Below are 459,439 nucleotides of genomic sequence, written 5' to 3'. Positions count from 1 at the left end.
CCGTGGTGGCAAGCCAAAGGGTGGAGCTTTGATCAAGTCACGGCTCTTGAGAAGAAGTATCCTCGGAAGGACATCAGTCAAAACGATAGGCTCAAATCCCTTTTGGCCAGGAACGCTTCCTCCAGGGACGTCTATGAGAGGGCGAGTCTCAATAAGGATGAAAAATCGGAACGGATGGCTTCTCTCAACAACGAGAGGGCGTGGACTCTGGCGACTTACGGACAGATCGCCGATGGAGAAGCCGAAGCTGCGGCCCTTGCCGCGATGAAATATTATGAGGAAGCCAAAGACAAGGCTGATCTGGCGTGGGCGGCGGCCGGCACAGCGGATACGCTGGCGTACATCCTCATGCAGAAGCCTGCAAAGGACGACGAGGAAGAGAAGGGCAACTTCACGAAAGCGGCCGTCTTCCTGGAGCGGGCGCTCGCAACTCTCGACGATGCGGAGCTGAATTTCCGCTATGCTGTTGCTTTACACGTCCTCGGGCAGGACGATAAAGCAAAGGAACAATTGCGAATGGCCATTCCGGAGAAGCTGTACGAGCCCACCCATGAGTTGCTTCTTCTCCACAAACATTTCACGGGGGCTTTCAAAGTAGAGGTCATGAATTTGACGGGAAAAACGGACCGCACGACCGAGGGCCTGGACAAATTCTGTAAGACGCTCAACTCCCGCACCTGAACGAGATGCCGGTGTCGATCAGCTGACGGCGAAGGATATGCTCCCCGCACCATGAAGATCGTGGTCGACCAGCGATGCTGCGACGATCTGACCAGCCGACCTAAAAACCCAGCAAACAGCGTCCCTTATAGGCAGGTCCGTGATTTGAGAACCGAACAGAGGACGGACTAGGTTTGCAGGCACGGCGTACTTGTTGTACTGTGCTACTTTAAGACGTAGTAGGAGCTTAAAATGACGAGGATTTTAGTCCTGCGTATTATATTGGTCGTAGTGCTTGGATTAGGCGTTGGAGCAGCCTTTGTGGCCATGCCAGCCGCTGCCAACTGCGGTTCTTGCCGTTGATGATTCTCTTCCTCGCCAGTCATGCTGGCGATTGTCTGGGCACTTGGCGTGGCCAGTCGTTGTGGGCTTGCCGGACGCGAGCGCACCGTAAATTTGCCTATTAGGTCGTTGCCGAGCGCCGCGCCGGGCTTCGCTACCCCTCGTATTGATCAAGTCCCATCGCGCACGACGTCTGATCGTGGCCGTACGCATAATTGCGGTTGTCCACCGCCGGGGTGCGGTTGACCATCGGGCGCATGAACATCGGATGGGTCGCCGAGCGCACCTCGTGCTCGACGGTGAAGAGGGGCTTGCCGCTGTCGAGATCGACGATGTCGCAGAAGCGGTACTGGTCTTGATTGTCCGCGTGCGAGATCAGGTCGCGCGCCAAGTGTCTTTCACAAGCGCGACACTGATCGAGCAGGCGGTCATCAACGTCAATCGCGTGCCATCAGGCAATCTCGGCCAGACTGCCGCGCCCGCCGACATCTACCGCACGAGGGACGACTGGGTGCTGTGGGCCAGGTGACGGGCCATCCGCTGTTCAAGCAACTGAGACACGCGCGGTCCTGCGCGCGGAGATTTCCGTTGAGGACTCCGACACTGGTCAATACCATGACAAGGTATTGATCGACATTCGACCGACGTGGCGGGGATGGTGGCAGGTTCAAAGAGAGCGCGCGGGGGAAGCGGCCGCGTCAAGCTCGAGGAGGTCGCCCGCAAGGCCAATGTCTCGACCGCGACGGTCTCGCGCGCCTTCAACGAGCCCGACAAGGTGTCCGAAGAGGTCAGGCAGCGGGTCAAGGACGCCGCGCGCGCGCTGAACTGGATTCCGAACGCGGCCGGACGGGCGCTGGCCTCGCGCCGGACGCATATCGCCGGCGCCATCATCCCGACGCTCGACAACGAAATCTTCGCCCACCAGATCAGCGGCATGCAGAGCGTGTTCTCGGAACGCGGCTTCACGCTGTTCCTGGGGTGCTCGAACTACGATCCGGACGAAGGCCTGAGACAGGCCGACGCCATGCTGGCGCGCGGCGTCGAGGCGCTTGCCGTGGTCGGTGAAAGCCATCCGCCCGAGCTGTTCGAGGCGCTCAATTCGCGCGGCATTCCCTATGTCGTGACCTACTCCTACAACAAGGCCTCGCCGCATCCGTGCATCGGCTTCGACAACCGCGCCGCCTTCCACCGCATGACGGATCATTTGCTGTCGCTCGGCCATCGCCGCTTTGCCGCGATCTTTCAGCCCGACACCAACAACGACCGCGTCAAGGAGAGGCTTCGCGGCATCCGTGACGCGCTCGCGTCGGCCGGTCTGGACATCGCCGCGCAGGATCTGATGATGGGTCCTTCGACGCTGGAGTTCGGCGCGGAAAGCTTTGCGGCCTTGATGACGCGCACGGTGGGAAGCCGCGCGACCGCGATCGTCTGCGGCAATGACAATCTGGCGCTCGGCGCGCTGATGGCCGCGCGTGAGAGCGGCTTGGAAGCGCCCCGGGATTTTTCGATCACCGGCTTCGACGATCTTGCGATCTCGTCGCGCTTCTCGCCCGGGCTCACGACGATGAAGGTCGACAATCAGGAGATCGGCGTGCTGGCAGCCAACGAGCTGCTCGCCGTGATCGCGGGCGAGCAGGCGCGGGCCCAGTCCCGGGAGATCGTCCCTGTCATGAAAGTCCGCGAGAGTGCGGGCAGGGCGCAACCCCGCTGAGGCACGCCGGCGGGGCGACAATCATCTCCTCGACAGTTCGCGCAAATGCCCCGGAAGGGGGTACTTGACTCCCGCTATGTAAGCGCTTACATGGCCGCGTTTTGAAATGCCATGAGAGCAACCGGCGGGCCCCTCGCCGGGACGGGACGGAGAGGAAACGACAATGCGCGACAGCCTTTTGCGATGGGCGAGATACTGCTCGATGGCGGTTTCACTGCTCTTGCCGGTGATGGGAACGGCGAGCCCCGCAGCCGCCGAGGAGAAGCTCGTCCTCTGGTGGAACAAGGGCTACTACAAGGCCGAGGAAGACGCGCTGCTCGACGTCATCAAGAAGTTCGAGGCCAAGACCGGGGTCAAGGTCGAGCTGTCGCAATATGCGACGCAGGACATGATGCCGAAGCTGGTGGCGGCCCTCGATGCGGGCAGCCCGCCCGACGTCACCTATGCGGACACCTACCATTTCCAGGGCGCCGGCAAGTGGGCCTCCGAAGGCAAGCTGGTCGACCTGACCTCGGTGCTCGCGCCGATCAAGGGCGAGTTCTCCCCGCAGTCGCTCGACACGGTCATGCTCTACAACGACAAGACCAAGGCGAAGGCCTATTACGCCTTCCCGCTGAAGCAGGCGACGCTGCATCTGCATTACTGGAAGGACATGCTCGAGGAGGGCGGCCTTAAGGACGCCGACATCCCGAAGGATTGGAAGGGCTTCTGGTCGTTCTGGTGCGACAAGGCGCAGCCCGCCGTGCGCAAGGCCTCGGGCAAGCGCATCTACGGCATCGGCCATCCCATGGGCGTCGACGCCACCGACAGCTTCATCTCCTTCCTCGTGTTCATGGATGCCTACAACGTCGTGCTCGTTGACGACAACGGCAAGCTGCTGGTCGACGATCCCAAGGTGCGCGCGGGCCTCATCGCCGCCATGACGGATTATGTCGAGATCGCCGCCAAAGGCTGCACGCCGCAATCGGCGACGAGCTGGAAGGATCCCGACAACAACGTCGCCTTCCACAACAAGACGACGATCATGACGCACAATTCGACGGTGTCGCTGCCCGGCAAATGGCTGGACGATTCCAGCAACGAGACGCTCACCGCCGAGCAGCGCGACGAGGCGAAGAAGAACTATTACGATCGCATCCGCACCATGGTCTGGCCCAACAAGCCGGATGGCTCGCCGGTCCACACCCGCGCCTCCGTGGTGGTCGGCCTGATCTTCGAGCAGGCCAAGAACAAGGAGCGCGCCAAGGAGTTCGTGTCGTTCCTGCTGCGCGACGAAAACCTCCAGCCCTATATCGAAGGCGCCCTCGGCCGCTGGTTCCCGGTCAAGACCGCGGCGCAGAAGTCCGCGTTCTGGGACGGCGACGTGCATCGCCGCGCCGTGCGCGACCAGTTCTTCGCCGGCGTCGGCGGCTACGAGATGAGCAAGAACTACAAGTTCACCACGCTCAACAACGAGAACGTCTGGATGAAGGCGGTGAACGCCATCGTCACCAACAAGGTGCCGGTCGACAAGGCCGTCGACGACATGATCGCGCGCATCAAGGACGTCGCGGGCAACTGACCGCCGGCCGCAATCGTTACGCTCACGCGTCGCAAGGCGCGTGAGCGGTCCGAGATCACCTTGCAGGCGAAGCTTCCGGGAGATCGTCGTTCCATGTCTGAGATCACCATCTTCGGCTCGATAAACGTCGACCTCGTCGCCGGCGTCGACACGATCGCCAGGCCCGGCGAGACGGTGCTGGCGAGCGGCTACGCGACGCTCTGCGGCGGCAAGGGCGCGAACCAGGCGGTCGCCGCCGCGCGCGTGTCGCCGCAAGGGCGGGTCGCCATGGTGGGCCGGGTCGGGCGCGATGCGTTCGGCCAGCGCTGTATCGACAACCTCGCGGCCAACGGCGTCAACGTCGATCGCGTCACCGTTGGAGCGGAGCCGACGGGATGCGCCTTCATCAGCGTCAGCGCCGACGGCGAGAATGCCATCACGGTTGCGAGCGGGGCCAATGGCTGCCTTGCAGCCGATGCAACTGCCGAGCTGTCCGCGACGACGACCCTTGTGCTTCAGATGGAGGTCCCCTTCGCGACCTCGCTGCTGGCGGCCCGGCGCGTCCGCGCAGCGGGCGGACGCGTGGTCTGGAATCTCGCGCCCGTTCCCGAGCGCCTGAGCGAAGCCGAGCTGCGCGCGCTGCTGGAGGCCACCAGCGTTCTCGTCGTGAACGAGCACGAGGCTCTCACCGCGGCGCAGCGCTTCGGCTGGACCGGCACCGACTTCGAGGCGGCCACGGCCGCTCTCGCGGCGGACGGCGGCGTGACCTGCATCGTGACCGCGGGACCGCTGGGCGCGCGCGCGTTCCATCCCGACGGGGCGCACCAGGCCGTTGCGGCCGAACGGATTCTGCCGATCGATACGACCGGGGCGGGCGACACGTTTGTCGGCATTCTCGCGGCGGGGCTGGACGAGGGGCGCGGCTGGCAGGAGGTGCTCGCCCGCGCCTGCCGCGGCGCCTCGCTGGCCTGCCTCGCCCACGGCGCGCAGCGCGGCATGCCTACCGCCGAGCAGTTGTCGTGAGCGCAGCCGGCGGACTTGTGCATGTGCCGCTGACCGGAGAGACTAATCACCGAATTCAACGTCGCCGAATTCAACGTCCTTGGAGCTGACTTGTGACTGCAACCATCAAAGGCATCATTCCCGTGATGCTGACGCCGTTCACCGAAGCGAATGCGATCGACTATCCGGGCCTGGAGAAGCTGATCGAATGGTACATCGCCAACGGCGCCGATGCGCTGTTTGCCGTCGCCCAGTCGAGCGAGATGCAGTTCCTGGGCCTCGATGAGCGCGTCGCGCTGGCGCGCTTCGTCGCAAAGCAGGCGGCCGGCCGGGTGCCCGTGATCGCCTCCGGCCATGTCAGCGAAACGCGCGAGGATCAGATCACCGAGCTGACCTCGATCGCCCGGACCGGCGTCGACGGACTGGTGCTGGTGACGAACCGGTTCGACCCGAAGGGGCAGGGCGGCAGCGTCTTCATGGACAATCTGCGCGGCCTGCTCTCTGCGCTCCCCGCAGGCCTTCCGCTCGGTCTCTACGAATGTCCCGCGCCGTTCCGCCGGCTGATGTCCGACGACGAGCTGGCGTTCTGCGCCGACAGCGGCCGCTTTGCGATTCTCAAGGACGTGTCGTGCGACCTTGCGACCGTGCAGCGCCGCGTGGCCCTGACAAAAAGCACCTCGCTCGCCATCGTCAACGCCAATGCCGCGATCGCCTTCGACGCCATCAAGTCCGGATCGGCCGGCTTCACCGGCGTGTTCACGAACTTCCATCCCGATCTCTACAAATGGCTGCTGACGAGCTATTCGCGGCATCCGGCCCTGGCCGATGAGCTCTCGGTCTACCTCGCGCTCGCCGCGATGGCCGAGCCGATGGGCTATCCAAAGCTCGCGAAACTGTACCACCAGAGGCTCGGCACGTTCTCGTCCATCCGCAGCCGCGCCGTGGACTTCGACATCCGTGAGCGGTTCTGGGCGCTCGATGCGCTGCTGGACAAGATCATGCAGGGGCAGGCGAGCTTCCGCGCCAGGATCGCGGCCGCGGGCTGATCGAGGCGATCGCCGCTCTGTTCGTTCAGAGCGAGCTGCCGCCGCAGATGACGAGCTGCTGTCCGGTGATGGCGGCCGCTTCCGTCGAAAGCAGGAAGGCGACGGCGCCCGCGACTTCCTCCGGTTGCACGAAGCGGCCGATCGGCGGCAGTTTCGGCGTGACACCGGCGCGCGCGGGATCCCTCAGCATCGGCGTCTCGGTTGCGGCGGGCGCGACGACGTTGACCGTGATGCCGCGCGGCGCGAGCTCGATTGCCCAGGATCGCGCCAGCGCGACCAGCGCCGCCTTGGTCGCGGCATATTGGCCGCGGCCGGCCGCGCCGGATGCGGTGCGACTGCCGATGAAAACGATGCGCCCGCCCTTGGGCAGGCGCGGTGCCAGCGCATCGGCGAGGCGCTCGGCGACGTCGACATGCAGCCGCCACATCGTGGCGCTGTCGTCATGGTCGAGCGATCCGAGCGTGCCGACTTTGAGCAGCCCCGCGGCATGAACGAGCGCGGTCGGCGCGAGGCCGGCAACGGCGTCGGCGATGCCGCCGATATCGTTGAGGTCGAGCGACAAATGATCGAAGGCCGGATGGTCGAACGTCGCCGGACGGCGGCTGATCCCGGTGACCCGCCAGTCCTCGCGCAGCAGGCGCTCGACGATCGCCGCACCGATCCCCGAGCTCGCGCCCGTCACCAGCGCGTGTGGCCTATTGTCCATGACCTCAGCTCCGCGTGGCGCGCGTCACCCACGGTTCGGTCACGCGGACATATTTGATGGCGCGGCGGTGGAAGGTGAAGGCAGTGTGGAGCGCGCCGTCGGGGGTCTGTTTGACGGAAGGGTAGGACAGCTCGCGATTGGTCTGGTCGCGCGAGTTGTTGGTCATGCAATAGCCGTCGCCGGTTTCGACGTTGCGCTTGGTCCAGCTCCGTCCGCCGTCGGTGGAGACGGCCAGCGTCATCGGTGCCCGCGGCGCGCCCCAGAACGCGGTGCGTCCGTCGGCCGTGCTGCCATCGCCGGCGAGCACGGGCGGCAGATCGTCCTCGATCTCGTCATAGAGCGACAGGCGGCGTCCGGTGGCGTCCCTGGCGCTGGAATCGTTGAAGACGAGCGCGAGATGTCCATTGCCGAGCCGCGTCAGCTGGATCGAAGAATTGTTGTTGGGGAGCGCGGTCGCAACCGGTGCCGACCAGCTGCGGCCGTGATCGGTGGAGCGGCTCTGATAGATGTTGTCGGCCCAGCGGCTGCGATACATCGCAACCAGCGAGCCGTCGTCGAGGCGCGCGATGCTCATATGCACGCAGCCGCGGCTGCCGGGGACGTCGACGTCGCGCCAGGTTGCGCCGGCGTCGGACGAGATCTTCACCGCGCTGGTGTCCTCGTCGCCGTTCCATTTCCGGCCCGGCGTGCTGTGGCAGTAGAATACGGGCAGCAGCCAGTCGCCGTTGTCGAGCACGACGATCGGCTGCCGGATGAAGGTGCCGCGGCCGCGGTGCTCGGGGAACAGCGTCTCGATCGGGCCCCAGCTCTTGCCGTTGTCGCGCGAGAGGCGGCGGCGGATCAGGGCGGTGTCCTGGTTGCCGGCGAGCTGCGCCGTCCACATCAGCCACAGCGTGCCGTCGGGGGCGGGGAACAGCACGGGATTCTGCTCCGAACGTCCCTTGTCGTCGGACAGTTTCTCGGCCGGCGACCACTGCGTCGCGCCGCGCGGCAGGCGCGAGAAATACACCGAGATGTCCGACATGCCCTCCTGCGTGCCGCCGAACCAGACGCAGGCGAGGTCACCGTTGGCGAGCGGCATCAGGTTGGCGGCGTGGTTCTGCACGCAAGGCGAGGGGATGAAGGCGTCGAACCTATCAGGATCGCCGGCCGCCTGGCGAACGACGCCGTCCGCGGCGATCTCGATATCGGGGCTCACGATCTCGGTATCGGCGATCATGTCGAAGTCCTTTCCACGAATGCGTTGGGTTGGGCCGGCTGCGGCGTCGCGGGACCAGCCGGAGCGCGCCCCAGCGCGATGCGCTCGATCGCCATCACCACCAGCGGCGTTGCGGCCGCGACATACATGTTGTCGATGCCGAAGGGGTTGCCGAGCATGTACCAGGCGGTGGTCGAGACCGCCGCACCGATCAGGCCGGCGGTGGCGCCCCGATTGCTGGCAAACAGCGGCAGATAGAAGCCCATCATCGCCACGATCGTGATCGACAGCCGCAGCGCCCGCGTGAAGAAGGACAGCTTGAGGATCTCCGGAATGAAGAACACGAAGACCAGCGGCACGATGGCGATTACGATCGAGAACACGCGGGTCATCTTCAGCTCGCGCTCCGGCGTCGGTTGCCAGTAGGGCACGTAGAAGTCGCGCACCACCAGCGAGGCGATGGCGAGCGCGACGGTGCAGACGCTGACGAAGATCGAGGCGACCAGCGAGGTCGTCACGAAGGCAGAGGCGAGCGGCGGCATCTTCTCCAGGAACACCGGCAGCGCGTAGAGGCTGTTCATGTCGGGGTAGAGATATTTGGCGGCAACCCCGATCAGCGCGAGCAGGAAGCCCAGCGGCAGGCAGAACGCCGCCGCATAGAAGGTTGCCTTGCGGGCGTCGTCCGCGCTCGGGGTCGAGGAGATCGCCTGTACGATGAACTGCGTCGAGAAGATCGCGCCGACCGTGCCGAAGGTCCAGGCGAAGATGGTCGTGAAGCCGATCTTGCCGTCCCAGGTGAAGTAATAGTCCGGAAGCTTGGCCTTGATCGGCGCAATGCCGCCGGTCAGCGACATCGCGACCGCGAAGATGATGACGATGCCGACCACCTTGAACGCGCTGTGCAGGATCGTCACCCAGGCGACACCCTTCAATCCGCCGAACACGTAGTAGAAGGTCGAGACCACTGCGATGATGCACATCGCGACCGGCATGCTGACATGCAGCGCGGTGGCGATCGCGGCGGCGCCGCTCACGTAATTGCCGACGTTCACCAGCAGCAGCGCGTAGATCATGATCACGGACACGGTGAGCATGGTCGACTTGCCGTATTTCTGCGCGATCGCGGCGGAGATGGTGTATTCGCCGGAATTGTAGAGCTTCTTCACCATCAGCAGGCCGAACAGCAGAAAGCCGATCGAGGCGCCGAGCACGGCCCATCCCGCGGCCATGCCCGACTGGAACGCTTCCTGCGCCGTGCCGACGGTCGACTTGGCGCCGACGAACTCGGACATCATCAGCACGCCGACAACCACCGCCGGCATGGCGCGGGCGGCGGTCATGAACTGCTCGCTGGTCCGGCTGCGCAGCTTGAGCGTGAGCCACGAGGTGAAGGCGATGTAGGCGACGATCATCGCGACGATGAGCGTGCTGTCGCCATTGAGGATGGCTTGCATCGGTGATGTTTCCTCCGGTGGCGCGGATGCGGAATTGTCCGTTCATCTCGCGCTATTCTATAATGTTCGGAATGCGAACAATTGTTCTTTAATCTCATTAGACCCGCACGGACGCGCTGCGTCAAGCGGAGCCGTTCCGGTCGCGCGACGGGGCGCGCCGGGCGGCCGGCATTGCCGCAGCGCGTTCAAAGGGTTCCCTGGAGGATGAGTGGCACGGCTGCGGCGCCCTATTCGGCGCTGCGTTTCCAGGCGCCGGTGCCGAGCTTGCCGGTGATCACCGCCGTCGCATCGTGGATCTCGTATGCGCCGCCATCGCTGTAGCCTGACAGGCCCTTGACGGCGCGCAACGTCCAGCGGCCGTTCGCGGCGGTGATCGTGCCTTCGTGCGCACGGGCCGAGCGCAGCGGCTCGGCGTGGAATCTGTAGGTGCCGTCGCCTATGATCTCCCAGATCCAGCGCGACTGGCCGCGGCTATTCGGCACCATGATTTCCCAGGTGCCGACCAGCGCGGGATCGATCGTCGGCGTGACAGGCCTGCGCGGCGGCGCAGGCGCGACGACCGCGGGAAGCGGAGCGAGCGGTGCCGCACCATCGGCACCGGCCGCCGGCGGGCCGGCAAGGTAGATCGCCTTGCGCGACAGCGAACCGTAGACGAACGGCTGCTGTTCGTTGCGGGTCGCCTCCATCACGTCGTCGCGGACATTGCGGAACATGAACGTCACCTCGACGCCCGGCGCCTCGATGTTGCGCAGGAGCGCCGCCGCAAACGGGCTGTTGCGCGCATCGCCGTCGAGCGCCGTGGTGCCGTCCCGCGCGGCATAGGCAACCAGAACGTTACCGACGGGCTCGATGCGGCCCAGCCCGCCCGTCGTGGCCGCTCGCGTGGCGATCGAGCGTTTCATCCTGGCGGCAAACGGATTGTCGCGGCAGGCGTCCAGGATGACGAGGCCGAGGCTCGTGGTGTTGGACACCTGCGACATCACGCTGTGCAGGTTGATGGCCTCGTTCGCCGCGTCCGTGTCGCGCTTCAGCTCGGCGTCGACGGGGATCAGCCAGTTCTCTCCGTTGATCTCCATGCCATGGCCGGCGAAGTACACGGCCGCCATGTCGGCGCCGGCGGCCTCGCGCCCCAATGCGATCAGGCCGCGGCGCATCTCGTCGAAGCTGGCGTTCGTGGCGAGCGAGACGGTGAAGCCGAGCCGCTTCAGGGCCGCGGCGATGTCGCTCGCGTCGTTCGGCGGATTGAGCAGGACGGGAACGTTCCTGTAGGCGCCGTTGCCGATGACCAGCGCGACCCGCCGGCCTTCCGCCGCTGCGGCCGTCCGCGCCACGCCGGCGAACGCGGCCGCCGCCGTCAATCCCGAAACGAATTCGCGCCGATTCATGGGATCCCGCCGGCTCGAGCCAGCGTCCATCCTAGCGCAACCGGTCCGGCGGAGCCACGGGGCGGTGCTAGTTCGCGTTTAGTGCCGTCCTGGCGACCTCGGCCATCCAGCTCGAGGCGACGGGAAGGATCGCATCGTTGAAATCGTAGCGCGGGCCGTGCAGCTCGGCTCCGTCGCGCAATTCGCCGTTGCCGATCCAGACGAAGGCGCCGGGCCGCTGCTGCAGATAGTGGGCAAAATCTTCGCCGGCCATGCTCGGCGCGAGGTCGCGGCGCACCTCGGCGCGCACCTTCTCCGCGGCGATGCTTGCAAGTGCGGCTTCCGCCGGGGTGTTGATCACCACGCCGACGCCCATGACGATCTCGGGCGAGACCTTGACGCCGAAGCTCGTCGCGATCCCCGCGCAGGTTCGCTCGATCCCGCCGAGGATGATGTCCTTGGTGCCCTCGCGATGAAACCGCAGCGTGCCGCGGATCGTGACGCGGCCGGCGATCTGGTTCGGCGCGGTGCCGCCCTCGATCGTGCACAGCGACAGCACGGCAGTGTCGAGCGGATCGACGCTGCGCGAGACGACCGATTGCAGCGCCACGATCAGATGGCCGGCCGCCATCACCGGATCGCGCGTGAGGTGCGGCATGCCGGCGTGGCCCGCATGGCCCTCGATGGTGATGGTGATGCGTCCGCCGGAGGCCATGACCACGCCGTCATGGACCGCGATGGTGCCGGCCTGGAGGCCCGGCCAGTTGTGGAAGCCGAACACCTGGTCCATCGGAAAGCGCTCGAACAGCCCGGCCGCGACCATCGCGCGCGAGCCGCCATAACCTTCCTCGGCCGGCTGGAAGATGAAATCAACCGTGCCGCTCCAGCTCGGATCATTGGCGAGCAGCGCGGCGGCACCGAGCAGCGAGGCGGTATGCCCGTCATGGCCGCAGGCATGCATCACGCCGGGATTGTTGGAGGCATAGGGCAGGCCGGTATCCTCGGTGATCGGCAGCGCATCCATGTCGGCGCGCAGGCCGACGCGGCCCTGTGCCGACCCGCGCGTCAACGTCGCGACGATGCCGTGGCCGCCGACGCCGGCCTCGAAGGGGATGCCGAGCTCGGTGAGCTTCTCCTGCACGAAGGCGGCTGTGGCCTTCTCCTGGAGGGACAGTTCGGGATGGGCATGCAGATGCCGGCGCCACGCGGTCAGTTTCTGGTGCAGCTCGGGGGTCAAGGTGGGACTTTCGTTGGGAGGGCCGGCTGATGCCAGCATAGCGGAATATTGCGAGACTACATCAGGCACCGGCGAATGCCTCGCGTGCAGCTCCGCCGTCATGGCCGGGCTTGACCCGGCCATCCACGTTCTGCTTGTCGCACGAAGAACGCGGATGCCCGGGCGTGACGGCGCGCCCTACGCCGCCAGCTTCGCCAGCCCCTTCCAGTCGAAGCCGATGCCGTGGCCCGGACGGTCCGGCGCCAGCGCCTTGCCGTCCTGAAGCACCAGGGGATGCTCGATATATTTGTCGAGGCCAAAACCGTGCGCCTCGAGATACGAACGGTTCGGGCAGGCCGCGAGCAGATGCACGGTGATGTCATGCGCGCCGTGGCTGGTGACGGGCAGGTTGAACGCTTCCGCAAGCCGCGCGATCTTCATGAAGGCGGACACGCCGCCGCAATTGGTGACGTCGGGTTCGGGATAGGACACCGCGCCCGCCACGATGTAGTTCTTGAACTCCCACAGCGAGCGCAGATTCTCGCCCGCCGCGATCGGCACGCCGCCGGCCTGCATGATTCGAGTGTGGCCAGCGACGTCGTCGGGAATGATCGGTTCCTCCAGCCACGTCAGGTCGTAGGGAACGAAGGCGCGGGCAGCGCGGATCGCTTCCTCCACCGTCCATTTCATGTTGGCATCCGCCATCAGCGGAAAACCGTCGCCGAGATGCTTGCGCATCGCCGCCACGCGCGCGACGTCGGATTTTAGGTCGGGCCGGCCGACCTTCATCTTGATGGCGCGAAAGCCCTTTGCGAGATTGCCGTCGGTCTGCGCGAGCAAGGCTTCGACGGAGAGATCGAGGTCGATGCCGCCGGCATAGCAGGGCACGCGCGCATCGAAACCGCCCAGCAACTGGTACAGCGGCAGCTTCGCGCGCCGCGCTTTCAGATCCCACAGCGCGATGTCGAGCGCGGAGAGCGCCAGCACGGCCGGTCCGCCGCGCCCGCCGTAATGCAGGCCCCACCAGACGTGGTGCCAGATCGCCTCGGTGTCGTCGGCCTCGCGGCCCTCGACCAGCGGCGGGATCTCGCGTTTGAGAATGTCGGCGGTCGCCCCGCCATTGCGCCCGACCGTATAGGTGTAGCCCACGCCTTCGGCGCCATCGGCATCGCGGATGCGGCAAGTGATCAGCTCGAACGCCGCGATCTCGCCATGCGTGGAGTCGGACAGCGTGACGGGCAGGGGGATCCGGTAGAGGGCGGATTCGATCTTCGCGATGCGCGGCATGTGGCCTCCCGATTTTTCTTTTTGGTTCGCGGTTTCGTAGGATGGGTAGAGCGCAGCGAAACCCATCATCATCAACTTGGCAAGTCGCGATGGGTTTCGCTAACGCTCTACCCATCCTACGCTCTAGCGATCCCGCTCATCGCTTGAAAGCATAATAGGTGATGCTGATCGAGGCCCGGTGCGGCGGGGTTCGCCACACCGACATATCGAGCGTATCGCCGCTGCCGGCGCCGACACGCCAGCTCGCCAGGCGATGATTGTCGTCGTTGGACGGCTTGTCGGTCCGCTCACGGGCCTTCAACGACGTTTCGATCAGCCCGGGCAGCACTTCAGTCGAGACGCCGACGGCCGAGACCGAGCAGCTCACGCTTGGAGCATCGTCGGGTCCTGCGAAATAGGCCGTCATGCTGCCGATCCTCTCGCCCCGCCTGATCAGCTTGGCCGAGTAGAGCAGGTCGATCTTGGGCCCACGCTCCATCTCGGCCGTGATCGGGCCGCCGTCGCTGACGAAGCCCAGACCCGTTGCGATGCGCTCGACCTGGCTTGGCCTCGCCGGCTTGGGAGCGCAGACCTTCGCGAAGAGATCGACCAGCAAGGCGCTGTTGTCCTCTTCCGCGCCGGCCGCGCCCACAAGCGCCAGCAGCGCAAATCCCGCGAGCGCGAACCGGACCACGCAAGTCACCGCATCGTCGCGAGCTGCACCGCCAGCGCGCACGCGCGGTCGTATTCGTCGAGATTGATCCACTCGTCGATCGTGTGCGCCTCGTTCTGGCCGGCGCCGAACGTCACCGTGGGAACGCCGTGACGGACCATCCAGTTGGCATCGAGGCCGCCATTGGCGGTGCGGACATTCGGGGTGCCGCCGACCGCCGACACCGCCTCGACTGCGCGCTTGATGACGGGCTGGCTGTCCTTCATGCGGAACGGATAATAATCGGTCTCGGCCTTGAACTTGACCTTGCCGGACTTGCCTTGCGCGTTCGTCACCTTCTTCGCGGCCTTCTCGAACGCGGCCTTGTAGGCTTTGGTGATCTCCTTGAAGAACTTTCCGTCATGGCTGCGGCTCTCGCCGCGCACATGCACGTAGTCGGTGACGACGTTGGTGGCATCGCCCGCGGGGCGGCCCTCGCCGCCGGTGACGGGGCCGACATTGCTGGTGCCCATCTTTGCGCTCGCGCCCTTGCCCTTCACCACCTTGCCGAACCAGCCGCCGGCCTTCACGTCCGCAAGCGCGAGCGCCATGATCATGGTCGAGGAGATGCCGCGCTCCGGCGCCACGCCGGCATGCGAGGCGCGGCCCATGATCTCGACGGTCCAGCGGTCGGCGCCGACCGCGCCGATGATGACATTGGAGGCCGAGCCGCCGTCATAGTTGAACGCCATCACGGGCGCGCCGAGCTCGTCGAGCTTGACGTGGCGCGCGCCATAGAGGCCGCTCTCCTCGCGCACGCAGAACAACAGCGTGATCGGCGGATGATCGAGCTTCTGCTTCTCGAGCTCGGCCGCCAGCGTCACCAGCACGCCGCAGCCGCAGCGGTTGTCGCCGCCGAGCGCGGTCTTGGCTTCGTTGACGATCTTGCGGCCGGACTTTTTCGGCTTGGCGCCGGCGCAGAGCGGCACGGTGTCCATGTGAGTCATGAACATGATGCGCGGCTGGTTGTGCAGCGCGCCGCGGCCGGGCAGGTCGACAATGAGATTGCCGGTCTCGGTCGGCACCGGAATGCGCGTGTTGGCATCGTCGAGCCGGATCGCCTTGGCCGGCACGCCGGCCTCCTTCAGCGCGGCGGTGAGCTCGCGCCCGATCGCCGCCTCCTGTCCGGTGACGCCCTCGATCGCGAGGAAGCGCATGAGACGATCGGTGGCGGCTTTGGTGTCGACGGGCATGATTCAGTCCCTTGGTGCATCAACTCGTAGGATGGGTAGAGCGAAGCGAAACCCATCGAGCCATGCACGAAAATGATGGGTTTCGCTTCGCTCTACCCATCCTACGAATTCGCCGTCGTATAAGTCAAAAAGATCACGACGCCGAGCGCCAGCGCGGCGGCCATGAACAGCAGCACGGCCGGCAAGCCTGCGAACGCCGCCACCGCGCCGGTCACGGACTGCATCAGCGCAGTGCCGAGGAAGAAGGCGAGATTGACCGCGGCGAGCGCCTTGCCCGCGACCTGCGCGTCGACGAGTTGCCGGGACATGCCGAACAGCAATGGCTGCGCCGAGGTGAAGAGCCCGATGAGCACGAACAGTGCCAGATCATAGCTCGGCGGCATGACGGTCACGCCGAACAGCCATGCGACGGCGAGGTGCGGCGCGCCCAGTGCCATCAGCGCGAGCAGCACCGCGGCGAATCCGTGCGTGCCTGCGACCAGCGCGCGGCGACGACCGAGCCTGCGGTCGATCATGCCGACCAGCAGCGGTCCTGCGATCATCGCCAGCGTGAACGCGCCGAGCTGGTTGCCGGCCTCGATCCGCGTCAGTCCCTTGATCTCCATCAGCCACGGCCCGCCCCACAGGCCGCGCAGCACCAGCGAGCTCGCCAGCGACACCAGCGCCAGCGCGATCAGGCCGCGCAGCGGCCGCGACAGGCCGAGCCTCACCACCTCGATCATCTGCGACAGCGCCGAGGAATCGTCCTTGTGATCGGCCGGCTGGCTCGGCACCAGCACGAACACCGCGAGCGCGACCAAAATGCCGCCGATCGCGGAGATCCAGAATCCGGCGCGCCAGCCGTAGGTGTCGATCACGAAGGCGAGCGGGCTCGACGACAGCAGCATGCCGATATTGCCGATCGAGAGGATGGCGCCCGACCACAAGCCGAACCGCGCGGCCGACAATTGCTTGGCCGCGAGCGTCATCGGGCACATCAGCATGCCCGACGTGGCGACGCCCAGCATCAGCTGTCCGACCGCAAAACTCTGCGGTCCCGTCGCAAACCCCGACGCCACCGCGCCGAGCACGGTTCCCGCCAGCAGGCTCAGCGACACCGGGCGCACGCCGAACCGGTCCATCGCCGCGCCGACCGGGATCTGCGCAGCGGCGAAGGCGAAATGATAGACGGCGGTGAGGCTCGCCAGCGCTTGCGGCTCGATATGAAAATCCGCCGCCATCAGATCCAGGCTCACGGCCGGTATCGTGCGCAGCAATGTCGAGAGCATGTGGCCGCAGGCGAGCGCAACCAGCGCGAAAATCAGCGCGCGGGTGGCCTCGCCCGCGTCGTCGGCAGTAGTCCCCATCGGCGTAGCGTCCCGGCAATTTTCGTGTCGGCGTTACACGATCGGGGCGACCGTGCCAAGGTGATGCCAAGGGGATACCAAGTGAATACGAAGGCAAAAGGCGTCGCGACATGGCACCGATGCGCGGGCGCAGTCAGGCCATGTCGCGCGCTGGCGTAACGCCCTGGTCAGCCGACCCGGGGATTGACTACGGAATAGCCCCGCAATGATCGCGCATGGATGCGGGTGGCCCGGCCGCCCGAATTGCCGTCATAGGCCATCCAGACATCGCCGCTGACATGCTGCTCGAGCACGAAGACATGCCCGTGCCGTGCGGCGACCATGCCCGGTGCGGGCTGCGTCCTTGGAAAGCGCAGCCAGTTGGACGCCAGGTTCAATCCCGGCACGATGCGGCCGAACACGCGGATCGATGCCGCGCAGCCGCAGAACGAGTGCGGGCAGCCGGCAGGGCGGCCGCCGACGATACGGCCCCTGTCTTCCATACTCGCCATCTGGATCGTGGTGGCGCGTCCCGTCACCTCTTGCGGGGCGTGAACGCGCAATACGGTCGCGCGCACATTCGAGCCGGAGAAGTCGCAGGGCATCGTGACGTTGCATTCGCGCGGCACCGCGAGGTTGGGTCGGAAGGGACGTGCCCCGGCGGCGGTGGATGAAATCGCGATAATGAAAGCAACACCAAACGCAACATGGCAACGCATCGCAGGTCTCCACGTTCAGGAAGCCCGCCCCGCCGCAGAGACAAAATAATCTTGGACCAAAATACGACGCTGCGCCCGACTCCGGGCACTTTCGTCGAGTTCCACTAACCTGCGTTAAGATTCGGTGGGCCTCGCACCACGCGCGTTGCGATGCGGCGAAGGGCGGCGCCTCCGATGTTGCAAAGCAATATCGATCGTCGCAGCTCGATCATCCATCGCGATGAACACACGCAGGGGTGCTCTGCTTGGTTTCCGGTTGCATTCGCGCCGGCAAATTCAGAGAGTGCGGCCTGGAAACGCCGTGGGCGCGCCAGCGTCTGGAAGACGGCTTCCGCCTTGGGGAGAAAACATCATGATGGGTCTATCGTCTGCCTCGCGCAGCCTGTTGCTGGCTGGCGTGGTCTTCACTGCGTTCACGGTTGCCGCTTCGGCGCAGCAGCCCGCGAGCCCGCCCGCCGCGGGCGCCGCACCTGCCGCGCAGCCGCTTCCGCCGGGGTCGCCGCTGATCGGCCGTCCGGACGGCGAGGCCGCTGCAAAGCTCGCTCCCGTCGCGCCGCCGCCGATCCCGGCGCAGGCCGACAAGCTGCCGCTCGCCAAGCTCAAGGTGCCCGCGGGCTTCAACATCGAGGTCTACGCATCGGGCATGACGAATGCGCGCTCGCTCGCGCAGAGCGACAAGGGCACGGTGTTCGTCGGCAGCCGTCTCGTCGACAAGGTCTATGCCATCGCCGACAAGGACGGCAAGAAGGCGGTCAAGGTGATCGCCTCGGGTCTCTATCGTCCGAACGGCGTCGCCTTCAAGGACGGCACGCTCTACATCGCCGAGCTGTCGAAGGTCTCCAAGATCGAGAAGATCGACGAGAACCTCGACAACCCGCCGAAGCCGACGATGATCTACGACAAACTGCCGAAGGACGAGGCGCATGGCTGGAAGTTCATCGCCATTGGCCCCGACAACAAGCTCTACGTCCCGGTCGGCCAGCCCGGCAACAACGTGCTGCACGATGCCGATCACGGCCAGATCCGCCGCATGAATCTCGACGGCTCCGGCGCGGAAGTCTACGCGGTCGGCGTTCGCAACACCGTCGGCTTCGACTGGAATCCCGAGACCAAGCAGCTCTACTTCACCGACAACGGCCGCGACTGGCTGTCGGAGACGGTGCCGGAGGACGAGCTGAACCGCGTCACCAAGGCGGGCGAGGATTTCGGCGCGCCGTTCTGCTACCAGGGCAACATCATCGACCAGGAGCTCGGCTGGGGCAAGGACTGCAAGAACTACACTGCGCCTGTCGGCCTGATGGGCCCGCACACCGCCGCGCTCGGCATGCGCTTCTACACCGGCAGCATGTTCCCGAAGCAGTACAAGAACACGATCTTCGTCGCGCGCCACGGCTCCTGGAACAAGTCGCAGAAGCAGGGCGGTGACGTCGTCGTCGTCAAGCTGAACAAGGACGGCACCGTGAAGTCGATGGAGCCGTTCCTGACCGGCTTCCTCGAGGACAACAAATATGTCGGCCGCCCCGTCGACGTGATGCAGTTGAAGGACGGCTCGCTGCTCGTCTCCGACGACTGGAACGGTGCGGTCTACCGCATCACCTACGGCAAGCAGAAGGTCGCGGCGAAGTAAGAATTGCCGACGCCGATCGGGGGCAGCGCCCGCTGCCCCCGATTTTATTTTGACATGCAAGGATCATCGATGCGCAAGCTCGCGATCACGGTGGCGCTGGCCTCCCTCAGTTTCTCCGCCGGCGCCGAAACCATCCAGGAGCGCGCCGCACCGTGCCTTGCCTGTCACGGCGAGCGCGGCACCTCCGAGACCGAGAACACGCCCTCGCTCGGCGGGCAGCAGGCGCCCTACGCGTTGATCCAGCTCTTCATGTTCCGCGAGAAGCTGCGCGTGTTCGAGCCCATGAACGAGATGGCGAAATCGCTCACCGACGACGATCTGCGCACCTTCTCCGATTTCATCGCGGCGCTGCCGAAGCCCGCGCCGACGGCGGATGCCGCAGATGCCGCACGGACGGCGCGCGGGCAGGCGCTGGCGAACCAGAACCGCTGCAACACCTGCCACAATCCCGACTATTCCGGAAAGGAGAACGTCCCGCGCATCGCGGCTCAGCGCGAGGACTATCTCGCCAAGACGCTCGCCGAATACAAGGACAACACCCGCCACGGCTACGACGCCACCATGGCCGACGTGATGCAGACCGTCGGCAAGGACCAGATCGGCGATCTCGCCTATTATCTCGCGCGGTTCCGCTGAGGGGCTGGGTGTTGTGTATGACGGCCCCGCTGGTCCAGCTTGGCCTTCATGGTTCGCCGGCGATGCAGAGCATCGTCCGGAGACGGCCGCTTCGCGGCCTCCTCACCATGAGGTTTGAAATTTCGACGCGGCCACGGACTGACTCTATCTAGCGGCAACCACTGACCTCATCCTGAGGGCCCGCCGAAGGCGGGCGTCTCGAAGGATGCGCCGCGGGCGAGCTGCCAGCCAAGTTCTTCTTGATGTGACGGCGGCAGGCGACCTACGCCGGCTTCGCCTCGGAATGCTTGCGGCCGATCAGCACGTGCGCGCCGTCGGCCTCGATCCACTCGTCGTGCAGTTCGCCATCGGCAACTGAAAAGACCTGCCCCGCACGATAGGCCACCGGCTCGCCGGTCTGCCGCACGACAAACGTGCCTGAGATCACGAGCCCGCGAATTTCGAAATGATGCCGGTGCCGTCCCTTGCCCGGGCGGGGATCGAGCTTCTGGTACTCGATCTCCTGGAAGCCGTCGGCTCTGAGCTGCTGTTCGAAATCGCGTTCGTTCATGCACCCCTCCCGTCAGGCGGCCGCGGCGGCCGTGCGATGCCGAGGATAGGGCGTTTCTGCGACCGCAGCAAACCGCGGGCAGGTCCATCGCCCGCATGCGCGATCGCGCGCGCCAACGCGTGTTATCGCGCCGCTTCCGCGAGCAGCGCGGTGGGATAGACCGGCTTGGTGAAGAATTTGGCGCCATCGGGCAGGGGGCGCGGAAGCGGGCGGCCCGATATCACGATGATCCGCACGCCGGAGTGCTGCTGACTGGCAAGGTGAGCCAGGTCGACCCCATCCATCTTGCCGACCAGGTTGATGTCGGTGACGATCAGGGCAGGGTGCTTCACTTTCAGCGCCAGCGCCGCGGTTTCTGCGTCCTCACACTGCAGCACGTCGAAATTGCTTTCTTCGAGCAGCAGCGCGAGCATTTCGCGCTGGATGTCGTCATCTTCGACGACGATCGCGGTCGGGCGGATCGGCTTTGACTGGCCCATGATTGCACCTCACTGTTCTTATCATTTGTTAAGTGCGTAGATGCCGAATCCGTTCCGTGGGGTGAATATGGTTCCCCCGGATTTGCCCTTTCTCTCACGTGGGAGTGAATGCGTGACCGACGCTGCGTAGCCGGCGTCGGCCGGCTACAGCTTGTTACGGGGCGCGCAATCCCGCCGGTTCATGCTTGCACGCCGGGGGCCGGAACGCTGTCGGTACGTCCGGGCAGTTGGCCTTTCAGCTTCTCGACGATCGAGAGAAATGTCGGCGGCGCTCCAGTCTTTGCGTCGGTCGAAAGGCCTCCGCCGGATTCGAAGGCGCGTTGTGCGATCTCATAGCCGAGCGCCCGGTAGCTCTCGAATTGCGATTCCGAGAAGAACTGGTTCAGCGTGGTCTCGTGCGGGAAGGTCGCGTGGGCGATCGCATAGCTCAAGACGCCCATGGGCTCCGTGCCGTGCAGGCCCGACTTGAAGTACAGCAGCAGCCCGTCCTTCGCGTCGCCGCCATCAGCCTCGCTATAACGAATGTCGCCAATCGCCCAGTATGGCGCCTGCTCCGCAGGGGTCGGACGTTCTTTGAAGCGCTTCTTCAAAAGGTCGAGCCCATGCAGGTCGATGCGTACGCCGAGATCGATCCAGACCTTGCGCAGCGCGTTGCCGAGGTCTTCGAAGGAATAATCGGGGTCGCAGCCGGCGTCGCTGACCACGATCACGCGGCAGCGCCGGCGCACCATCTCGTAAAGGCCGAGGTTTTCGAAATGTCCGCCGTCGGTCAGGTAGACCCAGCGCTCGGTCTCGCTGGTCAGGCCGAACATCTCCATGAAGAACGGCCGGAGTGCGTTTGTCGGCTTCACCGCCGAGTAATAGGGATTGTCTCCGCGCGGATTGGCGAGCCACCAGCCGAGACGCACATTGAACAGCGCCATCAGGAAGGCGACGCCCGGCGAGGAGTTGTAGCCCATGCTCGGGCTCACCGCCGCGCCTGAGATCGCCATGGCGGTTCCGAGCGTGAGGTTTCCGCCGTAAGGCTGCGGTTGGTTGTCCGTGGCGTAGGTCGTCCGGTATGCACCGTCCGAAAACACCGCGCTGCCGCTGCCGCAATGGAGCGGCGAGAACGTGAAGGGCGCGGCCATCCGCTCCTGCCAGGCCAGGTTCTTGGACGACACGAGGTTGAGCGCTCCGCTGATGACATGGAGCGGCTTCCAATGGGCGCCGGTCGGTTTGACATTATGATCCCAAAGCTCCTGCAGGAGTGGGCTGTCGCGGCCGTCGAAATCCGTAAAGGCGTTCTTCGTCTTGTCACGCTCCTTTTCGCTGCGCGACGCACCGAGGAAGGCACGAACCAGCCGGTTCCGGTAGAGGCCGTGAAGTGAGTAGCGATTGATGCTGAGGACATGCGAGGCCGCGTAGATCAACCCTCCAAGCAGGACGCCCACCACCAGCATGATGGTCCAGGGCATATGGCCATCCGCGCCGGAGGCAAACGATCTGAAAGCCGCGTCCCAGCCGATGGACAGCAGAGCGACCAGGACAATGGCGAAGATCGCCGCCGCGATGGCTGCGAGCGTGTTGAGGCTGAGATACTGGCGCAAGCCTGAAATCTGTTCGGCTGCGGCCTTGGTCTTCGAACTCGCTCCGAGGAGGATGGAGAGCAGGCCGGAAAGACCTCCTCCCGCTGCGAGCGTGGGAACGGTTGCATCACCAAGGTGACTCGCGATCCATCTTGCCGCCGGTGGCGCGCCGACCACGATCCCGAACCACAGGAGCCAGCCGAGATAGGCCAGCGTGAAGAGACCGCTCGACCGCGCCTGAAATTCCAGTCCGACATCCACCTCCGACAGGAACTCGGCAAATGCAATATAGGTCACCTCGGCGACTATGCGCGCCAGCACGATCCAGGGCAGCCCGAGTACGCAGGCAAAGCCCGCTGCCGTGGCGGCAGAGTCGGACGGGTTGATCTTCCAAAGCGCAATCAGTCCCATCGCGCTCAGCAGGCCGAAAGCCGCGCCGGCGACGACCCAGGCAACGGGCTCGAGCACGGGATGCTTGGGGCGCGCCTCAAGCGGCGGCCGGGACGATTTCCCGAAGATGAGGGTCCACAGCGGCGCCAGTACCCAGGACACGGCGAAAAAGATCATGCCGAGGATCGTTCCGCGGATCAGCACCGCCGCGATCGGATGCTCTTTGTTGAATTTCTCGATGAATTCGAAGCCGCTGGCGCGAAGCAGATCCGTGAGCGTCTGCAGACCATACGGACTTTGCAACACGAGGACCAGTAGCGCGGCGCCGACAAGGAAGGGAGCGAGATCGCACAGGAGAAAGCCGGATTGAGAGACGTTGATCCAGCCGCGCGCGGGTCGGTTTGCGACGGAGAAGGACAAGGAAACCAGCAAGCACAGCGTTGGTATGGTCATCACGACCAGGAACCATATCGAACTGTCTTTGATGCCGTGGGCATCGATGAGCGCGAAGTAGAGTGCCTTGGTGACGAGCACCGCAAGGATCATCGGCGGGACGAGCAGGATCCAGTTCAGGAACAGATTGCGCAGGACGCTGGCGACATCGCTCCACAGGTCTGGCGAAAGCGACGAGAAGCTTGGAGAGAGGAAGTGCGAGTTGCGCCGAAGGTTGGAAATCGGCTCTGCCTCTTCGTGATCTCCGAGTGGACCGCGACTGTCTCGCTCGTTGAGTGCTGACACGACCGAGTCCGGCGTGGAGCCATGACCGGTCCCGGTCGTTTTCGCGGCTGCTCCGCGGGGGAGCAGCTTGCGTTGCTGATACAGCCACGCCGACAGCCAACTGCCGATGTACCCGCCTCCCGACACGGTCGAAAGATACTCGAACTGCCGCAGAGCCGAACCCCGCTCCTCGTCCTTGCGTTTCGACGTGACATCCAGCGCGGCAATCCTCTGCAGAATTCCAAGCGCAAACGCCGCGCTGCGGATTCCGCCGCCGGACAGGCATAGCGCCCACCGGTCGTCCGCGTTGAGGGTTTGGTAGACGGTGAGGAGGTCGGGGGCGGCAGCCGTCGGCGGCGACAATGATCCTGGCGAGCCGTCGGCGGACGGTAGCGGAGCTGCACCCGTTAGAAGGTAGGCTGGTGTCGGCGAGGGCTTAGGCGCTGGCGTCGCCGGGACTGGCGCTGCCTTGGCTGCCGGATCGTCCTCTTTCTTCGGTGGGAATGCCAGGGGAGTTCCGGCGAGAGCCCGCCGCTCTTCCCACAGGACCTGCGCAAGGTTCAATGCCCCCATGATACCCTCCCGCTATTTCACCGAGATCGCTCAAGCTTGCGACAACGAGGGCGGCGCGCGTGTGAAGCAATTCACAAACACGCGCAAATTGTCTGGGGATGGGGAGCTGAGCGGCATCGTCGCCCGGCGCGCCGTCACTTCAGCTCCTGCAGCAGCCTTTCCGCCTCGTCGAGCAGCAGTCGATCCTGTCCCGCCTCGGCCTTGGCCGCGCGCGTGAACAGGCCGTGCGTCTGTGCATTCCGGTTTCCTCTCGGCGCCCCTGATCGCCGCGCCCCGCCATGCATGCGGCATCGCGCCGTCCCCTGGATGGCCGGTGCGCTGCATGTCCCGCCATCGCGGGTCCTCGCGCCACAGCGGGGGCTCGCCTGCATCGGAGCCGTGTTGCGGGGGTGGGTGCCGGTCATGGGTTTGCCCCTTGCCGTGCGCCGCCCGGGCCTGTCTCCGCGACGAGCATGTTCGCATGCTGGGTGACGTTGCCGACGATCGCGCGTCCGCCGTCCTGTACGGACAGGTTCTGGACCGTGATCGCGCGTTCGTCGCTGTTGCGGTGGCGGCCCAGCGCCTCGACCTGGGCGGCGAAGGTGCGGGAGAGCCGGGTCAAGGCGCGGGTGACCGTTTCCTGCTGCGGAAGGTCGTCGGTGCAGGCGAGCCGGCAGGCGCAGCGCATCGCCGCCATGTGAACCGAAACCATCTGGGACACCAGCATGGCCTCGATGGAATCCTTCGGCGCGATGTTCCTGATGGTCGAGATCATGAAGGCGAGATTGGTCTCATCGGGCTTCTGGCCGGTCGCGCTCGCCTTGACCAATTGCCGGAGCAGGCCGTGCAGTGCGTCGCGATCGACGGCGCCGAGCGCCTCGGCCAGCAAGCGTTCACCGGCTTGCGGGTCCGGATGGCTGATCGCGATGCGGCGCTTGTAGAGCCTGACCCGCGGCGTCGCGGCATCGCCACTGCGATGGTTTGCCGCAAGCGGCGAGGTGATGTGGGGTTCGAGAGCTGTCGTCATGGGCCAGAGTCCTTTGCTGACGCAGGCGCGCACGCGCGAGCGTTCGCCCGTCGCGCGCGGATGCGGATTTCGGAATATCGATGAAGGGGTTACGCGCAACCAGGTCGTGACATCCATGGCCAGGCCGGCGGGGATGCTGACGCGTGTTGCGACGGTGACATTATGCCCCTGTTTTGCCCGACAACGCAAACGTCGTTGCGGTGTTCGCAAGCCCTTGTTCTCTCACGGGCCGGCTACTGTGCATGGGGTTGTTTTCGAACTTTTTGTTTGGAGAGCACCCTTCGCCTGCCGCGCGGCGGAATGCGGAGCGCTGCAGACGCGCAAACGCGATTGCGTAATCCGGTGCGCCCGCTCATCATGCCCGCACGCGCGGCACCAACAAACATGCACAAGCGGCGCGCGAGGTTGGGAGAGAACGAATGCAACGAACGGCTCGCCTGCTGGCGCTCATCGCCGGGTTATGCGCCTGCGCGCCGACCACTGAAGCCGTCGCGCAGAAATATCCGACGCGTCCGGTCAAGATCATGGTCGGCTTCAGCGCGGGCGGTCCGGTCGACGTCGTCGCGCGCATCGTCGGCGATCGTCTCGGCAACAAGCTCGGGCAGCCCTTCGTCGTCGAGAACCGCGCCGGCGCCAACGGCATGATCGCCGCCGAAGGCGTCGCGCGTGCCGACGCGGACGGCTACACCATGCTCGCCTGCAACTCCTCGACCATCACGCTCAACAAGACGCTGTTCAAGGACATCCGCTACGATCCGCAAGCCGATTTCGCGCCGCTCACCACGGTGGTGTCGGCGCCGCTGGTGCTGGTGGTCAATCCGGAGAACCCCAGGACCGCCGACATCAAGACTGTCGCCGATCTCGTCGCCGCGGCGAAGGCCAAGCCGGGCGAGCTCGCCTACGGCTCAGGCGGCAACGGCAACCTCGCCCATCTCGCCATGGAGCTGCTCGCCCAGAAGGCCGGGATCAAGCTGATCCACGTGCCCTATCGCGGCGGCGCGGCGTCCGAGGTCGGCATTCTCGCGCAGGAGGTGCTGGCAGTGTTCGATCCGCTGTCGGCCGTGCCGCTGGTCAAGGCCGGCAAGCTGCGCGCGCTCGCGGTGTCCTCGGCCGAGCGGCTGCCGGCGCTGCCCGACGTGCCGACCGTCGCCGAAGCCGGCTACCCCGGCTTCGACATCTCGTTCTGGGTCGGCTTCTTCATGCCGAAGTCGACACCCGCGCCGATCCTTCAGACGCTGCACCAGGAGATCGTCACCGCGGCCAAGGATCCCGCCGTCGCGGACAAGCTCGGCTCGCAGGGCGTCGTCAGCGTGCTGACCCCGGCCGATTACGCCGCCAAGATCGCGAAGGAGACGAAGGACCTTGCCGAGGTCGTCGCGGCGGCGAACATCAAGGCGGAGTAGGGGGCGCTGCTTCTGTTTGTCGTCCGCCGAAGCCTCCACGACGTCGTGGCCGGGCTTGTCCCGGCCATCCACGTCCCGACGCGCGGCGCGAAGAACGTGGATGCCCGGGACACGCCCGGGCATGACGGCCCCTTGTAAGGCTCACGCAGCCCCTCACAGCCACAGGATCTGCTTGCGATAGGAGAGATCGTTCAGCAACGGTGCCGCCGGCCCCTGGTGGAAGACCGCGCCGCGCTCCAGCGCGAAGACGCGGTCGGCGAGCGCGAGCACGAGGTCGAGATTGTGCTCGACGATCACGATCGACATGTGCTTGCGGAGCTGGTCGAACACGGCGAACAGCTCCAGCGTCACCGCGGGCGCGAGGCCCTCGAAGGGCTCGTCGAGCAGCAGCAGGCGCACATTGCCGGACATGGCGCGGGCGACCGCCACCATCTGCTGCTCGCCGCCGGACAGATAGTCGGCCGCGACATTCATGCGCTCCTTCAGCCGCGGGAAGGTGTGCAGGATCTGCTCCTCGTCCCAGACGACGCCGTCGCTGCCATCGGTCTTGCGGGCGAGGCGGCCGAGCGCGAGGTTTTCGCGCACCGTCATGCCGGCGAACAGCCCGCGCCCCTGCGGCACATAGCCGACGCCGCGGCGCGCGATGTCGGGGGCAGGCATGCGCACGATGTCGGAGCCGCGATAGTCGATGCTGCCCGAGGCGGCCGGCACCAGGCCGGCGATGGTCTTGAGCAGCGTCGACTTGCCGGCGCCGTTACGGCCCAGCAGCGCAACGATCTCGCCCTCGCGCACGTCGAGCGCGGCGTCGCTGAGGATGTGGCTTTTGCCGTAGAACGTATTGACGCCCTCGAGGCGCAGCACGGTCCCGTGCGCGCCGGATTCCTCCACGCTGCGGCGATGCTCGACGGGAGGAATGCCCTTGCCGGTATAGATCTCCTGCACCCGCAGATCGGCCCGCACCGCCCTGGGGCAGTCGGACATCAGCACCTCGCCCTGGTTCATCACGGTCACCACTTGCGAGAAGCCGAGCACGCGATCGATGTCGTGCTCGACGATCAGCACGGGAATGTTGGCCGCGATGTTCTTGACGAGGTTGGAGACCCGCTCGCGCTCGGCCGCGGCGAGGCCCGCCAGCGGCTCGTCGAGCAGCAGCACCTGCGGCTTCGAGCCGAGCGCGATACCGAGATCGACCAGGCGCTGCCCGCCATAGGAGAGCTCGCCGCCCTCGATCTCCTCGATGCCCTCGAGGCCGAGGAATTTGACGAGCGCGGCGGTCTCGGCGTGGATGTCCTGGTACGCGTCGATGTCGTTCCAGATGTTGAAGCGCATCGGTCGCCGGGCTTGCAGCGACAGGCGAAGGTTCTCGTAGATCGAGAGTCCGCGGAACAGATTGGTGATCTGGAACGAGCGCGCCAGTCCCTGATGGCAGATCGCATTCGCCGGCACGCCAGCAATATCACGGCCCTGCAGGCGGATCGTCCCCTGGTCCGGCGCGTAGAGGCCGGAGACGAGGTTGAACAGCGTGGTCTTGCCGGCGCCGTTCGGCCCGATCAGCGCATGGATCTCGCCGGCGGCAACGGAGAGGCTGGCGTTCTCGACGGCGCGGATGCCGCCGAACTTGCGCGAGACGCCGCTGACCTCGAGCACGGTGCCTTGCAGCGCGTCCGGCCGCAGGAAGTCCGGCAGCGGCAGGCCGTCATAGATCTTGCGCCGGCTCATCGCGGCCTGCTCTTCGGCCGGAGGACGCAGGCGCCGCATGACGAGCGCGCCGATGCCGACGAGACCGCCGGGCGAGTACATCACGAAGGCCACAAAGGTGAGGCCGAACCAGAACAGCCAGTCCGACGTCCAGATCGAGAACAGCTCGCGGAACAGGATGAAGAACAGCGCCCCGAGCGCAGGCCCCAAAAGGCTGCGCATGCCGCCGATGACGACCATGGCGAGCAGTTCGCCGGCAAACGGCACCGAAACGGCTTCGGCGGAGACGAGATAGTTCAGAAAACCGATCAGCGCGCCGGCAAGGCCGGTGACGACGGCAGAGATCACGAACACCGCGAGCTTGTAGCGCTCGACCGGATAGCCCTGGAAGCTCGCACGCAACTGGTTCTCGCGGATCGCCACCAGCACGTGCCCGAACGGCGAGCGCACCAGCCGCATCAGCACGTAGAGCACGGCGAGGCCGATCAATGCGACGACGATGTAGTAGTTCAGCGCGCTGTCGAAGCTGAAGGGACCGATGCCGCCGCGCTTCAATCCGCCGAGCCCGTCCTCGCCGCCGGTGAGGCTCGTCCAGCGAAAGGCAGTGGTGTAGACCAGCGCCGCCAGCGCCAGTGTCAGAAGTGAGAAGTAGACGCCGCGCCGGCGCAGGATCAGCATGCCTATCGCGGTGGAAGCGATGGCGACGACGATCATCGATCCCAGCAGCGGCAGCCAGATCTCGCCGGGGAAGAAACGAAGCTGGATCAGGCCGGCGGCATAGGCGCCGATGCCGAACCAGGCGCTGTGGCCGAACGAGACGAGGCCGGTATAGCCGATGCAGAGGTTCAGCCCCATGGTCGCGATCGCAAGGCCGACGATCCAGGTGCCGGTGTTCAGCGACAAGCCGAACGCCTTCAGCAGGAACGGCAGCGCGACGATCGCGATCGTTGCGATCAGCAGCGGTTGCAGCCTTGCGGGTGTCGCGGCGCGGCTCATTCGAACTTCTCGATGCGCTCGCCGAGCAGGCCGCGCGGACGCACCAGCAGCACCAGGAACATCAGGATATAGACCGAGGCTTCGCCGGCCGCGGGCTCGAAGTGAATGGCGATACCGCGGACCACGCCGACGAGCAGCGCCGAAATGACCACGCCCCAGAAGCTGCCGAGACCTCCGATCACGACCACGACGAAGGCGATGGTCATGATCTCGGCGCCCATGGCCGGATGCACCGTCGTGATCGGCGCGAAGAAGGCGCCGCCGAGCGCGGCCATGCCGACGCCGAGCATGACGATTGCCGTCATGTAAGGCTGCAGCCGGATGCCGAGCGCGGCGACCATGTCCGGCTTCTGAATGCCGGCGCGCACCACGCGTCCGAACGAGGTCTTTTGCAGCAGCAGCCAGATCCCGAGCAGGATCGCCGCGACCACGGCGAGGATCAGCAGGCGATAGCGCGAGAACAGGAAGTCGCCGACGATGACCGAGCCGCGAAAGCTTTGCGGGATCTCGGTCGAGACTGGCGCCGCGCCCCAGATCATGCGGATGGCCTGTTCGGCGACCATCGCAAGGCCGAAGGTCACGAGCAGGCTCAGGATCGGATCGGCCGTATAGAAGCGGCGCAGGATGAAGCGCTCAAAGAGGATGCCGAGCAGGGCGACCGCGAAGGGCGAGATCACCACGGAGGCGCCGAAGCCGAGGCGTTTGGTCAGCTCGACGCAGACATAGGCACCGAGCGCATAGAAGGCACCATGGGCAAGGTTGACGATGCCGCCGACCGAGAAGATCAGCGAGAGCCCGAGCGCGATGAGCAGGTAATAGCCGCCGAGCACGAGGCCATTCACCACCTGTTCCAGCAAGAACTCGAACTGCATGTTGCGTCCATTGCCTTTGATGAAGAACGGCGCCGGCTGGGCCGGCGCCGTGGACGTCTATCGGCTGGGCCCGTTCGTCAGGCCTTCATCTCGCAGGGATTCTGCTCCCTGGTCGGATAGATCGTCTCGAGCGGATCGTTCGCCACCGGCACCGCATCGCCCAGCACCAGCATGTCCCACTGGTCCTTCATCTGGTCCTTCGGCTTGACCGTGAACGGATAGGCCTCCTGCACCAGCTGGTGATCCCAGCCGCGGAAATAGGCCTTGCGCGCTTTCATGATGTCGAACTGGGACTGCTTCTCGAAATAGGCGATCAGCTCGTTGCTATCGGTCGACTTGGTCGTGTTGATCGCTTCGGCCAGCAGCTTCAGTGTGATGTAGTCGATCCAGGCGTGGTTCTCCGGCGGCTTGCCGTACTTCTTGCTGAACGCGGCGACGAAGGCCTGCGACGCCGGGTTGGCCAGCGTGTGATACCAGACCGTCGGCCAGGTGCCGCTGAGATTGCCCGCGCCCGCGGCCCAGGCATCGCCGGTGTTGAGATTGAAGCCGACGAGGGGATAGGGCAGGCCGAACTCGGCATATTGCTTGACGAGATTGGTCACCTGGTTGCCGGCGAGGTTGCAGCAGACCACGTCGGGCTTGGCCTGGCGAACTTTGAGCAGATACGGGCTGAAGTCGGTCGCGTCGGTCGCGATCAACTCGTCGCCGATCAGGTTCGCATCATGCGTGCTGAAGAACGCCTTCGCGGCCTTCAGCAGGTCATGGCCGAAGATGTAGTCGGCCGTGAGCGTGAAGAACTTCTTGCCCTTCACCATGCCCCTCTGCGACAGGGCGGTGCCGACCGCGTTGACCATCACCGTGTTCGGGATGTCGCAGTGGAAGGAGTATTTGTTGCAGTTCTTGCCGCGCAGCGCGTCCGATCGCGCGCCGGTCGAGAAGAACACCTTCTTGTTGCGCTCGGCGACCTGCATGATGGTGAGCGAGGATGCCGAGGAGATCTCGCCGAGCAGCACCACCGCGCCGTCCTGCTCCAGCATGCGCTGCGCCTTGGTCGCGGCGGTCGCGGGGTTGATCGAGTCTTCCGAGAGCAGGTCGACCTGCTTGCCCAGAATGCCGCCCGAGGCGTTGATCTCTTCGGCCGCGAGCTTCACGCCGAGCTGCGCGTAGCTGCCGATCACGCCGAGAAAGCCGGTGAGCGGCGTCAGGTGCCCGATCCGGATCCGTTCGGCCTGCGCCCTCACGATTGCGGGAAACCCAAATGCGGACGCGCCGACAAGGGCGGCGCCTGCCCGTAACACCGTCCGTCGCGGGTAGCGGATCATGTCTGTCTCCTCCCGGGTGCATCGTGCCTCTCTTCAAAACCGGCTATCCGATAATGTGAGAGATGTTCTTTTAATGCTGGAGGATAATCCCGAACGCCGTTGCCGGTGTCAACCGGCAAAATCGCCCTCTGTGCGGAGGTTCAGACTTTCTGCGCGAACGCCTTGTGCGCCCGGTCCTTGGCGCCGAACTCGGCCGACAGGCGGTCGGCGGCGGCCTGCACGACCTGCGCTCCGGCGTGCAGCGCCTGGTTGGAGAGCCGCCAGATCGGACCGGAAATGCCGAGCGCGCCGATCACCTGTCCGGTGAAATCGGTGACGGGCACGGCAACGCAGCGAACTTCCGGATTGAACTCTCCGTCGTCGAACGCGACGCCGGTCCGCTGCACTTCCGCGATCTCGCGCATCAGCACGCCGGCATCGGTGATCGACTTCGGGGTCGACGGCTTCAGCTCCGCGCGATCGATGAAGCGCTTGAGCTGTTCCGGGCGGAGCGAAGCCAGAATGATCTTGCCGAGCGCGGTGCAATGGGCCGGGCGTACCACGCCGACGCGGTCGGTGAGCTGAAACGCGCCGGGGCCGCTGGTGCGCGCGATGACGACCACGGCATCGCCCATTCGCACGGCAAAATGGCTGCTTTCGCTGGTCTGGCGCGACAGCTCCTCCAGCACCGGCGTTGCGACATTGACCATCTCGATCTCGTCGAGCGCGCTTGCGGCGAGCGCGAACAGCGGACGGCCGATGCGGTAGCGCTTGCTGTCCCTCTCCTGGCGGAGGTAGCCGAGCGAGACCAGCGTCTTTGCCAGATGAAACGTCGTGGAGTTGTGCAGGCCGACCAGCTTGCTGAGCTCGGCGAGGCCGATCCCGTCGCGATGGCGCGCCACCTCTTCGAGGATCGAGAAGGCACGGCCGAGCGACTGCACGCCGCCGCCGCGCTGCTTGTCGTCGGCCTCGACGTCGCCCTCGGCGCGCGCAGCGGGGACCAGTTTGGCAACCGCGGCCTTGCGCGGGCTCGCGGGCTTTTCGCCGGTCGTCGGCTTGGTGCGCGATTTCAAGGACAAGGCCCCCTTCTCGTGAATCGTCGTGACTCCGTTGCTGCGAGACTAGCACGCAACGGGCGCCGCCGTGGGCGCGGAGCCAGGCGTTTCCTCAAGCCGGCAGCCTATCACAATATAAATTGACGTACAGCATTATGAGAAATAGGGTGCCCGCGGCCCAGCGATGACCGGCCGCGTTCCTCCGCATCGGTCCACAAGAAGTCGTGGCCGCGAGGGAGACGGGTTGATGTCGAAGAACATGCTCAACGGCGCGCAGGTCATTGTCGATTATCTGATCCAGGAAAAGGTGCCGCAGGTGTTCGGGCTCTGCGGCCACGGCAACATCCAGTTCATCGACGCGCTGTACGAGCGCTCCGAGGAGATCAAGACGATCTCCGTGCATCACGAGAGCGTCGCCGGCTTCATGGCCGACGTCTATTATCGCGTCTCCGGCCGGCCGACCGCGACCTTCACTTCCTGCGGGCCGGGCTCGGCGAATTTGCCGATCTCGCTGGCGAACGCCTTCCTCGATTCCGTGCCGTTCATGGCGATCACCGGCAACGTGCCGACCAGCCAGTTCAACCGCGGCGCCTTCCAGGAAATGTACCGGCATCACCAGGCCGACTTTCCCTCCACTGTGAAGACGATCTGCAAGAAGGTGTTTCAGCCGACGCGCGGAGAGATGGTGCCGCTCGCGGTGCGGCAGGCGTGGAAGACGATGGTGACGGGACGGCCGGGGCCGGTCGTGGTCGACGTGCCCTTCGACGTGTTCATGGAATCCGCGGCCGAGGAGGCGCCGAAGGCGATCGAGTGGAACGCGAACATCTCCAGCCGATGCGGCGCCGACCCTGATGGCGTCGAGAAGGCGGTGGACATGCTGCTGTCCGCCGAGCGGCCCGTGATGCTGGTCGGGCAGGGGGTGCGCTACGGCGGCGCGGCCGACGAGTTGCGCAAGCTCGCCGAGCGGCTGCAGATCCCGGTGGCCGCATCGGCGAGCGGCCTCGGCGCGCTCGACGTCAATCATCCGCTCGCGCTCGGCCTCGTCGCGCGCGCCGGACACTACCAGGCCAATCATGCAACGCGTCAGGCCGACGTGCTGCTCGCGCTCGGCGTCCGTTTCGACGACCGCACATCGAGTTCCTGGATTCCCGGCTATTCCTTCACGATTCCGCCGACTAGGCTGATCCATGTCGACATCGACCCCGAGGAGATCGGCCGCAACTATCCTGTTGCGCTGGGCTTGATGGCCGATGTCCGCACCTTCCTGCGGCAGGTCCATGCCGAGCTCGACCGCCGCGACAACCTGTTCAAGAAATCCGATGCGCGCAAGAAGTGGCTGGCGCAGATCGACGGCTATCGCAAGGAGTGGGACAAGTTCGTCGCGCCCGGCTTCTCGGATGACACCACGCCGATCAATCCGCAGCGCGCGGCCGCCGAGATCGACAAGGCGCTGCCCGAGGATGCGATCCTGGTTTCCGACATCGGCGTGCACCACAACTGGCTGCTCGGCTTCTGCAAGCCGAAGCGCCCGGACTCGCTGATCGGTTCGATGGGCTTTGGCCCGATGGGCTTTGGCGTCGCCGGCGTGATGGGCGCAAAGTTCGCTGCGCCCGATCGTCCCTGCGTCTCGGTGTGCGGCGACGGCGCCTTCTTCATGCACGCCAACGTGCTGGGCACGGCGGTCGAATACAATCTGCCCGTGGTCTGGGTGGTCTGGAACAATTACGCCTATGCTTCGATCCGCGGGCTACAGCGCGGCTATCTCGGAGGGCGCGAGCTTGCCACCGACTTCAAGCACCCCGAAACAGGTGAGCGCTACAACCCCGACTTCGCGGCGATGGCGCGCTCCTGCGGCGTCGAAGGAGTTCGGGTCGATCGCGCCGGCGACCTCGGCGAGGCCATCCGCAAGGGCATCGCCGCCAACAGGCCGTACCTGATCGACGTCGATATCGCCGCCGACGTCAATCCCGCCGGTGCCGGCGTCTGGGAGCTGCCCGGCCTCGGCCAGAGCAAAGCGGGCATCGGCACGCGCTTTCAGCCGGGCTGATCCCGGACTCATCAATCAAGAAACATATCGGGGAGATGGAAATGACGCTCGCAGGCAAGAAGGTCGTCGTGATCGGCGGCTCCTCAGGCATCGGCCTTGCCACGGCGGAGCTTGCGAAGAAGGAAGGCGCTGACGTGATCATTGCTTCGCGCAGCGCCGCCAAGCTCGATCCCGTTGCCGAGCGGCTCAAGGTGACGGCGATCCCGACCGACGTCACCAGCGACCAGAGCGTCGCGGACCTGTTCCGCCGCACCGGCCCGGTCGATCACGTCGTGCTGACCGCGGCGCAGCTTCGCACCGGACCGTTCAAGACGGTTGCGATGGACGACGTGCGCGCCACCATGGAAGGAAAATTCTGGGGCGCCTGGCGCGTGGCGCGCGAAGCGGAGATCCGGCCGGGCGGCTCGCTAACGCTGGTCACCGGCTTCCTCAGCGTCCGGCCGCGGCCGAACTCGGCGATCATCAGCGCGGCCAATGGCGCTCTGGAGTCGCTGGCTCGCGCACTCGCGCTCGAGCTTGCGCCGGTGCGCGTCAACGCAGTGTCGCCCGGCGTGATCGATACGCCGATCCGGGCCGCGATGCCGGAGGCGGCGCGCAAGGAGATGCTGGCGAAGACGGCGGCGGCGCTGCCGGTCGGCCGCGTCGGCATGGCCGAGGACATCGCCCGGCAGATCGGAAGCTTCATGAGCAACGGATTTGCCACGGGTTCGATCGTCTATGTCGACGGCGGCGCGCTGGTGAACTAGGGAGCACGATCATGGCCGAGGAGAGCAATGGCGCCTTCATCCGCAACATCGCCGAGGTGCCCTGGCGCGAATTCCCCAACCATTTTGGCGGTGCGCTGTCGAAGCCGCTGGTGATGCCGGAGACGGCAGGCTCGCGCCGCATCGACTACCGCATCTCGATGTACCAGCCGATGGCCTATGTCGCGCGCCATCATCACAAGGTGCAGGAGCAGGTCTATCACGTGCTCGACGGCGAGGGGCTGATGGAGATCGCGGGCAAGAACCATGTCGTACGCAAGCACGATGTGATCTTCCTGCCGCCCGGCGTCGAGCATGCGATCTCGAACTCAGGCCTGACCGACCTCGTGTTCCTGGTCGTGACCTCACCGGTGACGGACGGCGACAAGCCGGTGTGAGCTAGCTCGAGGACCGCTCGCGCGAAGCCACGCGGATGGCGCGCAGCTTCGCGCCCTTTGTCGCGCGCGCCGCAATCATGCTGCGCGCCTTGCCATGTGCCGAACCACTCTTGCGCAGCAGGGAGGCGAACCGCTTGCGTGCGCGGTTCGCCGACAGCCGTGCCGCAAGCTGCTCGGCCTTGCGCATGATGGTGACGACCGAGGGCGTCAGGTTCACCGGAACCCAGGCGACGTCCTTCGACTTCGACAGGCTTCCGATGCCTTCGCACGGTGCTTCGCGCGGCAGGTCGATCCTGATCGCGAGAGCTTCCGAACGTTCGGTCCAGTCCTCGGCCTTGGTGCCGGTGATGATGCGGACATAGTCGCGCGTCTCGCGTGGCAGTTCGCTTTCCCTGGCCAGCCATTTCTGGATGCGGCCGGGCCCTGCGTTGTAGGCGGCCGCGGCGAGACCGAGATTGCCGAAATCGTCACGGAGCTTGCGCAGGAATTTTGCGGATGCCGGCAACGCCTTCAGGGGATCGAAGGGATCATCGAGGCCGACTTCGGCGGCCGTCTCCGGCATGAATTGCGCGACGCCTTGTGCGCCGGCAGGGCTGACCTCGTTGGAGCGGAAGCGACTCTCCTGCCAGAGCAGGCGCGCGAAGAACGGCACGGGAATGCCGCTGGCCTCGGCGGCTTCACGCAGCGCGTAGCAGAATCTTTCGGTCGGAGTAGCCGGAGCCTGCACGATGGTCTCGACCGAGCGCGGCGGCTCAATCGTCTCCTCGTAGGCCGCGCGTGCGTTCGCAAGTTCAATGGCCTGCACGTTCGCGAGGAAGAGCTCGACGAGGGGAACCAAGGAAGGCCCGCGATCGGCCTTCGGAAGGGAGTTGTCGACGTCTTCTGCGTGCCGGGACGTCGTCGAGCCGACGTCGCACATCAGAATCAGGAACGCAGCGCAAGCCGCGACGAGAAATCGCATCTCGGGAAGAGTCCTCGAACTGTGGGGGAACGACCGGCGCGACCGGTGACGAGGACTTCATTCACCGTAATTGCGGCGAAGCTGCGATTCCGCTGGAGGGCCGGTGTTAGTACGGTGTTCCCGCAGCAAGAACGAGCTGCGTCGGCCCGCGGATCTACGGGGCAGCGGCGCTATGAGCGATATTGCAGGTCAAACCGGCGGCGCCTACGCCTTCGGAAAATCCTTGCGCATCGCGATCTCGGCAGCATCGCCCGGCGACAGCACGGTCTGGTCGAAGGCGGCCTGCGGTTTTGTCATGATGTCGTAGAGCGAGATGCCCTTGATCGGCTTGCCCATGAGCTCGCGAACGCAGTCGGCGAGCGTGCCGTTGTAGACCATATAGGGCGGACCGCGGTCCTTCTGCCTCTCGCCCTTCAGCGATGGCCATTTCTTCAGCTCGGCCGGCGCGTCATATGCGATCGGCGATCCCTCTTTGAACATGCGTTTGGCCCCGGTGGCTTGGATCGCCGAGAATCCTAGAGCCGCCGGGTAAACACACGTTAAAGAATTAGTTAAAATCAGCCGGCAACGAAGGCGAGCAGGGTGCCGTTGGCCTTGGCCGGCGGCACGCAGATCGCAGGTCCGCTCCGCACCGCGGTCGAGCCCAGCGCCTTCTCGGTCGCGGCGAGATCGCCGCTGACCAGCACCAGCGCGGCGCCGCCACGTTCGGAGAGGCCAGCGAGCGGCACGCCGGGATAGCGCTTTCCGAGCTGGTCCAGCGTCAGATAGACGAAGTCGGCGCGCTCGCCGCCGGAGGGGACGGTCACGGCGCCGTCGGCCTCCGCCTTCGGCTCGCGGTCGATCAGCCGGCCGAGATGCGCGGCTTCCTGCGCGGGCTCAGGCGTTGCGATCAGCGTCTGCTTGATGCGCCTCGCCGCGTTGGCGTGTTTCATCAGCTCGGGGATCCAGACAGTCTCACGGGTCTTGTGCTGGCAGGCGAAGATGCGCACGCCGCCGGGCGCCTCGGCGGTCGGCCACATGAAGGTACGGAATTTGGCCGCCGAGATCGTGCCGTCAGGCAGGGTGACGGGACGTTCGAAATCAGTGGGGCCGATCGGCGTCAGGCCGCGCGCACGGATCTCCTCGGCGCCGGCGGCGCTATCGACCGCGGTGAAGGCGATGCGTTCGATGCCTTCGCCGTGCCTGTCGACGAAGGCGCGCGCGGGTGCGTTGTGCTCGGTCGCCACGAGCACGCCGAGCAGCTCCATGTAATCGGGGTCGAACATGATGGTGTAGTTGCCGGTGCCCATATGAGCGCTATGGGTGCCGCGCGGCGAGATCGTGAAGCCGAGCTGCCGATAGTTCTCGGCGGCCTTGTCGAGGTCCTTCACCATGACCACGGCGTGGTCGATACCGATGACGTTCTTGAGGGCCACTGTGATTTCCCCGCGGCAGATGGATTGAGCGGCACGAGCGGCCGATGTCCCTATCTACGCTGGATAATCGATCGAGTCATTTTCAAATCGGCGGGAGATGCGGAAATTTCATTCCGCGAAAAGCCCTGCCGACACGCGATGGCATCAGCGTGCCTGCTCGATATAGGCGGCAAGGATGGCGCGCTCCTCGCTGGTCATTTCGGTGATGTTGCCGGGCGGCATCGCATTGGACCAGGCGGCGACGCGGCCGATCAGGCGGATGTTGCGATGGATGTGCTCGGGCGCGTCGAGCAGAATGCCCTTTGGCGCGGTGACGATGCCGGCCCAGACCGGTTCGGCGGCATGGCACATGCTGCAGCGGGACATCACGATCTCCTCGACATTGGCGATCGTGACCGGCGCCGGCAGCGCACTTGTCTTCGCCTCGCGCGGGCCGGCGGCGGAGAGGAAGAGGATTGCGATCACGCCGATCGCAGCGACGCCCCACACCCACCATGGCGACTTGCGTCCGGCATGACCCTCGTTGAAGAAATGACGGATCACCGGCCCCAGCGCCAGGATGATCGCGACGATGACCCAGTTGAAGCGCGTCGCGTAGAGCAGGGGATAGTGGTTGCTGATCATCAGCACGACCACGGGCAGCGTCAGGTAGTTGTTGTGGACCGAGCGCTCCTTGCTGGCCTTGCCGAGCTTGGGGTGTGGCGCTTTCCCGGCGACCAGCGCCGCCACGATCTTCTTCTGGTTCGGGATGATCAGCGTGAAGACGTTCGCGACCATGATGGTGCCGATGATCGCGCCGATCTGGTTGAAGGCGCCGCGGCCGCTCAGCACGTGGGTGAAAGCATAGGTCAGCGCGACCAGGAACAGATAGCCGCCGATGGCGAAGGGCAACTCGCGCTGTGCGAGCCCGCTGCGGCAGGCGGCCTCGTAGAGCAACCACGCCAGCGCGAGGCTGAAGAAGCTGAACAGCCCGGCCTGGAACGGCGTGAGATCAAGGATCGACTTGTCGACCAGGAACAGGTCGGCCTCGAGATAATACACCACCACCATCAGCGCGAAGCCGGAGAGCCAGGTGGTGTAGGCCTCCCATTTGAACCAGGTGAGCTCGTCCGGCATCTGGCTGGGGGCGACCAGGTATTTCATGATCCGGTAGAAGCCGCCGCCATGGACCTGCCAGGCCTCGCCCTGCACGCCGTCCGGCAGGTCACCCCTCGGCTTGAGGCTGAGGTCGAGGGCGATGAAATAGAAGGAACTTCCGATCCAGGCGATCGCCGCCACGACATGCAGCCAGCGGAGCAGCAGGCTGGCCCATTCCGATATGATGGATCCCCACATGATCACCCCATCAGGTGCGACATGGACGCCGCAACATTCATGACCGCAATCGCGGCCGCTCCCTTGCAATGTGTCGCACCTATCGGCGCTGTTTTCCAGTACGATAGGCTGCGGCTCATGCACATCATGCGGGCATGAGCTGATGTGGGACGCGGCAGGTGTCTTGCCTGTCGCAGATCAATTGCGGGCGATTCGCGTTGATGCCGTGGACGCGGCAGGCCGAAAGGAAGACGACGTGAAAAACAGGATGTCGACTGCAGTGTTGTCTGTCGCCGTACTGGTCGCGGGTGCGGTTATTGCGCAGGCCGAGCCGGTGCTGCAGGGCAAGGACGCCTACGGCGACTGGCAGACCGACAAGCCGGGCACTGTCAGGTTGATCCGGCCGCAGGATCTGGTGCGGCCGGGCGCCACGCGGTCGGTTGCGAGCTTCGCGCGCGTGGTGCCGCGGCCGCCGGATGCCTCGCCGCAGGTGCCGGCGGGTTTCAGGATCGAGCTGTTCGCCGAGGGCCTGCGCGCGCCGCGCATCATACGTGTGGCGCCGAACGGCGATGTCTTCGTCGCGGAGACGCGGGCGGGCAGCATCCGCGTGCTGCGCACCGGGGAGGGCGGCAAGGTCGCGACCAACGAGGTCTATGCCAGCGGCTTGCGGCAGCCGTTCGGAATCGCCTTCTTCCCGAGCGGCGACAATCCGCAATGGGTCTATGTCGCCAACACCGACAGCGTCGTCCGCTTTCCCTATCAGGCCGGCGATCTCAAGGCGCGCGGCAAGGCGGAGACGGTCGTTGCCAGCCTGCCGCATGATGGCGGCCATTCCACCCGCGACATCGTCTTCACGCCGGATGGCAAGCGCATGCTGGTCTCGGTCGGCTCGCTCAGCAACGTCGCCGAGGGCATGGGCACGCCGCCCGGCGGATTGGAGGCATGGTCGAAGGCGCAGCCGCTCGGCGCGACGTGGGCCAGCGAGCTCGAGCGCGCCGCGGTCCTTGCGTTCACCCCCGAAGGCAAGGAGCGGAAGGTTTACGCCACCGGCATTCGCAATTGCGTCGGCCTTGCAATTCAGCCGCAGACCGCGCTGCCCTGGTGCTCGACCAATGAACGTGACGGTCTTGGCGACGACCTCGTGCCCGACTACGTCACCAGCGTGAAGGAGGGCGCGTTCTACGGCTGGCCGTGGTTCTATATCGGCGGCAACGAAGACCCGCGCCATGCCGGCGCGCGGCCGGATCTCAAGGACAAGGTGACCGCGCCCGACGTGCTGATCCAGCCGCACTCGGCCTCGCTCGGCATGACCTTCTACCAAGGCTCGCAGTTTCCGCCCGAGTATCAGGGCGAGGCCTTCGCCGCCGAGCACGGCTCCTGGAACCGGTCGAAGCGCACCGGCTACAAGGTGATCCGCATCAAGATGAAGGACGGTAAGGCGACGGGCGAGTACGAGGATTTCGTCACGGGCTTCGTGGTGAGCGACACCGAGGTTTGGGGCAGGCCGGTGGGCGTGGCGGTGGCGAAGGATGGATCGCTGCTGGTGTCGGAGGATGGCAACGGCACCATCTGGCGGGTGACAAGCACGCCGCGGTGACGCTGCACCCTCTCCCCTTGCGGGAGCGGGTGGCTTCGCGATACCGAAGCCGGGTGAGGGTTTCTCTCCGCGAATCCATCTCGCTATGAGTTCGTCGATAGAACCCCTCATCCGGCGCCATAGCCGAAGCTTCGCTTCGGCGTCTTTAGGAGACGGCGGCCCCAAGGCCGCCTATGCCACCTTCTCCCACAAGGGGAGAAGGAAGATGAAAGGCCTAACCCCTTCTCACGCTCGCGCCACCGTCCACCGGCAGCGTCACGCCTGTGATGAAATTCGCTTCATCCGACGCCAGGAACAGCGCGGCGTTCGCGACGTCCCAGCCGGTGCCCATCTTCTTGCGCAGCGGCACCTTGCTGTCGCGCTCGGCCTCGACCTCGGCGCGGGTCTTGTGCCATTCGCGGGCGCGGGTGTCGACCGCCATCGGCGTGTTCATCAGGCCGGGCAGGATGACGTTGGCGCGGATTCCGTATTCGGCGTTCTGGTAGGCGAGCTGCTCGGTGAAGGCGATCATGGCGGACTTCGTCGCCTTGTAGGCGACGTAAGGGTAGGTCGTGATCGCGGCCATGGACGAGATGTTGATGATGGCGCCGCTTCCTTGCGCCCGCATGATCGGGATCACCTCCTTTGCCGCGAGAACGCAGCTTTTCAGGTTGATGGCGACGATTCGGTCGAACGCCTCCTCGGTGATCTCTAGCAGCTCGGCGTCGCCGCCGGAGAGACTGACGCCGACATTGTTGTGCAGCACGTCGATCCGGCCCCAGCGCGATTGCGCATCCGCCACCATCGCCTTGATGTCGGCAGACTTCGTCACGTCGGCCTTGAAGGCTGCGGCGGTGCCGCTCTTCGCGGCGATCATCGCCACCGTTTCCTGCGCCGACTCCAGATGATGATCGACGCACAGCACCTTGGCGCCCTCGCGCGCGAAGGTGAGTGCCGTGGCGCGGCCATTGCCCATGCCTTCGCCGGGGCTCTGGCCGGCGCCGACGACGATCGCAACCTTGTCCTTCAGGCGCATCTCATTTCACTCCCGGGATCGGGTACTGCTGAAGTACCTCTTTGTAATAGGGCTCGTTGTCGATCTTCATGGTGGCGAGCACGCGGACCACGCCGCAATAGAAGGCGATGGTGAGGACGAGGTCCACCATGTGCTCGTCGGAGAGGTCTTTCCTGATCTCGGCGAAGGTCGCATCCGACATCGCGAGCTCGCGCACCATCTCGCGGGCGCCTTTCAGGATCGCCCTGGCCAGCGGCTCCAGCTTCGAGGGCTTGCCTTCGGTCTCCGCCATCAGGCCGGCGATGTCGTCGTCGGTGACGCCGAATTCCTTGCCGATCTTCACATGATGGGTGAACTCATATTCCGACTTCTCCAGCCAGCCGACCTGGAGGATCGCAAGCTCGCGCAGGCGCGGGTCGAGCTTGCTCTTGAAACGGATATAGCCGCCTATGCCGTTGAAGGCGCGCGCCATCTCCGGCGAGTTGACCAGCAGCTTGTGCAGGTTGGTGTTGCGCTTGAGCATGTCGCGATATTCGGGCGCGACCTGGTCGGCCTCGAGATAGGGCAGGCGTGCCATTTCTGTATGTCCCTCGTCAGTGTTGCTGTGACTCGCGTTCCGGCGCCTGCAGCGTCACGCCGCCGTCGACCACCAGCACCTGGCCAGTGATGTAGCGGGCGAAATCGCTGAGCAGGAATTTGACGGCGTGACCGACGTCCCAGCCGGTGCCTTCGGTCTTGAGCAGGGAGGCCTTGGCGCGATTGGCGCGGGCCTGCTCGCTCATGCCGCGGGCATAGACCATCGGCGTGTACATCGGTCCCGGGCAGATGCAGTTGACGCGGATGTTGTCGCGGCCGTGGTCGACCGCCATCGCGCGCGTCAATCCGATGATCGCGGCCTTCGAGGTCGTGTAGGTGGTCAGCCCGCGCGGCCGCAGCGCCGAGATCGAGGAAATGTTGACGATCGCGCCGCCCCCAGCCGTCTTGATCATCGCGGGGATCGCGTGCTTCGAGAGCAGGAACATGGTCTCGACGTTGACCTGCATGACGCGGCGGTACTGCTCGGCTGTCTCGTCCACCACGCTGCCACGGCTGCCGATGCCGACATTGTTGTCGAGCAGGTCGAGCCGGCCCCAGCGGTTGAGCGCGGCCTCGACGAGCGCCTTGCAATCGGCTTCGCTGGTGACGTCGCCGCCATGCGCTGCGGCGGTCCCGCTCTCGGCGGTGATCATGTCCACGGTGCGTTCGGCGAGCTTGAGGTCGCGATCGGCCACCAGCACTTTCGCGCCGGCGCGGGCGAGCAGGATTGCTGCAGCGCGGCCGTTGCCGATGCCGTCGCCTGCAGCACCACCGCCGCTGATCAGCGCCACCTTGCCGGCGAGGCCGGCATCATCCTCGGGCCCCCGCATCTCGTTCCATCCCGCTGTTTTTTCCGACGATAGCAATGCCATAGAGGCGAGAGAAGCCCGATGGCCCAGCGCGGATGTCATTGATATCGCGCGGAATTGCATGCCGCCGCGCGGGATCGGGCGGTTCTGAAAGACGGTTTGCGGAACCGTCCTGATACAACTGCGTTTGTTGCGGGGCGTTTCTTGCTTTACGCTTGCGCCCGGGGGCTTCCCAACCGCCAGTGGTCTGCCGATGAATCTGCTTGATCCACAAGGCCCTGTGGCTGCGGCCAACAGCACCATTCTGGTCGATTCCGTCTTCATCATGCTCGTGATCGTGGTCCCGACCATTTTCGCGATCCTGGCCTTTGCGTTCTGGTTTCGCGCCTCGAACACACGCGCGCGCTACCAGCCCGACTTCGTCTATTCCGGCCGGGTCGAGATGGTGGTGTGGTCGATCCCCGCGCTGACCGTGATCCTGCTCGGCGGCGTCGCCTGGATCGGCTCGCACCAGCTCGATCCTGCAGCGCCCGTGCCCGGCACCGGCAGCCCGGTCCGCATCCAGGCCGTCTCGCTCGACTGGAAATGGCTCTTCATCTATCCCGACCAGCGCATCGCCACCGTCAACACGCTCACGGTGCCGGCGGGCGCCGAGCTGAACTTCCAGCTGACTTCGTCGAGCGTGATGAACACGTTCTTCATCCCGCAGCTCGGCAGCATGATCTACACCATGAACGGCATGGTGACGCGGTTGAACCTGCGCGCCGATAACGTGGGCAAGCTGCAGGGACTATCGGCGCATTTCTCGGGTGACGGCTTTCCCGACATGATGTTCGACGTCAACGTGATCTCGCCGCTCGCCTTTCCGGACTGGGTGGCGACGACGGCGAAGTCCGATGCCGTGCTGAACGAGGAGAGCTACAAGAAGCTGATGCAGCAGGGCATCGAGCGCGGCCGGCTGAGCTTTCGTCTCGCAGACCCGCGCCTGTTCGACCTGATCGCGACCCAGCACATTCCCCCGGGGCCCGGGCCGGAGCTGCTATCGGATGCCGGCCGGCCGCACAGTGGAGGCCACGATGCTCGGTAAGCTCGACTGGTCGGCCATTCCGTTCGATCAGCCGATTCCGCTCGCGGCGGGCGGGGTGGTGCTGGTCGCGATCCTCGCGGTGCTGATCTGGGTCGTGGTGAAGGGGCATCTGCCCTATCTCTGGGACGAATGGATCACCAGCGTCGATCACAAGCGCATCGGCGTCATGTACATCCTGCTGGCCTCGGTGATGCTGCTGCGCGGCGGCAGCGATGCCATCATGATGCGGATCCAGCAGGCGGTCGCCTTTCAGTCGCAGGGCTATCTGCCGCCCGAGCACTACAACCAGATCTTCTCGGCGCACGGCACCATCATGATCTTCTTCGTGGCGATGCCGTTCGTGATCGGGCTGATGAACCTCATCGTGCCGCTGCAGCTCGGCGTCCGCGACGTCGCGTTTCCGACGCTCAATTCGGTCGGCTTCTGGCTGACCGCGACCGGCGCGCTGCTGGTCAATGTCTCGCTGGTGGTCGGCGAGTTCGCGCGCACCGGCTGGCTCGCCTTTCCGCCACTGTCGGGACTGTCCTATTCGCCCGGCGTCGGCGTCGACTATTACGCCTGGTCGCTGCAGATATCCGGCGTCGGCACGCTGGTGGCCGGTATCAATCTCGTCACCACGGTGCTGAAGCTGCGCACCAGAGGCATGAACTATCTGCGCATGCCGATGTTCTGCTGGACCACGCTGGCCTCGAACCTCCTGATCGTCGCCGCGTTCCCGATCCTCACGGCGACGCTCGCGATGCTGCTGCTCGACCGCTATCTCGGCTTCCACTTCTTCACGAACGAAGCCGGCGGCAACGTCATGATGTTCATGAATTTGATCTGGGCCTGGGGGCACCCTGAGGTCTACATCCTCGTGCTGCCGGCGTTCGGCATCTTCTCCGAGGTGGTGTCGACCTTCTCCGGCAAGGCGCTGTTCGGCTACCGCTCGATGGTGCTCGCGACCATGGCGATCTGCGTCGTCTCCTTCATGGTCTGGCTGCACCATTTCTTCACGATGGGCGCAGGGCCGAACGTCAACGCCATCTTCGGCATTGCCAGCATGATCATCGCCATCCCGACCGGCGTGAAGATCTACAACTGGCTGTTCACGATGTATGGCGGCCGCATCCGTTTCGCGACGCCGATGCTGTGGTCGGTCGGCTTCATGGTCACCTTCATCATCGGCGGATTGACCGGCGTTCTGGTCGCGGTGCCGCCGGCCGACTTCATGCTTCACAACAGCATGTTCCTGGTGGCGCATTTCCACAACGTCATCATCGGCGGCGTGCTGTTCGGGGCCTTTGCCGGCTTCGAATACTGGTTCCCGAAGGCATTCGGCTTCCGCCTCGACGAGCGCTGGGGCAAGGCCGCGTTCTGGTTCACCTTCACGGGCTTCTGGGTCACCTTCATGCCGCTCTACATCGCCGGCATGCTCGGCATGACCAGGCGCCTGCAGCACTACGACGTCGCGGCCTGGCGGCCCTGGATGATCGTCGCGGTAATCGGGATGGCCGTGCTGTCGATCGGCGTGATCTGCCAGATCATGCAGCTCGTGGTCAGCATCCGCAACCGCGAGGCATTGCGCGACCGCACCGGCGATCCCTGGGACGGCCGCTCGCTGGAATGGGCGACCTCGTCGCCGCCGCCGGTGTTCAACTTCGCCTTCCATCCCGATGTCCGCGGCGAGGACGCCTATTGGGACATGAAGGTCCGCGCGCAGCAGCAATCGCTGGAGCATGAGGACCCCGAATATCACGACATCGAGATGCCCAGGAACTCGCCGACCGGCTTCGTCTGCGCGTTCTTCGCCACCATCATGGGCTTCGCGCTGATCTGGCATATCTGGTGGATGGTGATCCTCGGCGGCCTCGGCGCGTTCGCGACCTTCGTCGTGTTTGCCTGGCGCGACCATGACGAATACGTCATTCCGGCCGAGGAGGTCGCTCGGATCGATCGCGTCAACCTCGAGGAACGGCGCAGCCTCGTCAGCATGGCGGGGGCAATCTGATGTCGATGACCGCAACCGCCGGCCGCGCGCATGCCGATCCCCATCACATCGGCGTCGTCGTCGAACATCCCGGACCTGCATCGAAGCGGATCGTGACGGCCTACGGCTTCTGGGTCTTCCTGCTTTCCGACATCGTGATGTTCTCCTGCTTTTTCGCGGCCTATGCGGTGCTGCACGGCCAGACCGCAGGCGGCCCCAGCGGCGCGGAGATTTTCGAGCAGCGCAACGTCGCGATCGAGACGGTCTGCCTGCTGCTGTCGAGCTTCACCTGCGGCATGGCCAGCATCGCGGCCGACGTGCGCAACCGGTTCTGGTTCTATCTCGGCATGACCGTGACCTGCGTGCTCGGGCTGATCTTTCTCGCCATCGAGTTCAGGGAATTCGCCGACCTCATCGCGCGCGGCTATGGTCCGACCCGCAGCGCCTTCCTGTCGTCGTTCTTCTCGCTGGTCGGCTGCCACGGCCTGCATGTCTCCGCCGGCGTGCTCTGGCTGCTCACCATGATGGCGCAGGTGTTCGCCAAGGGCTTTCGCGCCGACGTCCTGCGCCGGATGATGTGCTTTGCGCTGTTCTGGCACGCGCTCGACATCATCTGGGTCGGAGTCTTTTCCGTCGTCTACCTGCTCGGGAGTGCCGCATGACCGATCAGACGCATATTCACGGCGAACGCGACCTTGCACCGGGCCAGGACGAGCAACACAGTGTCGGCGAGCGGATCCTGGGTTATGTCGTCGGTCTCGCCCTGGCGCTGCTGCTCACCGCGACATCGTTCTTCATCGCCGGCACCGATCTGGTCTGGCAGCCTTCGATCCCCGTCGCGTTGATCGTGCTCGCGATCGCGCAGATGGGCGTGCACCTCGTGTTCTTCCTGCACATCACCACGGGCCCCGACAATACCAACAACGTGCTGGCGCTGGCCTTCGGGCTGCTGGTGGTGTTCCTGGTGGTTGGCGGCACCGTCTGGATCATGTCGAACCTGAACGCCAACATGCCGCCGATGGATCAGATCATGATGCGCCAGTAGGGGCGCGCTGTGATGCGCTGCGTCGTCATGGCCGGGCTTGTCCCGGCCATCCACGTCTTGCTCCTCGGCGCCAAGAACGTAGATGCCCGGGACAAGCCCGGGCATGACGGCCGCGGCAGAATCGGCCTTCACGTCCGCACAAAAAAGAAGAGCCGCTTGTGGATGACAAGCGGCCCAAGTCTAGGGAGGAAACGCCCGAGCAAAAACAATCCAAACCGGATTGCTGCCAAGGAACGCTCGCGCAAGGCGCTAGCGTACCTATAGAGATGGGGCATCTCCCGCCGAAGTTCAATTCCGGATCAATACGGTCTAGGACTACCACTCACGGCTGCGTGAACCGATTGTTCACTTTGGCCGGCGGCAGTTGTAGGCCTTGCGGAAGCCGGCAGCCTGGGCGTCGTCCTCCGAGCAGAACCAGCGGTCCGGCTTGGTGGTCGCAGGATAGCTGGGGCAGCCCCGCAAGTGATAGATGCCGATGTTGCCGGTGACGCGGGCGCGGACCGCGAGCTTGGCCTTGATGCTGCAGCTCGGCGGCATCGTCAGCTCCTCGGGAAACAGCACGGCGCGAATCTCCTTGTCGCGATCGGAGCGGCAGGCGGCGCCCAGCAGCGCGCCGTCCTTCTTGCCGCTGCGGAAATCTTGCGGTGCAACAAAGCAGCCCTTCCAGATCCCGGCCGACGCCGACTTGGCGTCGGTCGCGGCCGGCTTGACGTTCGCCTTGATCGGCTCGCGGGCGATGGCATAGCCGAGCTTGACCAGTTGCTCGTTCAAGCTCGTCTTGTCGCCCTCGGCCGTGCAGATGGCGCGGTGGCGCTTGCCGAAGCTCTTTTCCGGACCGACGTCGTCGCAGCGCACCGAGCGCTTGTTGATCAGCTTCGCCAGCTGGTCGCGGGCCTCGATGCCGCAGGTCCAGGTATCGGCGTGATCATCGATGCAGACCTGGTCCAGCTCGGGTGCGTCGACGCCGTCGAGCCGGTAGGTGACGTCGCCAAGCTGGATCGAGTTGCCGTCGCGGACCGTCGCGGCGGCGGTCAGTGCGGAGGCGGGGGTCGAAATGACCGCAAAGCCGGACAGGGCGAAAAATGAAACGAGCGCAAAAGCGCGGGCGGCGGCAAAGAAATTCCGGAGGGACATAAGGTCTCGCTATCGATGGCTCGTGCGCCCTGTTCCTAGCATCCGGATGTGGCGATACCAATGGTCTGCGCCCTGCGAAGTGCGACATTCCGGCCCCACGGCTTTACTCGGCCGCGGCTCTGATCCTATCGTTTGTGCAGCCTTTCGGACCTCGAAAGGCCGAATCGCCCGGGAAGCGGCGAGGGGAGGAAAAGGTTGCGATGAAAGACCCCGTGGACGTCCTGATCATCGGCGCCGGCGCATCTGGCGCGGCGGTGGCGTGGTCGCTGGCCGAGACCAAGATGCACATTCTCTGCCTGGAGCAGGGTGGCTGGATGAACCCGGCGGAATATCCCAGCACGGGCCGGGACTGGGAGGCCAAGTTCTACGGCGAGTGGTCGTCGAGCCCCAATGTCCGCGGCCGTCCCGAGGACTATCCGATCAACGACGATAACTCGCCGATCAAGGTCGTGAACTACAATGCGGTGGGCGGCTCGACCGTGATGTACACGGCGCATTGGCCGCGGCTGCATCCTTCCGATTTCAAGGTGAAGACGCTCGACGGCGTCGCCGACGACTGGCCGATCGACTACGACGCGCTGACGCCGTTCTTCGAAGAGAACGACCGCATGATGGGGACATCAGGCCTGTCGGGCGATCCGCTGTCGCCGCTGACGCATCCCCCGATGCCGCAGCAGCCGATGGGATTGTCCGGTGCCATCATCGGCAAGGCCATGAACGAACGCGGCTGGCACTGGTGGCCGTCGGACACCACGGTCGCGACCATGGACTATGAGGGCCGGGCGCGCTGCATCAATCTCGGCCACTGCACGCCGGCCTGCGCGCAGGGCGCGAAATCCTCCACCGACATCACCTATTGGCCGCACGCGGTCCGCGCCGGCGTCGAGTTGCGCACCCATTGCCGGGTGCGCGAGATCACCACCGACGAGAACGGCATGGCCTCGGGCGTGGTCTATTACGACAAGGACGGCGTCGAGCAGTTCCAGCCGGCGCATGTCGTCATCATCGCCTGCAACGGCGTCGGCACGCCGCGCCTGCTGCTGAACTCTGCGTCGGGGCGTTTCCCCAATGGCCTCGCCAATTCGTCGGGCCTCGTCGGCAAGAACCTGATGTTCCACCCCTATGCGCAGATCTACGGCTTTGTGAAGGAGCCGACCGACTCGAACCGCGCGCCGCCGACCTGCCTGTGGAGCAAGGAGTGGTACGACACCGACCTGTCGCGCGGCTTCGTGCGCGGCTATGGCGTTCAGTTCGTGCGCGGGGCGGGGCCGGTGTTCGAAGCCGTGGTCAGCGAGCAGAAGGGCATCCTGCCCTGGGGCGAGGATCACCACCGCGTCTTCCGCAAGCTCAACGGCCATCGGCTCGGCTTCTCCGCGATCTGCGAGGATCTGCCTGAGGAGCACAACCAGGTCACGCTCGATCCCGTCCTGAAGGACAGCCACGGCATTCCCGCGCCGAAGATCGATTACACCATTAGCGAGAACAGCCGGAAGATGATGGAGCATGCGCTGGCGCGCGGCCGGGAGTTTCTCGAGACGGCTGGGGCAACCGACATCTGCGTCAACTCGCCGATCCCGTGGGGCGGCTGGCATCTGCTCGGCACCGCGCGGATGGGCACCGACCCCTCGCGCTCCGTGGTCAACGAATGGGGCCGCTCGCACGATGTGAAGAACCTCTTCATCGTCGACGGCAGCATCTTCGTCACCTCGGGCGGTGTGAACCCGACCTCCACCATCCAGGCCCTCGCGCTGTACATCGCCGACCAGATGAAGCAGCGCCTCGCCAATTTGTTCGACTAGAGGACCGACATGTCCGAGCAGATCACCCTCACGCCGCGGCAGCGACAGGACTTGCGCACCATCGCCGCGATGATCGTTCCGCCGAGCGAGGAATACCGCGTCCCCGGCGCCGATGACGACATCATCCAGGCCGACATCATCGCAACCCTCGGCCGGGACGCCAGGTTGGTCGCGGCGGCGCTGGATCATCTGGCCCGGCTCGCCGGCATGCCGCTCTCCGACCTCGAACCAGCCGCGCGCGAAAATGTCGCGCAGCAGTTTCGCATCGCCGGCGGCGCGCCTGCCGCAACGCTCGTCCGCGTCGTGCTGCAATGCTACTACCGCGACGACCGCGTGCTGCGCTCGCTCGGGCTCGAGCTGCGCGCGCCGTTCCCCAAGGGCTATGTGCTGCCGGACGGCGACTGGTCGCTGCTCGATCCGGTCAAGGCGAGGGCGGGCACGCTGCGGCGGGCGACCTAGCCACCTGGGTAGTCAAGCACTGGCAGGGCAGCCTTGCGCTCCCGGCGGACACTTGCGCGGCAGGGAACAGGCCACCATTTGTGTGAGCCTCAAGGACTCTTGCCATGCTGGATTTTACCTCAGACATCGCTGATGACGTCGCGTCATCGCGAACGACAGCGGCTGCGCCGGCGGATGACCGGGCGCTGCTGGACGCCTATTCCAATGCCGTGATCGACGTTACCGACCGCGTCGGCCCGGCGGTCGTGCGCGTCGAGACCGGTCCCAAGGTGCCGAACGGCCGCGAGCGCGGCGGGCTCGGCTCGGGCATCGTGATCTCGCCGGACGGGCTTGTCCTCACCAATAGCCACGTGGTCGGCTCTTCGAAGGAGATCCGGCTGCGCGACGTGGAGGGTCATGTCGGCGATGCGCAGGTGCTCGGTGTCGACCCCGACACCGATCTTGCGCTGCTGCGCGCCAATGGCGTGCGCGACTTGCCCTATGCCGCGCTCGGCAACTCCAAGACCTTGCGGCGTGGCCAGCTCGTGATCGCGATCGGCAATCCGCTCGGCTTCGAATCGACCGTGACGGCCGGCGTGGTCTCGGCGCTCGGGCGCTCGATCCGCTCGGTCAGCGGCCGCACCATCGAGGACGTGATCCAGACCGATGCTGCGCTCAACCCCGGCAATTCCGGCGGGCCGCTGGTGTCGTCGAATGCCGAGGTGATCGGCATCAACACGGCCATCATCAACGGCGCGCAGGGCATCTGCTTTGCGGTCGCCAGCAACACCGCGCAGTTCGTGCTGTCGGAGATCATCCGCCACGGCTATGTCCGCCGCGCCTATATCGGCGTTGCCGGACAGACCGCCCCGGTCCCGCGGCGGCATGCGGTGCTGGCCGGCGTCGAGAACAAGATGGGCGCGCTGCTGATGCAGATCGAGCCGGACGGCCCCGCGGCCAAGGCGGGCCTGTTGCCCGGCGACGTCGTGATCAGGCTCGACGGCGTCGAGATCAATGGCGTCGACGATCTGATCCGGGTGCTCGACCGTGACCGGATCGGCCGGCGGCTGGCCATGGACGTGCTGCGGCTCGGCCGCCTGCGGGGGATCGACATCGATCCCATCGAGCGCAAGCCGGCGCGCTAGCGTTACGCGCCCGGGAAGGGGTATGACGGTGTCATGCCCCGTTTCCGGAAACCCGCCGCATGATGCCGGCGCACGAGACCTACGACGTCGTCGTGATCGGCGCCGGCGCCGGCGGGATGACGGCGGCGGCCGTTGCCGCGGCCGAGGGCCTGCGGGTGCTGGTGATCGAGAAGACCGCCTTTGTCGGCGGCACCACGGCCTGGTCCGGCGGCATGGTCTGGATTCCCGCCAATACCAAGATGAAAGAGGCGGGACTGTCCGACAGCATCACCGATGCCGTCCAATATCTGTCGGGCACGGTCCCCGAGCCCGCCAATGCCGGCTTGCGCGCTGCCTTCCTGGCGCGCGGGCCGGAGGCGGTCGCGTGGCTCGAGGCCAACACCGAGGTGCGGCTCCAGTCCGTAAAAGTCTATCCGGATTATTATCCGGAGCGGCTGGGCGCAACGTCGGGCGGCCGCGTGCTGGAGCCGGTGGCTTTCGACGGCACACGGCTCGGCCAGGCTTTCGCGCGGCTGCGGCCGCCGTTGCCGGAATTTACGCTGTTCGGCGGGATGATGGTCAACCGGCTCGACATTCCGCATCTGCGGCGTGTCGGCAAATCGCTGCGCTCGACCTTGCGGGTAGCGCGGCTGGTTTTCGCCTACGCGTTGCAGCGGCTGCGCAGCCCGCGCGGCACGACGCTGCATCTTGGCAATGCGCTCGCCGCGCAGCTTTACGCCTCGCTGCTGGCGCGGCAGGTCGAGATCCTCTTCAGCGCGGATGTCGAGGATCTCTCGATGCAGGGCGATCGCGTCGCCGGCGTGGTGATCCGTCATGGCGCGCGCGATCGCCTGATCGCGGCGCGCCGCGGCGTGGTGCTGGCGACCGGCGGCTTCTCGCACGACGCGAGTTTGCGGAAACGCTTCTTCCCGCCTGCCGCCGGATTTGTCTCGGCCACGAGCACGTCGGGCACGGGCGACGGGCTGCGGCTTGCGGCGACGGCCGGTGCCGCGCTCAATACTGACGCGACCAGCCCTGCCTATTGGGTCCCTGCCTCGCTGTTCCGGCGCGCCGACGGCAGCCGCGGCGTGTTCCCGCACACGGTGACCGACCGCGCCAAGCCGGGCGTGATTGCCGTCAACGCGGCCGGCCGGCGCTTCGTCAACGAGGCGCTGTCCTACCACGAGTTCGTGCTTGCCATGCTGCGCGACGGCAATGGCGAGCCGGATCGGCCGTTCTATCTCGTCTGCGACCGCGCGTTCCTGTGGGCTTACGGTCTCGGCCGTATCAAGCCGTTCACGCGTAGTGTCCGACGCTATGTCGCAAGCGGCGAGTTGATCGAGGCACCCGACATCGCGCAGTTGGCGGCGAAGATCGCCATCAAGCCTTCCGTGCTCGCGGCGACGATTGCCGGCTACAACGAAGCTGCGAAGGAAGGTCGCGATACCGAATTCGGCCGCGGCAGCACCTTCTACCAGCGCCATCTCGGCGATGCCGCCCATAAGCCGAACCCTTGCGTCGCGCCGATCCTCCGTGCGCCGTTCTTTGCGATGCGGATCTATCCCGCCGACCTCGGCACCGCGATCGGCATGAAGGTGGATGCGCAAGGACGCGTGCTGCGAGATGACGCCACGCCGATTGCGGGGCTCTATGCCTGCGGCAACGACATGGGCTCGATCATGAACGGCAATTATCCGGGACCGGGCATTACGCTCGGGCCGGCGCTGACGTTCGGGTATATCGCGGGGCGGCATCTGGCGGAGGGCGGGGTGATGTCGATGTTGACGCCAGTCGCCGCCACCACGTCGGTCTAGCCATCTCCGCCACTGTCATGCCCCGCGAAAGCGGGGCATCTAGGACGCCGCGGCCTATCGGTATGATCACAACCGTCTCGGAGTACTGGATCGCCTGCCTTCGCGGGCGATGACACCGAATGTGTGGCGAGCGCGTCCTACAATCTCGTCATTGCGAGCGCAGCGAAGCAATCCAGGCTCCCTCCGCGGAGGGACCCTGGATTGCTTCGTCGCTAGCGCTCCTCGCAATGACGGGGAGAGAGGCTCGCGCCTATCCGCTACTCCGCAGCCGCGGCAAAGCGGCTGTTGTCCAGCTCGGCCTCGAGCCGCGCCTTCTCGGCCGCTGCCAGCTTGATATTGGCTTCCTTGACGTGGCCGAAGCCGCGGATGGTTTCGGGCACCTTCGCGAGCCGTGCCAGTAGTGGGATCTGCTCCGCCTTCAGCCCGGCGATCCGCTGGTCGATCATGGCAAGATAATCCTCGACCAGCTTCCGCTCGGTCCGGCGCTCCTCGGTGCGGCCGAACGGATCGAACGCGCCGCCGCGCAGGAATTTCAGCTTGGCCAGCACGCCGAAGGCGTGGAGCATCCAGCCGCCGAACTCCTGTTTCTGAAGACGGCCGGTCGCCTTGTCGCGCTTGGCGAAGATCGGCGGTGCCAGATGGTACTTCAGCGTGAAGTCGCCATCGAACTTCGCCGACACCTTCTTTGCAAAGCTGCCGTCGGTGTAGAGCCGCGCGACCTCGTACTCGTCCTTGTAGGACATCAGCTTGAACAGGTTTTTCGCAACCGCCTCGGTCAGCTCCGTGGACGCGGGCGAAGCAACGCTCTCCGCCTTCCGCACCTTGGCGACCGCGGCGAGATAGCGGTCGGCATAGGCCTTGTCCTGGTAGCCGGTCAGGAACTCGGCACGGGTGGCAATGATGTCGTCGAGCGATTTCGCCGGCGCGGACGCCCGGGCCTTGAACTGGAGCACGCTGCGCACCCGCGACATGTCGTGGGCGGCAAGGCGTCCCCAGGTGAAGGCGAGCTTGTTCATCTCGATCGCGGCGCCGTTGATCTCGATGGCCCGGAGCAGGGCTTCCAGCGACAGCGGGATCGCGCCCTTCTGGAAGGCGAAGCCGAGCATGAACGGATTGGTCGCGATGCTGTCGCCCATCAGCGCCGCGGCGATGCCGGTGGCGTCGATGATGTCGAGGTTCTTGTCGCCGACGGCATCGCGCAGCACGGTTTGCATCGTGCCCATCTCGAAATCGATGTCGGGGTTCTGTACGAAGCTCGCGGTCGGCTGCAGATCGGCGTTGATATACGCTTTCGTCACGCCGCGCTCGGCGCGGCTGAGCGCGGTCGGGCCGGCCGAGACGATCATGTCGCAGCCGAGGATGACGTCGGCGCCGCCGGTGGTGATGCGGACGGCCGAGATGTCCTCAGGCTTCGGCGCGATGCGCACATGGCTCATCACCGCGCCGTTCTTCTGCGACAGGCCGGTGAAGTCCAGCGCCGAGCAGCCGCGGCCGTCGACATGGGCAGCCATGCCGAGCAGCGCGCCGATGGTGATGACGCCGGTGCCGCCGATGCCGGTGACGAGGATGTTGTAGGGACCGTCGAGCTCACGCGCGGGCGGCAGCGGCAGGTCGGCAAAGAGCTGGCCGGAATCGACCGCCGAGGTCTTCATGCGCTTGAGCGAGCCGCCATGCACGGTCACAAAACTCGGGCAGAAGCCTTCGACGCAAGAAAAATCCTTGTTGCAGTTCGACTGGTCGATCTGGCGCTTGCGGCCGAACTCGGTCTCCAGCGGCTGCACCGAGACGCAGTTGGAGGCCTGCGAGCAGTCGCCGCAGCCTTCGCAGACCAGCTCGTTGATGAAGGCGCGCTTGGCCGGATCCGGATAGAGCCCACGCTTGCGGCGGCGGCGCTTTTCGGCGGCGCAGGTCTGGTCGTAGATCACGACCGTCAGGCCCTTGATGTCGCGCAGCTCGCGCTGCACCGCATCGAGCTCGCGCCGGTGATGGATCGTCGCGCCTTGCGGGAAGTAATTGCCTTCAGGGTATTTGCCGGGATCGTCCGAGACGATCGCGAGCCGCTTGACGCCCTCGGCCCAGACCTGGTGCGCGATCTGCGCGACGTTGAAGGCTCCTTCGGCCGGCTGGCCGCCGGTCATGGCGACGGCATCGTTGTAGAGGATCTTGTAGGTGATGTTGATTCCGGCGGCCGATGCCGCGCGAAGGGCGAGCAGACCCGAATGCGTGTAGGTGCCGTCGCCGAGATTCTGGAAGATGTGCTTCTCGGTGGTGAAGGGCGACTGGCCGATCCAGTTCACGCCCTCGGCGCCCATATGCGAGATCAGGTCGGTGCGGCGGGTCGGCATGCTCAGGGCCATGCCGTGGCAGCCGATGCCGGCCATCGCGCGGCTGCCTTCGGGCACGCGGGTTGACGAATTGTGCGGGCAGCCCGAGCAGAAGAACGGTGTGCGCGCGAGCTTGATCTGCGAGGTGGTGGTGACGGGACTATCGAACGCCTCGAGCCGGGCGAGGCGCTGCTCCAGCACCGGGCTGTGATGGCCGAGCTTGCGCAGGCGCTTCACCAGCGCGCCGGCGACGATGGTCGGCGTCAGCTCGCCCTCGCTCGGCAGCAGCGGCGCGCCGGTCTCGTCGCGCTTGCCCGTGACGGTCGGACGCTTCGAGGCATCGATATTGTAGAGGATGCGCATCAACTGGTCTTCGATGAAGCCGCGCTTCTCCTCGACCACGAGCACGTCCTGCAAACCTTCGGCAAAGCGCTTCGCGCCGCTTTCCTCCAGCGGCCAGGTCAGAGCGACCTTGTAGATGCGAAGGCCCAGGTCCTGCGCGTCCTTGTCGGTGATCCCGAGGTCGGCGAGGGCCTGGCGCAAATCGAGATAGGCCTTGCCGGTCGCGACGATGCCGAGCCGGGCCGGCTTCGAATCCAGCACGATGCGGTCGAGCTGGTTGGCGCGGGCGAAGGCCTGCACCGCGGCCATCTTCGGTCCGAACAGGCGCTTCTCGGCCTCCAGCGGCGGATCGGGCCAGCGGATGTTGAGGCCGCCGGGCGGCATCTCGAAATCATCGGGCAGGATGATCTTGATGCGCTCGGGGTCGCTGTCGATCGAGGCCGAGCTCTCCACGGTCTCGCTGATCGCCTTGAAGCCGACCCAGCAGCCCGAGAAGCGCGACAGCGCAAAGCCGAGGAGGCCGAGGTCGAGATAGTCCTGCAGCGTCGCCGGATTGATGACGGGGATCAGCGCCGCCGCGAACACCTGCTCGCTCTGATGCGCCAGCGTCGAGGATTGGCAGCCATGGTCGTCGCCGGCGAGAGCGAGCACGCCGCCGTTGAGCGAGGTGCCCGCCGCATTGGCATGCTTGAGCGCGTCGACCGAGCGATCGACGCCGGGGCCCTTGCCGTACCAGATGCCGAACACGCCATCGACCTTGGCGCCGGGGAACAGGCCGACCTGCTGGCTGCCCCAGACCGCGGTCGCCGCCAGATCCTCGTTCAGGCCGGGGACGAAGGCGATGTCGTGCTGCTGGAGGAAAGACTTCGCGCGCCACAGCGCGTGGTCGTACATGCCCAGCGGGGAACCACGATAGCCCGAGATGAAGCCGCCGGTGTTGAGCCCCTGAAGCCGGTCGCGTTCGCGCTGCAACATGGGCAGGCGGACCAGCGCCTGCGTGCCGGACAGGAAGATCCGCTTCGATTCGAGCCGGTATTTGTCGTCCAGCTCGACCTGCATCAGCGTCATTTCAGGAGTCCTTGTCGTCTTGCTCGGCGGGATTTTGCGCTGCGGGAAGGGGGTGCGCCTGCGCGACGCGAATTGTGACAGTCAAAGCCATGGACCGGCGAAGTCAATATCGCTGGCCGCATCCGTGGCGGTCCTGTTAGTCATGGCTGCCTGTGGAGAAGACCGATGACCGCAAACGCATTCGAGACCGAGATCACCGAGACAGCAGAGGCCTTGATCGGCCCGTGGCGCAAGCCGCGCCAGATGCTGCAGGCACAAACCTACGACGCGCATGCCTCGATCCACGACGACGCCACCGCGCAGAAGCTCGGCTTCAAGGGCGGCACCATCGAGGGCCCGACGCATTTCAGCCAGTTCGCCCCGCTCGGCGCGCGGCTCTGGGGGCAGGCCTGGTTCGAGAGCGGCTGCCTGTCCGCGCACTACCGCAGCGTCTGCTACGAGGGCGAGGAGGTGCAGGCGATCCTGTCGAAGCCGCTGCCCGGCACGCGCCAGTGCCAGATCCAGATGGTGAAGCGCGACGGCACCGAGGTGCTGCGCGGCACGGCCTGCATCGGCGAGCCGCACGCGGCGACCGCGCTCGAGACCCGCCTCACCGAGCTGAAGCCGCTCGCCGATCCCGTGATCCTGCGCGACGTCAATGTGGCGCAGACCGGCAGGCGCCAGACGGTGCGGATGGCGTTCGACCAGAACATGGGCGACCTCTATCCGTTCTCGCTGCGGCAGAAGCTCGCGGTCATCACCGAGAGCTCGCCTTACTATGCGAGCGGCGACAATCCGTGGCGCAAGCCCATCATCCCGATGGAGATGCTGAGCGTGCTGTTCCAGTACCGCTCCAAGGAGGATCCGCTGCCGGCCAAGGGGCCGGCCGTCGGCCTGTTCGCCGACCAGGAGATCCGCCTGGTCAAGGGGCCGCTCTTCGTCGACGAAGACTACGAGGTCGAGCGCGAGGTGGTCGCGCTCTCCGGCAGCCGCCGCACCGAAAGCGCCTGGGCAAAGACGCGCGTGTTCGACAAGGCGGGCACGCTGGTGGCGACGATGCTGCTCAACATGGCGACGCTGAAGGAGTCCTATGCGCCATATGAGGAGGAGTACCGGCGGCTGTATGGAAATACTGTCCGCTAGAAAACGAGCTTCGCGACCGCTCATCCTCTAGGCAGATGCACGCCGCAAGGCCGTCGCACAGGGAATAAGCAGGCGTCCGCTTCTCGCCTAAGTTTCTGAGCACGCAACGAATTCTCTCGCGGCCCGCGCTTCGCCGTCATTGTACACAATGGCACGCCGCTTGCAGAACTCTCCGTAACGAGAGTTCTCGCGAGGGGCGTGATGTTGAACTCAAGCAAGCCGACACTGGGCGTCATCAACGCCGAGCCCGAGCCGATCAAGCTCGACTGGGCCGCTACCGCGCTCCTCATCATCGACATGCAGCGCGACTTCATGGAGCCCGGCGGCTTCGGCGAGACGCTCGGCAACGACGTCAGCCAGCTCGCGCGCGCGGTGAAGCCGATCGGAGCGGTGCTGAAGGCGGCGCGCGACACCGGCATGCTGGTGATCCACACGCGCGAGGGCCATCTGCCCGATCTCTCCGACGCGCCGCCGGCAAAGGTCGAGCGTGGCGCGCCGTCCTTGCGCATCGGCGATCCCGGCCCGATGGGGCGCATCCTCATTCGCGGCGAAGCGGGCCACGACATCATTCCCGAGCTCTATCCGCTCGACAGCGAGGTCGTGATCGACAAGCCCGGCAAGGGTGCGTTCTACGCCACCGAGCTCACCGACGTCCTGGAAAAATACGGCATCGAGAATTTGCTGGTGTGCGGCGTCACCACCGAAGTGTGCGTCAACACCACGGTGCGCGAGGCCAATGACCGCGGCTATCGCTGCGTCGTCATGTCCGACGGCTGCGCATCCTACTTCCCCGAGTTTCACGAGATGGGCCTGAAGATGATCAAGGCCCAGGGCGGCATCTTCGGCTGGGTCGCGGATTCAGCCGCAGTTCTGGAGGCAATGAAGGTTTCGACCACATAGGGGTATTGTCATGAGCACATTGACGGGGACGGCCGGCAGTTCTGATCTGAACAAGGCTGGATTCAAGCCGGCACTATGGACATCGGGCGACTGGAACGCGTTCTTCGGCTTCGGCACCAACATCCTCGTCAACATGCTGGTGCTTACGGGCCTGCTGCGCTTCGTTCTGAAGATGCCTGATAGCTTGGTGTTCGGCCGCATCCTGCCCGCGCTCGGGCTGATGATGTGCCTCTCCACCTTCTACTATGCCTATCTCGCCTATCGCCTCGCGCAGAAGACCGGCCGCGACGACGTCTGCGCGCTGCCGTCGGGCGTCAGCGTGCCGCACATGTTCATCGTCACCTTCGTCATCATGCTGCCGATCACGCTGAAGACCGGCGACCCGCTCAAGGGCTGGTCGGCCGGCCTCGTCTGGGTGTTCTTCCAGAGCTTCATCCTGATGATCGGCGGCTTCATCGCGCCGTTCATCCGCAGGATCACGCCGCGTGCGGCACTGCTCGGCACGCTTGCCGGCGTCTCCGTCACCTTCATCTCGATGCGCCCCGCGCTCGAGATGTACATGACGCCGCAGATTGGTCTCGTCTGCTTCGCCATCATCTTGGTGAGCTGGTTCGGCGGCGTGAAGTACTGGCGCGGCATTCCCGCCGGCCTCGTCGCGATCGCGGCCGGCATGATCATCGCCTGGGGCTCCAACCTGTTCGGGCTCGGTCTTGGCGGGTTGAGCATCGCGGGCGTCGGAGCTGCCTTCGCCAATTTCGGCTTCTCGGTGCCGATCCCGGCGGTGGGCTACGTCTTCTCCGGCTTCGAATTCCTCGGCATCATCCTGGTCACCGCCATTCCCTTCGGCATCTACGACCTCGTCGAGGCCATGGACAATGTCGAGAGCGCGGAAGCGGCCGGCGACGAATATCCCACCACGCGCGTCCTGACCGCCGACGGTGTCGTCAGCCTGATCGGCTGCTTGATGGGCAATCCCTTCATCAACGCCGTCTATATCGGCCATCCCGGCTGGAAGGCGATGGGCGGCCGCATCGGTTACTCCGCTGCGACCGGCATCATGGTGGTGGTGCTGGCCTGGTTCGGCATCATCTCGGTGCTGCTGGCGCTGGTGCCTGTCGTCGCGATCTCGCCGATCCTGCTCTATATCGGCATGCTCATCGGCGCGCAGGCGTTCCAGACCACGCCGGTCAAGCACGCGCCCGCGATCGTGCTGGCGCTGACGCCGCATCTGGCCGCCTGGGCCAAGTTACAGATCGATACCATGCTGGCCTCGACCATGACGGCGGCGGCAACCGTCGGCGGCATGGCGGCCGACAAGGCGGATGCGGTCAAGGTCGCCGCGGTCGCCGCGCTGCCGCAGCAGGGCGTGTTCTATCATGGCCTGGAGATCATGGGCGGCGGCTCGATTCTCGGCGGCCTCATCCTCGGTGCGATCGGTGTCTTCATCATCGAGCGCGATTTCGAGAAGGCGTCTGCCTTCGCGCTGGTCGGCGCTGTGCTGACCTATTTCGGCTTCATGCACGGCGAAGCGGTCGGCATCGGTGGCGGCTTCGGCGTCACGCCTCCCGTCGCCTTCGCCTATGCCGTGATGGCAGCCGGGATGTACGCACTCAGCCGGCGCACCAGCGAGCACTACGCGCCGCATCCGGAGATGTCGGCTGCGCCGGCGGAGTAGACGTGGGTAACTGCCGGGCGGCAACGTGCCGTCCGGCGCATTCTCCCTCTGGCGACGCTTACGCTCTGGACTCCATGCTCACCAGGACTTCCCCATCGACGATCTCGGGGTCTCCAAGATTGAGGTCGAGCAGGCTCGCCTGAACGAAACCCAGCACCTTGTCGTTGGCCGCATTGGCGCTCTCGCGGTCCTCGAATATCATCACGGCGACGCCGACGCCGTCGCCTCCGTCCAGCACATAATAAGATTTGAAGCCGGGCGATTCCCTCAGGATCTGACCGATGCCGCTCTTGGCACGGCGAGCTGCATCCGCGACCGAACGAACCTTGGTGTACTTTCGAACGAACATGTACATCAGGGCACCTATGCGTCTCAGGCCCTGCCACATGCATCAAAGCACATCAGGACGCTCCCGGACTAGGATTTCTTTCTGAGATGGGCGCCGGCCGGCCCTTCGGCTGGACGACGTCCGGCGCGGAATTCAGCCGCCCTTGACCGCTCCCGCAGTGAGCCCCGCCACGATCTGCCGCTGGGCGAGCACCGTCAGCAGCAGCACCGGGAAGGTCACGATCAGCGCGGCGGCGGCGAGCGGTCCCCAGCTCAACTGGTCGAACGAGATCATGTTGTAGACCGCGACGGGCAGGGTGCGCGTCTCGCGTCCCGCCAGCACGATGCCGAACACAAAATTGTTCCAGGAGAAGATCACGGCGAGGATGAAGGCGACCGCGATGCCGGGCTTGGCGATCGGCAACGCGACATGGCGAAACACCTGCCAGCGGCCGGCACCGTCGATCAGGGCGGCTTCCTCCAGCTCCATCGGCGTCGTCTCGAAATAGCCGATCATGATCCAGATCACGATCGGCACCGTGACCACGAGATGGATGATGATCTGCGGCACCAGCGTGCCGAGCAGGCCGAGCCACTGGAACAGCAGGAACAGCGGGATCAGATAGGACAGGCCCGGCGTGATGCGGGCGATCAGGATCACGATCGCGGATTTATGCGCGGCCATCCGCGCGATGCCGTAACCGGCGGGGACGCCGACGGCGAGCGCCAGCAACGTCGCGCTGCCCGTCACGATCAGGCTGTTGATGAAATAGGTCATGAAGCGGTTGGAGGCGAGCACGTCGGCATAGTTCTTCCAGGCGATGCGATCCGGAAAGAGCACCGGCGGGTAGGCGGCATTGTCGACCTCGAACTTGAGCGACAGCGACAGCATCCACAGGAAGAACAGGATCGCCGGCGACACGATGACGAAGACGGAGAGCCACAGGCCGATCTTGCCGATGATGTAACGGGGTGTCATGCGCCGCTCTTGATTTCGGTCCACACCATGCGCTGGCGGGCGTAGAGCATCACCGCCGCAAGCAGGACGATCAGCAGGAAGAACACGACCGCGATCGCCGAGCCGTAGCCGAGGTCGTAATAGGTGAAGGCGACGCTGTAGAGGTAGATGTTGATCGTCTCCGACGCCGAGCCGGGCCCTCCTTGCGTGATCGCGAAGATGATGTCGAAGCTCTTCACAGCGTCGATCATGCGGATCATGCCGGCGATGAACAGGAACGGCATGATCAGCGGCAGCGTGATGAAGCGGAACACCTGCCAGAAGCTGGCGCCATCGATCTGCGCGCTCTCGTAGGGCTCGGTCGGGATCGCAGCGAGGCCGCCGAGCACGATCAGCATCACCAGCGGCGTCCATTGCCAGGTTTCGACCAGCACCAGCGAGGGAATGACGGTTGCGGGGTGGAAGACCCAGAGCTGCGCCGGGATCCCGACCAGCGACAGCAGATAATTCAGCACGCCGAGCTGCGGATGGAACATCATGGTCCACACCAGCGCAATCGCCACGGGCGTTGCCATCATCGGCATGATGAAGACGCCGCGCAGGAATCCGCGGCCGGCGAACTTCTGGTGAAACACCACGGCCGAGAGCGTGCCGAGGATCAGCGGCAGCACCACCGACAGCACGGTGTAGACCAGCGTGTGGCCGACGGCCTCGAGAAAGCGCGGATCATTCGTGAGCCGCAGATAGTTGGAGAGCCCGACGAAGGTGGTCGGCGAACCGACCTTCCATTCGTTCATGCTCATCCAGATGGTGAAGACCCACGGGAAGATGATGATGGCAAGCACGACGACCAGCGCCGGCACCACGAACGGCCAATACGAGGGCGGCCGCAATTCCTTCTCCGGCGCGGCCTCGGTCGAAGCCGCGGCCGGAGTCGATTGTGTCAACGCACTCACGCCTTTTCGCTACGCTCCAGGATCGGCCGGAACTGATCGTGAGCCTTCTTCAACTCCGTAGCGGGGTCTGTGCCTGCGAGGGTCGACGTGACCGCCGCGCCGACAAGATCGCGGAATTCGGCGACCGGGATGATCACGGGCAGGCCGAGCTTGCTGATCTTGGCGGAATCGATCACCGATTGCAGCCACTCCTTGGGCATCTTCACGCCGCTCTGGACTTCGGCGTCGTTCAGGATCGAGTTGCGGAACGGCACGCCGCCGCCGGCCTGCAGCAGCCGCGCGCCCTGCTTCTTCGAGACCACCCACTGGCACAGCAGATAGGCGGCTTCCTTGTTCTTGCTCGCCGCGGCGATGCCGATGCCGTCGCCGTAAGTGGCCGAATACTGGCCCTTCGGTCCGGCCGGCACGACGGTGTAGCCGACCTTGCCGACGACGCGCGAGGCGGCGGGATCCTCCAGCGGCGGTGCCCAGCCGACGCCGTCGATCCACATCGCCGAGCGTCCTTGCGTGAACGAAGCCATCGACTCCATCCAGTTGAAGCCGGCGACGCCGGGCGGGGCGACCTTGGTCAGCAGCGTCTGATAGAGCTTTGTCGCCGCGACCGCCTCCGGGCCGTCGGTGAGGATGTTGCCCTTGGCGTCCAGGAATTCCCCGCCGTAGTTGAGGAAGAAGTTGGTCCACAACGTCATGTTGGCGTTGCGCAGGCCGCGCCCGACGAAGCCGTAGGTGCCATCCTTGGCGTCGGTGAGCTTCTCGGCGGCCGCGACCATCTCGTCGAGCGTCTTGGGGACCGCGACGCCCTTCTTCTGGAACAGCTCCTTGTTGTAATAGAGGATGAAATAGTCGACCGACCAGGGCAGCGACAGCATCTGGCCCTTGTCGTTCTTGGCGTATTGCAGGCCGGCGGCCGAGAAGTCGCTCTCGACGAGATCGGGCGCGGTCAGCGTCGGATCCTTCATGAACGGCGTCATGTCGGCGAGCCAGCCGGCTTTCTCGAACTGCCGCTTCTGCACGTGATAGCTGAGATGCACCACGTCGAAGCTCGGCCGCCCCGAGGTGAGCTCGATCACGACCTTCTGGCGTTGCTGCTGCTCGGGGATCTGCTCCGATTCGACCTGGATGCCGGTGAGCTCAGTGAATTCCTTGATGTTCTTTTGCAGGTTGTCGCCGCGCGGACCCTTGGCGAGGATCACCTCCAGCTTGGTCCCGGCATATTTCTTCCAGTTGACCTCGGCACGCGCCGGCAGCCCGGTCAGGCTGAGCGCGCCTGCTGCCGCGGTGCCGGTCAACAGCGTGCGGCGCGAAATGTTGTGGTTGGCCAATTGAGTCCCTCCCTCTCACTCATTTTCTTTGGGAGGGATACTAGCGGCCGTGCCACGCCTGCCTAGCCCTAATCTGCCGTCAGGGACGCACGGCCGGTGTTTCCATCGGCAGGCCGCGCGCCCGCGACATCAGGTACAGTTCGAGCGCGACCAGCTCGGGCGAGCCGTAATCATAGGCCTGGGCGCGGACGCCGCTCATGCAGCTGCGCAACCGGCGCTCGATCGACCCCAGCGTCTGCCACTCCAGGCGGTAGAGCGGATAGCCGGTCGGCTGCGCTTGCGTGATCGGCGCGCCCGCGAGGCGCTTGTCGAAATTGTCGTCATGGCAATTGGTGCAGGCGAGGTTGAGCTGCCCCTCGCGCTGCATGAAGAGATCGTGGCCCTGCTGGACGAACGGCTTGAGTTCGGGATCATCGCCGGCCGTGATCGGTACGCCGCGGGACTGGTGGGCGACGAAGGCGGACAGCGCGAGCAGGTCGCGGCTCTCGTAGGGCAGCGGCGTCGTCTGCTGTTGATTGGCCCGGCAGAGATTGATGCGCTGGTCGAGCGTGACGGGGCGGCCGAGCTGCCTGTCGAAGGCGGGATAGCGCGCCGCAACGCCTTTCATGCTGCCGCGCGCATCGCCATGGCAGTCGGCGCAGGCCTTGCCGGCGTCGCCGGTCTTCTTGCCCCAGAGTGCCTCGCCGTCGAGCACGAACAGCATGCCGGGATTGGACGTGTCGTCATCCTGCATGGCGCGCGTGTCGGGCCCCATGAACGAATAGCCGGAGCGGCGCGCATCCGGCGGGATTTCGCCGGCGAGGAGGGCAGGCCCCGTAATGACCAGGAGCGCCGCCGCTATCGCGCGCCAAACAATCATTCGACCGTGATCGATGCCGAGGCGGTGGATGAATATCCGTTGTCGCCGATCCACTCGAACTCGAACTTGCCGCTCTCCTTCGCGACCGTGAAGAACGAAAGATACGGGTTCGCCGCGATCGCGGGAAAGAGGTCGGCGCGGAAGATCTCGGCGCCGTTGTAGCGGCATGTGAAGCTCGCGATGATGTCGCGCGGCACGAGCTTTCCGTCCGCGGTGTGGCGGAAGCCGGTCTCCATGATGTGCGAGGTCAGCGTGCGGATCTCGATGATATCGCCGCGCTTGGCCTTTGCCGGGACGTTGATGAGCGCGGCCATCAGTTCATCTCCTCGGTGCAGGCGGCCAGCGTCACGACCACGTCGGCCGCGACCTGCCAGAAGGTGTCGTCGGAGAGGCGGGCAATCGCCACGACCTTCTGGGTGTCGGCGAGCCGGATCCTCGTCGAGACCTGGGCGCGGCCGGCGGAGGGAGTGAGATAGAAATTGCCGATATTCGGCTGCGGGTTCTTCTCGTTGAAGACGTGGATGCTCTTGACGTAGTCGGCCGCCGTCATCGGGCTCGCGACGCTCACCGTCATCGGCACGGTGTTGCCGTTCTCGACCAGCGGCGGAATGTCGAGCTTCACCCTGCCGGTGCGGATCTGCGCCTCGCCGACGACGTTGCGGATCGCCGTGGTGAGCATTGCGGGCGTCGCCTGCAGCGGCCGCAGCGTGATGACGGGGATCGTCCCGGCGACCGTGACGCCACCGGCAAGGCTCAAGAATCGTCGTCGCGTGGTTGGCATGAACCTAGTCCCGAAGCGCTGCAAGAAAAGCCACGATGTCCTCGATCTCCGCAGCCGACAAGATCGGCTTGCCGGCAAAATTGCGCCCGACGCGGACGAGGCCATCATTACGATAATAGGACGGCATGATGGTGTCGGGGTTGAAGCGCGCCGCGTCGACCAGACGAAGCCGCAACTGGCTCGCCGTCCAACGGTTCCCGGCACCGCTGAGATCGGGGGCGAGGTCGCCCTGGAAACGCGTTTCCGGGAACGGGCCGGAATGGCAGAGGATGCAGGTGGTCGTGCGCGCCAGCACCAGCGCGCGCCCGCGCGCGGCATCGCCCGGTGAGCCGGTGAGCGAATCCGGAATGCCGTCGCCGGTGATCTCATAGGGGGCAAGCTCGTCCGCGTTCGCCGCCCACGACAGGGCGAGGCCTGCGGCGATCAGCGCTGCGATATGGACGGTTGTTCTAGCCAAAGGTGTCCGCCGTGATGCTTTGAAACCAGCGCTCCGCCTCCGCCGCCTCGCGCGCGCGCAGTTCGCGCGGCGCATCGACCGGGCTGGTCGCACCGCCCTCGACCTCGGCGAAGATATCGCCCCTGGGCTGGTAGTTGCCGGCGAGCGAGAAGCCGTAATCGGGTGCGACGGTGTTGTAGCAGACGCCGGTCAGTCGCGGTGCCTCTGGCGTACGACCGGCGAGCAAAGCGACGATCGCAGTCGCGCAAGCCTTGCCCTGTGCGCTCGCGGCCGAGGCCGATTTGGGGATGCCGCCGCCGAGACAGGCGTCGCCGATGACGTGGATGTTCTTGACGAGCTTCGACTCGAAAGTGACGGGATCGATCGGGCACCAGCCGGTGTGATCCGCCGCGCCCGCGATCTCGGCAATGCGCGCCGCGCGCTGGGGCGGAATGACGCTGGCGACGTCAGGAGTGTAGTTGCCGAATTCGGTGACGATGGTTCTGGTCGCTGCATCGACGGAGGTCACGCGGCCGCCCTGCGACAGGCCAATGCGCTCGATCATGTCGCCGTAGAGCTCCTTCCAGGCCTTCTCGAACAGCCGTTGCTGGGAGAAATTGTCCTTGGCGTCCAGGACCAGCACTTTGGAGCGCGGCTTCTTCGTCTTCAGGTAATGGGCGATCAGGCTGGCGCGCTCGTAAGGCGCGGGCGGGCAGCGCGAGGGGTTGGCAGGGATCGCTATGACCACGGTGCCGCCGTCTTCCATCGCCTCCAGCTGCCGGCGCAGCAACAGCGTCTGTGCGCCGGCCTTCCAGGCATGCGGCATCCTTTCCGATGCGGCCTCGTCATAGCCGGGCATAGCCTCGAGATGGAAGTCGATGCCCGGGGATAGCACGAGACGATCGTAAGGCAGCGCCACACCGTCGGCCGTCAGGAGGCTGCGCTGCTGAGGCTCGATCGCGGCCACGGCCTGGCCGATCACGGTGATGCCATCGGCAGCGATCTTGTCGTAGCCGAACTGCTGCGCGTCGATGTCGCGCAGGCCCGCAATCACCTCGTTGCTGAAGGGACAGGAAGTGAAGACCGCGTTGGGTTCGATCAGGATGATCTGCAGGTCGGCCTGCGCGCGCTTCAGCGCGCGGGCGCAAGCCGCGCCGCCGAAGCCGCCGCCGACCACGACGACACGTGCCGTGGACTGCGCGCGCGAAATCGATGGCCGCGCGAGCGCTGCGGCCGCCATGGTGATGCCGAACACGGCATTCCGCCGTGTCACCGGGCGCATGGTCATCAGGGACATTCGAAAACGGCTGCGGCGGCGATCTCTCGCCGCCGCAGCATGTTGCTCTAGGCGAAGGTGATGTTCTGGTCGCGCAGCGGCACCGAGCGGATGCGCTTGCCGGTCGCAGCGAAGTAGGCGTTGAGCACCGCCGGCGCCGCAACGCCGATGGTCGGCTCGCCGACGCCGCCCCAGAACCCGCCGCTCGGCACCATCACCGATTCCACCTTCGGCATCTCGTTGATGCGCATCGAGTTGTAGGTGTCGAAGTTGCTCTGCTCGATCTTGCCGTCCTTGACGGTGCAGCCGCCATAGAACAGCGCGGACAGGCCGTAGACGAAGGAGCCGGCGATCTGCCGCTCCACCTGCGCCGGGTTGACGACGTAGCCCGGATCGGTGGAGGCGACGATGCGAAGCACCTTGATCTTGTTGCCGTCGGTCACCGAGATCTCGGCGGCGCCGGCGACATAGCTGCCATAGCCCATCACCTGCGCGATGCCGCGATAGACGCCCTGCGGCGCCGGCGTGGTCCAGCCGATCTTCTCCGCGACCGCATTGAGCACCGCCAGATGCTTGGGATGGTTGCCCATCAGCTTGCGGCGGAACTCGAGCGGGTCCTGGCCTGCGGCCTGGGCCAGCTCGTCCATGAAGCATTCCATGTAGATCGCGTTGTGATTGACGTTGACGCCGCGCCAGAAGCCCGGCGGAACGTGCGGGTTGCGCATCGCGTGCTCGACCAGCAGGTTCGGCACCGAGTAGCCGAACGCCGCTTCGCCGGTTTGGGCGACACCCTGGAACGCCGCGGGGTCCATGCCGTTCTGCAGCGCTTCGGGGCGCAGCGAGAACAGGATCGACTGCCCGGACAGGCGGTAGTGCAACGCGACCAGATTGTTGTTGGCATCGAACGCGCCGGTCATCTTGCACTGGGTGATCGGGTGATAGCGGCCGTGCGCCATGTCCTCTTCGCGCGACCACAGCAGCTTGATCGGCGTGCCGGGCATCTGCTTGGCGATCATCACGGCCTGACGGACATAGTCGGTCTGGCCGCGCCGGCCGAAGCCGCCGCCGAGCATCACCTTGTGCACGTCGCACTTCTCCGCCGGCAGGCCGGAGGCCTCCAGGACGGCCGCGAAGGCGGCCTCGCCGTTCTGGGTGCCGCACCAGACCTCGCACTTGTCCGCCGTGTAGACCGCCGTGGCGTTCATCGGCTCCATGGTGGCGTGGTTCTGGTAGGGATAGTTGTAGACGGCCTCGACCTTCTTGGCGGCGCTCGCAATCGCGGCCTTGGCGTCGCCGTTCTTGTTGCCGACATAGGCGGGCTGATCGTCGTTGAGGCCTTCGGCCAGCCACTTCGCGATCGACTCGCTGGAGACCTTGGCGTTCTCGCCCTCGTCCCAGACGATCGGCAGCGCTTCCAGCGCGGTCTTGGCGTGCCACCAGGTGTCGGCAACCACGGCGACCGCGGTGTCGCCGACCTTGACGACCTTCTTGACGCCTTTCATGCCGGTGACCTTGGCCTCGTCGTAGCTCTTCAGCTTGCCGCCGAACACCGGGCAATCCTTGATCGCGGCGTTCAGCATGCCCGGCAGCTTGACGTCGATGCCGTAGACCATCGCGCCGTTGGTCTTGTCGGCGGTGTCGAGGCGCAGCAGGCCCTTGCCGACCACCTTCCAGTCCTTCGGGTCCTTCAGCTTGACGTCGGCCGGCGGCGTCAACTTCGCGGCGGCCTCGGCGACCTTGCCGTAGGTCGTGGTTCGGCCCGTCGGCGTATGGGTGATGACGCTGCTCGCCGCCGTGCATTCGGAGGCAGGCACCTTCCATGCGTCGGCTGCGGCCTGGATCAGCATCACGCGCGCGGTGGCGCCGCCCTTGCGGACATAGTCCTGCGAGGAGCGGATGCCGCGGCTGCCGCCGGTGGAGAAATCGCCCCAGACGCGCTTGCGGGCAACGCTCTGGCCGGGGGTGGGATATTCGGTGGTCACCTTCGACCAGTCGCATTCGAGCTCCTCGGCGACGAGCTGGGCAAGGCCGGTGAGCGAGCCCTGGCCCATCTCGGAGCGGGCGATGCGGATCACGACGGTGTCGTCGGGCCGGACCACGACCCAGGCGCCGATCTCGGGCGAGCCGTCGGCGGCGCGCACCACGGCGGGGCCGCCGAAGGGGAGATCAAGGCCGATCGCAAGGCCGGTGCCGACAGCGGCGGTCCCGATCACGAAGGCACGACGGTTCATCTTGGGAGAGACGTGCTTGTTCATGGTGCGGCTCCTTACGCGCTTGCGATCGTGTGGATCGCCTCGCGCACCTGCTGGAAGGTGCCGCAGCGGCAGATGTTGGTGATGGCCTCGTCGATGTCGGCGTCGGTCGGCTTCGGCTTCTCGTTCAGCAGCGCCGCCACCGCCATGATCATGCCGCTCTGGCAATAGCCGCATTGCGGAACGTCCTTGGCGATCCAGGCCTCCTGCACCTTGTGCAGCGTGGCGCCGGAGGCGAGGCCTTCGATCGTCGTGATCTTCTTGCCCTCGGCCTCGCTGACCGAGACGCCGCAGGAACGCATGGCAACGCCGTCGATGTGGACCGTGCAGGCGCCGCATTGTGCGATGCCGCAACCGTATTTGGTGCCGGTCAGGCCGGCATTTTCGCGGATAGCCCAGAGCAGCGGGGTATCCGGCTCGACGTCGAGCGTGAAGGTTTTTCCGTTGATTGTTAGGTTTGCCATCGCAGTCCCCTGATTGGCCCAATCCACCGATTGGACTCAGGGGCGCAATGTGTCCGGCAAATTGGAACTGTTCAAATCAAGAGTTTGCGGGGCACCTGCCGAAGAAGCTGGCATGCGCCGGGAAGAATGCCGGCAGCGCGGTGTTGCGCCGCGCCAGGCCTTTCGGCGGGGCAACGCCTCTCCCGAGGCGCCAGCGCCGGGCCTGGGACGACGTCCCTGCGGTTCCTGCGCGTTGGACGGGCGGCAGTTTGTCCCTTTTGCCGGGGGTGCAAGACGACGGCGCTTTGCTACACTGCGCCCGACGCAAAAGGAGTTCCATCGACGTGGCAAGCCCTTGCAATGTGCTGATGTTCTATCCGCAGTTCACGGCGGAATCGTTCTGGAGCTTCGGCGAGTCCTGCAAATTGATGGGAGTCCGGCGCCCGGCCGCGCCGTTGGGGCTGATCACGGTCGCGGCGATGCTGCCCGAGAGCTGGACGGTCCGGCTGATCGATTGCAATACGCAACCCTTCGGCGAAGACGACCTCGCCTGGGCCGACGTCGTCTTCACCGGCGGCATGTTGCCGCAACAGGCCGACACGCTGCGCCTGATCGAGCTCTGCCGCGCTGCCGGCAAGCCGGTGGTGGTCGGCGGGCCCGATCCGACCTCCAGCCCCCACGTCTATGAGCGGGCCGACTTCCGGGTGCTCGGCGAGGCCGAGGGCGTCATCGACGAGTTCATCGCGGCCTGGGACAGCGGAGCTCGCTCCGGCGTCTTCACCGCGCCGAAATTCCAGGCCGACGTGACCAAGACGCCGGTGCCGCGCTTCGACCTTCTGAAATTCGAGGACTACCTCTATCTCGGTGTGCAATATTCGCGCGGCTGTCCGTTCACCTGCGAGTTCTGCGACATCATCGAGCTCTACGGCCGCGTGCCCAGGACCAAGACGGTCGAGCAGATGTTCGTCGAGCTCCAGACGCTCTACAACATGGGCTATCGCGGTCATCTCGACTTCGTCGACGACAATTTCATCGGCAACAAGAAGTCGCTCAGGCAGTTCCTGCCGCAGCTCGCCGAATGGCAGCGCGCCCACAACTATCCGTTCGAGCTGTCCACCGAGGCCTCGATCAATCTCGCCGACGATCCTGAATTGCTGGAGCTGATGGGCGCCGCCAACTTCTTCGGCATCTTCGTCGGCATCGAGAGCCCGGACCCGGCGACGCTGGTCGCGATGCGCAAGAAGCAGAACACGCGGCGCAACATCGCCGAGAGCATCCACAAGATCTATGCCGCCGGCATGCTGGTCACCGCCGGCTTCATCGTCGGCTTCGACAACGAGAAGGTCTCGATGGCCGAGGCGATGATCGACTTCATCGAGGAGGCGGCGATTCCCGTCGCCATGGTCGGCCTGCTCTATGCCTTGCCGAACACGCAGCTCACGCGCCGGCTCGAGCGCGAAGGCCGGTTGCATCCGGGCCACGATGTGGCGCCGACCATCGGTGCCGATCAGTGCACGGCCGGCATCAACTTCGATCCGGTCCGCCCGTTGCGCGACATCCTGACGGATTACAAGCGGGTGCTGGAGCACATCTACAGCCCCGCGGCGTATGCCAGGCGTGTCGACCGCCTGATGACGCTGCTCGACCGTTCCAGACAGCGCCATGAGCTCGCCGAAGGCGATATCCGCGCCAGGCTCGGAGCGATGGAGACCGTGCACCGCGTCGTCACCGCCCTTCCCGAGGCGCGTGCGCCGCTCTGGCAGACTTTCATGAACTGCGCCAAGCGCGACACGTCATCGGCGCGCATCGCCGTGCAGATGATCGCGGCCTATGCGCATCTCGGGCCGTTCTCGCGCAAGGTCATCGAAGCCATCGATACGCGCCTCGCCGCGCTCGACGACGAGACGGTCATCCCGGCGGCGACGATCGACGTGACTGCGGCGCGGCACCTGGCCTGAGCGTTTACTTCACCGCGAGCCGCAAAAAGCTCATGACGCTGCCGAGCGCGGCAAAGCCCGCGCCGAGCGCGAGTGCGACGGTCGCGCCGCTGTGCCCCGCAAGAGCGAAGCAGGCGGCAGCGAGCGCCGCGCCCGTGGTCTGGCCCGTCAGGCGCGCAGTGGCGACAATGCCGGAGGCGCTGCCGCTGCGGTGCGGCGGCGCGCTCGACATCACCGCCTTCATGTTCGGCGCCTGGAAGAAGCCGAACCCCATGCCGCAGATCACCATCCGCCAGATGATGTCGGGGATGGCTGGGTTGGACGGCAGCAGCGCGAGCAGCGCCATGCCGAGGCCGAGCAGCACGAGGCCGATGCCGCCGAGCAGGCCGACGGCGTAGCGGTCGGACAGGCGCCCCGCGATCGGCGCCATGATGCCGACCACCAGCGGCCATGGCGTCATGAAGAAGCCGGTCTCGACCTGCGATCGCCCGAGCACGTCCTCGAAATAGAACGGCAGCGACACGAAGGCGAGGCCCTGCACGGCGAAGGAGCACACCGCGGTTGCCGCCGAGAGCGCGAACATCGGTCGGGCGAACAGGTCGATCGGCAGCATCGGCGCCGGATGGTCGGCATGGCGGCGCGTCAGGATGAAGCCGAACGCGATGGCCGCGACGAGCTCGACGCCCACGACGACCGGCGACAGATTATGCGCGGCGCTGCCGATGCCCGTGATGAACAGGCCGAGGCAGGCCGATGCCAGGAGCGCGCCGAAGAAATCGAAGCCGTGATCGGCGCGCGGCGTCTTCGGCAGCATCGCAAAGCCGATGCCGATCGCGACCAGGCCGAAGGGGATGTTGACGGCGAACAGCCAGGGCCACGGGCCGAAGGCGAGGATGGCGGAGGCGATCGACGGGCCGAAGGTGAAGGCGGTCGCGACCACCAGCGCGTTATGACCAAAGCCGCGGCCGAGCATCCGGCCGGGATAGACGAAGCGCACCAGCGCGGTGTTGACGCTCATGATGCCGCTCGCGCCGAGGCCCTGCAGCGTGCGTGCGACCAGCAGGCTGTCCAGCGACCACGCCACCGCGCAGAACAGCGAGGCGATGGTGAACAGGATCAGGCCGCCGAGATAGATGCGCTGGTGCCCGACGATCTCGCCGAGCGCACCGAGCGGCAGCAGCGTCGCCACCAGCGCGATCTGGTAGACGTTGACCACCCACACCGATTGCTCCGGGCTGACATGCAGGTCGGCCGCGATGGCGGGCAGGGCGATGTTGGCGATCGCGGTGTCGAGCGAAGCCATCGCCAGCGCGGTGAAGATCGCGGCAATCGCCCAGCGCCGCTGCGCGGCCGGGAGGCCGTCGGCAACGGGATGGTCGGGCTCGCGCGCGGCGGCAGGTAACGTGATTGTCATTGCCTGGCGCGTTGCTCCGGCGGCTGAGGGGACTTTGGCCATGTACTACGCCGAAGGCCGCTTCCACAGGCATATGCTTGCATGCTGTGTATGCGCGAAGGTGAGGCGATACAGCCTCGCGACGGCGTATGATCGCGCCGGCTGCTGCAGTGAGGGGAAACGCCATGCAACTCGTCGTTCTGCCCGGTGACGGCATCGGACCGGAGATCACGACCGCGACATCGGGTGTGCTGCGCGCGGCATCCGAACGCTTCCAGCTCGATCTGCGGCTCGAGGAGCACGCGGTCGGGCATGCCAGCCTGAAGCAGTTCGGCACCACGGTGCGGCCCGAACTGCTCGACATCGTCCGCGCCGCGGATGGGCTGATCCTGGGACCGACCGCGACCTTCGACTTCAAGGACGAGGCGCATGGCGAGATCAATCCGTCCAGGCACTTCCGCAAGAGCCTCGACCTCTATGCCAATATCCGGCCCGCGCGCACCTATGCGGGGCGGCCCGGCCGGCTCGGGGATTTCGACCTCGTGGTGGTGCGCGAGAACACCGAGGGGTTCTACGCCGACCGCAACCTCGAGCAGGGCAACGGCGAGATGCTGGTCACATCGGACGTCGTGATCTCGCTGCGCCGGATCACGCGCCTGTGCTGCGAGCGCATCGCGCACGCCGCCTGTCGTCTCGCCATGAAGCGGCGCAGGCATCTGACCATCGTGCACAAGGCCAATGTGCTGAAGATCGGCGACGGCATGTTCCTCGACATCTGCCGCGCGGCGGCGAAGGGCTATCCGGGCCTTGCAGTCGACGACATCCTGGTCGACGCCATGATGGCGCATGTGGTGCGGAGCCCCGATCGCTTCGACGTGATCGTCTCGACCAACATGTTCGGCGACATCCTGTCCGATCTCACGGCGGAGCTCTCCGGCAGTCTCGGCCTCGGCGGCTCGCTCAATGTCGGGGACCGCTACGCCATGGCGCAGGCCGCGCATGGCTCTGCGCCCGACATCGCCGGGCAGGACGTCGCCAATCCGGTCTCGCTGATCCTGTCGACCGCGCTGCTGCTGGCCTGGCACGGCGAGAGAAGCGGCGCCGTGCGTTACGAGGAGGCCGCGCGTGCGATCGAGGCGGCGGTGGCAAAGGCAATCGGCGAGGGCAGGGCGACGCGCGATGTCGGGGGCAAGCTCGGGACGATCGCGGCGGGCGCCGCCATCGCGGAGATCCTGCAGGCTGAGTGAGGGGCGTCTTCGCGTTTTCAATCGGGTCTCAAAACAAAAATCGGAAAACAACCCCATGCACAGTAGAACGCCCCTTGATCGACAAGAGATTTTCGCTCCGCGCCGTGACGGCACCCGCGACTGCGGTCAAGTTGACCCGTCGGGCAAAACACTGGCAGGATACGATCGTGGCGGATCGCGGCGTGAAGCATCTGCAGCGGCGACCGTACGCACTTCCAGTGGGTTGACCTATGACGTCTGAGAGCGATGGCATCAACCTCGCAGCCAAGCCGAGTGGAACGGGTTGCGTGGAATGCTCGGCCGCAGGCGGGTGGTGGTTTCATCTGCGCCGATGCGTCGAATGCGGTCACATCGGTTGCTGCGATGCTTCTCCCAACCAGCATGCATCGAAACACAACGCGGCGACGGGGCACCCGATCATCACGAGCTTCGAGCCGGGCGAACGATGGTTCTACGACTATCGGACAGGCGAGGCTTTCGCCGGCCCGAAGCTTCAGGGCCCTCAATCGCATCCGTTGGATCAACCGGTGCCCGGACCGGCCGGGGCGGTGCCTTCAGACTGGCAAACGCGGCTCCATGACTAGGCGCTAGGCGGCACTACGGCGCCGCACCGTTGAGCCAGATCAACACTCCCCCCGCACGCCCGCCGGACCTTTCCATCAACGCATCCATGGAAAGGCGGCCGACATGCAGACTCTGCTCCGGGAAATCCGGGATACCCCGTTGCTGTGGATGCTTGTGTTCGTGCCGGTCGTGCTGGTGGCCGAGGCGGCGGCGCCGCATTCCCACACGCTGCTGTTCGTGCTGGCCGTGCTTGCGATCGTGCCGCTGGCGGCGCTGCTCAGCCACGCCACCGAGGCGGTCGCGGCCAAAACCGGCGATGCCGTGGGTGGGCTGCTCAATGCCACGCTCGGCAATCTGACCGAGCTGATCATCGCCATCACGGCGCTGCGGGCGGGCCAGTACATGCTGGTGAAGGCCTCGATCGCAGGGGCGATCGTCACCAACGCGGTGTTCATGCTGGGAGCCTGCCTGCTGCTCGGCGGGCTGCGCTACCACGTGCAGGAGTATAACCGCGCCGGCGCGCGGCTCTCGTCCGGACTGCTGCTGATGGCGACCGTCGCCCTGCTGGCGCCTTCGGCGGTCGCCGACCTCGAGCACCTGCCCCCGGACGGGAGCATCCTGAACAAGCTCAGCGTCGGCATCTCGGTCCTGCTGATCATCGCCTACGCCCTTGGCCTCCTGTTCTCGCTCGGGACCCACAAGGAATTGTTCGCAAGCGCCGATCATGGCGATGACGAGGCGCACTTGCCGATCGGCGTGGCCGTCGGGACGTTGCTGGTCGTCACCGTGCTGGTCGCGCTGGTGAGCGAAATCTTCGTGGAATCGGTGCAGAAGGCGGCGGAAACGTTCGGGATGAGCCCGGCCTTTGTCGGCTTCATCATCGTTTCGCTGGTCGGGGCCGCCGCCGAATTTGCCGTGGCCTTTGCCGCTGCACGCAAGAACCGGCTCGACATGGTGGTCAGCATTGCACTCGGCAGCGCCTCCCAGATCGCGCTGTTCGTCGCGCCCGCGCTGGTGCTGCTCAGCTACGTCGTCGGACCTACTCCGATGAATCTGCAGTTCTGGCCCGGCGCCGTCACCATGGTGATGATCGCAACGGTGACCGCGACCTTCATCACCACGAGCGGACGCTCGGCCTGGTTCGTCGGCGCCCTCATGATCTTCATCTACGCGGTGTTCGCGCTGACGCTCTATGTGGTCCCGCCGGCGGGCGAGGGATGACGTGCTGCCGTCCGCCGGCACACGGGCCTTGACTCACGAAGGATGGCGGCGCGTAGCCAGCCATCCTTAAGATGTGAACACGTTCGCGCTAATAGGCCCAGTAGCTGCCGGTGGGCGGGCAATACTCGCCGCCGTAACCGTAACCGTAGCCGCCGCCATAACCGTAATAGGACGCGGCCGGGGTGCCATAGCCGTAGCCGTAGGCGGGATAGCCGCCGCCATAGTAGCCGCCATAGCTTCCATAGTAGGCGCTCCTGGCGATCGCGCCGCCGACCACGGCGCCGGCGATACCGTAACCGAGGCCGCGATACCCGTAGCCGCGATAGCCCCAGCCTCCGCGATAGCCATAGCCGCGGTAGCCCCATCCGACGCCGCGATAGCCGTAGCCGCCACGCCAGCCGCCGACCCAGCGCACTTCGGTCGTGGCCGGATCGACCATCGCCTTCATCGTCGAAAGATGCGTCGGGATCGGCCCGGCCTGGGCGCTCGCACCGAGCAGCAGGGCGCTCGCAGCGGCGAGGACGAGGGTACGCAGGGGATACGAGGAGGTCATGATCGATCATCTCCTTGGCTACGGCGGCGCGTTCTGCGCGGCCATCAGGCCCATTCCGGTGTGGCGCTGCCGTGGCGGCCTTGATCTGGATCAAGCATCCGGGGCATGGCAGCGGGCTGCAGGCTACCTAATCGGCGAAGGTTCGCTCCAGAAGGAAGGAGACGTTCTTCGGCTCGGCAGCCGTTTCGGCTTTTGACCCGGAACGGACCTCAGCGCCCACTTTTGCGCAATCAGCCCTGCTGCTAGAGTTCCAACCGCGATACCTTTCAGGCAATCCATTTTTGCCGGGGACCTCCTGCCCTGGACCGCAGATACTTTCGGGGATGGCAATATGAAGAGAACACTGTTCGCGGTGGCTTCCGTGCTCGTGGTGGGTCTAGCGACTTGCTTCGGCGCCGCAGCGCCAAGTGCTGCGCAGCAGAGCGCTCCGCAGGCCAATATCATCTACATCCTGGCCGACGATCTGGGGTGGGCCGATGTCGGATTTCATGGCTCCGACATCCTGACACCAAATATCGATGAGCTCGCAAAGACCGGGGCACGGCTCGAACAATTTTACGTACAGCCCATGTGTACGCCCACGCGAGCGGCTTTGATGACTGGTCGCTATCCCTTACGCTACGGACTGCAAACCTTGGTCATTCCCGCATCTTTGTCCTATGGTCTGCCGACTGATGAATGGCTCCTCCCTCAAGCGCTGAAGGAGGCCGGTTACACAACTGCGATTGTGGGCAAATGGCATCTCGGTCATGCCAAACGCGAGTTTTGGCCAAAGCAACGCGGTTTCGACTATCAGTATGGCGCGCAACTTGGCGAGATCGACTACTTCACACACTCCGTCCACGGCAAGCTTGATTGGTATCGGGACAACAAGCCAGTCAACGAGAAGGGCTATGTGACGAGCCTGTTGGGCGATGACGCGGTTCGCTTCATCGACGCACAGAGCGCCAAGAAGCCTTTTTTCATGTATCTCGCCTTCACCGCACCCCATACGCCCTATCAGGCGCCGCAGGAGTATATCGAGAGGTACAGGAAAATCAGTGACCCTAACCGCCGCATCTATGCCGCGATGATCACCGCCATGGATGACCAGATTGGCCGGGTCGTGACGGCGCTGGAAAAGAAAGGATTGCGGCAAAATACGATAATCATTTTCCACGGCGACAATGGCGGCAACCAATCGGCCCATCTGGCGGGCGAGACCGAGGTGAAGGGACCGCTCCCTGCGAGCAACGGGCCTTATCGTGGCGGAAAGGGAGACTTGTACGAGGGAGGCACGCGGGTGTCGTCTCTCATCAACTGGCCGGGTAGGATCAAACCGGGGACCATCGTCGACCAGATGATGCACGTGGTGGATTACTACCCGACGCTGGCCAAACTTGCTGGCGCGAGCCTCGGCAAGAGCAAGCCGCTTGATGGCTTCGACATGTGGCCGACCATCAGCGACGGCAAAACATCGCCGCGCGACGAGGTGGTGTACAACGTTGAAATGTTTCGCGGTGCAGTTCGCAAGGGGGATTGGAAACTGGTCTGGCGGACGACATTGCCATCGAAGATTGAGCTTTTTAACTTGGCGCAAGACCCCTACGAGAAGACCAACCTAGCAGGTCAAAATCCTGAAAAGGTCGCCGAATTGCAGAAGCGAATTGATGGCTTGGCAGCAGAGATGTCGAAATCGCAACTGCTCACCGAAGTCTTTAAGGGCGTTTCCAAGGAACTGACCGGTAGGCCCCCGGCATTGCCCGACGAGGATGCGTTCTACGAGCAGATGGATTGATCTCCAAAGGCGGAGATCGGCGTCGGTGACGGACGCGAGATGCCAAACATACCGCTGATTGAGTGAACCATCGAGCGGGTCGATATGCAGGTCGCGCGAATTTGCGTCAACGGGGCCGAGGGGATGGGCATGATCCGTGCAAGCTCGTAGGATGGGTAGAGCACTTGCGAAACCCATCACGCTTCACGTCGGATGCTGTCGATGGGTTTCGCTGCGCTCTACCCACCCTACGGGCTGCAGGCCACCTAATCGGCGAAGGTCCGCTTCAGAAAGGAGACGTCCTTCGGCTCGGCAGCCGTTTTGGTTTTTGACCCGGAGCGGACTTCACTTCGAAGGACTTGCCCGTTACGGTTCGGGCGCGCCACACGTCAAGCCGATGCTTCCGGGCGGAGTACGATGACCATTTCGCTTGAGCGTACCGCAGCTAGCTTACCCGTAGACTTTCCCGAATTGCAGGCGGATGCGATAGGGGATGGTCATCAGCATCTGACCCGCTTGGCCGCGGAGTTCACGCTTAACCGAACCATGTTTCACGCAATGTACACGTGTCGCGTGAATGACGAATTGGCTGGCATCGGAGCAATTACGGACGAACCTGCGATGACCGTGCGCCCCGCGTGGCGGATGCGGCGGTTTTACGTACACCGTCAGTTCAGGCGACGCGAAATTGCGCGCACAATAGCGGGCGCCCTGCTGCTCGAAGCGAAAACGAAAGTCTTCATCGTGACTGTGCACGCGGGAGACGATGGAGCTGCCAAGTTTTGGGAAGCGATCGGATTTAGACCAGTGAAAGATCAAGCTTGGTCGCACGATGCAAGGTGCTAGCTAAGTCCTAAAGTCCGCTGCTGGCCCCAAGCCGAACAGCGCCCGAGCCATCGAGATGTCGGTTATGGAAGGTAGACCAGACGCGGGGGCGCACTGGCGTCCAGTCTGCTTATGACCCAAAGCTGACATGTGAGGGGCTCGAGCGCTATGCGGCGAGCTTGGGTGCGGAGACATAGAAGCTCGCGGTAGCGCACGCTAAGGCCAATGCAAGACTTGCAACCAGCGCGGCGAAATAGCTGCCGGTCAGCTCCACGCTGAACGCGAATGGAAGCGGTCCGAAGGCCGCGCCGCTGATCCCGAAAACAAAGGACGCGCCTCTAATCGCCCCCAAATGGTCCCTTCCAAAATAGCGGGCGAAGCCTGCGGCACTGATCGCCTGCTGTGACCCATAGGCTGCTCCGAGACACATCGCATAAACCCAGCCGACGAGAGTGCCCTGTCCGGCGATCGGAAGAGATGATGTCAGGGCAAGCAGGATCATGGCAAACGGAACGAGCCTTCGGGGCTCGTACCGGTCAAGCATGGCCCCCGTGCCCAGGGTGAGCGCTGCCTGGACGGTCGCATACGCGATCAGAACAGATACCGCTTGGCTGCGATCGACATTCATCGCTCCCATGATCGAGAAATGATTGAGCAGAAGCGCCGTTCCGACCGCGTTAGTCAGAAAGCCGATCGCGCACAATAGCCAGAATGCGCCAGTCCGAAGTGCTTCGGCCCGCGTGAAGGATGGTTCTTCCGCAGTCGCCTTGATGATTGCCGGGAGGCCGGCGTCGACGGTCATCCCGTATTTTTCGGGACGGTCCCTGAACAATGACATCGCGACGGGAAGCATCGTTACGGTAATCAGCGCCGCCACACTGACATAGGCTGCGCGCCAGCCGTAGTTGCCTATCAGCCAGTTGAAGATGGGCGGGAATGCCATCGAACCCGTCGCCAGTCCGATGCTTCCAGCCGCGGCTGCGATTCCGCGGCGATGTACAAACCACAGATTGACGATGTGCTGGCTCACTAGGCTCAGCCCACCGATCGCCGCGCCGCGCAACAAAGCAAAGCCCAGAAAGAGCATCGAGGCCGATTGAACCACCGCCATGTAGAGGCAGGCTGCAGCCAGCCCCGCAACGATGATCGTCGCGGCAATGCGCGGTCCACGGCGATCGATCCATCTTCCGATGATAGGTGCCGGCAACACTCCGGCCAGCGTTCCGGTTGTATACGCGACCGAGACGGTGGTGCGAGAGATATCAAGCTCGGCGATGATCGGATCAATGAAGACAGACACGCCGGCTGTTTGCCCGGGCAAGGTCATGAACGATCCGAAGGTCCCGGCCAGCAGGATCATCCATCCGAAATGGAACGGCGAACCTTGCACTAGTGGCCCCATCGTTGCGCCAAAGGATGTCGGAACATCGCGCGGAGAATTAGCGGCAGCCCGACCGCCAATGGCAGAAGCCAGTACATGAAATGCGGAAGTTCCCGCCACAGCGGCAATTGCTTGCCATTATCGACATAGAAGGCGACGAGCATCACGACGTAGGACGATCCCATCCCGGCGATGTGGAGCCTTATCCAATACCGCCATCGGCGGCGGGGCGCGGCCCGGCCGAACCAGGCAGCGGCAAAGGCGAGGCATCCGAGAGCGAAGAGGTGATAGTTCTCTTCCCAGCGCATGATCGCCAGGACAGTGGCCGAACTGAATAGGGCGAGCTGACCCCAGAAATAGATCGTCCCCGCGTCTGAATGCCGTCCTCGTCCTTTCGGCACCAGCATCGCCGCAGCCCCTGAAACAACGCACAACATACCAAGCGGAATATGGATTGCGAAAACGACCGTGAGAAATAGCGGGTCAACGGAAGGCACTTCGATCCCAGCAATGATTGTGCTGCCGCTCATTCCGGGCATCCGTCGTGGGGTTTGACATCTCTATAAACCTAGAGATATAGAGATATTATGGCAAGCCGAAAATATGCGGAAGAACTGAAGGCAGCGGATGCACTTGCAGCGCTTGGCAGCCGCACGCGGCTACGGGTGTTCAAGGCGCTCGTTCGCGCTGGCCCCCAAGGCGCCAATGTCGGAACTTTGCAAAGACACCTCGATGTTCCAGCCACAACTCTGGCCCACCACCTCGCCATGCTAAGCCAGGCGGGCCTGCTGTCGCAGCAGCGCCTCGGCCGGGAGGTAATTTGTACGGCCGACTACAAGGCGCTCAACTGGGTTCTGGAGTATGTGAGAGCCGAATGCTGCGAGGGCATTGAAGACGTCGCAAGCGAAAGAGCTAAAGCGGAAGCCTAGTTGCGGGCGAGCGTCAGACGAAATTGCGATGTCTGCTTGTGGCCCATAGCGGGCAAGCTAGGTTCGATGGGGCTGCGACCGCTCCTGGTCCCAAAGCAGACATCATGAGCGCGGACGCCGTTGCATCGTGCCGGTACGCCGCGTCAGGCGGCGCGCTGGCTGTGTCGCGAGGAGAGATCCGGGCAAAGCACGAGCTTGCCCTCGAGACCGCCGGCCTCGAGGCGGCGGTGAGCATCGGCGACCTCCTCGAAGGAGATGCGCCCGGCGATGCGCGGCCGGATGGCGCCGGTTGCCAGAAGCCCGAACAGTTGCTCCAGGTCCTCCTTGAACCAGGTGGGATGACGCGCCCGCATGGCATTGACCGAGTAGAAGCGGGCTCGCTTGCCGCCGGGCAACAATCTCCACAAGTACAGGCGCGCGATCTCGATCGCGATAGGAAGCATTCGACGCTGTGCCTGTACGCTCGCCGAGAAGCCGATGGCACAGAGCAGGCCACCTGGCTTGAGCGCCGCATATGAGCGGCGATAGCCATCTTCGCCGACGCCGTCGATGATGACGTCGAACCCGCCCGGCAAAATCCGCGTGAAGTCCTCATGCTGATAGTCGATCGGCGCTGCCCCCAGTTGTTGGATGAGCGCCATGTGCTCACCGCGGGCAGTGCCCCACAGCTCGAGGCCGGCCAGTCTGCCGAGCACGAGCAACGCCTGGCCGACCGCGCCGGCGGCCCCGTGCACGAGCACACGCTGGCCTCGCTGGACCTTGGCCGCGCGGTGCAGAAGCTGGTGCGCGGTCGTCCAGCTCAAGATCAGGGCGGCCGCTTCAGCGACGTCCACGCCAGCCGGAACGCGGGTCAGGTCGTTCGCCCGAAGCGTGCGATACTCGGCGTTCGATCCAACCACCGTCATGTCGGCCACGCGGTCGCCGATCTGAAAGTCGTGCACGCCTTCGCCGAGCTGATCGATTGCCCCCACGACGTCGTAGCCCATCACGAACGGGGGCCGGAGGCGCATCGTTTGCGGGTATAGATGCCGCCTGATCAACACCTCGGTGTAGTTGAGGCTCGACGCGAGGACGCGAACGCGTACCTCGCCCCGGCCGGCGGTCGGCAGGCGAGCGTCGACAATTTCCAGTGTCTCGGGATCACCGAAGCGGCTGACCTGAACAACTCGATTGCGCTGCTCCATCATGGGGGATCTCCATGCAATGCCGTCATTCAGCGCAAGGGCGGCAGGCTGCGATCAGGCCGAGACAATAGAATTGATCCAGATCAAGCTCGAGTCCGCACAGATTGAAATTCTCCTCGGGCCAAATGACCAGCCGGGTTGTTTGGCGACATCATTTCATTGTTCATTGGAGGGGAAAATGCCTGCAGTCGTTATGCAGTTCGTTTCGCATCCAAGGCCCGGTAGCGATCTTGCGACCGTCTTACAGCTCGCAAAAGACGGTGCGGCGCTCTGGAGAAAGCACGGGGCCGATGTCAGCTATTGGTCGGTGATTGGCGGCGAGGTCGGAAACTACGCTTTCGTCGCTCGCTTCGACAGCGTGGAAGCTTATGGGCGTACCTTGGCGTCGCTGGGCGCCGATCCGGCTTTCGTGGAATTTCAGGCCAAGCGGCTGAAGGCCGGGCAATCGGATTGGGTGCGCTCCAACGTTTCGATCCAGGTTGATCTTTGACGGAGCCTTCTCTCCGCGTGCGAGACCGCCGCCGGGCGGTCTCGTGCTGCGCGAGACGATGCCGTCTGTCAGCTCGTAGGATGGGTAGAGCACTTGCGAAACCCATCACGCTTCATCTCGGATGCTGTCGATGGGTTTCGCTGCGCTCTACCCATCCTACGGGCTGCGCGAGGCGATGTCCGGTCATCCGGCCGATCTTATGCCTCGCGGGTCAGTCTCTCGGTTCGCGACCACGTAGTCGATCTCGCCATACGTAATCCCGATATCCTTCAGTTCCTGATCGCTGAGGCTGCAAAGATCGTGGCGCAGCCGCTCCCATTTCCGCCACTCCTGAAAAGCGGCCCAGAAATTCCTGAAAGCGCCGCCATGGCGGCGCTGCCATACGGTCGTTTGGGAAATCGTGCTCATCGCAGCATCCTCGAGTGGCCCATTTCCACTCGGAGAATCTGCCGAGATTCACCCCGGCACGCTTGACCTCCAACTTACATTTTCCTCACCGGCAGCTTATTCTTGCGGTCTTCCACCGGGCTGAAGCGGTAGCCGGTGACCGGGACTTCTGAATCCAGGGAGTTTCGCAGCTTGCGCTATCTGTTCGAGGACTACGCACTGGATCTCGACCGCCGCGAGCTCTATCGCGGCGCGGACGTTGTACCCTTGGCGCCACAAGTCTTCGACCTCCTGGACTACCTCATCCGCAACCGGGAGCGCGTCGTCAGCAAGGACGACCTCATCAACGCCATCTGGAATGGGCGCAGCGTGTCGGATGCAGCGTTGACGACCCGCCTGAACGTTGTCCGGAGCGCGGTGAGCGACACCGGGAGCGAACAGCGGCTGATCAAGACGTTGCCGCGGAAGGGCTTCCGTTTCATCGGACCGGTGCGGGAGGAAGGGCGCGATAGCCCGGCGGTTGTGGACACCAGGGCAGAACCGGGAAGTCCCGCTCTCCCGCCGCCCGGCAGGCCCTCGATCGCCGTGCTCCCGTTCGCCAATTTGAGCTCCGATCCGGAGCAGGAGTATTTCGCAGATGGCGTCGTGGAAGATATCACGATGGCGCTGTCCCTGTTTCGCTGGCTGTTCGTGATCGCTCGCAATTCGAGCTTCACGTACAAGGGCCGGGCCGTGGACGTGAAGCAGGTCGGCCGCGAGCTTGGCGTGCGCTACGTGCTCGAAGGCAGCGTGCGCAAGGCCGGAAACCGCCTTCGTATCGCGGGGCAGCTCATCGATACCGAAACCGGAGCGCATCTCTGGGCGGACCGCTTCGAGGGGCCGATCGAGGATATGTTCGACCTGCAGGACGATGTGACATCCAGCGTCGTGGGAGCCATCGCGCCGAAGCTGCAGCATGAGGAGATCAAGCGGGCCAGACGCAAGCCGACCGAAAATCTGGACGCGTACGATTATTACCTGCGTGGGCTGGCGAGAGCTCGCTGGTCCAAGGACGCGAACAGCGAGGCGCTGCAGCTCTTCTACAAGGCGATCGAACTGGACCCTCATCTTGCCTGTGCCTATGGCATGGCGGCCTGGTGTTATGTTCGACGCAAGGCGCTTGGTCGCATGAACGATCAAGCGCTGGAAACAGCGGAAGCCACCCGGCTGGGTCGGAAAGCCGTGGATCTCGGGGCAGACGATCCATTTGCGCTATGCATGGGCGGATACGCACTCGCGTTTCTGGCCCATGAGTTCGATGACGCTGCCGCTTTCATGGACCGGGCGCTGACCGTCAATCCAAACTTCGCCCGAGCCTGGATGCTCAGTGCCTGGTTGAGGATCTGGAGAGGCGAGCCTGATTTGTCGCTCGCGCACGCTACGCATGCGATGCGCTTGAGCCCGCGCGATCCGTCCATGTACTACACCACGCACAGCGCCATGGCCTATGCTCATTTCCTGGCGGGCCGCTACGACGTTGCGTTGGCGTGCGCCGAAGAGGCAATGCGCGACAATCCGGGTTTTCTGCTTTCAATCTGCATTTTCGCGGCCAGCAATGCGATCGCCGGACGGCTCGAGCAAGCGCAGAGAGCCATGTTGCGTGCGTTCGAGCTCAATCCGCATTTGCGCGCCGCCAACCTGGCGGAGCTGGCACCGTTTCGCCGGAGCGAGGATCTCGCGAATTTCGCCGGGGCGCTCCGGGCGGCGGGCCTTCCGGAGTGACGGGCTCTGTGGGCACGCGGCGGCGCGGCAGCCGCAAGCCCGGGTGGCTTGTGTGACTGATGTCACATACGTCGCACTTGCCTTTGGCGAGGCTCTGCATAGGCTTGCGCGCATATATTCGGGGCGACGATGGGCGCTTTTCGCTGGTTTTCATTGGTCATTTTCATCTGGCTCGGTTGCGGCCCTGTTCATGCCGAGCGCCGGGTTGCGCTGGTGATCGGCAATTCCGCCTACAAGAGCGCGGCGAAGCTCGCCAATCCCGCGAACGACGCCGTTCTGGTCGGCGGCATGTTGAAGAAGGCCGGGTTCGACTGGATCGACACCAGGACCGACCTCAATGCATCGGAGATGCGCAAGGCGCTGCGGGAGTTCGGCGGGCGGGCGCGCGACGCCGAGGTTGCCGTAATCTACTACGCCGGTCACGGCATCGAGCTGGACGGGACCAATTACCTGATCCCGGTCGACGCGGCGCTCGAGACCGACAGCGACGTGCTCGACGAGACCGTGGGGCTCGACCGTGCGCTGTTCGCCGTCGAGCCGGCGAAGCAGCTCCGTCTCATCATTCTGGACGCGTGCCGTGACAATCCCTTCGCCAAGAGCATGAAGCGGACCGTGGCCGCGCGCGCGATCGGACGCGGTCTTGCCAAGGTCGAGCCGACCAGCCCGAACACGATGATCGCTTTCGCTGCGAAGGCGGGCTCGACGGCCTCCGATGGCGACTCCCGAAACAGCCCGTTTGCCACGGCGCTGGTCGAGCGGCTGCCGACGCCGGGCCTCGATCTTCGCAAGGCCTTCGGGTTCGTCCGCGACGACGTGCTCAAGAGCACCGGCTACAAGCAGGAGCCCTATGTCTACGGCTCCCTCGGCGGCGATGACGTGCCGCTGGTTGCGGCAAGGCCGGTCGTGACCGCCCCGCAGGCAAGCCCGCAGGATGCCGTCCGCCGCGACTACGAGCTGGCGCTCCAGATCGGCACCAGGGAGGTGTGGACCGCGTTCCTGGCCGAATATCCCGAAGGTTTCTACGCGAGCCTCGCCAAGGGCCAGCTCAACCGCATCGCTGCCGAGGAGACGCGCGCCGCGGCCGTCGAGAAGGCGCGGCTGGCCGAGGAGGAGAAGGCCCGGCTCGCCGCCGATCGGGCTCAGAAGGCGGAGCAGGACAAGGCCGCCGCCGCGGCGAAGGCCGCCGAGGATGCAAGGCTCGCCGCCGAGAAGGCGAAGCAGGTCGAGGAGGCCAAGGCTGCCGCGGCGGAGCAACGGCGCAAGGAAGCCGAGGCCGCAGTGGCAAAGGCGCTGGCCGACAAGGCGGCCGCGGAGAAAGCGCTGGCCGACAAGATCGCCAACGAGAAGACCGCGACTGAGGCGGCCGCCAGGAATGCGAGCGCAAAGACGGCACAGGACGGCGGCGACGTGAAGGTCGCGGCCGTTGCGCCGTCGTCGTCGCAGCCGAGCCTGTCGCCGCAGGAGACGGCGAAGGCGGTGCAGTCGGAATTGCGGCGGGTCGGATGCATGTCCGCGGCGGCCGACGGGGACTGGAAGGCGTCCTCGCAACGCTCGCTCGCGCTGTTCAACAAATATGCGGGCACCAAGCTCGACGCGGCCAATGCCAGCGCCGACGCGCTGGACGCGATCAAGGCCAAGCCGGGTCGGGTCTGCCCGCTGGTCTGCGACCATGGTTTCAGGGCCGACGGCGATGCTTGCGTCAAGATCGCCTGCCGTGCCGGCTACCGCGTCAATGACGACAATGAATGCGAGAAGGTCGAGGACAAGAAGCCGGCCGCGAGCCGCGAGCAGTCCAGGGCGCGCGATGCCGCGCGCAAGAGCGAGGAGGCCGCACCCGCCAAGCAGCAATCATCCGGCCAGATGATCTGCAACCAGGCCGGCTGCCGCCCCGTCGCGCGCGGCTGCAGGCTCGTCGCCGACACCTCCGCCGGGATCGGCAACGCAGCCGGCATCAATGGGCGCACCCGCGAAGTGTGCAATTGAGGCAAGGCAGGGCGTTGCACGCCTCGTCCTTCGAGACGACCGCTTTCAGCCGTCTCCTCAGGATGAGGCTAAGCAGCACCGTGTCCGCTGCAACTGCAGCCACGCATTCCGTCCTCATCCCGAGGAGCCCGCCCAAGGGCGGGCGTCTCGAAGGATGGCTACAGCAGCCGCTCTCGATTGCGATCCCCTACCGACAGCAGGGGTGAACCGGATTGGGAGCGTGTAGCGGCTTCAGAACTGATATCGCCGCAAGCCGCCATCCACGGGGATCACCGTGCCCGTGATGTACCTTGCCACCGGTGACGCCAAGAACACCGCGAGCGCAGCGAGGTCTTCCGGCTCGCCCCAATAGCCGACCGGGATCTCTTCCTCGGCAAAGCGCTCGCGATAATCCGGCGGGTAGTTGCGGCGGATCTGCTCGCTCATGATGCGGCCGGGCGGGATGCAGTTGATGGTGATGCCGTGCTCGCCGATCTCGCGCGACAGGCCCTTGGCCCAGGCGTGCACGGCGGCCTTGGCAGCGAAGGCGGCGTTGAGGCCTTCCGGCTCGGACTTGCCGGTGATGTTGACGATGCGGCCCCATTTGCGTTCGATCATCTGCGGCAGCAGCGCGTGCGCGATGCGGCGGTAGCTGGTGAAGTTCAGCGCGATCGCCTCGTCCCATTTGCTGTCGGGCGCATCGACGGGCAGGGGGCGGCTGCCGCCGGCATTGTTGATGAGGATGTCGACATGGCCGAGCTCCTTCACTGCGAAGGCCGCGATCTTCTCGGCCGCGTCCTTGGCCATCACGTCCTGCTCGAGCGGCGTGATCAGGCCGGAGCCGACTTCCTTGACCAGCTCGGCGAGCAGGTCGGTGCGCCTGGCCACCCCGACGACGCGGACGCCTTCGGCGGCGAGGCCCTTGGCGATGGCGCGGCCGATGCCGATGCTCGCGCCTGTGACGACAGCGGTTTTCGATTTGAGCCCGAGATCCATGGTCACGCTCTCTTGTTTGCTTTTGCTTGTTGTTGTCGTTCGTTTCCTGCCCGTCCCGCGGGCTTGCGAATTGCCTCGGCGGGACGAGCAGTGGTAACCAAGAGCGCTCGCGAAGGAAACACGAAAAAGAAAAGGCTGGAACGATGGTCTGGGATCCGCAGCAATATCTGAAATTCTCCGGCCACCGGCTGCGGCCCGCCGTCGACCTCTTGATGCGGATTCCGGATTTCGCGCCGCGCGAGATCGCCGATCTCGGGGCCGGCGCCGGCAACGTCACCAAGCTCATTAAGGAGCGCTGGCCGGATGCGGCCGTGACCGGCGTCGAGGGCTCGGCCGAGATGGTCGCCGCCGGCCGCAAGGCCGCGCCGGATGTGGAATGGTCGCATGAGGACCTCGGCCATTGGCGTCCGGCGAAGCCATATGATTTGATCTATTCCAATGCCGCACTGCACTGGCTGCCCAATCATGCGGCACTCTTCCCGTCGGTGATGGAGAAGGTGAAGCCGGGCGGCATGCTCGCGGTGCAGATGCCGCGCAATTTTCTCGCACCCTCGCATGTGCTGATCGGCGAGACCGCGCTCGACGGCCCCTGGCGCGCCAAGGTCGAGCATCTCGTCACTCCGCCGCCGGTGGAGGGGCCGGCCTTCTATCACGATCTTCTCGCGCCGATGTCTGCCAATATCGACATCTGGGAGACCGAATATCTGCAGGTGCTCGAAGGCGACAACCCCGTGAAGGAGTGGACCAAGGGCACCTGGCTGACGCGCTATCTCGATATCCTGCAGGGTGAGGAGAAGGCCGCGTTCGAAGCCGCCTATGGTGCGCGGGTCGCCAAGGCCTATCCGAAGAATGAAGCGGGGCAGACGCTGTTCCCGTTCCGGCGCCTCTTCATCGTCGCCCAGCGCAAGAGCTGATCCCGTTGCCGCAATGCGGCATAAGCTTCGCTCCGTTGCAGCGAAGCTTGTGCCGGGTTGCGCATGCAGTTCGCGTCACGATAGCTTGGCTGCAGAAAATTGGGCTTAGGTCTAGTTGTTCGGCTGCCGGTTTGCTGCCACTACTGACCGCGTAAAATAAAAAGACCCGGTTATAGAGGTTGTTGGGAGGTATCTTCATGCGCAAGCTGCTCCTTGCGGTCGCCGCTGCGGCCATTCTCATGGCCCCCGCGATTGCAGAGGCCCAGAGCCCCATCGTCATCAAGTTCAGCCACGTCGTCGCCAACGATACGCCGAAGGGCAAGGGCGCCCTGAAGTTCAAGGAGCTTGCCGAGAAGTACACCGACGGCAAGGTCAAGATCGAGGTCTATCCGAACTCCTCGCTCTACAAGGACAAGGAGGAGATCGAGGCGCTCCAGCTCGGCTCGGTACAGATGCTGGCGCCTTCGACCGCGAAATTCGCGCCGCTCGGCATCAAGGAGTTCGAGGCGCTCGACCTGCCCTGGCTGTTCAAGGACGACGCGACCTATTCCGCCGCGATGAAGGGCACGATCGGCAAGTGGCTGTTCCAGAAGCTGGAGGCCAAGGGCATCACCGGGCTCGCCTACTGGGACAACGGCTTCCACATGGTGTCGTCGAACCGTGCGCTGATGAAGCCTGAGGATTTCAAGGGCCTCAAGTTCCGCATCTCCGGATCCAAGATCGCCGATCAGTATTTCCGCCTGATGGGCTCGATCCCGCAGATCATGGCGTTCTCCGAAGTGTACCAGGCGCTGCAGACCGGCGTCGTCGACGGCTGCGAGAACACGGCGTCCAACTATTTGACGCAGAAGTTCTACGAGGTGCAGAAGGACATCACTGTGTCCTATCACGCGCATCTGCAATATGCCGTCATCGTCAACTCGAAGTTCTGGTCCGGCCTGCCGCCCGACGTCCGCGCCCAGCTCGAAAAGGCGATGGCCGAGGCGACCGACTACACCAACCAGATCGCGCATCAGGAGAACGAGGACGCGCTGGCCGAGATCAAGAAGACCGGCAGGACCACGCTGCATTACCTGACCGACGCCGACCGCAAGGCGTGGCAGGAGGCGATGCAGCCGACCTACAAATGGGCGAAGGGCCGCGTCGGGCAGGAAGTGCTCGATCTCGTTGCCAAGGAACTCGACGTCAAGATGAACTGACGCGTTTTCCGTGAGAGGACAGTATCAACGGTCGGGAGTGCAAGCACTTCCGGCCGTTTCGTATCGCTAGAGCGCGATGAGATTTGGATGAATCGTCATAGTGCTTCAGGTTATTGTTTGCGCATGATCTCTTCGGAACGATCATGCTTTGGGGGGACTTTGATTTGCTTCGCGTGCTCAACCAGGCGCTCAACCATCTCGAAGAGTGGTTGATCGCGACGCTCATTGCGGCTGCGACCGGCCTTATCTTCATCGCTGTCGTGCACCGCTACGGCGCGGGCGAATCGATCGCCCTCTCCAGGTGGGCGGCCGCACACGGGATGACCTGGCTGGCCTCGCTGTCGATGGCGGTCTTCACTTTCCTCTCGGAGCTCGACCTGTCCTGGGCGCAGGAGCTCTGCATCTACATGTTCATCTGGATGGCGAAGTTCGGCGCGGCCTATGGCGTGCGCACCGGCATCCATGTCGGCGTCGACCTCCTGGTCAACCGCCTGCCTGAACATTCGCGCAAGCACGTGATCCTGTTCGCGCTGCTGTGCGGGGCGCTGTTCACCGGCATGATCGCCGCCTTCGGCACCTCCTTCGTGCGCGAGATGTTCCACACCGGCCAGCAGTCCAACGATCTGGAAGCACCGATGTGGTTCGTCTATCTCGCGATCCCGCTCGGCTCGGGCCTGATGTGCTTCCGCTTCCTGCAGGTCTCCTGGTTCTACTACTGGACCGGCGAGCTGCCGCATCATGACGAGACCCACGTCGAGGGCGTCGAGGCCGACGTCTCGCCCGCGCTGCATCCGCAGCCCGCCGGCGCCGCAACCCGCGCTGCTGCGCGAAAAGTCTCGCCGCTGGGCGTCATCTTGATCATGGCGCCCGTGCTGATCTTCATGATGTGCCTTGCCGAAAAGTTCGGCGTGGTGGTGCTGCCGCACTGGATGCGCGCCGCGACCGTCTTTGCGCTGCTGATCGCGCTGATGCTGACCGGCATCCCGGTCTCGATCGCGCTCGGCCTCACCGTGATGACGTTCCTGTTCACGCTGACCACCGTGCCGATCGAGGCGGTCTCGATGAAGCTCTTCACGGGCATCGAGGGCTTCGAGATCATGGCGATCCCGTTCTTCATCCTCGCCGGCAATTTCCTCACCCATGGCGGCGTCGCGCGCCGCATGATCAATTTCGCGACCTCGCTGATCGGCCATTGGTATGGCGGCCTCGGCCTTGCCGGCATCGTCGCCTGCGCGATGTTCGCGCTGGTCTGCGGCTCGAGCGTTGCGACCGTCGCGGCGATCGGCGCCATCGTGCTGCCCGAGATGGTCCGCCACGGCTACCCGATGCGGTTCGGCGCCGGCATCATCACGGTCGCCGGCTCGCTCGGCATCCTGATGCTGCCCTCGATCCCCAAGATCGTCTACGCGGTCTCGACCAACACCTCGATCGGCGCGCTGTTCGTCGCCGGCCTGCTGCCGGGCATCATGCTGACGACGATGCTGTGCATCGTCACCTGGTGGCTGGCGCGCAAGCGCGACTATCCGCGGCTGCCGAAGGCGAGCTGGGGCGAAACCGTCCGCACCTTCCGCGAGAGCATCTGGGGCCTGATGCTGGTCGTCATCATCATCGGCGGCATCTATAGCGGCCTGTTCACCGCGACCGAGGCGGCGGCGATGGCCGCCGTCTACTCTTTCATCATCGCGGTGTTCGTCTACAAGGCGATCAAGATCAGGGACGTGCCGCGGGTGCTGCTCCGCGCCGCCAACACCAGCGCGATGCTGCTCTACATCGTCACCAACGCGGTGCTGTTCTCCTTCGTGCTCTCCAACGAGAACCTGCCGGCGACGCTCGCCGACTGGATCGCGGCGCAGAATCTCGGCTGGGTCGGCTTCCTGCTGGTGGTCAACATCCTCTTGCTGCTCGCCGGCAACTTCATGGAGCCGAACTCGATCATCCTGATCATGGCCCCGATCCTGGCGCCGGCGGCCAAGAAGCTCGGCATCGACCTCGTCCATTTCGGCATCGTGATGGACGTCAACATGGAGGTCGGCCTCTGCCATCCGCCTGTCGGCCTCAACCTCTACGTGGCGTCCATGATAGCGCGAATGCGGATCACCGATCTTGCGGTGGCGGTGATGCCGTGGCTGATCACCATGCTCGGCTTCCTCGTCATCGTGACCTACTGGCCCGACCTGACGCTGTGGCTGCCGCGGGTGCTGGGGATGCTCTAGGTCGGCGCGCAGCCGGCACGTCGCCCGGATGGCGCTTCGCGCCATCCGGGCTGCGGCGTCAGCCGGCTTTTCGGGCCGGACATGGCTAACGCCCGGTGAACCCGCAGGCTCAAATGCCGTCGTATTGAAGCGCACGCATTTTTACGGATATGCGGTACGACCATGCCAGCGGATGGGGACTGGCATGCTGTTCAACAGAATGGAATCCGGACGGGCGTCGATCTCCGACACCGTCTACTTGGAAGTCATCACGGGCCTTCACGGCACGACGATGCCCAACATTCTTGCGGCCGCTTGCCTGGCGATGGTCGGCGCGATCACGACATACGAGACCGGCGACATGGTGACGGCCGGCCTGACGGTCGCCGGCGTCGCGATCGCCATCGTCCGCCTCTGCGAAATCTTTGCATTCCGCCGCCGGATCGCGCGTTCGCCGCAACTCGGCCGGGCGGAGGCCGTCCGCTGGGAGCGCTGGTACATTGCCGGCACGGTCGCGACGGCGCTCGTGCTCGGCGTATTTGCTGCGCGCAGCATCATGCTGGGCGATGCGCTCTGCTCCGTCATGGCGATCGGCATCGGATTCGGCTTTGGCGCCGGGGTGGTGGCGCGGCTGGCGTTGCGTCCCGTCGCGGCGCTGCTCGATCTCGTCGCGATCGCCGCGCCCGCCGCGATCGTGACCTTCATGCAGCCCGACCTGCGCCATGTCGGCCTCGGGCTGCTCATCCTGATGTACGTGGTCGCGAGCTTCGAGATGGTGCGCCTGAGCTTCAATGCCTCGATCAGCCAGATCACGCTCAAGCGGCAGTTCGAGCAGCTCGCGCGTTTGGACCCGATGACCGGCCTCGCCAATCGATCCGTGCTGGCGACGGACCTGCCGCCGATGCTGGCGGCCGGGATGGTTGCCGTCCATGCGCTCGATCTCGACCGTTTCAAGGAAGCCAACGACCGGTTCGGCCATCCCGTCGGCGATACGCTGCTCAAGCAGGTCGCCGGGCGGCTCAAGGCGATCGCCGCGGCCGATGACCTCGTGGTGCGGATGGGCGGCGATGAGTTCGTCCTGGTGCAGCGCGCGGCCGGCGATGCGGAAGCGATGGCGCAGCGCATCGTACAATCGATCGGTGCGCCCTATGATATCGACGGACAGATCGTCGAGCTCGGCGTCAGCGTCGGCGTTGCCGTCGCGCCGGACGATGGCCGCACCGCAGAAGCGCTGCTGTCGCGTTCCGACAGGGCGCTCTACCGGGCCAAGGAGAGTCGCGGCGGCTACGTGCTGGCGCGGGACTTGCGGGTGCGGGACTCGGGCCAGCCGGTCAAAGGATTGGCCGCTTAGCCGCTCCATCCGGCTGCACATCCTTCCGCCAGCGATGGCAATCGACCGCGAGATGCGGTTAGATGCCGCGCAATGAGCCGGGAGGAGACAAATGACCGAGATTTCCAGCAGCGAGCCGAAGGACGCAACGCCGTCCGTGACTGCGCAGCAGACGGCGATGCGCAATGCGCTGCCGTTTTCCGACACACGGGATTTCGACGATGCCGCGCGCGGCTTCCTCGGCACGATCGAGAACGCGGAGATCGCCAATCCGCAAGGGCGCACGGTGTGGAGCCTGAAGCCCTACGGCTTCCTCTCGGCTGAAGAGGCGCCGCCGACGGTCAATCCCAGCCTGTGGCGGCAGTCGCGGCTCAACATGCAGCACGGGCTGTTCGAGGTGGTGCCCGGCGTCTACCAGGTGCGCGGGCTCGACATCGCCAACATGACGCTGATCGAGGGCGACAGCGGCGTCATCGTCGTGGATACGCTGACCTCGATCGAAGGCGCGCGAGCTGCGCTCGATCTCTACTTCAGGCACCGTGGCCAGAAGCCGGTCGCCGCCGTCATCTTCACGCACACCCACACCGATCACTGGGGCGGCGCGCGCGGCGTGCTGGAGGAGGATGCGCTGGCGACGGGACGGGTGCCGATCATCGCGCCGAACCTGTTCATGGAGCACGCTGTCTCCGAGAACATCATCGCGGGGCCCGCGATGCTGCGGCGGGCGCAGTACCAGTTCGGCCCGCTGCTCGCCAAGGGGCCGCGCGGGCAGGTCGATTGCGGGCTCGGCAAGTCGATGGCGGCAGGATCGGTCGCGCTGCTGCGCCCGACCGACCTGATCATGGCGACCGGCGACAGGCGCGTGATCGACGGCGTCGAATTCGAATTCCAGATGGCGCCCAACAGCGAAGCGCCGGCGGAGATGCATTTCTTCATCTCGCGCTACAAACTGTTGAACCTCGCCGAGAACTGCACGCACAATTTCCACAATCTGCTGCCGTTCCGCGGCGCCGACGTGCGCGATGCGCTGGCCTGGTCCAAATATTTGAACGAGGCGTTGCAACTGTGGGACGGCAAGGCCGAGGCGATGTGCGGCCAGCATCACTGGCCGGTGTGGGGGCGCGAGCGCATAGGCACTATGATCCGGCAGCAGCGCGACCTCTACAAGTTCGCGCATGACCAGACCATCCGCCTGATGAACCACGGCCTGACCGCCGCGGAGATCGCCGAGACGATCCGGCTGCCGGCAAGTCTCGAGGGCGCCTGGCACGGCCGCGGCTATTACGGCCATATCCGTCACAATGTGAAGGCGATCTACCAGAAATATCTCGGATGGTACGACGCCAACCCGGTCAATCTTGATCCGCTGCCGCCGGTCGAGTCCGGCAAAAAATACGTCGAGTATATGGGCGGCGCCGAGGCGATCCTCGCGCGTGCGCGCCATGATTTTGCCAAGGGCGAGTTTCGTTTCGTCGCGCAGGCGCTCGGCCATCTGGTATTTGCCGAGCCCGACAATGCGGCGGCACGTGGCCTGCTCGCGGACACGCTGGAGCAGCTCGGCTACGCCGCCGAGAGCGCGACCTGGCGCAACGCCTATCTGTTCGGCGCCCAGGAATTGCGCCAGGGCATGCCGAAAGTGCCGGCCCGCCCGCCAATGCCGCGCGAGACGCTGGCGGCGCTGCGCACCGAGCAGCTCTGGGACGTGCTCGGCATTCGCCTGAACGGGCCGAAGGCGGAAGGCAAGCACATCGTGCTGAACTGGACCTTTTCGGATACCGGCGAGACGTTCGTGCTCAACCTGGAGAACTGCGCGCTGACCTACACCGAAGGCGTGCAGGCGGACAATGCGGACGCCGGCTTCACCCTGGCGCGGGCAACGCTCGATGAAGTCATCGCGAAGCTGACGAGCTTTCCGGAAGCGGTTGCCGCCGGCAAGGTCAAGCTGTCGGGTAGCCCGATGAAGCTCGCCGAGCTGATGGGACTGATGGACGAGTTTCCGCGGATGTTCGAGATCGTGGAGCCGAAGCGGGCGGCGGTGGGGTAGGGCGGGGGCCGCCCGTTGCGGTCTCTCGTGCCCGGACACAGTGCAGCGCTGCTTCAGCGGTGCGCTGCAGAGCCGGGGCCCATGTCTCCGAATGCACCGCCGCGTGGGTCCCGGCTCTGCGCCGCAACGCAAGGGCGTTGCAGCGCGTCCGGGACACGAGAGTAGTGGATGCCGCTACCTACTCCGCGCTGCTCACCAGCTTGATCCGCGGCGCTTGCTCCTCGGTCAGGCTGCGATAGGCGGCGAGATAGTCCAGCGCCATCCGCCGCGCGGTGAAGCGCGTCTCGAACTGCTTGCGGATCGCGGCGCGGCTCAGTTGCGGAAGGCGGTTGACGACACCGGCGGCGCTGATGATGTCCTCGACGACGAAGCCGGTGAGGCCCTCGTCGATGATCTCGGGCACCGAGCCGCGGTTGAAGGCGACGACCGGCGTTCCGCAGGCCATGGCTTCGATCATCACGAGGCCGAACGGCTCCGGCCAGTCGATCGGCAGCAGCAGGCCGAGCGCGCCGCTGAGGAACTCCGACTTCTCGTGATCGCCGATCTCGCCGATGAAATCGACCAGCGGGTTGTTCACGATCATCGGCTTGATCAGCTCGTCATAATAATCCTGGTCGGCACGATCGACCTTGGCCGCGATCTTCAGCGGGATGCCGCAATGGGTCGCGATCTTGATGGCACGGTCGACGCCCTTCTCGGGCGCGATGCGGCCGAGCACGGCGAGGTATTCCTGCTTCGCCGGCTTCGGCGTCAGCAGGTTCTCCGGCAGGCCGTGGTGAATCGTCTTCACCCAGTTCGCCTGCGGCACCGGCCGCCGCTGCGCATTGGAGATCGAGATCACCGGGATCTTGGAGAAAGTGTTGAAGACAGGCTGATGCTCCGGCAGGTCGAGCCGGCCGTGCAGCGTGGTCAGGAACGGCGTCGGCTGCCGGTAGAACAGCGACCATGGATAGTAATCGAGATGGAAGTGGAGGAAGTCGAACTCCTCGTCGTCACATTTTTGCCGCACGCGCTCGAGGAGCACCATGTGCAGGGCGTTGGGGTCGCGCACGGAGCCGTCGAGGCGAAGCGCCCGCGGCCATAATGCATCCAGCTTCGCCGACGTCTGCGAGTCGCCGCTCGCGAACAGTGTGACGTCGTGTCCCAGGGCAACCAACTCTTCCGTCAACCAGTGCACCACCCGCTCGGTGCCGCCATACAGCTTGGGTGGAACAGCCTCCGTCAACGGAGCTACCTGCGCGATGCGCATCTCACCATCTCCTCTGCGATCATGGAGTTTAAGCCCCCGCCGTGTTTGGGCACCGGCATGCCAATCAGGGAACGTTCTCGCATTTGCGAAGTTCCTTCCCCCGAACGTTACTTCTTCGACACGGTGCGGCGTGGTCGTGATGCTGCCATCACCTCTTCTCACTCCGTCCGCATCCGCATGTCGTGATCGCCTGGCCCGGGAACCGAGGCGAAGCAGTCGATGTTCAGTCGGCTAAGACAAAAACTGGAATCATAACGACGGGGCGATAGCCATATGGATCATCTTTCTGGATACGCGCGCAGGCCATTTGCCTTTGTCTTGCGCTATCTGCGGCGTCGCCTTGCATCGCATCTGGTGATCCTGACCGCCGTCGTCGCGGCGGTTGCCTGCTCCGTAGGCACGCAGTACGGCGTCAAATCCCTGGTCGACAGTCTGTCGGCGGGAACATCGCATGGTGGCAGCGTATGGCTGGCATTCCTTCTGCTCATGTCGCTGATCGCGGCGGACAACTTCCTCTGGCGCATCGCGAGCTGGACGGCGAGCTTCACCTTCGTTCGTGTCACGGGCGATTTACGCCGTGACATATTTCGTCATCTGACCGGCCACGCGCCGAGCTACTTCTCCGATCGCATGCCGGGGATGCTGACGAGCCGCATCACGGCGACGTCGAACGCGGTGTTCACGGTCGAGAACATGTTTGTCTGGAACGTGCTGCCGCCGTGCATTGCCACAATTGCGGCAATCATGCTGATCGGAACCGTCAGTCCCTACATGGCGCTTGGCCTGATCGTGATCGCCGGCGGCATGGTGATCGCGATGTTCCGCCTCGCCGCGGCCGGCAAGCCCCTGCATGACGATTTCGCCGACAAGGCTGCGGTCGTCGACGGCGAGATGATCGACGTCATCAGCAACATGCCGCTGGTCCGCGCCTTCTGCGGCATCGGCCACGAGCACGAGCGGTTCGACGCCACCGTCAACCGCGAACTCACCGCGCGCGGCCGCAGCCTGCGTTATCTGGAGAAGCTGCGGCTCACCCATGCCGGCGTGACAGTCCTGCTGACCGTTGCACTCATGGCCTGGGCGATCACGCTGTGGCAGCAGGGCGAGGCGACCACCGGCGACGTCGTGCTGGTCTGCACCCTCGGCCTGTCCATCCTCAACGCCACGCGCGATCTCGCGGTGGCGCTGGTCGACGTCACCCAGCATGTCGCACGCCTGACCGAGGCGATCGCGACGCTGCTGGTGCCGCATGAATTGCGCGACCATCCCGAGGCCGAGCCCCTCGTCAAGAGCGGCGCCGCGATCGCGTTCAACAACGTTACCTTCGGCTACCCCGGGGCTGAAAAGATCTTCGAGCGCTTCAGCCTGCGGCTGCAGCCCGGCCAGCGCGTCGGCCTGGTCGGCCAGTCCGGCGGCGGCAAGTCGACACTGTTCACGCTGCTTCAGCGCTTCTATGATGTCGACGAGGGCAGTGTCACCGTCGACGGTCAGGACATTGCAAAGGTGACCCAGCAGAGCTTGCGCGAGGCGATCTCGGTGGTGCCGCAGGACATCTCCCTGTTCCATCGCTCCATCAGAGAGAACATCCGATACGGCCGGCCCAACGCGACCGACGACGAGGTGCTGCGCGCGGCGATCGCGGCGCGGTGCGATTTCATCGACAGCCTGCCCGAGGGCCTCGACACCATGGTCGGCGACCGCGGCGTCAAGATGTCCGGCGGCCAGCGCCAGCGCATCGCGATTGCGCGCGCCTTCGTGAAGGACGCCCCGATCGTGCTGCTCGACGAGGCGACGGCCGCGCTCGACAGCGAATCCGAGGAGGCGATCCGCGAGGCGCTGTCGCGCCTGATGCGCGGCCGCACCGTGATCGCGATCGCGCATCGCCTCGCGACGCTGCGCAATTTCGACCGCGTCGTGGTGCTGAAGAACGGCCGGATCATCGAGGACGGCGCACCCGACCGCCTGATGCAGGGCCACGGTCCGTACCGTGAGCTGGTGACGCAGGAGATGAGCCGGCTCGCGAAGTTCGCGGCGTAAGGCCGACAGTCGCGTTCGCGTTGGTTGCGTCTCGAAACAAGCGCAGGGGAGCAGCTTATGGCCGCCGAAGTCGTCACCAAACTCGTCTCCGTGACGCGAACCGTGGAGCAGGTCGCGGAGCAGCCGTTCTATATCCCGATGACGGGACCGTCGGCGCGGCCGCGGCGCTCGCTCAAGCACGACGACACCTTCATCGTGCTCGACAGCCATGGCGACATCGGCGCCTCGGCCGGCGGGCCCGACGGCCTGTTTCACCATGACACCCGCTATCTCGCCCGGCTGGAGCTCGTGCTCAACGATCTCCAGCCGCTGCTGCTCGGCTCCAATCTGCGCGACGACAATTCGGCGCTGACGGTCGATCTGACCAATCCCGACATCTACCGCGAGGGCAGCCTCGTGCTGCAGAAGGACCTGCTGCACATCGTGCGCACGATCTTCCTGTGGCGCGGTTCGGCCTATCAGCGCATCGGTGTGCAGAACCATGGCGACCGGCCGACCAGCTTCGAGCTGACGCTGCTGTTCGGCAACGACTTCGCCGATCTGTTCGAGGTTCGCGGCGAGCGCCGCCCGCGCCGCGGCACCGGCACGAGCAGCCTGCTTGGCCCGACCGACGTGCTGTTCGAATATCACGGGCTCGACGAGTCCGAGCGCACCACGGCCCTGCATTTCGACCCGCGTCCGACCCGGCTCTCCGTCAATGCCGCCACCTGGCAGCTCGAGCTCGGCCCGCACCAGGCGAAATCGCTGTTCGTGGCGGTGTCCTGCAACAGGCCGGCGTCGGAAAAGCCGGCGCGCTTCTTCCAGGGGCTGCTGGCGCACCGCCGCGAGATGCGGCAGTCGACGATGGGCGCGGCCAGCATTGAGACCTCCAACAACATCTTCAACGAGGTGCTGTGCCAGGCCATGGCCGACCTCAACATGCTGATGACCGAAACGCCGCAGGGCCGCTATCCCTATGCCGGCATTCCCTGGTACTCGACGACGTTCGGCCGCGACGGCCTGATCACCGCGCTCCAGATGCTCTGGGTCGATCCGCGCGTCGCCAAGGGCGTGCTCAGGCGGCTCGCGCATTTCCAGGCGAAGGCCGTCGATCCGCTCGCCGATGCCGCGCCCGGCAAGATCCTGCACGAGATGCGCGGCGGCGAAATGGCGGCGCTGCGCGAGGTGCCGTTCGCGCAATATTACGGCAGCGTCGATTCGACCGCGCTCTTCGTGCTGCTCGCCGGAAGCTATTTCGAGCGCACCGGCGACGAGAAGACGCTGATCGAGCTGTGGCCCGCGATCGAGGCGGGCCTCGCCTGGATCGACGGACCCGGCGATCCTGATCAGGACGGCTTCGTCGAATATCAGCGCGCGACCGAGAAGGGGCTGGCCAACCAGGGCTGGAAGGATTCCTACGACGCGATCTTCCATGCCGATGGCCAGCTCGCGGAAGGCAATATCGCGCTCGCGGAGGTCCAGGGCTACGTCTACATGGCCAAGCTGCTGGCCGCGCGCTGCGCCCTGCGGCTCGGCAAGCCCGACCTCGTGCGCAAGTTCGAGGCCGAGGCCAAGGCGCTGGCGGAGCGCTTCGAGCAGGCGTTCTGGTGCGAGGAGCTCGGCACCTATGCCCTTGCCCTCGACGGCAAGAAGCGCCCCTGCAAGGTGCGGACCTCCAATGCCGGGCAGGTGCTGTTCAGCGGCATGATCCGCGAGGACCGCGCCCGCTTGGTCGCCGCCGACCTGATGCGGCCGCACTTCTTCTCGGGCTGGGGCATCCGTACCGTCGCCGTCGGCGAGGTGCGCTACAATCCGATGTCTTATCACGACGGCTCGATCTGGCCGCATGACAACGCGCTGATCGCGCTGGGGCTTGCGCGCTACGGCCTCAAGCATTCGGTGGCGCATGTGTTCAAGGGGCTGTTCGACGCCGCGACCTACATGGACCTGCGGCGCCTGCCCGAATTGTTCTGCGGCTTCCGGCGCGAGAAGCGGCGCGGCCCGACGCTCTATCCGGTCGCCTGCGCGCCGCAGGCCTGGGCCAGCGCGACGCCGTTCACGCTGCTGGAGGCGGCGCTGGGTCTCGAGTTCGACGTGGCGCGCTGCGAGATCCGCCTGCGCAATCCGCATCTGCCGGCATTCCTGAACGAAGTCATCCTGCGCGATCTCCGCCTCGGCGAGTCCAGCGTGGATCTGCGCGTCAGCCGCCACGGCGACGACGTGGCGCTCGAGGTGTTGCGCACGCGCGGCCAGATCCAGGTCTCGATCGTGCTGGCGCGCTAGCGGCGCGCAAGGAGGGACCATGCGTGTCATCGGTGTGTTGATCCTGAGCGTGGTCATTGCCGGAGGCCTGGCGGTCGCCACGCGCGCCGCGGAAGACCAGCCCGCGGCGCAGAACGAGGCGAAAGCGCCGCCGGCTTCGACGGTGCCCGTGACACCGAAGGACGCCGCGCCGCCGCCCTCCGTCACCATCATCGGGGCGAGCGATGCCCACGGCGTGCTCGGCCGCGACGTGCGCAGCGCGGCGGCCGAGGATATGGGCCGCATCGTCGACGTGATCGTCGATCGAGAGGGGCATGTGCGCGCGGCCGCGATCGATTTCGGCGGCTTCCTCGGCGTCGGCAGCCGCAAGATCGTGGTGGACTGGAACGCGCTGCGCTTCGGCAAGATCGCCAACAAGAAGGACAGCATCACGCTGGAATTGACCAAGGCGCAGGTCGCGGCCGCGCCGGAATACAAGGAGGACACGCCGATCGTCGTGCTCGGCGCGTCCGGCAGCCTGCAACCGCTGCAAGCGATACAGTGAGGCGCGGGGAGGGATGGCCGCTGGTGCTGTTGTCAAGCAAGCCGAACCCCGCCGCCGAGGATCGCGCGCGCCGCGTTGAACAGGACAACGTCGCGGCGCTGTCGGCCGGCGGCATCCCGGCGCCGTCGCGCCGCAGCCTGCGCGGCCTCGACTGGTTCATCTTCTTCCTTGCCGACGTGCAGACCGGCTTCGGCCCCTTCATCGCGGTCTACCTGACCACGGAGAAATGGACGCAGGGGCAGATCGGCCTCGTGCTGTCGATCGGCGGCATCGTCGGCCTGATCGGGCAGATGCCGGGTGGGGCGATCATCGACGCGGCCAAATCCGAGCGGCTGGTTGCAGCGCTCGCGATTGCGACCATCGGCGTCTGCGCACTCGCCTATGCGGCCATGCCGGTCTTCCCGGTCGTGGTGGCCGCCGCGACCCTGCATGCGGCGGCGAGCTGCGTCTTGGGACCGGCGATCGCGGCGATCAGCCTTGGCCTCGTCGGCCCGCTCGCGATCGGCGAACGGCTCGGCCGCAATGCGCGGTTTGCCTCGCTCGGCAACGGCGTTGCCGCCGCCGTGATGGGCACGGCCGGATATCTGTTGTCGAGCCGCTCGGTCTTCCTCGTCACCTTCCTGCTCACGATCCCGGCCCTGATCGCACTCTCGCGCATCCGCGAGCAGGAGGTCGACATCGCGCGTTGCCATGGCGAGATGCCGCGCGAATCGGCCGATCGCGGCGACACCAATCTCTGGCATCTGGTCCGGCAGCGGCCGCTCATCGTCTTCGCGCTCAGCGTGATGCTGCTGCAGCTCGCCAACGCCGCGATGATGCCGCTGATGGCGAGCGCGGTGACGGCGCGGTCGAGCCAGTGGGCGACCGTGCTCGTCGCCTTCTGCATCGTCGTGCCCCAGGCGATCGTGGCGCTGCTGTCGCCGACGGTCGGGCGCAAGGCGCAGCTCTGGGGCCGCCGGCCGCTGCTGCTGATCGGCTTCGCCGCGCTGACGATCCGCGGCCTGTTGTTCGCGACCGTGCGCGATCCCTATCTGCTGGTCGCGGTGCAGGTGTTCGACGGCATCACGGCGGCGGTGTTCGCGGTGATGATTCCGCTGATCGTCGCCGACGTCGCCTTCGGCAGCGGCCATTTCAACCTGGCGCAGGGCATCGTCGGCACCGCGACCGGCATCGGCGCGTCGCTGAGCACGGCGCTCGGCGGCTATGTCAGCGACAAGTTCGGCAACGCCACGGCCTTCATCGGGCTGTCCGGCGTCGCGGCGATGGGCCTGCTGCTGATCCTGCTGGTGATGCCGGAGACCCGGCGCACGAGCATGACCGCGCCAAAAGAAATGGCCGGCTGAACGAATTCAGCCGGCCAAGTCAGTGGGGAGGAAATTCAGGCGTCGAGATTGTGCAGGCGCTGACGGTTGCGCAGCACGATCTGGCGGGCACCGGAGAAGCCGAGAATGCCCTGGGTGTGGAGCTGGGACAGCGCGCGCGAGACGGTTTCGAGCGTGAGGCCGAGATAGTCGCCGATGTCGCGGCGGCACATCGGCAGCGCCATCATGCCGGCAACCGCGAGGCGGCGGTCCATTTCGAGCAGGAAGGTCGCGACACGCTCCATCGCGGTCTTGCGGCCGAGCAGCAGCATGTGGTCCTCGGCGTGACGCAGCTCGGAGGCGGTCATGGCCCAGAGCTTGCGGGCGACCTGCACGTCGGTGCCGGCGGCCTTCTCGAGGCTGGCGCGCTTCACGAGGCGCACATTGGTGTCGATGATGGCTTCGGCGGCGAGGCGGTGGGTCGGGCCGGATTCGAGGCCGAACACGTCGCCGGGAAGATGGAAGGCGCCGATCTGGCGGCGGCCGTCGGACAGAAGCTTGTAGCTGCGCACCGCGCCCGATACGACCTGGTAGACATATTCGGCCGGCTCGTCCTCGCCATAAATCTCCTCCTCCTTGCGGTAGGAGAACTCGGTGGCGACGAGGCCGACATGGCCGGTGATCGCGCCGAACTGGTCGGTGACCGGATGGGCAGGGGCAATCTTGCTACCGATCTGGGTGTTGATCGCCTGGGTCTTGAGCGTCTGGGTCAGCATCTGCGCCATCTCCGTTGTGATGGAGCATTGCTACGCGGGTTTGCGCAATCCGGAAATTTCGCGCGTTATCTTAAGGACGTTTACCTACGTAGATTCCCGTAGGTCAGTTTCCGCGGCGGTCCTGGATGGCGTGACGGATGCGCTTGACCAGGTTTTCGTCCAGAAGCGGCTTCAAAATCACGTCCTTGACGCCCGCGGCGGCGGCCCGGGCCGAGATGTTCACGTCGGGATAGCCGGTGATCAGGATCACCGGGGCCGCGCCGTCCGACTGCCGCAGCCGGCCGGCCAGCTCGATCCCATTGATGTCGGGCATCTTGTAGTCGATCACGTAGCAATCCGCGGCCAGCGCGCCGGCGGCATTGAGCAGCGCCGTCGCATTCCTGAAGGTCCGCACGGCAAAGCCGTCGGTTTCAAGCAGGAATTGCAGGGAGCCCAGCACGGCGGCATCGTCGTCGACCACGTAGACAGTGGGCTTTGCCGGTGCCGCCATTGGGAGCCGCTGAGGGTGCGAGCCAATCTCGATCATTCTGACTGGCTAGCACGTGCGTGGGCAACCGCCTTGACTTGCCTCAAGCTGATATGCCTCAAGTCGACTTGCCTCAAGCCGGCCCGACTCAATCGTTGAGCATGCCGGCGCGCATGGCGAGGCGAACCAGCTCCGAGAGGCTGTTGGCCTGCATCTTGGTCATGACGTTGGCCCGATAGACCTCGATGGTGCGCGGGCTGATGTCGTATTCCCGGGCGATCAGCTTGTTGGAAAGGCCAGCGATCAGCCCCTCCATGACCTGACGCTCCCGGGGACTCAAGGACGCGACGCGGGCGGCGATGTCCTGCGCGACCGCTTCGTTCTTCGCCGCGGGCTCGGCCTGGCGGATCGCAGTCTCGATCATGGTGGTGAGGCGATCGTCCTCGAACGGCTTCTCCAGAAAGTCGACGGCGCCGAGCTTCATCGCCTCGACCGCGAGCGGCACGTCGCCGTGCCCGGTCATGATCAGGATGGGAAACGGGCTCTGCTGCGCCTTCATGCGCTTGAGCAGCTCGATGCCATCGAGGCCCGGCATGCGCACGTCGGAGACGACGCAGCCGAAGGCAAGGCCCGGCAGGGCGTCGATGAAGCTCTGCGCGTTGTCGAACAGCGTGACGCCGAAACCGGAGGAATCCAGCAGGAAGTTCAGCGAATCCCGCATCGCCTCGTCGTCGTCGATGACGTAGACATGTGCCTTGGTGGTCATGGATCAATTCTCGTCGGCTGCCGGGAGGGTGAAGCGGAATGTCGCTCCGCCCGATGCGTTGCTCTCGGCCCACATGCGCCCGCCGTGAGCCTCGATGATCGAGCGGCTGATGGACAGTCCCACGCCCATGCCGGTGTCCTTGGTGGTGAAGAAAGTCTGAAACAGATTGGGAATGACGTCGTCCTGGAAGCCGCTGCCGGTGTCGGAGACCTCGACCTCGATCATGTCGTCGCCGGCGCGGGTGTTCGTGACGACGAGCTCGCGCTGCTGCGACTGCGCCATCGCTTCCAGCGCGTTGCGGAACAAATTGACCAGGACCTGCTGGATCTGCACCCGGTCGGCGAGAACGAGATCGGTCTCCGGATCGAGGCTGAAGCGGAGCTGCACATTCTGCTCGCGCGCGCCGGCGAGGCCCAGCGCGCCGGCCTCTTCGATCAGCTTGGACAGGCTCTCGACCCGCTTCTCGGATTCGCCGCGGGAGACGAAGTCGCGCAGGCGCCGGATGATCTGGCCGGCCCGCAGCGCCTGCTCGGCGGCGCGGTCCAGCGCGCTCTCGATCTTTGGCGTGTTCGGATCGGCGCTGCCGGCCAGCAGCCGCCGCGAGCCCTTCATGTAGTTGCTGATCGCCGCCAGCGGCTGGTTGAGCTCGTGCGCGAGCGCGGACGCCATCTCGCCCATGGCGCTCAGCCTGGAGACGTGGACCAGCTCGGATTGCAGCTCCTGCAGCCGCGCCTGGGTCTGCTGGTGCTCGGTGAGGTCGCGGACGAAGCCGGTGAAATAGGGCTCGCCGCCGGACTGCATCTCGCCGATCGACAGGTGCATCGGAAAGGTGGTGCCGTCGCGGCGCCTGCCGGTGACGATGCGGCCGATGCCGATGATGTGCGGGTCGCTGGTGGTGCGGTAGCGCGCGATGTAGCTGTCGTGCCGGGAGCGGTCGGGCTCCGGCATCAGGATGTTGACGTTCTGGCCGATCGCCTCGTGCTCGGACCAGCCGAACAGGCGCTCGGCGGCGGTCGAGAACAGCTGGATGATGCCGTGGCCGTCGATGACGATCATGGCGTCGGGAATGGTGTGGAGGATGGAGCGAAGGTGGCTCTCGCGCGTGCGCAAGGCCTCCTCGACCTGCTTCTCCTCGTCGATGTCCAGGAAGATGCCGCTGAGATGACGCGCTGCGCCGGCGTCGTCGCGAATGACCCCCGCCCGCGCGCGAATCCACTGACCCCCGTTGGAGGCGCCTGCGACCTTGAAGGACACGTCGAGCCCGCCGCCCCGCTCGCAGACGCGCGCGATCGCGCTGTCCACGCGCGCGCGATCCCTCGGCTCGAGCCGCGACAGGAAGAGGTCGTAGCTCGGCGGCTGATCCGGCGCGATGCCGAGCAGGCTCCTGGCCGTGTCCGACCAGTCAAGTTCCCGCGTCGCGAGGTCGAGATCCCAGGTGCCGACGCCGAATCCCTCGATCCGGACCCGGAAATGCTCGCCGCGACCATCGTCTGGCGGATGCGTTACGCGGGTCGGCGACAAGCGATGACTCCCAGTTTCGGCCCGCAGGCCTGGCCCCGCGAACATGGCGGCAATTTCGCCCAAGGGCGGCCCCGAGGCAAGTTCGGATGTCTGATTCCATTGGTGGATTTCCCGCAGCCCGGCACCCGGCAATTTGATCTAGCTCATCCCGCATCGCAGCGGCGAGGCTAGATTTCGCGCCGGTTCACTTCCGTGCGGAGAATTTCGATGACATACGCAACCGTGATGGTCAGCCTGGCGCTCGATCAGTCCAACGAGGCGCGTCTTCAGGTCGCGGGCGAACTCGCCGAGCGATTCGAAGCTGCCATCATCGGGGTTGCCGCGGCGCAGTTCGCGCCGCCGCTCTATTTCACCGATGGCGCCGAGGCCCAGGGGCTGATCGAGGAGGGCGAAGCCTCCGTCAGGCGGCGGCTGGCCGAGCTGGAGGCGCAATTCCGGACCGCGATGAAGAATCGCGGCGGACGCGCGGAGTGGCGCAGCGCCATGGATTTTCCGGCGCGGTTCATCCTGGCGCAGGCGCGCTGCGCCGACATCGTCGTCAGCGGCGGGCAAAGCCCGGCCTTCTCCGATGCATTCGCGCTCGCAAGCCCCAAGGACCTGGTGATGCAGGCCGGACGTCCGCTTCTCGTCGTTCCCGACCGCGTCGACTGGCTCGATCTGCGCAGCGTGCTGGTGGCCTGGAAGGATACGCCGGAGGCGCGGCGGGCGGTGACCGACGCGCTGCCGATGCTGCGCAAGGCGGGGGACGTCACCGTCGTCGAAATCCCCGAACAGGGCGACGACCGGTCGGCCGTGATGGCCGGCGTCACCGACGTTGCCGCCTGGCTCGCCCGTCACGGCATCACCGCGAGCGCGCGCGTCCTGGACAGCGCGCGGAACGATACCGCGGCGGCGCAATTGGAGAAAGTCGCCGGCGATGTCGGCGCCGGCCTGATCGTCGCTGGTGCCTACGGGCATTCGCGGTTTCGCGAGCTGATCCTGGGCGGCGTCACCCAGCATCTGGTCACGCAATCCAGCCGCTGCGTGCTGCTGTCGCACTGACGGCCGTTTGGCCTGGAGCTAGTCGAGGAGGACGCGCCGTGTACAGATTTCTTGAGCAGACCGCTAGCGGCTACATGACGCGCACCGTCAGGACGGTGCGGCGCGACCAGGATCTGCTCGCGCTCAGCGAGATGTTCGAAAACGACGATTTCAACTCCTACCCGGTCGAGGACGACGGGCAGGTGGTCGGCATCGTCACCAAGTTCGACATCCTGAAGTGCTTTGCCTTCACCCCGAACCAGATGCTGCCGCGTTACCACGATTTGATGAGCCGCAAGGTCGGCGACGTCATGACGCCGGAGTTCATCTATGTCAGCCCCGACACGCGCCTGACGCGGGTGCTGCAGATCATGGTCGAGCACCGCATCAGGAGCATCATCGTGCTCGACGGAGCGCAGAAGCTGGCCGGGATCATCGCCCGCGAGGACGTCATCGCCGCGCTCAAGGCGACGGCGAAGGATTGACTTCTTCTTCCCTTCTCCCCCTGTGGGAGAAGGTGGCGCGCGTAGCGCGCCGGATGAGGGGGTGTCTCCACAATTTGAGATCAGAGTTCGCGGACAGATACCCCTCACCCGGATGAGTCTGCCGCTCGGTCCTCGCTGCCCTCTCCCGCAAAGGGAGAGGGCACTTCAACTGGCAGGCCGCAAAACTACGGGCCGATCCCGAAAAATCGCGGCCTCATAAGCGGACCTCAAACGCATGTCTTGATTTCAATCAATTCCCCGCGAGGGTGAATGTGGTTTCTGGCCCCGTGTTCTTTCGAAAGAGAATCCGCGATGAGCCAGCCCTCCATCTCCAAATCCATGACGCCAGGTGAAAGCGGCCTCGCTGTCGTGTTCGCAGCCACCGCCTTCCTCTGCGTGGTCGCCTCGGCCAAGGCGCTTGATGCGCCCTTTGCCTTCCATGCCGCGCTGAGCGCGGCGGCGAGCCTCGCCGCGGTGTTCGTCATCGTCAACCGCTACTTCGAGCGCCCGGCGGCGCTGCCGCCGGCCGAGATCAACGGGCGTCCCAACTACAACATGGGTCCGATCAAGTTCACCGCCGTGATGGCGATGTTCTGGGGCATCGCCGGCTTCCTCGTCGGTCTCATCATCGCCTCGCAGCTGGCCTGGCCCGCGCTGAATTTCGATCTGCCCTGGACCAGCTTCGGCCGCCTGCGGCCGCTGCACACCTCGGCCGTGATCTTCGCCTTCGGCGGCAACGTGCTGATCGGCACGTCGTTCTACGTCGTGCAGAAGTCCTGCCGCGCGCGTCTTGCCGGCGACCTCGCGCCCTGGTTCGTCGTGGTCGGCTACAACTATTTCATCCTGGTCGCCGGCACCGGCTATCTGCTCGGCGTCACCCAGTCGAAGGAATATGCCGAGCCGGAATGGTACGCCGATCTGTGGCTGACCATCGTCTGGGTCGTCTACCTCCTTGTCTTCCTTGCCACGATCATCAAGCGCAAGGAGCCGCATATCTTCGTCGCGAACTGGTTCTACCTCGCCTTCATCGTGACGATCGCCGTGCTGCATCTCGGCAACAACCCGGCGCTTCCGGTCTCGGCTTTCGGCTCCAAGTCCTATGTCGCCTGGGGCGGCATCCAGGATGCGATGTTCCAGTGGTGGTACGGCCACAACGCGGTCGGCTTCTTCCTGACCGCCGGCTTCCTCGCCATCATGTACTACTTCATTCCCAAGCGCGCCGAGCGGCCGATCTATTCCTACCGGCTGTCGATCATCCACTTCTGGGCGCTGATCTTCCTCTACATCTGGGCCGGTCCCCACCATCTGCACTACACGGCGCTGCCCGACTGGACGCAGACGCTCGGCATGACCTTCTCGATCATGCTGTGGATGCCCTCCTGGGGCGGCATGATCAACGGCCTGATGACGCTGTCGGGCGCCTGGGACAAGCTGCGTACCGATCCCGTGCTGCGCATGCTGGTGGTCTCCGTCGCCTTCTACGGCATGTCGACCTTCGAAGGCCCGATGATGTCGATCAAGGTGGTCAACTCGCTCAGCCACTACACCGACTGGACCATCGGCCACGTGCACTCCGGCGCGCTCGGCTGGGTCGGCTTCGTCTCCTTCGGCGCGCTGTACTGCCTGGTGCCGTGGGCCTGGAATCGCAAGGGTCTCTACAGCCTCAAGCTCGTCAACTGGCACTTCTGGATCGCGACCCTCGGCATCGTCCTCTACATCTCGGCGATGTGGGTGTCCGGCATCCTGCAGGGCCTGATGTGGCGCGCCTACACCTCGCTCGGCTTCCTCGAATATTCCTTCATCGAGACCGTCGAGGCGATGCACCCCTTCTACATCATCCGCGCCGCAGGCGGCGGCCTGTTCCTGATCGGCGCGCTGATCATGGCCTACAATCTCTGGATGACCGTTCGCGTCGGCGAGCAGGAAGTCCAGATGCCCGTCGCGCTCCAGCCGGCGGAATGAGGAGCTTCCCATGTCGTTCTGGACACGCCACCAAATCTTCGAAAAGAACTCGATCATCCTGATCGTCGGCATCCTGCTGGTGATCGCGATCGGCGGTCTCGTCGAGATCACCCCGCTGTTCTACCTCAAGAGCACGATCGAGAAGGTCGACGGCGTCAGGCCGTACACGCCGCTGGAGCTTGCGGGCCGCAACGTCTATGTCCGCGAAGGCTGCTATCTCTGCCATTCGCAGATGATCCGCCCGCTGCGCGACGAGGTCGAGCGCTACGGCCACTTCTCGCTCGCCGCCGAGAGCATGTTCGACCATCCGTTCCAGTGGGGCTCCAAGCGCACCGGTCCGGACCTTGCTCGCGTCGGCGCAAAATATTCCGACGACTGGCACGTCACCCATTTGACCAACCCGCGCGCAATCGTGCCGCAATCGGTGATGCCGGGCTACCCGTTCCTCAGCCAGAACGAGGTGGATCCGGACACCATCGCGGACCACATGCGCACGCTGAGGGCGGTCGGCGTTCCCTACACTGACGACCAGATCGCAAGCGCAGGCGCCGACCTGAAGGCCCAGGCCGATCCTGACAATGCCGGCTCCGACGCCTTCACCAAGCGCTACGCCAAGGCCGTGGTGCGCAACTTCGACGGCAAGACCGGCACGCCGACCGAGATGGACGCGCTAATCGCGTACCTGCAGATGCTCGGCACGCTGGTCGACTTCAAGATCTACAACGAGAAAGCCAATCTTCGCTGAGAAGGCACGAACGATGAAAGCTATCCTGACAGTCCACAATCTTGCGTCCGAGCTCGTGACGACGATCTGGACGCCGGTGTTCGTCGCGATCTTTCTCGCGATCATCGCCTACGCATTTTGGCCCCGTAACAAGGCTGCGTTCGACGAAGCAGCGCACCTGCCGTTGCGGGAGGAGTGAGAGACCATGACCGATCATAGCGAAGTCGATACCGTCACCGGCAAGTCCACGACCGGACATGAATGGGACGGCATCAAGGAGCTCAACACCCCGCTGCCGCGCTGGTGGGTGATCAGCTTCTATCTCACCATCATCTGGTCGATCGGCTACTGGATCGTCTATCCGGCCTGGCCGCTGATCTCGAGCCATACGACCGGGCTGCTCGGCTACTCGACGCGCGCCAGCCTCGCGGTGGAGCTCGCCAATCTCGAGGCGCTGCGCGGCGAGAAGATGGCGGCGTTGGCGGCGGCCTCGCTCGCCGACATCGAGAAGGACCCGGCCCTGCTGGCGCTCGCCCGCGCCAAGGGCAGGACCGTGTTCGGCGACAATTGTGCGCCGTGCCACGGCTCCGGCGGCGCCGGCGCCAAGGGCTTTCCGAACCTGAACGACGACGACTGGCTGTGGGGCGGCACGCTCGACCAGATCATGCAGACCATCCAGTTCGGCGCACGTTCGGGTCATGCCAAGACGCATGAGGGCCAGATGCTCGCCTTCGGCAAGGACGGGGTGCTGAAGCCCGACGAGATCGTCACGGTCGCCAATTACGTGCGCTCGCTGTCGGGCCTTCCGACCCGCAAGGGCTTCGATGCCGCCAAGGGCGAGAAGATCTTCGCGGAGAACTGCGTCGCCTGCCACGGCGACGGCGGCAAGGGCAACCAGGAGTTCGGCGCGCCGAATCTGACCGACAAGATCTGGCTCTACGGCTCGGACGAGGCCTCCCTGATCGAGACCATCAGCCAGGGCCGCGCCGGGGTCATGCCGGCCTGGGAAGGACGGCTCGATCCGGCCACCATCAAGGCGATGGCGGTCTACGTCCACTCGCTGGGCGGCGGCAAATAGCCGAACGAAAACAGGGCGGGGGTGGACAAATTGCCCCCGCTTGAGCTGGATCAAACGACGCGTGCGCGTCGGGTCTAGGTTTAATCGCACCTTTTCGAGTTGCCTCAAGCGATGAACAAGACCGTGAACCCGAACGAACTCACATCGGACGACGACTACGGGCCGCTCTACGCAGCCCGCAAGAAGGTCTATCCCCAAAGCACCCACGGAACCTTCCGCCGGATCAAATGGGGCCTGATGGCGTTCTGCCTCGGCGTCTACTACTTCCTGCCATTCGTGCGCTGGAATCGCGGCCTCGGTGCGCCCAGCCAGGCGGTGCTGATCGACCTTCCCAACAGCCGCTTCTACTTCTTCTTCATCGAGCTTTGGCCGCAGGAGGTCTATTACTTCACGGGCCTCTTGATCGTCGCCGCCGTCGCGCTGTTCCTGATGAACTCCGTCGGCGGCCGCATCTGGTGCGGCTATCTCTGCCCGCAGACGGTGTGGACCGACCTGTTCTACGCCGTCGAGCGCCTCGTCGAGGGCGACCGGCGCGAGCGGATGAAGAAAGACAAATCGTCCGACCCGATGAACCTCGAGCGCATCTCCGAGATCGTGCTCAAGCACTCGATCTGGCTGATGATCGCCTGGTGGACCGGCGGCGCCTGGGTGCTCTATTTCAACGATGCGCCGACGCTGGTGAAGGAGCTCGTCACCTTCCAGGCGCCGATGATCGCCTATATCTGGATCGGCATCCTCACCGCGACGACCTATCTGCTCGCCGGCTTCATGCGCGAGCAGGTCTGCACCTACATGTGCCCGTGGCCGCGGATCCAGGCGGCGCTCACCGACGAATGGGCGCTCAACGTCACCTACCGCTACGACCGCGGCGAGAAGCGCACCTCGGTGAAGAAGGCGGCCGAGCTGCGCGCGCTTGGCGAGCATGTCGGCGACTGCATCGATTGCTACCAGTGCGTCGCGGTCTGCCCGACCGGCATCGACATCCGCAACGGACCGCAGATGGAATGCATCCAGTGCGGGCTCTGCATCGATGCCTGCGATAACGTGATGGAGAAGATCGGCCGGCCGAAGCGGCTGATCGGCTACGATAACGACATCAACATCCAGCGCCGCCAGGAAGGCAAGGCGCCGGTCTACCGCATGGTCCGGCCCCGTACCATCGCCTATAGCGCGATCATCGCTGTCGTCGGCGGCTTCATGATCTATACGCTGGCAACCCGCAGCCTGCTCGACGTCAACGTGCTGCACGACCGCAATCCGGTCGCGGTCAGGCTCAGCGACGGCTCGATCCGCAACGCCTACACGGTGCGGCTGCTGAACAAGAGCGGCTATGACCGCGTCATCGCCATCGACGCCCACGGCCCGGCGAATTTGTCGGTCCACGTCATCGGCGTCGATTCGGTGACGCCCGACCGGCCGATGATCGTGATTCCGCGCGACACCACCAGCGAGCTCAGGCTGCTCGTCACCGCGCCGGCGGAGAGCAATCCCGAGAAGTCGATGCCCGTACGCTTCCAGGTCACCGATATCGGCCTCGGGGAAGTTGCCACCGCCACCGACAATTTCGTCGCGCCGTAAGACCAGGAGAGAGCCATGGCATCCAAGCCGCTGACGGGAACCAAGGTGTTCCTGATGCTGGTCGCCTTCTTCGGTCTCGTGATCGGCGTCAACGTGACCATGATGAAGCTCGCGATCGCGACGCTGCCCGGCACTGATGTCGACAGCCCCTATGCGGCGGGCCTGACCTATGACCGCGAGATCTCCGCAGCACAGGACCAGGCTGCACGCAAATGGCAGGTCAACGCCCATATCGAGCGCCGCACCGATGGCGGCGCTGCGATCCAGGTCGAGGCGCGCGATGCGAGCGGGCAGCCGCTCGCCGGATTGAGGTTCGGCGGACGCCTGGAGCGGCCGACCGACAAGCGCGCCGATCTCCAGGTCGAGCTCGCGGAAGCCGGCATCGGCGTCTATCGCGGCAATGCCGCGTCCGTCGCCCCGGGCCAGTGGGATCTGGTGATCGAGGGCGAGGCGCGGGGGATGCGCGTGTTTCTCTCGCGCAACCGTGTGATCCTGAACTGAGGGATGTGGTCATGCAGGTCACGCGCGATTTCTCCCACTATATCCGCAGCGCGGGCGAAGGCCTTCAGCACATCGATCTCGCGGTCGAGGGTGTTCACTGCGCCGGCTGCATGGCGAAGATCGAGCGCGGCCTGTCGGCCATTCCCGATGTCACGCTGGCGCGCGTGAATCTCACCGACCGCCGGGTCGCGCTGGAGTGGAAGGGGGGCACGCTCGATCCCGGCCGCTTCATCGACCGGCTGGAGGAACTCGGCTACAAGGCCTATCCGTTCGAGACGGAGAGCGCGGAGGTGGCCGAGGTCGCCGAATCCCGCTTCCTGCTGCGCTGCCTCGGCGTCGCCGCGTTCGCCACCATGAACGTGATGATGCTGTCGATCCCGGTCTGGTCGGGCAACGTCTCGGACATGCTGCCGGAGCAGCGCGATTTCTTCCACTGGCTCTCGGCGCTGATCGCGCTGCCGGCGGCGGCCTATGCCGGCCAGCCGTTCTTCCGGTCGGCCTGGCGTGCGCTGTCGGCGAAGACGACCAACATGGACGTGCCGATCTCGATCGGCGTGATCCTGGCGCTCGGCATGTCCGTGGTCGAGACCTTCCACCATGCCGAGCACGCCTATTTCGACGCGGCGATCATGCTGCTGACCTTCCTGCTGGTCGGCCGCTTCCTCGACCAGAGCATGCGGCGCCGGACGCGCGCGGTGGCCGGAAATCTCGCCGCGCTGAAGGCAGAGACCGCGGCCAAGTTCATCGGGCCCGACGAGATTTCACAGGTGCCGGTCGCCGCGATCCATCCCGGCGACATCGTGCTGCTGCGCCCCGGCGAGCGCTGCGCGGTGGACGGTACCGTGATCGAAGGTCGCTCCGAAATCGACCAGAGCCTGATCACCGGCGAGACGCTCTATGTCACGGCGGGGCACGGCACGGCGGTCTATGCGGGATCGATGAACATCTCCGGCACGCTTCGCGTGCGGGTCTCGGCGGCGTCGGAGGCGACGCTGCTCGCGGAGATCACGCGGCTGCTCGACCATGCGCTTGCCGCCCGCTCGCGCTACATGCGGCTCGCCGACCGCGCCTCGCGGCTCTATGCACCGGTGGTGCATGCAACGGCGCTTCTGACCATTCTCGGCTGGGTCATCGCGGGGGCAGGCTGGCACGATGCCATCGTGACCGGCGTCGCCGTGCTGATCATCACCTGTCCCTGCGCGCTCGGGCTCGCGATCCCGACGGTGCAGACAGTCGCGGCGGGCGCGATGTTCAGGGCAGGCGTGCTGCTCAACGCGGGCGATGCCATCGAGCGGCTGGCGGAGGCCGATCATGTCATCTTCGACAAGACCGGCACGCTGACGCTGCCCGATCTCGAAGTGATGAACGCGGCCGAGATCCCCGCCGACGTCTTCGAGCTCGCCGGGCGCCTCGCGCTGTCGAGCCATCATCCGGTGGCCGCTGCGGTCGCACAGGCTGCCGGTGCCAGATCGCCCATCGTCGGTGCGGTCGAGGAGGCAGGGCAGGGCGTGCGTGCGACCGTGGATGGTGCCGAGATCCGTCTTGGCCGTCCGTCGTTCTGTGGTGCCGAGGGGCTGGTCGGGCTGACCGACGATCTCGATCCCGAAGCGTCGATCGTGGCGTTCAGCAAGGGCAGCGAAAAGTTCATCCTCTCGGTGCGCCAGGGCCTGCGCCCGGACGCGCAGGCCGTGATCGCAGCGCTGAAGGCGCGCAACATCGGCCTCGAAATTCTCTCCGGCGACCGCGAGCCGGCGGTGATCGCGGCGGCCCATGCCCTCGGTATCCCCGAATGGCGCGCCGGCGTCACCCCGGCCGACAAGATCGCGCGGATCGAGGAGTTGAAGCGGCGCGGCATGAAGGTGCTGATGGTCGGCGACGGCATGAACGATGCGCCCTCGCTTGCGGCCGCTCATGTCTCGATGTCGCCGATCTCGGCCGCGCATCTCAGCCAGGCCACCGCCGACCTCGTGTTCCTCGGCCGCCCGCTGGCGCCCGTGGTTACCGCCATCGATGCTTCGCGCAAGGCGCTGCACCTGATGCGGCAGAACCTCTGGCTCGCGATCGGCTACAACGTCCTCGCCGTACCGGTTGCGATCAGCGGCGTCGTGACGCCCCTGATCGCCGCGGCCGCCATGAGCGGATCGTCGATCCTGGTCATGCTGAATTCGCTTCGGGCACGGACCTCGCGGGAGATCGTGTGATGGAGATCCTGGTCATTCTGGTGCCGCTGGCCTTGATGCTGGGAGGCGCCGGTCTCGTCGCCTTCCTGTGGTCGCTCCGCAGCGGCCAGTACGACGATCTCGACGGCGCCGCCTGGCGCGCCATCGCCGACGACGACCCGCCGCAGGAAGCCCCGGTGAAGCGCTAACGCTTCAAGGCGAAGGTCAGCAAGGCTGCTCCTGCGAGGGCCGCGCCGACGCCCGCGACGCAGGCGGGCCAGCCGAAACTGTCGAACAGCCGCCCGAGCACGGCGGTGCCGACCAGCCCGCCGCAGAAGTAGCACGCTAGATAGGTCCCGCTCGCGATGCCGCGGTTGTCGGTCGCCGCCTGTCCGACGAAGCCCGTCGCGGCGGCCTGCGCGAAGAAGGTGCCGACGCCGACCAGGACCATGCCGGCGAGCACTTCGCCGAGATGCGGTGCCAGCATCAGCGGCAGGCCAAGGCCTGCGACAACGAGCGAGCTCCATATCGTGGGCCGCGTTCCGAGCCGCGCGGCCACCTTGCCGGCCAGGAGCGTCGTCACGACCGAGGGCAGGAAGACGACATAGACGAGGCCGAGATCCATCATGCCCAGTGATAGCGGCGGCCGGACCAGCACGAAATTCACGAATGTGAAGGTGCCGATGAAGGCGAACAGGATACAGAAGCCGATGCCGTAGGCGGCGCGTAGGCGCGGATTGCGCCAATGCGCGATGGTGGCGGCGAGCGGCGATGTCGCCGGCATCATCGCATGCATCGGCTGCACGCGCTTGATGGTGAAATGGACCAGCACCGCGCCCGCCAGGTTGAGCGCCGCGAACAAATAGAAATTCCAGGCAAGGCCGAAGCCGTCCGCGACCGCCGCCGAGATCAGCCGGCCGACGAGGTTGCTGGCGACATTGCCGGTGATGTAGGCGGCAAACGCGCCACCGGCGTCCGTGGCGCTGCATTGCTCGCCGAGATGGGCAAGGGTGAGCGCGAAGGCGGAGGCCATGCACAAGCCCTGCGCGACGCGCAGGGCGGTGAAGACGGTAAGGTCTGGTGCGGATGCCAAGAGGCTGGTGGGGATCGCCAGCAGCGTCAGGCTGAGCAGGATGCCGGTCCGCCGGTTGATGTGCGGGCTGAAGAAGCCGACGACGAGGCTGGCTGCCGCCATGCCGAAAGTGCTGGCGTTGACTGCAAAGCCCATCGCTGCCGGTGTGACGCCGTAGTGCCGCGCCAGCGAAGGCAGGATCGCCTGCGTCGCGAACAGGTCGACGACGGTCAGGAATGCGGTGAGGCCGATCACGAGCGAGCGGAGCGCGAGACCCGGCGAATGCGCCTCCATCGTCATCGCGCCTTGTCTGATGGGAGCGGAAAGATCGGTCATGGCGTGATTGTCCTGCGAGGAATGTGGCGCCCGGCATGCGGGCAGCATGGGGGATCCCGGGCGCCACACCCGGCAACGAATGCGTTGGGGCTGGAGGCGCGCTCGTTACATGTGATGGTCGTTGGGATCCTTGCGGACGTCGCCGACATAGAGAATGACGGTCTCCTTGCCGAGGTTCTTCCACCAGTGCGAGGTGCCGTAGACTTCGGGACGGATGTCGCCGGCCTTGTGCACGATCGGGTCGGCGCAATTGGAGGCGTATTCGACGATCTCGCCCTGCTGCACGAAGATCAGGGCAGGGCGGTCGTCATGGCTGTGCCAGGGCACGATGCCGCCGGGCTCGATGGTCAGCTTGCGGAAGCGCAGTTCGCGGCCCTCGATGTGGGCCGGCTGCTTGCCGAGATCGATCGCGCCGAGCGTGACGTCGGTGACGCCGACCGGCTTGGTATCGACCATCTGCTGCGCGTTCGGCTTCAGCTTGCCGGCGGGACATTCGCCGGCGAGAACCGGCGTCGCAAACGTGAGCGCGCCGAGGCCGGCAACGCCTGCCAAAACCACGCGCGACCCTGCGAGATGCCTGGACATGAACAGTCTCCTGTGTTGGCCGCAGCCGTGATGGCCGCCGGCTATGGCAGGAGCTTCGTCGAGACCGTGGCCATTCTGAAATGCCGGTTTGCTTTCGATGCGATAGCGTTGCGCTATGTCGATGCGCGACGGCTATCGAACCGATTGGGCATGGGCATTTCCGTTTTGGGGACATCCGTCGTCCGATGACAGGGCGCCCGATTGGCGGGCGTTCACGTCAATCCGGAGGAGCATCCCATGACGAAAGTGTCCAAGACCCTGATCTTTACCGCCGCCTTCGCGGTGATCGCCACCTCGGCCTTCTCGCAAGCCGCTTGGGACATGAAGGCCGGCATGGCCTATGTCTATGGCGGGCCGGGCAAGATGTCGGCGATGGCCATGGCCCCGGCCGAGAAGAACCACGAGGCCATGATGAAGAACGCCAAGAAGGTGCCCGAGAACACCGTCTTCTTCATGGACAACGGCACGCTGTACTCCACGTCGGGCCGGCTCGATCCCACCGGCAATTTCTACGTGAACTGAACCAGCCCTCGCGCAACGGCCGCCCTTGCGGGCGGCCGGATCCGGAATCTAGAATTGAGCCCCAATCGCGGGAGCGGAAGATGACGTCTCTCACACCAGCCGACGCCGATCGACTGAGGCTCGCCTTCCAGCGCTGCCGCGACATGGAGGGGACGCTGAACGAGCAGCTGCGCGCCTATGCCGATGCCAGCCGGAAGGTGTTTCCGGCCTATGGCGAGGCGGTCGATCGGCTGGTGACCCGCTTGAGCGGCAACGGCGGCGGCGAGACCGCGCCGCATCCGGGCGAGGCGATGCCGCCCTTCATGCTGCCGGATCAAGGTGGAAGTCTCGTCGCGCTGCCTGCGCTGTTGGCGCGCGGCCCGGTCGCGGTGATGTTCTTCCGCGGCCACTGGTGTCCCTACTGCCGGCTCAATGTCCGTGCCGTGGTCCAGGCTCAGGACCGCATCAAGGAGGTCGGCGCGCAGGTCGTCGCGATCATGCCGGAGACGCAGGAATACACCAGGCAGCTCAGGGCCGAATCCGGCGCGCCGTTTCCGATCCTGACTGATCTCGACAACGGCTATGCGCTGTCGCTCAATCTCGCGATCTGGCTCGGCGCCGAGATCCAGGGCCTGCTGTCCTATCAGGACATGGCGAAATTCCACGGCAATGACGGCTGGATGCTGCCGATCCCGGCCGTGTTCGTCGTCGGCCGCGACGGGATCGTCAAGGCCCGCTTCGTCGATCCGGATTTCCGCAAGCGCATGGAGATCGATGATCTGCTCGCTGCCCTGGACAGCGCGAGCCGGGAGAACTGAGCGTCGTGTAAGGCGCGCCCTTCTTTCCTTCTCCCCTTGCGGGAGAAGGTGGCATAGGCGGCCTTCGGCCGCCGTTCTCAAGAACGCCGAAGCGAAGCTTCGGCTAGGGCGCCGGATGAGGGGTGTGTCTCCACAAACTCAGGTCAACATTTGCGGATGCATACCCCTCACCCGTCTCGCCGCTGCGCGGCGATCCACCGTCTCCCGCAAGGGGAGAGGGGAAGGAGCCCGCGCTACCCCGCAATCTCCCGCCAGTCCGTTCCGCGCAGCATGCGCATCACTGCATTGGCGACGGCCGTTCGCTGCCGGCCGGCGACGCCGTAAAGGCTGACGGTGCGGCGTGCATCGAGACCGGTGACCGCGGTGCGCTTGAGGGTCTCCGGCACCGGCGAGGTGTGGGGCACCATGGCGATGCCGATGTCGGCCTCGACCAGCTCGATCAGGTCGCGCTCGCTCGAGATCTCGTGACCGTGATCGACATCGATGCCGTGCTCGCGCAGGCTGGCCGAGATATGGCGGGAATGCTCGCAATAGGTCCGGCCGAGCAATTGCTCGGCGCGCAGATCGTCCGGCTCGATCGTGTCGTGCCCGGCGAGCCGGTGCGCTTTGCTGACGACGAGATCGAAGCCTTCCGTGAACAGCGGCCACACGTCGAGCCGGTCCCAGGCCTCGTCGATCTCGGCCGCGATGCCGAGCTCGGCTTCGCCCTTCTTCAGGAAATCGCCGACCTCGCGGCTGGTCCCGCGCAGGAAGCGCAGCTCGAGCCGGTTGAACTGCCGCCTGATCTCGTTGAGATGCGGGATGAGCAGCGCCAGGTCGATCGAATGTGTCAGCGCGATGCGCAGCGCGCCGATCTCGCCGCTCCTGAACGAGGACGCGAGCGAGCGCGCACCGGAGGCGGCGTCATAGCATTGCTTCAGCAGCGGATGCATGCGCTGGCCGAGCTCGGTCAGTTGCGCCGCCGGCCGCTCCCGGCGGAACAGGTCGCCGCCGAGCTCGGCCTCGAGCTGCTTGATCGCGCGCGTCAGCGAGGGCTGCGTCACGTTGCATTCCTCGGCGGCGCGGGTAAAATTCAACAGCTGCGCCACCGCGAGGAAATAGCGGACCTGGTGCATTTCCATGGATCGGCTCCCAGCAGGATCGACCGGAATCTAGCCGATCCGGACAGGGAATGACATCCCGGGCGCGATAGCGCATGCGTATGGTTATGGAAGCCAGCCGGCATTTCCAAAAGGCCCGACAATCGCCGAGAACGGCAGAATGTAACAATGGCCTTGCGCCCGACGAATGGTAACCACAGGGCTCGACAGGAGCGAGACATGAGCGGCATGCAGGACAATTTGCAGCGTAAGGGTACGGACCTGCCGGGGCAGGTCGTTCTCGTGCTCCAGGGCGGCGGCGCGCTCGGCTCGTACCAGGCCGGCGTCTACCAGGCGCTGCACGAGGCCGGCATCGAGCCGGACTGGATCATCGGCACGTCGATCGGCGCCATCAATGCGAGCCTCATCGCGGGCAATGCGCCGGAGCACCGGCTGGCGCGCTTGAGGGAGTTCTGGAAGCGGATGGAACAGCAGCCGGTCTGGGACTGGCGCGCCGCATTTCCCGGCTTCAACGAGAAGCTGGCCTATTGGTCGACCGTCACCCACGGCATCTCGGGCTTTTTCCGGCCCAATCCGCTGGCGCATGTTGGCGATTCCTATCCACTCGGCGCCGATCACGCCGGCTATTACTCGACCGCGCCGCTGGAGAAGACGCTGAGCGAGCTGGTCGATTTCGATCTGGCCAATCGCTGCGCGCCGCGCCTGACGGTCGGTGCGGCGCATGTCGGCACCAGCGAGATGCGCTATTTCGACAGCCGCGACGGCGAGCTGACGGTGAAGCATGTGATGGCGTCGGGCGCGCTGCCGCCGGCCTTTCCGGCCGTGCGTATCGACGGCGAGCTCTATTGGGACGGAGGCATCCTGTCGAACACGCCGACCGAAGCCGTATTTGACGACAATCCACGCCGGGATTCGCTGATCTTCTCCGTGCATCTGTGGAATCCCGTCGGGCCCGAGCCGACCACGATGGCGGAGGTGATGAACCGGCACAAGGACGTGCAATATTCCAGCCGCATCGCCAGCCAGATCGTGCGGCAGCAGCAGGCCCATCGCCTGCGCCATGTCATCAACCAGCTCGCCGCACGGCTCCCCGAGAGCGAGCGCAGCGATCCCGCGGTCATGGAGCTGATGAGCTACGGCTGCCCGACCCGCATGCATGTGGTGCGGCTCCTGGCGCCGCAGCTCGAGCACGAGACCCATACCAAGGACATCGATTTCAGTCCGACAGGCATCACGCGGCGCTGGCATGCGGGCTACGCGCACACGCGATCGGTGCTGGCGCGCAAGCCGTGGATCGGCGAATTCGATCCGCTCGCCGGCGTGGTGCTGCACGAGCATATCGACGAGATGCCGATGGCGGCGGAATAGGGCCAGCCTTCATCGAATTGCCACAGGCCTTGCGGATCGTCGGTCGTCCGCAACAGTCGAAGGCGATGCCAATGGTGTCCGGTACCGACCTTGAAGCCGCCCTCGACCAGGTCCGCGCGCAGGCGGCGGGACCGGTCGCCGGCGTATTCGGTCCTGATGCGGTGACCTGGCGGATCGACCGCGAAGCCGTCATCTTCCTCGGCGCCGGGCGGGCGCTAATGCTGCAACTGGCCCATCCCTGGGTGGCCGCCGCCATCGCCGAACACTCCAAAACCTTTGCCGATCCGATCGGCCGCTTTCATCGCACCTTCGACATCGTCTTCGCGATGGTGTTCGGCTCGCTCGACCGTGCCTTTCTGTCCTCGCGGCAGCTGCACCGGCGCCACGGCATGATCGTCGGCACGATGCCCGAGACGGTCGGCCCGTTCGCGGCCGGCTCGCGCTACTGCGCCAACGACATCCCGTCGCTGCGCTGGGTTCACGCCACGCTGGTCGAGACCGCGCTGATGGCGCACGACCTGGTCCTGCCGCCGCTCGGCGCCGAGGAGCGCGAGCGCTATTGGATGGAGAGCCGGACGTTTGGCGCGCTGTTCGGATTGACGGCGGACGACCTGCCGGCGGACTGGGCCGGCTTTGCAGATTACACTAGCGCGATGGGCCAGTCGGAGACGCTGACCGTCAGCCCCGCTGCGCGCGAGATCGCTGCGCAGATTTTTGGTGGCGCGCGTCCGTGGCTCCGGCCGCCGCGATGGTATCGCGCGCTCACCGCGAGCCTGCTACCGGACCGCTTGCGCGCCGGTTTCGGGTTCGAGCTCGATGCGCGTGACAGGAAGGCTGCCGACAACGCGCTGAGATGGATCAGGCGCGTCTATCCGAAGCTGCCCGATCGGTTGCGGTATGTCGGACCCTATCAGGAGGCGCAGGCACGGCTGCGCGGCGAGGTGCAGCCGGACTGGATGACCCGCTGCCTCAACCGAGCCTGGATCGGCCGGCCGCAGATGGACGTGCGCGGGAAGGGGTGAGGCAAAATCTCTCATCCGTGTCCCGGACGCGCTGCAGCGTGTAACGCTGCTGCGCAGAGCCGGGACCCAGGGCGACGAACTCCGTCAAGATATGGGCCCCGGCTCAGCAGCGCACCACGCCGCAAGGGCGACGCGCTGCGCTGCGTCCGGGGCACGAGAGCGGGGGGAAGGCGCGCCTGCTTCCACATCCGTCATCGCGAGCGTAGCGAAGCAATCCAGACTGCCTAGTCTGGATTGCTTCGTCGCAAGCGCTCCTCGCAATGACGGTGCCGAGAGCTGCGCTCGCAAAGACGGAGAACGAGGAAGCGCAACGCCCCCGGCCTTACGCCGACGCCAGCTTGCGGTACAGCGCGCTGTAGCTCCCCGCCGAGATGCTCCAGGAGAACGAGCGGCCCATGGCGCTGCGGCGCATGGTGTCGAGCTGGTCCTGGGCCATGAAGGCCTCGAAGGCGCGGCGGACGCCGCCGAGGAAGGATTCGTGCGAAGGCTTTGAGAACAGGAAGCCGGTCTCGCCGTCGGTGATGGTCTCGGCAAGGCCGCCGGTCTGGTGCCCGATCGGCAGCGAGCCGAAGCGCTGGGCGTACATCTGGCTGAGGCCGCAGGGCTCGAACCGCGACGGCATCAGCGTGAAATCGCTGCCGGCGAAGATGCGCCGCGCCTGCGCGTCGTTGAAGCCGATGGTGACGCCGATGGCGTCGGGACGGCGGCGATGCGCGTCGATCAGCGCCTGCTCGAGCGCCGGTTCGCCGGAGCCGGTGACCACGATCTGCCCGCCGGCATCGACGATCTCGTCGGCCGCCGACAGCACGAGGTCGATGCCCTTCTGATGCACGAGGCGTGCGACGATCGCGAATATCGGGCCGCGCGAGACCGCGAGGCCGAATTGCCTGCGCACGTAATCCGCATTGGCCTTCTTGCCGACCCAGTCGCCGGCGCCGAATTGCTGGGCGAGCTGGGCGCAGTAGCGCGGGTCCCAGCTCTCGTCGATGCCGTTGAGGATGCCGGTGAGCTCGGCCGCGTCCGAGCGGAGTCGAAGCAGCCCTTCCAGGCCGCAGCCGAACTCGGCCGTGGTGATCTCCCGCGCATAGGTGCCGCTGACGGTGGTGAGGTGCGAGGCGTAGACGAGGCCGGCCTTGAGGAAGGAGAGCTGGTCGTAGAACTCGACGCCGTCGATGTGGAAGGAGCTTTCCGGTGCGCCGATCCGCCGCAGCGCCTCCTTCGGGAAGAGGCCCTGATAGGCGAGGTTGTGAATGGTCAGGATCGACGGCAGCCTGGCGCCGCGCCAGGCGAGATAGGCCGGCACGAGCGAGGCCTGCCAGTCGTTGGCATGGACCAGGTCCGCTGCCCAATTCTTGTCCAGCTTGCCCATGGCCAGCTCAGCGGCGGCCGAGGCGAAGCGCGCGAAACGGATGTCGTTGTCGGGCCAGTCGCGCCCGGCCTCGTCGCCATAGGGGTTGCCGGGCCGGTCGTAGAGCTGTGAGCACAACAGCACATAGACCGGCAGGCCGTCCTTCGTGGCAGCCCTGCCAAGAGAGGCGGCGGGCATCTCCGCGAAGGCGGGGCAGCGGCCAACGACCTGAATATGCGTGAGTTGCTCGATGATGTCGCGATAGCCGGGCAGCATGATCCGGATATCGGCGAAGCTGCGGAGCGCACGGGGGAGGGCGGCGGAAACGGCGCCGAGTCCGCCGACGCGGACAAAGTCGTCCATCTCTGTCGTGACGAACAAGACCCTCAAGAACGCTTGCCCTCTTCCGATCCCGATTGCTGCTATGCAAGATCGGGTCCAGTTGCCCCTGGAAATCTCAGCCTGCCCGCGAGACGCGTTCGTTCGGTAAAGACTTTCCTACTCAGCCGCTGCCCTCTAGGGTCGGCGCACCAACAACAGAGAACGTTGATCGTTCCTAGGGGACCGCCGGGGATGCCGCTATCAGATAAGCACGAACGCACGACGACAAAGGCCTTCGCGGGCCTGCGCGTGCTGGATTTTTCGACCACCATCGCCGGCCCCCATTGCGCGCGGATGCTGGCCGACATGGGTGCCGAGGTCATCAAGATCGAGACCGACGGCGGCGAGACGATGCGGACCCGCCCGCCGCTGCGCAAGGGCTGCAGCACCGCGTTCGGCCAACTCAATGTCGGCAAGAAGAGCCTGGTGCTCGACCTCAAGTCCGAGGAGGGCCGGGAGACGGTCCGCCGGCTGGCCGCGACGTCGGACATCCTGGTCGAGAACTTCCGCCCCGGCGTGATGCACCGGCTGCGGCTCGACTGTGACCGGCTGCGCGCGGTCAATCCGAAGCTGATCTATTGCTCGATCTCCGGCTACGGCCAGACTGGCCCCTCGGCCGAGCTTCCGGCCTATGCGCCGGTGATCCATGCCGCCTCCGGCTACGACATGGCGCATCTCGCCTACCAGCCCGGACGCAGCCGGCCGGACTATTGCGGCATCTACCATGCCGATGTCCTCACCGGCACCTACGGTTTCGGCGCGATCGCCTCGGCGCTCTATCAGCGCAGCGTGACCGGGCTCGGCCAGCACATCGACGTCTCCATGCTGGAATCGATGCTGACCTTGACGCTGACCGAATTGCAGAGCGCTCAATTCGCGGTGACGCCGCCGCCGCGCCCGATGTTCGGCCCGACCGAGACGGCGAGCGGCTATGTCATGATCACGGTCGCCAGCGAGAAGACGTTCCAGGCGCTGATGGGGGTGATCGGCCGCCCCGAATGGATTTCCGATCCGCGCTTCGCCGCCTACGCCCCGCGCCGCGAGAACTGGGCCGAGTTGATGGACGGCGTCGAGGTCTGGTCGCGGCAGCTGTCGACCGATGCATGCCTCCTTGCGCTTAGCGCGGCCGGCGTCCCGGCCTCTGCCTATCGCAGCGTCTCCGAGGCGCTGGCCGATCCGCAGCTCGCGCATCGGCAGGCGCTGTCCGAGGTGCGGGACGGGGGCGGCTCGTTCAGGGTGCTCAACGTACCGTTCCGGATGTCCGGGGCCGACACGACGCCCGCCCAGACGGTGGCCGCCCTCGGCGAGCATACGGATGCGCTGCGCGACGAGATCGGCCGCGCGGAGGAGACGTCAATTCCGACAGGCAAAACAGCCGCGACACATTGAGCAACACGCGCCGCACATGCGGCGTTTGATCTCGTATGCGTTCCTCTTGCCGTGGCGTGCATTTGTCGCCAAGCTCGCTCCCGAGTCATTCAACGATCCGAAACATCGGACGAGGGATCCCGGGAGGAACCATGACGAAGATTGCTGCCGCGGCGCGCTGCATTGCGCCGATTTTCCTTGTTGCGGCATTTGCACATGCCACGCCGGCGCAGGCGCAAAAATCGGGCGGCAGCATCACCGTCGGTCAGGAACTCGATATTACGGGTTTCGATCCGCTCAAGGTCGGCGTCTACGACACCTCAACCTTCACCGCGGCGGCCGCGATCTTCGACACGCTCACCACGCTCAATGACAAGGGCGAGGCGGCGCCAAAGCTCGCGGTGTCCTGGACCCATTCGGACGATTACAAGAGCTGGACCTTCAAGCTGCGCGAGGGCGTGAAATTCCATGACGGCACGCCGTTCAATGCGCAGGCCTTCAAGGAGAATTTCGACCGGCAGAAAGATCCCGCCAACAAGTGCCGTTGCGCCTTCTACATCACCAACGTCAAGGAGGTGCTGGCGCCCGACGAATACACCGTCGTTTACAATCTCACTGACCCCTCGGTGAACCTGCCGGCGACGAACACCATCCAGAGCCAGAACAATGTCGTGCATTCGCCGACGGCCTGGAAGACCAAGGGCGACGATTACAATCGCAATCCCGTCGGCACCGGTCCCTACATCCTGAAATCATGGACCGCCGGCGACCGCATGGTGCTCGAGAAGAACCCCAATTACTGGGACAAGGGCCGCCCCTATCTCGACCGCATCATCCTGAAGCCTCTGCCCGATGCGCAGTCGCGCTTCGCCTCGCTGCAATCGGGCGAGGCCGACATCATCTGGGACGACGAGAACGACGCCGACAACATCATGAAGGCGCAGAAGGACCCCAAGCTCTCCGTGCACACCTACAAGGGTTCGGGCGCGCAGGTCTACGCCTTCAACACCAAGGTCGCGCCGTTCGACGACGTCCGCGTGCGGCAGGCGCTGGTGATGTCGATCGACCGGCCAAAAATGTCGCAGGCGATCAGCAACGGCCTGAGCCGGCCCGCGAGCAATCCCTACGGCGACGGCTCCTGGGTCAAGTGCAAGGACGACGGCGCGCTGCCGTTCGATCTCGAAAAGGCCAAGGCGCTGCTGAAGGATTATGGCAAGCCGGTCGAGTTCAAGACGCTGGTCACCGCGACGCCGCGCGGCCGCATGATCGGGCAGGTGCTCCAGCAATTCTGGAAGCGCGCCGGCGCCAATATGGAGATCGAGCAGGTCGATCAGGCCACGATCCCGCCGCGCGCCTTCACGCGTCAGTTCCAGTTGATACCCTGGCGCATCGTCGATCTCGCTGATCCCGATCCGCAGATGTATGCGAACTTCCGCAGCGGCAGTCCGCTGGCGCTCGCCAATTTCGTCGATCCGGAGCTCGACCGGCTGCTCGACCATTCCCGCGTCACTGCCGACACCGCGGCGCGGATCGAGGATTATTGCGCGATCAGCCGCCTGATCAACAAGGAGGCGATCTGGTTCTGGACCTTCCAGAACACCTACTACGCGCTGTCGAGCACGAAGCTGAAAGGCTTCCCGAAAATCTATAACGGTGTGATCGACGTCTCCTCCACCTGGCTGGAATGAACGCGCGATGCTGAACTTCGTCGTTCGGCGGCTGCTGGCCATCCTGCCGGTCCTGCTCGCCGTCTCGCTGCTGACCTTCCTGATCGCCTCGCTGCTCCCTGGCGATCTCGCCTATGTCATCCTCGGCGACCAGGCGACGCCTGAGAATGTCGCGGCGCTTCGCCGCGACATGGGGCTCGACCAGCCGTTGTGGTGGCGTTACCTGAGCTGGCTCGGCCACGTGCTGCAAGGCGATCTCGGCCGTTCGTTCCGCACCGGGCAGACAGTGCTGCAGGCGGTCGGCGAGCGCATTCCGGTCTCGCTCCAGCTGATGCTGATGGCCGAGTTCATTGGCCTCCTGATCGGCGTTCCCGTCGCGATCGCCTGCGCCGCGCGGGCCGGCGGGGCGTTCGACCGCTTCATGACCGGCAGCGCGTTCGCGATGCTGTCGATGCCGTCCTTCCTGATGGCGATCCTCCTGATCTATCTGTTCGCGGTTGAGCTGCACTGGCTGCCGGCGACCGGCTATGTGCCGTTCACCGAGGAGCCGCTGGCGAATTTGCGCTTCTTCGTGCTGCCGGCGCTGACGCTGGCGCTGGCGGAATGGCCGGGCATCATGCGGGTGCTGCGCTCCGACATGATCGCGACCCTGCAGGAGGACTATATCGCGCTGGCAAAGGCAAAGGGCCTCAAGCCGTCGCGCATCCTGTTCGTGCATGCGCTGAAACCCTCGTCGCTGACGCTGGTGACGGTGACCGGCATCAATATCGGCCGCCTGCTCGGCGGTACGTTGATCGTGGAGACGATCTTCGCTCTGCCGGGCATCGGCCGGCTGCTGGTCGGCGCCATCTACACCCGCGACCTCGTCATCCTGCAAGGCGTGGTGCTGCTGGTCGCCTGCGGCTTCGTCATCGTGAACTTCATTGTCGACATGCTCTATGCCGTGCTCGATCCGAGGATCCGCCATGGCCACGCTTGAGCTGTCGATCCAGGACGAAGCGACGGCCGAACCTGTCAGGCGCAGGCGCAAGCTCGGCGTTTTGTTCTGGCTGGCGAGCGCCTGGCTCGCGATCATCCTCGCGCTCGCGATCCTCGCGCCGCTGCTGCCGCTGCAGAACCCCGTCGACATGGACATGCTGGAGCGCCGTGCCGCGTTCTCCAGCGAACATTGGCTCGGCACCGACGGGCTCGGCCGCGACGAGCTCGCCCGTTTGATCTTCGGCGCGCGGGTTTCGCTGACGGTCGGGCTGATCGCGCCGATGGTCGGTCTCGTGTTCGGCGGCGCGCTGGGCCTGCTCGCCGGCTATTTCCGCGGCCGGTTCGAGACGCTGGTGGTCGGCAGCATGGACGTGCTGCTGGCCTTTCCGCCGCTGATCTTCGCGCTGGCGGTGACCGCCTATCTCGGCCAGTCCATTCCCAATCTCACCGTGATCCTCGGTGTGCTCGGCATTCCCGCCTTCATGCGGGTGGCGCGCGCGGCGACGCTGACGCTGGCGCGGCGTGAATTCGTGATCGCGGCCGAGGCGTTGGGCGCCAGCCATGCGCGTATCCTGTTCCGCGAGCTACTGCCGAACGTCATCCTGCCGCTGCTCGCCTTCTTCCTGCTCGGCGTCGCCGTCACCATCGTGGTCGAGGGCGCACTGTCGTTCCTCGGGCTCGGCGTGCCGCCGCCGATGGCGAGCTGGGGCAGCATGATCGGCGAGGGGCGCGACAGCCTCGATGTCGCGCCGCGGCTGGCCTTCCTGCCGGCGGCGGGGCTGTTCCTGACCGTGCTGGCGTTCAACCTCGTCGGCGACACCATGCGGGCGCTGACCGACCCGCGTCAGGGGGCACTGTGACCATGCCGCTCCTGACCATCGAGGACGTCGCGGTCGAGCTGCCCACGCCGCGCGGAAACCTGCGCGCGGTCGATCGTGTCGATCTCTCGCTGGAGGCGGGGCGAACGCTCGGCATCGTCGGCGAGTCCGGTTGCGGCAAGACCATGCTGTCGCGCGCGGTGCTGCAGCTGTTGCCCAAAAAGGCCAAGTTGACGGGCCGCGTGATGTTCGACGGCGTGGACCTGGTGCGGCTCGATTCCGAGCGCCTGCGGCAGCTGCGCGGGCGCGATCTTGCGGTCGTGTTCCAGGATCCCATGACTTCGCTCAACCCGGTGCTGACTATCGGCACCCAGTTGATGGAGACGATCCAGGAGCATCTGGAGCTCGATGTTGCAGCGGCGAGGGCGCGCAGCATCGAGCTGCTGGCGGCCGTCGGCATTCCCGCGCCGGAGCAACGGCTCGCGCAATATCCGCATCAGTGCTCCGGCGGTATGCGCCAGCGTATCGCGATCGCGATCGCGCTGTCCTGCGAACCAAAGCTATTGATCGCGGACGAGCCCACCACCGCGCTCGACGTCACCATCCAGGCGCAGATCCTCGACCTGCTCGCGCGCGAACAGCGCCGCCGCCACATGGCGATGATCATCATCACCCACGATCTCGGCGTCGTCGCCGGCCGCGCCGACGAGGTCGCGGTGATGTATGCGGGCAGGGTGGTGGAGCGTGCACCGACGCCGGCCTTGTTCAAGCGCATGCACATGCCCTACACCGAGGCGCTGCTGGCGGCGATCCCGAAGCTGGAGACCGCGCCGCATACGCCGCTGCCCGCCATCTCCGGCCGCCCGCCAGATCCGACGCGGCCGCTGAAGGGGTGCTCGTTCGCGCCGCGCTGCCGCTATGCCGGAGCACGCTGTCACGAAGCCAAGCCAGAATTGAAGGCCGCAGAGATGCCTGACCATCTCTATGCGTGCTTCCATCCGATCCCGGTCACCGAAGAGGTCGGCGCATGATGCAGATGGCCGTGCGCGACGTGCCGCTCCTGAACGTCGACGATCTCGTTGTCGAGTACGGTCTCGGCAACAAGACCGTGCATGCGGTGTCCGGCGTCAGCCTCCAGGTCGCGCGCGGCGAGACGCTGGGGCTGGTCGGTGAATCCGGCTGCGGCAAGTCGACGCTGGGACGTGCGGTGCTCCAATTGCGCCGCGCCAAATCCGGCCGCGTGCTGTTCGACGGCGAGGATCTCACCGCGATGGAGGGCGAGGCGCTGCGCAAAATGCGGCGCCGGGTGCAGCTGATCTTCCAGGACCCGATCGCCTCGCTCAATCCGCGCCGGCGCATCGGCGACATCGTGGCCGAGCCGCTGATCATCGCCGGTGTGAAGGACGCAGCCGAGCGCAAGCACCGTGTGCACGATGTGCTCGCCGCGGTCGGGCTCGATCCCGATCTCGTGTCGGGGCGGCTGCCGCACGAATTCTCCGGCGGCCAGTGCCAGCGCATCTGCATCGCGCGATCGCTGGTGCTCAACCCCGAGTTCATCGTCTGCGACGAGCCGGTCTCGGCGCTCGATGTCTCCATCCGCGCGCAGATCCTCAACCTGCTGGAGGAGATGAAGGCGCGCTTCGGCCTGACGCTGCTGTTCATCGCCCATGACCTTGCGGTGGTCAAAGCCGTGAGCGATCGCGTCGCGGTGATGTATCTCGGCCGGCTCTGCGAGGTGGGTCCATCGGAGCAGCTGTTCGCAAAGCCCGCGCATCCCTACACCGGGCTGTTGTTGCAGGCGATCCCGGTGCCCGATCCGGACGTACGTCCCGCCGAGAGTGTAGCGACCGGCGAGCCGCCATCGCCGATTGCACCGCCCTCCGGCTGCCGCTTCCGCACCCGTTGCCCGCGGGCGGATCAGCGATGCAGCGCGGAGATACCGGAGTTGCGCGAAGTCGCACCCGGCCAGTTCGCCGCTTGCCACCATCCGCTGGCCTGAACTAAGACCGGTTTGTCTCGCCCCGCCGGCCATGGCATGGTGGCGCCGAGAACGACAAGCATGCCGGGAGGACGCCGATGAAGAGTTTCAAGGTCGCTGATTTCAAGGCGCCGCTGCAGGAGTTCGACGAGGCCACGCCGCAGCCGTCGGGCACGCAGGTGCTGATCAAGGTGAAGGCCGCCGGCGTCTGCCACAGCGACCTCCACATCTGGGACGGCGGTTACGATCTCGGCCACGGCCGCAAGCCGCTGTCGCTGAAGGACCGCGGGATCAACCTGCCGCTGACGATGGGACACGAGACCGTCGGCGAGGTCCTCGCCTTCGGGCCGGATGTGAAGCCGACCGACCAGGGCGATCTCAAGCTCGGCGATGTCGGCCTGGTCTATCCCTGGATCGGTTGCGGCAAATGCGCGACGTGCCTGGCGGGCGACGAGAACATGTGTCTGACGCCGCGCTCGCTCGGCGTCTATTGCGACGGCGGCTATTCCGATCACATGCTGGTGCCGCATCCGCGCTATCTGCTCAATCTGAAGGGGCTCGATCCCGCGTCGGCCGCGCCCTATGCCTGCTCGGGCGTCACCACCTACAGCGCGCTGAAGAAGGTCGAGCAGCATTTCGACACGCCGATCGTGATGTTCGGCGCCGGTGGCCTCGGCCTGATGGCGCTGTCGCTGCTGAAGGCGATGGGCGGCAAGGGCGCGATCATGGTCGACATCGACGCCAGGAAGCGCGAGGCGGCCGAGAAGGCCGGCGCGCTCGCAACCGTCGATCCCAAGGCGCCGGACGCGCTGGAGCAGTTGGCCAAGAAGGCGGGCGGTCCGATCCGCGCCGTGATCGACCTCGTCGGCAACTCCGCCACGACGCAGCTCGGCTTCGACTGCCTGACCAAGGGCGGCAAGCTCGTCATCGTCGGCCTGTTCGGGGGCGGCGCGACCTGGGCGCTGCCGCTGATTCCGATCAAGGCGGTGACGATCCAGGGCAGCTACGTCGGAAACCTGCGCGAAACGCAGGAACTGCTCGACCTCGTGCGCACCAAGAAGGTGCCGCCGATCCCGGTGACGACGGCTCCGCTCGCCAAGGCCAACGACGCGCTCGTGCAATTGCAGCAGGGCGCGGTGGTCGGCCGCACGGTGCTGACGCCGTAGTTGCAACTCTCTCCACCGTCATTGCGAGCGAAGCGAAGCAATCCAGAAATCCCTCCGCGGACACAGTCTGGATTGCTTCGTCTCTTCGCTCCTCGCAATGACGACGCCACACCTTCTTTCTTTCAGGATTTCTTTCAATGTCCGCAAACAACGCCTTCCACATCGCCGTGCTCGCCGGTGACGGTATCGGTCCCGAAGTCATGGCGCCGGCGCTCGAGGTGCTGCGCAAGGTCGGCGAGAAAGCCGGCCTCGGCTTTCGCTTCACCGAGGCGCCCGCCGGTGCCAACAACTACCTCGCCACCGGCAAGTCGATGCCTGACTCGACGATCAAGCTGTGCGAGGAGGCGGATGCGATCCTGCTCGGCGCCTGTGGCCTGCCGTCGGTGCGCTACCCTGATAACACCGAGATCGCGCCGCAGATCGAGCTGCGCTTCATCTTCGATCTCTATGCCGGCGTGCGTCCGGCGCGCCTCATTCCCGGCGTGCCGAGCCCGATCGTCGGCGCGGACAAGCGCGGCATCGATCTCGTCGTGATCCGCGAATCCACCGAGGGCCTGTTCGCCTCGATGGGCAAGGGTGTCGTCACCCACGAGGATGCGCGCGAAACCATGGTGATCACGCGCCGGACCTCCGAGCGTCTGTTCGACTTCTCGTTCCGCCTCGCCGAGCGGCGCAAGGCGCGCGGCAAGCCCGGGATGCTGACCTGCGTCGACAAGGCGAACGTGTTCAAGGCCTTTGCCTTCTTCCGCGGCATCTTCGACGAGATCGAGAAGAAGCATCCGGGTGTGAAGACCGACCGTCTCTATGTCGATGCCTGCTCGGCGATGCTGGTCAAGCGTCCCTGGGATTTCGACGTGATGGTGATGGAGAACATGTTCGGCGACATCGTCTCCGACATCACCGCGAGCCTGATCGGCGGCCTCGGCATGGCGCCGTCGGCCGACATCGGCGACAAATACGCCGTGTTCCAGCCCTGCCACGGCACCGCGCCCGATATCATGGGGCAGGGCAAGGCCAATCCCACCGGCATGATCCTGTCGGCCGCGATGATGCTGGACTGGCTCGCCGAGAAGCACGGCGTCGAGAACGCGGCGGAAGCCGGCGAGAGCATCGAGCGCGCCGTGGATCAGGTCTATGCCGGCGGCATCAAGCCGATGGAGTTCGGCGGCAGCAACGGCACCGCGGATATCACCAAGGCCGTGCTGGGAGCGCTGTAGCCTGCTGTTTCACCTCTCCCCGCTTGCGGGGAGAGGTCGGATTGCATCGTAGATGCAATCCGGGTGAGGGGGACTCTCCGCGAGTCCAACTGTCACCGTCATTGGGGAAGCAGCCCCTCACCCCGACCCTCTCCCCGTAAGAACGGGGCGAGGGAGTAGACATTCGCTGCGGCTCGCGTTGAAAGAAAAGGGGCCCTCGGGCCCCTTTGTCGTTCACCAGCGGCGCCAGTGGCGATGGCCGTAGCCCCACGGGCGACCATAGAAGCGGCGCGGGCCGCCGTAATAGCCATAAGCTCCGCCGTAATAGTTCGGGCGCCACCAGCAGCGGCCCCATTGATTACAGACCATCCGGACCTGATCGATGTTCGCAGCCGGGCCGCTCGCCACGCGATCGGCCTGCGGGATGCCATTCGGCATCGCCGCGAGCGCCGTGCCCGAAGCCAGCGCCGCACCGCCCAAGGCGGCAAGACCAAGAACAGCAAATCTGAGTTTCATCGCAATCTCCCTCGTTGGTGGCGGAAGAACTTGCGGCAGATCAGTTGGTTGCTATCGCAGTGCGGGCGGAAGAGGAATTTAATCTTCCTGAATGCCCGTTCACGCTGGCTGAGTTCCGGATTACGGCGTTCGACGTAGCGATTGATCCCGCCACGTCGTCATTGCGAGCGCGGCGAAGCAATCCAGAGTCTTTCCACGAAGGGAGTCTGGATTGCTTCGTCGCTGCGCTCCTCGCAATGACGACGGTGAGAGTCGTGCGCTCGCAACGACGCGCAACAATGAGCGACTTACTTCCCCTGGAACTTCGGCTTGCGCTTCTCCATGAAGGCCTGCCGGCCTTCGCGGAAATCCGCGCTGTCCATGCAGGCGGTGCCGATCGCCTTGATCGCATCCATGTCGCGTGCGCTCTCGTCCTTGAGCACCTGCGCGATGGTGATCTTGGCGGCCTTGATCGCGAGCGGCGCGTTCTGCGAGATCGTCTCGGCGATCGTCATGGTCTCGCCCCAGAGCTCGTCGACCGGGAACACGCGCTCGACGAGGCCAATGCGCAGTGCCTCGCCGGAATCGATGCGCATGCCGGTGTACATCAGCAGCCGCGCCCAGGAGGGCCCGACCAGCGACACCAGGTGCTTCAGGCCGTCATAGCCGTAGGCGATGCCGAGCTTGGCCGCGGGAATGCCGAACTGGCTGCCATGGGACGCGAAGCGGATGTCGGCGAGCATCGCGACCTGCATGCCGCCGCCGAGGCAGAAGCCGTCGATGCAGGCGATGGTCGGCTTGGGATAGTCGGCCAGCAGCGCGCGCTGGGCGGCGCTGCGCCTGGCGTATTCCTCGGACGCGGCGGCGTTGTGGCGCGTCTTCTCGAACTGGCTGATGTCGGCGCCCGAGACGAATGCCTTGCCGCCGGCGCCGCGCAGGATCACGACGCGCACGGCATCGTCGTCGCGCAGGGCCGTGAGCGCCTCGCCAAATCCCTCCCACATCTCCAGCGACATCGCGTTGCGCTTGTCGGGATTGTTGAAAGTGATCACGCCGACGCCGCCTGTGGTGTGCTGGAGGATCCTGCCGTCGGCATAGGATTTTTCGCTGGGGAGATCGGACATCGCGCGCTCGCTTGTTGTTGGCGAGACGCAATGTGCGGCCGGGCCGAGGCCGCGGTCAACCGCGGCAGGGGATGCGGCTTTGCATCCGCCCGTGCCGCGATTGCATGGCGCGAAGCGCCTATTGCGTCACATGCATGTGCGCGGTCAGCGGATGGCCGGCAGCCTTGCCGAAGAACGCCGCCTCTTCGGCGGTGGCCTCCAGGAGCTGCTCGTCCTGGTTATAGACGTCGTTGCGGAACTGGATGGTCTGGTCCTTGGTCATCCACGCCGTGAGATAGATCCAGGCCACCGGCACCTTCTTCGCCATTGCGACCTCGAGGTGCTGGCCGCTGGCGATCTCTGCGTCGATCGCGGCGCGGGTCCATTTCGGCTGGTCCTTGAGCAGCCAGGCGGCGAGATCGCGCACGTTGTCGACGCGCGAGCAGCCGTGGGAATCGAAGCGGTAGTCGTCGCTGAACAAATTGCGCTGGTTGGTGTCGTGCATGTAGACCGAATAGGAATTCGGCATGTCGATCTTCACCGCGCCGAGCGCGTTGAAGGTGCCGTTGTGCTGGCGCACCGTGAAGTTCGGCGTGTGCGTGCCCGACCAGTCTACCGAATGCGGATCGATCGGATTGTCGTGGGCGTCGAGCACCTCCATGTGCATGCGCGACAGATAGGTCGGGTCCTTGCGCATATGTGCGGAGATCTCGGTCTTGGCGATCGAGGACGGCACCGTCCAGGTCGGATTGAGCACGACGCTGCTGATCTGCGCCGTCAGCGTCGGCGAGGGCTTTTCGGTCTTGCCGACGATGACGCGATAGCGCCGCACCACGACGTCGTTCTCGACCGCCTCGGCGAAGGCGGCGGGAATGTTGACCACGACATAGCGCTGGCCGAAGCCGAAATTCATGTTCTCGAGCCGCTCGAGCGAGGCTTCGAGCTGGCGGATGCGCTTCTGCACGGAGACGTTCATCGCCGCGAGCGTGCGCGGCGTCACCGTGCCCGTCGGCGCGAGGCCGTGGCGTGCCTGGAAGCGCTTCACCGCATCGGCGAGGTCCTGGTCGAAGGCGCCGCTGGCCTTGTCGGCGGCAAGATCGCCGGAGAGGACCAGCCGCTTGCGCAGGAGATCGTCGCTCGCGCCCTGGACGCCGGGCGTGAACTTGGCATCCGCGGGGATCGTCGGCCAACCGCCGCGCACGGCGAGCGCGGAATAGCTGAACGCGGCCTCCTTGATGCGCTGGGCGGAGCCTTCGTCATAGGTCGGCTCGTGCGTCATCGCGAGCGCCGCGGCTGAGCGGCTCTCCGGCGTTGAGGCGGGCGCCGTCGCGGTTTTGGGTGGGGCCGCGTGGGCCGGATTGGCCGCCGCAGGCACCGTGCCGGCCGTCGCGGGCTTGGGTGTCGCCTGTCCGACGGTCTCGGTTTGCGCCAGCGCAGAGGCGCTGGCGAGCATGCCGACGGCAATGATCATTGCATGGCGTTTCGACATGTGTCCCATCTTCCCCCAAGAGAACAAAGCCCGGGCGGGCTCTCGCTTCAGCAATTTCCGGCGGCTGCGCTGCATGCGCCGATTCGTGCAATCGGCGGGAAACTAGGGCACCGGTGTTGAGGTCCCATTAAGCACGGCCGTCGAAAGCTCCGCGCGTACCGAGGCGCAAGGCTCTCGATTGGGTCGCGGCAAGGGCGCGAAGGGTTCGCGAAAAGCGTGGGGCGGGAAGGGGAAAACGACGAGAAAAAGGGGCGGTCAGCCCGCCCCGAGAACCAAGGCCACGCGCGAAAAGGCGCGCGGGCCAAATCTGATTCAGCAGATCCGATCCAGTCGGCCTCGTCCAATCCGGCCGCGTCCCCGCGACGCGGCGGATTGAACATCGGCCGTCAAGGCCGGACCGTCGATGGCTCAGCCTTCGTTCGCTGCGATCGATTCCATCAGCGAGACGAGCTGGCGCTGCACCGTCTGATCCTTGATCTTGCTGTAGGCGCGCAGCAGGCGGAGGCTGAAAGCCGAATCGAGGAAGAGCAGGCTCTCGACTTCGCGTGCCTTGTTGTCGCCGTCATAGAAGAAGGTGACGGGCACATCGAGCGCGGAGGCGATCTGCTGCAGGCGAGCTGCGCCGACGCGATTGACGCCCTTCTCGTACTTCTGGACCTGCTGGAAGCTCACGCCGAGCTTCTCACCGAGCTCGGCCTGCGAGATCTTCATCTCGACGCGCCGCAGACGGATCCGCTTGCCAAGCTCAATGTCCGGCTTGCCGGCACTGCGCTGCTTCATTCTTTTCGCCGCTGTTTTCATAGTCGTTTCTCACCGTTCTTCGGTTGAAAATCCCCCGAAGAGCTGGGTCAGGGGTTCGCCCATATACGAGTCCTCGAATTCATGCGGGTGCACGAACTCTTCCTTAAACCACGGGAAGCGAGCCGGATTGAAAGCCTCGATCAGCCAGTCAATCATGTGCCGTACCCGCGGGATGCGGCCGCTACCGGGATGGTAGGACAACCATATATCCAACGGTCGGTTCAATTCGACCTCCAGTGGAATCAACTTCCCGCCAAGCGCAATGGCGTAGCTCGGGAAGACGCCGATTCCGGCGCCATTCGCGACCGCCCAGTAGTTGGCGCTTGAGACGTTGGTCTTCATGACCAGAAGGTCACGTTCCTGAACGCCCGGGAAGAAGCTCTCAAAGGTTTCCTTGGCGGCGAGCTGGTCGGCGAATTGCAGCACCAGCCGGTGCTTGATCAATTCGTAGGCCGTACGCGGCGTGCCGTGTTTCTCAAGATATTTCTCGGAGGCCCAGAACATCAGATGCATGCGGCCGAGCCGCACCAGCTTGACGTCGAGCGCCGAAGGCCGGGACAGGTGGATGGCGACGTCGGCCTCGTGGCGCGAGACGTCGGCCGAGCGCATCGCGCAATGCAGGTCGACCAGGATCTTCGGGTAGGCCTGCTGGAATTCGACCAGGCGCGGGGCGAGCCAGAACGTGCCGAGGCCCTCGGTGACGGCGACGCGGACCTCGCCCGACAGGGCATTGCCGGTCGAATCGCTGCTGCGCAGCACGTCGAACGCGGCCGCTTCCATCCGCTCGACGGCGGAAACGACGAGCGCGCCTTCGTCGGTCAGATGGGTGCCGTGCACGTCACGGGTGAACAGGGTGGTGCCGGTCTGTCGCTCGAAATCGTCAATGCGGCGGCGGACAGCGTTGATCGATAGCGACAGGCGTTCGGCCGCCGAGCGAAAACTTCCGCAACGGACGACTTCGAGGAAAATACGCGCCGCATCCCAATCGGAGAGGCTGCTGAGATTTGTTTTCGGGCGTTCCTCTGGAGGAACGCCCCTTTCCGCCAAGGAGTGCATACAAGTCCCTTCGGTCCGCTAAACTGGCAGAATCTGGCGCAAACCACAACCACGACGGGTTGGGGAACGTAGAGTTTTGAACGTCATCCTTACTACCGTGCGGGTGGTATGATGTTGCTGTCAGATATGGGGAATTGGGCAGACGATCGCCCGGATGAGGGGTGTCGCGTGAGTTCCGTTGCGAGCCTTGAGATGGCTGCGGGATTGTCGGCGCTGTCCGGAATGGACATCCTTGCGCAGCGAGCGCTGCGGCTTTCCGCAATGGATCAATCACGACACGACGGGTGTTCTTCGCCCGGTCGTCTCGACGATGTTCAGCGGCGCATTGCAGCGGCGCGCACCAAAACCGCGGTTTCAACGCAGAAACACACTGAAATCATGTTCAGAGCCGTAGGGGCCTCGTGTTATCCTCGGCCTCCCATGGGGGCCAAAGGGGTCGTCGCCAATACGTCTCACAGGCCGAATTAACGGAAAGAACGCCGGTGTCGCATTCAGACGAACAGTTGCAGTCGGTGCTGGAAACGCTCGAGCAGTGCCGCAGGACGCTCAACGAGATGAACAGCCGTGAGTCGGCCGAGCTGCTGTCGATCGTCATTCTCGACGTGCGGATGAAGCTCAAAGGAATTGACAGTGCCGATCTCAAGGCACTGTGCGACGAAATGCTGCGGAGCGCCGGAAGCGAGCCGCAGCCCCCTTCCAAGCAGACGCAGGACCAGCCCCGGCGTCCGCTGCTCCGCGTGGTGAAGTAGCCGCGCCGCCTAGTCTCGCTTTTTGGCGAGATTTGTGCGCGTCCCGATGCCGCATCTGTGATCACGGACGGCATCGGGAGGAGCCCTGGTTTTGTGCGCCTCTGTTGCGCATTTCCCGGCATCGGCTACACCAGAGCCGGTGCTCCCGGCCGCGCGCATTTCCCGCGTGCCGCACTGGAGCCTGAGATGGCTCCGACTGCATCATGCAAAATGTTTCGATCCCGGCGGCGCTGATTGCCGGCCTCGTCAGCTTCCTCTCCCCTTGCGTCCTGCCGCTGGTTCCGCCCTACCTGATCTATCTCACGGGCGCGACCATCGAGCATGTCGAGAGCGAGGAGCCGGCATCGGCCTCCAAGCGCGCGATCATGATGTCGGCGCTGCTGTTCGTGCTGGGCTTCTCCACGGTGTTCGTCGCGCTCGGCGCCAGCGCCTCGCTGGTCGGCGGACTGATCCGCGCCTGGTCGGCCGAGCTGTCGATCCTCGCCGGCATCGTCATCATCATCATGGGCCTGCACTTCCTCGGCCTGACGCGCATCGGCCTGTTGATGCGCGAGGGCCGGCTGCCGATCCCCAAACCGGTCGGCCTCTGGGGCGCCTACATCATGGGGCTCGCCTTCGCCTTCGGCTGGACGCCCTGCATCGGCCCGATCCTGGCTGCGATCCTCTCGATCGCGGCGGCCGAGGCGACGGTGGCGAAGGGCGCAGGGCTGCTCGCGGTCTATTCGGCGGGCCTCGGCATTCCCTTCCTGATCGCGGCCCTGATGATCGAACAGTTCTCAAGACTGTTCGCGCGCATGAAGGGCCATCTCGTCAATGTCGAGCGCGCCATGGGCGTGTTGATGGTGATCACCGGCGTCGGCTTCCTCACCGGCGCGGTCTCGAATGTCAGCATCTGGCTGCTCGAGACGTTTCCGGCGTTGCAGACGATCGGGTAGGGCGCCGGTCGTCGTCTGCGAGGGCTGCGCCGCTCAGTGCTGCGCGAGATGTCCGATTGAGTTCCGTTCCGGGAACGGCGACTGATACAGCCAGGCGACATTCTCGCAGAAGCGTTCCAGGCTGGTCTCGCGCATCATCTGATTGCGCAGCAATGCGTGGACGCCCGCGGGGTGATAGACGTGATCGCCGAGCTCGCGCGCCTGGAGCTGGACCCGCGCGGTGCGCAGCAGCCGGGCATTCCTGTATTGCGCGAGTGCGTGGGCGACGTCTCCTTCCGTCTGGTCGAGCTCCTTGGCGAGGCAGACCGCATCCTCCAGCGCCATGCAGGCGCCTTGCGCGAAATATTGCAGCATCGGATGCGCGGCATCGCCCAACAGCACGACGCGGCCGTCGGTCCAGCGATCGGTCGGATCGCGGTCGCAGGTCACCCACGCCTTCCAGTCCCTTCCGTGATGGATGATCGCCTTGGCGCGCGGATGCACGTCACGAAAACCTTCGAGCACCTCGTCATGGGTGACGGGCCTTGCCGCGAACGCTTCAGTGGGATCGTTGTGGCAGGTGATCGCGAGATTGAACACCTTCCAGCCCGAGAGCGGGTAATGCACGAGATGGCACTTGGCGCCGGCCCATAGCGTCGCGGCGTTCCAGCGCAGATCCTCGGGCATCTGCTCGGTCGGGATGACGGATCGATAGGTGGTGTGGCCGGCGACCCGGGGCGCGCCGTCCGCGACCATCTGCTGGCGAATGCGGGACCGCAGCCCGTCCGCACCGATCAGGAGGCATCCGGCAATGCGCTCGCCGGACTTGAGCAGGGCCGTGGCCCCCGCGCCGTTCTGCTCGTAGCCGACGACGTCGCAGTCTGTCCGCAGCGTGACAAGCGGGTTCGCCTCGCAGGCGCGCACGAAGATGCCGTGGAGATCGCCGCGATGAACCACCGCGTAGGGATTGCCGAAGCGCTGGCGGAAATAACTGGTCAGGTCGATGCTGGTGATCTCTTCCGCCGAGATCGCGTCCATCAGCCTAAGCTGATCGATGAACACGGAGATCGCGCGCGCGGCATCGCCGAGCGCGAGCCGGTCGAAGGCGTGGAATGCGTTGGGACCGAGCTGAATGCCGGCGCCGATCTCCTGATAGCGCGCCGCGCGTTCCAGGACCGTGACCCGAAAACCCTTCTGCGCCAGGGCGATCGCGGCTGCCAGTCCGCCGATGCCGCCGCCGGCTATGATGATGGGATCCTGTCGCATGTCCTCTCCTCGGTGGTGTCCCTATTTTCTCGATGTCTTGAGGCGCGGCTTGCTCGTCCTGGCTCGCGCCTCCGGCTGCTCGTCGCGGACGTCCTTCGGGCGCGATGACGGCGGCACCTTGATCTGCCCGGCTTCGACTTCCTGCTCGAGCCGATCGATGTTGTGGTAGAGCTCGACCAGCACGCGCTTGAGCTCCGCCGCTTCCTTGGCGGACATGCTGCCGGTGACGACCTCTTCGTAATAGGCGGCGAGCGGCATCAGCCGTCCCGCCAGCTCGGTGCCTTTGGGCGTGAGGACGACCTGGAGGCTGCGCTGATCGTTCTCGGGACGGTCGCGCGTCAGCAGGCCTGCACGGCTCATCTCGGCGACGATGCGCGACAGGGTCGAGACGTCGGCCGACGTCAGCTCGGCGATCTCGCCGAGCCGCAGCGGGCGGCCCACCTCGGACAGCGCGGCGAGCACGCGGTACATCGGCAGCGTCAACTTCTCGTGACGGATCACGCGCGTGAACAGATCGCCCATGCGCACGCCGAGCCTGGCGAGCAGATAGGGAAGCGAATTCGAAAATCGGTACATGAGGTTAGGTCCGGGCTTTTGTCCTGGCGGGAGAGCTCCGCCCGGAATAAGCGCCAACCTTCGCAGGTGCAATATTTGCGTTTCAATCATTTGCATTTGCAACTTTATCATTGACAAGTATTTGCGCCCGATGCTTTGCTTTGTCAACGCCGAAAGCAAAGGCGAAGGAACGACGCCATGCAGGGCAAGATTGCGCTCGAAGAGCATTTCGCGATGGACGACACCGTCCAGGACAGCGCCGGCTTCGCGCCGGCCGAGGACTGGATCGAGCTCGAGAAGCGGTTGCTCGACATTCACGACCGGCGGCTCGCCGAGATGGACGCGCACGGCATCGAGATGATGCTGCTGTCCCTGAACGCGCCGGCTGTCCAGGCTATTCCGGACCGCGCGCGCGCCATCGATCTGTCGCGCCGCGCCAACGATTTTCTCGCCGAGCAGGTGGCGAGGCGGCCCGACCGCTTCCAGGGACTCGCCGCGCTGCCGTTGCAGGATCCTGACGCGGCCGCGCGCGAGCTCGACCGGTGTGTCAGCGCGCTCGGGTTTCGCGGCGCGCTCGTCAACGGCTTCAGCGAGCTCGCGGGCACCGGCAACGCCATCTATTACGATCGCAAGGAGTTCTGGCCGTTCTGGTCGGAGGTCGCGCGCCTCGGCGTTCCCTTCTATCTGCACCCGCGCAATCCGCTGGCGAAGGACGCGGCTATCTACGAGGGACACCGCTGGCTGCTCGGGCCGACCTGGGCATTCGGGCAGGAGACCGCGGTGCATGCCCTGCGCCTGATGGGCTCCGGCCTGTTCGACGCCTATCCCCGGCTGCAGGTGATCCTCGGTCACATGGGCGAGGGGCTGCCTTACTCGATGTGGCGGGTCGACAATCACAACAAATGGATGCGCAGCCAGAACGCCTATCCGGCGCGCCGCAAGATCGCCGACTACTTCCGGGAAAACTTCTACATCACCACGTCGGGCAATTTCCGTACCCAGACGCTGATCGACGCGATGCTCGAGATCGGCGCCGACCGCATCCTGTTCTCCGCCGACTGGCCGTTCGAGAACATCGACCACGCCGCCGAATGGTTCGACACGGCCGCCATCTCCGAAGCCGACCGCTTGAAGATCGGCCGAGGCAACGCTCGTGCCCTGTTCGGGCTCGACGACGCATCGATTCAATCTGCCGCAGAGCAGAGCACGTCATCAATTCACATGGAGGAACCCCGTGAGCATCTCGTCCGAAATCGACGTGCATGAGGAATTGTCCGACGCCCCGATCGGGCCGTTCCACAAGCTGCTCGGCATTCTCATCACGCTCATCACGCTGTTCGACGGCTATGACACGTTTAATCCGGCGTATGTCATTCATTATGTGGTTCAGCCCTGGGGGCTGGCACCGAGCCAGGCGGGCTTCCTGATGAGTTCGGGTCTCGTCGGCTTCCTGTTCGGCGCGATCGGCCATGGCAGTGTCGCGGACCGCTTCGGCCGGCGCGGGACGCTGCTTGCGGGTCTGTGGATCGTCAACGTCTTCACCGTGCTGACTGCGCTGCTGGCGAACGATTTCTGGAGCTACTGCGCCTTGCGCTTCGCCACGGGGCTTGGCCTCGGCGTATTGTTGCCGCTGGGGACGACCTTCATCAACGAGCTCGCGCCAAAGCGCGTCAGCAACACGTTCTCCCTGTGGGGCGTGACGCTGGGCTGGTCGCTCGGCGGCGTCTGCGCCGGTCTCGTCGGCGTGTTCCTGACGCCGCAGCATGGCTGGCAGATTCTCTATTACGTCGGCGCGCTGTCGATCCCGCTGACTTTCGTGGCGCATGCCATCCTGCCGGAAAGCCCGCGCTTCCTGGCCACCCGCTCGCGTGTTGCGGAGCTGCGCGCCTTGCTCGCCCGGCTGCGGCCGGAGCGGGCGGACATCTATCGTCACGCGACGTTCGGAACCGCCGAGAGCAAGGCGGAGCAGGGCACCATCGCCGCCTTGCTCGGCCCGCGCTATCGCCGTGTGTCGTTGACCATCTGGATCACGGCGTTCCTCAGCCTGTTCGCGATATTCGGTCTCACCGGCTGGATTCCGACCGTCATGCTGAAGCGCGGCGAAACCTTCGCGGCCTCGTTCGGCTTCGGCGCCCTGATGCAGGCGATGTCATTCATCGGCGGCCTGACGCTGGCGATGCTGGCCGATCGCAACTTCGAACTGACGCCCCGCTATCTCGCCACATGGTGGCTTAGCGGCGGGGTCGCTGTGCTGGCGCTGATCTTCGTCAGCGGCCACGGCGTCAACCTCGCCATCGTTGCGATTGCCGGGTTCTGCATCATCGGCGCGCAGCATGTCCTCAACAATTTCACGGCCGGTTCGTACGAGACCTGCTTCCGGGCCAGCGGCGTCGGGATGGAGCTCGGCATCGGCCGGGTCGGAGCGATCCTCGGCCCTTACGTCATCGGCCTGTTGCAGCAGGTCACCGGCGGCCCCGACGCCGTGTTCTGGGCGATCGGCGGCGCCGCCATCGTTGGCGCGCTCGCGATCGGATCGCTCGGGCTTGCCGCTGAAAGGCGCCTGCCGAGCGCCGATGTCGCGGCCGCGGAGTGACGGAGCAGGTTGATCCATCCACGGGACGGCCGATGTCGGTCGGCCGTCCGCTTTCACCGACGAAACTTCGCCAGAGGAGATCCGAAATGCCAACGTCCGCCCGTTCCGCCGAGACCGCAGCCCAGCGCGATGCCTGGGTGCTCCTGTTCGCGCGTGCCGCGATCGCGCCGCTGTTTCTCTACAGCGGTGTCGGCAAGGTGCTCGCATTCGCCGTGACCGCCGGCAGGCTTCCGGGAGGAGCGGACGGGCTCGGCGCCGTTCTCGCCGCAGGTGCGATTGCGGTTGAGCTCGGCGGCGGCATGGCGCTGCTGTTCGGGTTGTTCGCGCGCCAGGCAGCCATGGTCCTGCTGGCGTTCACGATTGCCGCGACGCTGATGTTCCATAATTTCTGGGCTGCGCCGGAAGCACAGGTCGTGATGCAGACCATCAACTTCCTGAAGAATCTCGGCTTGCTCGGCGCGCTTTCCCTCATCGCGACGTACGGCCCCGGCGCGTATGCCGTGGAGGCCGCGCTCAAGCCCGGCTCGAAAGGCGTGCCGGGCCTCTCATGATCGGGAGACGGCGAACGCGTCGCCAAGCGAGGCGCGCGGCTTGATGCCGCGCGCCCTGGTTTCGGCTTCGAGCCGATGCGTGCTCAGTAGTCCCAGAACACCGGCACCCAGCGGAAGGCGTCGCCGTCAATCGCCACGCGGCCGACGGACGGGAACGGCAGGTGGGTGGCCACCAGCATCTCGCCGGAGGCAGCGAGCTCTCGCAGCAGGTTGACGCGAACGCGCGCGGCCTCGTCGGGGTCGTGCTCGAAACCGTTGTACCAGTGGGGCTGCTCGAAGCCGACGGCAAACACGGCATCGCCCGCAAATGTCAGCGCGTCGTCGCCGGACGCGATGCGAACCACGCTGTGTCCGGGGGTGTGACCGCCGGTGCGGCGGGCGACGACGCCGGGCGCGATCTCGTGCGTCTCATCGAACGTGCGCAGCTGACTGCCGAACTCGCTCACGAACCGCTTCGCGGTCGCGCGCAGCGCGTCCGGAAAACCCTGCGGCATGTTGGTGTGGGTAAAGTCGGGAGCCTCCCAGAATTTCACCTCGGCGGCCGCCACGTGGATGCGCAAATCCTTGCGCAGTCGCTGCTTCACGCCGTCGACGAGCAGCCCGCCGATGTGGTCCATGTGCATGTGGGTCAGCACGATGTCCGTCACGGACGACAGATCGATGCCGACTGCCTCGAGCCGCTTGATCAACTGGCCGGCCCGCGGCAGATTCAGGTTCGGGTCGGATCCCAATCCTGCGTCGATCAGAATGGTCTTGCCGCCACTGCGGACCATGACCGCATTCAGCGCCCAGTCGAACGCGTCCTGCGGCAGGAACATGTCGTGCAGCCAGGCCGCGCGCTCCGCCGGAGCAGCATTGTGCCCCAGCATCGTGGTCGGAAGCGGCAGCACGCCGTCGCTGACCACCAGCACGTCGATGTCGCCGATCTTCTGCGCGTAGCGCGACGGGACGAGCTCTTCGCGGCCCGATGACTGGGGATATGAGGTGTTGTGCAGGTTCATGTTCGTCTCCTGTTTCAGTCCTGGTCTGGCTGATCGTGGTCGAGCAGGCCGCGCAGCCAGCGGAGCGCGGCCTGTCATTGCTGCGGGCGTTAGAGGCTGGTGACGCGTTCCGGATCGGCCGAGGCGAGCGCGGCGGCGCGTTCGGCCTTCGGCGGATAGATCCAGACGGTGTTGATCTCCTGCTTCGTCTTCTTCGCGACGTCGCCGACCATCTCGACCTTGCGCTCCCAGCCGCGCGTGAACAGTGCTCCGGCTTCGCCGAGGTCGAGACAGGTGACATAGGCCTTCTGGTGGTAGGGCTTGGTCGGAAGACCGAGCAACTCGGCGGCGGCGTTGTTGCCGGCAAAGGCGCCCATGCGCGTGGCGTGCTGGCACGACATCAGCGCGTAATTGCCCTCGTCGTCGCAGGCGGCCCGCGCGGCATCGCCGGTGGCGAAGACACCGGAGACTCCGGGCACGCGCAGGTCGCGGTCCACCAGCAGCCGGCCGAAATTGTCGCGCTCGGCGGCAATCTGCGCCGTCAGCGGCGCGGCGCGGATGCCGGCGGCCCAGACCACCGTCTCGGTTTCGATGTGCTCGCCGGTCGAGAGCGTCACGCCCGACTTGTCGAGCGAGGCGACGCCGGCGCCGAGCCGCGTCTCGACGCCGAGCTTGCGCAGGGCATCCTCGATGTGCGGGCGGGGGCCTTCACCCATGTCGGGAGCGATCGCGCCGTTGCGCTCGACGATGATCACGCGTGTCTTCGCATCCTTGCCGAAGATCTCGCGCAGGCGTGCGGGCAACTCGGTTGCCGCCTCGATGCCGGTGAAACCGCCGCCGGCGACGACGACCGTGTCGCGTCCGTTGACGGCCGGCCGGCCCGCAAGACCGTGCAGATGCTTGTCCAGTGCGACGGCGTCATCGAGCGAGTCGACGCTGAAGCCGTGTTCGGCGAGGCCGGGGATGTTGGGACGGAACAGGCGGCTGCCGGTGGCGATCACCAGGCGGTCGTAGGACAGGGTCTTGCGCGTTCCGCCGGACGTCGTGATCTGCACCGTCCGCGCCTCGGTGTTGACGGTCTCGGCGCTGCCCTGGATGTAGTTGACGTCGATGGCGTTGAGGACGTCGAGCAGCGGCGCAGTCAGCGTTTCCGGCTTCGGCTCATAGAGCCGCGGGCGGACCACCAGCGTCGGCTCCGGTGCGATCAGCGCGATCTCGAGATCGTCGGGCGAAACGCCCTTGATCTCGCGCAGGCGCGCGGCGGAAAGGGCGGCGTACATGCCGGCAAAGCCGGAGCCGATGATGAGCAGTCGCATGTGGTTTACTCCTGAGTTCGATTTGGCTTGGGTTGTCCACGCGCGTCATCGCGGCCGCTCGATGCGAGCGGAGCCCAGTGGTGATGACGGCGCGGAGAGGTGACGGCTATGTCGCTACGGCGCGGTGCAGCTCGGCAATGAGGACATGAGCGCAGGGCCTTCACAGGCCGCGCGGCAGCTTCGCGGGCCGAGTGGCCAGCCGCGCAGCGCTGCAGGCAGTGCGGGCCTGTTGGGCCAGTTCCGGTCGATCAGGATCGATGCCGTGCGATTGGCGCCTTGAGCGATTTGTGGCGGCGCCTCTTGGGCCGTCGGCGAGGTCAGGCGCACGGTCAGCGAGAGGCCGTAGATGAGCGCCGTGGAAATGGCTTTGCGTCGCGGTGCAATCGCTGGGAGTTTCCAGTTCATCGTCCGTCTCCGTCCGCGTGGCGTGTTGCCAGGATGTTTAGCGAACCAGATCTTCGACTGCCCCAGAGCGATTGCCGTCCCTGTCGCGAGATTGCTGCTAACGCACGCGCCTGCGCCAATCGCTCGGCGTCTCACCCGTCAGCTTCTTGAACGCCGCGGCGAATGCGGTCTGCGAGGAATAGCCGAGCGCCGCCGCGATCGAGACGACCGACTCGTCGCTCTCCCGCAGCATGTTCATGGCCTGCTCGAGCCGGTGCTGGCGCAGCCAGGCATGCGGCGAGAGCCCGGTGCTTTCCTTGAAGGAGCGGCAGAAGTGAAAGCGCGACAGGCCCGCGTCGGATGCCAGCGCCGAGAGCGAGACGTCTGCATCGCTGTCGGAGCGCAGGCGTTCGATCGCCCGGCGCAGCACCGACGGCGAGAGGCCTCCGACGATCGGTTGCGCCGTAGCCGGCACGCCGGCATGCGCGGCGAGCAGGCGCGTGGCGAGCAGATCTGTCAATTGCTGCCTGAACAGGGTGTCCAGCGCGGCGCTGCCTTCGAGCGAGTCGGCGGCGCTCAGCAGCAGGCGCGACGTGATGGCGTCGGGATGCCCGGTTCGCTCGAGCAGGTCGCCGGCGCTTGCCGTGCTCGCCTCGTCGGCGATCCGCAACAGCGTCCTCTGCGGAAGATAGAGCTGAACGAATGCATGGGCCGGTGAATGTCCCATCGGGAGGTCGATCCGGCCGGAATGATCGTCACCACGCCGGGACGCGCCGTGCTGATCGCAGCCGATTTTCCACTGCGACGCTCCAGCGCCTGCGATCCGGCGGGATAGGCCATGACGACGTGATCGACCATGGGCTCGACCACGTCGTGCAGCGGCTCGTGCTTCCAATAGGCGATCGCGCCGCTTTCGGAATCGGAGGCCATGCGGAGCGGCTTGGTCTTGAGCACACGCGCCATCTCCGCATCGGCGGCGCGCAGCTCGGAGGTCTCGTGGTCGTCCGGCTTGGCGCCGGGTATGGGTGGCAAGCCCTTTGGCGAGGGATTGCGCATGGGTGCGGTGCTCCCGATCATCATGTGGCTTCTCCTGATCGTCTCAGGCTGCACATCAGTCGCCCGTATTTGCACGGGTCGGCGGGGGTTCTAGGCGCGTGGGCGCACAGCGTCTTTCCTGAAGCGGCCGTGCTTTGCCCGATCCTGCTCCGGGTCGGCGCGCGTTTTCGCAAACGCACGCCGTGTGGCGGCGAGGCGTTGTCAAAGTGAACGCGCGAGAGGCGTCAAATGTCGTTGAAATGTCTCGCGAAAAGTGGCTTTCGGGCGGCCTGACGGCGGACGCGAATCAGCTCGCGGCAAATCGCGCCAGCGCGTCGCGATCGATCTCGATTCCGAGTCCAGGCCCGTCGGGTACGCGTACGATTCCGTTCGCATGCTCGATCGGATGTTTCAGGATCGCCTGCCGGATCGGATGTTCGGTGCGGTCGAACTCGAGCATCGGCTCCTGTGGCGCGAGCGAGGTCGGCGTGTGCGACGGCAGAACGGCGAGGAGCTGGAGCGAGGCCGCGATCGCAATCCCCGTGCCCCAGACATGCGGATTGTAGCGGATGCCGAACGCCTCGCCCATGTCGGCGATCTTCTTGCATTCGGTGAGGCCGCCGGCCGCGCAGGTGTCGGGCTGGGCGATGTCGAGCGCATGCGAGGCGAATAGGTCGCGGAAGCCGAAGCGCGTGAATTCGCATTCACCGCCTGCGATCGGTATAGACAGGGCCGATCTCACCGCGCGGTAGCCCGCGACGTCCTCCGGCGGCACCGGCTCCTCGAACCAGCCGATGTCGCAGCCTTCGATCAGGCGGCCGAGCCGGATCGCAGCGACCGCGTCATAGGCATGGTTCGCATCCACCATCAGCGCGACGTCGGGGCCGATCGCCTCGCGCACGGCGCGGGTGACTGCGACATCCTCCTCGACGCCGAAGCCGACCTTCAGCTTCACGGCGCGAAAACCTTCCGCGACATAACCGGCCGCTTCCTCCGGCAGATATTTGCGCGGATCGCCCGTCTTGCGCCGGTAGAGCCCGGTCGCATAGGCCGCGACCTGCTTGCGCGCCGCGCCGCCGAGCAGCAGATAGGCGGGCACGCCGAAATGCTTGCCCTTGATGTCCCACAGCGCGATGTCGATGCCGCTCAGCCCCTGGATCACGACGCCCTTCTGGCCGTGATCGCGCAGGCGTGCGTAGATCGTCTGCCACAGCACGTCGCTGCGCAGCGGGTCCTCGCCGATCAGCCAGGGCGCGATGGTCTGCACGACGGCCGAGGTCATTCGCGCAGGTCCGTAGCATTCGCCCCAGCCCGTCAGCCCGGCATCGGTCTCGATCTCGACCAGCATCGCGGTACGGGTGTCGTACCAGGCGCGCGAATAGGCGAAGGGTTGCGAGAGCCTTGCCTCGAGGATGTGGGTGCGAATCCCTGTGATCTTCATGGGGTCTTCTCCCTTCTCGTTTTCACCCCTGACGTCTCGAACAGCAGTGCGCGGATCCAGCGATGCCCGGGGTCGCGATGGGTGCGGTCGTGCCAGGCGGCGATCTTGGCAAAGCCGGGGATATCCAGCGGCGGCTTGAGCAGGGTCAGCCCGTCGATCCCGGCGACCAGGCGTCGTGGCGCGACCGCAATGAGATCGGTGGCGCGCAGCACCTCGGGCAGAACCAGGAAGCTCGCGACCGACAGGCTGACCCGTCGCCGGCGTCCGAGCCTTGCAAGCGCCGTGTCGGTCGTGCCTGCAAAACTGTCGCCGGCATAGGAGACCAGCGCGTGGTCGAGCGCGCAGAAGCGATCGAGCGACAATGTCCTGCGTTTGGCGTCGGGATGATCGCGGCGCATCGCGCAGACATATTGCTCTTCGAACAGACGGCGGACATGCAGGTCCGGAGGCGTCGTCTCCGGCGTGAGCAGTGCGAGGTCGAGATCGCCGCGCTCGAACTGGCTCCGCAGCCGATCATCGTCGATCGGACGCACCGCCACGCGGATATGCGGGGCGCGTGCTCGCAGCGCTGCGAGGAAGGGGACGACGACAGCCCGCAAGGCGTAGTCGGTCGCGGCAAGCGACAATTTGAAGCTCGCGGCCGCTGGCTCGAAGGCGCGCGGTTTCAACAGTGCCTCGACGTCGTCCAGCACTCGCTTGACCGGGTCGGCGAGCTCCAATGCGCGAGCGGTCGGCACGATGCCGCGCTGGGTACGGACGAACAGGGGATCGTCAAAACTGTCGCGCAGGCGCATCAAGGTTCCGCTCATCGCAGACTGCGTCAGCGCGAGCCTGGCCGCGGCGCGCGTGACGTTGCGCTCCTCGATCAGCGCATTGAAGGCCTTCAGCAGATTGAGGTCGAGCGTTCTGATATCGCGCATGCTGATGATCGTGATCGGAAATGACGATTGGCGCCATCCGGACCTAGCGCCCATCTGTCCGAAAGTCCAATGGCCAAGCCGCAATTCCGACCCGAAACGAGGATTTCACCGCAATGAGCGACATCATCTGGCCCGAGCAATATCTTCCGGGCACGACCGACAATTACGTCTCGAACGAGATCATCGTGAAGGGCCTGCGTGCCGACCAGGTCTGGCCGCAGCTCAACGACACCTCGGCCTGGCCGACCTATTACGGCAACGTCTCCGATATCCGCTTCCACGACGGCAAGGGGCCGGCGCTGGGTCTCGGGGCGCGCTTCCGCTTCACCACCTTCAGCTTTCCGGTGGAGGCTGAGGTGACCGAATACGAGCCGCCGGCACCGGGCAAGCCGGCGCGGGTCGCCTGGCACGGCTGGGTCGAGGGCGATGCCGCGACGCGGCTCGACGTGCATCACGCCTGGCTGATCGAGGATTTGTCCGGAGGCCGCGTGCGCGTTCTCACGCAGGAGACCCAGACCGGCCAGCCGGCGCGGGATCTGGCGCAGACGAGGCCCAATCCGATGCTGAATGCGCATCAGGAATGGATCGAGGGGCTCGCCGCGGCGGCGCGCCGCAAGTAGATCGCCTACCGCGCCTCGTCCAGCGTGCAGGTCACGTTGCAGACGACGCCGCGCGGCAGGAAGTCGACGGTCGCCTCGCCGCCGAGCTGGTCGCGCGCGCTGCGCTCGATCAGGCGCGAGCCGAAGCCGCGCTGCACCGGCGCGGTCACCGGCGGCCCGCCCATCTCGGTCCAGATCAGGCGCAGCCGCGGCTTCGGCGTCTCGGTGACGACCTCCCAGTCCAGCGTGACCCGGCCGGTCTCGTTCGACAGCGCGCCGTACTTCGCGGCGTTGGTGGCGATCTCGTGCACGATCATCGACAGCACCACGGCCAGCCGCGGCGACAGCGGCACGGCGGGGCCGGCCATGCGGATGCGGTCGGGATTGGTCAGCAGGAAGGGCTGCAGCGCGCGGGCGATCACGTCTCGCAGCTCCGAGCCCGCCCATTTCTCCTGGCTGAGCAGGTTGTGCGCCTCGGCGAGCGCGCCGAGGCGTCCCTCGAATTTCGTCCGCTCGTCGCGGCTGGCGCTGCGGAAGGTCTGCACCGCGATCGCCTGCATCAGGGCGAGCGTGTTCTTGACGCGGTGGTTGAGCTCCTCGATCAAGAGATCGTGCAGCATCTCGCCTCGGGCGATGGTGGTCGCCATCCGGACCGCGAAGGTGAGGCCGATCAGCAGCAGGATGCCGCCGATCAGGCTGGTGATCGCGATGTTGCGCCATAGCGGGGCGATCAGCGAGCTCTCGGGGACGCCGGCGGCCACCGTCCATCCCGTGAGCTGCGATCGGGTATAAGCGGAAGCGAGCGGGACGCCGTCGAGCGAGACCGACGACAGCGTGGCTTCGGGCGCGCGAAACATTTCCGCGTAGAGCGACGGCGAGGCGCGCTTGCCGAAGGTCTCGTTGGGGTTCGGCACGCGAGCGAACACCGTGCCGGTGGTGTCGAGCAGGGATACGGTCCAGTGCCGATCCGGCCGCTGCTTCTCGATCAGCTCCTGGAAGATGCCGATCGGCGGACTGAAGCACAGCGCATAGATCACCTCGCCGTTGCGGAACACCGGCACTTCGACGGTCAGCACCTGCCGTCCGTTGATCGCGCCGGTGAACAGGTCGGAATATTGCGGGACCCTCTTTGCAAAGACCCTCTCGACCATCTCGAGATTGCTGCGCGACGGCAGGCTCGCGGTGTCCTCCGTCGTCGAGGAGAACAACAGCCGGCCCTTGCGGTCGGAGATCAGCAGCAGGCCGCCCTTGCCGTACTGGTCGAGGAAGCCGAGCGCGATGCGGCGGAAGTTCACGAAGTCGTCGTTGCGCAGCGAGTTGGTCAGCGCCAGGACCTGCAAACTGCCGGTCATGCGCTGCACCTCGGAATCCAGCACGAGGCGCATGCTGCGCACGTTCTCCAGCACGCGGCGCGTCGCGTCGCTGCGATCCTGCTTGTAGTGGTAGAATGCGATGCCGACCGCGAACACGATCATCGGCAGCGTCGTTCCCGCGACCAGGAGAGCGAGCCGGACCGGCAGGGAGAGCTTTGACAAACGCGGGCGTCCCGATTCCGGCGCGACGGCGCCGAATTATGATTTTGGCGAGAACCATACGGGCAGGACTGGCAGCGCGCCACGATTTTCGCATGTGGCGCGCCTTCGGAAAGAATTTTGCAGCGCAGTGCGGGCGGCGCCGCGCCTCAGCTCATGCTGATCGCGGTCAGCACCAGACACATGACGTAGACGGCCGCCAGGCTAAGCCCGGCGATCCGCGCCTCTCGATGCGGTTTCATGCGGTGAACTCCGGTGGGCGGCCGCGTTTGCTGCGGCCGCCCGTCCGTCCCGGTCAATCGATTTCCTGAACGACGGTCCGCGTGCCGGGATCCACCAGCATCACGCGTTCGCCGGAATAGACGTAGCGATACTTCGTCAGCGACGGGCCCCAATCGGCCGGAACCGCTTCGAGCTCGACCTCGCTCGGCACCGTCGCGCCGACGATGATCTTCTCCTTCGTCGTGATCGGACGCACGCGGCGCTCGGTGACGTAGGATTTGATCCTCGTGCGGTACTCCGGCTCGATCTGAACCGCGGCCGCGTGGCCGGTTCCGGTCGTGGTCACCACGGTCGACTGCGCGAATGCGCCGGTCGAGATCAACACAGCTGCTGCGGACAGCAGGAACAGCTTTTTCATCTTGTCCTCCTCGTTGAAACAGGCGCCGCACCAACACCTCACCGTGCACGCCGTTCCTGCGCGGAGGAACAAATTGCCTCTTTTTCCCGTTTGCGACTCGACCGGGCCATAACGCCCGGCAATTGGAGGAGGAGAAAATGAAGCTGAAGATTGCGACTGCAGCGCTGATGGTTGCAGCGATGTCCCTGCCGGCGTTCGCGGCCGACGAGTTCTACGTCGTCCAGGACGTCAAGACGAAGAAGTGCACCATCGTCGACAAGAAGCCGACGGACACGTCCATGACCGTCGTGAGCCCGTCGGGCACGATCTACAAGTCGCGCACCGAGGCCGAGAGCGGCATGAAGACGGTCAAGGTCTGCACGTCGAACTGAGGAGGATGACGAATGCCAGTTCTGATTCTGTGGGCCGTGCCGGCCGTGCTGGTGATCGGTGGCGGCATCTATCTGATCGGCCACATGCACTAGGTCTTCCGTGGAAGACGCGCGGGCCTTCCTGCAGCGGCAGGGGACCGCACGTCTTCCCGGTTGCCGGCGGGAGCGGGGAGCCTGCCGCGCGCCGGCAGTTGCAGTGCAGCAGGTCGTCTCCTGCGACGAAGAGTACCCTCGGCGCGCGCGAAATGACTTTCGTCCCGCCGGGGTTTTTCATACGCTTCCCCTCGCAAGCCGCATACCGGCTGCGCGCACGGCCCCTCGCAACGGGGCCGGAGCATCAAAGGGAGGGGAGACGATGAAGCGAAGGTCATTTCTCGCTGGTCTCGGTGCGACCACTGCTGCGGCTGCGATTGGCATGCCGTCGGTCCTCAGGGCGCAGGCGCCGATCACATTGAATGGCGCGGTCCAGTTCAACGACGATCATGCTTTCAACCGGGCGCTGCTCCGGTTCGAAGAACTCGTGAAGAAATATTACGGCAAGCCCGTCAACTTCACGCTCCACAGGAATTCCTCACTCGGTCTCGAGAAGCAGTATTTCGAGTACATGTCGCAAGGAAAGGCGGTCGATTACGGCATCGTATCGCCGGCTCACATGTCGACCTTCGCCAAGGCGGCTCCGTTCATCGATGCGCCCTTCGTGTTCAAGGGCATCGAGCACATGAACAAGGTGGTCGAAGCCAATATCCTGGCGCCGATCGCCGACGAGGTCGCGGCCAAGGCCGAGGTCGTGCTGATCGGCTATTCCGGCGGCGGCATCCGCAACATCTTCGCCAACAAGCCGCTCAAGAACCTCGCCGATCTCAAGGGCCTCAAGGTTCGCGTGCAGGGCGCGCCGATCTGGTCGAAGACCTTTGCGGCCGTCGGCATGAGCCCGACCGTGATCGCCTATAACGAGATCTACAATGCGATCCAGAACGGGGTGATCTCGGCCGGCGAAAACGAGGCGGCGGGCGTGGAGGCGATGAAGTTCTACGAGGTGGCCCCGCATCTCAACCTGACCCAGCACGCCGTTTCGATCCGGCCGATCTGCTTCTCGGTGAAGACGCTGAAGACCCTGCCGAAGGATCTGCAGGATGCGATCATGAAGGCCGGCAAGGAGGCCGGCGACTACGGCCGTCAGCTGGAATCGAGCGAAGAGGTCATCAAGCTCGACACGCTCGAGAAGGCCGGCAAGCTCAAGCGCGTTCCGTTCGAGGAGCGGGACGCCATGAAGAAGCTCGCCGACCCCGTGATGGCCACCTACGCCAAGGAGATTGGCGCGGAGGGCATTTTCGAGAAGATCAACGTCGCCTGAGCTCGTTGCATCCGCCGACGGCATGTCCGGGCAAGCCCCGCTTCTTGCCCGGCCGTGGCGGATGTGCTGCCGCACGGAGTCCCAATGTCCGACATGCCTGTCTCGTCCACACCGTCGCTGTGGCGCCGCGTCACGGCGGCCTATGCGAAACTGCTGGAAATCCTGCTCGCGGCCTGTGTCGGCATCCTCGTCGTCCCCGTGACGCTGCAGATCATCTCGCGCTACACGCCCTTCATTCCGTCCTACATCTGGACGGAGGAAATGGCCCGGTTCCTGTTCGTCTGGACGATCATGATCGGGGCCATGGTCGGCGTGCGGGAATCGCAGCATTTCGAGGTCGATGTTTGGCCCGATTTGTCGCGGCGGTCGGAGGCCGCCGTGCGGATCCTCGCGCGGCTCGGCGTGCTGGCGCTGGCGCTGGTGTTCGTATGGGCCGGAATCGAGTTCACCCGGTTTGCCTGGAACAGGACGTCGGAGCTGGCCGATCTGCCGCTTTGGTTGATCCACATCGCGTGGCCCGTAACCGGGGTGACGTGGATCGCCTTTGCGGGCGAACAGATCGTCGATGAAGCGCGCGTTCTAGCGGGAGGACGGCGATGAGCGGCAATGTCCTCTCCGCCGGCCAGGCCGCGATGGTGCTGTTCGGCGTGTTCGTCGGCCTGCTCATCGCGCGCGTGCCGGTCGCCTTCGCGCTCGGCCTTGCATGCGTGCCGATCCTGCTGATCGAACCGCATCTATCCCTGATGATGCTCGCGCAGGAGACGTTCAACGCCTACAATTCATTCATCCTGCTGGCGGTGCCGTTCTTCCTGCTGACGGCAAATCTGATGAGCATCGGCGGCATCACCGACCGCCTCGTGGCGCTGTCGCGTTCGATGGTCGGGCACTGGCCCGGATCGCTGGCGCAGATCAACGTCGTGCTGTCGGTCTTTTTCGCCGGCATCTCGGGCTCGTCGACCGCCGACGCGGCGAGCCAATCCAAGATCTTCATCGATGCGCAGACCAAGGAGGGCTACGACCTCTCGTTCTCCATCGCCATCACGGCGGTGTCGGCGGTTCTGGCGGTCATTATCCCGCCGTCCATCCTCATGATCGTGTGGGGCGGGCTGATCTCAACCTCGATTGCGGCGATGTATCTCGCCGGCATCGTGCCGGGTCTGCTGATCGCGGGCGCGCAGATGGCGACGGTGCACATCTATGCGGTGCGTCGCGGCTATCCGACCTATCCGAAGGCGACCTGGGTCGAGATGCGATGCGCCATCTGGCAGTCGATACCGGCCCTGATGACGCCGTTCATCATCGTCGGCGGCATCCTGCTCGGATGGTTCACCGCGACGGAATCCGCCTGCGTCGCGGTGCTCTATTCCGTGGCGCTCTCGACGTTCTTCTATCGCGAGACGGGGCTGCGCGAACTGTACAGGGCCTTGCTCGACACCGGGCGTCTTGCCGGCGTCGCGCTGTTTTGCGTCGGCACGGCCAGCGCGTTCGGCTGGCTGCTTGCCTATTACAAGATCCCGCAGGAGCTGCTGGCCAACGTCTCGACATGGGGCATGGGCCCGATCGCGGCCGGCTTCTTCATCGCCTTCTGCTTCCTGGTGGTCGGCTGCTTCCTCGATGCCATCCCGGCCATCATCATCGTCGGCACCGTGCTGGAGCCGCTGGCCAAGTCCGTCGAGCTCCATCCGGTCCAGTTCGCGATCATATCGATCGTATCGCTGGCCTTCGGACTGGTGACGCCGCCTTACGGCCTGTGCCTGATGATCGCCTGTTCGGTCGCCGGCGTGCGGCTTCGCTATGCGCTGAAGGACACGGTGATCATGCTGGTTCCGATGCTGCTCGTGCTGGCGGCGCTCATCGTCTGGCCGAGCGTGTCGTTGTTCCTGCCGCGGCTGATCGTGCCGGAGATGCTCAAATGAGCATCTGATCGTGCGATCCCGCGGCCGCCGGCCGCGGGATCAGTTCAATGGTTACAGATTGCTCTCGGTGATCGCGGCATACACCATGCTGCGCAGCTCGCGGCGGAGCGGATAGGCGCTCGACGGCAGCACCTGGGTCATGAAGATGGTGATCAGCTCCTCGGCCGGGTCGATCCAGAACGAGGTCGTGGCCGCACCGCCCCAATTATATTCGCCGGGGCTGCCGGCGATCAGCGTCTCGGCGGGGCGCATCGTCACGGCAAAGCCGAGGCCGAAGCCGATGCCGTTATAGGTGGCTTCCGAGAACAGCGAGCGCGACACTTCCGGCAGCGCGCGGCCGCCGGGAATGTGGTTGGTCGTCATCAGCGCCAGCGTCTTCGGTCCGATCAGCCGGACGCCGCCGAGCTCGCCACCGTTGAGCAGTGCACGGCAGAAGGTGAGGTAGTCGGCCATGGTCGAACACAGCCCGCCACCGCCGGAGATGAGCGAGGGCGGTGACAGGAACGAGCTGGTCGTCGGATCGTCCTGCAGCGTCAGTCCCTCGCGGCGCTGGCCGGCATGGAAGGTCATGCCACCGCCGGGATCGGCGGAGTAGCAGGCAGCGAAACGGTGCGCCTTGGACGCCGGCACGTGGAAATCGGTGTCGGTCATGCCGAGCGGATCGAGAATCCGCTGCTTCAGGAACTGCTCGAACGGCATGCCGGAAATCTTGCCGACGAGATAGCCGAGCACGTCGGTCGCGACCGAATAGTTCCAGGACTCGCCCGGCGAGAACTCCAGCGGGATTTTTGCGAGGCTCTCGATCATGCTCTGGAGCGTGCCCGACTTCTCGACCTCGCCGATCTTCTCGGTCCGGTAGGCGGCATCGACATTGGAGCGCTGCTGGAAGCCGTAGGTGAGGCCGGAAGTGTGGCGCAACAGGTCCACGATCAGCATCGGCCGCGACTGCGGACGGGTCAGGAAGGCCGGCGCGGTGCCGGCGACGAACACGCCGAGATCCTTCCATTCCGGAATGTACTTGGCGACAGGCTCGTCGATCGCGACCAGGCCTTCCTCGACCAGCATCATGAAGGCAACGCTGGTGAGCGGCTTGGTCATGGAATAGATGCGGTAGATGGTGTCGTCCTTGACCGGCACCTTGCGCTCGACGTCGGCGAGGCCCTGAACCGAGCTGTGGGCGATCTTGCCGCGGCGATAGACCAGGAGATGCGTGCCCGGGAAGCGGCCGGCATCGATGTACCTGTTCTTCAGATGCGCATCGACGCGGTCGAGCGCGGCCTTGGACATGCCGACAGATTCGGGCGAGGCAGGGGTAGGGGCGAGCATCAGTTCCTCCGGGCAGTTTCTCGAAAAGGTGATAGCCAAATGACGGGCTTATTCCAAGCCGGTCGCGCTTAACGCGGGGCCGCTGACTGGTGTAGTCTGCACCCTGGAACGCTTCCAGGAGCCCGCCCGGGCCAACGAGAAAAACGCGAGGGCAGACGCACCATGACCCAGTTCAACGAGACCGACCTCACCGAAGCTGTCGTCAACAGCTTCGATCAGACCCCGAACCCCCGCGCAAAATTCCTGCTGCAGGAATTAGTGAAGTCGCTGCACGATTACGTGAGCAAGACCGGTCTCACCTTCGAGGAATGGGAATACGCCATCGATTTCCTGACCCGCACCGGCCAGAAATGCACCGACACCCGGCAGGAGTTCATCCTGCTGTCCGATGTGCTCGGCGTCTCCATGCTGGTCGACGCGGTCAATCACCGCGACCGCGACGGCGCCACCCAGACCACGGTGCTCGGCCCCTTCTACGTCGGCGAGCACAAGGTGACCCCGCATGGCACCGACATCTCGCCGAACAATCTCACGGGCGAGCGCATGTTCGTGCAGAGCCGCGTCACGGATCTGCAAGGCAAGCCGCTGGCGGGCGTGCCCGTCGACGTCTGGCATGCCGACGACGACGGTTTCTACGATTCACAGAAGGCGAACTACGACGAGGTCGGCGCCTCGGCGCGGGCGCGCTTCATCACCGACAGCGACGGCCGCTTCTTCTTCCGTACCATCCTCCCATGCAGCTATCCGATCCCGACCGATGGCCCCGTCGGCGAGATGATCCTGCAGACCAATCGCCACCCGATGCGGCCCGCGCATGTGCACTTCCTGGTCAATGCCAAGGGCTATGAGCCGCTGATCACCCACGTCTTCATGGATGGCGACAAATATCTCGATTCCGACGTCGTGTTCGGCGTCAAGGACGACCTCGTCGCCAAGGTCGAGTCGCGCAACGATCCTGCGATGCCCGACGGCAGCAAGGCGAAAGGGCAGTGGCACCTGATGACCTACGAATTCCATCTCAAGCCCGGCGGCGGCATGGCGCCGAAGCCGCTGGGGACGAAGGCGGCGGAGCCCGCCTGACGACGCCTGGGATGGCCGGCAGTCCAGGCGCGTCCGGCGTCCGCTGTGCTTCTGACAGCGGCGCAATCACGGAGCTCGGTGAATTTCCTGCCAGCGACCAGACCGACACCTGGTCGGCTGATCCGGATTCACCAGCCCAAATCTACCTAGGTATGGCCACTGCATACCTGCGCGCGATGGCGCCGACGAGGTGCTTGGTGCTACCGATACATCCAGAGTAAAAAGCAACGGAACCGGCCCTGCGAGCCGGCAGTTGCAGGACAAGGCCGGCGGCGTAGTGCCCGCCGGCCCTTCTCCCGATCCAGCGGCGCTTTGCCGCTCAACTGATGATTACCGCCATGGTTGGTGCAGGGAGTACGCCATGAGAAACATCGCCGATCTTCTGATGCGGTTCTGGCAGCCGGCCCCCGCGTCCGAGACTCAGGTTGCGACTACGGCTAACAACCCAGATCGATCCAGCATGGCAGATTTTGTCCGGATCCTGCAGGCCTACGATCAAGCCGAGTAGGGCAGGAATTAGGGGCGACCGCGTTGTCCGTGATACCCGGCCGTTCAGCGGCACTCGCGTCGATCGGGACGGACTGCTTGTAGTGACCGCACCGCTCGACCGGGCCCGTCAGCGGGAAGGGATCTGAAGGCCCGGACCTGATCTTGCGCGACGCACAATGCGTTGCACGATCATCGATCGCGATTGGGAACCCATTCCTCCGCGGTACCGTCCCAATGATGGGTGTCGTCGAACTGTTTCCAGAGTGGCCGACTTGGGTTGGTTTCAGCGTTCTGTTGGCTTGTATTCGACGCGCGGGGTCGGACGATCAACGCTCCAGCCATCATCACCCATTCGCGCGCGCTATATCGGGAGTTCCATTTGATTGCCGCGAACATTGGATGCCTCCTTCAAAAAAGAAGCCTTCGCCACATTAGCCCGGCCAAGAACACAGGGATGTAAACCACTTCACAGTCAGTCGGCATCTTCGACATGGCCGCGGGCGATCTCACTGCGCGACGGCCACACCTACGTTCGCTCGATATGGCGGCGTCCGGCCCAGGTCACGCTGCCGCGCGATCAAAACGCACGCGGCGAAACGTAGCATTGTACTTATACGCGAAGGCGCGTCCTTTTGACAGAGTGTATGTTGGCGCTGGTGGGCTGTGCGCTCGATAGAGGTCAGCGCATGCTTGAGCTTTGGAACAGCTGGTACGACACCCTGGCCTCGGTGGAGGCGCTTGCCACCGTCATCGTCATTGTCGTGGTGGCTGCAGGCGCCATTACGCTGGCGGAGAGCCGGCGGCGATAAACGGGTCCGACAAAGATTGATTTAGGAGACCCTGACGCTTCCGCCCTTAGGTCCTAGCGCGCGTGCAATAGCGCCAGCAGCACCACGACCGCGCAGGCGAGCGCCGCCGATGTCAGTTTCCAGAACATCAGCGGGCTGCGCTCCAACAGGGGCGTGATCCGGGTATTGAGATAGGCCGGATTGGGCGAGCGCAGCTCGAAGACGAACTCGGAGAGGTCTTCGTGCCGCTTGTAGGGATCAGGATGCAGTGCGCGCCTCAGAGCGCCATCGACCCAGGCGGGCACGTTGCGGTCGTCGTCGGCCGGGCGGTATTGGAGCCGTCGCACATCCGACTTGCGCCTTATCCTCGCGACCTGGGCGCCATAGGGAAGTCTGCCCGTCAGCATCTGGTAGCAAATCACGGCTAGCGAAAACATGTCGGAGTGCGGCGTGCCGCCGTTGCCGAGGAAGTACTCCGGCGCCGTATATTGGACCGTTCCGAGGATTTCGTCGGCCTCGCCCTGCGGCACGGCCTCCGCGACGCCGGCCACCCTGACCGAGCCGAAGTCGATGATCTTCGCGGTGCCGGTCTTGTCGATCAGGATGTTGTCGGGCCTGAGGTCCTGATGCAGCATCTCCATGCGGTGGAAGGCACGTAGGCCCGCTGCGATCTGCTCGATGATCCCGCGCACCGTTTCGAGATCGGGGCGCGGATTGTCGGTCATCCACTGCCGCAACGTCTGCCCCTCGACGAATTCGGTCGCGACGTAGAGGTAGCTGCGTCGCCGCGACTGCGACAGCGGCTTGAGCACATGCGGGCTGTCGATCCGGCGGGCGATCCATTCCTCCATCAGGAAGCGCTTAAGATAGGCCGCGTTGTCGCGCAGATCGATCGAGGGAAGCTTGAGCGCGACTGGTGCCTCGGTCTCGGCATCGACGGCAAGGTAGATATGGCTGCGGCTGCTGCCGTGGATTTCCCTGACGATCCGGTAACCGTCGAACATCGCGCGCGGCTCGGGCAGTGGAGGCAGTGGTAGCTCGGAGGTCTGATTGAAGAGGTCTGAGGGCTCGCGCTGGGGCACCGCATCGATGCGCAGGATCTGCACGGTGATGTTGTCGTCGCTGCCGCGCCGGTAGGCTTCCTCGACGATCGCCTGTGCCGCGTCGTCGAGCTCGGCCGCATGCTCGTTGATCACTCCCGTGATGAAGCGCGCATCGACGAATTCGTAGGCGCCGTCCGTTGCCAGCAGGAAGATGTCGCCGGCCTGGACCTCGACGGTCTGGTAGTCGATCTCGAGCTGCGGATTGATGCCGAGCGCGCGGCCGAGATAGGTCTGCTCGGACGAGACGATGATGCGGTGATCTTCGGTCAGCTGCTCCAGCGTCTTGCCGGCGACGCGGTAGATGCGGCAGTCGCCGACATGGAAGATGTGCGCGGTCGCCGCCTTGATGACCATGGCGCTGAGGGTGCAGACATAGCCCTTGTCGCGGTCATAGGCGTATTGGCTCTTGCGCGTCTGCGCGTGCAGCCAGGAATTGGTGGCATTGAGCACGCGGCGGGCGGAGGTCTTCACCGTCCAGGATTCCGACGTGCAGTAATAGTCCATCAGGAAGCTCTTGACCGCCGACTCGCTGGCGATCTGGCTCACCGTGCTGCTGGAGATGCCGTCGGCGAGGACGGCAGCGATGCCCTTGAGGCCGAGCAGCGGCTCCTCGGGAATGAGGACGCCGTGAAAATCCTGGTTGAGGGGCTTGCGCCCCTTGTCGGAGTGCTGGCCGACCGAGATCAGGAGTCCGCGGGACATCGTCACCACCAGGAGAGGGGAGCCTCACCCTGCTCGGGCGAAGCTCCCCTGTCGAGACGTATTCGATCAGGCGGCGACGCGGGGCTTTGCAGCCTTGTCGACCTGACGCTTCGGCAGAGTCAGGACGTGCGTGGCGTAGAGCGTCATGCCGGTGAAGGCGAGGCCGCCGACGAGGTTGCCGAGCACGGTCGGGATCTCGTTCCAGATCAGATAGTCCATGATCGAGAACTTGGCGTGCAGCATCAGGCCCGACGGGAACAGGAACATGTTCACGACGGAATGTTCGAACACCATGTAGAAGAACACCAGGATCGGCATCCACATCGCGATGACCTTGCCGGGGACCGAGGTCGAGATCATGGCACCGACGACGCCGGTGGAAACCATCCAGTTGCAGAGCATGCCGCGCATGAACAACGTCGCCATGCCGGCTGCGCCGTGCGCGGCGTAGCCCAGCGTTCGGCCCTCGCCGATATTGCCGATGGCCGCGCCGACCTTGTCGGGCGCCTGCGTGAAGCCGAAGGTCGTGACGAAGGCCATCATGAACGCCACGGTGAAGGCGCCGGCGAAGTTGCCGAGGAAGACGAGGCCCCAGTTGCGCAGCACGCCGCTAAAGGTGACGCCCGGGCGCTTGTCGATCAGGGCGAGCGGGGAGAGCACGAACACGCCTGTCAGAAGGTCGAAGCCCAGCAGATAGAGCATGACGAAGCCGACCGGAAACAGCAGCGCGCCGACCAGCGGCTGGCCCGTGTTGACGTTGATGGTGACGGCAAACCAGGCCGCCAGCGCCAGGATGGCACCGGCCATATAGGCCCGGATGATCGTATCCCGGGTGGACATGAAGATCTTGGACTCGCCTGCATCCACCATCTTGGTGACGAATTCCGAAGGCGCGAGATACGACATCAATGGTTCCTTTGCTTCGTAAGTGAGATCGACACGCCCGTGAGAGCGCGGCTGAACGTTTTGGGCCGTGCGGACGGCCTAGCCGCGCACGAGGGTTATGGAGGTCTGGAAGCCCTTGGGAATCGCGTCACGAGAACTGAGCCGGAAGGGGCCGCGAAGCAGATCGGCTTCCAAAATGCAGCCGGCGGAGGCTGCAACAATGCGGCGAACCGCAGTCTTCGTTGACACCAATAGAGAAGCAAGTTGCGTGCCGCCGAAACGCGTGAGAAAAATCAAGTTATATCAATGTGATGCGTCTCTCGTGACTCGTGGCCCGTGGTGCTTGGCGGCCTTCTGCTTGAGCGGTTGCACAAGGTTTGTGCGCCGCACAAGGATTGGGCAGTGCGCAAATTTCGCAAGCGCGGCAGCCCTGCGGCAGGATAGCGCGGGTCTGCTAAGTCGCTAATTCTATTTGTGATTTTGCATCGCAGCGCTTGGCACGATGCTTGAATAGTTCCAAGCCGACGCCATTGAAGCCGTCCCGCGAGACTTCTCATCCGATTTGCTGACGCCACCAGACGGGGGTCTCCCCCGTCGTGCGTTCGCATGCGCCAAGGACGGCGCCGCCGGACGGACGGGCTGCTCGTGTGCACTGACGCCATCAATTCTGCAACGACGCAAAGGACGACACTAGACATGACCAAGCGCACCCGCAGGCCCTCGGACATTGGGCTCAGCCGCCGTCAATTGTTGAAGGCCGCAGGCTCGACCGCCGCTCTTCTCGCCGCCGCCAAGCTCAATTTCCCCGCCGGCGCCTTCGCGCAGGATGCAGGCCCCGAGGTCAAGGGCGCCAAGCTCGGCTTCATCGCGCTCTCCGATGCCGGCCCGCTCTTCGTCGCCAAGGACAAGGGCCTGTTCGCGAAGTATGGCGTGCCCGATGTCGACGTGCAGAAGCAGGCCTCCTGGGGTACCACGCGCGACAATCTCGTGCTCGGCTCGGAGGGCAACGGTATCGACGGCGCGCATATCCTCACGCCGATGCCGTACCTGATCTCGGCCGGCAAGGTGACGCAGAACAACCAGCCGACGCCGATGTACATCCTGGCGCGGCTCAACCTCGATGCGCAGTGCATCTCGGTCGCCAAGGAATATGCCGACCTCAAGCTCGGCACCGACGCGGCGCCGTTCAAGGCGGCGCTGGAGAAGAAGAAGGCTTCCGGCAAGTCGGTCAAGGCCGCGATGACCTTCCCCGGCGGCACGCATGATCTGTGGATCCGCTACTGGCTCGCCGCCGGCGGCATCGATCCCGACAAGGACATCGAGACCATCGTGGTGCCGCCGCCGCAGATGGTGGCGAACATGAAGGTCGGCACCATGGACTGCTTCTGCGTCGGCGAGCCCTGGAATCTTCAGCTCGTCCACCAGGACATCGGCTACACCGCGGTCAATACCGGCGAGATCTGGAACAAGCATCCGGAGAAATCCTTCGGCATGCGCGCAGCCTTCGTCGACAAATATCCCAAGGCGACCAAGGCGATCCTGATGGCGGTGCTCGAGGCCCAGCAATGGGCCGACAAGGCCGAGAACAAGCAGGAACTCGCCACCATCATGGCTAAGCGGCAGTGGATCAACTGTCCGGTCGAGGACGTCTACGACCGCACTGCCGGCAAGTTCGACTACGGCAACGGCAAGGTGGTCGAGAACTCGCCGCACATCATGAAGTACTGGCGCGACTTCGCCTCCTATCCGTTCCAGAGCCACGACCTCTGGTTCCTCACGGAAGACATCCGCTGGGGCAAGTACGAGGCGAATTTCGACACCAAGGCGCTGATCGCCAAGGTCAACCGCGAGGACATGTGGCGCGATGCGGCCAAGACGCTCGGCGTAGCTGCGGCGGACATTCCGGCTTCGACCTCGCGCGGCAAGGAGACCTTCTTCGACGGCAAGGTGTTCGATCCCGAAAATCCGGCTGCCTATCTGAAGTCGCTCGCGATCAAGCGCGTCGAAGTCTGATGGAGCCAGCGGCCGCCGCGAGGCGGCCGCATCGTCTTTTGCAGCCGGAGAGATATTGCGATGAATATGACTGCCACGAAGATTGAGGTCGAGACCGCGGCGCCCGCAGCCGTTGCCGCGCCGGTCGTCGCGATGACACTGAGGCGCCCGCCGCGCAGCGAGACCTACGCCCGCATGGCAAGGGAGACGGCGGTGCGCGTCATCCCGCCGCTGGTCGTGATCGCGCTGCTGACGCTGGTGTGGGAGCTGGTCTGCCGGCGAGCCGGCTCGGCGCTGCCGCCGCCGTCAAAAGTGTTCAAGGACACCAAGGAGCTGATCCTCGACCCGTTCTTCGACCATGGCGGCATCGACAAGGGCCTGTTCTGGCATCTTTCCGCCAGTCTCCAGCGCGTCGCGCTCGGCTATTCGCTGTCTGCGATCGCCGGCATCGCGCTCGGCGTGCTGGTCGGGCAGTCGGTCTGGGCGATGCGCGGGCTCGATCCGTTGTTCCAGGTGCTGCGCACGATTCCGCCGCTGGCCTGGTTGCCGCTGTCGCTCGCCGCGTTCCGCGACGGCCAGCCTTCGGCGATCTTCGTCATCTTCATCACCTCGATCTGGCCGATCATCATCAACACCGCGGTCGGCATCCGCAACATCCCGCAGGATTATCGCAACGTCGCGGCGGTGGTGCAGCTCAACCCGCTCGAGTTCTTCTCCAAGATCATGATCCCGGCGGCCGCGCCCTACATCTTCACCGGCCTTCGCATCGGCATCGGCCTGTCCTGGCTCGCCATCGTCGCGGCCGAAATGCTGATCGGCGGCGTCGGCATCGGCTTCTTCATCTGGGACGCCTGGAACTCCTCGCATATCAGCGAGATCATCCTGGCGCTGTTCTATGTCGGCATTGTCGGCTTCGTGCTGGACCGCCTGATCGCGGGCCTCGGCAAGGTCGTCACCCGCGGCACCGCGACAAGCTAAGGAGAAGGGACACATGACCGCCTATCTGAAGCTCGATCACATCGACAAGATATTCACCCGCGGCGCTGCGAGCACCGAGGTGCTGAAGGACATCAACCTGACGATCGAGAAGGGGCAGTACGTCTCGATCATCGGCCATTCCGGTTGCGGCAAGTCGACCCTGCTCAACATCATCGCGGGGCTGACTACCGCCACGACCGGGGGCGTGCTGCTGGAGAACCGCGAGGTCAACTCGCCGGGACCCGATCGCGCCGTGGTGTTCCAGAACCACAGCCTGCTGCCCTGGCTCACCGTCTACGAAAACGTCAGGCTCGGCGTCGACAAGGTCTTCGCCAGGACCAAGACGAAGGCCGAGCGCGACGCTTGGGTGATGCACAATCTCAACCTGGTGCAGATGGCCCATGCCAGGGACAAGCGCCCGTCGGAAATCTCCGGCGGCATGAAGCAGCGTGTCGGCATCGCCCGGGCTTTGGCGATGGAGCCGAAGGTGCTGCTGCTGGATGAGCCGTTCGGTGCGCTCGACGCGCTGACGCGGGCGCATCTGCAGGACTCGGTGATGGCGCTGCATCAGAAGCTCGGCAACACCATCCTGATGATCACCCACGACGTCGACGAGGCCGTGCTGTTGTCCGACCGCATCGTGATGATGACGAACGGGCCGAGCGCGCGCATCGGCGAGGTGCTGGAAGTTCCGCTCGCAAGGCCGCGCAAGCGGCTCGAGCTCGCGACAAACGCGACGTACTTGAAGTGTCGCCAGCGCGTGCTCGAATTCCTGTACGAGCGTCATCGCTTCGTCGAGGCTGCGTAACGCAATCGTTAACGCGCGGAAACACCGCGCCTAATTTGAAATCATCAAGCTCAATCCTTGTGCGCCGCACAGGGATTGAGCGAATCGCAAAATTTGCGTGCGAAATACGCGTGCAAAAATTTCGGTCAATTCGAATAAGCTGCTGAATTCCCTGTATTTCCCGATTCCAGGCAGTTGGCACGGAAGTTGAATTACCTTGTCCGACGCCAACGACGACGTCCCTCAACATCATCAATCAGCATCGTGAACTCGCCACCGGGGAGAAGCCCCGGAGCGTGCCTCCGTGATCGGAGGCTGAGCCTGCAACGACGCAGCGGTGAGCCTGGAAGGGATACTCAATGACGAAGAATCCTACTTGGATTTCAGACTGGCGCCCCGAGGACGAGGCGTTCTGGAATGCGGGCGGCAAGACAATCGCCCGGCGTAACCTGATCTGGTCGATCGTTGCCGAGCATATCGGCTTCTCGGTGTGGCTGATCTGGAGCATCGTCACCACCAAGCTGCCGCAGGCGGGCTTCCAATACACAACCGACCAGCTGTTTCAGCTCGTCGCTGTGCCGGGGCTCATCGGCGCCTTCATGCGCTTTCCCTATACCTTCGCGGTCACGACCTTCGGCGGCCGCAACTGGACCATTTTCAGCGCGGCGATCCTGTTCATCCCGACGCTGTCGCTGGCGTATTTCGTCAGCCATCCCGACACGCCCTTCTGGCTGATGCTGCTGGTCGCTTCGACCGCCGGTCTCGGCGGCGGCAATTTCGCCTCCAGCATGACCAACATCTCCTTCTTCTTCCCGGACAGGATGAAGGGCTGGGCGCTCGGCCTCAATGCGGCCGGCGGCAATATCGGCGTCTCCAGCGTGCAGCTGCTGACCCCGATCCTGATGACGCTCGCCGTGATCAACCTGTTCCAGGCAACGCCCGTCGACGGCATCTTCCTGCAGAATGCCGGCCTGATGTGGGTGCTGCCGATCGGGATCGCGGTGTTCGGTGCGGTGTTCTTCATGAACAACCTGACCACGGCCAAGTCGTCGATCAGGAACCAGCTCGCGGTGGTCAAGCGCAGGCACACCTGGATCATGGCGTACCTCTACATCGGCACGTTCGGATCCTTCATCGGCTACTCGGCGGCATTCCCGCTGCTGCTCAAGACGCAGTTCCCGTCGGTGACGATCTCGATCGCGTTCCTCGGTCCGCTGGTCGGATCGCTGTCGCGGCCGTTCGGCGGCTGGCTCGCCGACAGGATCGGCGGCTCGGTCATCACCTTCTGGAATTTCATCGTGATGGCGGCGGCGACAGTCGGCGTGCTCTACTTCGTCGGGCACAAGGACTTCACCGGCTTCCTGTCGATGTTCCTGATCCTGTTCGTGACGACGGGCATCGGCAACGGCTCGACCTACCGCATGATCCCCTCGATCTTCCGTGAGCAGAATCTGGCCAAGGTACGCGGCCAGGGCGATGCGGCGCGCGCGGTCGCGCTGAAGACCGCGAGCATCGAGAGCGGCGCCGCGGTCGGCTTCATCGGCGCGATCGGCGCCGTCGGTGGCTATCTGATCCCGAGCGGGTTCGGCAAGTCGATCGCCCTGACCGGCGGGCCGTCGCTCGCGCTCGCGATCTATCTCGTCTTCTACGCCTCCTGCCTCGGCCTGACCTGGTGGTTCTACCTGCGTCGCAGTCCGCAGGGTGAGGGCGCCGCAGGCCTCGCCGAAGCGCGGGTCTGAACTTGGTACGAATCTCGCTTCTCCCCGTACGCGGGGAGAAGACTCTCTGATGACGTTTGACCCATGAACCTTGTTCGCAACGGCGCGCACCAAGGCAAACCGAAACAGACAGGAGACCATCATGACGCCCGAACAAGTGACCCTCATCCAGCAGAGCTTTTCCAAGGTCGCTCCGATCTCGGAAACCGCTGCGGTGCTGTTCTACGATCGCCTGTTCGAGGTGGCGCCGTCCGTGCGCGCGATGTTTCCTGAAGACATGACCGAGCAGCGCAAGAAGCTGATGGGCATGCTCGCCGCCGTGGTCGGCGGTCTGTCGAACCTCGAGACGATTCTTCCTGCGGCCTCGGCGCTGGCCAAGCGTCACGTCGCTTATGGCGCCAAGGCCGAGCACTACCCCGTGGTCGGCGCGACCTTGCTGTGGACCCTGGAGAAGGGTCTTGGCGAGGCCTGGACGCCCGAACTCGCCACCGCCTGGACCGACGCCTACGGCGTGCTGTCCGGCTACATGATGTCCGAGGCCTACGGCGCACAGCCGCAGGCCGCCGAATAGGAGATGCCTTGTGAGTGAACCGCTCGTCATCGTCGGTAACGGTATGGCGGCCGCGCGTCTCGTCGACGAGCTCGCCAAGACCGCACTCGGCCGCTACGCGGTCGCCGTGATCGGCGAGGAGCCGCGGCTCGCTTACAATCGCGTCCTGCTGTCATCCGTGCTGGCCGGGGAGACCGGCTCGCACGAGATCGAGCTGCGGCCGGCCGACTGGTGGCGCCATCGCGGCGTCACCGTGCGCTACGGCTACCGCGTCACCGAGATCGACACCGGGCGCCGCGAGCTCAAGATCGCGGGCGAGGAGAGCATGGAATATTCCAAGCTCGTGCTCGCCACGGGCTCGACGCCGCTGCGGCTCAACGTGCCAGGCGCGGACCTTGCCGGCGTGCACACGTTTCGCGATACGCGCGACGTCGATTTGCTGCTGACGCTCGCCGCCGCGAAGAAGCGCGTCGTCGTGGTCGGCGGCGGCCTGCTTGGGCTTGAAGCCGCCTACGGCCTCGCCAAGGCCGGCGCGCCCGTCACCCTGCTGCATCTGATGGACCGGCTGATGGAGCGCCAGCTCGATCTTCCGGCCGCCGACCTCTTGAAGACGCTGGTCGAGCGCAAGGGCGTCCGCATCCTGCTCAACGCCTCGACCGCCCGCATCCATGGCGAGGGCCATGTCGAGGCCGTCGAGCTTGCCGACGGCAGCCGCATCGAGGCCGATGCGGTGATCTTCGCCGCCGGCATCAGGCCGAACGTCGCGCTGGCGAAGGAGGCGGGGATCGCGGTCAACCGTGGCGTGGTCGTCAACGACGTGATGCAGACCTCCTCGTCCGACATCTTCGCGCTCGGCGAATGCGCCGAGCATCGCGGCACCTGCTATGGCCTGGTCGAGCCCGCCTATGAGCAGGCGCGCGTGCTGGCGCGGCATCTCGCCGGCCGGCCCGCCGCCTATCAGGGCAGCGTGGTCTCGACCAATCTGAAGGTCTCCGGCGTCAGCGTGTTCTCGGCCGGCGACTTCATGGGCGGCGAGGGCAGCGAGAGCCTCGTGCTGTCGGACCGCAGGCGTGGCACCTACAAGAAGCTCGTCATCGCCGACGGCCGGCTCACCGGCGCCGTGCTGATCGGTGATACGATCGACGCGCTCTGGTATCTTGAGCTGATCCGCAATCGCGACAAGGTCGCGGCCATCCGCACCGACATGATGTTCGGCCGCGTGCTCGCGCAGGCTTCGAAAGCGGCTTGATATGACGGCGATCGATCCCACGCTCCGCGCGACCCGAACGGCCTGCCCCTATTGCGGCGTCGGCTGCGGCGTGCTGTCGACGCCCGACGGCAAGGGCGGCGCGGCGATTGCCGGCGATCCCGACCATCCCGCCAATTTCGGCCGGCTGTGCTCGAAGGGCTCCGCGCTCGGCGAGACCGTTGGGCTCGAGAGCCGGCTGCTCTATCCCATGATCCGCTGCAAGGGCGTGCTGGAGCGTGTCGCCTGGAGCGATGCGCTCGACCATGTCGCCCATCGCATGCAGCACATCGTGGCGCGCGACGGCGCCGACGCGGTCGCCTTCTATCTCTCCGGCCAGCTCCTGACCGAGGACTATTACGTCGCCAACAAGCTGATGAAGGGTTTTGTCGGCACGGCCAATGTCGACACCAATTCGCGGCTCTGCATGTCGTCCTCGGTCGCCGGCCACCGCCGCGCCTTCGGCGCAGACACCGTGCCGGGCTGCTACGAGGATCTCGACCAGGCCGACCTGCTGGTTTTCGTAGGCTCGAACGCGGCCTGGTGCCATCCGGTGTTGTTCCAGCGTATGCTGAAGAACCGCGCCGAGCGCGGCGCGCGCATGATCGTGATCGATCCGCGCCGCACCGACACCGCGAGCGACGTCGATCTGTTCCTGGGCCTCAAGCCCGGCACCGACACCGCCTTGTTCTCCGGCCTGTTCGTGCATCTCGCCGACAATGGCGCGCTGGACCAGGACTACATCGCGCAGAACACGTCGGGGTTCGAGGATGCGCTGGCGCGCTCGCGCAATATCGCCGGCAGCGTCACCGCGACCGCGCTGGCGACCGGGCTGTCCGAACAGGACGTCGCGACCTTCTTCAAGATGTTCCGCGACACCGAGAAGGTCGTCACGCTCTACTCGCAGGGTGTCAACCAGTCGGCGCAGGGCACCGACAAGGTCAACGCGATCCTCAACTGCCATCTCGCCACGGGCCGCATCGGCAAGCCCGGCGCCTCGCCGTTCTCGCTCACCGGCCAGCCCAATGCGATGGGCGGCCGCGAGGTCGGCGGCCTCGCCAACATGCTCGCCGCCCATATGGGTTTCACACCGCCCGACATCGACCGCGTGCGCCGGTTCTGGAAGGCGCCGCGCATCGCGACCCATGAAGGCCTGAAGGCGGTTCAGCTGTTCGAGGCCATCAACCGCGGCGAGGTCAAGGCGCTGTGGGTGATGGGCACCAACCCCGCGGTGTCGCTGCCCGATGCGGATTTCGTGCGTGAGGCGCTGAAGAAGCTCGAACTGTTCGTGGTCTCCGAGAACGTGCTCTCCAACGACACCGTCGAGGCCGGCCCGCATGTGCTGCTGCCCGCGCTCGCCTGGGGCGAGAAGTCGGGCACCGTGACCAATTCCGAGCGCCGCATCTCGCGCCAGCGCTCGTTCCTGCCGGCGCCGGGCGAGGCGCGCCCCGATTGGTGGATCCTGAGCGAGACCGCCAAGCGGCTCGGCTTCGGCGACAGTTTCAACTACAAATCCGCGGCCGAGATCTTCCGTGAGCATGCAGCGCTCTCGGCCTTCGAGAACGACGGCAGCCGCGATTTCGACATCGGCGCGCTAACCTCGCTGTCGGACGATGCTTTCGACGCCTTGAAGCCGGTGCAGTGGCCGGTGCGCGAAGGCGCGACGCCCGGCGAACGCTTCTTCGCGCAAGGCGGCTTCTTCACCAACGACGGCAAGGGCCGCTTCATTGCGCCGGAGGTGCCGACGCTGCGCAGCGAGACCGGACCGTCGCGCCCGCTCAGGCTCAACACCGGCCGCATCCGCGACCAGTGGCACACGATGACGCGCACCGGCCTCAGCCAGCGGCTGGGCGCGCATCTGCCGGAGCCGTTCGTCGAGATCCATCCCGATGACGCCGGCAAATACGGCATCGCCCATGACGGCTATGCCCGCATCACCACCGATTACGGCCAGTGCATCCTGAAGGCCGTCGTCAGCGAGCGGCAGCAGCGCGGCACGCTGTTCGTGCCGATCCACTGGAGCGCGATGAATGCCTCGCACGGCCGCGTCGGCGCGCTGGTGCAATCCTTCACCGATCCGTTCTCGGGCCAGCCGGAATCCAAGGCCACGCCGGCCGCGATCGCGCCTTATGAGTTCGTCTTCCGCGGCTTCGCGCTGTCGCGCAAGGAGCTCGATCTGCCGCAGAACCTGTTGTGGACCCGCGTCACGGTGGCCGGCGGCTTCGGCTATCTCTTCGCCGACAACGCGGACCTTGCCCGCTGGCCGGCCTGGCTCGAGACCGTCGCCGGCGAGGACGTTGCCGAGTACCGCGATTTCGGTGGCGGGGTTTATCGTGCCGCGTCGTTCGCGGGCGACCGCATCGAGACCTGCCTGTTCGTCGGCCCCGCGCACGATGCCGGCGACTGGGAGGTCGTGAAGAGCCTGTTCGTCGCCGATCAGGTCACCGACGACCAGCGCCGCATGCTGTTGTCGGGCAAGTCCAGCGAGGGCGCTGCTGCAACCGGCCCGATCGTCTGCGCCTGCTTCGGCGTCGGCCGCGGCACCATCTGCGACACCATCGCGGCCGGCGCGCGTACCGCCGCCGAGATCGGCGCAAAGCTCAAGGCCGGCACCAATTGCGGCTCCTGCATCCCCGAGCTGAAGCGCCTGATCGCGACGACGGAAGCGGCGCCCGTGAAGCCGGCGAAGGTCGCGGGAGTGGCGGGGTAGGAAGTCCTCGCCGTTGTCGTCCCGGCGCAGGCCGGGACCCATACCGCGGAATCTATCGATCGCGGACGGTAACTGTCCCGAACGGCGAGCCTTCGCCAAACGTCTCCCTGTGGTTATGGGCCCGGCCTGCGCCGGGACGACGGTGTGTGCGGCACAACCCGTTGTTCTCAGCGCTGCCATACCTCGCGAGCATTCGACGCGCCGTTGATTGTGTCCTATGCTCCCAATCCCGCCCCCTCAACAATCATAAAAACAATGATGTACCTGGAAACGCCGCCGCGCCTGATCGAGACCAAGCTTTTCTCCGCCATGCCCGACAGGTTCCGCCGCAAGGGCGAGCGGACCGATTGGGCGGACGCCAACCGTCCGGGCGTGCCGACGGACAGCTTCATCGAAGGGCCGTCGTTCGACGGCGACGGCAATCTCTACATCGTCGACATTCCCTTCGGTCGCATCTTCCGGATCGCGCCCGGCGGCGAATGGTCGCTCGTGATCGAATATGAGGGCTGGCCGAACGGGCTGAAGATCGCAGCCGACGGCCGCATCCTGGTTGCCGACTACATGCACGGCATCATGGAGCTCGACGCGAAGGCCGGGAAGATCAAGCCCATCCTGACCGCGCGCAATTCGGAGTCCTTCCGCGGCTGCAACGATCTGCATCTCGCCTCCAATGGCGATATCTTCTTCACCGACCAGGGCCAGACCGGCCTGCACGACCCGAGCGGGCGCGTCTATCGTCTCACGCCCAATGGCCGGCTGGATTGCTTGATCGACACCGGCATCAGCCCGAACGGCCTGGTGCTCGACCCCAGCGAAACCGTGCTGTTCGTCGCGATGACGCGCGACAATGCGGTGTGGCGGCTGCCGTTCATGAAGGACGGCAGCGTGTCCAAGGTCGGTCGCTTTTGCTCGCTGTTCGGCACCTCGGGGCCTGACGGCATGACCATGGATGCGAAGGGGCGCCTGTTCGTCGGCCACGCCTCGCTCGGCCATGTCTTCGTGTTCGCGCCGAACGGGGAACTGATCGCGCGGATCAAGTCGTGCGCGGGCGCGAACTGCACCAATGTCGCCATCGGTGGCGCGAAGAAGGATCAGCTCTATATCACGGAGTCTGCGACCGGCAGCGTGCTGGTCGCCGATATCAGCGGACTGTGAGCTTTGACATGAACAGCAAGCCCTTCGGCAAGACCGGCGCCAGCGTCTCCATCATCGGGCAGGGCACCTGGTATCTCGATCACGGCGATCGCAAGCGGGCGATCGCGGCGCTTCAGCGCGGGCTCGATCTCGGCATGACCCACATCGATACCGCCGAGATGTACGGCGATGCCGAGCTCGTCATTGCCGACGCGATCGCGGGCCGGCGCGACGAGGTGTTCCTGGTCTCGAAAGTGTTGCCGAGCAACGCCTCGCGCCGTGGCACCATCACTGCTTGCGAACGCTCGCTGAAGCGGCTGAAGACGGATCGTCTCGATTGCTATCTGCTGCACTGGCGCGGGTCGTATGATCTCGAAGATACCGTCGCCGCGTTCGAGGAATTGGTGACATCAGGCAAGATCAAATCCTGGGGCGTCTCGAACTTCGACGTGGATGATCTCGACGAAATCCTGGCCGTGTCCGGCAAGGGCAAGATCGCCTGCAATCAAGTGCTCTATCACCTGAGGGAACGCGCGATCGAGCATGCGGTGATCCCGTGGTGCGAGAAGCATGATGTCGCCGTCGTCGCGTACTCGCCGTTCGGGCACGACGATTTCCCGGATGAGCGCAGCAAGGGCGGCGCAGTGCTCGCGCGCATTGCTGATGCGCGTCGCGCGACGCCGCGTCAGGTCGCCCTGAGCTTCCTCACCCGTGCAACTACGGTGTTCACGATCCCAAAGGCGTCATCCGCGGAACATGCCGCCGAAAATGCGGCTGCCGGCGATCTCGTGCTGACGAAAGAGGAGATTTCGGCGCTTGATGCGGCGTTTCCGCGCGGTCCGAAGCCGCGCGGTTTGCCCATGCTGTAGTGCACAAACCCCTATTATTAATGGAGTATTGACGCGCGCGGACCTGAGCGCATATCGGCATCCTGTTTTCGGAAGTTGTGAAAGCGGCGCTTTTGTCGTTTTTTACACTCGTTCCCGAATCGTATTTTCCCAGGTTCCAGCCGTGACGCCGCCCCCCGCCGTAGCCGCAAGGCTCGACAGTATTCCCATGCCTGCCGTGCCGGAGAAGAAGCAGGAGGCTCGTCGTGCGCCTGCGCGCGTCGATCATCCCTTCAAGGGCATCGCGCTGGTTCTGCTGTCGACGATCTTCCTCGGCTGCTCCGACGTCACCTCGAAATATCTGTCGTCGAGCCTGCCGTCGATCGAGATTACCTGGATCCGCATGGCCACCTTCGCGCTGATGTTCACGCCGGTGATGCTGCCGGGCTCGCCGCTGCATGCGATGCGTACCGAACGTCTCGGCCTGCAACTGATGCGCGGCACGGCGTTGCTCGGCTCTTCGCTGTTCTTCATCACGGGCTTGAGCTTTCTCCCCATTGCGGAAGCCTCCGCCACCGGCTTCGTCTCGCCGCTGTTCGTCACGGCGCTCTCGATCATCTTTCTGAGCGAGAAGGTCGGCATGCGCCGCTGGATCGCGACCGCAATCGGCCTGATCGGCGTGATCATCATCATTCGTCCCGGCTCGAGCGCGTTTCACGTTGCCGCGTTCTTTCCGATCGTCTCTGCGTTCTGCTGGGCTGCGGCGTTGATCATGACGCGCATGATGAGCGGTCGCGAAGCCGTGGTGACCACCATGGCTTACTCCGCGCTCACGGGCTTTGCGATCATGAGCCTGATGGTGCCGTTCGTCTGGGTGACGCCGAGCTGGAGCGCGATCGGGTTCGGCATCCTGATCGGTGTTGCCTCGACTGTCGGCCAGTGGATCGTCGTGCTCGCTTATCGCTACGGCGATGCCTCGGTGCTGGCGCCGTTCTCCTACACGCAATTGCTGTGGGTCAGCATTCTGGGCTTCTTCATCTTCGGCGAGTTGCCGGATATCTGGACCATCACGGGCGCCGCCTTCATCGTCGCCAGCGGTCTCTATATTGCCCATCGCGAGCGCGTCCGCCGCGCCCAGCTGCTGGTGCTGGAAGAGCGTTCCCCGAACCCCTGACGCAAGTTCGCGCGTCCTGCTTCTGCTATGACCGGCCCCAACAACAGGGGAGAGCCGGATGCGCGCTGCGATTTTCAGGAACGGTGAGATTGTCGTCGATCGGATCGCCGAGCCGAAGCCCGGCCCCGGCCAGGTTCTGGTCAAGACGCTCGCCTGCGGCATCTGCGGCTCCGATCTGCACGCGCGCCAGCACGCGCCCCGCATGGTCGAGATGGCGAAGAAGGTCGGGCGGAAGCCGATGGACCTCAGCCGCGACGTCGTGTTCGGCCACGAGTTCTGTTGCGAGGTCGTCGAATTCGGCCCCGGTACGTCGCGGAAGCTCAAGCCGGGAACGCACGTTTGCTCTTTGCCGGCCCTGGTGACGCCGCAGGGCATCGAAGGCATCGGCTATTCCAACGAGAATGTCGGCGGCTACGCCGAGGCGATGCTGCTCAGCGAAGCGCTGTTGCTCGAAGTCCCGAACGGCCTGGCGCCGGAGCACGCCGCGCTGACCGAGCCGCTCGCGGTCGGTGTTCACGCCGTGGCCAAGGCCAACATCCGGGGCGGCGAGGTGCCGCTCGTGATCGGCTGCGGCCCGGTCGGGCTCGCGGTGATCGCGGCGCTGAAGATCAGGGGTCTGCATCCGATCGTCGCCGCCGACTATTCGCCGGCGCGGCGCGCGCTCGCGGCAAAGCTCGGCGCCGACATCGTCGTCGATCCCAGGGTGTCGCAGCCCTACGCCACTTGGGCCGAGCACGCGCAGATGTCGGAGGCCGAGAAGGCCGCGCGGCCGCCGCTGCAGGCGATGCTGCCGGCGCTCAAGCCCGCGATCATCTTCGAATGCGTCGGCGTGCCCGGCTTGCTGCAGCAGGTGTTCGAAGGTGCGCCGCGCGATGCGCGCATCGTCGTGGTCGGCGTCTGCATGGAGACCGACCGGAGCGAGCCCATGCTCGGCATCATGAAGGAGCTGAACGTCCAGTACGTGCTCGGCTACACGCCGGACGAATTCGCGGCCTCGCTGCGCCTGATTGCGGAAGGGCAGGTGGATGCGGCGGCGATGGTGACCGCGGAAGTCGGCATCGACGGCGTCGCAAAGGCGTTCGCCGATCTCGCCAATCCCGAAGCGCACACCAAGATCATCGTGCAGCCATGGCGGTGATGATTGCTGCGTAGGGTGGGTTAGCCCTGCGGCTGCGCGAAGCGCGGTCCGCATGGCGTAACCCACCACTTCTCTTTCGGCAGACGACAGAAGAGGTGGGTTACGCCGCCCAGTTGCGCTTCGCGCAACTGCTCGTCTAACCCACCCTACGAGACGTCCTCAATACTTCGACGGCACGTACATCTCCGCCGGGACCGGGCCGCGGTGATAGTCCGGGTTGCGCACGCGCGCCGGCAGCACCACCGGGGTCCGCCCCACCTCCTGGTACGGGATCTGGGTCAAGAGATGCGAGATGCAGTTGAGCCGGGCGCGCTTCTTGTCCACGGCATCGACGATCCACCATGGGCTGTCCGGCAGGTGGGTGTGCTCGAGCATGGTCTCCTTGGCCTTGGTATAGGCCTCCCAGCGGCTGCGGGCCTCGACGTCCATCGGGCTCAGCTTCCACTGCTTGAGCGGATCCTTGATGCGCATCGTGAAGCGGAACTGCTGCTCGTCGTCGGTGATCGAGAACCAGTACTTGACCAGGATGATGCCCGAGCGGATCAGCATGCGCTCGAACTCCGGCACCGTCTTGAAGAACTCCTGGTAGTCCTCCTCGGTGCAGAAGCCCATCACCCGCTCGACGCCGGCGCGGTTGTACCAGCTGCGGTCGAACAGGACGATCTCGCCGCCAGCGGGCAGATGCGAGACATAGCGCTGGAAGTACCATTGCGTGCGCTCGCGCTCGCTCGGCGCGGGCAGGGCGGCGACGCGGCAGATGCGGGGATTGAGGCGCTGGGTGATGCGCTTGATGACGCCGCCCTTGCCGGCGGAGTCGCGGCCCTCGAACAGCACGACGACCTTCTTCTTCTCGGCTTGTACCCAGTCCTGCAGTTTGACCAGCTCGCCCTGGAGGCGGAGCAGCWCACGGAAATAGAGTTTGCGGTCGACCGCCGGGCCGGCGGCGTCGGTCTCGTCCAGGAGCTCGTCGAGACGGGCGTCATCGAGCTCCAGCTCCAGCTCCTCGTCGAGATCGTCGGTCATCTCCCGGATGATGCGCTCGCGTTTGGCCATTTCGGGGGTGCGGTCGGATGCAGTCATGAGTCTCTCTCTCGGGCCAAGGACGGCTGTCGCCCCGACCATCAACGGGGTTTATTGCGCCCATGTGACACCGGCGGCCGCCCGGGCCGAGGTGGCTCAAAATGGCCCAGGACGGCCGGTCAGACCGGCAACGCGATCGAATACTTCACCTGGCTCAGCGCAAAGCTGGACTCGATCGAGGCGATGCCGTCGAGCCGGGTCAGCTTGGTCTTGAGGAAGGTCTCGTAGGAGGCGAGGTCGGCGGCGACGACGCGCAGGAGATAGTCGCGGTTGCCGGTCATCAGATAGCACTCCAGCACCTCGTCCCATTTCGAGATGGCGCGGGCGAAGCGGTTGAGGTCCTCTTCCTTCTGCCGCGCCAGCTTGATCGAGATGAAGACGCTGACATGCAGTCCCAGCGCCTTCTGGTCGACGGTCGCGATATAGCGCGAGATGACGCCGCGCTCCTCAAGCAGCTTGACCCGGCGATGGCAGGGCGACACCGAGAGCCCGACCTTGTCGGCGAGCTCCTGCATGGTCAGGCGGCTGTCGTTCTGGAGGTAGCTGAGGATCTTGCGGTCGATGGCGTCGAGCTCGGGCATTGGGATGGAACCTGCATCAGGAGGCATTTGATTGGGAAATTATCCCAATATTGGCAGGTATGGTGCGAAAAATTGAGAAGTTTGGCGCTTCCGGCAGGCGTATCATCGGCACACCTGTTTTCCGGGAGCATTGCCATGCCCGTTGATTCCGCCCGTCTGGACACGTTGACCGCACTGGCCCGCAAGGCACTCTGGCTGTCGTCATGGACCATCCATCACGCCAACCACGTCCGCCCCAATGCGGATGGCCTCAAGGTCGGCGGCCACCAGGCCTCCTCAGCCTCGCTCGCGACCATCATGTCGGCGCTGTATTTCAGCGTGCTGCGCCCTGAGGACCGCGTCGCGGTGAAGCCGCATGCGAGCCCGGTGTTTCACGCCATTCAATATCTGTTCGGCCGGCAGAGCCGCGAGAAGCTGGAGAATTTCCGCGGCTTCAAGGGCGCGCAGTCCTATCCCTCGCGCACCAAGGACGTCGACGACGTCGACTTCTCCACCGGCTCGGTCGGTCTCGGTGTCGCGCAGACGCTGTTCGCCTCGCTGGTGCAGGACTACGTCAAGGCGCATGGCTGGATGAAGGATCGCCGCGAGGGGCGGATGATCGCGCTGGTCGGCGACGCCGAGATGGACGAGGGCAATATCTTCGAGGCGCTGGCCGAGGGCTGGAAGCACGGCCTGCGCAACACCTGGTGGGTGGTGGACTATAACCGCCAGTCGCTCGATGCCGTCGTGCGCGAAGGGCTCTGGGAAAAGTTCGAGACCATGTTCCGCAATTTCGGCTGGGACGTCGTCATCGTGAAATACGGCCGCTTGATGCGCGAGGCCTTTGCCGAGCCCGGCGGCGAGGCGCTGAAGCGCTGGATCGACAATTGCCCGAACGCGCTCTACGCCGCGCTGTGCTTCCAGGGCGGCGCCGCCTTCCGCAAGCATCTGCATGACGAGATCGGCGACCAGGGGCCGATCACGAAACTGATCGACAAGCGCAGCGACGAGGAGCTGCTGGCGCTGATGTCGAACCTCGGCGGCCACGACATGGCGAGCATGCTGGAGGCGTTCGAATCCATCGATCACGATCGCCCGGTCTGCTTCATCGCCTACACCATCAAGGGCGTCGGCCTGCCGTTCCAGGGCCACAAGGACAACCATGCCGGTCTGATGACGGTCGCGCAGATGGAGAAATATCGCGACAGCCAGAACATCCGTCCCGGCCATGAGTGGGACAAGTACGAGGGCCTGACGCAGGACGCGGCCGAGCTCGACGCGTTCCTTGCGCGCGTGCCGTTCAACAAGGATGGACGCAGGCTGACGGCTCCGGCGGTCGAAGTCCCGCAGCAGCTCGCCTTCAAGCCGTCGCCGCAGATGTCCACGCAACAAGGCTTTGGCCTCGTGCTGAACGAGATCGCGCGCGGCGACAGCGAACTCGCCCAGCGCATCGTCACGACCTCGCCCGACGTCACCGTTTCGACCAATCTCGGTCCCTGGGTGAACCGGCGCGGCCTGTTCGCGCGCGGCGAGAAGGCCGACTTATTCCGCAGCGAGAAAATTCCGTCCACCTTCAACTGGGACTTCTCGCCCAAGGGCCAGCATCTCGAGCTCGGCATTGCCGAGATGAACCTGTTCATCATGCTCTCGGCGCTCGGCCTGTCGCACCAGATCAACGGCGCGCGGCTCTTGCCGGTCGGCACGCTCTACGATCCCTTCATCGAGCGCGGCCTCGATGCGCTGAACTATGCCTGCTACCAGGATGCGCGCTTCATGGTCGCGGCGACGCCATCGGGCATCACGCTCGCGCCCGAGGGTGGCGCTCACCAGTCGATCGCGACGCCGCTGATCGGCATGGCGCAGGACGGGCTCGCCTCGTTCGAGCCGGCCTTCGTCGACGAGCTCGCCGTGATCATGGGCTGGGGTTTCGAGCACATGCAGCGCGATCCCGGCGAGGGCGGCTCGGTTTACTTGCGGCTTTCGACGCGCAGCATCGAGCAGGCGCAGCGGATCATGACGCCGGAACTGCAGCAGGGCATCACCGACGGCGCCTACTGGCTGCGTAAGCCCGGCCCCAATGCCGAGGTCGTGATCGCCTATACCGGCGCGGTCGCGCCCGAGGCAATCGAGGCCACCGGCTTCATCGGCGAGAGCCGGCGCGATATCGGCCTGCTCGCGATCACCTCGGCGGATCGCCTGCATGCGGGCTGGACTGCCGCGCGAAAATTGCGGCGGGACCGGCGCGGCGTGCAGCATCTCAGCCGCATCGAAAGGCTGCTCGCGCCGCTGCCGCGCGACTGCGGCATCGTGACCGTGATCGACGGCCATCCCTCCGCGCTCGGCTGGCTCGGCAGTGTCCGCGGCCATCGCGTCGAGGCGCTCGGCGTCGAGCAGTTCGGCCAGACCGGCAGCATCGCGGACCTTTATCGGCACTACGGCATCGACGCCAACGCCATCATCGATGCGGCCGAAAGTCTCACCACCGGCGCACCGGTGCTGCACCGGAAGATGGCGGTGTAGTCGGGGTAACCGGCCGCATGGGCCCCGGCTCAGCAGCGCATCACTCCGGACGATGCTCCGCATCGCCGGGGAAGTGCTGCGCTGCTTCCGGGGCACGAGAGTGTCTACACGTGTTCTAATTTCGTGTCGCGGGCGCACTGCTGCGCGAAGTGCCGCGGTGCTGAACCGGGACCCATGGCCGCGCTTGCCTCGGTCTGAACCAAGTCCCATATTCCGCGCGTCCGCCGCAACGCTGGCCCCGCATATGGCGGGTTCAATTGCTGGCGCTTTCGTGCAAGGATGCCTGCCGAAACGCCCCCTCCAAGCCCCCAAGAAGAGGTTAACGATGGTCAATCGCATGCAATTCTACATCGACGGCGCCTGGGTCGATCCCGCCGTCAAGAAGTCCACCGCCGTGGTCAATCCCGCGACGGAAGAGGCGATGTACGAGGTTGCGCTCGGCTCCAAGGCCGATGTGGACAAGGCCGTTGCCGCCGCCAAGCGCGCCTTCGCAACGTTCTCCCAGACCAGCCGCGAGGAGCGCGTCGCGCTGCTCTCGAAAATCATTGAGATCTACAAGGGCCGCCTCAAGGAGATCGGCGCCGCCGTCTCCGACGAGATGGGCGCCCCGTTGCCGATGGCGGAGAAGCTGCAGGCCGGCGCCGGCCTCGGCCATCTCATGACCACGCTCGACGTGCTCAAGAACTATCATTTCGAGGAGCCGGTCGGCACCGCCATGGTGCTGCGCGAGCCGGTCGGCGTGGTCGGCATGATCACGCCCTGGAACTGGCCGCTCAACCAGATCGCCTGCAAGGTCGCGCCTGCACTCGCGGCCGGCTGCACCATGATCCTGAAGCCCAGCGAGTTCACCCCGACCTCGGCGCTGATCTTCGCCGAGATCCTGCATGAAGCAGGCGTGCCGAAGGGCGTGTTCAACCTCGTCAACGGCCTCGGCCCCGAGGTCGGCGCCGCCATGAGCGAGCATCCTGACATCGACATGATCTCCTTCACCGGCTCGACCCGCGCCGGCATCGATGTTGCCAAGCGCGCTGCGCCGACGGTGAAGCGCGTCAGCCAGGAGCTCGGCGGCAAGTCGCCGAACGTGATCCTCGAAGGCGCCGACCTCACGAAGGCGGTGACCGGCGGCGTGATGCACATGTTCAACAACTCCGGCCAGTCCTGCAACGCGCCCTCGCGCATGATCGTGCCGGCCTCCAAGATGAAGGAAGTCGCCGCGATCGCGAAGGCCGTCGCCGACAAGACCAAGGCCGGCGATCCGCGCGGCGAAGGCACCACCATCGGTCCGGTCGTCAACCGCGGCCAGTGGGACAAGATCCAGGCGCTGATCAAGAAGGGCATCGACGAGGGCGCAACCCTCGTCGCCGGCGGCCCGGGCCTGCCCGAGGGCGTCAACAAGGGCTTCTATGTCCGTCCGACCATCTTCGCCGACGTCACCCCCGAGATGACCATCGCGCGCGAAGAGATCTTTGGACCGGTGCTGACCATCCTCGGCGCCAAGGACGAAGCCGAGGCGGTGCACATCGCCAACGATACGCCGTACGGTCTTGCGGGCTACGTCTCGGGTCCGTCGGTCGAGGACGCCAAGCGCGTCGGCCGCCAGATCCGCGCCGGCAACGTCAACCTCCAGGGCGTACCCAACGACCGCACCGCGCCGTTCGGCGGCTACAAGCAGTCCGGCAACGGCCGCGAGTGGGGCAAGTACGGCCTCGAGGACTTCCTCGAAGTGAAGGCGGTCGCCGGCTTCAACGCGGCGTAAGTTTTAGCGCGTGAACAAAATGACGCCGGAGCGGGCAACCGCTCCGGCGTTTTTCGTTTCGTCATTGCGAGGAGCGAAGCGACGAAGCAATCCAGAGTGCGCCCGCAGCGGCGGCCTGGATTGCTTCGCTACGCTCGCAATGACGGAAGACGGTGCCGTAGGGTGGGCAAGGGCGCGAAGCGACGTGCCCACGAATTTGCGCGACGATTAAGAGATGGTGGGCACGCTTCGCTTTGCCCACCCTACGGGACCGTCGGTGTGGCGCGCCTATCCCCCCACCGCGCCCTGCGTGTTCACATACAGCGCGTAGATCGACTGGCTCGCCGCCATGAACAGGCGGTTGCGCTGGACGCCGCCGAAGCAGACGTTGGCACACCGTTCGGGCAATGCGATGCGGCCGATCATGACGCCGTCGGGCGCGAACACCACGACGCCGTCGAGTTCGGGATCGCCCATGCCCCAGCCGCACCAGAGATTGCCGTCGATGTCGCAGCGCATGCCATCAGGCGTGCCCGGACCCGCATCGATGTGGACGCGCTTGTTGGAGATCGTGGTGCCCTCAGGCGAGACGTCATAGGCCAGGATCTTGCGGTTCGGCACGCCGCGGGATTCCACGACATACAAGATCTTCTCGTCCGGCGAGAAGCACAGCCCGTTCGGCCCGAGCACGCCCTCCGCGACGATGGTCGCCTTGCCCGTCGCCGGATCGAGCCGGTACACGTTCGGATCGATCTCGCTCTCGGCCTTGTAGCCCTCGTAATTGCCGAGCAGGCCGAAGGTCGGATCAGTGAACCAGATCGAGCCGTCCGATTTAACAACGACATCGTTCGGCGAGTTCAACCGCTTGCCGTTGAATTGATCCATCAGCACCGTGATGCTGCCGTCATATTCGGTGCGGGTCACGCGGCGCCCGCCATGCTCGCAGGTGACGAGCCGGCCCTGGCGGTCGCGCGTATTGCCGTTGGCGAAATTGGAGGGTTTGCGGAACACCGAGACCGCGCCGGTTTCCTCTTCCCATTTGAGGATGCGCTGGTTGGGAATGTCGCTGCACAGCAAATAACGCCCGTCGCCGACCCACACCGGCCCCTCGGCCCAGCGCAGCCCGGTCGCGATCCGCTCCACCGCCGAGAGCTTGAGCCAGTGTTTTTCGAAGCGGGGATCGAGCGCCTTGATCGCCGGATCGGGGTAGTAGCTCGCGGGCCGCCAGCCTGGCCGCTCCTGGGGGTGGGACGATGCCTCATTCATGTCGGTTCTCTCGTTTCGTTCCCTCTGGACATTCCTGCTATCATTAGAGACACGTGACCGCAAATTGGTCACCAACTTCGAGGGAAGACATGCCGCGTATTCTGATGACGGGAGCTTCGGGCGGAATCGGCACGAGCCTGCGAAAACTGCTGCCGCCGATCTATCCGGATCTCCTGCTGTCCGACATCAAGCCGCCGGCCGATCTCGGCGCCAACGAGCAGTTCAGGGCGGCCGACCTTGCCGATCTCGCGCAGTGCGAGGCGATCTGCGAGGGCGTCGACGGCATCATCCATTTCGGCGGCTATTCGGTCGAAGGCACCTGGGACCAGATCCTGCAGGCCAACATCATCGGCGGCTACAATCTGTTCGAGGCAGCGTACCGCAAGGGCGTCAAGCGCGTGGTGTTCGCCTCGTCGAACCACGCCGTCGGCTTCTATCCGCGCCACCACAAGATCGGCACCGACGTCACCCCGCGCCCCGACGGCCGCTACGGCGTCAGCAAGGTGTTCGGCGAGGCGGTCGGCGCGCTCTACGCCGACAAGCACGGCATGAAGGTCACGTGCCTGCGCATCGGCAATTTCGGCGACATGCCGCTCGACCAGCGCCGGCTTTCGATCTGGCTCAAGCCCGACGACCTCGTGCAGCTCTGCCGCATCGGGCTCGAGCATCCCGACATCCATTTCGAGGTGTTCTACGGCGCCTCGCTCAACGAGCGCGCCTGGTGGGACAACCACCGCGCCTACGAATTCGGCTATCGCCCGACGGGGCGCGCCGAGGATTTCCGCGAGCACGCGATGGCCGAGCAGGCCAAGCTGAAGCCCGATCCGGTCGGCGATTATTTCCAGGGCGGCACGTTCTGCAGCATGGAGTTCGACGCCGACCCGAGCCGCATCATCGACTGGAAGAAGCGGTAGCGCACTCGCCTCTCGCCTCCCGCCTCGCTTGCGAGGCGGGAGGCCTGCGGCGGCACGTGCCAGCCTAATCCGCGCCTTCGTCGGGAATGTTGAGTACGGTCCCGCAGGCCTTGCAATGCACCGCGTCCACGTCGTGGCGTTGCAGGCCGCAGACCGGGCAGGGAAAGCGCACCTTGGAAGGCGCGAGCAATGCCTTGGCGAGATTCAGGAACAGCGTCACGCCGAAGATCATGATGACGACGGTGATCAGGCGCCCGACGGTGCCGGGCAGCGTGATGTCGCCGAATCCGGTCGTGGTCAACGCGGTGACCGTGAAATAGAGCGCGTCGGCATAGTTGGCGATCTGCTGGTTGTGCGACTTCTGCGTCTCGTAGACCACGCCCGTCATCACGAAGACGAACACGCCGAGATTGGCAACGGCAAAGACGACCTCCTCGTTGCGCCGGAAGAAGTCGCTGTCGACCCGCAGGCGCGCCACCATCTGGTAGTCGCGCAAGAGCCGCAGGGTTCGAAACGCGCGCAGGAATCCGCCGGCTTCTCCGGCGAGCGGCGCGAGGAACGAGACGATGACGACGATGTCGGTCCAGGTCGAGAGCCGCGCGAGGTCGCGCAGCGGTTGGCGGCTGATGATCATCCGAGCGGAGAAATCCGCAAGGATCAGGATGCCGAACACGACATCGAGCGTCTCGACGACCTTGGTGCGCGGCAGGAACGACGTCGCGATGATGAACAGCACCGTGACGATGTCGAGCACCAGCAGGGCGTAGCGGAATCGGATGCAGCCGAACGTGTCGCCTTCGTAGAGCTGCCGGAGCCTGCCCTTCAGGACCTCGAACGGCGTGGTGACGGCGTCCACCAGCCCATGTCCCCTCTTGCTGTCGTGATCGAACACCATGGCCAGCGGCCGCCGCGCATCTGCCGGCAGCCTATCCCTCCGAAGGATCGAGCATTTCGCCGAGCTTGTTGACGGCGACATTGATTGACATGCCGAGATAATCGCCAGCATCGCCGAACCAGGAGCCCTCCAGCGGCACGGCCTGACCCGGATGCCTCGCAATGGCCACCGGGATGAGATCGAAGCCGGCGCTCAGGCTGTTGGTCGGATCGTAGTCGAGCCATCCGGCGCCGGGCAGGAACACCTGCACCCATGCATGCGTTGCGCCGGAGCCGGTCATGCCCACCGCGCCGCCGTCGAGCGCCGCGTCATAGAGATAGCCGCTGACGAAACGCGCGGCAAAGCCAAGCCGGCGCAACGTCTCGATCATCAGCCAGGCAAAGTCGCGGCAGGTCCCTGATCTCGCGCGCAGCGTTTCGCCCGGCGACTGGGTGCCTTGCGCCTCTCGCCCGCGATAGTCGAAGTCGCGGCGAAACGCGGCCAGCATCCGGCGCAGCAGGTCGGCGGTCCGGTCCTGATCGCCGGCGACGAAGCTCTTGGTCCAGGCCGCATGCGTGCCGTCCGCGTCCTCGGCATGTGGGCGCAGGTAGCCGGCAAGGTCGGTCCACTCGTCCGGCGTATACTGCACCGGCACTTCCTCGGCCCGGGGCTCCAGCGGAAACGCCTCCAGACCCTTGATGCCGAAATAGACGCCGCGCACCTTGAAGGTGAATGTCAGCTCGCTGCCGGGTTCGCTGAAATCCATCACCGTGACGGCATTGGAGCGGGAATCGGTGATCCAGAGCACCTTTGAAGGCAGGCTGGTGTGAGCCGACCAGCGCAGCAGCCGGGTCGAGGCGCCGCGCTGCGGCAGGAACATGGCGCGATGCGTGCCGAACGTCACCGGCTTTGCATAGCGGTAGGTGGTGGTGTGCGTGATCTCGCCGATGATCGCCATGCATCGAGCTTTCGGTCTGGCCGCTTCCGCCCATTGATCTAGATCAACGTTGCCCCCGGGTATCATCCGGATCTTCAAGCGATCGCGCGGTCGGTCTCGCATCGATGCGCATCCCGGCCGAATGGAGCGGTGGACATGGGCATCCTGTGGACGATCATCATCGGATTTGTCGTTGGGCTGATCGCGAAATTCATCATGCCCGGCGACAATGAGCCCAGGGGATTCATCCTGACCACGGTCCTCGGGATCGTCGGTGCATTCGTCGCGACCTGGCTCGGTCAGGCCGTGGGATGGTACCGGTTCGGAGAGGGGGCCGGATTCATCGGAAGCGTGGTCGGTGCCATCATCCTCCTCTTTCTCTACGGCCTCGTCGTCGGTCGTCAGGGGCGCGCTTGAGCGATCCAGCCATCGAGGCGAACGACGGCGAGCGCCACGATTCCTGATGTGATCCGTGCGCGCCTACATTCCGCGCCTGAGGTTCTCGGCCGCGCGTCTCAGGACGTCATGCAGCCATTCGTGCGCCGGCTCGCCGTCGACGCGCTCATGCCATAGCAGCCGTACCTCAAGCGGGGTCGCGGCATAGGGCAGCTCATAGGTCGCGATCGGGTAGTTCTGCGCCAGTGCCTTCGCGAGCGGGCGCGGGACGATGGCCGCCAGCTCGGTGTCCTGAAGCAGTCCGGGGACGGCGAGAAAATGCGGCAACGTCACCGCCATTCGCGGCGGCCGGTCGCTCTCGGCGAGGGCTCGCTCGAGCGCGTCGCGGTCGTACATCTCCGAGCGCCGCGCCAGGCCGCGCTCGGAAATGAAGCCGCCGATCGCGCCCTCCTGCTCGCCGCCGAAGGAGACCACCACCAGCGGCAGCCCCGCCAGCATCGCCTTGTCCAGCCGGCCGAGCTTGCGCTTCTTGCTGGCGATCAGCACGTCGTCATATTCGAACAGCAGCGAGGTACGGAAGCGGCTGGGCGGGAGCGAGAACACGCCGATCGCAACGTCGATGCGGCCGAGGTCGATCTGCTCGGCCAGGTCGATCCGCGTCACCGGCTTGATGGTCAGGTCGATGTGCGGCGCCTCGCGCCCGAGGATCTGCAGGAGTTGCGACGCCAGCACCATCGTGGCGAAATCGTTGGCCGCGAGCGTGAACTGCCTCGTTGACGTTGCCGAAACGAAGGTCGGCAGCTCCACCGCCGCCTCGAGCACGCGCAGCGCCTCGCGCACCTGCGGGGCCATCGTCAATGCCCGCGCCGTCGGTTGCATGCCCGCGGCCGTGCGCACGAACAATTCGTCCTCCAGCATCTCCCGCAGCCGGGCGAGCGAATGGCTGACGGCGGACTGGCTGAGCGCGACTTTCTGGCTGGCGCGCAGGACGCTCCTTTCCTCCATGACGGCGTCGAACACCTTGAGCAGGTTCAGGTCCAACGTCTTGAATGAAACCGACACGGTGAGGATCCCGTTGATGGCTGACGGCGCGGCCGCGATGGCGACCAGTTAAGGTCAGGCACGTCCGGGATGCAACCGGCGCAGACGACCGAACCGCGCCTCGAGCGGCCCGCCGGGCAAACTGAAGGGCGTTCAGGATCAACCTGCAAGAGTTTCACTTCCGCAAAAAACCGATCCCGGCATTATCCGGTCGCGGTGTTCGGAGGAGGTGAACCATGAGGTCGACCACGACGACAGGTACCGGCAAGGCGGCCATCGCGACGCTGCTGTCGCTGATGCTCGCGAGCACAGCGATGGCCGAGGAGGGGCCGGTCAAGCTCGGGGTGCTGACCGACATGTCCTCGCTCTATGCCGACAACGGCGGGCAGGGGTCGGTGGTCGCGGCGCAAATGGCTGTTGACGACTTCAAGGGCAAGGTTTTGGGGCGCCCCATCCAGATCGTTGCCGGCGACCACCAGAACAAGGCCGACGTGGGATCGGTGATCGCACGGCGCTGGATCGAGAACGAAGCTGTCGAGGTCATTCTCGACGTTCCCAATTCGGCCGTCGCGCTCGCCGTCCAGGGCATTACCCGCGACAAGAAGAAGCTGTTTCTCGCCACCGGCGCCGCCACCTCGCGCCTCACGGGCGACGAGTGCTCGCCCACCGGCATTCACTGGACCTACGATACCTACGCCCTGTCGCAGGGCACGACGAAGGCGATCAGCCGGCTTGGCGCCAAGAGCTGGTTCTTTCTCTCCGCCGACTATTCGCTTGGCACGCAGCTCGAGGCCGACAGCCGCAAGGTGATCGATGCGACCGGCGGCAAGGTCAAGGGTGCCGTCAAGCATCCGATCAACACGCCGGATTTCTCCTCCTTCCTGCTGCAGGCGCAGTCTTCGAAGGCGGATGTGATCGCGCTGGCGAACGCCGGTGGTGACTTCATCAATGCCGTCAAGCAGGCCGGCGAATTCGGGATCACGCGCGAGCAGAAGCTTGCCGGTCTCATCGTCTTCATCGCGGACATCCACAGTCTCGGGCTGCAGAATGCACAAGGTCTGATGCTCAGCTCGGCATTCTACTGGGACATGAACGAGGAGACTCGCGCATGGTCGGCTCGCTTCATCGAGAAGACCCGGAAGGTCCCCACCATGATCCATGCGGGCACCTATGGTGCGGTGATGCACTATCTCAGGGCGGTCGAGGCGGCCGGCACGCTGGATGGACCGACCGTCGCCGCCAAGATGCGCGACATGCCCGTGAACGATTTCATGACGAAGAACGGCCGTATCCGCCAGGACGGCAGGTTGATCCGCGACATGTATCTGTTCCGGGTCAAGTCGCCGCAGCAATCGAAATACAGGTTCGACTATTACGAGCTGCTCGCGACCATTCCCGGAGACGAAGCCTTCAAGCCGATGGAGGAGGGAGGATGTCCGCTCCTGAAGCAGCCGTGATGGCAATCGGGGAAGCGTGCGTCGCCGCGCCGAACCCGATCGACGAGATCCTGACCAGCCGGTTCGCATGCCGCGCGTTCTGCGACGCCCCGGTTGCCCGTCAAACGATCGAAGAGATCCTCCGTGTCGCGCGATACGCGCCAAGCGGTGCGAACATCCAGCCGTGGCACGTCTACGTGCTGACCGGCGAGATCAGGCGCAGCGTCTCGGCGGCGCTGCTGGAGGCGCACGAGACCTCTCGCGACGCCCACGTCTCTGAGTACAAATACTACGCCAGCGATTTGCCTGATCGTTATCTCAGGCGGCGGCAGGAGTTCGGCCGGCTGTTCTATGGCTCGCTCGGGATTCATCAAGCCGATGCCGAGGGCAGGAGCAGGCAGACCGCGAAGAACTACTCGTTCTTCGGCGCGCCCGTGGGATTGATCGTGACCATCGACCGGCGTCTCGAAGTCGGAAGCTGGCTCGACCTCGGGATGTTCGTGCAGAACGTCATGCTCGCGGCGGCGGGCCGCGGGCTGCAGTCCTGTCCGCAGGAAACGTTCGCGAAGTATCACCGGATCCTGCGTCCGCTGCTGTCGATTCCGGCGGAGCAGATCGTGGTGTGCGGCATCTCCGTCGGCAAGGCCAGGGTTCAGAGCCAGGACAGATTGATGCCGCGGGCCGATATCGACGAGTTCGCGACGTTCCTTGGTTTCGAAGATTGAAGTTTGATCGAAGAGGAGATCACCATGGCAAGCCGGGAAGACCTGATTCAGCGCAGCATTCCGTTTCTCCGGGAGGTCAAGGACATGACCCCCGGCGCCGAGATGGAGCGTTGGCTCAACAAGACATATGGCGAGGACAGCGCGCTCTATCAGGACCTCGCCCGCCTCATCAAGATCGGCGTCGAGGAAGGATGGGCGGCAAACCAGGAGGTGGAAGGTCCGAACTACCGGCGCAGCCGCATCCTGGATCCGGTTGCCGAGACGTTCCAGTTCAGCATCACGGCCGTGTACATGAACAGTGCCGATCCGCGCCGCTTCAAGGACGAGGACGACCACGACGTGTTGCGGGGGCAATATCACGGCCATCCCTATGGCGAGCTCAACCTCGTGGTGCCCCTGAACAAGGGTGCGGAGTTGAAGGGGTTGCAGGGGTGGCAGGGCGCCGGCTGGACCGCGCCTGATCCGGGCAGCAGGCACTATCCTGAAGTCAGGGGCGGCGCGGTCATCGCGCTGTTCTATCTGCCGGCCGGGCGCATCTCATACGATTTCAAGGCGCCGGCCGCATAATAACGCGGCCCGGGCTTTTGCGTCGCTCGTTGATCTGGATCAACGGCACGCCGCCCATGGCGGGGCTCTCGATGGCTTGACCGCAATTCGGCGGCAGCGAGAGCCCCGAGAATGAAAATCAAAATGTCTACTGTCGCGGTGCTCGCAATCCTCCTGCCGGGATTCGCGAGCGGTGCGACGCTCAGTGATGCCGAGGCGACATTTCTCGATCAGCTCGTCACCGCATCCGTGGTGCTGGAGCAGCGATGCGACGGTTACGAGGTCGACGGCAGCGGCGGCGTCCAGCTCGGCGCACGGCTGCTCGGCAGCCCCGAGGCCGCGATGGCCATGATCGATGCCTATGCCGCGGCCATCAAGGCCCGCGACGGCGAGAGCTACGATCCCGGCAAATTCCGTCCCGAGGTGTCCGACGCCGCCGGCAACACGTTCAGGCGCGTCCGGACGGACTTGATCAGAAACCCGAAAAGGGCCTGCGCCGACTATGGTGAGGCCGGCGTGGATAGCGGCTTGTTGAGGCGATATTGATAAGCACGCACTCTCAGCACGTCATTGCGAGCGCAGCGAAGCAATCCAGAATCTCTCCGCATAGGCAGTCTGGATTGCTTCGTCGCAAGAGCTCCTCGCAATGACGTGTTGGGGGAGCGCTGGTGCCAGTGAGCTTATCGCTCGCGGAAGCGAAGGAACGTTCGCTAGTTCTCACCGTCGCCGATCCTGCCCAGATAATCCTTCTTGCTGAACTGCATGTGATCCACGCACAGTTGCGCCAGCGCCCAGCTGTCGCGGCCCTTCAAGAGCTCGATCATCAGCTCGTGCTGGCGCCGCGATTGCGCGAGCCCCTGCGCATCGGCGAGGTTCTTCGCGCGCATCGGCAGCGTCAGGTTCATGTAGTCTTGCAGCGAGCGCACCAGATAGGGATTGCCGCAAGCCGAGAACAGCGCGAGGTGGAAGGCGTCGTTGGCTTCGTGAATGCCGCGCAGATCCTGCATATCGGCCTTCGCGCAATATTGCCGTTGCAAGGCGGTCAATTCGTCGATCAGGCCCTGCGGCGCGGGCAGGGGGATCATCAGCGCGGCCTGCCGCGTCAGCATCTCCCGGACCTCGTAGATCTGCCGGACCTCCTCGGAGGAATAGAACCGCACCGTGGCGCCGACGTTCTTCTCGCGGCGGACGATGCCGCGCCGCTCCGCATCCACCAGCGCCTGGCGCACGAAATGGCGCGAGGTGCCGTAGCGCGACATCAGCGCGTCCTCGGTCAGCCGCGCGCCCGGCGCGAGGCGGCCGAAGATGATGTCCTCCTCCAGCCGCGCGACCACGTCGTCCGGGTCGTCGCGGCGGACCGGCATGGCGTCTGCGGTGCGAATGTCGGACATGCCCTCGGTCTCCGGCTTTGGCCGGTCCGCTCTGTGGAGCAGGGAAGGGGCGGATTGTCAATAATTCGTGTCGCAAGCGGTGCTCGAAGCCAGAAAGTGCGACGATATGGACCAATCTTATTGACAATCGAGGGGCAGCCTGTACCACAATGGCAAGTGAAGGAGTGGCATGATGACGAGTGGTCTGCGCAAGGGTCTGACGAGCTATGGCGATGCCGGCTTCTCGCTGTTCCTGCGCAAGGCGTTCATCAAGGCCATGGGCTATTCCGACGATGCGCTGGAGCGCCCGATCGTCGGTATCACCAACACCTATAGCGACTACAATCCCTGCCACGGCAACGTTCCGCAGATCATCGAGGCTGCCAAGCGCGGCGTGATGCTGTCGGGTGCGATGCCGTTCGTGTTCCCGACCATCTCGATCGCCGAGAGCTTTGCGCATCCGACCTCAATGTATCTGCGCAATCTGATGGCGATGGACACCGAGGAGATGATCCGCGCCCAGCCGATGGATTCGGTGATCGTCATCGGCGGCTGCGACAAGACGCTGCCGGCGCAGGTTATGGCGGCGATCAGTGCCGACCTGCCGACCGTTGTCATTCCCGTCGGTCCCATGGTGGTCGGACATCACAAGGGCGAGGTGCTGGGCGCCTGCACCGATTGCCGCCGGCTCTGGGGCAAGTATCGCGCCGGCGAGATGGACGATGCCGAGATCGAGGCCGTGAACGGCCGCCTTGCGCCGTCGGTCGGCACCTGCATGGTGATGGGCACGGCCTCGACCATGGCCTGCATGATCGAAGCCATGGGCCTGTCGCTGCCGATGAGCGCGACGATCCCCGCGCCTCATGCCGAGCGTTTCCGTCTCGCCGAGGCCAGCGGCCGGGTTGCCGCCGAGATGGCCAAGACCAAGGGGCCGAAGCCGAGCGAACTGCTGACGCCCGCCTCGTTCAGGAACGCGCAGGTCGTGCTCCAGGCGATCGGCGGCTCGACCAACGGCCTGATCCATCTGACCGCGATGGCGCATCGCTCGCCGCACCGGCTCGATCTCGAGAAGTTCGACCAGATCGGCCGCGAGGTGCCGGTGCTGGTCGATCTCAAGCCGTCCGGCGAGCACTACATGGAGCACTTCCATCACGCCGGCGGCGTGCCGAAGCTGCTGGCGCAGCTCGGCGATCTCATTGATCTGGATGCGAAGACGATCTCGGGCCAGACGCTGCGCGACATCGCTGGGAATGCCGAGGACGTGCCCGGCCAGGACGCGATCCGCCCGCGCGACAATCCGATCAAGAAGGAAGGCGGCCTCGCCGTCCTGCACGGCAATCTCGCGCCGCGCGGCGCGGTGATCAAGCAGTCGGCCGCGAGCCCGAAGCTGCTGCAGCACACCGGGCGCGCCGTCGTGTTCGAATCCGTCGAGGACATGACGCTGCGGGTCGACGATCCCGAGCTCGACGTGAACTCCGACGACGTGCTGGTGCTGCGCAACGCCGGCCCGAAGGGCGCGCCCGGCATGCCGGAGGCGGGCTACCTGCCGATCCCGAAGAAGCTCGCGCGTGGCGGGACCAAGGACATGGTGCGCATTTCCGACGCGCGCATGAGCGGCACCGCGTTCGGCACCATCGTGCTTCACATCACGCCGGAATCCGCCGTCGGCGGGCCGCTGGCGCTGGTGCGGAACGGCGACATGATCCGCCTCGATGTTGCCAAGCGCAGCATCGAGCTGCTGGTCGATGCCGCCGAGCTGGAACGGCGGCGCGCGGCGCTGAAGCCGGCCGCCGCAACGCACGAGGCCAAGCGAGGTTATGCCTGGCTGTTCGACAAGACCATCTTGCAGGCCGACGAGGGCTGCGACTTCGACTTCATGCAGAGGACTGGACCTAAGACTGATTAGCGATGTGAATTGACGCTCAGACCGCACAAGCGGCGGGCGATAAAACAGGGGGAAACGATGATTGCACGATCCATGCGTGGGTTGGCGGCTGCGGCTGCCGTGCTGTTCGTCACGGGGGCCGGGGCACAGGAGGTGAAGCATTATCGCTTCGCCTACGACCAGCCGCGCAACACCGGCTATTCCATCGCGGGCGACCTCTTTGCCGAAAAGCTCAAGGAATTGAGCAAGGGCACCATGATCATCGACCAGTATCCGGGCGCACAGCTCGGGCAGGAGCCGCAAGTGCTCCAGCTCGTGAAGGCCGGAGACGTCGAATTCTCGATCATCTCCTCCGCCAATACCGCGACGATCTCCCCGCAGGCCGGCGTGATGTCGCTGCACTACCTGTTCCGCGACGAGAACCACGTGGTGAAGGGATTGGCCGATCCAAAAGTGTTCGAGGCGCTGAAGACCCTGATCGACGAGACCACGCAGGGCCTGCACGTGATCGCCACGGGATCGCAGGGCGTGCGCCACATGTACTCGAAGCGCGAAATCCGCAATGTCGGTGACGTCAAGGGCCTGAAGGTCCGCGTGCAAGCGACCGCGACCGAGGACACCATGTTCCCGGCCTACGGCGCCCAGACCGTGCACATGCCGTTCGGTAGCGTCTACACCAGCCTGCAGACCGGCGTCGTCGACGTCGCCGAGAACAGCATCAACGTCTATCTCGTCAACAAGCACTACGAGGTCGCGCCGGTCCTCAACATCACCGAGCACGAGGCCAACAACGCGCTGGTGTTCATCTCCGACAAGCTCTGGCAGAGCCTTTCGGCCGAGCAGAAGCAGTGGGTGATGACCGCGGCCAACGAGATCAGCACCAAGGAGCCGCAGAAGGCGTTCGACCTCGAGCGCACCGCGGCCGACAAGCTGAAGAAGATGGGCGTGAAGATCGTCGACAACGTCGACAAGAAGAGCTTCACGGCGATCGCCGATCCCTATCTCGACAAGCTCGCCAAGGATCTCGGTCCGCACGCCGAGAAGATCAAGAATTTGATTCGGTCGGTGAACTAGGGCGCTTGCGGCCATCCTTCGAGACGCCCGCCTATGGCGGGCCCTCAGGATGAGGTCTCGTTTTGCGGCGAGATTATAGACCCTCATGGTGAGGAGCCCGCAAAGCGGGCGTCTCGAACCATGCAGGCCGAGCACGATCGGCAGCTTCCCAGCTGTCACATCCGATAGCTTTGGGACGACGGGGGACAAATGGCCATCGCCGACAAACTGCTCGTGCAACGCCAGCGCCACCTGAAATGGCGCGGGCTCGACTGGCTCGAGCTCACCCTGATGATCCTTTGCGGCGTGCTCTGCTTCGGCTTCTCGCTGTCGGTGACCGCCGACATCGTCACACGCACCATCGGCCATCCCTGGCTATGGCTGCAGGAGGTCACCTCGACGCTGTTCATCTACGCGATCTTCGTCGGCACGGCGGCGGCGACGCGGCGCAACGACCACCTCTATCTCACCGCGATTTCCGAGGCGATGCACGGCACGTCGCGGCTGATCGTCGAGGTCATCATCCGCCTGGTCGTGCTCGGCGTCGCCTTCTGCCTGATTTGGTACGGCTACCAGAATTATCTTCGCGGCTTCGGCAGCTTCCGCCTGCCGTCGGGCACCCCGATTGCCTCGCTCTACGCCATCATCCCGCTCTCGGGCGCGCTGATCGGCCTGTTCACGATCGAGCAGCTCGTCAACGGCCTGCGCAACGGTTTTGACCATCCCGAACCGCCGGACGAGGATGCAACGCCCACCGTCACCGAAGCCCAGATGAGGGCGCAGCCGTGAGCGCACCTGTTGTCCTGGCGTTGATGTCGATCTGCTTCCTGTCGTTCGGCTATCTCGGCGTGCCCGTGCCGTTCTCGCTGATGGCCGGCGTCTTCATTGGCGCGATCCTCTCGGACGTCTCGCTTGCCGCAATCATCCAGAAGATCTTCGACGGCGTCGATTCCGAGGCGCTGCTGGCGATCCCGTTCTTCCTGCTGGTCGGCGAGCTCATGAGCTCGGCCAATGTGGTGGTGCGAATAGCCAATCTGTCGGTGTCGCTGGTCGGGCATATCAGGGGCGGGCTGTCGCAGGTCGTCGTCGTCTTCAGCATGTTCTTCTCGGAAATGTCCGGATCGACCACCGCAGACGTCGCGGTGATGAGCCGGGCGCTCGGCGGCCCGATGAAGCGCGAGGGCTACGAGCCCGCCTTCATCGCCGCGATCATCGCCTCCGCCTCGACCATTGCGGCCTTGGTGCCGCCGAGCATCACGGCGGTGGTCTATGGTGCTGTCGGCAACGTCTCGATCGCCGGCCTGTTCATGGCGGGTGTCGTGCCCGGCCTGATGATCGGCTTCGGCCTGATGATCTACTGCTATTTCTTCGGCCCGTCCGGCCTGCGCAAGCCGCGCGCGCCGCTCCGGCAGGTGGCGTTTGCCGCGGGCGATGCGGCCCTGCCGCTGATGATCCCGGTGATCTTGCTCGGCGGCATCCTGACCGGCTGGTTCACACCGACCGAGGCCGGCGTCGTTGCCGTGGTCTGGATCGTCCTGGTTGTGATCCCGGCGCTCAACCGCGGCCACATCAGGAAGATCCCGTACGATTTCTGCCTCGCCGGCCTGATCTTCTCGTTGCCGCTGATCACCATCGGCGCCGCCAATGCCTTCGGATGGATGCTGGCCTATTTGCGCGGCGCGACCTACATCGCCGAGTGGATCACCTCCATCGCCGGCAACGATCCGCACCTGATCATGCTGCTGATGGTGCTGCTGTTCACCGTGGTCGGCGACTTCATCGAGCCGGTGCCGACCATCATCATCTTCATGCCGCTGGTCAACGCGCTGACGGAAGCCGGCGACATCAATGCCGTGCACATGGGCGTGGTGCTGATCGCAACGCTCGCCTTCGGCCTGATCACGCCGCCTTACGGGCTGGTGCTGCTGATGGCCTCGAAATTCGTCGGCATTAGTTTCGCCAAGGCCTTACGCGCCGCATTGCCGATCTATGTGGTGTTCCTGGCGACGATCGCGTTCGCGATCTACTTCCCGAGCGTCGTGCTGTGGCTGCCGCGTCACGTGCTCCCGGAGTCGGTCGGCTGCTTCAAGTCGCCGGCGGGGACGGGCTATATCTGTCCGCAATAGCCGCCTTAAGTGACGACCTGTTCGATCCGCCATTGCGGATCGCCGCAGACATAGCGGAACGGCGTGCCGTGGCTGTTCTTGAAGTAGCTGCCTGTGAGCACGTTCGCCATGCCCTGCATCACCGCGTCGTGGCAGACGAACAGGATGTCGTCGCCGGGATAGCGCGCGAGCCAGCCTGACACGCTGCGCAGCGACCGTTCGGCCATGGCGTCCCAGCGCTCGCCGTCGGCCGGCAGGATCGAGACTAGGCCCGTCGCCGATGTGACGCCGTGCTTGATCATGAGATCTCGGACGGGCAGGCCCTCGAAGCTGCCGAAATCGAACTCGATGATGCCGTCGTCGATGCTGAGCGGCGCCGAGATTGAATCCGCGATGATCTCGGCCGTTCGCGCCGCGCGCACCAGCGGGCTGGCGACGATGCGGCTGATGCCGGCATCGCGCAACATGTTTGCTGCCTCGTGTGCCTGGCGCAGGCCGTCCTCGTTCAGCGGATTGTCGGTGCGGCCCTGGAACAGGCCCTTGCGATTCCAGTCCGTCGCGCCGTGACGAAGACCGTAGAAACTGCGCGCGGGTGTCACTTCGACTTGCTCGTGAACTTCTTCACGGCGGTGCGGAACGCCTCCGTGTTCATCGCCATGATGATCTTGTGTTCCTCGGCATCGAGCTGCTGCTTCACCGGCGTCGTCGCGGCCGCATAGACCAGCGATTTGGTGCCGGCGATGGCCGCGGGCGGGTTCTGCGCCAGCCGTTCCGCAAGCTGTCGCGTCGCGGCCTTCAGCTCGGTGGCGGGAACGGTCTTGGCGACGAGGCCCCATTCGTAGGCCTGCAGCGCGGTAAAATTGTCCTCGGCGAGAAAGATCTGCAGCGCGCGGCGGGAGCCGACCGTACCGACGATGCCGACCGTCGAGCCGCCGTCGGGCGACACCCCGATCTTGGCGTAAGCGGGGGTGAACTTGGCGTCGTCGGCGGCGATGCAGAGGTCGGTGACGAAGGCGAGGCCCATGCCGGCGCCGGCGGCCGAGCCGTGCACGCTCGACAGCGAGATCTTCGGCATCCGCCTGACGATCTCGATGAAGGCGTGATAGTGCTTGAGCAGCTCGCCGACGACAGGCGTCACCGTGTTTGCCTCGGCCGCAGCTCCGATCGTCTGCAGATCGCCGCCGGCCGAGAAGGCGCGGCCTTCGCCCTCGATCACCAAAACCCTGATCGCGTCGTCGCCCTCGATATACGCCGCGAGCTGCTCGAGCTTCTGCGCGATGGCAAGGTTGATCGAGTTGAAGGCGGCGGGGCGATTGAGCGTGATGGTTGCAATCGCGCCGTCGATCCGCAGCAGCGCGGGATCGTCGGGCCGTGAGACGGGAGCTGGCATTTGGAATATCCCCGGCAAGAGGTTGGTTGCTGCAACTAAATCGCAGAAGGCGAGGGGTGACAATCCCTGGGCACCAGTCCCCCGGGCGCCAGTCCCCTGGGCGTCAGTCCCCCGGGCGCCGTCGCGTGCCCCGCCGACGGCTCTTGCGCCGGACGGAGCGATCGGCTCAAATGGGGCTGCCTTCGTTTAGGGACGGACACGAGCGCCGGCTCCTCCTGGGCAAGCCAAGCCAAACTCAGTGAGAGGAGACGACATGGGTCACGCTCGTGTCTTGCGGAAATGGGCTGTCCGATGACGAATGGTCCAGTGGTCATCGTCGGTGCCGGCCATGGCGGCTACCAGGTCGCGGCATCCCTGCGTCAGGCGGGATTTGCCGAACCCATCAGCCTGATCAATGACGAGGCGCATCTGCCCTATCAGCGGCCGCCGCTGTCCAAGGCCTACATCAAGGGTTCCGCCGGGCCCGAGAGCCTGATGTTCCGCCCCGAAAAATTCTACCAGGACCAGAAGATCGAGCTGATCGCGGGGCGCGCGGTGTCGATCGATCGCGTGGGGCACAAGGTGCTTCTCGCCTCGGGCGCGACGCTGCCTTACGGCCATCTCGTGCTGGCGACGGGCGCGCGCAACCGGCTGCTCGACCTGCCCAACGCCAATTTGCCCGACGTGAGATATTTGCGCATCCTCGACGACAGCGAGGCGCTGCGCCAGATCATGCCGTCGAAAAAGCGCGCCGTGATCATCGGCGCCGGCTTCATCGGCCTCGAATTTGCCGCCACCGCGCGGATCAAGGGGCTCGAGGTCGACGTGCTCGAGCTCGCCCCGCGCGTGATGGCGCGCGCGGTGACGGCGGAGGTCTCCGAGTATTTCCAGGAGCGGCATCGCGAGGCCGGCATCCGCATCCATCTCGGCGTGCAGGCCACGTCCATCGAGGCGGAGGGCGGCAAGGTCACCGGCGTGTCCTTGAGCGACGGCCGGCATCTGCCCGCCGATCTCGTCGTGGTCGGCGTCGGCGTGCTGCCGAACATCGAGCTCGCGGCCGACGCCGGGCTACCGGTCGCGGCCGGCATCATTGTCGACGAATATCTCTCCACGGTCGATCCCGATATTTCCGCGATCGGCGACTGCGCGCTGTTCGCAAGCCCGCGCTTCGGCAGCTCGCTGCGGCTCGAATCGGTGCAGAACGCCACCGACCACGCCCGCTGCCTCGCCGCGCGCCTGACCGGCGACAGGAAGCCCTACGACAGTCATCCCTGGTTCTGGAGCGACCAGGGCGACGACAAGCTCCAGATCGCCGGCCTCACCACCGGCTACGACCGCGTCGTGCTGCGCGGCAGCCCTGCGAAGAAGGCGTTCTCGGCGTTCTGCTATCACGGCGACAGGCTGCTCGGCATCGAATCGATCAACCGCGCCGGCGATCACATGTTCGGCCGCCGGTTGCAGGCGATGGACCGCTCGATCTCGCCGGAGCAGGCCGCGGACGAGAGTTTTGATCTGAAGAGCGCGCTGGCTTAGCTCGAGCTGAGCCGCTCCGCGCGAAGCGCCGCCGAGACTTCAGCAATCGTCGGCATCGACGGGGCGGCGCCCATTCGTTGCACGCTGACCGATGCGGCGACATTGGCGTAGCCCAGCGCGCTCTCGATCGGCTGACCGTCGGCGAGCAGTGCCGCGACTGCGCCGACAAAGCAATCACCCGCGCCGGTGGTGTCAACAGGGGTTACATTGCGGCCTTGGATCGACACAAATCGGTCGCCGACCAGTGCAATTACACCGCGCTTACCCAGCGTGACGCAGATGATCTGAGCACGGTTCACCTGGATATGCCTCGCTGCATCGGCAATGCGCTCATAGGGATCGTTGTCCGTAAGCTCGGCGTCGGCCAGCAAACCCAGCTCGGTCTCGTTGAGCACGAGGACATCCACGAGCGCGAGCAGCTCGCGCGACATCTTCTGCGCCGGCGCCGGGTTAAGCACGGTCGTGGCTCCTGCCTCACGCGCCCGCGCAAAGAACGCGGCAATGGTCGGCAGCGGGATCTCGAATTGGCTCACGGCGACATCGCCCTTCACCAGCGGCACGTCCGCGACGTCATCCGCGCTGACCAGACCGTTGCTGCCGGGAATGACGACGATGGTGTTGTCGGCCTCCGCGACCGTGATGATGGCGGTGCCGGTGTGCGCCTCCGGCGTCTCGCGCACCGAGTCGAGATCCACGCCCTGCGCACCGAGGAACTTCCGCAGCTCTGCGCCGAACGCATCCTTCCCCAGCCGGCCGATCAGCGTGGTCGGCGCTTCGAGCCGCGCCGCCGCGACCGCCTGGTTGGCGCCCTTGCCGCCGGGGAAATACAGCACCTGCTTGCCAGCGACTGTCTCGCCGACGCGCGGGTGGCGGTCGGCCGTCGCCACCACATCCATGTTGATGCTGCCGGCGACGAAGACGCGCCCCATCTAGACCCTGACCTCGAACTCGTGCCTGACCTTGGCGATGTCGACGAGCGTCGGCAGGCCGGCCTCGTTGCCGAGACGCTGGATCTTGTAGGTCGAGGCAGCGCGCGCGAAATCGAAATGCTCGCGCCAGCTTTTGCCGGGATGGGCCAGATAGGAATAGACATAGGCGCCGTGGAACACGTCGCCGGCGCCGTTGGTGTCGATCACCCGCTCGCGCGGGATCGGCATCGCCGGCATGACTTCGACTGCGCCGGTTTCGTTGTACCAGAGCAGGCCCTTCTCACCCATGGTGACGCCGCCGATCTTGCAGCCGCGGCCCTTGAGGTAGTCGAGCATCTTCTCCGGCGTCAGGTCCATCTGCTCGCAGAGACGTTCGGCGACAATCGCCACGTCGATGAACTCCAGCAGCTCATGCGTGTTGGTGCGCAGGCCGCCGCCGTCGAGCGAGGTCAGGATGCCGGCCTCGCGGCACACCTTGGCATAGTGGATCGCGGCATCCGGCTGGTGGCCGTCGACATGCAGCGCGCGGCAGCCGCCGAGATTGAGCATCGGGAAGGGGTGGATGTGCTCGTCGTCGCGGCAGCGGACGATGGCGCGCTTGCCGTCCTTGGGCATGATGAAGGACAGCGAGGACTGGTTCACCTTCCGCCCGTGCAGCGAGATCGCGTATTTTGCGCACATGTCCTGGAACATGCGCCCGAGCCAGTCATTGGCCGCGGTCGCGATCAGGTCGGGCACGATGCCGAGCTTGGCGCAGCAGAACGCCGCCGTCACTGCATTGCCGCCGAAGGACACCGCGTAGTCGGAGGCCACGTGCTTCTCGTCGCCGGTCGGCATGTGGTCGGTGATGAAGACGACGTCGATGTAAGTCTGTCCGATAAAGAGAGCCTGCATTGCCTATCCGTGATGCGCTGGGTGGTCCCGACCGGCGGACTTACTCTAACACCGGTTCCGTGTCTGGGCCGCTGAAATTATTCGCAAAACCGCCCCTGGGCGCTTGAGGTCGGCATGTGGCCGGAATACGACCATGTCGGGCCGATGCCAAGCCCGGGCAAACGCCGACTTTCGGCTCACGGTTCCAGGTCGACCAAAAGGGAAGAGCATGATCACCGGCCTCGATCACATCGTCGTTCTGGTCAGGGATATCGGCGCGGCGAAAGCGGCCTATCAGACGCTGCTCGGACGTAGCCCGGCCTGGCAGAACTCGGGCGAGGGCGCCGACCGGGTGCTGTTCACCCTCGACAACATGACCATCGAGCTGATGGCGCCGAACGGCTTCAGCGTCACCGCCGACCGCATGCGCGCGCTGCTCGACGACCAGGAGGGCGTGCTCGCCAGCCTGTGCTTTCGTGTCGCGGACATGGGCAAGATGCATCGCCGCCTGGAGCGGGTGGCGCTCAAGCCCGATCCGGTCGCCGAGGTCGAAAGCACCGATTCCGAATCCGATGCCGTCCTGCACTGGAAGCGCACCCGCGCCGCCACCGAGCTGACGCGCGGCGTGCGCATGTTCTTCCTCGAGCTCGCGGACGAGCGCCCCAAATCGGTCGCGACCGACATCGCGCCGATCGACGGGCTCGACCACGTCGTGATCACGACGGAGGATTCCGAGCGCGCCGCGGCGCTCTACGGCGCACGGCTCGGGCTCGATCTCGCGCTCGACCGCTCGCACCAGGATTGGGGCCAGCTGATGTTCTTCCGCTGCGGCGACCTCATCGTCGAGGTGGTGCGCCGCCCCGTGGCGGGCGGCGATGCCGCCCGTGACCGGCTCTGGGGCCTGAGCTGGCGCGTCGCCGACATCGACGCCACCCGCGCCCGCCTGATCGCGGCCGGCCTCGACGTCACCGAGGTCCGCAACGGCCGCAAGCCCGGCACGCGCATCATGACGGTGCGGAACGGGACGTGTGGCATCCAGACGGTGCTGCTGGAGCGTTCGCCGAAGCCGGTGGAGTAGGGGGCGACGGTCTTTCGCTACGAAGACTCCCGTAGGGTGGGCAAAGGCGCGCTTGCGCCGTGCCCACGTCTTTTCCCGTTTCATGCGAAGACGTGGGCACGCTGAGCCTTGCCCACCCTGCGAAACTCTCCCTCCGTCATTGCGAGCGAAGCGAAGCAATCCAGGCTGTCACCGCGTCGGCAGTCTGGATTGCTTCGTCGCTTCGCTCCTCGCAATGACAGCGGGAGCGTGGTACATGGCATACCGAGAGCACCCAGTGAGCACCCGGTTTGGCGATAAAGGCAAAGCGAACTCTGAAATGGCAGCGCGATCCCGAGGGGATGCGGCTGCGCATTCTCGAAGCCGCCAAGCAGGAGTTTTCCGCCCATGGCCTCGCCGGCGCGCGCGTCGACCGCATCGCGGCCAAGGCCGGCGCCAACAAGCGCATGCTGTACTACCACGTCGGCAACAAGGACGAGCTTTATCTGGCGGTGCTCGAAGGCGCCTATGACAAGATCCGCAGCGAGGAGCGCGGGCTCGATCTCGAGCATCTCGATCCGCCCGAGGCGATCCGCCGCCTGATCGAGTTCACCTGGACCTACTTCCTGCGCAACCCCGAATTCCTTTCGCTGCTGCAGACCGAGAACCTCGCGCGGGCCAAGCACCTGAAGAAATCGACCAAGGTCAAGTCGATGCACTCGCCCTTCGTCGAGATGATCCGCACCGTGGTGCGGCGCGGCGTCGACTCAGGCGACTTCCAGGTCGCGGTCGATCCGGTCCAGCTCTACATCTCGATCGCCGCGCTCAGCTTCTTCTATCTCTCCAATTCGGCGACGCTCAGCGTGATCTTCGGCCGCGATCTCTTGGACAAGAAGGCCAAGGACGAGCGCCTCGCCCACATGGCCGGCCTGGTGCTGGCGGCGCTCACAGGGCGGTCGTCGGAGCTGTTCGAGATCGCGAAAGCGCCCAAGCCGCGCGCCGCGGTGGCGCAGACGGTGTAGTCAGGCTCGAGGTCCGTAGCCCGGCACTTTCCTCCGTCATTGCGAGCGCAGTGAAGCAATCCAGGGTCTTTCCGCGGCGGCAGTCTGGATTGCTTCGCTGCGCTCGCAATGACGATGCGGAAGCAGGTGCGTGTCGAACCGAGCGTCTCGTGCCCCGGACGCAGCGCAGCACTCCCGGCGATGCGAAGCATCGTCCGGTGTGATGCGCTGCAGAGCCGGGGTCCATTGCGCCACGGCGTACGCGGCCCTGGGTCCCGGCTCTGCGCAGCAGCGCGTCCGGGACACGGAGGTGCAAATCCCGTCCCCCACGCCCCCGGAACCGGCGCAAAACGTCACAGGGAAACCTCTGGACAGTATTTATCCAACGAGTTAATTTCTCCCCACAACGAAGAAGACTGCCGGGAGTGAAAATTGGCCGAGCCGAAGCCACAGAATGCGATCTCAAAGTTGCTGAATGCGGCGTGGGTTCGGCCGTTCTTGTTCCTCGTCTTCATCGTCGTGGCCTGGGATCTCGCGATCCGCCTGTTCAGGATTCCCGCCTACCAGATCCCGTCGCCGGGCGATGTGCTCGCCGTGCTCCGTACCGAGTGGCCGGAATTGCTGCGCCAGTCCTGGCCGACCGCCTACGCGACCGTCTGCGGCTTCCTGCTGTCGGCGCTGTTCGGCATTCCCGTCGCGATGCTGATCGCGGGCTCGAAGACGGTGGAGAGCTACGTCTATCCGCTGCTGGTGTTTTCCCAATCCGTGCCGAAGATCGCGATCGCGCCGCTGTTCGTGGTGTGGTTCGGCTTCGGCATCATTCCGAAGGTGATCTCGGCCTTCCTGCTCGGCTTTTTTCCGGTGGTGGTCTCGGCCGTGCAGGGTTTCAAGTCAGTCGATCCTGACATGGTCGACCTCGCCCGCGCCATGCAGGGCAGCCGCCTGCAGGTGTTCCGCGCGGTGAACCTGCCGCATGCGCTGCCGGCGATCTTTTCCGGCCTCAAGGTGTCCGTGACGCTTGCCGTGGTCGGCGCCGTCGTCGGCGAGTTCGTCGGCTCCAATTCCGGCATCGGCTATGTGATGCAGCGCTCGATCGGCACCTTCGACCTGCCGACGATGTTCGCGGCCCTCGTGATCCTGGCGCTGCTCGGCGTCGTCCTGTTCTGGATCGTGGACCGGATCGAGAAGCTGGTCATTCCCTGGCATGTCAGCCAGCGCGAGGACGTGATTTTCGCCTCTTGAGTTCTTCGCCTCTTGATTCAAGCAACGAACGGCCACCAACGGCCGAAGCAACAACGACAGGGAGAGTGACGATGAGGAAGTGGATTGGGGCTGCATCAGTGGCGCTGATGGCGTTTGCCGCAATGCCGGCGCAGGCTGCCGACAAGGTCGTGCTGATGCTCAACTGGTATGTCTACGGCGAGCACGCGCCGTTCTATTACGGCAAGGCCAAGGGCATCTATGCCGCCGAGGGCATCGATCTCGAAATTCAGGAAGGCCGCGGCTCGGCCGCGACCACGCAGGCCGTCGCCGCCAAGACCGCGGACTTCGGCTATGTCGACGTGCCCACCATGATGCGCGCCGCGATCAAGGGCGCGCCCGTGGTTGCGACCGGCGTGCTGCTGCAGACCTCGCCGATGTCCGCCATGGGCTTTGCCGACAAGAACATCAAAAAGCCTGAGGACATCAAGGGCAAGACGGTGGCGATCACGCCGGCGGATTCCATGACCCAGATCTGGCCGCTGTTCCTGAAGAAGACCGGCCTCAAGGAAAGCGATTTCCAGACGGTCGCCGGCGACGGCCAGACCAAGCTCAACGCCGTCATCAACGGCCAGGCCGATCTGCTGCTCGGCTACGTCATGGACCAGTCGATGAAGATCAAGGACGCCACCGGCAAGGACGTGTTCCCGATCAAGTTCGCCGACTACGGCATCAACATGGTTTCGTCGGGCATCATCGCCAATGCCGACTACGTGAAGGCCAATGCCGACCTCGTCCGCCGCTTCATGTCGGCAACGACCAAGGCGGTCGAAGCGGCCGAGAAGGAGCCGAAGGCGGCGGCCCAGTCGATCCTCGATGCCAACCCCAAGGGCGGCAAGATCGACACGCTGACGCAGGGCTTTGAGCTGACCATTCCGCTGTACCGGACCGCCGAGACCAAGAGCAAGCGGCCGTTCCAGGTCACCGACCAGAACATGACCGACTCGGTCAACCTGATGGTCGAATATGGCGGTCTCGACGCCAAGGCCAAGGAGAACCCGAAGGCCTTCTATACCAACGACTATCTGCCGAAGAGTGGCTCGTGAAACCAGCGACGATCGTGAGTGACACCGTGCAACCGGCCGCGCATCTGAGACTGGTGAGCGACCGGGCTGCCGGCGATGCGTCGGGCATCAAGCTATCAGGCGTGTCGAAAACCTACCGGACGCGCGACGGCGATGTGCCCTCGCTGCGTCCGCTCGACTTCCACATCAACGACGGCGAATTCTTCGTCGTGGTCGGCCCCTCCGGCTGCGGCAAGTCCACGCTGCTCAAGCTGATCTCGGGATTGCTGCCGCCGACCACCGGCGAGGTCCTGGTCGAGGGCGACAAGGTAACGACGCCGCACGGCAATGTCGGCATCGTCTTCCAGAACGCCCTGCTGCTGCCCTGGCGCAACATCCTCAACAACGTCATGCTGCCGATCGACATGAAGCGGTTGCCGCGGCAGGAATATCTCGCCCGCGCCAAGTCGCTCCTGAAGCTGGTCGGCCTCGAAGGCTTCGAGAAGAAATTGCCCTGGCAGCTCTCCGGCGGCATGCAGCAGCGTGCCTCGATCTGCCGCGCGCTGGTGCACGACCCCAGGATCATGCTGATGGACGAGCCGTTCGGCGCGCTCGATGCGCTGACGCGCGAGCGCATGAATGTCGAATTGATGCGGATCCAGCGCGAGACCGAGAAGACGGTGCTGCTGATCACGCATTCGATTCCGGAGGCCGTGTTCCTCGCCGACCGCGTGCTGGTCATGACCGAGCGGCCCGGTGCGATCGCCGCGATCTACGACGTGCCGCTGCCGCGCCCGCGCTCGCTCGACGTGATGGCCGATCCGGTGTTCACGGAGCTCGTGCAACGCATCCGCAAGCATTTCTTCTCGCAAGGTTCGCTGGACTAAGACCATGGCGCCGCGCCTGAAGCTGCGAGACATCGCCTTCTTCGAACGTCCCGTGCAGTTCGCGCGGCCGTTCCGCTTTGGCGCGATCACGATCAACGCGACGCCGCAGCTCTTCGTGCGGGTGGAGATCGAGGTCGAGGGCAGGGGGACGGCAGTCGGCGCCAGTGCCGAGCTGCTGGTGCCGAAATGGTTCGACAAACGGCCGGAGCTGTCGCCGGCGCAGACGGTCGACGGACTGCGACGGTCGCTTCAGATCGCGCGCGGGCTCTATCTGGCGCGGACCGGATTCCAGACCGCGTTCGATCTGCACGCCTCGTGCATCGGTGCCCAGATCGCGACCTGTGCGAAGAAGAATATTCCGGCGCTGGCTGCCGCCTATGGTCCTGCCGAGATCGACAAGGCGATCCTCGATGCGCTGCTCCGCGGCGTCGAGAGCAATTTCTTCGACGGGATGGCCGGCAATATCGCGGGCATCGATGCACGGCTCTCGCCGGACTTGAATGACGCTGATATCGCGCGGTTTCTCGTTCTTGCCAATCAGCACCGGTCGGAACGCGTTGCCATCCGTCATACTGTCGGCCTCGACGACAAGGTCGAGGGCGATGGCGGCGTGGCCGATCCGAAGGAAAACGCCGGCGCGCGCTATTTCAAGCTGAAGCTCGGCGGCGATCCCGAAGCGGATGCTATCAGGCTGATCCGTATCGGCCGCGAGCTGGCGACGTTGCCGTTTGACTACAAGGTAACGCTTGACGGCAATGAGCAGTATGCGGACCTGACGGCGCTTGCGACACTGGTCAGCCGGCTGGAGCGCGACAACACCCTGGAGCCGATCTTTCGCAAGCTGATCTACATCGAGCAGCCCATGCCGCGCGCCGTCACGCGTCAATCGCCGCTCGGCGATACCCTGCGCCGCCGCGGTTTCATTATCGACGAGGCGGATGATTCATATGACGCCTGGCCGACCGCCCACAAGCTCGGTTACAGCGGCATCTCGTCGAAGTCCTGCAAGGGCATCTACAAGTCGATCGTGAACTTCACCCGCATCGCCAAGCTGGACGAAGAAGGGGCGGAGTGCTTCGTGACAGGCGAAGACTTGACCTGCCAGCCCGGACTCGCTCTTCAGCAGGACCTGGCGCTCGGCGCACTGCTTTGCCTCGAACATGCCGAGCGCAACGGCCACCATTATGTCGACGGCTTTGGCGAGACGCCCGCCGCTGAAGCGCAGGCCTTCGCGGTCGCGCATCCCGATCTCTATGCCGATGCCGGGCAGGGCATCCGCCTCTCCATTCACGACGGCGATCTCCTGACGGGATCGCTCAACACAGTGGGCTTTGCGACGTCGGTCCATCCGGACTGGTCGGCGCTCCGCCCGCTCGAACAGCCAACATCACTTCAGGAGTATCTGGCATGACCACCCAACGCCTCGGCCTCATCATGAACGGCGTCACCGGCCGCATGGGGCTCAACCAGCATCTGATTCGCTCGATCGTCGCGATCCGCGACCAGGGCGGCGTCCGCCTGAAGAATGGCGACCGCGTGATGCCCGACCCGATCCTGGTCGGCCGCAGCGCCGAGAAGGTCGAGGCGCTGGCAAAACGCTACAACATCACGCGCTGGACCACCGATCTCGACGCCGCGCTCGCCGACAAGAACGACACCATGTTCTTCGACGCCGCGACCACGCAGGCCCGTCCCGGTCTGCTCACCCAGGCCATCAATGCCGGCAAGCACGTCTATTGCGAGAAGCCGATTGCGACCAATTTTGAGGAAGCCGTCGAGGTCGTGAAGCTCGCCAACGCCAAGGGCGTCAAGCACGGCACGGTGCAGGACAAGCTGTTCCTGCCCGGCCTGAAGAAGATCGCCTTCCTGCGCGACTCCGGCTTCTTCGGCCGCATCCTCTCGGTGCGCGGCGAGTTCGGCTATTGGGTGTTCGAAGGCGGCTGGCAGGAGGCGCAGCGGCCGTCCTGGAACTATCGCGACGAGGACGGCGGCGGCATCATCCTCGACATGGTCTGCCACTGGCGCTACGTGCTCGATAATCTTTTCGGCAACGTCCAGAGCGTGGTCTGCATCGGCAACACCGACATTCCTGAACGTTTCGACGAGCAGGGCAAGAAGTACAAGGCGACAGCGGACGACTCCGCTTACGCCACCTTCCAGCTCGAGGGCGGCGTCATCGCCCACATCAACATGTCCTGGGTCACACGCGTCTATCGCGACGACCTCGTCACCTTCCAGGTCGACGGCACGCTCGGCTCGGCGGTCGCAGGGCTCACCGACTGCATGATCCAGGCGCGGCAGGCGACCCCTCGGCCGGTCTGGAATCCCGACGAGAAGCGGCTGCACGATTTCTACGGCGACTGGCAGAAGCTGCCGGACAACGTCTCCTACGACAACGGCTTCAAGGAGCAGTGGGAGATGTTCATCCGCCACGTCTACGAGGATGCGCCCTACAAGTTCACGCTGCTCGAAGGTGCCAAGGGCGTGCAGCTCGCCGAATGCGCGCTGAAGAGCTGGAAGGAACGGCGCTGGATCGACGTCGCCCCGATCAAGGTCTGAGATAAGCCCCGATGTCTACCAAGCCGTCATTGCGAGCGAAGCGAAGCAATCCAGCGTCTTTCCGCAGAGGCAGTCTGGATTGCTTCGTCGCTTCGCTCCTCGCAATGACGGGGAGAGGTTCGAAGTCATGAACAAGCCCGTCCAACCCATGTCGTCATTGTCGCTCAAGCTGCCGAAGGCCGATCGCTCGATCGAGACCTACCGGTTGGCGGCCTCGCGCGCGTTTCCGGCGAAGCTCGAGGGACCGCTGAACCGCATTGCCTTCTCGGCCGTGCACACGGTCGCCGATCCCTTCGCCGACAACGACCCCTGGCTCTCGGTCGCCGTCGACTGGGACAAGACTATCGCCTTCCGCGAACATGTCTGGGACCTCGGCCTCGGCGTCGCCGAAGCGATGGACACCGCCCAGCGCGGCATGGGGCTGGACTGGCCGACCTCGCTGGAGCTGATCACGCGCTCGGTCGGCGCAGCCAAGCGGCGCAACGCGCTGGTGTTCTCGGGCGCCGGTACCGATCATCTCGCGGTTGAGGATGCGAAGACCATCGACGACGTGATCCGCGCCTACGAGGAGCAGCTCTCGGCGGTCGAGAAGGTTGGCGGTCGCATCATTTTGATGGCCTCGCGCGCGCTGGCAAAACTCGGTCGCAGCGCCGACGATTACGCCAAGGTCTATAATCGTGTGCTGTCGCAGGTCCGCGAGCCCGTCATCATCCACTGGCTCGGCGACATGTTCGATCCCGCCCTGACCGGCTATTGGGGCACCAAGGATCTCGACAAGGCGATGGACGTTGCGGTGGCCATCATCAACAACAACGCGTCTAAGGTCGACGGCGTCAAGGTTTCGCTGCTGGACAAGCAGCGCGAGATCGACATGCGCCGCCGCCTCGACAAGCGCATCAAGATGTATACCGGCGACGACTTCAATTACGCCGAGCTGATTGCGGGCGACGAACAGGGCTTCTCGCATGCGCTGCTCGGCATCTTCGATGCCATTGCGCCTGCGGCATCCTACGCGCTGTCGCGGCTGGCTGCCGGCGACGAGGCCGGCTTCCACGACGTGCTGGGGCCGACCGTGCCGCTGTCGCGGCACATCTTCAAGGCGCCGACGCGGTTCTACAAGACCGGCGTGGTGTTCATGGCCTATCTGAACGGCCACCAGGATCATTTCACCATGGTCGGCGGTCAGGAGAGCACGCGCTCCACGCTGCATCTGGCCGAGCTGTTCCGTCTCGCCGACAAGGCCGGCCTGCTCGCCAACCCCGAACTCGCGACGCAGCGGATGAAGACCGTGCTCGCCACCCACGGTATCGAATCCTGATGCGCGATTTTTCGTCCGACCATCGCTGGCTGTCGCTGAACACGGCGACCGTCCGCAAGCAGGGTGATTTGGTAGAGATCATCGATGCCTGCGCGAAGCATGGCATTCGCGCCATCGATCCCTGGCGCGACCAGGTCGCTTCCGTCGGTCTCGACCGTGCTGCGCGCGCCGTGCGCGATGCCGGTCTCGATCTCTCCGGCTATTGCCGTGGCGGCATGTTCACCTCCGACGCATCGCGCCGGGGCGAAGTGCGCGACGACAACCGCCGCTGCGTCGATGAAGCCAAGGCGCTGGGTGCATCCTGCATCGTGCTCGTCGTCGGCGGCCTGCCGCAATATTCGCGTCCGGGCAGCGAGCCGTCGAAGGACATCGTGGCGGCGCGCGGGCAGGTCGAGGAAGCCCTCGCGGAGATGCTCGACTATGCCAGGCAGGCAAAGCTGCCGCTGGCGATCGAGCCCTTGCATCCTGCCTATGCCGGCGACCGCGCCTGCGTGAATACGACGAAGCAGGCGCTCGACATCTGCGACCGGCTCGATCCTGCCCGCAGCGGCATGCTCGGCGTCGCGCTCGACGTCTATCACATCTGGTGGGATCCGGAGCTGATGGGCCAGATCGCGCGCGCCGGCAAGGATCGGTTGCTCGCGTTCCATGTCTGCGACTGGCTGGTGCCGACCAAGGACATCCTCAACGACCGCGGCATGATGGGCGACGGCGTCATCGACATCAAATCGGTGCGCAAGGCGGTCGAAGCCCAGGGCTTTGCTGGCTATTCCGAGATCGAAATCTTCTCCAACGACTGGTGGGGCAGGCCGATCGACGAGGTGCTGCGCATCTGCATCGAACGCCACAAGACGGTGGTGTAGAGTTACCAGAGGTGCGGCCTTTACGGGCTTGAGGCCTGCTGCCGCGTGTCGAAGCGGGCCTTCTGCTCACTGCTCAGCGTGGCATGGAGCTCATCTAGGCAGGGGCGCCCCGCTTGGCTGCTCGTCAGTATGGCCCGTCGAGGACACTGGCGAAGCAGCGAGCTGGTCGGAGTACCACCAATGATGAGGTGGACCGACATCAGCTTTCAGGCAGAATGTCATCATTCCGATGCCGCAGCCTCGCCACAGTCTGTGCCAGATCGGATGCGGTAATCAGTGGCATCAACGTTCAGCAGGCGCGGCGGATGTACCCATGCCTGTTGATCTTGAATGGCCCCGACGTGCAACCGTCGGGGCCATTGCTGTGATCGGCGTGACAGGGCTGGCGAGCTTTGCCGGAGGCACCGGCGTGCTTTATTGCGACTGTTCGGTGAAAAGTCAGACGATTGCGCTAACATCGATTCACCGTCAAACACCGGGCTATCACGCGTCAATTCGATCTGCGAAGCTGTGACAACACAAATGCGCTTGCAAACAAGCAAGCGCGAAGGGAGGTCCGCAGTGGATAAAGTTCGACGGTTGCGTGCGATGAGCTCACTGTGCCGCCAACAGGCCGCCTACAACAGCATGAACAAGTGGAAGCTGCTTGCAGAAGCAGAATACTGGGATCATCTGGCCGAGCTTGCGTTGTCTTCTCACTTCCAACAATGCAACGCGATCACAAGCACGAATGATGCTGAGCCGAAGACGATCTCCGCGTGAGGTCAGAAACGAGGACGTCGTTTACGTTACATGCCACTGCACCCATACAGAGGGCAGGGACATGCATGGTCTCGTCGGGCTTTGAAGCGGGACGATGACGTCGCCCGCTTCGTTCGACCGCCGCGCAAATCGCAACGAGAGAACGCGACGCCGTCCTCACGGCCGACGCAGGCAGGCTCAGGAGAAATCCTGGGTCAGGATCGTGGCGAACCGCTCCAGCGCCCAATCGACCTGGTCGCTGGTGATCACCAGCGGCGGGGCGATGCGGATCGTGTGCTCATGGGTATCCTTGGCGAGGATGCCCTTGCCCTGGAGCGCCTCGCAGTAGTGCCGGGCGCGCCCGGCCTCGGGATGCAGTTCGACCGCCAGCATTAAGCCGCGTCCGCGCACCTCGCGGATCGTGTTGGCACGAATGTCCTTCAAGCCTTCCAGAAACCGCGCGCCTTGCCTCGCCGCGTTCTCGATCATGCCTTCCTCGACCAGCACGCGCATCGCCGCACGTGCTATCGCGCAGGCCAGCGGGTTGCCGCCGAAGGTCGAGCCGTGCTGCCCGGGCTTCAAAGTCCCAAGCACGTCGTTGTTCGAAAGCACGGCCGATACCGGGTAGAAGCCGCCGGACAGGGCCTTGCCGAGCAGCGTCACGTCCGCCTCTATGCCCTCGTGCTGTTCGGCGAGAAGCTTGCCGGTGCGGCCGAGCCCGGTCTGGATCTCGTCGAGCACCAGCATCAAATTGTTGGCGGTGCAGAGCTCCCGCACTTTCGGGAAATAGCCGGCTGGAGGAATGACGACGCCGGCTTCGCCCTGGATCGGCTCGACCAGGAAGGCGACCGTGTTCGGGGTGATTGCTTGCTCCAGCGCTGCGGCGTCGCCGAACGGGATGATCTTGAAGCCCGGCGCGAACGGCCCGAAGTGCCCGTGTGTCTCGGGGTCGGTTGAGAAGCCGACGATGCCCAGCGTGCGTCCGTGGAAATTGTTGGCGCAGACGATGATCTCGGCCTGGCCGTCCGGCACGCCCTTCACCTCGTAGCCCCATTTGCGCACCGACTTGATCGCGCTTTCGACCGCCTCCGCGCCGCTGTTCATCGGCAGCACCTTGTGGGAGCCGGTGAGCGCTGCGATCTCCTCGTAGAACAAGGCGAGCTGGTCGTTGTGGAAGGCCCTCGAGGTGAGCGTCAGCCTGTGCGCCTGTTCGACCATCGCCGCCAGGATCTTGGGGTGGCAATGGCCCTGGCTGACCGCCGAGTAGGCGGAGAGGCAATCGAGATAGCGGTTGCCTTCGGTATCCCAGACCCAGACGCCTTCGCCGCGCGAGAGTACGACCCCGATCGGCGCGTAATTATGGGCCCCAAAGCGTGCTTCTGTTGCGATGAAATCAATGACCGACGAGCTCATCTGTCGTCACTCCATTGCTGCGCGCCGGGATCAAGTGACCGCGCCGGCCGCGCTCAAGCTGATGTGGGTATCAATCTGCCCGCGCGGAAGCCTTCATGTGCCCGATGCGCGGCTCGGCCTGATTTGCCCGACATGTCAGATGGTTCTGCCGAACCACAGGGTATCGCTCGTGGACCCGCCGCCTACTGTGCATGGGGTTGTTTTCGATGTTTTGTTTTGGGGCCCCTAGCCGAGCGCGCAGGGCACGCTCAGGAATCCGCGGAACCGCACCCGTCCGCCCCGCACCGGCTGCCCGCTCACGGTATAGTCCGGGAAGCGCGCCAGGAACCGTGAGATCGCAATGGCACCTTCCAGCCGCGCCAGCGCCATGCCCGCGCATTGATGCGCGCCGGTGGCAAACGCGAGGTGGCGGTTCGGCGTCCGCGCGATGTCGAAGCGTTCGGGGTCCGGGAATTGCGCGGGATCGCGGTTGGCAGCACCGATGCACAAGGTCACCGACGTCCCGGCCTCGAGCATCACGCCGCCGAGCTCGACCTTTTCCGTGGTCATGCGGTTGCCGAGCTGGTTCGAGCTTTCGTAACGCAGCATCTCCTCGACGGCGGTCTTGATCAGGTCGGGGTTGTCGATCAGGCGTTGCTTCTGGTCCGGATTGCGGTCGAGCGCGACGAGGCCGTTGCCGATCAGGTTGGTGGTGGTCTCGTGGCCGGCATTGAGCAGGAAGATGCAATTGTGCAGCAGCTCCTTCTCGGTCAGCCGCTCGCCATTCTCCTCACCCTGGATCAGTCGCGTCAGCTCGTCTCTATCGGGATTGCCGGGCTTGGCTCGCCTGCGCGCCACCAGCGTTTCGAGATAGGCGAGGAAGTCCGTCACAGCCCTGTTGCCGCGTGCGGCGACGTCTGGCGACACCACGGGCTCGAGCGCCCCGAGGATCGCCAGCGACCAGTCGCGCAGCGGTCCGCGTTCCCCGTGGGGAACGTCGAGCAGATTGCCGATCACCTCGATGGGAATGGACGCGGCGAAATCCTCGATCAGCTCGCACGCGCCTTTGGCGGCGATGGCGTCGAGCAGGCCGTCGACCAGCTTGACGAGATCGCCTTCCATCCCCGCGATCGCGCGCGGCGACAATGCGCCCATGATCAGGCGCCGCACGCGGGTGTGCGCCGGCGGGTCGTTGAAGACGAGGCTGGTGGTGTGATGCTCGTAGAGCGGCGTGTCGCCGTATTTCGGCGCGAACTCGCGCTTCTTGTCCGAGCTGAACGACTTCGTGTTCTTGTAGGTGGTGACGAGATCGTCGTAGCGGGTCAGGAACACCGTGCCGTTCGGCAGGCGCTTGACCGGTTCGTTCTCCCGCAGTGCACGATAGGTCGGGTAGGGGTTGTCGTAGAAATCAGGCGTCAGCTTCTCGAGGTCGAAGCTGGCGGCCAGCGCCTTCGCATCTGCGTTCATCCCGTTATACTCGCCGGTTAAAGCCGTTATGCCGTTTTTGTTGTTCTGGTCGGCGCATGCATGCGTCTACAGTCTTGGCATCTTAAGTCTTGGCATCTTGCTAGCCGACCGGACAGGAAAATGCACGCACGCGCTGACGCTACCGACACGGCGCCAAATTGGCCCGATGATATTTTCGCAACCTTGCAACGCTTCGACGTCCGGCAGGTGCCTTATGTGCCCGATGCCGGCCACTCGAAACTGATTGAGCGCGTGCTGGGCTCCTCCACCATGCGCGGCATTCCGCTGACGACGGAGGAGGAGGGCGTGGCCCTGCTTGCCGGCGCCTGGGCGGGCGGCCAGCGCGGCGTGCTGCTGATGCAGTCGAGCGGCGTCGGCAATTGCATCAACATGCTGTCGCTGATCCCGATCCTGCGCTTCCCCTTCCTCACGCTCGTGACCATGCGCGGCGAGTGGGGTGAGTTCAATCCGTGGCAGGTGCCGATGGGATCGACCACGCAGGGCGTGTTCGAGCTCTCGGGCGTCCAGGTGCTGCGCGCCTCCAGCGCGCCCGAGGTGCCGGCGGTGCTCGAGGCGGCTGCCTCGCAGGCCTACAACGCGCTCACGCCCACCGCCGTCCTTCTGTCGCAGCGCCTGATCGGCGCCAAGGTATTCACCAAATGAGCAAGGCCAATCTCCTCGACCGCCGCCAGGTGGTCTCCACCCTGCTGGCCAACCGCAAGGACGTCGTCGCGATCGGCGGCCTAGGGGCCTCCACCAACGACATGTGCGCCGCCGGCGACCACGCCCGCAATTTCTATCTCTGGGGCGGCATGGGCGGCGCCGCGATGATCGGCCTCGGGCTGGCGCTGGCGCAGCCAAAGCTGCCGGTGCTGGTCATCACCGGCGACGGCGAGATGCTGATGGGCCTCGGCAGCTTTGCCACCATCGGCCTGCAGAAGCCGGCCAACCTCTCGATCGTCGTGCTCGACAACGAGGCCTATGGCGAGACCGGCGGCCAGACCAGCCACACCTCGGCCGCCGCCGACCTGGTCGGCGTCGCCAAGGCCTGCGGCATCGCGGACAGCCGGTCGGTCACGACCATGGCCGAGGTCGAGGCCTTCGCTAGAGCCGTCCACGACGTCTCGGCGGGGCCGCGCTTTGTCAATGTTAAGATCGATAACGCCAGCCTCGAGCGGATCCTCCCCACCCGGGACGGCACCTACATCGTCAACCGGATCCGCGGCGACCTCGGCTTCCAGCCGATCTAGGTCGGCCCCGCTCGTCATGGGGCCTGCGAGCACGATTATGCTCGCGGGCCGTGCAGTCGCGACTGATTTCCACTGATTTTACAACGCATTCTGGTTGCGATGCAGCATAGTGCTTGACTTTTGCGTGGGTGAGTGCTTACTCACTAGCATGAGCTCATTGCGAATGACGAGCGACCTGAGGCGTCAATTGATCCTCGGCGCCGCGAAACGCTGCTTTGCCCGACACGGCTATACCGGCACCACGACCAAGAGCGTGGCGGCCGCCGCTGCCATTTCCGAAGCGCTGCTGTTCAAGCACTTCCCGTCCAAGGCGGCGCTCTACGCCGAAATCCTCAGCGACGAATGTGAGGCGGACCCGGCCTTGATGGAGCTGCTCGAGCGGGAGCCGTCGACGGCGGCCCTGGTCGAGCTGATCCGCGGCATGGTCGAGCATTTTCTCGAGGTCGCCGACGGGCCGGACCAGGAAGAGGCGCAGCGCCTGCGACTGATGGCCACGAGCCATTTGGATGATGGCGAATTCGCCCGTCTGCTATATGCCAAGATCGAGAAGCTGATCGGGGCGGTCTTCGTCACCTCGCTCGAGCGCGCGGTGGCCAGCGGTGACGCGCGGCCGTTCAGCGGCGATCCGCTCAACCTGTTCTGGTTCGCGCATCACACGGTGATGATGGCTGCGCTGACCAGGCTGCCGGCCACGCCTTGCCTCGCTTACGGCAAGGCTGGCGACCTCGAGCGGCAGCTCTGTGAGTTTCTCCTGAGGGGTATCGGACTTAACGACGCCGCAATTGCTTCGCATTTGGGCCGCGATCAGGCCGCGGATGCGGGCAAGCCGGCGATTGCAGAAAGTGCATGACATGAACATCGTAGCCGAACACAAGATTTCGGGCGAACCGATCGACAACAAGGCTCCCAAGCGTCCGGTCCGGCCGGTGCTCTGGTTCATCATCGTCGGCGCGCTGCTCGCTGCGCTCGTCGGTGGTCTCGTCTGGTTCAATTATTTCCGTGGCCAGATGATCAAGCAGTTCTTCGCCAACAATAAGCCGCCGCCGACGGCCGTCAGCGCGGCCGAGGCCAAGTCCGAGGTGGTGCCGAACCTGCTGACCGCAGTCGGCGGTCTCGCCGCCGTTCACCAGGTCGACGTCAGCGCCGACGTCAACGGCCGCGTCACCGAGATCAAGTTCGAGCCGGGTACGCATGTCGAGGCCGGCACGCCACTGGTGCAGTTCTTCGACATGCCGGAGCAGGGCGACCTCGCCAATTACAAGGCGCAGGCTACCGTCGCGCAGCTCTCGCTCGACCGCGCCAAGCAGCTGGCTTCGCGCCAGTTCGGTCCGCAGGCGACCGTCGACAACGCGCAGGCCGCCTACGACCAGGCGCTGGCGGGCATCGCCAAGACCGAGGCGGTGATCTCGCAGAAGCTGGTGCGTGCGCCGTTCTCCGGCGATCTCGGCGTCCGCAAGGTCGAGGTCGGCCAATATCTGACGGCCGGCACGGCGATCGTCTCGCTGACCGACCTGTCGGAGCTGTGGGCCAACTTCACCGTGACGGAAAAGGATTCCGGCAGCCTCAAGGTCGGCCAGCTGGTCCGCTTGAAGGTCGACGCCTATCCGGGCCGCACCTTCGAGGGCAAGATCACCACGATCGAGCCGCAGATCGCTACCGACACCCGCAACATCCGCGTGCAGGCCACGATCGCCAATCCCGAGAAGATCCTGAAGCCCGGCATGTTCGTGACCACGACGGTGGTGCTGCCGGAGAAGCCGGCGGTGATCACCGTTCCCGAAACGGCGGTCGACTACACGCTGTACGGTGACTCCGTGTTCGTGATCACCGAGAAGAAGGAAGAGGACGGCAAGACCAGCCTCTCCGCGGTGCGCACCTTCGTGCAGACCGGCAACCGCGTCGAAGGCCGCGTCGAGATCGTCAAGGGTCTCAAGGCGGGCGACAAGGTCGTCGCAGTCGGCCAGCTCAAGCTGCAATCGGGTGCGGCGGTGTCGATCTCGACCGACCCCGCTCCGCAGATCCCGGCGCAGCCGCCCCGCTACTGATTCCAATACATCCAAGTGATCCGGCCTGGCCGGATCACTTTTCTTGAGACAAAGAAATCGAGATCGCCGCGATGCGCTTTACCGATATTTTCATCAAACGCCCGGTCCTGTCGGTCGTGGTCAGCCTGCTGATCCTGCTGATCGGCCTGCGCGCGGCGATGGTGCTGCCGATCCGGCAATATCCGAAGCTTTCGAACACGGTCATCAACATCACGACCGTCTATCCCGGCGCGTCCGCCGACCTGATCCAGGGCTTCATCACCACGCCGATCGAGCAGGCTGTCGCCTCCGCCGAAGGCGTCGACTACATGACCTCGTCCTCGGTGCTCGGCACCTCGACGATCCAGGTCTACATCAAGCTGAACTTCGATCCGAACCAGGCGCTCACCGAGGTGCTGGCCAAGACGAACTCGGTCAAATACCTGATCCCGAAGGAATCGAACGACCCGATCGTCACCAAGACCACGGGCCAGACCACGGCCGTGATGTATCTCGGCTTCTCCTCCGAGGAGCTGTCGGGCTCGGCGATCTCGGACTATCTGACGCGCGTGGTGCAGCCGGTGCTGTCGACCGTCGACGGCGTCGCCTCGGCCGATATTCTCGGCGGCCAGACCTTTGCGATGCGGCTGTGGCTTGATCCCATGAAGATGGCCGGCCGGAACGTGTCGTCGGCCGATGTCGCGGCCGCGATCACGGCCAACAACTTCCAGTCCGCGGCGGGCCAGACCAAGGGCTATCTGATCGTCTCCAACATCTCGACCAACACCAGCCTCACCGACGTCAACCAGTTCAGGAAGATGATCGTGAAGGCCAAGGACGGCGGCTTCGTCCGGATGGAGGACATCGCCACCGTCGAGCTCGCCGCGCAGAGCACCGATGCGAGCGTCGCTTTTAACGGCGAGCGTGCGATCTTCATCGGCGTGAACGCGACGCCGCAAGGCAATCCGCTGACGTTGGTCAAGGGCGTGCGGGCACTGTTCCCGGAACTCGAGCGCAACCTGCCACCCTCGATGAAGATGAAGGTCGCCTACGATTCGACCAAGTTCATCCAGTCCTCGATCGACGAGGTGGAGAAGACGCTGGGCGAAGCCGTGATCATCGTGATCGTGGTGATCTTCCTGTTCCTGGCCTCGCTGCGCTCGGTCATCATCCCGGTCGTCACCATCCCGCTGTCGATGATCGGCGTCTGCACCCTGATGCTGGCACTGGGCTTCAGCTTCAACCTGCTGACCCTGCTCGCGATGGTGCTCGCGATCGGCCTCGTGGTCGACGATGCCATCGTGGTGGTAGAGAACATCCATCGCCACCTTGAGGAGGGGAAGACACCCGTGCAGGCGGCGATGGAGGGCGCGCGCGAGATCGTCGGCCCCGTCGTATCGATGACCATCACGCTCGCGGCGGTGTACGCTCCGATCGGTTTCCTCGGGGGCCTCACCGGTTCGCTGTTCCGCGAGTTCGCCTTCACGCTCGCGGGCTCCGTGATCGTATCCGGCGTGATCGCGCTGACGCTGTCGCCGATGATGTGCTCGGTGCTGCTGAAGAACACCGAAGAGGGCCGTTTCGCCAAGCTGGTCAACCGTGTGTTCGGCGCGATGACGCGCTGGTATGGCCGCAGGCTCGACCGCTCGCTGGACTACAAGGCGATCACCGGCCTGTTCGCGATCACGATCCTCGGCCTCGTCGGCTTCCTCTACATGCACACGTCGAAGGAGCTGGCGCCCGAGGAAGACCAGGGCATCGTGTTTGCGGTGACCAAGGCGCCGAAATACGCCAACATCGACTATGTCGATTTCTACGGTGACAAGCTCGACAAGGAATTCCAGAAGTTCCCCGAGACCGATTTCCGCTTCGTGCTGAACGGCATCAACGGCCCGCAGGGCGGCATCGCGGGTTTGCTGCTCAAGCCTTGGGAGGAGCGCAAGCGGTCGTCGATCCAGTTGAAGCCGCTGGTGCAGGCCGAACTCTCCAAGATCGAGGGCGTGCAGGCCTTTGCGTTCAACCTGCCGCCGCTGCCGGGCGGTCCGGGCGGTCTGCCGGTGCAGATGGTCATCAACTCGACCGCAGGCTACCAGACCGTCTACGAGCAGATGGAGAAGCTGAAGGATGCTGCGCGCAAGAGCGGCATGTTCATCGTCTCCGACAGCGACCTCGCCTACAACCAGCCGAACGTTCAGGTCACGATCGACCGCAGCAAGGCGCAGGATCTCGGCGTCAACATGCAGAACCTCGGCTCTACGCTCGCGGTGCTGCTCGGCGGCAACTACATCAACCGCTTCAATCTCGAAGGCCGGTCCTACCAGGTGATCCCGCAGGTGCCGCGCGGCCAGCGGCTCTCGCCGGAATCGCTCGGCGGCTATTATGTGACGACCAACACCGGCCAGCAGCTCCCGCTGTCGACCGTGGTGTCGATCAAGACCAAGACCGATCCGAACTCGTTGACCCACTATAATCAGCTCAACTCGGCCACGTTCTCGGCCGTGCCGATGCCGGGTGTGACAGTGGGTGCGGCAGTGGACTTCCTCGAAGGTGAAGCCAAGAAGCTGCCCGCGGGTTTCAGCCACGATTACCTGGCCGACTCCCGGCAATATGTGCAGGAAGGCAACCAGCTCGCGATCACCTTCGGCTTCGCGCTGATCATCATCTTCCTGGTGCTGGCGGCGCAGTTCGAGAGCCTGCGTGACCCGTTCGTGATCATGATCTCGGTGCCGATGGCGATCGTCGGTGCGTTGATCCCGCTGTTCTTCGGCATGGCGACCATGAACATCTACACCCAGGTCGGTCTGCTCACCCTGGTCGGCCTGATCACCAAGCACGGCATCCTGATGGTGGAGTTCGCCAACGAGCTCCAGATCAAGGAGCGGCTCGACCGCCGCTCGGCGATCGAGATGTCGGCCCGCATCCGTCTGCGACCGATCCTGATGACCACGGCCGCGATGGTGACCGGCCTGATCCCGCTGCTGACCGCCACCGGCGCCGGCGCGGCCAGCCGCTTCTCGATCGGTCTGGTCGTCGTTGCCGGCATGTCGATCGGCACGCTGTTCACGCTGTTCGTGCTGCCCGCGGTCTACGTGGTGCTGGCGACCGACCACCGCGCGGCGGCCGATTCCGACCGGAACAAGCAGCTCAACGAGCTCGACCTCGGTTCCAAGGCGCTGCGGCCGACCTGAGGCCGGACGCGAGCCAATCCGAGGGCGGCAGCGGAGGGGTCCGCTGCCGCCCTTTTTCATTGGGGGCGGCACCAGTTCTGACGCCAGGGCCGCAGTCACAGGCCGGGCCCTCGGCGGCGCAGGCGAGAGACAAGGTCGGGTCTTCTTGCTAGGTTCCGGGGGATGACTCTCTCCCTCCATCCCGACACCCCGCAAGCCAGGACGTCGCCGAGCACGGCCGCGGATCGCGTCGCGCCCGGTGAAGGCGCGGGGCGGGGGATCAGGACCCGGCTGTTTGCCAAATATGTCGCGCTGTTCGTGGCGGTCGTCGCCATCGCGTTGCTGGCCAACGGCCTGTTCGAGGTCTTTTTCTATTACCGCGAGCACAAGGCCTCGCTGATCCGGGTCCAGCACGAGCAGGCCGAGGCGGCTGCGGCCAAGATCGGGCAGTTCGTCAAGGAGATCGAGAGCCAGCTCGGCTGGACCACGCAGCTGCCCTGGTCGGCCGGCTCGATCGAGCAGCGCCGGTTCGACGCGCTGCGGCTGCTGCGCCAGGTGCCGGCGATCACCGAGCTCGCCCAGGTCGATGCGTCGGGCAGGGAGCGGCTGCGGGTGTCGCGGCTCGCGATGGACGCGATCGATAGCGGGATCGACCTGTCCGACGACCCCAAATTCACCCAGGCGGTCGCGCACAAGGTATTCTATGGGCCGGTCTACTTTCGCAGGGACTCCGAGCCCTACATGACGCTGGCACAGGCCGGGTCGCGCAAGGACGCCGGCGTCAGCATCGCGGAGGTCAATCTGAAGCTGATCTGGGACGTCGTGTCCCAGATCAAGGTCGGCAAGGGCGGGCACGCCTACGTCGTCGGCCCGGAAGGGCGGCTGATCGCGCATCCCGACATCAGCCTGGTGCTGCGCAATACCGACATGTCGAACCTGGCACAGGTGCGCGCCGCGCTGGCAGGCGGTGGCACGATGAGCGACGCACTGTCCGAAGCGCGCAACATCCAGGGACAGAAGGTGCTGACCGCGTCGGCCCCGATCGAGCCGATGCACTGGACCATGTTCGTCGAGCTCCCGGTGGAGGAGGCCTATGCGGCGCTCTATGCCGCGCTGGAGCGGCTCGCATTGGTGCTGCTCGCAGCGTCGGTCTTCGCGGTGCTGGCCGGGATGTTCCTGGCGCGCCGCATGGTCGGACCGATCCAGGCGCTGCGCAGCGGCGCCGAGCGGATCGGCGGCGGCGATTTCGCCCAGCGCATCTCGATCAAGACCGGCGACGAGCTGGAAGGGCTCGCGGATCAGTTCAACCACATGGGCGAGCGCTTGCAGGAATCCTATGCCGGCCTCGAGAACAAGGTCGAGCAGCGCACCGCCGAATTGCGCGAATCGCTCGAGCAGCAGACGGCGACCGCCGAAATCCTCTCGTCGATGAGCGGATCGATGCACGACACCAAGCCGGTGTTCGATGCCATCGTCAGAAACCTGCTGCGGATGTTCGATACTCGCTTTGCGGTGGTCCAGACCGTCCAGGACGGGATCGTCCAGATGCCGGCGGCAGACGGCCAGCCTGGCTTCGAGCGGCTGACCGAGCGATATCCGCGCCCGCTGGCCGACGACACGATCGGCGGGCTCGCGATCCTGTCCAAGCAAACCGTGCAGTTCCAGCCGGTCCTTGGCAATCCCTCGGCTCCGGCCACGACGAAGGAGTTTGCGCGAGACTTCGGGTTCAATTCGGTCTTGTTCACACCGATGCTCCTGAGAGACAAGGTGATCGGGGCGATCGGCGTCGCTCGGGTGGAGGCGGTCGCCTTCGACGAAAAGCAGATCGCGCTGATTGCCTCGTTTGCCAACCAGGCCGTTATCGCGATCGAGAATACGCGCCTGCTGAACGAGCTTCGCATGCGTACGCGCGAGCTGTCGCAATCTCTCGACGATCTTCGCACCGCCCAGGATCGTCTGGTCCAGACCGAGAAACTTGCATCGCTCGGCCAGCTCACGGCCGGCATCGCGCACGAGATCAAGAACCCGCTCAACTTCGTCAACAATTTCTCCTCGGTCTCGACCGAGCTGATCGACGAGCTCAACGAGGTCCTGCAATCGACCGCGCTCGACGACAAGTCCAGGGAAGAGGTCGGCGAGCTGACCGCTATGCTCAAGGGCAATCTCGAGAAGGTGGTGCAGCACGGTAAGCGCGCCGACTCCATCGTCAGGAACATGCTGCTGCACTCGCGCCAGGGCTCCGGCGAGCATCGCCCCGTCGACATCAATGCGGTGGTGGAGGAGAGCCTCAATCTCGCCTATCACGGCGCGCGCGCCGAACGGCCCGCATTCAACGTCACGCTCGAGCGCGCCTTCGATCCCGCTGCAGGCATGGCAGACATCTATCCGCAGGAGATCACGCGCGTTCTTCTCAACCTGATCTCGAACGGCTTCTATGCCGCGGCCAAGCGCAAGGGAGACGCGGCGGGAGGTTTCGAGCCGACCTTGAGCGCGACAACCAGGAGCCTCGGCGACAAGGTCGAGATCCGGATCCGCGACAACGGCACCGGCATTCCGCCCGAGGTGAAGGAGAAGCTGTTCAGCCCGTTCTTCACGACTAAGCCGGCCGGCGAGGGCACCGGGCTCGGCCTGTCCATGAGCCACGACATCGTGGTGAAGCAGCACGGCGGCACCATCGACGTGAAGACCGACCCCGGTGTATTCACCGAATTCATCATCACGCTGCCGCGGACGATGGCAGCGGACGACACTCCCGGAGGCAAGACTTGAACGTTTATATCCTGGTCGTCGATGACGAGCCCGACGTCGAGCCGCTGTTCAGGCAGCACTTCCGGCGCGACCTGCGTGCCGGCCGGTTCCAGATGGAGTTTGCGCCCTCCGCGGCCGATGCGCTGAGGCGCGCCGCCGAGGTCCGCGACCCCTCGCTGATCCTGATCCTGTCCGATATCAACATGCCCGGCATGAGCGGGCTCGACATGCTGCCGAAGGTGCGCGCCGACTATCCGCACATTCCGGTCATCATGATCACCGCCTATGGCGACGCCGAGACGCGCCGGAAGGCGATCGAGCGCGGCGCCCACGGGCTCCTGACCAAGCCGATCGATTTTGCGCTGCTGCGTCAAGAGATCGATACGAGGCTCGAGCAAGCCGCATGACCGCGACCATCCTCTTTGTCGACGACGAGCCGGACCTCGAAGCACTGATCCTGCAGAAGTTCCGCAGGCAGATCCGCGACGGGCAACTCGCTCTCATGTTCGCCCGCGACGGCATCGAGGCGCTGGAGGCGCTGGAGCAGAATCCGCATGTCGACATGGTGGTCTCCGACATCAACATGCCGCGGATGGACGGATTGTCGCTGCTGGCGAAGCTGCAGGAGGCCGAAGTGAAGAAGTCCACCATCATCGTCTCGGCCTATGGCGACATGAGCAACATCCGCACCGCCATGAACCGCGGCGCGTTCGACTTCCTGACCAAGCCGATCGATTTCGCCGACCTGGAAACCACGATCCAGAAAACCATCCGCCACGTGGAGATGTTGCGCGACGTGCGGCAGCGCCAGGCGGAGGCCGAGCGCGCCCATGCCGCGCTGTCGCGCCATTTCTCGCCGCAGCTCGCCAAGCGCCTTGCAGCGAGCGGCGAGAGCGACGGCATCGAAGTGCAGTGGCGCGAGGTCGCGACCATCTTCACCGATATCACCGGCTTCACCTCGCTGGTCGAGAGTGCGCCGCCGGAGACGCTCGGCATGCTCCTCAACGAATATGTGGGCGGCATGACCGAGATCGCCTTCACCCATGAGGGGACGGTCACCAAGATCATCGGCGATGCGATCCAGGTGCTTTTCAACGCACCCGGCGACCAGCCGGACTATGCGACGCGCGCGGTCGCCTGTGCGCATGATCTCGACGTCTGGGCCGAGGCGTTTTCGGCGCGCTGGAGGGCAAGGGGCGTGAGTTTCGGAACGACCCGCATCGGCGTCCATGCCGGTCCCGCGCTGGTCGGCAATTTCGGCGGTAATCGCTTCTTCGACTACACCGCTTACGGTGACACCATCAACATCGCGGCACGGCTGGAAGCCGCCAACAAGCAGTTGGGGACGCGCATCTGCGTCAGTGCCACCGTGGCGAAGGAGGCCGATAATTTCCGCGGCCGGCCTGTCGGCGAGCTCATGCTGCGCGGACGCAGCGAACCGCTGCGCGCGTTCGAGCCGCTGCCGCAGCAGAAGTTCGAGGCGCCGGAGACGGCGCAATATTCCGACGCCTTTGCCAAGATGGAGGCCGGCGATGCCGCGGCCATGCCGGCCTTTGCCGCGCTGGTCGGCATGCACGCCGACGATTCGTTGGCCGGTTTTCACCTGAAGCGCCTGCTCAACGGCGCCAAGGGCATTCGCATGCAACTGGAATAGGAGCTCGTTATGGTCAGTGAATTCTCCGCCGGCAATTATCGTTTCATCCCGTCCGTGTTCCAGTATTCGGCCGGTGCCGCCGCGGATGCGGGCTACGAGATCGAGCGCGTCCGGTTCGATCGCCTGGTGCCGCTGGCCGAAGGTTTTGCGCTGGCCGCGAAATTCATCCAGGAGGCCGGGCGTCCGCTGACGGCGTTCTGCGCCTGCGAACTGCGCTCGCCGGCGGCCTTCAGCGAAGAGGGCTTTCGCGCGTTCAACCTGCACTACGTAAAGACACTGTCGGAATGGGGCATCTTCGACGGCACCACCAATCCGGTGGCGCGCAGCAATGTCTGTCCGGAGATCGATCCGCCGTCCGAGCCCTCGTTCTACGCGTTCTCCTTCACGCGCCCGTCGCGCTCGGGAGCGCCCAGCTTCGTCATCGCCGGCGGCGCCGAGGCCCGCGAGGGCAGCGGCACCTATGTCGAGCGCACCGTGCGCTACCGCGATCTCAGCCCGGAGGGTTTGCGCGAGAAGGTGCGATTCACCACCACGTCGCAGATGGAAAACCGGATGACGGCTTTCGGCTTCGGCTGGAAGGACACGACCGGCGTGCAGGCCTATTCGGTGCACGACTTCCACCACGCGCTGGTGGATGAGCTGGTCCGCCGCGGTGCGCTACGCTCCGGCCTGACCTGGCATTTCGCGCGGCCCCCGGTGGTCGATCTCGAATATGAGATGGACTGCCGCCGGGTGCTGCGGGAAGTGGTGATCTAGCGCTGCCTTGGGTCGAGCGCGTCGCGCAGGCCGTCGCCGAGCAGATTGAGCGACAGCACCACCAGGAAGATCGCAAGTCCCGGCCAGATCGCCATCCACGGCGCCTGGGTCAGGAAGCGCTGGGCCGCGTTGAGCATGCTGCCCCAGGACGGCGCCGGCGGCTGCTGGCCGAGACCGAGGAAGGACAGCGCGGCCTCGGCGATGATGGCCGCTGCGATGGAGAGCGTGGCCTGCACCAGCAACGACGGCAGGATGTTCGGCAGGATGTGCGAGATCGCGATCCGCCACGGCGGATTGCCGAGCGCGCGCGCGGCCTCGACATAGTCCTCGGCCTTGACGCTCAGCACCTGGCCGCGGGTCAGGCGGATGAAGATCGGGGTTGCCGAGATGCCGATCGCGATCATGGCATTGCCGAGGCTCGGACCGAGGAAGGCGGCGAGCGCAATCGCCAGGATCAGGAACGGGCAGGCCAGCATCGCATCGGTGATCCGGCTGATCAGCGCGTCGACAAAGCCGCCGCGATAGCCGGCGAGCAGGCCGAGCGGCACGCCGATGCCGAGCGCGATCGCCACCGAGATCAGGCCCGCCATCAGCGAAGCCCGCGCGCCGTAGACGATGCGGCTCAGGATGTCGCGGCCGAGCTCGTCGGTGCCGAACCAGTGCGCTGCGGTCGGCGGCTTGCGCACCAGGCTCCAGCTCGTCGCGATGGGATCGTAGGGTACGACCAGCGGCGCAAGGACCGCAAGCAGGATGAACGCCGTGATCACGACGAGCCCGAACACGGCGGCCTTGCGCTTGAACAGGCGCCGCCGCGCGCGGCGCGCCGGGCTGTCGAGCTCGTAACTTTGCGTGGCGGGGGCGGCTGGCAGCGCTGCGTCGGTCATCGCCTCACCCCCTCAGCCGCGGATTGACGAGGACGTAGGCGATATCGGCCACGAGGTTCAGCGTGATGTAGACGGTGGCGGTCACCAGCACCACGCCTTGCACCACCGCGTAGTCGCGGTTGAACACGGCATCCACGATCAGCTTGCCGAAACCGGGAATGGAGAAGATCTGCTCGGTCAGCACAGCGCCAGACAGCAGCGTGCCGAGCTCGAGCGCGCCGAGCGTGATGATCGGCGTCAGCGCGTTGCGCATGGCGTGCTTGAGGATGACCGAGCGCTCGGAGAGACCTTTCGCACGCGCGGTGCGGACATAATCGCTCTCCAGCACCTGGAGCATGGCGCTGCGGGTATGCCGCATCAGGATCGCGGAGATCGCGTTGCCGAGCACGAAGGCGGGCATGATGGTGGCGGCAAGGCTGGCGCGCCAGTTCTCGGTGAGCGGCACATAGCCCGAGGCCGGCAGCCAGCCGAGCTCGATCGAGAACAGGAAGATCAAGAGGATTCCGAGCCAGAAGTTCGGCGTCGAGATGCCCCACAGGGCGAAGAGATTGGCGCCATAGTCCCAGGCCGTGCCCTTCTTCACCGCGGAGACGATGCCGGCGGGGATGCCGATGAAGAACGCGATCAGGATCGCCATCGAGCCGAGCTGAAGCGTCACCGGCAGCTTCTGCGCGATCAGCTCGCGCACCGGCATCTTGTTGCGCAGGGACTCGCCGAAATTGCCTGTCAGCACGCCCTTGAGCCAGTAGACGTATTGCACCGGGATCGGCTGATCGAGCTTGTATTGCTGGCGGATCTGCTCGATCACGGCGGGATCGCGCTCCTCGCCGGCCATCACCAGCGCGGGATCGCCCGGGAGCAATTGCTGCAGCGAGAAGATCAGCACCGACACGAAGAACAATGTCGGCACGATCTGCGCGATGCGGCGGGCGAGGAAGTTCAGCATGGCGCGACCCGTGTCCCGGGCGCTGCGCAACATGCAATGTTGCGCTGCTGAACCGGGACCCAATGGCCGGAGCGCTTGACCGCTGTGGGTCCCGGCTCTGCGGTGCAGCGCTCGCGCGCTGCGCCGCGTCCGGGACGCGCACTCATCATCGGGCCCGTCACTTGAACTTCAGCCCGACCACGCGCACCAGCCCGTCGGGCATCTGACGATAGCCTTCGAGCTTCTTCGTGTGTGCGATCAGCAGCGTGCGGTGGTAGATGTAGATGATCGGCAGATCGTCGAGCAGGATCTTGGTCAGCTTCTCGTAGATCGCCTTGCGCTCCTCGACGTTGGACGTCATGCGTCCGTCTTCCAGCAGCTTGTCGGCCTCCGGGTTCGAATAGACGCCGTCGTTCTGCGGCGCCTTGCTGCGCATGAAGATGTAGGAATTGCCGTCGGGATCGATGCGGCCGCTCCAGTTGATCTGGAACACCTGGAACTCGCCGGACTGGGCCTGCTTGAAGGTGGTCGCGAACTCGACCGCGCGGATCTTGATGTCGAAGCCTGCCTCCGCGGCCATCGACTGGACCACCTGGGCGACGGCTTCGTTCTCCGCGCCTTTGGGGATCATGTAGTCGACGGTCACGGGCGTGGTGACGCCGGCTTCCTTCAGGAGCGCCTTGGCCTTGGCGACGTCGCGGCCGCGGACCGGGAAGGCCTTCTGGTAATAGGGATGTTTCGGGCTGACCCATTGATTGCCGGGTGTGAACTCGCCGTTGAAGACGACCTGGTTGATCGCTTCGCGATCGATCGACAGGTCGAGCGCCTGGCGGACTTTCGCCGACTGGCTCAGGGGGCCCTTGGTCTTGTCGTTGCCGATGTTGACGGTCAGGCCGAGATAGCCGAGCTCCGGCGCGGTCGACAGCACGAGGCGGGAATCGGCGCGGACATCCTTGATGTCGGTGGCGAGCACACGCTCGATCAGGTCGAGCCCGCCGGACTTGAGGTTGGCGAGGCGCACGGTGGCATCGACGATCGGCAGGAACACGACGCGGTCGATGTGGATGTTGTCCTTGTTCCAGTAGTCGGCGAACTTCTCGAACACCATGCGGTCCTGCTGGACGCGCTCGACGAACTTGTACGGACCGGCGCACACCGGATGCAGGCCGAACTTGTCGCCGGCCTCCTTGGCCGCCTTGGGCGACACCATCATGCCGGAGCGGTCGGTGAGCTGGGCGATCAGCGGCGAGTAGGGCGTCTTCAGCACCAGCTTGATGGTGAGGGGATCGACCACCTCGACATGGTCGACGCTGGCGAGCTCGGATTTGCGGAACGAGGTCGGCAGCGTCATGTGACGCTCGAGCGAGAATTTCGCGGCTTCGGCATCCAGCGGCTCGCCGTCGTGGAATTTGACGCCAGGCCGCAGCTTGATGGTCATCTCCTTGCCGTCAGCCGACGTTTCGTGGGACAGCGCGAGCTGCGGCACGATGTTGAGCTTCTCGTCGATGTCGAACAGCTTGTCGCAGAACGCGGAGAAGACGATACGGCCGACATAGGTGCGGCCGATGCTCGGATCGAGGATGTCCGGGTCCTCGGCGATGCCGATGCGAAGCGTGGTCTGGGCTTGGGCTGTGCCCACGAGCGACGTCAGCAGGGCCGACGCCAGGATTGCCAAACGCATGAAACTCATCGCTCTCAACCTCTGTTTAGCGGCTATCCGGGATCGGTCCCCAATGGACTAACCCCGCTGCCGCGCGCTGCTTCCGGGCCGCCGCTGAAGGCGGCGACCAATTTTTCAAGGATCGGCGAGAAACCGCCGTCGGACGGGACGATCGCCGCGGAGGACGGCAGTTCCGACGTTCGGTGGCAGGCCGTTGCATGTCCGATGCCATCCGGCACGAGCTGCGGCATTTCACTGCGGCAGCGCTCGATCACATAGGGGCAGCGGGTGTGGAAGCGGCATCCTCTCGGCGGGTTGAGCGCGCTGGGGATCTCCCCCTGCAGCACAATGCGGCTGCGCTTTGCCCGCGGTTTGGGCACGGGGATCGCGGACAGCAGCGCCCGGCTATAGGGATGACGCGGTGTGGCGAACAAATCGCCGGCATCGGCTTCCTCGACGATCTGGCCGAGATTCATCACGGCGACGCGGTCGGCGATGTGCTTGACCACGGCGAGGTCGTGCGAGACGAAGATATAGGCGAGGCCGAGCCGGTCCTGCAGCTCGCGCAGCAGGTTCAGGATCTGCGAGCGGATCGAGACATCGAGCGCCGAGACCGGTTCGTCGCAGATGATCAGCTTCGGCTCGACCGCGAGCGCGCGGGCGATCGCGATACGCTGGCGCTGGCCGCCGGAGAATTCGTGCGGATAGCGCCGGGCGAGCCGCGGCTCGAGGCCAACCAGCCGCAGGATCTCCGCGACGCGCTCGGCCCGCTGCACCGGCGGAACGAGATCGTGCAGCGCCAGCGGCTCGGTCAGGATCTGGCCGACCGTCATGCGCGGATTGAGCGAGGCGTAGGGGTCCTGGAAGATGATCTGCGCCTCGCGGCGGAATTTTCGCAGCGCGTCGGCATCGAGCGAGAGAAGGGCGCGGCCGTCGAAGCGTATCGCGCCAGCGTCCGGCTCGATCAGCCGCAGCACCAGGCGGCTGACGGTGGATTTGCCGCAGCCGGATTCGCCGACCAGCGCCAGCGTCTTGCCGGCGTCGAGCGAAAAGGATACGCCGTCGACGGCCTTCACATGCGCCAGCGCGCGGCCGAACAGCGAGCGCTCGGCGACGAAATGCTTGACCAGGCCGTTGACCTCAAGGAGCGTCGTCATCGGCCTTGCTCCCCGCGAATTCCCATCTCGTGTCCCGGGCGCGGCGCAACGCGAAGTGTTGCGACGCTGAACCGGGACCTAGATTGTTGTTGCATGGGCCCCGGTTCAGCAGCGCACCACGGCGCTTCGCTTGTACTGCGCTGCGCCCGGGGAACGAGAGGAGGGAGCGCGGCCATCACGACACCAACAGTTCGAGCGGTGCGCGGATGCAGCGCGAGAGGTGGCCGGGGCTGATCTCGACCAGTGGCGGCGGCGCCGTCGTGCAGGCGTCCAGCACGAACGGACAGCGCGCAGCGAAGCGGCAGCCGGCAGGCGGCTGCGCCATGTTCGGGACCATGCCCTCGATCGTCGCCAGTTGCTCGGTACGGTGGTCGAGCCGCGGGATCGAGCCGAGCAGGCCGACAGTGTAGGGATGCTGCGGCATGGAAAACAGCTCGTCCACCGGCGCGCGTTCGACGATCTCGCCGGCATACATCACCGCGACCTCGTCGCAGACTTCGGCGACGACACCGAGATCGTGCGTGATCAGGATGATGGCGGCGCCGCTCGCAGCCTTCAATTCGCGCATCAGCTCGAGGATCTGGGCCTGCAGGGTGACGTCGAGCGCGGTGGTCGGCTCGTCGGCGATCAGGAGGCGCGGATCGCAGGCGAGTGCCATCGCGATCATCACGCGCTGGCGCATGCCGCCGGAGAGCTTGTGCGGATATTCGTCGATCCGCCGCTCCGGCGAGGGAATGTGGACGCGGCGCAGGAGCTCGATCGCCCGCTCGCGCGCGCCCTTCCGCGAGCCGCCGCGATGACGCAAGATCGTCTCGATGATCTGGTCGCCGATGGTGAAGCTCGGATTGAGCGAGGTCATCGGCTCCTGGAAGATCATCGCCAGCCGGTTGCCGCGCAGGTCGCGCAGGGTCTGGTCTGGCGTCTGCAGCAGGTCAAAGCCGTCGAAGCGGATCGCACCCGATATTTCCGCGCTCTGCTTCGGCAACAGGCCCATGATCGCCAGCGACGTCACGCTCTTGCCGCAGCCGGATTCGCCGACGAGGCCGAGGGTTGCGCCATTGGCGACGCTGAGATCGACGCTGTCGACCGCGTGTGTGATGCGGCCGTCGTCGCCGTGGAAGCGGATGCGCAGATCCTTGATCTCGATGAGGGGGCTCGTGCTCATGCTTGTCTTGCGCGCGCGGCGGCGATGGTGGCCTCGATGACGCTGCGATCGGTGTTGCCGGCCGGGTTTTGCCGCGTCGGCATGGAGGGACGGAAATGCACCCAGAGCTCCTGGCTGACGCGTTCGAGCCGTTCGAGCTCGCCGAGCGGATCGGGATGATCGTCGGCGCGAATGTCCAGCGCCGGCCATTCCTCCTCGCCGTGGATCAGCAGCGCGGCGGACTGCTTGCCGCGCTTGTCGCCGCCGGCGGCTTCGCCGGCGCGCATCGCCGCGAGCAGGCGGCGCGGAAAGGGCAGGCTGTCATTGGCGATGTAGGTCTTTGCGGTCTCGTCGAGCACGTCGGCGCCTGCCAGCATGTTGCCGGCGATCGAGAAGCCGCTGCCGGCGACGTGGCCGCACCAGTCGACGCAGTCGCGCCCGGTATGCGCCGCGATCTCGCCGCTGGCGTCCATGATGTGGAGCTGGCGGCTTTCGCGGCCATCGTCGGTCGCCAGCAGCGTGGCGAGCACGTCATGGACGTTGAGGCCCTCGCGCAAGAGCTTGACGCCGTCGATGCCGTAATAGGGATTGACGAAGGCCTGGGTCGCGATCGCGCCGAGTCCGGCGGCGATATAGGGCACGCGCGCGCCGACCGCGAAGAAGCGGGTCGCAACCGCGATGCCGAACTGGCCGGTGGCAGGGTCTCGCGCGATGATCGACCAGGTCATGTGCTGCCTTCAACGTCCCGCGGCGTAGCCTTGCATGCCGCGCGGATTGGCGGCGGCACGCCGGCGTACGCCGACGCGCGAGGCCGCGGTGAGACGGCCTTCCGACCAGTCGGGGCCGACCTCGACGATGTGCCCGCGTTCGCGCAGGCTCTCGATGGTCGCCTTCGGCACGCGGTTCTCGACCACGAGCACGCCGGGGCGGGCGGTGCGCGGCCAGAACGAGATCGGGAAGTGCTCGGAATGCCAAGCCGGCGCGTCGATCGATTCCTGGAGGTTGAGATTGCAATGGACGTGGCGCAGGAAGAACTGCGTGATCCACTGATCCTGCTGGTCGCCGCCGGGCGAGCCCCAGGCGAGGTAAGGCTCGCCGTCGCGCAGCGCCATGGTCGGCGACAGCGTCGTGCGCGGCCGCTTGCCCGGCGCGAGCGAGCCCGGCTGGTTCTCCTCCAGATCGAACATTTGCGCGCGGCTGCCGAGGCAGAAGCCCAGCTCGGGAATGACAGGCGAGGATTGCAGCCAGCCGCCTGATGGCGTCGAGGACACCATGTTGCCGGCCTTGTCGATGATGTCGAAATGCACGGTGTCGCCGCGCACCTCGCCGAAGCGCCCCACGGTTGGCTCGCCGGCGCCGAGCGCGCCGACGGCCTCGCGTTGGCCTTCCGCGCGGCGCAGCTTGACCACGCCGCCGAAGCCTTCGACCGTGCCGGGCCGGAGATCGAGCGAAGCCTTCTCGGTGACCAGCTTGCGGCGCTCGTCGTTATAGGCATCCGACAGTAGCGTCGCGATCGGGATCTCGCTGAACTTGGGATCGCCGTAGAATTTCTCGCGGTCGGCGAAGGCGAGCTTGGCGCATTCGATCTGGAGATGGATGAATTCGGGCCCGGTCGGATCGAGCCCATCGAGCGCAAAGCCCTTCAGTAGCGCGAGCTGCTGCAGCGTGACCGGACCCTGGCTCCAGACGCCGGCCTTGCAGACGGTGTAACGGCCGTAGTCGTAGGTCAGCGGTGCCTCGACCGTCGGCTGCCAGCGCGCCATGTCGTCGGCTGTGAGCACGCCGCGATGCGGCGAGCCGCTGACATCCATGACCTCTTGCGTGCGGCAGAACTTGTCGATGGCCTCGGCGACAAAGCCTTGCGACCAGGCCTTTCGCGCACGCTCGATCTCGGCATCGCGGCCGCCGCCGCCGTTCTCGGCTTCGTTCAGGATCCGGGTGTAGGTCGCCGCCAGCGTCTTGTTGGTGAACATCGAGCCGGGCTTCGGCACCTCGCCATTGGGCAGGTAGACCGCAGCCGACGTCGGCCAGTGCTTGCGGAACAGCTGCTCGACGGTCTGAATCGTCGCGCAGGCGCGTTCGACCAGCGGATAGCCGTCGCGGGCATAGGAGATGGCAGGTTCCAGCACGTCGCGCACGCGCATGGTGCCGTAGTCACGCAGCAGCATCATCCAGGATTCGAAGGTGCCGGGAACGCAGGCCGCGAGCAGGCCGGTGCCGGGCACCATGTCGAGGCCTTCGCTCTTGTAATGCGCGATGGTGGCGCGCGCCGGGGCAGGGCCCTGGCCGCAGATCACTTCGGTGCGGCCGCGCTTGACGTCATGGACGATAATGGGGACGTCGCCGCCGGGGCCGTTCAGATGCGGTTCGACCACCTGGAGCGTGAACGCGGTGGCGACGCCCGCGTCGAAGGCGTTGCCGCCCTTTTCCAGGATGGCCATGCCGACGGCGGTCGCGATCCAGTGTGTGGTGGCGACAACGCCGAACGTACCCTCGATCTCGGGACGCGTCGTGAAGGGATCGGGATTGACGTTGCTGGCCATGGGCTACCTCATTTGCGGCGCGCGCAATTGATCACAACCGGCACTGGGATGCCAAATGCACAGGCCGCATGGCACGCGCGCGTTAGGCCGGGACCGGCGCGGTGTTCACCGCGTGGCAGGCGACGCCGTCGATCAGTTCCGGGGTTTCCTTGCGGCAAAGATCGAACGCCAGCGGGCAGCGCGGATTGAAGGCGCAGCCGGGCGGCGGATTGATCGGGTTCGGAATCTCGCCCTTCACCGGAATGCGCTGGCGGCCGCTCATCGCCAGATCCGGCACGGCGCCCAATAACATCTTGGTGTAGGGCATGCGAGGGCGGGAAAACAGCTCGCGTCCCTCCGCGATCTCGACGATGCGGCCGAGATACATCACCCCGACGCGGCTCGCCATGTGACGGACCACGGCGAGGTTGTGGCTGATGAACATGTAGGTCAGGCCGAACTTGTCCTGGAGATCGCGCATCAAATTGAGGATCTGCGCCTGAACGGAGACGTCCAGCGCCGAGGTCGGCTCGTCGCAGACGATGAACTCGGCGTTGGAAGCGAGCGCCCGTGCGATTGCGATACGCTGGCGCTGGCCGCCGGAGAATTCGTGCGGAAACTTCAGGCGATCGTCGGGATGCAGGCCGACAAGGCTGAGCAATTCGCCGACGCGCGCCTGGATGTCGCGCTCGCCCTGGATCAGATCGAAGGCGCGGATCGGCTCGGAGATGATGGCATCGACCCGGAAGCGCGGGTTCAGGCTCGCATAGGGATCCTGGAAGATCATCTGGATGCGGCGGCGCAGCTTGCGCCGCGCCGGCGCCTGCCTGGGATCGGCCATCGAGATGCCGTCGATCAGCACGTCGCCGGAGCTCGGCGGCAGCAGGCCGACCACCATCCGCGCCACCGTGGTCTTGCCCGAGCCGGACTCGCCGACCAGCGCAAAGGTCTCGCCCTTGCGGATGTCGAAGGTGACGTGATCGACGGCCTTGAGGTATTCGAGATGGCCGCCTTCCAGCACGCGGTTGAGCCAGGGCTTCGAGACGTCGAAGACGCGGCGCAGATTGGTAGCCTGGACGAAGGGCGTGCTCATGCCGCGGTCTCCGCCGGCGCAGTGTCATAGAGATGGCAGGCCACGGACTGTGTGCCGCGCGACAGGGGCTCCGGCCGGTCGACCCGGCAGCGATCGAAGGCGGATGCGCAGCGCGGGTTGAACGAGCAGCCGCGCGGGATCGCCGACAGGCGCGGCATCGAGCCGGGGATCTGCACCAGGCGCTTGTCCTCGCCGGCCAGCGTCGGGATCGCGCCCATCAGCCCCTTGGCGTAGGGATGCAACGGATTTCTCACGACGTCCTGTACCGGGCCGATCTCGGCGACGCGGCCGGCATACATCACCGCGACGCGGTCGGAGGTTTCGGCGATCACGCCCATGTCGTGGGTCACCAGCATCACGGCGGTGCCGTGGTCGCGGCCGAGCCGCTTGATCAGCGAGATGATCTGGGCCTGCACGGAGACGTCGAGGGCGGTGGTCGGCTCGTCCGCGATGATCAGTTCGGGCTCGGCGCAGATGGCGAGCGCAATCACCACGCGCTGGCGCATGCCGCCGGAGAATTCGTGCGGATAGCCGTCGATGCGCTTCTCCGGCGCGGGGATGCCGACCTCGGCCAGCAGGTCGATGGCGCGGCGGCGAGCGGCCGTTTCGGAGAGATTGAGATGGGTCCGGATCGTCTCCACGATCTGGTCGCCGACCTTGTAGAGCGGATTGAGCGAGGTGAGCGGGTCCTGGAAGATCATGCCGATGCGCTTGCCGCGGACGCGGCGCATCTCCTCCGGAGGGAGGTTGTCGATCCGCATTCCTGCAAGGCGGATCTCGCCGCCGGCAATGCGGCCGGGCGGATCGATCAGGCCGATCACCGCGAGGCCGGTGACGGACTTGCCGGCGCCGGATTCGCCGACCACGCCCAGCACCTCGCCCTTGGCGATATCGAAGGAGACGTCGTCGATGGCGCGCAGCGTGCCGCGGCGCGAGGCGAACTCGACCTGAAGGTTACGCACGGAAAGAACGGGTTCGGTCATGGCCTCAGCGAAGTTTCGGGTTAAGCGCGTCGCGCAGCCAGTCGCCGAGCAGGTTGATCGACAGGATCAGGGCTGCGAGCGCGAGCCCGGGGAAGGCGACGATCCACCATTCGCCGGCGAACAGATAGTTGTTGCCGATGCGGATCAACGTGCCGAGCGAGGGCATGGTGTCGGGGAGGCCGACGCCGAGGAAGGACAGCGTCGCTTCCGTGATGATGGCGAGCGCGAGGTTGATGGTGGCGATGACCAGGATCGGGCCCATCGTGTTCGGCAGCACATGCCGCAGCATGATCTTGGGCGCGGGCAGGCCGATCAACTGCGCGGCGGCCACGTAGTCCTTGTTCTTCTCGACCATCACGGAGCCGCGCACGGTCCGGGCGTAACCCACCCAGAAGCTGAGGCCGATCGAGATGACGAGCACGAACAGCATGCTGGTGGCATCCAGCCGGTTGCCGAGGATCGATTTCGCGATGCCGTTGACCAGCAGCGCGATCAGGATGGCGGGGAAGGTGAGCTGAACGTCGGCGATCCGCATGATCACGCCGTCGACCGCGCCGCCGAAATAGCCGGCGATGAGGCCGAGCGCGATGCCGAGCGCACCGGCGAAGATCACGCCCGCGACACCGACGGCAAGCGAGATGCGCATGCCGTAGAGAATGGCGGAGAACACGTCGCGGCCCTGCTCGTCGGTGCCGAGCAGGAACGGGCTCTGGCCGTCGGCGGTCCAGAGCGGCGAAATCCGCGAATTCATCAGCTGGAGCTGTGCCGGATCGAACGGGTTCTGCACCGCTAGCACGGATGCGAAGATCGCAAGCAGGAAGAACAGGACCGTGATGGTGGCCGCGACCATGGTGAGCTTGGAGCGGCGGAACGAATAAAACACGTCGCTGTCGAGCGCGCGGCTGAGCCAGCCGCGCGCGTGCGCCGGCTGCGTGCTCTGCCCGTTGGAATTGGAGACGACTGCGTCGGACATGCAGGCTGCCTTATGCGGCGCGGCCGACCGTCGCGCGGAGGCGCGGGTCGACCACGGTGTAGAGAATGTCGACCACCAGATTGATGGTGACGAAGATCAGCGAAACCATCAGCAAATAGGCGGCCATGATCGGGATATCGACGTTTTGCACGGCCTGGACGAACAGAAGTCCCATGCCCGGCCACTGGAACACGGTTTCGGTGATGATCGAAAATGCAATAACCGAGCCAAACTGCAGTCCGGCCACCGTGATCACGGGAATGAGGGTGTTCTTCAGCGCGTGGCCGAAATGGATCGCACGGGTGGTCAGCCCTCGCGCGCGCGCGAAGCGGATATAATCGGTCCGCAGCACTTCGAGCATCTCCGCGCGCACCAGCCGCATGATCAGCGTCATCTGGAACAGGCCGAGCGTGATCGAGGGCATGATCAGCGCCTTGAGGCCCGACAGCGTGAGCAGGCCCGTCGTCCACCAGCCGAGCTTCACCACCTCGCCGCGGCCGAACGAAGGCAGCCAGCCCAGTGTGACCGCGAACAGATAGATCAGCAGGATGCCGATCAGGAAGGTCGGCAGCGAGATGCCGATCAACGAGACCGCCTGGAATAATTTGGCGAGTGCGGTGTCGCGCTTGAGCGCGGAATAGACGCCCATCAGGATGCCGAACACCATCGCGAACACGGTCGCGCAGATCGCAAGTTCCAGCGTCGCCGGCATGCGTTCGCTCAACAGCGCCGAGACCGGCTGGCGAAACTGGTAGGAAACACCGAACTTGAACTGCGCGGCATCGGCGAAATAGCGCACGAACTGCACCGGCACGGGATCGTCGAGGCCGAGCGACTTGCGCACGGCTTCGCGTTCGGCCGCCGAGGTGTCGATCGAGACGATCTGGTTGACGGGGTCACCGGCGAAACGGAACATCGAGAACGCGATGATGCCGACGGCGAACATGACGCCGATGGCCTGAACGGCGCGGCGAAGCGTGAAAGCGAGCATGCCTTCCACTTTCCTTGGGTAAGCAGACGGCCGACGTCCTTGTCGGCCGGAAAAGGAAAGGTCCCGGAAGCCTGACGCTGCCGGGACCTCGTGTTCAATCGACGCTATTCCTTCTTGGTCGCCCAGTGGAACATGACGAGATTGTCGGCACGCTGCGGCAGGTTGACCTTCTTCGAAACGCCCCAGGCCAGCGCCTGCTGGTGCAGCGGAATGTACGACCAGTCCTTGTTGCCGATCTCGTAGGCCTGCTTGATCAGCTGGTTGCGCTTGGCAGTGTCGGTTTCGACAAGCACCTTGTCGGTGATCGCGTCGAATTCCTTGTTGCAGTAACCGCCGAGATTGGCTTCGCCGCGCGAGGATTTCGCATCGTCGCGGCAGCCCATGATGTCATAGAGCACGTTGTGGGAGTCCATCGTGCTCGGCGTCCAGCCCAGCATGTAGAACGAGGTTTGGTAGCCGCCCTGCTTGAGCACCTTGGCGAAGTACTGCGCCTTCGGCTGCGCCAGCAGATTGATCTTGACGCCGATGCGGGCGAGCATGCCGACCACGGCCTGGCAGATCGCGGCGTCGTTGACGTAGCGATCGTTCGGGCAGTCCATGGTGACCTCGAAGCCGTCGGGATAGCCGGCCTCGGTCAGGAGCTTCTTGGCGCCGTCGGGATCGAATTTCGGCCGCGTGAACTCCTTGGACAGTGCGAACAGTTCCGGCGCGATCATCAGCGCCGACGGCGTCGACAGCCCGCGCATGACGCGCGTCTTGATCAGCTCGATGTCGATCGCCTTGTAGAAGGCCTCGCGGACGCGGGCGTCCTTGAACGGGTTCTTGCCCTTGATGTTGGAGTAAAGCAGCTCGTCGCGCACCTGGTCGAAGCCGATGAAGATGGTGCGCAGCTCGGGTCCCTTCAGCACCTGGGCGTTCGGGCTGGAATCGACCCGGGAGATGTCCTGGATCGGCACCGGCTCAATGACGTCGACTTCGCCCGAGAGCAGCGCGGCGACGCGGGTTGCGTCGGAGGAGATCGGGGTGAAGATGATCTCCTTCAGATTGCCCTCGACCTTGCCCCAGTAATTGGGGTTGGCCTTGAACACCGTCTTCACGCCGGGCTGATGGCTTTCGATGATGAAGGGCCCGGTGCCGTTCTCATGGAGCGAGGCGTAGCTCGGCGTGGTCGCCGCCACCGGCGTCGGGTCGACGACGTTGTTCTCCTCGGCCCATTTCTTGTCCATGATGTACCAGACATCCCACGAGTTATGCAGGATGGGATTGGGCGAGGACAGCACGAAATCGACGGTGTAGTCGTCGACCTTGACCACCTTGACGTCGGGCGCAAGGCGGGTCTGCATGTTGGACCCCTTCTTGCGGACGCGATCGGCCGAGAAGACCACGTCGTCGGCGGTGAAGGGGTCGCCGTTGTGGAATTTCACGCCCTTGCGCAAATGGAAGCGCCAGCGGGTCGGCTCCGGGGTTTCCCAGCTTTCGGCCAGCGCCGGGATGATCTTGAGGTCCTTGTCGCGTGCGGTGAGGCCTTGATAGACGTGGCCGAGATGCGCGTGGGTGGTGCTCTCGTTGAGCGTATAGGGATCGAGCGACTTCAGGTCACCCTGGTTGGCATAACGTAGCGTCTGGCTCCACGCCGACGTGACCGTCAACGCAAGCGTACCGGCGAGCGTCGCCGCAAACAGACTTCGACCGACTGACATTCTTGACCCTCTCCACACCGCCTCGCCGGTGATTTTTGATTGTTCGGCGGGGCTGACTGATCCATGTTGCCCAGAGTTATCGACCCGTGCAAGCGCCATTCCAGCAAGGAACGCGCCAAGTTGCACCGCTGTGCAGCAATGCTGCCCCCGCATTGACGGGCGGATGGATGCGGGTGCAGGCGATTTGATTGACCATACCCGGCGATTGCGCAAGCCGGCGCCCGGCCGCCGCCATCAGGTCGCTTGCGTCGCACCACAACTCGCGGCGATACTCCGCCAGGCCGCTCGAATCTGATCCGGAGGGGACATGAAAGTTAACATCGAAATCGACTGCACCCCCCTTGAGGCCCGCCAGTTCTTTGGCTTGCCCGACGTGGCGCCGATGCAGACGGCGGTGATGGACAAGCTGCAGCAGCAGGTCCTCAGCAACATCGAGAAGGTCTCGCCGGAATCGCTGATCCAGAGCTGGTTCACCTTCGATCCCAAGATCGCCGAGCGGTTTCAGGACATGTTCGTCACCATGGCCGGTCTCGGCAGCCCGCGCAGTAGCGACAAGAAGAAATAGTGCGGTCCGGGCCGGACGGAGCTCAGGATTCGGGCCGGCTCCGTCCGCCGGCCCTCGGCCTGCTGCTGGCCGAAGCCCGCGGACTGTTCGAGTTCAACGCGAGCCTGCTGCTCTCGCCGCTCCTGATGCGCGCACCGAGGGGCGACGGCCACCCGGTGCTGGCGCTGCCCGGTTTTCTCGCCAGCGATCTGTCGATGGCGCCGATGCGCCGCTATCTCAGCGAGCTCGGCTATGAGGCACATGCCTGGCGGATGGGCCGCAATCTCGGCGGGCTGGGACGGATGCGGGATTCGCTGCGGGCCCGGCTCACCGAAATCCATGCCGCGACCGGGCGCAAGGTCAGCCTGGTCGGATGGAGTCTTGGCGGCGTCTATGCCCGCGATCTCGCGCTCTGGGCGCCCGACAAGGTCCGCTATGTCATCACGCTCGGCAGCCCTTTTGCCAACGACGTGCGGGCAACCAACGCCACGCGGCTCTACGAGGCGCTGTCCGGCGAGCGGGTCGAGGATCTTGCGGAAGCGCGCGAAGCCATCGCGGGCGATCTGCCGGTGCCGGCGACGTCGATCTATTCGCGCGCCGACGGCGTCGTGAACTGGCGGACCTGCCTGCTCAGGCCCTCGGACCGCGCCGAGAACATCGAGGTGCATCTGGCGAGCCATCTCGGGCTCGGCGTTAACCCTGCGGCGCTGTGGGCCGTGGCGGACCGGCTGGCGCAACCGGAGGGGGAGTTCTGGCCATTTGACCGGGCCGGGCCCTTTGCCATTGCATATGCCCCGCCGGAGCGGGCAGTATCGGCCTGACGAGAAGCGCCGGCAAAAGGCGCCCGTCAAATAAGAGCGGAGGGAACTATGGCTGACGGTAAGAAACTGTCGTCGCTGGACGCGTCATTTCTGTATCTGGAAACGCCTGAGATGCCGATGCACGTCGGCAGCATGGCGATCTTTCGCCTGCCCGACGACTACAAGGGCGACTTCTTCGAAGACTTCAAGGCGATGATCGTCTCGCGCCTTCATATTGCGCCTATCCTCAAGGCGCGGCTGGAGAAGGCGCCGCTCGACATCGACCATCCCTCCTGGGTCGAGGACGACCAGTTCGACATCGATCGTCACATCTTCCGCGCTAGCCTGCCGCAGCCGCGCGACCGCGCCACGCTCGAGCGCATCGTCGGCTGGATGCATGCCAAGCTGCTGAACCGGGCGCGCCCGCTCTGGGAGTTCTATGTCTTCGAAGGCATGAAGGACAACGAGGTCGGGCTCTATTCCAAGATGCACCATGCCGCGATCGACGGCGGGGCCGGCGCCGCGCTGACCAATATGATCTACGACATCTCGCCGATCCCGCGGCAGGTCGATCCGCCGACAGGTGGGGCTAAGCCCGGACAGGAGCCGCGCGACATCGCCGCGAACCTGCTCGATTCCTATCAGCAGCTGTTCAACCAGCCGCTCGATGCCGGCAAGGCCGCCCAGAATCTGCAACTGCCGCGCACCGGCAAGAGCGACATCGGCTCGATCCTGTTCGACAACGCGATGTACCAGATCGAGAGCGCGGTGCGCTTTGCCGGCAACATCCCGACCATGGTCAAGAGCGTCTCCGAGGTGCTCGGCAAGGTCTCCGATCCCAAGTCGCGGGAGAGCCTCGCCAGCATGGTGTCGCCGCCGACCATGCTCAACAAGACCATCTCGTCGGAACGCAGCTTTGCCGGCGTATCGATCCCGCTGTCGCGGGCGAAGGCGCTGGCCAAGCAGGCGGGCGGCAAGCTCAACGACGTCGTGCTGGCGCTCGCCTCCGGCGTGGTCCGCCGCTACCTCCTGCAATACGGCACGCTGCCGGCGAAATCCCTGACCGCCGCCGTGCCGATCTCGCTGCGCGAGGAGGGCAACACCGAGGCCAACAACCAGGTGTTCGGCATGATCTGCGCGATCGCGACCAACATCGACGATCCCAAGACGCGTCTCGAGGCGATCATCGCGCAATCGACCAAGTCCAAGGAGATGTCGCATCCACTGCGCGCGCTGATGCCCCAGGTCTCCAACATCTCGATGCTGGGCGCGCCGATCATGGTGCAGATCCTGGCGCTGCTCTACAGCCGCTCGAATTTGTCGGACGTGCTGCCGCCGGCCGCCAACATCACGGTGTCCAACGTGCCCGGGCCGCGGCAGACGCTCTATGCCGCCGGCGCCGAGCTGCTGCACATCTTCCCGGTGTCGATCTCGACGCACGGGCAGGCGCTCAACATCACCGTGCAGAGCTATCGCGACCAGCTCGATTTCGGCTTCATCGTCGGTGCCAACATCATTCCGCATGTCCAGGTGATGTGCGACATGCTGCCGGAGGAGTTCGCCGCGCTGGAGGCTGCCTATGCGCCGCCTGCGTCGAACATCAAGGGCGCGGCCGAGTAGGACATTCGTGATGATTGAAATGCCGCCGCTCAAGTTCGCGCAGACGAACGGAATCCGCATGGGCTATTACGAGGCTGGCCCGGCCGACGACAAGCCGCCGGTGGTGCTGTGTCACGGCTGGCCCGAGCTCGCCTTCTCCTGGCGTCACCAGATCAAGGCGCTGAGCGAGGCCGGCATCCGCGTGATCGCGCCCGACCAGCGCGGCTACGGCGCGACCGACCGGCCCGAGCCGGTCGAGGCCTACGACATGGAGCATTTGACCGGCGATCTCGTCGGGCTGCTCGATCATCTCAACGTCGACAAGGCGATCTTCGTCGGTCACGACTGGGGCGGCTTCGTCGTCTGGCAGATGCCGCTGCGGCATCCCTCGCGCGTCGCCGGCGTCGTCGGCGTCAACACCCCGCATTGGGACCGCGCGCCGATCGACCCGATCGCGCTGTTTCGCCAGCGCTTCGGCGACCAGATGTACATCGTCCAGTTCCAGGATCCCGCGCGCGAGCCGGACAGGATTTTCGGCAGCCGGGTCGAGCAGACCTTCGACGCCTTCATGCGCAAGCCGCTGGCGCGGCCGCCGGCGAAGCCGGACGAACCGCCGGTCGCGGGCGTCGGCGCCTCGTCGAAGACCAATCTGGCCTTCCCGCAGATGATCGCGGCCTATGACGCCAAGGTCGATCCGCGCACGCCGATCCTGTCGGCCGAGGAGAAGAAGGTGTTCGTCGACACCTTTACGGAGACCGGCTTCACCGGCGGCATCAACTGGTATCGCAATTTCACCCGCAATTGGGAGCGCGCGAAGGGGCTGGATCACCACATCGATGTGCCGTCACTGATGATCATGGCCGAGAACGACGCGGTGCTGCCGCCGTCTGCGGCCGACGGCATGGAAAAGCTGATCTCCGACCTCGAGAAGTATCTGGTGAAGGACAGCGGCCATTGGACGCAGCAGGAGAAGCCGGAAGAGGTCAGCGCCAGGTTGATCGAATGGCGTAGAAGGCGGTTTGGCTAGCTCGTTGTTGCGAGCCCGTCATTGCGAGGAGCGAAAGCAATCCGGACTGCTTCCGCGGATACATTTCTGGATTGCTTCGCTTCGCTCGCAATGACGGCAGGGAATTTCGATTCAGGGGGAAGCACTTTTCATGTCGTCATCCAAGAACCGTCTGGACCCGATCCCGCAGCCGCCGACCAAGCCGGTGGTCGGCAACATGCTGTCGCTGGACTCGGCTGCCCCGGTGCAGCACCTGACGCGGCTGGCCAAGGAGCTCGGGCCGATCTTCTGGCTCGACATGATGGGCTCGCCGATCGTCGTCGTCTCCGGCCATGACCTCGTCGACGAGCTCTCCGACGAGAAGCGCTTCGACAAGACGGTGCGCGGCGCGCTGCGGCGCGTGCGCGCGGTCGGCGGCGACGGCCTGTTCACGGCCGACACCCGGGAGCCGAACTGGAGCAAGGCGCACAACATCCTGCTGCAGCCGTTCGGCAACCGCGCGATGCAGTCCTATCACCCGAGCATGGTCGATATCGCCGAGCAGCTCGTGCAGAAATGGGATCGGCTCAACGCCGACGACGAGATCGACGTCGTCCACGACATGACGGCGCTGACGCTCGACACGATCGGCCTGTGCGGCTTCGAGTACCGCTTCAACTCGTTCTACCGGCGCGACTACCACCCCTTCGTCGAGTCGCTGGTGCGCTCGCTCGAAACCATCATGATGACGCGCGGCCTGCCTTTCGAGCAGCTCTGGATGCAGAAGCGGCGCAAGACCATGGGCGAAGACGTCGCCTTCATGAACAAGATGGTCGACGAGATCATCGCCGAGCGCCGCAAGAGCTCGGACGGGATCGACGACAAGAAGGACATGCTCGCCGCGATGATGACCGGCGTCGACCGCTCGACCGGCGAGCAGCTCGACGACATCAACATCCGCTACCAGATCAACACCTTCCTGATCGCAGGCCACGAGACCACCAGCGGCCTCTTGTCCTACACGCTCTATGCGCTGCTCAAGCATCCTGAGATTCTCAAGAAGGCCTATGACGAGGTCGACCGCGTCTTCGGTCCCGATGTCAACGCCAAGCCGACCTACCAGCAGGTGACGCAGCTCACCTACATCACCCAGATCCTGAAGGAGGCGCTGCGGCTATGGCCGCCGGCGCCGGCCTATGGCATCTCGCCGCTTGCCGACGAGACCATCGGCGGCGGCAAGTACAAGCTCCGCAAGGGCACGTTCATCACCATCCTGGTGACCGCGCTGCATCGCGATCCCAGCGTTTGGGGCCCGAACCCCGACGCCTTCGACCCCGAGAATTTCAGCAAGGAAGCCGAGGCAAAACGGCCGATCAATGCGTGGAAGCCGTTCGGCAACGGGCAGCGCGCCTGCATCGGCCGCGGCTTTGCCATGCACGAGGCTGCGCTCGCGCTCGGCATGATCCTGCAGCGCTTCAAGCTGATCGACCACCAGCGCTATCAGATGCATCTGAAGGAAACGCTGACGATGAAGCCGGAAGGCTTCAAGATCAAGGTGCGGCCGCGCGCCGACCGCGAGCGCGGCGCCTATGGCGGCCCCGTCGCGGCCGCATCCTCGGCGCCGAAGGCGCAGCGCCAGCCCACGACGCGGCCCGGCCACAACACGCCGATGCTGGTGCTGTACGGCTCCAATCTCGGCACCGCCGAGGAACTCGCAACGCGCATGGCGGATCTCGCGGAGATCAACGGCTTTGCCGTGCATCTCGGCCCGCTCGACGACTATGTCGGCAAGCTGCCGCAGGAAGGCGGCGTGCTGATCATCTGCGCCTCCTACAACGGCGCGCCGCCGGACAATGCGACGCAGTTCGTCAAATGGCTCGGCGACGAGCGGCCGACGGACGCCTTCGCCGGCGTGCGCTACGCCGTGTTCGGCTGCGGCAACAGCGACTGGGCCGCGACCTATCAATCGGTGCCGCGCTTCATCGACGAGCAATTGTCCAAGCATGGCGCGCGCGCGGTCTATCCGCGCGGCGAGGGCGATGCGCGCAGCGATCTCGACGGCCAGTTCCAGAAATGGTTCCCGGCGGCCGCACAGGTTGCGACCAAGGAGTTCGGCATCGACTGGAATTTCACCCGTACCGCCGAAGACGATCCGCTCTACGCGATCGAGCCTGTCGCGGTCACCGCCGTCAACACCATTGTCGCCCAGGGCGGGGCGGTGGCGATGAAGGTGCTGGCCAATGACGAGCTTCAGAACAAGGGCGGCGCCAATCCGTCGGAGCGGTCGACGCGCCATATCGAGGTGCAGCTGCCGGCCAATATCACCTATCGCGTCGGCGATCATTTGAGCGTCGTTCCGCGCAACGATCCGACCCTGGTGGATTCGGTCGCCCGGCGCTTCGGCTTCCTGCCGGCGGACCAGATCAGGCTTCAGGTCGCAGAAGGCCGCCGCGCGCAATTGCCGGTCGGCAATGCCGTGTCGGTCGGACGCCTGCTCAGCGAGTTCGTCGAACTGCAACAGGTCGCAACCCGCAAGCAGATCCAGACCATGGCCGAGCACACCCGCTGCCCGGTGACGAAGCCGAAGCTGCTCGCCTTCGTCGGCGAGGAGCCCGAGCCGCTCGAACGCTACCGCGGCGAGATCCTGGCCAAACGCAAATCGGTGTTCGATCTGCTGCTCGAACATCCCGCCTGCGAATTGCCGTTCCACGTCTATCTGGAAATGCTCTCGCTGCTGGCGCCACGGTATTACTCGATCTCGTCCTCGCCGTCGGTCGACCCGGCGCGCTGCAGCGTCACGGTCGGCGTGGTCGAGGGACCGGCCGCCTCGGGGCGCGGAACCTACAAGGGCATCTGTTCGAACTATCTCGCCAATCGCCGCGCTGGCGATGCGATCTACGCGACCGTTCGCGAGACCAAGGCCGGCTTCCGCCTGCCGGACAATCCTTCCGTGCCGATCATCATGATCGGCCCAGGCACCGGCCTTGCGCCGTTCCGCGGCTTCCTCCAGGAGCGCGCCGCACGCAAAGCGAAGGGCGCCACGCTCGGTCCGGCCATGCTGTTCTTCGGCTGCCGCCATCCCGATCAGGACTTTCTCTACGCGGACGAGCTGAAGAAGCTGGCGGCAGACGGCATCACCGAGCTGTTCACCGCATTCTCGCGCGCCGATGGACCGAAGACCTATGTGCAGCACGTCCTCGCCGCGCAGAAGGACAAGGTCTGGCCGCTGATCGAGCAGGGCGCGATCATCTATGTCTGCGGCGACGGCAGCAAGATGGAGCCCGACGTGAAAGCCGCGCTGGTCGCGGTCCATTGCGAGAAGACCGGCAGCGATGCCGCCGCCAGCGCCCGCTGGATCGAGGAGATGGGGACGAAGAACCGCTATGTGCTCGACGTCTGGGCGGGCGGGTAATCGGAACAGTAGGGTGGGTTAGCCCAGCGGATTGCGCGAAGCGCAAACCGCTCGGCGTAACCCACCACTTCCACAGGACAGGAAAGTAAAGACGTGGGTTACGCCTTCGGCTAACCCACCCTACGCATTGCGATCGTGCTAAAGCTCCCCCATGATTCCCTGGGAAAAGATCGACACCGCCAAAATCCCCGGCTCCGACGAGGAGCTCCGCCTGATGCGGCAGGGCAAGGAGTTCTCGATCAAGCTCGGCACCAACGAGCTGATGAACAGCCGCCTCTCGGGTTCCGAGGCGGCACTCGCGACGCTGGCGGCAAAGCAGATCGAGAAGGTTGCAAAGCCCGTCGTCCTCATCGGCGGCCTCGGCATGGGCTTTACGCTGCGCGCGGCGCTCGCCGTGCTCGGCGCCAAGGCGAAGATCGTGGTCTCCGAGCTGGTCCCCTCGGTCGTTGCCTGGGCGCGGGGCCCGATGGCGGAGGTTTTTGGTGATAGTCTCGATGATGCCAGGGTCAGCATCCGGGAGACCGACGTCGGCGAAGTGATCGGTGCCAAGAGCTCGGCCTTCGATGCCATTCTGCTCGACGTTGACAACGGGCCGGAAGGGCTGACCCGGAAGGGCAATGATGCGCTCTACAGTGCCAGCGGATTGCAGGCGGCGAAGACGGCGCTGCGTCCGGGGGGCGTGCTCGCCGTCTGGTCGTCGGGACCCAACCCGGCCTTCACCAACCGCCTTAAGCGCGCTGGCTTCGACGTGAACGAAGTCAACATCCGCGCCACCGGCAGAGGCGGTGGCGCGCGTCATGTGATCTGGATGGCGAAGAAGCAGTAGGTGGTCTTCGGGCGACGTCTTCGCGCTAGAACATCGTGTTGCCGTTCGCCGGGTTTTCGGGAATCTCCTGAACGACGTCCCAGTGCTCGACGATCTTGCCGCTGTCCAGCTTGAAGATGTCCACGATCGCGCGGCCCCTGGTGCCGGGCTCGCGAACGGAGTGGACGTGCAGGATGACGTAGTCGCCGTCCACGAAGCTCCGCTTGATCTCGCTGCGCGAGTTCGGAAACTTTTCACGCAGGAAGCCGATGAACTTCCGGAAGCCCTCCGGGCCATCGGCGGCATTCGGATTGTGCTGGACGTAGCGGTCGCCGACATAGGCGAGAGCGGCGTCGACGTCCTTCTGGTTGAGGCCCTTCTCGTAGAAGGCAAGCACGGCAGTGCGATTGGCTTCTTCCTGCGCGCTGCCCGCCATCGCGGCGCTGTTGCCAAGGGACATCATGAAGATCGAAGCCGCAATCATTGCGGCGGGCCGGATGATGGGATGCATGGGGACTCCGAGAGGCCGCAGCCTCTTTATCTTGCGACTGAGTGAAGCCTGTATAGCTTCCGGGCGGGCGCGCCGTAAGTGAGTACCCGTCGCCTCACAAGGTCACCGCGAGGAAACCTGAGGAGAGCCGGGCGGTCTACGCTGCCTGCGCCGCCGCGCCGTGCGCATGCTTGTCGATGGCGCGGATGATCTCCGGCCAGAACCGCATCGGCAAGGCGTGGCCCATGCCGTCGATCATCAGCAGCTTCGCGCCCGGAATGGACTCTGCCGTGTCCTTGCCGCCTTCGGGGCGCACCAGCGGATCGACCGTGCCGTGGATCACGAGCGTCGGCGTCTTCACGTTGCGCAGCCGCTCCTTGCGGCTGCCGGAGGCGAGCACGGCGCGGAGCTGCCGGCCGACGCCGGCCGGATTGAGCCCGCGCGCGAACACGCGCTCGGCACGGTCGAGGTCGAGCGCTTCCTCTTCCGGGAAGGAGCCGACGCGCAGGACTTTCCAGGTCTGGCCGAAGCGGACGATGAACTCCTCCTTGCTTTGCGGCGGGGGGGCCATCAGCATGGCCGCGGCTTCGCGGGTCGGGGGCGGCACGCGCGGATTTCCCGTCGTCGACATGATCGAGGTGAGCGAGCGCACGCGATCGGAGAACGACAGCGTCACCTCCTGGGCGATCATGCCGCCCATGGACGCGCCGACCAGATGTGCCGACTTGATGCCGAGCGCATCCATCAGGGCGACGGTGTCCTTCGCCATGTCGATCAGCCTGTAAGGCGCGGCCACGGGAATCCTGAGGAAGCGCAGCTTCAGCAGCTCGAGCGGCGTCAGGCGCTTGCCGCCCGTGAGATGGCTCGACTTGCCGATGTCGCGATTGTCGAAGCGGATCACGCGGAAGCCGTGCGTGGCGAGCTGCTCGCAGAATGCATCGTCCCAATGGATCATCTGCGCGCCGAGCCCCATGATCAGCAGCAGCGGCTCGGCATTGTCGTTGCCGAAGATCTCGTAGCAGATGTCGATGCCGTTGGCGCGGACGGTCTGGGGCGGCTGATGGGCGGTCACGGATGCGTTCCCTCTCTGCTGGCTGATGCTGTATCGCACGGTTTCACGCGGCAAAGAAGCCGTGTGCGCCGCACCGGGCGACCTGCCGGTTGACCGCTCCCTCGCAACGGTGTGGTATGGCGAAAAAGAAGGGCGTCGAAGCTCTCGGTACCAGGAGGACGCCGATGACCGACAAGACCAACGACCCGGTCGCCATGTGGCAGAAGATTGTGGGGGATATGGAGAAGGGGTTCAACACCTTCGCCAACCAGGCCATGTCTTCGCCCGAGTTTTCACAGGCGATGAACCGCGCGGGCGGAGTTGCTGCAGGTGCTCAGAAGCAGCTCGGCGAGCTCATGGAGAAATACCTCGTCACGATGAACCTGCCGAGTCGGGAGCAGGTGACAGGCCTTGCGGAACGGCTGCAGTCGATCGAAGCCCAGATCGGCGAGATGAAGTCGATGCTGAGCCAGATCGCGGCAAGTTCCGGCATCTCGCAAGGCTTCGACGGGGCACCGAAACCGCCGCGGACCAAGCGTCCGCCCTCCGAAAACGGAGGACAGTCATGAACGCGCCGACGGGACTTGATTTCGCAGCAATCCCGGAGCGCATTCAGACCGAGGTGCAGCGCGCGATCCAGCGCAGCATCAAGGGCGTCGAATATTTCTCGACCTCCGGTCCCACGCTCGGCTCGACGCCGAAGGACGTGCTGCATTCGCGCGGCACCATGAGCCTCTATCACTACCGGCCGATGACCGACGAGATCTATCGCGTGCCGGTGCTGATCGTGATGGCGACGACCAATCGCGGCTACATCCTCGACCTCGTGCCGGGCCAGAGCTTCATCGAGTTCCTGCTGAAGCGCGGCTACGACGTCTACATGCTCGACTGGAGCGCGCCGCGGCCGGAGGAGAAGAGCCTGCGCATGGAGGACTATGTCCTCGACTTCATCCCGGATTGCGTCCGCCGCGTGCAGGCCGATTCCGGCGAGCAGGACGTCTCCGTCATCGGCTATTGCTTCGGCGGGGTGCTGTCGCTGCTCTACGGCTCGATCCACAAGGACGGGCCGATGAAGAACCTGATCTGCTTCACCACGCCGATTGACTTCCGCGAGATGAAGCTGTTCTCGAACTTCTCCGATCGCCGCTATTTCGACGTCGATCGCCTCGTCGACAGCGTCGGCAACGTGCCGCCGGAGATGATCCTGTCCTCGTTCGAGATGCTGCGGCCGGCCTCGCGCACGGTGAGCCAGATCCAGCTCTGGGAAAACATCTGGAACGACGAGTTCGTCAAATCCTACCGGATGTTCGACCGCTGGGCGACCGACACGCTGCCGCTTGCGGGCGAATATTTCCGCACCATCACCAAGGATCTGATGTGGGACAACAAGCTGTTCAACGACACGATGTCGGTCGGCGGCCGCGCGGCGAAGCTCGAAGACATCAAGGTGCCGATCCTGCATGCGGTCGCCGAGCACGATCACATCGTGCCCTATGACGCCGCCAAGCACCTGATCGCCAGGATCGGATCGGCGGACAAGGAAGAGGTGATCCTGAAGGGCGGTCACGTCTCGCTGGTCGCCGGCGCCAACGCGGTGAAACGGCTGTGGCCGAAACTGGACTCCTGGCTGGGGAAGAGATCGACATGAACGAGCAGCGTTCCTATCCGCGTCACGTCAAGACCGACGCCGGCGATATCGAGATCCGCCTGATGTCGCCTGCGGACGAAGCCGCGGTGCTCGCCTTCGGCAAGGGCCTGCCGACCCATGACCTCTTGTTCCTGCCGCGCAACATCAGCGAGCCGAAGGTGCTGTCGGCCTGGGTCAAGGAGATCGAGCGCGGCGCGATTCAGAGCCTGCTCGCGGTCAGGGATGGCAAGGTCGTCGGTTGCGGCACGCTGGTGCGCGACCCGCACTCCTGGTCGCCCCATGTCGGCGAGATCCGCATGGTGGTCTCGGTCGACGTGCGCGGGAAGGGGGTGGGCAAGGCGCTGTCACAGGAGACCTTCGCCCTCGCGCTCGGCGCGGGCCTGGAGAAGCTCTCGGTCCAGATGACGGTCGACCAGCAGGCGGCGATTGCCCTGTTCGAGAGCCTCGGCTTCAAGGCCGAGGCCCTGCTGCGCGACCATGTCAGGGATGTCGGGGGCAAGACCCACGACATCGTCGTGCTCGGCCACAACGTCGCGCAGGTCCAGGCCCAGATGGAAGCCTATGGGCTGCCAGGCGCCGTCCAGCACTAAGCGCGCTGTCCAACACAAGAGCGCCGTCCAACATTAGGCCCGGATCGGGCCTATGTCTGGGTGGTTGGCTAGAGAGGCATCACGATGCCGCTCGTTAAGGCTGTTCACGATTTCGTGATGTCGCAGTGCAATATGATTATTGCATCGCACAATTAACCGTGCCATATAAGCCGTGCCCCGGGCCAACGCGGACGGGGTGAGCCCATAGCTCAACCCAATGAGGATGGAGAGAACCCCATGACCACTGAAACCAACACCGCTTTCGAGGGCTTCAAGGACGCTTTCAAGAACATCCAGAACCTGGAAGTTCCCGAGGCTGCCCGTGAGTTCGTCAAGAAGAGCGCGAACACCGCCAAGGACCGTGCTGCCGAGGCTTTCGCCGGCTCCGAGCGCGTGACCGCCGCCGTCGAAAACGCCGTGACCGAGTCCGTCGCCGAGGCCGGCAAGATCAGCCGCAACATCCAGCAGGCGATCTACGAGGACGCCGCGGCGTTCTTCTCGGGCATCGACAAGCTCGCGTCCGCCAAGTCGGTCAGCGAAGCCGTCGAGATCCAGTCGAGCCTGCTCCGCGCCCGCGGCGAAGTGTTCGTCTCGCGCGCCAAGGCGACCGCCGACTATCTCGGCAAGCTCGCCGCCAACGGTGCGAAGTCCGCTCAGGACAACTTCGCCAAGGTCTACAACAAGACCGCCTGATCCGGCGCTCTGAGTGCAAACTGAAATTTGAGGCCCGCTTCGGCGGGCCTTTTGTTTTTCTCCTGCGTTCCCCGGATGCAGTGCAGCGCGCCCCTGACGATGCGAAGCATCGTCCAGTGGCGTGGTGCACTGTGATCCGGGGTCCATCTTCCTTTGGGTGTTGCTGGGTCCCGGCTCTGCGGTGCATCGTTGCACGCTGCACCGCGTCCGGGACACGCCGAGACTGACGCGCTAAGAATCCACCATGAACGCTCCCGCCACCTTCTCCTTCGACACCCCCGGCGACGCCGAGCGCGCAGCCGAGCTGCGCCGTGTGAAGGCGCTGGCGACGCTGGTGCTGGCTTCGACGCTGGCGCTGTTCGTGGTCGCAAAATGGCTGCTGCCCGTGCACCCCGTGTTCGGCTTCATCGCGGCCTTCGCGGAGGCCGCAACCATCGGCGGGCTCGCCGACTGGTATGCCGTGGTCGCGCTGTTCAAGCGTCCGCTCGGCCTGCCGATCCCGCATACCGCGATCATCCAGAGCAACCAGGCCCGCATCGCCGACAAGCTCGGCGAGTTCATCCAGGTGCATTTCCTCGAGGCCGGCCCGGTCGAGGCCAAGCTGAAGGAGATCGATTTCGGCTCCTTCGTTGCCGACTGGCTGCGCGACCGCAAGCGCAGCGACGATCTTGCGCGCTTCGCCTTGCGTCTGCTGCCGGAGGCCGTGTCGGCAACGGAAAGCTCGGGCCTGATGACCTTCATCATCCGCCGCATGTCCTCGCAGCTCCAGGCGATCGATCTTGCGCCGCTCGCGGCCGGCACGTTGCGCGGCTTCGTCGCGGAAGGCCGGCACCAGATCCTGTTCGACGATCTCCTGCGCGTCATGCACGAGACGCTGAACCAGAAGGAGACGATGGCGATGATCCGCGAGAAGGTGCGCGCGGAGTTGCCGACCCTGCTCACGCTCTATCGCGCCGACAAGTTTCTGGTGAACAAGATCGTGGCCTCCGCCACCGCCTTCTTCAACGAAGTGCGCAGCGATCCCAAGCATCCGTTCCGCGGCGAGTTCGATCGCATGGTGCTGAGCTTCGTCGACCGGCTCGGCACCGACCAAGCCTATATCGACCGCATCGACGGTTTGAAGCGTGACCTGCTCGCGCGGCCGGAGCTTGCCGATCTCGCCCGCACCGTCTGGTCCAACACGCGCTCCTTCATCGAGCGCAGCGCGAGCGGCGAGACGCAGGTGCTGCAGCATCATCTCGCCGGCATGTTCGCCTCTGCAGGCGAGGCGCTCGCCGGCGATGCCGAACTGCGCGGCGAGATCAACAAGGGCGTGGTGACGGTGCTGCGCAGCTTCGTTGCCGATCAGAAGAGCGGCGTCTCGACCTTCATCTCCGATCAGGTCAAGGCGTGGGACATGGCGCAGCTGATTTCGCTGATCGAAATCAACATCGGGCGCGACCTGCAATACATCCGGTTCAACGGCTCGCTGATCGGCGGGCTCGCCGGGCTTGCGCTGTACTCCGTAGAATTCCTGCTTCGTTTGCTGTGACTTTTGCGTCACGGCCGTTAGCATTAACGCGCGGGCCTATTGTCGCCCCGCGACTCTCCCGCTTGAATGTCGGGAACCGGCCGCCTAGCTGATTCATGTTGCGCTGCGGAACGTTCAAGAAGCCGGCGTATTGGAATTCATGCCCATTGCCGGCTCAAAGCCGGCGCCTTCTCCAGGGGACCCATTGATGACCGCTACTGCCCAGACGCTGCGTCCGCCGTCCCGTACTCTGATGTTTCTCGAAGGACGCGCGATCCACGAGTTCGGCGCATTCCTCGGCGCGCTGCCGCTTCTGAGCCTCGCGCCGCGCGGCGACGGGCATCCGGTGCTGGTGCTGCCGGGCCTTGTGGCCTCCGATGCGTCGACGCGCGCGCTGCGCAGCTTTCTGACCAGCAAGGGCTACGCGGTCAGCGGCTGGCGCCAGGGCCGCAATTACGGCCTGCGCGAGGGCGTTCAGCATGCGATGGTCGATCTGGTCGAGGAGCTCAGCGACACGCACGGCCGCAAGATCAGCCTGGTCGGCTGGAGCTTGGGTGGCCTCTACGCACGTCAGCTCGCCAAGATGATGCCCGATCGCGTGCGCCAGGTGATCACGCTCGGCAGCCCCTTTGCGGGCAATCCCCATTCGACCAATGCCTGGCGCGTCTATGAATGGGCGAGCGGCCGCAAGGCCGACGAGGTCGATCCGCAGTTCGGTGGCGAGCTTGCCGTGCCGCCGCCGGTGCCGACCACCGCCATCTTCAGCCGCACCGACGGTGTCTGCGCCTGGCAGGGCTGCATGGAGAAGGCGGGCGCGCAGACCGAGAGCATCGAGGTCGAGAGCAGCCATTGCGGCATGGGTCATCACCCCGCCGTCGTCTACGCCGTGGCCGACCGCCTCGCGCAGAAGGAAGGCCAGTGGCGTCCGTTCGACCGCGGCGGCTGGCGCAGCCTCGCCTATCCCGATCCGCATCGGTAACTTCTTTGCCTCTCCCCGCGCGCGGGGAGAGGCCGACACGCGGAGCGTGGCGGGTGAGGGGGACTCCCCGCGAGTCCGTCTGTCACTGAGTTTGCGGATGTAGCCCCTCACCCCGACCCTCTCCCCGTAAGAACGGGGAGAGGGAGGAGAGGCGCCGTCCGCTCGGCGTCGTTTCCGTCCATTGTCGCGGCCGCATCAAACGCGCTAAGCCATGCCGCATGGCGCATCCGCTCTCCCGCATCATCGACCAGCTCAAGCGCGAACCCTCGCGCACCGGCTCCATCGTCATCACCGTCTTTGGCGACGCCATCGTGCCGCGCGGCGGCTCCGTGTGGCTGGGTACGCTGCTGGAATTCTTCGAAAGCCTGGATATCGACAGCGGCGTGGTGCGGACCGCGATGTCGCGCCTTGCCGCCGACGGCTGGCTGACGCGCGAAAAGGTCGGCCGCAACAGTTTCTATCGCCTGGCCGACAAGGGCCGGCAGACGTTTGAAGCGGCGACGCACCACATCTACGGTTCCCCGCCGTCGGACTGGACCGGGCGCTTCGAGCTGCTGCTGATCGGCAATGGCGAGGACCGTGACGCCTCGCGCGAAGCGCTGCGCAATGCCGGCTTCGGCAGTCCGCTGCCGGGCGTCTGGGTTGCGCCGTCGGGCGTGCCGGTGCCCGACGAGGCCGCCGGCGCGATCCGTCTCGAAGTCTCCGCGGAGGACGACAGCGGCCGCCGTCTGCTCAGCGCGAGCTGGCCGCTGGAGCGCACTGCGGATGCCTATCTGAAATTCATGAAGACGTTCGAGCCACTGCGCGCCGCGATCGGCCGCGGCACGGATCTGTCCGAAGCCGACGCCTTCACCGCGCGCATCCTGCTGATCCATCATTACCGCCGCGTCGTGCTGCGCGATCCGCTGCTGCCCGACAGCCTGCTGCCGGCGGATTGGCCGGGCAGGGCTGCCCGCGCGCTCTGCGGCGAGATCTATCGCGCACTGCTTGCCCCGTCCGAACAATGGCTTGACGGTCATGGAACCAATGAAAAGGGGGCGTTGCCGCCGGCCCGAAAGCTTCTGGAGCGGCGGTTCGGCGCCTGATCTTTATGTTACAGAAATATCTTGCATGACGTAATTTTTGTTATATATTGCCTCCCAATAAACGGGAGGACGCGCATGTATACCCAGGCGCTGAACACGGCCGAGACCGACGATCGCGGTCTCGAGGACGCGGCCAAGGCCGCGCAGTTCCAGGCCCGCATCGATGCCGAGGAGCGCATCGAGCCGAACGACTGGATGCCGGCGGCCTATCGCAAGACGCTCACGCGCCAGATTTCCCAGCACGCCCATTCCGAAATCGTCGGCATGCTCCCCGAGGGCAACTGGATCACGCGCGCGCCGACGCTGCGCCGCAAGGCCGCGCTGCTGGCGAAAGTGCAGGACGAGTGCGGCCACGGGCTCTATCTCTACGCCGCCGCCGAGACGCTCGGCACCTCGCGCGAAGAGCTGGTCGACGCGATGCTCGCCGGCAAAGCCAAATATTCCTCGATCTTCAACTATCCGACGCTGACCTGGGCCGACATCGGCACAATCGGCTGGCTGGTCGACGGCGCCGCGATCATGAACCAGATCCCGCTGTGCCGTTGCTCCTACGGTCCTTACGCGCGCGCGATGATCCGCGTTTGCAAGGAGGAGTCGTTCCACCAGCGCCAGGGCTACGAGATCATGCTGACGCTCTGCCGCGGCTCGGACGAGCAGAAGGCGATGGCGCAGGATGCGCTGAACCGCTGGTGGTGGCCGGTGCTGATGATGTTCGGCCCGCCGGATGCGACGAGCCAGCACAGCGACACCTCGACCAAATGGAAGATCAAGCGCTTCTCCAATGATGAGCTGCGCCAGAAATTCATCGATGCCACCGTGCCGCAGGCGCAATATCTCGGCCTGACCATTCCCGATCCCGGCATGACCCAGGATGCGGAGGGGCACTGGCGCTACAGCGAGATCGACTGGACGGAGTTCAAGCAGGTGCTCGCCGGCAACGGCCCGTGCAACCGCGACCGCATGGCGGCGCGACGCAAGGCCCACGACGACGGCGCCTGGGTGCGCGAGGCGGCGGCCAGCTATGCCGCAAAGCGCACGCAGCGCCAGACCGCACAAGCCGCCGAATAGGGAGATCGATATGGCCACGCCGAACACGCCGCTGTGGGAAGTCTTCATTCGCAGCCGCAACGGGCTCGCGCACAAGCATGTCGGCTCGTTGCATGCGAGCGACGCGACCATGGCGTTGCAGGCCGCCCGCGACATCTACACCCGCCGCGGCGAGGGCCTGTCGATCTGGGTCGTGCCGTCGACTGCGATCACCGCGAGCGATCCTGCCGAGAAGGGCATGATGTTCGAGCCGGCGGAGTCGAAGATCTACCGGCATCCGACGTTCTATGAGGTGCCCGAGGAAGTGGGGCACATGTGATGGCGACCGCCAACATCGAGGTCTCCGAAACGCCGCTGGTGCTCTACGCGCTGCGCCGCGCCGACGATGCGCTGATCCTCGGCCATCGGCTGTCGGAATGGTGCGGCCACGCGCCGATGCTGGAAGAGGACATGGCGCTCTCCAACATCGCGCTCGACCTCATCGGCCAGGCGCGCGAGCTCTACACCTACGCCGCCAAGACTGAGGGCAAGGACAACGACGAGGACAAGCTCGCTTATCTGCGCGACGTGCGGCAGTACCGGAATCTGCTGCTGGTCGAGCAGCCCAACGGCGACTTTGCCCAGACCCTGGTGCGGCAGTTCTTCTATTCCGCCTTTGCCGATCTGTACTGGCGCGCGATGATGACTTCGCGCGATGCGACCTTGGCGGCCATTGCCGCCAAGTCCGAGAAGGAGAGCGCCTATCATCTGCGCCACGCCTCGGAATGGATCATCCGGCTCGGCGACGGCACCGACGAGAGCCATCGGCGGGCGCAGGCGGCGATCGATCAGCTCTGGGCGTTTACCGGCGAGATGTTTGCCGTCGACGACGGCGAGCGGGGCCTGATCCATGCCGGTATCGCCGTCGATCCCGGCACCCTGCGCGGCCGCTGGCTGACGACGCTGTCCGGTGTCATCGGGGAAGCGACGCTCACGCTGCCGCAGACCGACTGGATGCAACAAGGGGGGCGCTCGGGCCGGCATAGCGAGCATCTCGGCCATCTGCTGTCCGAACTGCAGTCGATGCAGCGAACGTTCCCGGGGCAGACATGGTGATCGCGGTCGATGACAACACCGCGCTGCGCCAGCGCGCCTGGGACGCGGCCGCGAGCGTGGTCGATCCGGAAATCCCGGTGCTGAGCATCGCCGATCTCGGCGTTCTGCGAGATGTCGTGCTCGACGGCGATCGTGTCGAGGTTGCGATCACGCCGACCTATTCGGGCTGCCCGGCCATGAACATGATCGCGATCGAGATCGAGATCGCGCTGGAGCGCGCCGGTTTCCGCCAGCCGAAGGTGCGCACGGTGTTGTCGCCGGCCTGGACCACCGAGTGGATGAGCGAGGAGGGACGCCAGAAGCTGCGCGCCTATGGCATCGCGCCGCCGCAAGCCTCCCACTCGCGCCGCGCGCTGTTCGGTGAGCAGGCCGTCGCGTGCCCGCAATGCGGCTCGGACAAGACCGAGCTGTTGTCCGAATTCGGCTCGACCTCCTGCAAGGCGCTCTGGCGCTGCAGGTCCTGCCGCGAACCCTTCGACTATTTCAAGTGTCATTGACCATGTCAGCAGCCGCACCGCGCTTCCATCGCCTGGCCGTCAACGACCTCCGCCGCGAGGCCTCCGACGCCGTTTCCATGACCTTCGCCATCCCCGGCGAACTCGCCGGCGATTACGCCTTCACGCCCGGCCAGTACCTGACGCTCCGCACCACGCTGGATGGCGAGGAGGTGCGTCGCTCCTATTCCATCTGCTCCGGCCCCGGTGACGGCGAGATTCGTATCGCCGTGAAGAAGGTCGACGGCGGTGCGTTTTCGAACTGGGCGGCCGACGAACTGAAATGCGGTGACGAACTCGAGGTGATGACGCCCACTGGACGCTTCGGTGTGGTTCCGCCGGCAGACGGCGGGCGCATCCACGTTGGCTTCGCCGCCGGCTCCGGCATCACGCCGATCCTGTCGATCGTGAAGGGCATTCTCGCGGGCGAGCCCGATAGCCGCTTCTTCCTGTTCTACGGCAACCGCGCGACCGACAACATCATGTTCCTCGAGGCCCTCGAGGAACTGAAGGATCGCTTCATCGATCGCCTGTCGCTCTTCCACGTCATCTCCGGCGAGGAGCAGGACATTCCGATCCTGCATGGAAGGCTCGACGGCGCCAAGGTGAGGGTGCTGCTGCGCTCGCTGGTGCCGGCGGGAAGCGTCGATCACGTCTTCATCTGCGGTCCCCTCGGCATGAGCGAGGACATCGAGGCGACCTGCCGCGAGCTCGGCATCGCCGCCGAGCGCATCCATGTCGAGCGCTTCGTCTCCGAGTTCGGCGGCAAGCCGCGGCCGAAGAAGATCGTTGCACCCGACGCGCCGCCAAAAGCCATTGCGTCACTGATCATCGACGGCAAGCGGCGCGACGTTCCGGTCGCGGAGGACGAGGCGATCCTCGATGCTGCGTTGCGCGCGGGCGTCGATCTGCCTTTCGCCTGCAAGGGCGGCATGTGCTCGACCTGCCGCGCCAAGCTGGTCGAGGGCGAGGCGCCGATGGACCTCAATTATTCGCTCGAGCCCTGGGAGCTGAAGGCCGGTTTTGTCCTCACCTGCCAGGCCAAGCCAACGACCGAGCGCGTGGTGGTCGACTACGACCACGTTTGACAGTTTTGGCCAACCAGCAGAACATCATGAGCAAACATCTGGCCGGGAGAAGCGCGTGAACGTCAAAGCCGCCCTGTCGCCTGAGGATATCGCCCGCGCCTGCGCCGATGCGATGTGGGCCGAGGATGACGCCTCCAAGGGGCTCGGCATGGAGATCGTCGAGATCGGTCCGGGTTTTGCGACGCTGGCGATGACGGTGCGGCCCGACATGGTCAACGGCCAGCGCATCGCCCATGGCGGCTTCATCTTCACGCTCGCCGATTCCGCCTTTGCGTTCGCCTGCAATTCGCACAATGAGCGCGTGGTCGCGGCGCAGGGTCAGATCACCTTCATCAAGCCCGGCAAGCTGGGCGATCGTCTCGTCGCCAAAGCGCGGGAGATCACCCGCGGCGGACGCTCGGGCATCTACGACGTGCGCGTGACCGCGGGCGATACCGTCATTGCGGAGTTCCGCGGACATTCGCGGGTCATTCCCGGCACATGGCTGCCGGCGCAAGATCAATAAAGAAAAGAACAGAGCAATGTGGGGAAACAAGAATGGCTTCGACGAAGCTGAAGGAAGGCGGCCACAGCTATAGGGCCGAGATGGATGCGCATGAGCGCGCGTCCCGCGACGAGATCATGGCGCTGCAGACGCAGCGTCTGGCCTGGTCGCTGAAGCACGCCTACGACAACGTCGCGCACTACCGCAAGGCCTTCGACAAGGCCGGTGTGCATCCGTCCGACTTTCGCGTGCTGTCCGATCTCGCGAAATTTCCGTTCACGGTGAAGACGGACCTGCGCGACAACTATCCCTTCAACATGTTCGCCGTGCCGCGCGAAAAGCTGGTGCGCGTGCATGCCTCGTCCGGCACGACGGGCAAGCCGATCGTCGTTGGCTACACGCAACGCGACATCGACACCTGGTCGGAGGTGATGGCGCGCTCGATCCGCGCGGCCGGCGGCCGCACCGGCATGATCATCCACAATGCCTATGGCTATGGCCTCTTCACCGGCGGGCTTGGCGTGCACTACGGCGCGGAAAAGCTCGGCTGCACGGTGGTGCCGATCTCCGGCGGCATGACCGAGCGGCAGGTGCAGCTCATCAACGATTTCCGGCCCGACATCATCACGGTGACGCCGAGCTACATGCTGGCGATCCTCGACGAGTTCAAGCGGCAGAAGCTCGATCCCCGTCAATGTTCGCTGAAGGTCGGCATCTTCGGCGCCGAGCCCTGGACCAATGCGATGCGCGGCGAGATCGAGGACGCCTTCGACATGGATGCGACCGACATCTATGGCTTGTCTGAGGTGATCGGACCCGGTGTCGCGCAGGAATGCATCGAGACCAAGGATGGCCTCCACATCTGGGAAGACCATTTCTATCCTGAAGTGATCGATCCCGAGACCGGCGCGGTGCTGCCGGACGGCGAGAAGGGCGAACTGGTCTTCACCTCGCTCACCAAGGAAGCGTTTCCGGTGATCCGCTATCGCACCCGGGACCTGACGCGGCTGCTGCCGGGTACCGCGCGGCCGGGCATGCGGCGCATGGAGAAGGTGACGGGCCGCTCCGACGACATGATCATCCTGCGCGGCGTCAATCTGTTCCCGACCCAGATCGAGGAGGTGCTGCTCGCCACCGACTGGTGCGGCGGCCACTTCGTTCTCGAACTGACCCGCGAAGGCCGGATGGACGAGCTGACCATCATCGCCGAGGCGCGGCCCGAGAGCTGGGACGGCAGGGGCCTCGTCGACCATGCCGACCGGATCTCGACCCACATCAAGAACACCATCGGCGTCAGCTCGAAGGTTCAGGTGGTTGCCCCCGCCACGCTGGAGCGCTCGCTGGGCAAGGCCAGGCGGCTGTACGACAAGCGGCCGAAGGATTAGGTCTCGTCCCTCGTGGTGAGGAGGCGCTCGGCGCCGTCTCGAACCATGCGAACCCGGATGCTGCGGCGCGGCCTTCATCCTGCGAAACGCCTGCTTCGCAGGCTCCTCAGGATGAGGGGAGGCGGTTGACTTGACCGTCCCCAGAGGCGACAAGGCCCGCGAGAAAATCGCGGGTTTTTCCTATGTCACCAGCCGATACCAAAACGGTCCAAGCGCGCTGTGTGCGCCTCAACGTCAAAGCTGAAAACGCTGCTGCCCTCGCGCCGGCCGTCGAGCGCCAGACGCTCACGCGCGGGCCGAACGACCTCCTGATTGAGGTGAAGGCCGCCGCGGTCAATCCGTCCGACGTCAAGGCCGCGACGGGATTGATGCCCTATGCCGTGTTCCCCCGGACCCCCGGCCGCGACTACGCCGGCTTCGTGATCGACGGCCCTGCCGGCACGATCGGCCGCGAGGTGTTCGGCTCGTCCGGCGATCTCGGCATCCGCCGCGACGGCACGCATGCAAGCCATCTCGTGGTCGAGGCTGACGCGGTGGTGGAGAAGCCCAGGACGGTGTCGTGGGAGGAGGCCGCCGGCATCGGCGTGCCCTTCGTCACCGCGATGGAAGGCTTTCGCCGCGCTGGCGTGCCGAAGAGCGGCGAGACCGTGCTGGTGTTCGGCGTCAACGGTAAGGTCGGGCAGGCCGCGGTGCAGATCGCGACCTGGCAGGGCGCGCGCGTCATCGGCGTGGTGCGGAAGGCGGAGGCCTATGAGGGCCACGCCAATGCGCCCATCGAGGTGATCGACGCCTCCGCCACCGACGTGGCCACGCGCGTGCGCGAATTGACCGGCGGCAAGGGCGCCGACATCGTCTTCAACACGGTCGGCGATCCCTACTTCCAGGCGGCGCACAAGTCGCTCGCCCTGCGCGGACGTCAGATCCTGATCGCCGCGATCGACCGCGTCGTGCAGTTCAACATCCTCGAATTCTACCGGGGACAGCACACCTATGTCGGCATCGACACGCTCGGGCTGTCGTCGGCGGCGACAGGCGCAGTGCTGCACGATCTCGGTCCGGGCTTTGCGAGCGGGCACCTCAAGCCGTTTCCGATCAAGGCGAATGCAATCTATCCGCTGGAGCGCGCCAAGGAAGCGTATGCCGCCGTCGCCGGCTCGTCGCGCGACCGCGTGATCCTGAAGCCGTAACGATGGAGTCCTCCACCCAACTCGTCATCCTTGCCGGTCTCGCCATCGGCCTTGTCTACGGCGCCGTCGGCTTGCTCAGCGGCTTCTGCCTGATGAGCAGCATGCGCGGCTGGCTTGCGGATGGTGACGGGCGGCTGGTGCGGACCTATGCGCTGGCGATCGCTGTTGCGGTCGCGGCGAGCCAGTTTCTCGCCGGCAGCGGCACGGTCGATCTCGGCAAGTCGATCTATCTGCAGCAATCCTTTTCCGTTCCGGTGCTATTCCTCGGCGGCCTGCTGTTCGGCTACGGCATGGTGCTGTCGAATGGCTGCGGCTCGCGCGCGCTGGTGCTGCTCGGGCGCGGCAATCTCCGTTCCTTCGTCGTCGTGATCGTGCTGGGCATCGCCGCGCAGATGACGCTCAAAGGCCTGATCGCGCCCGCGCGTATCGCGCTGGTCCAGGCCTCGCAAACCACGGTCAGCACCAATTCGCTGCCGTCGCTGCTCGCGACGCTCGGTCTCGCGGAAGGGCCTGCGCGCGCGCTGGCTGCCGCGGCGATCGCGATCGCGCTGCTCCTGTTTGCCTTCGCGCATCCTGCGTTTCGCCGCTCTCCGGGCCAGATCGCGGCAGGTGTCGTCGTCGGTCTCCTCGCCGCCGGCGGCTGGTACGTCACCGGCTCTCTCGGTGCCGACGACTTCAATCCGGTCCCCGTGACCTCGCTTACGTTCATCGCGCCGATCGCGGATGCCCTGCAATACGCCATGCTCTCGACCGGCCTGACGCTCAATTTCGGCATCGCCACGGTTGCCGGGGTCTTCGCCGGCAGCCTCGTCACGGCGCTTGCGACGGGCCGCTTCAAGCTCGAAGGTTATTCCTCGCCGCGCCACATGCTGCGTTCTGGCTCCGGCGCCGCGCTGATGGGGATCGGCGGCGTGATGGCATTCGGCTGCTCCATCGGGCAGGGGCTCACCGGTGTCTCGACCCTCGCGCTGGGCTCGTTCGTGGCGGTCGCCGGCATCCTGCTCGGCACGACCGCCGGCTTGCGCGGAAGCTTGCGCGTTCAGCCGCTCGCGGTGGCCTGACCGCGCAACAGCCGATCGCCCAGCGTCGCAAGACCGATGCCGGTGACGATCAGCCCGGCCGCGATGGCAAGGCTCATGTCGACGGGCTCGCCGAGCAGGATCGCCGCACTGGCGATGCCGACGAGCGGCGTCCCCGTTGTGCCGAGCGAGGTCGTCAGGGCCGAGATGCTCTTGTTGACCATCGACATCGCCCAATAGGCCAGCGCCGTTCCGATCAGGCCGGAATACAGGAACAGCAGGATGAGCTTCCACGACCATTCGGCGTGGGGCAGGCCTTCCGTGGCCAGCGCCGAACCGGTCAGCACGATGGTTGCCGTGAGCACCTGCCAGATCAGCAGTTGCAGCGGAGAGGCGATCCAGCGGTGCGCGCGGATATAGATGATGTTCGCTGCCCAGGAGATCGCGGCCAGGATGACCATGCCTGCGCCGAGCAGGACGTTTGCGTTGGTCCAGTCGATGGACGCGGGGTTCAGGATCACGGCAAGCCCGACCAGTCCGAGCAGGGCGCCCGCAAGCTTCGGCGCGGTCAGCGTGTCCTTCCCCAGCAGGGGCGCGGCGATCGCGACCCAGAGCGGCGTAGTGTAGCCGAGCACGATCGCCTTGCTCGCGGGCAGAAATCGCACACCGGACGCAACCAGGACAGAGAACACCGTCATGTGCAGCACCGCCACACTCAGGACCACGGGAATGTCGCGCCGCTGCGGGATCACCAGATTCCCGCTCAGTCCGAGGATCACGAACAACGCGGCCAGTGCGATCCAGCTCCGGATCGCCGACGTCCACAGCGGCGGAAGGAACTGGACGAGCTGTTTCGTCACCGACCAGTTCACGCCCCAGGCCAGCACGACGATCAGGAACAGGCCGACGGCGGCGCGGGAGGACAGGGAGTTCATCGCATTATCCTTGAAGCAGTCCAGCCCGGCGGATAGCATCTCATCTGGTACCAAAAGAAGTGCCAGATTGGAGAACAATAAGGTGCCAGTTTCCGAAGGCATGATCGCCGGCCTGATCGACCTGAACCGCGCCGACGGCGAGGGACTGGCGGCACAACTGACGGGGCAGCTTCGAGGTCTGATCGCGAGCGGCCACCTCGGCAAGGGGCGCGCGCTGCCGTCGAGCCGGCAGCTTGCAGCCGATCTCGGCGTCTCCCGCAACACCGTCACCTACGCGTTCGAGCAGCTCGCTGCGGAGGGATATCTCGCGGCGTCGCACGGTCGACGTCCGGTGGTGACGATCGACGGCGGCGAACGGATCGAAGGGGCGGGCACAGTCGCGTCGAGCCCGCGCTCCGCGAAACCCCGGCTCTCATCCTGGGCCTCGAAGCTCCAGCAGACCGACTGGCCGATGTCCTATCAGGCGCCGTTCAAGCCGCTGCGTCCGGGACATGGCGACGCCAGGGAGTTTCCGAACGAGATCTGGGGACGCTGCCTGCGCCGCAGTGCCGTTTGGGCGGCAAGGCGCGAACTCGGATCGGTGAACCGGCCGCGCTTGCGCGAGGCGCTGGCGCACTATCTCGCAACCAGCAGAGGCGTTCGCGCGGACGCGGACCAGATCCTGATCCTGCCGAGCGCGCAGGCTGCGCTGACCCTGATTGCGGCTGCCGTCATCACGCCAGGCGATGAGGTGTGGGTCGAGGATCCCGGCTATCCCGGCGCCGCAGCCGCCTTCCGTACCTGCGGCGCGCGCGTGAGCGGCATCAGCCTGGACGAGCAGGGCATGCGGCGGATGCCGGGGCCCGCAGCGCCAACGCTGATCTTCATGACGCCATCGCATCAGCATCCAACCGGCCGGCTGATGTCACTGACCCGCCGCACCGAGTTTCTCAGGGCAAGCCGGCCCGGCAGGACCTGGATCGTTGAAGACGATTACGACGGCGAATTCCACTACGACAGCCGGCCGGTGCCGGCGCTGCAGGGCTTGGACGCCCACGGCCGCGTGTTCTATGTCGGCACGTTCTCGAAGGCGATGACGTCGGACATCCGGCTCGGCTATCTCGTCGCGCCGCCGGCGCTGGTGTCTACGCTGGAGATCGCGCAGCGGCATATCGGGCTGATCGCCGCCAGCCACATCCAGGAAGCGTTGGCCGAGTTCATCGCCGACGGTCATTTCCTGGCGCATCTGCGCCGGGTGCGCCGGCTCTATCACGGGCGCCGCGATCATCTCGTCGCCGGGCTCGAGCGCCATCTCGGCGAGGTGCTCTCGGCCGAGGTGCCCTCGGGCGGCATCCAGCTCGTGGCGCGTCTCAAGCGAGGCCGCGCCGATCAGGCGACGGTGAAGCGGCTCGTCGAGGCCGGCGTCGTCACGCGAGCCCTGTCCAGCCTGGCGCTCGGCAAGCCGCGCGATCACGGCCTGCTGCTTGGCTTCGCGGCGTGGCGCGAGAACGAGATCAGCGCGGCGCTGCGGACGATGGCGTCGTGCTTCTAGAGCATGATCCGGAAAAGTGTGAAGCGGTTTTCCGAAAAGATCATGCTCAAACAATAACGCGCTAGTCGACGGCCTTGGTCACGATGCGGATCTCCGACGTCAGCGTACGGTGCACCGGGCACTTGTCGGCGATCTCCATCAGTTTCTTGCGCTGTTCGGCATCGAGGGCGCCGTCCATCGCGATGTCGCGCTCGATCTGGTCGAGCATCCCCTCGCGCGTCTCGCACTCCGCGCAGTCCTTGGCGTAGATCTTGGAGTGCTTCAGCGTGACCGTGACGCGATCGAGCGGCAACGACTTGCGATCCGCATAGAGACGCATGGTCATGGATGTGCAGGCACCGAGGCCTGCAAGCAGGAAATCATAGGGACCGGGGCCGGCATCCTCGCCGCCGGCAGCTTTCGGTTCGTCCGCCACCATATGATGCGGGCCGACGGTGATCATCTGGTTGAACTTGCTCTTGCGGGTCTCCTGCACCACCACCTTCCGCGGCTCTTCCGGGAGATCCATCGCCTTTGCGGGCTTCGCTGCGTCGATGTAACGGCTCGCCCAGGCGGTGATCACGTCGGCCGCGTAGAGAGCGTCGGCCGGCTTGGTCAGGAGATGATCGGCGTGGTCGAGCGAGACGAAGCTCTTGGGGTGTTTTGCCGCAACGAAAATCCTGGTCGCATTGTCGATGCCGACGGTGTCGTCGACGGGGGACTGCATGACCAGCAGCGCCTTGTGCAGGCCGGTGATGTCCTTCATCAGCTCGTGCTCGGCGATGTCGTCGAGGAATTCGCGCCTGATCCGGAACGGACGGCCGGCCAGCGAGACCTCGACCTCGCCCTGCGCGCGGATGTTGTCGATATGCTCTTTGAAAAGACCGGTGACGTGGGCGGGATCGGACGGCGCGGCAATGGTCGCAACCGCCCTGGCCTCGGGAATTTGCCCGGCTGCAGCGAGGATCGCGGCGCCGCCAAGGCTGTGGCCAATCAGAAGTGATGGTGCCTTGCGGATGCTGCGCAGATGATCGGCGGCTCGCACGAGGTCGGCGACGTTGGAGGAGAACGTCGAATTGGCGAACTCACCTTCGCTGGAGCCGAGCCCGGTGAAGTCGAAGCGCAGCACCGCGATGCCCCTGGCGGCCAGAGCGACCGAGATGCGCTTGGCCGCCAGCGTGTCCTTGCCGCAGGTGAAGCAATGCGCAAACAGCGCGAAAGCCGCGGGCTCGCCGTCCGGCAGCTCCAGCGCGGCTGACAGCTGATGGCCGCCTTCGCCGGTGAATTGAAAGCGTTCCGTCGGCATGGGCTTCCCCCGTTACTTGTTCGAACCTAATCGCCTGAATAGCGCTGCTCGGCCCAGGGATCGCCGCGGTTGTGATAGCCGCGGACTTCCCAGAAGCCCGGCGCGTCCTCGGTGAGAAATTCAATGGCCTGGAGCCATTTCGCGCTCTTCCAGAAATAAAGATGCGGGACGACCAGCCGCACCGGGCCGCCATGCTCCTCCGTCAGAGGCTGGCCCGACCAGCTATGGGCGAGCAGGGCGTCCTCGGCGGCAAAGTCCTCCAGCGCGAGGTTGGTGGTGTAGCCGTCGTAGGAATGCAGCACGACGAAGCGCGCGTCCTCGCGTGGCTGGCAGACTGCGAGCAGCTCGCGCGTCGAGAGGCCTTCCCAAAGGTTGTCGTAACGCGACCAGGTCGTCACGCAATGGATGTCGGAGGTGAACTGCTCCTGCTTCTGCGCGGCGAATTCGGGATAAGTCCAGAACACGGGATTGTCGACCGCGCCGTAGACGTCGAGCCGCCAGCGCTCCCGCGACACCGGCGGCATGACGCCGAGATCGAGCACCGGCCAGTCCTTGGTCAGGTGCTGGCCGGGCGGCAGGCGCTGGTCTTCGGAACGCGTGATCCTGCCGGTGAGAAAGCGGCCCTCGCGCGCCCATTTCTCCTTGGTGCGCGTCAGCTTGCTGTCGGGCGGCGGCTGGTCGTCGTCGGCCATAGGCTACTCGTGAATGAGTTACTCGTGGCGGTGCATTGCGGAGGCGTGCTTGGTGTCGCGCATGGTGGAATAGATGATCAGCGACAGGAAGATGACGCCGGCGAGATAGTAATAGAACCATTCCTCGTGCCCGATCGTCTTGAAGTAGAGCGCAATCGCGGGCGCGGTTCCGCCGAAGATCGAGACCGTGATCGCGTAGGGCAGGCCGACGCCGAGCGCGCGGACATTGGTCGGGAACAGCTCGGCCTTCACCACCGCGTTGATTGAGGTGTAGCCGGCGACGAACAGCCAGGCACAGCAGATCAGGATGAACGCCATGAAGGGCGACTTGGTCTCCTTCAGCGTCATCAGCAGCGGCACGGTGGCAAGCGTGCCGGCGACACCGAAGAAGATCAGCAGCGGCTTGCGTCCGATCTTGTCGGAGATGGCGCCGTAGATCGGCTGCAGGATGGTCGCGAAGATCAGCGTGCCGAAGATCACGAAGGTGGTCTGATCCTCGGTCAGGCCGACCGAGAGCTTGACGAAGGTCTGCATGTAGGTGGTGAAGGTGTAGAACGCGGCGGTGCCGCCGGCGGTGAGGCCGACGACCAGCAAGAGTTCGCGCGGATAGCGCAGCAGGTTGGTGATCGAGCCGGTCGGCTTCACCACCTTCTTGGCTTCCTCGAAGGCCTCGGTCTCATGCAGATTGCGCCGCATCACCGCGGCGAAGATCGCGAGCGCAGCGCCGATCGCGAACGGGATGCGCCAGCCCCAGGCCTTCAGCTCCTCCGGCGTCAGGAAGACCTTTTGCAGGAGCAGCAGCACGATGATGGCGGTGAGCTGGCCGCCGATCAGCGTGACGTACTGGAAGCTCGAATAGAAGCCGCGATGCTTGGGATCGGCGACCTCGCTCAGATAAGTGGCGCTGGCGCCATATTCGCCGCCAAGGCTGAGGCCCTCGATCACGCGGGCCAGCGCCAGGATCACCGGCGCGGCAAAGCCGATCGTGGCATAGGTCGGCGTCAGCGCGATGATCAGCGAGCCGAAACACATGAACACGACGGACAACGTCAGCGAGATGCGGCGGCCGAAATGGTCGGCGAGATAGCCGAAGAACCAGCCGCCCAGAGGGCGCATCAGGAAGGTCGCGGCGAATACCACGGCGACGTTCAATTGCTGGACGACGGGATCGTTGCCGGGAAAGAACGCCGGCGCGAAATAGAGTGCGAAAGCCGTATACGCGTAAAAGTCGTACCACTCGACGAGATTGCCGATTGAGCCGATCAGGATCGCCTTGATCCGGCGCTCGGCGTCGGCAATGTCGATGTGGTCGGAGGCCGGTTTGATTGCTTGCTCAGTCACGTCCGGCCTCTCTTCCGCTGGTCTTGGAAAGGCCTACATCGCCTTTCCCAGCAGAAATGGCAACTGCCGGGGGCCTCTCACCGTGCCCTGCGACCAGGTCACTGTGCCTGCCGGATCGAGGCGGAAATCCGGGATTCGCTTCAGCCATTCCTCCAGCGCAACCTGCATCTCCATGCGCGCAAGGTTGGAACCGACGCAGCGGTGAATGCCGAGGCCGAACGCGGCATGGCGGTTCTCCCGGCGGTCGATCACGACTTTGTCAGCTTCGGGAAACATCTTCGGGTCGCGGTTGGCGGCCGGGAAGGACAGCAGCACCATGTTGCCCGCCTTGACCGGACAGCCCGAGATCGTGGTCTCCTTGACCACCTCGCGGGCCATGGTCACCGGCGAATAGGCCCGTAGCAGCTCCTCCACGGCGACCGGGATCAGCCCGGGCTCGGCGATCAACCGCTCGCGGTCGGCCGGCGTTCTGGCCAGATGCCAGAGCGAGGAGCCGATCGCGCTCCACGTGGTGTCGATGCCTGCGATCAGGAGCAGGCGCAGCGAGCCCAGCACGTGCGAATCCTCGAGCGGGTTGCCCTCCTTGTCCTTGGCGTTCATCAGGTAGGAGATCAGGTCGTCGGTCGGCTTCGTCTTGCGCTCCTCGATATGCGTCCTGAAATAGTCGCTCATCTCGTGCACCGCCTGGAGCAGCATGTTCTCGTCCTTGATGCCGAGCTCCAGGATCATGTGGATCCAGTTGATGAAGAGATCGCTGTCGGACTCGGGAATGCCGAGCATGTGGGCGATGGCCTGGACCGGGATGTATTTGCTGTAGCGCGCGGCGGCGTCGACCTTGCCGTCGGCGATGAACCCGTCGATCAGCTCGTTGCAGATCGCGCGCATCCGCGGTTCCAGCTTCTTCATCGCATCCGGCGTGAACGGCGGCAGCAGCAATTGCTTGGCTGGCTTGTGCACGGGCGGATCGGAGGTGATCGGCGGGGCGGCGTTCCTGGCAACCTCCGGCCGCACGTCGCGGACGATGATCCGCCGCGAGGAGAAATGCTCGGTGTCGTTGGCGATCTCGCGCACGGCCTCGTAGGTCGTGGGCATATAGCAGCCGAGGAATCGCTCGGTGTGCACGACCGGGCTTGCGGCACGCAGCTCGTCCCAGATCGGGAAGGGATCGTCCGTCCACTGCGGATCGGTGTGGTCGAAATCGTTGACCCAGTCGGTGACGGGCGGATGGGCGACAGGCTGGCTGACGTCGGACATCTCAGGAAAATCCCTCGGGGCTCGTGTTGGCTGAAGCAGGGCGGACGGCGGCCGCGCTACTCCTCGATCACGTCGATAGCGATTTCCGGACAGTTGGATTTGGCAAGCCAGGCCTTGTCCTCGAGTCCCGGCGGGACCGTGCCGTCGCCGGCTTCGCGGGCGTTGCCGTATTCGTCGAGCTCGAACAGCTCCGGCGCCAACGCCTTGCAGCGCGCGTGGCCCTGGCATTTGTCGGGATCGACGTGAACCTTCAGTCGCTCTGCCATTGCGGCTTCCCTCGGCGTATGCGCGAGCACGAAGGGTGGCCCGCGTTCCTCATGTCTTTATCGGCGGCATTTGCCGCGCGCTTTAAGTTATATGCTATTACATTCGCGTCGGGCTTCCCCTGTCAAGCGCAAACTTATAGGCTTCGCCGTAACATGCGTTCACAACTCGCCCGCAAGTCCGAGAACACCTACCATCATGGCGATCTCCGCGACGCCCTGATCAAGGCCGCCCTGCGTGAGGCGGAGCAGGGCGGAGCGGAAGCAATCAGCATCAAGGCACTGGCAAAGCAGCTCGGTGTCTCGCAGCCGGCACCGTACCGGCACTTCGCGGATCGGGACGCCTTGCTGACGGCGGTGACGGCGGAGGCGTTCCGCCAGCTCAGTGCCATCCTGCGCGAAGCGATGGCAAAGCCGTCGAAGCAATCAAAGCTGTCGCGGCTGGCGCAGGCGACACTCGATTTCGGCCTGCGTCGCAACGGCATCTACCGCCTGATGTTCGCCTCGCGCACCGTCTCCTGCGCGGCCAAGGGCAGCGAGCTGCACGAGGCGACGCGCGAGACGTTTGGGCTCGTGGTCGAAGCCCTGGAAGCACCGGCGGTCGGCTATTTGCGCGAACGGCAGGCGCTCAAGATCTGGGCGGCGATGCATGGCGTGGTGATGCTGGCCGAGCAGGGCATGTTCACCGGTGAACCGGCACATGCGACGCGCGAGGAGCTGGTCGAGGATTTTGTGAGCGAGACCAAGGCTGCGCTAGCACTCGCCATCAAGAACGCGCGGCGACGGACGAAGGCGGGCGCCTAGGCTTTCGCTTTCAGCAGTCTCATCAGCTTTTCGACGGCGCTGTCCGGCGTCGTCACGACCGGACGGCCAGTGGCCTCCGCGACCAGCGGCGCCGTCGCCGCGATGCTGAACTGCGCCAGTGCAATGACGTCGCAATCGCGCAAGTCGCGCGAGGCTTCCGCGATCAGCCGGTCGTGCGTGGCGCGGTCACCGCGGTCGAGCGCCGCCAGCGCGCCTTCGGCGAGCTTCGGCACCACCTGGACGGAGGAGGGAAACTCCGGCGGCATCGACACCAGCGTCGGCGGGAAGGTCGAGAGCAGGCCGATCCGCTTGCCCATCGTCACCGCGCGCTCGATCATGGCTTCGTTCGGCTTCAGCACCGGCATCGGCGCATGCGCGCGCGCGACCGCCTCGATGCAGGGGCCGAACGCCGAGCAGGTGAACAGGATCGCGTTTGCCCCGGTCGCCGCCGCGTAGTCGCCAAGCGCGAGGAAGCGCTCGGTCATGGCATCGTTGAGCGTGCCGTCGCGCGCAAGATCCGCCGACAGGCTGTCGTCGAGCAGGTTCATCAGCCGCGCCTCCGGCCACGCTTTGGCGAACGCCGCCTCGATCGGGGCGATGGAGTGCTTGAGGGCGTGGATGAGGGCGATGCGAGGGGGCGTCGTCATTGAAGATGATTACCTGAGAGGTCTCGTGCCCCGGACGCAGCGCAATGCGGAGTATTGCGCTGCTGAGCCGGGGCCCATTGTGGCCGCTGGGTTCCGGCTACGCGCAGCGGCATTGCATGCTGCTGCGCGTCCGGGACACGCGAGACGTTTACTTGAACGGAATGGCGTACATCAAGCCGCCCTTGCTCCAGAGGCCGTTGAGGCCGCGATCGAGCTTGAGCGGGCTCGCCTTGCCGACATTGCGTTCGTAGATCTCGCCGTAATTGCCGGTGGCCTTGATCGCCGTGACCAGCCATTTGTTGTCGAGCCCGAGCCGCGAGCCGAGGTCGCCCGTGGCACCCAGCAGGCGCTGGATGGCAGGGGTTTGCGACTTCGTCATCTCATCGACATTGGCTTGCGTGACGCCGAGTTCCTCGGCCTCGATCAGGCCGTAATGCAGCCAGGTGATGATGTCGCTCCAGACCTCGTCGCCGTTGCGGGTGAAGGGCCCGAGCGGTTCCTTGCTGATGGTCTGAGGCAGCACGACGTAGTCGGCCGGGTTCGGCGCGGCGGTCGTGACGGCACCGGCGAGCGCGGAGGCGTCCTGGGTCATGGCATCGCAGCGGCCGCCGAAGAAGGTCTGGTACATGGTGTCGACGCGGTCGAACACGAGCGGCTTCCAGTCGATGCCGTTGGCGCGGCCGTAATCGCCAAGCGTGACTTCGTGGGTCGTGCCTTGCGCGACGCAGACGGTGGCGCCCTTGAGGTCCTTCAGCTCCTTCACGCCGAGGTCCTTCTTCACCACGAAGCCCTGGCCGTCGTAGAAGTTGACCGGACCCTGCCGCAGGCCGAGCGTGACGCCGCGCAAATAGGTCTGCGTCGAGTTGCGGTAGAGCACGTCGATCTCGCCCGACTGCAGCGCGGTGAAGCGATTCTGTGCCGTCAGCGAGACGTAGCGCACCTTGCTGGCGTCGCCGAGCACACCGGCGGCGAGCGCGCGGCAATAGTCGACGTCGAGGCCCTTGTAATTGCCTTGCGAGTCCGGCGCGGAGAAGCCGGCGAAGCCCGCGCTGACGCCGCACACCAGCGTGCCGCGGCTCTTCACCGTGTCGAGCGTCGCCGCCGACGCGATCACCGTCGATGCTGCGAGCACGCCCGCTGCGATAGCCACTTTCCTCATACTACTCTCCCCTCAGTGATTGACACTACGCAACACGTTGTCGACGGCCGTGCCGAGCTTGTCGACGATCTGGTCGATCTCATCCGCCGACGCGATATAGGGCGGCGCCAGCAGGACGTGGTCGCCGCGGACACCGTCCACGGTGCCGCCGCCGGGATAGCAGCCGAGCCCGTTGGCGAAGGCTTCGGCCTTGATCTTCTGGTGCAGCTTGAGCGCCGGATCGAATGAGGTGCGGCTGGCGCGATCGGCGACCAGCTCGATCGCCCAGAACAGCCCGCGGCCCCTGATGTCGCCGACATGGCGGTGATTGCCGAAGCGCTCGGTCAGCCGATGCTCGAGCTGCTTGCCGCGCTCCTTGACCTGCGCGAGCAGGTTGTCGTCGCGGATCACATCCTGCACCGCCAGCGCGGCCGCGCAGGCGAGGGGATGCGCGAGATAAGTATGGCCGTGCTGGAATGCGCCCGAGCCGGAGCGGATGGTATCGATGATTTTCCCGCTCGCGAGCATCGCGCCGATCGGCTGGTAGCCGCCGCCGAGACCCTTCGCGATCGCCTGGATATCAGGCGCGACGCCCTCCTGCTCCCACGCGTGCGTCGTGCCGGTGCGGCCCATGCCGCTCATGACCTCGTCGAGGATGAGCAGCGCACCATGCCGGTCGCAGATCTCGCGCACGGCCTTGAAGTAGCCGTCGGGCGCGGTCACCGCACCGGCGGTGGCGCCGACCACGGGCTCGGCTAGGAATGCCGCGACAGTGCCGGGGCCAAGCCGCTGAAACTCGGCTTCGAGCTCGGCGGCGAGCCGCGCCACGAACTGCGCGTCGGATTCGTCGTCGTGCTTCTCGTGATAGGCAAAGGCCGGGGTCACATGGCTGAACGCGGCCGAGAGCAGCGGTGCATAGGGCGCGCGCCGCCAGGCGTTGCCGCCGGCGGCGAGCGCACCGAGCGTATTGCCGTGATAGCTCTGCCGCCGCGCGATGAAATGCTGCCGCTGCGGCTCGCCGCGTTCGATGAAATATTGCCGCGCCAGCTTGATGCTGGCCTCGATCGCCTCCGATCCGCCGCTGACGAAATAGGCGTAGGCGAGACCGCCGGGCTCGTGCCCGACCAGCCTCTCGGCCAGCGCCTCGGCCGGCTCCGACGAGAAGAAGGCGGTGTGGGCATAGGCGAGCGTCGAGGCCTGCTTGGCCATCGCCGCGATCACGCGCGGATGCTGGTGGCCGAGGCAGGAGACCGCGGCGCCGCCGGAGGCGTCGATCACGCGGCGGCCGTCCTCCGCGAACAGATAGACGCCTTCGCCGCCGATCGCCTTGGGCGGCGTTTCACGCAGCGAGCGATGCAGCACGCGGCTGGTGCGAGTGCTCATGGGTCAACCTTTCTCCGAGACGTAGGTGGAGGCAGCAGTCAGTCGCGCCTCGGTATTTTCCAGACGCTTCTTCGCGGCGACGCCGCCGAGCGAGAACGTGACCGCGGCGAGCGATTGCGCGATCGCGATCGCGCCGGTGAGGCTGGGGAAGAAGCCGGGGGAGGAGGCGGCCTCGAACAGCAGCACATGGTCGGCGCCCTCGGCCATCGGCGCCGAGAGGCTGTCGGCAATCGCGATCAGCGTTGCGCCGCTGCGATGAGCGGCCTGCGCGACGCGAACGCTCGCATGTGTGTAAGGCAGGAAGCCGATGACGATGACGGCTTCGTCGGTACGGAACGCGCCGAGATCGAGGTCATCAGGACCGGATGCGCCAACGAGCTGCACCTGCTCGGGGCGGAACAGCCGCAGCTCGTAATTCAATAGCTCGGCGACGCTGCGGCAGCTCCGATAGCCCGCGATCCAGACCCGCTTGGCGTCGTGAAGGGCGCGGGCGGCCTCTGCAATGGGTTGCGCCGGAATGCGCGGCAGGCCGGCGGCCTCGGCCTCGAGCTTGTCGATGACGAGTGCGACGTCGGCGTTGGGACCATGCCGCCGGCTCTTCGCCCTGGCGGAGAAGGGCGAGGTCTGCGACGGCCGTCGCGCTTCCGTCAGCGCGGCGCGGAGCTCGTCCCAGCCGGAATAGCCGATCGCCTTGGCAAGGCGCGTGAACGCGGCGGGATCGGCGCCGGCCTCCGCCGCGAGATCGCGCATCGAACGGGTGGTGGCGTCGTAATCATTGGCGGCGACGAAGCGGCCGACCTCCTGCAGGCGCAGGGGGAGCGATGGCAATGCGATGCGCAGTTCGCTCAGCGGCGAGGATTTCGCGGGCTCGGCCATGAAACATTTGTTGCACGCTTTTCAGATTGGTGCAACAGTTGACGTGCCGCCGCCGGAAATCGTTGCCTTCGAGAAGGATTTTTGTGCTGTGACCACGGACACGCCGAGACCGCCGCCGCGCCGCAGCCTGTTCGGTGCATGGGGCCCCCGCGAGCTGAAGGGCCTGTTCTGGCAGGTGCTGGTGGTGGGGATCGCCGTCGGTGTCGTGGCCTTCCTCTGGTCCAACACCGTCACCAATCTGTCGGCCCGCCGCATCACCACCGGCTTCGCCTTCCTCGGCCGCGAGGCCGGCATGCCCATTGCCGACAGCCTGCTCGCCTATAGTCCGCGGGATACCTACCTCTGGGCCTTCGTTGTCGGCATCGCCAACACCCTGCGCGTCGCGGTGATCGGCATCGTGCTCGCGACGATCCTGGGCACGCTGGTCGGCATCTCCCGGCTGTCGGCCAACTGGCTGCTGTCGCGGCTCGCCGCGGTCTATGTCGAGACGCTGCGCGACATTCCGCTGCTGCTTCAATTGCTGTTCTGGTACGTGCTGATGCAGGCCCTGCCGGCCGCGCGCGCGGCATGGCGTCCCGTCGAGGGCGTGTTCCTCTCCAATCGCGGCCTGATCCTGCCGGCGATCCCGTTCGGGCCGCCGCAGCTCTGGGTGCTCGGCACGGCGGCGCTGGGCCTGGTTGCGTTCTACGTCATCCGGCGATGGCTGATCGCCCAGCAGATGCGCGACGGCAGGCCGCGGCCGGCCTGGCCGTTCGCGCTCGGTCTCGTCGTCGCGCTGCCCGCGGCGGTCTCGCTGGTGCTGGGCGTCTCCTGGACGATCGAATGGCCGGAGCTGCGCGGCTTCAACTTCGTCGGCGGGCTGACGCTGGCGCCGGAGTACTTCGCGCTCTTGATCGCGCTCGTGACCTACACCTCGGCCTTCATCGCCGAGATCGTGCGCAGCGGCATCCAGTCCGTGCCGCGCGGCCAATGGGATGCCGCCAACGCGCTCGGCCTGCGCCGCAGCTTCATGCTGCGGCAGATCATCCTGCCGCAGGCGCTGCGCGTGATCGTGCCGCCGATGACGAGCCAGTATCTCAACTTGACGAAGAACTCCTCGCTTGCGGTCGCGATCGGCTACCAGGACGTGGTCTCGGTCGCCAACACCACGCTGAACCAGACCGGGCAGGCAATCGAGGCCATCGCGCTGATCATGGCTGTGTTCCTGACCATCAGCCTTTCCATCAGCTTCTTCATGAACTGGTTCAATGCGCGCATCGCGCTGGTGGAGCGCTGAGCATGACCGCAATCACCGACATCCCCGATGCACCCCGCGCCGCTCGCCGGCCGCAGGCTGGCAATCCGGTGTTGCGCTGGCTGCGCCAGAATCTGTTCTCGTCGATCCCAAACGGCATCCTCACGGTGGTGCTGGTGGCGATCCTCGCCAAGGGCGTCTTCAGCTTCCTGCAATGGGGCATCGCAAATGCCGTCTGGCTGACGCCGGCCAACGACTCCAGCGCCTGCCGCGCGGCGCGCGGCGTCGGCGCCTGCTGGGCCATCATTCCCGAGAAATACCGCTTTATCCTGTTCGGCACCTATCCGTTCGACGAGCAGTGGCGGCCGGCGATGTCGGTGCTGCTGTTCATCGCGCTGTATTTTCTCTCGACCCGCCGCGCCCTGTGGCGGCGCGAACTCGTCTATCTCTGGATCGGCGCGCTGGCGCTGATCAGCGTGCTGATGTGGGGCGGCGTCTTCGGGCTCTCCTTCGTCTCGCAGGATCGTTGGGGCGGCCTTCCGGTGACGTTGATCCTGGCGACATTCGGGTTGGCGTTCGGCTTCCCGCTCGGCATCCTCGTGGCGCTCGGACGGCGCTCGAAGCTGCCGGCGATCCGCTCGCTCAGCGTGCTCTATGTCGAGCTGATCCGCGGCGTGCCGCTGGTCAGCCTGCTGTTCATGGCGAGTGTGATGTTTCCGTTGTTCATGCCCGCCGGGTTCAACATCGACAAGCTCTTGCGCGCGCAGATCGCGATCATCCTGTTCGCGGGTGCCTACCTCGCCGAAGTTATCCGCGGCGGTCTTCAGGCCGTGCCGCGCGGGCAATACGAGGCGGCCGACGCGCTTGGCCTGTCCTACTGGCGCAAGCACCGGCTGATCGTCCTGCCGCAGGCGATCCGCCACGTCATCCCGCCGCTGGTCAACACCTTCATCGCCTTCTTCAAGGACACCAGCCTCGTCCTGATCATCGGCATCTTCGACCTCCTGACAACGGCCAAGACCGCGATCATCGATCCGGCGTGGCAGCAGTTCTCGGTGGAAGTCTACATCTTCGTCGCGGCGATCTATTTCGTCTTTTGCTTCGCGATGTCGCGCTACAGCCGCAGTCTCGAGGCAAGCACCGCTTCGAGGTAACCAGGGGAACACGAACTCTTTATGCCGTGCCTATAACGCGACACGGGATTTCGACTGGGAATCCTACGTTGCGAGATCCACCTCAATCGTGCTGGTGGCACTCAACAAGAGGAACGTCGAATCATGATGAAGTCTGTTCTCGCCGCGTCGGCCGTCCTGGTCGCGCTTTGCTCCGCCGCCTCAGCCCGCGAGGTGGTGCACCATCCAGTCATGGCGTCCGAAACAGCCGCCCAGATGTCGCAGATGTCTCCCGGCTCCATGGCCCACACGGCCATGACGGAGGATGCAGGCGCCGATGCGCATCAATATCACGGCGGCCCGAAAGTGAACGACTAGGCGCGGACCAGAGCATCGCGGCCTTGCTAACTCGCCGCGTTGAAACGACCTGAAGGTTGCCGGCACCGGAGGACGGCTAAGTTCCCCGGTGCGGCACCGCTCTATGCTTTCACCTTCGGATCGATCGGCGTCGTGCCGCGGAGGTTCAATATATCTTCCAGCACCTTCGCGCCGGCGAGCACCTGTGCGTCCGCGCGCGGCGCACCGACCACCTGCACGCCGACCGGCAGGCCGGACGCCGTGAACCCGCATGGCAGCGACAGCGATGGGCAGCACGCGAGCGTGATGGCGTAGACGATGCCAAGCCATTCGACATAGTTCTCGAACCGCTTGCCCGCGCATTCGGCGACATAGCGGTTCTCGATCGGGAAGGGCGGCACGATCGTGGTCGGCGTCAGCAGCAGGTCGTACGTTTTGAAGAATTCGACCGCGCGGGCGGTCATGCCGACGCGCTGCGCCTGGGCGCGCGCGAGCTGATCGACCGTGAGCTTGAGGCCCTCCTCGATGTTCCAGATCACCTCGGGCTTGAGCAGGTCGCGCTTGGTGCGCAGCAGATTGGCCTTGGTGATCGCAAAATCGAACGCGCGCAGCACGTGGAAGCATTCATGCGCCTCGCGCCAATCCGGATGCGCTTCCTCCACGATGGCACCGGCTTCCGCGAAACGTTCCGCAGCCTTGCGCGTGATGGCCTTGACCTCGGGATCAACAGGCGTGATGCCGAGATCGGGCGAATAGGCGATGCGCTTCGGCTTCTTGCCCGCCTGTGCCGCCGACAGGAACGAGGTTAAGGGGGCCGGCAGCGACAGCGGATCGTCCGCATAGTCGCCGCTCATGGCATCCAGCAGCAGCGCGAGATCCTCGACGTTGCGCGCCATCGGGCCGACCACGCCGAGATTGCGATCGATGCCCGACTTCGGGGTATGTGCGACGCGGCCGATGCTCGGCCGCATGCCGACGACGCCGCAGAAGGCCGCCGGGCTGCGCAAGCTGCCGCCCATGTCTGAGCCCTGCGCCAGCCAGGCCATGCCCGTCGCGAGCGCCACGGCCGCGCCGCCTGACGAGCCCGCAGCCGACTTCGTCGTATCCCAGGGATTGAGCGTCGCGCCGAACACCTCGTTGAAGGTGTTGGCACCCGCGCCGAACTCCGGCGTGTTCGACTTGGCGTAGACCACCGCGCCATTGGCCTCGAGGTTCTCGACCATGAGGTCGGACTTCGCGGGGATGTTGTCCTTGAAGATGGGCGAGCCCTGCGTGTTCAGGACGCCCGCGACGTCGGTCAGGTCCTTGATCGGCAGCGGCAGGCCCGCGAGCAGGCCGCGCGCGCCGGCCGGCTTCTGCATCAGCGCCTTCGCGCTATCCCGCGCCCGGTCAAAGCACAGCGTCGGCAGCGCGTTGACCTTGCCGTCGACCTCCTTGACGCGCTTCTCCACCACGTCCAGCAGCTCGAGCGGCGAAACGTCGCCGGAGCGCAGCTTGTCGACGACGGTGCAGGCTGTTTCGCGGATCAGGTCCTGAGACAATTATTTTACTCCTGTGCTTATTCAATCGTCATTGCGCGCGCAGCGAAGCAATCCAAACTGTTGCCCAAAGATGCACTGCTGGATTGCTTCGCTGCGCTCGCAATGACTCGGATAGAGTTAACCCCAACCCGCGCTGATGCCGCCATCCACCGTGTAGATGACACCCGACGTGTAGCCGGCGCGATCCGAGGCGAGGAACGCCATGAGATCGCCGATCTCGCGCGCATGGGCGGGGCGGCCGAGCGGCAGGCCCTTCTGGAATTCCTTGTAGCGGCTCTCGTCACCGAACTGGTGTTTTGCCCGGGTCTTGAGCAGGGTGACGTGGCGGTCGGTGCCGACCGGGCCGGGGTTGATGCCGACCACGCGGATGTTATCGGCGAGGCTCTTGCCGCCGAGCGCGCGGGTAAAGGCCATCAACGCGGCATTGCCGGCACTGCCGCAGACATAGTTGGCGTCGAACTTCTCGCCGGCCGCGCCGATGTCGTTGACGATCACGCCGCCGCCCTTGGCCTTCATCTGCGCGTAGATCTGCCGCGTCAGGTTGATATAGCCGAACACCTTCAATTCCCAGGCGTGCCGCCAGGTCGCCTCGTCGATCTTGTCGATCGAGCCGCCGGGGATGTCGCCGGCGTTATTGACGAGCACGTCGATATCGGCGGCTTCCTTGGCAAGGCGCGCCAGATCCGCAGCATTGCGCAGATCGACCACGCTGGTTGCTGCGTCGATCTGGTGCGCGGAGCGCAACCGGTCGGCCAGTGCCTTGAGCTGATCGCCGTTCCGGGCCGCCAGCAGGAGGTGCGCGCCTTCCTCGGCGAACGCCTCGGCGGCGGCTGCGCCAATGCCCTTGGACGCGCCGGTGATCAGGACGCGCTTGCCACGCAGATGCAGATCCATGGGGAGTACTCGCAGGACAGGAACAGGATCAAATCAGTAGGCGCTCGGCCGCGCCATGGTCAACATTGCAGTGCAGCGTTGCGCTGCCCGCGACTTTGGTCCATTGCAGTGCGATCAAAGCGCGGCGGCTGCCGGACCAACCAAGGACGTTCTCGATGAGCAAGAAACAATATCGGATCGCGGTCATTCCCGGCGACGGCATCGGCAAGGAAGTCATGCCGGAGGGCCTGCGCGTCCTGGAGGCGGCGGCGAAGAAGCACGGCGTCTCCGTGCATTTCGACCATTTCGACTTCTCGTCCTGGGACTATTACGAGAAGCACGGCCAGATGATGCCGGACGACTGGAAGGAGAAGATCGGCAAGCACGACGCGATCTATTTCGGCGCGGTGGGCTGGCCGGCCAAGATTCCGGATCACGTCTCGCTGTGGGGCTCGCTGATCAAGTTTCGCCGCGAGTTCGACCAGTATGTGAATTTGCGTCCGGTGCGGCTGATGCCCGGCGTGCCGTCGCCGCTCGCGAACCGCAAGCCCGGCGACATCGATTTCTGGGTGGTGCGCGAGAACACCGAAGGTGAATATTCCTCGGTCGGCGGCCGCATGTTCCCGGACACCGACCGCGAGTTCGTCACCCAGCAGACCGTGATGACCCGCACCGGCGTCGACCGCATCCTGAAGTTCGCCTTCGAGCTCGCACAGTCGCGGCCGAAGAAGCACCTGACCTCGGCGACCAAGTCGAACGGCATCTCCATCACCATGCCCTATTGGGACGAGCGCGTGGAGGCGATGGCCAAGAAGTTTCCGGGCGTGAAGTGGGACAAGTACCACATCGACATCCTGACGGCGAACTTCGTGCTGCATCCGGACTGGTTCGACGTCGTGGTCGGCTCGAACCTGTTCGGCGACATCCTCTCCGACCTCGGCCCGGCCTGCACCGGCACCATCGGCATCGCGCCGTCGGGTAACATCAATCCCGAGGGCGATTTCCCCTCGGTGTTCGAGCCGGTGCACGGCTCGGCGCCTGACATCGCGGGGCAGGGCATCGCCAACCCGATCGGCGCGATCTGGTCCGGCGCGATGATGCTCGAGCATCTCGGCGAGAAGGAAGCCGGCAAGTCGATCGTCGATGCGATCGAGCGGACGCTCGCCGAACGCACGCTGCGCACCAAGGATCTCGGCGGCAACGCCGACACCACCGCCTGCGGCAAGGCGGTCGCGGACATGGTGGACTGAGGCAAGTATGAGTAGGGTGGGTTAGCCGAAGGCGTAACCCACCACTGTTCGTATCCGCAGGGACAGAAGAGGTGGATTACGCCGTCGGACTGCGCTTCGCGCAGCCGCGGGCTAATCCACCCTACGGTCAAACATACGACTTCCGCGCCGGATCGAAGATCGGCGGATAGTCATTGTCGTCGAGCAGGTCGAGAAACGGATCGAGCCCCCTGGACTTGATCAGCGCGAGTTCCTGATGCGAGATCAGGTTCACGGTCAGGATCTCCACGGGATCGCCCGCGATCTCCAGCACCTCGGCGATCTGCTTGTCCGGGCCGATGATCGGTGTGAGAAACAGAAACGTCTCGAAGTCGGTTCCCGCGACCGGCGGTCTCGGCGGCGCCACCCGGTGGCCGAAACCGAACCAGGTCGTGTCGATGAAAGGTAGCCTGGCAAGCCAGCGCAGATTGTCGCAGACGTCCGGCGTCGGCTCGCGAACGTACCACATCAGCTCGGCACGCGGCTTGGCGTCTCCATGCACGCCCGGCATCCGCTGCTCGCTCATGCCGTTGGTCAGAAGCACGTAGCCTTCGTCGGATCCTTCCTCGCACACAGGCACGAAATCGCGGCCGAAGGCGTGGATGTCGATGCGGCGCTCCGCGCTGTCCGTGAAGCTGTGCTCGGGCTCGCCCAGCTCGCTCTCGTAGATGGCAAGCCGGTGCCGATAGAGCTCGGCCGCCTGCGACGGTTCGCTCGCGCCGGACATGAGCTTTGCAAGACGTGAAAACATGTGAACCTCGGGGGCGGATGTGGACCGGGATATCCGCGTTGTCGCGAGACGACGCGGGCCGGTTCAAATCCGCAGCCAGGAACCGGCGGCTGTGCGCCGCCGTCCAGCTTCCCGTGCGCGCATATCCATGAGGCCTGACCGACGCCGCGAGCCGTGCGTCGTTCGGGATCAGCCCGCGATCTTCTCGATCGCCGCCTGCTCCAGGCCGAACTTCTTGCCGGCCTCGAGAATCTCCTGCCAGGTGGTTGGATCGACAGGAATGCCTTCGGCGAGGCGCTTCTTCTTGGTTTCGCGCTCGGGCTCGCCCGCGATCTTGACCTTCTCGACGCCCGGACCGGGAGGCGAGCCGGTATGCCAGGCCACAAAGCTCTCGACCTCGCTCGCGAGGTTTTCGCCGGTGCCGAGCTTGCCCGGATCGATGACGATCGAGAGCATGCCGTTGAGGACGTTGTACTTGCCGTCGGACGGACCCTTGACCACCTGTCCGCCGGAGAGCGCGCCGCCGAGGATCTCGCACACCAGTGCGAGCCCCGAACCCTTGTGCTCGCCGAACGGCAGGATGGCGCCGTGCGGGGGGATCACGGTGTAGCGCGGATTGACGGTGGGCTTGCCTTCATTGTCGATGATGGTGCCTGGCTCGAGCTCGACGCCCTTGTTGTGGGCGACCCGGGTCTTGCCTTGCGCGATCCTGCTGGTGGCGAAGTCGAGCACGATCGGATCCTTGCCCCGGCGCGGAATGCCGACGCAGAACGGGTTGGTGCCGTGGCGGGCATCGCTGCCGCCCCAGGGCGCCACGATCGGGCGCGAGATCACGTTGACGAAATGGATCGAGACCAGCCCGTGGTCGATGCACTGCTCGGCCCAGTGGCCGATGCGGCCGATATGGTGCGAGTTGGAGAGGCCGACGAGGCACACGCCGTTTTTCTTGGCGCGCTCGGCCGCCAGCTCCATCGCTTCATGGCCGATCACCTGGCCGTAGCCGGTGAGGCCGTCGAGGGTGAGAAGCGGGCCGGTATCGAGCACGGTCTTGACGTGCGCGTTCACGGCGAGGCCGCCGTTGACGACGCTCTGGGCGTAGCGCGGGATCATGCCGACGCCGTGCGAGTCGTGGCCCTTGAGATTGGCTTCGACGAGATTGGTGGAGACGAGCTCGGCTTCACGGTCCGAGGAGCCGCCGGCCTTGACGATGGCGCGGATGGCGTTGGTGAGCGGCTCTGCCTTGAAGGTGCGATAGTCGGCCATTGTTGTTGCTCTTATCCTTTCACGATCCGGCGGCAATGGACCCACGCCGCTTCAATCAGGTTCTCGCTTGCTTCCGGCGTCCGGAATGCGGAATGCGCCGACAGCGTCACGTTCGGAATCTTCGTCAGGGGGTGATCCGCGGGCAGGGGCTCGATGTTGAACACATCGAGGCCGGCGTGGCGAATATGGCCCGACTTCAGCGCGTCGATCATGGCGGCTTCGTCGACGATCGCGGCGCGGGCGGTGTTGACAAGGATGACACCGGGCTTCATCGCAAAGATCTTCTCGCGCGTGATCATGCCGCGCGTCTCGTCGTTGAGCAGCAGGTGCAGCGACACGACGTCGCTCTTCGCCAGCACCGTGTCGAGATCGGTGAACTCGACGCTCGCGTGGCTCTTCGGCGAGCGGTTCCAGGCGATCACCTTCATGCCCGAGCCCGACGCGATCCGCGCGACCTCGGCGGCGATGCCGCCGAAGCCGATCAGGCCGAGCGTCTTGCCGGTGAGCTGCATGCCGTCCTCGCGCAGCCAGCTGCCGGCACGCATCTCGCGGTCCATCATCGCGATGACGCGGGCCGAGGCCCACATCAGCGCGATCGCGGATTCCGCCACGGCGGTGTCGCCATAGCCCTTGATCAGGTGCACGGAGATGCCGAGCTCGGCGAGCTCCTCCGGGTTCATGTAGCTGCGCGCGCCGGTGCCGAGGAACACGACGTGCTTCAGCCCGGTGCACTTCTTCGCCACCTCGGTCGGCAGCGCGGTGTGATCGACGATCGCGATCTCGGCGCCGTCGAGAATCTCCGGATATTGCTCGGGCTTGATGTCAGGGTCCCGGTGGATCCGCACCTTGGGATCACCGGGCTTTTCCAGCCGCTCCATGATCACGGCGAGGGCTTCGTTGGCGTCGACGAAAACTCCGCGCATGGCTTTCTCCGGTCAGGATGCGACGCCGGCGATGGCCAGCACGGTATGCATGAGGACGTTGGTGCCCGCGGCGCAGTCGGGCTGCGTGGCATCCTCCAGCTCGTTGTGGCTGATGCCGTCCTTGCAGGGCACGAACACCATCGCCGCCGGGATGACGGTGTTGAGGTTGCAGGCGTCGTGGCCGGCGCCGGAGGTGATGCGGCGGGAGGAATAGCCCAGCGTCTTCGCGGCGTTCTCGACCGCTGCGATCAGCTTGGGGTCGAAATGCGTCGGCGGCTTGCGCCAGACGAGGTCGATCTTCACGTCGACCTTGCGGCGCGCGGCGATCTCGGCAATCGCGGCGCGCAGGTCGCGGTCGAGCGCGTCCATGATCGCGCCGTCGGCGCTGCGGCAGTCCATGGTGAAGGCGATCTCGCCGGGGATGACGTTGCGCGAGGGATTTGCGATCACGGCCTCGCCGATGGTGCCGACTGCGTTGGGGCCGAGCTTCTTGGCGATGGCTTCCATCGCCAGCACGATCTCGGACAATGTCGCCAGCGCATCGCGCCGCAGCGGCATCGGCGTCGAGCCGGCATGACTCTCGAATCCGGAGATCTTGCCGTCGTACCACAGCACGCCCTGGCCGGAATCGACTACGCCGATGGTCTTGCCTTCGGCCTCCAGGATCGGGCCCTGCTCGATATGCAGCTCGACGAAGCAGCCGAGCTTCTGGAAGCCGACCGGCTTGTCGCCGCGATAGCCTATGCTGTCCAGCGCCTGGCCGACGGTCGTGCCGTCGATATCCTTGCGCGACAGGATGTCGTCGGTGGTGAAGTCGCCGACATAGGCGGCGGAGGCCATCATCGCCGGCGCGAAGCGCGAGCCTTCCTCGTTGGTCCAGTTGACCACGCAGATCGGCGCATCGGTCTCGATCCCGGCGTCGTTCAGCGTGCGGATCACTTCCAGAGCGCCGAGCGTTCCCAGGATGCCGTCATACTTGCCGCCGGTCGGCTGGGTGTCGAGATGCGAGCCGATGCCGACGGGCAGCTTCGACATGTCGCGGCCCTTGCGCAGGCCGAACTGCGAGCCGAGCGCATCGGTGTGCACCTCGAGGCCGGCATCCTCGCACGCCTTGCGGAACCAGTCGCGCACCTGCTTGTCTTCGTTGCTCAGCGTCAACCGCCGTACGCCGCCCTTGGCCGTCGCGCCGAATTGCGCGGTCTCGTGGATGGAGCCCCAGAGGCGGGCGGAATCGATTTGCAGGTTGGTGGCGGCTCGGCTCATGCGTTTGGTCTCTCGATTATCCGGCGCCTTTTTCAATGACCCGCCAGCGCGGGCGCGTCAACCGCGAGGCTGCTCTGCGCAATCTGCCGTGCAAGCTCGGCGACGCGCTCGACGGCGACGACGTCGGGGGAGGCGAGCCAGCTCGCCGTGAACGTCAGCGGCGTGATGGCGAGGTCGGTATCGAGCAGTTGCAGTCGCCCGTCGGCGAGCTCGTTCTCGACGATGGCGTCGGGGATCACGGCGATGCCGAGGCCTTCGACCGCCATGTGGATGACGGTGGCCAGTGACGCCGAGGCGTGCAGCCGGATCGGCGGCAGCTCGGGCCGGTCGAACACCTCGCGCACGACCTCGTAAGGCTTGGTCTTGCGCGGGAAGGTGATGATCGGAAACCGCGCCAGTTCGACCGGCGTCACCGGACCCTTGCCGAGGCCGAGCGAGGGACTTGCGAGGAATCCGATCGGATAGTCGGCAAGCACGCGGTTGTGCACGCCGGAGGCGGACAGCGGTCCCACCACGAACGCAAGCTCGATCTCCTGCGCGAGCAGCCGCGCGGAGAGGTTCGGCGTGATGTCGACCTCGATCTCCAGCGACAGGTTCGGATAGATCTCGTTCACGCTCTTCACGAGACGCGGCAGCCAGGTGTGCACGATGGTCTCGGCGACGCCGAGCCGCATCACGCCGCGCATGGCGGAGCGGTCGCCGATCTCAGCCATCATCTGTGCGCGCAGGCCGATCAGCTTCTCCGCATAGACCATCATCTGCCGTCCGCTCGGTGTCGGCGAAGCGACGCGATGATCCCGGTTGAGCAGCTTGACGCCCATCTCGCGTTCGAGCTGGGCGATGCGCTGGGAGATCGCCGGCTGGGTCGTATTGAGCCGTGCCGCGGCGCCGCGGAAGCTGCCGAGCTTCACAACCCAGAGGAAGGTTTCGATCGACCTGAAGTCCAGCATTGGAAGGATTTTCCCGATCGATAAAACGAATTTATCGATATCGATTAGAAAGGAAGATTAGACTTTATAGCACGCTTGGTGTTGGCTGTCTTTGTCGAGTTTATAGGCAGGTCAATCAGATGACTGTTTTGGTGGCAGCGCAGCAAACTGAAACGCCCGACACGCTTCCGAGCCGCCTGGCCCGGCTGGATTACCGCGCCGGCAAGGTGGGCTCCACGGCCGGGGTCGCCCCCGGCTTCGTCCAGGGCAATCTGGCGATCCTGCCGGCGGAATACGCCGGCGCCTTTCACCGCTTCTGCCAGCTCAATCCGAAACCGTGCCCGATCATCGGCATGTCCGACGTCGGCAGCCCGCACATCCCCGCGCTCGGCGCCGATCTCGACATCCGCACCGACGTGCCGCGCTACCGCGTCTGGCGCGACGGCGAAGTCGTCGACGAGCCGACCGACGTGACGAAATACTGGCGCGACGATCTCGTGACCTTCGTGCTCGGCTGCTCGTTCTCCTTCGAAGAGGCGCTGCTCGACGAGGGCATGCCGATCCGCCACATCGAGCAGGACGTGCGGGTGCCGATGTACCGCACCAACATCGCGTGCGGCGAGGCCGGCCCGTTCGCCGGCCCCATGGTGGTGTCGATGCGCCCGTTCAAGCCGGCCGATGCGATCCGCGCGGTGCAGATCACCTCACGTTATCCGGCCGTGCACGGCGCGCCCGTGCATCTCGGCCATCCGCATCTGATCGGCATCAAGGACATCGCCAAGCCGGATTACGGCGACCCGGTGCCGGTTGCCGATGACGAGATCCCGGTGTTCTGGGCCTGCGGCGTGACGCCGCAATCGGTCATCAACGCCGCGAAGCTCCCGTTCGCGATCACGCATTCGCCCGGCCTGATGCTGGTGACGGATCTGAAGAACAGGACCATGGCCGTGATTTAGTGGGCAGCGTTTGCTGCTTCTTCGGGCTTTACCGCATCCATCAATCGCTTCATTCGATCAGCCGGAATTCCGTAACAGAGGACTTTGCCATGACGATCTCTCGCCGCGACGTGTTGCTGGGTGCCACCGCCACCGCAGCGCTGGTGCCGCTCGCTGCACGCGCCCAGACCTCCGAGGTCGTGATCGGCGTGATCTATCCGTTCTCCGGCGGCAGCGCGCAGCAGGGCGTCGACGCGCAGAAGGCCTACGAGACTGCGCTGGAGGTCATCAACAAGGACACCGATTTCGATCTGCCGCTGGCCAAGGGCGAAGGCCTGCCGGGGCTCGGCGGCGCCAAGGTGCGCCTCGTGTTCGCCGATCACCAGGCCGATCCGCAGAAGGGCCGCGCCGAAGCCGAGCGCCTGATCACGCAGGAGAAGGTGTCCGCCATCATCGGCACCTATCAGAGCGCCGTTGCCGTCACCGTCAGCCAGATCTGCGAACGCTACCAGATCCCGTTCGTCTCCGCCGACAACTCCTCGCCGAGCCTGCATCGCCGCGGCCTCAAATATTACTTCCGCGCCGCGCCGCACGACGAGATGTACTCGGCCGCGATGTTCGACTTCTTCGACGCCATGAAGAAGAAGGGTACCAAGATCGAGACGCTGTCGCTGTTCCACGAGGACACCATCTTCGGCACCGACTCCGGCAACGCCCAGGCCAAGATCGCCGGCGAGCGCGGCTACAAGATCGTCACCGACATCAAGTATCGCGCCAACTCGCCCTCGCTCTCGGCCGAGGTGCAGCAGCTCAAGACGGCCAACGCCGACGTGCTGATGCCCTCGAGCTACACCACCGACGGTATCCTGCTGGTCAAGACCATGGCCGAGCTCGGCTACAAGCCGAACGCGATCGTGGCGCAGGACGCGGGCTTCTCCGAGAAGGCGCTCTATGACGCCGTCGGCGACAAGCTCGAAGGCGTGATCTCGCGCGGCACCTTCTCGCTCGATCTCGCGCAGAAGCGCCCGATGGTCGGCAAGATCAACGAGATGTTCAAGGCGCGCTCGGGCAAGGACTTCAACGACCTCACCTCGCGCCAGTTCATGGGCCTGATCATCCTGGCCGACGCCATCAGCCGCGCCAAGTCGACCGACGGCGAGAAGATCCGCGACGCGCTCGCGGCGACCGACATCCCGGGTGAGCAGACCATCATGCCCTGGAAGCGCGTCAAGTTCGACGAGGCGGGCCAGAACAACGATGCCGATCCGGTGCTGCTGCAATATGTCGGCGGCAAGTTCGTCACCATCTTCCCGCCGCAGGCCGCGATCGCCGAGGCGATCTGGCCGATGAAGTAAGACTGGGACGCGGGAGCTCAGATGGAGCTCCCGCCCTCATCCTGAGGAGCGGGCGTTGCCCGCGTCTCGAAGGACGAGGGCTGGGCCATCCTTCGAGACGCGCGCTCGTGCGCGCTCCTCAGGATGAGGACGTATTTCGGGGGACAGACTTTTGACAGCCCAAGCCATTATCCAGAGTCTCGCGAGCGGCCTGCTCATGGGCCTGCTCTACGGATTGATCGCGGTCGGCCTCGCGCTGATCTTCGGCCTGATGGACGTCACGAACTTCGCCCATGGCGAGTTCCTGATGATCGCGATGTACCTGTCCTTCTTCCTGTTCGCGTTCTTCGCGATCGACCCCTTGCTGTCGGCGCCGCTGGTCGCGGCGGCGCTCTTCGTCTTCGGAGCGGTGATCTACCTGCTCCTTGTGCGCTTCGCCATGCGGGCCAAGGCCAATGCCGGCATGGTGCAGATCTTCACCACCTTCGGCCTCGCCATCGTCATGCGCGGCCTCGCGCAGTACTTCTTCACGCCCGACTATCGCAGCATTCCGCAGTCCTGGCTCGGCGGCAAAACCATCTCGATTGCCGGCATCTTTCTGCCGGAGCCGCAACTGGTCGGCGCGCTGGTCTCGATCCTCGCCTTCGTAGGTCTCTATTTCTTCATCCACCGCACCGATTTCGGTCGTGCGATCGAAGCCACCCGTGAAGATCCGGGCGCGGTCGCGCTCGTCGGCATCGACAAGAACCGCGTGTTCGCGTTCGGCTGGGGCCTCGGCGCCGCGCTGGTCGGCCTCGCCGGCGCGATCATGGCGGTGTTCTTCTACATCTATCCCGATGTCGGCGCGTCCTTTGCCCTGATCGCCTACGTCACCGTGGCGCTCGGCGGCTTCGGCAGCGTGTTCGGCGCCTTTGCCGGCGGCATCATCGTCGGCCTCGTCGAAGCGGTCACCGCGCTGGTGCTGCCCCCGTCGCTGAAATCGGTCGGCATCTACGCGGTCTATCTGCTGGTCGTTTTCATCCGGCCGCGCGGCCTGTTCGGATCGATCTGATGGACAAGGATTTTGCAGCGCGGCGCCGCCGCGACCTCATCATCGCCGCGGTGCTCGCCGCGATCGCGGCGCTGACGCCATTGTTCGTGAAGGACGTCGTCGTCCAGAACATCATGATCCTGACGCTGATGTATGCGGGACTGTCGCAGAGCTGGAACATCCTGTCCGGCTATTGCGGGCAGATCTCGCTCGGCCACGCGCTCTATTTCGGTCTCGGCGCCTACACCACCGAGCTGCTGTTCACCAAGTTCGGCGTGCTGCCCTGGTTCGGCATGCTGGCGGGCGGCGCGGTGTCGGCGCTGATCGCGATGGGGCTCGGCTATCCCTTCTTCCGCCTGCGCGGCCATTACTTCGTGATCGCCACCATCGTCATCGCCGAGATCGGCTTGCTTCTGTTCCACAACTGGGAATGGGCCGGCGCCGCGATGGGCATCACCATTCCGATCCGCGGCGACAGCTGGCTGAAATTCCAGTTCCTGCGCACCAAGCTGCCGTACTTCTATTTCGCGCTGGCGCTCTGCTGCCTCGCCTGGTTCGTGACCTGGTGGCTGGAAAACTCCAAATGGGGATTCTGGTGGCGGGCGGTCAAGGACAACCCCGAAGCGGCCGAGAGCCTCGGTGTCGACGTGTTCAACTCCAAGATGGGCGCGGCCGCGGTCTCCGCCTTCCTGGTTGCCGTCGGCGGCAGCTTCTATGCCCAGTTCGTCTCCTACATCGATCCCGAAAGTGTCATGGGCTTCCAGTTTTCGCTGCTGATGGCGCTGCCTGCCGTGCTCGGCGGCATCGGCACCCTGTGGGGACCGGTGCTCGGCGCCGCCATCCTGATCCCGCTGACCGAGCTGACGCGCTTCAAGTTCGGCGGCTCGGGGCGCGGTGTCGACCTCATTGTCTACGGCACGCTGATCGTCCTGATCTCGCTGGCCTTGCCGCGGGGGCTGCTCAGCCTGTTCTCCCGCCCGAAGAAGACGGGAGCCGCACGATGACCGCGCTGCTCGAAACCCGCGGCGTCTGGCAGCGCTTCGGCGGCCTCGTCGCCAACAGCGACGTCTCGATCTCGGTCGGCCGCGGCGAGATCGTCGGCCTGATCGGCCCGAACGGGGCCGGCAAGTCGACGCTGTTCAACCTGATCGCCGGCGTGTTGCCGCCAACGCAGGGCTCGATCATCTTCGACGGCGAGGACGTCACCAATCTGCCGGCGGCCGCGCGCTGCCAGCGCGGGGTGGGGCGCACCTTCCAGGTCGTCAAGAGCTTCGAGACCATGACGGTCATCGACAACGTCATCGTCGGTGCGCTGGTGCGCAACACGGTGATGCGCGAGGCGCGCCGCAAGGCGCATGAGGTGCTGGAATTCACCGGCCTTGCCGCCCGCGCCGACGTGCTCGCCAGCGATCTCGTGCCGGCCGAGAAGCGCCGCCTCGAAGTCGCCCGCGCGCTCGCGACCGAGCCGAAGCTGCTGCTGCTCGACGAAGTCCTCACCGGCCTCACGCCGACCGAGGCGCAGACCGGTGTCGCGCTGGTGCGCAAGGTGCGCGATGCCGGCATCACCGTGCTGATGGTCGAGCACGTCATGGAGATCGTGATGCCGCTGGTCGACCGCGCCATTGTGCTCGATCTCGGCAAGGTGCTGGTCGAGGGCAAGCCCGCCGACGTCGTCCGCGATCCCAAGGTGATCAAGGCATATCTGGGAGATCGTCATGCTGTCGGTGCGTGAAGTCACCACCGCCTATCAGGGCCTGGTCGCGATCTCTGCGGTCTCGATCGAGGTCGAGAAGGGCGAGATCGTCTGCGTCGCCGGCGCCAACGGCGCGGGCAAGTCGACGTTGCTGAAATCCATCGCCGGCGCCGAGCGTCCGCGCTCGGGCACCGTGACGTTCGACGGCAAGCGCCTCGACGGCATGGCGCAGCACCACATCACCGCCACCGGCATCGCCTATGTGCCGGAGAACCGCCGCCTGTTTCCGCGCCTGTCGGTGCGCGACAATCTTCGCCTCGGCAGCTATCTCTTCCGTGGTGAAGCGGAACGCGAGAAGCCGCTCGACCTCGTCTTCAGCCTGTTTCCGCGCCTGTCCGAACGCCTGGAGCAGCGCGCCGAAACACTGTCCGGCGGCGAGCAGCAGATGCTGGCGATCGGCCGCGCGCTGATGACGCGCCCGCGGCTGTTGATGCTCGACGAGCCCTCGCAGGGCATCATGCCGAAGCTTGTGGACGAGATCTTCCAGGCGGTGAAGCGCATTCGCGATGCCGGCATGACCGTGCTGATCGTCGAGCAGCGCATGGCCGAGTGCCTGGAGATCGCCGACCGCGCCTACATCCTGCAAACCGGCCGCGTGCTGATGCAGGGCCCGGCAGCCGAGATCAAGGGCAATCCGGACGTGCGCAAGGCGTATCTGGGGCTGTAACTTTCTGGACTGCTGCCACACCACCGTCATCCTGAGGTGCGCGCCCTTCGCGCGCCTCGAAGGATGGGCCGCAAGCGCCAGTAGCCCATCCTTCGAAACTCACCTTGCGACGCGTTGCATCGCAAGGCTCGCACCTCAGGATGACGGCAGTGTGTGTGGGACGCGGGCGAGCCAGGCTCGCTAGCGAGGTCGCGACTTCGATGCGGCGATCAGCATCTGTTCGACAATCCCCTCAAACTCGCTTTTGGCGATTGGGTCGGTGTACGGTTGTACCGATTTGTCCCACCAATGATGGTGGCGTCCTGCCTCATCAAGGATATGGGCCGCCGCTTCGACCTCTGCGTCAGTCGGTTTTGGCGCTCCAGCCACCGCATGCGAATGCCCGTGCCCATGCTCCGGCAGCGTCACCCCGAACACCTTCACCAGATCCGTCACCTGCTCCGGCGACAGATAGCGCGGGTTCATCCCGCGCAGCAGCAGGTACAGCTTCGCCGTCTCCTCCAGCTCCTCGGTCGCGAACACCGCGGCTTCCAGCGTGTCGCCGGCGACCACCGGGCCGTGATTGGCGAGCAGCACGGATGAGTATTTTCCGGCCAGTCCCTTGATCGCATCCGCCACCGCGGGATCGCCGGGGCGGTAATAGGGGACGAGCGCGGTGGCGCCGCATTTCATCAGGTAGTAGGCCGTCATCGGCGGCAGCGCGGCGCGCGGATCGATCTCGGGCAGCATCGAGAGCGCGACCGAATGCGTGGAGTGCAAGTGCACGATCGCGCGTGCGCTGCCGCGCGTGTCGTAGAGCGCGGTGTGCAGCGGAACTTCCTTGGTCGGGGCATCGCCCGACACCAGCCGGCCCTGATCGTCCAGCCGCGACAGTTTTGCCGGATCGAGGAAGCCGAGCGAGGCGTTGGTCGGCGTTACCAGCCAACCGCCGCCGTCCAGCCTGACGCTGATATTGCCGGAGGAGCCCGGCGTCAGCCCGCGCTCGAACAGGGACCGTCCGAAGCGGCAGATGTCCTCGCGCAGCCTTGTCTCGTCGCTCGTTTCGGTTTTCATGGCCGTCATGTCTGCTTGTCTCACGCTTTGGCAGCGCGGCCAAGCCGTGTTATGCGGTTGCCAAGCTGCCGCAAAGGGCGGCCATTCGGGAAACGTTCAAGGGTCAGTTGCATGTCCGCCTCCAGCTCACAAAACCAGCGTATCGCCGTCGTCGGGCTCGGCTCGATGGGATTTGGCATGGCGACCTCGCTGAAGCGCGCCGGCCATGCCGTCACCGGCTGCGATGTCTCGGCTGACGCGGTGGCGCGGTTCGTGAAGGACGGCGGCGCGGGCGCTATGACGCCGGCCGAGGCGGCCAAGAACGCCGACATCGTCGTCAGCGTCGTGGTCAATGCCGCGCAGACCGAGGCGATCCTGTTCGGCAAGGACGGCGCGGCCGAGACCATGCCGAAGGACAGCGTGTTCATCTCCTCCGCCACCATGGACCCGGACGTGGCGCGGCGCCTCGCCAAGCAGCTGGAGACGACCGGCCGGCACTATCTGGATGCGCCGATCTCCGGCGGTGCGCAGCGCGCAGCCCAGGGCGAGCTGACGATCCTTGCCTCCGGCAGCGCGGCCGCCTTTGCAAAGGCGCGACCGGCGCTCGATGCCATGGCGGCAAAGCTCTACGAGCTCGGCGATGCCGCCGGGCAGGGCGCCGCGTTCAAGATGATCAACCAGCTCCTCGCCGGCGTGCACATTGCCGCTGCGTCGGAAGCAATGGCGTTCGCGGCCAAGCAGGGCCTCGACATCCGCAAGGTCTACGAGGTGATCACGGCCTCGGCGGGCAATTCGTGGATGTTCGAGAACCGCATGCCGCACGTGCTCGACGGCGACTACACGCCGCGCAGCGCGGTCGAGATCTTCGTCAAGGACCTCGGCATCATCCAGGACATGGCGCGCAGCGCCAGATTTCCCGTGCCGGTCTCGGCGGCCGCGCTCCAGATGTTCCTGATGACATCAGCCGCCGGCATGGGCCGCGATGACGATGCCTCGGTGGCGCGAATGTATGCGCAGGTCACCGGCGTCAAGCTGCCCGGCGACAAGTAGAGCCAGGAGGATTCCCATGCCCCGTTTCGCCGCCAACCTCTCGATGATGTTCACCGAGGTCCCGTTCCTCGATCGCTTCGATGCCGCCGCGCAGGCCGGCTTCACCGCCGTCGAGTTTCTCTTTCCCTACGAGCATCCGGTCGAGACGGTCGGGGAGCGGCTCAAGCGCAACGGCCTGACCCAGGCGCTGTTCAACCTGCCGCCGGGCGACTGGAATGCCGGTGAGAAGGGTTTCGCCGCGCTGCCCGCGCGCTTCAACGAGCTCAAGGCGAGCCTCGAGACCGCGCTGCCCTATGCCAAGGCAACCGGCGTCAAGCGGTTGCACCTGATGGCCGGCATTGCCAATCGCGGCGAGCGCGTCGCGATCGAGGCCTTCTACAAATCGGTGACCTGGGCCGCGGAGTTCTTCGCGCCCCACGGCATCGACATCGTGCTGGAGCCGATCAATGCGCGCAACGTGCCCGGCTATTTCCTCAACGATTTCGGTTTCGCCCGCGACCTGATCCAGGAGCTGCGGCTGCCGAACCTGAAGCTGCAGTTCGACATCTATCACTGCGGAATCATCCATGGCGACGTCACCATGCGGCTGCGCGAGATGATGCCGATCATCGGCCACATCCAGATCGCCAGCATCCCCTCGCGCAACGAGCCCGACGGCGAGGAGCTGAATTATCCGTTCCTGTTCGAGGAGCTCGACCGGCTCGGCTATGCCGGCTTCGTCGGCTGCGAATACAATCCGCGCGGCAAGACCACCGATGGCCTCGCCTGGTTCAAGCCCTATGCGGGAGTGAAGCCGTGACCCTTGCTCTGGGCTGCATCGCCGACGACTACACCGGCGCCTCCGACCTTGCCAACACGCTGACGCGCGCGGGCCTGCGCACGGTGCAGACCATCGGCATCCCCGCCGACGATCTGGCGCTGCCCGAGGTCGACGCCGTCGTGGTGTCCTTGAAGAGCCGGTCGATCGAGGCCGGCCTTGCGGTCTCGCGCTCGCGCGCGGCGGACAAATGGCTGCGTGGCCGCGGCGCGAGCCACGTGTTGTTCAAGATCTGCTCGACCTTCGATTCGACCGACGCCGGCAACATCGGCCCCGTCATGGATGCGCTACGAGCCGATTGCGGCGAGGCGAACGTGCTGGTGACGCCGGCCTTTCCGGAGACCGGCCGCACCGTCTATCAGGGCAACCTCTTCGTCGGCGCGGTTCCGCTCAACGAGAGCCCGCTGAAGGACCATCCGCTCAATCCGATGCACGATTCCAACCTGGTGCGCGTGCTGGCGCGCCAGAGCAGGACGCAGATCGGCCTCGTCGACCTCGCCACCGTCACCCGCGGCGCAGATGCCGTGCGGGCGCACCTGGCCGGGCTCGCCGCCAAGGGCATTGGCGCTGCGATCATCGACGCCGTCTTCGACCACGATCTCGAGACCATCGGTCTCGTGGCCGCCGAGCACCGGCTGTCGGTCGGCGCCTCCGGCATGGGACTTGGGCTGGCGCGGGCGCTGGTGTCCAGCGGCAAGGTCAGATCGGCCGCGGCCAGCGGAGAAGCCGGCGCGGCCGTCGGCGGAGCGGCGGCCTGCCTTGCCGGAAGCTGCTCGCAGGCGACGCTCAGGCAGATCGCCAGCGCCGAAAAAGTCATGCCGGTGCTTCATCTCGACCCGGACCGTATTCTTACGGGAGGGGGCGAAGCGCAGCGCGCGCTGGACTGGGCAAAGCCGCGACTGGCCGCAGGGCCGGTGCTGATCGCATCGAGCTCGACGCCCGATCAGGTCACCGCGCTCCAGGCGCGTCACGGCCGTGACGCGGCCGGGCATGCCATCGAGCAGACGATGGCCGACATCGCCCAAGGCCTTGTAAAATCAGGCGTGCGGCGTTTGGTCGTCGCCGGCGGCGAGACGTCCGGCGCCGTGGTCGATCGGTTGAAGATTCCCGGCTTTCTCGTGGGGGTGGAAATCGCCGCGGGCGTCCCGGTGCTGCGCGCGGTCGGTGTTGAAGGTGACATGCTGCTCGCGCTGAAGTCCGGAAATTTCGGCGGCGCGGAGTTTTTCTCGGACGCGCTTGGGCTCATGCGCTGAACGCAGGGCATTCTTAGCCCCTCATTCATCTCTTTCGGCTTCGGTACGTGTGCGTAGTCGTAGTTAACAACTGCCCAGTCGCTTTGTTGTTGGATGCTGGCGTCGCAACTTTTGGTTGATCTACCATTTCCGGACGCGCCGCCGCGCCAACGCAAAGAGACCGCTTATGTTCGCCAAGATTTCCATCCGCGCCAAGATCATCAGTGTCGTGGCGTTCCTGTTGGTCGCGATGGCCGGCATGGGCATCCTCGCCGTCATGAAGATGCGGTCGATGAATGCCAACACCACCGACATCACCACGAGCTGGATGCCGAGCGTGCGGGTGCTGGGCGAGCTCCGGGCTTCGGTCATCACCTATCGCAACGTGGTTCGCCAGCACATGCTGGCCGAGACGCTCGAGGACAAGCTCGCGAATGAGAAGACTGCGGGCACTGTGAACGAGGCGCTCGCCAAGGCCCGCAGGACGTACGAGCCGATGATCACCTCTCCCGAGGAGCGGCGGCTGTACAACGAATGGGCCAAGCTCTGGGAAGAGTACAAGAAGGGCACCGAAGAGGTGATGGCGCTGTCGCGCAAGGAGGCCGGCAAGGTCCCGCATGAGGCGCAGGAGCTGAACACCAAGACGGTCAACAAGATCGGTCTTGCCTCGGATGAGGTCCTGACGAAGGACATCGAGCTCAACACCAAGGGCGGCGACCAGGCCGCGCAGGATGCGGCGGACAGCTATTCCTTCGCCTTCATGCTGGTCTCGATCATCCTCGGCGCCGCCATCCTCGCCGGGATCGGCATCAGCTTCTATCTCGTCCAGGACGTCTCGAAGGGCATCAACTCGATCATCGAGCCGATGCAGGCGCTGGGTCGGGGCGACCTCTCGGCCGAAGTGCCGCATCGCGGCGAGAAGACCGAGATCGGCGCCATGGCCGACGTGCTCCAGATCTTCAAGGAGGCGCTGATCGCCAAGAAGGCCGCCGACGAGGCCGCCGCCGCCGATGCGGAGGCCAAGATCGAGCGCGGCCGCCGCGTCGACAACATCACCCGCGAGTTCGAAACGATGATCGGCGAGATCGTCCAGACCGTCTCGTCGGCTTCGACCCAGTTGGAGGCTTCCGCTTCGACCTTGACCTCGACCGCCGACCGCTCGCAGCGGCTGGCGACCACGGTTGCCGGCGCGTCGGAGGAAGCCTCGACCAACGTGCAGTCGGTGGCCTCGGCCACCGAGGAGATGGCCTCGTCCGTCGGCGAGATCAGCCGTCAGGTCCAGGAATCGGCCCGGATGGCGGGCGATGCCGTCGGCCAGGCCCGTGCCACCACCGAGCGCGTCAGCGAGCTCTCCAAGGCGGCCTCACGCATCGGCGACGTCGTCGAGCTGATCAACACCATCGCCGGCCAGACCAATCTGCTGGCGCTGAACGCGACCATCGAGGCCGCGCGCGCGGGTGAAGCGGGTCGCGGCTTCGCCGTCGTCGCTTCCGAGGTGAAGGCGCTTGCCGAGCAGACCGCGAAGGCGACCGGCGAGATTGGCCAGCAGATATCCGGCATCCAAGCGGCGACCAATGACTCGGTTGGCGCCATCAAGGAGATCTCCTCGACTATCGAGCGCCTGTCGGAAATCTCCTCGGCGATCGCCGCGGCCGTGGAAGAGCAGGGCGCGGCGACGCAGGAGATCGCCCGCAACGTGCAGCAGGCGGCGCAGGGCACCCAGCAGGTCTCTTCCAACATCACCGACGTGCAGCGCGGCGCGACCGAGACCGGCACCGCCTCCTCGCAGGTGCTGTCGGCGGCGCAGATGCTGTCGAACGACTCGAGCCGACTCAAGACCGAAGTTGGCAAGTTCCTGACCAACGTCCGCGCTGCGTAAGCCGCGCCGACAGACATCCATTGACGAAGGGGCGGCGCCGCAAGCGCCGCCTTTTTTTCTGACGGTGGTAGCATGATGTCGCCTACAGGTAGCATTGTGGCGTATCACCCGTAATCGTACGGGTGCGCCGTTTCATCGACGGTTAAATTCGCTTTACAAGAATTGCAGTCGGGCGGCTTCGCACGGCGGCAGCCCCGGATGGAATGAGTCCATACCGAATTCGCTCTGGGGGCTCAGATGCGCAAGAACCTTCCCGTCACCGATGTCGAATATACCGTTAGTGACGAGACGCTGATCGTCTCGCGCACCGATCTCAAGGGCAAGCTTACCTACTTCAACGACGACTTCCTCGCCGCCGCCGGCTTCACGTCGGGCGAGCTGATGGGCCAGCCGCACAACATCGTCCGTCACCCGGACATGCCGCCGGAGGCGTTCGACAATCTCTGGGACACGCTGAAGGCCGGCAAGCCGTGGCTCGGTGCGGTGAAGAACCGCCGCAAGAACGGCGACTTCTACTGGGTGCTGGCGACGGCATCGCCGATCCGCGAGAACGGGCAGGTCAAGGGTTACACCTCGATCCGGACCCGGCTGCCGGCCGACCAGCGCAAGCTCGCCGAGGACGTCTACGCCGCGATCCGCGAGAAGAAGCCGCATGGCTATCGCATCGACGCCGGCATCATCCGCCGCCGTTCGCTGCTCGACCGCTTCAGCATCTTCACCGGCACGCTGAAGGCACGCCTCGTCACGACGATGGCGCTGCAGGCGCTGTTCATGCTCGCGCTCGGCATCGGCGGCGCGCTCTCCACCGGCGGCTCGACCAGCCTGGTCCTGTCGCTGCTGGCGGTCGTCGGCGCCGCCATCGCCGGCTTTGCCGGCCTTGCGACCATGCGCGCGATCCAGGAGCCGATGCAGCATCTCAACGAGACCCTGGTCAACCTCGTGCAGGACAAGCTCGACACCCGCATCGTCATCGACCGCGATGACGAGATCGGCGAAGCGCTGCGCAACCTGCAGACCGTGCAGACCATCATCCGCTTCAGCCGCGACGAGGTGCAGGCGGTGCAGCGCCGCGGCGAGACGCAGCGCAAGGCCGACATGACGAGGCTCGCCGACGGCTTCGAGGCGGCGATCGGCGAGATCGTCGAGACCGTGTCCTCGGCCGCGACCGAGCTCGAGGCTTCGGCCTCGAGCCTGTCCTCGACGGCGGGCCGGGCGCAGGAATTGGCTACGGTGGTCGCATCCGGCTCCGAGGAAGCGTCCGCGAACGTTCATTCGGTGGCGTCGGCAGCCGAGGAGATGTCGTCCTCGGTGCGCGAGATCAGCCGGCAGGTGCAGGACTCCTCCAGGATCGCCGGCGATGCGGTCAGCCAGGCGCAGGCAACCACCGAACGCGTCAGCGAGTTGTCGCGGGCCGCGGCACGGATCGGCGACGTCGTCGAACTCATCAACGCCATCGCCGGCCAGACCAACCTCCTGGCGCTGAACGCGACCATCGAAGCGGCGCGGGCCGGTGAAGCCGGCCGCGGTTTCGCGGTGGTTGCCTCCGAGGTGAAAGCGCTCGCCGAGCAGACCGCCAAGGCCACCGGCGAGATTGGCCAGCAGGTCGGCGGCATTCAGGCGGCGACGCAGGAATCGGTCGGCGCCATCAGCGAAATCAGCGGCACCATCGCGCGCCTGTCGGAGATCTCCTCCGCGATCGCCGCGGCGGTGGAAGAGCAGGGCGCTGCAACCCAGGAGATCGCCCGCAACGTGCAGCAGGCGGCCCAAGGCACCCAGCAGGTCTCGTCCAAGGTCGGCGACGTCCAGCGCGGCGCCTCCGAGACCGGCTCGGCGTCCGCGCAGGTGCTGTCGGCGGCGCAGATGCTGTCGCGCGACTCCAGCCGCCTCAAGCTCGAGGTCGGCAAGTTCCTGGGCTCGGTCCGCAGCGCCTGAGGCGCCCGGCTGCATGGCTGCGATGTAGATTTCGCAGTGCGGTAGCAGGGAAGTGAATGCAGCGAAGCCGCCGGAGATTAGCGTTTCCGCCGGTGCTCGGGTAAAGGGGAAAGGGGGATCCCCGTGGGGCGGATTCCATATTATCGCTTGACCTGGAATTGCCTGGCGCATGATTGCTCTGGTCCGTATTGCCCTGAGCCGACCCTATACTTTCGTCGTGCTCGCGCTCCTGCTGCTGATCATCGGACCGCTCGCAGCGCTGCGGACGCCGACCGACATCTTTCCTGACATCCGCATCCCCGTGATCGGCGTCGTCTGGCAGTACACCGGCCTGCCGCCCGACCAGATGTCGGGCCGCATCACCACGCCGTTCCAGCGCGCGCTCACGACCACCGTCAACGACATCGAGCACATCACCGCCAATTCCTATAACGGCTTCGGCATCATCAAGATCTTCTTCCAGCCGAACGTCGATATCCGCACCGCCAACGCGCAGGTCACCGCGATCTCACAGACGCTGCTCAAGCAGATGCCGCCGGGCGCGACGCCGCCCTTGATCCTGAACTACTCCGCTTCGACCGTGCCGATCATCCAGGTGGCGCTGTCGGGCGACGGCCTCACCGAGCAGAACCTCGCCGATATCGGCATCAACAATCTGCGCACGCCGCTGGTTACCGTGCCCGGCGCGGCGATCCCGTATCCGTTCGGCGGCAAGCAGCGCCAGGTCCAGATCGACCTCGATCCGACCGCGCTCCAGGCCCGCGGCCTGTCCGGCCAGGACGTCGCCAACGCGTTGGCCGCGCAGAACCTGATCACGCCGGTCGGCACCCAGAAGATCGGCACTTTCGAATACAACATCCAGCTCAACAACTCGCCGCTGAAGATCGACGAACTCGGCAATCTGCCGATCAAGACCGTCAACGGCGCGATGGTCTACGTCCGCGACGTCGCGACTGTACGCGACGGCAATCCGCCGCAGACCAACATCGTCCATGTCGACGGCAACCGTTCGGTGCTGATGATGGTGCTGAAGGCGGGCGCGACCTCGACGCTCGATATCATCTCCGGCATCAAGCAGAAGGTGATCGACGTCAAGGACCAGCTGCCCGATGCGCTGAAGATCGGCTTCATCGGCGACCAGTCGGTGTTCGTCCGCGGCGCGATCGAGGGCGTCGCCTTCGAGGGCGTGATCGCCGCGCTGCTGACCAGCGTCATGATCTTGCTGTTCCTCGGCAGCTGGCGCTCGACCATCATCATCGCGGTCTCGATCCCGCTGTCGGTGCTGGGCGCCATCATCATGCTGTCGGCGATCGGCGAGACGCTGAACATCATGACGCTCGGCGGCCTTGCGCTCGCGGTCGGCATCCTCGTCGACGACGCCACCGTGACGATCGAGAACATCAACTACCATCTGGAGCAGGGCAAGCCGGTCGAGCAGTCGATCCTCGACGGCGCCAACCAGATCGTGACGCCGGCCTTCGTCTCGCTGCTGTGCATCTGCATCGTGTTCGTGCCGATGTTCTTCCTCACCGGCGTCGCGCGCTTCCTGTTCGTGCCGATGGCGGAAGCGGTGATGTTCGCGATGATCTGGTCGTTCATCCTGTCGCGCACGCTGGTGCCGACCATGGCGAACTACCTGCTCAAGGCGCATGTCCATCACGAGGGCGAGCCGCCGAAGTCGCGCAATCCGTTCGTCTGGTTCCAGCGCGGCTTCGAGCAGCGGTTCGAACGCATTCGCGGCGGGTACCATAATCTGCTGGGCCTGGCGCTGGCGCACCGCCCCGTGTTCGTGATCGGATTCCTCTGCATCGTCGGCGCGTCCTTCGCGCTGGTGCCGTTCCTGGGCCGCAACTTCTTCCCCGCCGTCGATGCCGGCAACATCCTGATGCATGTCCGCACCCAGGTCGGCACGCGCGTCGAGGAGACCGCCAACCAGCTCGCCGACGTGCAGAAGGCGGTGCGCAAGCTGATCCCCGGCGAGATCGAGACCATGACCGACAACATCGGCATGCCGATCTCCGGCATCAACATGACCTACAACAACACCGGCGTGATCGGTCCGCAGGACGGCGACATCCAGATCAAGCTGAAGGAAGGCCACAAGCCGACGGAAGAGCATGTGAAGGTGCTGCGCGAGCAGCTGCCGCGGCTGTTCCCCGGCGTCAGCTTCGCGTTCCTGCCCGCCGACATCGTCAGCCAGATCCTGAATTTCGGCGCGCCGGCGCCGATCGACCTGCAGATCCGCGGCGCCAATCTCGCCGCCAATTTCGTCTATGCCAACAATCTGCTGGCCAGGGTCCGCAAGATTCCCGGCGTAGCCGATGCGCGCATCCAGCAATCGCCGAACGCGCCGACCTTCAACATCGACGTCGATCGCACCCGCGCGCAATATGTCGGGCTGACCGAGCGCGACGTCACCAACAGCCTCGTGGTCAACCTCGCCGGCTCCTCGCAGGTGGCGCCGACCTACTATCTCAATCCCGACAACGGCGTGTCCTACTCGATCGTGATGCAGACGCCGCAATACCAGATCGACTCGCTCAGTGCGCTGCAGACGCTGCCGATCACCGCGGCGGGCAATGCGCAGTCCCCGATCCTCGGCGGCATCGCCGACATCAAGCGCTCGAGCTCGAGCGCGGTGGTCTCGCAATACGACATCCAGTCGATGGTGCAGATCTTCGCGACGACCTCGGGCCGGGATCTCGGCGCGGTCGCCGCCGACATCCGCAAGGTGATCGCCGACACCGCCAAGGACGTGCCGAAGGGCTCCTCCGTGGTGCTGCTCGGCCAGGTGCAGACCATGAACAGCGCCTTCACCGGCCTGCTGTTCGGCCTGTTAGGGGCCGTCGTGCTGATCTACTTCCTGATCGTCGTGAACTTCCAGTCGTGGTCCGATCCGTTCGTGATCATCACGGCGCTGCCGGCCGCGCTCGCCGGCATTGTCTGGATGCTGTTCATGACCGAGACGACATTGTCGGTGCCGGCGCTGACCGGCGCCATCATGTGCATGGGCGTCGCCACCGCCAACAGCGTGCTCGTGATCTCCTTCGCCCGCGAGCGTTATGAGGAACTCGGCGATCCCATCGCGGCCGCCCTCGAAGCCGGCTTCGTCCGGTTCCGCCCCGTGCTGATGACCGCGCTCGCCATGATCATCGGCATGGCGCCGATGGCGCTGGGGCTGGGCGAGGGCGGCGAGCAGAATGCGCCACTTGGCCGCGCCGTGATCGGCGGCCTGATCTTTGCAACATTCGCCACGCTGATGTTTGTTCCCGTGGTGTTCAGTATGGTACACAAGAAACAAGGCGCCAAAGCCGCCGCCCCATTGGAGACCCCGCATGTCGCCCACTGAACCCCGCTCCCCGGTGTCGCACCGGAAACTGGGCATCTTCGGCGTGGTGGCGCTGGTCGCAGCGGGCCTCATCGTCGGCACCGGCATCCGTGCCCGCGAGGAGCAGGGCTCCAAGCTGAAGGAATGGACCGACGACCAGGCCGTTCCCAGCGTTGCAGTGACCCAGCCCAACGCCAAGGCCCTCAATTCCACCATCGACCTGCCGGGCCGGCTCGAGGCCTATTACCGCGCGCCGATCTTCGCCCGCGTCCCCGGCTATCTCAAGAGCTGGAGCGCCGACATCGGCGCGCGCGTGAAGGCCGGTCAGGTGATCGCCGAGATCGAGGCGCCCGACCTCGACCAGCAGCTGCTTCAGGCCCGCGCGGACCTCGCCAGCCAGCAGTCCAGCGCCAAGCTGTCGGAAGCGACCCTCAACCGCCGCAAGACGCTGGTCGCCTCCAACTTCGTCTCCGCGCAGGAGATCGACGAGCGCACGGCCGATCTCTCCAACAAGAACGCGGCGGTCCGCTCGGGCCAGGCCAATGTCGAGCGGCTGGAGGCGCTGGCCGGCTACAAGAAGATCACCGCGCCGTTCGACGGCGTCGTCACCGCGCGCGACACCGATGTCGGCGCGCTGATCAATGCCGGCGGCGGCTCGGGCCCGGCGATGTTCGTGGTCTCCGACATCACCAAGCTGCGCGTCTACGTCAACGTTCCCCAGAACTACGTGCCGGCGATCAAGATCGGCGCCAAGGCCACCATCGCGCTGCCCGAATATCCGAACCGGACCTTCCAGGCGACGGTGGAGGCGTCCTCGCAGGCCGTCGACGTCGCTTCGGGCACCACGCGCATGCAGCTCGGCCTCGACAATTCGAGCGGAGAGCTGATGCCGGGCGGCTATGCCAGCGTGAAGCTGAATCTGCAGCGCGATTCCGCCCCGCTCAGCATCCCCGCCAGCGCGTTGATCTTCAACGGCAGCGGCCTGCGTGTGGCGACGGTCGGGCCCGACGACAAGGTGCTGTTCAAGACCGTGACCATCGCGCGCGATCTCGGCCGCGAGATCGAGCTTGCCTCGGGCATCGCCGCGGATGACCGCGTCATCACCGCGCCGCCGGATGGTCTGTCCGATGGCGATGCCGTGCGCGTGGTTGGCGTCGGCGCCAAGGGCAAGCCGGCGACGGCATCGGAAAAGCAGGCGCCGAAGAGCTAGCTCGCTCTCGTGCCCCGGACGCAGGTCTCGTAGGGTGGGCAAAGGCGCGCTTGCGCCGTGCCCACGTTCTTTTTCGACCGATCAAGATGGTGGGCAAGCTTCGCTTTGCCCACCCTACGAGATCACGCCGGGGAGATCACGCCACCCGCCACTCCGGCACGCCATCGGCGGCCATCGTGATCTCGCCGAGCGAGTCCACCGGCGTGCGGTTCATGTCGAGCAGATGCGCCAGCGTCGCGTCATCGCTCGCGGGAATCCGTGCCAGCGTGCGCCGGTCATCTTCCGTGCGCAGCATCACCACGCCGTGCTCGACATCGCCGCCACGGCCGTAGAGCACCGTAAAGCTCTCGATCTTGCCCTTGCCTGAGGCCTCGGTCACGAACTCCGGCACCGCGCGCTTGTTGCGATCGGCCTCGCCTTGCACGCTCGTCTCCTGCGCCAGGGCTTCGCGCGGCGGCGTCTTCGAGACCACCAGGGCGTGGTGCTTGGTGACGAAGCCGCCTTGCCCGTAGAGCAGGCCGAGCCTGGCGCCGTCGCGCAGGCGCCGCACCATCGCGCAGGCGGCATGCGTCATGTAGGTGTTGAGCGGCGCGCCGAAGAAGGTGAGGCCGCCGGTCACGGTCGGCTGCACGTCGGCGGAAAGGCCCAGCGTCCGCCGCGCCATCTTGGGCACGCAGGGGAAACAGCTATAGAGCTCGATCGCGTCGAACTTTTTGCCATCGCCGCCGGCAAGGTCCATCACGCTCTTGAGCGCCGCGTTCTGCGGATGGCTCTCGTAGAACTGGTCGCGCAGGAGATAGTCGCGCGGCTCCTCCGCCGACGCGCCGCCGAGCGGGTAGACCAGCTTGTCTTCCGCGATGCCCGCCGCGCGCGCCTTGGCGAGGCTGGTGAGCAGCAGCGCGCCGCCCATGTTGACACTGGGGTTCGCGACCATGAGCTTGTTGTAGGGCCACGCGATCAGCCGGTTGTCCACAGTCGGCGTCGTGATCTCCTCTGGCGCATAGCGCCGCTTGAGCCAGGCATTGGGATTCTGCGCAGCCGCTTCCGAATAGCGCGACCACAGCGTGCCTGATTCAGCCATGGCCTCGCGCGGCGTCTGGCCCCAATGCGCGGAGGAGGCGGCTTCATAGAACGGATAGACCGTGACGGGCCGGAATACGCCGAGCTTCACCGCCAGCGGCTTCTGGAACGCCGCGCCGCGCTTGGGCTCCTCGACGTCATGGGCGAACGGCGTCCACGGCAGCTTTGCCCCGGCGCGCTCCGCCTTGGTCGCGGTCGATTGCGCCTCGGCGCCGCAGACCGCCGCTACGGTGCATTCGCCGCGCGCGATGCGCTTGGCGGCCTCGTGGATGTAGCGGATCGGACTCTCGCCGCCGACCGGCCCGTAATAGCAATGCGCGGGCGTCGCGCCGAGGCGCTCTGCCAGCAGCTTCTCCGGATCGCGATAGCGCCAGCTCAGGAAGTTGACGACGTCGAGGGACTGCACCTCGCCGAGCAGCTTCGCGCCGGCATCAGCCTCGGCGCGCCGCAGCGCCTGCTCGAGCAGATCGAGCGGCTCGAGGCCCTCGGTAATCTCCCTGGGGCGATCGACGATCTCGCCGATGCCGACGATGACGGGGATGCGGTCTTCGGGGGTATTGGTCATTTCTTCTTGCTTCTTCACTCTCTCAGAAATCTCCGACCTCATCCTGAGGAGCCTGCGAAGCAGGCGTCTCGAAGGATGGGCCGCGGGCCTCTAGGGTTCGAGACGGCGCTTGCGCGCCTCCTCACCATGAGGATCTATCACTCCGCCACCAGCGCATTCATGTGCTCGACGGCTTCGGCAAAGTCTTCCTTGAACTCCTGCACCACGGCACCCGCCGACTTCACGCTGTCGATCAGACCGACGCCCTGGCCGACAAAGTAGCTGACGAGGTCGCGAGCCCGTGTATTGCCGCTCGCCGCCGCGCGATCGATCGAATGGAACGCGTCGCGGCTGATGATGCTCTGCAGCGGCATCGGCAGCGCACCCGGGCTGTCCGGCGCGCGGTCCCAGGCATCGGTCCAGACCGAGCGGAGCTGCCGCGCCGGCTTGCCGGTGCGGCCCTTCGAGCGCACCGCGTCGCGCGAGGATGCCGCGATCATCTTCTCGCGAAAGATCTCCGTGGTCTCGGCCTCTACGGTGGCAAGCCACACCGAGCCGGTCCAGGCGCCGGCCGCGCCCATCGCCATGCAGGCCGCCATCTGCCGTCCCATCATGATGCCGCCCGCCGCCAGCACCGGCACGTCGCGGATGGGCTTGATCGCCTTGATCACCTCGGGGACCAGCACCATGGTCGAGACCTCGCCGCAATGGCCGCCGGCCTCGGTGCCCTGCACCACCAGGATGTCGACGCCGGCCGCGACCTGGCGTAGCGCGTGCTCCTTGGCCCCGACGAGGGCGGCGACCGGCACGCCGTGCTTCTTGCCCATCTCGATCATCGCCTTCGGCGGCACGCCCAGCGCATTGGCGATCAGGCGGATCGGATGATTGAAGGAAACCTCGAGCAGCTGCATCGCCGTCTTTGCGTCGAACGGCTGCGGCTGGTCAGCGGCGACTTCGGTGGTGGTGAGCTCGATGTCGTACTTCTTCAGCAGGTCGCGCGTGTAGGCGCGGTGCTCTTGCGGCACGCGCGCCTCCAGGCTCTTCCAGGTGACGTCCTTCTCGCCCGACGTGGAGATGTTCTCGGGGATCAGCACGTCGATGCCGTAGGGCTTGCCGTCGACGTGATCGTCGATCCATTTCAGCTCGCGCTCGAGCGTATCGGGCGTGTGCACGGTGGCCCCGAGCACGCCAAAACCTCCGGCGCGGCTGACGGCGGCGACGACGTCGCGGCAATGGCTGAAGGCGAGCAGCGGGAACTCGATCCCCAGCATGTCGCAGATCGGCGATTTCATGGCTCTCTCCCCGGCGGCCTTCGCGTTTGCTGTTGTTGCTCTCGCCGCGAAGGCCGTTCGACGCTAGCTCATCATCGCCTGCGATGCCACGCCGGATTCGATCGCGCATCTTGCGTGCAGGCGTCGTGCGCCAGACGAGCCATTCCGCTCTACAAAATTAGCAGGCCTGAGCCGGCCGATTTGCCTCTTGCGCTTCGGTCGCCTTGCGAGAATGCTGGCGCACAACAACAGAAAACAACGAGGGAGCGCCAACCGATGTCGCCAGCGCAGTCGAGTCCGGCCGAGGCCGCGGAGACCTACGATGTTGTCGTCGTCGGCGCGGGCTTTGCCGGCCTGTACATGCTGCACCGCCTGCGCGGGCTCGGTTTCTCGGCACGGGTCTACGAGCAGGGCGGCGGCGTCGGCGGCACCTGGTACTGGAACCGCTATCCCGGCGCGCGCTGCGATGTCGAGAGCATGCAGTATTCCTACTCCTTCTCCGAGGAGCTCCAGCAGGAATGGGATTGGAGCGAGCGCTACGCGCCGCAGGCGGAGATCCTGAAATACGCCAACCACGTCGCCGACCGTTTCGATCTTCGCCGCGACATCCAGTTCAACACCCGCGTCGAGCGCGCGGTGTTCGACGAGCGCGAGAAAGGCTGGTCGGTGACAATCTCCGACGGCAGGACGGTCCAGGCGCAGTTCGTCGTGCTTGCCACCGGCTGTCTGTCGAATGCGCGCAAGCCCGACATCAAAGGCCTCGAGAATTTTGGCGGGCCTGTCTATCACACCGGCAACTGGCCGCATCAAGACGTCGACTTCACCGGCCTGCGCGTCGGCCTGATCGGCACGGGATCGTCAGGCATTCAGTCGGCGCCCATCATCGCCGAGCAGGCGAAACACCTCACCGTATTTCAGCGCACCGCGAATTTCTCGATTCCGGCCCGCAACGCCGCGCTCACCGCCGAGGAGCGCGATACGTTCCGCCAGAACTATCCGGAGATCCGCCGCTTCGCCCGCGAGATCGCACGCAACGGCATCTATGCCGAGCAGCCCGACCGCGGCGCGCTCGACGATGCCGAGGATATCAGGCGCTCCAAATTCAAGGCGCGGTGGGACCGCGGCGGGCTCACCTTCATGTACGTCTACAACAATCTTGGTCTCGACCGGGCAGCGAACGATACTGCTGCCGACTATGTTCGCGGCAAGATCGCCGAAATCGTGAAGGACCCGGCGACGGCGAAACTGTTGCAGCCGAACAGCCATCCGATCGGCACCAAGCGCATCTGCATCGACACCGACTACTTCAAGACCTTCAACCGGCCGAACGTTTCGCTGGTCGATATCAAGGCCAATCCGATCGAGGAGATCACCCCAAACGCCGTGCGTGTCGCGGGGCACGACCACGAGGTCGACGCGCTGGTGATGGCGACGGGCTTCGACGCCATGACCGGCTCGGTCGCGAAGATCGACATTCATGGTCCGGGTGGGCAGACGCTGAACCAGAAATGGGCGGAGGGCCCCAAGACCTATCTCGGGCTGATGAGCGCCGGCTTTCCGAACCTCTTCATCATCACCGGCCCCGGCAGCCCGTCCGTGCTGTCGAACATGATCGTGTCGATCGAGCAGCATGTCGACTGGATTGCCGATTGCCTGACCCACATGCGCGAGCGCGGCCTTGCGACGATGGAAGCGGGAGGGGACGCCGAGGAGAAATGGGTCGCCCACGTCAACGAGGTCGCCCATGGCACGCTCTATCCGCAGGCCAATTCCTGGTACATGGGCGCCAACGTCCCCGGCAAGCCGCGCATCTTCATGCCCTATATCGGCGGCGTCGGCGTCTACCGCCGGATCTGCGACGAGGTCGCCGCGAAGGGATACGAGGGCTTCGTGATGGAGTCCGAGATGCAGCCGCGCAAGGCCGTGACGGGGTAGCCCTGGGTTGCATGACGCGGCCTGGAGGCCCGCGCCGGACGCAGGGCCGGCAGGGCTTGTCATCGGCCGGGCGCGGGCTAATTAATGCAGGCGCATCTTTTTGCCGGAGCCCCCGCATGACCGACGCCCCCGCCTACGTACCGCCCAAAGTCTGGACCTGGAACAAGGAGAATGGCGGGCAGTTCGCCAATATCAACCGGCCCATTGCCGGTGCGACCCACGACAAGGAGCTGCCGGTCGGCAAGCATCCCCTTCAGCTCTATTCGCTGGCGACGCCGAACGGGGTGAAGGTCACGGTGATGCTGGAGGAGCTTCTGGCGCTGGGTCACAAGGGCGCCGAATATGACGCCTGGCTGATCAGGATCGGCAACGGCGACCAGTTCGGCAGCGGCTTCGTCGACATCAACCCGAACTCCAAGATCCCCGCGCTGATGGATCGCTCCGGTCCGGAGCCGATCCGGGTGTTCGAATCCGCCTCGATCCTGTTCTACCTCGCCGAGAAGTTCGGCGGCGCCTTCCTGCCGAAGGAGATCAAGGCCCGCGCCGACACCATGTCGTGGCTGTTCTGGCAGATGGGCAGCGCGCCCTATCTCGGCGGCGGCTTCGGCCATTTCTATGCCTACGCCCCGTTCAAGATCGAATACGCCATCGATCGCTTCGCGATGGAGGTCAAGCGTCAGCTCGACGTGCTCGACCGTCGCCTCGCCGACAACGAGTACCTCGCGGGCAAGGAATATACGATCGCCGACATGGCGGTGTGGCCGTGGTACGGCGCGCTTGCCAAGGGGCTGGTCTACGGCGCCGGTGAATTCCTCTCCGTGCAGGACTACAAGAACGTGCAGCGCTGGACCGACCAGATCGCGCAGCGCCCGGCCGTCAAGCGCGGCCGCATGGTCAACCGCGTCTCCGGCGATCCCGCCAGCCAGCTCCACGAGCGTCACGACGCTGGCGATTTCGAGACCAAGACGCAGGACAAGCTCGAGGCCGCGAAGTAGTTGATGGTCTCTTCGCCTCTCCCTGCTTGCGGGGAGAGGTCGAATTCGAGCTAGGTCTCGTAGGGTGGGCAAAGCGAAGCGTGCCCACCAATCGGCGTGATGCGCACGAAAGACGTGGGCACGGCGCTCTGCGCCTTTGCCCACCCTATGACTTCTTCACACCTTCCGCCGCCGGAAACACCACGCGGTCATCCGTGCGGCAATAGCGGTCGGCGAACATGCGGCCGATCGGGTGATAGCGGTCCATGTGCACCCGCATCGCCTTGTCGTCCCACAACTCGTCGCGGATATGGAAGTGGATGCCTTCGCCCATGATCAGGCGGCGATCGTCGTTGACGTCGATCAGCTTCCAAAGCTTGCACTCCATCGCCCAGGGCGCGTCTGCGAGGCGCGGCACGGCGATTGCCGTTGAAGGCGCGAGCTTCAGGCCGAGATAATCGGGCTCGCCGATCTCGGGCGGAAAGTCGCCGCTCGACTCGTGCATCGCCTGCGCCAGTGGCTCATCGGCGAGGTTGACCACGAACTCGCCGGTGCGCTGGATGTTGAGAAAGGTGTCCTTGTCCTGTCCGTTCGGCTTGCGGTTCGCCGCGAACATGCAGAGCGGCGGATCCTCACAGAAGGCGTTGAAGAAGCTGAACGGCGCGGCGTTGACGACGCCGGTCGGGCCGACCGAAGTCACCCAGGCGATCGGCCGCGGCAGGATGAAGGACGTCAGCACCTTGTAGCGCTCGCGTGGCGTCAGCTCGCTGGCGGCGTAGTCCATGGCGGCTCCTGGAAGGGGGAGAGCTTGCCTTCTTCATCTCGCCCCGCTTGCGGGGAGAGGTCGCATCGCATCGAAGATGCGATGCGGGTGAGGGGGTACAGGTCGGTCGACAATCTCACGTGTGGAGAGAGCCCCTCACCCCAACCTTCTCCCCGTAAGAACGGGGAGAGGGAGAGGAGAGACCTTTACGCCATGCTCAGCTCGTGGCGTCCCACCACCATCCAGTGCACCTCGTCCGGACCGTCCGCGAAGCGGAGGTGACGGACGTCCTGGTACATCTCCGCCAGCGGGGTCCAGTGCGAGATGCCGGTGGCACCGTGCATCTGGATGGCCTGGTCGATGATCTTGCAGGCGCGCTCGGGCACCATCGCCTTGACCATGGAAACCCAGACGCGGGCCTCCTTGTTGCCGAGCACGTCCATCGCCTTGGCGGCCTTCAGCACCATCAGCCGCATCGCCTCGATCTCGCAGCGGGCCTGCGCGATGATCTGCATGTTGCCGCCGAGATGGGCGATCTTCTTGCCGAAGGCTTCGCGGGTGAGGCCACGCTGCACCATCAGGTCGAGCGCCTTCTCGGCCTTGCCGATGGTGCGCATGCAATGATGGATGCGGCCGGGTCCGAGGCGGAGCTGCGAGATCTCGAAGCCGCGGCCTTCGCCGAGCAGCATGTTCTCCTTGGGCACACGCACATTGTTGAAGCGCATGTGCATGTGGCCGCGCGGGGCGTGGTCCTGGCCGAACACGTACATGGGGCCGAGCACCTCGACGCCGGGCGTGTCGCGCGGCACCAGGATCTGCGACTGCTGCTTGCTGGGCGCCGCGTCCGGATTGGTCTTCACCATCACGATGAGGATCTTGCAGCGGGGATCGCCGAGGCCGGAGATGTAGTACTTCTCGCCGTTGATGACCCATTCGTCGCCGACGAGCTTTGCCGTGGTCGAGATGTTCTTGGCGTCGGAGGACGCGACGTTCGGCTCGGTCATGACATAGGCCGAACGGATCTCGCCGTTCATCAGCGGCTTCAGCCACTTCTCCTTCTGCTCCTTGGTGCCGACGCGTTCCAGCACCTCCATGTTGCCGGTGTCGGGCGCCGAGCAGTTCATGGTCTCGGAGGCCAGCGGGCTCTTGCCGAGCTCGGCGGCGATATAGGCGTAGTCGAGGTTCTTCAGGCCCTGGCCGGTCTCGTCGTCGGGCAGGAAGAAGTTCCAGAGGCCTTCCTGCTTGGCCTTGTTCTTCGCCTTCTCCAGCACTTCGAGCTGCTTCGGCGTGAAGCTCCAGCGGTCTTCCTTGGTCTCGCCCGCCTTGGCGAACTCGATCGACATCGGCTCGACGGTGTCGCGGATGAACTTCTTGACGTGGTCGTAGAGCGGCCGGACCTGGTCCGACATGCGGAGGTCGTTGAGCTCGTCGCCGGGGTTGAGGGTGTAGTTGGTGGTGCGGGGAATGTAGGTGTGTTTTGTCATTGTTCCTCCCGGAGGCGCTGAGTTCGTGCTGGCCGGGAGAATAGTCGCAGCGCCGCCAAAGTGCGAGCGCGTATTTTCTCGCGCGAGCCATCCCACGCGATGGAATTTCGCAAGGGCGTTTGAAATGTTGTTTGAATGGGGTGTGTTGGGCGCGCCGGGCACAGCCGCGCGCCACACTCTCCGCCGTCATCGCCCGCGCAGGCGGGCGATCCAGTACTCCGAGACGGTCGTGATTGAACCGAGAAGCCGCGGCGTACTGGATTCTCCGCCTTCGCGGGAAATGACAGCGTCCTGGCTAGATCAGCTCGGCAGCCGGTGCATCGCGCAGATCTTGTTGCCGTCGAGGTCGCGCAAATAGGCGAGATAGAGCTTGTTGCCCGCGCCCTCGCGGATGCCGGGCGGATTCTCGATCGGCGTTCCGCCGGCGGCAACTCCGGCGGCATGCCACTTGTCGACCTGCTCGGGCGAGTTGGCGGCAAAGCCGATCGTGGCGCCGTTCGCGCAGGTCGCCGGCTCGCCGTTGATCGGCTTGGTCACCGAGAACACGCCGGTCTTGGTGAAATAGAAGATTCGGTGGCCGTCGACCTTGGCCGGGCGCACCTCGAGCGTGCTGAGCAGGCTGTCGTAGAACGCCTTGGCCTTGTCGAGGTCGTTAGTGCCGATCATGATGTGTGAGAACATTAGCCTTGCCCCTCAGAGTTTGTCGCCCGGATGGAGCGTAGCGCAATCCGCGGCTGTTCGCTTCTTGTTGTCCCGGATTGCGCTTTGCTCCATCCGGGCTACGAGCTCAGAAATCAGAACGCCGTATAGCCGCCGTCGATCACGAACGTATCGGCCGTATGATACGACGACGCCTTGCTCATCAGGTAGACGGCGATGCCGCCGAAGTCGGATGCCTCGCCGAAGCGACGCATCGGAATCCGCGGCATCACGTTGGCGACGAACTTCTCGTTGGCCATGATGCCGGCGGTCATGTCGCTCTTGATCCAGCCGGGCAGGATCGCGTTCGCCGTGACGCCATGGCGCGCCAGCTCGACGCCGAGCGCGCGCACCAGCGCGTTGATCGCGGCCTTGGTCGCCGCGTAGTGCTCGTTGCGCGCGGTGCCGAAGATCGAGGCGAGGCTCGAGGTCGCCACCAGCCGGCCGAACGGATCGCCGGCATTGGCGCGCTCGGTCATGTGCCTGGCCGCGGCCTGGAAGGCGTGGAAGACGCCGTCGAGATTGGTGGCGAACATCGTACGCCATTCCTCCTCGGTGCGCTCGATGAAGGAGCGCCGTCCGCCGCCGCCGATGCCGGCATTGGCGAAGCAGCCGTCGACCCGACCGAAGGTGTCGAGCGTCGCCTTCATCGCGGCATTGACCGAGGCCGGATCGGTGACGTCGCAGACGCGGCTGTCGACCTTGCCTGACAGCCCCGCCATGCTCGCGGCAGCGGCCTTGTTCTTGTCAGCATTGCGGCCCCAGATCGAGACGTTGCAGCCCTGGCCCGCGAGCGCCTGCGCGATGCCGAGCCCGATACCGCCATTGCCGCCGGTGATCACGGCGACGCGTCCGGTGAGGTCGAAAAGGTTCATGGCGTTTCCTGTATTTTGCAAATTCCTGGCAATCCCGGCATGAGGCGCATCAGCCGCTGCGCGCAAGATTGCTTGCTATGCTCCGATCACCATGGACAAGACCGCGACAAAAATCAAATATGCGCGCCGGAACAGGCAAATTCCGGTCTGCGAAACATCGCGGCCGCAACCGACGAGGAAACAATGCAATTCAAGCACGTCACGCTCGATTTCGATGGTTCGGTCGCCATCCTCAGGCTCGACCATCAGGAGGTGATGAACGCGGTCTCCGTGGACATGCTCGGCGGCCTTGCCGAGGCGCTCGACACGATCGAGGAGAAGAAGGACGAGGTGCGCTGCGTCGTGCTGACCGGCGCGGGCCGCGCCTTCTGCACCGGCGCGAATTTGCAGGGCCGCAACAACCAGTCGAAGAAGACCAAGGCCGGCCTGACGCTGGAGACCGGCTTCCATCCCTTCCTGCGCCGCATCCGCAATCTGCACTGCCCGATCATCACCGCGGTCAACGGCCCGGCGGCGGGCGCGGGCATGAGCTTCGCGCTGCTCGGCGACATGATCCTGTGTGCGCGCTCGTCCTATTTCCTGCAGGCCTTCCGCCGCATCGGCCTCGTGCCGGATTGCGGCTCGACCTGGCTCTTGCCGCGCCTCGTCGGCCGCGCACGCTCGATCGAATTGTCGCTGATGGGCGAGCGGCTGCCGGCCGAGAAGGCGCTGGAATGGGGCCTCATCAACCGCGTCTATGACGACGGCGTGCTGATGGAGGAGGCGATGAAGCTCGCGCGCGAGCTCGCCAGCGGTCCGACGGTGGCGCTGGCGCTGATCCGCAAGCTCTATTGGGACAGCCCGGAAAACTCCTTCGAGGACCAGCTCAATCTCGAATTCCAGTGCCAGCTCCGCGCCGGCGACACCCAGGATTTCCGCGAAGGTGTCGGCGCGTTCCTGGAGAAGCGGCCTGCGCAGTTCAAGGGCAAATGATCGAGGCGGAGCTTTCGCGCAGCGTCCGGCGCTGGTGCAAGGGCGCGACCGGCGTCACCGGTGCGGCAAAACTGTCCGGCGGCGCCAGTCAGGAGACCTGGCGCTTCGACATCGTGCATCCCGACGGGCCGATCGGCGCGATCCTGCGCCGTTCGCCCAAGGGCTATGGTGCAGCTCCAACGCGCGCGGCGGGGCTCGCCGCCGAAGCGCAACTGATGCAGCTCGCCTTCGAGGCCGGCGTGCCGTCGCCGCGCGTGATGCATGTGCTCGTGCCGGAGGAAGATCTCGGCACCGGCTTCATCATGCAGCGGGTCGAGGGCGAGACCATCGCGCGCAAGATTCTTCGCGATGACGAATATGCGGCGGCGCGGCCGTTGCTCGCGCGCCAGATCGGCGGCGTGCTGGCCGGGCTGCACCGGCTGCCGCAGGACAAGCTGCCGGAATTGCGCAGCCGCGGCGCGACCCAGGAAATCGCCGAGTTCGAGCGCGACTATCGCAGCCTGAACTGGCCCAAGCCCGTGTTCGAGCTGGCGCTGCGCTGGCTGCGCGACCACGATCCCGGCCCGTCGGGTGAGACCACGCTGGTGCATGGCGATTTCCGCAACGGCAATCTCATCATCGGCGCCGACGGCGTTCGCGCGGTGCTCGACTGGGAGCTCGCCCATCTCGGCGATCCCATGGAGGATCTCGGCTGGGTCTGCGTCAACTCGTGGCGCTTCGGCGAGATCGACAAGCCCGTGGGCGGGTTCGGCTCGCGCGAGGATCTGTTCGCCGGCTATGAGGCCGCGGGCCGCAGGGTGGATCCCGCGCGCGTAAAATTCTGGGAAGTGATGGGGACGCTGCGCTGGGGCATCATGTGCGGCGGCATGATGCAGCGGTTCCGCGAGGGACCTGACCATTCCATGGAGCGCGCCATGATCGGCCGCCGCGCCAGCGAGACCGAGATCGATCTGTTGCGGCTCTTGGCGCCGCGCGGGAGCTGACGCATGCAGGACGAACCCACGCCGATCGAGCTGACCAAATCGGTCGCCGACTTCCTCCGGGGCGACATCGCACCGCTGATCTCCGGCCACCAGGCCTTCAAGCTGCGCGTCGCCATCAACATCCTCGATCTCGTCACGCGGCAGCTGACGCAGGAGGAGCAGAGTGATGCTGCGGAGGTGGAACGGCTCCGCGCAATGCTCGGCATCGAGGGCTCCGTCACCGAGCTCAACCGCGCACTCGCCGAGCGCATCGCAAAAGGCGAGGTCGACCTGGCGACGCCGGGATTGGCGGAGCACCTGTGGGCGACCACGATGGACAAGCTCGCCGTCGATCAGCCGAACTACGCCTCGTACAAGCGGGAGCTGGGGCGCAATCCGTAGGATGGGTAGAGCGCAGCGAAACCCATCGTCTCACGCCTCGCCACGCCATTGATGGGTTTCGCTGCGCTCTACCCATCCTACGCGCTCCCTCCACCGTCATTGCGCGGAGCCCGCGACAAAATTGCGAAGCAATTTTGCGCTGGCGACGAAGCAATCCAGACCGTCGCCGCATAGGCAGCCTGGATTGCTTCGCTTCGCTCGCAATGACGGTATTGAGGGAGCGACGTCTCACGCTCCGCCGTCATGCCCGGGCTTGTCCCGGGCATCCACGTTCTTCGTATCGCGCGTCAGGACGTGGATGGCCGGGACGAGCCCGGCCATGACGGGTGCCGAGAAAGCCTACTTCCCCACCCATTTCGGCGGCCGCTTCTCCGAGAACGCCTTCGGCCCCTCGATGTAATCCTGCGAGGCCGCCATCGCTTGCACGGCCGGATAGTCGCGCTGCTCCCCGATCGCCTGCTCCAGCGACACGCCGAGGCCGCGCTGGATGGCCTGCTTGGATGCGCGGATCGACATGGGCGAGTTCTTGGTGATCAGCTCCGCCCAGCGCAGCGCGGCCGTCAACGCTTCGCCCTGCGGCACCACCTCGTTGACGAAGCCAAGCTCGAGACCTTCCTTGGCGCTGACATGGCGTGCGGTGAGGATCATGCCCATGGCGCGCTTCAGCCCGATCTGGCGCGGCAGCCGGTGCAGGCCGCCAGCGAGTGCGGCGAGGCCCACGCGGGGCTCGGGCAGGGCGAAGGTCGCGTTCTCCGAGGCGATGATCAGGTCGCAGGCGAGCGCGATCTCGAAGCCGCCGCCCATCGCGACGCCGTTCACCGCGGCGATGATCGGCTTGTCGCAGTCGAATCGCGAGGTGAGGCCGGCAAAGCCGCCCTTGTCCCAGCCGCGCTTGCCGCCCGCCGCCTGCCACTTCAGATCATTGCCGGCGCAGAATGCCTTGTCGCCGCTGCCGGTGACGATCGCGATCCACTGCTCGGGATCGGCGGAGAAATCGTCGAACACCTTCTGCAGCTCGAAATGCGCATCCGTGTGCAGCGCGTTGTAGACCTCGGGCCGCGACAGCGTGACGATCGTGATCGGCCCCTTGCGTTCCACCTTGGAAAATTTCAGCTCCATCGCGCGCTCCCGCATTTTCTCGTGAAGGAATATTGGCGTCATACTACCGCGCGCCCGCGTCAGAGCACCATCGAATTGCGCTGGTGCGCTTTGCATAGCCGGCACGTCTCGGCTTGCTTGACTTGGCCGCGCTCTTCTCACCTTAATCGTGCGAAGCAAAAATGCGCCTAGCGCCTTAACGCAAAACGATAAAATCAATCCGGGAGAGAACCTGTGGATTTCTCATTGCCTGCCGATCTCGTCGCCTATCTCGCAGAGCTCGACCGTTTCATCGAACGCGAGATCAAGCCGCTCGAACAAGCCGACGACAACATCCGCTTCTTCGACCATCGCCGCGAATGGGCGCGCACCGATTTCGAGAATGGCGGCCTGCCGCGCCACGAATGGGAGCAGCTTTTGCGCAAGGCCAAGGATCTCGCCGACGCGGCCGGCCATCTGCGCTTTCCGGTGTCGAAGCAATATGGCGGCAAGGACGGCTCCAACCTCTGGATGGCCGTGATCCGCGAGCACTTTGCCGCGAAGGGCCTCGGCCTGCACAATGACCTGCAGAACGAGCACTCCGTCGTCGGCAATTTCCCTGTCGTCACCATGCTCGACCGTTACGGCCGCGAAGACCAGAAAGCGATGATCGACGGCTCGATCAAGGGCAAGTACCGCATCACCTTCGGCCTGACCGAACCGCATCACGGCTCGGACGCGACCCACATGGAGACGCGCGCGGTGCCGGCGATCCGCGGCAACGTCAAGGGCTGGATCATCAACGGCGAGAAGATGTGGACGACCGGCATGCATGTCGCGACACACTGCGCGCTGTTCGCGCGTACGTCAGGCAATGACGGCGATGCCCGCGGCATCACCTGCTTCCTGGTGCCCGCCAAGAGCCACGGCGTGAAGGTCGAGGAATACATGTGGACCTTCAACATGCCGACCGACCATCCCCGCGTCAGCTTCACCGACGTGTTCGTGCCTGAAGACGCGCTGTTCGGCGAGGTCGGCCGCGGTCTGTCGCTGGCGCAATGTTTCGTCCACCAGAACCGCATCCGTCAGGCCGCAAGCTCGTTGGGCGCCGCCGTCTACTGCATCAACGAGAGCGTGAAGTACGCGCGCGAGCGAAAGCCGTTCGGCCGGGCGCTGGCCGAGAACCAGGCGATCCAGTTCCCTCTGGTCGAGCTCGCCACCCAAGCCGAGATGTTGCGCCTGTTGATCCGCAAGACAGCCTGGGAGATGGACCAGCTCACCGAGGAACAGATCGAGCGCACGCTCTCCGACCGCGTCTCGATGTGCAACTACTGGGCAAATCGCCTCTGCTGCGAATCCGCCGACCGCGCCATGCAGGTCCATGGCGGCATGGGCTATTCACGCCACAAGCCGTTCGAGCACATCTACCGCCACCACCGCCGCTACCGCATCACGGAAGGCAGCGAGGAGATCCAGATGCGGAAGGTGGCGGGGTTCCTGTTCGGCTATATGGGGCCGGGGAAGCATTAGCGACTCCCACCGGCTGGGTTGGATGGGTAGAGCGAAGCGAAACCCATCATGCTCCCGCAATTGCAGGAAGACGATGGGTTTCGCTTCGCTCTACCCATCCTACGGACTGCGCGCTCGATTCACTGGATTGCTTCGTCGCAAGGGCTCCTCGCAATGACGGTGGAGGGAGGCGCGCTTTCCGCTCCCACACCGTCATTGCGAGCGCAGCGAAGCAATCCAGAAATGTCACCACGGCAGGATTTCGGATTAATCAATTCACCCTTCGGTCCTTCCCCGCCCAGTACGGCTCGCGCAACTGCCGCCGCAAGATCTTGCCGCTCGGATTGCGCGGCAGGGCCGGCAGGAACTCCACGCTCTTCGGCGTCTTGTAGCCGGCGATGCGTTCGCGGGTGAAGTTGATGATGTCGGTGGCGGTTGCTTCCTTGCCTGGCTTCATCACCACCACGGCCTTCACCGCCTCGCCCCATTTGTCGTCGGGCACGCCAATCACGGCGGCCTCGGCGACGTCAGGGTGATCGCACAGCGCGCTCTCGACCTCGGCGGGGTAGATGTTCTCGCCGCCGGAGATGATCATGTCCTTGATGCGGTCGTGGATGTAGAGGTAGCCGTCCTCGTCCATGTAGCCGGCATCACCGGTGCGCAGCCAGCCGTCGCCGCGCAGCGTCGAGGCGGTCGCTTCAGGCAGATTCCAGTAGCCGGCCATGTTGGAGCCCGAGCGCGTCGCGATCTCGCCGACCTCGCGCGGCGGCAGCGGCCTGCCGTCGGCGTCGAGGATAGCGATCTCGACGCCCGGCAGCGCCTTGCCGGCGGAGCGCATCCGCTCCAGACCCTCGACGTGATCCTCCGGCGGCAGCGCGACGATGGTGCCCGTCGTCTCGGTCATGCCGTACATCTGCACGAAGCCGCATTTGAAGATTTCGATGCACTCCTTCAGCAGCGCCGCCGGGATCGGCGAGGCGCCGTACAGCATGTATTTCAGCCTGGAGAAATCGACCGTCTTCGCGCGCGGCTGCCGCACCACGAACTGCATCGCGGCCGGCACCATGAACAGCTTGGTGATGCCGGATTGCTCGAAGAAGTCCAGCACCTTGGTCGGATCGAATTCGCGCGCGATCACGCCGCGGGCGCCGTGATAGAGCCCCATCACGCCCCAGCCGGAGCCGCCGATATGGAAGATCGGCATCGCGACCAGCGACACGTCGTCCGTGGACCACCGGTTCCATTCCGGCTTGTCCTCGGCATTGCCTGTCTGCACCAGGTTGAGGAAATTCGCGTGGCTCAGCATCGCGCCCTTCGGCTTGCCCGTCGTGCCCGACGTGTAGAGCTGGATCGCGATGTCCTTCGTGTCGATCGGCACCCTCGGGTCCTCGCCGCTCTGCGCGTCGCGCCACGCGGCAAAATCCTGCCATTCCGGCGCGCCGCCTTCCGTGGTGATGATCGTGCGCACGCCGGGAAGCTGGTCCTTGATCTGGCGCACCTGGGTGATGAACTCAGGCCCTGCGAACAGCACCGGCGCCTTGCAGTCGGCGACGATGAAGGCGACCTCGGGCCCCGCGAGCCGCCAATTCACCGGCGCCATCACCACACCGGCCTTCATCGCGCCCATCAGCAGTTCGAAATAGAGGTCGCTGTTCTTGCCGAGATAGGCGATGCGGTCGCCTTTCTTCACGCCCATCGCGATCAAGGCGTTCGCCACCTTGTTGGTCCTAGTGTCGAACTCGGCAAAGCTGGTGGCGCGGCCCTCGAACTCATAGGCGATGGCACTGCCGCGGCTCGTCGCGCGCTCGCGCACCATGTCGGTGAGGTCAGCCAGTTTCGGTGATGTGGACATGTCTCTCCCGGGGTGTCTTGCTTTTTATGCGGGGGAGTGTGGCGGCATCTTGGGGTGAAGACAAGGTGGGGGAGGGGCGCGCAGATCTCTCAACGCCGTCGTCCCGGCCTAGTGCGCAATTGCGCACGGGGGCCGGGACCCATAACCACTCAACGCAATCTGGCGAAGACTGGTCATGACCAATCTTCGCCAAACCAAACTCGGTGGTAATGGGTCCTGGCTTTCGCCAGGACGACAATAATCACCCCCGCTTCGCGCGGTCCTTCTCGTTCTGCGCCATGATGCTCTCGCGCGCGGTCTTCCAGTCGTCGTCGCTCCAGTCGCGGAGCTGGTAGAAATTGCCGCCCATGGCGAGCGCCTGTGCGCCGTCCATGGCGATGGTCTCGCCGTTGATCCAGTCGCAGCCGCCGGAGATCAGGAACACCGCGAGGTTCTGCAGCTCCTCCATGGTGCCGACGCGGCCCATCGGGTTCATCGCCTTCGTGCGCGCGCCGGCTTCGTCGCCGGGCTTGATGCGCTTGCTCATGCCCTCGGTCGGGATCTCGCCCGGCGCGATGGTGTTGAGGCGGATGCCGTAGCGGCCCCATTCGGTCGCGAGCGACATCGTCATGGCGTGGATCGCCGATTTGCTCATCGCCGACGGCACCACATAGGGCGAGCCGTTGCGCACCCAGGTCACCGTGATCGAGACGACGTTGCCGGGCTGCTTTAGGGCGATCCAGCGTTTGCCGATCGCCTGCGTCACGTAGAACGTGCCGTGCATGACGATGTTGGCGACGGCATCGAAGCCGCGCGGCGACAGCTCCTCGCTGCGAGAGATGAAATTGCCGGCGGCGTTGTTGATGAGATCGGTGAGGGGCGCCTCGCGGAAGATGTTCTCGACCATCTCCTCGACCGCGAGCGCGTTGCGGATGTCGACGCCGTGGCTGGTGACGCGGCCGCCATACTCCGCCATCAGCTCGGTCGCGGTCTCGTCACACACGATCTTGCGCCGGCCGCAGATATGCACCTCGGCGCCGAGCTGGAGGAAGCGCGCCGCCATCGATTTGCCGAGCCCGGTGCCGCCGCCGGTCACGAGAATGCGCCGCCCAGCCAGAAGATTTTCCTTGAACATGGCTGTTTCTCCCGTACGGATTGTCAGTTAATTGGTCGATTGACTAAATCCGGCCGCCGTCTTTCTGTAAAGCGGCACCGAACAAGAACAGGGGAGAATTCATCCATGGAAGAGCGCGTCTCGATTTCGATCTCGGAAGGCGTCGCCGACGTGCGCCTGGTGCGCGCCGACAAGATGAATGCGCTCGATCAGGCCATGTTCGAGGCTCTTGTCGCGGCAACCGAGCGGCTTTCGAAGGAAAAAGGCGTGCGCGCCGTCGTGCTCTCCGGCGAGGGCCGCGCCTTCTGCGCCGGTCTCGACATGGGGCGTTTTGCCGCCATGAAGGAGAAGGGCGGCAACGGAATTCCGGGTGGCGAAAATCGCGATCTCACCAAGCGCACGCATGGGCAGGCAAACTTTCCACAGCAAGCGGTATGGGGATGGCGTCAGCTTCCGGTGCCGGTGATCGCCGCCGTGCATGGCGTTGCCTTCGGCGGCGGCTTCCAGCTCTCGCTCGGCGCCGACATGCGTTTCCTCAGCGCCGATGCGCGGATGTCGATCATGGAGATCAAATGGGGCCTCGTGCCTGACATGGCGGGCACGCCGATCCTGGCTTCGCTGGTGCGCGACGACATCCTGCGCGATCTCACCTATACCGGCCGCATCTTCTCCGCGCAGGAGGCGATGGCTTACGGCCTCGCGACGCGCATCTGCGATGATCCGCGCGCGGCCGCGCTCGAAGTCGCGCGCGAGATCGCGGGCAAGAGCCCCGATGCGATCCGCGCCGCCAAGCGCCTGCTGAACAACCTCTCGGTCGATCCCGGCCCCGCGCTGCTCGCGGAGTCCGTCGAGCAGCAGAAGCTGATCGGCAGTGCGAACCAGACCGAGGCCGTGCGCTCCAATCTGGAGAAGCGCGCGGCGAAATATGCGGATTGATTGTCTCTCCGTCATGGCCGGGCAAAAGCGCGAAACGCGTCTTGGCGCAAGATGTCCCGGCCATCCACGTTCTTGATGCAAGCGACGAGCAAGAACGTGGATCACCGGGACAAGCCCGGTGATGACGACCAACGAACACCGCCGCTGAACAACAAAGAAAAACAAAAATGAGCGAAACGTCCCCTTTCCTCGGCATCGTCTCCGGCGAGCGCCGCCGTTCCCACGCCGAGGTCGCCGATCGTGCCGACCGCATCGCGTCCGGCCTCGCCAGGATCGGCGTGCGCCAGGGCGATTGCGTCTGTATGCTGATGCGCAACGACATCGCCTTCCTGGAGGCCGCCTACGCTGCGATGCGCCTCGGGGCCTATGGCGTGCCCATCAACTGGCACTTCAAGCCGGAGGAGATCAACTACATCCTGAACGACACCGGCACGTCCGTCCTGATCGGACACGCCGATATGCTGCATGCCCTGCGCGATGCGATCCCCGCGGGCGTCACGGTACTCAGCGTGCCGACGCCGCCGGAGATCCTGTCGAATTACAAGATCGACCCCGACCATCTGGCGACACCGGACTTCGCGACCGATCTCGAATCCTGGCTCGCGCAATTCCAGCCCTATGACGGCCCGGTCGTGCCGCAGCCGATGAACATGATCTACACGTCAGGCACCACCGGCCATCCCAAGGGCGTGCGCCGCAATGCGCCGACGCCGGATCAGCAGGCCGCCGGCGAGCGCATGCGCGCGATGATCTACGGGCTCAAGCCCGGCGCCCGCGCAATCCTGCCGGGCCCGCTCTATCATTCCGCGCCGAACTCCTTCGGCATCCGCGCCGGCAAGCTCGGAGGCGTGCTGGTGCTGATGCCGCGCTTCGAGGCCGAAGAATTCCTGGAGCTGATCGAGCGCTACAGGATCGACACCATCTTCATGGTGCCGACCATGTTCATCCGCCTGATGAAGCTGCCGGAGGCGGTACGCAAAAAGTACGACGTCTCGTCGCTGCGCCACATCATCCACGCCGCCGCGCCGTGCCCGGCCGACGTCAAGCGCGCCATGATCGAATGGTGGGGGCCGGTGATCTACGAATTCTACGGCTCGACCGAATCCAGCGCCGTCACCTTCGCGACCTCGGAGGACGCGCTGAAGAAGCCCGGCACGGTCGGCAAGATATCGCCCGGCGCCGAGCTGCGCTTCATCGGCGAGGACGGACGCGTGCTCGGCGTCGGCGAGATCGGCGAGATCTACTCGCGCATGGCCGAGATGGCCGATTTCACCTACCACAACAAGCCGGAGAAGCGCGCCGAGATCGACCGCGACGGCTTCATCACCTCCGGCGATGTCGGTTATATCGACGAGGACGGCTATGTCTTCATCTGCGACCGCAAGCGCGACATGGTGATCTCGGGCGGCGTCAACATCTACCCGGCCGAGATCGAGTCCGTGCTGCACGCCGTGCCCGGCGTGCATGATTGCGCCGTGTTCGGCATCCCCGACGCCGAGTTCGGCGAGGCGCTGATGGCCGTGGTCGAGCCGCAATCCGGCATCACGCTCGACGCCGCCGATGTCCGTGCGCGCTTGAAGGCCTCGCTCGCCGATTACAAGGTGCCCAAGCACATCGAGATCCGCAGCGGATTGCCGCGCGAAGATTCCGGCAAGATCTTCAAGCGTCGCCTGCGCGATCCCTATTGGGAGCAGGCCGGGCGGAAGATTTGAGAAGGTGCCGTAGGGTGGGCAAAGCGAAGCGTGCCCACCAAATTTGCTTACGGAGACAGGTGGTGGGCACGGCGCAAGCGCGCCTTTGCCCACCCTACCAGATAGGGGACAGGGAGACACATTCATGACCGACGCCGCGAAAGAAGTCCTCTACACGGTCGCCGACCACATCGCGACCATCACCCTGAACGCGCCGGAGCGCATGAACACCATCTCCGGTCCGATGCTGAACGATCTCGCGCGCCTCCTGACCGAGGCCAACGAGGACAGGAACGTCCGCGTCGTCATCCTCACCGGCAAGGGCAGGGCGTTCTGCGCCGGCCTCGACCTGCGCAAGGAGCGCGACGGCAACGGCCTCAGCGCGGCGTCCTCGCCGACCACGATCAATCTCCGCAACACCCCGCCGACCGTGTTGCAGGCGATGGACAAGCCGACGATCTGCGCCGTCAATGGCGGCGCGGCCGGCTACGGCATGGACACCGCGCTCGGCTGCGACATCCGCATCATGGCGGAGTCCTCGAAGCTCGCCGCCGCCTTCGTCAAGCGCGGCGTCGTGCCGGAATCCGGCGGCACCTGGCTGCTGCCGCGCATGCTCGGCTGGGCCAAGGCTTCCGAGCTGATCTTCACCGGCCGCACGCTCAGCGCGCGCGAATGCCTCGAATGGGGCCTCGCCAACGAGGTCGTGCCGGACGCCGAGCTGATGACCCGCGCCAATGCGATCGCCCGCGAGATCGCCGCCAACGCGCCGCTGGCCGTGCAGGCCTCCAAGCGCATGATGCGGATGGGCCTCAACGAAAACTTCCACGACCACGTCCACCACGTCTATCTCCAGCTCCTGCCGCTGTTCAAAACCCAGGACATGGCCGAAGGCATGAAGGCGTTCATGGAGAAGCGCGAGCCGAAATTCGAGGGACGGTAGCCGGTTGTGCGTAGCCCCAGGGCAATCGCCGTGGGAGCGATTTCGCCGGCGGCCATCCTTCGAGACGCCCGCCGTCGGCGGACCCTCAGGATGAAGACCTGGTGCGCGGCACCAGTTTCGACGGGCGCCAATGCTGCTTAGCCTCATCCTGGGGAGACCGCTGAAAGCGGTCGTCTCGAAGGACGAGGCGCGCGCTCCGCTCGCGGAAAGCGCGATATGCGCTCCATCCGGGCTGCGCCGTCTTAGCAGAGACAGATTTCGTGCCTATATTGACGGGGTCACTGACCTCCGGATCATGCCATGACCCCCGTTTCCATCCTGCTCAACATCCTCTGGATCCTCATCGGCGGCGCCTGGATGGCGTTTGGCTGGGTGATCGCCGCGGTCATCATGGCCGTCACCATCATCGGCCTGCCCTGGGCGCGGGCGGCGTTCAACATCGCCGTCTACACGCTGCTGCCGTTCGGCTCGCGCGCGGTCAATCGCTACGATGTCACCGGTGTCGAGGATATCGGCACCGGCCCCCTCGGGGTGATCGGCAATATCATCTGGTTCGTGCTCGCCGGCTGGTGGCTGGCGCTCGGCCACCTTCTGACTGCGCTGGTTCTGGCGGTCACCATCATCGGCATCCCCTTCGCCTGGGCCCATCTCAAGCTCGCCGGCATCGCGCTGTGGCCGATCGGCAAGGTGATTGTGCCGGCCTGATTACTCCGTCCTTCGCGCAATGCGTAGCCCGGATGGAGCGCAGCGCAATCCGGGAGCCGCTGCATCGGGGAGCGGCCTTTCTTCGGCTGCGGCTTGTGCCCAAGAGAGAGATCATGACATTGGTTTAAGCGCGTCCCTAGTCGAGCTCGCAGGATGGGTAGAGCGTAAGCGAAACCCATCAAACCGTCCGCCGATGACGAAACAAGGATGGGTTTCGCAAGGGCTCTACCCATCCTGCGCGCTTGAAAAGTGCTCCCAGCGGCGGCAATCTCGGCCTGATTGAGGTCTCGATCTGGAGAATCTCGGCTTATGCCGATCGATGCGAGGATCGACCATGAAGCCGCGGCTTACGATGTGGCTTGCCGTTGTTGCGGGCGTCGTGCTGGTGCTCGCCGTCGCGTGGGCCGCCGTCCTCTGGACCCGCCCGGAGCCTGTTCGCATCGCATTCGCCAATTCGCTCTCTGGCCCGTCCGCCGCGACCGGGACGGAAAGCCTGGTCGCGACGCAGCTTGCAATCGACGAGGTGAACGCCAAGGGGGGTGTCAACGGACGGCCGATTGAGCTCGTTCTGTTCGACGACGCAAGCAATCCAGCCGTGGCGCGCGCGAATGCGCAGGCGATTGCCGACAGCCCGTGCGTCGCTGTGCTCGGACACTACCTCAGCTCCGCGTCGCTCGCGGCAGCGCCGGTATACAAGGATGCGCGGATACCGGCACTCACGGGAAGCTCGGCTGCCGACGAGCTGACATCCGGCAGTGACTATTATTTTCGTGCGCTGTCGCCGGTCTCTGTGCAGGCGCGCTCGATCGCGGAACATCTGCGCGCCGTGATGAAGGAGCCAAAAGTCCGTCTCGTTCACACGCGCGATTCCTACGGCAAGAGTTTTGAGCGTGGATTTGCGACGGCCTATCCGGCGGAGCAGTTGCGTGTGTTCGGACTGGACGTCGCAGCCGGTCAGATCGGATCGACGGATGAGGCGCTGGACTCTGCCGCGCAGGAGTCCGGGCCCGCCGTTATCGTCGTCGGCGCGGCAACCGATTTTAGCGCAGACATCGTCAAGGCGCTCCGCCGCCGCGGTATCAAGGGAACGATCATTGCATCCCAAGCCGCGGCACGCGAAAGTTATTTGCAGAATTTCGCCAATGAGCCCGAGGAAAAAGCGCATCCCGGTTTCTTTAGCGACAATCTGTATGCTGCTTCCTCGCTGATGTTCGACAGTGCCGGCGTGGCAGCGCAGGTCTTTGCCGCCGACTACAAAGCGAAAGCGGGAACCTCGCCAAGCTGGGTTGCCGGCGGCTCGTATGACGCTGCGCGTCTGATGATCGATGCGCTGAAACGAGCTGCCGTCCATCCCCGGTTCATGGGGCAGGGGATCCAGAAACGATCCGACAGCAAGGTTGCAGATCGCGACCGCGTGCGCGTCGCGCTCGCCGCGATCGACAGTCCGAAATCGGCGGTCGTCGGGCTGACTGGGCGGCTCTATTTCAACGCGAACCGCGACATTCCGCGCCCGATCCGACTGGGTTTCTTCCGTTACGGTTTGTTCGTCACTGCGCCGCTGCAACTCGTGCCCATCGATCAGCCCTATGGAATCGATCTCGCCGCGGAACGAGAGGCGGGTCATGTTGTCATGTTCGGCGACCGACACTACTGGATACAGCGCGTCGTTTATACCGGCATCGACATTGTTCGCGTCACCCGGATCGACGTGAGACAGAATTCGTTCAGCGTCGACTTCTATCTTTGGATGCGGTTCGCCGGCGACGATGAGGCGCAGACCCATGTCGAATTTCCGGCCTTGGCGGATCGCGGGGCGTTCGATCCGGCTCAGCCAATTCAGGCTGGCCGAGAAGACGGCCTGAGCTATCGGCTCTATCGTATCAGCAGCGATTTCAAGGCTCGTTTCGATCTCCATGACTATCCATTCGACACGCAGCAACTGCGCCTACATCTCCAGAACACGGAACAGCGTCGGGAACTCATCACCTACGTCATCGATCGGTTCGGCTTACGCCTCGCCGACGATGGAAACTCGCGGGCCGAGGACGGGGCCTATTCCGGACTTCAGCTCTGGCGATTTATCGGACTGAGCTATTTCGTCGATTCCCTGTCCACCGGATCGACGCTCGGAAGGGCGTCTTTGTTTGGTGCCGAGGCAAGTATGGAGTTTGCCGGCTTCAATGCGGTCATCACGTTGCGCCGCACCTCCGCCATCTACATGCTGAAGAACCTGCTGCCGCTGTTTCTGCTCGTGCTCGTCGTATTCGCCACGCTGTTCTTTCCCGAAACTATGTTTCGTGAACGCGTGACGATTCCGGTGACCTCGATCCTGGCGAGCGCGGTGCTGCTCGTGGCGGTGAACGGACAGATCGGCGATGTCGGGTACACGGTGGTCGTCGAAGAGATGTTCTACATTTTCTTCGTGCTATGCCTGATGACGATGTTGGCGGGCTACAAACATGAAAAACTTCGGGACGCCGGCCGAAAGCGCGCCGCTGTCGTTTTGGATCACGCAGCGCAGGTGATTTATGCCGGGACGGTGCTCGCGGTCATCGTCGTGCTCTACCGGCGCTATGCCGGATGAGGCAAGCGCGGACACCTCGCCGGCCCGCCATATCTTCGTGAAATTCGCGGGATGTAGGATGGGTAGAGCGTAAGCGAAACCCATCAAGCCGTTCGCCGATGACGAAACAATGATGGGTTTCGCAAGGGCTCAACCCATCCTACGCGCTACGGCGGAACAAGAACGTTCGATCTGCCCTGCCAGGAGTGTCCTCAGATTTCGCAATCGGTCAAATTCAATGCTCTGCGCAAGCCACCAAACGCCTTGAGCCGGCAGGGCTCGATATCGCTGACCGGCTTTGAACGCTGGAAATTGGCAGTTCGTTTGATAACGGTTGCCTTCTTCGGCTTGGGACGTTCAGCGGTCGCGATCTTCTTCTGATTGTGCCGATGACGGACGATCGGCTCCGGCTCGGACGAAACGATATGGCTGTCTTCTAGCGGAGCAACGCGGTCTTCGACCTGTGTCGGCATCTCGCTGCTCGCAGCGACAACTTCGAGGCGATCGGCCTTCGCCAAGGCGTCATGTGAAGCAGAAATGCCTGCGTTTTGCTCGGCAAGCGGCTGGACGATCGCGGCTGCGCGACGCGATGGAGCTCTCAGCTCCATTGCTGACAGCATCCCTACACTCAACAGGATAAGGAGGCCCAACAACGCCATTCTCAGCATAATGCGCCTCTAACCTAGGTTAGTGCCGCTGATAATCCTCGGCTCCAATAAGGCGACTTGTCGGCGGCTGCCCGACTCACGACGAAACATTTGCCGGCAGGGTTAACGTCGTGATGTTCCCCGCACGTATCGAGAATGCCGCCGCTTACATCCGTTTCCGCGAGCAGACCGCACCTGGTCACGAGTTTGTTGGTGTGCCGTTGCTGACTTACCGCAGGCATCGCGGTGTGGACCGTTTGTGACGCATTGCAAAGTGGGATGGATAGAGCGCCAGCGAAACTCATCAATCTCTCCGCCTATGACGAGGCATGATGGGTTTCGCAAGGGCTCAACCCATCCTACGCCTTGACTTCGCCTTGCGGAGCGTTAACGGACCAACGACGGACACGGCCGCGACGCCCTTGTGACCCGAAGGGAAAGTGCAATAGGCCACCACTGCCCCGATATGTGCTAATGTCCCTTCGCTATTGGGACGCTTTGATGGGCAAGATTGATTATGTAGAAGTGTCGCGGGCCGCACATGAGCTTGGGGCGCGTCATGGCGCGAATGTCGCTGGGCCATATGCGATGCAACTTGCAGAACAAGCCAGAGTCAGGGGCGACATGGATGAACAAGCCTTCTGGGAGGCTGTCGCCCAGTCGCTAAAGCCTCGGTAAGGCCGCGCCTTACGCCCACCATTCCCGCGCCATCCGACGGGCAAACCAGCCACATGCAGGTCAAGGGGCTTCAGTGCAAAATATTCTGATTGACCGAATTCTCGGTTTCGGGTAAACCGCATTCCATCCCGGCCCGTCAAAGGGACGTTTCGCGATCGTCACGATACGTAGGCCGGGATGCGATGGACGCGGCAGCGCCGGCGCGGGGCGGGATGGCAGGGCGGGCGAGCCCCGTGAGCCATCCATCATCCGCGAACGACACGGCGCTGTCACAGCGTTTCCTTTTGGCTTCGGGGGCGAGCACGCGCGAGCTTCCGGATGTTTCGGGAGGAACGTCCGCGGACGGTAAAAGCGTGTGGTCCTGACGCCCGGGGTCTGTGCGTCAAGGCTTGCGGTGGTGAGCGGCCCGACCGGGCGCGCGCATCGATCATCCGCAAGGCGACGGGGGCAATAGTGCATCGCTTCCCGGGGAGAGCGCGCCATAAGCCGTAAAACCATTGCGCAGGGAAGGCCGGGATGTCCCGGCGTCACCTGTGGTCACCCCGCGTGCGTTTCTCGCGTGCGGATCCTGGGTGCCAGCCGGCGCCCGGCCTTCCCTGCGCCCTCTGTTCTCGATAAGGGGGAAACGGACAGCACAGCTTCGGGCGCCTGCGCCGCGAGAGCGCGAAGGCATGTTTGTTGATGGCTCTGGTCATATTTTCGTGCCCCGGACGCAGCGCAGCGTCTCTTTGACGGTGCGCTGCAGAGCCGGGGCCCATCTCTCCGGATCTTGCCGTGTGGCTTTCTGGGTCCCGGCTCAGCGCAGCAACGCCATAAGCGCGTTCACGCGCGTCTTCGACACGCTAAGGGCGTTGCAGCGCGTCCGGGACACGAGGGGCGGCGGCACTGTGCGCCGCCCCCAAGTTCATCTTGCACTGCGGTAGAAAAATATCGCACACTCCTGGGACCGGGGAGCCGTAGAGCGCTCGAACCAGGGAGCGAGCCGATGTCCCTCCAGACCGTACCGTCCGACGCCACCGAACAGCGTTCCAACCGCCCTGAGGACGTTCAGGCGCTGGAGGCGGATGCGCGGTTGCGCGACGATATCCGCCTGCTCGGGCGCATCCTGGGCGACACGGTGCGTGACCAGGAGGGCGCCGATGTGTTCGACCTGGTCGAGCGCATCCGCCAGACCTCGATCCGGTTCCACCGCGACGAGGACCGGCTCGCCCGCCGCGAGCTCGAACAGATCCTCGACAGCATGTCGACCTCGGAGACGGTGCGGATCGTCCGCGCCTTCAGCTATTTCTCCCACCTCGCCAACATCGCCGAGGACCAGAACAACATCCGCCAGATGCGCGCCGGCAAGGGCGGCGGCTCCGGCGTGCTGGCCGAGACGCTCGCCCATGCCAAGGCGGCAGGCATCGGCGCCGATGCCTTGCGCAATTTCTTCAGGAGCGCGCTGGTCAGCCCGGTGCTGACCGCGCACCCGACCGAGGTCCGCCGCAAGAGCACGATGGACCGCGAGATGGAGGTCGCCGGCCTGCTCGACCGCCGCGAGCGCGTTGCGCTGACCGCGGAGGAGGCCGCCGCCAGCGACGAGCAGCTCCGCCGCGAGGTGCTGACGCTGTGGCAGACCAATCTGCTCCGCCGGACCAAGCTCACCGTGCTGGACGAGGTCGCCAACGGCCTGTCCTTCTACGACTACACCTTCCTCCGCGAGGTGCCGCGGCTGGTCAACGTGCTGGAGGATCGGCTGGAGGAGGCCGGCGAGCAGGCCGCGAGCGAGCTCGCCTCGTTCCTGCGCATGGGCAGCTGGATCGGCGGCGACCGCGACGGCAATCCCTTCGTCACCGCCGACGTCATGCGCGGCACGCTGCGGCTGCAGTCGAGCCGGGTGATGCAGTTCTATCTCAATGAGCTGCATGTGCTCGGCTCGGAACTGTCGATCGCGGCGCACCTCGCCGACGTCTCGGAAGAGCTGCGTAACCTCGCGGAGCGCTCGCCGGACACCTCGCCGCACCGGAGCGGCGAGCCCTACCGGCTCGCGGTCTCCGGCATCTATGCGCGCCTCACCGCGACGGCTGAAGCGCTCGAGGTCGAGATCACCCGCCGGCCGGTCGGCAGGGGCCGGCCCTACGAGAGCGTCAAGGAGCTGCAGGCCGATCTCGACGTGCTGCACCGCTCGCTGATCTCCAACAATGCCCGCGTCATCGCCCGCGGCCGCCTGCGGCTGCTGCGGCGTGCGGTGGATTGCTTCGGTTTCCACCTGGCCCGGCTCGACATCCGCCAGAATTCCGCCGTGCATGAGCGCACCATCGCCGAGCTGATGGACGCCGCTAATCCCGGCATGTCCTATCTCGCGCTCGGCGAAGAGGCGCGCATCTCGCTGCTCACCAACGAGCTGCGCTCGACGCGCGCGCTGGTCTCGCCCTTCGTCAAGTACAGCGACGAGACCATGGGCGAGCTCAACGTCTTCCATGCCGCTGCGGAAGCGCATGCGAAGTTCGGCTCGGATGCGATTCCCCAGTGCATCATCTCGATGTGCAAGGGCATGTCCGACATGCTCGAGGTCGCCGTGCTGCTGAAGGAGGTCGGCCTCGTTCATCCCTCCGGGCGCAGTGCCATCAATGTCGTGCCGCTGTTCGAGACCATCGAGGATCTGCAGGCCTCATCCGGCATCATGGACCGCATGCTGTCGCTGCACGATTACCGCCGCCTCGTCGACAGCCGCGGCAGTGTGCAGGAGGTCATGCTCGGCTATTCCGACAGCAACAAGGACGGCGGCTTCGTCACCTCGGGCTGGGAGCTCTACAAGGCCGAGATCGGCCTCGTCGAGGTGTTCGAGCGCCATGGCGTACGGCTGCGCCTGTTCCATGGCCGCGGCGGCTCGGTCGGCCGCGGCGGCGGTCCGAGCTACGACGCCATCATCGCCCAGCCTGGCGGCGCCGTGAACGGCCAGATCCGCATCACCGAGCAGGGCGAGATCATCTCGTCGAAATATTCCAACGCCGAGGTCGGCCGCAACAATCTGGAGATCCTGGCCGCCGCGACGCTGGAGGCGAGCCTCTTGCATCCGCGCCAGAGCGCGCCGCGCCGCGAATATCTGACCGCGATGGACGAATTGTCGAACCTCGCCTTCAAGGCCTATCGCGGCCTGGTCTACGAGACCGACGGCTTCGTCGATTATTTCTGGTCGTCCACCGTCATCAACGAGATCGCGACGCTGAACATCGGCAGCCGCCCGGCTTCGCGCAAGAAGACCCGCGCCATCGAGGATTTGCGCGCGATTCCCTGGGTGTTCTCCTGGGCGCAATGCCGCCTGATGCTGCCGGGCTGGTACGGCTTCGGCAGCGCGGTCGAGCAATGGATCGCGGCGCATCCCGACCAGGGCATGCCGTTCCTGAAAGAGCTCTACAAGGAATGGCCGTTCTTCCGCATGCTGCTGTCCAACATGGACATGGTGCTCGCCAAAAGCTCGATCGCGATCGCCTCGCGCTATGCCGAGCTCGTGCCCGACGAAGCCTTGCGCGAAAAGATTTTTGGCCGCATCCGCCGCGAATGGCATTCCTGCATCGAGACGCTGCTCGACATCATGGGTCAGGACCGGCTGCTGCAAGGCAATCCGCTGCTGGAGCGCTCGGTGCGCCACCGCTTCCCCTATCTCGATCCGCTCAACCACGTGCAGGTCGAGCTCTTGAAAGAGCACCGGGCGCAGAACCCGGACGAGCAGGTGCTGCGCGGGATTCAGCTCACGATCAACGGGATTTCGGCGGGGCTGCGGAATACGGGGTAGGACGACGCTGTCGCCACAGCCGTCATGCCCGGGCTTGTCCCGGGCATCCACGTTCTTCGTGCCGTGCTTCAAGCACGTGGATGGCCGGGACAAGCCCGGCCATGACGCGTGGTGACAGGGCGGGCCCTCAACAGAAATGCGCGCCCTGCGTCTCCACATAGACCGCATAGAGCGACTGGCTCGCGGTCATGAACAGCCGATTGCGCTTCCTGCCGCCGAAGCAGACATTGGCGCAGGTCTCCGGCAGCAGGATCTGCCCGATACGCGCGCCGTCGTTCGGTGCGAACACCTGCACGCCGTCATAACCGGGACCGACCCAGCCGGCACCGACCCAGATGTTGCCCTCGGTGTCGACCCGCAATCCGTCGGGGAAGCCTGACTTGCCCTCGAGCTTCATGTCGATCAGCTTCTTCGGGTTCGACAGTTTTGCCCCGTCGATGTCGTAGGACCACACCACGTTCTCCGCCTGCGGGTAGTGCGTGATGCCGGTGTCGCAGACATAGAGCTTCTTGTAGTCGTGGCTGAACGCGATGCCGTTCGGCTTGAACGGCTCGTCGGCGACCTTCGCGAGTTGCCCCGTCTGGGTGTCGAGACGATAGACGGCTTCCTTCTGGTGCGGCTGCAGCGAGCCGGTGTTGGCGAGCTTGCCCTCGTAGATGCTGATCGCGCCATAGCCGGGATCGGTGAACCAGATCGCCTTGTCGTTGGGATGCACCACCATGTCGTTCGGTCCGTTGAGCGGCTTGCCGTTCGCCTGCTCGGCCAGCGTCGTCACCGCGCCGTCGTGCTCGTAGCGGACGAGGCGGGTGCGCTCGGCGCTGATCTGGCGTCCCTCGGTGTCGAACGAATTGCCGTTGGCCTCGTTCGACGGCTTGTGGAACTGCTCGGAGATGTGGCCGTCGTCGTCGAGATAGCGCAGCTGCCGGTTGGCCGGGATGTCGCTCCAGACGAGATATTGTCCCTGCGCATTCCACGCCGGTCCCTCCGCCCAGAGGCAGCCGGTATAGAGCCGTTTGATGGCGGTGTTGCCGACCTTGGCCTTGAAGCGCTTGGGATCGATGACGACGATGTCGGGGTCGGGGTAGCGCTGCGGCTCGGCATTGGTGCCGAAGTCGCGGGCGTTGGCGCGCGAGGCGAGCAGGGCGGTTGCGGCGACAGTCGCGGCGCCCTTGAGCAGTGTGCGGCGGCCGAGACCGCCGCTGTCAGTGGTATCGTCGGAGTTGGTCAGTATTCTTGTCATGGTTTCCTCCCAAGATTTTGTTGGGAGGACACCATCCGCCCGCATTCGGGCGTAAAGCGGAGCAATCTCCGGTTAAGACAACCGGAGATCGCAGGGCAGGAATGCCGGAATTGCGGCTAGACGGGATCCCTACACGGGATCCCAGGGGAAGATGTCGGCGGAACGGTCGAGCTTGTAGAACGAGCCCTTCAGCGCCGGCATGCCGTGCTCAGCGATCGATTGCGGAGTCCAGCCCTCGCTCCGGTGCACCGAGCGCAGCGGGCGGTTCTGGCTGAACAGGAACAACTCGTTCATGCGCGCGCCGAAGATCTGGCCGCTGACGTCCTTGGCGGCATCGGAGAGCAGGTAAGCGCAGATCGGCGCGATCTTCTCCGGTCCCATCTGCTTGATCTTCTCGACGCGTGCCTTCTCGGCCTCGGTCTCGGTCGGGATGGTGCCGATCATGCGGGTCCAGGCGAACGGCGAGACGCAGTTGGAGCGGACGTTGAAGCGGCCCATGTCGAGTGCGATCGACTTCGACAGACCGATGATGCCGAGCTTGGCCGCGGCATAGTTGGCCTGGCCGAAATTGCCGATCAGGCCGGAGGTCGAGGTGAAGTGCACGAACGAGCCCGACTCCTGCTCCCGGAAGATGCGCGCCGCGGCATGGCTGACATAGAACGAGCCCATCAGGTGAACCTTGATGACGGCCTCGAAGGCTTCCACGCTCATCTTGTGGAAGATCATGTCGCGCAGGATGCCGGCATTGTTGACGACGCCGTCGAGCCGGCCGAAATGGTCGGTCGCGGTCTTCACGATCTTGCTGGCGGGAACGGCTTCCGCCACCGACTCGAAGTTCGGCACGGCGATGCCGCCGCGCTTCTTGATCTCCTCGACCACTTCCTCGGCAGGCGTCGCGCTCGAGCCGGCGCCGTCGGCGGCCCCGCCGGGATCGTTGACGACAACCTTGGCGCCTTCCGCCGCGCAGAGCAGCGCGATCTCGCGCCCGATGCCGCGGCCAGCGCCGGTGACGATGATGACCTTGTCTTGCAGTGATTTGCTCATGTTGGCCTCTCTATGTTGTCTCTGCCGCCGCGGCTAACTCAACTTGTCATGCGGGCTTGACCCGCGCATCCATCTTCAGAAGAGGATGGATTGCCGGGTCGAGCCCGGCAATGACGGCTGATTGCCGCGCCGCCTTACCTCTCGTTCGTAAACACGATCGTGCCGCTCGCGGCGAACATGCCGCCGACGCCGTGGCACACCGAAATCTTCGCATTCGGCACCTGCGCCGGTGCGATGCCGCGCATCTGGCGCACGCTCTCCTGGAGCGCGTACATGCCATACATGCCGGAATGCATGTAGGACAATCCGCCGCCATTGGTGTTGAGCGGCAGCTTGCCGCCGGGCCGCGTGTTGCCGTCCGCGATGAACCTGCCGGTCTCCTCATGCGGCATGAAGCCGAGGTCGCCGAGGCCGAACAGCGGCAGATGCGCAAACGCGTCGTAGATCATGAGATGATCGACGTCCTTGTGGGCGATGCCGGCTTCCTTGAAGGCCAGCGGCCCCGCGGTCTTGAACGCGCGCGAGGAGTTGAACGTCTCCATCTGGCTGACCATCGGCGTCTCGACGCTCTCGCCGGTGCCCATGATGTAGACGGGCTTCCTCGGAAAATCCTTGGCGCGGTCCGCCGAGGTCAGGATCAGCGCGCCGCCGCCGTCGGTGACGAGGCAGCACTGCAAGAGGCGGAACGGATAGGCGATCATGCGCGAGTTGAGGACGTCCGCAACCGTGATCGGGTCCTTCATCATCGCCCGCGGATTTTTCGCCGCCCATTCCCGCTGCACCACCGCCACCGAGGCGAGCTGCTCATGGGTGATGCCGTAGGTCTTCATGAAGCGCAGCACGGGGATCGGGAACATGCTGGGTGGGCCGTAGACGCCGTAGGGCGCCTCGAACTGGCCGTTGAGGCTGTCCGCCGCTGTGAAGCGCGGCTGCTTGCCGATCATCGACTTGCCGCTCTCGGCATGGGTGATCAGCACCGTCTTGCACAGGCCGGCCTCGATCGCCGCGGCGGCATGGCGGACGTGCAGCATGAAGGAGCAGCCGCCGACCGAGGTGCCGTCCACCCAGGTCGGCTTGATGCCGAGATAGTGGCAGACCTGCTGCGGCGTTTCGACCGCGGTGGCGAAGCCGTCGATGTCGGACAGCTTCAGCCCGGCATCCGCAATGGCGTTGAGCGCGGCGTCCGCATGGAGCTGGAGCTGCGACATATTGGGAATGACGCCGAGCTCGGTGGTCTCGGCCGCGCCGACGACGGCAACCTGGTTCCTGCGCATGGCCTTATCCCTTCGCCGGACGGAACACGGGGAGGGTGATCTTGTCGTCGAGCTTCTCGAAGGCGACCTCGAGCTTCATGTCGAGCTCGAGCGCCTCCGGCGTCTGCGGGCAGTCGATGATGTTGCTCATCATCCGCGGTCCCTCGGCAAGCTCGACCACGGCGATCGCGTAAGGCGGCGTGAAGCCGGGCGCGGCGGGGCGGTGGTTGATCACGTAACTGTAGAGGAAGCCCTTGCCACTCGCCTTGAAGATGCTGACCTTGCGCGAGGCGCAGGAGGGGCAGAACGGGCGCGGCGGGAAATAGACATGCGCGCAGGCGTCGCAGCGCTGCAGGCGCAGCTCGCCCGCCTGCGTGCCGTCCCAGAAATGCTGGGTTTCCGGCGTCGGTTTCGGTCGCGCGCGCTGCGGTTCGGCCATCTCGGAACGCCCTCCAAAGGCAAATCTTGTTCAGACAAAGGCTTGGCGCCCGCCTGTTTCGATCTTGATGCGACAATCGACCATGGCGCGTCAACGGTCCAGCAATGCGCATGCATGCCATCATGCGCACAGTGCTTGTGTCGTACTGAGCCAGCGCTATAGATTGCGCGCGCCAATATTCCGTGAGACAGACATGCCCGATTTTCCGACGCTGGCGAAGCTCGCCGAAGACCTCGAAAGCGGCCGCAGCACCTCCCGCAAGCTGGTCGAGGCGTGCATCGCCAAGATCGCCGATCCCTCAGGCGAGGGGCAGCGCGCCTTTATCCATGTCGACAAGGACGCCGCGCTCGCGACCGCGGATGCAATGGACACCCTGCGCAAGGTCAAGGCGGCGCCGTCGCGCTATGCCGGTATCCCCATCTCGATCAAGGACCTGTTCGACATCAAGGGCCAGGTGACGCGCGCCGGCTCCCGCGCGCTCGACGATTCTCCGCCAGCCGAGCACGACGCGGCTACGGTGGCGCGGCTGCGCAAGGCCGGCTTCGTGCTGATCGGGCGCACCAACATGACCGAGTTTGCCTATTCCGGCATCGGCATCAATCCGCATTACGGCACGCCGAAGGGCGCCTGGAACCGGGCGGAGGGCCACGTGCCCGGCGGCTCGTCCTCGGGTGCCGCGGTGTCCGTGCTCGACGGCATGGCGCATGGCGCGCTCGGCACCGACACCGGCGGCTCCTGCCGCATTCCCGCGGCCTATAACGGCATCGTCGGCTACAAGCCGACGCAGCGCCGCGTGCCGCTCGACGGCTCCGTGCCGCTGTCGTTCTCGCTCGACAGCATCGGGCCCCTGGCGCGATCGGTCAGCTGCTGTGCCATTCTCGATGCGGTGCTCGCCGACGAGCCGGTCACGGCGCTCAAGCCGCGGCCCGTGAAGGGCATGCGGCTCGCCGTGCCGACCACGATCGCGCTCGACGATCTCGATGCACCGGTCGCCCAGACATTCGAGCGCGCGCTGAAGACGCTGGCCGACCACGGCGCCATCATCGAGCGCATCGAGATGGCCGAATTCCACGACATCGGCCCGATGAACGCCAAGGGCGGCTTTGCGGCCTCCGAAAGCTTCGCCTGGCATCGCTATCTCATCACCTCCAAGGGCGACATCTACGACCCCAGGGTCTCCGTCCGCATCATGCGCGGCGAGGCGCAGAGCGCGGCCGACTACATCGATCTCCTCAACGAGCGCCGCTCGCTGATCGCCCGCGTCAATGCGCGCCTCGCGCCCTACGACGCGCTGGTGCTGCCGACCACCGCCAACACGCCGCCGAAGATTGCCGATCTCGCCGACGACAAGGCGTTCACCATCCAGAACCTGCGCGCGCTGCGCAACTGCACCCTGATCAACATGATCGACGGCTGCGCCATCTCGCTGCCTGCGCATCGGGAGGGCGACGTTCCCGTCGGCCTGATGCTTGCAGGGGCAGGCGGGTCTGACCGCCGTATCTTTGAACTTGCTGCCGGCATGGAGGCCGTTATTCGTGTTTGACCTGACTTTCACCGTCGACGCCCAGGACACCACCACGCCGCTGACGCTGGCGATCGACCAGATGGTCATCGCCGGCTGGACCGGCCGCGATCCCGTCGCGCGCGACAAGCACATCAAAGAGCTGCAGGAGATGGGCATCGCCCCGCCGGCCTCGACGCCGATCTACTATCGCGGCGCGGCGCGGCGGCTGACCCAGGAAGACAGCATCGAATGCACCGGCGGCGATTCCTCAGGCGAGGTCGAGTTCGTGCTGATCGGATGGCAGGGCCGCATCTTCGTCGGCTGCGGCTCCGACCACACCGACCGCAAGGTCGAGGCCTACAGCGTCACGGTCTCCAAGCAGATGTGCGACAAGCCGATCGCCGCGACGCTGTGGGAGCTCGAGGACGTCATCGGCCACTGGGACAAGATGATCCTGCGCTCCTGGGCCACCATCAAGGGCGAGCGCGTGCTCTACCAGGAGGGCACCCTGGACGCGATGCTGCCGGTCACCGACCTGATTGCGCGCGGTTTCGACGGCAAGAAGTTCCCCGACGGCTGCGCCATGTTCGGCGGCACCTTCGCAGCCAAGGGCGGCATCCGCCCGGCGGAGCGGTTCGACTTCGAGCTCGAGGATCCCGTGCTGAAGCGGACGATCAGGCACGGCTACGACGTCGTGATGCTGCCGGTGCGGGGCTAGCTCGGCAAGCAACAGTCCCGTAGGGTGGGCAAAGCGAAGCGTGCCCACCATTTCGTGATGGTGGGCACGTCGCTTCGCGCCTTTGCCCACCCTACGAGATCTCTCCTCCGTCATTGCGAGCGCAGCGAAGCAATCCAGGCCGGTTCCGCGGAGGGACTCTGGATTGCTTCGCTGCGCTCGCAATGACGGGGAGATAGTCATCGGAAATCGGGTGGCGTTGGGCGTGCCAGTCTTGCGAAGGTGGTGGCTATGACAGCAACAGCACGCAAATCGCCCCAAACGCCCTCCACGGACCTCGCCGCCCACGTCGATGCCCTCGACTGGCCGCAGATCACCGCCGAGCTCGATTCTCAGGGCTGTGCCGTCCTGAAGAACCTGCTGACGCCGGACCAGTGCCGCGCCGTCGCCACGCTCTATCCGGACGACACGCATTTCCGCAGCCGCATCGTCATGGGCCGCCATGGCTTTGGTCGCGGCGAATACAAGTATTTCTCCTACCCGCTGCCCGACCCGATCGCGCAGCTTCGGCCAGCGCTCTATGGGCATCTGCAAGGCGTCGCCAACCGCTGGAACGAGGCGATGGGCATCGACATCCGCTATCCCGCCTCGCACGGGGCGTTCCTGAAGCGCTGCCACGAGGCCGGACAGGCGCGGCCGACGCCGCTGCTGCTGCAATACGAGGCCGGTGACTACAACTGCCTGCATCAGGACCTCTATGGCGAGCACGTGTTCCCACTCCAGGTCGCGATCCTTCTGTCCGAACCGGGCCGCGATTTCACCGGCGGCGAGTTCGTGCTGACCGAGCAGCGCCCGCGCATGCAGTCGCGCGCCGAGGTGGTGCCGCTCGCGCAGGGCGATGCGGTCGCCTTTGCTGTGCACCACCGCCCGGTGCAGGGGACACGCGGCACCTATCGCGTTAATCTCCGCCACGGCGTCAGCCGTATCAGGTCCGGCCAGCGCCACACCCTGGGCGTGATTTTTCACGACGCGAAATGAGCGGGGCCATTGACGGCTGATTTGTTCGACAGCGCTGCCGAGGCGCAGCCCTCGCGCGAGGAGATCGCGGACGGCGCCGTGCTGCTGCGCGGCTTCGTCAGGCCGATCGAAAGCGAACTGATCGAGGCCGCGCGCGCCGTCGTGACGCAATCGCCGTTCCGCCGCATGACCACGCCCGGCGGTCACCTGATGTCGGTGGCCATGACAAATTGCGGCGAGCGCGGCTGGATCACCGACCACACCGGCTACCGCTACGATCCCATCGATCCCCGCACCGGTGCGCCATGGCCGGCGATGCCGCCGGTGTTTCGCGATCTGGCCCGCCGCGCGGCGGAGCAGGGCGGATTTGTGGGCTTTTCGCCCGATGCCTGCCTCGTCAATCGCTACGAGCCAGGCACGCGGCTGTCGCTGCATCAGGACAAGGACGAGCTGGATTATTTGGCGCCGATCGTCTCGGTGTCGCTCGGCCTGGCCGCGACCTTCCTGTTCGGCGGCCTCGCGCGCAGTGACAAGCCGCGCCGTTTCCGGCTGGTCCATGGCGATGTCGTGGTCTGGGGCGGCCCGTCCAGGCTCGCTTATCACGGCGTCGCGCCGCTCGCCGAGGGCGAGCATGCGCTGCTCGGGCGACGGCGCATCAATCTGACCTTCCGCAAGGTGCTCTGAAGCAGTTCCTTGCAGCCTGTCCCTCGTCTAAGCTCCGTTGAGGGGGAGGCGGCGACATGACCACAGCAGAGGTCTCGACTGGCGCGAGCGGCAGCGCGACTCGCACGGGACTCTATCTCGCCGTCCTGCAACTCGTGTTCACGCTGGGCTGGACGACATACGTCATCTATCTGCCGAAGCTCGCGGCCGATGTCGGCATCGCGCCGGCCGCGGTGATCTTCATCCTGATGCTGGACCAGGCGATCTTCACCATCGCCGACACGGCGATGGGGATCGCCGCCGACAGGATCGCGCCGGTCGTCGGAAGGCTCGGCCTGTTCGTCGGCGTGCTGGCAACGATCTCCTGCGCGGCCTTCGTCGCAATGCCATTCGTGGCCGGCATGGGCCCGGCCGCCCAGGCCGGGTTGATCGCGCTGATCGTGGTCTGGTCGATTACGTCGTCGGCCTTGCGCGCCCCGCCATTGGCCCTGCTCGGCAAGTACCGCACGAGGCCGCAGGTGCCGTTCCTCGCTGCGCTGGCCATGCTTGGCTATGGGATTGCCGGTGCCGTCTCGCCCTATCTCGGCGTGGTGATGCGCGAGCACGATGCGCGGTTGCCTTTCGTGATCTCCAGCGTCGTGCTGCTGCTTACGGCGCTCGGCCTGTCACGGGTCGAGTTCGAGGTGGCGCGCGACACCTTGCCCTCGAAGCCGGCCGAAGCGGCGAGGCCGCTTGGGATCGTGCCGACCACCTTCATCGTCGCGATGGTAGGGCTGGCGCTCGGCTACCAGTTCCATTTCGCCATGAACAGCGCGCCGTTCTATCTGCGCTTCGCCCGGCCGGACGAGTTGCAATGGCTGATGCCGGTGTTCTGGATCGGCTTCAACATCGCGATGTTCCCGGCGAGTCTCGTCGTCAAGCATCGCGGCGGCCTGGTCGTGATGGGGGCCGCCGGGCTGTTCGGTGCGGTCGCGATCGTCGTGGCAGAGTTGGCCGGCAGCCTCGATACGCTCATCGTTGCGCAGTTTCTCGCCGGCGCCGCGTGGGGCTGCATGCTGATGAGCGCCATTTCCGCCGCGCTCGCGATCGGGGCAACCGGCGCGGAAGGCAAGGTTACCGGCCTCGTCTTCTCGGCGCTGGCGCTCGGCACCTTCGCGCGAATGGCGGCGGTCGCGGGCGGCCTGCAGAAGATGCCGGAGTACGCGCCGCTGCTGCACTGGGCGCCGGTGGCCTGCTGGGCGGTTGCAGGCGCGGGCCTGCTCGTGATCGCGGCGGCGCGGCTTCGGGGAGGCAAGGTCGAAAGTGTCAATTCCTCATGAGGAGCGCGCTCTTGCGCGCATCCCGAAGGATGACGGCCAGGCCAGGGCAGCGGGGCCCTCATGATTCAAGACGGCGTTGGCGCGCCTCCTCGCCATGAGGGTTACGGCTTCGGCGGGTGGATGAACGCCCACGGGCTCACTTCCGAATCCCGCGTCACCTCGACCGAGATCAGATACGGCCCGCCATGCGCGAGCGCCTTCTCCATCGCCGCCTTGAACTGGTCCGGCGCAGTCACGCGCGCAGCCGCCACGCCAAAGGACTCCGCGAGCTTGACGAAATCCGGATTGACCAGATCCGACGCCACCACGCGGCCGTCGAAGCGTTCGCGCTGGTCGCGGCGGACATTGCCGTAGGCGTTGTTGTTGAACACCAGCGTCACCACGCCGATGTTGAACTGCACGGCGGTGGCGAGCTCCTGCACGCCGAACATGAAGCCGCCGTCGCCGGTGATGGCGACCACGGGCTTGTCCGGGTTGGCGACCTTCGCCCCGAGCGCGGTCGGGAAGCCCGAGCCGAGCGTGCCCTGATAGCCCGAGGTGATGAAGGTGCGGGGCTCGTACACGGGAAAGCCGTACCAGGAGGCGAAGCCGAATTGCGACAATTCATCGGTGACGATCGCGTTCGCCGGCAGCACCTCGCGCAGGATGTTCAAATACGCCATCTGCGGCTGGATGCGCTGGATCTCGGCCTGCGCGGCCGCTGCGGCCTCGCGGATCTCGCCACGCCGGCCGTGGCTCCTGGCATAGCCGGCCTTTTTCACGGCGGCGACGAGGTCGGCGGTGCCGTCCCTGGCGTCTGCGACGATCGCAGCATCGGCGGCGAGCCGGCGCATCTCGGCCGGATCGATGTCGATCCGGATCGATTTCAGGCCGCTCGGCTGATAGGGCCAGCGGAAACCGGATGCCGGCAGTTCGGCGCGCGTGCCGATCGCGATCATCAGGTCGGTCTTCGGCCACAGCTTGTAGGCGGCGGCCATGGTGAGGCCGAGCTCATGCGCGTTGGAGACGATGCCGCGGCCGCTGCGGAAGGCGACGACCGGGGCATCGATCATCTCGGCGAGCTCGAGGATTTCGTCGCGCGCCTCGATCGCACCGCTGCCGACGAAGATCATCGGGGCCTTGCTGGCCTTGATCAGCGCCGCCGCCTGCTTGACCAGATCGGGATCGGGTTGCGGGGAGGGCAGCGGCTCCAGCACCCCGGCCGCCGAAGTTGCGGCGCGCTGCGTGAAGACGTCCCAGGGCATCTCGACCGAGGCGGGGCCACGCCGTCCCGACATCATCTCCTGGAAGGCGCGCGCGACGACCGTCGGCGCGTTGGCGGGATATTCGATCCGGTCGGCCCATTTCACATAGGTGCGCAGCGTCGCAAGCTGGTCCGGCATTTCATGCAGATGGCCGCGGCCCTTGCCGAGGAATTGCGTCGGCACCTGGCCGGTCATGCACAGCACCGGCTCGTTGCAGCCATAGGCGGTGAGCAGCGCCGCACTGGCGTTGAGCACGCCGGGGCCGGGCACCACGCTGAACACGCCGGGCTTGCCGCTGGCGCGCGCATAGCCGAACGCCATGTAGCCGCAGGCCTGCTCGTGCCGCGCGCCGATCACCTTGAGCTGGGCCTGGTGGAAGGCGTCGAACAGGCCGTAGACCTGCGCGCCCGGCAGGCCGAACACGGTGTCGACGCCATGGGCGACAAGCCCGCTTACGATCGCTTCGCCGCCGGTGAGGGTGGTCATTGCTTCATTCCACTTCAATTGTTGGTCAGGCTTCGTCGACGACACCGTTTCGCAACGAGCCGATGCCCTCGGCCGCGACCTCGATGACGTCACCCGGTTTGAGATAGCGCGGCGGATCGAACCGCGCACCCGCGCCGGTCGGCGTGCCCGTCACAATGATGTCACCGGGAACGAGCGTTGCGAAGGTCGAGATATAGCTGATGAGATAGCGGAACGGAAACATCAGCCGGCTGGTGCGATCGTCCTGGCGCAGCTCGCCGTTGACATGGGTGGTGAGCCTGATGTCGGCGATCTGGGATTCCCTGGTGTAGGGCACGAGCCACGGCCCGAGGCTGCCGCTGGAATCAAAGTTCTTGCCTTGCGTGACGTTGAACTTGGCGTGGCGCAACCAGTCGCGCACCGAGCCTTCGTTGCACAAGGTCAGCGCGGCGATATGATCGAGCGCGGCACTTTCCGCGATGTGCCGGCCCTGCTTGCCGATCACCAGCACGATCTCGCCTTCATAGTCGAGCTGCGCCGAGGCGCGCGGGCGCACCAGCGGCGTGTCGTGGCCGACGAAGGAGCGTGGCGAGCGCATGAACATGCTCGGATATTTCGGCGCGTCCTGGCCGTCCTTGTACTCGGCGTTGCGATCAGGGTAGTTGACCCCGATGCAGATGATCTTTTCCGGCGCCGGCACCGGCGGCAACCAGGTGATCTCGCTGAGCGCGTGAACCGGCGTGCGGCCGGCGGCTTCCTCGGCAAGGCTCACGAGCTTGCCGGCGGCGATCACTTCGCGCAGCGTCGGGTAGTCTTTTGCGTAGCGCGCGGACAGATCGACGATGCCGCCTTCCAGGACAGCGCCGTAGCGGACATCACCCTTGACGGAGTAGGTGGCGAGGCGAGGGAGTTTCATTGGCTGCTCTTCATTTTCTCGTCGTCCCGGCGAAGGCCGGGACCCATACCGCGTGATCTATCGATTGTGTTCGATAGGCGTACCGAACGACTATTCTTCGCCAAACTCCACTCGGTGGTTATGGGTCCCGGCCTTCGCCGGGACGACGCGGAGAGAGACGTGGGTAGCCATCACCAGCATCAATCCGCCACCAGCACATCGGCCACGAACTTCGGCTCACGCACGGCCTGCCCTGAGAAGGGCGAGCCCTGCTCGAACCAGGAACGCGGGGCCGGTGCGCCCCACAGCGTCTGGCGGCGCGGATCGCGCAGCGACCAGCGCAGCGGTTCGTGGTCGTGATCGCCCGTAAAATAATCGCTGGTGTAGAGCTCGAGGCGGTGACCGTCGGGATCCCTGACATAGAGGAAGAACGCATTCGAGATGCCGTGACGGCCCGGGCCACGCTCGATGTTCTTCACAAAACCCTGCGAGGCCATGACGTCGCAGAGATGGATGATGTTCATCGCCGTCGGCGTCCAGTAGGCAAAGTGGTGCAGGCGCGGGCCCTTGCCGTTGGTGATGGCGAAGTCGTGGACGTTGCCCTTGCGGTGCATCCAGGCCGCGGCGATGCGGCCGTTCGGCCCGTCCTCCTCGGCGTATTCAGTGAGGCGGAAGCCGAGCCGCGCATAGAAATCGACGGTGTCCTGCACCTCGGCGGCGAAGACGTTGAAGTGGTCGAGCCGCTGCGGGTGGCAGCCCCGGTAGAGGTCGTAGCGGCGGAGCAGATGCGGCCGCCGCTCCATCGACGCGTAGAGCTCGATCTGGAAGCCGAAGGGATCGGTGAATTGCAGCGTGCGGCCCTGGAAGGGCTGGTCGGCGAAGGCGTAGGCGAGACCGTTCTCCGAGAGGAACGCGGCGGCCTTGTCGAGGTCTTTGTCGTTGCCGACCTTGAAGCCGAGCCTGTTGCAGGCAGGCACCGCGGCCTTCCGCAGCACCAGCGAGTGGTGCTGGTGCTCTTCCGCCGCGCGCAAATAGACGACCTTGTCGTCGGCATCCTCGACATGCATGCCGACGGTGGTCTCGTAGAACGCGCGGCTCAGCTGCAGGTCGGTCACGTCGAGCACGACGTGGCTGGAGCGGATGATGTTGAACGGCGGCTCGAAGGTGTGTTGCGGTACGGGCATTGCGTTTCCCCTCTGCGCTCGTCATCCCGGGATGGCCCGAAGGGCCAGGCCCGGGATCCATAACCCCGGCTGGTGGCTATGGATTCCGGGCTCGCGCTCGGCGCGCCCCGGAATGACAGTTAAATTCCCAGCTTCTGAATCTTGTGCGTGCCCCGCGCCAGCGAGACGTGCTTGGTTTCCATGTAGAAGTCGAACGAGTAGTCGCCGCCGTCGCGGCCGATGCCCGAGGCCTTCATGCCGCCGAACGGCGTCGGCAGATGGCGCACGTTCTCCGAGTTCAGCCAGATCATGCCGGCCTCCAGCGCGTCGGCGACACGGAGCGCACGGCCGACGTCGTTGGTCCAGACATAGCCGGTGAGGCCATAGCGGATGTCGTTGGCGATCTCGATCGCGTCCTTCTCGTCCTTGAAGGGCAGCACCGTGAGGAAGGGGCCGAACACCTCCTCCTGCGCCACGCGCATCTTGCCGTGAGCGCCGGTCACCAAGGTGGGCTCGACATAATGTCCACCGCCCGGGCCGTCATGGGCCTTGCCACCGACCGCGATGGTCGCGCCATCCTGGCGCGCGACATCGAAATAGGAGCAGACTTTTGCCAAATGGCGTTCGTGGATCAGCGGTCCGATCTCGGTGGCGGGATCGAGGGGATGGCCGACCTTCAGCGCCTTCACGCGCGCGGTCAGCTTCTCCACGAATTTGTCCGCGATGCTCTGCTGGATCAGCAGGCGGCTGGACGAGGTGCAGCGCTCGCCGTTGAGCGAGTAGATCATGAACACGACGGCATCGAGCGCGCGGTCGAGATCGGCGTCGTCGAACACGATCACCGGGTTCTTGCCGCCGAGCTCGAAATGCACGCGCTTCAGCGTCGGCGCGCCCTGAACCATGATGGCCGAGCCCGTCGCGCTCTCGCCGACGAAGCCGATCGCCTTGATCGCGGGATGCTCCGTCAAAGCCTTGCCCGCTTCCTCGCCAAAGCCATGAACGGTGTTGAGCACGCCGTCGGGAACGCCGGCTTCCTTCACCAGTCGCGCCAGGATGGAGGCGGTCACCGGCGACCACTCGGCCGGCTTGTGCACGACGGTGCAGCCGGCCGCCAGCGCCGGGGCGATCTTCCAGGTCGACAGCATGAACGGCGTGTTCCACGGCGTGATCACGCCGACGGGGCCGATCGGCACGCGCGTCGAGACGTTCCAGTGCTCGTCGCTCGGCGTGTTGAGGCCGTCGCGCGCCTCGGCACATTTGTCGGCGAAGAAGCGAAAATTCTCGGCGGCGCGGATCGCGGCCTTGGCCATGAAGCGATAGGCTTGGCCGGTGTCGATGCATTCGAGCACCGCGATGTCGTCGGCATTGTCCTCGATGGCGTCGGCCACCCGATGCAGCAGCTTCTTCCGCATCGCAGGGCCCATGTCGCGCCAGGACTTGAAGGCGAGGGCGGCGGAGGTCGCGGCGGCGTCGATATCCTCGGCGTTGCCGCGCGCGACGCTGGCCAGCGTTGCACCGTCGACCGGCGACTTCGTCTCGAAGGTCGCACCGGAGATCGAGGCGACGGTCTTGCCGTCGATGAAATGGCCGATACCGTCGGCCTGCAGCTTCTTCAGGAGCGGCGCGACGCGGTCGCGGTTGGCCTGGAACACATCGGCTTTGGGCGTGGGCTTATCCATTTGCGGCCTCCACTTTCAGGGCGTCGTGGATGTTGTTGCGCTTCCAGCTCGTGTCCTTGTCGTTGATCTGCATGTCGAACGACAAGGCGAACTTGCTTGCGGCGAAGACGGGATCGAGGTGTTTTGAAAGCGCCTTGAACACATGCTCGCCGGCTTTCTGGCGGGTGGGGAGGTCGCGGCCCTCGCCGATGCGCAGCACCATGTCGAGGAAGCCGTAATCGTTCCGCGCATCTGCAATCGCATAATGCTCGCAGCGGATGGCGCGGACGCGAATGCCGCCGAGCGGGAAGATGCCGGTCTCGACTGCGGCCTTGCGCACGACTTCGCACACCGTGTCGATGTCGAGGCGGCCATCGAGATTGGCCGAATATTCGATCGTGAAATGCGGCATCGCGGTTTCACTCCCTGTGTCGTCTTGTTGTTTTACGCGAAGTAGCAGCTCACCGAGCCGTAGGCGCCATAGTCAGCCTGGATTGTGTCGCCCTTGCGGGTCTCGATCGGCCGGATGAAGGAGCCCGCGAGCACGATCTGACCGGGCTCCAGCGCCAGCCCCAGCGGCGCGATCTTGTTGGCAAGCCAGGCAACGGATGTTGCGGGATGATTGAGCACGCCGGCGGCAAGGCCGGTTTCTTCAAGCTGGCCGTTCTTGAAACAGAGCGCGCCGATCCAGCGCAGATCGGCATCCAGCGGCCGGATCGGCCGTCCGCCGAGCACGATGCCGGCATTCGCTGCATTGTCGGCGATGGTGTCGAAGATTTTTCGCGTCGCTTTCGTCTTGGCATCCACGCGCTCGATCCGCGTGTCCAAAATCTCCAGCGCCGGCACGACGAAGTCGGTGGCATTGAGCACGTCGAACATCGTGCAGTCAGGGCCGGCGAGGCGCTGCTTCATGACGAAGGCGAGCTCGGCCTCGACGCGCGTTGCGATGAAGCGCTCGGTCGGGATGATCCCGCCGTCGGCGAAGAACATGTCGTCGAGCAGCACGCCGGAGTCAGGCTCGTCGATGTTGAGCGCGCTCTGCATCGCCTTCGAGGTCAGGCCGATCTTGTGGCCCTTGACGATGCGCCCCTCCGCGATCTTGACGTCGACCCAGGCCTTCTGAATCGCATAGGCATCGGCGATGCTGATCTCGGGAAAATCCTGCGAGAGCTGCCGGATCTGCGTGCGGGTCATCTCCGCCTGGTGCAGACGGCTCGCGCAGGCCTGGATATCGTCGTTGGAAAGCGCCATGCGTCATCTTACAAATCGTGGTGCCCGGAGATACTTAACATGTTAAGTGAATGCGTCAAACAGAATCTGAGCTTGCTGCACTGCAAACGTTTTGCGGTCTGAAAGGGCGCCATGAGCAAGAAACCGGCCGATCCCGCCAACGGTGGCGCGCCGACCGCACGACAGGTGCCGATGCGCGACTTCTCGCGCTCGTTGCCGATGTCGCTGCTGCGGGCACGCGAGGCGGTGATGCGGCAGTTCCGCCCCAATCTGCGCGAGCACGGCCTGACCGAACAGCAATGGCGCATCCTGCGCGCGCTGGCGTCCATCGAGGCCGCCGAGGTCACGGAACTCGCACGCACCGCCTTCCTGCTCGGACCGAGCCTGTCGCGCATCCTGCGCGATCTCGAGGCGCGCAATCTGATCGAGCGCAAGACGGCGAAGGCGGATCAGCGCCGCAGCATGGTCTCGATCTCGAAGGAGGGCGTGAAGCTGATGGCCTCGGTGGCGCCGAACTCGGAAGCCATCTACGCCGAGATCACGCGGCGCTTCGGCGCGCGCAAGCTCGCCGAACTGCAGGAGATGCTCGGCGAGCTCGAGCAGAGCCTTGCGGAGCTCGGTGCCGGCGAGGAGGCAAGCGCCGAGGAGTGACAGCAGATATGCGCGGGCGCGCGGCAAGCATCATGGACATGACCGCGCATTTTCGCTCAAACTGCCGCCCAAGCCGATCGCTCAGAACTCGGCGCCAGGGCGGATGATGCGGCATTGCGCGCCTCCGCCGCAACGGGGAGGCAAGCAGACCCTCATGGTCACCATTCAGGTTCAAAGGCTGATCGACTTCGTCACCGAAGTCTTTGCGCATGCGCAGTCCTCGCCGGAGGAAGCTCGCCGCATCGCCACCTATCTCACCACGGCAAATCTCACCGGCCACGACAGCCACGGCGTGATCCGCGTTCCCGTCTACATCCGCTGGCAGAAATCGGGCTCGGTCGTGCCCAACCAGACCGCGGAGGTGGTGCTCGATACGCCCTCGCTCGCGGTGGTCGACGGCAAGTTCGGCTACGGCCAGACCGTGACGCCGCAGGCGGTCCGGATCGGCATCGACAAATGCAGGAAGGCGGGGCTGGCCGCGGTCGCGCTGCGCAATGCCGGCCATATCGGCCGCGTCGGCGACTGGGCCGAGATGGCCGCAGCCGAAGGCCTGGTCTCCGTGCATTTCGTCAACGCCGCCGGCTCGCTGCTGGTGGCGCCGTTCGGCGGCGTCGAGAAGCGGCTCTCCACCGCGCCTTATTGCGTCGGCATCCCGCGCCCGGGGCAGGACCCGATCGTGCTGGATTTCGCGACCTCGGTCGTCGCCGAGGGCAAGGTGCTGGTGGCGAGCCGCGGCGGCAAGAAGCTGCCGAAAGGCGCGCTGGTCGATGCCGACGGCAGCTTGAGCGAGGACCCGGCTGTGCTCTACGGCCCCTATACGGCGGAGGGGCCGCGCGATCACACCAAGGGCACCGGCGCCATCTGCGCCTTTGGCGAGCACAAGGGCTCGGGCCTCGCCTTCATCTGCGAGCTGCTTGGCGGTGCGCTGACCGGAACCGGGGCCACTTCGGGCGGCCGGCGCTTTGCCAACGGCATGCTGGCGTTCTATGTCGATCCGAAGGTGGTCGATACCTCCCATGTGTTCGATGCAGAGGTCTCGCGTTATGCCGACTTCATCCGCGCCACCAGGCCCATGGCGGGGGTCGACCGGGTGCTGATTCCCGGCGATCCCGAGCGGAAAACCCGCGCTGAACGCAGCAAAAACGGCATCCCCTTGCCGGATGACACCTGGGCGGCGATAGTGAATACCGCCCGCGAGGTCGGCGTCAGCGAAGTCAGCATCCAGAGGGCGACCGCATAGGTCTTGCGTCATTGCGAGCGTAGCGCGGAGCCCCGGTTCGCGGTAACAGCAGGGTCGTGCTGTCGCGGCGGCTCGTCATGGTGACGAAGGCCCAACCAACGGTCCAAACAACCCAACGGTCCAAACAACAAAGAAGGAAGGCAACGTGGCGAACAAGGTCAAGGAAATCTGGAAGTCGGGCAAGGCCGTGGTCAACGCGTGGCTCGCGATTCCCTCCGGCTTCTCGGCCGAGATGATCGCGCAATGCGGCTTCGACAGCGTCACCGTCGACATGCAGCACGGCGTGCAGGATTATCTGTCGATGGTGCAGTGCTTCCAGGCCATGGACAAGCATCCGGTGACCCCGATGGTCCGCGTGCCCTGGAACGAGCCCGGCATCATCGGCAAGGTGCTCGACGGCGGCGCCTATGGTGTGATCTGCCCGATGGTCAACACCGCGCAGGAAGCCAAGAACCTCGTCTCCTATTCGAAATATCCGCCGCAGGGGGTCCGCTCCAACGGCCCGATCCGCGCCGGCATGTACGGCACCGCCGGCTCCTACCAGAAGACCGCGAACGCCGACACCATCCTGCTGCCGATGATGGAGACCAAGACCGCGGTCGAGAACATGGAAGCGATCCTCGACGTCGAAGGCATCGACGGCGTCTATATCGGCCCGTCCGACCTCGGCTTCTCCTACGGCCTCGAGCCCAAGCTCGATCGCAGCGAGCCCGAGATCCTCGCGATCTACGAGAAGATCATCAAGGAATGCGGCAAGCGCGGCCTCAACCCGGGCATCCATTGCAGCGGCGCCGAGGGCGCTGCGCGCGCCATCAACATGGGCTTCAAGCTGGTGACCTTGTCGAACGAAGTCGGCCTGATGACCACCTACGCCAAGATGCAGGTCAACGCGACCCGCAAGGATTCCGCCGGGAAGGCCTGAGCTCTCTCTCCTCTCCCTCTCCCCGTTCTTACGGGGAGAGGGTTGGGGTGAGGGGCCTCTCTCAACACGAACCAAACTCACGATCGAGCGCGCGGCTTGCCCCTCACCCGGATCGCCCCGGACGATGCATCGCCGGTCGCGATCCAACCTCTCCCCGTAAGAACGGGGCGAGGTGAAGTAAGAGACCCAAGGAGACCTGCCATGACCATCAGCCCCGTCATCCGCCTGCATCCCGATGATGGCGTGGTGATCGCGCGCGCGAGCCTGCCGCCGGGAACGGTGGTGGCCGATGGCGTGACCGCGGTCGACCGCATTCCCTCCGGCCACAAGGTCGCGATCAAGCCGATCGCGGTCGGCGAGCCCGTGATCCGCTACGGCCAGATCATCGGCTTTGCGACGATCCCGATCGCGCCGGGCCAGCACGTGCACGTGCAGAACATCGGCATGGGCGACTTCGCCAAGGACTACGCCTATTGCGCCGACGTCAAGCCGACGCCGAATTTCGACCTGCCGGCGACCTTCGAAGGCATTCGCCGTCCTGACGGCCGCGTCGCCACGCGCAACTATATCGGCATCCTCACCTCGGTGAACTGCAGCGCGCATGTCGCAAGCCTCGTCGCCGACGTCTTCAAGAAGAATCCCTTCACCGGCGACAATCCGCTGTCCGATTTCCCCAATGTCGACGGCGTAGTCGCGCTGACCCACAAGACCGGCTGCGGCATGACGCAGAACGAGCCGCTCGCGCTGCTCCGTCGCACGCTTGGCGGCTATGCGCGCCACGTCAATTTCTCCCACGTCGTCGTGCTCGGCCTCGGCTGCGAGGTGAACCAGATCGGCGGGCTGATGGAAGAGCAGAAGCTCGCCGGCCGCCTGCGCGCGATGGACATCCAGGAGGTCGGCGGCACCCGCAAGACGGTGGAGGCGGGCATCGCCTTCGTGCGCGAGGCGCTCGCTGACGCCAACAAGGTCAAGCGCGAGTCCGTGCCGGTGAGCGAGCTCACCGTGGCGCTGCAATGCGGCGGCTCCGATGGCTATTCCGGCGTGTCGGCCAATCCTGCGCTCGGCGCCGCCAGCGATCTCATCGTCCGCCACGGCGGCACCGTGATCCTGTCGGAAACGCCCGAGACCTACGGCGCCGAGCATCTGCTCACGCGCCGCGCCGTCAGCCGCGAGGTCGGCGAGAAGCTGGTCGACCTGATGCGCTGGTGGGACGAATACACCGAGCGCGAAGGCGCCGAGATGAACGCCAATCCGAGCCCCGGCAACAAGGCCGGCGGCCTCACCACCATCCTGGAGAAGTCGCTCGGCGCGATGGCGAAGGCCGGCACCACCAATCTCGTCGAGGTGCTGCGCTACGCCGAGCCGGTGACCAAGCGCGGCTTCGTGTTCATGGATACGCCCGGCTACGATCCCGTCGCCGCAACCGGCCAGGTCGCCGGCGGTGCCAACCTCGTCTGCTTCACCACGGGCCGCGGCAGCGTGTTCGGCTGCAAGCCCGCGCCCTCGATCAAGCTCGCCACCAACACGCCGATGTACAAGCGCATGGAGGAGGACATGGACGTCAATTGCGGCACCATCCTCGAAGGCGAGGAGAGCGTCGAGCAGTGCGGCCAGCGCATCTTCGATCTCATCCTGAAGACCGCGTCCGGCCAGCCGACCAAGAGCGAGAGCTTCGATTTCGGCGGCGCCGAGTTCGCGCCCTGGGTGCTCGGCGCGACGATGTAGCTGGTGCCGATGCAGCTTGCTGCCGGAATCGGCCGACATCTACGTAGTCATACGTAGGTGCCATATGACCGCGGGGGTTTCCGCGGTCACTCGGGATTAATATTTCGCACCGTAATCGTGAGGCGATGCGGGCGACTCCTTCGAGGGCGCTGCCCTACGACAGGATTCGTCAACGATGACGCATGCGATACGGCCGACCGGCGTGGAAAATCTCCTCGGTGAAGAGGAGCTGATCGTCTCCAAGACCGATCTCAAGGGCCGCATCACCTACGCCAACGACGTCTTCGTCCGCATGGCGAAATACTCTTATGCCGAGTTGATGGGCGCGCCGCACAGCGTGATCCGCCATCCCGACATGCCGCGTGCGGTGTTCAAGCTGCTCTGGGACACGCTGCAATCCAGGCAGGAGATCTTCGCCTACGTCGTCAATATGGCCAAGGACGGCAGCCATTACTGGGTGTTGGCTCACGTCACGCCGACCTTCGACGAGCGTGGCAACATCGTCGGCTATCACTCCAACCGTCGCAAGCCCGACCCGGCGCAGATCGAGCGCATCAAGCCGATCTACCGGACGCTGTGCGCGGAGGAGGCGCGGCATGCCAATGCCAAGGACGGCATGCGTGCAAGCTTCGATGCGATGGTCGGACTACTGAAGCAACAGGGTGTCGGTTACGATGAATTTGTGCTCTCTCTCTAAGGCGCAGGGAGCGACCGCGCTCGCGTGTGTTCTTGCCGTCGTTGCGTTCGGGCTTTCGCTTCTCGGTGTGACCGGGACGTTCGCGGCGGTGCTGCCCGGCGCCATGGTCGCGCTGCTCGGCTACGCCGTCTGGTGCCAGCATCGTACCGCGATGGCGGTCGATGAAGTCGCCGATGTCTGCCGCAAGGCGGCGCACGGCGATCTCGAGGCGCGCATCCTCAGCGATCGTCAGGCCGGCCGCATCGGCTCGATCCAGAAGTCGGTCAACGACATGCTCGACATCACCGATGCTTACTTGCGCGAAGCCTCGGCGTCGATGGAGTACGCCAGCCGCGGCAAGCATTTCCGCAAGATCCTCGCGCGCGGTCTGCCCGGCTCGTTCCGCCGCTCCGCCGTCGTCATCAATGCCGGCACCGACAGCCTTGGCCGCCGCGTGGTGGAGATTGCCGATCTCGCAAAACAGTTCGGCACGCATCTCGACGGCGTCGCCGGCACCCTGATGGGGGCTGCAACCGATCTGGAATCCGACGCGCACCAGATGGCGGCGGCGGCCGAGAAGACCAGCCGGCAGACCTCCGGCGTGCTCAGCGCCTCCGACCAGGCCTCGCGCAACGTCGCGACCGTCGCCAGCGCCGCGGAGCAGCTTGCATCCTCGATCGCCGATATCGGCCGCCAGGTGACCGGCTCGACCGCGAGCACGGGGCGCGCCGTCAACGAGGCCAATCGTGCCGGCAGCGAAATCCGCGCGCTCGCGGACGCCGCGATGCGGATCGGCGACGTCGTCAAGCTGATCAGCGAGATCGCCTCGCAGACCAATCTGCTCGCGCTCAACGCCACCATCGAGGCGGCGCGGGCAGGCGAGGCCGGCCGCGGCTTCGCGGTGGTGGCTTCCGAGGTCAAGAGCCTCGCCAACCAGACCGCGAAGGCCACTGAGGAGATCAGCGCCAAGGTCGGCGAGATGCAGCAATCGACCACCAACTCGGTCGCGGCCGTCGAGGCCATCGCGCAGACCATCGGCGAGATCAACGGCATCACCGCCGCGATCGCGACCTCGATCGAGCAGCAGGGCCTCGCCACCCGCGAGATCGCCCGCAACGTCCAGGAAGCCTCCGCCGGCACCTCGCAAGTGTCCTCCAACGTGACGGGCATCAGCGATGCCGCCGCCGACACCGGTCGCGTCGCCAGCCGCGTCAACAGCGCCTCCGAGCGCGTCCACGGCGAAGTCGAGACCCTGCGCCGAGAGGTGACGCAGTTTTTGCAGCGGCTGACCTCGGCGGCGTGAGGCCGCGCCGCGAGAGTAGTCGTACGTAGATCCACAAGAGGTCGTCATGCCCGGGCCTGTCCCGGGCATCCACGTTCTTCGATAGCGAAAGTGAAGGTCGTGGATGGCCGGGACAAGCCCGGCCATGACGCCGTGGAGGCTCCGGCCCGCCACCCGTTACGTCCTGTGCAGCACTCCGGGCTACGACCGGGATACTTCCTAGGCAGCCTCTGCCCGTTGTTAGTGCTTGATCGCATTGACGTCAGGTGTTCTGCTTAAAAAAGCTGCTGGAGCACCGTACCCCGTGTCGATCTACGTCGCATTACACCACGTTACGCACTACAAGTACGACCGCCCGATCGATCTTGGCCCGCAGACCATCCGCCTGCGGCCGGCGCCGCACACGCGCACACCGATCCTGAGCTATTCGCTCAAGGTCACCCCATCCAACCACTTCGTGAACTGGCAGCAGGATCCGCAGGGCAACTGGCTCGCCCGCTACGTCTTTCCGGAGAAGACCACCGAGCTGAAATTCGAGGTCGACTTCACGGCGCAGATGACCGTGGTCAACCCGTTCGACTTCTTCGTCGAGCCCTATGCCGACAGCTTTCCGTTCGAGTATCCGAAGGACCTCAAGACCGAGCTCGCGCCCTATCTCGAGACCATGAAGGCCGATCGGCTGTTCGCGAAGTTTCTCGACACGATCCCGCACGAGGCGCCCAACACCGTCAACTTCCTGGTCGATCTCAATCGCGAGCTGCAGAAGAAGGTCAGCTACATCATCCGCATGGAGCCGGGCGTGCAGACGCCGGAGGAGACGCTCGCCTCCGGCGCCGGATCATGCCGCGACTCCGCCTGGCTGCTGATCCAGACGCTGCGCCATCTCGGCCTCGCCGCGCGCTTCGTCTCGGGCTATCTGGTCCAGATCCGTCCCGACATCGACCCGATCGAAGGACCGCCCGAGGTCGAGAACGATTTCACCGACCTGCACGCCTGGGCCGAGGTCTATCTGCCGGGCGCGGGCTGGATCGGCTTCGACGCCACCTCCGGCATGCTCGCGGGCGAGGGGCACATCCCCGTCGCCGCCACGCCGCATTATCGCTCGGCCGCGCCGATCTCAGGCGGCGCCGGCTTTGCCGAGGTCGAGTTCGCCTTCGACATGAGCGTGAGGCGGATCCGCGAAGCGCCGCGCATCACGAAGCCGTTCTCCGATGAATCCTGGGCGCGGCTCAACGATCTCGGCGAGCAGGTCGACGGCGATCTTGCCGCGCAGGACGTGCGGCTCACCATGGGCGGCGAGCCGACCTTCGTCTCGGTCGACGATCTCGAAGCAGGCGAGTGGAATACGGAAGCCGTCGGTCCGACCAAGCGTACGCTCGCGGACGACCTGATCCGCCGGCTGCGTACGCGCTTCGCGCCGGGCGGGTTGCTGCATTACGGCCAGGGCAAATGGTATCCGGGCGAAAGCCTGCCGCGCTGGGCCTTCGGCCTCTACTGGCGCAAGGACGGCGTGCCGATCTGGAAGAACGCCGACCTCATCGCCAAGATCGAGAACCCGCGGCGGCCCGAGGTCAGGGACGCCGAAGCCTTCATGGAAGGCACCGCCGCGCGGCTCGGCGTCGACCTTGGCTACATCATGCCGGCCTATGAGGATCCGGCCTATTGGCTCAAGAAGGAAGCCGAGCTTCCGGTCAATGTCGATCCCTCCGACTCCAAATTGTCCGATGCTGAAGCGCGCGCCCGCATGGCGCGGGTGTTCGACGAGGGTCTGAACACGCCGCGCGGCTTCGTGTTGCCGATCCAGCGCTGGAATGCGCCGCCGCGCTGGCGCAGCGAGCGCTGGCCGCTGCGACGCAGTCATCTGTTCCTGATGCCTGGCGATTCACCGCTCGGCCTGCGTCTGCCGATCGGCTCGCTCGGCTACGTGCCGCCCAATCAATATCCTTACATTATCGAGCAGGATCCGATGGAGGCGCGCGCCAAGCTGCCGGTGTTCACGCCGCCGGCGCGGCCGAAATCACCGCCCCGGGACGCGCCCGAGAAGCTCAACACGTCCGTCCCGGTCCGCACCGCGATGTCGATCGAAATCCGCGACGGCGTGATCTGCGCGTTCATGCCGCCGGTCGAGCGCATCGAGGATTATCTCGAACTGGTCGCGGCGCTCGAAGCCACCGCGGAGGAGATGCAGCTCCAGGTCCATGTCGAGGGCTATCCGCCGCCGTTCGATCCGCGCATCGAGGTGATCAAGGTGACGCCCGATCCTGGTGTCATCGAGATCAACATCCAGCCGGCGAAGAGCTGGCGCGATGCGGTCGAGATCACGTCGGGTCTCTATGAGGACGCGGCCAAGGTGCGCCTCGGCGCCAACCGCTTCCTCGTCGACGGCCGTCACACCGGCACCGGCGGCGGTAATCACGTCGTGGTCGGCGGCTCGAGCCCGCAGGACTCGCCGTTCCTGCGCCGGCCGGATCTGCTGAAGAGCCTCGTGCTGTATTGGCAGCGGCATCCCTCGCTGTCCTATTTCTTCTCCGGCCTGTTCATCGGCCCGACCAGCCAGGCGCCGCGCATCGACGAGGCCCGTCACGACAGCATCTACGAGCTCGAGATCGCGCTCTCGCATGTGCCGCCGCCGGGTTACCAGACGCCGTTGTGGCTGGTGGACCGGCTGTTCCGGCATCTGCTCGTGGACATCACCGGGAACACCCACCGCGCCGAGATCTGCATCGACAAGCTCTATTCGCCGGAAGGGCCCACCGGGCGCCTCGGCCTCGTCGAATTCCGCGCGCTCGAAATGCCGCCGGACCCGCGCATGTCGCTGGCGCAGCAGCTCCTGATCCGCGCGCTGATCGCCAAGATGTGGCGCGAGCCGCAACAAGGCAAGTTCGTGCGCTGGGGCACCGCGCTGCATGACCGCTTCATGCTGCCGCATTTCATCTGGGAAGATTTCCAGGACGTGCTCGGCGAGCTCAAGCAGTTCGGCTACCCGTTCGAGGCGGAATGGTATCTGGCCCAGCTCGAATTCCGCTTTCCCGCCTTCGGCCGCATCCATCATGGCGGCGTGACGCTGGAGTTGCGGCAGGCGCTGGAGCCCTGGCACGTGCTCGGCGAGGAGGGCTCGGCCGGCGGCACCGTGCGCTATGTCGACAGTTCGGTCGAGCGGCTCCAGGTCAAGGCCGAGGGTTTCGTGGAGGGCCGCCACGTCGTGACCTGCAACGGCCGCCGCCTGCCGATGACCTCGACCGGCCGCTCGGGCGAGGCCGTGGCCGGGGTCCGTTTCAAGGCCTGGCAGCCGGCCTCCGGGCTGCACCCGACCATCCCCGTCCACGCGCCGCTGACCTTCGACCTGATCGACACCTGGAACGGCCGCTCGCTCGGCGGCTGCGTCTATCACGTCGCCCATCCCGGCGGGCGCAACTACGACACCAAGCCCGTCAACACCTACGAGGCCGAGGCGCGGCGGCTGGCGCGTTTCCAGGACCACGGCCACACCCCGGGCCCGATGCAGCCGCCGCCCGAGGAACGCACAAATGAGTTTCCGCTGACCCTCGACTTGCGGACACCGCTCCTGCAATGAGTATGATGGTGGGGGAGGGAAAGGCGTATGGCCGAGGGCGCAGCCGAAGAGAACGACCAGCCGGGCAGCGCAGCCGCCCGGAGCCGGCTCGCGCAATGGGTCCGCGACTATAGTCGCCTGCCCGGCATCCCCGACGAATTCCTCGGCCCCGACGGCGCCCCGCGCGCGGTCTGGAGCCGGTTCCTCGATGCCTTCGGCGCGCTCGCGCCCGACGAGATCGAGCGGCGCTTCGGCATGGCCGACCGCCATCTACGCGAGGCCGGCGTCACCTACCGCGCGCCGGGCGACAGCGCCGACCGGCCCTGGTCGCTCAGCCACCTTCCGCTGCTGATCGACGAGGCCGACTGGAAGCAGCTCTCCGCCGGCATCACCCAGCGCGCCGAGTTGCTCGAGCTCGTGCTGCGCGACATCTATGGCGAAGGCCGGCTGGTCGCCGAGGGCGCGCTGCCCGCGGCCGCGATCGCCGGCAGCCCCGAATATCTCCGTCCCGTCTGCGGCGTGCCGCCGCCGGGCGGACGTTATCTGTCAATCTATGCCGCCGATGTCGGCCGCGGCCCCGACGGGCGCTGGTGGGTGCTCGGCGACCGCACCCAGGCGCCGTCGGGCGCGGGCTATGCGCTCGAAAATCGCCTGGTGCTGTCGCGCGCCTTCTCCGATCTCTACAAGTCGATGAACGTGCCGCGCGTCGCCCCGTTCTTCGAGGCGTTCCGCGACAGCCTCCGCGCGCGCGCCGATCGCGACGAGCCGCGCATCGGCGTGCTCACGCCCGGCAGCTTCAGCGAGACCTATTTCGAGCATGCGACGCTGGCGCGCTATCTCGGCTTCCTCCTGGTCGAGGGCGACGATCTCGCCGTCAGCGACAACCGCGTCCATATCCGCACTGTCGCCGGCCTGAAGCGGCTCGACGTGCTGCTGCGCCGCGTCGATTCCAACTCGCTCGATCCGCTCGAGCTCGATGCGTCCTCGCATCTCGGTGTGCCCGGCCTGATCGACGTGCTGCGCAAGGACGGCGTTGTCGTCGCCAACATGCCGGGCTCGGGCGTGCTGGAGGCGAGGGCGCTGCTCGGCTTCCTGCCGGCGCTCAGCCGCCGCCTGCTCGGCGAGGAGCTGAAGATGCCGCATATCGCGACCTGGTGGTGCGGCCAACGCAACGCGCGCGACGAGGTGCTGTCGCGGCTCGACGAGGTCGCGATCGAGGGCGCCTATCGCCGCGGCGTGCCGGGCTTCGAGCGCAGCGGCCCGGTGCTCGCGAGCGAGCTCGATGCCGCCGGACGCCAGCGCCTCGTCGACGCCATCGGCGCGCGCGGCATGGATTATGTCGGCCAGGAGGTGGTGCGGCTCTCGACCATGCCGGTGTGGGAGCACGGCCAGCTCACGCCGCGTCCCTTCGTGCTGCGCGTGTTCGCGGCAGCGACGCCCGACGGCTGGGCCATCATGCCCGGCGGCTTCTGCCGGATCGCCGAGCAGCCGGACGCCCGCGCGGTGTCGATGGGCGACGGCGCCCGCGCCGCCGACGTCTGGGTCGTCTCGGAGAAGCAGGTCTCGACCGCGACGCTGCTGCCGGCGACCGACAAGGTGCGCATCCGCCGCATCGCCGGCGTGCTGCCGAGCCGCGCCGCCGACAATCTGTTCTGGCTCGGGCGCTATCTCGAACGCGCCGAGGCGACGTTGCGCCTCGTGCGCGCGCTGGGCTCGCCGAGCGGGCCGAACAAGGGCACCGCGGCCTCGCTGCAATCGTCCGAACGCATCCAGCGCATGCTGGTGGCCTGGGGTGCGATCTCGCAGACCTCGCGTACGGCGCAGGGGCGCATCGTCGCCGAAGCGCTGCAGAGCCCGGAGCGGTTCGGTTCGGCGCTCTCGCTGGTGCGCGCGGCGCAGCGTACCGCGACCTCGCTGCGCGAGCGGCTGTCGCCCGATGCCTGGCAGGTCATCACCGAGATGGCCGAGCGCCTCGCCTACGAGGTGGAGGACGACGACAGCGTGGTCAGCGCGGCCGAGCTGACCCTGCAGGAGCTGGCGAGCTTCGCGGGCCTTGCCCAGGAGAACATGAACCGCGCCGCCGGCTGGCGCTTCCTCGATATCGGCCGCCGCACCGAGCGCGCCATCAACACCACGCGCTTTGCACGTCAATTTGCATATGACGAGGCCGGCGACGAGGATCTCGACATCCTGCTGACGCTGGTGGACTCCCAGATCACCTACCGTTCGCGCTATCTGCTGGCGCCGATCCTGGCGCCGGTGCGCGATCTCGCCGTGCTCGACGGCTACAATCCACGCTCGGTGGCCTTCCAGGTGGCGACGCTGAACGAGCACATTGCGGCACTGCCCAGCCTGAAGGAGCACGGGCTGATCGAAAAGCCGCAGCGGCTGGCGGTGGCGGTGCAGGCGATGCTGGCGACGGCCGAGGCCGGGAAGCTCGAGGTCAAGACGCTGTTCGCGCTGGAGCAGGATCTGCTCAGCCTCGCCGAGGCGATCGGGCTGCACTATTTCCCGCACGGTCCCAATGCCAGCCGGCCGGAAAAGCTGACGGGGCTGGCGTGATCTACGACATCCGTCACGTCACCACCTACGAATACGAAACGCCGGTCAGCTTCGCCCGCTGCACGCTGCGGCTGGAGCCGCGAAGCGGCGACGGCCAGGAGCTGATCTCGCACCGGGTCGAGATCCGTCCGCGCCCCTCCGAGCGCAACGTCCGCCGCGACTTCTTCGGCACGCTGACCGAGAGCGTCGTGATCGAAGCCGCGCATCGCAACCTGCGCATCGACTCGCGCTCCCGCGTCTCCGTCGCGCGCAAGCCGCCACCGCGCGATGCGGCCAGTCCGTCCTGGGAAAGCATTCGCGACCTCGCCTTCGAGGCGACCAGCCTCGGGCCGTCCTCGCCGGTCGGCTATGTCTTTGCGAGCCCCCTGGTGCCGGTGCTGCGCCCGGTCAGCGCCTATGCGGTGGAAAGCTTTCCGCCGGGCGCGGGCATCCTCGCGGGCGCGATCGATCTCATGCATCGCATTCGCACGGAGTTTCGCTACGATCCCAAGGCGACCGTGATCTCGACGCCGCTGAACGAGGTGTTCGAGAAGCGTCATGGCGTCTGCCAGGACTTCGCCCATGTGATGATCGCGGGCCTGCGCGGGCTCGGTCTGCCGGCGGCCTATGTCAGCGGATATCTGCGTACCATTCCGCCGCCGGGCCAGCCGCGCCTGCAGGGCGCCGATGCCACCCATGCCTGGGTCTCGCTGTGGTGCGGGGCGGAGCTTGGTTGGGTCGATCTCGATCCGACCAACGATCTCCTGGTTGCGAACGACCACATCGTGCTCGCGCTCGCCCGCGATTTCTCCGATGTCTCCCCGGTCGACGGCATCATCGTCGGCTCGCCGAAGCAGAAGCTCGGCGTCGCCGTCGACGTGCTGCTGGTCGAGTGATTGCGCGCCTCCACCGTCCCGATTGCGAAGAGGATGCAGGCGCGTGCGCCAGGCCGCGGTCCATTGCGCCGACCTGTCGTTCATGTCCGATAAAGCGAATTTGATGTCCGTCGTTGGGCCGGCGCCCTTGGCACGTCGGCCCCGGTGTGTCGCGCCGCGACTGCAACCGCGATGTCGCAGGGCACAAGAGCAAACATAATTTACGTATTTGGGGTCCGGGATTTGGTCCCCCGGGCCAAGATGGGCTATGCTGCCGCTCGCGTCGAAGGCAACAATGGGACGTCGGGAGCTGGCGTGGGACACCACCGACAAACGGGGCTGCATCCATGATGACGTTACCGAGACTGGCGGCTGAATCCCTGGAGAAGGTGCTGGGCTCGTTCATGCGTCGCAGGTTCGGCGAGTCCCCGGCCAACATCATCGAGAGCGCCACCCGCACCACCATGGAATGCATCGGCAACAGCGATGCGCTGTATCACAACATCGAGCACACGATGCTGGTGACTCTGGCGGGCCATTCCATTCTCAGCGGCCGATATCTCCACACCCATCTGGAGGCGGAGGACTACGTTCATGTCCTGATCGCCTGCCTTGCTCACGACATCGGCTATGTGCGCGGCCTGTTCGAGGAGGACGACGAGGACGGTTTCCTGATCGACGAGGCCGGGACCAAAGTCTCCCTCCAAAGGGGCGCGTCGGACGCGAGCCTGATGATGTATCACGTCGACCGCTCGAAATTGTACGTGATGCGGCGACTGCGGCATATTCCGGGGCTCGATCCGGAGCGCATCGCCCGCGCCATCGAGGGCACGCGGTTTCCCGCCCAGCAGGCCCAGGAGTACGACGCCGAATCCTCGATCCTGCGCGCCGCCGATTTCATCGGCCAGCTCGGCGACCCCAACTATCTGCGCAAGGCCAACGCGCTCTATTACGAGTTCGAGGAAGTCGGCATGAACCGGCAGCTCGGCTACGACTCGCCCGCCGACATCGTGAACCGCTATCCACAATTCTATTGGAATAGCGTCGCACCGCACATCCAGACCGAGATCAGCTATCTCAACAAGACCGAGATCGGCCGGCAGTGGATCGCCAATCTCTACAGCAATGTGTTCCGCGCCGAACGCGACATCTCGCTGTCGGGGCCGCAGAAGTAGCGGCCTTCCCGCTGTCGTAGCCCGGATGAGCGCAGCGATATCCGGGGTCGGCGGCACCACCTCCCGGATGTCGCTGCGCTCATCCGGGCTACGGCCACCACATCCGTGAGCAACCCCATGCAACAAAAAACCGTCACCACGGATATCCTCGACATCGCCTATCTCGACTACGGCGCCACCGATGGCTGGCCCTGCATCATGGGCCACGGCTTTCCCTATGACGTGAACGCCTATGCCGAGGCCGCGCCGTTGCTGGCGCGGGCCGGGGCGCGGGTGCTGGTGCCCTGGCTGCGCGGCTATGGGCCGACGCGCTTCCGCTCGGTTGCAACGCTGCGCTCCGGCGAACAGGCGGCGCTCGGCGCCGATCTCCTCGCCTTCATGGATGCGCTTCGCATCGAACGGGCGATCGTCGGCGGCTACGACTGGGGCGGCCGCGCGGCCTGCGTGGTCTCGGCGCTGCATCCCGAGCGCGCGGCCGGGCTCGTCTCCGGCAATTCCTACAACATCCAGAACATCGCGCGCTCCATGGAGCCGGCCTCGCCGCCGGAGGAGGCCGCGCTCTGGTATCAATATCTCTTCCACAACGAGCGCGGCCGCCGCGCGCTGGAGCGCAACCGCCGCGGCTTTGCCCGACAGCTCTGGGCGATGTGGTCGCCGACATGGGCCTTCGACGACGCGACGTTCGAGACCAGCGCGGTGTCGTTCGACAACCCCGACTTCGTCGACGTCGTGATCCACTCCTATCGCCACCGCTACGCGCTGGTCGCAGGCGATCCCGCCTATGCCGGGATCGAGGCAAAGCTCGCCGCGCAGCCGGCCATCCGCGTGCCGACCATCGCAATCGACGGCGACAGCGACGGCGTCAATCCCGGCACCGCCCATCACGCGCACAAGTTCGAAGGGTCCTTCGAGCGGCGCGTCTTCGCGGGCGCCGGCCATAATTTGCCGCAGGAGCGACCGGCGGAATGGGCGCAGGCGGTGCTGGACGTGCGCGCAGCCGGGTCCTGATTTCCGCGGTCGCAGGAACTTTTCCCGCGTCCCGCCGTCCAATTCCTGAGTTGCGCATCAAGCTGCCAGGAGATGACCATGACCGAGGACAAGAAGCCAAGCGGACCCGATCTGGCCAAAGGCGTAACGCTCGCTGAGTTGAGGGACGGCAAGCTGCTCGGCCATGTCGGCGAGGAGGATGTCCTGCTAGTGCAGGCCGGCGGCGAGGTCTTTGCGATCGAGCCGGCCTGCAGCCATTACCACGGCCCGCTCGCGGAGGGCCTCGTGGTCGATGACACCATCCGCTGCCCCTGGCACCACGCCTGCTTCTCCTTGCGCACGGGCGAAGCCACCCGTCCGCCGGCGCTGAGCGCGCTGGCGGTGTGGGACGTCGCGCGCGACGGCGACAGGATCCTCGTTCAGCGCAAGCGCGAGGCGCCTAAACCGTCGTCGGCCCATCGCAGCGCGCCGGCGCCGGAGAAATTCGTCATCGTCGGCGGCGGCGCGGCCGGCTTCGCCGCGGCCGAGACGCTCCGGCGCGAGGGCTTTGCCGGCGCCATCACCATGCTGAGCAATGACGGCGCGATGCCGGTCGATCGTCCCAACCTCTCCAAGGACTACCTCGCCGGGAACGCGCCGGAGGACTGGTTGCCATTGCGGGGCGAGGACTATTATCAGGATGCCGGGATCGATCTCAGGCTCAACACAGATGTCTCCGCCATCGATGCGAAGACGCGCAGCGTCACGCTGGGCAATGGCGACAAGCTGCCGTTCGACCGGCTGCTGCTCGCGACCGGCGCCGAGCCGGTCCGGTTGCAGATCCCGGGCGCGGACCAGCCGCATGTCCACACCCTGCGCTCCGTCGCCGACAGCCGCGCCATCATCAAGGCGGCCGGCAGCGCCAAGCGCGCGCTGGTGATCGGCGCCAGCTTCATCGGCCTCGAAGTTGCGGCGTCCTTGCGGGCGCGCAAGATCGAGGTGCATGTGGTCGCGCCCGAGGAGCGGCCGATGCAGAAGGTGCTCGGCCCCGACATGGGCGACTTCGTTCGCGCGCTGCATGAAGAGAACGGCGTCAACTTCCACCTCAAGGACACCGTCGAGAAGCTCGACGGCACCCGCGCCACGCTGAAGAGCGGCGCCGTCATCGAGGCTGACCTCGTCGTGGTCGGCATCGGCGTGAAGCCGCGCCTTGCGCTGGCCGAGCATGCCGGGCTCGCCGCTGACCGCGGCGTCAGCGTCAGCGAATATCTGGAGACCAGCGTCGCCGGCATCTTCGCGGCCGGCGACATCGCGCGCTGGCCCGATCCGCATTCCCGGCAGACCATCCGGGTCGAGCATTGGGTGGTGGCGCAGCGGCAGGGCCAGACCGCGGCCCGCAACATGCTCGGAGAGCGCGAGCGCTTCGACGCGGTGCCGTTCTTCTGGTCCCAGCATTACGACGTCCCGATCAACTATGTCGGTCACGCCGAGAGCTTCGACGAGGTCGCGATCGACGGCAGCATTTCCGGCAAGGATTGCCTGCTGAAGTACCGCAAGGGCGGGCGCGTGCTGGCGGTCGCTTCAATTTATCGCGATCTCGACAACCTCAAGGCCGAGCTGGAGATGGAGCGGTCGCGCGGCTGATGCCCCGCATTCGACCTTGATTTGCGTCAATGTTGCTGCCGCTGAGGGCTGTTCTGCTGGCTGTCGCCCCGGTAAGGCGCGTGCTATTCTGGCGTGTGCCCGCGGGCGTCGCATGCAGGAGTGGCCGCCATGTCAACTGCCTCGGATACGTCTCATCAGCCCAGCCTCGGCTCCGGCATCACGGCGCTGCATGCAAAATGGGGCTGGATCGTCGCGCTCGGCGTCGTCTATCTCATTGCCGGCTTTGTCGCGCTCGGCAGCATGGTGATGGCGACGGTGGCGAGCGTCCTCGTGGTCGGCGTCATGATGATCGTCGCCGGTGTGACCGAGGTGGTCGGCGCCTTCCAGATGAAGAGCTGGGGCAAGTTCCTGATCTGGGCCTTGCTTGGCGTGCTCTACATCGTTGCCGGCTTCCTGACCTTCGAGAATCCGCTGTTCGCGGCAGCTCTGCTGACGCTGTTCCTCGGCGCATCGCTGCTGGCCTCCGGCGCCGTCAGGCTGTTTCTCGCCTTCAGCATGAAGCGGGAGAGCCCCTGGGTCTGGGTCGCGCTGTCGGCCGTCATCACGCTGCTGCTTGGACTGCTGATCCTGGCGCGCTGGCCGGTGAACAGCGTCTACATCCTCGGTCTTTTCCTCGGCATCGACCTGATCATGGCCGGTGCAGGGTGGATCAGCGTCGGCCTTGGCCTGAAGGCGCGCCACTAGGGCCATCAGCAACTCGACGCAAGACCAACTTGTGGAACTCCGGTGAGCTGACGCGCTGACAAAAGCAGCACGCCGCGCGTTCGCTTTGTCGCGCGGCGATGATCATCGGGGAGACACCATGAGAGCCGCTTTGGCCCTGGCCGCAGCTTTGGCTGCCGCCTGCCTGTCCACGCCTGCCTCCGCACAAAAATCCTACGGTCCCGGCGTCAGCGACACCGAGATCAAGATCGGCAACACCATGCCCTATAGCGGGCCGGCCTCGCCGCTCAGCATCACCGGCAGGGTGATCTCCTCCTATTTCGACGAGATCAACGAGAAGGGCGGCGTGAACGGCCGCAAGCTCAACCTGATTTCGCTCGACGATGCTTTCTCGCCGCCCAAGACCATGGAGGCCGCCCGGCGCCTCGTCGAGGGCGACGGCGTCGCCTTCATCTTCGCCACCATGGGCACCGCGCCGAGCTCGGCGATCGCAAAGTACCTGAACAGCAACAAGGTGCCGCAGATCTTCCTGATCAGCTCGGCCTCGAAGTGGAACGATCCCGCCAACATGCCCTGGTCGATGGCGCTGCCCTGGGCGCCGAACTACACCAGCGAAGCCGCGATCGACGTCGCCTATGCCCGCGCCAAGAACCCGAATGCGCGCTTTGCGGTGCTCTACCAGAACGATGATGCCGGCAAGGAATATCTGCGCGGCGTCAAGGAGGCGCTCGGCGCCGATGCCGACAAAGCGATCGCGATGGCGTCGAGCTTCGAGGTGGCCGATCCCACGGTCGATTCCCAGGTGCTGACGCTCGCCAATACCAAGGCCGACGTCTTCATGATCTACTCGGTGACGCCGCGCGCCTGCGCGCAGGCGATCCGCAAGGCGCACGAGGTCGGCTGGCAGCCGACGCGCTTCCTTGCCTCCGGCTGCGCCAACAAGGCGACCGTGATGGTGCCGGCCGGCCTCGACGCCGGCAAGGGCGTGCTCTCGCTCGGCTCGCTCAAGCCGTTCGTCGAGCAGCCCAAGGACGACCCGGCGATGACGGCCTATATCGACTTCATGAAGAGGCGCCTGCCCAACGCCGACATCAACAACGTCGCCGGCCTCTACGGCTACACCGTCGCCGAGGCTCTGGTGGTGCTGCTCAAGCAGTGCAAGGACAATCTGACGCGCGAGAACATCATGGCGCAGGCGGCGAACCTGAAGAACGTGCCGCTGTCGCTCCTGATGCCCGGCATCACCCTCAACACCACGCCGCAGGATTTCCGCCCGATCAAGGACGGCTACATGCTCCAGTTCGACGGCAACGACTGGATCGTGGCCAGCGAGCTGCTGCGGGGGACGTGAGGGGGCGGCTCTCTCCGCGAGTTCGCTATCGTAGGGTGGGCAAAGGCGCACGTGCGCCGTGCCCACCACCTCTCTCGATCGAAAAAGAGCGTGGGCACGCTTCGCTTTGCCCACTCTACGAGACCGACGTGCGGCAGAGACGGTGCACCCTCTCCCCTTGTGGGAGAGGGTGGATCGCATCGAAGATGCGAGCCGGGTGAGGGGTATGCCTCCGCGAGTCCCCCTCGTGCGGGAGTATTCGCCGATAGAGACCCCTCATCCGGCGCTTCGCGCCACCTTCTCCCACAAGGGGAGAAGGAAGGAGGAGACCACCATGGACTTTCAACACTCCGCCCGTTCGCTGGAGCTGCAGGAGCGCGTTCGCCGGTTCATGCAGGCGCATGTCGAGCCGGTCGAGGAGCTCTATTACGAGCAGGTGAAGCCGGAAGCGTCGCGTTACAGGACGCCGCCGGTGCTCCAGGACCTGAAGCAGCTGGCGCGGGAGCAGGGGCTGTGGAACCTGTTCCTGTCGGGCGAGCACGGTCCGGGTCTCTCCAATCTCGAATACGCACCGGTCAAGGAGATCATGGGCCGCATCCTCTGGGCGCCCGAGGTCTTCAACTGCTCAGCGCCCGATGTCGGCAACATGGAGGTGCTCGCCAACTATGGCACGCCCGCGCAGCAGGAGCGCTGGCTGACGCCGCTGCTGGAGGGGCGCATCCGCTCCGGCTTCTCCATGACCGAGCCGCAGGTCGCCTCCAGCGACGCCACCAATATCCAGTGCGAGATCAGGCGCGACGGCGGCGACTACGTCATCAACGGCCGCAAATGGTTCACCTCGGGCGCGATGAACGAGGATTGCGAGATCCTGATCGTGATGGGCAAGACCGCCCCTGATGATCCCGACCGCCATCGCCAGCAATCCATGATCCTCGTGCCCAAGAACACACCCGGCGTGCGCATCGTCCGCGACATGCTCACCTATGGCTACGACGACGCCCCGGTCGGCCACCCCGAGATCGTCTACGAGAATGTCCGTGTGCCCGCCGAGAACATCCTGCTCGGCGAAGGCCGCGGCTTCGAGATCGCGCAGGGCCGGCTCGGTCCCGGCCGCATCCATCATTGCATGCGGCTGATCGGCTGCGCCCAGCGCGCGCTGGAATTGATGTGCCGGCGATCGGTCTCCCGCGTCGCCTTCGGCAAGCCGCTGGCGGAGCAGGGCTCGGTGCGCGAGGACATTGCCAACTCCTTCTGCGAGATCGCGCAGGCGCGGCTCCTGACGCTGCAGGCTGCCGACAAGATGGACCGCGAAGGCAACAAGGCCGCGCGCGATCTGATCGCCGCCGCCAAGATCGTGGTGCCAAGCATGGCCGCGCGCGTCATCGACCGCGCCATCCAGATCCACGGCGCCGCCGGCGTCTCGCAAGACACGTTCCTCGCGCGCGCCTACGTCTACGCCCGCTTCATCCGCATCGGCGACGGCCCCGACCAGGTGCACCTCGCCGCGGTCGGCAAGGAGCTGATCAAGCGTGGCGGGGTGATGGCAGGGTAGGGGCGCTTGGGTTGGAATTGCCAAACCCCCGTCATCATCCGTTCAAAGTCTGCTGCTAGCTTTCAACCCGACGATCGGTCCGCCGGATGTACGCGGGCTGCATCGCAAGCCTCGGCCCGCGCGCCGGGGCTTTTCGTTGCCCGCAGCGTGAAGCGCGCGGGCGCCACCCTCGTGCTCGTTCGTTGATCTGGATCAACGAGGACGCGCGGCGTGGTGGCGCGATGCGGCTTGTGCCATTCCGTCGCATCACGCGGAGCCCGCAATGTGGGTCTTGATGTACGTCTTCTCCTATTCGGTCAGTCCCGCCGCGACGAACGACAAGGCGGAATGGCGGCTGAGGCCGACCGTCGTGTTTCAGGAATTCTCCAACGAAGAGCGTTGCAAGGCGGCCAAGTCGACGCTCGAGGCCAGCCTGAGCCAGGCGGGCGCAAGGCTGAAGAGCGGGCTGGAAGATCTGAAGAGCCTCGGCAAGGCCGACCCCAGCCAGATCATCATCGCCTACAACGTGGAATGCCTGCCGAAATAGGCCGAAGGCTCGCCTGACTGGCTCCTCACGGCGGAGCTCGATCCCCCGCAAAGTGTTCCAATTGCCGTTCTGGCACAAACTGCACAGGCTCCCGGCTCTGCCATGGGTTAACCTCGGGTATGAGCAGCGAACTGGTTCTGCGTGTGGTTGCCATTGCCGCCGGTGCGTTCACCGTGGTCGCCGTCTCCGCGCTCATCTTCAGCCATTGATCTTTCTTGCGTCGTGACCTGTGCGCCGGCCGGCTCAGGCCTGTTCAAATCTGCATCAACGCCCGCCCGAAATAAATGCACGTACTGAATGCATCAATTGGATATTCAATCTAAAAGAAAACACAAATCCGTCGTCAATTCGGACGTAGGATGCATCGAGGCTGGTCGTTGGATCAGCACCGCTCTTCACGATTACTGAATGCCGAATTCACCGGCAGCTTAGCTGCCCGAGATCATCGACCGGTTTTGTAGCGACCGGCGGGAGCATTAGACATGTCTGACCTGACGCAAGATCAAGAAGACGTGCAGATCGTCATCCGGGAGTTCATTCCGGACAGCGACCAGATCGACGCAACGACAATGAAGGCCCTCGTCAGCGGCCAGAATGTCAAATACGACAAGGACGAGTTCAGTGCGTCCTATGATCTGACCGAGCTGTTCAAGCTCGTTCACGATTGGGCGCCGATCATCGCCAATCTCTTCACGGTTGCGAAGATCCTTTACGATTTCGCCAAAGGTGAGAAGAAAGCGACGCCGACCGCCGACGAGATCGCCGATGCCTTCGTCAAGAAGTACGGTCAGTTCGAGCAGCACGACCAGCTGCGACAGGCGGCCGAGCTCGTTGCAGGGCGGATGTCGGCAAAGACGGCGGATGACTGAGCATGATTGCCGGGAAAGTCGGCTACGCCTATCCCGCCCGGTCGTTCGGTATCACGTTTCTTCGCGTTGTCGCCGACTGCGGCATTCTCCTCATACTCCTGCCGTCGCTATTCGACTGTGATCTCGCGACGGCTCTTGGTATTGCCTTCATCTCTCTTGTCTTCACCGCGGCAAGCATCGCGAGCTTCAATCGATTTCGAATCGCGCGCAATCTCGGGCAGCTCGGAGAGTTGATCAAGCGACGAGGCGCGGTGAAGGAGTTCTCGCCGGAGGACTATTTGGAGCCCCTGGGCTGGCACGCGCCCGTGCCGGTCGAGCGCGCCGGGATTTTCGTGCGCGGGAGCTATCGCATCCTGCGCGTGCCCGGTCACAACGGCTTCTCGACGATTCAGTATTGGCCGCTGCACTCGTTCATCCTCGTCCCGTTCGAGCCTGCAGAGATAAATCCGGGACGGCTGTTCGCCCTCCTGCATGAAATGGGTCATATCGGCCCGCGAAATCTCAAGAACGCGACCGCGCACATCTTCTACAACATCCGTCCCGAAGAGCATGGCACCTGGCTCGCATCGGTGCAGAGCGAGTACCGGGACATCAAGAGCAGACTGGCCCGCTTCCAGGGAGCCGAGATGCCTGCCACGCTCGCAATCCTCAGCCTGTTCTTCCCCTTGGCCAGTTTTGCGAAAACGATGCTGGTTGCCTTCGTCGATCCCTGGCTAAGGAGTTTCAGGCAGCAGGGAACGCGGCTGGAAGCGGAGATCGAAGCCGATCATTACGCGTTCACTGCGATGATGGTGATATCCCATCTCAGCCAATCCCAGAGTCCGGTCAGCAGATCGAATCCACGGGTCAAGAAACTCTTCGACCCCGCGCCGATCAACGACAAATATCTCCCCGAAATCGACAATACCGCAAGGAATGACGCGCGCCGCCTCATGGCCGTCGATGCCGGGCTGTTCCGTCTTCGTCAGTGCGATTTCTATCTTTGGCGCGGGACGCTCCAGATGGAGCTCGTGATGCTTGCCCTGCGCATTGTCGTGAGTGTCGTACTCGGTGCAATCATCGGCGTCGTCGAAGTCCGGTTGATACCCTGGCAGATCGGGCTTTACGCCGCTTTGGCGGGTGCAGGATTGATCTGGAGCTTCGTTGCCTTTGCAAGCAGACTGAAGCAGCTCGATCGCACTCTCGAGACATGCCGTGCTTCATGAGCCTCAGCCGCGCTTTGTCCGCACCTCGTGATGGCGCAGTGCATCGACAATCACCTTGAATGCCGCCGAATTCTGCCGCGACGTCGGATAATAGATGTAGTAGCCGTCGAACTTCGGTGACCAGTCGTCGAGCACGATGACGAGCTGACCCGACCGGATCTGCTGCGTCACCATGTCCTCGGGGAGATAGGCGATGCCGAAACCCCTCACGGCGGCGTCGATCATCGCGCGGGAGTCGTTGAAAGTGAGCTGGCCCTCGACACGCACCCTGAGGTCAGGGCCGTTCTTGGCGAACTCCCAGACATAGTGACCGCCGGCCGCTGCGCGCCGCTTGATGCAGACGTGATCGACGAGATCCTGCGGGTGCTTCGGCTTGGGGTGCTCCTTCAGATAAGCCGGCGCGGCGACTGCGACGAGCCGCCAGTCCGGGCCGATGCGCACCGCGATCATGTCCTTCTCGACGCTCTCGCCGAGGCGGACGCCTGCATCGAAGCCGTCTTCGACGATGTTGCGGAAGGCGGTGTCGAGGCTGAACTCGACCTTGATGTCGGGGTATTTTTTCAGGACCGGCGCCAGCTTCGGCCAGACGGCTTTTTCCAGGGCGTGGTCGGAGAGCGTCAGCCGGATGGTACCCGACGGCGTGTCGCGCAGGGACATCAGGGCGGCAATATCGCGCTCGATCTCTTCCATGCGGGGCGCAACCGATTGCAGAAGCCGCTCGCCCGCTTCGGTGAGGCCGACGCTTCGCGTCGTGCGCGTGAGCAGCCGCAGGCCCATCTGTGATTCCAGGCGCTTGATCGTATGGCTGAGCGTCGACTGCACGATGCCGAGCTTCGCGGCGGCTTTCGTGAAGCTGCGTTCGCGGGCGACGGCCACGAAGGCCAGCAGGTCGTTGAAATCCCGGTTTGCCATGGTCGCCACTATTCATGGCCCATATCGATGAATGCAAGCAAATTATACCGGCTAATCGAACGACCGTCGAGGCTCTATGTGTCGCCGTGACCAGCGCCGGCCCAGGCGCTTCGCGAGATATGGATTCCCGATGGACGTCACAGCCGACCAGGACGCAGCCCAGCCCGTGGCCGCATGGAGCGCGGTTTTCGCCGTGTCTCTTTGCGCCGCGACGCTCGTTGCGACCGAATGGATGCCCGTCAGCCTGCTCACGCCGATCGCCGGCGGCCTCCGGTTGACGGAAGGGCAAGCGGGACAGGCCATTTCCGTGTCCGGCTTCTTCGCCATCCTCACCAGTCTTTTCATCTCGGCCTCGACGCGCGGTATCGACCGGCGCTCCGTTCTGCTGTGGCTCACGGGCATCACGCTGGTCTCGGGTATCGTCGTGGCCTTTGCGCCCAGTTATTCGGTCTTCATGGCGGGGCGCGCCCTGGTCGGCATGGCTGTCGGCGGCTTCTGGTCGATGTCCGCCGCGACGATGATCCGCATCGTGCCGGTCGGGGACGTGCCGCGCGCACTCGCGGTCCTCAATGGCGGCAACGCCCTCGCAACGACGATTGCCGCGCCGCTCGGCAGCTTCCTCGGCCAGTACATCGGCTGGCGTGGCGCATTCTTCTGCGTCGTGCCGATCGCAGCGCTGACCCTGTTTTGGCAGTTTCTCGCGCTGCCGGCGATGCCAAGCCAGGAGCGCGCAGACGCGGCCGCGGCCTTCAAGGTCCTGCGCCGCCCCGGCGTCCCCTACGGCATGCTCGCAGCGGCGCTGTTCTTCCTCGGACAGTTCGCGCTCTTCACGTATTCGCGGCCCTTCTTCGAAACGGTGACGCTTGTCGATGTCACCACCATTTCGGCCCTGCTGCTCGCGATGGGCGTTGCCGGTCTCATCGGCACCTCGCTGATCGGGCTCGTCGTGCACCGGCGTCTTTACGCGTCTCTCGTCGTCATGCCGCTCACAATGGCGATCGTAGCGGTCGCATTGACCGTCTACGGCTCTTCGCTCGGTGCAACGGCGGCGCTGATGTTCCTGTGGGGCCTCATCGGCACGGCGGCCCCCGTGGGCTGGTGGACGTGGCTCAGCACGGCCTTGCCCGATGACGCGGAGGCAGGCGGAGGCCTGATGGTCGCGGTGATTCAACTTGCGATCACCGCGGGTGCTGCGGGTGGCGGCGTGCTGTTCGATACAAGCGGCTATCGGGCCACCTTTCTGTTCAGCGCCGTCATCCTCGCTCTCTCATCTTCTGTGATTCTGGTCGGCGTTCTTCGTCGCAAGCCAAGAGCCGACGCGCAATGCGCGGCCTGTGTCCCGGCGAGCCCGGTTCTTTAACGCAATCGCGCTGACCGACGACAAGGAAGCATCAGATGCAAATTCGGCAAGCCGGTTCCCAACCTTCGACCCGGGCTCCTTCGGAATATTTCACCGGCACCGTGCGGATCGACCCGTTGTTTCCGGCCGTCGATCCCTCGCGCGTCGCCGGCAATCACGTCACCTTCGAGCCCGGGGCGCGCACGGCCTGGCACACGCATCCGTTCGGCCAGACGCTGATCGTCACCGCAGGCCTTGGCCGCGTGCAGCGGTGGGGCGGTCCGATCGAGGAGATCCGTCCGGGCGACGTGGTGTCGTTCGAACCCGGCGAGAAGCACTGGCATGGCGCGGCCGCCGCAACAGCCATGAGCCATATCGCAATTCAGGAATCGCTCGACGGCAGCCCGGTCACATGGATGGAACGGGTGACGGACGAGCAGTACGGCGCCCAGCCGCCAAAGGAGCATGACAATGAAAGCAACCGTCCTCCACGGACCCGGCGATATCCGCTACGAAGGCGTCAACGATCCGAAGATCCTTCATCCGACTGACGCCATCATCAAGCTGTCGGCCACTTGCATCTGCGGTTCCGATCTCTGGCCCTATCGCGGTCTGCAGCCGCAGGATGGTCCGGCGCATATGGGCCACGAATATTGTGGCGTCGTCGTCGAAATCGGCAGCGCGGTGCGGACGATCAAGCCCGGTCAGTTCGTCGTCGGATCGTTCTGCCTTTCGGACAATACCTGCCCGCATTGCAAGTTCGGCTTCCAGTCCTCGTGCGAGCAGCGGGAGTTCATGTCGGGCGCGCAGGCGCCTTACGCCCGTGTCGCTCTTGCGGACGGCACGCTGGTCGCGACCAGGGAGATGCCGGGCAGCGACCTCGTCCCGCATTTGCTGGCGGTCTCCGATGTGCTCGGCACCGGCTGGTACGCCGCCGACGCCGCGGATGTGAAGAAAGGCTCGACGGTGGTGGTGGTCGGCGACGGCGCAGTCGGCCTCATGGGCGTGCTTGCGGCCAAGGAGATGGGCGCGGAGCGCATCATCGCGATGAGCCGTCACAAGACACGGCAGGATCTCGCCAGAGAGTTCGGCGCGACCGATATCGTCGTCGAGCGCGGTGCTGAAGGCATTGCACGCGTCAAGGATCTGACCCGGGGCGTCGGCGCCGACTCGGTGCTGGAATGCGTCGGCACGCAGGAAGCCATGTCGCAGGCGCTCGAATGCGCGCGGCCCGGCGGCAGCATCGGCTATGTCGGCGTTCCCCATGGCGTGACCTTCGAAGGCCAGGCCTTGTTCTTCGGCCAGCGCCGCATGCTGGGCGGCCCCGCACCGGTGCGCCGTTTTCTGCCCGACCTGATGGACAGGGTGCTCGGCGGGCGCATCCAGCCCGGCAAGGTGTTCGATCTCACTTTGCCTCTCGACCGGGTCGCCGAAGGCTATGAGGCAATGGACCAGCGCCGGGCGATCAAGACACTGCTGACGGTGTAGGGAGAGCCTGTGCGGGCGTCGGCGGGTACCATCGCCACGATGACCTTATGCCAGTGTTTTGCGCGACGGGTCAAATCCGTTTCGGAAAATCAGAAATTTCCGGCGGCCGGCTGTCAAGCCATTGATATGGCTGACGCCGGCTACTGTGCATGGGGTTGTTTTCGCACTTTTGAGTCAGTGCGAGCCGAAACCGGGCTTTGCCCGCGCCGTCACCCGGCCTTGGCGATGCGGCCGTCAGCGGCGCCTGCGCGCAGGTTCTGGAAGAACGTCTCCACCTCGCGCGACAGCGTCGCCGCCGTCTCGGTCAGGCTGCTTGCCGCCGTCAGCACGGAGGCTGCGGCCGTGTCGGTCTCGCCGATGGCATCGCGCAGCGAGGTGATGTTGGCGACGAGTGTCTCGTTGCCCTGCGCGGCGCTTTGCGCGTTGGACGAGATCTCGCGCGTGGCCTGGTCCTGCTGGCCGACCGCGCCGGCGATTGCCGAGGTGACGTCGTTGATCTCGCGTACCGCCCCGCCGATCTCGCGCACCGCGTCCACGGCGCTGCGGGTGGAGGACTGGATCATCGCGACGTTCTCGCCGATCTCGGCGGTGGCCTTGGCGGTCTGGCCGGCGAGCGCCTTCACCTCGTGGGCGACGACGGCAAAGCCGCGGCCGGCATCGCCGGCACGCGCGGCCTCGATGGTGGCGTTGAGCGCGAGCAGATTGGTCTGCTCGGCGATCGCCTGGATCAGGTTGAGCACGCCGTCGATGCGCTGGGTCGCGGCGGCGAGGCTCTCGATCTCCGCGATCGATTTCTCCGTGCGCTGGCCGGTCTGCTCGACTGCGCCGGCGCTCTGCCGCACCTGCCGGCCGATCTCCTCGACCGAGGCCGACAGCTCCTCGGCCGCGCTCGCGACCGCGGTGACATTATGCGAGGCCTGCTCGGTGGCGCTCGCCGCCGTGCCGGCGCGGCTGCTCGCATCCGCGGTGACGCGCGTGATGGTCTGCGCGGTCTCGCGCATGACGGAGGCATTGTCGCTGAGGCCGCGCATGATCGCGCCGATCGCCTCGCGGAATCCCTCGACGGATTGTTCGATATGGCGGCTGCGCGCCTCGCGCGCGGCGGAGTCCTGCGAGACCTGCGAGGCGAGGTTTCGGTTGCGCCCCATCGCGTCCTGGAACACCTGGATGGCACGCGCCAGCGCGCCGATCTCGTCGGCGCGGTCGGAATGCGGCACCACGACGTTCTCGGTGCCGTCGGCGACCTGCTTGATCGTCGCGGTGATCGAGGCGAGCGGCCGGGCGATCGAGCGGGCGATGATGACGATGCCGATCACGACCAGGGCCAGCGCCACGCCGCCGAGGCAGGTCAGCACGAAGGACAGCGTGCGGTTGGTCTCGGTCTCGCGCGCGATTTGCCTCGCGCGTTCGGCATAGACCTTGGAGAGAGCCTCGAGGTCCTTGTTCAGCGCCGAGCGCACCGCGCGGTTGGCGTCGTTGTCGCCCCATTCGCGGCCCGCGGCCGCGTTGATCTCGACGCCGCGGCGCACCAGCTCCTTGCGGAACTCGACGAACTGCTCGATGCGCTTTTTGAAGGTCGCGAACTGCTCGGCGTCGTCGGCCTTGACGATGGTCTCCCAGCGCTTGACGACGTCGAGGATCTGGGCGTTGAACTTGAGCAGGCCCTCGCCGTATTTCTTCACCACGGCGGGCTCGGTCGACATGTAGACGCCGCGCGATTCCATCACCACGGCATAGACCAGCGAGTTGACGCGCTCGACGTTCAGCGCGGCGGCGTTCGCCGTCTCGATCGCGTTGGTCAGGTCGGTGCTGCGGCGGCTGTTGTAGTCGGACAGCAGCGCGATCGCCGCCGTCAGCAGCGCGAACAGCGCGAAGATCGCATAGAGCTTGGTGGCCAGCGTGAAGCGGCCTGCCAGGCTGGCGGCATTCCCAGATCGGTCTGATGTCATGGTGGTCATGGCCCGGAATGGCCTGGAGCGGCCGGTGAGCGCGGTCGTACAAATTGATGCAAAATTATGCAGAACGAAGATGGATGCGGCGTTAACGCGAGCCCCGGCGGCCCCCGACCTTGGTCGAAGGAAAGGCAAGTTATTTCAGCGTCTTGATCCGAAGGTAGAGTTTCGGGATAGTCCTGGAGTCGGCCGTTGGCCGACGACCCCTGGAGAGGCCCTTGGTCTACCGCCACACCATCGACGCCACGACCTACACTTTCCCCGATTTGCGCGACTTGCTCGCCAAGGCGACCCCGCCGCGCTCCGGCGACCGGCTGGCCGGCATTGCCGCCGGCAGCGCCGAGCAGATGATCGCGGCGCGGATGGCGCTCGCGGACGTGCCGCTCGGGCAGTTCCTGCAGGAAGCCGTCATTCCCTACGAGACCGACGAGGTCACCCGTCTCGTCATCGACAGCCATGACCTCGGGGCGTTTGCGCCGGTGGCTTCGCTGACCGTCGGGGCTTTCCGCGACTGGCTGCTGTCGGACGCCGCGACGCCCGACATGCTGAAGCGGCTGGCGCCCGGCATCACCCCGGAGATGGCGGCCGCGGTGTCGAAACTGATGCGCAACCAGGACCTGATCCTGGCGGCGCGGAAATGCGAGGTGGTCACCGCCTTCCGCAACACCATCGGCCTGAGGGGGCGGATGAGCACGCGGCTGCAGCCCAACCACCCGTTCGACGATGCCAGGGGTATCACCGCCTCGATCCTCGACGGCATTCTGCTCGGGGCCGGCGATGCCTGCATCGGCATCAATCCGGCGAGCGACGATCCCGCAATCATCGCGCAATTGCTGCGGCTGCTGGACGAGATCATCGCCCGGCTGAAGATCCCGACGCAGGCTTGCGTGCTGACCCATGTCACGACGACGCTGTCGCTGATCGGGCAGGGCGTGCCGGTCGACCTCGTCTTCCAGTCGGTCGCCGGCACCGAGGCCGCCAACCGCAGCTTTGGCATCGACCTCGCGCTCCTGAAGGAGGGACGGGAGGCGGGGCTGTCGCAGAAGCGCGGTACGGTCGGCGAGAACGTGATGTATTTCGAGACCGGGCAGGGCTCGGCGCTGTCGGCCAATGCCCATCACGGCGTCGACCAGCAGACCTGCGAGGCCCGCGCCTATGCGGTCGCCCGTGCCTTTGCCCCGCTGCTGGTCAACAGCGTGGTCGGCTTCATCGGCCCGGAATATCTCTACGACGGCAAGGAAATCATCCGCGCCGGGCTGGAAGACCATTTTTGCGGCAAGCTGCTCGGCCTGCCGCTCGGCATCGACATCTGCTACACCAACCATGCCGAGGCGGACCAGGACGACATGGACAACCTGCTGACGCTGCTGGCGGCCGCGGGCGTCACCTTTATCATGGGCGTCCCCGGTGCCGACGACGTCATGCTGAACTACCAGTCCACGTCGTTTCACGACGCGCTCTATGTCCGGGACGTCTTCTCCTTGCGCCGCGCGCCGGAATTCGACGACTGGCTGGTGCAGTCGGGGATTGCGGGCGCCGATTTCCGCCTTGCCCGCGATGCAGGCCTGCTGCCCGATTTTGCGTCGCGGCTGATCGCGTGAGGCGGCAGGTGCTCCGGGAAACCATTGGTCACTCTCGGAATTATGCCTACGCCACAATATTGAGAAATTCCGGCGACAGCATTACGCTATGTGTCTGGCTGGCAATTTCCGCAACCAGGTCGAGCGTGGCGGGGGAGCTTCAATGCGAGCTGAAAGCAACGGTACGTCCCGGCGGATTCTCTGCGTGTTTCCGCGATATACTTCCTCGTTCGGGACGTTCGAGCATTCCTATCCATTGACCGATGGCGTCCGCGCCTTCATGCCGCCGCAGGGGCTTTTGTTGCTCGCGGCCTATCTGCCGGAGGACTGGCAGGTCAAATTCGTCGACGAGAATCTCCGCCGCACCACCGAGGAGGAGTTCGAGTGGGCGGAAGCGGTGTTCGTCAGCGGCATGCACATCCAGCGCCAGCAAATGAACGACATCTGCCGCCGTGCCCATGAGTTCGATCTGCCGGTGGCGCTCGGCGGTCCGTCCGTCAGCGCCTGTCCGGATTACTATCCCTCGTTCGACTATCTTCATGTCGGCGAGCTCGGCGACGCGACCAATCAGCTGCTCGACATTCTTGGGCGCGATACCTCGCGCCCCGAAAGCCAGGTGGTGCTGACCACCAAAGACCGCGTGCCGATGACGGAGTTTCCGATCCCGGCCTATGAGCTTGCTGATGTGAAGCGCTATTTCCTCGGCAGCATCCAGTATTCCAGCGGCTGTCCGTATGAGTGCGAGTTCTGCGACATCCCCGGCCTCTATGGCCGCAACCCGCGCATCAAGTCGCCGGAACAGATCATCGCGGAGCTCGATCGTCTGCGCGAATGCGGCATGACCGACACGGTCTATTTCGTCGACGACAATTTCATCGGCAACCGCAAGGCGGCGTCGGATTTGCTGCCGCATCTGATCGAATGGCAGAAGAAGACCGGCTATGTGGTGCGGCTCGCCTGCGAGGCGACGCTCAACATCGCCAAGCGGCCGGAGATCCTCAAGAAGATGCGTGAGGCCTATTTCATCACCATCTTCTGCGGCATCGAGACGCCCGACCCCGATGCGCTGAAGGCGATGCACAAGGACCACAACATGATGGTCCCGATCCTGGAGGGCGTGCGCACCATCAACTCCTACGGCATGGAGGTGGTGTCGGGCATCATCATGGGGCTCGACACCGACAAGCCGAACACTTCGGAGGCGCTGCTCGCCTTCGTCGAGGAGTCCCGGATTCCGCTGCTCACCATCAACCTGCTCCAGGCGCTGCCGAAGACGCCGCTGTGGGACCGGCTCGAGCGCGAGGGACGCCTGGTCGAGGATGACGGCCGCGATTCCAACGTCGACTTCCTGCTGCCTTACGACGAGGTCGTTGCCTCCTGGAAGCACGCCATGGGTGTCGCCTACGAGCCCGAGAAGGTCTATGCGCGCTTCCAGTATCAGTGCGATCACGTCTATCCCCACCGCCTCAAGATGCCGGTGCCGGACGAGATGAAGACCTGGCCGAATATCCGGCGCGGTCTCGTCATGCTGCGCAACATCTTCTGGAAGGTCGGCGTGCTCGGCGATTACAGGCGCGTGTTCTGGAAATTCGCGATGGGGCGCATCAAGCGCGGCGACATCGAAGGGCTGATCGGCTGCACTCTGATCGCGCACCATCTCATCACCTTTGCGCGCGCGGCCTCCAGCGGCAAGCAGAACGCCTCGAACTATTCGATCCGGCTGCGCGAGGCCGCCGTTCCCGCCGAATGAGCGACAAGTCCGTCCCGGCGCGCCCGACCATTGACCTCAGGTCGTTCACGCCTGCGCGCGTTGCGCTCGGGCGCAGTGGCGCGAGCGTGCCGACAAAGCCGCTGCTCGATTTCACGCTGGACCACGCCCGCGCCCGCGACGCCGTGCATGCGGTGTTCGATGCGCCGCGCCTGGTCGCCGATCTCGGCGCGCTCGGTCTTGCCGTCGTCGAGGCACGGAGCCAGGCGGGCGACCGCAGGGACTATCTTCGCCGGCCGGATCTCGGGCGGCAGCTCGATCCGGATTCCGCTGAAGCTCTCGCGCGAGGCGCCACCGGGCCATGCCAGCTGGCGATCGTGATCGGCGACGGCCTGTCGGCCGCGGCGGTCGATGCCCATGCCGTGGCGCTGGTGGCGCGCCTGCTGCCGATGCTCGCAGCGGGCGATGCTGTCGCGCTCGGCCATGTCGTCGTCGCCTCAGGCGCGCGCGTCGCGCTCGGCGACGAGATTGGCGCGATTCTCGGCGCGCGCATGGTCGCGATGCTGATCGGCGAACGGCCCGGCCTGTCCGCGCCCGACAGTCTTGGCGCCTATCTGACCTTCGCGCCGATGCCCGGCCGCACCGATGCCGAGCGAAATTGCGTGTCGAACATCCACAAGGCTGGGTTGAGCCATGACGAGGCCGCCTTCAAGATCGCCTGGCTGGTCCGCGAAGGCTTGGCGCGGGAGGTCACCGGTGTCGCGCTGAAGGATGAGAGCGCCGACCGGGCGCCGCGTCGAATTGGCACGCCGTTGCCGGAATGACGGGCATTCCGGCAAAATCGCCGCATCTTGATCGATTCGGTGACCTTTCCCGCGCTTGCGAGAAGGGCAGTTGACCTGCTAAACCGCTGCCGGCGATTTTCCGCGCATTTTCAAGGGGCAAGCCTCCCATTGGTATGGCGTTTTCAAGCCGTTCGCGGGGCGCAATAAGCTCACAAACCGAGCCGATTTAGGAACTGGACAAGGCATGCTCGAAAAGCACAGCGAGAGTGAGGTTCATGTCGACAAGGTCGAGCAGGGACCTACGTCCTCGATCGCCTTCGGGCTGGAGCGCATCGGGCTGATCGCCGTCCGGGCCCCGATCGTCTCCTGCATCGTCCTGCTCTTCCTGATCGTCGGTGCCGTGTTCGGCATCCACCGGATCAAGATCGACGATTCGCTGTCGCAGCTGTTCCGCTCCGACACCCGCGAATTCAAGCAGTATGAAGAGGTGACCAAGAAGTTCCCGGCCGAGGAATTCGACGTCCTGGTCGTGGTCGAGGGCAAGACCCTCCTGGCGCGCAACAACCTCGAGAAGCTGCGCGACTTCGTCACCGACATGCAGCTGGTTGAAGGCACCCGTGGCCTCGTCTCGCTGTTCTCGGCGCGCCAGGCACCGGCGCCGGGCAAGCTGCCGGCGGCGCTGTTCCCGCCCGAGCTGCCCGAGGGCGCGGCCTATGACAAGTTCATCGAGACCGTCAAGAACAACGAGATCATCCGCGGCAAGCTGCTGTCGGAGGACGGCACGCTGGCACTGATCGTGCTGTCGCTCGATCCCGAAGTGGTCGCCTCCAGCAAGCTGACCAAGACTATCGCCGACATCCGCGCGCTGATGAAGGAGGACCTCAGCGACACCGGGCTCAACGTGCAGCTCTCCGGCGTGCCGGTGATGCAGCTCGAGATCCGCAACGCGGTCGAGCGCGACGGGCTCACCTACAACATCCTCGGCATCCTCGCCGGCTGCGTCATCGCGATCATCTTCTTCCGCAAGATCTCGTTCATGGTGGCGGCGGCGTTCCCGCCGATGATCGCCATCCTGCTGGCGCTGGGCGCGCTCGGCTGGGCCAATTTCAACCTCAACATGTTCCTGAACGTGATGACGCCGCTCATCATGGTCATCAGCTTCTCGGACTCGATGCAGCTGACCTTCGCCGCGCGCGACCGGCTGATCGCCGGCCAGGACAAGTTCACCGCGTTCAAGAACGCGGTGCTGGTGGTGGGGCCGGCCTGCGTGCTGACGCACGGCACCGCCGGCATTTCCTTCATCGCGCTGCAGTTCTCCAACTCGGACCTGATCCGCAAGTTCGGCGAGGCCGGCCTTGCCGCCACCATCATCGCGCTGATCGCGGTGCTCTCGCTGGTGCCGGTGTTCGGCGTGCTGCTGGTGCGCAACGAGAAGACGTTCGCGGTCAAATTCCAGAGCGCCGATGCCGGCGTCCAGGCGCTGCGCAATTTCTGCTACTGGATCGCGGTGCGTATGGTCGGCCGTCCCGGCCTGTTCAGCCTGATCGCAGTGCTGTTCGTCGGCGGCCTCGGCATCATCTACGCCAATCTGGAGCCGCGCTACCGGCTCGCCGACCAGGTGCCGGACAAGCGCCAGGCGGTCGCCGCCAGCGACCGGCTCGACGCCAAGCTCACCGGCGCCAACCCGGTCAACGTCCTGATCCAGTTCCCCAAGGGTGAAACCCTGTATTCGCCGGAGACGCTGCAGACGATCGCGGACGTGCATGCGACCGTCGAGAAGGCGGCCGGTGTCGGCAACGTCTGGTCGCTCGAGACCTTGCGCCGCTGGCTGGCGGAAAAGGCCGGCAGCGCCGACGTCGCGACGCTGAAGGAATATGTCAGCGTCATCCCCGAGCATCTGGTGCGGCGCTTCATCGACGCCGAGCAGGACGCCGTCGTGGTCGCCGGCCGCGTGCCTGACAAGGATTCCAGCCAGCTCCTGCCGATCGTCGACAAGCTCGATACCGAGCTCGACGCTGTCCGCAAGAAGCATCCCGGCTACGAGATCGCGGTGACCGGCCTTGCCGCCATCGCCGCGCGCAACTCGGCCAGCATGATCGAGAAGCTGAACCGCGGCCTCACCGTGGAATTCGCGCTGGTCGCGATCTTCATCGGCCTTGCCTTCCGCTCCTGGGTCGTGATGTTCGCGTGCATCCTGCCGGGCATCTTCCCTGTCGTGATGTCGGGTACGGTGCTATGGGCGATGGGCGAGGGGCTGCAATTCGCCAGCGTCGTCGCGCTCACCGTCTCGTTCGGCCTCGGCCTCAGCGCCACCATCCACTTCCTCAACCGCTTGAGACTCGAGAGCAAGCCCGGCGTCGGCTCGGCGCTCGCGGTGGAGCGGGCGACCGTGCTGGTTGGGCCCGCGCTGATCCTGACCACGGTGGTGCTGGCCTGCGGCCTCGTCGTCACCGTGTTCTCCGACCTGCCGTCGCTGCGGCTGTTCGGCTGGCTCAGCGCCTTCTCGATGGTCATGGCTCTCGTCGCCGACCTCTTCATTCTCAGGCCGACGGCGATGTGGCTGATCAACCTGCACGGCAAGCTGCAGGGGCCGGACAAGCCGGCGATCTGAGCGATGGGGCGGCGAAGGCCGCCCTGCGCTCACGCCTCGATCCGGACGATCCCGTACGGATTGAACTTGAAATCGTCCTCGGCGTAGTCCTGCTCGCGCGAGAGCGCGAGCTTGCGGTCGCGCAGCGTTGCGTCGATGCCGTGCTCGGCCATCGCGTTGGCGATCTCCTCCATGAGCATGACCGCGCTCCATTCGTTGCCGCGTGATTTCGCGACATAGACCTCCGGCAGGCCGACGAGGTGATAGCCGACGGTCTCGTAGTAGCGATCGCCGCCGAGCGGGCGCTTGGCGAAGGCGAGGCGACACGCCTTGGCGAGGGCGAGCGTCATGCCAAGACCCTGGCCGGTCTTCGCGCCGCTGCGCGCCTGTTCTGCGAGACTGCGCCATCGCACAAGCCCGTGGGCGACGCCCGCGCTTTCGCCCTTCACGGCAGTCGCGCCGGCCTCGATCATCTCCTCGACGATGCGCAAGGCCGCCGCCGAATAGGCGACCGCCTTCTGCTGCTCCAGCGGCGGGCTGAGCACGTAGAGCACCGCCTTGTGGCCGGCAACGGCGGCTTCGTCGGCGGCAGACCATGCTTTCGGGAAGACACGGTCCCAGCACACGCCGAACGACCGCTCCATATGCGGATCGGGTTTGGCCTGCGAATAGGTGCGGTCGATCTCGAAGTTGAAATCGGCGATCGTGTTGGCCACGGCCTTCGGCGGGCGCAGCAGGCTTTCGTCCTTGCCGAGAAAGCAGAGCACGTGACGCGGCTTCACTTGCGAAGGCTGCATGTTCGCTCCTTGCTGGTCATTGGCAAAGGCACGACCGGCTATGAGGAGCCCGGCGGCCTTGAGCAGATGTCTGCGAATGACGTCCATGTCAGCGCGCCCAGCAAAAAGCCCCCGGCTCGCGAGAACCGGGGGCCATGATCCTTTCGAACCGGAAGGGCAATCAGCCCTTCGTCATCGTGATGTTGACGCCGCGGATCTCGCCCTTCGAGCTGATCTGCACGGTCTGCTTGGTGCCGTTGGTGCGCAGCGACAGATTGGCGGCAAAGCCGTTGGCTTCGACGAAGACGTCGATCTGGCCGCCGCCGGCGGTGCCCTGCAGATTGCCGAAGATGTTGCGGCTCGCCTCGCTCCAGTTGCCGGAGATGCGGTCACCCTGGCTGGTCACGTCGCTGGTGAGGTCGAACTTGTAGCTGTCGGAGGCGCAGTGCAGGGCCTGCTTGAGATTGAGACCGCTGCCGGCGACCTTGTAGTCAGCCTTGCAGCGGATGCGTTCGGTGGAGCCGTCCGACAGCGAGACCGTACCGGTGCCGGTCCACGCGCCGTCGAAGCCGGCAAACGGTCCGGACGACTGTGCGTGGCTCGCCGAAACCGAGAAGAGCAGCGCAGCCCCAATGCCCGCCGCCTTGATTGCCAGTCCAGATCGCCCAAAGAATTTCATCACAAATATCCCGTTTTGGAACGACGTCCGCTGAGGGGCAGGACGTCTCGCCACATCGAAGGTTTAGTGTTTCGAGCCTGTGTCAGGTTCAACGCGCAGGAACCAGAGATGGCTATTCACCAGGCGCGGGCGAGGGGCCTCTACCATGCGATTTGCTCTGTTTCGGGATGTTTCCGGCCCAAACCGCGAGGCGGAGAGATGCAGCGCTGCAACAGCCGTGCAGTAAAATGCGATGCTTCTGAATTATGACGTAGTATCAAACCCTTACATCTGCCAATGAAGACGCTGGGAAGACCTGATTTGGTGGGGCGGCGCCAATTTGGCCGCATTTGCCAGTGCTTGTGCCTTCTCCGAGGCCGCAACTTTCGCGGCGACTTGCATCAGAACAATCCGCTCCCGCCGTCCGCCCAGTGCTGTCCGGGATCGGTGCGATTCTGCCGTCAGAATGAAGGAATACAATGCGTAAGCTTCTCGTCGCTCTCACCCTGCTGTCGGCATCCCTTTCGACCGCGGCATTCGCCCAGGCAGGACGCGGCACGGACGCCGAGCAGAAGGCCTGCACGCGCGATGTGCAGAAGTTCTGCCGTCCGGTCATCGATCAGGGCGATTTCACCATCCTGGCCTGCCTGAAGGAGAACCGGGCCAAGATCTCCCAGGCCTGCGACCAGGTCCTGAAGAACCACAACCAGTAAGCTCGGCCACTGGCCCACCCAGGCGGCCCCAGGGCCGCCTTTTCGGGCCCGATCCGCACAGGGCGGCCATCGACAGACAGGATTGGTTTTGCGGCCGTATTCCCCTATATGGGGGCCGCGGCGGCATCGCCGGCATGAGCCCGCGCGAGCGAAAAAGCCCTTCCTGTCCAAACGATTGTTGACCAGCCCTCGATGACCTCAGCGAGCGAATTGCGATCCGGCAAGGGTGACCGCGACGAGAATTTTCCCGTCGCGTCCTGGATCATTCATCCGCGTCATCGCGCCCTGATCCTGGCCTATTACAATTTCGTCCGCACCGCCGACGACATCGCCGACCACGCCACGCTGCCGGCCGACCAGAAGCTCGCCTATCTCGACCTGCTCGAGGCGGAACTGCTCGGCAAGGGCGACACCCAGGCTGAGGCCGTCACCCTGCGCCGCGCGCTGGCCGAGCGCGGCATGGCGCCGCGCCACGCGCTCGACGTGCTGATCGCCTTCCGCATGGACGTCACCAAGCTGCGCTACGAGACCTGGGACGAGGTCATCCATTACTGCCGCTATTCGGCGATGCCGGTCGGCCGCTTCATGCTCGACGTCCACGGCGAGAGCACCTCGACCTGGGCTGCATCGGATGCGCTCTGCGCCGGCCTTCAGATCAACAATCATCTGCAGGATTGCGGCAAGGATTTCCGCGAACTCAACCGCGTCTATCTGCCGCGCGATGCGCTGGCAGCACACGGCGCCTCGGTCGAACAGCTCGGGCTTGCGCAATCGCCGCCGGCAATGCTGGCCTGTCTGCAGTCGCTTGCCGCGCGCAACGAAGCGCTGCTCGACGAGGGCAGGTCGCTGGCTGGGGAGATCCGGGATGTCCGCCTCGGCGTCGACGTCGCGGTGATCCAGGCCTACGCCGACCGCATCGTGCGCCTCTTGAAGGTGCGCGATCCCCTGCGCGAACGCGTGCACCTGAACAAGTTCGAGCTTCTCACCTTCAGCCTCGCCGGCATGATCGGCGAACTCGGCCGCCGCGCGATCGGGCGCAAGGCCATTTCCAGACCGGGGACTGCACATGACGCTTGAGGCGACCTCGCCCGGCGCCAGTTATGGCTCGACCGCATCCGGCAGCTCGTTCTACGCTGCGATGCGCATCCTGCCGCACGACCAGCGCGAAGCGATGTTCCAGATCTACAGCTTCTGCCGCCAGGTCGACGACATCGCCGATTCCGACGGTCCGCGCGACGAGCGGCTCGCCGCGCTGCAGGAGTGGCGCAACGACATCGACGCGCTGTACCAGGGCAACCCGCCGCCGCGGCTGAAGGACTACACCGCCTCGGTGAAGACCTTCGGCCTGAAGCGCGAGGATTTCCTGGCCATCGTCGACGGCATGGAAATGGACGTGCCGCAGGACATCCGCGCGCCCGACATGGCGACGCTGGATCTCTATTGCGACCGCGTCGCCAGCGCTGTCGGACGGCTGTCGGTGCGGGTGTTCGGTCTGCCGGAAGAAGACGGCATCCTGCTCGCCTACCATCTCGGCCGCGCGCTCCAGCTCACCAACATCCTGCGCGACATCGACGAGGACGCCGGGCTCGGCCGGCTCTATCTGCCGCGCGAGGCGCTGCTGCATGCCGGCATCACCTCGAACGATCCGAACCGCGTCATCGCCGAGCGTGCGCTGCCCAAGGTCTGCCTGCCGCTGACCCAGCGTGCGAAAGCGCATTTCGAGAAGTCGGACGAGATCATGAACCGCAACAAGCGCCGCGCCGTGCGCGCGCCGCGGATCATGTCGAAATACTATCATTCCATTCTGGACCTCCTGATCGCGCGCGGCTTCAACGCGCCGCGCGAGCCGGTGCGTGTGTCGAAGGTCACACGCATCCTGATCCTGCTCCGTTACGCTTTCATCTGATGCAAAAGACAGCTCACATCATCGGTGCTGGAATTTCCGGCCTCTCCGCCGCCGTGCGGCTCGCCAATGCCGGCTTCAAGGTCGCCGTGCACGAGGCGACGCACCAGGCCGGCGGCCGCTGCCGTTCCTATTTCGACGGCGCCACCAACCTCACCATCGACAACGGCAACCATCTGCTGCTGTCGGGCAACAGCCATGCGCGCGCCTATGCGCGGTCGATCGGCACCGAGGCGGGCCTCGTCGGCCCCGACAGCGCGCAGTTTCCGTTCGTCGACATCAAGACCGGGCAGCGCTGGCAGATCGATCTCGGCACCGGCCGGTGGCCGACCTGGGTGCTCGACGAGGGCCGGCGCGTTCCCGACACCGGTCTCACCGACTATCTCAAGCTGGCGCCGCTGATCTGGGCGTCGGAGAAGACGCTGGTCGGCAAGTCCATTCCGACCGAAGGCATCCTCTATCAGCGCCTGGTGCAGCCGCTGCTGCTCGCGGCGCTCAACGTCGATCCGCCCGAAGGCTCGGCGGGACTTGCCGGCGCGATCGTGCGCGAGACGCTGCTCGCCGGCGGGCAGGCCTGCCGTCCGCTGATCGCGCGCGACGGTCTCAGCGCGGTGCTGATCGAGCCGGCCGTGAAGTTCCTGCAGGAGCGCGGCCACACCGTTCAGCTCGGCCACGAGCTGCGCTCGTTCGTCAGCGCCGACGGCAAGGTCAGCGCGCTGAATTTCGGCGGCGAGGACGTGATCCAGCTCGGCGAAGGTGACGTCATCGTGATGGCGGTGCCGCCGCGCGCGGCCTCCAGCCTGCTGCCGGGCCTGAAGACGCCGACCGAATTCCGCGCCATCGTGAACGCGCATTTCCGCTTCGAACCGCCGCCGGGCTCGGCACCGATCCTGGGCGTGATCGGCGGCGTCGTGGAATGGCTGTTCGCGTTCCCGAACCGGCTCTCCGTCACCATCAGCAATGGCGATCGTCTGGTCGACATGCCGCGCGAGGAACTCGCGCAGGCGATCTGGGACGACGTCTGCAAGGCGGGCGGCGTATCCGGCGAGCTTCCGCCGTGGCAGATCGTCCGCGAGCGCCGTGCCACGTTTGCGGCGACGCCGGGGCAGAATGCCCTGCGTCCAGGGCCGGTCACTGCGCTGAAAAACCTGTTCCTTGCCGGGGATTGGACTGCTACGGGATTGCCTGCAACCATCGAGGGATCGGTCCGGTCGGGTGACCGTGCCGCAGATCTGGTTTTGGCCGCCAAGAGATAGGCGGCCCTGACGGGCGTTTGTCCCGGTCAACTTCATTCAACCGTTGGAGTAATCGAGCGAGATGGATTCCGTGAACGCGACCGCCCGCGAAGTGCTGGACTCGAGCATTGCGTCAGCGACGCAAGGCGTCCTCGGCTTCCAGCAGTCCGACGGCCATTGGGTGTTCGAGCTCGAGGCCGACTGCACGATTCCGGCCGAATACGTCCTGCTGCGCCACTATCTCGCAGAGCCCGTCGACACCGTGCTCGAGGCCAAGATCGGCAATTATCTCCGCCGCGTTCAGGGCGCCCATGGCGGCTGGCCGCTGGTGCATGACGGCGAGTTCGACATGAGCGCCAGCGTGAAGGCCTACTTCGCGCTGAAGATGATCGGCGATTCCGTGGACGCGCCGCACATGGTGCGTGCGCGCGAGGCGATCCATGCCCGCGGCGGTGCGATCAACAGCAACGTCTTCACCCGCTTCCTGCTCGCGACGTTCGGCGTCGTGACCTGGCGCGCGGTGCCGGTGCTGCCGATCGAGATCGTGCTGCTGCCGTTCTGGTCGCCGTTCCACCTCAACAAGATCTCCTACTGGGCGCGCACCACCATGGTGCCGCTGATGGTGATCGCCGCGCTGAAGCCGCTCGCGCGGAATCCGAAGGGCGTCGGCATCGACGAATTGTTCCTGCAGGATCCGCGCTCGATCGGCATGACCGCCAAGGCGCCGCATCAGAGCATGGCCTGGTTCCTGCTGTTCCGCTCGCTCGATGCGATCCTGCGCGTGATCGAGCCGATGTTTCCCAAGAGCCTGCGCAAGCGCGCGATCGATGCCGCGCTCGCTTTCACGGAGGAGCGGCTCAACGGCGAGGACGGCATGGGCGCGATCTATCCGCCCATGGCCAACATCGTCATGATGTACGACGCGCTCGGCAAGGACGAGAATTTCCCGCCGCGCGCGATCACGCGCCGTGGCATCGACAAGCTGCTCGTGATCAATGACGACGAGGCCTATTGCCAGCCCTGTGTCTCGCCGGTGTGGGACACGACGCTGACGGCGCATGCGCTGCTGGAAGCCGGCGGCGACACGGCGGTGCCGGCGGCCAAGCAGGGCCTCGACTGGCTGATCCCGAAGCAGGAGCTCGAGGTGAAGGGCGACTGGGCGGTGAAGCGGCCCGACGTGCGTCCGGGCGGCTGGGCCTTCCAATACAACAACGCGCACTATCCCGATCTCGACGACACCGCCGTGGTGGTGATGTCGATGGACCGCATGCGCCGGGAGCACGGCGCGACCGGTTATGACGACGCGATCGCCCGCGGCCGGGAGTGGATCGAGGGCATGCAGAGCGACGACGGCGGCTGGGCCGCCTTCGACGTCAACAACCTCGAATACTACCTCAACAACATCCCGTTCTCGGATCACGGCGCGCTGCTCGATCCGCCGACCGAGGACGTCACCGCGCGCTGCATCTCGATGCTGGCCCAGCTCGGCGAGACCGAGAAGACCAGCAAGCACGTCGCCGACGGCGTGGCCTACCTCCGCAAGACCCAGCACCCCGAGGGGTCCTGGTACGGCCGCTGGGGCATGAACTTCATCTATGGAACCTGGTCGGTGCTGTGCGCCCTCAACATGGCCGGGATCGACCACAAGGACCCCATGATTCGCAAAGCCGCGGACTGGCTGGCCTCGATCCAGAACGAGGACGGCGGCTGGGGCGAGGACGCCGTCAGCTACCGCCTGGACTACAAGGGCTGGGAGGCCGCCCCCTCGACCGCCTCGCAGACGGCATGGGCCTTGCTTGCCCTGATGGCCGCTGGCGAGGTTGATCACCCGGCCGTCGCCCGCGGGGTGGAGTACCTGATTGCAACACAGAACAAAAAAGGACTGTGGGACGAGCAGCGGTATACCGCCACAGGCTTCCCCCGCGTGTTCTATCTACGATATCATGGTTACCCAAAGTTCTTTCCGCTGTGGGCGTTGGCGCGGTATCGGAACTTGCGGAACACCAACAGCAGGGTGGTAGGGGTCGGAATGTGACTTTGGGGACGGGGGACTATATTACCGCGGGTAATGCTATCGACCCGCGGCCGATCTTGATCGTGACCGGACTGGTGCAGGAGGCCCGTATTGCGGCCGGCCCCGGCATGGCGGTCATTTGCTCGTCGAGCAGCCCGACCCAGTTGCGGGCGCTGCTGACGGTGGTGGATCCCGAGACGATTCGCGGTGTGATCTCGTTCGGCGTGGCCGGCGGGCTGGACCCGACGCTGCGCTCCGGCGACGTCGTGCTGGCGACCGAGGTGCTCGACGGCGACAGCCGCTGGGCCGCCGGCCTGTCGCTCGGCGACGACCTGATCGAGCGCCTGACCTCGGGCCGCCGCCGCGTGGTGCGCGGCAGCCTCGCCGGTGCCGAGGAAGTGGTCACGAAGAGCTCCTGCAAGGCAGCGCTGCACTCCGAGACCGGCGCATCGGCCGTCGACATGGAAAGCCACATCGCGGCCGCCTACGCCGCCGAGGCCGGGCTGCCCTTCGCCGCGGTCCGCGTCATCAGCGACCCCGCCCATCGCGCGCTGCCGGCGCTCGCCCGCGCCGCCATCAAGCCGAACGGCCAGATCGACCTCGGCGCCGTCCTGCGCGGCATCGTGCGCAATCCGGCGGCACTGCATGGGCTGGTCTCCACCGGCATCGACTTCAACCGCGCGCTGCGCTCACTGCGCGGCTGCCGCGACTACCTGATCGGCACCGAGCTGGTCGAGAGCGAGGCCTTGGTGTCGAAGGCCGCCTGAGCGGCTCTGTCGAACTGAAAAACAAAGGCCCGGTCACGCGACCGGGCCTTTTCGTTTTGGCGTCCGTCGTCCGGCTAGAGCGGAAGCGCAGCGTCCCATGCTCACTCGGTCGCCTCCATGCGGTTTCGGTCCACCACCCACAAGGTCCGTCGGACCATGCCCTCGACGATCGCCGCCGACTCGCTTGGGCGCAGATAGATCGTCGTGGACTTGAGCAGCCACGGCAGCACCGCTTGCTCGAGCCGCTCCTCATAGGCGCGGCGCATCATGTCGAAAGCCTGCAGGCCGGGTCCCGCCAGGATCACATGGTGTGGGCGCAGCACGGATATCGTTGCGGCGACCGCCTCGGCCAGCGCGCGGCCTGCTTGCTGGAAGACGTGCTCGAGACGGGGATCGCCGCCCCGCGCCCGCTCGCGCAGAAGGGCCATCTGTGCCTCGGAAGGCTGTTGCGCTGCCGCCGGCGGCAGGTCGAGAAAGGTGCGGGCGTCGCGATAGAGCGCATAGTCGGCGAGATGGGCCTCGATGCAGCCGCGCTGGCCGCAGCGGCATTGCGGCCCGTTCGATCCCAGCTTGATGTGGCCGATCTCGCTGCCGGCGCCGGCGCCCCAGCGCGCTTCGCCGTCGACAACGACGCCCATGCCGACGCCGTGGCCGACCATGATCGTGGCCGAGAGGCCCTGTGCCAGGGACGGCTCCGCGGCGCAGAGAGCGAGCGCAACCGCGACAGCGTCATTCGCCATCACGACTTCGACGCCGAAGGCCTCGCGCACCGGCTTCACCAGATCGACATCCGTGATCGAGAGCGCCGGACTCCACAGGTGCCGGCCAGTGTCCGCGTTCACGATCCCTTGCAAGGCAATCCCGATTCCCAACAGGCGATTGCGCGGTGTGGCCGTCGCCTCGAGCATCGCATCGATCTGCGCAATGACGAGATCGCACAGCGCGCTTTCATCGAGAGCGCGCGTCGCGATTTCGAGCCGCGATTGCGCCAGGTCGGATCCGCTGAAATCCGCGATCAGCGTTTCGATCAGATTCATGCGCAGCGAGACTGCGATGATGCGGCCGAACTCCGGGTTCAGCGTCAGCAGCACGGCGGGCCGGCCACGGCGGCGGCTGTTCAGTCCGTCCGCATCGTCTTCGTCCGCGTCGTCGAGCCATGGCGTTGCCGCGGTCTCCGTCTCGCACAGCAACTCTTCCGCGATGAGTTTCGACGTCAGACCGGACACGGCGGCGAAACTCAATCCCGTACTCCGGGCGAGCTCCACACGCGGTAACGGCCCCTGGCGCCGCAAGACTTCGACAAGACGGCCGCGATTCGAGCCGCGGGCAGTGCTCGAGATGCGTCTCGTTGGCTCAATTTGGTCAACCATGTTGTCTCTTTTATTCATTACGTGAAGTTAATGTCGAGGGATTGAGTCGTGTTGTCGAAAAAGCACAGCTAGAAGGAGTCGTTTGCGAGCAATATTTACTATTATCATACCTCATGTACTATCTGTGCTTGAAGAAGAGGGCATTACATCCTGATTTCGATGTTTTTGCTCTGCGACATTTCTTCGCTTCATAAAGAAAATAAGGCGCAAAAGCGTGCTGAAGCCCCTTATCCGGGGTGACCAAAGGGAGGTGAACATGAACGGACCGATGACAAAATTGCTAGTGCCGTTGCTCGCGACCGCCGCGCTCGCGATGGCGACGGGGATGGCGCACGCCCAGCAGAAAAAGACCATCGCGCTGGTCACCAATGTCGCGGCCGACTTCTGGACCATCGCCGGCCGCGGCCTCGAAAAGGCGCAGAAGGAACACCCGGAATACAACATCGAACTGATCGTCACCAACGAGGGCACGGCGGCGGGCCAGCGGCGCGAGCTGGACGACCTGTTGGTGCGCGGCGTCGCCGGCATCTCCATCTCGGTCGACGATGCCCCGCACGCGACCGAACAGCTCAACAAGGTCGCGGCCAAGACGGTGCTGATCACGACCGACAGCGACGCGCCGCAGAGCAATCGTCTCGCTTATATCGGTACCGACAACGTCGCGGCCGGGCGGCAAGCCGGCGAAGAGATCAAGAAGGCGCTGCCGAACGGCGGCAAGATCGCGCTGTTCGTCGGCACGATGGATGCGGACAATGCCCGCGAACGGGTGCAGGGGATCAAGGACGCGATCGCCGGCACCAAGGTCGAACTGGTCGACGTGTTCACCGACCAGGTGGACTTCGCCAAGGCCAAGGCGAACATCGAGAACGTGCTCGTCAAATATCCCGGCATCGCGCTGTTGTCCGGCCTGTGGAGCTACGAGACACCGCTGATCTATGACGCGGTCAAGGCAGCGGGCAAGGCCGGCAAGGTGAAGATCGTCGGTTTCGACGAGGATCAGCGCACGCTGCGGGGCGTTTCCGACGGCACGATCGAGTCCACGGTGGTGCAGCAGCCGTACGAGTTCGGCTACCTCTCCGCCACCAACATCATCAAGACGCTGAACGGCGACAAGTCCTGGATCCCGGCGGGCGGCAAGCTGATCGTGCCGACCAAGGTGATCAGCAAGTCCAACGTCGCGGCATTCACCGCAGATCTGAAGAGCCTCCTGAAGAAGTGACTTTCAGCGCCCGGCGGCCGCACGGCCGCCGGGCGTCGCACGGGAGGAAATGAATGGTGGAAATCCTGTTCGAGCTCGCCGGGATCAGCAAGTCCTATCCCGGGGTCATGGCCCTCGACGACGTCAGCCTGCGTGTCTACCGCGGCGAGGTGCTGGGCCTGATCGGCGAGAACGGCGCCGGCAAATCGACGCTGATGCGCGTGCTGGGTGGGGTGATCGCGCCGAGCGAGGGCGTGATCCGCATCGGCGGCACCGACCACGCCCGCTTGACGGTGAACGAGGCGACGCAAGCCGGCATCGCCTTCGTGCACCAGGAGCTGAACCTTTTCGAAAATCTCGACGTCGCCGCGAACGTCTTCATAGGACGCGAGAGGCTCGTCGGCGGCCCGCTGAAGCTGGTGGACAACGCGCAGATGCGCGCCCGCGTGACGCCGCTGCTGGAGCGGCTGGGCGCCGATTTCGCGCCGGACACGCTGGTCGACGACCTCTCGATCGCCGAGCGTCAGATGGTGGAGATCGCCAAGGCGCTCTCGATCGACGCCCGCGTGATCATCATGGACGAGCCGACCTCCAGCCTGACGATTTCGGAGACCGAGCGGCTGCTGGAGGTGATTGCCGATCTGAGGGCGCACGGCATCTCGGTGATCTACATCTCTCACCGGCTCACCGAGATCATGACCTGCGCCGATCGCGTCGTGGTGCTGCGCGACGGGCGCACGGTCGGGGAGCTGACGCGCGATGCGCTGAGTCATGCCGCAATGATCCGGCTGATGATCGGCCGCGACCTGAAAGCGCTGCATTCGCCGCCGAAGCGGCCGCCGCAGCCGGGCGGCTGCGACATCGTCGGACTCGTGACATCGGCCTTTCCCGATCGGCAGATTGATCTGTCCGTGCGGCACGGCGAGATATTGGGCCTTGCAGGACTCGTGGGTGCGGGGCGCACCTCGCTTGCCCGCGCCGCCTTTGGCATCGACCCGCTGCTGGGGGGCGAGATCAGGATCGACGACGCGCCGGTCGATGTCGCATCGCCGCGCGACGCGATCAGGCAAGGCATCTATCTGATGCCGGAGGACCGCAAGAAATCCGGGCTCGTGCTGGAGTTGCCGATCCGGGAGAACGTGACGCTCGCCAGCCTGCTGAATTATGCGCGGATGTGGCTGGTCAGTGGTCCGGCCGAGCGCAAGGTCGCGAAGGAGCAGGTGAGGCGCCTCTCCATCAAGGTGCCGAGCATCGATACGGAGGCCGTGACGCTCTCCGGCGGCAATCAGCAAAAGGTCGTGCTGGGCAAGTGGCTTTCGATGCAGCCGCGCGTGATGTTCTTCGACGAGCCGACGCGCGGCGTCGATGTCGGTGCCAAGAGCGAGATCTACGCGCTGATGCGCGAGCTCGCCGACCAGGGCGTCGCGATCGTGATGATCTCTTCGGACATGGAGGAGGTCATAGGCGTCTCCGACCGGATCGCGGTGATGCATGAAGGGAGCGTCAGCGGTGTGCTGGAGCGCCCGCAGTTCAGCGAATACAACGTGTTGCAGCTTGCCATCGGCCATGCGCTGGACACCGTGGAAGCGGCCGCGCCATGATCAGGAAAGAACTCGGCCTGGCTCTGCTGCTGGTGGTGATCTCCGCGATCACGGGCGCGATCAATCCGGCCTTCCTGTCGCTGGTGAACCTGTTGAACATGGCCAATCTGATCGGTCTGTTCGGCGTGTTCGCGCTGGGCGAGGGGCTCGTGATCATCACCGGCGGCATCGACCTCTCGCTCGGCTCGATGTTCGCGCTGCTCGGCGTCATCTTCATCGATCTTCTGACGACGTATGAGGTGCCCTGGCCCCTGGCGCTGCTGGCCGTGTTGCTGGGCGGCCTTGCGCTGGGAGGAATTCAGGGCTTCCTCGTCACCCGGCTGAAGATGCAGCCCTTCATCGTGACGCTGTGCGGGTTGCTGATCTATCGCGGCGCCGCGCGCTACTATACGAGCGACTCGACGCGCGGCTTCGGCTACGGCGACGAGGCCGGGACGCTGAGCAGCATTGCCTCCGGCCACGTGGCGGGCATCCCGAACACCTTCATCCTTCTGATCATCCTCGCGCTCGTCCTCGGCGTGCTGCTGCACCGCTCGGTCTACGGGCGCTGGCTCTATGCCGTCGGCAAAAACGAGGAAGCCGCGCGCTTCTCCGGCATCAACACGAATCTCGTGATCGCGACCGCCTACATCATCAGCGGCGGGCTCGCCGGCGTTTCAACGGTCCTGTTCGTGTTCTACACGAACTCGGTCTCGCCGAGCTCGTTCGGCAATTTCTACGAGCTCTACGCGATCGCGGCTGCCGTTCTCGGCGGGTGCAGCCTGCGCGGCGGCGAGGGCTCCATTCTCGGCATCGTGCTGGGGACTGCGCTGCTGCAGGTGCTGCAGAACCTCGTCAACATCCTCGGCATCCCCAATTCCCTGAACTTCGCGGTGATGGGGACGGTGATTCTGATCGGCGTGCTGGCGGATCAGCAATTGCAGGCGCGTCGGCGGCGCAAGGTGGCGCTGGCCAGCGTCGCACGCACCACGCCGCGATCCGCACCTCTGCAAGGACAGACGAGCGCACCGCTGCGCGGCGCGGCCGTGGTGCCGACGCATACGAGCGATCAGACGTGACAGGCATAAGGCCGCTTCGTCAGCGGCCGGCTGGGGGAGGGAATGCGTCCTGGGCTCGTGGGCTTCGGGCAAGGACGTAAGGCAAAAGGGACAAAGCCCAAGACGCGGAGGACGACGAAAATGTTGCGCAGGTTAGTAAGCACTGCACGTGTGTGCGGTGTCGGGATTGCTTTGTCATCGCTGTGGGGTGGCGGGGTCCATGCGGCCGATCTTGTAACGAAAGCTGCGCCCGTTCCGTATGCAGAAACCGACGACATCTGGACGCGGCCGTATCTGTTCGGCGATCTCGGCAGGACGCAGTTGAAGGAGCGGGGCATCGAGCTGGGTCTGACGTTGGGTAACGAATCTGTCGGCAACCTCACGGGTGGAAGCAAGAACACGGCGGCGAACGCCGGTCAGTTGTGGTTCGGCGCGAAGTTCGACATGGCGAAGCTCGCCGGCATCCAGGGTGGCACGGTCGGCCTGACGCTGGTCGATCGCTTCGGCCGCAATCTGAATGATCAGGCGGGTATTCCCGCCTTGCAGCTGACCAACGAAGTGTTCGGCCGCGGCAACATTCTGCGCCTGACGCAGCTCTACTACTCGCAGAAGCTTTTCGATGACCGCCTCGAACTCAAGGGCGGCCGTCTGCCCGTCGGCTCCGATTTCTTCTTCGGCCTGTGCGAGTTCATCAACCTGACCTTCTGCGGCGGCCAGCCCGGCAACATCCAGGGCGGCTACATCTACAACTGGCCGGTGAGCCAATGGGCCGGTGTCGTCCACTACAAGATCGCGCCGGAATTCACGATCTCGGTCGGCGTCTACGACGCCAACCCGAACTATTTGACGACGGACGATCCCACCACCTACTTCCTGCCGGGCGTCCCGCGCTCAAATCCCGCCAGCGGCGTGCTGGTGCCCGTGGAGCTGGTCTGGGCGCCGAAGGGGCCGTTGAACGGGACCTGGCGATTCGGCGGCTGGTACGACAACGCATCGACCATCGATGGCGGCCTTCCCGGTATCGTCTCCACCATCCCAGGCATTGGAGGCGTCCCGGATCAAAATCTCGGGGATCAACGCGGCCGCTACGGCATCTACGAGTCCATCCTTCAGCGCCTGACCGTGGACGGTCCCGGCGCGCAGGGTTGGTACACCTTCCTCAATACGACCGTCGCCGATCACCGGACGTCGTTTCAGGACTACCAGGTCGCCCTGGGCTTCCGGCATACTGGAACGTTCACCTGGCGTCCCCAGGACGAAGTCGGCTTTGCGGTCGGCACGACCCACGTGAATTCGGCGGCCCTCAGCCCCAACGCCGGCGGCAACGAAGTGCCGCTCGAAGTCTGGTACGGATGGCAGGCGACCGGCTGGCTGAACCTCAAGTTCGACGCGCAATACGTGATCAATCCCGGCGGGCGCGGCTACAACGCCGCGGGCCTGAAGACCGACAATGCCGTGGTTCTGGGTATGCGCACCGAGGTTCACTTCTGATGTGACGCAAACCTCTCGACGCGTGAGCTGAACAAAACAAACGGCCCGGTCGCGGTGGCGACCGGGCCGTTTCCGTTTGGCGCGACGTTCACGCTGTCCATGATTGCGTTGGATGCCATTTCGCGACCGGGGGCATGCAAGACGGCAGCTGGGCAGAGGGCGCAGCGCACTGGATATCGTTATGATGTCCTCCGCTTGATCGGCGTCAGCCCAAGCAGCGCGTTGTCGCTGCAGGCAATGCTCGTCCGCCCATTCGTCCAAGCAAGGTGTGAAGGCAGCGCATGCTTCGCGCATGCGCGAGTGTCTCAACACGCGCACGAATACGAGCGCCTTCACTCAGGAGCGCTGCAGCTGAGGTCGTGTCGATTCGTTCGTTGTCGTCAGCCTGTTCACTGCACGGCTGCCGTCAGTGCAGTCGCGTGCGCGCGTTGAGAAGCATTGCGCACAAATTTCTGTTCGCCTGTTTTGAAACGACAGGAGTGTTGCCCGAGTGCACTAGGCGCCGCGGTTCCGCAGTCCGTACAACCACCGGGTGAATGGCCATTGGCCGGAATTTTGGAAGTCTGAGGAAGTCATGAAAACGAAACTTGCAGCCGCCGCTCTTCTTCTTGCGTCGACGAGCCTGAGCTTTGCGGCTGACCTGGCCGTCAAGGCCCCTTATGCCCCCGCCGCCGTGTGGTCGTGGACCGGCTTCTATCTCGGCGGCCATGTCGGCGCCGGTTGGGGCACCACGGAATCCAGCCTGTCTTCGATCAACGGCGCGCTCGGCGCGGTTCCCGTCGGCACGGCGCTCGCGCAGAACAGCCGCAGCGGTTTCCTGGGCGGCGGTCAGGTCGGTTACAACTGGCAGAGCGGCTGGGTCGTGTTCGGTGTCCAGGGTGACATCTCCGGAATGGACGTGAAGGGCTCGACGACGTGCGTCGGCTTTGTGACCTGCACCACGAAGAACGACTGGCTGGCAACCGTCACGGGCCGCATCGGTGGTGTCGTGGCTGATCGCACGCTGGTTTACGCGAAGGGCGGTGCGGCCTGGATGCACTCCAGCGATTCGATCGGCGTTCCGGGCGTGTTCGAGTCGCGCTCGAGCACGACGCCGCTCGGCTGGGTGCTCGGCCTCGGCGCCGAATATGCGTTCGACCACAATTGGAGCGCCTTCGTCGAATACAACTACATCGAGTTCGAGAAGAAGACCGTCGCCTGGGATTTGTCGCCGCTGGTCGGCGGTGGCACGGCGATTGCGAACGTCGACATCAAGAACAAGCTGTCGATCGCCAAGATCGGCGTGAACTACAAGTTCGGCGGCCCGGTCGTCGCGCGCTACTGATCTTCTGAAGTATCTGTTCCAGTCGAAACTGGGCCCGGCCGCGACAAGCGGTCGGGCTTTTTTCGTTCGCATCCGCTGAAGGTCAGCCCGTAGTTGAGCCCTAGCGAAACCCATCGCTTCCCTGTCCCCGCTCTTCCCGCGACTATCGCGAAACACCCGTCAATCCCTCTCGATAAAAATATTCCACTTTCCCGAATTTCGGATTTATGGCATAGGGTGCTCATCCCGGCCCCTGCCAGAGGGGCGCTTCGCGATCGTCACGAGATGCGGGCCGGGGTGCGGTGGACGCGGCAGCGCCGGCGCGAAGGCGATGACAGGGCGGCAACCCGTGAGTCATGCGCGACGCGATACGACACGGCGCCGTCAGAGCGGCCAGGCTGGATATCGGGGGCGAGCACACGCGAGCCTTCGATGCTTCCGGCAGGGCCGTCCGCGGACGGAGAAGTCGTGTGGTCCCGACGCCCGGGGTTCTGGCGTCAAGCCTCGCGGTGATGTGGCGGCCCAACCGGGCGCGCACGTCGATCAGCCGCGACGGCGACGGGGGCAATAGTGCAACGCTCCCCGAGGAGAGCACGAAGGACACCGTTAAAACCATCCGCGCAGGGAAGGCCGGGCGACCGGCATCACCTGGGATCCACCCCGTGTGCATCTTTTGTTGTGCACGGATCTGCGGGTGCCACCGGCGCCCGGCCTTCCCTGCGTCCTCTGGCCTCCAGGGGCGAACAACCACAGCAAGACCCGGGCGAAACGTGCCGCGGGATCGCGGAGGTGTACCTGCGATGGAGAGAGCGGATTGCGAGAGCAACCTGGTGCCGCATATTCCGTCATTGCGAGCGCAGCGAAGCAATCCAGACCGTCACTGCGGAAAGATTCTGGATTGCTTCGCTGCGCTCGCAATGACGACCGGGCGGACGATGGGCCTCAAGCGCGAATCGAAAAGGCCCGGTCGCCATCAGCGACCGGGCCTTGTTCGTTCGAATCTGCTCGCGTGCTTACGCGGCGGTCGAAGCCTTCCGCGCAGCCTTCTCGGCGGCGGCGGCCGCTTCGTCCTTGCGGATCTCGGAGAGCTTCTTCTGCACCTGCTCCGAGAAGATGTACTGCGCCGGGCGCTGCTTCGACATGTCGATCTCCGGCGCCATCGGGCCCGAAGTCTTGATGCCGCGCAGCGACACCCACATCGCCTTCAGCGGGTTGTTGAGCGCTGCGGTCGCCGCCGTCGGCTCGTAGCCGCAATGGGCCATACAGTCGGCGCACTTCTCGTACTTGCCGGTGCCGTAGGTTTCCCAATCGGTGGTGTCCATCAGCTCCTTGAAGGTCTTGGCGTAGCCTTCACCGAGCAGGTAGCAGGGCTTCTGCCAGCCGAAGATGTTGCGCGCGGGCATGCCCCAGGGCGTGCACTCGTATTCCTGGTTGCCAGCGAGGAAGTCCAGGAACAGGCCGGAGTGCATGAAGTTCCACTTCTTGCCCTTGCCCATCGCGAAGACGTCGCGGAACAGCTTCTTGGTCTTGGTGCGGTTCAGGAAGTGCTCCTGGTCCGGCGCGCGCTCATAGGCGTAGCCCGGCGACATCGAGACGCCGACACCGAGTTCGACGGTGAGGTCGAGGAACTTCGCGATCTCCTCGGCCGGGTGGCCGTCGAAGATGGTGGCGTTGACGTTGACGGTGAAGCCGCGCGCCTTGGCCGCCTTGATCGCGGAGACGGCGCGATCGAACACGCCCTTCTGCGACACGGCCTTGTCGTGGTGGTCCTTCAGGCCGTCGAGATGCACGGAGAAGAACAGGTACGGCGAGGGCTCGAACAGGTCGAGCTTCTTCTCGAGCAGCAGCGCGTTGGTGCAGAGCGAGACGAACTTCTTGCGCTCCACGAGGCCGCGCACGATCTCGCCGATCTCCTTGTGGATCAGCGGCTCGCCGCCGGGAATCGCCACCATCGGCGCGCCGCACTCGTCGGCGGCGTCCCAGCACTCCTGCGCCGTCATACGGCGGTTCAGGATCGCGTCGGGATAGTCGATCTTGCCGCAGCCGACGCAAGCGAGGTTGCAGCGGAACAGCGGCTCCAGCATCAGCACGAGCGGGTAGCGCTTGCGGCCAAGCAGTTTCTGCTTGAGCAAATAGCCGCCGATACGCATTTCCTTGAAGAAGGGGATTGCCATTACACGTTTCTTTCTGGGCTTGAAATTCGGGTGGGGTCAGCTCGCAGCCAGTTGGGCCGGAAGCCGGAATTCGATGTTTTCCTCGCGACCGGGGAGCACCTGGACCTTGACCGGTCCGATCCGCCGCATCGCTTCGATCACGTCATCCACGAGTACCTCAGGCGCCGAAGCGCCGGCCGTGACGCCGACAGTCCTGGCATCTTTCAACCACGCCGGATTGAGCTCGCTGCCGTCGGCAATCAAATAACTCGCGACGCCGGCTTCAGTGCCGATTTCGCGGAGCCGGTTCGAATTCGAGCTATTGGCGGCGCCCACCACCAAGATCACGTCGACCAGCTTGCTCAAGTCCCTTACCGCAGATTGGCGGTTCTGTGTCGCATAGCAGATATCCCGGATATCCGGACCTTGAATATCTGTAAAGCGGGCCTGGAGGGCGGCGATGATGTCCCTGGTGTCGTCGACCGACAGGGTGGTCTGGGTGATGTAGGCCACTGGCCGATCCGCCGGCAGCGTCAGGGCGTTAACCTCTTGAACGCTTTGAACTAGCAGCACGGGCCCCGGAACCTGGCCCATCGTGCCCTCGACCTCGGGGTGCCCGGCATGGCCGATCAGGATCAGGGTGCGCCCCTTGGTGATGTAGCGCTTCCCCTGATTGTGAACTTTCGTGACCAGCGGGCAGGTGGCATTGAGCACCGGGAGGTCACGGGCGGCGGCCTCTTCCTCAACGCTCCGGGCCACGCCATGGGCGCTGAAAACGGTCACCGCGCCGGGCGGAACCTCGGAGAGTTCCTCGACGAAAATGGCGCCTTTGTCCTTCAGGCTCTCGACAACGTATTTGTTATGCACGATCTCGTGGCGCACGTAGACCGGCGGGCCGTACTTCTGCAGGGCCCGTTCCACGATTTCGATCGCACGCACCACCCCCGCACAGAAGCCGCGCGGCTGCGCCAGATAAACTTCCATAGGACGCCCATCACGCAAGTTGCATCAATCCGCTTTGTTAGTCCCCGGCGGCACCCCGATACTGACCAATGAGTTGCAAATCCCGCACCACTGGTTCGCGCACACGGTAACCACCCACCCCAACGGGGCTCCGGCGCAGGGAGGCACAGCGCTTTGTGTCAAAAAATCGGCAGAAAGGAAAGAACAGATGAAACCCTGGTTCTCTGCCCGATCACTTTTGCGGTACCATAGTATAGAATTTGGGGCGGGCAAAAGGGCGACATTTGTGCTCACCCCTTCGTCACTTTCCCGCCTCAACTCCCCGGCTATACCGACCGCCCCGCATGATTTTGCCGCGGTCTGCCGCCGTTTACCTCGAACCTTGTTGCGGCGAGACCCACTCAAAACAGCAATAGGTTTCGCCCGGGAACTCCGATAAACAGCGGGCGTTTCCGGCAAGCTGTTAACCGCAGAAAGAAAAGAAGTGCTGCAAAGCGTAGTCGTTGCCATCGTCAGGGCCTGCACCCGGTTTGCCTCCCTCGTCGTCGTTCTCGGGCTCCTGCTGTCGGTGGGGGCTGGCTATTACGCGGCTCGGCACTTCGCCATCAACACCGACATCAATTCGCTGATTTCCCAGAATCTCGACTGGCGCCAGCGCGACCAGCAGTTCGACCGCGCCTTCGACCGCGACGCGACGATTCTCGCGGTCGTCGAGGCCAAGACGCCGGAGATGACGACCGCCGCGGCGGATGCGCTCTACGCGAAGCTCAAAGACGACAAGACCAATTTCGTGTCGATACAGCAGCTCGGCACCGGCGAGTTCTTCGAGCGGAACGGCCTGTTGTTCCTGCCGACCGAAGAGGTTGCCAAGGCTACCAGTCAGTTCGAATCCGCAGCGCCCCTGATCGAGATCATGGCGGGCGATCCCTCGATCCGCGGCCTGACCGGCGCGCTCGAGACCGGGCTTGCCGGCGTCAAGCGGGGACAGGTGAAGCTCGACGGCACCGAGCGGCCCTTCAACCAGATCGCGCAGACCGTCGAGACCGTGCTCAACAAGGGCAATGCGAGCTTCTCCTGGCGCGAGCTGGTCAGCGATGAGCCGCTGAAGGATTCCGACAAGCGCGCCTTCATCGAGTTCAAGCCGATCCTCGACTACAACGCGCTGGAGCCCGGCAAGGACGCCACCGACGCGATCCGCAAGGCTGCAGCGGATCTGGATTTTCCGACCAAGTTTCAGGCGCGGGTACGCCTGACCGGCCCGGTGCCGATCGCGAACGAGGAATACGCCACCGTTCAGGAAGGTGCCGTCGTCAACGGCATCGGCACGGTCCTCGTCGTGCTGCTCATCCTGTGGCTGGCGCTGCATTCGGCCAAGATCATCTTCGCGGTCTTCATCAATCTGTTCGTCGGCCTTGCGATCACGACGGCCGCCGGCCTCATGATGGTCGGATCGTTCAATCTGCTGTCGATCGCGTTTGCCGTTCTGTTCGTCGGCCTCGGCGTCGATTTCGGCATCCAGTACAGCGTCCGCTATCGCTCGGAGCGCTACAAGCACAACGACCTGACAGGTGCACTGGTGCTGGCAGCGAAGCGCTCGGCGGTGCCGCTGTCGCTCGCCGCGATGGCGACCGCGGCCGGCTTCCTCTGCTTCATGCCGACCGACTACAAGGGCATCGCCGAGCTCGGCCAGATCGCCGGCGTCGGCATGCTGGTGGCGTTCATCTCGTCGATCACCGTGCTGCCGGCCATGCTCAAGCTGCTCAACCCGCCCGGCGAGAAGGAGCCGGTCGGCTACGCTTTCCTCGCGCCGCTCGATCACTTTCTGGAGAAGCACCGCGTGCTGGTCGTGGGCGGCACGCTGCTGCTCGCGCTCGCCGGCCTGCCGCTGCTCTACTTCATGAAGTTCGACTTCAACCCGATGAACCTGCGCAATCCGCACGCCGAGTCGATCGCGACCTTCCTCGACCTGCGCAAGGATCCCAACACCGGTGCCAATGCCATCAACGTGATGACCACCTCGGAAGAGCAGGCGAGGGCGGTCGAAGCCAAGCTGGAGAAGGTGCCCGAGGTGCTCAGGGTGATGTCGCTGGACAGCTTCGTGCCCCAGGATCAGCAGCCGAAGCTGAAGCTGATCGCACAGGGCGCCAAGGTGCTGAACCCCGCGCTCAACCCCGATCAGATCGACGCGGCGCCGACGGACCAGGAGAATGTCGAGGCGCTGAAATCCTCGGTCGAGAATCTGCGCCGGACCGCCGGTGACGCGAAGGGGCCGGGCGCCACCGCCTCGCGCCGGCTGGCGGACGCGCTCGAGAAGCTCGCCAAGGGCGATGAGGCCACGCGCAACAAGGCGCAGGACGTGTTCGTCACGCCGATGAAGATCGTGTTCGACCAGCTCAGGAACGCGATGCAGGCAGGTCCCGTGACCCTGGCTTCACTGCCGCCCGATCTCGTCAGCGCCTGGAAGAGCAAGGATGGCGTCATCCGCGTCGAGGCGCTGCCCAAGGGCGATCCCAACGACAACGACACGCTGCGCAAATTTGCGGCGGCGGTGCTCGCGGCCGAGCCGACCGCGATCGGCGGACCGGTCTCAATCCTAAAGTCCGGCGACACCGTGGTGAAGGCGTTCATCCACGCCGGCATCTACGCGCTGCTGGTGATCGGCCTGCTGCTCTGGATCACGTTGCGGCGCTTCGTCGACGTGCTGATGACGCTGGTGCCACTGCTGGTGGCCGGCGCGGTGACGCTCGAGATCTGCGTGTTGATCGGCCTGCCGCTCAACTTCGCCAATATCGTCGCGTTCCCGCTGCTGCTCGGCGTCGGCGTCGCCTTCAAGATCTATTATGTCGTGGCCTGGCGCTCGGGCAGAACAAACCTGCTTCAGACCAGCCTCACGCGAGCAATCTTCTTCAGCGCGCTGACGACGGCGACCGCGTTCGGCAGCCTGTGGCTGTCGAGCCATCCCGGCACGTCCAGCATGGGCAAGCTGCTCGCACTCTCGCTCGTGACGACGCTTGCCGCGGTGCTGCTGTTCCAGCCGGCCCTAATGGGTAAACCCCGCAATCTCAGGGAGTAGGCAGATGTCGCCGACGGGATCGGCGGCACCCTTCTGACCGGGCTTGGTCGCGCCGGCGGCTTTCGGGGCTGCTGCGGGCGGAGGCGGAGGCACGGTTGCGCCCGTCGTTCCCTGAGCTGTCGTCGTTCCCTGGGCTTTGGGCGCCGCGCCTGCGGACTTCGGCGCGCCCTTGGCCATCGCATTGGCGGTGCTCAAGGGGATCGGCGGGCCGACCCGCGTCCAGGTCTCGCCGCCGCAGAGGAAGCCCATCACGCAGCCCTTGATCTCAAGCTGATCGGAACCAGCCGGCGTGATGGTCGCGCTGTAGAGCTGGCCATCCTTGGCATTGTAGACCTGCCCCTCCCACTGATCGACGCCGGGCTTCTTCTTCATGTCGATCAGGGTCGCCATGCCCAGCGTCGCCCTGTTCTTTTTCGAGGCATCGGGATTGTTCTCGTCACGGCCGCCGGGCTGCTTTTCCCAGGAAACGGCGCCCCACATGCTGCCATTGCACTGGGCGACACGGATGTTGGCGACGCCATCGGCGACCCGCCAGTCGCCGGTGGGATCGGCGGCGAGCGCCGGGGTCAGGCAGGTGTAACCGCCAGCCAGTATAATTCCGGTGTAAAGGGCCAAACGCATGAGTGTTCCTTGGCAGTGCAACATGATCTAAAAGCTGTGCTTGCGAAGATGGTCCGAAAAAGGGCAAAAGGCCGCACAGACCGTTTTCAGTAACGGTCCGTTTTCAGTTGACGAGACGGCCCTCAACCGAAGTATGTAACGGATGCACAGTTCAAATCCAGACATGTCTCAGCTGTTCGCGGACCGTCAGGCCCAGCGCAGTGCTCTGCATAATCGGTATCTGAACGAGCAGTTCGTCCGGGTCCTCAAGACCATCGGCTACGACGTCGGCTTCCAGAAGGGGCAGGGGCAGTACCTCTACGACCGCGAGGGGGCGCGCTATCTCGACCTGCTGTCCGGCTTCGGCGTGTTTGCGATCGGGCGCAATCATCCGGTCATGCGCGAGGCGCTCAAGAGCGTGCTCGATGCCGACCTGCCCAACCTCGTCCAGTTCGACGTCTCCGTGCTCGCCGGCGTGCTGGCCGAGCGCCTGCTGAAATACGTCCCCTATCTCGACAAGGCCTTCTTCGCCAATTCCGGCGCCGAATGTGTCGAAGCTGCGATCAAGTTCGCGCGTGGCGCGACCGGGCGTCCCGGCATCGTCTATTGCGCCCACGGCTATCACGGCCTGACCTACGGCGCGCTGTCGCTCACGGGTGATTCGAACTTCCGCACCGGCTTCGAGCCGCTGCTGCCGGGCTGCACCTCGATCCCGTTCAACGACCTGGCCGCGCTCGAGAAGGCACTGGCCTCGCGCGAGGTCGCGGCGTTCATCGTCGAGCCGATCCAGGGCAAGGGCGTCAACATGCCCACCGACGAGTTCCTGCCCGGCGCCGCCGCGCTCTGCAAGAAATACGGCACGCTGTTCGTCGCCGACGAGATCCAGACCGGCATGGGTCGCACCGGCCGCTTCCTCGCGGTCGAGCACTGGAACGTCGAGCCCGACATGGTGCTGCTGTCGAAGTCGCTCTCGGGCGGCCACGTGCCGGTGGGCGCAGTGCTGACGCGCAAGGCCATCTTCGACAAGATTTTTAATCAGATGGACCGCGCCGTGGTGCACGGTTCGACCTTCTCCAAGAACGACCTCGCGATGGCCGCGGGCATCGCCACGCTTGACGTCATGGAGTCCGAGAAGTTGATCGAGTCCGCTGCCAAGCGCGGCGCCGAGCTGCGTCTCGCGCTGACGCGCATGGTGCCCGGCTACGAGCTGCTGAAGGAAGTGCGCGGCAAGGGCCTGATGATCGGTATCGAGTTCGGCCCGCCGAAGTCGCTGCGCCTCCGCGCCTCCTGGAACGTGCTGGAAGCCGCCAACAAGGGCCTGTTCTGCCAGCTCATCACCGTGCCGCTGTTCAAGGATCACAAGATCCTGACGCAGGTCGCCGGCCACGGCAGCCACACCATCAAGCTGCTGCCGCCGCTGACGATCACCGAAGAAGACTGCACCTGGATCGAGAAGGCGTTCGACGACGTCATCGCCGGCAGCCACAAGGTCCCCGGCGCGATCTGGTCGCTCGGCAAGACGCTGGTGGACAACGCGGTGCGGCGGTCGGCCTGATTTTCTGCCGACTGCGTCGATCAGCAACGCCCGGCGTAGTTCCAGACGTGAAGCATATTCAGCGTGATCAGGCCGGCAAAGCCGGCAACGACCGACAGCAGCGCGAACCAAATCCATTGCTTGCGCTCCTTGAAGGCCAGCAATGCAGCGCAGCCCGCCGCGAACATCGACGGGAGCGTCGCGCAGATAATCAGTGACGGAACCATGTCTGTCCTCCCAGTTGGAGCTGCAATCTGCCGGATTGCGCTCGCGAGGACTGTGAGAGGCGTCACCTCTGAACCATGGCGCGGAGCTTCGCCCGCTGCCGGCCATTACCCCTCCACATTCGCCTTCATCGCCGCCTCGAACTTGTCGACGAACTCGGCGAGCTCGTCGGCGCCGATATCGCTGACGGCCCAGAAGTTCAGGCCGCGATTGCTCCAGCGGCGGCAGTTGAAGCCCTGCATGGTCTCGGTCTTCGGCGTGCGATATTCCGTGTTCGATGTCTGCGACACGAACAGATTGACCACGTGCTGCCGGCGCTTGTAGACGACCGCGCCGATGGCGCGCGCGTCGATGTAGTCGAGCCGGCCGCCGACCAGCGTAAAGCCCTGCGCGGTGAGATCGATCACCGGCGGGGCGACGTCGAGCTTGCCGTTGAACCACGGCTTGACCGTGTGCTGATCGGTCGAGACCACGTCGGTGAGGTGGCCGGCCTGGAGCGAGCGCAGATGGGCGGAGACGACCTCCGACAGGATGCGCTGCTGGTCGTCCTGGCGCAGCACCAATGCGACGACGCCGGACGCGGCGAGCGCCGAGACGGCCGATCCCATCGCAAAGCCGCGCAGCACGGAGCGGCGCGACGGCTGCTGGCGCTGGGCCTGCGGCAGAGAGGCTTCGATACGAGCGCGCAGGCTCGCCGGCGCGGTGTAGCGCAGATTGGTGTCAGCGAGCACGCGCTGCATCTCGCGCTGCGCCGCGAACTCGGCTGCGCAATCTGGGCAGCTCGCGATATGCGCTTCGACATCGCGCGCGTGGCCGGCATCAAGCTCGTTGTCGAGCAGCGCGTGAAGCAGGATCCTTGCTTCGTCGCAGGTCATTTCGCTTGCTCCTCTTCCGCCGTCCAGGCCGCGCGCAGCATGGCGCGGGCGCGGGCGAGGCGGGACATCACGGTGCCGACGGGGGCGCCGACGGCCTCGGCGATTTCACGATAGGACAGGTTGTTGATCTCCCGCAGCACGAACGTCTCCCTGAATGGTTCGGCGAGCGCGTCGATGAGCTTGCGGATCGCGCCGGCATCGCGGCTGCGCAGCACTTCGGTTTCCGGGCTCGCCTCGCTCTCCTGCCAGATCGGCGTCTGCTCGGCGGCGCCGGGCGTATCCTCGATTGCGCTCGGCCGGTGTGCGCGCCTTGCATATTCGGCGTTGCAGACGTTGCGCAGGATCGCGAACAGCCAGGGCTTCATCGCCGGGCCGCGGTAGCTGTCGAAATGCTTCAGCGCGCGCAGATAGCATTCCTGCACCGCATCCTCGGCGTCGGAGGCATCGCGCAGCAAATAGCGCGCGAGCGTGTAGACGTCGTCGAGATAGGGCAGCGCCGCCTCGCGGAAGCGCTGTGCCTTCTGCAGATCGTCGTTGACGGGCATCGCTCCTCGCTTTGCCTCTGTTTCTTCTTTTGCCGTGATCGAAGCCGCACGTGCCCGGCCGGCGTGGGACCACCGGCCGGGCAGGACGTTGATGCCTTGGTTGGAGACGTTACTCAACCTTGATCATCCCCGTCATGTGCGGGTGCAACGAACAAAAATACTTGTAGTCTCCCGCATTGGTGAAAGTGAACGAGAACTTGTCGTCGGTGTCCAGGGTCTTGGACCTGAACTTGCCGGCCGACACCACGGTATGGGGGATGTCGTCCCGGTTGGTCCAGGTCACGGTGGTGCCGACCTTGATCTTGAGCTCGGGCGGCTGGAAGACGAAATTGTCGATATGGATTTCCATGTCGTCGGCGCGGGCGCTTGTTGCGGGCAACAGGAGGGCCGCGACCACGGCGACACCGAAGTCGCGGCGATTGAGCTTGTTCATTGTCAGATTCCGTTCAACCTTAGCCCTGGAGCGGCGTGTCGATGATCGCGAGCCGCTGCTCGTTCTGCTTGAAGTTGACGCTGGCAACGCCGAGCATGGAGCGCAGTCGTGCGTCCTCGACCTTCATCGGGCCGGGCGAGGGCGCAGCGCCCGGCGCCGGCTGCGGGAAGGCGGTTGATCGCGCGGTGTGGAAGGTGACATTGCCCTCGACCTTCTGCATCACCTGATGGATGTGCCCGTTCAGCACGGTGACCGAGCCGAAGCCCTTGACGTATTCCAGCGCACGGCCGCCGTCCTCGGTGCCCCATCCCCATTCGGGATAGACGGTCCAGAGCGGAATATGCGCGAACAGGACGACAGGCGTCGATTTCGACTTGCCGCGCAGATCGTCCTCGAGCCAGGCGAGCTGCTCGGCGCCGAGATTGCCGAGCCCGCCGGCCTTGAGGTCGACGACGTTGACGAGACCGATGAAGTGCACGCCGCCGGCGTCGAACGAATACCAGCCCGCGCCCTTGGTGCCGCGGCCGTAGCGCTCGCGATAGAGCTTCACCTCCTCGTCGATGAAGTCGTGCTCGCCGGGCACGTAATGCACGTCCAGCTTGGTCTGGGAGATGATGCGCTCGGCATTGTCAAACTCGGCGGCTTTCGACAGATGGGTGATGTCGCCGGTGTGGATCATGAACGAGGGTTTTGCCGGCATCGCGTTGATCTTGTTGACGGCTTCCTCAAGCGTGCCGAGCGCGTTGGGATTGGCCGGCTTGTCGAAGCCGACATGGCTGTCGCTGATCTGCAGGAAGGTCATGCCGGGCGTGGCCGCCGTCGCGGCTTGCGCGGAATCGATGATGCCGAGCGAGCGCGGCACGCCGCCCGTGACGGTCCAGAGCACCCCGGTGCCGGCCCAGGTCATGCATTCCAGCACTTTGCGGCGGCTGACGCCGTCGTCCCCGTGATCGTGTCCGCTCATCGCATCTCTCCACGCCGCCCGGAATTGGGCTTCGGGGAGGTGATCCGGGGAGGGGGGGACTTATTCCCGGACGGGATGACGTTTTCGTGAGGGGCGATCTCGTGTCCCGGACGCGCTGCAACGCGGAGCGTTGCTGCGCAGAGCCGGGACCCAGAAAGCCGGACTGTGCGCGGTGAGATGGGCCCCGGCTCAGCAGCGCATCACTGCGTGCTGCGCTGCGTGCGGGGCACGAGAGCTATCTTGCGAACTCGCGCACCGCTTCCACCACAGCTGCCGGCACTTCCTGCGCCACACAATGCCCGGCCCCTTCGAAGACCAGCGTGCCGACGCGAGGAATCAGCGCGACCGCGCGCGCCGCCATCTCCTTGTAGACCGGCCACGACTTCGCGGCGGTCGTGACGCGCACGGGACAATCGATTTCGGCAAGCGCTGTGAACGGATTGCCGCGGGCATCGCCGACGTAGACCTGCGTCATCGCCTCGTAGATCGGGCGCAGCATCGCCGCCTCGATCTCGGGCGTGCAGCAGAGCCGGACCCGGCCATCATCGAGCGGCACGAAGCCGTGGCGCACATAGGCCCACAGCGAGGTCTCGGTCCATTCCGCAAATGTCGGCGATGTGCGGTAGCGTTCGAAGACGGCGTCGGCACTGTCGAACTCGGCCCGGCGGCGCAGCGCGCCCTGGACTTGCAACAGGGATTCCTCGCTCAATGCTTCAGAACGTGCCGCGCGCGGATCCATGATGGTCGGCTCCATCACGAACAGGCGCGTGAAACGCCCGGGCAGTAGCCTTGTCGCGAGCAGAAGATCGGTCGCCCCTGCACTGTGGCCGATGCCATAGACGTCGCGCAGCCCGAGCGCATCGATCACCCGGCAGATGTCCTCGGCAAAATCCAGGAAATGATAGGTGCCCGGCTTGTGGCTGGCGCCATGACCGCGGCGGTCGAGCGCGTAGACGGTGTAGGTCGATGCAAGCTCGCGCGCGACCTCGTCCCAGACGTCGGCGACGAAGCCGGTGCCGTGCACGAGGAGAGCTGGCGGCTTCCCGCGCTCGCCCCATTGCATCATGGCGATCTCTTCGCCGACGGGGCCGATGGAAAAGCGCTGACTGATCATGGCGACCGGATGCTACTTCGCATCCTCCAAAATCATCGTCGCGCCCTTCTCGGCGATCATCGCGGTCGGCGTGTTGGTGTTGCCCGAGGTGATGGTCGGCATGATCGAGGCATCGACGATGCGCAAACCTTCGAGGCCGTAGAAGCGCAGGCGCTCGTCCACCACCGCCATGGGATCGCTGACCGCGCCCATCTTGGCGGTGCCGACAGGATGGAAGATGGTGGTGCCGATATCGCCGGCGGCTTTTGCCAGCGAGGCGTCGTCGTCGCCGACGGTGGGGCCGGGCAGGTACTCACTCGGGCGATATTTGGCCAGCGCCTTCTGCTGCATCAGGCGGCGTGTGGTGCGGATGGCGTCGGCGCCGACCTGGCGGTCGTCGTCCGTCGAAAGATAGTTCGGCGCGATGATCGGCTTCTCGTCCGGCGTTGCCGAGCGCAGCCGCACGGTGCCGCGCGAGGTCGGCTGCAGATTGCAGGCACTCACCGTGATGGCGGGGAAGCGGTGCAGGGGATCGCCGAACTTGTCGAGCGACAGCGGCTGCACGTGGAACTGGATGTTCGCCCGGGCGCGCGTCGCATCCGAGCGCGTGAAGATGCCGAGCTGCGACGGCGCCATGGTCAGCGGCCCGCGACGACGGAAGGCATAATCGAGTCCCATCAGGCTGCGGCGGAACAGGTTGTAATAGGTCTCGTTCAGCGTGCGCACGCCCTCGACCTTGTAGATCGCGCGCTGCTGCAGATGATCCTGCAGATTGCGGCCGACGCCCGGCTTGTCCATGACGATGTCGATGCCGAGCGGCGACAGCCAGTCGGCAGGTCCAATGCCGGAGCGGTGCAGCACCTGCACCGAGCCGATCGCGCCGGCGGAAAGGACCACCTCGCGTTTCGCTCGCGCCTCGATGATCTCGCCGTTCTGGACGAAGCGCACGCCGACGGCGCGGCCCTGCTCGATGATGAGACGGTCGACCAGCACATTCTTCTCGAGCCGCAGGTTCGGACGGTTCAGCGCCGGCTTGAGAAAGCCGCGCGCCGACGACCAGCGCCGGCCGCGCTTCTGGTTGACGTGGAAATAGCTGGTGCCTTCGTTGTCGCCGGTGTTGAAATCCGGGATACGCTTGATGCCCATCTCCTCGGCGGCATCGCCAACGGCGTCGAGAACGTCCCAGGACAGCCGCGGCGCCTCGATGCGCCAGCCGCCGCCGGTGCCGTGATGCTCGCTCGCGCCCAGGAAGTGATCTTCGAGCCGCTTGAACAGCGGCAGCACATCGTCATAGCCCCAGCCGGTCATGCCGAGTTGGCGCCAATGATCGTAGTCGGCGGCCTGTCCGCGCATCGAGATCATGGCGTTGATCGCCGAAGAGCCGCCGATCACCTTGCCGCGGGGATAGGCGAGCGAACGGCCGTTCAGGCCCGGCTCGGCCTCGGTCTTGAACATCCAGTCCGAGCGCGGATTGCCGATCGCAAAGAGATAGCCGACGGGAATGTGGAACCAGATCCAGTTGTCGTCGCCGCCGGCTTCGAGGATGAGGACGCGGTTCCCCGGCACGGCCGAAAGGCGGTTGGCGAGAATGCAGCCCGCCGTGCCGGCGCCGACGACAATGTAGTCAAATTCACCTTCGAGCCGTCTCGGCATTCTGCTTCCACCCAAACAGGCGTCACGCCCGGGCTCGTCCCGGGCATCCACGCACTTTCTGTCCTAATAGTCAGACGTGGATGGCCAAGACAAGCTGGCCAAGACAAGCTGGGCAAGACAAGCCACAGGCCCGGCCATGACGGGAGAACAGGGTTACCCTCGCTCCCAGGCGGTTGGGTGGACTGGCGCTTGCATGGTAGACAGTCCTGTATTCGCAACAAAGCTGAGACCCTACATGCCCATCGTGAACCGCGTCGCCGACCTCCAACCCGATATTCAGGCCTGGCGCCGGGACATCCACCAGCATCCCGAGCTGCTGTATGACGTCCACCGCACCGCAGCATTCGTGGCGGACCGCCTGCGGGAGTTCGGCTGCGACGAAGTCGTGACCGGCATGGGCCAGACCGGCGTGGTCGGCGTGATCAAGGGCAATAAGCCGGCCGGCGAGGGGCTCAAGGTGATCGGCTTGCGCGCCGACATGGACGCGTTGCCGGTGGAGGAGCAGACCAACCTGCCTTACGCCTCCAAGAACCCCGGCAAGATGCACGCCTGCGGCCATGACGGCCACACCGCGATGCTGCTCGGCGCCGCCCGCTACCTCGCCGAGACCCGCAACTTCGCCGGCGATGCGATCGTGATCTTCCAGCCGGCCGAGGAGGGCGGCGCCGGCGGCGCGGCCATGGTCAAGGACGGCCTGATGGAGCGCTTCGGCATCGAGCAGGTCTACGGCATGCACAACGGCCCGGGCATCCCGATCGGCTCGTTCGCGATCCGGCAGGGGCCGATCATGGCGGCGACCGACGAGGTCGACATCATGATCGAGGGTGTCGGCGGCCATGCCGCCCGTCCGCACAAATGCATCGATTCCGTGCTGGTCGGCGCCCAGGTGATCACGGCGCTGCAGTCGATCGTCGCGCGCAGCGTCGATCCCCTGGAATCGGCGGTGATCTCGATCTGCGAATTCCACGCCGGCAACGCCCGCAACGTCATTCCGCAGACCGCGACGCTGAAGGGCACCATCCGGACGCTGTCGCCGGAGGTGCGCAAGCTGGTCGAGAAGCGCGTGCACGAGGTGGTGGCGGGCGTGGCGCAGATCACCGGCGCCAAGATCGACCTGCGTTACCAGCGCAATTATCCGGTCGTGAACAACCACGCCGCGGAGACCGAGATCGCGCGGCGCATTGCCAAGCGGGTCGCGGGCGATGCCAATGTGCACGAGATGCCACCGCTGATGGGCGGCGAGGATTTCGCCTACATGCTGGAAGCGCGCCCCGGCGCCTTCATCTTCTGCGGCAACGGCGACAGCGCCGGCCTGCATCACCCCGCCTACAATTTCAACGACGAGGCGATCGTCTACGGCACGTCCTACTGGGTCAAGCTGGTCGAGGAATCGCTCGCGGCGTCTTAAGACCTGACGCGAAGCACAAATGAAAAGGGCCCGTGTATCGCACGGGCCCTTTGTCTTTGGTCGATGTGACCGTTCAGAAGATCCGCGAGAAGATCACGTAGAGCGTGGCCGACAGCATGATGGCGCAGGGCAGCGTCAGCACCCAGGCCATCAGCAGGTTGCGGATGGTCGACCATTGCAGGCCGGAGCCGTTGGCCGCCATGGTGCCGGCGACGCCTGATGACAGCACGTGCGTGGTCGAGACCGGCAGACCGAACACGTCGGCGGCGCCGATCGTGGCGGCGGCGACGAGTTCGGCCGAGGCGCCCTGCGCGTAGGTGAGATGGCTCTTGCCGATCTTCTCGCCGACGGTGATGACGATGCGCTTCCAGCCGACCATGGTGCCAAGGCCGAGCGCGATGGCCACCGCGATCTTCACCCAGGTCGGGATGAACTTCGTGGCGGAGTCGAGCGCGCCCTTGTAGGTGTTGAGCACCGCGACCTCGTCCTTGCTGAGGTCGTTCTCCTTGTCCTTCATCAGGAAGCGGATCGCTTCCGAGGTCAGGTACATGTCGTTGCGGGTGTTGCCGACGACTTCCGCCGGCACCTTGTTCAGCGAACCGTACATGGCGACCTGGTCGCCGACGTCCTTCACCAGCACGGCGAGCGAGGGATAGGTGCCCTCGTTGATGTGGCGCAGCGTGATGTACTGCGTCACCGCCGGGCGGGGATCGCCGATGATGCTGTGGCCGGCGCCTTTCGCCGAGATCACCTTGGAGGCGGCTTCCGAGGTCTTCTGGAACTGGGCGACCTGGGATTCCGGCAGCGCGCGGTTGAGCGCGTAGGCGGTCGGCACGGTGCCGATCAGGATCAGCATGATCAGGCCCATGCCCTTCTGGCCGTCATTCGAGCCGTGCGCGAAGCTGACGCCGGTGCAGGTGGCGATCAGTAGGCCGCGGATCCAGAGCGGGGGGGCCTTGTTGCCTTCGGGCGCGGCGTAGAGCGCCGGGTTGCGCACGATGAACTTGAGCAGCAGCAGCAGCACGGCGGCGCAGATGAAGCCGAACAGCGGCGACAGCAGCAGCGCGTAGCCGATCTCGGTCGCCTTGGTCCAGTCCACGCCCGAGGTGCCGTCGCGGCCGCGCATGACGGCGTTGGCAACGCCGACGCCGATGATCGAGCCGATCAGCGTGTGCGAGGAGGAGGCCGGCAGGCCGAAGAACCAGGTGCCGAGATTCCACAGGATCGCCGCGATCAGCAGCGCGAACACCATGGCGAAGCCGGCGCTGGAGCCGACCTGGAGGATCAGTTCGACCGGCAGCAGCGAGACGATGCCGAAGGCGACCGCGCCCGAGGAGAGCAGCACGCCGAGGAAGTTGAAGAAGCCCGACCACATCACGGCGACTTCAGCCGGCAGCGAGTGGGTGTAGATCACGGTCGCCACCGCATTGGCGGTGTCGTGGAAGCCGTTGACGAATTCGAAGCCGAGCGCGATCAGCAGCGCGACGAACAGGAGGATGTATGGCAGGAAGGTCGTGACCCGCGCGCCGGTGGCGTTGACGTCGATATAGATGCTGTAGGCGACGAACAGCAGGCCCGCGGCGAGAACGCCGAAGAACAGGATCATCGTCAGCGGATTGAAGCCCTTGTCGAGATTTGGCCGCGAGGCCGGCTGGATCGGCGCGGGATCGGCTACCGCGCGGTCGAATGCTACATCGGTCATGTCAGGACGCCCCTTAACTTACTGGTAAGGGTATTGTCCGCGATGGATTTGAAGGCCGGATGACAAGCGGCGGTTGAAAGGCGTTTTCCCGTCAGGATTTAGGCGGCGTGTGAGACTTTCTTCTGTAGACCTGCAGCGATCCTCAGATCTTCGACAAAGCGCTGATATTCCAGCACCTTGGCCTCCGGGTCGGGCAGCCGCAGCAGATAGGACGGATGCACCGTCACCAGTGCTTTGCGGCCGTCGGGCAAGTCTATGAGCCGGCCGCGGGTCTTGCCGATAGGGGTGATCTTGCCGAACACGCTCTGCGCGGCGGTGGCGCCCATCGCCACGATGAGGTCGGGCTGGATTACCGAGACTTCCCGCTCGAACCATTGCCGGCAGGCCCGGATCTCCGGCGTGTTCGGCTTCTGGTGCAGGCGGATTTTTCCGCGCGGCACGAATTTGAAGTGCTTCACCGCGTTGGTCACATAGACCTTCTTGCGATCGACGCCGGCTTCTTCCAACGCGCGGTCGAGCATCTGGCCCGCCGGGCCGACGAAGGGATGGCCGGCGAGGTCTTCCTTGTCGCCGGGCTGTTCGCCGACCAGCATGATATTGGCGTTCTTCGGTCCCTCGCCGAACACGGTCTGCGTCGCGTCCTTGTAGAGCGGGCAGGCGCGGCAATGCGCGGCCTCCTCGCGGAGCGCTTCGAGATCGTCGGCAGCAGGCTTGCGTGTCATCGGAGCCTCCGGCCGCTTCTGAGGCTTGTGCGGATCGGTTGCGGCATTGGCGATCATGGCGCCGGTCATGCGCTCGGCGTCCTCGATCAGGGGCTTAATGATCGAGGCCTCGGGCAGGTTCCTCCAATATTTCTTCGGCATCTCCGTCTGCATCGCCTTCACCTTCAGCCGCGCCGGATTGAAGATGCTGGCGTAGTAGCGCCGCCAGGTTTCCTCCAGCCGGTCTTCGCCCGGCGCCTCGCTCTTGCTGACGCCCGGCGTGAACGAGAGCGCGTGGCCGTCCCAATGCGCGCAGAGGTCGGGGGTGAGGATCGACCAGGGCATGTCGGCAAAACGCTTGGCGAAGAAGGGCGCTGCGAGCTCGACGATGTGATGCTCCGGCTCGAACCAGGCGACGTAATGCGCGGCGCGTTCCCGGCCGATCTCGCGGAAGCGCACGAAGGCGTGCATCTTGTGCTCGTCGCGATGAACCGCTCTTGCCATCGCAATCACCTGCGCGACGTCGGCATCGGTCGCAACTTCGATGAGGTCGTGATTGTCCTTCAAGCGCCAGAGCAGGCGATAGAGGATCGCGAAGCGCTCAGCATCGCGATGCAGGATCGTGGCCTTCGCGAGATCGACGAATTTGCCTGGTACGTTGAAGGTGCCGTCATTCACTTCGAGGATCGGCGACGGCGCGGGTGGCGCGAACAGATCGGCCTCGCCGCCCTGCACGGCCCATGTGACCTCGCGCGGGTCCACGTGATGAAGCACGAGGCTGCGCGCAGCTTTGCGCCAGCCGTCGAAATCGGTTTCGGTGTCGAGGGTGATGTACTGCATCAGAAGCCAAATCCCAGTTGCGTTGCTTTCGGCTTGAACCGCTCGATCAGCCCGGCCGCATCGAGACGATGCGGCGAGGGGCGGTGATCGCTGAGGATGATGAAGGGCAGCGCCTTGTGCTTGGGCACGTGCAGCCGCGCGAGATCGGAGAGGCGGATCGTGGTGGTGCGCCGCGTCGCGATGATGCGCTCCACGGCCTTGGTGCCGAACCCCGGCACGCGCAGCAGCTCCTCGCGGCTGGCGCGGTTGACGTCGAGCGGGAAGCGGTCGCGGTGACGCAGCGCCCAGGCGAGCTTCGGATCGATGTCGAGCGGCAGCATCGCGCTGTCGTCGACGATCTCCGCAACGTCGAAACCGTAGAACCGCATCAGCCAGTCGGCCTGGTAGAGCCGATGCTCGCGCAGCAGCGGCGGCTGCACCAGAGGCAGCGCGCGGCTCGCATCGGGGATCGGGCTAAAGGCGGAGTAATAGACGCGTCGCAGCCGGTATGAACCGTAGAGATTGGCGCTGGTATGAAGGATGGTGTGATCGTTCGCGCTATCTGCGCCGACGATCATCTGTGTGCTTTGTCCGGCCGGTGCAAAGCGTTGCGGCCTGGCTTTCGTTTTTGCGGCACGGCTTTCCTCGGCCTCGTCGAGCTTCAGCCGCAGCCGGCCCATGGTGCGGCGGATCGCGCGCACGTCCTTTTCCGGCGCGAATTGCTGCAGGCTCGTCTCCTGCGGCATCTCGATGTTGATGGAGAGGCGGTCGGCATATTTGCCGGCTTCCGCGATCAGTGCGTCGTCGGCCTCGGGAATGGTCTTGAGATGGATGTAGCCGCGGAAGTGATGCTCCTCGCGCAGTTTTCGCGCGACGCTGACGACCTGCTCCATCGTGTAGTCGGGGCTGCGGATGATGCCGGAGGAGAGGAACAGGCCCTCGATGTAATTGCGCCGGTAGAAGTCGAGCGTGAGCTTGACCACCTCCTCGACGGTGAAGCGGGCGCGCGGCACGTTGGAGGAGGCGCGGTTGACGCAATAGAGGCAATCGTAATTGCAGGCATTGGTCAGCAGCACCTTGAGCAGCGAGATGCAGCGTCCGTCCGGCGCATAGGAATGGCAGATTCCCATGCCCGGCGCGGTCGAGCCCATGCCCTTGCCGTCGCTGGAATCCCGCTTCTCGGTGCCGCTGGAGGCGCAGGACGCATCGTATTTGGCAGCATCCGCCAGGATCTCCAGCTTGCGTTGTACGTCCATACCTGAATCCCTTTGATTCCGCTGATGAATCCGGCCGGGCGCCAATTCGATTGACTCCTTGCGCGCCGTTAGCTTTATATTAGAACATATCATGAACAAATGAGCCAGCCGCTGGTTTCTCTTTTTGAGAGCCATCGGCAATCACCTCTGAAGGAGCGGCGTATATGAGCGGCGCACGTCAAAGCGCGCTTGCGACCTTGCGCGGCCAGATCGAGCGCATCGAGACGGCGGAGGTCGTGCATGAGCACGGGCGCGTCGCGCTCGGCCATGGCGAGATCGACAGCGTGCTGAAGGGCGGGCTCGCGCGTGCGGCGATCCACGAGGTGTTTTGCGAAGGGCGTCAGGCCGCGGCCGCGACGGGTTTTGTCATGGGCCTCGCAGGGCGCGTCTCGGCACGCCGGCCGCTGCTGTGGGTGCGGCAGGATTTTTCGGAAGTAGAGACGGGTGCGCTGTCGATGAGCGGGCTCGCCGAGCTCGGCCTCGATCCGCGTCGCGTGGTGACCGTGCGCGCCGCCGATGTCGAGAGCGCGCTGCGCACCTCGGCCGATGCGCTCGCCTGCGATGCGCTCGGCGCGGTCGTGCTCGAGCTCTGGGGCGAGACCAGGCAGTTCGACCTCGTGGCGAGCCGCAAGCTGACGCTGGCCGCGCAGGGCTCAGGCGTCACCGGCCTGATGCTGCGCATGGCGGCGCAACCGCTGCCTTCGACCGCGGAGACGCGATGGATGCTGCGCGCGGCGCATTCACCGCCGGGGGCCGCCTGGAGTGCCTGGGGCGCGCCGCGCTTCGATGCCGAGCTGTTGCGCAATCGTCATGGCCAATGTGGCCGGTGGATCATGGAATGGAATTGTGATGAGTGCCAGTTCAGTGAGCCGTCGACGTATCCTCAGCCTGTGGCTGCCGCGCCTGCCCATCGACCGGATCCAGCGATTTCTTGGCAGCGCCGGGCTGGATAAGAATAATAATGATCCGAGCATTGTCGTCATCAAGGAGAACAATGCGCTGGTGATCCATGCGCTCGACGAGGCCGCCGGGCATCTCGGCCTGTATATCGGTCAGCCGCTCGCGAATGCGCGGGCGATGTGCCCGGACTTGAAAGTGTTCGATGCCGATGTCGTGGCCGATGCCAAGACGCTCAGCGACATCGCCGACTGGTGCGACCGTTTCACGCCGCTGGTGGCGCTCGATCCGCCGCACGGGTTGTTTCTGGACATTACCGGCTGCGCGCATCTGTTCGGCGGCGAGGCCGCGTTGCTGCAGACGCTGGTCCGTGCGCTCGGCCGGCAGGGCTTTGCCGTCAGCGCGGCGATAGCCGGGACCTCGATTTGCGCGCGCACGCTGACGCGGCAGGCCTCCGGCACCATCGTTGCCGATGGTGGGGAGGCGGAGGCGATCGACCGGTTTCCGGTCTCCGCGCTCGGTGCGGGCGAGGCCATCACGACCGGCCTGCGCCGCGCCGGTTTGAAGAGCATCGGCGATGTCGCCTCGCGCGCGCCGGGCGAGATCACGGCGCGGTTCGGCGCGCGGTTCTCCACGCTGCTCGCGCATGCGCTGGGACAGGGCGATGCGCCGATCAGCCCACGAAAACCGCTGCCCGACTATATCGTCGAGAAGCGTTTTGCCGAGCCAATCGCGACCGACACCATGATCGCGATGACGCTGTCGCGCCTTGCGGATACGCTGATCGCTTCCATGGAGAAGCAGGGCAAGGGCGCGCGACGTCTCGAAGCCGCCTTCTTCCGTACCGACGGCGTGGTGCGCGCGATCGTGGTCGAGACCGGACGTCCGGTGACGCGAAGCGCGGTGATCGACCGCCTGTTCCGCGAGCGCCTCGATGCGCTGGCCGATCCCCTCGATCCCGGTTTCGGCTTCGACATGGTGCGCCTGTCGGCGAGTCGCACCGAGATCGTCGTGCAGGAGCAGCGCGATCTCGACGCCCATGCCCACGACAATGACGAGCTCGCCGCATTGATCGACCGTATCGCCGCGCGCATCGGCGGCAAGCGCGTGATCGTGCACCTGCCCGAGGATACCCATATCCCGGAGCAGGCGGTGCTGGCCGCGCCCGCGCAGCATCATCTCGCGGCCGCCATGCAGGCCGAATGGCCTGTTCGCACCGAGAGCGAGCCGCCGCTGCGCCCCTTGCGGCTGTTCGAGAAGCCGGAGCCGATCAAGGTGCCGTTCGCGACCGTGCCCGACGGCCCGCCGCATCAATTCACCTGGCGCCGCGCGCTGCATGCGGTGGTGCGGGTGGAAGGGCCCGAGCGCATCGCGATGGAATGGTGGCGGCAGGACGGCAAGCAGCTGACGCGGGACTATTTCCGCATCGAGGATGCCGAGGGACTGCGCTTCTGGATCTTTCGCGACGGTCTGTACGAGGGAGAAGTGTTCGACGGCGACGGCAGTCCTGCTTCTCCCGGCTGGTATGTGCACGGTCTCTTCGCATGACTGCGCCCGCCTATGCCGAGATCGGCATCACCACCAATTTCTCCTTCCTGCGCGGCGGTTCGGATCCGCGCGCCTATGTGCATCAGGCCAGTGCTTTGGAAATTCCGGTGATCGGCATTGCCGATCACAACACGCTCGCCGGCGTCGTGCGGGCCTGGAGCGAACTCGACAACAAGGAGGTGCTGCACAAGCCGAAGCTGCTGATCGGCGCGCGCATCGTCTTCGTCGACGGCACGCCCGACATCCTTGTCTATCCGCGCGACCGCGCGGCCTATGGCCGGCTGTGCCAGCTCCTCACAAGGGGCAAGCGCGGCGACGACATCACGCGGATCGAGAAGGGCGAGTGTCATCTCAGGTTTGCCGATCTCCTGGAGTTCTCGCAAGGCCAGCTCCTGGTTCTGACGCTGCCGCATCGCTTCGAGCAGGAGCAGGCGCTGGATATCCTCGCAAGGCTCAAAGCCAGCCGCGCCGACGGCGCGTGGCTGGCGGCGAGCCTGCTCTATCGCGGCGACGACCGGCGGCGCCTGGCGCGGCTCGACGATCTCGCGGCAACAGCAAGGGTGCCGCTGCTTGCGACCAACGAGGTGCTCTATCACGACCCCGGCCGCCGTCCGCTTCAGGACGTGCTGACCTGCATCCGGGAGAAGACCACGATCGAGGCTGTAGGGCGGAAGCTCGAGGCCAATGCCGAACGCTTTTTGAAGACGCCGCGCGAGATGGCACGGCTGTTCCGCGATTTCCCAGAGGCGATCGCGGAGACCATGCGCTTTGCGGACAGAATCGACTTCACGCTCGACCAGCTCAAATACCAGTATCCGGACGAGCCGGTGCCGCGCGGCAAGACCGCGCAGGGGCATCTGGAGGATCTGACCTGGGCGGGCGTCGACAAATATTTCGGCGGTATCGACAACATCGACGACAAGCTGCGGGCTACTCTCAAGAAAGAGCTCGCGCTGATCGCCGAGCTGAAATACGCGCATTACTTTCTCACCGTGCACGACATCGTCCAATATGCGCGCAGCCAGAACATCCTGTGCCAGGGCCGCGGCTCGGCGGCGAATTCGGCTGTCTGCTATGTGCTCGGCGTCACCTCGGTCGATCCCACCAAGGTCGACCTGCTGTTCGAGCGCTTCATCTCGAAGGAACGGCTGGAGCCGCCCGACATCGACGTCGATTTCGAGCACTCGCGGCGCGAGGAGGTGATGCAATATGTCTATCGCCGCTATGGCCGTCACCGCGCCGCGATCATCGCGACCGTCATCCATTATCGCCCGCGCAGCGCCATCCGCGACGTCGGCAAGGCGCTGGGCCTGACGGAAGACGTCACCGCCGCGCTGGCCGACACGGTCTGGGGCAGCTGGGGCAAGGGCCTCAACGACATGCAGGTCAGGCAGGCCGGGCTCGATCCGCAAAATCCCATGATCAACCTCGCGGTCGAACTTGCGACCGAGCTGATCGAATTCCCGCGCCATCTCTCCCAGCATGTCGGCGGCTATGTGCTGACCCAGGACCGGCTCGACACCTATGTGCCGATCGGCAACGCCGCGATGGACGACCGCACTTTCATCGAATGGGACAAGGACGACGTCGATGCGCTTCATATGATGAAGGTCGACGTGCTCGCACTGGGCATGCTGACCTGCATCAGGAAGTGTTGCGATCTGATCGCGGATCACAAGGGTAAGCGTTACGTGCTGGCGAGCGTCCCGCAGGACGACCCGAAAGTCTACGACATGCTGTGCGCCGGGGAGTCGCTCGGCGTGTTCCAGGTCGAGAGCCGCGCGCAGATGAACATGCTGCCGCGCCTGAAGCCGCGGACCTTCTACGATCTCGTCATCGAAGTCGCGATCGTGCGGCCGGGGCCAATCCAGGGCGACATGGTGCATCCGTACCTGCGCCGCCGGAACCGGCTCGAGAAGGTGAGCTATCCTTCGCCGTCACCCGAGCATGGGCCTGCCGACGAGCTCTACAAGGTGCTGCACAAGACGCTGGGCGTGCCGCTGTTCCAGGAGCAGGCGATGCGGATCGCGATCGAAGCCGCGCATTTTACGTCAGAAGAAGCCAACGGCTTGCGCCGTTCGATGGCGACCTTCCGCAATGTCGGCACCATCGGCCAATACGAGGAGAAGCTGATCGGCAACATGGTGGCGCGCGGCTACGATCCCAATTTCGCCAGAAGCTGTTTCGATCAGATCAAGGGCTTTGGCTCCTACGGCTTTCCCGAGAGTCATGCCGCTAGCTTTGCGCAACTGGTCTACATTTCTTCGTGGCTGAAGCATTATCATCCGGATGCGTTCTGCTGCGGCCTCCTGAACTCGCAGCCGATGGGATTTTACGCCCCGGCGCAGATCGTCGGTGATGCCCGCAAGAACGGTGTCGAGGTCCGCGACATCGACGTGTCCTTCAGCTTTGCGCAGAACACGCTGGAGCAGGGCAGTGGCAAATACTGCGCCGTGCGTCTCGGCTTCCGGCAGATCGACGGCTTTCATTGGATCGACAAGGATGAGGAGAGGCTCAAGGAAGAGCAGGCAACCCGGCAAGGCAGGGAATATGTCCGCCCGGATGACTGGGCCGACCGCATCGTCGCCGCCCGCAATCGCCGTCTCTTCACCTCGCTCGAGGATTTCGCTCGCGACACCGGCCTGCCCAAGCGCGCGCTGATCCTGCTGGCGGACGCCGATGCGTTCCGCTCGCTCGGGCTCGACCGCCGCGAGGCGCTGTGGCAGGTGCGGCGGCTACCCGACGACGTGCCGCTGCCGTTGTTCGAGGCCGCGACCGCGCGTGAGCAGCCGGATGAGGGCGCGAAGCCGCTGCCGGTGATGCCGCGGTCCGAGCAGGTGGTCGCGGACTACCAGACCATCCGTCTGTCGCTGAAGGGCCACCCGATGGAATTCTTGCGCGAGATGTTTACGCGCGAGCGTATCGTCGCCTGCAGGGAGATCAGCCACGAAAACGAGCGGCGCCGCGTCCGTTGCGCCGGTGTGGTGCTGGTGCGGCAGCGGCCGGGCAGCGCCAGCGGCGTCGTGTTCATGACGCTGGAGGACGAAACCGGCATCGCCAATGTCGTGGTGTGGCCCAAGATCATGGAGCAGTACCGCAAGGAAGTGATGGGCGCCCGCCTCATCGAGGTTCAGGGCTATATCCAGAGCAGCCCCGAGAAGGTGACGCACCTCATCGCCCAGCGCATGATCGACCGCTCGCACGATCTCGTCGGCCTTGCCAACGACGCGCTCAGCGGCAAGCATCCGGTGCCGGCAGGCGCCACCGTCGTCGAACCGCTCAACGACGATCCTCGCTCACTCGCGGACATGCCCGCGCAAAAAATCCGCCACCCCCGCAACGTCCGCATCCTGCCGCCGTCGCGGGATTTTCATTGAGGGTTGTGAACAAGTCGCAAGAATCGGCCGATTTTGCTCAACGATAAATACGATTTGAATTGAGTTTCTAAGCAACCTGAAAGCGAGGGGTGCCTATCATTCGCGGTGTCGATCTGGATGTGGCGGGAGCCAATATTTGCAGCTGGAATCCTCGCAACGGTCGCGCGGCCTCGCCGTCGCCGTAAAGCTGGATCGAAGACCCTCCCGCATCGACAGGCTCGGCCTCTGGTTATCCAGGAGCAGCACGATCGACGGGCTTTGGATCGGGACAACCGAAAGCAAGCCTTACCCGGCGTTGCGCCGCGTGGAAGAGGCCCTCCAGCTCATCAGGCGCCACGACGCACTCAACTATTCCCGTATCGTCCATAATCTCGACCGAATATGGGTACACCTGCTCCCCGACGCCCGGGCCCACTACGATCTGTCATTGAACGCCTGCGCCCTCGATGAACGTTACGTTCTCGATGAGCGAATGACGCTTGAGCGGATCGCCTCCACCATCGTCCATGAAGCGACCCATGCACGGTTGGAGGGGTGGGGGATCATCTATGAAGAAAAAAGCCGCTATCGGATCGAAGCGGTCTGTCTTCGGCGCGAGCTCAACTTCCTCAAGAAGCTGCCTGACACCGGGCTCATGCAGGAAGAAATCGCTCGTACATTGGAGTGGTGCGAAAGCGACCAAGCTTACTTTTCCGACGCGAGCTTTTGGAGCCGCGAAGTCCAAGGCCAGATTGATACATTGCGCTACTTGAAAGCGCCGGACTGGTTCGTGCAATTTGCAATGTGGCTCATTCGCAGGCGCCGTTCGCGCCTATCCGCACCATGAGCGTCTGCGCCTCTGCGCGGAGCAAGGCGACCAAGCAATCGAGACTGTTCCCGCGAAAGATTCTGGATTGCTTCGCTACGCTCGCAATGACGAGTTTATCGAAGCGATCGCGCGCCTCACCCTCCGTCGTCATGCCCGGGCTTGACCCGGGCATCCACGTCTTTCCACGAGCGCAGCACCGCGTGGATGGCCGGGTCAAGCCCGGCCATGGCGGCAGAGAGAGCCCGTCAAGCCAGCTCCCTCAAAAATTCACCCGGTTCGAGATCGCCCCGTCCACGACGAGATTGGATCCCGTGGTGAATCCAGACACCGGGCTCGCCAGAAACACCGCAGCGCTCGCGATCTCCTGCGGCGTTGCCATGCGGCCGGTCGGGTTGCGCTTCATCGCGTCGTTGTAGCGATCGGGCATGTTCTTCTCGACCATCTCCCAGACACCGCCCTTGAAATAGACGGTGCCGGGCGAGACCACGTTGACGCGGATCTTCTTCTTCGCATATTGCCGCGCCAGTCCCTTGGCCATGTGGATCAGCGCCGCCTTGATCGGGCCGTAGGAGCTGGCCGTGTCGGCCTGCGCCGCGGAGATCGACGAGATGATCACGAAGGCCGCATCGCCGCTGCTGGCTCCGCTCGCTTCGAGAAACGGCCGCGCGGCATCGAACGCATGCACGGCACCGAGCACGTCGAGCCGGAAATTCTGTTCCCAGGACGCGGGATCGCCACCCTGCGCCATCGCGCCGGCATTGGAGAATAGCATGTCGACGCCGCCGAGCTCTTTTGCGGCCGTCTCGACCCAGGATTTCAGCGCTGCGCCGTCGGTGACGTCGACCGGGCTGCCGGTGGCGCGGATCCCGCTCGCCTTCAACTCGGCAACGGTCGCCGCGACCTGATCCGCGTTGCGGGCGCACACCGCGACATTGCTGCCTTCACCGGCCAGCGTCGCCGCAATCGCCCGCCCGATGCCGCGCGTACCGCCGAGCACGACGGCGTTCCTGCCTTTGAGACCGAGATCCATTTTGGTTTTCCTTGTTGTTGGTGCAATGAGTGTAACTGTTTCAGAAGACCCGCAGAAGCCTCCACATCGTCATTGTGAGCGCAGCGAAGCAATCCAGAAATGCATCTGCGGAAACAGTCTGGATTGCGTCGTCGCAATGGCTCCTCGCAATGACGTGGAGAGAGGCGAGGCCCACTTCACTCCGGCGACGCCCCCACCGGGGGGCCGCCGGGCGGGCGGTGCAGGAAGGTCAGCGAGGCATAGGCGCCGGCCCAGGAGCCGATTGCCGCGAAAGCGACATAGAACGGGTTCTCGGTGTAGCTGATCACGGCGTAGGAGGAGAGCATGTACCAGACTGCGCTCCAGTTCGCCGCCGACATGCGCTTGCGCGCGATCACGGCCGAGGTGAACATGACATAGACCGCGTCTGTGGCCGCCGTTGCGATGAACACGGCACCTGCGGTGAGAGGATCGATGGCGGCCATTGCATGTCCTTATGTGCTAATAGGATGTTGAAAGCTAAAGGGAGAGAAGGGTCATGCAAAGCCCCGCCGACATTCTCAAGGGCATCTGGACCTCTGCCGGCGGTGACGCGGCCGCGCTCGCACGCGTGCAACTGACCGGCGAGGAGCCGCAAATCCCGTCCTCTTTTCGGGTCGCCGTTGCCGGCCAAGCCACCATCGCCGCCGCGGGGCTTGCTGCCGCGGAGATCTGGCGGCTGCGCAGCGGCGAGATGCAGCACGTCACCGTCGATATGCGCCACGCCGTCGCCGAATGCCGCTCCGAGCGTTATCTGCGCCTCGACGACAAGCCGCCGCCTCCGGCCTGGGACGCCATCGCCGGCGTCTACAGGACGGGCGATGGCCGCTTCGTCCGCTGCCACACCAATTTCCCGCATCATCGTGACGCCGTCTGCAAGGTGCTTGTTTGCGAGGCGGAACGCGAGAAGGTGCAGGCGGCGCTGATGCAATGGAAGGGCGAGGATTTCGAGACCGCGGCTTATGCCGCGGGCGGCGTCGTTGCCTTGATGCGCTCATACGACGAATGGTCGGCGCTGCCGCAGGCGCGCGCGCTCGCCGAGCTACCGCTGATCTCGATCGAGAAGATCGGCGATGCTCCGCCAAGGCCGTGGCCTCAAGGCGATCGTCCGCTCGCAGGTCTTCGCGTGCTCGATCTCTCCCGCGTCATCGCAGGCCCCGTGGCCGGCCGTACGCTCGCTGCGCACGGCGCGGATGTGCTGCTGGTGTCGGGGCCGGAACTGCCCGCCATTCCCTGGCTCACCATCGATACCGGACGCGGCAAGCTCACCACGTTCATCGAGCTCAAGAGCGAGGCGGGCAGGGCGCGATTGCGCGCGCTGCTTGGCGATGCCGACATCTTCTCGCAGGGCTATCGGCCGCGCGCGTTCGCCTCCCTCGGCTTTGCACCCGAGGAGGTCGCCGCGATCAGTCCAGGCATCGTCTATGTCACGCTGTCGGCTTACGGTCATGCCGGCCCCTGGGCGGAGCGGCGCGGCTTTGACTCGCTGGTGCAGACCACGACCGGCTTCAACCATTCCGAGGGACAAGCCGCGGGCATCGACGGCCCCAGGGAGTTGCCGGCGCAGATGCTCGACCACGCCACCGGCTATCTCATGGCGTTCGGCGCGATGATGGCCAGGGTGCGCCAGGCGCGCGAAGGCGGCAGCTGGCACGTACGCGTGTCGCTGGCGCAGACCGGTCGCTGGCTGTGGAATCTCGGACGGCTCGACGGCGGACTGAATACCCCGGATCTTACGGGGGAGGCCGTACATGCTGCGTTCATCGAGCGCATGCCATCTGGCTTCGGCACGTTGAAGGCGGTGCAGCATTCCGCGCTGCTGTCGAAGACGCCGGCGCGATGGAGCCGTCCGGCGATGCCGCTCGGCAGCCATCCGGCACAGTGGCCGGCTCGAAACTGACGTGAAGCTGACGCGTGGCAAAATTTTAACGCAAAGGGAAAGGCACGAGGCGTTTTTTAGGTTGTCTGAAATCCCAATTCGGCACTATTAGCGCGACCGACAAGGCAGGCGTCTGCCGAGATCGTCGCAGACACGACCGGGCCCCATGGTAGTTGAAAATACCAAGCGATTGCAGGTGCTTACAAAACAGCGGGTGATTACATCCGTAGTTTTACTAGCTCTTGCCGGCGCCGGCGCCTATGGCTTCCTCTATGCGGGAGCCAAGGAGAAGAGCCACTCCGAGATCTCCAGCCAGTCGCGCAGGAATGCGCAGAATTTCACGCCGACGCCGTCCGAGTGGGCGACGCTGAAGATCGAGCCGGTCAAGGCCAGGACCTTCCGCGCTGAATATGTCACCGAGGGCAAGGTTGCGATCGACGAGGATCGCTCGACGCCGGTGTTCTCGCCCTATGCGGGCCGGGTCACCAAGCTGCTGGTCAAGCCCGGCGAGACCCTGACGCAAGGTCAACCGCTATTCACAATCGAGGCCGCCGACACCGTGCAGGCCCAGAACGATTTCATCGCGGCGATGACCGCGCAGAACAAGGCGAAGTCCGCGATCGATCTCGCCGACATCCAGTTCAAGCGGGCCAAGGATCTCTACGAGGGCCACGCCATTCCGCTGAAGGACTATCAGCAGGCGGAAGCAACCCAGGTCCAGGCGCAGAACGACATGCGCTCCTCGATGACGGCGCTGGAGGCCGCGCGCAACAAGCTGCGCATCCTCGGCTTCACCGACGAGGCGATCAAGACGTTCCAGGAGAAGGGCACGATCAATCGGGAGATCACGATCTACTCGCCGATCTCCGGCACCGTCGTGCAGCGCAAGATCGGCCCGGGCCAGTACGTCAATGCCGGCGCCAGCGATCCGGTGTTCGTGATCGGCGATCTCTCCACGGTCTGGCTCACCGCCTTCGTGCGCGAGAGCGATGCGGCCGCGGTGTGCATCGGCCAGGACATCATGGTCAACGTGATGGCGCTGCCGGGCCGCCCGCTCACCGCGAAGATCAACTACGTCGCCGCCGCGATCGATCCCAACACCCGCCGCCTGCTGGTGCGCGCCACCATCGACAACAAGGACGGCGTGCTCAAGCCGGAGATGTTCGCCAACGTGACGATCTATTCGGCCGGCGACCGCGCCGCGCCGGCGGTGCCCAAGCAGGCTCTCATCTATGAAGCCGACAAGGTCCGCCTCTGGGTCGCGCGCGAGGACAAGTCCGTCGAGCTGCGCGAGATCAAGATCGGCCTCATCAACGGCAACCTCGTCGAAGTCACCAGCAATCTGAAACCCGGCGAGCAGATCGTCGTCAAGGGCAGCCTGTTCATCGACCGCGCGGCGTCCGGCAGCTGATCGACGACCCAAAAACAAGACAAGCTGAAGACCTGAATGGATCGCCTCGTCGCCCTTGCCGTCAATCGGCGCTTCCTGATGGTCGGCATGTTCGTCGCCGTACTGATCGGCGGCCTGATCGCGTTCAACCAGCTCAACATCGAAGCCTATCCCGATCCGACCCCGCCGATGGTCGACATCGTGACGCAGTCGCCGGGCCTGTCGGCCGAGGAGATCGAGCGCTACATCACGATCCCGATCGAGACCCAGGTGGCGGGTCTGAAGAACATCACGACGATCCGCACGATCTCGCTCTATGGTCTCTCCGACGTCAAAATCCAGTTCTCCTTTGCCTACACCTATGACGAGGCGCAGCAGCAGGTTCTGAACCGCCTGGCGCAGCTGGCGCCGCTGCCCGGCAACGTGCAGCCGCAGATCTCGCCGCTCAGTCCGATCGGCGAAATCTTCCGCTACCGCCTGGTCGGCCCGCCGAACTACAGCGTGCTCGACCTCAAGACCATCCAGGACTGGGTCCTGCAGCGCCGCTTCCGCGCCGTGCCCGGCGTGATCGACGTCACCGGCTGGGGCGGCAAGAGCAAGACCTACGAGCTCCAGGTCGACAACAACAAGCTGGTCGCCAACGGCCTGACGCTGCCGCAAGTGCTCCAGGCGGTCGGCAACTCCAACGTCAATGTCGGCGGCAACACCGTCAATATCGGCCAGCAATCGGCCGTGGTGCGCGGCGTCGGCCTGATCCGCTCGATCGACGATCTCGCCAACACCATGATCGCCCAGACCAACGGCAATCCGGTGCTGGTCAAGGACGTCGCCACCGTCACCGTCGGGCAGCGGCCCCGCCTCGGTATCGCCGGTCTCGACGATTCCGACGACATCGTGCAGGGCATCGTGCTGATGCGCCGCGGCGAGCAGAGTTCGCCGACGATCAAGCGCGTCCACCAGCTCGTTCAGACCATCAACAATTCCAGCATCCTGCCGCCGGGCGTACGCATCGAGCGCATCTACGATCGCGGCGACCTGATCGAGCTGACTACCCACACCGTGCTGCACAACATGGTGGTCGGCATCCTGCTGATCGTGCTGCTGCAATGGATATTCCTCGGCGATCTCCGCAGCGCACTGATCGTCGGCGCAACCATTCCATTCGCGCTGTTCTTCGCGGTGATCATTCTGGTGTTGCGCGGGGAATCGGCGAACCTGCTGTCGGTCGGCGCGATCGACTTCGGCCTGATCGTCGATGCCACCGTCATCATGGTGGAGGCGATCTTCCGCCGCCTGACGCAGACGACGCCGGTGTCGGAAACCGAGCACATGTCGAACGAGACGCTGTTCGGCATGAAGAGCCACGCCATCCTCAGCGCCGCCGCCGACGTGTCGCGCTCGATCTTCTTCGCCGCCGCCATCATCATCGCGGCTTTCCTGCCCTTGTTCACGCTCTCCGGCGTCGAGGGAAACATCTTCGGGCCGATGGCGCGCACCTATGCCTATGCGCTCGCCGGCGGCCTGCTCGCCACTTTCACCGTCACTCCGGCGCTGTCGGCCATCATCCTGCCCGCGCATGTCGAGGAGACCGAGACAAAGGTGATGCTGATCCTGCACCGGATCTACATGCCGGTGCTGAACTGGGCCGTCGCCAATCGCGGCATCGTCCTTGGCGGCGCGGTCGGCCTCGTGGTGATGACGGTGGCGCTCAGCCGGCTGCTCGGCCTCGAATTCCTGCCGAAGCTGGAGGAGGGCAACCTCTGGATCCGCGCCACGCTGCCGCCGACCATCTCGCTCCAGGAAGGCAACAGCTACGTCAACGAGATGCGCAAGGTGATCCGCGCCCGGCCCGAGGTCGAGTCCGTGGTCTCGCAGCACGGCCGCCCGGATGACGGCACCGACGCCGCCGGCTTCTTCAACGCCGAGTTCTTCGCCCCGCTGAAGCCCGCCAGCCAGTGGCCGGGCACCCACGACAAGGAAGAGCTGACCGCGCAGTTGCTCAAGCAGCTCGACGACCGCTTCCCCGGCGTCGAATTCAACTTCTCGCAATATCTCCAGGACAACGTCTCCGAAGCTGTCTCGGGCGTGAAGGGCGAGAACTCGATCAAGCTGTTCGGCAGCGACCTCCAGGCGCTCACGGATACGGCCAACAAGATCAAGCAGGTGCTCTCGACCGTCCAGGGCGTCACCGACCTTGCGGTGTTCACCTCGCTCGGGCAACCGACGATCCAGATCGACATCGACCGCGCCAAGGCGGCGCGCTACGGCCTTGCGCCCGGCGACATCAACGCCACCATCAAGGTCGCGATCGGCGGCGACACCGCCGGCGATCTCTACGAGCCGGGATCCGACCGCCATTTCCCGATCATCGTGCGCCTCGCGCCGGAATATCGCAGGAGCGCGGAGGCGATCCAGAATCTGCGCATCGGCGCGCCCGGCCCGAACGGCACCGTCACGCAGATTCCGCTCAGCGAAGTTGCCAATATCAGCCTCGTCTCCGGCGCCGCCTATATTTACCGCGAGCAGCAGGAGCGCTATCTGCCGATCAAGTTCTCGGTGCGCGAACGCGACCTCGGCAGCGCGATCCGGGAGGCGCAGCAGAAGATCGCCGACCAGGTGCAATTGCCGGCCGGCTCGCACATGGAATGGGTCGGCGAGTTCGGCAATCTCCAGGACGCGATCCGGCGGCTGTCGATCGTGGTGCCGATTTCGCTGGCGCTGATCGGCGTCCTGCTCTGGTTCAATTTCGGCTCGATGACCGACACGCTGCTGGCCATGAGCGTGATTCCGATGGCGATCTTCGGCGGCGTGCTGGGCCTGTTGATCACCGGCACGGCCTTCAGCGTGTCGGCGGCGATCGGCTTCATCGCGCTGTTCGGCATCGCGGTGATGGACGGCATCATCATCCTGTCGCAGTTCAACCAGCTGATCGAAGAGGGCATGGACCGCATGAGCGCGGTGGTGCGCACCGGCGAGCTTCAACTCCGGCCCGTGCTGATGACCTGCGTGGTCGCGGGCGTCGGCCTGCTGCCGGCGGCGCTGTCCGAAGGCATCGGCTCCCAGGTGCAGAAGCCGCTCGCCGTCGTCGTCGTCACCGGCATGATGCTGGCACCGGTCGTCATCCTGGTGACGCTGCCGGTGCTGATCTCCTTCTTCTCGCGCCGGGCGCGCTGACCGTCAGAAGCCGTAAAGTCGCGCCGGGTTGTCGACTAGGATCTTCTTGCGCACGCCCGCATCCGGCGCCCACACCGGAAGCTGGTTGAGCAGGCGTCCGTCGTCGATCTGGTAGAGCGGTGCGATGTCGGTGGCCTTGCGTCCCTCGACGCGGCTCGAATCCGGATGCGGCCAGTCTGTGCCCCAGACGATGCGATCGGGGTTGGCCGCGATCAGGGCCTGCGCGTACGGCACCATGTCCTGATAATCGGGTGCGCGCTTCGACGACCGGTAGGCGCCGGAGATCTTCACATAGGCCTTGCCGGACTTCACGAGGGCGACGAGATCGGAGAAGCCCGGCTGCTCCAGGCCGCGCTCGGCTTCGAGGCCGCCGAAATGGTCGAACACGACCGGCACCGGCGCCGTCTCGACGAGATCCTTGATCGCCGTGATCATGGCCAGCGTGGTGTAGAGCTGCACGTGCCAGCCGCGCGCCTTCATGCGCTCGACCGCGGCGGTGAAGCGCGGCCGGCCGACATTGGGATCATTGACGCCGCCGGTCGCCAGATTGAGTCGGACGCCGCGGAAGCCGTCCTGATGCATGGTGTCGAGCGCGCTCTCCGGCGTCTTGTCGTCGATCACGGCGACGCCGCGCGCGTTTGCACCGCGGGCCTTCATGCCGAACAAGGTCGACGAATTGTCGGTGCCGTAGACGCTGGGGGTGACGATCACCACCCGTTCCATATGCAGCGCCTTGTGCAGCGCGGCCATCTCCTCGGGTGAGGCCGGCTCGGGCGTGTAGACGCGCCCGGCGAAGAACGGAAATTTCTCGACATCGCCGTGGATATGGGTGTGGCAGTCGCAGGCATGTTCCGGGACGTCGAAATTGACCGGCGTCGCTGGCTGCGCCGCGCGGGCATGGGCTCTGTTGGTCATGGCTACTCCGGCGGCGAGGGAGGCAAGCAGGACGCTGCGGCGGTTGAGCACGGTTTCTCTCCCTGATTTTGTTGATTGGTAGCAGTGTAGGGACAGTATCACATCAGCCTGGCAGCCGCTGCGCGTCGTTGCATAGCTGCTCGACAAGGTCCGCAAGCGGGCGCGAGCCGTCGACACGCATGATCGGGCAGGGCAGGCCCGCGAGCCATGTTTCATGCTTGGCGAGACTGCGTCCCTCGCGATCCCCGGCTTCGTAATGGGACGCCCAATCGACAAAGGACTCGGTCTCCTCGTGGCGCCAGCCACCCGGCGCGACGGCATCCGCACCGAAATGGGCAGCTTCGCGGGCGCGCAATCGTTTCAGCCGGATGTCGCGCGGCGTGGTCACGTAGATGATCAGATCGAACAATGGGACGAGCTCGTCGCCCCAACCGGTGATGGAGCCGCTCAGCACCCAGTCGAGACGCGGCAGGAACATCTCGCGCATCAGGCGCAGGCGGTCGGCGGCCGGGCGCGTCGTCTGATAGGGCGGCACGGTCGGCAGCCAGAAATAGTCGTCGCTGTCGTGATGCGGCAGCGCGAGCTCGCCCGCGAGCGCACGACCGAGCGTCGTCACGCCGGAGCCCGAAGCTCCCATCAGATGGATGCGGCGGCTTTTCATCGGCACCGACCCGGGAGATTTGAGGCTACTGCCCCGACGGCGTCCGCAGGCCGTGCCAGGCGTCGCGGACCTGCTGGTAGTGCACCTCGGGCAGGTAGTCCGGCGTGTTCAGGTTCAGCGTCTTGACGTCGAGATGGCCGACGGCGCTCAGCAGCGTGTAGGAGGCGATCACGCGGTCGCGCAGCGCGCCGATCAGGCGGGCCTTGGCCTGGATCAGATCGGCCTGCGAGTTCAGGACGTCCACTGTCGTGCGCTGTCCGCCGGCGGCTTCGCGCTGCACGCCCTGGAGAGCGACGGTCGCCGCCTTCACCTCGGACTCCGAGGCCGAGACCGCGATCTTGGCGCCTTCATTGGCGACCCAGGCGCTGACCGCCGCCGTGCGGGCCTGGTTGCGGACCTGGTCGAGCACGAGCCGGCTCTGAGCCGTGATCTCCTTGGCCTGCCGCGTTTGCGCGGCGGCCTGGCCGCCGTCATAGATCGGGGCGGTGACGCTGGCGACGATGGAGGCCTGGTCCTCGGCGAAGGTGCCGAGCGTCGGGTCGTTGTTGCGGCTCTTGCTGGCGCTGCCCTGGATGCTGGCGCTCGGCAGCAGCGCGCCTTCGGCCACGCGGATATTGGTGGAGGCGACGTCGACGTCGAAGCCTGCCGCCATCACCGCCGGGTGCTGACGGATCGCCATCGTCATGGCGTCCTCGCGGCTCTTCGGCAGATAGCGGTCGACCACTTCGGCGGGCTTGAGCTGCGAGGGCGCGTTGCCGATCACCTGGGCATAGGTCGCCTGGCTCACCGCCAGCGCGACCTCGGCGGCGTTGAGGTCGGAAAGGCCGCGGTTGAGGCGCGCTTCGGCCTGCGCCGTGTCGGTCGGCGTGACGTCGCCGGCATTGAGGCGGCGCTGGGTGACGGCGAGCGTCTCGCGCAGGAAGGCGACGTTGGAGCGCTGCGCCTCGACCAGCGACTGGTTGGCCAGCACGTTGGTGTAGGCGGTGACGCCGTCGAGCAGCACGCCCTGGCCAACATTGCGCAGCGCCTCGCGGCCCGACTGCACCTGGAGCTCGGCGGCCCGCACGTTGTTGGCGGTGCGGAAGCCGTTGAACAGGGTCTGCGTCACGGTGACGCCGATGACCCATGGCTTCAGGTTTGCGGTCTGGATGGTGTTGTCGGGCAGAAGGTTGCGCACCGATTGCAGGCCGGCGCTGAGGCTCGCCACGATCTGCGGCCGGTAGCCGGCCAGCGCCTGCGGCACGTTCTCGTCGGTCGCGCGCTGCCGCGCGCGTTCGGCATTGAGCTGCGGATTGGTCTGGTAGGCTTTGGCCAATGCCTCCGGCAGGGCCTCGGCGGATGCGGCCGAGGGCAGGGCGCACGACAACGCCAGCGCGGTCCATGTCGCAAGCACGGGACCCACGCCCGATCGATGTCGCGTCATCGCGCGATCAGCTCTGGCGGCACGCCCAATCATGTAATCCCGCTTAACCCCGGCTGTCCGCCCCCGCCGACGGTGGCCTCTTAACTGTTTACCCAGCCGGGGTCGCGCAGGCAAACTGCCGCGGGGAAAACCCCCATGTATTCCGTGCTTGTTGCAGGTGCGTCACAGGGTTTCTGCGGGACGGCGGCGAAGCCTTACACCGGCCTGACCGGGTGCCGGCTCAGCGGTTCTTGTTCACCGGCTTGCGCTTCTCGATGAACGCGGCCATGCCCTCGGAGCGGTCTTCCAGCGCGAAGGTCGCGTGGAACAGGTTGCGCTCGACGCTCATGCCTTCGGCGAGCGTGGTCTCGAAGGCGCGGTTCACCGCCTCCTTGGCCATGGCGGCCGCAGGGCGCGACATCGATGCGATCTTCGCGGCCGCTTCCATCACTTCGTCCATGAGCCTGTCGGCGGGCACGATGCGGCTGACGAGGCCCGCGCGCTCGGCCTCCGCGGCATCCATCATGCGGCCGGTGAGGCAGAGATCCATCGCCTTCGACTTGCCGATGGCGCGGGTCAGGCGCTGGGTGCCGCCGATGCCGGGAATGGTGCCGAGCGTGATTTCGGGCTGGCCGAACTTGGCGGTGTCGGCGGCGATGATGAAGTCGCACATCATGGCCAGCTCGCAGCCGCCGCCGAGCGCGTAGCCGGCAACCGCCGCAATCGTCGGCTTGCGGCAGCGGGCGACGCGGTCGCCGCCGATCGCGGCAAAGTCCTCGGAGAACATGTCGATGAAGGCCTTGGGCTGCATCTCCTTGATGTCGGCGCCGGCGGCAAACGCCTTCTCGCTGCCGGTCACGACGATGCAGCCGATGGCGTCATCGCCCTCGAGATCGTCGACGGCGGCCGCGATCTCACGAAAGACGCCGAAGGAGAGCGCATTGAGCATCTTCGGCCGGTTCAGCTTGATGATGCCGACCGCACCGATGCTTTCGACGATGATGTGTTCGAACGTGCTCATGCTCCACCCACGCTTTTGATTGGGCGGGCAATGTGCCTGCTGGCGCGGACGCCTTCAAGGGCCCACGAAGCCTTCGGAACGGGCGTCCGGAACACGCGGCAAATCGCGCGTTCCGGACGGGGTTTCCTCAGGCCAAGCAATCAGGCCAAGCGTTCAGGCCGAAAAATCAGGCCATGAACATGCGCGCGGCGGACGCCAGCGTCAGCAGCGTGCCGACCCCGATGAAGATCTTTCCGATCAGCGAGCTCTGGTCCCAGGCCGAGCTCTGCTGGCTGCTGGCCATCACCGGCGCGGGACGCGGCTGTGCCGGGGTCGCGGCAATCACCGCCTTCTGGGCGGGCGGGTTGTCCTGCTGCACGGCCTGGTCGAGATCGTTAGGCTGGTCAGGGGCGACGATCTGGCTCTCGGCGTTCGGGGCCGCGGTATTGTCGGCGGCCGCCTGGACGTTGTCATTGGCGCGGCCGGTCATGGCGGAGGCGGCAGCCGCAGGCGGCGTATCGGCCGCAGCGAGCTGGGCGTTGGCGTTGGCGACCTCCGGCGGCATCTCGCTCGAGGCCGGCACGTTGCTGTCGGCCTTGGCCTCGTCGGCCTTTGGCGCGGACTGCGTCTTGTCGGTCGCCTTGTCGTCGGATTTCTGCGCCGTCTTGCTGCTGGTGCGATGCGCGGAATGGCGCCGCTGCTTGTTCGGCCTGGCCGTGTCGGCCTGTTTATCCGCGCTGTCCGACTTGCTTGCGGCCGAGCTGGGCGCGGCCTGTGCAACGCCTCCAGACAGCAAGAAAAGCCCGGCCACAGCAATCAGGGCCATGCGCATGCTGGCTTTCATCATTCTGACGATCTCCCCAATTCCGCCCGTCCCGGGGGCGAACAGAGACCTCGGGGCGTGACGACAGCTGGGCAGAAAATGGGAATCTTCGGGCCACACCGGGCGAAAACGGGGCAAACCGCCCCCACGCCCACGGCTGGCCGGATGCGGGCCGGCTTAATCGGTGTTATGAGCCGTCGCGGGTTCGACGGCCGTACCGGCCACCGGGGCAGTCGATATCACGAATTCGTGATGTCGCGGGTGCCGGCGTAACAATCTGAAAATGCGGCCGAATTGCATGGTGAGGGGCGCGCGTGCGCGGACGTGAGGACGAATGGACCGGCCTGATGCGGTCGGCCATGGCGGGCGATGATGCGGCTTATCATCGTCTGTTGAAGGCGGTCACGCCGGTGCTGCGCGCCGCGGCGAGGCGTGGTCTGGCGCGGGCCGGGCAGCCTCCCGATCAGGCCGAGGATATCGTGCAGGAGATACTTTTGGCGGTGCACCTGAAGCGGCACACCTGGGACAGCGAAGCCCCCTTCGCGCCCTGGCTGTTCGCGATCGCCCGCAACAAGCTGATCGACGCGCTGAGGCGGCGCGGCCGGCGCATCTTCGTCAACATCGACGATTTCGCCGAGACGCTGCCGGGCGAGGCGCCGCAGGAGACCGCTTCGGCGGGCGAGGTCGCCGCGCAATTGGATACGTTGCCGCAGCGCCAGCGCGACGTGCTGCAGTCGATTGCGGTCGAGGCCGCCTCGATCAAGGACACGGCGGCGAAGTTTTCGATGAGCGAGGGTGCGGTGCGGGTCGCGCTGCATCGCGGACTTGCGGCACTGACGGCCAAACTGCGGGACCACTAGTCATGGATACCGACCAACTCATTCGCTCGCTCGCGGCCGACAACGCCCATCGCGCGCCGCGCGTCGGCGCCGTGCTGACCATGGCGTTGCTGGTTGCCGCACCGCTGTCGATCCTGGTCTTCGCAACCTTCCTCGGCGTGCGCCCCGACGTCATGAGCGCCATGCGCAATCCCTTCTTCGACATGAAGTTCGCGGTGACGTTGTCGCTCGCGATTCCCGCGATCATCGTCAGCCTGCATCTGTCGCGGCCCGAAGCCCTGCTGCACGGCTGGGGCTGGCTGCTGCTGCTGCCGGTCGGGCTGCTCGCGGTTGCGATCGGCGGCGAGATGATGATGGCACCGGCGATGCCGATGACGATGCGCATGATGGGCAAGAACTCCAGGGTGTGCCTGGTCGCAATCCCCGCGATGTCGCTGCCGCTGCTGGCGGGGGCGTTGTTCGGCCTGCGCCACGGCGCGCCGTCGCGCCCCGCGCTCGCCGGCGCGCTCGCGGGCCTGGTGTCGGCCGGGCTCGCCGCGACGCTCTACGCCTCGCATTGCACGGATGATTCACCGCTGTTCGTCGCGACCTGGTACACGATCGCGACCGCACTGGTGACCGCGATCGGCGCGGCGATCGGCTCGCGGGTCCTGAGATACTAGGCCGCCGGCGTCGCGCTCTGCATGCGCTGGAAGCGCAGCACCTGCTGCGCCGTGGATGAGCGCAGGGCCTCGTAGGTGTCGCGCAGGGCCAGCATGTCGGCCGGCGAGCCGCCCGACAGCTTCTCTCGCATGGCGATGATCGCGCGCACGCTCGACCATTGCATGCCCGCGACCTTGGCGAGGATCATCACGCCCTCGGTGCGGCTTTCGACCATCATGGTCTCGGCGGTCTCGACCGCGACGCCCGCGAGCGCCGCGAGGCCCGCATTGGTCTCGTCGAACTTGCCCTGTTCGGCGAAGGTCGCGATCTGGAATTCGGTGAGACGTCCATCCTCGTGCAGCGACTTCACCAGCGCGCGTGCCATCTCGGTCTGCCTGGTCGTGGCGGCGGCCCGGACCCGCTGGGCGGCCTCCTGCACCACGTTCGAAACCTCCTCCGCGAGCTCCGGATGCGCGGCCTCCAGCTTCCGGCGCACGCTCATGGACGCCTTTGCGACCAGCTTCAGGTAGTGATGGCGCGGCAGGTTCGGCCGCAGGCCGATGCAGGTGGCGAGGTCATCGTCGCGTTCGGCGCGCGTGACGAGGTCGGAGAGACCTTCCTCGGAGAGCCGCGCACCCGGATTGCTGACGGTCGATTGGACCACGTCCTCGTTGCCGCGCGTCACCAGCACGTCGGTCAGCGCTTCCGACAGCACGCGCCGCAGCGAGATCGCCTTCAGATGGGCCTGGCCTCTCGTGCGCGCGATCTCGATCAGCGTCGCCTCGTCCAGTCGTTCCGATTTCGTCAGCACGGGCCCTGCGACCTCGATGACCTCGTCGAGCGCCAGCGTGCGGATGATCTTCGGCGGTGCGGCCGCGATCGGCGCAAGGCGATCGGCAAGCAGTGCCCTGGCCGACGTCTCGATCTGCTCGATCAGGCACTCGAACACGTCGTCGAACACGCGGATGTGGTCGTCGGAATAATCCACCGCGTTACCGACGAAGAGATCGGTGACACGGCGCAGCGTCTCGACCCGCCGCGCAACGGTGCCGTGGGAGAGCGCAGCCTGCAATTCGTCGAGCAGGTTTTCGGATGGTTTATCGGCTTTGGATCTCATTGCCCTGTCCTGGAGCGTTCGGTCCGGCGGCTTTGCACCGCCGGGTGAAAATGGATTGGTCAGTTCGTTGCGATGCGGTTGCGCCCTTGCGCCTTGGCGGAATAGAGCGCGCTGTCGGCGCGCGCGAGAAACGTGTCGGCAGTATCCATGTCGCGAAGCGTCACGACGCCCGCGGAAATCGTTACGCGCATCCCAGGGGAGAATGCGCTCCAGTCGAGATCGGCAACGATGCTGCGCAGCCGCTCGAGCATGCGCGAGGCCGCCTCGGCTTCGGTGTCGGGCAGCAGCAGTAAAAATTCCTCGCCGCCGTAGCGGCCGAAACAGTCGACCGGGCGGATGTTGGCGAAAATGGTGATGGCGAAGGTGCGCAGCACCTCGTCGCCGACGGGATGGCCGTGGGCGTCGTTGATGCGCTTGAACCAGTCGAGGTCGATCAGCGCGATCGCGCAGGGCGTCGAGGCCTGCCGCGATTTTTCGATTTCGCTGTCGAGCATCCGCATGATGCAGCGGCGGTTGTAGGAGCCGGTCAGCTCGTCGAGCTCGGCCAGCTCCTCGATCCGCCGATAGGCGGCCTTCAGCTCGATGCTGCGCTGGTACAGGATCTTGCGCAGCGTGGCGCCGAACAGGCCGAGGAAGGCGCACTGGCCAATCACCAGTACGAAGCACAGCATCGAGGCGGCCCGCTGCAGCCTGGTCGCAACCGGCAGGCCGATCGGCAGGTCGGAGGCGAGGAAGACGGCGCCGAGGCCGGCGGTGGCGAGCGCCCAGGTCAGCATCGCCTGGGTCGAGGTCATGCGCAGCGTGCCGAAGGCGAAGATCAGGAACAGCACGCTGATGAAGGTGACGCCGAGGATCGGGACCGACAGCAGGAACACGAATTGAAGCGCCATATGCGCCGAAATCTGGAAGACGGTGAGATAGTGGTCGGTGAACCTGTCGCCGACGCCGGCTTCCGACAGCACGGTGAACGTACCGATGATCAGGAGGCCGCCGAACCAGAACAGCGAGGCGACGTCCAGCGAGACCACGCCGTCATAGGCGTAGATCAGCAGGACGGAGGCGCCGAGCGAGTAGCTCGCCACCTGGCCGATATACATCTGGCGGCGTTGCCAGGCCCGGCGGGCCCGGACCTGCGGCGCCGCCGCCTCGGGCATGAGGACGAGATCCGCGACCTCAGCGGCATTCCTCTCGGGAAGCGACGTCGCGGCCGTGTTCATGATCCTGCCGGAGGTGGATGTCAGCCCAAAAATCTACGTGGCAAGCCTTTAGGTTTGGTATCCTTTGAAACCGAATCCGAACCGTGCAGTGCAGAACAGGATGGTATTGGCCGGCTGCGGGAATTTGCCGGCGATTAGGCATCGTCTGCGATGCGTTCGAGCCAAAGCGGGGGTTCGTGAGACATACGTCGTGCAGGACTGCTATGGAACCGGACTTGGTCGGCCGGCCCGTGCCGGGCAGGCATTTCGCAGGAAAGTGCTTCAGTATTATGTTACCGATCTGGATCGAAGTGGCCAACCAACGCGGGTATCGCAAGAAAAGCGCGCGTATGTGGGGTAGGTCACACACCGCCCCGTATGACTGCGGTAGGTTGAAGAATTTCGCCCCTCCCGTCGAACCGTCCGCCGTATCGACCCGACCAACTTTGCGAGACGGGCTTTGAGCGTGACACAGGCGGCTACGGACGAGGTCCTCATCGCCAGGATCGCCCAAGGTGACCGGCTCGCCATGCAGGTGCTGTACGGGCGGCACCATGTCAGGGTTTACCGGTTCGGGTTGAGGCTTGTGCGGGACGAGCAGGCGGCGGAAGACCTCATCAGCGAGGTATTTCTCGACGTCTGGCGTCAAGCCGGCAAGTTCGAAGGCCGATCCGCCGTTTCCACCTGGCTGCTGGCAATCACCCGATTCAAGGCCCTCTCGGCGCTTCGGCGCAGGAAGGACTTTGAACTCGACGAAGACGCCGCGAACGCGATTGAGGATTCGTCCGACAATCCGGAAACGGTGGTGCAGAAGAAGGATACGAGTGCCGCGTTGCGGGAGTGTCTGACGGGCCTCACGCCGGAACACCGGGAAATCGTCGATCTCGTCTACTACCACGAGAAGTCCGTGGAAGAGGTGGCCGAAATCGTCGGGATACCGGAGAACACTGTGAAGACGCGCTTGTTCTATGCGCGCAAGAAACTGGCCGAACTGCTGAAGGCAGCCGGCGTTGAGCGAGGCTGGCCATGATGGCTTTGAGCAAGAAGATGCTGGAGCAAGAGCCCAGTGAGATTGAACTGCTGCTGCCCTGGCACGCCGCCGGCACGCTGAACGCGCGCGATGTCCGCCGCGTCGAGGAAGCGCTGGCGAATGATCCGGAGCTTGCCAGGCAGTACGCCGCGATCCGCGGCGAGTACGAAGAGACCATCCATCTGAACGAGAGCCTGGGCGCTCCGTCGGCGCGCGCGATGCAGAAGCTGTTCGCCGCGATCGATGCCGAGCCGGCGCGTGCCGTCGGTTCGCTGCCGCTGTCGTCGCGCATCGCGACCTTCTTCGCGAGGCTGTCGCCGCGGACGCTGGCATGGTCGGCGAGCCTCGGCGCCATCGCGCTGCTGCTGCAGGCCGGCATCATCGGCGCGGTGCTGATGAAGACCCAGACCGCGACCTTCCAGACCGCTTCGCTTTCGACCGGAGCGCCGATCACGCGTGAACTCGGTGCGGCCGCCGCGCCGGCCCGTGCGCTGGTGCGTTTCACGCCCGAAGCGCGTGTTGCCGACATCACGGCGTTGCTCGACAGCTATCAGGCGTCGATCATCGGCGATGCCAAGGGCGGCATGTTCCGCCTCCAGTTCGACAAGGCGATGAGCCAGGACGAGCTCGCCGCGCTGCTCGGCAGAATGCAGCGCGAGAAGTTCGTCAACCTCGCCGTCGCGGCGCCGTAGGGCGCCTTCGATCCGATGACGCGCAAGTCCGAGAGTAAGTTGCGAGCCGCGGCCTACGCCTCGGTCGGAGCCGTGCTGCTGCTCGCCGCCAGCCTTGGCGTCGAGGTCGCACAGGCGCAGGCGATCATGCGCACGCCGACGATCAGCGTTCCCTCGCGCATACCGACGATCTCGCCGAACATCGCTGCGCGGGCGGCCGCCGTTGCGCCCGGCCCGCGGGCCATCCCTGCGATCCCGCATACCACCACCATAGGCCGCGTCGGCACGACGCCAGTGCTGCCTTATGCGCGTTATTCGCCGAACCTTTATCCGTCCTGCTCCGCGCCCTATCGGGACGGGGACGGCGAATGCCTGGCGCAGCCAAACGCGGGCGGTGATGGGACCGGCAAATCGGGCAAGAAGAGCGCCGGCAAGGGGCGCAGCAACAACAACACGCCTGTCGCGGTGAACCTGCGCAGCTTTGCCAACGAATTCGTCGCCGAGATCGACGGCGCCCTGTCGGTGACCGAGACCGACCAGCTCGCGCGCCGCCACGGCCTTTCGCGCATCGCATCCGAGAATTTTCCGCTGATCGGGGCGACCTTCGGCCTGTTCCGCATCACCGATGGCCGGCCCTTCGAGACCGCGCGGCGTGAATTCGCCGCCGACGGCAGCGTGCGCTCGGTGCAGCCGAACTTCCGCTATGTGCTCCAGGACCAGAAGGCGAGCACGCCGACCGAGGGCGATCCCGCGCAATATGCCCTGGCCAAACTCCGCCTGCCGCAGGCCCATACGCTGGCGCATGGCGCCAACGTGACGGTTGCCGTGATCGATTCCGGCATCGACGCCAAACACCCCGAGCTCGCCAATTCCGTCTCCGACAATTTCGATGCGCTCGGCAGCGCCGAGGGGCCGCACGTTCACGGCACCGGCATCGCCGGCGCCATCGTGGCGCATGCCAAGCTGATGGGAAGCGCGCCCGAGGCGCGCATCATCGCCATCCGCGCCTTCGGCGGCACCACGGGCGGCGCCGAGAGCTCGTCCTACATCATCCTGCGCTCGCTGAATTATGCCGCCGAGCACGGCGCGCAGATCGTCAACATGAGCTTCGCCGGTCCCAAGGACGCGGTGATCGAGCGCGCCATCGCGGCGACCGCCGCGCGCGGGCTCGTGCTGATCGCGGCGGCCGGCAATGCCGGTGCGAAATCGCCGCCGCTCTATCCTGCCGCCAATCCCAACGTGATTGCGGTCAGCGCGACCGACCAGCAGGACAGATTGTTCCCGGCGTCCAACCGCGGCAATTACATTGCGCTGGCCGCGCCCGGCGTGGACATCTTCCTGCCGGCGCCCGACGGCAAATACCAGATGACCTCGGGGACCTCGTTCTCGGCCGCCTATGTCTCCGGCGTCGCCGCCTTGCTGCTCGAGCGCAACTACACCCTGAAGCCGGAAGCGCTGCGCATGACGCTCGCGAAGACCGCGCGCGATCTCGGTTCACCCGGACGCGATGATCTGTTCGGCGACGGCGAGGCCGATGCATTTGCTGCGGTGATGGCTGTTCCCGCCGACAACGCGACGCCCGTTGCGGCTGCGTCCGGTACAACAAAACGTGAAGACGCCGACAAGCGTCGCGACGAGCCCGGCATCCGCGCGATCGAGCAGCCTTCGCTCTCCAGTGCAGGCGATAAAGCCGCGATTTCTCAGGCGGATAGGCCGGCGACGCGATAGCGGCTGCGACAACCTTGCGCGCGCGCCAAGGGTTAAAAATTCGAACGCCGCATTGAACGTTCAGCCCGCTAGCACGACCAAATTATGTGGGAGCGGTCATCCCTCCCCATCAGTCATATCAGGCGCGAGCGCCCATCCACCCCAAGCGCCCATATGGCTCGACCCGTCCGGTTGTCCCCCCGGACGGGTCTTTTCTTTTTGAGCATCCGATTCCTTGAAGCGATGTTCGAGGTCAGCTTCCGGTTGAGCGATCACGGCTGCGCCGGGCGCGAGCGTTCATCAGGTGCCGCGCAAGTCGGTCATGCTTGCGCGAAGCTTGACTCGAAAACACAGGAAATGTCCGCACGACTACGGTGTTTCATGACGAACGGCGTGTCGTTGCTGGACAAGTCAAAACTTTTCCACAAAATATTCATGTCGCTTCTAAATTGATTCGTGCGCGTTGCGTCCCCCGCGTCCGTGTTTTCTCCCTACGGGCTGGTTCATGACACATCGCCAAGAGTTAATGAGCGCTGCGGGTTGCAGCCGCGAGGTCGCGGCACGCTGGTGCGCTCTCGCCGAACAGCGGCTGGAACATCTGTCCGAAATGTTCGAGACCGGACGCTGGCGCCGCTATCACTCCGAACTCGCCTTTCTCGAAAACATCCAGGAAGCCAAGCGCGCGGTCCAGACCTGGCGCGCCATCGCCACCGGCGGGGACGTCGCAGCGGCGGCCGCAAGCGTCACCTCCGCCTTCGGCTGGTCGCCGGCGACGATGCCCCGCGTGTTTCCGCGCGACACCGTGCAGCCGAAGGCCGTCCACATCGCCCCCGAGACCGCCATGCCGGTCAGGCTCGATCCCAAGCCGGATGTTCTGGCCGAAGTCACCGAGGCCCCGCTCGTGCCGGCGGCTCCAAGCGCACCGCCCGCGCCCGTTACCGTGGCATCATTTACCGCACCCGCCGCCGTCCCGCCTCTCAAGGCTCCCGCGGCAAGGGCGCCGCTGATGACGGCGCCCGTCGTGAGGCCGCCGTCCGCAGCGCCTGCCGCGATGGCGCCGCGCACTGCGCCTGCCGTGAGGTTGCCGTTCGCCGAACCTGCCGCACCGGCACCGGTCGCAGCACCTGCCATCAAGGCCCCCGCTGCGATGGCAGCGCTCCTGCCGCAATTCGCCCCGCCCGCCGCCGAAATCGTCGCGGCTCCCGAGCGCGTCGTCGAATTCACCCTTAGCCTCGACGGCCTGCAAGCGAAGTACCCCCTGCTTCGGAACGCGTTCTAGCGTCTGGAAGCTGAAGGCGAGGGGCGGCGTCTACCGCCGCACTGCATTCCCGCCGATCACCACCTGCGCAAAACGCTGCGCGCCGTCGGCCGACAGGTCCGATGTCACCGCTCGCGCGTGGTCGAGGCCGACCACGGCGCCGCGCGGGGTTTCCGAGATCATGTTGTTGTTGACGAGTGCGGTGCCGGCGCCGGGCACCACGGAGACGCCGACGCCGGCCAGGGCCCTGCGGATCACGTTGCCGGTGATGGCGACGTCGCGCAGATATTTGCCCCAGCCGGCGACGATGCCGTAGGACGGCGCGTTCTCGATCACGTTCCCGGTCACGGATGAATCCGCCTCGATGTAGATGCCGACGCCGGCATCGTCATCGGGCGCAGTGCCTATGGGGCGTTTCGGGATCAGGTTGCGGATGATGTTGCCCTGGACCACCGCGATGCGGCCGCCCTCGTTGAAATTGCAGACGGAGACGCCGACGGCGGCGCCATCGACGGTGTTGTTGGCGATCACAGCGGCCTCGAACGCAAACTCCGAATAGAGCGCGACCTCGCGCACGTCGCTGACGCTGTTGCCTGATATATGGATGTTCGAGGCCGAGTTGCCGCGCACCGCGGAGTAGTCGCAATTCCTGATGCGGTTGCCGCGCACGATCACGTTGCCGGCGCGGAAGGCGTTGATGGCGTTGCCGTACTGTCCTGAGCCGCCGGGACCGGCCTTGATGTTCTCGATGCGGTTGTCGGCGACCAGCGTGCCGTCGTCGCCGATCGCGGTGCGCAGGATCTCGATGCCGTTGTCGTTGGTGCCTGAAATGGTGTTGCGGGACACGCTGAGGCCTTTGGCGTCGAACGAGACCACCGCCGTCACCGCGATATTGCCAAGGATATTGCCGGAGATGTCACCGGCGACCTGCTCGAGCCAGATGCCGCTGCCGCCCGAATTCGTGATCTCGCAATCGGTGATGCGCACGTCGCGCCCGCCGAGGACGTGGATCAGGCCGCGCCGCGTCGGCAGCGGAATGCCGGCGCCGTCGAAGGTGATGCCGGTGAGGCCGATCGCATCGGCGCCGTCGCTCTGGATCGCCGAGGCGCCGCCGGTGAAGACGAATTTGGTCGCGCCGCGCACGCCGATCAGTTGTGCGCCGTTCGGCAGGCGCAGCAATCCGCAGCGGTAGATGCCGGGCGGCAAGGCGAGGGGCATTTGCGCCCGCGCGGCCTCGTCGATCGCGCGCTGCAGCGCGCGGGTCTGATCCTCGCTGCTGCCGGGCCGCACGCCGTATTGCGTGGCATCGCGGCCGAGCAGCGACGTCAGCGGCGCCGCGCGCGCGGCATCGGCCGGCATGGCGAGCGCGCCCGCGATACCGGCGGTTGAAGCTCCGATGAGATGACGGCGATTGAGGTCCATGACGCGTCCTCCGGCGGACGCGGGGGTCCGCGGCAGTTAGGTAGCGCAGGGCGGAGGGGGACGTGAGGATTGTTCGCGGTAGGGTTAAATGTTTACCGCAGAGACGGTGCCGTAGGGGCAAAGCGTAGCGTGCCCGCGTATTTTCCACGATCGAGAGAGATGGTGGGCACGGCGCAAGGGCGCCTTTGCCCACCTACGAAACGCGTTCCTTCCGCGCCAGCTGCACCATCTCCATCAGCATCGCTTCCCCGGCATCCACCAATTCCTCCAGCGTGATCCGCGGCGCTCCCTTGCGGCGCACCGCGCCGCTGCGTGCCAGCAGGGGAATGTGGATGAAAGCGGCGAGCCCCGGGCCGCCCGCCCTGACATTCTCGATCGCGCGCCAGCTCAAATAATTGCAGAGATAGGCGCCGGCATCGCGCGAGGCGCGGGCGTCGATGCCGGTGAGACGCGCGGCGCGCAGCAGCCGTGCCGTGTGTGGGCCGAACGTCATTGCGTCCGCGGCGCCTGCGATGCCGCGCTTGCTGGAGCGGGTGTTGGCGGCATCGGGCCACAGCATGGTGACGGCGTTGCGCGCCCGGGTCTCGATCCGCAAATACGGCGTGCGTGCCGCGAGGCCGAACATCAGCAGCGCATCCGGCTTCTCCTGCGCCAGCACCTGCGGCAATTGCCGGTCGACCGCGGCATAGGTGACCGGGAAGATGTGGCTGGCGATCGTGACGCCGTCGAGCGCCGGCCGACGCAGTTGGGTCAGCCGTGCCACCAGCGGCTGGGTCGGGTTATAGGGCGCGCCGGGAAACGGACCGAAGCCGGTGAGGAGAACGCGGAGTTTTTCGCTCATTGCAGCAACTCCAGGATCTGCTCGGCGGCGAGCGCCGGGGTGAGATGGCCGTTGGCGACCTCGGCCTCGATCTTGCGGACCTTGCTGCGCACCGAGGCCTCGCTGCGCAGTCGCGCCAGCATGCGTTGCTCCAGCATCGACCACATCCACTTCACCTGCTGCTCGCGCCGCCGCGCGGCGAAATCGCCGGAGGCATTCATCGCCTTGCGGTGATCCAGAACCTTCTGCCAGATCTTTGCGATGCCATCGCCGGTCAGCGCCGAATAGGTCTCGACCGGCGGATGCCAATGCTCGGATCGCGGCGCCAAGATATGCAGCGCGCCGCGATAGTCGGCAGCGGTGATCCTGGCGCGCTTGAGATTGTCGCCGTCGGCCTTGTTGATCGCGATCATGTCGGCGAGCTCGACCAGCCCCTTCTTGATGCCCTGCAGCTCGTCGCCGCCACCCGGCAGCATCAGAGCGAGGAAGAAATCGGTCATGTCGCAAACGGCCGTCTCGGACTGACCGATGCCGACCGTCTCGACCAGCACCACGCCGAAGCCGGCTGCCTCGCAGAGCAGCATCGCCTCGCGCGTCTTGGCGGCGACGCCGCCGAGCGTGCCCGAGGACGGCGAGGGGCGGATGAAGGCGTCGTCGGAGGCCGCGAGCTGTGCCATCCGCGTCTTGTCGCCGAGGATCGAGCCGCCGCTGCGCGCCGAGGACGGATCGACCGCGAGCACCGCGACCTTATGGCCCTGTTCGATCAGATAGGTTCCGAGCGCGTCGATGGTGGTGGATTTGCCGACGCCGGGCGAACCGGTGATGCCGACGCGGAAGGCTTTGCCGGTGTCGGGCAACAACATCTGCACCAGCTCGCGCGCCAGCGCCTGGTGATCGCTGCGCCGGCTCTCCACCAGCGTGATGGCCCGGGCGAGGGCTGCGCGGCTCCCCGCGCGCAGGTCGCGGGCGAGGGATTTGATGTCCAGCGAGGCCTTCTTCTCAGTCATGCCCCTGCTTTACAACGCCGAGGCGGGGCAGGCGAGGGCCGCCCGCCCGATATCACCGGGATGTCGCCGTAGCCGTCTGCATCGGTTTCAGCTTCCGCCAGACCCACACCATCACCGGCCAGAGCAGGGCGCCGATTGCCATTGCCGCGAGGATCGCTGCGACGGGGCGCTCGAAGAACGGCAAAATGCTGCCGTCGGACTTGATCAGCGATGTCACAAAGGCCTGCTCCACCATGGTGCCCATGACGATGCCGAGCACCATTGCGGCGACGGGATAGCCGTTGGCCTCCATCACGTAGCCGATCACCCCGAAGGCGGCGACGGTGACGACGCCGAACATGTTGTTGCCGATCGCGAACGAGCCGACGGCGCAGCACAGCATGATGATCGGCATCACGGTCGAGCGCGGCGCCAGCAGGATGTAGGCGGCGACGCGGATCATGGCGATGCCGAGCGGGATCATCAGGATGTTCGCGATGATGAACATCAGGTAGATCGCGTACATGCTCGACGCCTTCTCGGTGAACAGCGTCGGGCCCGGATTGAGACCCTTCATGTAGAGCACGCCGATCGCGATCGCCGCGATGGTGTCGCCGGGGATGCCGAACAGCAGCGAGGGTACCCAGCCCGAGGCGATGCTGGCATTGTTGCTGGCGCCGGCCTCGACCAGGCCCTCGACATGGCCGGTACCGAATTTTTCCTTCTCCTTGGAGAAGCGCTTCGACATCGCATAGGAGACCCACGCCGCCATGTCGGCGCCGGCGCCGGGCAGCACGCCGATGATGATGCCGACGATGTTTCCGCGCGTCATCTGCCAGTGATATTTCTTGGTCAGCCGCCACTGACCGGCCATGATGCTTCCGAATTTCCGGCGCGGCAGCGGCGGCGGCTCGGGCGTCAGCATCGCGCGCATCACCTGCGCCACCGCGAACACGCCGACCAGCGCCGGGATCGGCTCGATGCCGCCGAACAGGTCGGTAATGCCAAAGGTGAAGCGCGGCACGCCGCCGGGATTCTCGATGCCGATGCAGGAGACGAGCAGGCCGAGGAACATGCCGGCGATTGCCTTCACCGGCGAGGAGCGCGCGACCAGCGTGGCGCACATCAGTCCGAGCAACGCCAGCCAGAAATATTCGAAGGTCGAGAACGACAGCGCGATCTCGGCGAGCGGCGGCGCCAGGATCATCAGCGACAGCACGCCGGCAATGCCGCCGACGGCGGAGAACCAGACGCCGGCGCCGAGCGCGAGCTCGGCCTGGCCCTTGCGCGTCATGGCATAGGCCTCGTCGGCATAGGCCGCGGAGGCGGGCGTGCCGGGAATGCGGAGCAGCGCGCCGGGAATGTCGCCCGAGAAGATCGCCATCGAGGACGCCGCCACGATGGTCGCGATCGCCGCGATCGGCGACAGATAGAAGGTGACGGGGACGAGCAGGGCGGTCGCCATCGTCGCCGACAGGCCGGGCAGCGAGCCGATGACGAGGCCGTACACGGAGGCTGCGAACATCGCGATGATGACCTCCCAGGTGGAGATCAGCGCGAAGGCATCAATCAGGGTCTTGAGCATGGGATTACCAGGGCGTCGGCAGCAGGCCGGCGGGCAGCGGCACGCGGAGCAGCTTGCCGAAGATGAGGTGGATGGCGAAGGGCGACAGCGCGGCGAGCGGCAGCGCCAGCTTCCACTTCGCCCCGAGCGCTGTCGAGGTGATGTAGACCATGATCGCCGCGGTGATGATGAAGCCGAGCCGGTCGGCGGCAAGGACGTAGAACAGCAGCAGCGCCGGCGGCAGCAGGGCGCGCAGGCCGTAGAGCTTGCCCTGCGGCGGCGGGGCGGCGGCCTGGCCGTCCTCGAGCGGGATCAGCTCTTCCTCCTCCTCGAAGGAATGTCCGATCCCGAACACGATGGCGAGCC

The 459,439-nt window shown here is 65.3% G+C and carries 400 protein-coding genes and 6 pseudogenes (2 of these 406 running past the window's edge); 234 read left to right on the top strand and 172 right to left on the bottom strand.

Annotation, left to right across the window (positions count from 1 at the left end; genetic code table 11):
- Positions 1-681, top strand: the final stretch of a protein-coding gene (locus A7X65_RS28845; RefSeq protein ID WP_063691613.1) for a pentapeptide repeat-containing protein. It extends 1,332 nt beyond the left edge of the window; only the last 681 of its 2,013 coding nucleotides appear in the window; its start codon lies off the left edge, out of view; the stop codon is at positions 679-681.
- Between the two features lie 475 nt (positions 682-1,156).
- On the opposite strand, the pseudogene A7X65_RS28840 reads toward A7X65_RS28845, so the two are convergent.
- Positions 1,157-1,393, bottom strand: a pseudogene (locus A7X65_RS28840) (hypothetical protein); the annotation flags it as partial.
- On the opposite strand from A7X65_RS28840, the pseudogene A7X65_RS42120 reads away from it, so the two are divergent.
- From A7X65_RS42120 to A7X65_RS28820, 5 genes and pseudogenes are all read left to right on the top strand, one after another.
- Positions 1,382-1,554, top strand: a pseudogene (locus tag A7X65_RS42120) (CoA transferase); the annotation flags it as partial. The pseudogenes A7X65_RS28840 and A7X65_RS42120 sit on opposite strands and share 12 nt — an antisense overlap.
- 103 nt (positions 1,555-1,657) lie before the next feature.
- Positions 1,658-2,713, top strand: a complete 1,056-nt coding sequence (locus A7X65_RS28835) for a LacI family DNA-binding transcriptional regulator (RefSeq protein WP_063691611.1) — start codon at positions 1,658-1,660, stop codon at positions 2,711-2,713.
- 202 nt (positions 2,714-2,915) lie between these two features.
- Complete coding sequence (locus A7X65_RS28830) at positions 2,916-4,274, top strand: ABC transporter substrate-binding protein (protein ID WP_063691609.1); 1,359 nt, start codon at positions 2,916-2,918, stop codon at positions 4,272-4,274.
- 93 nt (positions 4,275-4,367) lie between these two features.
- A complete protein-coding gene (locus A7X65_RS28825) occupies positions 4,368-5,276 on the top strand; it encodes a ribokinase (RefSeq protein WP_063691607.1) in 909 nt (302 codons plus the stop codon).
- Positions 5,277-5,368: 92 nt separating this feature from the next.
- A complete protein-coding gene (locus A7X65_RS28820) occupies positions 5,369-6,301 on the top strand; it encodes a dihydrodipicolinate synthase family protein (protein WP_082885094.1) in 933 nt (310 codons plus the stop codon).
- A 25-nt stretch (positions 6,302-6,326) separates the two neighbouring features.
- Here A7X65_RS28820 and A7X65_RS28815 read toward each other — a convergent pair whose 3' ends face one another.
- The 10 genes from A7X65_RS28815 to A7X65_RS28770 all read right to left on the bottom strand — a co-directional run bounded on the left by A7X65_RS28815 (position 6,327) and on the right by A7X65_RS28770 (position 17,454).
- The gene (locus tag A7X65_RS28815; protein ID WP_063691605.1) at positions 6,327-7,007 is read right to left on the bottom strand and encodes an SDR family NAD(P)-dependent oxidoreductase; all 681 of its coding nucleotides are present in this window, start codon (positions 7,005-7,007) and stop codon (positions 6,327-6,329) included.
- Positions 7,008-7,011: 4 nt separating this feature from the next.
- A complete protein-coding gene (locus A7X65_RS28810; protein ID WP_063691603.1) occupies positions 7,012-8,226 on the bottom strand; it encodes a sialidase family protein in 1,215 nt (404 codons plus the stop codon).
- The gene (locus tag A7X65_RS28805) at positions 8,223-9,659 is read right to left on the bottom strand and encodes a sodium:solute symporter family protein (protein ID WP_063691601.1); all 1,437 of its coding nucleotides are present in this window, start codon (positions 9,657-9,659) and stop codon (positions 8,223-8,225) included. Before A7X65_RS28805 ends, A7X65_RS28810 begins: the two co-directional genes overlap by 4 nt.
- Before the next feature lie 227 nt (positions 9,660-9,886).
- Positions 9,887-11,044 carry a caspase family protein gene (locus A7X65_RS28800; RefSeq protein ID WP_063691599.1) on the bottom strand — a complete coding sequence of 386 codons (1,158 nt, stop codon included), beginning with the start codon at positions 11,042-11,044 and terminating at the stop codon, positions 9,887-9,889.
- A gap of 67 nt (positions 11,045-11,111) precedes the next feature.
- Complete coding sequence (locus tag A7X65_RS28795; protein WP_063691598.1) at positions 11,112-12,260, bottom strand: amidohydrolase; 1,149 nt, start codon at positions 12,258-12,260, stop codon at positions 11,112-11,114.
- Between the two features lie 177 nt (positions 12,261-12,437).
- A complete protein-coding gene (locus A7X65_RS28790; protein ID WP_063691596.1) occupies positions 12,438-13,526 on the bottom strand; it encodes a mandelate racemase/muconate lactonizing enzyme family protein in 1,089 nt (362 codons plus the stop codon).
- A 136-nt stretch (positions 13,527-13,662) separates the two neighbouring features.
- Positions 13,663-14,199 (bottom strand): hypothetical protein, encoded by a 537-nt coding sequence (locus A7X65_RS28785; protein WP_156528181.1) that lies wholly within the window; start codon positions 14,197-14,199, stop codon positions 13,663-13,665.
- A 5-nt stretch (positions 14,200-14,204) separates the two neighbouring features.
- Positions 14,205-15,410 carry a M20/M25/M40 family metallo-hydrolase gene (locus A7X65_RS28780; protein ID WP_063691592.1) on the bottom strand — a complete coding sequence of 402 codons (1,206 nt, stop codon included), beginning with the start codon at positions 15,408-15,410 and terminating at the stop codon, positions 14,205-14,207.
- A gap of 101 nt (positions 15,411-15,511) precedes the next feature.
- The gene (locus A7X65_RS28775) at positions 15,512-16,756 is read right to left on the bottom strand and encodes an MFS transporter (RefSeq protein ID WP_063691590.1); all 1,245 of its coding nucleotides are present in this window, start codon (positions 16,754-16,756) and stop codon (positions 15,512-15,514) included.
- A gap of 167 nt (positions 16,757-16,923) precedes the next feature.
- Positions 16,924-17,454 (bottom strand): hypothetical protein, encoded by a 531-nt coding sequence (locus A7X65_RS28770; protein WP_063691589.1) that lies wholly within the window; start codon positions 17,452-17,454, stop codon positions 16,924-16,926.
- A gap of 352 nt (positions 17,455-17,806) precedes the next feature.
- Here A7X65_RS28770 and A7X65_RS28765 point away from each other — a divergent pair, with 352 nt between their 5' ends.
- Together A7X65_RS28765 and A7X65_RS28760 are read left to right on the top strand one after the other, a co-directional pair.
- Positions 17,807-19,081: a PQQ-dependent sugar dehydrogenase gene (locus A7X65_RS28765; protein WP_156528178.1), complete on the top strand. Its 1,275-nt coding sequence runs from the start codon at positions 17,807-17,809 to the stop codon at positions 19,079-19,081.
- A gap of 69 nt (positions 19,082-19,150) precedes the next feature.
- A complete protein-coding gene (locus A7X65_RS28760; protein WP_063691587.1) occupies positions 19,151-19,717 on the top strand; it encodes a c-type cytochrome in 567 nt (188 codons plus the stop codon).
- A gap of 262 nt (positions 19,718-19,979) precedes the next feature.
- Here A7X65_RS28760 and A7X65_RS28755 read toward each other — a convergent pair whose 3' ends face one another.
- The 5 genes from A7X65_RS28755 to A7X65_RS28735 form a co-directional block, all read right to left on the bottom strand.
- A complete protein-coding gene (locus A7X65_RS28755; protein WP_063691585.1) occupies positions 19,980-20,267 on the bottom strand; it encodes a cupin domain-containing protein in 288 nt (95 codons plus the stop codon).
- Positions 20,268-20,389: 122 nt separating this feature from the next.
- A complete protein-coding gene (locus A7X65_RS28750) occupies positions 20,390-20,746 on the bottom strand; it encodes a response regulator (RefSeq protein ID WP_063691583.1) in 357 nt (118 codons plus the stop codon).
- A gap of 179 nt (positions 20,747-20,925) precedes the next feature.
- Positions 20,926-23,994, bottom strand: coding sequence for a patatin-like phospholipase family protein (locus A7X65_RS28745; protein WP_156528175.1), 3,069 nt, complete (start codon positions 23,992-23,994; stop codon positions 20,926-20,928).
- Between the two features lie 134 nt (positions 23,995-24,128).
- Entirely contained in the window at positions 24,129-24,398 is a 270-nt protein-coding gene (locus A7X65_RS28740; protein WP_063691579.1) for an HGGxSTG domain-containing protein, read from the bottom strand.
- Positions 24,395-25,000 (bottom strand): hypothetical protein, encoded by a 606-nt coding sequence (locus A7X65_RS28735; protein ID WP_063692571.1) that lies wholly within the window; start codon positions 24,998-25,000, stop codon positions 24,395-24,397. The genes A7X65_RS28740 and A7X65_RS28735 overlap by 4 nt, the downstream gene beginning before the upstream one ends.
- A 419-nt stretch (positions 25,001-25,419) precedes the next feature.
- On the opposite strand from A7X65_RS28735, the gene A7X65_RS28730 reads away from it, so the two are divergent.
- Positions 25,420-26,403 (top strand): Bug family tripartite tricarboxylate transporter substrate binding protein, encoded by a 984-nt coding sequence (locus A7X65_RS28730; protein ID WP_063691578.1) that lies wholly within the window; start codon positions 25,420-25,422, stop codon positions 26,401-26,403.
- 153 nt (positions 26,404-26,556) lie between these two features.
- Here A7X65_RS28730 and A7X65_RS28725 read toward each other — a convergent pair whose 3' ends face one another.
- The 4 genes from A7X65_RS28725 to A7X65_RS28710 form a co-directional block, all read right to left on the bottom strand.
- Positions 26,557-29,097: a branched-chain amino acid ABC transporter ATP-binding protein/permease gene (locus tag A7X65_RS28725; protein WP_063691576.1), complete on the bottom strand. Its 2,541-nt coding sequence runs from the start codon at positions 29,095-29,097 to the stop codon at positions 26,557-26,559.
- Entirely contained in the window at positions 29,094-29,969 is an 876-nt protein-coding gene (locus A7X65_RS28720) for a branched-chain amino acid ABC transporter permease (protein ID WP_063691575.1), read from the bottom strand. The genes A7X65_RS28725 and A7X65_RS28720 overlap by 4 nt, the downstream gene beginning before the upstream one ends.
- A gap of 77 nt (positions 29,970-30,046) precedes the next feature.
- Positions 30,047-31,291, bottom strand: a complete 1,245-nt coding sequence (locus A7X65_RS28715; protein WP_063691573.1) for an ABC transporter substrate-binding protein — start codon at positions 31,289-31,291, stop codon at positions 30,047-30,049.
- Positions 31,292-31,431: 140 nt separating this feature from the next.
- Positions 31,432-32,349 carry an IclR family transcriptional regulator gene (locus A7X65_RS28710; RefSeq protein WP_063691571.1) on the bottom strand — a complete coding sequence of 306 codons (918 nt, stop codon included), beginning with the start codon at positions 32,347-32,349 and terminating at the stop codon, positions 31,432-31,434.
- Between the two features lie 223 nt (positions 32,350-32,572).
- Here A7X65_RS28710 and A7X65_RS28705 point away from each other — a divergent pair, with 223 nt between their 5' ends.
- From A7X65_RS28705 to A7X65_RS28695, 3 genes are read left to right on the top strand one after another with little or no spacing between them, the layout of a single operon-like run.
- Positions 32,573-34,372 (top strand): thiamine pyrophosphate-binding protein, encoded by a 1,800-nt coding sequence (locus A7X65_RS28705; protein ID WP_063691569.1) that lies wholly within the window; start codon positions 32,573-32,575, stop codon positions 34,370-34,372.
- Positions 34,373-34,413: 41 nt separating this feature from the next.
- Positions 34,414-35,118 (top strand): SDR family oxidoreductase, encoded by a 705-nt coding sequence (locus A7X65_RS28700; protein WP_082885092.1) that lies wholly within the window; start codon positions 34,414-34,416, stop codon positions 35,116-35,118.
- Between the two features lie 11 nt (positions 35,119-35,129).
- Positions 35,130-35,513, top strand: a complete 384-nt coding sequence (locus tag A7X65_RS28695; RefSeq protein WP_063691565.1) for a cupin domain-containing protein — start codon at positions 35,130-35,132, stop codon at positions 35,511-35,513.
- Between the two features lies 1 nt (position 35,514).
- On the opposite strand, the gene A7X65_RS28690 is transcribed toward A7X65_RS28695, so the two are convergent.
- The 4 genes from A7X65_RS28690 to A7X65_RS28675 all read right to left on the bottom strand — a co-directional run bounded on the left by A7X65_RS28690 (position 35,515) and on the right by A7X65_RS28675 (position 39,224).
- Entirely contained in the window at positions 35,515-36,474 is a 960-nt protein-coding gene (locus A7X65_RS28690; protein WP_063691564.1) for a lytic transglycosylase domain-containing protein, read from the bottom strand.
- 204 nt (positions 36,475-36,678) lie between these two features.
- A complete protein-coding gene (locus A7X65_RS28685) occupies positions 36,679-36,954 on the bottom strand; it encodes a hypothetical protein (RefSeq protein WP_063691562.1) in 276 nt (91 codons plus the stop codon).
- 77 nt (positions 36,955-37,031) lie between these two features.
- A complete protein-coding gene (locus A7X65_RS28680) occupies positions 37,032-37,889 on the bottom strand; it encodes a VOC family protein (protein WP_063691560.1) in 858 nt (285 codons plus the stop codon).
- A gap of 144 nt (positions 37,890-38,033) precedes the next feature.
- Complete coding sequence (locus tag A7X65_RS28675) at positions 38,034-39,224, bottom strand: urate hydroxylase PuuD (protein WP_063692570.1); 1,191 nt, start codon at positions 39,222-39,224, stop codon at positions 38,034-38,036.
- A gap of 247 nt (positions 39,225-39,471) precedes the next feature.
- Between A7X65_RS28675 and A7X65_RS28670 the strand changes: the two genes are divergently transcribed.
- Complete coding sequence (locus A7X65_RS28670; RefSeq protein ID WP_430643653.1) at positions 39,472-40,800, top strand: PQQ-dependent sugar dehydrogenase; 1,329 nt, start codon at positions 39,472-39,474, stop codon at positions 40,798-40,800.
- 214 nt (positions 40,801-41,014) lie between these two features.
- Here the strand turns inward: A7X65_RS28670 and A7X65_RS28665 are convergent, their stop codons facing one another.
- Genes A7X65_RS28665 through A7X65_RS28655 form a run of 3 tightly spaced genes read right to left on the bottom strand, consistent with a single transcriptional unit; the run spans position 41,015 to position 43,200 of the window.
- Complete coding sequence (locus A7X65_RS28665; protein ID WP_063691559.1) at positions 41,015-41,815, bottom strand: SDR family NAD(P)-dependent oxidoreductase; 801 nt, start codon at positions 41,813-41,815, stop codon at positions 41,015-41,017.
- Position 41,816: 1 nt separating this feature from the next.
- On the bottom strand, positions 41,817-42,371 hold the full coding sequence (locus tag A7X65_RS28660) for a carboxymuconolactone decarboxylase family protein (protein ID WP_063691557.1): 555 nt from the start codon (positions 42,369-42,371) through the stop codon (positions 41,817-41,819).
- A 16-nt stretch (positions 42,372-42,387) separates the two neighbouring features.
- Positions 42,388-43,200, bottom strand: coding sequence for an SDR family NAD(P)-dependent oxidoreductase (locus A7X65_RS28655; protein WP_063691555.1), 813 nt, complete (start codon positions 43,198-43,200; stop codon positions 42,388-42,390).
- A gap of 232 nt (positions 43,201-43,432) precedes the next feature.
- Between A7X65_RS28655 and A7X65_RS28650 the strand changes: the two genes are divergently transcribed.
- From A7X65_RS28650 to cyoD, 4 genes are read left to right on the top strand one after another with little or no spacing between them, the layout of a single operon-like run.
- The gene (locus tag A7X65_RS28650; protein WP_063691553.1) at positions 43,433-44,266 is read left to right on the top strand and encodes a cytochrome ubiquinol oxidase subunit II family protein; all 834 of its coding nucleotides are present in this window, start codon (positions 43,433-43,435) and stop codon (positions 44,264-44,266) included.
- Positions 44,256-46,256, top strand: a complete 2,001-nt coding sequence (cyoB, locus tag A7X65_RS28645; protein WP_063692568.1) for a cytochrome o ubiquinol oxidase subunit I — start codon at positions 44,256-44,258, stop codon at positions 46,254-46,256. The genes A7X65_RS28650 and cyoB overlap by 11 nt, the downstream gene beginning before the upstream one ends.
- The gene (locus A7X65_RS28640) at positions 46,256-46,897 is read left to right on the top strand and encodes a cytochrome (ubi)quinol oxidase subunit III (protein ID WP_063691552.1); all 642 of its coding nucleotides are present in this window, start codon (positions 46,256-46,258) and stop codon (positions 46,895-46,897) included. The genes cyoB and A7X65_RS28640 overlap by 1 nt, the downstream gene beginning before the upstream one ends.
- Entirely contained in the window at positions 46,894-47,280 is a 387-nt protein-coding gene (gene cyoD, locus A7X65_RS28635) for a cytochrome o ubiquinol oxidase subunit IV (RefSeq protein ID WP_063691550.1), read from the top strand. Before A7X65_RS28640 ends, cyoD begins: the two co-directional genes overlap by 4 nt.
- Positions 47,281-47,625: 345 nt before the next feature.
- Here cyoD and A7X65_RS28630 read toward each other — a convergent pair whose 3' ends face one another.
- Positions 47,626-48,414: a thermonuclease family protein gene (locus tag A7X65_RS28630; RefSeq protein ID WP_063691548.1), complete on the bottom strand. Its 789-nt coding sequence runs from the start codon at positions 48,412-48,414 to the stop codon at positions 47,626-47,628.
- Positions 48,415-48,614: 200 nt separating this feature from the next.
- Between A7X65_RS28630 and A7X65_RS28625 the strand changes: the two genes are divergently transcribed.
- From A7X65_RS28625 to A7X65_RS28610, 4 genes are all read left to right on the top strand, one after another.
- Complete coding sequence (locus A7X65_RS28625; RefSeq protein WP_063691546.1) at positions 48,615-50,213, top strand: GMC family oxidoreductase; 1,599 nt, start codon at positions 48,615-48,617, stop codon at positions 50,211-50,213.
- Between the two features lie 9 nt (positions 50,214-50,222).
- On the top strand, positions 50,223-50,672 hold the full coding sequence (locus A7X65_RS28620) for a hypothetical protein (protein WP_063691544.1): 450 nt from the start codon (positions 50,223-50,225) through the stop codon (positions 50,670-50,672).
- A 104-nt stretch (positions 50,673-50,776) separates the two neighbouring features.
- Positions 50,777-51,796, top strand: a complete 1,020-nt coding sequence (locus A7X65_RS28615) for a S1C family serine protease (protein WP_063691543.1) — start codon at positions 50,777-50,779, stop codon at positions 51,794-51,796.
- 59 nt (positions 51,797-51,855) lie between these two features.
- Entirely contained in the window at positions 51,856-53,589 is a 1,734-nt protein-coding gene (locus A7X65_RS28610) for an FAD-dependent oxidoreductase (protein WP_063691541.1), read from the top strand.
- Positions 53,590-53,846: 257 nt separating this feature from the next.
- On the opposite strand, the gene A7X65_RS28605 is transcribed toward A7X65_RS28610, so the two are convergent.
- Positions 53,847-57,323 (bottom strand): indolepyruvate ferredoxin oxidoreductase family protein, encoded by a 3,477-nt coding sequence (locus tag A7X65_RS28605; protein WP_063691539.1) that lies wholly within the window; start codon positions 57,321-57,323, stop codon positions 53,847-53,849.
- Between the two features lie 165 nt (positions 57,324-57,488).
- On the opposite strand from A7X65_RS28605, the gene A7X65_RS28600 reads away from it, so the two are divergent.
- The 3 genes from A7X65_RS28600 (at position 57,489) to A7X65_RS28590 (ending at position 61,020) form a co-directional block, all read left to right on the top strand.
- A complete protein-coding gene (locus A7X65_RS28600; RefSeq protein WP_063691538.1) occupies positions 57,489-58,445 on the top strand; it encodes a hypothetical protein in 957 nt (318 codons plus the stop codon).
- 201 nt (positions 58,446-58,646) lie between these two features.
- Entirely contained in the window at positions 58,647-59,345 is a 699-nt protein-coding gene (locus tag A7X65_RS28595) for a cysteine hydrolase family protein (RefSeq protein ID WP_063691536.1), read from the top strand.
- A 10-nt stretch (positions 59,346-59,355) separates the two neighbouring features.
- A complete protein-coding gene (locus A7X65_RS28590; protein ID WP_063691534.1) occupies positions 59,356-61,020 on the top strand; it encodes a hypothetical protein in 1,665 nt (554 codons plus the stop codon).
- Positions 61,021-61,078: 58 nt separating this feature from the next.
- Here the strand turns inward: A7X65_RS28590 and A7X65_RS28585 are convergent, their stop codons facing one another.
- The 11 genes from A7X65_RS28585 to A7X65_RS28535 all read right to left on the bottom strand — a co-directional run bounded on the left by A7X65_RS28585 (position 61,079) and on the right by A7X65_RS28535 (position 70,651).
- Positions 61,079-61,375 (bottom strand): hypothetical protein, encoded by a 297-nt coding sequence (locus A7X65_RS28585; RefSeq protein WP_063691532.1) that lies wholly within the window; start codon positions 61,373-61,375, stop codon positions 61,079-61,081.
- Positions 61,376-61,501: 126 nt separating this feature from the next.
- Positions 61,502-62,326, bottom strand: a complete 825-nt coding sequence (locus A7X65_RS28580; protein ID WP_063691530.1) for a carbohydrate ABC transporter permease — start codon at positions 62,324-62,326, stop codon at positions 61,502-61,504.
- Entirely contained in the window at positions 62,323-63,261 is a 939-nt protein-coding gene (locus A7X65_RS28575; protein ID WP_063691528.1) for a carbohydrate ABC transporter permease, read from the bottom strand. Before A7X65_RS28575 ends, A7X65_RS28580 begins: the two co-directional genes overlap by 4 nt.
- The gene (locus A7X65_RS28570) at positions 63,258-64,583 is read right to left on the bottom strand and encodes an ABC transporter substrate-binding protein (RefSeq protein WP_063691527.1); all 1,326 of its coding nucleotides are present in this window, start codon (positions 64,581-64,583) and stop codon (positions 63,258-63,260) included. Before A7X65_RS28570 ends, A7X65_RS28575 begins: the two co-directional genes overlap by 4 nt.
- A 79-nt stretch (positions 64,584-64,662) precedes the next feature.
- Entirely contained in the window at positions 64,663-65,442 is a 780-nt protein-coding gene (gene soxA / locus A7X65_RS28565; protein ID WP_063691525.1) for a sulfur oxidation c-type cytochrome SoxA, read from the bottom strand.
- Positions 65,439-65,756 carry a thiosulfate oxidation carrier complex protein SoxZ gene (gene soxZ, locus A7X65_RS28560; RefSeq protein ID WP_063691523.1) on the bottom strand — a complete coding sequence of 106 codons (318 nt, stop codon included), beginning with the start codon at positions 65,754-65,756 and terminating at the stop codon, positions 65,439-65,441. The genes soxA and soxZ overlap by 4 nt, the downstream gene beginning before the upstream one ends.
- Complete coding sequence (locus tag A7X65_RS28555; RefSeq protein ID WP_063691522.1) at positions 65,756-66,223, bottom strand: SoxY-related AACIE arm protein; 468 nt, start codon at positions 66,221-66,223, stop codon at positions 65,756-65,758. The genes soxZ and A7X65_RS28555 overlap by 1 nt, the downstream gene beginning before the upstream one ends.
- A gap of 4 nt (positions 66,224-66,227) precedes the next feature.
- Positions 66,228-66,680, bottom strand: a complete 453-nt coding sequence (gene soxX / locus A7X65_RS28550) for a sulfur oxidation c-type cytochrome SoxX (RefSeq protein ID WP_063691520.1) — start codon at positions 66,678-66,680, stop codon at positions 66,228-66,230.
- Positions 66,673-67,956: an FCSD flavin-binding domain-containing protein gene (locus A7X65_RS28545; RefSeq protein WP_430643554.1), complete on the bottom strand. Its 1,284-nt coding sequence runs from the start codon at positions 67,954-67,956 to the stop codon at positions 66,673-66,675. The genes soxX and A7X65_RS28545 overlap by 8 nt, the downstream gene beginning before the upstream one ends.
- A 47-nt stretch (positions 67,957-68,003) precedes the next feature.
- Entirely contained in the window at positions 68,004-70,190 is a 2,187-nt protein-coding gene (locus tag A7X65_RS28540; RefSeq protein WP_063691518.1) for a xanthine dehydrogenase family protein molybdopterin-binding subunit, read from the bottom strand.
- A gap of 11 nt (positions 70,191-70,201) precedes the next feature.
- The gene (locus A7X65_RS28535; RefSeq protein WP_063691516.1) at positions 70,202-70,651 is read right to left on the bottom strand and encodes a (2Fe-2S)-binding protein; all 450 of its coding nucleotides are present in this window, start codon (positions 70,649-70,651) and stop codon (positions 70,202-70,204) included.
- A 317-nt stretch (positions 70,652-70,968) separates the two neighbouring features.
- Between A7X65_RS28535 and A7X65_RS28530 the strand changes: the two genes are divergently transcribed.
- The gene (locus tag A7X65_RS28530; RefSeq protein ID WP_063692565.1) at positions 70,969-72,588 is read left to right on the top strand and encodes a B12-binding domain-containing radical SAM protein; all 1,620 of its coding nucleotides are present in this window, start codon (positions 70,969-70,971) and stop codon (positions 72,586-72,588) included.
- Positions 72,589-72,592: 4 nt separating this feature from the next.
- Here A7X65_RS28530 and A7X65_RS28525 read toward each other — a convergent pair whose 3' ends face one another.
- Positions 72,593-73,981, bottom strand: a complete 1,389-nt coding sequence (locus A7X65_RS28525) for an MFS transporter (RefSeq protein WP_063691515.1) — start codon at positions 73,979-73,981, stop codon at positions 72,593-72,595.
- Positions 73,982-74,145: 164 nt separating this feature from the next.
- Here A7X65_RS28525 and A7X65_RS28520 point away from each other — a divergent pair, with 164 nt between their 5' ends.
- The 3 genes from A7X65_RS28520 (at position 74,146) to cax (ending at position 76,992) form a co-directional block, all read left to right on the top strand.
- Positions 74,146-75,207, top strand: coding sequence for an isocitrate/isopropylmalate dehydrogenase family protein (locus A7X65_RS28520; protein WP_167358295.1), 1,062 nt, complete (start codon positions 74,146-74,148; stop codon positions 75,205-75,207).
- A gap of 230 nt (positions 75,208-75,437) precedes the next feature.
- Positions 75,438-75,791 carry a UBP-type zinc finger domain-containing protein gene (locus tag A7X65_RS40960; protein ID WP_082885091.1) on the top strand — a complete coding sequence of 118 codons (354 nt, stop codon included), beginning with the start codon at positions 75,438-75,440 and terminating at the stop codon, positions 75,789-75,791.
- A gap of 103 nt (positions 75,792-75,894) precedes the next feature.
- Entirely contained in the window at positions 75,895-76,992 is a 1,098-nt protein-coding gene (cax, locus tag A7X65_RS28515; RefSeq protein WP_063691512.1) for a calcium/proton exchanger, read from the top strand.
- Between the two features lie 88 nt (positions 76,993-77,080).
- Here the strand turns inward: cax and A7X65_RS28510 are convergent, their stop codons facing one another.
- Positions 77,081-77,545 carry a hypothetical protein gene (locus A7X65_RS28510; protein WP_063691510.1) on the bottom strand — a complete coding sequence of 155 codons (465 nt, stop codon included), beginning with the start codon at positions 77,543-77,545 and terminating at the stop codon, positions 77,081-77,083.
- Here A7X65_RS28510 and A7X65_RS28505 point away from each other — a divergent pair.
- From A7X65_RS28505 to A7X65_RS28495, 3 genes are all read left to right on the top strand, one after another.
- On the top strand, positions 77,544-77,741 hold the full coding sequence (locus A7X65_RS28505) for a hypothetical protein (RefSeq protein ID WP_063691508.1): 198 nt from the start codon (positions 77,544-77,546) through the stop codon (positions 77,739-77,741). The two genes, A7X65_RS28510 and A7X65_RS28505, sit on opposite strands and share 2 nt — an antisense overlap.
- Before the next feature lie 135 nt (positions 77,742-77,876).
- Entirely contained in the window at positions 77,877-79,322 is a 1,446-nt protein-coding gene (locus tag A7X65_RS28500) for an arylsulfatase B (protein WP_063691506.1), read from the top strand.
- A gap of 396 nt (positions 79,323-79,718) precedes the next feature.
- Entirely contained in the window at positions 79,719-80,147 is a 429-nt protein-coding gene (locus tag A7X65_RS28495; RefSeq protein ID WP_063691505.1) for a GNAT family N-acetyltransferase, read from the top strand.
- Positions 80,148-80,292: 145 nt separating this feature from the next.
- On the opposite strand, the gene A7X65_RS28490 is transcribed toward A7X65_RS28495, so the two are convergent.
- Positions 80,293-81,486 (bottom strand): MFS transporter, encoded by a 1,194-nt coding sequence (locus tag A7X65_RS28490; RefSeq protein WP_167358294.1) that lies wholly within the window; start codon positions 81,484-81,486, stop codon positions 80,293-80,295.
- Between the two features lie 29 nt (positions 81,487-81,515).
- Positions 81,516-82,037, bottom strand: a complete 522-nt coding sequence (locus A7X65_RS28485) for a hypothetical protein (protein ID WP_082885090.1) — start codon at positions 82,035-82,037, stop codon at positions 81,516-81,518.
- Between the two features lie 57 nt (positions 82,038-82,094).
- Between A7X65_RS28485 and A7X65_RS28480 the strand changes: the two genes are divergently transcribed.
- Positions 82,095-82,436 (top strand): ArsR/SmtB family transcription factor, encoded by a 342-nt coding sequence (locus A7X65_RS28480; protein ID WP_063691501.1) that lies wholly within the window; start codon positions 82,095-82,097, stop codon positions 82,434-82,436.
- Between the two features lie 143 nt (positions 82,437-82,579).
- Here A7X65_RS28480 and A7X65_RS28475 read toward each other — a convergent pair whose 3' ends face one another.
- Positions 82,580-83,623, bottom strand: a complete 1,044-nt coding sequence (locus A7X65_RS28475) for a medium chain dehydrogenase/reductase family protein (protein ID WP_063691499.1) — start codon at positions 83,621-83,623, stop codon at positions 82,580-82,582.
- 16 nt (positions 83,624-83,639) lie between these two features.
- On the opposite strand from A7X65_RS28475, the gene A7X65_RS43360 reads away from it, so the two are divergent.
- Positions 83,640-84,110 carry a hypothetical protein gene (locus A7X65_RS43360; protein ID WP_245323919.1) on the top strand — a complete coding sequence of 157 codons (471 nt, stop codon included), beginning with the start codon at positions 83,640-83,642 and terminating at the stop codon, positions 84,108-84,110.
- Between the two features lie 183 nt (positions 84,111-84,293).
- On the opposite strand, the gene A7X65_RS28465 is transcribed toward A7X65_RS43360, so the two are convergent.
- On the bottom strand, positions 84,294-84,518 hold the full coding sequence (locus A7X65_RS28465) for a DUF1127 domain-containing protein (protein WP_063691495.1): 225 nt from the start codon (positions 84,516-84,518) through the stop codon (positions 84,294-84,296).
- Between the two features lie 171 nt (positions 84,519-84,689).
- Between A7X65_RS28465 and A7X65_RS28460 the strand changes: the two genes are divergently transcribed.
- Positions 84,690-86,258: a winged helix-turn-helix domain-containing tetratricopeptide repeat protein gene (locus tag A7X65_RS28460; RefSeq protein WP_063691493.1), complete on the top strand. Its 1,569-nt coding sequence runs from the start codon at positions 84,690-84,692 to the stop codon at positions 86,256-86,258.
- Positions 86,259-86,387: 129 nt separating this feature from the next.
- Complete coding sequence (locus A7X65_RS28455; protein ID WP_063691491.1) at positions 86,388-88,241, top strand: caspase family protein; 1,854 nt, start codon at positions 86,388-86,390, stop codon at positions 88,239-88,241.
- A 231-nt stretch (positions 88,242-88,472) separates the two neighbouring features.
- On the opposite strand, the gene A7X65_RS28445 is transcribed toward A7X65_RS28455, so the two are convergent.
- Positions 88,473-89,216 carry an SDR family NAD(P)-dependent oxidoreductase gene (locus tag A7X65_RS28445; RefSeq protein WP_063691489.1) on the bottom strand — a complete coding sequence of 248 codons (744 nt, stop codon included), beginning with the start codon at positions 89,214-89,216 and terminating at the stop codon, positions 88,473-88,475.
- 143 nt (positions 89,217-89,359) lie between these two features.
- Here A7X65_RS28445 and A7X65_RS28440 point away from each other — a divergent pair, with 143 nt between their 5' ends.
- The 6 genes and pseudogenes from A7X65_RS28440 (at position 89,360) to A7X65_RS28420 (ending at position 96,895) form a co-directional block, all read left to right on the top strand.
- Positions 89,360-90,130, top strand: a complete 771-nt coding sequence (locus A7X65_RS28440) for a methyltransferase domain-containing protein (protein WP_063691488.1) — start codon at positions 89,360-89,362, stop codon at positions 90,128-90,130.
- A 197-nt stretch (positions 90,131-90,327) separates the two neighbouring features.
- The gene (locus A7X65_RS28435; protein WP_063691487.1) at positions 90,328-91,329 is read left to right on the top strand and encodes a DctP family TRAP transporter solute-binding subunit; all 1,002 of its coding nucleotides are present in this window, start codon (positions 90,328-90,330) and stop codon (positions 91,327-91,329) included.
- Positions 91,330-91,472: 143 nt separating this feature from the next.
- Positions 91,473-92,015, top strand: a pseudogene (locus tag A7X65_RS43745) (TRAP transporter small permease); the annotation flags it as partial.
- Between the two features lie 243 nt (positions 92,016-92,258).
- Positions 92,259-93,542: a TRAP transporter large permease subunit gene (locus A7X65_RS43740; protein WP_063692561.1), complete on the top strand. Its 1,284-nt coding sequence runs from the start codon at positions 92,259-92,261 to the stop codon at positions 93,540-93,542.
- 184 nt (positions 93,543-93,726) lie between these two features.
- Positions 93,727-94,872 carry a GGDEF domain-containing protein gene (locus tag A7X65_RS28425; RefSeq protein WP_063691486.1) on the top strand — a complete coding sequence of 382 codons (1,146 nt, stop codon included), beginning with the start codon at positions 93,727-93,729 and terminating at the stop codon, positions 94,870-94,872.
- Positions 94,873-94,963: 91 nt separating this feature from the next.
- Positions 94,964-96,895, top strand: a complete 1,932-nt coding sequence (locus A7X65_RS28420; protein WP_063691485.1) for an alkyl/aryl-sulfatase — start codon at positions 94,964-94,966, stop codon at positions 96,893-96,895.
- A gap of 178 nt (positions 96,896-97,073) precedes the next feature.
- On the opposite strand, the gene A7X65_RS28415 is transcribed toward A7X65_RS28420, so the two are convergent.
- The gene (locus A7X65_RS28415) at positions 97,074-98,144 is read right to left on the bottom strand and encodes a glycosyltransferase family 4 protein (RefSeq protein ID WP_063691484.1); all 1,071 of its coding nucleotides are present in this window, start codon (positions 98,142-98,144) and stop codon (positions 97,074-97,076) included.
- A 273-nt stretch (positions 98,145-98,417) separates the two neighbouring features.
- Between A7X65_RS28415 and A7X65_RS28410 the strand changes: the two genes are divergently transcribed.
- Genes A7X65_RS28410 through A7X65_RS28395 form a run of 4 tightly spaced genes read left to right on the top strand, consistent with a single transcriptional unit; the run spans position 98,418 to position 104,309 of the window.
- Positions 98,418-100,181 carry an ABC transporter ATP-binding protein gene (locus A7X65_RS28410; RefSeq protein WP_063691483.1) on the top strand — a complete coding sequence of 588 codons (1,764 nt, stop codon included), beginning with the start codon at positions 98,418-98,420 and terminating at the stop codon, positions 100,179-100,181.
- Positions 100,182-100,238: 57 nt separating this feature from the next.
- Entirely contained in the window at positions 100,239-102,443 is a 2,205-nt protein-coding gene (locus tag A7X65_RS28405; RefSeq protein WP_063691482.1) for an amylo-alpha-1,6-glucosidase, read from the top strand.
- 19 nt (positions 102,444-102,462) lie between these two features.
- Entirely contained in the window at positions 102,463-102,966 is a 504-nt protein-coding gene (locus A7X65_RS28400; RefSeq protein WP_063691481.1) for a PRC-barrel domain-containing protein, read from the top strand.
- A 23-nt stretch (positions 102,967-102,989) separates the two neighbouring features.
- Complete coding sequence (locus A7X65_RS28395; RefSeq protein ID WP_063691479.1) at positions 102,990-104,309, top strand: MFS transporter; 1,320 nt, start codon at positions 102,990-102,992, stop codon at positions 104,307-104,309.
- A gap of 35 nt (positions 104,310-104,344) precedes the next feature.
- Here A7X65_RS28395 and A7X65_RS28390 read toward each other — a convergent pair whose 3' ends face one another.
- The 4 genes from A7X65_RS28390 to fixL all read right to left on the bottom strand — a co-directional run bounded on the left by A7X65_RS28390 (position 104,345) and on the right by fixL (position 107,796).
- Positions 104,345-105,043, bottom strand: a complete 699-nt coding sequence (locus tag A7X65_RS28390) for a helix-turn-helix domain-containing protein (protein ID WP_063692559.1) — start codon at positions 105,041-105,043, stop codon at positions 104,345-104,347.
- A gap of 103 nt (positions 105,044-105,146) precedes the next feature.
- Positions 105,147-105,569 (bottom strand): response regulator, encoded by a 423-nt coding sequence (locus A7X65_RS28385; protein ID WP_063691477.1) that lies wholly within the window; start codon positions 105,567-105,569, stop codon positions 105,147-105,149.
- An 88-nt stretch (positions 105,570-105,657) separates the two neighbouring features.
- Positions 105,658-106,275: a response regulator FixJ gene (fixJ, locus tag A7X65_RS28380; RefSeq protein ID WP_063691475.1), complete on the bottom strand. Its 618-nt coding sequence runs from the start codon at positions 106,273-106,275 to the stop codon at positions 105,658-105,660.
- A 3-nt stretch (positions 106,276-106,278) separates the two neighbouring features.
- Positions 106,279-107,796 (bottom strand): sensor protein FixL, encoded by a 1,518-nt coding sequence (fixL, locus tag A7X65_RS28375; RefSeq protein ID WP_063691473.1) that lies wholly within the window; start codon positions 107,794-107,796, stop codon positions 106,279-106,281.
- Positions 107,797-108,003: 207 nt separating this feature from the next.
- Here fixL and A7X65_RS28370 point away from each other — a divergent pair, with 207 nt between their 5' ends.
- From A7X65_RS28370 to ccoS, 10 genes are all read left to right on the top strand, one after another.
- A complete protein-coding gene (locus A7X65_RS28370; RefSeq protein ID WP_063691471.1) occupies positions 108,004-108,837 on the top strand; it encodes a universal stress protein in 834 nt (277 codons plus the stop codon).
- Positions 108,838-108,875: 38 nt separating this feature from the next.
- On the top strand, positions 108,876-109,301 hold the full coding sequence (locus A7X65_RS28365; protein ID WP_063691469.1) for a CBS domain-containing protein: 426 nt from the start codon (positions 108,876-108,878) through the stop codon (positions 109,299-109,301).
- A 312-nt stretch (positions 109,302-109,613) separates the two neighbouring features.
- Positions 109,614-111,263, top strand: coding sequence for a cytochrome-c oxidase, cbb3-type subunit I (ccoN, locus tag A7X65_RS28360; protein ID WP_063691467.1), 1,650 nt, complete (start codon positions 109,614-109,616; stop codon positions 111,261-111,263).
- 10 nt (positions 111,264-111,273) lie between these two features.
- Entirely contained in the window at positions 111,274-112,008 is a 735-nt protein-coding gene (gene ccoO, locus A7X65_RS28355) for a cytochrome-c oxidase, cbb3-type subunit II (protein WP_063691465.1), read from the top strand.
- A 13-nt stretch (positions 112,009-112,021) separates the two neighbouring features.
- Entirely contained in the window at positions 112,022-112,186 is a 165-nt protein-coding gene (locus A7X65_RS28350) for a CcoQ/FixQ family Cbb3-type cytochrome c oxidase assembly chaperone (RefSeq protein ID WP_063691463.1), read from the top strand.
- 6 nt (positions 112,187-112,192) lie between these two features.
- The gene (gene ccoP, locus A7X65_RS28345; protein ID WP_063691461.1) at positions 112,193-113,065 is read left to right on the top strand and encodes a cytochrome-c oxidase, cbb3-type subunit III; all 873 of its coding nucleotides are present in this window, start codon (positions 112,193-112,195) and stop codon (positions 113,063-113,065) included.
- Between the two features lie 111 nt (positions 113,066-113,176).
- Positions 113,177-114,643, top strand: coding sequence for a cytochrome c oxidase accessory protein CcoG (gene ccoG, locus A7X65_RS28340; protein WP_063691459.1), 1,467 nt, complete (start codon positions 113,177-113,179; stop codon positions 114,641-114,643).
- A 15-nt stretch (positions 114,644-114,658) separates the two neighbouring features.
- Positions 114,659-115,144 (top strand): FixH family protein, encoded by a 486-nt coding sequence (locus tag A7X65_RS28335; protein ID WP_063691457.1) that lies wholly within the window; start codon positions 114,659-114,661, stop codon positions 115,142-115,144.
- Positions 115,145-115,155: 11 nt separating this feature from the next.
- The gene (locus tag A7X65_RS28330; RefSeq protein WP_063691455.1) at positions 115,156-117,345 is read left to right on the top strand and encodes a cation-translocating P-type ATPase; all 2,190 of its coding nucleotides are present in this window, start codon (positions 115,156-115,158) and stop codon (positions 117,343-117,345) included.
- The gene (ccoS, locus tag A7X65_RS28325; RefSeq protein WP_063691453.1) at positions 117,345-117,512 is read left to right on the top strand and encodes a cbb3-type cytochrome oxidase assembly protein CcoS; all 168 of its coding nucleotides are present in this window, start codon (positions 117,345-117,347) and stop codon (positions 117,510-117,512) included. The genes A7X65_RS28330 and ccoS overlap by 1 nt, the downstream gene beginning before the upstream one ends.
- Here ccoS and A7X65_RS28320 read toward each other — a convergent pair.
- Together A7X65_RS28320 and A7X65_RS28315 are read right to left on the bottom strand one after the other, a co-directional pair.
- Complete coding sequence (locus A7X65_RS28320) at positions 117,509-118,711, bottom strand: MFS transporter (RefSeq protein ID WP_063692558.1); 1,203 nt, start codon at positions 118,709-118,711, stop codon at positions 117,509-117,511. The genes ccoS and A7X65_RS28320 overlap by 4 nt on opposite strands.
- A gap of 105 nt (positions 118,712-118,816) precedes the next feature.
- Positions 118,817-119,296 (bottom strand): cupin domain-containing protein, encoded by a 480-nt coding sequence (locus A7X65_RS28315; protein WP_063691451.1) that lies wholly within the window; start codon positions 119,294-119,296, stop codon positions 118,817-118,819.
- A gap of 237 nt (positions 119,297-119,533) precedes the next feature.
- On the opposite strand from A7X65_RS28315, the gene A7X65_RS28310 reads away from it, so the two are divergent.
- Positions 119,534-119,818, top strand: coding sequence for a hypothetical protein (locus A7X65_RS28310; protein ID WP_063692556.1), 285 nt, complete (start codon positions 119,534-119,536; stop codon positions 119,816-119,818).
- An 80-nt stretch (positions 119,819-119,898) separates the two neighbouring features.
- A complete protein-coding gene (locus A7X65_RS28305) occupies positions 119,899-120,615 on the top strand; it encodes a peroxiredoxin-like family protein (protein ID WP_063691449.1) in 717 nt (238 codons plus the stop codon).
- A gap of 233 nt (positions 120,616-120,848) precedes the next feature.
- On the opposite strand, the gene A7X65_RS28300 is transcribed toward A7X65_RS28305, so the two are convergent.
- On the bottom strand, positions 120,849-121,736 hold the full coding sequence (locus A7X65_RS28300) for a LysR family transcriptional regulator (RefSeq protein ID WP_063691447.1): 888 nt from the start codon (positions 121,734-121,736) through the stop codon (positions 120,849-120,851).
- A gap of 198 nt (positions 121,737-121,934) precedes the next feature.
- Between A7X65_RS28300 and A7X65_RS28295 the strand changes: the two genes are divergently transcribed.
- Positions 121,935-123,083 (top strand): DUF3734 domain-containing protein, encoded by a 1,149-nt coding sequence (locus tag A7X65_RS28295; RefSeq protein WP_063691445.1) that lies wholly within the window; start codon positions 121,935-121,937, stop codon positions 123,081-123,083.
- A gap of 71 nt (positions 123,084-123,154) precedes the next feature.
- Positions 123,155-124,105 (top strand): oxygenase MpaB family protein, encoded by a 951-nt coding sequence (locus A7X65_RS28290; protein WP_063691443.1) that lies wholly within the window; start codon positions 123,155-123,157, stop codon positions 124,103-124,105.
- A 322-nt stretch (positions 124,106-124,427) separates the two neighbouring features.
- On the opposite strand, the gene glgA is transcribed toward A7X65_RS28290, so the two are convergent.
- A complete protein-coding gene (glgA, locus tag A7X65_RS28285) occupies positions 124,428-125,843 on the bottom strand; it encodes a glycogen synthase GlgA (RefSeq protein WP_063691442.1) in 1,416 nt (471 codons plus the stop codon).
- A gap of 183 nt (positions 125,844-126,026) precedes the next feature.
- On the opposite strand from glgA, the gene A7X65_RS28280 reads away from it, so the two are divergent.
- The 8 genes from A7X65_RS28280 to A7X65_RS28245 all read left to right on the top strand — a co-directional run bounded on the left by A7X65_RS28280 (position 126,027) and on the right by A7X65_RS28245 (position 135,026).
- Entirely contained in the window at positions 126,027-127,223 is a 1,197-nt protein-coding gene (locus A7X65_RS28280) for a CaiB/BaiF CoA transferase family protein (RefSeq protein ID WP_063691441.1), read from the top strand.
- A gap of 131 nt (positions 127,224-127,354) precedes the next feature.
- A complete protein-coding gene (locus tag A7X65_RS28275) occupies positions 127,355-128,890 on the top strand; it encodes an ABC transporter substrate-binding protein (protein WP_063691440.1) in 1,536 nt (511 codons plus the stop codon).
- Between the two features lie 7 nt (positions 128,891-128,897).
- The gene (locus tag A7X65_RS28270) at positions 128,898-129,848 is read left to right on the top strand and encodes an ABC transporter permease (RefSeq protein ID WP_063691439.1); all 951 of its coding nucleotides are present in this window, start codon (positions 128,898-128,900) and stop codon (positions 129,846-129,848) included.
- Positions 129,835-130,707: an ABC transporter permease gene (locus A7X65_RS28265; protein ID WP_063691437.1), complete on the top strand. Its 873-nt coding sequence runs from the start codon at positions 129,835-129,837 to the stop codon at positions 130,705-130,707. The genes A7X65_RS28270 and A7X65_RS28265 overlap by 14 nt, the downstream gene beginning before the upstream one ends.
- On the top strand, positions 130,704-131,696 hold the full coding sequence (locus tag A7X65_RS28260; RefSeq protein ID WP_063691435.1) for an ABC transporter ATP-binding protein: 993 nt from the start codon (positions 130,704-130,706) through the stop codon (positions 131,694-131,696). The genes A7X65_RS28265 and A7X65_RS28260 overlap by 4 nt, the downstream gene beginning before the upstream one ends.
- A complete protein-coding gene (locus A7X65_RS28255; RefSeq protein ID WP_063691433.1) occupies positions 131,693-132,664 on the top strand; it encodes an ABC transporter ATP-binding protein in 972 nt (323 codons plus the stop codon). The genes A7X65_RS28260 and A7X65_RS28255 overlap by 4 nt, the downstream gene beginning before the upstream one ends.
- 77 nt (positions 132,665-132,741) lie before the next feature.
- The gene (locus tag A7X65_RS28250) at positions 132,742-133,809 is read left to right on the top strand and encodes an alcohol dehydrogenase (RefSeq protein WP_063691432.1); all 1,068 of its coding nucleotides are present in this window, start codon (positions 132,742-132,744) and stop codon (positions 133,807-133,809) included.
- Between the two features lie 137 nt (positions 133,810-133,946).
- Positions 133,947-135,026, top strand: a complete 1,080-nt coding sequence (locus tag A7X65_RS28245) for an isocitrate/isopropylmalate dehydrogenase family protein (protein WP_063691430.1) — start codon at positions 133,947-133,949, stop codon at positions 135,024-135,026.
- Between the two features lie 213 nt (positions 135,027-135,239).
- Here A7X65_RS28245 and A7X65_RS28240 read toward each other — a convergent pair whose 3' ends face one another.
- From A7X65_RS28240 to A7X65_RS28220, 5 genes are all read right to left on the bottom strand, one after another.
- On the bottom strand, positions 135,240-135,521 hold the full coding sequence (locus A7X65_RS28240) for a hypothetical protein (RefSeq protein WP_063691428.1): 282 nt from the start codon (positions 135,519-135,521) through the stop codon (positions 135,240-135,242).
- A 287-nt stretch (positions 135,522-135,808) separates the two neighbouring features.
- Positions 135,809-136,624: an enoyl-CoA hydratase gene (locus tag A7X65_RS28235; protein ID WP_063691426.1), complete on the bottom strand. Its 816-nt coding sequence runs from the start codon at positions 136,622-136,624 to the stop codon at positions 135,809-135,811.
- A gap of 118 nt (positions 136,625-136,742) precedes the next feature.
- On the bottom strand, positions 136,743-138,092 hold the full coding sequence (locus tag A7X65_RS28230) for a L,D-transpeptidase family protein (protein ID WP_063691424.1): 1,350 nt from the start codon (positions 138,090-138,092) through the stop codon (positions 136,743-136,745).
- Positions 138,093-138,500: 408 nt separating this feature from the next.
- Positions 138,501-138,872: a helix-turn-helix domain-containing protein gene (locus A7X65_RS28225; protein ID WP_027558475.1), complete on the bottom strand. Its 372-nt coding sequence runs from the start codon at positions 138,870-138,872 to the stop codon at positions 138,501-138,503.
- A gap of 30 nt (positions 138,873-138,902) precedes the next feature.
- A complete protein-coding gene (locus A7X65_RS28220) occupies positions 138,903-139,949 on the bottom strand; it encodes a LysR family transcriptional regulator (protein WP_063691422.1) in 1,047 nt (348 codons plus the stop codon).
- 482 nt (positions 139,950-140,431) lie between these two features.
- On the opposite strand from A7X65_RS28220, the gene A7X65_RS28215 reads away from it, so the two are divergent.
- Entirely contained in the window at positions 140,432-140,698 is a 267-nt protein-coding gene (locus A7X65_RS28215) for a hypothetical protein (RefSeq protein ID WP_063691420.1), read from the top strand.
- A gap of 203 nt (positions 140,699-140,901) precedes the next feature.
- Positions 140,902-141,633: a cytochrome c biogenesis CcdA family protein gene (locus A7X65_RS28210; protein ID WP_063691418.1), complete on the top strand. Its 732-nt coding sequence runs from the start codon at positions 140,902-140,904 to the stop codon at positions 141,631-141,633.
- A gap of 33 nt (positions 141,634-141,666) precedes the next feature.
- Here the strand turns inward: A7X65_RS28210 and A7X65_RS28205 are convergent, their stop codons facing one another.
- A complete protein-coding gene (locus A7X65_RS28205; RefSeq protein WP_063691416.1) occupies positions 141,667-142,878 on the bottom strand; it encodes a 3-hydroxybenzoate 6-monooxygenase in 1,212 nt (403 codons plus the stop codon).
- A gap of 21 nt (positions 142,879-142,899) precedes the next feature.
- Entirely contained in the window at positions 142,900-143,454 is a 555-nt protein-coding gene (locus tag A7X65_RS28200; protein WP_063691414.1) for a MarR family winged helix-turn-helix transcriptional regulator, read from the bottom strand.
- A 177-nt stretch (positions 143,455-143,631) separates the two neighbouring features.
- Here A7X65_RS28200 and A7X65_RS28195 point away from each other — a divergent pair, with 177 nt between their 5' ends.
- The 3 genes from A7X65_RS28195 (at position 143,632) to A7X65_RS28185 (ending at position 146,577) form a co-directional block, all read left to right on the top strand.
- Positions 143,632-144,699: an amidohydrolase family protein gene (locus tag A7X65_RS28195; RefSeq protein WP_063691412.1), complete on the top strand. Its 1,068-nt coding sequence runs from the start codon at positions 143,632-143,634 to the stop codon at positions 144,697-144,699.
- Positions 144,668-146,026 carry an MFS transporter gene (locus tag A7X65_RS28190; protein ID WP_082885089.1) on the top strand — a complete coding sequence of 453 codons (1,359 nt, stop codon included), beginning with the start codon at positions 144,668-144,670 and terminating at the stop codon, positions 146,024-146,026. The genes A7X65_RS28195 and A7X65_RS28190 overlap by 32 nt, the downstream gene beginning before the upstream one ends.
- 86 nt (positions 146,027-146,112) lie before the next feature.
- Positions 146,113-146,577: a DoxX family protein gene (locus A7X65_RS28185; RefSeq protein ID WP_063691410.1), complete on the top strand. Its 465-nt coding sequence runs from the start codon at positions 146,113-146,115 to the stop codon at positions 146,575-146,577.
- 83 nt (positions 146,578-146,660) lie between these two features.
- On the opposite strand, the gene A7X65_RS28180 is transcribed toward A7X65_RS28185, so the two are convergent.
- The 6 genes and pseudogenes from A7X65_RS28180 to A7X65_RS28155 all read right to left on the bottom strand — a co-directional run bounded on the left by A7X65_RS28180 (position 146,661) and on the right by A7X65_RS28155 (position 152,653).
- The gene (locus A7X65_RS28180) at positions 146,661-147,578 is read right to left on the bottom strand and encodes an MBL fold metallo-hydrolase (protein WP_063691408.1); all 918 of its coding nucleotides are present in this window, start codon (positions 147,576-147,578) and stop codon (positions 146,661-146,663) included.
- Between the two features lie 89 nt (positions 147,579-147,667).
- Complete coding sequence (locus tag A7X65_RS28175) at positions 147,668-148,873, bottom strand: NAD(P)/FAD-dependent oxidoreductase (protein WP_063691407.1); 1,206 nt, start codon at positions 148,871-148,873, stop codon at positions 147,668-147,670.
- Between the two features lie 114 nt (positions 148,874-148,987).
- Entirely contained in the window at positions 148,988-149,278 is a 291-nt protein-coding gene (locus A7X65_RS28170) for a hypothetical protein (protein ID WP_063691406.1), read from the bottom strand.
- Between the two features lie 97 nt (positions 149,279-149,375).
- Positions 149,376-150,334 (bottom strand): annotated as a pseudogene (locus A7X65_RS28165) (helix-turn-helix domain-containing protein).
- Between the two features lie 265 nt (positions 150,335-150,599).
- Positions 150,600-151,733: a mandelate racemase/muconate lactonizing enzyme family protein gene (locus A7X65_RS28160; RefSeq protein ID WP_063691405.1), complete on the bottom strand. Its 1,134-nt coding sequence runs from the start codon at positions 151,731-151,733 to the stop codon at positions 150,600-150,602.
- Positions 151,730-152,653 (bottom strand): LysR family transcriptional regulator, encoded by a 924-nt coding sequence (locus tag A7X65_RS28155; protein WP_063692552.1) that lies wholly within the window; start codon positions 152,651-152,653, stop codon positions 151,730-151,732. Before A7X65_RS28155 ends, A7X65_RS28160 begins: the two co-directional genes overlap by 4 nt.
- A 113-nt stretch (positions 152,654-152,766) precedes the next feature.
- Between A7X65_RS28155 and A7X65_RS28150 the strand changes: the two genes are divergently transcribed.
- Entirely contained in the window at positions 152,767-153,273 is a 507-nt protein-coding gene (locus A7X65_RS28150; RefSeq protein ID WP_063691404.1) for an SRPBCC domain-containing protein, read from the top strand.
- Positions 153,274-153,278: 5 nt separating this feature from the next.
- Here the strand turns inward: A7X65_RS28150 and A7X65_RS28145 are convergent, their stop codons facing one another.
- Positions 153,279-154,787 (bottom strand): sensor histidine kinase, encoded by a 1,509-nt coding sequence (locus A7X65_RS28145; protein ID WP_063691403.1) that lies wholly within the window; start codon positions 154,785-154,787, stop codon positions 153,279-153,281.
- A 292-nt stretch (positions 154,788-155,079) separates the two neighbouring features.
- Entirely contained in the window at positions 155,080-155,424 is a 345-nt protein-coding gene (locus A7X65_RS28140) for a DUF1236 domain-containing protein (protein ID WP_063691402.1), read from the bottom strand.
- Between the two features lie 137 nt (positions 155,425-155,561).
- On the opposite strand from A7X65_RS28140, the gene A7X65_RS28135 reads away from it, so the two are divergent.
- From A7X65_RS28135 to A7X65_RS28120, 4 genes are all read left to right on the top strand, one after another.
- A complete protein-coding gene (locus A7X65_RS28135; protein ID WP_063691401.1) occupies positions 155,562-155,795 on the top strand; it encodes a hypothetical protein in 234 nt (77 codons plus the stop codon).
- Between the two features lie 355 nt (positions 155,796-156,150).
- Complete coding sequence (locus tag A7X65_RS28130; RefSeq protein ID WP_063691399.1) at positions 156,151-157,149, top strand: TRAP transporter substrate-binding protein; 999 nt, start codon at positions 156,151-156,153, stop codon at positions 157,147-157,149.
- An 84-nt stretch (positions 157,150-157,233) separates the two neighbouring features.
- Positions 157,234-157,749: a TRAP transporter small permease gene (locus A7X65_RS28125; protein WP_063691397.1), complete on the top strand. Its 516-nt coding sequence runs from the start codon at positions 157,234-157,236 to the stop codon at positions 157,747-157,749.
- Positions 157,746-159,065, top strand: coding sequence for a TRAP transporter large permease (locus A7X65_RS28120; protein ID WP_063691395.1), 1,320 nt, complete (start codon positions 157,746-157,748; stop codon positions 159,063-159,065). Before A7X65_RS28125 ends, A7X65_RS28120 begins: the two co-directional genes overlap by 4 nt.
- 51 nt (positions 159,066-159,116) lie before the next feature.
- On the opposite strand, the gene A7X65_RS28115 is transcribed toward A7X65_RS28120, so the two are convergent.
- Complete coding sequence (locus A7X65_RS28115) at positions 159,117-160,391, bottom strand: serine hydrolase domain-containing protein (protein WP_063691393.1); 1,275 nt, start codon at positions 160,389-160,391, stop codon at positions 159,117-159,119.
- Between the two features lie 162 nt (positions 160,392-160,553).
- Between A7X65_RS28115 and A7X65_RS28110 the strand changes: the two genes are divergently transcribed.
- The 3 genes from A7X65_RS28110 (at position 160,554) to A7X65_RS43635 (ending at position 162,769) form a co-directional block, all read left to right on the top strand.
- A complete protein-coding gene (locus A7X65_RS28110; RefSeq protein ID WP_063691392.1) occupies positions 160,554-161,471 on the top strand; it encodes an intradiol ring-cleavage dioxygenase in 918 nt (305 codons plus the stop codon).
- A gap of 361 nt (positions 161,472-161,832) precedes the next feature.
- Positions 161,833-161,979, top strand: coding sequence for a hypothetical protein (locus A7X65_RS42820; protein ID WP_167358293.1), 147 nt, complete (start codon positions 161,833-161,835; stop codon positions 161,977-161,979).
- 667 nt (positions 161,980-162,646) lie between these two features.
- The gene (locus tag A7X65_RS43635) at positions 162,647-162,769 is read left to right on the top strand and encodes a hypothetical protein (protein WP_283806179.1); all 123 of its coding nucleotides are present in this window, start codon (positions 162,647-162,649) and stop codon (positions 162,767-162,769) included.
- Positions 162,770-162,822: 53 nt separating this feature from the next.
- Here A7X65_RS43635 and A7X65_RS28105 read toward each other — a convergent pair whose 3' ends face one another.
- The 3 genes from A7X65_RS28105 to A7X65_RS42115 all read right to left on the bottom strand — a co-directional run bounded on the left by A7X65_RS28105 (position 162,823) and on the right by A7X65_RS42115 (position 165,735).
- Complete coding sequence (locus tag A7X65_RS28105; protein ID WP_208608630.1) at positions 162,823-164,553, bottom strand: bifunctional protein-serine/threonine kinase/phosphatase; 1,731 nt, start codon at positions 164,551-164,553, stop codon at positions 162,823-162,825.
- A 66-nt stretch (positions 164,554-164,619) separates the two neighbouring features.
- Positions 164,620-165,459 (bottom strand): formate/nitrite transporter family protein, encoded by an 840-nt coding sequence (locus tag A7X65_RS28100; protein ID WP_063691391.1) that lies wholly within the window; start codon positions 165,457-165,459, stop codon positions 164,620-164,622.
- A gap of 78 nt (positions 165,460-165,537) precedes the next feature.
- Entirely contained in the window at positions 165,538-165,735 is a 198-nt protein-coding gene (locus A7X65_RS42115) for a hypothetical protein (protein WP_156528165.1), read from the bottom strand.
- Positions 165,736-166,134: 399 nt separating this feature from the next.
- On the opposite strand from A7X65_RS42115, the gene A7X65_RS28095 reads away from it, so the two are divergent.
- The 11 genes from A7X65_RS28095 to A7X65_RS28045 all read left to right on the top strand — a co-directional run bounded on the left by A7X65_RS28095 (position 166,135) and on the right by A7X65_RS28045 (position 179,692).
- A complete protein-coding gene (locus A7X65_RS28095) occupies positions 166,135-167,451 on the top strand; it encodes a CmpA/NrtA family ABC transporter substrate-binding protein (protein WP_063691390.1) in 1,317 nt (438 codons plus the stop codon).
- A gap of 60 nt (positions 167,452-167,511) precedes the next feature.
- The gene (gene ntrB, locus A7X65_RS28090; RefSeq protein ID WP_063691388.1) at positions 167,512-168,408 is read left to right on the top strand and encodes a nitrate ABC transporter permease; all 897 of its coding nucleotides are present in this window, start codon (positions 167,512-167,514) and stop codon (positions 168,406-168,408) included.
- Between the two features lie 13 nt (positions 168,409-168,421).
- The gene (locus A7X65_RS28085; protein WP_063691386.1) at positions 168,422-169,216 is read left to right on the top strand and encodes an ABC transporter ATP-binding protein; all 795 of its coding nucleotides are present in this window, start codon (positions 168,422-168,424) and stop codon (positions 169,214-169,216) included.
- 338 nt (positions 169,217-169,554) lie between these two features.
- Positions 169,555-170,934 (top strand): MFS transporter, encoded by a 1,380-nt coding sequence (locus A7X65_RS28080; RefSeq protein ID WP_063691385.1) that lies wholly within the window; start codon positions 169,555-169,557, stop codon positions 170,932-170,934.
- A 121-nt stretch (positions 170,935-171,055) separates the two neighbouring features.
- Positions 171,056-171,484, top strand: a complete 429-nt coding sequence (locus A7X65_RS28075; protein WP_063692548.1) for a globin family protein — start codon at positions 171,056-171,058, stop codon at positions 171,482-171,484.
- A 10-nt stretch (positions 171,485-171,494) separates the two neighbouring features.
- Entirely contained in the window at positions 171,495-172,712 is a 1,218-nt protein-coding gene (locus A7X65_RS28070; protein ID WP_082885087.1) for an NAD(P)/FAD-dependent oxidoreductase, read from the top strand.
- A 1-nt stretch (position 172,713) separates the two neighbouring features.
- Positions 172,714-175,419 (top strand): nitrate reductase, encoded by a 2,706-nt coding sequence (locus A7X65_RS28065; RefSeq protein WP_063691381.1) that lies wholly within the window; start codon positions 172,714-172,716, stop codon positions 175,417-175,419.
- A gap of 258 nt (positions 175,420-175,677) precedes the next feature.
- Entirely contained in the window at positions 175,678-176,574 is an 897-nt protein-coding gene (locus tag A7X65_RS28060; RefSeq protein WP_063691379.1) for an SMP-30/gluconolactonase/LRE family protein, read from the top strand.
- An 8-nt stretch (positions 176,575-176,582) separates the two neighbouring features.
- Positions 176,583-177,422, top strand: a complete 840-nt coding sequence (locus A7X65_RS28055; RefSeq protein WP_063691376.1) for an aldo/keto reductase — start codon at positions 176,583-176,585, stop codon at positions 177,420-177,422.
- A gap of 187 nt (positions 177,423-177,609) precedes the next feature.
- The gene (locus A7X65_RS28050) at positions 177,610-178,554 is read left to right on the top strand and encodes a DMT family transporter (RefSeq protein ID WP_063691372.1); all 945 of its coding nucleotides are present in this window, start codon (positions 177,610-177,612) and stop codon (positions 178,552-178,554) included.
- 58 nt (positions 178,555-178,612) lie between these two features.
- Complete coding sequence (locus A7X65_RS28045; protein WP_063691371.1) at positions 178,613-179,692, top strand: zinc-binding dehydrogenase; 1,080 nt, start codon at positions 178,613-178,615, stop codon at positions 179,690-179,692.
- 159 nt (positions 179,693-179,851) lie between these two features.
- Here the strand turns inward: A7X65_RS28045 and ppk2 are convergent, their stop codons facing one another.
- Both ppk2 and A7X65_RS28035 read right to left on the bottom strand, forming a co-directional pair.
- Positions 179,852-180,772, bottom strand: a complete 921-nt coding sequence (gene ppk2 / locus A7X65_RS28040; protein ID WP_063691370.1) for a polyphosphate kinase 2 — start codon at positions 180,770-180,772, stop codon at positions 179,852-179,854.
- A gap of 119 nt (positions 180,773-180,891) precedes the next feature.
- Positions 180,892-181,353, bottom strand: a complete 462-nt coding sequence (locus A7X65_RS28035; RefSeq protein WP_027546512.1) for an Lrp/AsnC family transcriptional regulator — start codon at positions 181,351-181,353, stop codon at positions 180,892-180,894.
- A gap of 135 nt (positions 181,354-181,488) precedes the next feature.
- On the opposite strand from A7X65_RS28035, the gene A7X65_RS28030 reads away from it, so the two are divergent.
- Positions 181,489-183,852, top strand: coding sequence for a transketolase (locus A7X65_RS28030; RefSeq protein ID WP_063691366.1), 2,364 nt, complete (start codon positions 181,489-181,491; stop codon positions 183,850-183,852).
- A 325-nt stretch (positions 183,853-184,177) separates the two neighbouring features.
- On the top strand, positions 184,178-185,608 hold the full coding sequence (locus A7X65_RS28025) for an aldehyde dehydrogenase family protein (RefSeq protein ID WP_063691364.1): 1,431 nt from the start codon (positions 184,178-184,180) through the stop codon (positions 185,606-185,608).
- Positions 185,609-185,875: 267 nt separating this feature from the next.
- Here the strand turns inward: A7X65_RS28025 and A7X65_RS28020 are convergent, their stop codons facing one another.
- Positions 185,876-186,853 (bottom strand): SMP-30/gluconolactonase/LRE family protein, encoded by a 978-nt coding sequence (locus A7X65_RS28020; RefSeq protein WP_063691362.1) that lies wholly within the window; start codon positions 186,851-186,853, stop codon positions 185,876-185,878.
- 89 nt (positions 186,854-186,942) lie between these two features.
- Between A7X65_RS28020 and A7X65_RS28015 the strand changes: the two genes are divergently transcribed.
- Positions 186,943-187,767: an NAD-dependent epimerase/dehydratase family protein gene (locus tag A7X65_RS28015; protein WP_063691360.1), complete on the top strand. Its 825-nt coding sequence runs from the start codon at positions 186,943-186,945 to the stop codon at positions 187,765-187,767.
- A gap of 64 nt (positions 187,768-187,831) precedes the next feature.
- On the opposite strand, the gene A7X65_RS28010 is transcribed toward A7X65_RS28015, so the two are convergent.
- Positions 187,832-188,662: a potassium channel family protein gene (locus A7X65_RS28010; RefSeq protein ID WP_082885086.1), complete on the bottom strand. Its 831-nt coding sequence runs from the start codon at positions 188,660-188,662 to the stop codon at positions 187,832-187,834.
- Between the two features lie 31 nt (positions 188,663-188,693).
- A complete protein-coding gene (locus tag A7X65_RS28005) occupies positions 188,694-189,599 on the bottom strand; it encodes a transglutaminase family protein (protein ID WP_063691358.1) in 906 nt (301 codons plus the stop codon).
- Between the two features lie 135 nt (positions 189,600-189,734).
- Between A7X65_RS28005 and A7X65_RS28000 the strand changes: the two genes are divergently transcribed.
- Positions 189,735-189,995, top strand: a complete 261-nt coding sequence (locus A7X65_RS28000) for a GlsB/YeaQ/YmgE family stress response membrane protein (RefSeq protein WP_063691356.1) — start codon at positions 189,735-189,737, stop codon at positions 189,993-189,995.
- Between the two features lie 63 nt (positions 189,996-190,058).
- Here A7X65_RS28000 and A7X65_RS27995 read toward each other — a convergent pair whose 3' ends face one another.
- Positions 190,059-191,036 (bottom strand): LysR family transcriptional regulator, encoded by a 978-nt coding sequence (locus A7X65_RS27995; protein ID WP_063691354.1) that lies wholly within the window; start codon positions 191,034-191,036, stop codon positions 190,059-190,061.
- Between the two features lie 215 nt (positions 191,037-191,251).
- On the opposite strand from A7X65_RS27995, the gene A7X65_RS27990 reads away from it, so the two are divergent.
- The 4 genes from A7X65_RS27990 to A7X65_RS27975 all read left to right on the top strand — a co-directional run bounded on the left by A7X65_RS27990 (position 191,252) and on the right by A7X65_RS27975 (position 194,268).
- Complete coding sequence (locus tag A7X65_RS27990; protein ID WP_063691352.1) at positions 191,252-192,472, top strand: ABC transporter substrate-binding protein; 1,221 nt, start codon at positions 191,252-191,254, stop codon at positions 192,470-192,472.
- Entirely contained in the window at positions 192,448-193,176 is a 729-nt protein-coding gene (locus tag A7X65_RS27985) for a nitroreductase (protein WP_063691351.1), read from the top strand. The genes A7X65_RS27990 and A7X65_RS27985 overlap by 25 nt, the downstream gene beginning before the upstream one ends.
- Before the next feature lie 24 nt (positions 193,177-193,200).
- Positions 193,201-193,743, top strand: coding sequence for a 4-hydroxylaminobenzoate lyase (locus tag A7X65_RS27980; protein WP_063692545.1), 543 nt, complete (start codon positions 193,201-193,203; stop codon positions 193,741-193,743).
- A 111-nt stretch (positions 193,744-193,854) separates the two neighbouring features.
- A complete protein-coding gene (locus tag A7X65_RS27975; RefSeq protein ID WP_063691350.1) occupies positions 193,855-194,268 on the top strand; it encodes a hypothetical protein in 414 nt (137 codons plus the stop codon).
- A 164-nt stretch (positions 194,269-194,432) separates the two neighbouring features.
- Here the strand turns inward: A7X65_RS27975 and A7X65_RS27970 are convergent, their stop codons facing one another.
- Entirely contained in the window at positions 194,433-195,113 is a 681-nt protein-coding gene (locus A7X65_RS27970) for a GntR family transcriptional regulator (protein ID WP_063691349.1), read from the bottom strand.
- A 172-nt stretch (positions 195,114-195,285) separates the two neighbouring features.
- On the opposite strand from A7X65_RS27970, the gene A7X65_RS27965 reads away from it, so the two are divergent.
- The 4 genes from A7X65_RS27965 to A7X65_RS27950 all read left to right on the top strand — a co-directional run bounded on the left by A7X65_RS27965 (position 195,286) and on the right by A7X65_RS27950 (position 200,156).
- Positions 195,286-196,998 (top strand): IlvD/Edd family dehydratase, encoded by a 1,713-nt coding sequence (locus tag A7X65_RS27965; RefSeq protein WP_063692543.1) that lies wholly within the window; start codon positions 195,286-195,288, stop codon positions 196,996-196,998.
- A gap of 57 nt (positions 196,999-197,055) precedes the next feature.
- Positions 197,056-198,051 (top strand): TRAP transporter substrate-binding protein, encoded by a 996-nt coding sequence (locus tag A7X65_RS27960; RefSeq protein WP_063691348.1) that lies wholly within the window; start codon positions 197,056-197,058, stop codon positions 198,049-198,051.
- Positions 198,052-198,240: 189 nt separating this feature from the next.
- The gene (locus A7X65_RS27955) at positions 198,241-198,819 is read left to right on the top strand and encodes a TRAP transporter small permease (protein ID WP_063691346.1); all 579 of its coding nucleotides are present in this window, start codon (positions 198,241-198,243) and stop codon (positions 198,817-198,819) included.
- On the top strand, positions 198,816-200,156 hold the full coding sequence (locus A7X65_RS27950; RefSeq protein WP_063691345.1) for a TRAP transporter large permease: 1,341 nt from the start codon (positions 198,816-198,818) through the stop codon (positions 200,154-200,156). The genes A7X65_RS27955 and A7X65_RS27950 overlap by 4 nt, the downstream gene beginning before the upstream one ends.
- Positions 200,157-200,161: 5 nt before the next feature.
- Here the strand turns inward: A7X65_RS27950 and A7X65_RS27945 are convergent, their stop codons facing one another.
- Together A7X65_RS27945 and A7X65_RS27940 are read right to left on the bottom strand one after the other, a co-directional pair.
- The gene (locus A7X65_RS27945) at positions 200,162-200,734 is read right to left on the bottom strand and encodes a histidine phosphatase family protein (RefSeq protein ID WP_063691343.1); all 573 of its coding nucleotides are present in this window, start codon (positions 200,732-200,734) and stop codon (positions 200,162-200,164) included.
- Positions 200,731-201,525 carry an enoyl-CoA hydratase/isomerase family protein gene (locus A7X65_RS27940; protein WP_063691341.1) on the bottom strand — a complete coding sequence of 265 codons (795 nt, stop codon included), beginning with the start codon at positions 201,523-201,525 and terminating at the stop codon, positions 200,731-200,733. Before A7X65_RS27940 ends, A7X65_RS27945 begins: the two co-directional genes overlap by 4 nt.
- A gap of 291 nt (positions 201,526-201,816) precedes the next feature.
- Between A7X65_RS27940 and A7X65_RS27935 the strand changes: the two genes are divergently transcribed.
- Positions 201,817-203,037, top strand: a complete 1,221-nt coding sequence (locus A7X65_RS27935) for an NAD(P)/FAD-dependent oxidoreductase (RefSeq protein WP_063692541.1) — start codon at positions 201,817-201,819, stop codon at positions 203,035-203,037.
- On the opposite strand, the gene A7X65_RS27930 is transcribed toward A7X65_RS27935, so the two are convergent.
- Positions 203,034-203,966, bottom strand: coding sequence for a ribokinase (locus A7X65_RS27930; protein ID WP_063691339.1), 933 nt, complete (start codon positions 203,964-203,966; stop codon positions 203,034-203,036). The two genes, A7X65_RS27935 and A7X65_RS27930, sit on opposite strands and share 4 nt — an antisense overlap.
- On the bottom strand, positions 203,967-204,860 hold the full coding sequence (locus A7X65_RS27925) for a sugar kinase (RefSeq protein ID WP_063691337.1): 894 nt from the start codon (positions 204,858-204,860) through the stop codon (positions 203,967-203,969).
- Positions 204,861-205,068: 208 nt separating this feature from the next.
- Between A7X65_RS27925 and A7X65_RS27920 the strand changes: the two genes are divergently transcribed.
- From A7X65_RS27920 to A7X65_RS27870, 11 genes are all read left to right on the top strand, one after another.
- A complete protein-coding gene (locus A7X65_RS27920; RefSeq protein WP_063691335.1) occupies positions 205,069-205,917 on the top strand; it encodes a VOC family protein in 849 nt (282 codons plus the stop codon).
- Between the two features lie 320 nt (positions 205,918-206,237).
- On the top strand, positions 206,238-206,897 hold the full coding sequence (locus A7X65_RS27915; RefSeq protein ID WP_063691334.1) for a TetR/AcrR family transcriptional regulator: 660 nt from the start codon (positions 206,238-206,240) through the stop codon (positions 206,895-206,897).
- Between the two features lie 411 nt (positions 206,898-207,308).
- Positions 207,309-208,118 (top strand): ABC transporter permease, encoded by an 810-nt coding sequence (locus tag A7X65_RS27910; RefSeq protein ID WP_063691332.1) that lies wholly within the window; start codon positions 207,309-207,311, stop codon positions 208,116-208,118.
- 71 nt (positions 208,119-208,189) lie between these two features.
- Positions 208,190-209,182, top strand: a complete 993-nt coding sequence (locus A7X65_RS27905; protein ID WP_063691330.1) for an ABC transporter substrate-binding protein — start codon at positions 208,190-208,192, stop codon at positions 209,180-209,182.
- On the top strand, positions 209,179-210,027 hold the full coding sequence (locus A7X65_RS27900; RefSeq protein WP_063691328.1) for an ABC transporter ATP-binding protein: 849 nt from the start codon (positions 209,179-209,181) through the stop codon (positions 210,025-210,027). Before A7X65_RS27905 ends, A7X65_RS27900 begins: the two co-directional genes overlap by 4 nt.
- Before the next feature lie 4 nt (positions 210,028-210,031).
- Positions 210,032-211,438: an enolase-like domain-containing protein gene (locus A7X65_RS27895; protein WP_063691326.1), complete on the top strand. Its 1,407-nt coding sequence runs from the start codon at positions 210,032-210,034 to the stop codon at positions 211,436-211,438.
- Positions 211,435-212,586, top strand: coding sequence for a Gfo/Idh/MocA family protein (locus tag A7X65_RS27890; protein WP_063691325.1), 1,152 nt, complete (start codon positions 211,435-211,437; stop codon positions 212,584-212,586). The genes A7X65_RS27895 and A7X65_RS27890 overlap by 4 nt, the downstream gene beginning before the upstream one ends.
- A 127-nt stretch (positions 212,587-212,713) precedes the next feature.
- Complete coding sequence (locus tag A7X65_RS27885; RefSeq protein WP_063691321.1) at positions 212,714-213,904, top strand: dihydrodipicolinate synthase family protein; 1,191 nt, start codon at positions 212,714-212,716, stop codon at positions 213,902-213,904.
- Positions 213,904-214,767: a sugar phosphate isomerase/epimerase family protein gene (locus A7X65_RS27880; protein ID WP_063691319.1), complete on the top strand. Its 864-nt coding sequence runs from the start codon at positions 213,904-213,906 to the stop codon at positions 214,765-214,767. Before A7X65_RS27885 ends, A7X65_RS27880 begins: the two co-directional genes overlap by 1 nt.
- 313 nt (positions 214,768-215,080) lie before the next feature.
- Positions 215,081-215,281, top strand: coding sequence for a hypothetical protein (locus tag A7X65_RS42815; RefSeq protein ID WP_167358292.1), 201 nt, complete (start codon positions 215,081-215,083; stop codon positions 215,279-215,281).
- A gap of 47 nt (positions 215,282-215,328) precedes the next feature.
- A complete protein-coding gene (locus A7X65_RS27870) occupies positions 215,329-215,529 on the top strand; it encodes a hypothetical protein (RefSeq protein WP_063692539.1) in 201 nt (66 codons plus the stop codon).
- A 177-nt stretch (positions 215,530-215,706) separates the two neighbouring features.
- Here the strand turns inward: A7X65_RS27870 and rocD are convergent, their stop codons facing one another.
- Together rocD and A7X65_RS27860 are read right to left on the bottom strand one after the other, a co-directional pair.
- Positions 215,707-216,921, bottom strand: coding sequence for an ornithine--oxo-acid transaminase (gene rocD / locus A7X65_RS27865; protein WP_063691316.1), 1,215 nt, complete (start codon positions 216,919-216,921; stop codon positions 215,707-215,709).
- Between the two features lie 225 nt (positions 216,922-217,146).
- The gene (locus A7X65_RS27860) at positions 217,147-218,367 is read right to left on the bottom strand and encodes a cytochrome P450 (RefSeq protein WP_063691314.1); all 1,221 of its coding nucleotides are present in this window, start codon (positions 218,365-218,367) and stop codon (positions 217,147-217,149) included.
- A gap of 120 nt (positions 218,368-218,487) precedes the next feature.
- On the opposite strand from A7X65_RS27860, the gene A7X65_RS27855 reads away from it, so the two are divergent.
- The 9 genes from A7X65_RS27855 to cnbZ all read left to right on the top strand — a co-directional run bounded on the left by A7X65_RS27855 (position 218,488) and on the right by cnbZ (position 229,966).
- Positions 218,488-219,030: a phosphonopyruvate decarboxylase gene (locus A7X65_RS27855; RefSeq protein WP_063691312.1), complete on the top strand. Its 543-nt coding sequence runs from the start codon at positions 218,488-218,490 to the stop codon at positions 219,028-219,030.
- Positions 219,027-219,617 (top strand): thiamine pyrophosphate-dependent enzyme, encoded by a 591-nt coding sequence (locus tag A7X65_RS27850; RefSeq protein ID WP_063691311.1) that lies wholly within the window; start codon positions 219,027-219,029, stop codon positions 219,615-219,617. Before A7X65_RS27855 ends, A7X65_RS27850 begins: the two co-directional genes overlap by 4 nt.
- A gap of 148 nt (positions 219,618-219,765) precedes the next feature.
- Positions 219,766-220,467 carry a TetR/AcrR family transcriptional regulator gene (locus A7X65_RS27845; RefSeq protein WP_063691310.1) on the top strand — a complete coding sequence of 234 codons (702 nt, stop codon included), beginning with the start codon at positions 219,766-219,768 and terminating at the stop codon, positions 220,465-220,467.
- A 1-nt stretch (position 220,468) separates the two neighbouring features.
- Positions 220,469-221,662, top strand: coding sequence for an efflux RND transporter periplasmic adaptor subunit (locus A7X65_RS27840; RefSeq protein ID WP_063691309.1), 1,194 nt, complete (start codon positions 220,469-220,471; stop codon positions 221,660-221,662).
- Positions 221,663-221,733: 71 nt separating this feature from the next.
- On the top strand, positions 221,734-224,829 hold the full coding sequence (locus tag A7X65_RS27835; protein WP_063691307.1) for a MexW/MexI family multidrug efflux RND transporter permease subunit: 3,096 nt from the start codon (positions 221,734-221,736) through the stop codon (positions 224,827-224,829).
- Positions 224,830-224,991: 162 nt separating this feature from the next.
- Positions 224,992-227,577: an ATP-binding protein gene (locus tag A7X65_RS27830; RefSeq protein WP_063691305.1), complete on the top strand. Its 2,586-nt coding sequence runs from the start codon at positions 224,992-224,994 to the stop codon at positions 227,575-227,577.
- Complete coding sequence (locus tag A7X65_RS27825; RefSeq protein WP_063691299.1) at positions 227,574-227,963, top strand: response regulator; 390 nt, start codon at positions 227,574-227,576, stop codon at positions 227,961-227,963. Before A7X65_RS27830 ends, A7X65_RS27825 begins: the two co-directional genes overlap by 4 nt.
- On the top strand, positions 227,960-229,210 hold the full coding sequence (locus tag A7X65_RS27820; protein WP_063691297.1) for an adenylate/guanylate cyclase domain-containing protein: 1,251 nt from the start codon (positions 227,960-227,962) through the stop codon (positions 229,208-229,210). The genes A7X65_RS27825 and A7X65_RS27820 overlap by 4 nt, the downstream gene beginning before the upstream one ends.
- A gap of 9 nt (positions 229,211-229,219) precedes the next feature.
- A complete protein-coding gene (gene cnbZ / locus A7X65_RS27815; protein WP_063691296.1) occupies positions 229,220-229,966 on the top strand; it encodes a 2-amino-5-chloromuconate deaminase CnbZ in 747 nt (248 codons plus the stop codon).
- Here the strand turns inward: cnbZ and A7X65_RS27810 are convergent.
- From A7X65_RS27810 to A7X65_RS27755, 12 genes are all read right to left on the bottom strand, one after another.
- Positions 229,963-230,850: an ABC transporter permease gene (locus A7X65_RS27810; protein WP_063691294.1), complete on the bottom strand. Its 888-nt coding sequence runs from the start codon at positions 230,848-230,850 to the stop codon at positions 229,963-229,965. The two genes, cnbZ and A7X65_RS27810, sit on opposite strands and share 4 nt — an antisense overlap.
- Positions 230,851-230,854: 4 nt before the next feature.
- Entirely contained in the window at positions 230,855-231,796 is a 942-nt protein-coding gene (locus tag A7X65_RS27805; RefSeq protein ID WP_063692537.1) for an ABC transporter permease, read from the bottom strand.
- A 157-nt stretch (positions 231,797-231,953) separates the two neighbouring features.
- Positions 231,954-233,465, bottom strand: coding sequence for an ABC transporter substrate-binding protein (locus tag A7X65_RS27800; RefSeq protein ID WP_063691292.1), 1,512 nt, complete (start codon positions 233,463-233,465; stop codon positions 231,954-231,956).
- A gap of 23 nt (positions 233,466-233,488) precedes the next feature.
- Positions 233,489-234,592, bottom strand: a complete 1,104-nt coding sequence (locus A7X65_RS27795; protein ID WP_063691290.1) for an ABC transporter ATP-binding protein — start codon at positions 234,590-234,592, stop codon at positions 233,489-233,491.
- A 175-nt stretch (positions 234,593-234,767) separates the two neighbouring features.
- The gene (locus A7X65_RS27790; protein WP_063691289.1) at positions 234,768-235,757 is read right to left on the bottom strand and encodes an ABC transporter ATP-binding protein; all 990 of its coding nucleotides are present in this window, start codon (positions 235,755-235,757) and stop codon (positions 234,768-234,770) included.
- Positions 235,754-236,464, bottom strand: a complete 711-nt coding sequence (locus A7X65_RS27785) for a DUF1028 domain-containing protein (protein WP_063691288.1) — start codon at positions 236,462-236,464, stop codon at positions 235,754-235,756. The genes A7X65_RS27790 and A7X65_RS27785 overlap by 4 nt, the downstream gene beginning before the upstream one ends.
- 9 nt (positions 236,465-236,473) lie before the next feature.
- Positions 236,474-238,279 carry a gamma-glutamyltransferase family protein gene (locus A7X65_RS27780; RefSeq protein WP_063691287.1) on the bottom strand — a complete coding sequence of 602 codons (1,806 nt, stop codon included), beginning with the start codon at positions 238,277-238,279 and terminating at the stop codon, positions 236,474-236,476.
- Between the two features lie 82 nt (positions 238,280-238,361).
- Complete coding sequence (locus A7X65_RS27775; protein WP_063691285.1) at positions 238,362-239,351, bottom strand: ABC transporter ATP-binding protein; 990 nt, start codon at positions 239,349-239,351, stop codon at positions 238,362-238,364.
- A complete protein-coding gene (locus A7X65_RS27770) occupies positions 239,348-240,334 on the bottom strand; it encodes an ABC transporter ATP-binding protein (RefSeq protein ID WP_063691283.1) in 987 nt (328 codons plus the stop codon). Before A7X65_RS27770 ends, A7X65_RS27775 begins: the two co-directional genes overlap by 4 nt.
- A 4-nt stretch (positions 240,335-240,338) precedes the next feature.
- Complete coding sequence (locus A7X65_RS27765) at positions 240,339-241,307, bottom strand: ABC transporter permease (protein WP_063691281.1); 969 nt, start codon at positions 241,305-241,307, stop codon at positions 240,339-240,341.
- 10 nt (positions 241,308-241,317) lie between these two features.
- Complete coding sequence (locus A7X65_RS27760) at positions 241,318-242,298, bottom strand: ABC transporter permease (protein ID WP_063691279.1); 981 nt, start codon at positions 242,296-242,298, stop codon at positions 241,318-241,320.
- 104 nt (positions 242,299-242,402) lie between these two features.
- Positions 242,403-243,998, bottom strand: coding sequence for an ABC transporter substrate-binding protein (locus A7X65_RS27755; RefSeq protein WP_063691278.1), 1,596 nt, complete (start codon positions 243,996-243,998; stop codon positions 242,403-242,405).
- A 307-nt stretch (positions 243,999-244,305) separates the two neighbouring features.
- Here A7X65_RS27755 and A7X65_RS27750 point away from each other — a divergent pair, with 307 nt between their 5' ends.
- From A7X65_RS27750 to A7X65_RS27725, 6 genes are all read left to right on the top strand, one after another.
- Positions 244,306-244,563 carry a DUF6489 family protein gene (locus A7X65_RS27750; RefSeq protein ID WP_018648137.1) on the top strand — a complete coding sequence of 86 codons (258 nt, stop codon included), beginning with the start codon at positions 244,306-244,308 and terminating at the stop codon, positions 244,561-244,563.
- Positions 244,563-245,363: an esterase/lipase family protein gene (locus tag A7X65_RS27745; protein ID WP_063691276.1), complete on the top strand. Its 801-nt coding sequence runs from the start codon at positions 244,563-244,565 to the stop codon at positions 245,361-245,363. Before A7X65_RS27750 ends, A7X65_RS27745 begins: the two co-directional genes overlap by 1 nt.
- Before the next feature lie 48 nt (positions 245,364-245,411).
- On the top strand, positions 245,412-246,962 hold the full coding sequence (locus A7X65_RS27740) for a WS/DGAT/MGAT family O-acyltransferase (protein WP_063691274.1): 1,551 nt from the start codon (positions 245,412-245,414) through the stop codon (positions 246,960-246,962).
- 10 nt (positions 246,963-246,972) lie between these two features.
- Positions 246,973-247,968 (top strand): alpha/beta fold hydrolase, encoded by a 996-nt coding sequence (locus A7X65_RS27735; protein ID WP_063691272.1) that lies wholly within the window; start codon positions 246,973-246,975, stop codon positions 247,966-247,968.
- Between the two features lie 130 nt (positions 247,969-248,098).
- Positions 248,099-251,338, top strand: coding sequence for a bifunctional cytochrome P450/NADPH--P450 reductase (locus A7X65_RS27730; RefSeq protein WP_063691271.1), 3,240 nt, complete (start codon positions 248,099-248,101; stop codon positions 251,336-251,338).
- Positions 251,339-251,489: 151 nt separating this feature from the next.
- On the top strand, positions 251,490-252,164 hold the full coding sequence (locus A7X65_RS27725; protein ID WP_063691269.1) for a spermidine synthase: 675 nt from the start codon (positions 251,490-251,492) through the stop codon (positions 252,162-252,164).
- Between the two features lie 25 nt (positions 252,165-252,189).
- Here A7X65_RS27725 and A7X65_RS27720 read toward each other — a convergent pair whose 3' ends face one another.
- Together A7X65_RS27720 and A7X65_RS27715 are read right to left on the bottom strand one after the other, a co-directional pair.
- Positions 252,190-252,654 carry a nuclear transport factor 2 family protein gene (locus tag A7X65_RS27720; protein WP_063691267.1) on the bottom strand — a complete coding sequence of 155 codons (465 nt, stop codon included), beginning with the start codon at positions 252,652-252,654 and terminating at the stop codon, positions 252,190-252,192.
- Positions 252,655-252,790: 136 nt separating this feature from the next.
- The gene (locus A7X65_RS27715) at positions 252,791-253,705 is read right to left on the bottom strand and encodes an alpha/beta fold hydrolase (protein WP_063691265.1); all 915 of its coding nucleotides are present in this window, start codon (positions 253,703-253,705) and stop codon (positions 252,791-252,793) included.
- A gap of 164 nt (positions 253,706-253,869) precedes the next feature.
- Here A7X65_RS27715 and A7X65_RS27710 point away from each other — a divergent pair, with 164 nt between their 5' ends.
- The 16 genes from A7X65_RS27710 to A7X65_RS27635 all read left to right on the top strand — a co-directional run bounded on the left by A7X65_RS27710 (position 253,870) and on the right by A7X65_RS27635 (position 268,030).
- Positions 253,870-254,253 carry a hypothetical protein gene (locus A7X65_RS27710; protein ID WP_063691264.1) on the top strand — a complete coding sequence of 128 codons (384 nt, stop codon included), beginning with the start codon at positions 253,870-253,872 and terminating at the stop codon, positions 254,251-254,253.
- Positions 254,250-255,332: a PHA/PHB synthase family protein gene (locus A7X65_RS27705; protein WP_063691262.1), complete on the top strand. Its 1,083-nt coding sequence runs from the start codon at positions 254,250-254,252 to the stop codon at positions 255,330-255,332. The genes A7X65_RS27710 and A7X65_RS27705 overlap by 4 nt, the downstream gene beginning before the upstream one ends.
- The gene (locus A7X65_RS27700; RefSeq protein ID WP_063691260.1) at positions 255,329-255,922 is read left to right on the top strand and encodes a GNAT family N-acetyltransferase; all 594 of its coding nucleotides are present in this window, start codon (positions 255,329-255,331) and stop codon (positions 255,920-255,922) included. The genes A7X65_RS27705 and A7X65_RS27700 overlap by 4 nt, the downstream gene beginning before the upstream one ends.
- A gap of 237 nt (positions 255,923-256,159) precedes the next feature.
- Positions 256,160-256,615 (top strand): phasin, encoded by a 456-nt coding sequence (locus tag A7X65_RS27695; RefSeq protein ID WP_063691258.1) that lies wholly within the window; start codon positions 256,160-256,162, stop codon positions 256,613-256,615.
- A gap of 244 nt (positions 256,616-256,859) precedes the next feature.
- Complete coding sequence (locus A7X65_RS27690; protein WP_063691256.1) at positions 256,860-258,146, top strand: DUF445 domain-containing protein; 1,287 nt, start codon at positions 256,860-256,862, stop codon at positions 258,144-258,146.
- 187 nt (positions 258,147-258,333) lie between these two features.
- The gene (locus tag A7X65_RS27685) at positions 258,334-259,104 is read left to right on the top strand and encodes an esterase/lipase family protein (protein WP_063691254.1); all 771 of its coding nucleotides are present in this window, start codon (positions 258,334-258,336) and stop codon (positions 259,102-259,104) included.
- A gap of 218 nt (positions 259,105-259,322) precedes the next feature.
- Positions 259,323-260,189 carry a phenylacetic acid degradation operon negative regulatory protein PaaX gene (gene paaX / locus A7X65_RS27680; RefSeq protein WP_063691252.1) on the top strand — a complete coding sequence of 289 codons (867 nt, stop codon included), beginning with the start codon at positions 259,323-259,325 and terminating at the stop codon, positions 260,187-260,189.
- Positions 260,190-260,264: 75 nt separating this feature from the next.
- Positions 260,265-261,257: a 1,2-phenylacetyl-CoA epoxidase subunit PaaA gene (gene paaA / locus A7X65_RS27675; RefSeq protein WP_063691250.1), complete on the top strand. Its 993-nt coding sequence runs from the start codon at positions 260,265-260,267 to the stop codon at positions 261,255-261,257.
- 10 nt (positions 261,258-261,267) lie between these two features.
- Entirely contained in the window at positions 261,268-261,555 is a 288-nt protein-coding gene (gene paaB, locus A7X65_RS27670; protein ID WP_008136594.1) for a 1,2-phenylacetyl-CoA epoxidase subunit PaaB, read from the top strand.
- Positions 261,555-262,331 carry a 1,2-phenylacetyl-CoA epoxidase subunit PaaC gene (paaC, locus tag A7X65_RS27665; protein WP_063691248.1) on the top strand — a complete coding sequence of 259 codons (777 nt, stop codon included), beginning with the start codon at positions 261,555-261,557 and terminating at the stop codon, positions 262,329-262,331. Before paaB ends, paaC begins: the two co-directional genes overlap by 1 nt.
- On the top strand, positions 262,325-262,828 hold the full coding sequence (gene paaD / locus A7X65_RS27660; protein WP_063691246.1) for a 1,2-phenylacetyl-CoA epoxidase subunit PaaD: 504 nt from the start codon (positions 262,325-262,327) through the stop codon (positions 262,826-262,828). Before paaC ends, paaD begins: the two co-directional genes overlap by 7 nt.
- Positions 262,829-262,830: 2 nt before the next feature.
- Positions 262,831-263,913 carry a 1,2-phenylacetyl-CoA epoxidase subunit PaaE gene (paaE, locus tag A7X65_RS27655; RefSeq protein ID WP_063691244.1) on the top strand — a complete coding sequence of 361 codons (1,083 nt, stop codon included), beginning with the start codon at positions 262,831-262,833 and terminating at the stop codon, positions 263,911-263,913.
- 55 nt (positions 263,914-263,968) lie between these two features.
- Complete coding sequence (paaI, locus tag A7X65_RS27650; RefSeq protein ID WP_063691243.1) at positions 263,969-264,418, top strand: hydroxyphenylacetyl-CoA thioesterase PaaI; 450 nt, start codon at positions 263,969-263,971, stop codon at positions 264,416-264,418.
- Between the two features lie 32 nt (positions 264,419-264,450).
- Entirely contained in the window at positions 264,451-265,782 is a 1,332-nt protein-coding gene (gene paaK, locus A7X65_RS27645; RefSeq protein WP_063691241.1) for a phenylacetate--CoA ligase PaaK, read from the top strand.
- 182 nt (positions 265,783-265,964) lie between these two features.
- Complete coding sequence (locus A7X65_RS27640) at positions 265,965-266,969, top strand: quinone oxidoreductase family protein (protein ID WP_063691239.1); 1,005 nt, start codon at positions 265,965-265,967, stop codon at positions 266,967-266,969.
- 2 nt (positions 266,970-266,971) lie between these two features.
- Positions 266,972-268,030, top strand: a complete 1,059-nt coding sequence (locus tag A7X65_RS27635) for a YeeE/YedE family protein (protein WP_063691237.1) — start codon at positions 266,972-266,974, stop codon at positions 268,028-268,030.
- On the opposite strand, the gene A7X65_RS27630 is transcribed toward A7X65_RS27635, so the two are convergent.
- Complete coding sequence (locus A7X65_RS27630; protein ID WP_063692534.1) at positions 268,009-268,923, bottom strand: DMT family transporter; 915 nt, start codon at positions 268,921-268,923, stop codon at positions 268,009-268,011. The two genes, A7X65_RS27635 and A7X65_RS27630, sit on opposite strands and share 22 nt — an antisense overlap.
- A 100-nt stretch (positions 268,924-269,023) precedes the next feature.
- Between A7X65_RS27630 and pdxR the strand changes: the two genes are divergently transcribed.
- The gene (pdxR, locus tag A7X65_RS27625; RefSeq protein ID WP_208608632.1) at positions 269,024-270,454 is read left to right on the top strand and encodes a MocR-like pyridoxine biosynthesis transcription factor PdxR; all 1,431 of its coding nucleotides are present in this window, start codon (positions 269,024-269,026) and stop codon (positions 270,452-270,454) included.
- Positions 270,455-270,515: 61 nt separating this feature from the next.
- On the opposite strand, the gene A7X65_RS27620 is transcribed toward pdxR, so the two are convergent.
- Genes A7X65_RS27620 through A7X65_RS27600 form a run of 5 tightly spaced genes read right to left on the bottom strand, consistent with a single transcriptional unit; the run spans position 270,516 to position 275,292 of the window.
- The gene (locus A7X65_RS27620) at positions 270,516-271,739 is read right to left on the bottom strand and encodes a bifunctional alpha/beta hydrolase/OsmC family protein (protein ID WP_063691235.1); all 1,224 of its coding nucleotides are present in this window, start codon (positions 271,737-271,739) and stop codon (positions 270,516-270,518) included.
- Positions 271,740-271,765: 26 nt separating this feature from the next.
- Positions 271,766-272,431: a sulfite oxidase-like oxidoreductase gene (locus tag A7X65_RS27615; protein WP_063691233.1), complete on the bottom strand. Its 666-nt coding sequence runs from the start codon at positions 272,429-272,431 to the stop codon at positions 271,766-271,768.
- A gap of 18 nt (positions 272,432-272,449) precedes the next feature.
- Positions 272,450-273,772 (bottom strand): MFS transporter, encoded by a 1,323-nt coding sequence (locus A7X65_RS27610; protein ID WP_063691231.1) that lies wholly within the window; start codon positions 273,770-273,772, stop codon positions 272,450-272,452.
- A gap of 33 nt (positions 273,773-273,805) precedes the next feature.
- Positions 273,806-275,026 carry a cytochrome P450 gene (locus A7X65_RS27605; RefSeq protein WP_063691228.1) on the bottom strand — a complete coding sequence of 407 codons (1,221 nt, stop codon included), beginning with the start codon at positions 275,024-275,026 and terminating at the stop codon, positions 273,806-273,808.
- Between the two features lie 56 nt (positions 275,027-275,082).
- Positions 275,083-275,292 carry a ferredoxin gene (locus tag A7X65_RS27600; RefSeq protein ID WP_063691226.1) on the bottom strand — a complete coding sequence of 70 codons (210 nt, stop codon included), beginning with the start codon at positions 275,290-275,292 and terminating at the stop codon, positions 275,083-275,085.
- 153 nt (positions 275,293-275,445) lie between these two features.
- Between A7X65_RS27600 and A7X65_RS27595 the strand changes: the two genes are divergently transcribed.
- Complete coding sequence (locus tag A7X65_RS27595) at positions 275,446-276,093, top strand: TetR/AcrR family transcriptional regulator (protein WP_063691224.1); 648 nt, start codon at positions 275,446-275,448, stop codon at positions 276,091-276,093.
- Here the strand turns inward: A7X65_RS27595 and A7X65_RS27590 are convergent.
- The 4 genes from A7X65_RS27590 to A7X65_RS27575 all read right to left on the bottom strand — a co-directional run bounded on the left by A7X65_RS27590 (position 276,090) and on the right by A7X65_RS27575 (position 280,137).
- Entirely contained in the window at positions 276,090-276,740 is a 651-nt protein-coding gene (locus A7X65_RS27590) for an aspartate/glutamate racemase family protein (protein WP_063691222.1), read from the bottom strand. The two genes, A7X65_RS27595 and A7X65_RS27590, sit on opposite strands and share 4 nt — an antisense overlap.
- Positions 276,741-276,888: 148 nt before the next feature.
- Positions 276,889-277,899 carry an amino acid ABC transporter substrate-binding protein gene (locus tag A7X65_RS27585; protein WP_063691220.1) on the bottom strand — a complete coding sequence of 337 codons (1,011 nt, stop codon included), beginning with the start codon at positions 277,897-277,899 and terminating at the stop codon, positions 276,889-276,891.
- Between the two features lie 12 nt (positions 277,900-277,911).
- A complete protein-coding gene (locus A7X65_RS27580; protein ID WP_063691218.1) occupies positions 277,912-279,261 on the bottom strand; it encodes an aspartate aminotransferase family protein in 1,350 nt (449 codons plus the stop codon).
- A gap of 3 nt (positions 279,262-279,264) precedes the next feature.
- The gene (locus A7X65_RS27575) at positions 279,265-280,137 is read right to left on the bottom strand and encodes a MurR/RpiR family transcriptional regulator (RefSeq protein ID WP_063691216.1); all 873 of its coding nucleotides are present in this window, start codon (positions 280,135-280,137) and stop codon (positions 279,265-279,267) included.
- An 88-nt stretch (positions 280,138-280,225) separates the two neighbouring features.
- On the opposite strand from A7X65_RS27575, the gene A7X65_RS27570 reads away from it, so the two are divergent.
- From A7X65_RS27570 to A7X65_RS27560, 3 genes are all read left to right on the top strand, one after another.
- Complete coding sequence (locus A7X65_RS27570; protein WP_063692533.1) at positions 280,226-281,413, top strand: amino acid ABC transporter permease; 1,188 nt, start codon at positions 280,226-280,228, stop codon at positions 281,411-281,413.
- Positions 281,414-281,415: 2 nt separating this feature from the next.
- A complete protein-coding gene (locus A7X65_RS27565) occupies positions 281,416-282,525 on the top strand; it encodes an amino acid ABC transporter permease (RefSeq protein ID WP_063691214.1) in 1,110 nt (369 codons plus the stop codon).
- A 123-nt stretch (positions 282,526-282,648) separates the two neighbouring features.
- Positions 282,649-282,861 (top strand): hypothetical protein, encoded by a 213-nt coding sequence (locus A7X65_RS27560; RefSeq protein ID WP_063691212.1) that lies wholly within the window; start codon positions 282,649-282,651, stop codon positions 282,859-282,861.
- Between the two features lie 101 nt (positions 282,862-282,962).
- Here the strand turns inward: A7X65_RS27560 and A7X65_RS27555 are convergent, their stop codons facing one another.
- A complete protein-coding gene (locus A7X65_RS27555) occupies positions 282,963-284,381 on the bottom strand; it encodes an amidase (RefSeq protein WP_063691210.1) in 1,419 nt (472 codons plus the stop codon).
- A 117-nt stretch (positions 284,382-284,498) separates the two neighbouring features.
- Positions 284,499-285,275: an SDR family oxidoreductase gene (locus A7X65_RS27550; RefSeq protein ID WP_063691208.1), complete on the bottom strand. Its 777-nt coding sequence runs from the start codon at positions 285,273-285,275 to the stop codon at positions 284,499-284,501.
- 155 nt (positions 285,276-285,430) lie between these two features.
- On the opposite strand from A7X65_RS27550, the gene A7X65_RS27545 reads away from it, so the two are divergent.
- Positions 285,431-286,504 (top strand): tartrate dehydrogenase, encoded by a 1,074-nt coding sequence (locus A7X65_RS27545; protein WP_063691206.1) that lies wholly within the window; start codon positions 285,431-285,433, stop codon positions 286,502-286,504.
- 127 nt (positions 286,505-286,631) lie between these two features.
- On the opposite strand, the gene A7X65_RS27540 is transcribed toward A7X65_RS27545, so the two are convergent.
- From A7X65_RS27540 to A7X65_RS27520, 5 genes are all read right to left on the bottom strand, one after another.
- On the bottom strand, positions 286,632-287,273 hold the full coding sequence (locus tag A7X65_RS27540; protein WP_063691204.1) for a suppressor of fused domain protein: 642 nt from the start codon (positions 287,271-287,273) through the stop codon (positions 286,632-286,634).
- Between the two features lie 168 nt (positions 287,274-287,441).
- Positions 287,442-288,515, bottom strand: coding sequence for a malate/lactate/ureidoglycolate dehydrogenase (locus tag A7X65_RS27535; RefSeq protein ID WP_063691202.1), 1,074 nt, complete (start codon positions 288,513-288,515; stop codon positions 287,442-287,444).
- Positions 288,516-288,526: 11 nt separating this feature from the next.
- Positions 288,527-289,438, bottom strand: a complete 912-nt coding sequence (locus tag A7X65_RS27530; protein WP_063691200.1) for an NAD(P)-dependent oxidoreductase — start codon at positions 289,436-289,438, stop codon at positions 288,527-288,529.
- Positions 289,439-289,450: 12 nt separating this feature from the next.
- Entirely contained in the window at positions 289,451-290,701 is a 1,251-nt protein-coding gene (locus A7X65_RS27525) for a Zn-dependent hydrolase (RefSeq protein WP_063691198.1), read from the bottom strand.
- Positions 290,702-290,733: 32 nt separating this feature from the next.
- The gene (locus A7X65_RS27520; protein ID WP_063691196.1) at positions 290,734-291,651 is read right to left on the bottom strand and encodes a LysR family transcriptional regulator; all 918 of its coding nucleotides are present in this window, start codon (positions 291,649-291,651) and stop codon (positions 290,734-290,736) included.
- Between the two features lie 119 nt (positions 291,652-291,770).
- On the opposite strand from A7X65_RS27520, the gene A7X65_RS27515 reads away from it, so the two are divergent.
- The 6 genes from A7X65_RS27515 (at position 291,771) to A7X65_RS27490 (ending at position 297,349) form a co-directional block, all read left to right on the top strand.
- Positions 291,771-292,586: a putative hydro-lyase gene (locus tag A7X65_RS27515; RefSeq protein ID WP_063691194.1), complete on the top strand. Its 816-nt coding sequence runs from the start codon at positions 291,771-291,773 to the stop codon at positions 292,584-292,586.
- A gap of 89 nt (positions 292,587-292,675) precedes the next feature.
- Positions 292,676-293,920, top strand: coding sequence for an ABC transporter substrate-binding protein (locus A7X65_RS27510; RefSeq protein ID WP_063691192.1), 1,245 nt, complete (start codon positions 292,676-292,678; stop codon positions 293,918-293,920).
- Between the two features lie 196 nt (positions 293,921-294,116).
- Complete coding sequence (locus A7X65_RS27505) at positions 294,117-294,950, top strand: branched-chain amino acid ABC transporter permease (protein ID WP_232995254.1); 834 nt, start codon at positions 294,117-294,119, stop codon at positions 294,948-294,950.
- A complete protein-coding gene (locus A7X65_RS27500) occupies positions 294,950-295,933 on the top strand; it encodes a branched-chain amino acid ABC transporter permease (protein ID WP_063691188.1) in 984 nt (327 codons plus the stop codon). Before A7X65_RS27505 ends, A7X65_RS27500 begins: the two co-directional genes overlap by 1 nt.
- A complete protein-coding gene (locus A7X65_RS27495; protein ID WP_063691186.1) occupies positions 295,930-296,661 on the top strand; it encodes an ABC transporter ATP-binding protein in 732 nt (243 codons plus the stop codon). The genes A7X65_RS27500 and A7X65_RS27495 overlap by 4 nt, the downstream gene beginning before the upstream one ends.
- Positions 296,645-297,349: an ABC transporter ATP-binding protein gene (locus A7X65_RS27490; RefSeq protein WP_063691184.1), complete on the top strand. Its 705-nt coding sequence runs from the start codon at positions 296,645-296,647 to the stop codon at positions 297,347-297,349. The genes A7X65_RS27495 and A7X65_RS27490 overlap by 17 nt, the downstream gene beginning before the upstream one ends.
- 378 nt (positions 297,350-297,727) lie before the next feature.
- On the opposite strand, the pseudogene otnC reads toward A7X65_RS27490, so the two are convergent.
- A pseudogene (gene otnC / locus A7X65_RS27485) lies at positions 297,728-298,411 on the bottom strand (3-oxo-tetronate 4-phosphate decarboxylase); the annotation flags it as partial.
- Between the two features lie 102 nt (positions 298,412-298,513).
- Between otnC and ltnD the strand changes: the two are divergent.
- From ltnD to A7X65_RS27450, 7 genes are all read left to right on the top strand, one after another.
- The gene (ltnD, locus tag A7X65_RS27480; RefSeq protein ID WP_063691183.1) at positions 298,514-299,431 is read left to right on the top strand and encodes an L-threonate dehydrogenase; all 918 of its coding nucleotides are present in this window, start codon (positions 298,514-298,516) and stop codon (positions 299,429-299,431) included.
- A 16-nt stretch (positions 299,432-299,447) separates the two neighbouring features.
- Positions 299,448-300,230, top strand: a complete 783-nt coding sequence (gene otnI / locus A7X65_RS27475; RefSeq protein WP_063691181.1) for a 2-oxo-tetronate isomerase — start codon at positions 299,448-299,450, stop codon at positions 300,228-300,230.
- Positions 300,227-301,501: a 3-oxo-tetronate kinase gene (gene otnK, locus A7X65_RS27470; protein WP_063691179.1), complete on the top strand. Its 1,275-nt coding sequence runs from the start codon at positions 300,227-300,229 to the stop codon at positions 301,499-301,501. Before otnI ends, otnK begins: the two co-directional genes overlap by 4 nt.
- A 166-nt stretch (positions 301,502-301,667) precedes the next feature.
- Positions 301,668-303,359, top strand: coding sequence for a methyl-accepting chemotaxis protein (locus tag A7X65_RS27465; protein WP_063691177.1), 1,692 nt, complete (start codon positions 301,668-301,670; stop codon positions 303,357-303,359).
- 237 nt (positions 303,360-303,596) lie between these two features.
- Entirely contained in the window at positions 303,597-305,291 is a 1,695-nt protein-coding gene (locus A7X65_RS27460; RefSeq protein WP_063691176.1) for a methyl-accepting chemotaxis protein, read from the top strand.
- Positions 305,292-305,460: 169 nt separating this feature from the next.
- Positions 305,461-308,640 carry an efflux RND transporter permease subunit gene (locus tag A7X65_RS27455; RefSeq protein WP_063691175.1) on the top strand — a complete coding sequence of 1,060 codons (3,180 nt, stop codon included), beginning with the start codon at positions 305,461-305,463 and terminating at the stop codon, positions 308,638-308,640.
- Positions 308,627-309,829 (top strand): efflux RND transporter periplasmic adaptor subunit, encoded by a 1,203-nt coding sequence (locus tag A7X65_RS27450; protein WP_063691174.1) that lies wholly within the window; start codon positions 308,627-308,629, stop codon positions 309,827-309,829. The genes A7X65_RS27455 and A7X65_RS27450 overlap by 14 nt, the downstream gene beginning before the upstream one ends.
- A 136-nt stretch (positions 309,830-309,965) precedes the next feature.
- On the opposite strand, the gene A7X65_RS27445 is transcribed toward A7X65_RS27450, so the two are convergent.
- Positions 309,966-311,474, bottom strand: coding sequence for an acetyl-CoA acetyltransferase (locus A7X65_RS27445; protein ID WP_063691173.1), 1,509 nt, complete (start codon positions 311,472-311,474; stop codon positions 309,966-309,968).
- Between the two features lie 137 nt (positions 311,475-311,611).
- Positions 311,612-312,745 carry a nitronate monooxygenase gene (locus A7X65_RS27440; RefSeq protein ID WP_063691171.1) on the bottom strand — a complete coding sequence of 378 codons (1,134 nt, stop codon included), beginning with the start codon at positions 312,743-312,745 and terminating at the stop codon, positions 311,612-311,614.
- A 255-nt stretch (positions 312,746-313,000) separates the two neighbouring features.
- Here A7X65_RS27440 and A7X65_RS27435 point away from each other — a divergent pair, with 255 nt between their 5' ends.
- Both A7X65_RS27435 and yghU read left to right on the top strand, forming a co-directional pair.
- The gene (locus tag A7X65_RS27435) at positions 313,001-314,659 is read left to right on the top strand and encodes a flavin-containing monooxygenase (RefSeq protein WP_063691169.1); all 1,659 of its coding nucleotides are present in this window, start codon (positions 313,001-313,003) and stop codon (positions 314,657-314,659) included.
- Between the two features lie 116 nt (positions 314,660-314,775).
- Complete coding sequence (gene yghU, locus A7X65_RS27430; protein WP_063691167.1) at positions 314,776-315,654, top strand: glutathione-dependent disulfide-bond oxidoreductase; 879 nt, start codon at positions 314,776-314,778, stop codon at positions 315,652-315,654.
- A 145-nt stretch (positions 315,655-315,799) separates the two neighbouring features.
- Here the strand turns inward: yghU and A7X65_RS27425 are convergent, their stop codons facing one another.
- From A7X65_RS27425 to A7X65_RS27410, 4 genes are all read right to left on the bottom strand, one after another.
- Complete coding sequence (locus A7X65_RS27425; protein WP_063691165.1) at positions 315,800-316,417, bottom strand: flavin reductase family protein; 618 nt, start codon at positions 316,415-316,417, stop codon at positions 315,800-315,802.
- A gap of 185 nt (positions 316,418-316,602) precedes the next feature.
- A complete protein-coding gene (locus A7X65_RS27420) occupies positions 316,603-317,880 on the bottom strand; it encodes an acyl-CoA dehydrogenase family protein (protein ID WP_063691163.1) in 1,278 nt (425 codons plus the stop codon).
- 300 nt (positions 317,881-318,180) lie between these two features.
- A complete protein-coding gene (locus tag A7X65_RS27415; RefSeq protein WP_063691161.1) occupies positions 318,181-318,561 on the bottom strand; it encodes a VOC family protein in 381 nt (126 codons plus the stop codon).
- 113 nt (positions 318,562-318,674) lie between these two features.
- On the bottom strand, positions 318,675-319,454 hold the full coding sequence (locus A7X65_RS27410) for an SDR family NAD(P)-dependent oxidoreductase (protein ID WP_063691159.1): 780 nt from the start codon (positions 319,452-319,454) through the stop codon (positions 318,675-318,677).
- A 183-nt stretch (positions 319,455-319,637) separates the two neighbouring features.
- On the opposite strand from A7X65_RS27410, the gene A7X65_RS27405 reads away from it, so the two are divergent.
- The 3 genes from A7X65_RS27405 to A7X65_RS27395 are packed head-to-tail and all read left to right on the top strand — an operon-like array spanning position 319,638 to position 321,790.
- Positions 319,638-320,426: an enoyl-CoA hydratase/isomerase gene (locus A7X65_RS27405; RefSeq protein WP_063691157.1), complete on the top strand. Its 789-nt coding sequence runs from the start codon at positions 319,638-319,640 to the stop codon at positions 320,424-320,426.
- Positions 320,423-321,409 (top strand): phosphotransferase family protein, encoded by a 987-nt coding sequence (locus A7X65_RS27400; protein ID WP_063691156.1) that lies wholly within the window; start codon positions 320,423-320,425, stop codon positions 321,407-321,409. The genes A7X65_RS27405 and A7X65_RS27400 overlap by 4 nt, the downstream gene beginning before the upstream one ends.
- A 3-nt stretch (positions 321,410-321,412) precedes the next feature.
- The gene (locus A7X65_RS27395) at positions 321,413-321,790 is read left to right on the top strand and encodes a DUF6285 domain-containing protein (RefSeq protein ID WP_063691154.1); all 378 of its coding nucleotides are present in this window, start codon (positions 321,413-321,415) and stop codon (positions 321,788-321,790) included.
- Positions 321,791-322,129: 339 nt separating this feature from the next.
- On the opposite strand, the gene A7X65_RS27390 is transcribed toward A7X65_RS27395, so the two are convergent.
- Complete coding sequence (locus tag A7X65_RS27390) at positions 322,130-322,909, bottom strand: enoyl-CoA hydratase-related protein (protein ID WP_063691152.1); 780 nt, start codon at positions 322,907-322,909, stop codon at positions 322,130-322,132.
- Between the two features lie 213 nt (positions 322,910-323,122).
- Here A7X65_RS27390 and A7X65_RS27385 point away from each other — a divergent pair, with 213 nt between their 5' ends.
- Positions 323,123-324,397, top strand: coding sequence for an acyl-CoA dehydrogenase family protein (locus A7X65_RS27385; protein ID WP_063691151.1), 1,275 nt, complete (start codon positions 323,123-323,125; stop codon positions 324,395-324,397).
- A 250-nt stretch (positions 324,398-324,647) separates the two neighbouring features.
- Here A7X65_RS27385 and A7X65_RS27380 read toward each other — a convergent pair whose 3' ends face one another.
- Positions 324,648-326,228: a fatty acid--CoA ligase gene (locus A7X65_RS27380; protein ID WP_063691149.1), complete on the bottom strand. Its 1,581-nt coding sequence runs from the start codon at positions 326,226-326,228 to the stop codon at positions 324,648-324,650.
- 241 nt (positions 326,229-326,469) lie between these two features.
- A complete protein-coding gene (locus tag A7X65_RS27375) occupies positions 326,470-327,342 on the bottom strand; it encodes an SDR family oxidoreductase (RefSeq protein WP_063691147.1) in 873 nt (290 codons plus the stop codon).
- Between the two features lie 105 nt (positions 327,343-327,447).
- On the opposite strand from A7X65_RS27375, the gene A7X65_RS27370 reads away from it, so the two are divergent.
- From A7X65_RS27370 to A7X65_RS27350, 5 genes are all read left to right on the top strand, one after another.
- Positions 327,448-328,257 (top strand): crotonase/enoyl-CoA hydratase family protein, encoded by an 810-nt coding sequence (locus A7X65_RS27370; protein ID WP_063691145.1) that lies wholly within the window; start codon positions 327,448-327,450, stop codon positions 328,255-328,257.
- Positions 328,258-328,424: 167 nt separating this feature from the next.
- Positions 328,425-329,969 (top strand): acyl-CoA synthetase, encoded by a 1,545-nt coding sequence (locus A7X65_RS27365; protein WP_063691143.1) that lies wholly within the window; start codon positions 328,425-328,427, stop codon positions 329,967-329,969.
- A 124-nt stretch (positions 329,970-330,093) separates the two neighbouring features.
- On the top strand, positions 330,094-330,888 hold the full coding sequence (locus A7X65_RS27360) for an enoyl-CoA hydratase/isomerase family protein (RefSeq protein WP_063691141.1): 795 nt from the start codon (positions 330,094-330,096) through the stop codon (positions 330,886-330,888).
- 300 nt (positions 330,889-331,188) lie between these two features.
- Positions 331,189-331,593 (top strand): YccF domain-containing protein, encoded by a 405-nt coding sequence (locus A7X65_RS27355; protein ID WP_063691139.1) that lies wholly within the window; start codon positions 331,189-331,191, stop codon positions 331,591-331,593.
- A 334-nt stretch (positions 331,594-331,927) separates the two neighbouring features.
- Positions 331,928-334,177: an ABC transporter substrate-binding protein gene (locus tag A7X65_RS27350; protein WP_063691137.1), complete on the top strand. Its 2,250-nt coding sequence runs from the start codon at positions 331,928-331,930 to the stop codon at positions 334,175-334,177.
- A 191-nt stretch (positions 334,178-334,368) separates the two neighbouring features.
- Here the strand turns inward: A7X65_RS27350 and A7X65_RS27345 are convergent, their stop codons facing one another.
- Positions 334,369-334,776 carry a hypothetical protein gene (locus A7X65_RS27345; protein WP_245323913.1) on the bottom strand — a complete coding sequence of 136 codons (408 nt, stop codon included), beginning with the start codon at positions 334,774-334,776 and terminating at the stop codon, positions 334,369-334,371.
- Positions 334,777-336,466: 1,690 nt separating this feature from the next.
- Here A7X65_RS27345 and ppc point away from each other — a divergent pair.
- Positions 336,467-339,256 (top strand): phosphoenolpyruvate carboxylase, encoded by a 2,790-nt coding sequence (gene ppc, locus A7X65_RS27335; RefSeq protein ID WP_063691131.1) that lies wholly within the window; start codon positions 336,467-336,469, stop codon positions 339,254-339,256.
- 127 nt (positions 339,257-339,383) lie between these two features.
- Here ppc and A7X65_RS27330 read toward each other — a convergent pair whose 3' ends face one another.
- The 4 genes from A7X65_RS27330 to A7X65_RS27315 form a co-directional block, all read right to left on the bottom strand.
- On the bottom strand, positions 339,384-340,496 hold the full coding sequence (locus tag A7X65_RS27330) for an SMP-30/gluconolactonase/LRE family protein (protein ID WP_063691130.1): 1,113 nt from the start codon (positions 340,494-340,496) through the stop codon (positions 339,384-339,386).
- A 129-nt stretch (positions 340,497-340,625) separates the two neighbouring features.
- Positions 340,626-341,540, bottom strand: a complete 915-nt coding sequence (locus A7X65_RS27325) for an SDR family oxidoreductase (protein WP_063691128.1) — start codon at positions 341,538-341,540, stop codon at positions 340,626-340,628.
- Between the two features lie 134 nt (positions 341,541-341,674).
- Positions 341,675-342,814 carry a thiolase C-terminal domain-containing protein gene (locus A7X65_RS27320; RefSeq protein ID WP_063691126.1) on the bottom strand — a complete coding sequence of 380 codons (1,140 nt, stop codon included), beginning with the start codon at positions 342,812-342,814 and terminating at the stop codon, positions 341,675-341,677.
- A 4-nt stretch (positions 342,815-342,818) separates the two neighbouring features.
- Complete coding sequence (locus tag A7X65_RS27315) at positions 342,819-343,232, bottom strand: Zn-ribbon domain-containing OB-fold protein (protein WP_063691124.1); 414 nt, start codon at positions 343,230-343,232, stop codon at positions 342,819-342,821.
- 193 nt (positions 343,233-343,425) lie between these two features.
- Between A7X65_RS27315 and A7X65_RS27310 the strand changes: the two genes are divergently transcribed.
- The 5 genes from A7X65_RS27310 (at position 343,426) to A7X65_RS27290 (ending at position 348,411) form a co-directional block, all read left to right on the top strand.
- Positions 343,426-344,775 (top strand): amidase, encoded by a 1,350-nt coding sequence (locus A7X65_RS27310; protein WP_063691123.1) that lies wholly within the window; start codon positions 343,426-343,428, stop codon positions 344,773-344,775.
- Positions 344,768-345,454 carry a DUF2848 domain-containing protein gene (locus A7X65_RS27305; protein WP_063691121.1) on the top strand — a complete coding sequence of 229 codons (687 nt, stop codon included), beginning with the start codon at positions 344,768-344,770 and terminating at the stop codon, positions 345,452-345,454. Before A7X65_RS27310 ends, A7X65_RS27305 begins: the two co-directional genes overlap by 8 nt.
- Before the next feature lie 249 nt (positions 345,455-345,703).
- A complete protein-coding gene (locus A7X65_RS27300) occupies positions 345,704-346,450 on the top strand; it encodes a 2OG-Fe(II) oxygenase (protein ID WP_063691119.1) in 747 nt (248 codons plus the stop codon).
- Between the two features lie 9 nt (positions 346,451-346,459).
- Positions 346,460-347,113 (top strand): DNA oxidative demethylase AlkB, encoded by a 654-nt coding sequence (gene alkB, locus A7X65_RS27295; protein ID WP_063691117.1) that lies wholly within the window; start codon positions 346,460-346,462, stop codon positions 347,111-347,113.
- Positions 347,114-347,169: 56 nt separating this feature from the next.
- The gene (locus A7X65_RS27290) at positions 347,170-348,411 is read left to right on the top strand and encodes an MFS transporter (protein WP_063691116.1); all 1,242 of its coding nucleotides are present in this window, start codon (positions 347,170-347,172) and stop codon (positions 348,409-348,411) included.
- Positions 348,412-348,512: 101 nt separating this feature from the next.
- On the opposite strand, the gene A7X65_RS27285 is transcribed toward A7X65_RS27290, so the two are convergent.
- The 6 genes from A7X65_RS27285 to hpaH form a co-directional block, all read right to left on the bottom strand.
- On the bottom strand, positions 348,513-350,141 hold the full coding sequence (locus tag A7X65_RS27285; protein ID WP_063691114.1) for a thiamine pyrophosphate-dependent enzyme: 1,629 nt from the start codon (positions 350,139-350,141) through the stop codon (positions 348,513-348,515).
- Positions 350,142-350,166: 25 nt separating this feature from the next.
- Positions 350,167-351,036 carry a fumarylacetoacetate hydrolase family protein gene (locus A7X65_RS27280; protein ID WP_063691113.1) on the bottom strand — a complete coding sequence of 290 codons (870 nt, stop codon included), beginning with the start codon at positions 351,034-351,036 and terminating at the stop codon, positions 350,167-350,169.
- Positions 351,037-351,215: 179 nt separating this feature from the next.
- The gene (gene hpaD, locus A7X65_RS27275) at positions 351,216-352,199 is read right to left on the bottom strand and encodes a 3,4-dihydroxyphenylacetate 2,3-dioxygenase (protein ID WP_063691111.1); all 984 of its coding nucleotides are present in this window, start codon (positions 352,197-352,199) and stop codon (positions 351,216-351,218) included.
- A 119-nt stretch (positions 352,200-352,318) separates the two neighbouring features.
- Positions 352,319-353,857, bottom strand: a complete 1,539-nt coding sequence (gene hpaE / locus A7X65_RS27270; RefSeq protein WP_063691109.1) for a 5-carboxymethyl-2-hydroxymuconate semialdehyde dehydrogenase — start codon at positions 353,855-353,857, stop codon at positions 352,319-352,321.
- Positions 353,850-354,248, bottom strand: coding sequence for a 5-carboxymethyl-2-hydroxymuconate Delta-isomerase (locus A7X65_RS27265; protein ID WP_063691107.1), 399 nt, complete (start codon positions 354,246-354,248; stop codon positions 353,850-353,852). Before A7X65_RS27265 ends, hpaE begins: the two co-directional genes overlap by 8 nt.
- Positions 354,249-354,280: 32 nt before the next feature.
- The gene (gene hpaH / locus A7X65_RS27260; protein ID WP_063691105.1) at positions 354,281-355,087 is read right to left on the bottom strand and encodes a 2-oxo-hept-4-ene-1,7-dioate hydratase; all 807 of its coding nucleotides are present in this window, start codon (positions 355,085-355,087) and stop codon (positions 354,281-354,283) included.
- Between the two features lie 111 nt (positions 355,088-355,198).
- Between hpaH and hpaR the strand changes: the two genes are divergently transcribed.
- The 18 genes from hpaR to A7X65_RS27170 all read left to right on the top strand — a co-directional run bounded on the left by hpaR (position 355,199) and on the right by A7X65_RS27170 (position 378,482).
- A complete protein-coding gene (gene hpaR, locus A7X65_RS27255) occupies positions 355,199-355,717 on the top strand; it encodes a homoprotocatechuate degradation operon regulator HpaR (RefSeq protein WP_063691102.1) in 519 nt (172 codons plus the stop codon).
- 154 nt (positions 355,718-355,871) lie between these two features.
- The gene (locus tag A7X65_RS27250; protein ID WP_063691101.1) at positions 355,872-356,957 is read left to right on the top strand and encodes a malate/lactate/ureidoglycolate dehydrogenase; all 1,086 of its coding nucleotides are present in this window, start codon (positions 355,872-355,874) and stop codon (positions 356,955-356,957) included.
- Positions 356,958-357,102: 145 nt separating this feature from the next.
- A complete protein-coding gene (locus A7X65_RS27245) occupies positions 357,103-357,879 on the top strand; it encodes an HpcH/HpaI aldolase family protein (RefSeq protein WP_063691099.1) in 777 nt (258 codons plus the stop codon).
- Between the two features lie 201 nt (positions 357,880-358,080).
- The gene (locus tag A7X65_RS27240) at positions 358,081-359,604 is read left to right on the top strand and encodes a UxaA family hydrolase (protein ID WP_063691097.1); all 1,524 of its coding nucleotides are present in this window, start codon (positions 358,081-358,083) and stop codon (positions 359,602-359,604) included.
- A gap of 175 nt (positions 359,605-359,779) precedes the next feature.
- A complete protein-coding gene (locus tag A7X65_RS27235) occupies positions 359,780-360,301 on the top strand; it encodes a PAS domain-containing protein (protein ID WP_063691095.1) in 522 nt (173 codons plus the stop codon).
- Positions 360,279-361,583, top strand: a complete 1,305-nt coding sequence (locus tag A7X65_RS27230; RefSeq protein ID WP_063691093.1) for a methyl-accepting chemotaxis protein — start codon at positions 360,279-360,281, stop codon at positions 361,581-361,583. The genes A7X65_RS27235 and A7X65_RS27230 overlap by 23 nt, the downstream gene beginning before the upstream one ends.
- 283 nt (positions 361,584-361,866) lie before the next feature.
- Complete coding sequence (locus tag A7X65_RS27225; protein ID WP_063691091.1) at positions 361,867-365,136, top strand: transglutaminase family protein; 3,270 nt, start codon at positions 361,867-361,869, stop codon at positions 365,134-365,136.
- 27 nt (positions 365,137-365,163) lie between these two features.
- A complete protein-coding gene (locus A7X65_RS27220) occupies positions 365,164-367,677 on the top strand; it encodes a circularly permuted type 2 ATP-grasp protein (protein WP_063691089.1) in 2,514 nt (837 codons plus the stop codon).
- Positions 367,674-368,552, top strand: a complete 879-nt coding sequence (locus A7X65_RS27215) for a transglutaminase family protein (RefSeq protein WP_063691080.1) — start codon at positions 367,674-367,676, stop codon at positions 368,550-368,552. The genes A7X65_RS27220 and A7X65_RS27215 overlap by 4 nt, the downstream gene beginning before the upstream one ends.
- Before the next feature lie 326 nt (positions 368,553-368,878).
- Positions 368,879-369,706: an HD domain-containing protein gene (locus tag A7X65_RS27210; RefSeq protein WP_063691078.1), complete on the top strand. Its 828-nt coding sequence runs from the start codon at positions 368,879-368,881 to the stop codon at positions 369,704-369,706.
- Between the two features lie 117 nt (positions 369,707-369,823).
- A complete protein-coding gene (locus tag A7X65_RS27205; protein WP_063691076.1) occupies positions 369,824-370,714 on the top strand; it encodes an alpha/beta fold hydrolase in 891 nt (296 codons plus the stop codon).
- 78 nt (positions 370,715-370,792) lie between these two features.
- The gene (locus A7X65_RS27200) at positions 370,793-372,316 is read left to right on the top strand and encodes an FAD-dependent oxidoreductase (RefSeq protein ID WP_063692531.1); all 1,524 of its coding nucleotides are present in this window, start codon (positions 370,793-370,795) and stop codon (positions 372,314-372,316) included.
- A 129-nt stretch (positions 372,317-372,445) separates the two neighbouring features.
- A complete protein-coding gene (locus A7X65_RS27195; protein WP_063691074.1) occupies positions 372,446-373,021 on the top strand; it encodes an HdeD family acid-resistance protein in 576 nt (191 codons plus the stop codon).
- 118 nt (positions 373,022-373,139) lie between these two features.
- Positions 373,140-374,351 (top strand): ABC transporter substrate-binding protein, encoded by a 1,212-nt coding sequence (locus tag A7X65_RS27190; protein WP_063691072.1) that lies wholly within the window; start codon positions 373,140-373,142, stop codon positions 374,349-374,351.
- 313 nt (positions 374,352-374,664) lie between these two features.
- Positions 374,665-375,882, top strand: a complete 1,218-nt coding sequence (locus A7X65_RS27185) for an acyl-CoA dehydrogenase family protein (protein WP_063691070.1) — start codon at positions 374,665-374,667, stop codon at positions 375,880-375,882.
- Between the two features lie 262 nt (positions 375,883-376,144).
- On the top strand, positions 376,145-376,408 hold the full coding sequence (locus A7X65_RS27180; protein WP_063691068.1) for a hypothetical protein: 264 nt from the start codon (positions 376,145-376,147) through the stop codon (positions 376,406-376,408).
- A gap of 482 nt (positions 376,409-376,890) precedes the next feature.
- Complete coding sequence (locus A7X65_RS27175; protein ID WP_063691065.1) at positions 376,891-377,277, top strand: hypothetical protein; 387 nt, start codon at positions 376,891-376,893, stop codon at positions 377,275-377,277.
- A gap of 2 nt (positions 377,278-377,279) precedes the next feature.
- Positions 377,280-378,482, top strand: a complete 1,203-nt coding sequence (locus tag A7X65_RS27170; RefSeq protein ID WP_063691063.1) for a hypothetical protein — start codon at positions 377,280-377,282, stop codon at positions 378,480-378,482.
- Positions 378,483-378,485: 3 nt separating this feature from the next.
- Here A7X65_RS27170 and A7X65_RS27165 read toward each other — a convergent pair whose 3' ends face one another.
- Entirely contained in the window at positions 378,486-379,394 is a 909-nt protein-coding gene (locus tag A7X65_RS27165; RefSeq protein ID WP_063691061.1) for a LysR family transcriptional regulator, read from the bottom strand.
- A gap of 130 nt (positions 379,395-379,524) precedes the next feature.
- Here A7X65_RS27165 and A7X65_RS27160 point away from each other — a divergent pair, with 130 nt between their 5' ends.
- The 3 genes and pseudogenes from A7X65_RS27160 to A7X65_RS27150 all read left to right on the top strand — a co-directional run bounded on the left by A7X65_RS27160 (position 379,525) and on the right by A7X65_RS27150 (position 382,221).
- Positions 379,525-380,754: an MFS transporter gene (locus A7X65_RS27160; protein WP_063691059.1), complete on the top strand. Its 1,230-nt coding sequence runs from the start codon at positions 379,525-379,527 to the stop codon at positions 380,752-380,754.
- Between the two features lie 35 nt (positions 380,755-380,789).
- Positions 380,790-381,182, top strand: a pseudogene (locus A7X65_RS27155) ((R)-mandelonitrile lyase); the annotation flags it as partial.
- Between the two features lie 22 nt (positions 381,183-381,204).
- Positions 381,205-382,221 carry a zinc-dependent alcohol dehydrogenase family protein gene (locus tag A7X65_RS27150; RefSeq protein ID WP_063691057.1) on the top strand — a complete coding sequence of 339 codons (1,017 nt, stop codon included), beginning with the start codon at positions 381,205-381,207 and terminating at the stop codon, positions 382,219-382,221.
- 209 nt (positions 382,222-382,430) lie between these two features.
- On the opposite strand, the gene A7X65_RS27145 is transcribed toward A7X65_RS27150, so the two are convergent.
- Positions 382,431-384,170, bottom strand: coding sequence for a methyl-accepting chemotaxis protein (locus A7X65_RS27145; protein ID WP_063692529.1), 1,740 nt, complete (start codon positions 384,168-384,170; stop codon positions 382,431-382,433).
- A gap of 221 nt (positions 384,171-384,391) precedes the next feature.
- On the opposite strand from A7X65_RS27145, the gene A7X65_RS27140 reads away from it, so the two are divergent.
- From A7X65_RS27140 to A7X65_RS27125, 4 genes are all read left to right on the top strand, one after another.
- Positions 384,392-385,774, top strand: coding sequence for an ethanolamine ammonia-lyase subunit EutB (locus A7X65_RS27140; protein WP_063691055.1), 1,383 nt, complete (start codon positions 384,392-384,394; stop codon positions 385,772-385,774).
- 142 nt (positions 385,775-385,916) lie between these two features.
- Positions 385,917-387,503, top strand: coding sequence for a B12-binding domain-containing radical SAM protein (locus tag A7X65_RS27135; protein ID WP_063691053.1), 1,587 nt, complete (start codon positions 385,917-385,919; stop codon positions 387,501-387,503).
- The gene (gene eutC, locus A7X65_RS27130; RefSeq protein WP_063691051.1) at positions 387,500-388,285 is read left to right on the top strand and encodes an ethanolamine ammonia-lyase subunit EutC; all 786 of its coding nucleotides are present in this window, start codon (positions 387,500-387,502) and stop codon (positions 388,283-388,285) included. The genes A7X65_RS27135 and eutC overlap by 4 nt, the downstream gene beginning before the upstream one ends.
- Positions 388,286-388,490: 205 nt before the next feature.
- Positions 388,491-390,857 carry an efflux RND transporter permease subunit gene (locus A7X65_RS27125; RefSeq protein ID WP_063691049.1) on the top strand — a complete coding sequence of 789 codons (2,367 nt, stop codon included), beginning with the start codon at positions 388,491-388,493 and terminating at the stop codon, positions 390,855-390,857.
- A gap of 29 nt (positions 390,858-390,886) precedes the next feature.
- Here the strand turns inward: A7X65_RS27125 and A7X65_RS27120 are convergent, their stop codons facing one another.
- Positions 390,887-391,720 (bottom strand): hypothetical protein, encoded by an 834-nt coding sequence (locus A7X65_RS27120; RefSeq protein WP_063691047.1) that lies wholly within the window; start codon positions 391,718-391,720, stop codon positions 390,887-390,889.
- 73 nt (positions 391,721-391,793) lie between these two features.
- Complete coding sequence (locus A7X65_RS27115) at positions 391,794-392,291, bottom strand: hypothetical protein (RefSeq protein ID WP_063691045.1); 498 nt, start codon at positions 392,289-392,291, stop codon at positions 391,794-391,796.
- Between the two features lie 458 nt (positions 392,292-392,749).
- On the opposite strand from A7X65_RS27115, the gene A7X65_RS27110 reads away from it, so the two are divergent.
- The 6 genes from A7X65_RS27110 (at position 392,750) to A7X65_RS27085 (ending at position 398,902) form a co-directional block, all read left to right on the top strand.
- Positions 392,750-392,983 carry a hypothetical protein gene (locus tag A7X65_RS27110; protein WP_014496823.1) on the top strand — a complete coding sequence of 78 codons (234 nt, stop codon included), beginning with the start codon at positions 392,750-392,752 and terminating at the stop codon, positions 392,981-392,983.
- A 192-nt stretch (positions 392,984-393,175) separates the two neighbouring features.
- A complete protein-coding gene (hpnC, locus tag A7X65_RS27105) occupies positions 393,176-394,060 on the top strand; it encodes a squalene synthase HpnC (protein ID WP_063691043.1) in 885 nt (294 codons plus the stop codon).
- The gene (gene hpnD, locus A7X65_RS27100) at positions 394,050-394,889 is read left to right on the top strand and encodes a presqualene diphosphate synthase HpnD (RefSeq protein ID WP_063691040.1); all 840 of its coding nucleotides are present in this window, start codon (positions 394,050-394,052) and stop codon (positions 394,887-394,889) included. The genes hpnC and hpnD overlap by 11 nt, the downstream gene beginning before the upstream one ends.
- On the top strand, positions 394,889-396,142 hold the full coding sequence (hpnE, locus tag A7X65_RS27095) for a hydroxysqualene dehydroxylase HpnE (protein WP_063691038.1): 1,254 nt from the start codon (positions 394,889-394,891) through the stop codon (positions 396,140-396,142). The genes hpnD and hpnE overlap by 1 nt, the downstream gene beginning before the upstream one ends.
- Before the next feature lie 61 nt (positions 396,143-396,203).
- Positions 396,204-398,156 (top strand): squalene--hopene cyclase, encoded by a 1,953-nt coding sequence (gene shc, locus A7X65_RS27090; RefSeq protein WP_063691037.1) that lies wholly within the window; start codon positions 396,204-396,206, stop codon positions 398,154-398,156.
- A complete protein-coding gene (locus A7X65_RS27085) occupies positions 398,153-398,902 on the top strand; it encodes a phosphorylase (RefSeq protein WP_063691035.1) in 750 nt (249 codons plus the stop codon). The genes shc and A7X65_RS27085 overlap by 4 nt, the downstream gene beginning before the upstream one ends.
- A 101-nt stretch (positions 398,903-399,003) precedes the next feature.
- Here the strand turns inward: A7X65_RS27085 and A7X65_RS27080 are convergent, their stop codons facing one another.
- Positions 399,004-400,272, bottom strand: a complete 1,269-nt coding sequence (locus A7X65_RS27080) for an ROK family protein (protein WP_063691033.1) — start codon at positions 400,270-400,272, stop codon at positions 399,004-399,006.
- 256 nt (positions 400,273-400,528) lie between these two features.
- Here A7X65_RS27080 and A7X65_RS27075 point away from each other — a divergent pair, with 256 nt between their 5' ends.
- The 5 genes from A7X65_RS27075 (at position 400,529) to A7X65_RS27055 (ending at position 406,923) form a co-directional block, all read left to right on the top strand.
- A complete protein-coding gene (locus A7X65_RS27075; protein ID WP_082885084.1) occupies positions 400,529-401,491 on the top strand; it encodes a sugar-binding protein in 963 nt (320 codons plus the stop codon).
- Positions 401,492-401,544: 53 nt separating this feature from the next.
- Positions 401,545-403,071, top strand: a complete 1,527-nt coding sequence (locus A7X65_RS27070; protein ID WP_063691031.1) for a sugar ABC transporter ATP-binding protein — start codon at positions 401,545-401,547, stop codon at positions 403,069-403,071.
- On the top strand, positions 403,068-404,129 hold the full coding sequence (locus tag A7X65_RS27065) for an ABC transporter permease (protein WP_063691028.1): 1,062 nt from the start codon (positions 403,068-403,070) through the stop codon (positions 404,127-404,129). Before A7X65_RS27070 ends, A7X65_RS27065 begins: the two co-directional genes overlap by 4 nt.
- 120 nt (positions 404,130-404,249) lie before the next feature.
- Complete coding sequence (locus A7X65_RS27060) at positions 404,250-405,599, top strand: carbohydrate porin (RefSeq protein WP_063691026.1); 1,350 nt, start codon at positions 404,250-404,252, stop codon at positions 405,597-405,599.
- Between the two features lie 574 nt (positions 405,600-406,173).
- The gene (locus tag A7X65_RS27055; protein WP_063691024.1) at positions 406,174-406,923 is read left to right on the top strand and encodes an outer membrane protein; all 750 of its coding nucleotides are present in this window, start codon (positions 406,174-406,176) and stop codon (positions 406,921-406,923) included.
- Between the two features lie 992 nt (positions 406,924-407,915).
- Here the strand turns inward: A7X65_RS27055 and hpnH are convergent.
- Both hpnH and ispH read right to left on the bottom strand, forming a co-directional pair.
- The gene (gene hpnH, locus A7X65_RS27050) at positions 407,916-409,076 is read right to left on the bottom strand and encodes an adenosyl-hopene transferase HpnH (RefSeq protein ID WP_063691022.1); all 1,161 of its coding nucleotides are present in this window, start codon (positions 409,074-409,076) and stop codon (positions 407,916-407,918) included.
- Positions 409,077-409,112: 36 nt separating this feature from the next.
- Entirely contained in the window at positions 409,113-410,039 is a 927-nt protein-coding gene (gene ispH, locus A7X65_RS27045) for a 4-hydroxy-3-methylbut-2-enyl diphosphate reductase (RefSeq protein WP_063691020.1), read from the bottom strand.
- Between the two features lie 463 nt (positions 410,040-410,502).
- On the opposite strand from ispH, the gene hpnN reads away from it, so the two are divergent.
- Positions 410,503-413,091, top strand: a complete 2,589-nt coding sequence (hpnN, locus tag A7X65_RS27040) for a hopanoid transporter HpnN (protein ID WP_063691018.1) — start codon at positions 410,503-410,505, stop codon at positions 413,089-413,091.
- Here the strand turns inward: hpnN and A7X65_RS27035 are convergent.
- Positions 413,059-413,712, bottom strand: coding sequence for a DUF2147 domain-containing protein (locus A7X65_RS27035; protein ID WP_063691016.1), 654 nt, complete (start codon positions 413,710-413,712; stop codon positions 413,059-413,061). The genes hpnN and A7X65_RS27035 overlap by 33 nt on opposite strands.
- Before the next feature lie 142 nt (positions 413,713-413,854).
- Here A7X65_RS27035 and hpnO point away from each other — a divergent pair, with 142 nt between their 5' ends.
- Positions 413,855-415,246, top strand: a complete 1,392-nt coding sequence (gene hpnO / locus A7X65_RS27030) for an aminobacteriohopanetriol synthase HpnO (RefSeq protein ID WP_063691014.1) — start codon at positions 413,855-413,857, stop codon at positions 415,244-415,246.
- Between the two features lie 20 nt (positions 415,247-415,266).
- On the opposite strand, the gene A7X65_RS27025 is transcribed toward hpnO, so the two are convergent.
- The 7 genes from A7X65_RS27025 to A7X65_RS26995 form a co-directional block, all read right to left on the bottom strand.
- Entirely contained in the window at positions 415,267-415,452 is a 186-nt protein-coding gene (locus A7X65_RS27025; RefSeq protein ID WP_063691012.1) for a hypothetical protein, read from the bottom strand.
- 105 nt (positions 415,453-415,557) lie between these two features.
- Positions 415,558-416,325 carry an anti-sigma factor family protein gene (locus A7X65_RS27020; RefSeq protein WP_063691010.1) on the bottom strand — a complete coding sequence of 256 codons (768 nt, stop codon included), beginning with the start codon at positions 416,323-416,325 and terminating at the stop codon, positions 415,558-415,560.
- Complete coding sequence (locus A7X65_RS27015) at positions 416,322-416,870, bottom strand: sigma-70 family RNA polymerase sigma factor (RefSeq protein WP_063691008.1); 549 nt, start codon at positions 416,868-416,870, stop codon at positions 416,322-416,324. The genes A7X65_RS27020 and A7X65_RS27015 overlap by 4 nt, the downstream gene beginning before the upstream one ends.
- 109 nt (positions 416,871-416,979) lie before the next feature.
- The gene (locus A7X65_RS27010; protein WP_063691006.1) at positions 416,980-417,303 is read right to left on the bottom strand and encodes a cupredoxin domain-containing protein; all 324 of its coding nucleotides are present in this window, start codon (positions 417,301-417,303) and stop codon (positions 416,980-416,982) included.
- 19 nt (positions 417,304-417,322) lie between these two features.
- Positions 417,323-418,267, bottom strand: a complete 945-nt coding sequence (locus A7X65_RS27005; protein WP_063691004.1) for a metallophosphoesterase family protein — start codon at positions 418,265-418,267, stop codon at positions 417,323-417,325.
- 235 nt (positions 418,268-418,502) lie between these two features.
- On the bottom strand, positions 418,503-419,381 hold the full coding sequence (locus tag A7X65_RS27000; protein ID WP_063691002.1) for an alpha/beta fold hydrolase: 879 nt from the start codon (positions 419,379-419,381) through the stop codon (positions 418,503-418,505).
- Between the two features lie 12 nt (positions 419,382-419,393).
- On the bottom strand, positions 419,394-421,013 hold the full coding sequence (locus tag A7X65_RS26995; RefSeq protein WP_063691001.1) for a GMC family oxidoreductase: 1,620 nt from the start codon (positions 421,011-421,013) through the stop codon (positions 419,394-419,396).
- A gap of 235 nt (positions 421,014-421,248) precedes the next feature.
- Here A7X65_RS26995 and A7X65_RS26990 point away from each other — a divergent pair, with 235 nt between their 5' ends.
- Positions 421,249-422,421 (top strand): M20 aminoacylase family protein, encoded by a 1,173-nt coding sequence (locus A7X65_RS26990; protein WP_063691000.1) that lies wholly within the window; start codon positions 421,249-421,251, stop codon positions 422,419-422,421.
- A 73-nt stretch (positions 422,422-422,494) separates the two neighbouring features.
- On the opposite strand, the gene A7X65_RS26985 is transcribed toward A7X65_RS26990, so the two are convergent.
- The 3 genes from A7X65_RS26985 to A7X65_RS26975 all read right to left on the bottom strand — a co-directional run bounded on the left by A7X65_RS26985 (position 422,495) and on the right by A7X65_RS26975 (position 426,899).
- A complete protein-coding gene (locus tag A7X65_RS26985; protein WP_063690999.1) occupies positions 422,495-424,123 on the bottom strand; it encodes an inorganic phosphate transporter in 1,629 nt (542 codons plus the stop codon).
- A gap of 98 nt (positions 424,124-424,221) precedes the next feature.
- On the bottom strand, positions 424,222-425,664 hold the full coding sequence (locus A7X65_RS26980) for a UdgX family uracil-DNA binding protein (RefSeq protein ID WP_063690997.1): 1,443 nt from the start codon (positions 425,662-425,664) through the stop codon (positions 424,222-424,224).
- Positions 425,664-426,899 (bottom strand): putative DNA modification/repair radical SAM protein, encoded by a 1,236-nt coding sequence (locus A7X65_RS26975; protein WP_063690995.1) that lies wholly within the window; start codon positions 426,897-426,899, stop codon positions 425,664-425,666. Before A7X65_RS26975 ends, A7X65_RS26980 begins: the two co-directional genes overlap by 1 nt.
- Before the next feature lie 164 nt (positions 426,900-427,063).
- On the opposite strand from A7X65_RS26975, the gene A7X65_RS26970 reads away from it, so the two are divergent.
- From A7X65_RS26970 to A7X65_RS26955, 4 genes are all read left to right on the top strand, one after another.
- On the top strand, positions 427,064-427,852 hold the full coding sequence (locus A7X65_RS26970) for an ImuA family protein (RefSeq protein ID WP_063690993.1): 789 nt from the start codon (positions 427,064-427,066) through the stop codon (positions 427,850-427,852).
- Positions 427,749-429,344: a Y-family DNA polymerase gene (locus A7X65_RS26965; RefSeq protein ID WP_063690991.1), complete on the top strand. Its 1,596-nt coding sequence runs from the start codon at positions 427,749-427,751 to the stop codon at positions 429,342-429,344. Before A7X65_RS26970 ends, A7X65_RS26965 begins: the two co-directional genes overlap by 104 nt.
- Positions 429,341-432,721, top strand: a complete 3,381-nt coding sequence (locus A7X65_RS26960) for an error-prone DNA polymerase (RefSeq protein WP_063690989.1) — start codon at positions 429,341-429,343, stop codon at positions 432,719-432,721. The genes A7X65_RS26965 and A7X65_RS26960 overlap by 4 nt, the downstream gene beginning before the upstream one ends.
- 136 nt (positions 432,722-432,857) lie before the next feature.
- Entirely contained in the window at positions 432,858-433,547 is a 690-nt protein-coding gene (locus A7X65_RS26955) for a hypothetical protein (RefSeq protein ID WP_063690987.1), read from the top strand.
- 241 nt (positions 433,548-433,788) lie between these two features.
- Here A7X65_RS26955 and A7X65_RS26950 read toward each other — a convergent pair whose 3' ends face one another.
- Both A7X65_RS26950 and A7X65_RS26945 read right to left on the bottom strand, forming a co-directional pair.
- Positions 433,789-434,559, bottom strand: coding sequence for an SDR family NAD(P)-dependent oxidoreductase (locus A7X65_RS26950; protein ID WP_063690985.1), 771 nt, complete (start codon positions 434,557-434,559; stop codon positions 433,789-433,791).
- A 176-nt stretch (positions 434,560-434,735) separates the two neighbouring features.
- A complete protein-coding gene (locus A7X65_RS26945; protein ID WP_018647989.1) occupies positions 434,736-435,023 on the bottom strand; it encodes a hypothetical protein in 288 nt (95 codons plus the stop codon).
- Between the two features lie 53 nt (positions 435,024-435,076).
- On the opposite strand from A7X65_RS26945, the gene A7X65_RS26940 reads away from it, so the two are divergent.
- From A7X65_RS26940 to A7X65_RS26930, 3 genes are all read left to right on the top strand, one after another.
- Positions 435,077-436,477, top strand: a complete 1,401-nt coding sequence (locus tag A7X65_RS26940) for a CoA transferase (RefSeq protein WP_063690983.1) — start codon at positions 435,077-435,079, stop codon at positions 436,475-436,477.
- Between the two features lie 145 nt (positions 436,478-436,622).
- Complete coding sequence (locus A7X65_RS26935; protein WP_063690981.1) at positions 436,623-437,867, top strand: efflux RND transporter periplasmic adaptor subunit; 1,245 nt, start codon at positions 436,623-436,625, stop codon at positions 437,865-437,867.
- A 36-nt stretch (positions 437,868-437,903) separates the two neighbouring features.
- Complete coding sequence (locus tag A7X65_RS26930) at positions 437,904-441,020, top strand: efflux RND transporter permease subunit (RefSeq protein WP_063690979.1); 3,117 nt, start codon at positions 437,904-437,906, stop codon at positions 441,018-441,020.
- A 3-nt stretch (positions 441,021-441,023) separates the two neighbouring features.
- On the opposite strand, the gene A7X65_RS26925 is transcribed toward A7X65_RS26930, so the two are convergent.
- The 5 genes from A7X65_RS26925 to A7X65_RS26905 form a co-directional block, all read right to left on the bottom strand.
- Positions 441,024-441,986, bottom strand: coding sequence for an amidohydrolase family protein (locus A7X65_RS26925; protein ID WP_063690977.1), 963 nt, complete (start codon positions 441,984-441,986; stop codon positions 441,024-441,026).
- A gap of 52 nt (positions 441,987-442,038) precedes the next feature.
- Positions 442,039-442,596 (bottom strand): P-loop NTPase family protein, encoded by a 558-nt coding sequence (locus A7X65_RS26920; RefSeq protein ID WP_063690975.1) that lies wholly within the window; start codon positions 442,594-442,596, stop codon positions 442,039-442,041.
- A gap of 25 nt (positions 442,597-442,621) precedes the next feature.
- Positions 442,622-444,019, bottom strand: coding sequence for a TolC family outer membrane protein (locus A7X65_RS26915; RefSeq protein ID WP_063690973.1), 1,398 nt, complete (start codon positions 444,017-444,019; stop codon positions 442,622-442,624).
- A 220-nt stretch (positions 444,020-444,239) separates the two neighbouring features.
- Positions 444,240-445,019, bottom strand: a complete 780-nt coding sequence (locus A7X65_RS26910) for an enoyl-CoA hydratase (RefSeq protein ID WP_063690971.1) — start codon at positions 445,017-445,019, stop codon at positions 444,240-444,242.
- A 166-nt stretch (positions 445,020-445,185) separates the two neighbouring features.
- Positions 445,186-445,845, bottom strand: a complete 660-nt coding sequence (locus tag A7X65_RS26905) for a hypothetical protein (protein WP_063690969.1) — start codon at positions 445,843-445,845, stop codon at positions 445,186-445,188.
- A gap of 290 nt (positions 445,846-446,135) precedes the next feature.
- Between A7X65_RS26905 and A7X65_RS26900 the strand changes: the two genes are divergently transcribed.
- Together A7X65_RS26900 and A7X65_RS26895 are read left to right on the top strand one after the other, a co-directional pair.
- Positions 446,136-446,681: a sigma-70 family RNA polymerase sigma factor gene (locus A7X65_RS26900; protein ID WP_063690968.1), complete on the top strand. Its 546-nt coding sequence runs from the start codon at positions 446,136-446,138 to the stop codon at positions 446,679-446,681.
- Positions 446,682-446,683: 2 nt separating this feature from the next.
- Positions 446,684-447,322, top strand: a complete 639-nt coding sequence (locus tag A7X65_RS26895; RefSeq protein WP_063690967.1) for an NrsF family protein — start codon at positions 446,684-446,686, stop codon at positions 447,320-447,322.
- Here the strand turns inward: A7X65_RS26895 and A7X65_RS26890 are convergent.
- Both A7X65_RS26890 and A7X65_RS26885 read right to left on the bottom strand, forming a co-directional pair.
- The gene (locus A7X65_RS26890) at positions 447,319-448,419 is read right to left on the bottom strand and encodes a DUF2336 domain-containing protein (RefSeq protein ID WP_063690965.1); all 1,101 of its coding nucleotides are present in this window, start codon (positions 448,417-448,419) and stop codon (positions 447,319-447,321) included. The two genes, A7X65_RS26895 and A7X65_RS26890, sit on opposite strands and share 4 nt — an antisense overlap.
- 59 nt (positions 448,420-448,478) lie before the next feature.
- Complete coding sequence (locus A7X65_RS26885; RefSeq protein ID WP_063690963.1) at positions 448,479-449,636, bottom strand: GGDEF domain-containing protein; 1,158 nt, start codon at positions 449,634-449,636, stop codon at positions 448,479-448,481.
- A gap of 439 nt (positions 449,637-450,075) precedes the next feature.
- Between A7X65_RS26885 and A7X65_RS26880 the strand changes: the two genes are divergently transcribed.
- From A7X65_RS26880 to A7X65_RS26865, 4 genes are all read left to right on the top strand, one after another.
- Positions 450,076-450,645, top strand: coding sequence for a sigma-70 family RNA polymerase sigma factor (locus A7X65_RS26880; protein ID WP_063690961.1), 570 nt, complete (start codon positions 450,076-450,078; stop codon positions 450,643-450,645).
- Positions 450,642-451,337 (top strand): hypothetical protein, encoded by a 696-nt coding sequence (locus A7X65_RS26875; protein WP_063690959.1) that lies wholly within the window; start codon positions 450,642-450,644, stop codon positions 451,335-451,337. The genes A7X65_RS26880 and A7X65_RS26875 overlap by 4 nt, the downstream gene beginning before the upstream one ends.
- Before the next feature lie 15 nt (positions 451,338-451,352).
- Entirely contained in the window at positions 451,353-453,044 is a 1,692-nt protein-coding gene (locus A7X65_RS26870) for a S8 family serine peptidase (RefSeq protein WP_063690957.1), read from the top strand.
- A gap of 505 nt (positions 453,045-453,549) precedes the next feature.
- A complete protein-coding gene (locus A7X65_RS26865) occupies positions 453,550-454,302 on the top strand; it encodes a TIGR03809 family protein (protein ID WP_063690955.1) in 753 nt (250 codons plus the stop codon).
- A gap of 30 nt (positions 454,303-454,332) precedes the next feature.
- Here A7X65_RS26865 and A7X65_RS26860 read toward each other — a convergent pair whose 3' ends face one another.
- The 5 genes from A7X65_RS26860 to A7X65_RS26840 form a co-directional block, all read right to left on the bottom strand.
- The gene (locus tag A7X65_RS26860) at positions 454,333-455,703 is read right to left on the bottom strand and encodes a TIGR03808 family TAT-translocated repetitive protein (protein ID WP_063690953.1); all 1,371 of its coding nucleotides are present in this window, start codon (positions 455,701-455,703) and stop codon (positions 454,333-454,335) included.
- A gap of 193 nt (positions 455,704-455,896) precedes the next feature.
- Complete coding sequence (locus A7X65_RS26855) at positions 455,897-456,544, bottom strand: pyroglutamyl-peptidase I (protein WP_063690951.1); 648 nt, start codon at positions 456,542-456,544, stop codon at positions 455,897-455,899.
- A complete protein-coding gene (gene meaB, locus A7X65_RS26850; RefSeq protein WP_063690949.1) occupies positions 456,541-457,530 on the bottom strand; it encodes a methylmalonyl Co-A mutase-associated GTPase MeaB in 990 nt (329 codons plus the stop codon). Before meaB ends, A7X65_RS26855 begins: the two co-directional genes overlap by 4 nt.
- 52 nt (positions 457,531-457,582) lie before the next feature.
- The gene (locus A7X65_RS26845; protein ID WP_063690947.1) at positions 457,583-459,094 is read right to left on the bottom strand and encodes a tripartite tricarboxylate transporter permease; all 1,512 of its coding nucleotides are present in this window, start codon (positions 459,092-459,094) and stop codon (positions 457,583-457,585) included.
- Positions 459,095-459,098: 4 nt separating this feature from the next.
- On the bottom strand, positions 459,099-459,439 hold the 3' portion of the coding sequence (locus tag A7X65_RS26840) for a tripartite tricarboxylate transporter TctB family protein (RefSeq protein ID WP_063690945.1). Its footprint extends 151 nt past the window's final position; 341 of the gene's 492 nt are visible here — the last part of the coding sequence; its start codon lies off the right edge, out of view; its stop codon occupies positions 459,099-459,101.

The organism is Bradyrhizobium stylosanthis, assembly GCF_001641335.1.
GTDB classification, from domain to species: domain Bacteria; phylum Pseudomonadota; class Alphaproteobacteria; order Rhizobiales; family Xanthobacteraceae; genus Bradyrhizobium; species Bradyrhizobium stylosanthis.
The sequence above is the reverse complement of the archived record's forward strand: the minus strand, read 5'-3'. Positions and strand labels throughout refer to the sequence as shown.

What these genes read in the sequence shown, in the direction of transcription:
- A7X65_RS27265 (WP_063691107.1), bottom strand. Translation starts at nt 354,248, where the DNA reads ATGCCGCATTTCACGATCGAATATTCGGCCAATCTCGATGGCCGCCTC.
- meaB (WP_063690949.1), bottom strand. Translation starts at nt 457,530, where the DNA reads ATGACTGAGAAGAAGGCCTCGCTGGACATCAAATCCCTCGCCCGCGAC.
- A7X65_RS27725 (WP_063691269.1), top strand. Translation starts at nt 251,490, where the DNA reads ATGATTCCCTGGGAAAAGATCGACACCGCCAAAATCCCCGGCTCCGAC.
- ccoS (WP_063691453.1), top strand. Translation starts at nt 117,345, where the DNA reads ATGGAGATCCTGGTCATTCTGGTGCCGCTGGCCTTGATGCTGGGAGGC.
- A7X65_RS28610 (WP_063691541.1), top strand. Translation starts at nt 51,856, where the DNA reads ATGATGCCGGCGCACGAGACCTACGACGTCGTCGTGATCGGCGCCGGC.
- A7X65_RS28370 (WP_063691471.1), top strand. Translation starts at nt 108,004, where the DNA reads ATGACATACGCAACCGTGATGGTCAGCCTGGCGCTCGATCAGTCCAAC.
- A7X65_RS27405 (WP_063691157.1), top strand. Translation starts at nt 319,638, where the DNA reads ATGCAATTCAAGCACGTCACGCTCGATTTCGATGGTTCGGTCGCCATC.
- A7X65_RS28160 (WP_063691405.1), bottom strand. Translation starts at nt 151,733, where the DNA reads ATGAAGATCACAGGGATTCGCACCCACATCCTCGAGGCAAGGCTCTCG.
- A7X65_RS27445 (WP_063691173.1), bottom strand. Translation starts at nt 311,474, where the DNA reads ATGACCAATACCCCCGAAGACCGCATCCCCGTCATCGTCGGCATCGGC.
- A7X65_RS28255 (WP_063691433.1), top strand. Translation starts at nt 131,693, where the DNA reads ATGATGCAGATGGCCGTGCGCGACGTGCCGCTCCTGAACGTCGACGAT.
- A7X65_RS27055 (WP_063691024.1), top strand. Translation starts at nt 406,174, where the DNA reads ATGAAAACGAAACTTGCAGCCGCCGCTCTTCTTCTTGCGTCGACGAGC.
- A7X65_RS27495 (WP_063691186.1), top strand. Translation starts at nt 295,930, where the DNA reads ATGACCGCGCTGCTCGAAACCCGCGGCGTCTGGCAGCGCTTCGGCGGC.
- A7X65_RS28520 (WP_167358295.1), top strand. Translation starts at nt 74,146, where the DNA reads ATGCAACTCGTCGTTCTGCCCGGTGACGGCATCGGACCGGAGATCACG.
- ccoG (WP_063691459.1), top strand. Translation starts at nt 113,177, where the DNA reads ATGAACAAGACCGTGAACCCGAACGAACTCACATCGGACGACGACTAC.
- A7X65_RS28025 (WP_063691364.1), top strand. Translation starts at nt 184,178, where the DNA reads ATGGTCAATCGCATGCAATTCTACATCGACGGCGCCTGGGTCGATCCC.
- A7X65_RS28420 (WP_063691485.1), top strand. Translation starts at nt 94,964, where the DNA reads ATGACCGAGATTTCCAGCAGCGAGCCGAAGGACGCAACGCCGTCCGTG.
- A7X65_RS27810 (WP_063691294.1), bottom strand. Translation starts at nt 230,850, where the DNA reads ATGACCGACGCAGCGCTGCCAGCCGCCCCCGCCACGCAAAGTTACGAG.
- A7X65_RS28015 (WP_063691360.1), top strand. Translation starts at nt 186,943, where the DNA reads ATGCCGCGTATTCTGATGACGGGAGCTTCGGGCGGAATCGGCACGAGC.
- A7X65_RS27355 (WP_063691139.1), top strand. Translation starts at nt 331,189, where the DNA reads ATGACCCCCGTTTCCATCCTGCTCAACATCCTCTGGATCCTCATCGGC.
- A7X65_RS27180 (WP_063691068.1), top strand. Translation starts at nt 376,145, where the DNA reads ATGTGGGTCTTGATGTACGTCTTCTCCTATTCGGTCAGTCCCGCCGCG.
- A7X65_RS28640 (WP_063691552.1), top strand. Translation starts at nt 46,256, where the DNA reads ATGTCGATGACCGCAACCGCCGGCCGCGCGCATGCCGATCCCCATCAC.
- hpnE (WP_063691038.1), top strand. Translation starts at nt 394,889, where the DNA reads ATGCAAAAGACAGCTCACATCATCGGTGCTGGAATTTCCGGCCTCTCC.
- A7X65_RS28335 (WP_063691457.1), top strand. Translation starts at nt 114,659, where the DNA reads ATGGCATCCAAGCCGCTGACGGGAACCAAGGTGTTCCTGATGCTGGTC.
- A7X65_RS27390 (WP_063691152.1), bottom strand. Translation starts at nt 322,909, where the DNA reads ATGGAGCTGAAATTTTCCAAGGTGGAACGCAAGGGGCCGATCACGATC.
- A7X65_RS27060 (WP_063691026.1), top strand. Translation starts at nt 404,250, where the DNA reads ATGTTGCGCAGGTTAGTAAGCACTGCACGTGTGTGCGGTGTCGGGATT.
- fixJ (WP_063691475.1), bottom strand. Translation starts at nt 106,275, where the DNA reads ATGACCACCAAGGCACATGTCTACGTCATCGACGACGACGAGGCGATG.
- A7X65_RS28545 (WP_430643554.1), bottom strand. Translation starts at nt 67,956, where the DNA reads ATGTCCCTGATGACCATGCGCCCGGTGACACGGCGGAATGCCGTGTTC.
- A7X65_RS28605 (WP_063691539.1), bottom strand. Translation starts at nt 57,323, where the DNA reads ATGACGCTGATGCAGGTCGAGCTGGACGACAAATACCGGCTCGAATCG.
- A7X65_RS26985 (WP_063690999.1), bottom strand. Translation starts at nt 424,123, where the DNA reads ATGACCGATGTAGCATTCGACCGCGCGGTAGCCGATCCCGCGCCGATC.
- A7X65_RS26980 (WP_063690997.1), bottom strand. Translation starts at nt 425,664, where the DNA reads ATGCAGTACATCACCCTCGACACCGAAACCGATTTCGACGGCTGGCGC.
- A7X65_RS27285 (WP_063691114.1), bottom strand. Translation starts at nt 350,141, where the DNA reads ATGACCACCCTCACCGGCGGCGAAGCGATCGTAAGCGGGCTTGTCGCC.
- A7X65_RS27885 (WP_063691321.1), top strand. Translation starts at nt 212,714, where the DNA reads ATGAACAAGCCCGTCCAACCCATGTCGTCATTGTCGCTCAAGCTGCCG.
- A7X65_RS28600 (WP_063691538.1), top strand. Translation starts at nt 57,489, where the DNA reads ATGACCGCAAACGCATTCGAGACCGAGATCACCGAGACAGCAGAGGCC.
- A7X65_RS28250 (WP_063691432.1), top strand. Translation starts at nt 132,742, where the DNA reads ATGAAGAGTTTCAAGGTCGCTGATTTCAAGGCGCCGCTGCAGGAGTTC.
- A7X65_RS27235 (WP_063691095.1), top strand. Translation starts at nt 359,780, where the DNA reads ATGACGCATGCGATACGGCCGACCGGCGTGGAAAATCTCCTCGGTGAA.
- A7X65_RS28590 (WP_063691534.1), top strand. Translation starts at nt 59,356, where the DNA reads ATGAGCACATTGACGGGGACGGCCGGCAGTTCTGATCTGAACAAGGCT.
- A7X65_RS27840 (WP_063691309.1), top strand. Translation starts at nt 220,469, where the DNA reads ATGAACATCGTAGCCGAACACAAGATTTCGGGCGAACCGATCGACAAC.
- A7X65_RS28675 (WP_063692570.1), bottom strand. Translation starts at nt 39,224, where the DNA reads ATGTGGGGATCCATCATATCGGAATGGGCCAGCCTGCTGCTCCGCTGG.
- A7X65_RS28130 (WP_063691399.1), top strand. Translation starts at nt 156,151, where the DNA reads ATGAAGCGAAGGTCATTTCTCGCTGGTCTCGGTGCGACCACTGCTGCG.
- A7X65_RS27220 (WP_063691089.1), top strand. Translation starts at nt 365,164, where the DNA reads ATGGCCGAGGGCGCAGCCGAAGAGAACGACCAGCCGGGCAGCGCAGCC.
- A7X65_RS28180 (WP_063691408.1), bottom strand. Translation starts at nt 147,578, where the DNA reads ATGAACCTGCACAACACCTCATATCCCCAGTCATCGGGCCGCGAAGAG.
- A7X65_RS28305 (WP_063691449.1), top strand. Translation starts at nt 119,899, where the DNA reads ATGACGTCTCTCACACCAGCCGACGCCGATCGACTGAGGCTCGCCTTC.
- A7X65_RS26885 (WP_063690963.1), bottom strand. Translation starts at nt 449,636, where the DNA reads ATGAACACGGCCGCGACGTCGCTTCCCGAGAGGAATGCCGCTGAGGTC.
- A7X65_RS28730 (WP_063691578.1), top strand. Translation starts at nt 25,420, where the DNA reads ATGCAACGAACGGCTCGCCTGCTGGCGCTCATCGCCGGGTTATGCGCC.
- A7X65_RS26990 (WP_063691000.1), top strand. Translation starts at nt 421,249, where the DNA reads ATGCCCATCGTGAACCGCGTCGCCGACCTCCAACCCGATATTCAGGCC.
- A7X65_RS28095 (WP_063691390.1), top strand. Translation starts at nt 166,135, where the DNA reads ATGACCAAGCGCACCCGCAGGCCCTCGGACATTGGGCTCAGCCGCCGT.
- A7X65_RS28235 (WP_063691426.1), bottom strand. Translation starts at nt 136,624, where the DNA reads ATGTCCGATCTCCCCAGCGAAAAATCCTATGCCGACGGCAGGATCCTC.
- A7X65_RS27855 (WP_063691312.1), top strand. Translation starts at nt 218,488, where the DNA reads ATGCACGCACGCGCTGACGCTACCGACACGGCGCCAAATTGGCCCGAT.
- A7X65_RS26975 (WP_063690995.1), bottom strand. Translation starts at nt 426,899, where the DNA reads ATGGACGTACAACGCAAGCTGGAGATCCTGGCGGATGCTGCCAAATAC.
- A7X65_RS27365 (WP_063691143.1), top strand. Translation starts at nt 328,425, where the DNA reads ATGAGCGAAACGTCCCCTTTCCTCGGCATCGTCTCCGGCGAGCGCCGC.
- A7X65_RS27500 (WP_063691188.1), top strand. Translation starts at nt 294,950, where the DNA reads ATGGACAAGGATTTTGCAGCGCGGCGCCGCCGCGACCTCATCATCGCC.
- A7X65_RS27985 (WP_063691351.1), top strand. Translation starts at nt 192,448, where the DNA reads ATGTCCGCTCCTGAAGCAGCCGTGATGGCAATCGGGGAAGCGTGCGTC.
- A7X65_RS28195 (WP_063691412.1), top strand. Translation starts at nt 143,632, where the DNA reads ATGCAGGGCAAGATTGCGCTCGAAGAGCATTTCGCGATGGACGACACC.
- A7X65_RS28720 (WP_063691575.1), bottom strand. Translation starts at nt 29,969, where the DNA reads ATGCAGTTCGAGTTCTTGCTGGAACAGGTGGTGAATGGCCTCGTGCTC.
- cax (WP_063691512.1), top strand. Translation starts at nt 75,895, where the DNA reads ATGCAGACTCTGCTCCGGGAAATCCGGGATACCCCGTTGCTGTGGATG.
- A7X65_RS26950 (WP_063690985.1), bottom strand. Translation starts at nt 434,559, where the DNA reads ATGGATCTCGGTCTCAAAGGCAGGAACGCCGTCGTGCTCGGCGGTACG.
- A7X65_RS26940 (WP_063690983.1), top strand. Translation starts at nt 435,077, where the DNA reads ATGCAAAGCCCCGCCGACATTCTCAAGGGCATCTGGACCTCTGCCGGC.
- A7X65_RS28225 (WP_027558475.1), bottom strand. Translation starts at nt 138,872, where the DNA reads ATGAAGCAGCGCAGTGCCGGCAAGCCGGACATTGAGCTTGGCAAGCGG.
- A7X65_RS27185 (WP_063691070.1), top strand. Translation starts at nt 374,665, where the DNA reads ATGGACTTTCAACACTCCGCCCGTTCGCTGGAGCTGCAGGAGCGCGTT.
- A7X65_RS28085 (WP_063691386.1), top strand. Translation starts at nt 168,422, where the DNA reads ATGACCGCCTATCTGAAGCTCGATCACATCGACAAGATATTCACCCGC.
- A7X65_RS28535 (WP_063691516.1), bottom strand. Translation starts at nt 70,651, where the DNA reads ATGGCAAACCTAACAATCAACGGAAAAACCTTCACGCTCGACGTCGAG.
- A7X65_RS27120 (WP_063691047.1), bottom strand. Translation starts at nt 391,720, where the DNA reads ATGGACGTCATTCGCAGACATCTGCTCAAGGCCGCCGGGCTCCTCATA.
- A7X65_RS28170 (WP_063691406.1), bottom strand. Translation starts at nt 149,278, where the DNA reads ATGAACTGGAAACTCCCAGCGATTGCACCGCGACGCAAAGCCATTTCC.
- A7X65_RS27360 (WP_063691141.1), top strand. Translation starts at nt 330,094, where the DNA reads ATGACCGACGCCGCGAAAGAAGTCCTCTACACGGTCGCCGACCACATC.
- ccoP (WP_063691461.1), top strand. Translation starts at nt 112,193, where the DNA reads ATGACCGATCATAGCGAAGTCGATACCGTCACCGGCAAGTCCACGACC.
- A7X65_RS28125 (WP_063691397.1), top strand. Translation starts at nt 157,234, where the DNA reads ATGTCCGACATGCCTGTCTCGTCCACACCGTCGCTGTGGCGCCGCGTC.
- A7X65_RS28030 (WP_063691366.1), top strand. Translation starts at nt 181,489, where the DNA reads ATGCCCGTTGATTCCGCCCGTCTGGACACGTTGACCGCACTGGCCCGC.
- A7X65_RS27930 (WP_063691339.1), bottom strand. Translation starts at nt 203,966, where the DNA reads ATGGGGCGCGTCTTCGTCGCCGGCAGCATCAACATGGATGTGGTGGCG.
- A7X65_RS27150 (WP_063691057.1), top strand. Translation starts at nt 381,205, where the DNA reads ATGAAAGCAACCGTCCTCCACGGACCCGGCGATATCCGCTACGAAGGC.
- A7X65_RS27125 (WP_063691049.1), top strand. Translation starts at nt 388,491, where the DNA reads ATGCTCGAAAAGCACAGCGAGAGTGAGGTTCATGTCGACAAGGTCGAG.
- A7X65_RS27280 (WP_063691113.1), bottom strand. Translation starts at nt 351,036, where the DNA reads ATGAAACTCCCTCGCCTCGCCACCTACTCCGTCAAGGGTGATGTCCGC.
- A7X65_RS28650 (WP_063691553.1), top strand. Translation starts at nt 43,433, where the DNA reads ATGAATCTGCTTGATCCACAAGGCCCTGTGGCTGCGGCCAACAGCACC.
- A7X65_RS27315 (WP_063691124.1), bottom strand. Translation starts at nt 343,232, where the DNA reads ATGGCCGAACCGCAGCGCGCGCGACCGAAACCGACGCCGGAAACCCAG.
- A7X65_RS27170 (WP_063691063.1), top strand. Translation starts at nt 377,280, where the DNA reads ATGATTGCCGGGAAAGTCGGCTACGCCTATCCCGCCCGGTCGTTCGGT.
- A7X65_RS26860 (WP_063690953.1), bottom strand. Translation starts at nt 455,703, where the DNA reads ATGGACCTCAATCGCCGTCATCTCATCGGAGCTTCAACCGCCGGTATC.
- A7X65_RS28525 (WP_063691515.1), bottom strand. Translation starts at nt 73,981, where the DNA reads ATGACAATCACGTTACCTGCCGCCGCGCGCGAGCCCGACCATCCCGTT.
- A7X65_RS27435 (WP_063691169.1), top strand. Translation starts at nt 313,001, where the DNA reads ATGTCGCCAGCGCAGTCGAGTCCGGCCGAGGCCGCGGAGACCTACGAT.
- A7X65_RS27325 (WP_063691128.1), bottom strand. Translation starts at nt 341,540, where the DNA reads ATGAGCAAATCACTGCAAGACAAGGTCATCATCGTCACCGGCGCTGGC.
- A7X65_RS27915 (WP_063691334.1), top strand. Translation starts at nt 206,238, where the DNA reads ATGCGGCTGCGCATTCTCGAAGCCGCCAAGCAGGAGTTTTCCGCCCAT.
- A7X65_RS28185 (WP_063691410.1), top strand. Translation starts at nt 146,113, where the DNA reads ATGCCAACGTCCGCCCGTTCCGCCGAGACCGCAGCCCAGCGCGATGCC.
- A7X65_RS28330 (WP_063691455.1), top strand. Translation starts at nt 115,156, where the DNA reads ATGCAGGTCACGCGCGATTTCTCCCACTATATCCGCAGCGCGGGCGAA.
- shc (WP_063691037.1), top strand. Translation starts at nt 396,204, where the DNA reads ATGGATTCCGTGAACGCGACCGCCCGCGAAGTGCTGGACTCGAGCATT.
- A7X65_RS27400 (WP_063691156.1), top strand. Translation starts at nt 320,423, where the DNA reads ATGATCGAGGCGGAGCTTTCGCGCAGCGTCCGGCGCTGGTGCAAGGGC.
- ispH (WP_063691020.1), bottom strand. Translation starts at nt 410,039, where the DNA reads ATGGAAGTTTATCTGGCGCAGCCGCGCGGCTTCTGTGCGGGGGTGGTG.
- A7X65_RS26895 (WP_063690967.1), top strand. Translation starts at nt 446,684, where the DNA reads ATGGATACCGACCAACTCATTCGCTCGCTCGCGGCCGACAACGCCCAT.
- A7X65_RS28210 (WP_063691418.1), top strand. Translation starts at nt 140,902, where the DNA reads ATGCAAAATGTTTCGATCCCGGCGGCGCTGATTGCCGGCCTCGTCAGC.
- A7X65_RS28240 (WP_063691428.1), bottom strand. Translation starts at nt 135,521, where the DNA reads ATGAAACTCAGATTTGCTGTTCTTGGTCTTGCCGCCTTGGGCGGTGCG.
- A7X65_RS27195 (WP_063691074.1), top strand. Translation starts at nt 372,446, where the DNA reads ATGTCAACTGCCTCGGATACGTCTCATCAGCCCAGCCTCGGCTCCGGC.
- A7X65_RS27015 (WP_063691008.1), bottom strand. Translation starts at nt 416,870, where the DNA reads ATGCCCGTCAACGACGATCTGCAGAAGGCACAGCGCTTCCGCGAGGCG.
- A7X65_RS28230 (WP_063691424.1), bottom strand. Translation starts at nt 138,092, where the DNA reads ATGTCGAAACGCCATGCAATGATCATTGCCGTCGGCATGCTCGCCAGC.
- A7X65_RS27925 (WP_063691337.1), bottom strand. Translation starts at nt 204,860, where the DNA reads ATGCAGGCTCTCTTTATCGGACAGACTTACATCGACGTCGTCTTCATC.
- A7X65_RS28655 (WP_063691555.1), bottom strand. Translation starts at nt 43,200, where the DNA reads ATGCGGGGGCCCGAGGATGATGCCGGCCTCGCCGGCAAGGTGGCGCTG.
- A7X65_RS28670 (WP_430643653.1), top strand. Translation starts at nt 39,472, where the DNA reads ATGTCGACTGCAGTGTTGTCTGTCGCCGTACTGGTCGCGGGTGCGGTT.
- A7X65_RS27425 (WP_063691165.1), bottom strand. Translation starts at nt 316,417, where the DNA reads ATGGACTACGCCGCCAGCGAGCTGACGCCACGCGAGCGCTACAAGGTG.
- A7X65_RS28005 (WP_063691358.1), bottom strand. Translation starts at nt 189,599, where the DNA reads ATGGCGATCATCGGCGAGATCACGCACACCACCACCTACCGCTATGCA.
- A7X65_RS28835 (WP_063691611.1), top strand. Translation starts at nt 1,658, where the DNA reads ATGGTGGCAGGTTCAAAGAGAGCGCGCGGGGGAAGCGGCCGCGTCAAG.
- A7X65_RS27075 (WP_082885084.1), top strand. Translation starts at nt 400,529, where the DNA reads ATGAACGGACCGATGACAAAATTGCTAGTGCCGTTGCTCGCGACCGCC.
- A7X65_RS27760 (WP_063691279.1), bottom strand. Translation starts at nt 242,298, where the DNA reads ATGCTCGCTTTCACGCTTCGCCGCGCCGTTCAGGCCATCGGCGTCATG.
- rocD (WP_063691316.1), bottom strand. Translation starts at nt 216,921, where the DNA reads ATGAGCTCGTCGGTCATTGATTTCATCGCAACAGAAGCACGCTTTGGG.
- A7X65_RS27895 (WP_063691326.1), top strand. Translation starts at nt 210,032, where the DNA reads ATGGCGCCGCGCCTGAAGCTGCGAGACATCGCCTTCTTCGAACGTCCC.
- A7X65_RS26875 (WP_063690959.1), top strand. Translation starts at nt 450,642, where the DNA reads ATGATGGCTTTGAGCAAGAAGATGCTGGAGCAAGAGCCCAGTGAGATT.
- hpaE (WP_063691109.1), bottom strand. Translation starts at nt 353,857, where the DNA reads ATGGATAAGCCCACGCCCAAAGCCGATGTGTTCCAGGCCAACCGCGAC.
- A7X65_RS28485 (WP_082885090.1), bottom strand. Translation starts at nt 82,037, where the DNA reads ATGAGCGGCAGCACAATCATTGCTGGGATCGAAGTGCCTTCCGTTGAC.
- hpnD (WP_063691040.1), top strand. Translation starts at nt 394,050, where the DNA reads ATGACGCTTGAGGCGACCTCGCCCGGCGCCAGTTATGGCTCGACCGCA.
- A7X65_RS27605 (WP_063691228.1), bottom strand. Translation starts at nt 275,026, where the DNA reads ATGTCCGACGTCAGCCAGCCTGTCGCCCATCCGCCCGTCACCGACTGG.
- A7X65_RS28465 (WP_063691495.1), bottom strand. Translation starts at nt 84,518, where the DNA reads ATGAGCACGATTTCCCAAACGACCGTATGGCAGCGCCGCCATGGCGGC.
- A7X65_RS28745 (WP_156528175.1), bottom strand. Translation starts at nt 23,994, where the DNA reads ATGGGGGCATTGAACCTTGCGCAGGTCCTGTGGGAAGAGCGGCGGGCT.
- A7X65_RS27415 (WP_063691161.1), bottom strand. Translation starts at nt 318,561, where the DNA reads ATGTTCTCACACATCATGATCGGCACTAACGACCTCGACAAGGCCAAG.
- A7X65_RS28595 (WP_063691536.1), top strand. Translation starts at nt 58,647, where the DNA reads ATGTTGAACTCAAGCAAGCCGACACTGGGCGTCATCAACGCCGAGCCC.
- A7X65_RS28585 (WP_063691532.1), bottom strand. Translation starts at nt 61,375, where the DNA reads ATGTACATGTTCGTTCGAAAGTACACCAAGGTTCGTTCGGTCGCGGAT.
- A7X65_RS27200 (WP_063692531.1), top strand. Translation starts at nt 370,793, where the DNA reads ATGACCGAGGACAAGAAGCCAAGCGGACCCGATCTGGCCAAAGGCGTA.
- A7X65_RS27190 (WP_063691072.1), top strand. Translation starts at nt 373,140, where the DNA reads ATGAGAGCCGCTTTGGCCCTGGCCGCAGCTTTGGCTGCCGCCTGCCTG.
- A7X65_RS27935 (WP_063692541.1), top strand. Translation starts at nt 201,817, where the DNA reads ATGACGAATGGTCCAGTGGTCATCGTCGGTGCCGGCCATGGCGGCTAC.
- A7X65_RS27330 (WP_063691130.1), bottom strand. Translation starts at nt 340,496, where the DNA reads ATGACAAGAATACTGACCAACTCCGACGATACCACTGACAGCGGCGGT.
- A7X65_RS27920 (WP_063691335.1), top strand. Translation starts at nt 205,069, where the DNA reads ATGATCACCGGCCTCGATCACATCGTCGTTCTGGTCAGGGATATCGGC.
- A7X65_RS26965 (WP_063690991.1), top strand. Translation starts at nt 427,749, where the DNA reads ATGAGTGCCAGTTCAGTGAGCCGTCGACGTATCCTCAGCCTGTGGCTG.
- A7X65_RS27850 (WP_063691311.1), top strand. Translation starts at nt 219,027, where the DNA reads ATGAGCAAGGCCAATCTCCTCGACCGCCGCCAGGTGGTCTCCACCCTG.
- soxA (WP_063691525.1), bottom strand. Translation starts at nt 65,442, where the DNA reads ATGATTGTTTGGCGCGCGATAGCGGCGGCGCTCCTGGTCATTACGGGG.
- A7X65_RS26910 (WP_063690971.1), bottom strand. Translation starts at nt 445,019, where the DNA reads ATGAGCACGTTCGAACACATCATCGTCGAAAGCATCGGTGCGGTCGGC.
- A7X65_RS28055 (WP_063691376.1), top strand. Translation starts at nt 176,583, where the DNA reads ATGAACAGCAAGCCCTTCGGCAAGACCGGCGCCAGCGTCTCCATCATC.
- A7X65_RS27540 (WP_063691204.1), bottom strand. Translation starts at nt 287,273, where the DNA reads ATGTTTTCACGTCTTGCAAAGCTCATGTCCGGCGCGAGCGAACCGTCG.
- A7X65_RS28475 (WP_063691499.1), bottom strand. Translation starts at nt 83,623, where the DNA reads ATGATGGAGCAGCGCAATCGAGTTGTTCAGGTCAGCCGCTTCGGTGAT.
- A7X65_RS27785 (WP_063691288.1), bottom strand. Translation starts at nt 236,464, where the DNA reads ATGACCTGGTCGATCATCGCGCGAGACCCTGCCACCGGCCAGTTCGGC.
- A7X65_RS40960 (WP_082885091.1), top strand. Translation starts at nt 75,438, where the DNA reads ATGACGTCTGAGAGCGATGGCATCAACCTCGCAGCCAAGCCGAGTGGA.
- A7X65_RS27175 (WP_063691065.1), top strand. Translation starts at nt 376,891, where the DNA reads ATGTCTGACCTGACGCAAGATCAAGAAGACGTGCAGATCGTCATCCGG.
- A7X65_RS28455 (WP_063691491.1), top strand. Translation starts at nt 86,388, where the DNA reads ATGGGCGCTTTTCGCTGGTTTTCATTGGTCATTTTCATCTGGCTCGGT.
- A7X65_RS28825 (WP_063691607.1), top strand. Translation starts at nt 4,368, where the DNA reads ATGTCTGAGATCACCATCTTCGGCTCGATAAACGTCGACCTCGTCGCC.
- A7X65_RS28505 (WP_063691508.1), top strand. Translation starts at nt 77,544, where the DNA reads ATGATCGATCATCTCCTTGGCTACGGCGGCGCGTTCTGCGCGGCCATC.
- A7X65_RS27300 (WP_063691119.1), top strand. Translation starts at nt 345,704, where the DNA reads ATGACAGCAACAGCACGCAAATCGCCCCAAACGCCCTCCACGGACCTC.
- A7X65_RS43360 (WP_245323919.1), top strand. Translation starts at nt 83,640, where the DNA reads ATGCCGTCATTCAGCGCAAGGGCGGCAGGCTGCGATCAGGCCGAGACA.
- A7X65_RS27710 (WP_063691264.1), top strand. Translation starts at nt 253,870, where the DNA reads ATGACCGACAAGACCAACGACCCGGTCGCCATGTGGCAGAAGATTGTG.
- A7X65_RS27410 (WP_063691159.1), bottom strand. Translation starts at nt 319,454, where the DNA reads ATGAACCTTTTCGACCTCACCGGACGCGTCGCCGTGATCACCGGCGGC.
- A7X65_RS27780 (WP_063691287.1), bottom strand. Translation starts at nt 238,279, where the DNA reads ATGGCCAGCAACGTCAATCCCGATCCCTTCACGACGCGTCCCGAGATC.
- A7X65_RS27845 (WP_063691310.1), top strand. Translation starts at nt 219,766, where the DNA reads ATGAGCTCATTGCGAATGACGAGCGACCTGAGGCGTCAATTGATCCTC.
- A7X65_RS28715 (WP_063691573.1), bottom strand. Translation starts at nt 31,291, where the DNA reads ATGATCCGCTACCCGCGACGGACGGTGTTACGGGCAGGCGCCGCCCTT.
- A7X65_RS27685 (WP_063691254.1), top strand. Translation starts at nt 258,334, where the DNA reads ATGACCGCTACTGCCCAGACGCTGCGTCCGCCGTCCCGTACTCTGATG.
- A7X65_RS27980 (WP_063692545.1), top strand. Translation starts at nt 193,201, where the DNA reads ATGGCAAGCCGGGAAGACCTGATTCAGCGCAGCATTCCGTTTCTCCGG.
- A7X65_RS28290 (WP_063691443.1), top strand. Translation starts at nt 123,155, where the DNA reads ATGGTGTCCGGTACCGACCTTGAAGCCGCCCTCGACCAGGTCCGCGCG.
- A7X65_RS27615 (WP_063691233.1), bottom strand. Translation starts at nt 272,431, where the DNA reads ATGGCCGACGACGACCAGCCGCCGCCCGACAGCAAGCTGACGCGCACC.
- A7X65_RS27205 (WP_063691076.1), top strand. Translation starts at nt 369,824, where the DNA reads ATGCAACAAAAAACCGTCACCACGGATATCCTCGACATCGCCTATCTC.
- A7X65_RS27035 (WP_063691016.1), bottom strand. Translation starts at nt 413,712, where the DNA reads ATGCGTTTGGCCCTTTACACCGGAATTATACTGGCTGGCGGTTACACC.
- A7X65_RS26890 (WP_063690965.1), bottom strand. Translation starts at nt 448,419, where the DNA reads ATGAGATCCAAAGCCGATAAACCATCCGAAAACCTGCTCGACGAATTG.
- A7X65_RS27520 (WP_063691196.1), bottom strand. Translation starts at nt 291,651, where the DNA reads ATGCTGGACTTCAGGTCGATCGAAACCTTCCTCTGGGTTGTGAAGCTC.
- A7X65_RS28815 (WP_063691605.1), bottom strand. Translation starts at nt 7,007, where the DNA reads ATGGACAATAGGCCACACGCGCTGGTGACGGGCGCGAGCTCGGGGATC.
- A7X65_RS27450 (WP_063691174.1), top strand. Translation starts at nt 308,627, where the DNA reads ATGTCGCCCACTGAACCCCGCTCCCCGGTGTCGCACCGGAAACTGGGC.
- A7X65_RS27600 (WP_063691226.1), bottom strand. Translation starts at nt 275,292, where the DNA reads ATGGCAGAGCGACTGAAGGTTCACGTCGATCCCGACAAATGCCAGGGC.
- A7X65_RS43740 (WP_063692561.1), top strand. Translation starts at nt 92,259, where the DNA reads ATGCGCGCCGCGACCGTCTTTGCGCTGCTGATCGCGCTGATGCTGACC.
- A7X65_RS28400 (WP_063691481.1), top strand. Translation starts at nt 102,463, where the DNA reads ATGCGTGTCATCGGTGTGTTGATCCTGAGCGTGGTCATTGCCGGAGGC.
- A7X65_RS28385 (WP_063691477.1), bottom strand. Translation starts at nt 105,569, where the DNA reads ATGATCGAGATTGGCTCGCACCCTCAGCGGCTCCCAATGGCGGCACCG.
- A7X65_RS28625 (WP_063691546.1), top strand. Translation starts at nt 48,615, where the DNA reads ATGAAAGACCCCGTGGACGTCCTGATCATCGGCGCCGGCGCATCTGGC.
- A7X65_RS27160 (WP_063691059.1), top strand. Translation starts at nt 379,525, where the DNA reads ATGGACGTCACAGCCGACCAGGACGCAGCCCAGCCCGTGGCCGCATGG.
- paaE (WP_063691244.1), top strand. Translation starts at nt 262,831, where the DNA reads ATGTCAGCAGCCGCACCGCGCTTCCATCGCCTGGCCGTCAACGACCTC.
- A7X65_RS27805 (WP_063692537.1), bottom strand. Translation starts at nt 231,796, where the DNA reads ATGCTGAACTTCCTCGCCCGCCGCATCGCGCAGATCGTGCCGACATTG.
- A7X65_RS26915 (WP_063690973.1), bottom strand. Translation starts at nt 444,019, where the DNA reads ATGACGCGACATCGATCGGGCGTGGGTCCCGTGCTTGCGACATGGACC.
- A7X65_RS26935 (WP_063690981.1), top strand. Translation starts at nt 436,623, where the DNA reads ATGGTAGTTGAAAATACCAAGCGATTGCAGGTGCTTACAAAACAGCGG.
- A7X65_RS28140 (WP_063691402.1), bottom strand. Translation starts at nt 155,424, where the DNA reads ATGAAAAAGCTGTTCCTGCTGTCCGCAGCAGCTGTGTTGATCTCGACC.
- hpnH (WP_063691022.1), bottom strand. Translation starts at nt 409,076, where the DNA reads ATGGCAATCCCCTTCTTCAAGGAAATGCGTATCGGCGGCTATTTGCTC.
- A7X65_RS26855 (WP_063690951.1), bottom strand. Translation starts at nt 456,544, where the DNA reads ATGAGCGAAAAACTCCGCGTTCTCCTCACCGGCTTCGGTCCGTTTCCC.
- A7X65_RS28310 (WP_063692556.1), top strand. Translation starts at nt 119,534, where the DNA reads ATGACGAAAGTGTCCAAGACCCTGATCTTTACCGCCGCCTTCGCGGTG.
- hpaR (WP_063691102.1), top strand. Translation starts at nt 355,199, where the DNA reads ATGAGCAAGAAACCGGCCGATCCCGCCAACGGTGGCGCGCCGACCGCA.
- A7X65_RS28175 (WP_063691407.1), bottom strand. Translation starts at nt 148,873, where the DNA reads ATGCGACTGCTCATCATCGGCTCCGGCTTTGCCGGCATGTACGCCGCC.
- A7X65_RS26905 (WP_063690969.1), bottom strand. Translation starts at nt 445,845, where the DNA reads ATGATGAAAGCCAGCATGCGCATGGCCCTGATTGCTGTGGCCGGGCTT.
- A7X65_RS28390 (WP_063692559.1), bottom strand. Translation starts at nt 105,043, where the DNA reads ATGCTGACCCAGACGCTCAAGACCCAGGCGATCAACACCCAGATCGGT.
- A7X65_RS27070 (WP_063691031.1), top strand. Translation starts at nt 401,545, where the DNA reads ATGGTGGAAATCCTGTTCGAGCTCGCCGGGATCAGCAAGTCCTATCCC.
- A7X65_RS28045 (WP_063691371.1), top strand. Translation starts at nt 178,613, where the DNA reads ATGCGCGCTGCGATTTTCAGGAACGGTGAGATTGTCGTCGATCGGATC.
- A7X65_RS27165 (WP_063691061.1), bottom strand. Translation starts at nt 379,394, where the DNA reads ATGGCAAACCGGGATTTCAACGACCTGCTGGCCTTCGTGGCCGTCGCC.
- pdxR (WP_208608632.1), top strand. Translation starts at nt 269,024, where the DNA reads ATGATCGCCGGCCTGATCGACCTGAACCGCGCCGACGGCGAGGGACTG.
- A7X65_RS42820 (WP_167358293.1), top strand. Translation starts at nt 161,833, where the DNA reads ATGAGAAACATCGCCGATCTTCTGATGCGGTTCTGGCAGCCGGCCCCC.
- A7X65_RS28075 (WP_063692548.1), top strand. Translation starts at nt 171,056, where the DNA reads ATGACGCCCGAACAAGTGACCCTCATCCAGCAGAGCTTTTCCAAGGTC.
- A7X65_RS28770 (WP_063691589.1), bottom strand. Translation starts at nt 17,454, where the DNA reads ATGCGTTGCCATGTTGCGTTTGGTGTTGCTTTCATTATCGCGATTTCA.
- A7X65_RS28065 (WP_063691381.1), top strand. Translation starts at nt 172,714, where the DNA reads ATGACGGCGATCGATCCCACGCTCCGCGCGACCCGAACGGCCTGCCCC.
- A7X65_RS28155 (WP_063692552.1), bottom strand. Translation starts at nt 152,653, where the DNA reads ATGCGCGATATCAGAACGCTCGACCTCAATCTGCTGAAGGCCTTCAAT.
- A7X65_RS26920 (WP_063690975.1), bottom strand. Translation starts at nt 442,596, where the DNA reads ATGAAAAGCCGCCGCATCCATCTGATGGGAGCTTCGGGCTCCGGCGTG.
- A7X65_RS28690 (WP_063691564.1), bottom strand. Translation starts at nt 36,474, where the DNA reads ATGCGATTTCTCGTCGCGGCTTGCGCTGCGTTCCTGATTCTGATGTGC.
- A7X65_RS28540 (WP_063691518.1), bottom strand. Translation starts at nt 70,190, where the DNA reads ATGAACAAGCACGTCTCTCCCAAGATGAACCGTCGTGCCTTCGTGATC.
- A7X65_RS27145 (WP_063692529.1), bottom strand. Translation starts at nt 384,170, where the DNA reads ATGACATCAGACCGATCTGGGAATGCCGCCAGCCTGGCAGGCCGCTTC.
- A7X65_RS26865 (WP_063690955.1), top strand. Translation starts at nt 453,550, where the DNA reads ATGAGCGCTGCGGGTTGCAGCCGCGAGGTCGCGGCACGCTGGTGCGCT.
- A7X65_RS27960 (WP_063691348.1), top strand. Translation starts at nt 197,056, where the DNA reads ATGATTGCACGATCCATGCGTGGGTTGGCGGCTGCGGCTGCCGTGCTG.
- A7X65_RS28415 (WP_063691484.1), bottom strand. Translation starts at nt 98,144, where the DNA reads ATGCGCATCGCGCAGGTAGCTCCGTTGACGGAGGCTGTTCCACCCAAG.
- A7X65_RS28320 (WP_063692558.1), bottom strand. Translation starts at nt 118,711, where the DNA reads ATGACCGATCTTTCCGCTCCCATCAGACAAGGCGCGATGACGATGGAG.
- A7X65_RS27575 (WP_063691216.1), bottom strand. Translation starts at nt 280,137, where the DNA reads ATGGCCGAGCCCGCGAAATCCTCGCCGCTGAGCGAACTGCGCATCGCA.
- A7X65_RS28790 (WP_063691596.1), bottom strand. Translation starts at nt 13,526, where the DNA reads ATGCCGCGCATCGCGAAGATCGAATCCGCCCTCTACCGGATCCCCCTG.
- A7X65_RS27705 (WP_063691262.1), top strand. Translation starts at nt 254,250, where the DNA reads ATGAACGCGCCGACGGGACTTGATTTCGCAGCAATCCCGGAGCGCATT.
- A7X65_RS28275 (WP_063691440.1), top strand. Translation starts at nt 127,355, where the DNA reads ATGACGAAGATTGCTGCCGCGGCGCGCTGCATTGCGCCGATTTTCCTT.
- A7X65_RS27880 (WP_063691319.1), top strand. Translation starts at nt 213,904, where the DNA reads ATGCGCGATTTTTCGTCCGACCATCGCTGGCTGTCGCTGAACACGGCG.
- A7X65_RS26960 (WP_063690989.1), top strand. Translation starts at nt 429,341, where the DNA reads ATGACTGCGCCCGCCTATGCCGAGATCGGCATCACCACCAATTTCTCC.
- A7X65_RS28755 (WP_063691585.1), bottom strand. Translation starts at nt 20,267, where the DNA reads ATGAACGAACGCGATTTCGAACAGCAGCTCAGAGCCGACGGCTTCCAG.
- A7X65_RS28245 (WP_063691430.1), top strand. Translation starts at nt 133,947, where the DNA reads ATGTCCGCAAACAACGCCTTCCACATCGCCGTGCTCGCCGGTGACGGT.
- A7X65_RS27565 (WP_063691214.1), top strand. Translation starts at nt 281,416, where the DNA reads ATGACCGCAATCACCGACATCCCCGATGCACCCCGCGCCGCTCGCCGG.
- A7X65_RS27025 (WP_063691012.1), bottom strand. Translation starts at nt 415,452, where the DNA reads ATGGTTCCGTCACTGATTATCTGCGCGACGCTCCCGTCGATGTTCGCG.
- A7X65_RS28105 (WP_208608630.1), bottom strand. Translation starts at nt 164,553, where the DNA reads ATGTCCCGCGGACTCCTGATCTCGGTCGGCCAGCACTCCGACAAGGGG.
- hpnO (WP_063691014.1), top strand. Translation starts at nt 413,855, where the DNA reads ATGCACAGTTCAAATCCAGACATGTCTCAGCTGTTCGCGGACCGTCAG.
- A7X65_RS27460 (WP_063691176.1), top strand. Translation starts at nt 303,597, where the DNA reads ATGCGCAAGAACCTTCCCGTCACCGATGTCGAATATACCGTTAGTGAC.
- A7X65_RS28200 (WP_063691414.1), bottom strand. Translation starts at nt 143,454, where the DNA reads ATGTACCGATTTTCGAATTCGCTTCCCTATCTGCTCGCCAGGCTCGGC.
- A7X65_RS27905 (WP_063691330.1), top strand. Translation starts at nt 208,190, where the DNA reads ATGAGGAAGTGGATTGGGGCTGCATCAGTGGCGCTGATGGCGTTTGCC.
- A7X65_RS27720 (WP_063691267.1), bottom strand. Translation starts at nt 252,654, where the DNA reads ATGCATCCCATCATCCGGCCCGCCGCAATGATTGCGGCTTCGATCTTC.
- A7X65_RS26970 (WP_063690993.1), top strand. Translation starts at nt 427,064, where the DNA reads ATGAGCGGCGCACGTCAAAGCGCGCTTGCGACCTTGCGCGGCCAGATC.
- A7X65_RS27115 (WP_063691045.1), bottom strand. Translation starts at nt 392,291, where the DNA reads ATGAAATTCTTTGGGCGATCTGGACTGGCAATCAAGGCGGCGGGCATT.
- A7X65_RS28115 (WP_063691393.1), bottom strand. Translation starts at nt 160,391, where the DNA reads ATGCTCGCCCCTACCCCTGCCTCGCCCGAATCTGTCGGCATGTCCAAG.
- A7X65_RS28220 (WP_063691422.1), bottom strand. Translation starts at nt 139,949, where the DNA reads ATGCACTCCTTGGCGGAAAGGGGCGTTCCTCCAGAGGAACGCCCGAAA.
- A7X65_RS28110 (WP_063691392.1), top strand. Translation starts at nt 160,554, where the DNA reads ATGACCCAGTTCAACGAGACCGACCTCACCGAAGCTGTCGTCAACAGC.
- A7X65_RS27110 (WP_014496823.1), top strand. Translation starts at nt 392,750, where the DNA reads ATGCGTAAGCTTCTCGTCGCTCTCACCCTGCTGTCGGCATCCCTTTCG.
- A7X65_RS28435 (WP_063691487.1), top strand. Translation starts at nt 90,328, where the DNA reads ATGCGCAAGCTGCTCCTTGCGGTCGCCGCTGCGGCCATTCTCATGGCC.
- A7X65_RS27490 (WP_063691184.1), top strand. Translation starts at nt 296,645, where the DNA reads ATGCTGTCGGTGCGTGAAGTCACCACCGCCTATCAGGGCCTGGTCGCG.
- A7X65_RS27695 (WP_063691258.1), top strand. Translation starts at nt 256,160, where the DNA reads ATGACCACTGAAACCAACACCGCTTTCGAGGGCTTCAAGGACGCTTTC.
- A7X65_RS28510 (WP_063691510.1), bottom strand. Translation starts at nt 77,545, where the DNA reads ATGACCTCCTCGTATCCCCTGCGTACCCTCGTCCTCGCCGCTGCGAGC.
- A7X65_RS42815 (WP_167358292.1), top strand. Translation starts at nt 215,081, where the DNA reads ATGCCTGTTGATCTTGAATGGCCCCGACGTGCAACCGTCGGGGCCATT.
- A7X65_RS27860 (WP_063691314.1), bottom strand. Translation starts at nt 218,367, where the DNA reads ATGAACGCAGATGCGAAGGCGCTGGCCGCCAGCTTCGACCTCGAGAAG.
- A7X65_RS28080 (WP_063691385.1), top strand. Translation starts at nt 169,555, where the DNA reads ATGACGAAGAATCCTACTTGGATTTCAGACTGGCGCCCCGAGGACGAG.
- A7X65_RS26930 (WP_063690979.1), top strand. Translation starts at nt 437,904, where the DNA reads ATGGATCGCCTCGTCGCCCTTGCCGTCAATCGGCGCTTCCTGATGGTC.
- A7X65_RS28050 (WP_063691372.1), top strand. Translation starts at nt 177,610, where the DNA reads ATGCCTGCCGTGCCGGAGAAGAAGCAGGAGGCTCGTCGTGCGCCTGCG.
- A7X65_RS28760 (WP_063691587.1), top strand. Translation starts at nt 19,151, where the DNA reads ATGCGCAAGCTCGCGATCACGGTGGCGCTGGCCTCCCTCAGTTTCTCC.
- A7X65_RS28150 (WP_063691404.1), top strand. Translation starts at nt 152,767, where the DNA reads ATGAGCGACATCATCTGGCCCGAGCAATATCTTCCGGGCACGACCGAC.
- A7X65_RS28000 (WP_063691356.1), top strand. Translation starts at nt 189,735, where the DNA reads ATGGGCATCCTGTGGACGATCATCATCGGATTTGTCGTTGGGCTGATC.
- A7X65_RS28135 (WP_063691401.1), top strand. Translation starts at nt 155,562, where the DNA reads ATGAAGCTGAAGATTGCGACTGCAGCGCTGATGGTTGCAGCGATGTCC.
- A7X65_RS28800 (WP_063691599.1), bottom strand. Translation starts at nt 11,044, where the DNA reads ATGAATCGGCGCGAATTCGTTTCGGGATTGACGGCGGCGGCCGCGTTC.
- A7X65_RS28735 (WP_063692571.1), bottom strand. Translation starts at nt 25,000, where the DNA reads ATGACGACAGCTCTCGAACCCCACATCACCTCGCCGCTTGCGGCAAAC.
- ccoO (WP_063691465.1), top strand. Translation starts at nt 111,274, where the DNA reads ATGTCGTTCTGGACACGCCACCAAATCTTCGAAAAGAACTCGATCATC.
- A7X65_RS28265 (WP_063691437.1), top strand. Translation starts at nt 129,835, where the DNA reads ATGGCCACGCTTGAGCTGTCGATCCAGGACGAAGCGACGGCCGAACCT.
- paaB (WP_008136594.1), top strand. Translation starts at nt 261,268, where the DNA reads ATGGCCACGCCGAACACGCCGCTGTGGGAAGTCTTCATTCGCAGCCGC.
- A7X65_RS27545 (WP_063691206.1), top strand. Translation starts at nt 285,431, where the DNA reads ATGAGCAAGAAACAATATCGGATCGCGGTCATTCCCGGCGACGGCATC.
- A7X65_RS27010 (WP_063691006.1), bottom strand. Translation starts at nt 417,303, where the DNA reads ATGAACAAGCTCAATCGCCGCGACTTCGGTGTCGCCGTGGTCGCGGCC.
- A7X65_RS28280 (WP_063691441.1), top strand. Translation starts at nt 126,027, where the DNA reads ATGCCGCTATCAGATAAGCACGAACGCACGACGACAAAGGCCTTCGCG.
- A7X65_RS27080 (WP_063691033.1), bottom strand. Translation starts at nt 400,272, where the DNA reads ATGGTTGACCAAATTGAGCCAACGAGACGCATCTCGAGCACTGCCCGC.
- A7X65_RS28620 (WP_063691544.1), top strand. Translation starts at nt 50,223, where the DNA reads ATGTCCGAGCAGATCACCCTCACGCCGCGGCAGCGACAGGACTTGCGC.
- A7X65_RS28270 (WP_063691439.1), top strand. Translation starts at nt 128,898, where the DNA reads ATGCTGAACTTCGTCGTTCGGCGGCTGCTGGCCATCCTGCCGGTCCTG.
- A7X65_RS27690 (WP_063691256.1), top strand. Translation starts at nt 256,860, where the DNA reads ATGAACGCTCCCGCCACCTTCTCCTTCGACACCCCCGGCGACGCCGAG.
- yghU (WP_063691167.1), top strand. Translation starts at nt 314,776, where the DNA reads ATGACCGACGCCCCCGCCTACGTACCGCCCAAAGTCTGGACCTGGAAC.
- A7X65_RS43635 (WP_283806179.1), top strand. Translation starts at nt 162,647, where the DNA reads ATGCTTGAGCTTTGGAACAGCTGGTACGACACCCTGGCCTCGGTGGAG.
- A7X65_RS28725 (WP_063691576.1), bottom strand. Translation starts at nt 29,097, where the DNA reads ATGAGCCGCGCCGCGACACCCGCAAGGCTGCAACCGCTGCTGATCGCA.
- A7X65_RS28480 (WP_063691501.1), top strand. Translation starts at nt 82,095, where the DNA reads ATGGCAAGCCGAAAATATGCGGAAGAACTGAAGGCAGCGGATGCACTT.
- eutC (WP_063691051.1), top strand. Translation starts at nt 387,500, where the DNA reads ATGAGCGACAAGTCCGTCCCGGCGCGCCCGACCATTGACCTCAGGTCG.
- ccoN (WP_063691467.1), top strand. Translation starts at nt 109,614, where the DNA reads ATGAGCCAGCCCTCCATCTCCAAATCCATGACGCCAGGTGAAAGCGGC.
- A7X65_RS28660 (WP_063691557.1), bottom strand. Translation starts at nt 42,371, where the DNA reads ATGGCACGCCTGCCCTATCTCGAGGCCGACCAGGTCGCGCCCGAATAT.
- A7X65_RS28350 (WP_063691463.1), top strand. Translation starts at nt 112,022, where the DNA reads ATGAAAGCTATCCTGACAGTCCACAATCTTGCGTCCGAGCTCGTGACG.
- A7X65_RS27640 (WP_063691239.1), top strand. Translation starts at nt 265,965, where the DNA reads ATGTCACCAGCCGATACCAAAACGGTCCAAGCGCGCTGTGTGCGCCTC.
- A7X65_RS28440 (WP_063691488.1), top strand. Translation starts at nt 89,360, where the DNA reads ATGGTCTGGGATCCGCAGCAATATCTGAAATTCTCCGGCCACCGGCTG.
- A7X65_RS28830 (WP_063691609.1), top strand. Translation starts at nt 2,916, where the DNA reads ATGGCGGTTTCACTGCTCTTGCCGGTGATGGGAACGGCGAGCCCCGCA.
- A7X65_RS27240 (WP_063691097.1), top strand. Translation starts at nt 358,081, where the DNA reads ATGACCATCAGCCCCGTCATCCGCCTGCATCCCGATGATGGCGTGGTG.
- cnbZ (WP_063691296.1), top strand. Translation starts at nt 229,220, where the DNA reads ATGGTCAGTGAATTCTCCGCCGGCAATTATCGTTTCATCCCGTCCGTG.
- A7X65_RS27580 (WP_063691218.1), bottom strand. Translation starts at nt 279,261, where the DNA reads ATGAGCACTCGCACCAGCCGCGTGCTGCATCGCTCGCTGCGTGAAACG.
- A7X65_RS27440 (WP_063691171.1), bottom strand. Translation starts at nt 312,745, where the DNA reads ATGAAATCGCCGATCTGCGACATGCTGGGGATCGAGTTCCCGCTGCTC.
- hpnC (WP_063691043.1), top strand. Translation starts at nt 393,176, where the DNA reads ATGACCTCAGCGAGCGAATTGCGATCCGGCAAGGGTGACCGCGACGAG.
- A7X65_RS27970 (WP_063691349.1), bottom strand. Translation starts at nt 195,113, where the DNA reads ATGTCCGACATTCGCACCGCAGACGCCATGCCGGTCCGCCGCGACGAC.
- A7X65_RS28315 (WP_063691451.1), bottom strand. Translation starts at nt 119,296, where the DNA reads ATGTCCAGGCATCTCGCAGGGTCGCGCGTGGTTTTGGCAGGCGTTGCC.
- ltnD (WP_063691183.1), top strand. Translation starts at nt 298,514, where the DNA reads ATGTCCGCCTCCAGCTCACAAAACCAGCGTATCGCCGTCGTCGGGCTC.
- A7X65_RS28695 (WP_063691565.1), top strand. Translation starts at nt 35,130, where the DNA reads ATGGCCGAGGAGAGCAATGGCGCCTTCATCCGCAACATCGCCGAGGTG.
- A7X65_RS28665 (WP_063691559.1), bottom strand. Translation starts at nt 41,815, where the DNA reads ATGCGCCTGAAGGACAAGGTTGCGATCGTCGTCGGCGCCGGCCAGAGC.
- A7X65_RS27210 (WP_063691078.1), top strand. Translation starts at nt 368,879, where the DNA reads ATGATGACGTTACCGAGACTGGCGGCTGAATCCCTGGAGAAGGTGCTG.
- A7X65_RS28700 (WP_082885092.1), top strand. Translation starts at nt 34,414, where the DNA reads ATGACGCTCGCAGGCAAGAAGGTCGTCGTGATCGGCGGCTCCTCAGGC.
- soxZ (WP_063691523.1), bottom strand. Translation starts at nt 65,756, where the DNA reads ATGGCCGCGCTCATCAACGTCCCGGCAAAGGCCAAGCGCGGCGATATC.
- A7X65_RS27290 (WP_063691116.1), top strand. Translation starts at nt 347,170, where the DNA reads ATGACCACAGCAGAGGTCTCGACTGGCGCGAGCGGCAGCGCGACTCGC.
- A7X65_RS28780 (WP_063691592.1), bottom strand. Translation starts at nt 15,410, where the DNA reads ATGCCCGTCGACACCAAAGCCGCCACCGATCGTCTCATGCGCTTCCTC.
- A7X65_RS27630 (WP_063692534.1), bottom strand. Translation starts at nt 268,923, where the DNA reads ATGAACTCCCTGTCCTCCCGCGCCGCCGTCGGCCTGTTCCTGATCGTC.
- A7X65_RS27735 (WP_063691272.1), top strand. Translation starts at nt 246,973, where the DNA reads ATGATTGAAATGCCGCCGCTCAAGTTCGCGCAGACGAACGGAATCCGC.
- A7X65_RS28500 (WP_063691506.1), top strand. Translation starts at nt 77,877, where the DNA reads ATGAAGAGAACACTGTTCGCGGTGGCTTCCGTGCTCGTGGTGGGTCTA.
- A7X65_RS27835 (WP_063691307.1), top strand. Translation starts at nt 221,734, where the DNA reads ATGCGCTTTACCGATATTTTCATCAAACGCCCGGTCCTGTCGGTCGTG.
- A7X65_RS27020 (WP_063691010.1), bottom strand. Translation starts at nt 416,325, where the DNA reads ATGACCTGCGACGAAGCAAGGATCCTGCTTCACGCGCTGCTCGACAAC.
- A7X65_RS28705 (WP_063691569.1), top strand. Translation starts at nt 32,573, where the DNA reads ATGTCGAAGAACATGCTCAACGGCGCGCAGGTCATTGTCGATTATCTG.
- A7X65_RS28010 (WP_082885086.1), bottom strand. Translation starts at nt 188,662, where the DNA reads ATGGTGTTCGATCACGACAGCAAGAGGGGACATGGGCTGGTGGACGCC.
- A7X65_RS27420 (WP_063691163.1), bottom strand. Translation starts at nt 317,880, where the DNA reads ATGACAAAACACACCTACATTCCCCGCACCACCAACTACACCCTCAAC.
- A7X65_RS28405 (WP_063691482.1), top strand. Translation starts at nt 100,239, where the DNA reads ATGGCCGCCGAAGTCGTCACCAAACTCGTCTCCGTGACGCGAACCGTG.
- A7X65_RS27230 (WP_063691093.1), top strand. Translation starts at nt 360,279, where the DNA reads ATGAATTTGTGCTCTCTCTCTAAGGCGCAGGGAGCGACCGCGCTCGCG.
- A7X65_RS28300 (WP_063691447.1), bottom strand. Translation starts at nt 121,736, where the DNA reads ATGGAAATGCACCAGGTCCGCTATTTCCTCGCGGTGGCGCAGCTGTTG.
- A7X65_RS27955 (WP_063691346.1), top strand. Translation starts at nt 198,241, where the DNA reads ATGGCCATCGCCGACAAACTGCTCGTGCAACGCCAGCGCCACCTGAAA.
- A7X65_RS27310 (WP_063691123.1), top strand. Translation starts at nt 343,426, where the DNA reads ATGCCCGATTTTCCGACGCTGGCGAAGCTCGCCGAAGACCTCGAAAGC.
- A7X65_RS26870 (WP_063690957.1), top strand. Translation starts at nt 451,353, where the DNA reads ATGACGCGCAAGTCCGAGAGTAAGTTGCGAGCCGCGGCCTACGCCTCG.
- A7X65_RS27560 (WP_063691212.1), top strand. Translation starts at nt 282,649, where the DNA reads ATGATGAAGTCTGTTCTCGCCGCGTCGGCCGTCCTGGTCGCGCTTTGC.
- hpaH (WP_063691105.1), bottom strand. Translation starts at nt 355,087, where the DNA reads ATGGCGCTTTCCAACGACGATATCCAGGCCTGCGCGAGCCGTCTGCAC.
- A7X65_RS27375 (WP_063691147.1), bottom strand. Translation starts at nt 327,342, where the DNA reads ATGTTCAAGGAAAATCTTCTGGCTGGGCGGCGCATTCTCGTGACCGGC.
- A7X65_RS26995 (WP_063691001.1), bottom strand. Translation starts at nt 421,013, where the DNA reads ATGCCGAGACGGCTCGAAGGTGAATTTGACTACATTGTCGTCGGCGCC.
- A7X65_RS28490 (WP_167358294.1), bottom strand. Translation starts at nt 81,486, where the DNA reads ATGATCCTGCTGGCCGGGACCTTCGGATCGTTCATGACCTTGCCCGGG.
- A7X65_RS27700 (WP_063691260.1), top strand. Translation starts at nt 255,329, where the DNA reads ATGAACGAGCAGCGTTCCTATCCGCGTCACGTCAAGACCGACGCCGGC.
- A7X65_RS27830 (WP_063691305.1), top strand. Translation starts at nt 224,992, where the DNA reads ATGACTCTCTCCCTCCATCCCGACACCCCGCAAGCCAGGACGTCGCCG.
- A7X65_RS27765 (WP_063691281.1), bottom strand. Translation starts at nt 241,307, where the DNA reads ATGTCCGACGCAGTCGTCTCCAATTCCAACGGGCAGAGCACGCAGCCG.
- A7X65_RS27590 (WP_063691222.1), bottom strand. Translation starts at nt 276,740, where the DNA reads ATGACGACGCCCCCTCGCATCGCCCTCATCCACGCCCTCAAGCACTCC.
- A7X65_RS27000 (WP_063691002.1), bottom strand. Translation starts at nt 419,381, where the DNA reads ATGATCAGTCAGCGCTTTTCCATCGGCCCCGTCGGCGAAGAGATCGCC.
- A7X65_RS27800 (WP_063691292.1), bottom strand. Translation starts at nt 233,465, where the DNA reads ATGAGTTTCATGCGTTTGGCAATCCTGGCGTCGGCCCTGCTGACGTCG.
- A7X65_RS27550 (WP_063691208.1), bottom strand. Translation starts at nt 285,275, where the DNA reads ATGGATCTGCATCTGCGTGGCAAGCGCGTCCTGATCACCGGCGCGTCC.
- A7X65_RS28445 (WP_063691489.1), bottom strand. Translation starts at nt 89,216, where the DNA reads ATGGATCTCGGGCTCAAATCGAAAACCGCTGTCGTCACAGGCGCGAGC.
- A7X65_RS28765 (WP_156528178.1), top strand. Translation starts at nt 17,807, where the DNA reads ATGATGGGTCTATCGTCTGCCTCGCGCAGCCTGTTGCTGGCTGGCGTG.
- A7X65_RS27320 (WP_063691126.1), bottom strand. Translation starts at nt 342,814, where the DNA reads ATGCGCAGGAACCAGGTTGCCGTCGTCGGCGCGGCCGAGACCACCGAG.
- A7X65_RS27510 (WP_063691192.1), top strand. Translation starts at nt 292,676, where the DNA reads ATGACGATCTCTCGCCGCGACGTGTTGCTGGGTGCCACCGCCACCGCA.
- paaD (WP_063691246.1), top strand. Translation starts at nt 262,325, where the DNA reads ATGGTGATCGCGGTCGATGACAACACCGCGCTGCGCCAGCGCGCCTGG.
- A7X65_RS27795 (WP_063691290.1), bottom strand. Translation starts at nt 234,592, where the DNA reads ATGACGACGCTCCTTGAGGTCAACGGCCTGGTCAAGCATTTCGTCGCC.
- A7X65_RS28750 (WP_063691583.1), bottom strand. Translation starts at nt 20,746, where the DNA reads ATGGGCCAGTCAAAGCCGATCCGCCCGACCGCGATCGTCGTCGAAGAT.
- A7X65_RS27465 (WP_063691177.1), top strand. Translation starts at nt 301,668, where the DNA reads ATGTTCGCCAAGATTTCCATCCGCGCCAAGATCATCAGTGTCGTGGCG.
- paaX (WP_063691252.1), top strand. Translation starts at nt 259,323, where the DNA reads ATGGCGCATCCGCTCTCCCGCATCATCGACCAGCTCAAGCGCGAACCC.
- A7X65_RS27535 (WP_063691202.1), bottom strand. Translation starts at nt 288,515, where the DNA reads ATGGCCGACTATCGCACCTTCAAGGCAGAGCCGCTCACCAACGCCATC.
- A7X65_RS27505 (WP_232995254.1), top strand. Translation starts at nt 294,117, where the DNA reads ATGGGCCTGCTCTACGGATTGATCGCGGTCGGCCTCGCGCTGATCTTC.
- A7X65_RS28555 (WP_063691522.1), bottom strand. Translation starts at nt 66,223, where the DNA reads ATGCCAACCACGCGACGACGATTCTTGAGCCTTGCCGGTGGCGTCACG.
- A7X65_RS28805 (WP_063691601.1), bottom strand. Translation starts at nt 9,659, where the DNA reads ATGCAAGCCATCCTCAATGGCGACAGCACGCTCATCGTCGCGATGATC.
- A7X65_RS27755 (WP_063691278.1), bottom strand. Translation starts at nt 243,998, where the DNA reads ATGTCAGTCGGTCGAAGTCTGTTTGCGGCGACGCTCGCCGGTACGCTT.
- A7X65_RS27135 (WP_063691053.1), top strand. Translation starts at nt 385,917, where the DNA reads ATGCGAGCTGAAAGCAACGGTACGTCCCGGCGGATTCTCTGCGTGTTT.
- A7X65_RS28775 (WP_063691590.1), bottom strand. Translation starts at nt 16,756, where the DNA reads ATGGGGACTACTGCCGACGACGCGGGCGAGGCCACCCGCGCGCTGATT.
- A7X65_RS27350 (WP_063691137.1), top strand. Translation starts at nt 331,928, where the DNA reads ATGAAGCCGCGGCTTACGATGTGGCTTGCCGTTGTTGCGGGCGTCGTG.
- otnI (WP_063691181.1), top strand. Translation starts at nt 299,448, where the DNA reads ATGCCCCGTTTCGCCGCCAACCTCTCGATGATGTTCACCGAGGTCCCG.
- A7X65_RS28410 (WP_063691483.1), top strand. Translation starts at nt 98,418, where the DNA reads ATGGATCATCTTTCTGGATACGCGCGCAGGCCATTTGCCTTTGTCTTG.
- A7X65_RS27455 (WP_063691175.1), top strand. Translation starts at nt 305,461, where the DNA reads ATGATTGCTCTGGTCCGTATTGCCCTGAGCCGACCCTATACTTTCGTC.
- A7X65_RS28425 (WP_063691486.1), top strand. Translation starts at nt 93,727, where the DNA reads ATGCTGTTCAACAGAATGGAATCCGGACGGGCGTCGATCTCCGACACC.
- A7X65_RS28205 (WP_063691416.1), bottom strand. Translation starts at nt 142,878, where the DNA reads ATGCGACAGGATCCCATCATCATAGCCGGCGGCGGCATCGGCGGACTG.
- A7X65_RS28615 (WP_063691543.1), top strand. Translation starts at nt 50,777, where the DNA reads ATGCTGGATTTTACCTCAGACATCGCTGATGACGTCGCGTCATCGCGA.
- A7X65_RS27940 (WP_063691341.1), bottom strand. Translation starts at nt 201,525, where the DNA reads ATGCCAGCTCCCGTCTCACGGCCCGACGATCCCGCGCTGCTGCGGATC.
- A7X65_RS26945 (WP_018647989.1), bottom strand. Translation starts at nt 435,023, where the DNA reads ATGGCCGCCATCGATCCTCTCACCGCAGGTGCCGTGTTCATCGCAACG.
- A7X65_RS27395 (WP_063691154.1), top strand. Translation starts at nt 321,413, where the DNA reads ATGCAGGACGAACCCACGCCGATCGAGCTGACCAAATCGGTCGCCGAC.
- A7X65_RS28060 (WP_063691379.1), top strand. Translation starts at nt 175,678, where the DNA reads ATGTACCTGGAAACGCCGCCGCGCCTGATCGAGACCAAGCTTTTCTCC.
- A7X65_RS28120 (WP_063691395.1), top strand. Translation starts at nt 157,746, where the DNA reads ATGAGCGGCAATGTCCTCTCCGCCGGCCAGGCCGCGATGGTGCTGTTC.
- A7X65_RS27965 (WP_063692543.1), top strand. Translation starts at nt 195,286, where the DNA reads ATGACGAGTGGTCTGCGCAAGGGTCTGACGAGCTATGGCGATGCCGGC.
- A7X65_RS28740 (WP_063691579.1), bottom strand. Translation starts at nt 24,398, where the DNA reads ATGACCGGCACCCACCCCCGCAACACGGCTCCGATGCAGGCGAGCCCC.
- A7X65_RS27820 (WP_063691297.1), top strand. Translation starts at nt 227,960, where the DNA reads ATGACCGCGACCATCCTCTTTGTCGACGACGAGCCGGACCTCGAAGCA.
- A7X65_RS28020 (WP_063691362.1), bottom strand. Translation starts at nt 186,853, where the DNA reads ATGAATGAGGCATCGTCCCACCCCCAGGAGCGGCCAGGCTGGCGGCCC.
- ntrB (WP_063691388.1), top strand. Translation starts at nt 167,512, where the DNA reads ATGAATATGACTGCCACGAAGATTGAGGTCGAGACCGCGGCGCCCGCA.
- paaA (WP_063691250.1), top strand. Translation starts at nt 260,265, where the DNA reads ATGTATACCCAGGCGCTGAACACGGCCGAGACCGACGATCGCGGTCTC.
- A7X65_RS27370 (WP_063691145.1), top strand. Translation starts at nt 327,448, where the DNA reads ATGGAAGAGCGCGTCTCGATTTCGATCTCGGAAGGCGTCGCCGACGTG.
- paaC (WP_063691248.1), top strand. Translation starts at nt 261,555, where the DNA reads ATGGCGACCGCCAACATCGAGGTCTCCGAAACGCCGCTGGTGCTCTAC.
- A7X65_RS27790 (WP_063691289.1), bottom strand. Translation starts at nt 235,757, where the DNA reads ATGAGCACGAGCCCCCTCATCGAGATCAAGGATCTGCGCATCCGCTTC.
- A7X65_RS28035 (WP_027546512.1), bottom strand. Translation starts at nt 181,353, where the DNA reads ATGCCCGAGCTCGACGCCATCGACCGCAAGATCCTCAGCTACCTCCAG.
- A7X65_RS27620 (WP_063691235.1), bottom strand. Translation starts at nt 271,739, where the DNA reads ATGCCGACGGAACGCTTTCAATTCACCGGCGAAGGCGGCCATCAGCTG.
- A7X65_RS27065 (WP_063691028.1), top strand. Translation starts at nt 403,068, where the DNA reads ATGATCAGGAAAGAACTCGGCCTGGCTCTGCTGCTGGTGGTGATCTCC.
- A7X65_RS27975 (WP_063691350.1), top strand. Translation starts at nt 193,855, where the DNA reads ATGAAAATCAAAATGTCTACTGTCGCGGTGCTCGCAATCCTCCTGCCG.
- A7X65_RS28495 (WP_063691505.1), top strand. Translation starts at nt 79,719, where the DNA reads ATGACCATTTCGCTTGAGCGTACCGCAGCTAGCTTACCCGTAGACTTT.
- A7X65_RS27890 (WP_063691325.1), top strand. Translation starts at nt 211,435, where the DNA reads ATGACCACCCAACGCCTCGGCCTCATCATGAACGGCGTCACCGGCCGC.
- A7X65_RS28810 (WP_063691603.1), bottom strand. Translation starts at nt 8,226, where the DNA reads ATGATCGCCGATACCGAGATCGTGAGCCCCGATATCGAGATCGCCGCG.
- A7X65_RS27345 (WP_245323913.1), bottom strand. Translation starts at nt 334,776, where the DNA reads ATGCTGTCAGCAATGGAGCTGAGAGCTCCATCGCGTCGCGCAGCCGCG.
- A7X65_RS27515 (WP_063691194.1), top strand. Translation starts at nt 291,771, where the DNA reads ATGACTGTTTTGGTGGCAGCGCAGCAAACTGAAACGCCCGACACGCTT.
- A7X65_RS27750 (WP_018648137.1), top strand. Translation starts at nt 244,306, where the DNA reads ATGAAAGTTAACATCGAAATCGACTGCACCCCCCTTGAGGCCCGCCAG.
- A7X65_RS27585 (WP_063691220.1), bottom strand. Translation starts at nt 277,899, where the DNA reads ATGAGGAAAGTGGCTATCGCAGCGGGCGTGCTCGCAGCATCGACGGTG.
- A7X65_RS27635 (WP_063691237.1), top strand. Translation starts at nt 266,972, where the DNA reads ATGGAGTCCTCCACCCAACTCGTCATCCTTGCCGGTCTCGCCATCGGC.
- cyoB (WP_063692568.1), top strand. Translation starts at nt 44,256, where the DNA reads ATGCTCGGTAAGCTCGACTGGTCGGCCATTCCGTTCGATCAGCCGATT.
- A7X65_RS27380 (WP_063691149.1), bottom strand. Translation starts at nt 326,228, where the DNA reads ATGTCCACATCACCGAAACTGGCTGACCTCACCGACATGGTGCGCGAG.
- cyoD (WP_063691550.1), top strand. Translation starts at nt 46,894, where the DNA reads ATGACCGATCAGACGCATATTCACGGCGAACGCGACCTTGCACCGGGC.
- paaK (WP_063691241.1), top strand. Translation starts at nt 264,451, where the DNA reads ATGGCTTCGACGAAGCTGAAGGAAGGCGGCCACAGCTATAGGGCCGAG.
- A7X65_RS27775 (WP_063691285.1), bottom strand. Translation starts at nt 239,351, where the DNA reads ATGAGCACGCCCTTCGTCCAGGCTACCAATCTGCGCCGCGTCTTCGAC.
- A7X65_RS27990 (WP_063691352.1), top strand. Translation starts at nt 191,252, where the DNA reads ATGAGGTCGACCACGACGACAGGTACCGGCAAGGCGGCCATCGCGACG.
- A7X65_RS28685 (WP_063691562.1), bottom strand. Translation starts at nt 36,954, where the DNA reads ATGTTCAAAGAGGGATCGCCGATCGCATATGACGCGCCGGCCGAGCTG.
- A7X65_RS27740 (WP_063691274.1), top strand. Translation starts at nt 245,412, where the DNA reads ATGGCTGACGGTAAGAAACTGTCGTCGCTGGACGCGTCATTTCTGTAT.
- A7X65_RS27730 (WP_063691271.1), top strand. Translation starts at nt 248,099, where the DNA reads ATGTCGTCATCCAAGAACCGTCTGGACCCGATCCCGCAGCCGCCGACC.
- hpaD (WP_063691111.1), bottom strand. Translation starts at nt 352,199, where the DNA reads ATGCCCGTACCGCAACACACCTTCGAGCCGCCGTTCAACATCATCCGC.
- A7X65_RS27530 (WP_063691200.1), bottom strand. Translation starts at nt 289,438, where the DNA reads ATGCGCGGAGTTTTCGTCGACGCCAACGAAGCCCTCGCCGTGATCATG.
- A7X65_RS27770 (WP_063691283.1), bottom strand. Translation starts at nt 240,334, where the DNA reads ATGACCGAACCCGTTCTTTCCGTGCGTAACCTTCAGGTCGAGTTCGCC.
- A7X65_RS28630 (WP_063691548.1), bottom strand. Translation starts at nt 48,414, where the DNA reads ATGTCCCTCCGGAATTTCTTTGCCGCCGCCCGCGCTTTTGCGCTCGTT.
- A7X65_RS27525 (WP_063691198.1), bottom strand. Translation starts at nt 290,701, where the DNA reads ATGAGCCGAGCCGCCACCAACCTGCAAATCGATTCCGCCCGCCTCTGG.
- ppc (WP_063691131.1), top strand. Translation starts at nt 336,467, where the DNA reads ATGTCCCTCCAGACCGTACCGTCCGACGCCACCGAACAGCGTTCCAAC.
- A7X65_RS28580 (WP_063691530.1), bottom strand. Translation starts at nt 62,326, where the DNA reads ATGACACCCCGTTACATCATCGGCAAGATCGGCCTGTGGCTCTCCGTC.
- A7X65_RS28295 (WP_063691445.1), top strand. Translation starts at nt 121,935, where the DNA reads ATGAGCGGCATGCAGGACAATTTGCAGCGTAAGGGTACGGACCTGCCG.
- A7X65_RS26845 (WP_063690947.1), bottom strand. Translation starts at nt 459,094, where the DNA reads ATGCTCAAGACCCTGATTGATGCCTTCGCGCTGATCTCCACCTGGGAG.
- A7X65_RS27595 (WP_063691224.1), top strand. Translation starts at nt 275,446, where the DNA reads ATGCGTTCACAACTCGCCCGCAAGTCCGAGAACACCTACCATCATGGC.
- A7X65_RS28100 (WP_063691391.1), bottom strand. Translation starts at nt 165,459, where the DNA reads ATGTCGTATCTCGCGCCTTCGGAATTCGTCACCAAGATGGTGGATGCA.
- A7X65_RS27250 (WP_063691101.1), top strand. Translation starts at nt 355,872, where the DNA reads ATGGTCACCATTCAGGTTCAAAGGCTGATCGACTTCGTCACCGAAGTC.
- A7X65_RS27005 (WP_063691004.1), bottom strand. Translation starts at nt 418,267, where the DNA reads ATGAGCGGACACGATCACGGGGACGACGGCGTCAGCCGCCGCAAAGTG.